At 37.8% G+C, this 362837-nt stretch carries 323 protein-coding genes, 20 tRNA genes, 9 rRNA genes, 2 other RNA genes, 6 pseudogenes, 4 riboswitches and 3 other annotated features (2 of these 367 cut by a window edge); of the genes and pseudogenes, 86 read left to right on the top strand and 274 right to left on the bottom strand.

Annotation, left to right across the window (positions count from 1 at the left end; translation table 11 throughout):
• A protein-coding gene (locus tag BR87_RS05780; RefSeq protein ID WP_035029757.1) for a DEAD/DEAH box helicase crosses the window boundary here: on the top strand, window positions 1-2054 show its 3' portion. 484 nt of this gene lie to the left of the window's left edge; 2054 of the gene's 2538 nt are visible here — the last part of the coding sequence; the start codon falls outside the window, past its left edge; it ends in the stop codon at window positions 2052-2054.
• The gene (locus BR87_RS05785) at window positions 2051-2761 is read left to right on the top strand and encodes an SWIM zinc finger family protein (RefSeq protein ID WP_035029760.1); all 711 of its coding nucleotides are present in this window, start codon (window positions 2051-2053) and stop codon (window positions 2759-2761) included. The genes BR87_RS05780 and BR87_RS05785 overlap by 4 nt, the downstream gene beginning before the upstream one ends.
• A gap of 731 nt (window positions 2762-3492) precedes the next feature.
• On the opposite strand, the gene BR87_RS05790 is transcribed toward BR87_RS05785, so the two are convergent.
• From BR87_RS05790 to sufC, 8 genes are all read right to left on the bottom strand, one after another.
• Entirely contained in the window at window positions 3493-6366 is a 2874-nt protein-coding gene (locus BR87_RS05790) for a DEAD/DEAH box helicase (RefSeq protein ID WP_035029764.1), read from the bottom strand.
• Window positions 6363-6764, bottom strand: a complete 402-nt coding sequence (locus tag BR87_RS05795) for a (deoxy)nucleoside triphosphate pyrophosphohydrolase (RefSeq protein ID WP_035029767.1) — start codon at window positions 6762-6764, stop codon at window positions 6363-6365. Before BR87_RS05795 ends, BR87_RS05790 begins: the two co-directional genes overlap by 4 nt.
• A 585-nt stretch (window positions 6765-7349) precedes the next feature.
• Window positions 7350-8546 carry a hypothetical protein gene (locus tag BR87_RS12610; protein ID WP_051929701.1) on the bottom strand — a complete coding sequence of 399 codons (1197 nt, stop codon included), beginning with the start codon at window positions 8544-8546 and terminating at the stop codon, window positions 7350-7352.
• An 886-nt stretch (window positions 8547-9432) separates the two neighbouring features.
• A complete protein-coding gene (gene sufB / locus BR87_RS05805) occupies window positions 9433-10827 on the bottom strand; it encodes a Fe-S cluster assembly protein SufB (protein ID WP_035029770.1) in 1395 nt (464 codons plus the stop codon).
• Window positions 10828-10847: 20 nt separating this feature from the next.
• A complete protein-coding gene (gene sufU / locus BR87_RS05810; protein WP_035029772.1) occupies window positions 10848-11300 on the bottom strand; it encodes a Fe-S cluster assembly sulfur transfer protein SufU in 453 nt (150 codons plus the stop codon).
• Window positions 11287-12525: a cysteine desulfurase gene (locus BR87_RS05815; protein WP_035029774.1), complete on the bottom strand. Its 1239-nt coding sequence runs from the start codon at window positions 12523-12525 to the stop codon at window positions 11287-11289. The genes sufU and BR87_RS05815 overlap by 14 nt, the downstream gene beginning before the upstream one ends.
• Complete coding sequence (gene sufD / locus BR87_RS05820) at window positions 12522-13808, bottom strand: Fe-S cluster assembly protein SufD (protein ID WP_035029776.1); 1287 nt, start codon at window positions 13806-13808, stop codon at window positions 12522-12524. Before sufD ends, BR87_RS05815 begins: the two co-directional genes overlap by 4 nt.
• A gap of 16 nt (window positions 13809-13824) precedes the next feature.
• On the bottom strand, window positions 13825-14598 hold the full coding sequence (gene sufC, locus BR87_RS05825; protein ID WP_035029778.1) for a Fe-S cluster assembly ATPase SufC: 774 nt from the start codon (window positions 14596-14598) through the stop codon (window positions 13825-13827).
• A gap of 496 nt (window positions 14599-15094) precedes the next feature.
• On the opposite strand from sufC, the gene BR87_RS05830 reads away from it, so the two are divergent.
• Window positions 15095-15844: a gamma-glutamyl-gamma-aminobutyrate hydrolase family protein gene (locus BR87_RS05830; RefSeq protein ID WP_035029780.1), complete on the top strand. Its 750-nt coding sequence runs from the start codon at window positions 15095-15097 to the stop codon at window positions 15842-15844.
• A gap of 128 nt (window positions 15845-15972) precedes the next feature.
• On the opposite strand, the gene BR87_RS05835 is transcribed toward BR87_RS05830, so the two are convergent.
• From BR87_RS05835 to BR87_RS05880, 10 genes are all read right to left on the bottom strand, one after another.
• The gene (locus tag BR87_RS05835; protein ID WP_035029782.1) at window positions 15973-16827 is read right to left on the bottom strand and encodes a MetQ/NlpA family ABC transporter substrate-binding protein; all 855 of its coding nucleotides are present in this window, start codon (window positions 16825-16827) and stop codon (window positions 15973-15975) included.
• Window positions 16828-16902: 75 nt separating this feature from the next.
• Window positions 16903-17607, bottom strand: coding sequence for a methionine ABC transporter permease (locus BR87_RS05840; RefSeq protein ID WP_084683573.1), 705 nt, complete (start codon window positions 17605-17607; stop codon window positions 16903-16905).
• Window positions 17591-18631, bottom strand: a complete 1041-nt coding sequence (locus tag BR87_RS05845; RefSeq protein ID WP_035029785.1) for a methionine ABC transporter ATP-binding protein — start codon at window positions 18629-18631, stop codon at window positions 17591-17593. The genes BR87_RS05840 and BR87_RS05845 overlap by 17 nt, the downstream gene beginning before the upstream one ends.
• A gap of 82 nt (window positions 18632-18713) precedes the next feature.
• Window positions 18714-18976: a binding site (T-box leader), on the bottom strand.
• 511 nt (window positions 18977-19487) lie between these two features.
• Window positions 19488-19844, bottom strand: coding sequence for a glycine cleavage system H family protein (locus BR87_RS05850; RefSeq protein WP_035029788.1), 357 nt, complete (start codon window positions 19842-19844; stop codon window positions 19488-19490).
• Window positions 19841-20215: an arsenate reductase family protein gene (locus BR87_RS05855; RefSeq protein ID WP_035029791.1), complete on the bottom strand. Its 375-nt coding sequence runs from the start codon at window positions 20213-20215 to the stop codon at window positions 19841-19843. The genes BR87_RS05850 and BR87_RS05855 overlap by 4 nt, the downstream gene beginning before the upstream one ends.
• Window positions 20216-20249: 34 nt before the next feature.
• Window positions 20250-21422 carry an FtsW/RodA/SpoVE family cell cycle protein gene (locus tag BR87_RS05860; protein ID WP_035029794.1) on the bottom strand — a complete coding sequence of 391 codons (1173 nt, stop codon included), beginning with the start codon at window positions 21420-21422 and terminating at the stop codon, window positions 20250-20252.
• 175 nt (window positions 21423-21597) lie between these two features.
• Entirely contained in the window at window positions 21598-22614 is a 1017-nt protein-coding gene (locus BR87_RS05865) for a YihY/virulence factor BrkB family protein (RefSeq protein ID WP_035029795.1), read from the bottom strand.
• 53 nt (window positions 22615-22667) lie between these two features.
• Window positions 22668-22898 carry a DUF2969 family protein gene (locus tag BR87_RS05870; protein WP_035029798.1) on the bottom strand — a complete coding sequence of 77 codons (231 nt, stop codon included), beginning with the start codon at window positions 22896-22898 and terminating at the stop codon, window positions 22668-22670.
• 218 nt (window positions 22899-23116) lie between these two features.
• Entirely contained in the window at window positions 23117-24232 is a 1116-nt protein-coding gene (gene ald / locus BR87_RS05875) for an alanine dehydrogenase (RefSeq protein WP_035029801.1), read from the bottom strand.
• 214 nt (window positions 24233-24446) lie between these two features.
• Window positions 24447-24656: a YwbE family protein gene (locus tag BR87_RS05880; protein ID WP_313467340.1), complete on the bottom strand. Its 210-nt coding sequence runs from the start codon at window positions 24654-24656 to the stop codon at window positions 24447-24449.
• Window positions 24657-24836: 180 nt separating this feature from the next.
• Between BR87_RS05880 and BR87_RS05885 the strand changes: the two genes are divergently transcribed.
• Both BR87_RS05885 and BR87_RS05890 read left to right on the top strand, forming a co-directional pair.
• Window positions 24837-25745 (top strand): AEC family transporter, encoded by a 909-nt coding sequence (locus BR87_RS05885; protein ID WP_035029804.1) that lies wholly within the window; start codon window positions 24837-24839, stop codon window positions 25743-25745.
• 92 nt (window positions 25746-25837) lie between these two features.
• Complete coding sequence (locus BR87_RS05890; RefSeq protein WP_035029806.1) at window positions 25838-26821, top strand: acyltransferase family protein; 984 nt, start codon at window positions 25838-25840, stop codon at window positions 26819-26821.
• Between the two features lie 460 nt (window positions 26822-27281).
• Here the strand turns inward: BR87_RS05890 and BR87_RS05900 are convergent, their stop codons facing one another.
• A complete protein-coding gene (locus BR87_RS05900) occupies window positions 27282-27770 on the bottom strand; it encodes a MepB family protein (protein WP_035029812.1) in 489 nt (162 codons plus the stop codon).
• A 158-nt stretch (window positions 27771-27928) separates the two neighbouring features.
• On the opposite strand from BR87_RS05900, the gene BR87_RS05905 reads away from it, so the two are divergent.
• Window positions 27929-28567 carry an HAD family hydrolase gene (locus tag BR87_RS05905; protein WP_035029815.1) on the top strand — a complete coding sequence of 213 codons (639 nt, stop codon included), beginning with the start codon at window positions 27929-27931 and terminating at the stop codon, window positions 28565-28567.
• A 139-nt stretch (window positions 28568-28706) separates the two neighbouring features.
• Here BR87_RS05905 and ssrA read toward each other — a convergent pair.
• The 3 genes from ssrA to BR87_RS05915 all read right to left on the bottom strand — a co-directional run bounded on the left by ssrA (window position 28707) and on the right by BR87_RS05915 (window position 31815).
• Window positions 28707-29073: a transfer-messenger RNA gene (gene ssrA / locus BR87_RS12840) on the bottom strand.
• 271 nt (window positions 29074-29344) lie between these two features.
• On the bottom strand, window positions 29345-30754 hold the full coding sequence (locus tag BR87_RS05910; RefSeq protein WP_035027845.1) for an ISLre2 family transposase: 1410 nt from the start codon (window positions 30752-30754) through the stop codon (window positions 29345-29347).
• Window positions 30755-30894: 140 nt separating this feature from the next.
• Window positions 30895-31815 (bottom strand): nuclease-related domain-containing protein, encoded by a 921-nt coding sequence (locus tag BR87_RS05915; RefSeq protein ID WP_035029818.1) that lies wholly within the window; start codon window positions 31813-31815, stop codon window positions 30895-30897.
• A gap of 801 nt (window positions 31816-32616) precedes the next feature.
• Here BR87_RS05915 and BR87_RS05920 point away from each other — a divergent pair.
• A complete protein-coding gene (locus BR87_RS05920; RefSeq protein ID WP_035029821.1) occupies window positions 32617-33351 on the top strand; it encodes an NAD-dependent protein deacylase in 735 nt (244 codons plus the stop codon).
• 83 nt (window positions 33352-33434) lie between these two features.
• On the opposite strand, the gene BR87_RS05925 is transcribed toward BR87_RS05920, so the two are convergent.
• From BR87_RS05925 to BR87_RS06065, 28 genes are all read right to left on the bottom strand, one after another.
• Window positions 33435-34211 (bottom strand): Cof-type HAD-IIB family hydrolase, encoded by a 777-nt coding sequence (locus BR87_RS05925; RefSeq protein WP_035029823.1) that lies wholly within the window; start codon window positions 34209-34211, stop codon window positions 33435-33437.
• A gap of 25 nt (window positions 34212-34236) precedes the next feature.
• A complete protein-coding gene (locus BR87_RS05930; protein ID WP_035029825.1) occupies window positions 34237-34920 on the bottom strand; it encodes a histidine phosphatase family protein in 684 nt (227 codons plus the stop codon).
• A gap of 108 nt (window positions 34921-35028) precedes the next feature.
• Window positions 35029-37002 (bottom strand): fructose-bisphosphatase class III, encoded by a 1974-nt coding sequence (locus BR87_RS05935; protein WP_035029827.1) that lies wholly within the window; start codon window positions 37000-37002, stop codon window positions 35029-35031.
• Window positions 37003-37166: 164 nt separating this feature from the next.
• Window positions 37167-37640 (bottom strand): glutathione peroxidase, encoded by a 474-nt coding sequence (locus BR87_RS05940; RefSeq protein WP_035029829.1) that lies wholly within the window; start codon window positions 37638-37640, stop codon window positions 37167-37169.
• A 194-nt stretch (window positions 37641-37834) separates the two neighbouring features.
• Complete coding sequence (locus BR87_RS05945) at window positions 37835-38674, bottom strand: M55 family metallopeptidase (protein ID WP_035029831.1); 840 nt, start codon at window positions 38672-38674, stop codon at window positions 37835-37837.
• 24 nt (window positions 38675-38698) lie between these two features.
• Window positions 38699-39775, bottom strand: a complete 1077-nt coding sequence (locus BR87_RS05950) for a M42 family metallopeptidase (RefSeq protein WP_035029833.1) — start codon at window positions 39773-39775, stop codon at window positions 38699-38701.
• A gap of 81 nt (window positions 39776-39856) precedes the next feature.
• Entirely contained in the window at window positions 39857-41494 is a 1638-nt protein-coding gene (locus BR87_RS05955; RefSeq protein WP_035029836.1) for a peptide ABC transporter substrate-binding protein, read from the bottom strand.
• 107 nt (window positions 41495-41601) lie between these two features.
• Window positions 41602-42060, bottom strand: coding sequence for an SsrA-binding protein SmpB (gene smpB, locus BR87_RS05960; RefSeq protein WP_035029840.1), 459 nt, complete (start codon window positions 42058-42060; stop codon window positions 41602-41604).
• A gap of 20 nt (window positions 42061-42080) precedes the next feature.
• Window positions 42081-44471, bottom strand: coding sequence for a ribonuclease R (gene rnr / locus BR87_RS05965; RefSeq protein WP_035029843.1), 2391 nt, complete (start codon window positions 44469-44471; stop codon window positions 42081-42083).
• 5 nt (window positions 44472-44476) lie between these two features.
• Window positions 44477-45232: an alpha/beta hydrolase gene (locus tag BR87_RS05970; protein ID WP_035029845.1), complete on the bottom strand. Its 756-nt coding sequence runs from the start codon at window positions 45230-45232 to the stop codon at window positions 44477-44479.
• A gap of 241 nt (window positions 45233-45473) precedes the next feature.
• Window positions 45474-46424 (bottom strand): Mn/Fe ABC transporter substrate-binding lipoprotein EfaA, encoded by a 951-nt coding sequence (gene efaA / locus BR87_RS05975; protein ID WP_035029848.1) that lies wholly within the window; start codon window positions 46422-46424, stop codon window positions 45474-45476.
• Window positions 46421-47266 carry a metal ABC transporter permease gene (locus tag BR87_RS05980; protein ID WP_035029851.1) on the bottom strand — a complete coding sequence of 282 codons (846 nt, stop codon included), beginning with the start codon at window positions 47264-47266 and terminating at the stop codon, window positions 46421-46423. The genes efaA and BR87_RS05980 overlap by 4 nt, the downstream gene beginning before the upstream one ends.
• The gene (locus tag BR87_RS05985; RefSeq protein WP_035029854.1) at window positions 47266-48000 is read right to left on the bottom strand and encodes a metal ABC transporter ATP-binding protein; all 735 of its coding nucleotides are present in this window, start codon (window positions 47998-48000) and stop codon (window positions 47266-47268) included. Before BR87_RS05985 ends, BR87_RS05980 begins: the two co-directional genes overlap by 1 nt.
• 400 nt (window positions 48001-48400) lie before the next feature.
• Window positions 48401-48637 carry a preprotein translocase subunit SecG gene (gene secG / locus BR87_RS05990; RefSeq protein WP_035029857.1) on the bottom strand — a complete coding sequence of 79 codons (237 nt, stop codon included), beginning with the start codon at window positions 48635-48637 and terminating at the stop codon, window positions 48401-48403.
• 81 nt (window positions 48638-48718) lie between these two features.
• The gene (locus BR87_RS05995) at window positions 48719-49987 is read right to left on the bottom strand and encodes a DUF1015 domain-containing protein (RefSeq protein WP_035029860.1); all 1269 of its coding nucleotides are present in this window, start codon (window positions 49985-49987) and stop codon (window positions 48719-48721) included.
• Complete coding sequence (locus tag BR87_RS06000) at window positions 49974-51182, bottom strand: 3-phosphoglycerate dehydrogenase family protein (protein ID WP_035029863.1); 1209 nt, start codon at window positions 51180-51182, stop codon at window positions 49974-49976. Before BR87_RS06000 ends, BR87_RS05995 begins: the two co-directional genes overlap by 14 nt.
• A gap of 1 nt (window position 51183) precedes the next feature.
• Window positions 51184-52266, bottom strand: coding sequence for a 3-phosphoserine/phosphohydroxythreonine transaminase (gene serC / locus BR87_RS06005; RefSeq protein WP_035029865.1), 1083 nt, complete (start codon window positions 52264-52266; stop codon window positions 51184-51186).
• A 485-nt stretch (window positions 52267-52751) separates the two neighbouring features.
• A complete protein-coding gene (locus tag BR87_RS06010) occupies window positions 52752-53249 on the bottom strand; it encodes a mannose/fructose/sorbose PTS transporter subunit IIB (protein WP_035029868.1) in 498 nt (165 codons plus the stop codon).
• A 224-nt stretch (window positions 53250-53473) separates the two neighbouring features.
• Window positions 53474-56350: a sigma-54-dependent transcriptional regulator gene (locus BR87_RS06015; protein ID WP_035029871.1), complete on the bottom strand. Its 2877-nt coding sequence runs from the start codon at window positions 56348-56350 to the stop codon at window positions 53474-53476.
• 167 nt (window positions 56351-56517) lie between these two features.
• Window positions 56518-57813 carry a phosphopyruvate hydratase gene (eno, locus tag BR87_RS06020; RefSeq protein WP_035029873.1) on the bottom strand — a complete coding sequence of 432 codons (1296 nt, stop codon included), beginning with the start codon at window positions 57811-57813 and terminating at the stop codon, window positions 56518-56520.
• A 455-nt stretch (window positions 57814-58268) separates the two neighbouring features.
• Window positions 58269-59798 carry a 2,3-bisphosphoglycerate-independent phosphoglycerate mutase gene (gene gpmI, locus BR87_RS06025; RefSeq protein ID WP_035029877.1) on the bottom strand — a complete coding sequence of 510 codons (1530 nt, stop codon included), beginning with the start codon at window positions 59796-59798 and terminating at the stop codon, window positions 58269-58271.
• The gene (gene tpiA / locus BR87_RS06030) at window positions 59798-60553 is read right to left on the bottom strand and encodes a triose-phosphate isomerase (protein WP_035029880.1); all 756 of its coding nucleotides are present in this window, start codon (window positions 60551-60553) and stop codon (window positions 59798-59800) included. The genes gpmI and tpiA overlap by 1 nt, the downstream gene beginning before the upstream one ends.
• 35 nt (window positions 60554-60588) lie before the next feature.
• A complete protein-coding gene (locus BR87_RS06035) occupies window positions 60589-61776 on the bottom strand; it encodes a phosphoglycerate kinase (protein WP_035029883.1) in 1188 nt (395 codons plus the stop codon).
• Window positions 61777-61874: 98 nt separating this feature from the next.
• Window positions 61875-62882, bottom strand: a complete 1008-nt coding sequence (gene gap / locus BR87_RS06040) for a type I glyceraldehyde-3-phosphate dehydrogenase (protein ID WP_035029886.1) — start codon at window positions 62880-62882, stop codon at window positions 61875-61877.
• A gap of 39 nt (window positions 62883-62921) precedes the next feature.
• Window positions 62922-63959, bottom strand: coding sequence for a sugar-binding transcriptional regulator (locus BR87_RS06045; protein ID WP_035029889.1), 1038 nt, complete (start codon window positions 63957-63959; stop codon window positions 62922-62924).
• 358 nt (window positions 63960-64317) lie between these two features.
• Entirely contained in the window at window positions 64318-64848 is a 531-nt protein-coding gene (locus tag BR87_RS06050) for a DsbA family protein (RefSeq protein ID WP_035029892.1), read from the bottom strand.
• 488 nt (window positions 64849-65336) lie between these two features.
• Window positions 65337-65933 carry an ATP-dependent Clp endopeptidase proteolytic subunit ClpP gene (gene clpP / locus BR87_RS06060; protein WP_035029897.1) on the bottom strand — a complete coding sequence of 199 codons (597 nt, stop codon included), beginning with the start codon at window positions 65931-65933 and terminating at the stop codon, window positions 65337-65339.
• Window positions 65934-66379: 446 nt separating this feature from the next.
• Window positions 66380-66451, bottom strand: a tRNA-Arg gene (locus BR87_RS06065).
• A gap of 136 nt (window positions 66452-66587) precedes the next feature.
• On the opposite strand from BR87_RS06065, the gene rpoN reads away from it, so the two are divergent.
• Window positions 66588-67955, top strand: a complete 1368-nt coding sequence (rpoN, locus tag BR87_RS06070; RefSeq protein WP_035029900.1) for an RNA polymerase factor sigma-54 — start codon at window positions 66588-66590, stop codon at window positions 67953-67955.
• A 43-nt stretch (window positions 67956-67998) separates the two neighbouring features.
• On the opposite strand, the gene whiA is transcribed toward rpoN, so the two are convergent.
• From whiA to BR87_RS06270, 40 genes are all read right to left on the bottom strand, one after another.
• Complete coding sequence (whiA, locus tag BR87_RS06075) at window positions 67999-68949, bottom strand: DNA-binding protein WhiA (RefSeq protein WP_035029902.1); 951 nt, start codon at window positions 68947-68949, stop codon at window positions 67999-68001.
• A 38-nt stretch (window positions 68950-68987) separates the two neighbouring features.
• Complete coding sequence (locus BR87_RS06080; protein WP_035029904.1) at window positions 68988-70001, bottom strand: gluconeogenesis factor YvcK family protein; 1014 nt, start codon at window positions 69999-70001, stop codon at window positions 68988-68990.
• Window positions 69998-70888 carry an RNase adapter RapZ gene (gene rapZ, locus BR87_RS06085; protein ID WP_035029905.1) on the bottom strand — a complete coding sequence of 297 codons (891 nt, stop codon included), beginning with the start codon at window positions 70886-70888 and terminating at the stop codon, window positions 69998-70000. The genes BR87_RS06080 and rapZ overlap by 4 nt, the downstream gene beginning before the upstream one ends.
• Window positions 70889-71051: 163 nt before the next feature.
• Window positions 71052-72779, bottom strand: coding sequence for a phospho-sugar mutase (locus tag BR87_RS06090; protein WP_035029908.1), 1728 nt, complete (start codon window positions 72777-72779; stop codon window positions 71052-71054).
• Window positions 72780-72929: 150 nt separating this feature from the next.
• A complete protein-coding gene (gene trxB / locus BR87_RS06095; RefSeq protein WP_035029911.1) occupies window positions 72930-73895 on the bottom strand; it encodes a thioredoxin-disulfide reductase in 966 nt (321 codons plus the stop codon).
• Between the two features lie 94 nt (window positions 73896-73989).
• Entirely contained in the window at window positions 73990-74421 is a 432-nt protein-coding gene (locus BR87_RS06100; protein ID WP_035029914.1) for a tetratricopeptide repeat protein, read from the bottom strand.
• Between the two features lie 275 nt (window positions 74422-74696).
• Window positions 74697-75971: a transposase gene (locus BR87_RS06105; RefSeq protein WP_035029917.1), complete on the bottom strand. Its 1275-nt coding sequence runs from the start codon at window positions 75969-75971 to the stop codon at window positions 74697-74699.
• 532 nt (window positions 75972-76503) lie between these two features.
• Complete coding sequence (galU, locus tag BR87_RS06110; protein WP_035029920.1) at window positions 76504-77391, bottom strand: UTP--glucose-1-phosphate uridylyltransferase GalU; 888 nt, start codon at window positions 77389-77391, stop codon at window positions 76504-76506.
• Window positions 77392-77429: 38 nt separating this feature from the next.
• The gene (locus BR87_RS06115) at window positions 77430-78437 is read right to left on the bottom strand and encodes an NAD(P)H-dependent glycerol-3-phosphate dehydrogenase (protein ID WP_035029923.1); all 1008 of its coding nucleotides are present in this window, start codon (window positions 78435-78437) and stop codon (window positions 77430-77432) included.
• A 137-nt stretch (window positions 78438-78574) separates the two neighbouring features.
• A complete protein-coding gene (lgt, locus tag BR87_RS06120; protein ID WP_035029926.1) occupies window positions 78575-79441 on the bottom strand; it encodes a prolipoprotein diacylglyceryl transferase in 867 nt (288 codons plus the stop codon).
• A gap of 20 nt (window positions 79442-79461) precedes the next feature.
• Window positions 79462-80397, bottom strand: a complete 936-nt coding sequence (gene hprK, locus BR87_RS06125; protein WP_035029929.1) for an HPr(Ser) kinase/phosphatase — start codon at window positions 80395-80397, stop codon at window positions 79462-79464.
• A 189-nt stretch (window positions 80398-80586) separates the two neighbouring features.
• Window positions 80587-80937, bottom strand: a complete 351-nt coding sequence (locus BR87_RS06130; protein WP_035029932.1) for a phage holin family protein — start codon at window positions 80935-80937, stop codon at window positions 80587-80589.
• A complete protein-coding gene (locus BR87_RS06135) occupies window positions 80937-81245 on the bottom strand; it encodes a PspC domain-containing protein (protein WP_035029933.1) in 309 nt (102 codons plus the stop codon). Before BR87_RS06135 ends, BR87_RS06130 begins: the two co-directional genes overlap by 1 nt.
• A gap of 71 nt (window positions 81246-81316) precedes the next feature.
• Entirely contained in the window at window positions 81317-82891 is a 1575-nt protein-coding gene (liaX, locus tag BR87_RS06140; protein ID WP_035029937.1) for a daptomycin-sensing surface protein LiaX, read from the bottom strand.
• Between the two features lie 585 nt (window positions 82892-83476).
• On the bottom strand, window positions 83477-86314 hold the full coding sequence (gene uvrA / locus BR87_RS06145; protein ID WP_035029940.1) for an excinuclease ABC subunit UvrA: 2838 nt from the start codon (window positions 86312-86314) through the stop codon (window positions 83477-83479).
• A gap of 172 nt (window positions 86315-86486) precedes the next feature.
• Window positions 86487-87119, bottom strand: coding sequence for an HD domain-containing protein (locus BR87_RS06150; protein ID WP_035029943.1), 633 nt, complete (start codon window positions 87117-87119; stop codon window positions 86487-86489).
• Window positions 87120-87218: 99 nt separating this feature from the next.
• Window positions 87219-87527, bottom strand: a complete 309-nt coding sequence (locus BR87_RS06155; RefSeq protein ID WP_035029946.1) for an ArsR/SmtB family transcription factor — start codon at window positions 87525-87527, stop codon at window positions 87219-87221.
• A gap of 524 nt (window positions 87528-88051) precedes the next feature.
• Complete coding sequence (phoU, locus tag BR87_RS06160) at window positions 88052-88741, bottom strand: phosphate signaling complex protein PhoU (RefSeq protein WP_035029949.1); 690 nt, start codon at window positions 88739-88741, stop codon at window positions 88052-88054.
• A gap of 47 nt (window positions 88742-88788) precedes the next feature.
• Window positions 88789-89553, bottom strand: a complete 765-nt coding sequence (gene pstB, locus BR87_RS06165; RefSeq protein ID WP_035029952.1) for a phosphate ABC transporter ATP-binding protein PstB — start codon at window positions 89551-89553, stop codon at window positions 88789-88791.
• Window positions 89554-89564: 11 nt separating this feature from the next.
• A complete protein-coding gene (gene pstB / locus BR87_RS06170) occupies window positions 89565-90371 on the bottom strand; it encodes a phosphate ABC transporter ATP-binding protein PstB (protein WP_035029955.1) in 807 nt (268 codons plus the stop codon).
• A gap of 40 nt (window positions 90372-90411) precedes the next feature.
• Window positions 90412-91296 carry a phosphate ABC transporter permease PstA gene (pstA, locus tag BR87_RS06175; RefSeq protein WP_035029958.1) on the bottom strand — a complete coding sequence of 295 codons (885 nt, stop codon included), beginning with the start codon at window positions 91294-91296 and terminating at the stop codon, window positions 90412-90414.
• A 1-nt stretch (window position 91297) separates the two neighbouring features.
• Window positions 91298-92218 carry a phosphate ABC transporter permease subunit PstC gene (pstC, locus tag BR87_RS06180; protein ID WP_035029961.1) on the bottom strand — a complete coding sequence of 307 codons (921 nt, stop codon included), beginning with the start codon at window positions 92216-92218 and terminating at the stop codon, window positions 91298-91300.
• Window positions 92219-92334: 116 nt separating this feature from the next.
• Window positions 92335-93177 (bottom strand): phosphate ABC transporter substrate-binding protein PstS family protein, encoded by an 843-nt coding sequence (locus BR87_RS06185; protein ID WP_035032886.1) that lies wholly within the window; start codon window positions 93175-93177, stop codon window positions 92335-92337.
• Between the two features lie 1027 nt (window positions 93178-94204).
• On the bottom strand, window positions 94205-94876 hold the full coding sequence (phoU, locus tag BR87_RS06190) for a phosphate signaling complex protein PhoU (RefSeq protein ID WP_035029964.1): 672 nt from the start codon (window positions 94874-94876) through the stop codon (window positions 94205-94207).
• Between the two features lie 29 nt (window positions 94877-94905).
• Window positions 94906-95658: a phosphate ABC transporter ATP-binding protein PstB gene (pstB, locus tag BR87_RS06195; RefSeq protein WP_035029968.1), complete on the bottom strand. Its 753-nt coding sequence runs from the start codon at window positions 95656-95658 to the stop codon at window positions 94906-94908.
• Entirely contained in the window at window positions 95655-96473 is an 819-nt protein-coding gene (gene pstA, locus BR87_RS06200; protein WP_035029971.1) for a phosphate ABC transporter permease PstA, read from the bottom strand. Before pstA (BR87_RS06200) ends, pstB (BR87_RS06195) begins: the two co-directional genes overlap by 4 nt.
• Entirely contained in the window at window positions 96470-97318 is an 849-nt protein-coding gene (gene pstC, locus BR87_RS06205) for a phosphate ABC transporter permease subunit PstC (RefSeq protein WP_035032889.1), read from the bottom strand. Before pstC (BR87_RS06205) ends, pstA (BR87_RS06200) begins: the two co-directional genes overlap by 4 nt.
• Before the next feature lie 181 nt (window positions 97319-97499).
• Window positions 97500-98408 carry a substrate-binding domain-containing protein gene (locus BR87_RS06210; RefSeq protein WP_035029974.1) on the bottom strand — a complete coding sequence of 303 codons (909 nt, stop codon included), beginning with the start codon at window positions 98406-98408 and terminating at the stop codon, window positions 97500-97502.
• 298 nt (window positions 98409-98706) lie between these two features.
• Window positions 98707-100482: a two-component system histidine kinase PnpS gene (gene pnpS, locus BR87_RS06215; RefSeq protein ID WP_035029977.1), complete on the bottom strand. Its 1776-nt coding sequence runs from the start codon at window positions 100480-100482 to the stop codon at window positions 98707-98709.
• Complete coding sequence (locus BR87_RS06220) at window positions 100479-101195, bottom strand: response regulator transcription factor (protein WP_035029980.1); 717 nt, start codon at window positions 101193-101195, stop codon at window positions 100479-100481. Before BR87_RS06220 ends, pnpS begins: the two co-directional genes overlap by 4 nt.
• 49 nt (window positions 101196-101244) lie before the next feature.
• Complete coding sequence (locus BR87_RS06225) at window positions 101245-102429, bottom strand: PDZ domain-containing protein (RefSeq protein WP_035029985.1); 1185 nt, start codon at window positions 102427-102429, stop codon at window positions 101245-101247.
• Between the two features lie 291 nt (window positions 102430-102720).
• The gene (locus BR87_RS06230; RefSeq protein WP_035029987.1) at window positions 102721-103956 is read right to left on the bottom strand and encodes a C40 family peptidase; all 1236 of its coding nucleotides are present in this window, start codon (window positions 103954-103956) and stop codon (window positions 102721-102723) included.
• 36 nt (window positions 103957-103992) lie between these two features.
• Window positions 103993-104880, bottom strand: a complete 888-nt coding sequence (gene ftsX / locus BR87_RS06235; protein ID WP_035029990.1) for a permease-like cell division protein FtsX — start codon at window positions 104878-104880, stop codon at window positions 103993-103995.
• The gene (ftsE, locus tag BR87_RS06240; protein WP_035029993.1) at window positions 104870-105556 is read right to left on the bottom strand and encodes a cell division ATP-binding protein FtsE; all 687 of its coding nucleotides are present in this window, start codon (window positions 105554-105556) and stop codon (window positions 104870-104872) included. Before ftsE ends, ftsX begins: the two co-directional genes overlap by 11 nt.
• 376 nt (window positions 105557-105932) lie before the next feature.
• A protein-coding gene (prfB, locus tag BR87_RS06245) for a peptide chain release factor 2 (protein WP_211249970.1) occupies window positions 105933-107034 on the bottom strand; the annotation gives its coding sequence in 2 pieces (ribosomal slippage) (window positions 105933-106961 and window positions 106963-107034; 1101 coding nt in all).
• An 84-nt stretch (window positions 107035-107118) separates the two neighbouring features.
• Window positions 107119-109644 carry a preprotein translocase subunit SecA gene (gene secA, locus BR87_RS06250; protein WP_035029996.1) on the bottom strand — a complete coding sequence of 842 codons (2526 nt, stop codon included), beginning with the start codon at window positions 109642-109644 and terminating at the stop codon, window positions 107119-107121.
• Window positions 109645-109937: 293 nt separating this feature from the next.
• On the bottom strand, window positions 109938-110480 hold the full coding sequence (hpf, locus tag BR87_RS06255; protein ID WP_035029998.1) for a ribosome hibernation-promoting factor, HPF/YfiA family: 543 nt from the start codon (window positions 110478-110480) through the stop codon (window positions 109938-109940).
• Window positions 110481-110614: 134 nt separating this feature from the next.
• On the bottom strand, window positions 110615-111241 hold the full coding sequence (locus BR87_RS06260; RefSeq protein WP_244877038.1) for a ComF family protein: 627 nt from the start codon (window positions 111239-111241) through the stop codon (window positions 110615-110617).
• 68 nt (window positions 111242-111309) lie between these two features.
• On the bottom strand, window positions 111310-112656 hold the full coding sequence (locus BR87_RS06265; protein ID WP_244877039.1) for an ATP-dependent helicase ComFA: 1347 nt from the start codon (window positions 112654-112656) through the stop codon (window positions 111310-111312).
• An 82-nt stretch (window positions 112657-112738) separates the two neighbouring features.
• Entirely contained in the window at window positions 112739-113590 is an 852-nt protein-coding gene (locus BR87_RS06270; RefSeq protein WP_035032895.1) for a DegV family protein, read from the bottom strand.
• 251 nt (window positions 113591-113841) lie between these two features.
• On the opposite strand from BR87_RS06270, the gene BR87_RS06275 reads away from it, so the two are divergent.
• Together BR87_RS06275 and BR87_RS06280 are read left to right on the top strand one after the other, a co-directional pair.
• Window positions 113842-114486, top strand: a complete 645-nt coding sequence (locus tag BR87_RS06275; RefSeq protein ID WP_035030003.1) for a YigZ family protein — start codon at window positions 113842-113844, stop codon at window positions 114484-114486.
• 197 nt (window positions 114487-114683) lie between these two features.
• Window positions 114684-115745, top strand: a complete 1062-nt coding sequence (locus BR87_RS06280; RefSeq protein WP_035030006.1) for an LCP family protein — start codon at window positions 114684-114686, stop codon at window positions 115743-115745.
• 52 nt (window positions 115746-115797) lie between these two features.
• Here the strand turns inward: BR87_RS06280 and BR87_RS06285 are convergent, their stop codons facing one another.
• Window positions 115798-116877 carry a glycosyltransferase family 4 protein gene (locus BR87_RS06285; RefSeq protein ID WP_280512199.1) on the bottom strand — a complete coding sequence of 360 codons (1080 nt, stop codon included), beginning with the start codon at window positions 116875-116877 and terminating at the stop codon, window positions 115798-115800.
• Between the two features lie 135 nt (window positions 116878-117012).
• On the opposite strand from BR87_RS06285, the gene BR87_RS06290 reads away from it, so the two are divergent.
• Window positions 117013-118041, top strand: coding sequence for an LCP family glycopolymer transferase (locus tag BR87_RS06290; protein ID WP_051929703.1), 1029 nt, complete (start codon window positions 117013-117015; stop codon window positions 118039-118041).
• 72 nt (window positions 118042-118113) lie between these two features.
• Here the strand turns inward: BR87_RS06290 and BR87_RS06295 are convergent, their stop codons facing one another.
• The 3 genes from BR87_RS06295 to nagA are packed head-to-tail and all read right to left on the bottom strand — an operon-like array spanning window position 118114 to window position 120700.
• The gene (locus BR87_RS06295) at window positions 118114-118827 is read right to left on the bottom strand and encodes a GntR family transcriptional regulator (protein ID WP_035030012.1); all 714 of its coding nucleotides are present in this window, start codon (window positions 118825-118827) and stop codon (window positions 118114-118116) included.
• 10 nt (window positions 118828-118837) lie between these two features.
• The gene (locus tag BR87_RS06300; protein ID WP_035030015.1) at window positions 118838-119542 is read right to left on the bottom strand and encodes a glucosamine-6-phosphate deaminase; all 705 of its coding nucleotides are present in this window, start codon (window positions 119540-119542) and stop codon (window positions 118838-118840) included.
• Between the two features lie 21 nt (window positions 119543-119563).
• Window positions 119564-120700, bottom strand: a complete 1137-nt coding sequence (nagA, locus tag BR87_RS06305) for an N-acetylglucosamine-6-phosphate deacetylase (protein WP_035030017.1) — start codon at window positions 120698-120700, stop codon at window positions 119564-119566.
• Between the two features lie 261 nt (window positions 120701-120961).
• Between nagA and BR87_RS06310 the strand changes: the two genes are divergently transcribed.
• Window positions 120962-122365 carry an ISLre2 family transposase gene (locus BR87_RS06310; protein WP_051929705.1) on the top strand — a complete coding sequence of 468 codons (1404 nt, stop codon included), beginning with the start codon at window positions 120962-120964 and terminating at the stop codon, window positions 122363-122365.
• 340 nt (window positions 122366-122705) lie between these two features.
• Window positions 122706-124091: an ISNCY family transposase gene (locus BR87_RS06315; RefSeq protein WP_035030019.1), complete on the top strand. Its 1386-nt coding sequence runs from the start codon at window positions 122706-122708 to the stop codon at window positions 124089-124091.
• A gap of 120 nt (window positions 124092-124211) precedes the next feature.
• On the opposite strand, the gene BR87_RS06320 is transcribed toward BR87_RS06315, so the two are convergent.
• The 6 genes from BR87_RS06320 to BR87_RS06345 form a co-directional block, all read right to left on the bottom strand.
• Window positions 124212-126125 (bottom strand): LTA synthase family protein, encoded by a 1914-nt coding sequence (locus tag BR87_RS06320; RefSeq protein WP_084683576.1) that lies wholly within the window; start codon window positions 126123-126125, stop codon window positions 124212-124214.
• A 41-nt stretch (window positions 126126-126166) separates the two neighbouring features.
• Complete coding sequence (locus tag BR87_RS06325; protein ID WP_035030021.1) at window positions 126167-127126, bottom strand: glycosyltransferase family 2 protein; 960 nt, start codon at window positions 127124-127126, stop codon at window positions 126167-126169.
• A gap of 79 nt (window positions 127127-127205) precedes the next feature.
• On the bottom strand, window positions 127206-128033 hold the full coding sequence (gene nadE, locus BR87_RS06330; RefSeq protein WP_035030023.1) for an ammonia-dependent NAD(+) synthetase: 828 nt from the start codon (window positions 128031-128033) through the stop codon (window positions 127206-127208).
• Window positions 128034-128447: 414 nt separating this feature from the next.
• Window positions 128448-129914: a nicotinate phosphoribosyltransferase gene (locus tag BR87_RS06335; RefSeq protein WP_035030025.1), complete on the bottom strand. Its 1467-nt coding sequence runs from the start codon at window positions 129912-129914 to the stop codon at window positions 128448-128450.
• A 247-nt stretch (window positions 129915-130161) separates the two neighbouring features.
• Window positions 130162-131571 carry an ISLre2 family transposase gene (locus tag BR87_RS06340; RefSeq protein ID WP_035027845.1) on the bottom strand — a complete coding sequence of 470 codons (1410 nt, stop codon included), beginning with the start codon at window positions 131569-131571 and terminating at the stop codon, window positions 130162-130164.
• A 241-nt stretch (window positions 131572-131812) separates the two neighbouring features.
• The gene (locus tag BR87_RS06345; protein WP_035030027.1) at window positions 131813-132172 is read right to left on the bottom strand and encodes a DoxX family protein; all 360 of its coding nucleotides are present in this window, start codon (window positions 132170-132172) and stop codon (window positions 131813-131815) included.
• A gap of 223 nt (window positions 132173-132395) precedes the next feature.
• On the opposite strand from BR87_RS06345, the gene BR87_RS12615 reads away from it, so the two are divergent.
• A complete protein-coding gene (locus BR87_RS12615) occupies window positions 132396-132791 on the top strand; it encodes a hypothetical protein (protein ID WP_051929706.1) in 396 nt (131 codons plus the stop codon).
• Window positions 132792-132828: 37 nt separating this feature from the next.
• Here the strand turns inward: BR87_RS12615 and BR87_RS06355 are convergent, their stop codons facing one another.
• The 4 genes from BR87_RS06355 to groES all read right to left on the bottom strand — a co-directional run bounded on the left by BR87_RS06355 (window position 132829) and on the right by groES (window position 136841).
• Window positions 132829-133641, bottom strand: coding sequence for a hypothetical protein (locus BR87_RS06355; RefSeq protein WP_035030030.1), 813 nt, complete (start codon window positions 133639-133641; stop codon window positions 132829-132831).
• A 59-nt stretch (window positions 133642-133700) separates the two neighbouring features.
• The gene (locus BR87_RS06360) at window positions 133701-134567 is read right to left on the bottom strand and encodes an aminoglycoside phosphotransferase family protein (RefSeq protein WP_035030033.1); all 867 of its coding nucleotides are present in this window, start codon (window positions 134565-134567) and stop codon (window positions 133701-133703) included.
• 248 nt (window positions 134568-134815) lie between these two features.
• Window positions 134816-136444 carry a chaperonin GroEL gene (gene groL / locus BR87_RS06365; protein WP_035030036.1) on the bottom strand — a complete coding sequence of 543 codons (1629 nt, stop codon included), beginning with the start codon at window positions 136442-136444 and terminating at the stop codon, window positions 134816-134818.
• A gap of 112 nt (window positions 136445-136556) precedes the next feature.
• Window positions 136557-136841 (bottom strand): co-chaperone GroES, encoded by a 285-nt coding sequence (groES, locus tag BR87_RS06370; RefSeq protein WP_035030039.1) that lies wholly within the window; start codon window positions 136839-136841, stop codon window positions 136557-136559.
• A 338-nt stretch (window positions 136842-137179) separates the two neighbouring features.
• Between groES and BR87_RS06375 the strand changes: the two genes are divergently transcribed.
• Window positions 137180-137833, top strand: a complete 654-nt coding sequence (locus BR87_RS06375; protein WP_035030042.1) for a CPBP family intramembrane glutamic endopeptidase — start codon at window positions 137180-137182, stop codon at window positions 137831-137833.
• 36 nt (window positions 137834-137869) lie between these two features.
• Window positions 137870-138076 (top strand): DUF4305 domain-containing protein, encoded by a 207-nt coding sequence (locus BR87_RS06380; protein WP_035030044.1) that lies wholly within the window; start codon window positions 137870-137872, stop codon window positions 138074-138076.
• 14 nt (window positions 138077-138090) lie between these two features.
• On the opposite strand, the gene BR87_RS06385 is transcribed toward BR87_RS06380, so the two are convergent.
• The gene (locus tag BR87_RS06385) at window positions 138091-138732 is read right to left on the bottom strand and encodes a redox-sensing transcriptional repressor Rex (RefSeq protein WP_035030047.1); all 642 of its coding nucleotides are present in this window, start codon (window positions 138730-138732) and stop codon (window positions 138091-138093) included.
• A gap of 313 nt (window positions 138733-139045) precedes the next feature.
• Between BR87_RS06385 and BR87_RS06390 the strand changes: the two genes are divergently transcribed.
• Window positions 139046-141001, top strand: a complete 1956-nt coding sequence (locus BR87_RS06390; protein WP_035030050.1) for an ABC transporter ATP-binding protein — start codon at window positions 139046-139048, stop codon at window positions 140999-141001.
• A 317-nt stretch (window positions 141002-141318) separates the two neighbouring features.
• Here BR87_RS06390 and tsaD read toward each other — a convergent pair whose 3' ends face one another.
• Genes tsaD through tsaB form a run of 4 tightly spaced genes read right to left on the bottom strand, consistent with a single transcriptional unit; the run spans window position 141319 to window position 144184 of the window.
• Window positions 141319-142365 carry a tRNA (adenosine(37)-N6)-threonylcarbamoyltransferase complex transferase subunit TsaD gene (gene tsaD / locus BR87_RS06395; protein WP_035030053.1) on the bottom strand — a complete coding sequence of 349 codons (1047 nt, stop codon included), beginning with the start codon at window positions 142363-142365 and terminating at the stop codon, window positions 141319-141321.
• Window positions 142366-142391: 26 nt separating this feature from the next.
• A complete protein-coding gene (gene rimI, locus BR87_RS06400; protein ID WP_035030055.1) occupies window positions 142392-142880 on the bottom strand; it encodes a ribosomal protein S18-alanine N-acetyltransferase in 489 nt (162 codons plus the stop codon).
• Window positions 142864-143478, bottom strand: a complete 615-nt coding sequence (gene rimI, locus BR87_RS06405) for a ribosomal protein S18-alanine N-acetyltransferase (RefSeq protein WP_051929707.1) — start codon at window positions 143476-143478, stop codon at window positions 142864-142866. The genes rimI (BR87_RS06400) and rimI (BR87_RS06405) overlap by 17 nt, the downstream gene beginning before the upstream one ends.
• Entirely contained in the window at window positions 143462-144184 is a 723-nt protein-coding gene (gene tsaB / locus BR87_RS06410; protein WP_035030058.1) for a tRNA (adenosine(37)-N6)-threonylcarbamoyltransferase complex dimerization subunit type 1 TsaB, read from the bottom strand. The genes rimI (BR87_RS06405) and tsaB overlap by 17 nt, the downstream gene beginning before the upstream one ends.
• A 382-nt stretch (window positions 144185-144566) precedes the next feature.
• On the opposite strand from tsaB, the gene BR87_RS06415 reads away from it, so the two are divergent.
• Together BR87_RS06415 and BR87_RS06420 are read left to right on the top strand one after the other, a co-directional pair.
• Window positions 144567-144782: a CsbD family protein gene (locus BR87_RS06415; RefSeq protein WP_035030061.1), complete on the top strand. Its 216-nt coding sequence runs from the start codon at window positions 144567-144569 to the stop codon at window positions 144780-144782.
• Between the two features lie 195 nt (window positions 144783-144977).
• Window positions 144978-145718 carry an NAD-dependent epimerase/dehydratase family protein gene (locus tag BR87_RS06420; protein WP_035030064.1) on the top strand — a complete coding sequence of 247 codons (741 nt, stop codon included), beginning with the start codon at window positions 144978-144980 and terminating at the stop codon, window positions 145716-145718.
• A 387-nt stretch (window positions 145719-146105) separates the two neighbouring features.
• Here BR87_RS06420 and BR87_RS06430 read toward each other — a convergent pair whose 3' ends face one another.
• The 12 genes from BR87_RS06430 to BR87_RS06485 all read right to left on the bottom strand — a co-directional run bounded on the left by BR87_RS06430 (window position 146106) and on the right by BR87_RS06485 (window position 160992).
• Entirely contained in the window at window positions 146106-147050 is a 945-nt protein-coding gene (locus tag BR87_RS06430; protein ID WP_211249971.1) for an RluA family pseudouridine synthase, read from the bottom strand.
• Between the two features lie 187 nt (window positions 147051-147237).
• Window positions 147238-148230, bottom strand: a complete 993-nt coding sequence (locus BR87_RS06435; protein ID WP_035032910.1) for a LacI family DNA-binding transcriptional regulator — start codon at window positions 148228-148230, stop codon at window positions 147238-147240.
• Window positions 148231-148264: 34 nt separating this feature from the next.
• Window positions 148265-149305, bottom strand: coding sequence for an aldose epimerase family protein (locus tag BR87_RS06440; protein WP_035030073.1), 1041 nt, complete (start codon window positions 149303-149305; stop codon window positions 148265-148267).
• Between the two features lie 66 nt (window positions 149306-149371).
• The gene (galT, locus tag BR87_RS06445) at window positions 149372-150874 is read right to left on the bottom strand and encodes a UDP-glucose--hexose-1-phosphate uridylyltransferase (RefSeq protein ID WP_035030076.1); all 1503 of its coding nucleotides are present in this window, start codon (window positions 150872-150874) and stop codon (window positions 149372-149374) included.
• Between the two features lie 14 nt (window positions 150875-150888).
• Window positions 150889-151884 carry a UDP-glucose 4-epimerase GalE gene (gene galE / locus BR87_RS06450; protein WP_035030079.1) on the bottom strand — a complete coding sequence of 332 codons (996 nt, stop codon included), beginning with the start codon at window positions 151882-151884 and terminating at the stop codon, window positions 150889-150891.
• A 4-nt stretch (window positions 151885-151888) separates the two neighbouring features.
• The gene (locus BR87_RS06455; RefSeq protein ID WP_035030083.1) at window positions 151889-153061 is read right to left on the bottom strand and encodes a galactokinase; all 1173 of its coding nucleotides are present in this window, start codon (window positions 153059-153061) and stop codon (window positions 151889-151891) included.
• 159 nt (window positions 153062-153220) lie between these two features.
• Window positions 153221-153877 (bottom strand): CAP domain-containing protein, encoded by a 657-nt coding sequence (locus BR87_RS06460; protein WP_035030086.1) that lies wholly within the window; start codon window positions 153875-153877, stop codon window positions 153221-153223.
• Window positions 153878-154000: 123 nt separating this feature from the next.
• The gene (gene pepF / locus BR87_RS06465) at window positions 154001-155809 is read right to left on the bottom strand and encodes an oligoendopeptidase F (protein ID WP_035030088.1); all 1809 of its coding nucleotides are present in this window, start codon (window positions 155807-155809) and stop codon (window positions 154001-154003) included.
• Between the two features lie 224 nt (window positions 155810-156033).
• Window positions 156034-156813 carry a DUF975 family protein gene (locus tag BR87_RS06470; protein WP_084683577.1) on the bottom strand — a complete coding sequence of 260 codons (780 nt, stop codon included), beginning with the start codon at window positions 156811-156813 and terminating at the stop codon, window positions 156034-156036.
• A gap of 178 nt (window positions 156814-156991) precedes the next feature.
• On the bottom strand, window positions 156992-158602 hold the full coding sequence (locus BR87_RS06475; RefSeq protein WP_035030091.1) for a gamma-glutamyltransferase family protein: 1611 nt from the start codon (window positions 158600-158602) through the stop codon (window positions 156992-156994).
• Window positions 158603-158629: 27 nt separating this feature from the next.
• Window positions 158630-159835: a hypothetical protein gene (locus BR87_RS06480; RefSeq protein WP_035030096.1), complete on the bottom strand. Its 1206-nt coding sequence runs from the start codon at window positions 159833-159835 to the stop codon at window positions 158630-158632.
• A 227-nt stretch (window positions 159836-160062) separates the two neighbouring features.
• Window positions 160063-160992, bottom strand: coding sequence for a 1-phosphofructokinase family hexose kinase (locus BR87_RS06485; protein WP_035030099.1), 930 nt, complete (start codon window positions 160990-160992; stop codon window positions 160063-160065).
• A gap of 474 nt (window positions 160993-161466) precedes the next feature.
• On the opposite strand from BR87_RS06485, the gene glmS reads away from it, so the two are divergent.
• Together glmS and BR87_RS06495 are read left to right on the top strand one after the other, a co-directional pair.
• Entirely contained in the window at window positions 161467-163275 is a 1809-nt protein-coding gene (gene glmS, locus BR87_RS06490) for a glutamine--fructose-6-phosphate transaminase (isomerizing) (RefSeq protein WP_035030102.1), read from the top strand.
• A 184-nt stretch (window positions 163276-163459) separates the two neighbouring features.
• Window positions 163460-164461 (top strand): N(5)-(carboxyethyl)ornithine synthase, encoded by a 1002-nt coding sequence (locus BR87_RS06495; RefSeq protein WP_035030105.1) that lies wholly within the window; start codon window positions 163460-163462, stop codon window positions 164459-164461.
• Window positions 164462-164554: 93 nt separating this feature from the next.
• Here BR87_RS06495 and BR87_RS06500 read toward each other — a convergent pair whose 3' ends face one another.
• Together BR87_RS06500 and BR87_RS06505 are read right to left on the bottom strand one after the other, a co-directional pair.
• On the bottom strand, window positions 164555-164974 hold the full coding sequence (locus BR87_RS06500; protein WP_035030107.1) for a pyridoxamine 5'-phosphate oxidase family protein: 420 nt from the start codon (window positions 164972-164974) through the stop codon (window positions 164555-164557).
• An 88-nt stretch (window positions 164975-165062) separates the two neighbouring features.
• A complete protein-coding gene (locus BR87_RS06505; protein WP_035030108.1) occupies window positions 165063-166781 on the bottom strand; it encodes a Na+/H+ antiporter NhaC family protein in 1719 nt (572 codons plus the stop codon).
• Between the two features lie 98 nt (window positions 166782-166879).
• Window positions 166880-167061, bottom strand: a riboswitch (Lysine riboswitch).
• Between the two features lie 243 nt (window positions 167062-167304).
• On the opposite strand from BR87_RS06505, the gene BR87_RS13030 reads away from it, so the two are divergent.
• Together BR87_RS13030 and BR87_RS06510 are read left to right on the top strand one after the other, a co-directional pair.
• Complete coding sequence (locus tag BR87_RS13030) at window positions 167305-167415, top strand: NAD-dependent epimerase/dehydratase family protein (protein WP_211249972.1); 111 nt, start codon at window positions 167305-167307, stop codon at window positions 167413-167415.
• A 334-nt stretch (window positions 167416-167749) separates the two neighbouring features.
• Window positions 167750-168613, top strand: a complete 864-nt coding sequence (locus BR87_RS06510; protein ID WP_051929709.1) for a hypothetical protein — start codon at window positions 167750-167752, stop codon at window positions 168611-168613.
• 51 nt (window positions 168614-168664) lie between these two features.
• Here the strand turns inward: BR87_RS06510 and BR87_RS06515 are convergent, their stop codons facing one another.
• Window positions 168665-169333 (bottom strand): DUF421 domain-containing protein, encoded by a 669-nt coding sequence (locus BR87_RS06515; RefSeq protein ID WP_035030110.1) that lies wholly within the window; start codon window positions 169331-169333, stop codon window positions 168665-168667.
• Between the two features lie 266 nt (window positions 169334-169599).
• On the opposite strand from BR87_RS06515, the gene BR87_RS06520 reads away from it, so the two are divergent.
• Window positions 169600-169857: a YrhK family protein gene (locus BR87_RS06520; RefSeq protein ID WP_035030112.1), complete on the top strand. Its 258-nt coding sequence runs from the start codon at window positions 169600-169602 to the stop codon at window positions 169855-169857.
• 95 nt (window positions 169858-169952) lie between these two features.
• Here BR87_RS06520 and BR87_RS06525 read toward each other — a convergent pair whose 3' ends face one another.
• Window positions 169953-171344: a hypothetical protein gene (locus tag BR87_RS06525; RefSeq protein WP_035030114.1), complete on the bottom strand. Its 1392-nt coding sequence runs from the start codon at window positions 171342-171344 to the stop codon at window positions 169953-169955.
• Between the two features lie 48 nt (window positions 171345-171392).
• Window positions 171393-173363: a bifunctional metallophosphatase/5'-nucleotidase gene (locus tag BR87_RS06530; RefSeq protein ID WP_035030116.1), complete on the bottom strand. Its 1971-nt coding sequence runs from the start codon at window positions 173361-173363 to the stop codon at window positions 171393-171395.
• A 260-nt stretch (window positions 173364-173623) separates the two neighbouring features.
• Here BR87_RS06530 and BR87_RS06535 point away from each other — a divergent pair, with 260 nt between their 5' ends.
• Entirely contained in the window at window positions 173624-174385 is a 762-nt protein-coding gene (locus BR87_RS06535; protein ID WP_051929711.1) for a flavodoxin family protein, read from the top strand.
• 215 nt (window positions 174386-174600) lie between these two features.
• Here BR87_RS06535 and BR87_RS06540 read toward each other — a convergent pair whose 3' ends face one another.
• Together BR87_RS06540 and BR87_RS06545 are read right to left on the bottom strand one after the other, a co-directional pair.
• Window positions 174601-175491 carry an SDR family oxidoreductase gene (locus BR87_RS06540; RefSeq protein ID WP_035030119.1) on the bottom strand — a complete coding sequence of 297 codons (891 nt, stop codon included), beginning with the start codon at window positions 175489-175491 and terminating at the stop codon, window positions 174601-174603.
• A gap of 185 nt (window positions 175492-175676) precedes the next feature.
• Window positions 175677-176654 carry a metal ABC transporter substrate-binding protein gene (locus BR87_RS06545; protein ID WP_035030122.1) on the bottom strand — a complete coding sequence of 326 codons (978 nt, stop codon included), beginning with the start codon at window positions 176652-176654 and terminating at the stop codon, window positions 175677-175679.
• A 343-nt stretch (window positions 176655-176997) separates the two neighbouring features.
• Between BR87_RS06545 and BR87_RS06550 the strand changes: the two genes are divergently transcribed.
• Window positions 176998-178104, top strand: a complete 1107-nt coding sequence (locus tag BR87_RS06550) for an AI-2E family transporter (RefSeq protein ID WP_035030124.1) — start codon at window positions 176998-177000, stop codon at window positions 178102-178104.
• Between the two features lie 83 nt (window positions 178105-178187).
• Here BR87_RS06550 and BR87_RS06555 read toward each other — a convergent pair whose 3' ends face one another.
• The 5 genes from BR87_RS06555 to BR87_RS06575 all read right to left on the bottom strand — a co-directional run bounded on the left by BR87_RS06555 (window position 178188) and on the right by BR87_RS06575 (window position 181957).
• Complete coding sequence (locus tag BR87_RS06555) at window positions 178188-178793, bottom strand: VanZ family protein (protein WP_035030127.1); 606 nt, start codon at window positions 178791-178793, stop codon at window positions 178188-178190.
• 264 nt (window positions 178794-179057) lie between these two features.
• Window positions 179058-179459 carry an organic hydroperoxide resistance protein gene (locus BR87_RS06560; protein ID WP_035030130.1) on the bottom strand — a complete coding sequence of 134 codons (402 nt, stop codon included), beginning with the start codon at window positions 179457-179459 and terminating at the stop codon, window positions 179058-179060.
• Complete coding sequence (locus BR87_RS06565; protein ID WP_035030133.1) at window positions 179443-179895, bottom strand: MarR family winged helix-turn-helix transcriptional regulator; 453 nt, start codon at window positions 179893-179895, stop codon at window positions 179443-179445. Before BR87_RS06565 ends, BR87_RS06560 begins: the two co-directional genes overlap by 17 nt.
• Window positions 179896-180038: 143 nt before the next feature.
• Window positions 180039-180740 carry a YjjG family noncanonical pyrimidine nucleotidase gene (locus BR87_RS06570; RefSeq protein ID WP_035032917.1) on the bottom strand — a complete coding sequence of 234 codons (702 nt, stop codon included), beginning with the start codon at window positions 180738-180740 and terminating at the stop codon, window positions 180039-180041.
• 29 nt (window positions 180741-180769) lie between these two features.
• The gene (locus BR87_RS06575; protein WP_035030136.1) at window positions 180770-181957 is read right to left on the bottom strand and encodes an MFS transporter; all 1188 of its coding nucleotides are present in this window, start codon (window positions 181955-181957) and stop codon (window positions 180770-180772) included.
• A 115-nt stretch (window positions 181958-182072) separates the two neighbouring features.
• Here BR87_RS06575 and yeiL point away from each other — a divergent pair, with 115 nt between their 5' ends.
• Window positions 182073-182741, top strand: a complete 669-nt coding sequence (yeiL, locus tag BR87_RS06580) for a transcriptional regulator YeiL (RefSeq protein WP_035030139.1) — start codon at window positions 182073-182075, stop codon at window positions 182739-182741.
• Between the two features lie 58 nt (window positions 182742-182799).
• Here the strand turns inward: yeiL and BR87_RS06585 are convergent, their stop codons facing one another.
• From BR87_RS06585 to BR87_RS06615, 7 genes are all read right to left on the bottom strand, one after another.
• On the bottom strand, window positions 182800-183009 hold the full coding sequence (locus tag BR87_RS06585) for a hypothetical protein (RefSeq protein ID WP_035030142.1): 210 nt from the start codon (window positions 183007-183009) through the stop codon (window positions 182800-182802).
• A 116-nt stretch (window positions 183010-183125) separates the two neighbouring features.
• Window positions 183126-183377 (bottom strand): hypothetical protein, encoded by a 252-nt coding sequence (locus tag BR87_RS06590; protein WP_035030145.1) that lies wholly within the window; start codon window positions 183375-183377, stop codon window positions 183126-183128.
• Window positions 183378-183516: 139 nt separating this feature from the next.
• Window positions 183517-184647, bottom strand: a complete 1131-nt coding sequence (locus BR87_RS06595; protein WP_035030148.1) for an NADH-dependent flavin oxidoreductase — start codon at window positions 184645-184647, stop codon at window positions 183517-183519.
• A gap of 434 nt (window positions 184648-185081) precedes the next feature.
• Window positions 185082-185723: an HAD family hydrolase gene (locus BR87_RS06600; protein WP_035030152.1), complete on the bottom strand. Its 642-nt coding sequence runs from the start codon at window positions 185721-185723 to the stop codon at window positions 185082-185084.
• Between the two features lie 376 nt (window positions 185724-186099).
• Complete coding sequence (locus BR87_RS06605; protein WP_035030155.1) at window positions 186100-186552, bottom strand: nucleoside deaminase; 453 nt, start codon at window positions 186550-186552, stop codon at window positions 186100-186102.
• A gap of 576 nt (window positions 186553-187128) precedes the next feature.
• Entirely contained in the window at window positions 187129-187443 is a 315-nt protein-coding gene (locus tag BR87_RS06610) for a DMT family transporter (RefSeq protein ID WP_035030157.1), read from the bottom strand.
• Complete coding sequence (locus BR87_RS06615) at window positions 187443-187784, bottom strand: DMT family transporter (protein WP_035030159.1); 342 nt, start codon at window positions 187782-187784, stop codon at window positions 187443-187445. Before BR87_RS06615 ends, BR87_RS06610 begins: the two co-directional genes overlap by 1 nt.
• 62 nt (window positions 187785-187846) lie before the next feature.
• Window positions 187847-187945, bottom strand: a riboswitch (guanidine-I (ykkC/yxkD leader).
• A 163-nt stretch (window positions 187946-188108) separates the two neighbouring features.
• Between BR87_RS06615 and BR87_RS06620 the strand changes: the two genes are divergently transcribed.
• Entirely contained in the window at window positions 188109-189494 is a 1386-nt protein-coding gene (locus BR87_RS06620; protein ID WP_035028598.1) for an ISNCY family transposase, read from the top strand.
• Between the two features lie 182 nt (window positions 189495-189676).
• On the opposite strand, the gene BR87_RS06625 is transcribed toward BR87_RS06620, so the two are convergent.
• Both BR87_RS06625 and BR87_RS06630 read right to left on the bottom strand, forming a co-directional pair.
• The gene (locus tag BR87_RS06625; protein WP_035030161.1) at window positions 189677-190207 is read right to left on the bottom strand and encodes a methylated-DNA--[protein]-cysteine S-methyltransferase; all 531 of its coding nucleotides are present in this window, start codon (window positions 190205-190207) and stop codon (window positions 189677-189679) included.
• A 25-nt stretch (window positions 190208-190232) separates the two neighbouring features.
• Window positions 190233-190814, bottom strand: coding sequence for a sugar O-acetyltransferase (locus tag BR87_RS06630; RefSeq protein ID WP_035030164.1), 582 nt, complete (start codon window positions 190812-190814; stop codon window positions 190233-190235).
• Between the two features lie 299 nt (window positions 190815-191113).
• On the opposite strand from BR87_RS06630, the gene BR87_RS06635 reads away from it, so the two are divergent.
• Together BR87_RS06635 and BR87_RS06640 are read left to right on the top strand one after the other, a co-directional pair.
• Window positions 191114-192112: a biotin--[acetyl-CoA-carboxylase] ligase gene (locus BR87_RS06635; RefSeq protein ID WP_035030166.1), complete on the top strand. Its 999-nt coding sequence runs from the start codon at window positions 191114-191116 to the stop codon at window positions 192110-192112.
• A complete protein-coding gene (locus BR87_RS06640; RefSeq protein ID WP_226799605.1) occupies window positions 192109-192642 on the top strand; it encodes a biotin transporter BioY in 534 nt (177 codons plus the stop codon). The genes BR87_RS06635 and BR87_RS06640 overlap by 4 nt, the downstream gene beginning before the upstream one ends.
• 16 nt (window positions 192643-192658) lie before the next feature.
• Here BR87_RS06640 and BR87_RS06645 read toward each other — a convergent pair whose 3' ends face one another.
• From BR87_RS06645 to BR87_RS06680, 8 genes are all read right to left on the bottom strand, one after another.
• On the bottom strand, window positions 192659-193651 hold the full coding sequence (locus BR87_RS06645) for an ABC transporter substrate-binding protein (protein WP_035030169.1): 993 nt from the start codon (window positions 193649-193651) through the stop codon (window positions 192659-192661).
• A 344-nt stretch (window positions 193652-193995) separates the two neighbouring features.
• On the bottom strand, window positions 193996-194232 hold the full coding sequence (locus tag BR87_RS06650) for a hypothetical protein (protein ID WP_035030172.1): 237 nt from the start codon (window positions 194230-194232) through the stop codon (window positions 193996-193998).
• Window positions 194207-194419, bottom strand: a complete 213-nt coding sequence (locus BR87_RS06655) for a heavy-metal-associated domain-containing protein (RefSeq protein ID WP_035030174.1) — start codon at window positions 194417-194419, stop codon at window positions 194207-194209. Before BR87_RS06655 ends, BR87_RS06650 begins: the two co-directional genes overlap by 26 nt.
• A 43-nt stretch (window positions 194420-194462) precedes the next feature.
• Window positions 194463-196919 (bottom strand): heavy metal translocating P-type ATPase, encoded by a 2457-nt coding sequence (locus tag BR87_RS06660; RefSeq protein ID WP_035030177.1) that lies wholly within the window; start codon window positions 196917-196919, stop codon window positions 194463-194465.
• 31 nt (window positions 196920-196950) lie between these two features.
• Complete coding sequence (locus tag BR87_RS06665) at window positions 196951-197382, bottom strand: CopY/TcrY family copper transport repressor (RefSeq protein WP_035030180.1); 432 nt, start codon at window positions 197380-197382, stop codon at window positions 196951-196953.
• A gap of 255 nt (window positions 197383-197637) precedes the next feature.
• Window positions 197638-198252 carry a sugar O-acetyltransferase gene (locus tag BR87_RS06670; RefSeq protein ID WP_035030183.1) on the bottom strand — a complete coding sequence of 205 codons (615 nt, stop codon included), beginning with the start codon at window positions 198250-198252 and terminating at the stop codon, window positions 197638-197640.
• 26 nt (window positions 198253-198278) lie between these two features.
• Entirely contained in the window at window positions 198279-198788 is a 510-nt protein-coding gene (locus BR87_RS06675) for a DUF3592 domain-containing protein (RefSeq protein WP_051929713.1), read from the bottom strand.
• A gap of 267 nt (window positions 198789-199055) precedes the next feature.
• Complete coding sequence (locus BR87_RS06680; protein WP_035030187.1) at window positions 199056-199469, bottom strand: hypothetical protein; 414 nt, start codon at window positions 199467-199469, stop codon at window positions 199056-199058.
• Between the two features lie 230 nt (window positions 199470-199699).
• Here BR87_RS06680 and BR87_RS06685 point away from each other — a divergent pair, with 230 nt between their 5' ends.
• Window positions 199700-200197, top strand: coding sequence for a GNAT family N-acetyltransferase (locus BR87_RS06685; protein ID WP_035030191.1), 498 nt, complete (start codon window positions 199700-199702; stop codon window positions 200195-200197).
• Window positions 200198-200291: 94 nt separating this feature from the next.
• Here the strand turns inward: BR87_RS06685 and BR87_RS06690 are convergent, their stop codons facing one another.
• The gene (locus BR87_RS06690) at window positions 200292-201371 is read right to left on the bottom strand and encodes a S66 family peptidase (protein ID WP_035030193.1); all 1080 of its coding nucleotides are present in this window, start codon (window positions 201369-201371) and stop codon (window positions 200292-200294) included.
• 354 nt (window positions 201372-201725) lie between these two features.
• Here BR87_RS06690 and BR87_RS06695 point away from each other — a divergent pair, with 354 nt between their 5' ends.
• The 3 genes from BR87_RS06695 to BR87_RS06705 all read left to right on the top strand — a co-directional run bounded on the left by BR87_RS06695 (window position 201726) and on the right by BR87_RS06705 (window position 204155).
• Window positions 201726-201926 carry a hypothetical protein gene (locus BR87_RS06695; protein WP_035030196.1) on the top strand — a complete coding sequence of 67 codons (201 nt, stop codon included), beginning with the start codon at window positions 201726-201728 and terminating at the stop codon, window positions 201924-201926.
• Window positions 201927-202272: 346 nt separating this feature from the next.
• A complete protein-coding gene (locus BR87_RS06700) occupies window positions 202273-203388 on the top strand; it encodes a YibE/F family protein (protein ID WP_244877040.1) in 1116 nt (371 codons plus the stop codon).
• Window positions 203385-204155: a YibE/F family protein gene (locus BR87_RS06705; protein WP_035030200.1), complete on the top strand. Its 771-nt coding sequence runs from the start codon at window positions 203385-203387 to the stop codon at window positions 204153-204155. Before BR87_RS06700 ends, BR87_RS06705 begins: the two co-directional genes overlap by 4 nt.
• 110 nt (window positions 204156-204265) lie before the next feature.
• Here the strand turns inward: BR87_RS06705 and BR87_RS06710 are convergent, their stop codons facing one another.
• From BR87_RS06710 to BR87_RS06820, 23 genes are all read right to left on the bottom strand, one after another.
• Window positions 204266-204709 (bottom strand): threonine/serine exporter family protein, encoded by a 444-nt coding sequence (locus tag BR87_RS06710; protein WP_035030203.1) that lies wholly within the window; start codon window positions 204707-204709, stop codon window positions 204266-204268.
• Window positions 204706-205470 carry a threonine/serine exporter family protein gene (locus BR87_RS06715; RefSeq protein WP_035030204.1) on the bottom strand — a complete coding sequence of 255 codons (765 nt, stop codon included), beginning with the start codon at window positions 205468-205470 and terminating at the stop codon, window positions 204706-204708. Before BR87_RS06715 ends, BR87_RS06710 begins: the two co-directional genes overlap by 4 nt.
• 495 nt (window positions 205471-205965) lie before the next feature.
• Window positions 205966-207321, bottom strand: a complete 1356-nt coding sequence (glmM, locus tag BR87_RS06720; RefSeq protein ID WP_035030206.1) for a phosphoglucosamine mutase — start codon at window positions 207319-207321, stop codon at window positions 205966-205968.
• A gap of 55 nt (window positions 207322-207376) precedes the next feature.
• A complete protein-coding gene (locus BR87_RS06725) occupies window positions 207377-208567 on the bottom strand; it encodes a CdaR family protein (RefSeq protein ID WP_035030208.1) in 1191 nt (396 codons plus the stop codon).
• Window positions 208568-208570: 3 nt separating this feature from the next.
• Entirely contained in the window at window positions 208571-209404 is an 834-nt protein-coding gene (gene cdaA / locus BR87_RS06730) for a diadenylate cyclase CdaA (RefSeq protein WP_035030210.1), read from the bottom strand.
• A 298-nt stretch (window positions 209405-209702) separates the two neighbouring features.
• Window positions 209703-210857 carry an alpha-hydroxy-acid oxidizing protein gene (locus tag BR87_RS06735; RefSeq protein ID WP_404813307.1) on the bottom strand — a complete coding sequence of 385 codons (1155 nt, stop codon included), beginning with the start codon at window positions 210855-210857 and terminating at the stop codon, window positions 209703-209705.
• 115 nt (window positions 210858-210972) lie between these two features.
• Complete coding sequence (locus tag BR87_RS06740) at window positions 210973-211782, bottom strand: formate/nitrite transporter family protein (protein WP_035030214.1); 810 nt, start codon at window positions 211780-211782, stop codon at window positions 210973-210975.
• A gap of 196 nt (window positions 211783-211978) precedes the next feature.
• Window positions 211979-212051, bottom strand: a tRNA-Lys gene (locus BR87_RS06745).
• 20 nt (window positions 212052-212071) lie between these two features.
• A 5S ribosomal RNA gene (gene rrf, locus BR87_RS06750) occupies window positions 212072-212187 on the bottom strand.
• Window positions 212188-212265: 78 nt separating this feature from the next.
• Window positions 212266-212349: transfer RNA gene (locus BR87_RS06755), tRNA-Tyr, on the bottom strand.
• A 467-nt stretch (window positions 212350-212816) separates the two neighbouring features.
• Window positions 212817-212888: transfer RNA gene (locus BR87_RS06760), tRNA-Gln, on the bottom strand.
• A gap of 4 nt (window positions 212889-212892) precedes the next feature.
• A tRNA-Tyr gene (locus BR87_RS06765) sits at window positions 212893-212976 on the bottom strand.
• 45 nt (window positions 212977-213021) lie between these two features.
• A tRNA-Thr gene (locus BR87_RS06770) sits at window positions 213022-213094 on the bottom strand.
• Window positions 213095-213125: 31 nt separating this feature from the next.
• Window positions 213126-213197, bottom strand: a tRNA-Glu gene (locus BR87_RS06775).
• A gap of 173 nt (window positions 213198-213370) precedes the next feature.
• Window positions 213371-213673, bottom strand: coding sequence for a GNAT family N-acetyltransferase (locus BR87_RS06780; RefSeq protein ID WP_425304607.1), 303 nt, complete (start codon window positions 213671-213673; stop codon window positions 213371-213373).
• A 52-nt stretch (window positions 213674-213725) separates the two neighbouring features.
• The gene (locus BR87_RS06785; RefSeq protein ID WP_244877073.1) at window positions 213726-214715 is read right to left on the bottom strand and encodes a zinc-dependent alcohol dehydrogenase family protein; all 990 of its coding nucleotides are present in this window, start codon (window positions 214713-214715) and stop codon (window positions 213726-213728) included.
• A gap of 115 nt (window positions 214716-214830) precedes the next feature.
• Window positions 214831-214903: transfer RNA gene (locus BR87_RS06790), tRNA-Thr, on the bottom strand.
• A 28-nt stretch (window positions 214904-214931) separates the two neighbouring features.
• Window positions 214932-215004, bottom strand: a tRNA-Asn gene (locus BR87_RS06795).
• Window positions 215005-215015: 11 nt separating this feature from the next.
• Window positions 215016-215131: ribosomal RNA gene (gene rrf, locus BR87_RS06800) — 5S ribosomal RNA — on the bottom strand.
• Between the two features lie 91 nt (window positions 215132-215222).
• A 23S ribosomal RNA gene (locus tag BR87_RS06805) occupies window positions 215223-218144 on the bottom strand.
• A 152-nt stretch (window positions 218145-218296) separates the two neighbouring features.
• Window positions 218297-218369, bottom strand: a tRNA-Ala gene (locus tag BR87_RS06810).
• Window positions 218370-218456: 87 nt separating this feature from the next.
• Window positions 218457-220018 (bottom strand): 16S ribosomal RNA (locus BR87_RS06815).
• Together the 16S, 23S and 5S rRNA genes with 3 tRNA genes alongside form the textbook arrangement of a ribosomal RNA operon.
• A 483-nt stretch (window positions 220019-220501) precedes the next feature.
• The gene (locus BR87_RS06820; protein WP_035030217.1) at window positions 220502-221227 is read right to left on the bottom strand and encodes an O-methyltransferase; all 726 of its coding nucleotides are present in this window, start codon (window positions 221225-221227) and stop codon (window positions 220502-220504) included.
• Window positions 221228-221451: 224 nt separating this feature from the next.
• On the opposite strand from BR87_RS06820, the gene cbpA reads away from it, so the two are divergent.
• Window positions 221452-222090: a cyclic di-AMP binding protein CbpA gene (gene cbpA, locus BR87_RS06825; RefSeq protein ID WP_035030220.1), complete on the top strand. Its 639-nt coding sequence runs from the start codon at window positions 221452-221454 to the stop codon at window positions 222088-222090.
• A 103-nt stretch (window positions 222091-222193) separates the two neighbouring features.
• Here cbpA and BR87_RS06830 read toward each other — a convergent pair whose 3' ends face one another.
• The 22 genes from BR87_RS06830 to BR87_RS06945 form a co-directional block, all read right to left on the bottom strand.
• Complete coding sequence (locus BR87_RS06830) at window positions 222194-222694, bottom strand: QueT transporter family protein (protein WP_035030223.1); 501 nt, start codon at window positions 222692-222694, stop codon at window positions 222194-222196.
• A 6-nt stretch (window positions 222695-222700) separates the two neighbouring features.
• Window positions 222701-222745: riboswitch (PreQ1 riboswitch) on the bottom strand.
• Between the two features lie 99 nt (window positions 222746-222844).
• A complete protein-coding gene (locus BR87_RS06835) occupies window positions 222845-223195 on the bottom strand; it encodes a type II toxin-antitoxin system PemK/MazF family toxin (protein ID WP_035030226.1) in 351 nt (116 codons plus the stop codon).
• 26 nt (window positions 223196-223221) lie between these two features.
• Window positions 223222-223473 (bottom strand): hypothetical protein, encoded by a 252-nt coding sequence (locus tag BR87_RS06840; protein ID WP_035030229.1) that lies wholly within the window; start codon window positions 223471-223473, stop codon window positions 223222-223224.
• A 170-nt stretch (window positions 223474-223643) separates the two neighbouring features.
• A complete protein-coding gene (alr, locus tag BR87_RS06845) occupies window positions 223644-224762 on the bottom strand; it encodes an alanine racemase (protein WP_035030232.1) in 1119 nt (372 codons plus the stop codon).
• 7 nt (window positions 224763-224769) lie between these two features.
• Entirely contained in the window at window positions 224770-225141 is a 372-nt protein-coding gene (gene acpS, locus BR87_RS06850; protein WP_035030235.1) for a holo-ACP synthase, read from the bottom strand.
• A gap of 216 nt (window positions 225142-225357) precedes the next feature.
• On the bottom strand, window positions 225358-226914 hold the full coding sequence (gene cshA, locus BR87_RS06855) for a degradosome RNA helicase CshA (RefSeq protein WP_035030238.1): 1557 nt from the start codon (window positions 226912-226914) through the stop codon (window positions 225358-225360).
• Window positions 226915-227374: 460 nt separating this feature from the next.
• Window positions 227375-228085 (bottom strand): Bax inhibitor-1/YccA family protein, encoded by a 711-nt coding sequence (locus tag BR87_RS06860; RefSeq protein WP_035030240.1) that lies wholly within the window; start codon window positions 228083-228085, stop codon window positions 227375-227377.
• A 97-nt stretch (window positions 228086-228182) separates the two neighbouring features.
• On the bottom strand, window positions 228183-229559 hold the full coding sequence (locus BR87_RS06865) for a UDP-N-acetylmuramoyl-tripeptide--D-alanyl-D-alanine ligase (protein ID WP_035030243.1): 1377 nt from the start codon (window positions 229557-229559) through the stop codon (window positions 228183-228185).
• Between the two features lie 143 nt (window positions 229560-229702).
• Entirely contained in the window at window positions 229703-230800 is a 1098-nt protein-coding gene (locus BR87_RS06870) for a D-alanine--D-alanine ligase (RefSeq protein WP_035030246.1), read from the bottom strand.
• 254 nt (window positions 230801-231054) lie between these two features.
• Complete coding sequence (locus tag BR87_RS06875; protein WP_035030249.1) at window positions 231055-231825, bottom strand: hypothetical protein; 771 nt, start codon at window positions 231823-231825, stop codon at window positions 231055-231057.
• A 139-nt stretch (window positions 231826-231964) separates the two neighbouring features.
• The gene (htpX, locus tag BR87_RS06880; RefSeq protein WP_035030251.1) at window positions 231965-232855 is read right to left on the bottom strand and encodes a zinc metalloprotease HtpX; all 891 of its coding nucleotides are present in this window, start codon (window positions 232853-232855) and stop codon (window positions 231965-231967) included.
• Window positions 232856-233436: 581 nt separating this feature from the next.
• A complete protein-coding gene (locus BR87_RS06890) occupies window positions 233437-233991 on the bottom strand; it encodes a LemA family protein (protein WP_035030256.1) in 555 nt (184 codons plus the stop codon).
• A 119-nt stretch (window positions 233992-234110) separates the two neighbouring features.
• Complete coding sequence (locus tag BR87_RS06895) at window positions 234111-234374, bottom strand: type B 50S ribosomal protein L31 (RefSeq protein WP_035030259.1); 264 nt, start codon at window positions 234372-234374, stop codon at window positions 234111-234113.
• A gap of 385 nt (window positions 234375-234759) precedes the next feature.
• Window positions 234760-236163 carry an ISLre2 family transposase gene (locus BR87_RS06900; protein ID WP_035030262.1) on the bottom strand — a complete coding sequence of 468 codons (1404 nt, stop codon included), beginning with the start codon at window positions 236161-236163 and terminating at the stop codon, window positions 234760-234762.
• A 177-nt stretch (window positions 236164-236340) separates the two neighbouring features.
• A complete protein-coding gene (gene rho / locus BR87_RS06905; protein WP_035030265.1) occupies window positions 236341-237636 on the bottom strand; it encodes a transcription termination factor Rho in 1296 nt (431 codons plus the stop codon).
• Between the two features lie 11 nt (window positions 237637-237647).
• The gene (locus BR87_RS06910; RefSeq protein WP_035030268.1) at window positions 237648-238916 is read right to left on the bottom strand and encodes a UDP-N-acetylglucosamine 1-carboxyvinyltransferase; all 1269 of its coding nucleotides are present in this window, start codon (window positions 238914-238916) and stop codon (window positions 237648-237650) included.
• An 838-nt stretch (window positions 238917-239754) separates the two neighbouring features.
• Complete coding sequence (fba, locus tag BR87_RS06920; protein ID WP_035030273.1) at window positions 239755-240612, bottom strand: class II fructose-1,6-bisphosphate aldolase; 858 nt, start codon at window positions 240610-240612, stop codon at window positions 239755-239757.
• Between the two features lie 138 nt (window positions 240613-240750).
• A complete protein-coding gene (locus BR87_RS06925; RefSeq protein WP_035030276.1) occupies window positions 240751-242355 on the bottom strand; it encodes a CTP synthase in 1605 nt (534 codons plus the stop codon).
• A gap of 236 nt (window positions 242356-242591) precedes the next feature.
• Window positions 242592-243218: a DNA-directed RNA polymerase subunit delta gene (gene rpoE, locus BR87_RS06930; protein ID WP_035030279.1), complete on the bottom strand. Its 627-nt coding sequence runs from the start codon at window positions 243216-243218 to the stop codon at window positions 242592-242594.
• Between the two features lie 44 nt (window positions 243219-243262).
• Window positions 243263-243700 (bottom strand): YwiB family protein, encoded by a 438-nt coding sequence (locus tag BR87_RS06935; protein WP_226799738.1) that lies wholly within the window; start codon window positions 243698-243700, stop codon window positions 243263-243265.
• A gap of 66 nt (window positions 243701-243766) precedes the next feature.
• Window positions 243767-244744 carry an alpha-ketoacid dehydrogenase subunit beta gene (locus tag BR87_RS06940; RefSeq protein WP_035030282.1) on the bottom strand — a complete coding sequence of 326 codons (978 nt, stop codon included), beginning with the start codon at window positions 244742-244744 and terminating at the stop codon, window positions 243767-243769.
• A gap of 1 nt (window position 244745) precedes the next feature.
• Window positions 244746-245741 carry a thiamine pyrophosphate-dependent dehydrogenase E1 component subunit alpha gene (locus BR87_RS06945; RefSeq protein ID WP_035030285.1) on the bottom strand — a complete coding sequence of 332 codons (996 nt, stop codon included), beginning with the start codon at window positions 245739-245741 and terminating at the stop codon, window positions 244746-244748.
• 393 nt (window positions 245742-246134) lie between these two features.
• Between BR87_RS06945 and BR87_RS06950 the strand changes: the two genes are divergently transcribed.
• The 3 genes from BR87_RS06950 to yidA are packed head-to-tail and all read left to right on the top strand — an operon-like array spanning window position 246135 to window position 249211.
• Window positions 246135-247007: a lipoate--protein ligase family protein gene (locus tag BR87_RS06950; RefSeq protein ID WP_035030288.1), complete on the top strand. Its 873-nt coding sequence runs from the start codon at window positions 246135-246137 to the stop codon at window positions 247005-247007.
• Window positions 247004-248389, top strand: coding sequence for an HD domain-containing protein (locus tag BR87_RS06955; RefSeq protein WP_035030291.1), 1386 nt, complete (start codon window positions 247004-247006; stop codon window positions 248387-248389). The genes BR87_RS06950 and BR87_RS06955 overlap by 4 nt, the downstream gene beginning before the upstream one ends.
• 6 nt (window positions 248390-248395) lie before the next feature.
• Window positions 248396-249211 (top strand): sugar-phosphatase, encoded by an 816-nt coding sequence (yidA, locus tag BR87_RS06960; protein ID WP_035030294.1) that lies wholly within the window; start codon window positions 248396-248398, stop codon window positions 249209-249211.
• Window positions 249212-249279: 68 nt separating this feature from the next.
• Here yidA and BR87_RS06965 read toward each other — a convergent pair whose 3' ends face one another.
• On the bottom strand, window positions 249280-249459 hold the full coding sequence (locus BR87_RS06965; RefSeq protein ID WP_035030297.1) for a 2-hydroxymuconate tautomerase: 180 nt from the start codon (window positions 249457-249459) through the stop codon (window positions 249280-249282).
• A gap of 163 nt (window positions 249460-249622) precedes the next feature.
• Here BR87_RS06965 and BR87_RS06970 point away from each other — a divergent pair, with 163 nt between their 5' ends.
• The gene (locus BR87_RS06970; RefSeq protein ID WP_035030300.1) at window positions 249623-250063 is read left to right on the top strand and encodes an organic hydroperoxide resistance protein; all 441 of its coding nucleotides are present in this window, start codon (window positions 249623-249625) and stop codon (window positions 250061-250063) included.
• Window positions 250064-250091: 28 nt separating this feature from the next.
• Here BR87_RS06970 and BR87_RS06975 read toward each other — a convergent pair whose 3' ends face one another.
• Window positions 250092-250544 carry an NUDIX hydrolase gene (locus tag BR87_RS06975; RefSeq protein WP_035030303.1) on the bottom strand — a complete coding sequence of 151 codons (453 nt, stop codon included), beginning with the start codon at window positions 250542-250544 and terminating at the stop codon, window positions 250092-250094.
• A 177-nt stretch (window positions 250545-250721) separates the two neighbouring features.
• On the bottom strand, window positions 250722-251240 hold the full coding sequence (locus tag BR87_RS06980; RefSeq protein WP_035030305.1) for a folate family ECF transporter S component: 519 nt from the start codon (window positions 251238-251240) through the stop codon (window positions 250722-250724).
• A 40-nt stretch (window positions 251241-251280) separates the two neighbouring features.
• Window positions 251281-251383: riboswitch (THF riboswitch) on the bottom strand.
• 173 nt (window positions 251384-251556) lie between these two features.
• Window positions 251557-251835 (top strand) — a binding site (T-box leader).
• 383 nt (window positions 251836-252218) lie between these two features.
• Between BR87_RS06980 and BR87_RS06990 the strand changes: the two genes are divergently transcribed.
• From BR87_RS06990 to BR87_RS07005, 4 genes are all read left to right on the top strand, one after another.
• Complete coding sequence (locus BR87_RS06990; protein WP_035030311.1) at window positions 252219-253292, top strand: methionine ABC transporter ATP-binding protein; 1074 nt, start codon at window positions 252219-252221, stop codon at window positions 253290-253292.
• 15 nt (window positions 253293-253307) lie between these two features.
• On the top strand, window positions 253308-253988 hold the full coding sequence (locus BR87_RS06995; RefSeq protein ID WP_035030314.1) for a methionine ABC transporter permease: 681 nt from the start codon (window positions 253308-253310) through the stop codon (window positions 253986-253988).
• Window positions 253989-254080: 92 nt separating this feature from the next.
• Complete coding sequence (locus BR87_RS07000; RefSeq protein WP_084683581.1) at window positions 254081-254905, top strand: MetQ/NlpA family ABC transporter substrate-binding protein; 825 nt, start codon at window positions 254081-254083, stop codon at window positions 254903-254905.
• A 55-nt stretch (window positions 254906-254960) separates the two neighbouring features.
• On the top strand, window positions 254961-256157 hold the full coding sequence (locus BR87_RS07005) for an amidohydrolase (protein WP_035030317.1): 1197 nt from the start codon (window positions 254961-254963) through the stop codon (window positions 256155-256157).
• Between the two features lie 47 nt (window positions 256158-256204).
• On the opposite strand, the gene BR87_RS07010 is transcribed toward BR87_RS07005, so the two are convergent.
• The 6 genes from BR87_RS07010 to BR87_RS07035 form a co-directional block, all read right to left on the bottom strand.
• Window positions 256205-256816, bottom strand: a complete 612-nt coding sequence (locus BR87_RS07010) for a hypothetical protein (protein ID WP_035030320.1) — start codon at window positions 256814-256816, stop codon at window positions 256205-256207.
• 30 nt (window positions 256817-256846) lie between these two features.
• Window positions 256847-257125 (bottom strand): ribosomal protein L7/L12, encoded by a 279-nt coding sequence (locus BR87_RS07015; protein ID WP_035030324.1) that lies wholly within the window; start codon window positions 257123-257125, stop codon window positions 256847-256849.
• Between the two features lie 177 nt (window positions 257126-257302).
• On the bottom strand, window positions 257303-257479 hold the full coding sequence (locus BR87_RS13185) for a hypothetical protein (RefSeq protein WP_169741137.1): 177 nt from the start codon (window positions 257477-257479) through the stop codon (window positions 257303-257305).
• A 745-nt stretch (window positions 257480-258224) separates the two neighbouring features.
• Window positions 258225-259010: a hypothetical protein gene (locus BR87_RS07025; protein ID WP_035030329.1), complete on the bottom strand. Its 786-nt coding sequence runs from the start codon at window positions 259008-259010 to the stop codon at window positions 258225-258227.
• Window positions 259011-259290: 280 nt separating this feature from the next.
• The gene (locus BR87_RS07030; protein WP_051929715.1) at window positions 259291-260313 is read right to left on the bottom strand and encodes a tRNA dihydrouridine synthase; all 1023 of its coding nucleotides are present in this window, start codon (window positions 260311-260313) and stop codon (window positions 259291-259293) included.
• 295 nt (window positions 260314-260608) lie between these two features.
• Window positions 260609-260938 (bottom strand): hypothetical protein, encoded by a 330-nt coding sequence (locus tag BR87_RS07035; RefSeq protein ID WP_035030333.1) that lies wholly within the window; start codon window positions 260936-260938, stop codon window positions 260609-260611.
• A 399-nt stretch (window positions 260939-261337) separates the two neighbouring features.
• Between BR87_RS07035 and BR87_RS07040 the strand changes: the two genes are divergently transcribed.
• The 5 genes from BR87_RS07040 (at window position 261338) to BR87_RS07065 (ending at window position 265313) form a co-directional block, all read left to right on the top strand.
• Window positions 261338-261745, top strand: a complete 408-nt coding sequence (locus tag BR87_RS07040; protein WP_035030336.1) for a cytidine deaminase — start codon at window positions 261338-261340, stop codon at window positions 261743-261745.
• 80 nt (window positions 261746-261825) lie between these two features.
• Window positions 261826-262140: a hypothetical protein gene (locus BR87_RS07045; RefSeq protein ID WP_035030339.1), complete on the top strand. Its 315-nt coding sequence runs from the start codon at window positions 261826-261828 to the stop codon at window positions 262138-262140.
• An 82-nt stretch (window positions 262141-262222) separates the two neighbouring features.
• Window positions 262223-262402, top strand: a complete 180-nt coding sequence (locus BR87_RS07050) for a hypothetical protein (RefSeq protein ID WP_035030342.1) — start codon at window positions 262223-262225, stop codon at window positions 262400-262402.
• Window positions 262403-262675: 273 nt separating this feature from the next.
• The gene (gene guaD / locus BR87_RS07060) at window positions 262676-263974 is read left to right on the top strand and encodes a guanine deaminase (RefSeq protein ID WP_035030348.1); all 1299 of its coding nucleotides are present in this window, start codon (window positions 262676-262678) and stop codon (window positions 263972-263974) included.
• Window positions 263975-263993: 19 nt separating this feature from the next.
• Window positions 263994-265313, top strand: a complete 1320-nt coding sequence (locus tag BR87_RS07065; RefSeq protein WP_035030350.1) for a uracil-xanthine permease family protein — start codon at window positions 263994-263996, stop codon at window positions 265311-265313.
• Between the two features lie 593 nt (window positions 265314-265906).
• On the opposite strand, the gene BR87_RS07080 is transcribed toward BR87_RS07065, so the two are convergent.
• Entirely contained in the window at window positions 265907-266206 is a 300-nt protein-coding gene (locus tag BR87_RS07080) for a TIGR04104 family putative zinc finger protein (protein WP_035030359.1), read from the bottom strand.
• A 233-nt stretch (window positions 266207-266439) separates the two neighbouring features.
• The gene (locus BR87_RS07085) at window positions 266440-266757 is read right to left on the bottom strand and encodes a hypothetical protein (RefSeq protein ID WP_035030362.1); all 318 of its coding nucleotides are present in this window, start codon (window positions 266755-266757) and stop codon (window positions 266440-266442) included.
• A gap of 263 nt (window positions 266758-267020) precedes the next feature.
• Between BR87_RS07085 and BR87_RS07090 the strand changes: the two genes are divergently transcribed.
• Window positions 267021-267476 (top strand): GNAT family N-acetyltransferase, encoded by a 456-nt coding sequence (locus tag BR87_RS07090; RefSeq protein WP_244877041.1) that lies wholly within the window; start codon window positions 267021-267023, stop codon window positions 267474-267476.
• A 104-nt stretch (window positions 267477-267580) separates the two neighbouring features.
• Here the strand turns inward: BR87_RS07090 and BR87_RS07095 are convergent, their stop codons facing one another.
• Complete coding sequence (locus BR87_RS07095) at window positions 267581-268090, bottom strand: GNAT family N-acetyltransferase (RefSeq protein ID WP_342341581.1); 510 nt, start codon at window positions 268088-268090, stop codon at window positions 267581-267583.
• A gap of 197 nt (window positions 268091-268287) precedes the next feature.
• Here BR87_RS07095 and BR87_RS07100 point away from each other — a divergent pair, with 197 nt between their 5' ends.
• Complete coding sequence (locus tag BR87_RS07100) at window positions 268288-268854, top strand: GNAT family N-acetyltransferase (RefSeq protein ID WP_051929717.1); 567 nt, start codon at window positions 268288-268290, stop codon at window positions 268852-268854.
• A gap of 151 nt (window positions 268855-269005) precedes the next feature.
• On the opposite strand, the gene BR87_RS07105 is transcribed toward BR87_RS07100, so the two are convergent.
• Window positions 269006-269497, bottom strand: coding sequence for a hypothetical protein (locus BR87_RS07105; RefSeq protein WP_211249975.1), 492 nt, complete (start codon window positions 269495-269497; stop codon window positions 269006-269008).
• Between the two features lie 270 nt (window positions 269498-269767).
• On the opposite strand from BR87_RS07105, the gene BR87_RS07110 reads away from it, so the two are divergent.
• On the top strand, window positions 269768-270010 hold the full coding sequence (locus BR87_RS07110; protein ID WP_051929719.1) for an AbrB/MazE/SpoVT family DNA-binding domain-containing protein: 243 nt from the start codon (window positions 269768-269770) through the stop codon (window positions 270008-270010).
• Window positions 270004-270342, top strand: coding sequence for a type II toxin-antitoxin system PemK/MazF family toxin (locus BR87_RS07115; protein WP_035030368.1), 339 nt, complete (start codon window positions 270004-270006; stop codon window positions 270340-270342). Before BR87_RS07110 ends, BR87_RS07115 begins: the two co-directional genes overlap by 7 nt.
• 484 nt (window positions 270343-270826) lie before the next feature.
• Here BR87_RS07115 and BR87_RS07120 read toward each other — a convergent pair whose 3' ends face one another.
• The 7 genes from BR87_RS07120 to BR87_RS12625 form a co-directional block, all read right to left on the bottom strand.
• On the bottom strand, window positions 270827-271630 hold the full coding sequence (locus BR87_RS07120) for a GNAT family N-acetyltransferase (RefSeq protein WP_084683582.1): 804 nt from the start codon (window positions 271628-271630) through the stop codon (window positions 270827-270829).
• 248 nt (window positions 271631-271878) lie between these two features.
• Window positions 271879-272259 (bottom strand): histidine phosphatase family protein, encoded by a 381-nt coding sequence (locus tag BR87_RS13665; protein ID WP_084683583.1) that lies wholly within the window; start codon window positions 272257-272259, stop codon window positions 271879-271881.
• Window positions 272260-273406: 1147 nt separating this feature from the next.
• Window positions 273407-273766 (bottom strand): hypothetical protein, encoded by a 360-nt coding sequence (locus BR87_RS07140; RefSeq protein ID WP_035030378.1) that lies wholly within the window; start codon window positions 273764-273766, stop codon window positions 273407-273409.
• Window positions 273767-274054: 288 nt separating this feature from the next.
• The gene (locus BR87_RS07145; protein ID WP_035030383.1) at window positions 274055-274585 is read right to left on the bottom strand and encodes a hypothetical protein; all 531 of its coding nucleotides are present in this window, start codon (window positions 274583-274585) and stop codon (window positions 274055-274057) included.
• 189 nt (window positions 274586-274774) lie between these two features.
• Window positions 274775-275497: a transposase gene (locus BR87_RS12620; protein WP_051929721.1), complete on the bottom strand. Its 723-nt coding sequence runs from the start codon at window positions 275495-275497 to the stop codon at window positions 274775-274777.
• A gap of 12 nt (window positions 275498-275509) precedes the next feature.
• Window positions 275510-275632 carry a hypothetical protein gene (locus tag BR87_RS13490; RefSeq protein WP_280511798.1) on the bottom strand — a complete coding sequence of 41 codons (123 nt, stop codon included), beginning with the start codon at window positions 275630-275632 and terminating at the stop codon, window positions 275510-275512.
• Between the two features lie 36 nt (window positions 275633-275668).
• Window positions 275669-275908, bottom strand: a complete 240-nt coding sequence (locus BR87_RS12625) for a hypothetical protein (protein ID WP_156959091.1) — start codon at window positions 275906-275908, stop codon at window positions 275669-275671.
• An 815-nt stretch (window positions 275909-276723) separates the two neighbouring features.
• Between BR87_RS12625 and BR87_RS12640 the strand changes: the two genes are divergently transcribed.
• Together BR87_RS12640 and BR87_RS07160 are read left to right on the top strand one after the other, a co-directional pair.
• The gene (locus BR87_RS12640; protein WP_156959092.1) at window positions 276724-277041 is read left to right on the top strand and encodes a hypothetical protein; all 318 of its coding nucleotides are present in this window, start codon (window positions 276724-276726) and stop codon (window positions 277039-277041) included.
• 265 nt (window positions 277042-277306) lie between these two features.
• Window positions 277307-277723, top strand: a pseudogene (locus BR87_RS07160) (NUDIX domain-containing protein); the annotation flags it as partial.
• Window positions 277724-278201: 478 nt separating this feature from the next.
• On the opposite strand, the gene BR87_RS07165 reads toward BR87_RS07160, so the two are convergent.
• A complete protein-coding gene (locus tag BR87_RS07165; RefSeq protein ID WP_035030387.1) occupies window positions 278202-278789 on the bottom strand; it encodes a hypothetical protein in 588 nt (195 codons plus the stop codon).
• A gap of 59 nt (window positions 278790-278848) precedes the next feature.
• A complete protein-coding gene (locus tag BR87_RS07170) occupies window positions 278849-279277 on the bottom strand; it encodes a hypothetical protein (RefSeq protein ID WP_035030390.1) in 429 nt (142 codons plus the stop codon).
• A gap of 429 nt (window positions 279278-279706) precedes the next feature.
• Between BR87_RS07170 and BR87_RS07175 the strand changes: the two genes are divergently transcribed.
• The 4 genes from BR87_RS07175 (at window position 279707) to BR87_RS07190 (ending at window position 284474) form a co-directional block, all read left to right on the top strand.
• Window positions 279707-280072 (top strand): BlaI/MecI/CopY family transcriptional regulator, encoded by a 366-nt coding sequence (locus BR87_RS07175; RefSeq protein WP_280512203.1) that lies wholly within the window; start codon window positions 279707-279709, stop codon window positions 280070-280072.
• A 3-nt stretch (window positions 280073-280075) separates the two neighbouring features.
• Entirely contained in the window at window positions 280076-281209 is a 1134-nt protein-coding gene (locus BR87_RS07180) for a M56 family metallopeptidase (RefSeq protein ID WP_035030396.1), read from the top strand.
• A 51-nt stretch (window positions 281210-281260) separates the two neighbouring features.
• Window positions 281261-281488, top strand: a complete 228-nt coding sequence (locus BR87_RS07185) for a hypothetical protein (RefSeq protein ID WP_156959093.1) — start codon at window positions 281261-281263, stop codon at window positions 281486-281488.
• A 457-nt stretch (window positions 281489-281945) separates the two neighbouring features.
• Entirely contained in the window at window positions 281946-284474 is a 2529-nt protein-coding gene (locus tag BR87_RS07190) for a vitamin B12-dependent ribonucleotide reductase (protein WP_035032956.1), read from the top strand.
• Window positions 284475-284540: 66 nt separating this feature from the next.
• Here BR87_RS07190 and BR87_RS07195 read toward each other — a convergent pair whose 3' ends face one another.
• Window positions 284541-285290, bottom strand: coding sequence for a sulfite exporter TauE/SafE family protein (locus tag BR87_RS07195; RefSeq protein WP_035030400.1), 750 nt, complete (start codon window positions 285288-285290; stop codon window positions 284541-284543).
• A gap of 577 nt (window positions 285291-285867) precedes the next feature.
• Here BR87_RS07195 and BR87_RS07200 point away from each other — a divergent pair.
• Together BR87_RS07200 and BR87_RS07205 are read left to right on the top strand one after the other, a co-directional pair.
• The gene (locus tag BR87_RS07200; RefSeq protein WP_244877042.1) at window positions 285868-286803 is read left to right on the top strand and encodes a prenyltransferase; all 936 of its coding nucleotides are present in this window, start codon (window positions 285868-285870) and stop codon (window positions 286801-286803) included.
• Window positions 286804-286995: 192 nt separating this feature from the next.
• Entirely contained in the window at window positions 286996-287511 is a 516-nt protein-coding gene (locus tag BR87_RS07205; protein WP_035030402.1) for a hypothetical protein, read from the top strand.
• Window positions 287512-287578: 67 nt separating this feature from the next.
• Here BR87_RS07205 and mgsA read toward each other — a convergent pair whose 3' ends face one another.
• From mgsA to BR87_RS07220, 3 genes and pseudogenes are all read right to left on the bottom strand, one after another.
• Entirely contained in the window at window positions 287579-288007 is a 429-nt protein-coding gene (gene mgsA / locus BR87_RS07210; RefSeq protein ID WP_035030404.1) for a methylglyoxal synthase, read from the bottom strand.
• 236 nt (window positions 288008-288243) lie between these two features.
• Window positions 288244-289598, bottom strand: a pseudogene (locus BR87_RS07215) (ISLre2 family transposase).
• Window positions 289599-289718: 120 nt separating this feature from the next.
• Window positions 289719-291104 (bottom strand): ISNCY family transposase, encoded by a 1386-nt coding sequence (locus BR87_RS07220; RefSeq protein ID WP_035030408.1) that lies wholly within the window; start codon window positions 291102-291104, stop codon window positions 289719-289721.
• A gap of 367 nt (window positions 291105-291471) precedes the next feature.
• Between BR87_RS07220 and BR87_RS07225 the strand changes: the two genes are divergently transcribed.
• The 3 genes from BR87_RS07225 to BR87_RS13365 all read left to right on the top strand — a co-directional run bounded on the left by BR87_RS07225 (window position 291472) and on the right by BR87_RS13365 (window position 294323).
• Entirely contained in the window at window positions 291472-291987 is a 516-nt protein-coding gene (locus BR87_RS07225; protein WP_035030411.1) for a type 1 glutamine amidotransferase domain-containing protein, read from the top strand.
• Between the two features lie 921 nt (window positions 291988-292908).
• Window positions 292909-293946 carry a group II intron reverse transcriptase/maturase gene (gene ltrA, locus BR87_RS07230; protein ID WP_244877016.1) on the top strand — a complete coding sequence of 346 codons (1038 nt, stop codon included), beginning with the start codon at window positions 292909-292911 and terminating at the stop codon, window positions 293944-293946.
• Window positions 293947-293972: 26 nt separating this feature from the next.
• Entirely contained in the window at window positions 293973-294323 is a 351-nt protein-coding gene (locus BR87_RS13365) for a group II intron maturase-specific domain-containing protein (RefSeq protein ID WP_244877061.1), read from the top strand.
• A 612-nt stretch (window positions 294324-294935) separates the two neighbouring features.
• Here BR87_RS13365 and BR87_RS07235 read toward each other — a convergent pair.
• Window positions 294936-296363 (bottom strand): glycoside hydrolase family 1 protein, encoded by a 1428-nt coding sequence (locus tag BR87_RS07235; RefSeq protein ID WP_035030413.1) that lies wholly within the window; start codon window positions 296361-296363, stop codon window positions 294936-294938.
• 194 nt (window positions 296364-296557) lie between these two features.
• On the opposite strand from BR87_RS07235, the gene proB reads away from it, so the two are divergent.
• The 5 genes and pseudogenes from proB to BR87_RS07260 form a co-directional block, all read left to right on the top strand.
• On the top strand, window positions 296558-297379 hold the full coding sequence (gene proB, locus BR87_RS07240) for a glutamate 5-kinase (protein ID WP_035030416.1): 822 nt from the start codon (window positions 296558-296560) through the stop codon (window positions 297377-297379).
• A gap of 15 nt (window positions 297380-297394) precedes the next feature.
• Window positions 297395-298639, top strand: coding sequence for a glutamate-5-semialdehyde dehydrogenase (locus BR87_RS07245; RefSeq protein ID WP_035030419.1), 1245 nt, complete (start codon window positions 297395-297397; stop codon window positions 298637-298639).
• A 201-nt stretch (window positions 298640-298840) separates the two neighbouring features.
• A complete protein-coding gene (locus tag BR87_RS07250) occupies window positions 298841-299380 on the top strand; it encodes a DUF924 family protein (RefSeq protein WP_035030422.1) in 540 nt (179 codons plus the stop codon).
• Window positions 299381-299609: 229 nt separating this feature from the next.
• Complete coding sequence (locus BR87_RS07255; protein WP_035030425.1) at window positions 299610-300734, top strand: NAD(P)/FAD-dependent oxidoreductase; 1125 nt, start codon at window positions 299610-299612, stop codon at window positions 300732-300734.
• Window positions 300735-300887: 153 nt separating this feature from the next.
• A pseudogene (locus tag BR87_RS07260) lies at window positions 300888-301196 on the top strand (YrhK family protein); the annotation flags it as partial.
• A gap of 345 nt (window positions 301197-301541) precedes the next feature.
• On the opposite strand, the gene BR87_RS07265 reads toward BR87_RS07260, so the two are convergent.
• Entirely contained in the window at window positions 301542-302897 is a 1356-nt protein-coding gene (locus tag BR87_RS07265) for an FAD-dependent oxidoreductase (protein ID WP_035030428.1), read from the bottom strand.
• Window positions 302898-303385: 488 nt separating this feature from the next.
• Window positions 303386-303646: a binding site (T-box leader), on the top strand.
• Window positions 303647-303713: 67 nt separating this feature from the next.
• On the opposite strand from BR87_RS07265, the gene BR87_RS07270 reads away from it, so the two are divergent.
• Window positions 303714-304940, top strand: coding sequence for an MFS transporter (locus BR87_RS07270; protein ID WP_035030431.1), 1227 nt, complete (start codon window positions 303714-303716; stop codon window positions 304938-304940).
• 71 nt (window positions 304941-305011) lie between these two features.
• Here the strand turns inward: BR87_RS07270 and BR87_RS13190 are convergent, their stop codons facing one another.
• From BR87_RS13190 to BR87_RS07295, 4 genes are all read right to left on the bottom strand, one after another.
• The gene (locus BR87_RS13190; RefSeq protein ID WP_169741138.1) at window positions 305012-305170 is read right to left on the bottom strand and encodes a hypothetical protein; all 159 of its coding nucleotides are present in this window, start codon (window positions 305168-305170) and stop codon (window positions 305012-305014) included.
• Between the two features lie 561 nt (window positions 305171-305731).
• The gene (locus BR87_RS07285; protein ID WP_035030440.1) at window positions 305732-305941 is read right to left on the bottom strand and encodes a helix-turn-helix domain-containing protein; all 210 of its coding nucleotides are present in this window, start codon (window positions 305939-305941) and stop codon (window positions 305732-305734) included.
• 12 nt (window positions 305942-305953) lie between these two features.
• Window positions 305954-306502, bottom strand: a complete 549-nt coding sequence (locus tag BR87_RS07290) for a DUF2975 domain-containing protein (protein WP_035030443.1) — start codon at window positions 306500-306502, stop codon at window positions 305954-305956.
• Between the two features lie 244 nt (window positions 306503-306746).
• Entirely contained in the window at window positions 306747-306968 is a 222-nt protein-coding gene (locus tag BR87_RS07295) for a hypothetical protein (RefSeq protein ID WP_035032964.1), read from the bottom strand.
• 239 nt (window positions 306969-307207) lie between these two features.
• On the opposite strand from BR87_RS07295, the pseudogene BR87_RS12845 reads away from it, so the two are divergent.
• A pseudogene (locus BR87_RS12845) lies at window positions 307208-307495 on the top strand (RNA-guided endonuclease TnpB family protein); the annotation flags it as partial.
• Between the two features lie 528 nt (window positions 307496-308023).
• Here the strand turns inward: BR87_RS12845 and BR87_RS07300 are convergent.
• A complete protein-coding gene (locus BR87_RS07300; protein ID WP_035030446.1) occupies window positions 308024-308908 on the bottom strand; it encodes an SDR family oxidoreductase in 885 nt (294 codons plus the stop codon).
• 251 nt (window positions 308909-309159) lie between these two features.
• Between BR87_RS07300 and BR87_RS07305 the strand changes: the two genes are divergently transcribed.
• The gene (locus BR87_RS07305) at window positions 309160-310128 is read left to right on the top strand and encodes a linear amide C-N hydrolase (RefSeq protein WP_035030449.1); all 969 of its coding nucleotides are present in this window, start codon (window positions 309160-309162) and stop codon (window positions 310126-310128) included.
• 207 nt (window positions 310129-310335) lie between these two features.
• On the opposite strand, the gene asnB is transcribed toward BR87_RS07305, so the two are convergent.
• Window positions 310336-312228 (bottom strand): asparagine synthase (glutamine-hydrolyzing), encoded by a 1893-nt coding sequence (gene asnB / locus BR87_RS07310; protein ID WP_035030452.1) that lies wholly within the window; start codon window positions 312226-312228, stop codon window positions 310336-310338.
• A 306-nt stretch (window positions 312229-312534) separates the two neighbouring features.
• Between asnB and BR87_RS07315 the strand changes: the two genes are divergently transcribed.
• Window positions 312535-312921 carry a hypothetical protein gene (locus BR87_RS07315; protein ID WP_035030455.1) on the top strand — a complete coding sequence of 129 codons (387 nt, stop codon included), beginning with the start codon at window positions 312535-312537 and terminating at the stop codon, window positions 312919-312921.
• Between the two features lie 77 nt (window positions 312922-312998).
• Here BR87_RS07315 and BR87_RS07320 read toward each other — a convergent pair whose 3' ends face one another.
• Window positions 312999-313823 carry a hypothetical protein gene (locus tag BR87_RS07320; RefSeq protein WP_035030458.1) on the bottom strand — a complete coding sequence of 275 codons (825 nt, stop codon included), beginning with the start codon at window positions 313821-313823 and terminating at the stop codon, window positions 312999-313001.
• Between the two features lie 247 nt (window positions 313824-314070).
• On the opposite strand from BR87_RS07320, the gene mscL reads away from it, so the two are divergent.
• On the top strand, window positions 314071-314481 hold the full coding sequence (gene mscL, locus BR87_RS07325) for a large conductance mechanosensitive channel protein MscL (RefSeq protein ID WP_035030462.1): 411 nt from the start codon (window positions 314071-314073) through the stop codon (window positions 314479-314481).
• Between the two features lie 351 nt (window positions 314482-314832).
• Here mscL and BR87_RS07335 read toward each other — a convergent pair whose 3' ends face one another.
• The 16 genes and pseudogenes from BR87_RS07335 to ffs all read right to left on the bottom strand — a co-directional run bounded on the left by BR87_RS07335 (window position 314833) and on the right by ffs (window position 327252).
• Entirely contained in the window at window positions 314833-316077 is a 1245-nt protein-coding gene (locus tag BR87_RS07335; protein ID WP_035030469.1) for an MFS transporter, read from the bottom strand.
• A 302-nt stretch (window positions 316078-316379) separates the two neighbouring features.
• Complete coding sequence (rsmI, locus tag BR87_RS07340) at window positions 316380-317258, bottom strand: 16S rRNA (cytidine(1402)-2'-O)-methyltransferase (protein ID WP_035030472.1); 879 nt, start codon at window positions 317256-317258, stop codon at window positions 316380-316382.
• A 64-nt stretch (window positions 317259-317322) separates the two neighbouring features.
• Window positions 317323-317595 (bottom strand): annotated as a pseudogene (locus tag BR87_RS07345) (GIY-YIG nuclease family protein); the annotation flags it as partial.
• The gene (locus BR87_RS07350; protein ID WP_035030478.1) at window positions 317579-318334 is read right to left on the bottom strand and encodes a tRNA1(Val) (adenine(37)-N6)-methyltransferase; all 756 of its coding nucleotides are present in this window, start codon (window positions 318332-318334) and stop codon (window positions 317579-317581) included. The gene BR87_RS07350 and the pseudogene BR87_RS07345, both read right to left, overlap by 17 nt.
• A 109-nt stretch (window positions 318335-318443) precedes the next feature.
• Window positions 318444-319427, bottom strand: coding sequence for an NAD(P)H-quinone oxidoreductase (locus tag BR87_RS07355; protein WP_035030481.1), 984 nt, complete (start codon window positions 319425-319427; stop codon window positions 318444-318446).
• Between the two features lie 128 nt (window positions 319428-319555).
• Window positions 319556-319762, bottom strand: a complete 207-nt coding sequence (locus tag BR87_RS07360) for a hypothetical protein (protein WP_244877043.1) — start codon at window positions 319760-319762, stop codon at window positions 319556-319558.
• A gap of 190 nt (window positions 319763-319952) precedes the next feature.
• Entirely contained in the window at window positions 319953-320861 is a 909-nt protein-coding gene (locus BR87_RS07365; RefSeq protein ID WP_035030484.1) for a 1,4-dihydroxy-2-naphthoate polyprenyltransferase, read from the bottom strand.
• A gap of 195 nt (window positions 320862-321056) precedes the next feature.
• On the bottom strand, window positions 321057-321401 hold the full coding sequence (locus tag BR87_RS07370) for a DNA replication initiation control protein YabA (RefSeq protein WP_035030487.1): 345 nt from the start codon (window positions 321399-321401) through the stop codon (window positions 321057-321059).
• A gap of 44 nt (window positions 321402-321445) precedes the next feature.
• Window positions 321446-322435, bottom strand: coding sequence for a DNA polymerase III subunit delta' (gene holB / locus BR87_RS07375; protein WP_035030490.1), 990 nt, complete (start codon window positions 322433-322435; stop codon window positions 321446-321448).
• A 12-nt stretch (window positions 322436-322447) separates the two neighbouring features.
• Window positions 322448-322777 (bottom strand): cyclic-di-AMP receptor, encoded by a 330-nt coding sequence (locus tag BR87_RS07380; protein WP_035030493.1) that lies wholly within the window; start codon window positions 322775-322777, stop codon window positions 322448-322450.
• A gap of 22 nt (window positions 322778-322799) precedes the next feature.
• Window positions 322800-323438: a dTMP kinase gene (tmk, locus tag BR87_RS07385; protein ID WP_035030496.1), complete on the bottom strand. Its 639-nt coding sequence runs from the start codon at window positions 323436-323438 to the stop codon at window positions 322800-322802.
• A gap of 237 nt (window positions 323439-323675) precedes the next feature.
• Window positions 323676-323903, bottom strand: coding sequence for a YaaL family protein (locus BR87_RS07390; RefSeq protein WP_035030499.1), 228 nt, complete (start codon window positions 323901-323903; stop codon window positions 323676-323678).
• A 61-nt stretch (window positions 323904-323964) separates the two neighbouring features.
• Window positions 323965-324561 (bottom strand): recombination mediator RecR, encoded by a 597-nt coding sequence (gene recR, locus BR87_RS07395; RefSeq protein ID WP_084683586.1) that lies wholly within the window; start codon window positions 324559-324561, stop codon window positions 323965-323967.
• 235 nt (window positions 324562-324796) lie between these two features.
• Entirely contained in the window at window positions 324797-325108 is a 312-nt protein-coding gene (locus tag BR87_RS07400) for a YbaB/EbfC family nucleoid-associated protein (RefSeq protein ID WP_035030502.1), read from the bottom strand.
• Between the two features lie 31 nt (window positions 325109-325139).
• Window positions 325140-326987 carry a DNA polymerase III subunit gamma/tau gene (dnaX, locus tag BR87_RS07405; protein ID WP_035030505.1) on the bottom strand — a complete coding sequence of 616 codons (1848 nt, stop codon included), beginning with the start codon at window positions 326985-326987 and terminating at the stop codon, window positions 325140-325142.
• A 178-nt stretch (window positions 326988-327165) separates the two neighbouring features.
• Window positions 327166-327252: signal recognition particle sRNA small type (gene ffs / locus BR87_RS12850), an RNA gene on the bottom strand.
• A 213-nt stretch (window positions 327253-327465) separates the two neighbouring features.
• On the opposite strand from ffs, the gene alsS reads away from it, so the two are divergent.
• Both alsS and budA read left to right on the top strand, forming a co-directional pair.
• A complete protein-coding gene (alsS, locus tag BR87_RS07410) occupies window positions 327466-329130 on the top strand; it encodes an acetolactate synthase AlsS (RefSeq protein ID WP_035030508.1) in 1665 nt (554 codons plus the stop codon).
• 42 nt (window positions 329131-329172) lie between these two features.
• Window positions 329173-329886, top strand: coding sequence for an acetolactate decarboxylase (gene budA / locus BR87_RS07415; RefSeq protein ID WP_156959094.1), 714 nt, complete (start codon window positions 329173-329175; stop codon window positions 329884-329886).
• A 401-nt stretch (window positions 329887-330287) separates the two neighbouring features.
• On the opposite strand, the gene cypC is transcribed toward budA, so the two are convergent.
• Window positions 330288-331547: a CYP152 family fatty-acid peroxygenase CypC gene (gene cypC / locus BR87_RS07420; RefSeq protein ID WP_035030511.1), complete on the bottom strand. Its 1260-nt coding sequence runs from the start codon at window positions 331545-331547 to the stop codon at window positions 330288-330290.
• 257 nt (window positions 331548-331804) lie between these two features.
• On the opposite strand from cypC, the gene BR87_RS07425 reads away from it, so the two are divergent.
• The 4 genes from BR87_RS07425 to BR87_RS07440 are packed head-to-tail and all read left to right on the top strand — an operon-like array spanning window position 331805 to window position 334991.
• The gene (locus BR87_RS07425; RefSeq protein ID WP_035030514.1) at window positions 331805-332182 is read left to right on the top strand and encodes a GntR family transcriptional regulator; all 378 of its coding nucleotides are present in this window, start codon (window positions 331805-331807) and stop codon (window positions 332180-332182) included.
• 10 nt (window positions 332183-332192) lie between these two features.
• A complete protein-coding gene (locus tag BR87_RS07430) occupies window positions 332193-332882 on the top strand; it encodes an ABC transporter ATP-binding protein (protein WP_035030516.1) in 690 nt (229 codons plus the stop codon).
• On the top strand, window positions 332879-333721 hold the full coding sequence (locus BR87_RS07435; protein ID WP_035030519.1) for a hypothetical protein: 843 nt from the start codon (window positions 332879-332881) through the stop codon (window positions 333719-333721). The genes BR87_RS07430 and BR87_RS07435 overlap by 4 nt, the downstream gene beginning before the upstream one ends.
• A 16-nt stretch (window positions 333722-333737) precedes the next feature.
• A complete protein-coding gene (locus BR87_RS07440; protein ID WP_035030522.1) occupies window positions 333738-334991 on the top strand; it encodes a hypothetical protein in 1254 nt (417 codons plus the stop codon).
• Between the two features lie 54 nt (window positions 334992-335045).
• Here BR87_RS07440 and guaC read toward each other — a convergent pair whose 3' ends face one another.
• From guaC to BR87_RS07470, 6 genes are all read right to left on the bottom strand, one after another.
• Complete coding sequence (guaC, locus tag BR87_RS07445) at window positions 335046-336020, bottom strand: GMP reductase (RefSeq protein WP_035030525.1); 975 nt, start codon at window positions 336018-336020, stop codon at window positions 335046-335048.
• Window positions 336021-336346: 326 nt separating this feature from the next.
• Window positions 336347-337024, bottom strand: coding sequence for a PepSY domain-containing protein (locus tag BR87_RS07450; protein ID WP_035030528.1), 678 nt, complete (start codon window positions 337022-337024; stop codon window positions 336347-336349).
• Between the two features lie 181 nt (window positions 337025-337205).
• Window positions 337206-337772, bottom strand: a complete 567-nt coding sequence (locus BR87_RS07455) for a GNAT family N-acetyltransferase (protein ID WP_035030531.1) — start codon at window positions 337770-337772, stop codon at window positions 337206-337208.
• A gap of 204 nt (window positions 337773-337976) precedes the next feature.
• Window positions 337977-340331 (bottom strand): Ig-like domain-containing protein, encoded by a 2355-nt coding sequence (locus BR87_RS12645; RefSeq protein WP_051929734.1) that lies wholly within the window; start codon window positions 340329-340331, stop codon window positions 337977-337979.
• Window positions 340332-340446: 115 nt separating this feature from the next.
• The gene (locus tag BR87_RS07465) at window positions 340447-341706 is read right to left on the bottom strand and encodes a glycoside hydrolase family protein (protein ID WP_035030536.1); all 1260 of its coding nucleotides are present in this window, start codon (window positions 341704-341706) and stop codon (window positions 340447-340449) included.
• A 259-nt stretch (window positions 341707-341965) separates the two neighbouring features.
• Window positions 341966-342859 (bottom strand): cation diffusion facilitator family transporter, encoded by an 894-nt coding sequence (locus BR87_RS07470; RefSeq protein WP_035032972.1) that lies wholly within the window; start codon window positions 342857-342859, stop codon window positions 341966-341968.
• A gap of 287 nt (window positions 342860-343146) precedes the next feature.
• Between BR87_RS07470 and proC the strand changes: the two genes are divergently transcribed.
• Window positions 343147-343959 carry a pyrroline-5-carboxylate reductase gene (gene proC, locus BR87_RS07475; RefSeq protein WP_035030539.1) on the top strand — a complete coding sequence of 271 codons (813 nt, stop codon included), beginning with the start codon at window positions 343147-343149 and terminating at the stop codon, window positions 343957-343959.
• Between the two features lie 33 nt (window positions 343960-343992).
• Here proC and tadA read toward each other — a convergent pair whose 3' ends face one another.
• The gene (gene tadA / locus BR87_RS07480; RefSeq protein WP_035030542.1) at window positions 343993-344511 is read right to left on the bottom strand and encodes a tRNA adenosine(34) deaminase TadA; all 519 of its coding nucleotides are present in this window, start codon (window positions 344509-344511) and stop codon (window positions 343993-343995) included.
• Between the two features lie 126 nt (window positions 344512-344637).
• Between tadA and BR87_RS07485 the strand changes: the two genes are divergently transcribed.
• Entirely contained in the window at window positions 344638-345504 is an 867-nt protein-coding gene (locus BR87_RS07485) for a helix-turn-helix domain-containing protein (RefSeq protein WP_035030545.1), read from the top strand.
• Window positions 345505-345635: 131 nt separating this feature from the next.
• On the opposite strand, the gene BR87_RS07490 is transcribed toward BR87_RS07485, so the two are convergent.
• From BR87_RS07490 to BR87_RS07500, 3 genes are all read right to left on the bottom strand, one after another.
• Window positions 345636-346019: a hypothetical protein gene (locus BR87_RS07490; protein ID WP_035030548.1), complete on the bottom strand. Its 384-nt coding sequence runs from the start codon at window positions 346017-346019 to the stop codon at window positions 345636-345638.
• Window positions 346020-346157: 138 nt separating this feature from the next.
• Window positions 346158-348659 carry an ATP-dependent Clp protease ATP-binding subunit gene (locus tag BR87_RS07495; protein WP_035030552.1) on the bottom strand — a complete coding sequence of 834 codons (2502 nt, stop codon included), beginning with the start codon at window positions 348657-348659 and terminating at the stop codon, window positions 346158-346160.
• 17 nt (window positions 348660-348676) lie between these two features.
• A complete protein-coding gene (locus BR87_RS07500) occupies window positions 348677-349144 on the bottom strand; it encodes a CtsR family transcriptional regulator (RefSeq protein WP_035030555.1) in 468 nt (155 codons plus the stop codon).
• Between the two features lie 521 nt (window positions 349145-349665).
• Here BR87_RS07500 and BR87_RS07505 point away from each other — a divergent pair.
• Complete coding sequence (locus BR87_RS07505; protein WP_035030558.1) at window positions 349666-350997, top strand: ISL3 family transposase; 1332 nt, start codon at window positions 349666-349668, stop codon at window positions 350995-350997.
• Window positions 350998-351082: 85 nt separating this feature from the next.
• On the opposite strand, the gene BR87_RS07510 is transcribed toward BR87_RS07505, so the two are convergent.
• The 13 genes from BR87_RS07510 to BR87_RS07570 all read right to left on the bottom strand — a co-directional run bounded on the left by BR87_RS07510 (window position 351083) and on the right by BR87_RS07570 (window position 357002).
• Window positions 351083-351156 (bottom strand) — tRNA-Pro (locus tag BR87_RS07510).
• Window positions 351157-351177: 21 nt separating this feature from the next.
• A tRNA-Arg gene (locus BR87_RS07515) sits at window positions 351178-351251 on the bottom strand.
• Window positions 351252-351259: 8 nt separating this feature from the next.
• Window positions 351260-351348 (bottom strand) — tRNA-Leu (locus tag BR87_RS07520).
• A gap of 51 nt (window positions 351349-351399) precedes the next feature.
• Window positions 351400-351471 (bottom strand) — tRNA-Gly (locus tag BR87_RS07525).
• A 4-nt stretch (window positions 351472-351475) separates the two neighbouring features.
• Window positions 351476-351551: transfer RNA gene (locus BR87_RS07530), tRNA-Thr, on the bottom strand.
• Between the two features lie 20 nt (window positions 351552-351571).
• A tRNA-Leu gene (locus BR87_RS07535) sits at window positions 351572-351656 on the bottom strand.
• A gap of 39 nt (window positions 351657-351695) precedes the next feature.
• A tRNA-Lys gene (locus BR87_RS07540) sits at window positions 351696-351768 on the bottom strand.
• Between the two features lies 1 nt (window position 351769).
• Window positions 351770-351845: transfer RNA gene (locus tag BR87_RS07545), tRNA-Val, on the bottom strand.
• A 26-nt stretch (window positions 351846-351871) separates the two neighbouring features.
• Window positions 351872-351987, bottom strand: a 5S ribosomal RNA gene (gene rrf, locus BR87_RS07550).
• Window positions 351988-352077: 90 nt separating this feature from the next.
• A 23S ribosomal RNA gene (locus tag BR87_RS07555) occupies window positions 352078-354999 on the bottom strand.
• A 155-nt stretch (window positions 355000-355154) separates the two neighbouring features.
• Window positions 355155-355227: transfer RNA gene (locus tag BR87_RS07560), tRNA-Ala, on the bottom strand.
• A gap of 36 nt (window positions 355228-355263) precedes the next feature.
• Window positions 355264-355337, bottom strand: a tRNA-Ile gene (locus BR87_RS07565).
• 103 nt (window positions 355338-355440) lie between these two features.
• A 16S ribosomal RNA gene (locus BR87_RS07570) occupies window positions 355441-357002 on the bottom strand.
• A 931-nt stretch (window positions 357003-357933) separates the two neighbouring features.
• Here BR87_RS07570 and BR87_RS13370 point away from each other — a divergent pair.
• From BR87_RS13370 to BR87_RS13605, 4 genes and pseudogenes are all read left to right on the top strand, one after another.
• Window positions 357934-358428 (top strand): annotated as a pseudogene (locus BR87_RS13370) (phosphoribosylanthranilate isomerase); the annotation flags it as partial.
• Between the two features lie 48 nt (window positions 358429-358476).
• Window positions 358477-358839 (top strand): GNAT family N-acetyltransferase, encoded by a 363-nt coding sequence (locus BR87_RS13375; RefSeq protein ID WP_280512205.1) that lies wholly within the window; start codon window positions 358477-358479, stop codon window positions 358837-358839.
• 52 nt (window positions 358840-358891) lie between these two features.
• Window positions 358892-359377, top strand: coding sequence for a GNAT family N-acetyltransferase (locus tag BR87_RS07580; protein ID WP_244877044.1), 486 nt, complete (start codon window positions 358892-358894; stop codon window positions 359375-359377).
• 48 nt (window positions 359378-359425) lie between these two features.
• Window positions 359426-359776, top strand: a complete 351-nt coding sequence (locus BR87_RS13605; protein ID WP_342341577.1) for a nucleoside/nucleotide kinase family protein — start codon at window positions 359426-359428, stop codon at window positions 359774-359776.
• A 290-nt stretch (window positions 359777-360066) separates the two neighbouring features.
• Here BR87_RS13605 and BR87_RS07590 read toward each other — a convergent pair whose 3' ends face one another.
• From BR87_RS07590 to BR87_RS07600, 3 genes are all read right to left on the bottom strand, one after another.
• Window positions 360067-360630 (bottom strand): DUF2441 domain-containing protein, encoded by a 564-nt coding sequence (locus BR87_RS07590; RefSeq protein WP_035030564.1) that lies wholly within the window; start codon window positions 360628-360630, stop codon window positions 360067-360069.
• A gap of 315 nt (window positions 360631-360945) precedes the next feature.
• A 5S ribosomal RNA gene (gene rrf / locus BR87_RS07595) occupies window positions 360946-361061 on the bottom strand.
• A gap of 91 nt (window positions 361062-361152) precedes the next feature.
• A 23S ribosomal RNA gene (locus BR87_RS07600) occupies window positions 361153-362837 on the bottom strand; it runs 1237 nt beyond the window's last position.

Here is a 362837-nt window from a genome sequence, read left to right on the forward strand (position 1 = left end):
ATGCTACTAAAGACCAAGACAAAGTCAGTCATATGCCGCTAAAAAATGCACTGGCAGAATTCACTAATTCTTCAGAGATGCTTGCTTTACTGTCCGCTGTTGGTCGGGTGGCCAATGAGTCTGCTTTTATCTCTCAATTCGTTGAGTCTGGAGAATTGTTTTCCCCTTTGCGATTCAACGAAGACGAGGCTTATCAATTTTTGAAAGAAACGCCTCTTTATGAAGAGCAAGGAGTCATTTGCCGTATTCCTGACTTTTGGAAAAAAGAGCGTAAAACAACCATTAAAGTGACCATTGGCGATACAAAACCAAGCACTCTGGGAATGGATGCTCTGTTAGCTGGCAAACCAGAAATCTATCTAGGAGAAGAACGGTACTCAAAAGCAGAAATCGAAGCGTTATTGCAGAAAAATGAAGGTTTAGCTTTCTTGAAGGGCAAATGGGTTGAGATCAATCATGAAAAACTGCAACAGCTGTTAATGACTTACGATACGAAAGAAAACAGCGAATGGACTCTATTTGATGCTTTGCGGCAACAGCAACTTTCAGATGCTGAAGAAAACGACTCTCTGATCGAAACGACGAATGGTCAATGGCTGCAAACCGTTTTCCAGCAAATGACTACTCCTACTCAAATCAAACAAGAACAGCCTGCAAGTTCTTTTCAAGCAAACTTGCGACCATATCAGTTAATAGGATACAACTGGTTAAACTTTATGCAAGCACAGACCTTTGGTGCTTTATTAGCGGATGATATGGGCTTAGGAAAAACCGTTCAAATCTTGGCTTTACTCGATTCTCTACGCCAAGAAAACAAACGCACGCTGTTAGTTATACCGGCTTCTTTATTGGAAAACTGGAAGAAAGAGGCAGCCCGCTTTGCCCCAAATTTGCGGATACAAGTTTTACATGGGAAGGATACCATGATTCAAGACGTAGAAACGGATTTATTTATCACCACCTATGGCATGGCGGCTAGAATCGAGGCTCTCAAAGAAATCGCCTTTGACCTGTTGATTTTGGATGAAGCACAGGCCATTAAAAACCCAGGAACCAAGCAAACTAAAAGTATCAAAACCTTGCAAGCCCACGCAAAAATTGCGATGACTGGAACGCCAATTGAAAACAAACTTTCAGATCTTTGGAGTGTGTTTGACTTTTTAAATAGCGGATTGTTAGGGTCGAAAACGGAATTCAAAAAACAAATCAAAAATGGCGCTGACTATGGAGCTTTACGCCAAATGATCTCGCCTTTTATTCTCAGACGGTTGAAAACCGATCGACAGATCATTTCAGATTTGCCTGATAAAAATGAACAGAAAGAATACGTTTCGCTTTCCAAAAAACAGATTGCGTTGTATAAAGGACTTCAACGAGATATTGAAAAATCAATGGAAGATACTGAAGGCATTCAACGAAAAGGCTTAGTCTTAGCAGCCATTTCAAAATTCAAACAAATCTGCAATCACCCTGATCAGTATTTAGGCAACCAAGAATTCAAACCTAAACTTAGTGGGAAATTTGAAGCGTTGCGAGATATTTGCGAAACGATTCGCGACAAGCACGAGCAAGTTTTGATCTTCACACAATTTAAAGAAATGTGCGAACCGCTCAATCAGTTTTTAGCAGAAGTTTTTGGCCAACCAGGTTTGGTTTTGCACGGCGGTGTGCCAGTCAAAAAACGCGGAGAACTGGTTGAACAATTCAACGCTCCTGATACGTACACACCCTATATGGTCCTCTCTATAAAAGCAGGCGGTGTCGGCCTAAATTTAACAGCTGCAAACCACGTCATCCACTTTGACCGATGGTGGAATCCAGCTATTGAAAATCAAGCGACTGACCGAGCCTTTCGGATTGGGCAAGAAAAAAATGTCTTTGTGTATAAATTTGTGACCAGCGGAACGATTGAAGAAAAAATCGATGAACTGCTAGCTGAAAAAACACACCTTTCCAATGAATTGATCACGGAAACAAGCGGCGAGAATTGGCTGACAGAAATGAGCAACGACGACTTAAGGAATCTCTTTACATTGGAGGTGAATGACAAATGAGCCGGTATGGTTTTTATGAGTATGAAAGTATGGCCGAAAAAAAGGAAAAAGCTGCACGCAAACTGACGACCTATCAAAGAAAACATCCTGGTGCTCAGCCTATTTTGATTAAAGGTACCAAAATCGCCAATTCTTTTTGGGGAAAAGCGTGGTGCGATCATCTAAAACACTATGCGGATTACGATAACCGTATCGACCGCGGACGTTCGTACATCAAAAATGGGTTTGTCTTTGACTTAACGATTGAAAAAGGACTCATAGACGGGGTTGTCTGCGGCAGCGGTTCAAAATTGTATCAAGTAGAGATTGAAATCGATCCGACTACCGATCAACAGTTAGTCCAACAAATCGGCGGACACATTGAAAGTTTAGAAGCACTGGCAAATGGTCAATTCCCAAAAAAACTCACTGAAACTTTTCTGACAAGTGATAATGGTTTGTTTCCTAATCTAAATGAAATCAACCTCTCTTGCAATTGTCCCGATTGGGCACATATGTGCAAACATGTTTCTGCAATTCTTTATGCGGTAGGAGCTAAATTGGATTTGGATCCGCTGCTTCTATTTGAACTGCGGGGAATCGATACAACCGCTCTAATCAAAAAATCCGTTGAAGAAAAAATGACCACACTATTAGAAAACGCGCATACCGCAACATCCAGTCGGATTATTGAAGACGATGCGATTATTGACCTTTTTGATTTATAAAGCTTAGTTTAGCAAAATAAACCCTATCAAAAGAAATGACACACTGCTTTTGATAGGGTTTTTGTTTTTTTATTTTTTAGCATTGATGAGAAAATTTCCTCCGGACTACGGAGTGGCTTGCGGAAAGCCATGGGACCGTTTTGAGCCGAACACGTCTCAAAACTTGCAAGCTACAAACTTAGCGTAGCGGCTAAAGCCGAACGCTAAGTAATTCTCATTGCATCCTGTTTCATGGCTGCAAGCTCCTCCTAATCCTCCGAAAATTTCTGGAATGTGTTAAAAGAAACTCAACTCATTACTGACCAACGTCAAATATTATAGAACTGGTTTTTGTCATACGAGATTGAACAACTGATATAGAAAAAATGAGAAGATAATTTTTTTTACTCATCCATCAGTACATTTCTCAAATCAATCTGATAGCAGCCAATCTGCAATGTAGAGAAGATTTATTCATGTAACTAAACTTCAATTATTATTGATATTCATCAATATTTGAAGTTAACTTCAAATTTTATGTATTTATCACTGAATAAGAAGTATGCTACCAATTTAAAGAAACATAAACCTCTATAAGAAATAGAAACTTCAGTTATATAAAAGTAAAAAACTTATATTTATTCTAGAAAGGATCTATAACTAATTCTTCCTAATCATATAAAGTTTAAAAAATGAGTATTGCATTTTAATTTTGCATTTGGTCAAAATACTCCGCAATACTCATTCTAAGATTACTCCTGTCCAGCTTCTAAATACCGATACAGATTCATATCAATAGGACTTGAAAATTTTAAAAACATTTCTACAACTTTTTTCTTTTCACCATTTTGGAGAGGCTTTTCTAACTCCACAATGGATTCTTTTACTGGTTTCACTTCTCCTAGATAATAAAATTCAATTCCTTCATTATCAGATTTCTTAGCAAATACTCGAATATTCCATTCTTCAGGATGGAGTAATTTTTGGACTTCAGGAGATTTCATCGTTCTAGGAGCTTTTGTGAACCACTCCATCGTTGAATAATCTAGCAACTCATCTTCATAAGCCATTTGTGCACCTGAGAAGGTTTCTCCTTTTCTTAGTGTTACAAAAATAACGAATTCGCCTTTACTTGCTGTATATCCACCAATATTTTGGTCTATCATTTGTTTATCCCAGTTCAATAAACGCAAAACATCTTTCCGTTTGTACTTTTGATAACGCGTCAATTGATTTTCTGAAGAATAGTTTGCTGATTTTAGTTCACCTGTTAAAAGAATATCTTTCATCAAATAAGTAAAGTACTCATTGTCCATCGCTTGTTTAAATAAGGAGGATAATTTCACCAGATTATCAGTTCTTTCAATAAAAATAAGATCCTTATAGGTGGAAGCTGTGGAACCAGTATAAAAACTCAAGTCTAATGTGTTCAACACAGAATTCAAAGTTTCATCATCTGATAAAACACCATGTTCCTCAAATAAGTGCTGGATTTCTTTTAACGTGAGAATTTTTGTAGGTTCACTCATCATTTTTTGTAATAAGATTAGTTCTTGCTTTCGCATGCCTGGTAAGAGCTCTCTTGAAGTAAACATTAAAAATCGATTTTCTATCTCTGAAATAGTTCCTTTATTCTGCTTTACACTTACTAAAAAATCATAGTAACTTAATTTTTTATTGGCAATTAACAACGGTTCTAAAGTTTGTTGTTCTTGAAAATCTTTAAGATAGGGTACGCGTCCAAGTCGATTATAAAGCAATTGGAACGTTTTTTTTAATTCGCTCATGCTGTCCATAGAAACTTGGTTAATGGAAGAAAAAATTTGTTGTTTCGCAATTTTTTCGAAATTGACAGAAGAAATACCCGAAATAAAGTTTGTGTCAAACGTATCCTTACGCAAATTATTTTTATCCCTAGATACATCACCTGACAAAGCCATTGGAATCATATAATTGTTTTTATAATTCCCAATAAAATCAATGACCGTAACATATTCTTTTGATGGATCTTTTCTTAAACCCCGTCCAAGCTGTTGCACAAAAATAATACTCGATTGGGTGTTTCGCAACATCACGACTTGATTGATCTTTGGAATGTCGATTCCTTCATTGAAAACATCTACTGTAAAAATATATTCTATCTCGCCATTTTCTAATCGTTCAACTTGCTTTTCTCGTTCTTCAAGTGAATGTTCACCAGTTAAATACGTACTTGGATGTCCATTTTGATTAAACAAAAAAGACAATGTCTCAGCTTCTTGTTTACGGCTACAAAAAACTAACCCTTTAGGCGTGTTGCCAGAACAACTATAGTAATTCAACTTTTCTAATAAGTATGTGACTCGTTCTTCATCCACCAAGTGTTTTAAATCAGTCGCTTCAGAAATGAGTTCACCATTTTTTTCATAATCCGTCACTCCAAAATAATGAAACGGACAAAGCATTTCTTCTTCTAATGCTTCTTGAAGCCGAATCTCATAAGCAATATTGTAATCAAACAATTCAAAGATATTAAATCCGTCTGTTCGCTCAGGCGTTGCAGTCATCCCTAATAAAAACGTTGGTTCAAAATAGTCTATAACTCGATGGTATGATGGAGCACCTGCTTTATGAACTTCATCGATCAAGATGTAATCAAAGTGATCTTTAGCAAATTGTTGCAGGACTGGATCTTTTGAAATTGTTTGGATTGTTGCGAAAAGATAAGTTGCTTTTATTTCTTTTTTATTTCCAGAAAGAATGCCATAGTCTTCAGTTTTCCCGCCAAGAATTTTTTGATAATCACTCTTTGCTTTATTTAGAATTTGTTCTCGATGAACGATAAATAAAACACGTTTTGGCTTGGCTTGTAAAACATCAAAAGCTGATAAGTAAGTTTTTCCAGTTCCGGTAGCAGAAATAACTAGCCCTTTTTTTGCTCCAGTAGCTCTTAATTCTTCTAGATTAAGTAAAGCTGCTTTTTGCATTTCATTTGGAACAATATAAGAAGTTGCTTCATCAATGAGAGACTGTTCTTGAACTTGACTGACTTCCCTGTAATACGTCATTGGTTGGTAAGCTTTTTGATAGTTATGAATCCATTCTGGTGTTAATAATTGGGCCTCTTTCCATTCCTGATCCATATGTACTTGAATATCCTGAATCATTTGTCCGTGATCATAAGACGTTAAACGAACATTCCATTCATAATTTACCTTTAAAGCACTCATCGTTAAATTAGAACTTCCAATGATAAAGGAATGGTAGCCTACTTGCTTAAACAAATAACCTTTAGAATGAAATCCTTGCTTTTGCGAAATACGGACTTCTACATTAGGAATCTTCAATAAATCTTCAAAAACAGCTGGCTGGTTAAATGCTAAGTAAACTGACGTTAGTATTTTCCCGTTAATTCCACGGCTATGTAAATCTGCTAATTGTGTTTTTAACGCTGCTAATCCATCTTGAGTTAAGAAAGCTACCGAAAAAAAGAATTCTTCACATGTATCCAGTTCGTCTTGTAATACACTCAATATATATCGCTTATTTTTCGTATCATTGATAATAATCTGAGGATCATATAAAGAACCTTCAGTCTTTTGGTCAATAAAGGCTTTTTTTAAAGAACGTTCTAGCATATCTGTCATAATACCACGTTCTTTTCCATTAACTTTTCAACTGCTGGGATGTCAGCTGGCGCCCACTGTACCTTGTTTAATTCTGCTGGCTTTAACCATTTCACTGCAATATGCTCAGTTAGCTGTGGCGTCCCTTTTTTTAGTAAGCAAATGAAGGTTGTTAAATTCACTAAACCAAAATCATATTGGTAACTTGTTTCCTCAAACTTTTCTGACTGTACTTCTACTTCAATCAATAGTTCTTCTTTTAATTCGCGTATCAATGCTTCTTGAGGCGTCTCTCCATCTTCAATCTTCCCACCTGGGAATTCCCACAAATGAGCTAAATTTTTACTTTCACCTCGTTGTGCGCATAAAATTTTACCGTTCTCTACTAAAATAGCACCCACTACATTAATTTCCTTCAAAAGTTTCACTTCTTTCTATATTATCCATCCATAAAACCATTTTACCATAGAGTTCATGGTATTTAGCAGACTAAGTTACCGGTAATTTCTAGTAGCGGATGTCAGTTTTGTAAAATTCAATAACAATTCCCTCTAATTAAATATGAAGTTTAATACCTATTCTTTTTTCTAACTTTTTCTTTCTATTTTTTATTTGTTTCATGGCAAAAAAAGACCTAATTCATATTATAAAAATTTTAGATTTGAGCAACTATATTTATCTTGAGAAAGTCCAAAAATAGTTGTTTAGAGCATTTGGTTAACAACATAAGTAAGTTTTGTTAGAAACATTGGCCTTATTGTTTCTTGAGAACATAGCTTTGTGATGTAGTAAAAAACTATCAATAATAACAAAAGCCGGAAACACTTACAACCATGTATTTCCAGCTTTAAATACTAGATTATCCTATTGACCTTTCAATGGCTCTTTTTGAAAAAAGAATAAAAAATAGGCTTTATAGAGATATTTCATTTAACAAATTACTATAGGTTGACAACATATATCAGCATGTAGAAAAGTTATTTGAGGAATCAAATTAATCTGTTTCAAACATTATTCTCCCTCGTTTCTTGTATTCCTTTTAAACTTGTTTTCATTGCGTCAGACAGACCAGCATTAGCCATCCAGCTCTGTTGGGCGCCAACCGCTTCTTGTATTCCTTTTAAACTTGTTTTCATTGTGTCAGACAGACCAGCATTGGCCATCCAGCTCTGTTGGGCGCCAACCGCTTCTTGTATTCCTTTTAAACTTGTTTTCATTGTGTCAGACAGACCAGCATTGGCCATCCAGCTCTGTTGGGCGCCAACCGCTTCTTGTATTCCTTTTAAAGAGGCACTTAGTATTTCAGAATTATTTATACGATTATTGACATATCCTTCAAAATCATCACTCATATCTGAAAGTTCCTCATCAGCAATTTCACCAATTAGTATTTTTTGAAAAGCTGCATCTAATTGTTTCACGTATTTTTTTAGATTTTTTATTAGTTGCTGATATAAGGGTAATTGAATCTCTTTGTTATGACTTACAATATTTCTACCTTCCCTGATTAATTCCATGTCTTTTTGAATTTCCTCTAAGTCAATATACATATATTTTCTAAATACTTCACTCCATAATGAATACGGCTTAGATATGCTTAAATTATCAGGTTCTCGAAATAAATTTAACAATTCTTCTCTGTTTATCTCTTTATATCTTACAATATTTTTTTCATTTCCTACAACAACAGATAAGTAATTTTCACCAAAGAGGTATTCTTCAAAATCGTATAAATCTATCCACTGTAAAAGATTGTTTAAGTCATACTTTCCAATTACTTGTTTCTGTTTTCTTTTTATTGCTGAAATCATTTCATTCGGAATAGACTCTTCTGTCCAGTTGTCAAAATATGTTGGGGACAATAAATATATCAATTTTCTTAAAGCCCATTCATAACTATGCAAGTATGGTAGTAATTTTTTTGAAAAAAACAATGCATTCGTATCTAAAATAGTAGTGTAATTTAATTTTGATTTGCTTGCTTCAATATTAATCTCATTTAGGAAAATTTGAAATGAATGTACATCATTTATCCCTATCTTACCAGTCTTATTATACTGAAATATTACGTGTAACGAATCGTTATAGTTTCTCATATTAAAACTAAATTCATATTTTTTTTCATTATTCTGATATTCTAAGAGGTTATCGCTCATATATGGTGATAACATTTTCAGAAATGTTTCTTTAATATTATTCATTCTACCTTTTTTAGGATAATATAAATATTCAACAACTTGCTTACTAATACGCCCTCACCTTTTCTCTTTCCACAAGTTCAATTCTGCCTAAACATAACTAATTGAGGTACGAATATAAAAAAACTAATTCCATTAACTCAACAGCTATTACTTTTATATTTTTTATTATTAAAACCAACTATTATTAAAAAAGAATGGATATGTAATGTATACCCTAACGTCATATATCATCTTTATTATACCAATATTTCTTTGCGACACCAGAGTGTAACATAAATGCTCTAAATCAAATTGACTACAAGTAGTCAATGAAGTAAATCTTCGAATATTTCTTTTGTCATAGCAATTTTATTAAGCTATAGTTCACTACCAAGTTCTGATTGATTAATATTTTTCTAATCAGAGTCATCTAATATTGCTACCGATTATCTTTTCTTCTTTCAAGAATAGTACACCTCTTAGACAAAAATTAGTCCTTTTTATTGTTAAATTTTCAAAGAGTGGATATGGTAGAAAAGGACTATTGTTAACCTAACATTGTTTTTAGGATAAATATTTTCGAGAAAGTATTCAATCACACTAACAAGCATCTTATCTATTTTAGTTACAACAAATGGATACTTCATTTTTGGTATATCTAATCAAACAATAAGACAAGTAAAACTACATTCAAAAAGAAGTATCCCATATTCTTTTTACTTCTTCATAAGGAATTTGGAAATAGCTAGATATCTCCTCCTTATCAGAAATAAAAGCTATTTAAATCAAAAATTCAAGATAATATATAGCTAGAAACCGAGATATCAATCGTAGCCAATCCCAAAATAAGAGGCCATAAAAAATTTGAAACGTTGTAAAACCAACGTTTCGAGCAATCGTTTTATTATTATCCCACCGACCCTTCCATCTCATAAGCAATCAACCGATTCAACTCCACTGCGTATTCCATCGGCAGTTCTTTGGAGAAGGGTTCGACGAAGCCCATGATGATCATTTCGGTGGCTGCTTCTTCGGTTAGACCGCGGCTCATCAGGTAGTAGAGTTGTTCTTCGGAGATTTTGGATACTTTGGCTTCGTGTTCTAGCGACACATTGCCGTTGTGGATCTCGTTGAAAGGAATCGTATCGGATTTGGACAGGTCATCCATAATGATTGTGTCGCATTCAATATGCGAAATCGATCCGCCTGAGTTTTTTCCAAATGTCACTTGTCCGCGGTAATTGACTTCTCCGCCGTCATGAGCAATCGATTTGGAGACGATTGAGCTGGATGTGTTCGGTGCATTGTGGATCATTTTTGCGCCGGTATCTTGGTTTTGTCCGGCTCCGGCCATCGCAATCGACAGCATGGTACCGCGAGCTCCGTTCCCGTTTAAGTAAACGCTCGGGTATTTCATGGTCGTTTTCGCGCCTAAGTTGCCGTCGATCCATTCCATCGTACCGCCTGCATCGACTGTGGCTCTTTTAGTCACTAGATTGTAAACATTATCGGACCAGTTTTGAATAGTCGTATAGCGGCAATAAGCGTCTTTTTTGACGACGATTTCTACGATGGCTGCATGCAGACTGCTAGACGAAAAAGTTGGTGCCGTACAGCCTTCCACATAATGCACACTAGCTCCTTCATCCACTACGATCAATGTTCGTTCAAATTGACCCATGCCTTCATCGTTGATACGGAAGTACATTTGCAGAGGCACTTCACAGCGGACGCCTTTGGGCACATAGATAAACGTTCCACCTGACCAAGCAGCTGAATTTAAAGCGGCTAATTTGTTATCAGTCGGCGGGACAACCGTTGCAAAATGTTCTTTGAAGATTTCGGGATATTCTTTTAAAGCACTGTCGGTATCTAAAAAGACGATGCCCATTTTTTCGAATTCTTCTTTCATATTGTGGTAAACGACTTCGGATTCGTATTGGGCGCCGGCACCGGCCAAGTATTTGCGCTCGGCTTCAGGAATCCCAATGCGTTCAAAGGTTTCTTTGATTTTATCCGGTACATCTTCCCAGCTGCGTTCTGGTTTGTTGCTGGATTTTTTATAATAGGTGATCTCATCAAAGTCGATCTCCGACAAATCTGCGCCCCATTTCGGCATTGGCCGACTTTCAAAGTGACGGAAAGATTTCAAACGAAAATCCAGCATCCATTCCGGTTCGCTTTTACGGCCGGATATTTCGCGAATGACCTCTTCTGAGATGCCTTTTCCGGTCGTGTAAACCGATTCGATATCATCATGGAAGCCAAATTGGTATTCTTGCGTTTCTGGTACTTTACTCATCTTCAAACACTCCTTTCTCACTACTCATTATCTTGCTCTTTTCGTGCTTCACTTAAAGCTTTTTCAAGTCCTTTCCATGCCAATGTGGCACAGCGGATGCGAGCGGGGAATTTTGACACGCCGCTCAAAATTGCAGCGTCTCCTAAGTCTTCCATTTCTTCATTTTCTTTTCCTTGGACAAGCAGCGAGAATTGTTCCGCTAATGCTAAGGCTTCTGTTGTTGTTTTCCCGATCACTGCATCGGTCATCATACTCGCGCTGGCTGTGCTGATGGTGCAGCCGCTGCCTGAAAAGCGGATATCGTTGATCCGATCTTCCTCAAGAATCAACTGCAGCTGGATCACATCACCGCAAGTCGGGTTGTTCAGTTCGATTTGATCGGTGGCCTGTTCCAATGTGCCGTGATGGTGAGGATGGCTGGAATGATCGAGAATCACTTGCCGGTATAAATGGTCTAATCTAGATAGTGCCATGATTGAAAAACTCCTTTGCGGCTATCAGTGCTTCAACTAAACAGTCTGCATCTGCTTTCGTATTGTACAAATAAAAGCTGGCCCGGACCGTCGAAGAAACCTGCAAATACTGCATTAACGGCTGTGCACAATGGTGTCCAGCGCGAACAGCGACCCCTTGCATATCCAAAGCTGTTGCCAGATCATGCGGATGAATGCCTTCCAAGTTGAATGTCACGACTCCAGTGCGTTCAGCCGCGTCAACTGGTCCATAAAGTGTTAGACCCGGAATGATCTGAAGTTTAGGCAGCAAATAAGCGACCAGTTCTTGTTCGTAAGCATGGATATTTTCTACTCCTGCTTTTGTTACATAATCGATCGCTGCGCCTAATCCGATCGCTCCGGCGATATTCGGTGTTCCGGCTTCGAATTTCCATGGCAATTCGGTCCAGGTGCTGTCTTGCTCGTGAACAAAATCAATCATTTCACCGCCATATTCGACGGGTTCCATTTGTTCTAATAACGTTCGTTTGCCGTACAAGACACCAATGCCGGTCGGTCCCAGCATTTTGTGGCCGCTGAAAGCATAAAAATCAACGTCCAATTGTTGCACATCGACTGCCATATGCGGCACAGCTTGTGCGCCGTCAATAACGATTACTGCACCAACAGCATGTGCCATTCGAGTCAGTTCAGCGATCGGATTCACACTGCCCAGTACATTCGACACATGGGTCAAGGCAACGATTTTCGTACGTTTTGTAATTTGTTGGGCTGCACTGTCCAGATCTAATTGGCCGTCTGCTGTCAGCTCAATGTATTTCAATGTCGCTTTTGTTTTTTTAGCAAGCTGCTGCCAAGGAACAATATTGGAATGGTGTTCCATATAAGAAATCACAATTTCATCGCCTTCTTGCACGTTTGCTTCGCCGAAACTTTTAGCTACCCAATTCAAGCTGGTGGTCGTGCCACGCGTAAATAAGATTTCTGCTATTTCCTTCGCATGAATAAACTGTTGGACTTTTTCGCGCGCTGCTTCGTATTGAGCAGTTGCTCGTTCCGCTAAGGTATGAACACCGCGGTGGACATTGGCATTGGCAGTTTGATAATAGGTATCGACGGCTTTTAGTACTTGTGTTGGTTTTTGGCTGGTAGCGGCACTGTCCAAATAAACCAGCGGTTCATCGTTGACGCACTGATTTAAAATCGGAAAGTCTCTTTTCCACTCTGCACCTTGAATGGTCATTTCGTCAGCTTCCCTTCAATCGTTTCCACTAACTCATTGCGAATGGCTTTCAATGGAATCGCCGCAATCACGGATCCTAAAAATCCACGAATCACTAAGCGTTCTGCTTCTTCTTTTGGAATGCCGCGGCTCATCAAATAATACATTTCTTCCGGATCGACTCGTCCGACACTAGCAGCGTGTCCTGCCGTCACATCGTTTTCGTCGATCAACAAAATCGGATTAGCATCTCCACGGGCTTTATCGGACAGCATCAATACGCGGCTTTCTTGTTGGGCATCGGCTCCTTTAGCCCCTTTGATAATGTGGCCGATCCCGTTGAATGTCAGCGTTGCTCTTTCCCGTATCACGCCGTGCTGTAAAATATGGCCAATCGAATGTCGCCCATAGTTGGTCACGCGTGTATCGATGGCTTGGATTTGTTTGCCCATGCTGATAGCCACTACTTTGACTTCGCTATGCGAGCCTTCGCCAATCAAATCCGAATCAAAATCTGCAATCACATCGCCTTGATTCATCACACCAATCGCCCATTCGATTTGTGAATCGCCTAATAAATGTCCACGACGATTAAAGTAAGTCGTCGTTTGCTCGCCTAGTTCATCGACTGCTGAAAATTTCACTTTTGCGCCTTGTTTTGTGATTACTTCCACCACGATATTGGCAGCATTGCTGATTTCGCCAATCGTTTGGTATTTTTCGACATACGTAAACGCGCTGTTTGTTTCTGCATAAATCAATACGTGCTTGATAAAACTAGTGGCTTCTTGATTGTTTTGGATAAAAAGAGCTTCTAACGGTTCTTCGATCACCACGTTTTTAGGCACATATAAGAACATGCCGCTGTTCATAAAAGCCGCATGAAAAGCGGTCAGCTTGTCTTCATCTGGTTTGACGGCCAATTGCATATACGCTTCTTCTACCAGTTCCGGGTGTTCTTCCATTGCCGTAAAAATATCGGTAAAAATAACGCCTTGTTCAATCAATTCCATCGGCAATTGTTCAAAAGCAGTTTGTGTGCCAACTTGAACCAATCGCGGAGCATCGGTATCAGCAGCTAAAAAATCATTTGCCAGAAAAACCGGCTCTTCCATCAAGAAAAAATCAGGAACTTGCAGCAACGGCCAGCGATGATAGCGAACGCGTTCGATAACCGGCAATTCCAACTCCTCAATTTTCTCCAAAGCAGCTAAGCGCAGCTGCAGCATCCATTCAGGTTCGCCTTTCATCAGTGAAGCATGACGGACGGCATCAAGATAGTCCAAATAGTTTGTTTCTTTCATCCTGAATTCCTCCTTTTTAATCTTCATCTAAAGCAAAATCGATTCCCAATTCATCGCGAATCCCTTTGTAACCTTCTGCTTCTAATCGTTTCGCCAATTCTGCGCCGCCGGTTTTAACCACTACGCCGTTCATCATGACATGGACCACATCCGGTGTCACATAATTTAATAACCGTTGGTAATGCGTGATGATCAAGGCGCCAAAATGTTCATTGCGCATCGCGTTGATCCCTTTAGACACAACTTTTAAGGCATCAATGTCTAATCCTGAATCAATTTCATCCAAAATAGCAAATGCCGGTTCGATCATCATCATTTGTAAAATTTCATTGCGCTTTTTTTCTCCACCGGAAAAGCCTTCGTTTAAATACCGTTCAGCCATTTCTTCCGGCATGTCCAGTACGGCCATTTTTTCATCCATTTTTTTAATAAACTGCATGACAGAAATTTTATCGTCTTCAGGCCGGCGTGCATTGATGGCAGCCCGCATAAATTCCGCATTAGTGATCCCTGCTATTTCGCTTGGATATTGCACACCTAAAAATAAACCGGCGCGTGCCCGTTCGTCGACCGCCATTTCCAATACGTTTTGACCGTCCAATAATATTTCCCCTTCTGTCACTTGGTAACTGGGATGGCCCATGATTGCCGCTGCTAATGTTGATTTCCCTGTACCGTTTGGCCCCATAATGGCATGAATTTCTCCTGTATTCAGGACTAAATCCACCCCTTTTAAGATCTCTTTGTCTTCGATTGAAACATGCAAATTTTTAATGTCTAAACGAGCCATCATTCCATCTCCTTTTTCGAACGTTTGTCTACTGTCTTTTATTTTAGCCCAACTAAGGAGTTTGCGCAATGCCGAGCAAGCAGTAAACTCACTTACTTTTTTAGTGTAAATTAAACCAGCAGTTGTTTAAGTACCTTAAAGACAAAAATTAGTTATAGTTACGGTCATTAAAACTTGTTTACGACCTTAAAAGTTCATTTGCCCAAGCGATATGGTCTGTAGCTTGTTTTTATGGACCATATCGTTGTCCTTTCGTTCTTGTTAAGGTACATAACTGATTTTCACCCGGACAAACATACCAAATCTATTCCATTTTATTCATTCGCATTTTTTGTCGGCCGCCGAACAGACTTTTGAGTCGCCGCAGTTCTGTAGAATCCAGTTGTTTGTTTTTAATGTTCATTTTTAACGCAGCTTTTAATGCATCTATAGTAGCGGACTTAATAAACAAATGGTACAGTAGAAAAATAATTGAAATAGAAAGCAGGAATACTCAATGAAAAAACCGTTAATTGGAATTGCCGGAAATAGTTTAATCGATTTAAATGTCACCAATGGCTTGCCCGTCACTTATACTCCTCAAGGATTTGTGGATGGAATCGTTGCAGCGGAAGGAGCACCCATTGTCTTACCGATCAGTTTGCCTGAAGAAGCGGCTGATTATATTGAACGGATAGACGGCTTATTATTAGCAGGCGGGCAAGACGTTTCTCCTCTTTTATATGGCGAAGAACCCAGCTTGAAACTTGGCGCTACCAGCCCGACACGCGATGCTTTTGAAATGGCCTTGATCAAAGAGGCAGTTGCTCAACATAAACCCATTTTAGCTGTTTGTCGCGGGTTTCAATTATTAAATGTAGCTTATGGCGGAACGCTTTATCAGGATCTGTCGCATTATCCTGACTTAACCGTCCAACACATTCAGCAAACATATTTTGACCTAGGAACACATACAATCGATATTGAACCAGACAGCCGATTGGGAACTATTTTTGGAAAAACCTATTTGGTCAATTCTTATCACCACCAAGCGGTCAAAGAACTGGCAAGAGCTTTCAAGCCTGTCGCTTGGAGCAAAGACTTGTTGATCGAGGGCTTTGAAGCTGTTGATTCAAAGCAAAGTATCGTAGCCGTTCAATGGCATCCTGAATTAATGATGAAACGTGACAGTAAGATGCAAGATTTGTTTAACGAATTCGTTGAACGTGTCAATTCCAAAGAGCAGGACAAATCTACTGGTGCATAATAAGAAAAAGCCCCTTTTTAAACGAAATTCGTTTAAAAAGGGGCTTTTCTATAATGTATGAATGAACCATCCGACAGACACTAACTATTTTCCTGTCGAGTCAAAACGGCTTGTCCCACTTTTCTTGTTTAGTCTTTGACGGGAACAACTGCTCCGTCCCATTTATCAAGAATAAAATCTTGTACTTCTTTTGATTTCAATACTTCTACTAATTTTAAAATAGCAGGATCTTTAGCATCTTCAGAACGGATGGCTATAATATTCGCATAAGGCGAGCTTGTGCTTTCCAAAGCAATCGAATCTTCCAGTGGATTGATATCTTGGTCAACGGCAAAGTTAGAATTGATCGCAACTAAGTCGCCTTCGTCTTGTTGATACAATGTTGTCATCAATGCGGGATCATTTTCGTATTCAAAGTTCAGCTCTTTAGGATTTTTATCAATATCATCAAATGTGGCCGTTGTTGGATCAACGCCGTCTTTCAATGTGACTAAATCGTTATCTGCCAGAATACTGATTACACGGCCCCAGTCGGCTTGGCTATTGCTGACTAAAACGGTCGCACCTTTTTTTACTTCATCTAAGTTTTTGTATTTTTTCGAATACAGACCAAGCGGTTCAATATGGATCGCCCCTGCGTTAACAAAATCATAATCATTTTCAGCAACGGCACTTTCGAAGAATGGAATATGTTGGAAGTAGTTGGCATCAATGTCGCCTTCGTCTAACGCGACGTTAGGTATGACATAATCATTGTACGTCGTAATATCTAATTTAATGCCTTCTTTTTCAAGTAAAGGTTCAGCAAATTCTAATATCTCTGCATGCGGGACATTGCTGGCGCCAATTTTGATTGTAGTCGTGTCATCCTTTGATGATCCTGCTGACGATGAGTCTGATGATGAACCGTTGCTGCCGCAAGCTGCTAAGGTTAATGACAGTCCTACTGTTAAAAGTGTTCCAAATACTGTTGATTTTTTCATAATAAATCTCCCCTTTTAGTCTTATTTTTTCTATTTCAACTATTTAATAAACGTTTCACCTGATTGCTAAAGCACTTAACGCTTGTCTATCCGCTTGACTGCGCTGTCTCCAATGAATTGGATAATAAAAACGACCACGAGAATAATCAATGTGGCAATCAATGTCACAGCTGGTTGATTACGTTGAAATCCTTCTAAGTAAGCTAGATTTCCTAATCCACCTGCTCCGATGACACCTGCCATGGCCGTATAACCGACTAATGAAATAGTCGTCACCGTCAGTCCGGAAACGATGGCCGGCAAACTTTCCGGTATGAGGACTTTATAAATAATTTCCCATTTGTTTGCTCCCATCGCTTCTGCTGCTTCGATTACACCTTTATCGATCTCGCGAAAGCCGATTTCTACTAGTCGCCCATAAAAAGGGGCTGAAGAAACAATCAAAGCGGGTAAAGCAGCCATTGGGCCAATCATGGAACCAACTAAACTTTTGGTTATCGGCATCATGAGTACAATCAAGATAATAAATGGAACAGAACGAAAGACATTTACAAGAATGGCTACAACCCCATACAATCCCTTGGCAAAAAACGTATCTTTTCCATTTGTTTCGTATAGCAGCAGCCCTAGCAACAAACCTAGCAGGAAGACGACGATCACTGAACCGGCTGTCATCCCTAGTGTTTGGATAGCTGCTTTTTGCATTCTGTCCCAATGGATTTCTGAAAAATCAAAGTACTGGCTCATCAATCCTGCTCCAATTTTAAGATTCGACAACATGTTCCATCACCTCTACTCCTACTTTCATTTGATTCAAGCGTTCGATGGCTTGAGCAATTTGCGGTTCGCTGCCGGTCAACTGCACATACAATGAACCGATCGACCCTTCTTTTGCGTGTCGAATATTTCCTTGGATGATATTCAACTCTACTTCATAGTCCCGCACAATTTTAGAAATGACCGGCATTTTGACCTGTTCTTCCTGAAAAGTTAAATGAATAATTTTTCCTTCAGGATAAGCGGTCAGCATTTCTTCCAAAATCTCATCTGTATCTTCACTGTTCGGATTAGCATCTTGCCGGATAAACCGTTTTGTGATTTCTTGTTGAGGATGTTTAAAAACTTCCATTACATCTCCTGATTCGACAACGGTTCCGTTATCCATCACAGCCACCTTATGGCAAATTTTACGAACCACATGCATTTCATGCGTGATCAAAACAATGGTTAAATTCAATCGTTTATTGATATCCAGCAACAAATCGAGGACTTCATCCGTTGTTTGAGGATCTAGAGCACTCGTTGCTTCATCGCATAATAACAGTGTAGGTTCATTTGCTAAAGCACGTGCGATTCCGACCCGTTGTTTTTGTCCACCAGATAATTGAGCGGGATAAGTTTCTTCACGTCCTTCCAAACCGACTAATCGAATCAGTTCTTTCGCTTTCTTAATGCTTTTAGCTTTTCCCATCCCGGCAATTTCTAATGGAAATAGAACATTTTCTAATACTGTTCTTGACCATAAAAGATTGAAGTGTTGAAAAATCATTCCGATTTTTTGTCGTTCTTTCCTTAAATCTTTTCCTGTTAATTTTGAAATAATATTGCCGTTGACAGCTACGGTTCCCGATGTAGGAGTTTCAAGTCCATTAAACATCCGGACTAATGTGCTCTTTCCAGCTCCTGAATAACCCACAATGCCGTATATTTCACCGTCTTTAATGGTTAAATTCACATCTTCAACGGCTGTCAGCTGTCCTTGTTTCGTTTGGAAAACTTTTTTGATATTGGCTAATTCAATCATTGGTCATTTCCTTCCTTGGTCATTTTCAAACAATTCTCATAAATAAAAAAACTTCCGCCCTCATATTAAGTCATTTACTTAATATAAGGACGAAAGTTGTTACTTTTCGTGTTACCACCTTAGTTCACCGATTTATCACTAAACCAGTCTCATCCAGTACGAAAGCTCATTGCAGCTCGTATACTGTGGCACTTTATCGGATGCTTCCGGAATCAGCTTATGCTATGCATTCACTCATTCTGCTCAAAGACCATCTTCAGTTCGACTCCCATTCCCTCTTTTCAGCAACCGAGGTTCTCTAATAAATGTTTGTAACGAACGTACTCTTCTTATCTACGCATTTAGATATGATATTGTCCACATTCTAACAGAAGCTGTTTTGTCTGTCAACTAGCAAAAAACGTTGATTTTTGTCAAAAATAGTAATCTTTGTCTGAAATCTAAAACCCAGCATATGAAACAACACTTCAAAACTTATACTATCTCGTTTTTTAGCACCTAGTTCTTGCATAAATCAAGGACCATCAAACGTTCTATCACTAATAAAAAATTAAGGAGGATGTTCACTCTTTACCGCATTAAAAAAAGTTTAAGTGACATAAGGTACGTATGTTTTCAATGTTATGTCACAGAAACGGGCTTTGCCTGACATATCGCTCTTCATTTTAAGACGTTAAGGCAGGCAACCGGTATTTGCGTGACGTATGCTGCATCTTTTCTCACACTTAAGGCAGGCAAAAAAATTTTGAACACAAAAAACCACTAAACGGCTCCTTAGAAAGGCAATTTAGTGGTTTTTGCTGTTACATATAAGGTTTTTAACAAGAACTATTTTATCTATCAATTAAAAAAATTGTTAAACCTCGTCGGAAAGAGCATTGAATTCGGCTTCATCGACTTCTGTTACATCCACGATCCAATTTTTATCACGATTACTTGTGTTTAAGTCTTCTGGATTGTCCGCTAATTCCGTATTAAAACTCATAACTTTTCCTGAAAAAGGAGCGATTAATTCAGTAACAGCTTTCGCTCCTTCAACTCCGATCAAATTATCGTTTTTTTCTACTCGTGCAACGTCAGTCGGAATTTCGACAAACATCACTTCACCTAAGTCATCTTGTCCTTTTTCAGACAAACCGATTCGGTAGTGTTCGCCATCTTTTAAAATCCATAAGCCATTTTCACTGTATTTTACTTTTGTTTTTTCAGTCATTTTTCTTCTCCTTTACTGGTGAGCCATTCTTTTTCAAATCGTTCTTCTTTGAATCCTACCGTAACTTTTTTACCATTTGTTACGAGTGGGCGCTTAATCAGCATCCCATCAGTTGCAAGCAACGCTGCTGCCGTTTCTTTATCCATTGTGGGGACCGTTTCTTTTAATCCTAACTCACGGTAACGATTGCCGCTTGTATTAAAAAAACGAGCAATTGGCAAGTCAGACAACGTCATCCATTCCATTAGTTGTTCTTTGGAAGGCGGTGCAGCAATCATATCGATGGCTTCATATGCAATTCCTTGCTGATCCAGCCACTTTCTGCCATTTCGACACGTAGAACAAGTTGGGTGTTGATAATAGTATAGCATCTTTATTCTCTCCATTTCACTTCAGTTGAAGAAATTAAAATCCTTCCCGTTCTTCAGAAAACATGTAACTGCGGTAATGGTACCTCATTGACATGATCAAGCCTACTCCCATCATATTCCCCAACAAGGCTGTTCCACCTTGAGAAATAAACGGAAGCGGAATTCCGGTCAGCGGCAATAAACCAATTCCCATTCCAATGTTTTCAAGAACGTGGAATAAGATCATCATGATAACTCCTGTAGAGATATACGTGTAAAATTCATTTTTTGTATCAAAACAGATACGAATCATTTGATAAATCAATAAAAAATAAATAAAGATCAAAATACAACTGCCGATAAAGCCGAAGTTTTCACCGATGGTTGCAAAAATCATATCGGACTCTCGAACGGGGACGTATACTTCTGAAACACCGAACCCTTTACCAAATACTTTACCTGATCCGATGGCTTTCATACTCTGAATCAATTGATAAGCTGCATCTGCAGCATCATGATAAGGATCGAGCCAAGAATCGACTCTAGCAAACTGATAGGGTTTAAAACCTAGCTTCAACAAGAAACTGCGGTCATATACCACTAGAAAGAGCAAACCGCCGCCGAGAGCAGAAATACTTAAAAACAGCGGTAAAAGGAGGCGCCACGTTACTCCTGACATTAAAATAACGCCGCCGATGATAGCTAAAAAGACTAAAGTCGTTCCTAAATCTTGTTCTAGTAAAATCAAAATCAACGGCGGTAAAGAAATGGCGATAATCTTCCCAATCAGCAACAGATCGGCTTTTACAAAATGTTCATCGTATTCGCTGTTGTGCCGAGTCACTACTCGCGCTAACATTAGAATAAAGGCAATTTTCATGACTTCAGCAGGCTGGAAAGTAATGGGACCAATCTTAAACCAGCTTTTTGCGCCTGTGAAGGCTGCAGTCGGCCGATCATAAAAAAACAACACTAAGACTAAGAGCAGCAATCCCACTCCATAGGCGATCGGCGCCAGCTTCCAAAGCTGCTCTGAGTCAAACTGCATGATCACAACAATCGCTATAATCCCCACTATATACCAAATAACTTGCATAATGGTTATTTGCAGTCCTTTACCTTCAATCATATAGGTCGTTGCAAAGAGTGTGGCTATACTGATGATTGCTAACAACATAATAGATAATATGATTCCATAGTCTATTTTTGATTCTTTGTTCTCATTCATATTTCTAAAAATCTCCTTGTCTCTTCAATTAAGCAATTAAAACCGTTATTGAACTTCATCTATTATATAAGAAACGGCAAACAAAAAAAAGGATGGGATAAAAAAATCCCATCATCTTTACTCTTTTATAAGAAATCAGCTAAATTTATACCGCTTAGAATGAACTATCAGAAACTTAATTTAACGGTTCTTCTGCTGCTCCAGCTTCTTCCGCTTGGTGATCAGCGACTGTTTTAACTTTCGTTAGTTTCCCTCGTTGTCTCTCAGCTGATTCGATCAAATAATCTTTTTGCGTTTTACCTGCTTCAGCTGCTTCTTTTTCTTGTTTAGTTTGTTCAACGGTTTTGTTCGTCTTATATTGATAGTAAACGGTATTGAGGAATGCCCCCATCAATAAAATCATAGCTGATAAATAAAGCCATAACATCAGCACAATCACCACACCGAATGCTCCGCTTCCTGCTGCTGCCCCACCGGCATATTTCACATAAAGAGAGAAGCCTTGAGACAGAATCAACCAGCCGATAGTGGTAAATATGGCACCCGGCACTGCGTATTTTATACTTAAACCATGATTCGGCAATAAGAAATAAACCAACGTAAGCACAATAATCAAAACGACCAATAAAATCAACCAACGGAATCCCAGCACAGTTTCAATCAAAGGCAGCTGAATGTGTAGAAACTTCTCCACTAAATGCAGGATCTGCTTACCAAAAACAAAGGCGAACAAAATGAGTCCAACAACTCCTACAACCGCTAAATTAATTAGAAAAGAAACCGCCCGTACAATAATGAAATTTTTTCGTTTTTCAACGCCATACACATCATTCAATACTACTTGCATCGCATTAAACGCTTTACTCGCTGACCAAAGAGAGGTGATCAACCCGATTGAAATGATGCCACCATGCGTATTGTTTAAAAAATCAGCTAACATAGGCTGTATGATTTTGTAAATATCCGGCGGCAATGCCGTTTTTAAATATGGCAAGATATCTGATGCACTGATGGGTAAAAAAGGAATGATATTAGCCACTACCAGTAAAATAGGCGCTATCGAAAGTAAAATAAAGTAAGCTAGTTCAGCTGAATTGGAAGATACTTCAGCTCGCTCCCAATTGGGTTTGATGATCTCTAGCCATTTTTTTGCTTTTTCTTTAAACGAAGCTTCTTTTGGAATTGCTGACATCTACCATCACGTCCTTTACAAGTTATTCAAATATGCAGTCTGTCTGCTTATCACTACAGTTGATGTAAATTATAATCCATTAACAAATTATTTATGCCCTCATCAATTGACTTCGCTTTTGATTCGGTACCTGCATTGGTTATGACCGTTACAGGTTTTCCTTCTTCTTGTTGGATCATACCGATTTTTTCTTGGTTCACATACAAAGCCAGTTCCACAAAACCTTCTTTGTTTTGTGCTGTTTCTTTTACTTCCACTTGAATTTTTTTACTGCTTTTTGCCATAAATAAACTCCTTTTGTTTAATTTCTCATTTTTAGTATACTCTATTTTTTCTTTTTTATCACTTATCACCTATTGTACAACTGATTTTCGAGGTATAGGTTCTTTAAGTATGCTAACTGATCTGAATTTCAGCTCTTTTTTTCATAAGTTTATTTAGTCAAAGTATTCCTTTTTTATAAAAAAAGCCAGTCCTTTTACAGAACTGACTTTTTTCTTTGCTATTTATTGAAACAAGTACTTGCTTCAACATAGTCGATATCTAATGATTGAGCAACTTCTTTTTTAGTTAGCTTATAGTCCATTACATTGATCCCGCCGTAGACAGTTGGGTTGTCTTGTGAGGCTTGAACAACGCCTTTATTAGCGATTTCTAAAGCATAAGGTATCGTAACGTTTGTCAACGCCATTGTCGATGTTTTAGCAACAGCTCCCGGCATATTGGCTACAGCATAATGAAGCACACCATGGCGTGTATAAACAGGGTTATCATGGGTGGTTACTTTATCAGCAGTTTCTACGATCCCGCCTTGGTCAACAGCAATGTCCACAATCACGGAACCTTCTTCCATCGATTCAACCATTTCTTCTGTAACAAGTGTTGGAGCTTTAGACCCTGGAATCAATACCGCACCGATCACTAAATCAGCTGTTTTCACTTGTTCTGCGATATTGTATTCATTCGACATCAACGTCGTGACAGAGTTTCCGAAAATATTGCCTAATTCAGCTAAACGTGCAGGATTTACATCTAAAATCGTGACATCGGCACCAAGTCCGACAGCCATTTTAGCTGCATGCATGCCTGAAACACCGCCGCCGATAATGACTACATTACCTGTTGAAACTCCTGGCGTACCGCCAAGCAGTAATCCTTTACCACCGTAGTTATTTTCTAAAAATTGTGCACCGATTTGGACAGCCATTCTACCGGCTACTTGACTCATTGGTGTTAATAACGGTAAGACACCGTCTTTTTCCATTGTTTCATATCCAATTGCTGTTACGCCAGTTTCCATTAATTTTTCTGTTAATTCTTTAGCAGCTGCTAAGTGTAAATAAGTGAAGATGATCAATCCCTCACGGAAATAACCGTATTCTTCTGGCAATGGTTCTTTAACTTTAATAACCATATCTGCAGCCCAAACATCATCTGCATTGTTTACAATTTTTGCACCTGATTCTTCAAACTCAGCGTCCGTAAAGCCTGCTGTTTTTCCAGCTGATGCTTCAACTAAAACTTCGTGTCCGCCTTCTGTAAGACTATAGACACCCGCTGGGGAAATAGCCACCCGATTTTCGTTATTTTTGATTTCTTTAGGTATACCGATTTTCATAATAATTTTCCTCCTATTGAAAATTCACTGAACTCAATTCGAACAGCTTACCTTATTATTATACCCCTCAATTCTTCAAATGTGAACCGAAACGCTGTTGCAAAAGAATGTAAAACCCGTTAAAAGCTTGCACTGGCACTGTTAAAAGGCCCTCAAACTTTTTTTAAAATTCGATTTGAAAACTATTGCAATTAGATGGCAATACAACTATTTCTTAGGCCGTTATAATTTTTTGTACTCGACCAACTTGATTGTCTTCTTCCAGCATGACTTTTATTCCATGAGGATGCTGAGCGCTATTTGTTAAAATACGTTTTACGTGCCCTCTTGTTAAAGTTCCAGTTCGCTGATCTTTTTTCAAGACAATGTCCACTAGCGCACCGATTTTGATATCTGCTCTTTTTTTCCCGTTCAATTCACTCATTCTTTCCCCTACTTTCTTTTGTTTTATTGTACCACATTCGTTTTTGCTCACTAAAACTTTCGCTATTTTTTTGCAAAATAGCTGGTCAATCGCTTTTTGCAACGGTATGATAGTCATAGCGCTGTTTTATTACTGCTAGTTTAATATGCAGCAAAAAGATCAGTTAAAGGAGTTTAGTCCATGGGTCCCATTTTAATACAAGCCGTTGGTTTTTTATTGGTTATTCTTGTAGCCTATTTATTTAAAAAGAGAGGGATGTTAAAAGAGCAAGACGGACACATTCTTTCAAAAATGATTGTTTATATTACTTTACCGGCCGCTATTATCGTAGGTTTTAATGGAGTAGCTGTAAATGCAACTTTTTTCTTGATGATTTTCTTAGGGTTCTTCAGTAATGTTGTGTTAGTTGTTCTTGGTGGAGTTTGGTGGCGAAAAAAATCTGCTGTTGATCAGTCACTGCTAATGTTTGGTATTTCCGGGTACAATATCGGAAATTTCACCATGCCATTTGTTCAAGGCTTCTTCCCGGCTGCTGTGCCTTTTATCGGCAGTTTCGACATGGGAAATTCTTTAATGCTGGCTGGCGGTACGACAGTTGCTGTTGAAAAAATGACAGGACAAAACAAAGAGGTTCTTTCTCTTGTTCGCACATTGCAAAAGCTGCTTTCTTCTCCGCCATTTACTACATACCTGATCATGCTGATATTAGCTCTTACTGGCATTGCTCTGCCGGATTCTGTGCTGAATATCGTGCATCTTTTTTCAAATGCTAATGCTTTCTTATCCATGTTCATGATTGGATTGTACTTAGAATTGCAAATCGACCGTTCTTCTTTAACCACAGTGGCAAAGATTTTAGGATTCCGCTATGGTTGTGGTGCTGTTTTGGCCGCTGCATTTTACTTTTTACTGCCGCTGCCTCAAATCGTTCGTACCATTTTAGTTTTATTAGCCTTTGCTCCCTTTGCCAGTCTTTCAACGATCAATGCAATCATTTTTGGCAATAAGTCCACTAAGGTTGGATTCCTTTCATCTGCTAGTATCATTATCTCGCTTCTGATAATGACCAGTATTTTATTATTTCTTTAATTTTATTTGCTTTATTGATCCGCCTTTCTAGCAAATTACTTTCCAAATAAGTCCAAATGTCTCATAATAGATAGAGAACAGGAGGACTTATTTTGACATACAACCGAACGATCGACATCATTAAAGGATTGGCTATCCTTTTTGTCATTGTAATCCATAGTTTTACAAACAAAACATTGTTAGACTTCGGCGGCCCTTTTTATATTCAACAAGCCGTACCTTTATTTCTGATCATTACTGGTTATAACCATACGATGTCTTATGAAAGAAAAGGGATAGAATCTTTAGCGGTACTGTATCAGCCCGATCTGCTTTTCAAAAAATTGAAACGCATTTTACTGCCCGCGTTGGTTGCTTACCTTTTTCAGATTATCATTGCACCGTTTATTGGCAGAGAAGCCAATGTTTTCTTTTATTTATTCGGACGTGGTGGTTATGGTGGATTTTTTGTTTCCATCATGATTCAAATTGTTTTTTTCTTACCTTTTTTATTTTATTTAGCTAAAAAAAATCACCATCTCATGCTTGTGTTGAGTTTTACTTTTAACCTGATTTTTGAATTTGCCAGCGATGCTTTTGGATTACCTTCATTTATTTATCGTTTGCTTTTTTTTCGTTACCTTTTTGCCATTTCATTAGGCATTTGGTATTACTTTGTTCAAAAAGACAAAAAAAGCCTGCAGCTTATTACAGCCGGTGCTTTATTGAGTGTTCCATATCTTGTTTTGGTTCATTATTTTAATTACGAAGTACCGCTTTTTTCATTTAACACTGCTTGGAAAGGCCAAGATCCTCTAACGTTCTTTTATCCTTTGCTGCTCTTTCATCTAGGTTTGATTTATTTGCCAAAAATAAAATGGAACAGGTTATATGAAGGTTTAGCACAACTCGGTAAACAGTCTTATCATATTTTCATTGTTCAAATGGTTTATTTTTGGATCTCCGCTTCGTTTATTGACAAGTATGAAGTACCATTCCTTATTAATCTTGTAGTCTGTGTTACCATTGGGATTGGCTATTACCATCTTGAAGATACCTATTTAAAATACAGAAGTAAAAAGACTCCTTCTCGTTAACATATATAGTAACTGAAAGAGAGGGAGAGACTTTTGTCTTCCCTCTTCTTTCAGTTTTATTGATTATTTTCTTAAACGTGCTCCTAAAGGCAGAAACGACATCAAATTTGTTCTGCCTTTAGGAGCTTTTTTAATGTTCTTTGTTAAACATACTAAGATCAGTAGTGAAATTTCCTCCGGAATTTACGTGTCTGCTTGCAATAAGCCATGGGACCGACTGGAGCCGTTTCTCCAGTCTTTCAATCCTCAAACGAAGCCTAACCGCTTCGTAATTCGCATTGAATCCTTTACATGGCTGCAAGCAGCCACTATTCCTTCGGAAATTTCAAAGCTGTAGAATAGATTCACTTTTCTTACCAACACCAAAAATAATAGAACCTTTTTTAATTGCCGTACTGGAAAACAATTGCTTTCAATCCTTAAAGATAGTGATTCGTGTATCTTGATTTACTGTTTAATTTCACGTGAAATATAATGCTGCAGCCTGTTGATTGTCTATTTCGTTTGATAAATTTATAAAATAAGCTTCCTGCCATTTTTGAGTTTTTCTTGCAGAAGGATTTAATTCCCTTTCCCACGAAGGATAAACTCTCATCGCCATTTTTCCTTTATCATTTTCGCTTTTTAAAATACCCTTTTCTAATAATAGCAATTTTGGAAAAACAAATTGTCCTATCAGATGATTATCTATAATCGAAACAATTAATTTTTCTGGCATGTTGTCAAACGTATATGGTTGATTCTTATTATCTTTATCTTTTTCCCAAAAAACTACAAAATACCCTTTTTTCTTTGGGGTCTTCTTAGCTAATCGACTTCTGAATGTGTGCTGTTCAATGTTAAATGTAAGTCCTTCATACTCTTTATTTTGATTTTCTTCTTGGAGATTTATCATACGATGCTTTTCGCTGTTTGAAACTATTTTTCTGATTAATTCTAATGATTCCAAGACTCAACGCTCCTTTATAAAGTAAAAAAATAGTTTAAATCTTACTTTAATTTTTTTAAAAGGGGAAACTTAAAGACTTATTTCATAATGTACACTTTAAAACAAAAAAAGTCTCCGGGACTAAATTTGTAAGAATATTATTTAAAGGAGTGCTTTTAATGAAGAAAAAAACTTGGTTCTTTTTTGATGTTGGAGAAACTTTGATAGATGAAACGAGTAGCTACGATCATTATTTTGAACTTTGTACCAATGAATTAAAAAAAGCTTCCATAACTATTTCTCCCAAAGAATATCGAGCTTTAATCGAAGAACAATATGCTAAAAACGGCACTCGCCCTTTATACACGATTTGGAAATCTTTTAATACGGGATTGCCGCAACCCAAATGGGAACACTACAACGAAAAACTATATGATGGTGTCCTGCCTACTTTGTCTCTCTTGAAAAAGGATTATCACCTTGGCATTATTGCGAATCAATCTAAAAACTTAGATTTAAGATTAAAGAATTTGGATATCGATCGTTACTTTGACCTAATTATTTCTTCAAGTGATGTAGGTATTAAAAAACCTGATGCTAAAATTTTTGAATTAGCCTTAAAAAAAGCCAGTATTGATTCACATCATGCCGTATATGTCGGCGATAGAGTGGATAATGATATTATCCCTGCAAAACAATTGGGATTCATTACTGTCCGAATAAAAAATGGATTAGGAAAACGACATAAAGAAGATGCTAGGTATCCTAGTGATTATACGATAGAAGTAATCAATGAACTTTTAGACTTATCATTTTAACTTTCTCGCTTCATCTTCAAGAAATCAATAATGTAAAAAGCTTATAATATCCTACTCTATTAAAACAAAAAAATCCTTTAAAATGCTGTTTTAGCAGCACCTTAAAGAATTTTTATTTTCAGGGCCGAACCCTTTATTTTAGTGGAGACGGCGGGAGTCGAACCCGCGTCCAAATATATCGGCACCTAGACATCTACGCTCATAGTTATGCTACTTAAAAGTTCGCTTGGCATCAGCCACACAACCGGCATCATGCTTTGCTAGTCTGATGATCTCTTCTAAACCTTACAGACGGAAAGGTTTAGCGTATCCCACTGATTATAGGACCCTTGCTCGAGCACATGGGCGATGCCGAGAGGATCTACACTAAGCTGTTTTTACGCAGCTAAAGCGTAAGAGTTGTTATTGTTTTTAGCAGTTATTTTAACTGTAACGTTTTAACGTAGACGTAACCTACGAAGCGCAATCCAAGCTCGACCTATACCTGTCGAATCCGTAACGCCCCCGAATGGGAAGTGTACAGAGTGGAAAAATCAACTCTTCTTTTCCATTACCTATTCAAACTCTCTATTAGTTATTATAACACAAATCTCTAAAAAAGAAAATACGTTCGCTTCTGTAGTTTGTGTCAAGTTTTTCTCGAGCGTCCTATTCCTTCACTAGTTTAGGCACTCTATTTTTGTACACCCATCAGCTACCGCACGGCTCCGCCGCTTGCTGGCCCATCTTTTGGAAGAACGTTCCTAAAACCAGGAACCTTCTCCCAAAAGACAGGAATTAACGAAAACTTTTAATTAATTGTCCTATTGCCGATGAACGAGAGGCATACAATGGAATGATCCCATTCTTTGCCCCGACTGACTGCCGTGTTTTCTCATGCAATAACGACGATAAACGAACCGTTTGGTTCAGCTTGCGTTGTTGTCTCGCACTTCTATTTTGTTGGTGAAGATAGTCTTCACGCAAGGTGTGATTGAACATCCCTTGTTTTACCTTTACCATAGCTTCGCAACCTTCTGCACTCCAATGCATTCCTCGCTTTTTCATGCGAAAAGAGATGTGTCGTTGATTCGACTCCATTGCGCCTAATCCTCTGGCGCCTTTCGGAGCCTGTTCTACTTTTTCGCGCCAATCGAAAATCCGATCCCAATTCCGTAAAACATAGGTTCTAAATGTATTCAGTTTTTCCACTGCTGCTGTTTCGTCTAACGTACTTTCATACGTATCCAGCCAAATAGTTAAATGATCTAAATCATGCGTCTTTAATGCTTGCTTGACCTGCTGTTTAAAAACGTTAGTTTTCACGCCAAATGCACGATTCAAGCCTTGGAAGACATGATAAGAGTCTAGCTGATTGAGAACGGGATAATTCGATTGAGAAAAAGCTTCTTGGAATCTATCTGCAGTATAGCCTTGTCCACCGTCACTATTGGTAATGACTTGGGCTTGTTGTAAGGCATAATGATTCGCTGTAAAGGCTTGAACCTCTGCCCAAAAACCAGCGGTTTTTTTAGTCGTCATAATGGCTTTAGGTTCCTTTAAGGAAACGCGTTTTCCGTTTTTATTCCAGCCTTCGTAAAGAATGGCATGACGAACTTCTAAGCTTTTTTTCTTTTCTGTTCCACGAACAAAAACGCCATCCGCTTCGGCATAGAAATAGTCCACTTTTTTCCCTTCTGGTAATTCAGCTGCTTCTTCTAGCTCCAATACGCTTTCTTCATCTTCACGTGCTTGTGCTGATCCAACGCGTTTAAGAAGACTGCCAACTGTTTGGTGGCTGATTGTGACAGCCGTCCATTCATTTAGCATAGTTGCAGTATCTCGATAAGTAGCTTTACTCGCCAACTCAGCCACTTTTACTTCTACTAATGGACTATGACGCTGATATTTTCGAATGCCTAACCACTCATCTAGTGGATAATGATTCTGATCCGTGTGATCTACCATTAAGGTACGATAGTACCGAACGGGACCGAAAATAAATTGGACCGTTTTCCAATCTTCTCGTTTCACTTTCCAACCTTCAAGTTGTTTCTCCTCTTTGATCACCTGATTGATATGAGTGAAGACATCTCCCACTAATTCAGAAAATACTTCATACATATAAACCTGAATAGCTTCTTCTGTCTCTATTAAATTGTTTGAATCCTTTATTATTTGGTAAACCTTTGATATAATCTTATTCATAAGAAGGCCTCTTTCAATTATGTATTTGCCGGTCAAGCATACATTTATGATAGAACGCCTTCTTTCTTTTTGCCAGTAAAAAATAATAATATCTCGAGAACTATTTTACACATACGCTTCTGTAATTTTTTATGAATGATTCAAGTTTTAAATTCATAATATCGCCATCGGCCTGTTCCTTTAGCTATTAAATGCTGATTGAAGATATACTTGATTCTCCTAACAGACAGCTGATTATCACACCATTCACAAATAGCAGATACTGTAATTCTTTCATTTGGAAATAAACGTTTATATTCTTGTACATGTCGCATAATGGTTTGAGAAACTACCTCTTTTTTGCCGCAGTACTGACATGTACAAGTTTCTTTTTTTGTAAAACAATCTATGAAGGATCCACAATCAAAACAAGTAACTCCTTTCTTTAATAATTCCTTTCTGTAATATGGTACATTATGTAAAGAAAAGTCTTCCATATGCATTGGTTTAATTTCTTCTGCGAAACGATAATGGTTTTGATTTAACGTCTCTGAAATTCCGTTAACCATTGAAAAATGAGATTTCAACATTCCAGGTAACAATATTCCGCTATTTCTTGGAGCTTGAAACAATGCAAAATCGCGATTCAAAAAAACGATTTGTTTTTTAATAGCCAAATTATATCCCATTTGATCAACCAGTTGGCGCAATGCTGACTCTGCATTTTTTATTTGATAAAGTGGGTCAAATACTTCTTTTTTAGTTCGCTCATAGTACATCTTTTCATTTTCGTAATAGTATTCACCTTCAAAATTTTTAACTTCGTATATATAAAGACACTTTGCAGTGATCAACAAAGTATCAATTTGAAACTTTTTCCCCCTTACCGTTAAATACAAATCATTTAAAACTATGCTCTCACATTTTAATTGTTCTGTTATGGAATCAAACTGCACTTCTCCATTGTATCCTTTGACCCAGTTCGCATACTTATTACGGTCATCTCTTGATAAAGTCATTCGATTAACCAACGATTCCATCACTAACAATCGAAATGGTTTTTCTCTCTCCTTAAAAGCCATTCACCCACTCCTAATGTTTTTCTTTCTCATTCAATACTATCCGCAATCTATATTGTTTTCGTTTCAAATACAGGTAGTAAATTTTTTGAATCCAAAAAATTCTAATTAACTAACTAATTAATTAACTAACCAACTACCTTGTACTGTAAACTAATTTTTGAGTGCGATTATGGGACTTATGAGGAAAATTCCTTCTAACAACTAATTGAGGCTAGTTTTTTCTATCATTTGTCTGATAGACGGGCTCTACCGAACAACTCTCTACTGCTTTCTTGTCTATTTGTCTGATAGACAGGCTCTACCAAACAACTCTCTACTGTTTCCTTGTCTATTTGTCTGCTAGAGGAGCGCTAGCGAACAACTCTCTACTGTTTCCTTATCGATTTGTCTGCTAGACGAGCTCTACTGAACAACTCTCTGCTGTTTTCTTGTCTATTTGTCTGCTAGACGAGCTCTACTGAACAACTCTCTGCTGTTTTCTTGTCTATTTGTCTGCTAGACGGGCTCTACCGAACAACTCTCTACTGTTGCCTTGTCTATTTGTCTGCTAGACAGGCTCTACCAAACAACTCTCTACTGTTTCCTTGTCTATTTGTCTGCTAGAGGAGCGCTACCGAACAACTCTCTGCTGTTTTCTCGCCGATTTGTCTGCTAGACAATCGCTAGCGAACAGTTCCTTTTATTGCTGCCTCTTTAATTACTTTCTCTTCCTTTTTATAAGCGGATTAATACGAACCAATACAATTATGTGCTACTATGTATAGTAGAAACAATTAGATGATATGAAGGAGCATAAAATAAATGACGCATCAAATAGAAACATTGCAAAGATTTATTGATGAAGCTGAAAAAATCGTCTTTTTTGGCGGTGCGGGAGTTTCAACTGAAAGCGGCTTACCTGATTACCGTTCAAATACCGGTACTTATACTGAATTGGAACGGCAGCAGTTAGACCCCAAGAAAATTATGAGTAAACGATATTTATTAAATTACCCGGAAAAATTTTTTAACCGACCTAACACACGTAAAAACACAGAAGCTCCAAAGCCGAATGCAGCGCATCTCTACTTGGCCGAACTAGAAAAACAAGGGAAAGATGTTCGCATCATCACTCAAAATGTGGATGGCTTGCATCAAGCAGCCGGAAGTAAACTGGTTGTTGAATTGCATGGCAATAACCGTCATTTTCACTGTATGGAATGTGGTCGCGAATACAAATTAAATGAAATTCAACGGGATGAGCAGAATATTCCTCGTTGCCCGATTGATAACGGCATCATTCGTGCAGATGTGATTTTATTTGGCGAAAATCTTAAACCGGGAATTTTAGATCGGGCAAAAGAATTGATGGCCAGTTCAGATTTGCTGATTATTGCCGGTACTTCTTTAACAGTCAATCCATCCAAAAACCTTATTCGCTATTTTAAAGGCAAACGAGTCGTTGTCATCAATAAAACTCCACTCACTATTGATTTACCTGTAGATTTAGCTATTGAAGACGCCGTTGGAAAAGTTTTCCAGCAATTAACTGTTTAAATTGCCTAAAAAAACTGACTGAATTCCACTACTTTAAAAGTATACGGAGTTCAGTCAGTTTTTTACTTATTGCCTATCAGAAATTAAATTAAATCGTAATACTTTAACCCTTCTACAATTCCACCATCAACATGGCTCGCAGTAATATATGTGGCTTTTTCTTTTAAAGACGCTAAACCATTTCCCATCGCTACTCCATAATCTACGTGTTCGACCATTTCAATATCATTGGACCCATCGCCGAAAGCGAAAGTCGGGATCGTCTCAAAATTCAGTGTCTTAACTAATTCCGTAATTCCCGTAGCTTTTGAATTCCCTTTTGGAATGGTATCCATACTGTAAGGCGTGTTGCGATAAAAAGATAATTCTGGAAAGTTCATTTTAAAATAAGCGTCTTGTTCTTTATCCGTATTCAATACCAATGCCATCAACACTTCTTCTTCTAAATGCAGGGTACTGTGTACCGACGGAACTTCAGCGTGAATAAACTGATACGCTTCTTTTAGTACTTCTGTTTCACGTGTTGCACGGATTTTATTGTTTGTATAAAAAGACAAGGCAAATTTGCGTTCTTCTGTTGCTTGTTTTAAATTAACCAACGTTTCGACAGGGATGCGATTGCGATAAACTTCTTGGCCTTCATACACAATGTATTGTCCATTAAGTGTAATAAATGAATCAATCGGTGTTTCTTTTAGCACATGCTGAATTTCAATCGGGCTTCGTCCTGTCGCAATAAATGGAATATTGCCTTTTTGCTTCATTTGCTCTAATGCTTCGACTACTTCCGCTTCAACTTTTGATTCTTTATTTAATAACGTGCCGTCTAAGTCAAAAAATACTAATGCATTTGGTTTCAAACTATTTATTCTCCCTTTGCTTTGTTTAATCTTTTTCTAAATCTTTGAAGTGTTCGATTTCATTGTAGCACTCTAAATGATAGCGGCCCTCATAATAGCTGACCTTTGATACACTAGCATTTAACAAAGGTTGCGGATTATCCAGCTCAGGAACTAATCCATTCAACATATACCGAATCGTATTGCCGTGAGCGACGACTAATACTTTGTCTCCCGTATCACGGTGCTTATCGATCAAAGTTAAAAGCCCTTTTTCAATGCGTGACCAAAATTCAAGGTAATTCTCCGCATGGTGATAAGGATCCGCTTCTTTCGTTGCGTTCATTTGTTCCGGTACAGTAGCTTCCGCCCATAGTTCAGCGACAGAAGGGTATTCCATCACTTCATTGATGTTTTCCCATACTTCATCAACATCCATACCTTCGAAAGAACCAAAGAACACTTCACGAAACTCAGGCATAGCTTGTATTTCTAATTCTTCACCAAATTTATTTTCTTCTAAAATAAGACCGGCAGTTTCAATCGTCCGGTTTAGATCACTTGTATACACTGCATCAAATTGTACTTCTGCCAACCCTCTGCCGCTTCTGCGAACATCTTCGCTTCCTTCTTCAGTCAACTGTATATTGCTCCAGCCTTGCATTCTTCTATATAAATTGAAATACGTTTGGCCATGTCTGACAAAATAAAATGTGCATCCTTTATTCAAAAAAATCTCCTCCAGTAACCTAACATTCTCATGCATTTCGTACTCATCTTCTATTGTACCAAAGATAAGCGGGAAATAATAAGTTTTCATTCAGAAAAGAACTTCTGTTTATTTCTTGTGGTTTTCAACGATTTCACCATTTTGGTAAGCTTCCAATAATTCTTTCAAATCTTTTACTTGTTCGGATAAGCGTATACCAATATCAGTTTCTCGAACTTTTTTACGCTCTAATTCGCGGTCTACTACTCTGCGCGTCGACATGATATCAAATTCATCTTCAATGGCATTTTTCAGCGAAGTAAACGGTTGATGTGAAACCAGCTGCATACCGTAAGAATTGTACAACAAAGTATATCCGGCCAGTCCAGTTGTCCCTTGATAGGCTTTAGAGAAACCGCCGTCGATCACTAACATGCGTCCGTCCGCTTTGATCGGATCCTCGCCCCGCTTTTCTTTTACTGGTGTATGTCCGTTAATAATATGTCCTTTAGCAGGGTCTAAACCGAACTCAGCCAGTATTCTCTCACAGGTAGCAATATCATTGCGCATATTGTAATAGGCATTTTTCTTTTCTTCATGAGTCGCTTTATCTTCAACATAGTACCGTTCAAACGTCGTCATTTGATCTTTTCCAAATAACGAAGAAGCAGCTCCTGTCCACAAATACCAAATGATATCTAGATGTTTTTCTTTATTTTCTTTGTCTCTGGTCAAATAGCCTTTACGCAAAATTTCTTCAAATTTATCCAATAACGCTTTCCCTTTATAGGATTTATCCCGAATGTTAAATTCCATAAAACTTCCATCCTCATTTAAAGGAACACATCCATGGAACAATAAATTATCATTGTATTTTAAATACATATTGCCTTTATTGTATAAATAAGAGATGTGTTTTTGCAAACGTCCGCTATTTTTAAAAGCATAAATCAGCTTATCCACAATGGCTTCTTCCTCTTTAGTTAACTTATAAGGATCAGCTGGATCTATGGTTGGAAAATACGTATTGGTCAAAGGATACGTTTCGCCTTTGATCGTGATTGTTCCATTTTCATAATCGATCATATTTAAAACCATCCGGTGTTCCATCTTGAAATCCGGCTGTCTTTTAATGATGACGCCTTCCAATTTAAACTGAATAATCGCAATGGCTTGATGCATTTTAGCGATTTGGCGCACTTCTTCTTCATAAAAATCTTTTTTCTCTTTATCGATTTTTGGATAAAAGCCGTTCGCACTGTCTTCTGTATACGTCATTTCAGCAAAGGTCAGTAATTGCCGTAATGAAATTCCATAAGCATCTTCGATAATCTCTAAGTTATCGTAACGCGCAGAAATCCGTAGAACATTAGCGATACATACTGCCGATCCGCTAGCTGCTCCCATCCATAAAATATCATGGTTGCCCCATTGGATATCAACAGAGTGGTGATCAATCAACGTATCGATAATTTTATCAGGATAAGGTCCTCTGTCATAAATATCTCCGACAACGTGCAAGTGATCGACAACTAAGCGCTGGATCAGATAGGAGATAGCTGCAATAAACTGAGGAGCCCGGTCTAGCGAAATGATACTTTGAATGATTTTGCTATAATAGTCTTCTTTATTTGAAAAACTGTTATCTTTCAATAGCAATTCTTCAATAATGTAAGTAAATTCTCTTGGTAATGCTTTTCTAACTTTAGAACTTGTGTATTTAGAAGCTACAAATACACATAATTCAATCAGACGCGATAAGGTCAATCGATACCATTCATCGATTTCTTCTTCTTTATCAACATCAGCTAAAATATTTTTGATTTTTTCTTCTGGGTAATAAATTAACGTAGCCAATGTACTCATATCTTTTTTACTTAAACGATCGGTAAATATCTCATGAATTTTTTCTTTGATATTTCCTGATCCATTACGCAAAACGTGTTGAAATGCATCATATTCTCCGTGAACATCACTAAGAAAATGTTCTGTCCCTTTAGGTAAATTCATAATGGCTTCTAAATTGATAATTTCTGTGGTGGTTTCTCCAATAGTCGGATACTCTTTAGCCAATAAAGTTAAGTATTTATTTTTGCTATCCATTATCATTCTCCTCCAAAACTTTCATGTATACCAATTAATTGTACCATAGACTTTCTACTTAGGTTTGTTTTTACTTTTCCCTTTTAAAAAAACAAAACTGCCTGAAAGTACCGGCAGTTTTTCTTTGCTGTGCTTAAATCGTTGAAAGTAAAGGAGTTGCAGTATCATGATGCTGCAATAGCTGATACGATAGCATCTTCAATTTTTTCCGGTTTCACTGTAGGACCAAAACGTTCAATAATTTCTCCGTCTTTACCAATTAGAAACTTAGTGAAGTTCCATTTGATTTTTTTATTTCCTGTCTGCTCAGTTAGATAATGATAAAGCGGAGCAGCTTCTTTTCCATTTACTTTGATTTTTTGATGCAAGGGAAAAGATACGTCATAGTTTACTTGACAAAATTCTGTGATTTCATCATTTTCCAATGGTTCTTGGTTCATAAATTGGTTAGAAGGAAAGCCTAATACGACAAAGTCTTGTTCTTTATATTTCTTGTACAATTTTTCTAATCCTTCGAATTGAGGAGCCAATCCGCATTTGCTGGCTGTGTTCACGATTAATACAGGCTTTCCGCGATATTTATCCAGCGAAACTTCATTGCCATCAATTTCTGTTACGGTAAAATCATAAATCGTCATGCTGTATGCCTTCTTTCTCCTTCATTTTTCTTATTATACCAAAGTAAATTGAAGAATACTCTTAATTCGTTTTAAAAAAGAGCCTTATCTAAAGAATGACTCTTCAGATGAGGCAGTTTTCATAGCCTTTTTTAAGTAAGTACTACTTTTTAACGCTAGTCAATTTATTGCTTTCAGCTGCTGTTTTGATGCATTTATTCCGTTCCTGCTAGTGTTACGATCCCCACAATGCCGTTGATCAATGTCTTCATATCTTGACAGACAATTGAAACGGTTCTTCCATCATGTCGAGTAGTTCCAGGTAAAAGTTCTACTTTATCTGCTTGAGCTGTATTGTAAAATTGAATTTTCAATTCAGCCGGCGTTTTCATTTGATACAACTGAAGTTTCTTATAGTCACTTTCTAATACTTCTACTACTTTGGCGATGGTATCTTCGCGAACTTGTTTACGGGGACGGTTTTTAACTGCATATCTCCCTAAAGAATCCTTTGTTTTTACAAAAGATACCCATGGCATCATACCTTTTTCCAACAATTGTGTCTCTAAGCCGGAATCTCCAATAATCAAACCTACTGGTACCCCTAATTCAGCTGCATAGGCTGCATTAACGGTAGTTTCATTCATATATTCCCCATTAATATAAAGATTATATGCAGCTCTTGCGCTATAGCCATGATCAATACAGCCATTTTGTTCCCCAATACCTGCATGATACCCGACAAAAAAGGCTAAATCGTGACTTTCATCTAACCCGCTCATCATATAATCTTTTCTAGGATAACCGCTGACTAAACTAATTCGTTCATCCATATCGGCTAATAGATTATAAGATAAATGTAATCCTAATGCATGAGAATCAGAAATAGTAATTTCAGTAATCTTGTCATTAACTTTGCTTTTTTGAATGCCTTCAATGACCCATTTAACTTGTTGATGGTACATTTCTCTAAAAATTACTTTGTCTTCTTTTTCAAATTGTGGATGAGCAATGCCTGCCATCCCTTCCATATCTACTGATAAATATAATTTCATTATATGCCCTCTTTTCTAAACTGCTTAAAAACTTGCAAGCGTAGCTGCATCTAGTTCTTCAATGATCTTAACGGCTAAGTTTACGGCATGCTGATAATCACTAAACGATACAATACTGTAATGTGTATGAGCATAACGTACTGGTATCCCTAAAACAATCGTAGGCACTCCTTTTTCAGCTAAATTAATCACAGCACCATTCGTTCCGCCACCTTTGCGCACCGATTCTTGAACAGGAATATCGTATTTTTTAGCAATATCTAAGGCAAATTTTTGAAAGCGTGGATTTGTAATCATCAACACGTCCATATGACGCAACATAGGCCCCTTGCTTAGAGCACTTTGAATCATATGCGGCTCTGAAAAAGTATCATCTGCTGGACAACCTTCAAAAACAATTGCAATATCAGGCTGAACTTCTTTAACCGCAACTTTAATGCCTCGATCTCCTACTTCTTCTTGCGAACTAAAACTGCCTATTACATTAACTGGCAATTCTTTACCTTGAAATCTTCCAATTGTATCTAGCATTGCTGCACAGCCAATTCTACAATCAAATGCTTTTCCAAACATTCTTTCTTTTTCAGGGAAGTATTCAAATGCTACATCTGGTACAACTGGTGCACCTATTTTAACTTTAAAATCATTGACTGTTTCGTCATAACTTAAAGACCCGATATCAATGACCATTTCACCCACATCTAACGGTTTGTTGCGATCGGATTCTGACATAAAATGCGGCGGCTGACTAGCAATAATACCTGGAATATAACCTCCATCACTATTCCGGATCCGTACTCGATGTGCTGGAATATTACTAGCAACCCAGCCACCAATAGTTAGAAAGACCAGGGTTCCATTAGGCTTAATCGCTTGTACCATGAAGCCTACCTCATCTGTATGTGCATCTAGATGGACAATCGGTTGATTTTCTTTATTTTCCTGCCTTTTCAAAAATAAGTTTCTAATCCGATCTTCTGATAATTCTCCAATCTCTTTTCCATATTTTTTTAAAACAGCTACAACTTCATCTTCGAAACCTGAAACACCATTAGCGTTAGACAATTCTTTAATTAAATCAAGTGCTTTTTCTTTTTCCATTTTTACCGCATCCTTTTTAATTATTGCTGCTTTTAATTAACTGCAGCATGGCAATTTGCCATGCTGCATCATTCTTATTCGTTACTCTGTAATAGAAACTTTTTTATAGTAAGGGCTACCTAAAGGCCCTAACTCAAGGCCTTTTACTTTAGGATTGACTAAATGAACTTCAGAAATTTGGTATAGTGGCGTCACTGGGTGTTCAGTAAATAACAGTTCTTGTGCTTTTAACATAGAATCCCAACGCTTTTGGTTATCTAGTGCATAATCTTCTGATGCTTCTTTTAAAAGCTTGTCATATTCAGGATCACTCCATTTACCAAAATTATTAGAGTTAGAGGATTTAAATAAATTCAAAAAATCGATTGGATCCGCATAAACGGGAGTCCATCCTCCTAAAACAATATCAAAGTCGCCACTGCGGCTTCTTTCCAGTCTATTTTTAAAAGGCACTGCATTAACCTTCACAGTTAACCCATCTAAGTTTTCTGAAATAACACCTTGAAGATACTCAGAAACTTTTTTAGAAGAGTCAATATCTGATGCTAGAATTGTTATGTCTCCTCCATCAATTCCTAATTCTTCTTTTGCTTCAGCCCATAGTGCTTTCGCTTTCTTCACATCTGTTTTAGTCAGTTCTCCTGCATCTTCAGCAAAATCTTCTCCGTTATCAGCGTTAGTAAAACCAAATGGAACAAAGCCTGTTGCTTTTTTCGAGCCATCGTTTAGTACGTTCTTTGCAATTTGATCTGAATCAATAACTAAAGAAATAGCTTCTCGAGCTTTAAGGTTGCTCAAGATCTCTTTTTTCGTATTATATGAAATATAATACGTTCCAGGCATTTCCCGAATCTGCAAAGCTTCATTATCTTGTTCATGCGCCACAAATTCTCCGCTTATTACTAAGTCATCTAATTGACCGTCTTTGAATAAATTAATACCGGAAGAAGTTTCTTTAATGACTTGCATTTGAACTTCGTCTAAATCCACTTCATCTTTTTCTCGGTATTGGTCATTCTTCACATACTTCCAACTCATACTTGTTCCATTCCAATCTTCCAAAGTAAATGGACCATTAGATAAAGTCGTTTCGCTGCTAGTACCGAACTTATCTCCTTGTTCCTCCACAAATTTTTGGTTCATTGGAAAGAACGCCGGTATAGCAATCAGCGAATTGATATATGGTATCGGGTGTTCCAAAGTCAATTCTAATTCATAATCATTCACTGCTTTGATTCCTAATTCAGTTGGCGGAAGTTCTCCTTTAGCGATGGCTTCATAATTCTTGATGCCTTCAAAATAATAGGATTGCTCTGCTGCTGTAGCTGGATCTACTGTACGTTGCCAAGAATAAACAAAGTCTTTCGCGGTTACGTTGTCTCCATTACTCCATTTGCCATCTTCTTTCAATTTAATTGTATATACTAACCCATCTTTCGAAGGTTTAGCTATTTCAGCAGCTAAAGCTGGCTGTACGTCTCCATTAACATCAAATTCATATAGCCCCTCCATAAACTGACTCATTGCTTCGACACTGACATTATCCATAGCTAAAGATACATCAGCTGTTGGCAACTCCGAACCGATGGCTACATGAAAAACCTGCTTTGCTTCCCCTTTATCATTTTTTGTACTTGCCTCTTTGCTGCTATTTCCTCCACATCCAGCTACTGTAAGAATTAAAGCAATAGCTAACGCACTAATTAATCTTTTTCTCATATAAACCCTCCTTTTTCTAATCGAATTCTAACACAAAAAATAAAAAAAGACTATAAAAAAAGTTACTGCTTCTAAAGTAACTATACTTTAGAAGCAGTAACTCTTCCTTATCTTTCTCTCATCGACCGTGCTAAATCTCGTTTTTGGTCTTTCCGTTTTAGATCTTCGCGTTTATCATAATTTTTCTTCCCTTTAGCTACCCCAATCAATACTTTAGCGTATCCGTCTTTGATATAGACTTTCAGTGGCACGAGCGTATTGCCGCTGCCTTTCATTTCGCCTTCTAAACGATTGATCTGTTTTTTGTGCATCAATAGTTTTCTTGTTCGTAAGGGATCATGATTGAATTGGTTCCCTTGTTCATAAGGGCTGATATGCACATTGTGCAAATAAATCTCACCATTACGTACACGCGCAAATCCATCTTTTAAATTGATTCTTGCTGCCCGAATGGACTTGATTTCAGTTCCTTTAAGAACAATTCCAGCTTCGACTGTATCTAAGATCGTATAATCAAAACGGGCTTTTCTATTTTGAGCAACCAATTTGCCTTCACCTTTTGGCATGTACTTCGCCTCCTTGCTTTTTATCTAGTTTTCTTTTTAGCGGGCTTTTTCTTAGCCACATCTTTATAAAAAGGCTTAGCTTTCTTTTTATCTTTTGCTGATTTGCTTTCTTTGTTGCGGTAAGGTGTCTTTTTTTTGTCTTTGTCTTTACTTCCTTGATTCTTTTCCCGGTTACCTGTTTTCTTTTTATGCGGCTTCCCGTCTTTTTTTAACTGAGGGATAGAATCAATTTTTGGCGCATTTGGATCAGGCACCAATTCAAAATCGATCTCGCGAGTTTCTGGATCTGCTCTCATAACTTTTATTTTAACTTTTTGGCCGATGCGGTAAACAACTCCTGTATGCTCCCCAACCAACATCAAGCGTTCTTCAATAAACTCATAATAATCATCTTTCATATTGGAGATATGCACTAAACCTTCAACAGTATTGGGCAATTCGATAAACAAGCCGAATCTTAAAACAGATCCGATAATGCCTTCGTATACTTCTCCAACTTTATCCATCATGTATTCTGCTTTCTTCAATGCATCTGTTTCTCGTTCAGCGTCTACTGCACGTCGTTCCATTTTAGAACTCTGAATAGCAATATCCGGCAGCAGGTTATTCCACTTAGCTAGCTGCTCTGAACCTGTTCCTTGTTCCCCATAAGAACGGATCAAGCGATGTAAAATTAAATCAGGATACCGCCGTATTGGCGAAGTAAAATGTGAATAATACTTAGCTGCCAAGCCATAATGCCCCAAAGACTCTACATCATACTTAGCTTGTTTCATACTGCGCAGCATCATAGTCGAAATAACTGATTCTTCTGGCTTGCCGGAAACACTGTTTAAAACTTTCTGCAGGCTCTTAGGAGTAACGGTTTCACTCGACCCTTTCATCGAAATACCGAATGCTGTGACGAATTCCATAAACCGCTGCATCCGGTCACTGTCCGGTTGCTCATGGACCCGATAGATCATGGGTACTTTCAAGCGGGTGTAGTGTTCAGATACGGTTTCATTGGCTGACAGCATAAAGGACTCAATAATTCTTTCACCAACGCCTCTTTCTCGCAAAACGATATCCAAAGGATGCCCATCTCGGTCTACAATGATTTTAGCTTCTGGCGATTCAAAATCGATTGCTCCGCGTTTTTTTCGTTTTCTTTCCAAAATAGTATGCAATTCTGCCATTGCTTCAAACATCGGTACTAGCTCTTCATGCTCTTTGCGAACAGTTTCATCTTCATCCATGATAATTTGGTTGACTTGTGTATAACTCATTCGGCGATAAGAACGGATCACACTTGGAAAAATGTCATGGCTAACAACTTCTCCTGTTTGATCGATCTCCATTTCACAACTCATCGCTAAACGGTCTTCATGAGGATTCAATGAACAAATTCCATTTGATAAGCGATGCGGCAGCATCGGTATAACGCGGTCTGTTAAATAAACACTCGTGGCCCGGTCGTAAGCTTCAGCATCTAATGCACTGCCTTCTGTAACATAATAAGAAACATCCGCAATGTGCACGCCTAAATGGTAGTGCCCATTTTCCAACTTCTTAACCGCCACTGCATCATCCAAGTCTTTTGCGTCTTCTCCATCAATGGTTACGACTACTTCCTCTGTCAAATCACGTCGCCCAGTTCTATCTTCTGGGGAAATCTTTTCAGAAACTTCATTTGCTTCAGCCATAACTTCATCAGGGAATTCAACTTGGATACCGTGTTTATAAACGATGGTCAAGATATCGATTCCCGGATCATTTTTATGCCCGATAACCGTTTTTACTATCCCTTGCATACTTCTCGGAAAATCACTATCAGGATACAGTGTGATTTCAACTAATACAATCGCACCATCTACTGGTTTGATCCCTTTTTCTTCGATAAACACACGCGTATCTGTTAGTTTTTTATCTTTAGGCTCAATGTATCCATACAATCCAGTTTCTTCAATTCCTTCTTCTGTATAAGCAAAAAATTCACCAACCAGCTGTGTGAATTTACGTTCAATTATCGCTTTAACACGTCCTTCAGCGCCTTTATCAAACCAAGGTTCAGCTGGACGGATAATCTCAATCGTAACGGTATCGCCATCTAAAGCAAAGTTAGTCTGATGTGCCGGGATATAGATATCGTCCTCTTCTCCCTCAATCGATACAAAACCGAATCCGCGGTCGCTTGCTCGAAAGGTTCCGGATAGAACCGGCTCCTCTGTCGGCAACTTAAATTCACCTTTTTTATTCAGAAAAACAGTTCCTTCTCGTTCCATCTCCGCTAATGAGGAAACCAATAATTTGAAATCGGTTGAACCAGTCAGTCCCATTCCTTCGCTGATGTCCTTCACTTTAAATGCCATTTTCTTTTGTTCTTTCATATATACTAAAATAGCTTCTTTTATCGTCTGATTATTTTTCATTAAGTCTACTCTCCATTCCAATTCAAATCAGATAGGAATTTAAGTACATCCTTTTCTAACTCTTTATGATCCGCTCCTACTGTAATGACATGCGTGCTTTTTTCGTACCAGTGAAAGTCCACTTTCGCATGAATTAAAGCTTCTTTAAACTGAACCGCAATTTGCGGATCAATCAACTCGTCTTGTCCAGCTTGTGCAATAAAGACAGGTTTTGTTATTGAATTATATGCCGGTACCATTGAAGCAACAATTTCTGATATGCCGGCTAGTTGTTTGTCTAAACCTTGTTCCACTTCAGGCATCCGAGCTTCAATTTCTTCATTCGTTTGACCAGCATGTTTCTTTACATTTTTAACATAGCGTAAAAAAGTTGAACGTACATTGTTTTGATCATAATTCAAGGTAGGGGAACAAAACGTTCCGCTAGCTAGGATATTTTCAGTTGTCATGGTCTTCGTTGCAATAACGCCGCCTAAAGACAATCCGAAAACAGCGATTTGACGGTACCCTTTTTCTGTTAAAAATTGCAGGGCATCTTTTGCATCTTGTATCCAGTCAGTTGGAGACACTGCTAAAATATCTTCAGGCTCTAAAGTGCCATGTCCTTTAAAGATTGGAGCATAAACAGTATAATTTTCTTTTTCTAAGGCTCTCCCCATCATTCGAACATCATTCGGTGATCCCGTATAAGCATGAAATAAAATAACTGCTTTGGGTCCTCTTTCAAAGAAAAATGGTTGCGGCAATGTTCTTTTTACCATTAAAAAATCTCCTCCTGTAACAATTCCTGTTACTTTCTATTTTACTGTATATTTCGTCATTTTCATACCAAAACACTACAAAACGCTTTTTTATTGAATGGGAACTTTTAAAAGTTGTAAACAGACACATAAATGATGCATTGACTAATAAGCAAAAGTTAGCAGTGTAAACCCGCCATTATGGTTTACACTGCTAACTTTCATTTTTTTAGGAATATCAGTTAAACAGGTAGTTGTATGTTTACTCTGTTTTTCCAGATAATCCTTCATGTATTTTTGTTAAATTCCATTCCATCATACCGTAATAGCTGTCGCCATCTTCGCCTTCTTTTGCGATAGAGTCAGTAAAAATAGTAGAATAAATTGGAACTCCGGTTTCTTTTGAAACACTGTTCATACTTCTTTTATCGACACTTGTTTCAACAAACAAAGCAGGAACGTCACTGCTTCTGACTTGATCAATAATTGCACTCATTTGGTCAGGAGTTCCTTGGTTTTCAGTATTGATTTCCCAAATGTAAGCTGCTGTTACTCCATAAGCTGCCGAAAAATATTTAAAAGCTCCTTCACTGGTTACGAGCAATTTTTGGTCTTCAGGAATATCTTTAAATTTTTCTTTTGCTTCTGCATCTAGTTGAGCCAATTTATCTGTATACTCTTTTGCATTAGCTTCATAAACTTCTTTATTGTCAGGGTCTTTTTCTGATAAGACGTTAGTGATGTTTTCAACGTACTGAATGCCATTGCTGATGTCTAACCAAGCATGAGGATCTTGTTCTGTTTCTTGTCCTTTTGATGACAAATACATTGGTTCAACGCCTTTACTGGCAGCAAAATAATCTTTTCCGTCTTCTTTTCCAGCAGTTTTCATTAATTTAGTAAACCAGCCATTTCCGCCAGTTTCAAGGTTCAGTCCGTTATAAAAAACGACATCCGCTTCCGTACCTTTCTCAATATCGGCTGGAAGAGGTTCATATTCATGCGGGTCTGTTCCAACTGGTACAATGCTGTGCAAATCAACATTATCGCCTGCAACATTTTTGATCATATCTGCTAAAATAGAATTCGTTGCAACAACTTGTAATTTAGTATTCTCATCAGCAGGAGCTGACGAGTCAGATGAGCTATTGCCGCAAGCTGCCCCCAAAAAGGTGACAGCTATTAAAGCCAGGAGTAAGTTTATTTTTTTCATTTTTTATCCTTCCTTCTCTTTATCAATAGTTGTTGTTTTGGTGAAAATAAAAAGGCAATTAAAAAGAAAACAGTAGTCGTTAATACGATCGCAGCACCAGATGCTAAGTTATATGAATAACTTAAGAACAATCCGATCACAGAACTGATGATACCAATTGTAGAAGCTATCAGAATCATGGTAGATAACTTATTTGACAGTAGATAAGCGGTAGCTGCAGGAGTGATCAACATGGCCACAACTAAAATCGTTCCAACAGTTTGTAAAGCTGCAACAGCTACTAATGTAAGCAGCAGCATCAAAACATAATGGATGAGCTGTACTTTTAAACCGTAAGCTTGCGACATGACGGGGTCAAAAGAACTGACGAGCAATTCTTTATAAAAAAGAACAACAAATAAAATAACTAAAATAGCAACGACAACAGTAATGATCATATCGGTTTGTGTAACGGCCAATACGTTTCCGAATAAAATATGGTATAAATCAGTCGAGCTTTTTGCAAAAGAAATAGCAATGATTCCGGCAGCAAAAAATGAACTAAAAACGATCCCAATAGCTGTATCGCTTTTCAACTTACTATGTTGTGTGACTAGACCAATAAGCAATGCTGCAAATACACCAAAAACAGTTGCTCCAATAAAGTAGTTTACTCCTACAATATAAGATACGGCTACACCTGGAAGAACTGCATGTGAAATAGCATCTCCCATTAAAGACATTCCTCTTAAAATGATGAAACAACCGATAACTCCGGATACGATTCCGATAATGATAGAAGTAAATAAAGCATTTTGTAAAAACTGGTATTTAGTTAGACCATCTATAAAGTGTGCAATCATTAGTCATTAACCCCCTTAATCATCAAATCACCCATTGAATCGCCATAAGCTGCTTTTATATTACTAGTCGTAAACGATTCAGCAATCGGACCATAACTAATGAGGGATTGATTCAAGATAACTAAGTCATCAAAATAAGTCGTTACTTTGCTTAAATCATGGTGAACAACCAAAATGGTTTTCCCTTCATCTCGAAGCTGTTTGAGCAAATCGATGATCACTTTTTCACTATTCATGTCGATTCCCACAAAAGGTTCGTCTAAAAAGATAATATCAGCTTCTTGAGCTAGTGCACGAGCAATAAAGACCCGTTGCAGTTGTCCACCGGAGAGTTCACCGATTTGCCGATTTCTAAATTCTTCCATTTTAACTTTTTTTAAACTTTCTATGACTTTTTGTTTTTCTCGTTCTTTTGGACGATGAAAAAGACCTAGTTTAGGGAAAGTTCCTAATAAAACAGCTTCTTCTACTTTGATCGGAAATGTTAGATCAACTGTATTGCGTTGTTCAACATAAGCGACTTCTTTTCTTACGTTGTTTAAAGGTTGATTATCAACTGTAGTTACTCCCCTTTCTGTTTTTACTAAACCCATCATGCCTTTTAATAAAGTTGATTTTCCAGCTCCATTCGGCCCAATGACTCCAGTAATAGCTTGTTCTCTGATAGTGAGAGACACATCTGAAAGAGCTGGTTCATCTTGATAGGTAACCGTGAGATTTTTCACGTCAATCATAGTACAACTTCCTTTCTTTCATTTAATTCTTTATCTATATATACGCTCATGTTTAAGGCATGCCTAAACCCTATTTAAAGTATAGCTAAACAGTCTTTTTTTAGCAAGCTTTTTAAGTTCTTTTCATTCAACTTTTTAAAATGGACTCTTTTCTAAACTGTTTCAGTTTAACTCTGTCTTCTTTAAATAGATTCACAGCGCATTCTATTTTAAAGACAACGGTTGCTTACCTTCATGCCAACTATTAAGTATCACTTGCTGAACAATTTTAAACTCAAAAAAAAAAAAAGCAGCGTGAGCATTTCTACTCACGCTGCTTAAACAGATTTTATTCCAACTTTATTTAATTCGTCCGCATTAGGAACGAAAAGCTTGAAAAGCCGGCTGTTTATATATTTGATTAATTTGCTGATAAATACGCTAATATTAACGCTACTGCGAAAAAAGCAATTCCTAATACGACGGTTACCCGTTGTAAGACAGCTTCAAACCCACGAGCTTTTTGTTTTCCAAATAATTGTTCAGCTCCGCCAGTAAACGCACTAGCTGCATTATTCGTTTTAGTAGGTTGCATCACAACTACAATAATCAGCAAAACTGATATAATAAGTTCAGCAATTAAAAATGTATTGTACAATTTTATTGCCCTCCCGTCTAACTTTTCTTCTGCAATTAACTTTACCACAATTAGCACTAAAATACTAGCAGAGTTCTTTTTTTATTTTTCCTTTTCTGCTGTCTGTTTATCTGTTTCCAACGGGTGGATAAATAAACCGCTAAGCAGTTTCGGCTCAAACCAAGTAGATTTTGGCGGCATGACTTCTCCACTGTCTGCTACTGCTAACAGGTCTTCCATAGTAGGCGGGTACATAGCAAACGCCACACTGAATTCCCCGCTGTCTACCGCATCTGCCAATTCTTTCAGCCCTCTGATTCCTCCGACAAAATCAATTCGTTTATCTGTTCGAATATCTTGAATGTCAAAAATGGGTGTCAGAATGTGGTCTTGTAAAATAGCAACATCCAATCCTTTGACAGGGTCATTTGTTTGAATATCTGGCTTTACTTTTAATTCATACCATTGGCCTGCTACATACATCCCCATTGTTTTTGCGGTTTTTGGCTTATAAGGAACCACACCTTTGTTATGAACTGTAAATGCTTCAGCTAATCTCTCAAAGTAATCAGGTTCAATCGGAACATTTACTACTCGATTGTAATCGATGATCGATAATTGATTTTCTGGAAATAAAACGGATAAAAAGAAATTAAATTCTGTTTCAACAGGAGCATTCGGAAATTGTGCTCTACGTTTTAGCGCTACTTTGACAGCTGACTCCGTCCGATGATGTCCATCTGCAATATACAAACATTTCACTTTTTGAGCAAAAAGTGCGACTAGTTTTTCAATCGTTTCTTCTCGGTCTACTACCCAGACACGGTGTCTAACATCATGGAAACTTGAAAAATCATATACCGGTTCATAATGCGCCACCCAGTCGTTTACTACTTCATCAATCGTTTTGTTTTCACGATACGTCAAGAAAATGGGGCTTGTATTTGCATCTGTTGTATCCACATGATTGATCCGATCTAATTCTTTTTCTGCTCGGGTAAATTCATGTTTTTTTATTTTCTTATCTAGGTAATCTTCAACTGCAGTACAAACCACTAACCCGGTCTGCGGCCGTCCATTCATGATCAACTGATAGATATAAAAATTTTCAGTTGTATCTTGTTGGAACCATTGCTTTTCTATAAAGTTTTTTAAATTATCTGCAGCTTTTTGGTAGACTTCTTTTGCATAAGGCGGCTGGTCCTCGGCAAGATCGATCTCAGCTTTATCAATATGCAAAAAAGATTTTAGGTTAGTGCTGGCCATTTCACGTGCTTCCTTTGAATTCAACACATCATAAGGAAGAGAGGCAACTTCTTTCGCTGCCGCCTCATTAGGACGAATGGCTTTAAAGGGTTTAATTTGAACCATACTGATCCTCCTTTGTATTATTAGTTTGATTTCGTATGACTCTTACGCTTAAAATATCGGTAACTTTTTTAATGCGTTGAACAACCACCTCTAATTGTTCATCCGGAAGTTCTTCGATGTCAATTAATGTATAAGCGTAGTCTCCGCGTCCACGATTGATGATATTGAGAATGTTGATAGCGTCTTTAGCTAATTCCATCGACATTTGCCCGATCATATTGGTGACATTTCGATTCACGATCGCCAAACGAATAGGCGCCGTAAAAGCTATTTCGACTGTTGGAAAATTAACTGAATGAATAATATTTCCTGTTTCTAAAAAATATTTCACTGTATCGGCTGCTATTTTTGCACAGTTGATTTCAGCTTCAGAGGTTGATGCTCCTAAATGAGGAAAAACCACCGCTTTTTCTTCATGCACTAATGCTTCTTCTGCAAAATCAGTGAAATACTGCTTTAAGCGGCCTTTTCGTAAGGCTTGGATCACCGCTTCACTTTCAACTAATTCTCCCCGTGAAAAGTTTAATAAAATAGCTCCTTCTTTCATCAAACTGATGGTTTGTGTATCAAATAAGTTTTTGGTTTCTTTTATTAATGGAACGTGTACCGTCACGTAATCTGAATCTGCTAAAACTTCTTCAATAGAGTGAACACGTTTCACCCGTCTTGAAATCGTCCAAGCTGTATCTACTGAAACATAAGGGTCATATCCGACTACATCAAGTCCCAAACGATAAGCATCGTTGGCAACCATTGCTCCGATAGCACCTAAGCCAATTACGCCTAATTGCTTTCCTGCTATTTCAGTACCAATAAATCGTTTCTTTTCATTTTCTACTTGTTGGCTTATATCTGGGCCTTTTAGTGTATTGACCCACTTTACGCCATCAAGAATAGGACGAGCGGCTAAAATCATGCTAGCTAAAACAAGTTCCTTAACAGCGTTAGCATTAGCCCCTGGAGTATTGAAAACAACAATACCTTTTTCAGAACAAGCTGCAACAGGAATATTATTGGTTCCAGCTCCAGCTCTAGCAACAGCTTTTAAGTTCTTGGTAAACTTCATAGATTGTAAATCTTGACTTCTTAATAAAAGCGCATCTGGGTCATCGGTTTCATTCAAACTATACTGTTCCGGTTCGAATTTATTGAGTCCTTCTTCGGCGATTTTATTATATGTATTAATAGTCCACATCTTAATGCGCTCCTTTTGCATTCTTTTCAAATTGTTCCATAAAGGAAATTAAAGCTTTCACTCCTTCTAGCGGAAAAGCATTATATAAACTTGCCCGCATTCCTCCGACTGAACGATGCCCTTTTAAATTAACTAAACCGGCAGCTTCTGCTTCTTGGACAAAGCGTTTATCTAATTGAGTATTATTTGTCGTAAAAGGAATATTGGTTAGTGAACGCGACTTTCTTTCTACCGATGAAGTATATAACTCAGAAGTATCAATAGCTTCGTATAGCAGTGCTGCTTTTTCGCGGTTTATTTTTTCTATTTCCGCTACTCCTCCTAAATTTTTCAACCATTCAAATACCAGTTTTGCAATATAAATACTAAAAGTTGGCGGTGTATTGTACAAAGAATGGTGATCTGCCTGGACCTTATAATCAAGCATGGATGAGATGGGTTCCTTCAAGCCGATCAAGTCTTCACGAATGATGACGATCGTTAATCCTGCCGGTCCAATATTTTTTTGAGCTCCCGCATAAATCAAACCAAAGTCAGAGACCTGATAACAGCTTGATAAGATATTAGAGGACATATCAGCAATTAGCGGCACTTTCCCTGTATCAGGAGCGGTAAAAAAAGTTGTGCCTTCAATTGTATTATTGGTTGTAATATGGAGGTAATCGAAATCTTGTGCAATGAAAGGAACTTCTGGGACTTGCTTAAAGCCTTGTTCTTCTGAACTGGCCACTACCTCTACTTCCAACTGCTTGATTTTTCGTGCCTCAGAAATGGCTTTTTTTGACCAACTTCCTGAATCGACATAAGCTGCTTTATGTTTTCCTAAATTCAAAGGAACCATGCTAAATTGCAGACTAGCTCCTCCTTGCAAGAAAAGGACTTGGTAATTAGAAGGGATTCCCATCAGTTCCCGTAATAGGGCCTCAGCTTCTTCGATAATGGATTGAAATAAGGCAGAGCGATGGCTCATCTCCATGACTGACATTCCACTTCCTTGATAAGAAAGCAATTCTTCTTGGGCTCTTTTTAGAACAGGCTTTGGCAAAACAGCTGGTCCAGCTGAAAAATTATAGATTGGTTTCACACTCTTATCCTCCTATTTCCTACTCATCTTCTTATTATCTTTTTCTTTTCTTTTTTTAATCAAAGATGTTTGTCTTATTATAGCAATAATTTTTAATTAGGGAAGAGATTTTTAAGATTTTTCCCTTTTACACAGAATAAAAAAAGCTTTTCTCTAAAAAGAAAAACTTTCTTTGTTTTATGGTTTTTTGTTAATCGTGTTGATACTGCTTAAATAATGAAATTTCCTCCGAAATTTACGCGTCTACTTACAAGAGCCATGGGAACGACTGGAGCCTTTCAAGCCTTGTCATGGCTGTTGCTGCTTCAGCAGTTTTACAGACATGCTACACTTGGGCGCATGCCCACAGTGCTTCGTTTTTAAGAATCCTTTACATGGCTGCAAGCAGCCGCTATTCCTCCGAAAATTTCAAGATTGTGTAATAAATTCATTTTTCTTACTAACACTAAAAATAATAGAACCTGTTTTATTCTATATTTACTTATTTACAGCATGTTTTCTTTTTTCAAAAGATCTATCATACGAATTTTACTATCCGCTGCCACTTTACGGATTTCCAATTCGATACCACGGTCGTTTAAGTATTTAAAATATTCAACATCTGCTGCGTTTACAGCAACCGCATTAGTAACCATCTTTTTTCCTTCAGAAAAACTCATTCCGCCAATATTAACTGACTTGAATATGACTCCTTCTTCCACTACTCTTTTCACATCGCGCGGATTCGTGAACAACAACATGGCTTTAAAAACATCAAACTTAGGGTCTTGGTAAATGTCGATCATTTTATCAATTGTGATGACATTCGTAGCTACACCAGGAGGCGCTGCTTGTTTAAGCAGCGTCTTTCTTAACGTATCCTTCGCCACCTCGTCACTTACTACTAAAATCCGGTTTGCTTTTGATACTTTTGTCCAAACCGTTGCTACTTGACCATGAATCAAACGGTCATCAATTCGTACTAAACGGATATCCATTGTCATAACAAATGTTCCTCCTCATGCTCTTCTTCTAGTTTCAACAGGCTTTTTGAGATTCTTAATGAAGTGCGAAGGATTACCATTAACAAAAGATGCTGATAATCCTGTTCTTTTACCAATAACTAATCGAAAAGGTACGCTCTGATCTGCCAGTTTACTACTAGAGAAAACAACCTCTCCAAAACAATTTTTTAATCGTCTGGAGAGATTGTGCTCTTTGATATTCTTTACTGATTCAGCTCGTCTGTAAAATGATCCGTATTTAGTTGATCATCTGTTTGTGTCTCAAAAATTTTTAAGATATACACTATTTCTGAATCCGGAATTAATAAATTTAATTTTGCCTTGATCAAGGCATTCGCTTTAAGAACTGCGACGTAATACGGATTCGTTTTTTCAATACTTTCTGTTTCAGAAGAAAGGGTGTCATTTAACAGCACACGCTCTAGTACGCCTGCTACATGCATCACTAAGCCGATTTTCAAGCTATTACTAAAGGTCTCTTCTAGTTCAGTCTCAATGACTTGACTGTATTCCCATAAAATATCAATCAATTTATGAGGATTTAAGAAAGTAAAATACGTTCCTAAATATTCTTCACATAGTTCTTTTGTGTCAATAGATCGAACAAAGTCAGATTCTTTACTTTGGCTTTCTAAGACGACTTGTTTGATTCGCTCTTTGCCAGAAGATTGAAATAATTCTTCTAGTGTTAAATGCGGTGCTGCTATATTTGGATTGCTTACTCCGGCAGTCGCTAAAATTTGATGGTCTTCTGAGATTTTCTTGATCGTTGTTTCCATATCTATTAAAGAAATAGAAAAGACCTCGATTTCTTCATCAATAAACTCAGTAAGCAGTTCCTCAACACGCTGTTTAATTCTGACGGCTGTACCTTCTCCAGTTGAACAAATGGTAATGATGGCTTTTGGCTGATTCATTTCTTTATTGAAACCCTCTGCTTGTGAAGGATGCGAATAATCTAAAAAGTTACTGTATCCTCTGAAACTTTTCAATGAATCATAGATTTCATTTAGCGGACTGTCCATCAGTGAAGTTTTCCGTGCTGCTTCCAACACAACTGGTGTCGTCACCATATCAATCGTCTTGATCGGAATGTCCGTCTCTCGCATTAATTTAGTACCAAAAGAAGTTAAGGATCCCATATCTACTAACAGCAGCACACCATTGCCTTCATTAACCGTTTGAACAGCATCATGAATCAAATCATAAGCACGATGCGGGTTCATCTCTAACGGCATATCTACGGCAGCGATATTTTGAACATTCAGCAGTTTAGCTACAACTTGTACCATACTGGTTGCAGTACTTCGCCCATGAGCGGCTACGACTATCCCTACTCGCCCGACCAAATTTTGTTCTTTCAGAGAAACTAATAACATCGTCAAATACCAACACTCTACTTCTGGAACGATTATTTGGTATTTTTCTTTAATGTGCTTTTTGATCATCAAAGCTACTGCATATTCTTTTTGATAATTAGAAATCAATTTTTCTAGTTCTTTATTTGTTTTGGTCTGAACAGTTCCTTCTCTAGAACGTTTAATAAAAGAACTCAAATGCAAACTCATAGCATATAGAAAGTTATCTTTAAATTGATACTTTAAATATTCCTCTGCCATTTTCCAAATCTCTTTGGTCAATGTAATGATTTCTTGATCGACGATATCTTTTAAACCTTGTTCATTATCAAAGTTTAATTTGTTTGTTTTATAGAATGACTTTAAATGCAAATTAATATCCGTAGTAATAAAATTTTCAATGTTTTTTGCGTCGACGCCTTCTGCTTTTAATAAGGTTGCTTTGTCTCCAATAATTTCATATAGGTTAAATGGCAATTCATAGGTGTCTTTCTCCAAAATATATACAGAATCATCAGGATGCAAAACAAGTTTGGGTTCCAAATAATTAGAAATCTCGTTTAGTTCATTTCGGCGTTTAGCCAAACTTATCAACCCATCTTGTAAAGCAGGTGTTAAATCTTCCATAGTAATCGTTACTTCACTATAATTATCCATGCTATTTAAAAAACCTTTGGCACAGGCTAATTGAATATTTGATTTCAACTGACCTACGTTTCCATAAGTTACGCTGCCTAATAGCGCCTTAACGACATTTTCATCCACTACGATGCGTTTATCGATTCGTTTTGCTTCTATGGACAAAAGCAGTTTTAATAATTGAACACGTTCTTTTGCCGGGCGATCATTAAAAGCAGGCAATTGGATAGTGATCGGTATCCGCCGTACAAATGTTTTTAAAAGTGCGGAATCGGGATCTTCAGTCGTAGCACAAATTATCCGCACATTGGCAGTTAAACGTTCTTCCGCATCTCCCATCCGCTGGAAAGTTCCGTTATCCATAAAGTAAAATAGCATTTCTTGACCTTCTCGCGGCAAACGATGGATTTCATCTAGAAACAACATATTATTATCTGCTTTAAGCAACAGGCCGTCTTTGTCTTCTAAAGCACCTGTAAAAGAACCTTTCGCATGACCAAATAAATGAGACATCAACAGTTGGGGGTTTTGAGAATAATCGGCACAGTTAAAAACAATCATTGATTTGTTTTGATCGATCACTTCTTTTGCTTGAGAATATTGGTACATCGCATTTGCAAAAAAAGTTTTCCCTGAACCAGTAGGCCCGATAATCAAACTGTTCAACCCTTTAGGAGGATAGAAAATAGCGGCTTTCGCTTGTTCCATTTGATTTTTCAAACTGCCATTCGATCCGATCATATAATCAAATAAATCTTTGCCTTGTTTATTTGCCTGTGCTTTCTTTGACGGTTCTTCATTTTTCTTAATTAAAGTATGTTCTTTATAAGAACTCACTTTTTTAGAAAGCGGCTTCCATTTTAAACAGCTAGCATCTACATATCGAACAGGTCGTCCTTTTAGTTTAACGATTTTTTCTTCGCGAACTAATTCGTTTAATTCTTTGCTGACATTACTCCGAACGATATCTAAATCCTTAGAAATCTCTATCGTTGTTAATCCACTGCCAAAATCTAGTTCTTCAGCCGTTAATTGTTCTGTATTTTTCTTCACATATTGATAAATAAGATCTTTACGTTTCACTTGATCCCACCTTCTTTCGATATCGCTTTCATTCTACCACATTTTTACATTGATACACTACTATTTTTTGAATATAGTGTATCTTTTTTAAACAAAAAAGCCTTTGCTACTCGTAATGGGTCCGAGCAGCAAAGGTCTTTTTTATTTTACTGTATCAAAAGGTTACTTTATTTTTTTAAGTTGTAGAAAGATTTTAGGCCATCGTAAACAGCTAGGTCGCCTAATTGGTCTTCAATACGTAACAATTGGTTGTATTTCGCAATACGGTCTGTACGTGAAAGAGAACCTGTTTTGATTTGTCCAGCATTTGTTGCAACAGAGATGTCAGAAATTGTTGAATCTTCTGTTTCACCAGAACGGTGAGAAACTACTGCTGTATAACCAGCTTTTTTAGCCATTTCAATCGCATCAAATGTTTCAGTTAATGTACCAATTTGGTTAACTTTGATAAGGATTGAGTTTGCAACTCCCATATCAATTGCTTTAGATAATTGTTTAGTGTTGGTAACAAATAAGTCATCACCTACTAATTGAACTTTAGAACCTAAAACTTCAGTTAATTTCTTCGTACCTTCCCAGTCGTTTTCATCTAAGCCATCTTCGATAGAGATAATTGGGTATTTTTCAACCAATTCTTCATAGAATTTGATCATTTCTTCAGCAGTTTTTTCGCCTTCGCCTGAGTCAGCTAAGTCGTAAACGCCTTTTTCTTTATTGTAGAATTCTGAAGAAGCAGCATCCATTGCAAGAAGAACGTCTTCACCAGGTTTGTAACCAGCTTTTTCGATTGCTTCGATAATAACTTCAAAACCTTCTTCGTTTGATCCTAGGTTAGGAGCGAATCCACCTTCGTCACCAACTGAAGTAGCTAATCCTTTAGATTTTAAGATTCCTGCTAATGCATGGAATACTTCAGCACCCATACGTAGAGCTTCTTTAAATGATGGAGCTCCTACTGGCATAATCATAAATTCTTGGAAGTCGATACTGTTATCAGCATGCGAACCGCCATTGATAATGTTCATCATTGGAGTTGGCAATACTTTAGCATTGAACCCGCCTAAATATTGGTATAAAGGAAGATCTAAATAGTCAGCAGCTGCACGTGCAACAGCAATAGAAACACCTAAAATAGCATTTGCTCCTAATTTTCCTTTGTTAGGAGTTCCGTCTAATTCAATCATTGTTCTATCGATTGCCATTTGGTCACGTACATCGAAACCAAGAATAGCTTCTGAGATAATGTTGTTTACGTTATCTACAGCTTTCAAAACACCTTTTCCGCCGTAACGAGATTTGTCGCCATCACGTAGTTCAACTGCTTCGTGTTCTCCTGTTGAAGCACCTGAAGGAACCATACCGCGTCCAAATGCGCCGCTTTCTGTGTAAACTTCTACTTCGATTGTTGGGTTGCCGCGTGAGTCTAATACTTCACGTGCTAAAATATCTGTAATAAATGGCATTTTTATTTCTCTCCTTTGAGTTTCAATAATTTTTACCTAGGATATATTATCCATGGTTTCATTTTAGTTAAATTCCGCTTAAGATGCAATGTATTTCCACTATTTCACATTTGTTCCCCATCTTCATATAAGTTCTTTCATTCAACTCCATTAAAGATAATAGATGAGTAAGCTGCAGCTTATTCCCATTCTTTTTCAATGAAGCCTACCGTGAATGATCAAAATTATACACACTTATCTGCGCAAATAAGTTAGACGAAAATGAAAGAATTGAGGTTAAATAGATAGAATCCATTACCATTATTCAAGCTTGTTCAGTGTTTTTCGTAACCTTATAGTTAAGCTGCGAACGCTAGACATTCGGAAAAAAGATGAAATTATCCTCAAGGCTTTTAGCCTTTTGCGGGAATTTTTCTAATTTTCTGTCTGAGCTGGGCGAAAGCACTTCGCTTCCTTTATTTTTGGATAAGGCTTTCTCCAGTCATTTCTGCTGGTTTTTTAATGTTTAACAAGTCCAACATCGTTGGTGCAATATCTGCCAAACGTCCATCTTCACGTAACGTAACACCTTTTTTCGTTACGATTACTGGAACCGGAACAGTTGTATGAGCAGTATGCGGTTTTCCTTCTGGAGTGATCATTGTATCTGCATTACCGTGGTCAGCAAAGATGATAGCATAGCCATCTTTGGCAATAATCGCATCTACTACACGTCCTAAGTTTTCGTCTACTGCTTCGATTGCTTTGATCGTTGGTTCTAACATACCTGAGTGGCCAACCATGTCAGGGTTAGCAAAGTTTAAAATGATCGCATCGGATTTGTCTGCTTCAATATCAGCTACTAATGCATCCGTTACTTCATAAGCACTCATTTCAGGTTTTAAATCATATGTTTCTACTTTTGGAGAAGGAATCAAAATACGATTTTCTCCTGGAAACTCTTCATTACGTCCACCGTTCATAAAGAAAGTGACATGCGGATACTTTTCAGTTTCTGCAATTCGTAATTGTGATAAACCTTCATTAGAAAGAACTTCTCCAATGACATTTTTTAATGCGATTGGTTCAAAAGCAACTTCTGCTTTAATGCTTGGGTTGTAAAGTGTCATTGTCACAAATTTAACATTTTCAGCTCTTACACCGCGATCGAAGTGTTCCCACTCGTCGTCTGTAAAGGCATTCGATAATTGAATAGCACGGTCAGGGCGGAAGTTAAAGAAGATAATAGAATCATTGTCTTCAATTGTTGCTACCGGTTTGCCGTCTTTTTCAATTACTGTCGGAATCACGAATTCGTCAAATTTTTCTGAAGCGTAGCTGGTTTCAACAGCTTCCATGGCACTATGTGCTTTAACACCTTCGCCATGAGCGATTGCATTGTACGCTTTTTCAACACGTTCCCAACGTTTGTCGCGATCCATTGCATAAAAACGTCCAGAAACTGTCGCAATTTCACCTGCTCCAATTTCTTTCATGGCTTTTTCTAATTGTTCAACATAACCAATACCTGAATTAGGTGCTACATCGCGTCCATCAAGAAAAGCATGAACGTACACCTTGCCTACACCTTTTTCTTTGGCTGTTTTAATCAAAGAAATCAAGTGTTTGATATGGCTGTGAACTCCACCGTCTGATAGAAGTCCGAACAAATGCAAAGCTGATTGTTTTTCAACCGCTTGATTCATTGCACTGCTTAAAACAGGGTTTGTTTGAAATTCGCCTTCTTCAATTGCTTTATCGATTCGGGTCAAACTTTGATAAACAATACGTCCAGCACCAATATTGGTATGTCCAACCTCAGAATTTCCCATTTGGCCTGCTGGAAGTCCAACATCCAAGCCGGAAGCTTTCAATTGACTGTGAGGATATGTTGCCATATAACGATCGAAATTAGGTTTTTTTGCTTGTGCTACCGCATTGCCCATTACTTCGTTACGCCATCCAAGTCCATCAAGAATAATGATGGCTACTGGTGATTTACTCATTATTTAATAGCCCCCAATAATGCTAAGAAAGATTCTGTTTCTAAACTTGCACCGCCGACTAAAGCTCCATCAATATCTGATTCAGCCATATATTCTGCAATGTTTTCTGGTTTTACACTGCCGCCGTATTGGATACGAACTGCGTCAGCAGCTTTTTGAGATACTTCTTTAGCGATCGTTTCGCGGATCACTGCACATGTATCATTTGCATCTTTAGAAGTAGAAGATTTACCTGTGCCAATTGCCCAGATAGGTTCATAAGCAAGAACAGATTGAGCTACTTGTTCTTCAGATAAGCCTTCGATTGCAGCTTTGATTTGTCCACTTACCCATTCATTTGTTTGCCCAGCTTCGCGTTGTTCTAACGTTTCACCACAACAAATGATTGGAGTCATCCCATTGTTGAAAATAGCATGAGCTTTTTTATTGATATCTTCATCTGTTTCATGGAAATATTCACGGCGTTCAGAATGACCGATAATCACATAATCTACTCCGATATCGTTTAAAGCTGCTGGACTCGTTTCGCCAGTGAAAGCTCCAGAATTTTCAAAGTAGCTGTTTTGTGCTGCGATTTTTAAATCTGTGCCTTTTGCTGCATTCACTAATTCTTGTAAGAATAAAGTTGGTGCTCCTACAACTGAATCCACCACATCTGGTGAAGGGATATTTGCTTTGACAGCTTCAACAAAAGCTAATGCTTCTGAAGCTGTTTTATTCATTTTCCAGTTACCTGCAATAATTGGTTTACGCATAAAGAATAACTTCCTTTCATTGACTCAAAATAAACTTATTTTTCAGAAATTGACGCTACTCCTGGTAATTCTTTGCCTTCTAGGTATTCTAGAGAAGCGCCGCCACCAGTTGAAATGTGTGTGAATTGATCTGCGAATCCTAATTCCATAGCTGCTGCTGCAGAATCTCCACCGCCGATAATAGTTGTTGCATCTGTTAAACCAGCAATGGCTTCACAAACACCAATCGTACCTTTAGCATAGTTTGACATTTCAAATACGCCCATTGGACCATTCCATACAACTGTTTTAGCACCTTTTAATTCGTTGGCGAATAATTCAATTGTTTTCGGTCCAATATCAAGCCCCATTTGATCGCTTGGTACAGCACCTTCATGGATTTCATTTGGGACGTCATTGCTAAATTCAGGAGCTGTTACTGAATCGACTGGCAAAATCAATTTGTCGCCGCCTTTTTCAATCAAGCTCTTAGCTAATTCGATTTTATCTTCTTCAACTAATGATTTCCCAATGTCGATTCCTTTAGCTGCATAGAAGGTATAAGTCATTCCGCCGCCGATCAAAACTTTATCTGCTTTATCCAATAAATTTTCGATGACGCCGATTTTATCGCTAACTTTTGCTCCGCCTAAAATAGCTATAAATGGACGTTTTGGTTCATCAACTGCTCCGCCGATGAATTTGATTTCTTTCTCCATCAAGAAACCGGCAGCAGATTCAATATTTGAAGCGATACCTACGTTTGAAGCGTGAGCACGGTGAGCCGTACCAAAAGCATCGTTTACAAATACATCGCCTAAACTAGCCCAGTATTTGCCAAGCTCAGGGTCGTTTTTGCTTTCTTTTTTACCATCAATATCTTCAAAACGCGTATTTTCGAAAAGCAATACATCCCCATCTTTTAAAGCAGCGATAGCATCTTCTAATTCTTTTCCTCGCGTTTCAGGAACGAAAGTAACATCTTTGCCAAGCAATTCGCTTAGACGTTCAGCAACCGGACGCAAACTTTTGTCCGCTTTGTCCTCTTCTGTTTTCACTTTACCCAAGTGAGAGAAAAGAATCACTTTTCCGCCTTGTTCCATAATATATTGAATAGTCGGTAATGCAGCTTGGATACGGTTGTCGTTTGTAATTTTTCCGTCTTTCATTGGAACGTTAAAGTCGGCACGGACTAAAACTTTTTTATCTTTCAACTCTAAATCAGTTACTACTTTTTTTACCATTGAGAGATCCTCCTCAATTTCAATTTTCTAATCAAAAAAGAAAAGCAGGGAAGCGCGCTGCTCCCCCGCTTATCAAAACGTTCTACTGTTCTTTAAAATTAGTGGCTTAATTTAGCAAAGTATTCTAAAGTACGTACTAATTGTGCAGTGTATGACATTTCGTTGTCGTACCAAGCAACAGTTTTAACTAATTGTTTGTCTCCAACAGTCATTACTTTAGTTTGAGTTGCGTCATATAATGAACCAAAAGTCATTCCTAAGATATCAGAAGAAACGATTGCATCTTCAGTGTAACCATAAGATTCGTTTGAAGCTGCTTTCATAGCTGCGTCAACTTCTTCAACAGTTACTTTTTTGTCTAAAACAGTCACTAATTCAGTTAATGAACCAGCTGGTACAGGAACACGTTGTGCTGCTCCGTCTAATTTACCTTTTAATTCAGGAATAACTTCACCGATTGCTTTAGCAGCACCAGTTGTGTTAGGAACGATGTTAGCTGCTGCAGCACGAGCACGACGGAAGTCGCCTTTTGGATGTGGAGCATCTAATGTGTTTTGGTCACCTGTGTAAGCATGAATAGTTGTCATCAATCCTTGAACGATACCATATTTGTCGTTTAAGACTTGTGCCATAGGAGCTAAACAGTTAGTTGTACATGAAGCGCCAGAAATAACTGTTTCAGATCCGTCAAGAGTTTCATGGTTTACGTTGTAAACGATTGTTTTCATGTCACCAGTTGCTGGTGCAGAGATAACAACTTTTTTAGCTCCAGCTTTCAAGTGCAATTCAGCTTTTTCTTGAGTTGTGAAGAAACCAGTACATTCTAAAACGATTTCTACGCCTAATTCTCCCCATGGAAGTTCTTCAGGGTTACGGTTGCTTAAGATTTTTACGTCTTTTCCGTTAACTGCAAAAGCACCATCTTTAACTTCTACTTCACCGTTGAAACGACCTTGAGTTGTATCGTATTTCAATAAATGAGCTAACATATTTGCATCTGTCAAGTCATTGATTGCTACTACTTCAATACCTTCTACTTCTTGAATACGGCGGAAAGCAAGACGTCCAATACGTCCAAACCCATTAATACCTACTTTAACTGTCATAACTAAATTTCCTCCTTTAGGAATCGTAAAAATTTTATTTTAAAGGGTTATCCCTCTTAAAATCTGATTAGCGGCACCTTCATCTGTAATCAACCACGTCTGAGCGGGTGCTCTTTTCATATAAGCTTCAATTGCCTCAGCTTTAGATTTCCCACCGGCAATCGCGATCACGCTAGAAATCTGCGCAAGATCTTGTGATTGCATACCAATACGAGGGATTTTATAAACGACTTCTCCCTTTTGGTTGTAGAATTCTCCAAAAGCCTCTCCAACTGCTGCTTTTTCTTTAATCAGAGCTAGAGCTTCTTGGCTCATCCCTCTGCGCTCTGCCATGTGTAAGGCATTTCCAATGCTGTACAATACACAATTAGCTTGTTTAACCAGTTTCAGCGTTTTTTTGATTTCTGGTTCTTGTAGAAGTGGTTTATATGTTTCTTCACTTACTTGTTCCGGTACATAAAGAACACGGTTTTTCCCGCCCGTTTTTTTAGCCATTTGAGCACTGACAGCATTAGCCTGGATGTCAACTGCTTCACCTAGCCCACCTCTTGCTGGTACGAATACAAGCTCGCGATGATAAGAAAGACTTTCATCCATATGATTGGCAACTTCAGCCATTGTTGTTCCACCCATAACTGCCACAATATTATTTCCTTCAGGCAGTAAGAGTTTTAAGGCATCCATCGTCGCTCGGCTTAGTTCTTCTTGGACTTTAGCCTGTTCTTCTGAATCCCCAGAGACAATCACACAATGTTCTATTTGAAAATAGGTAGCTAATTGATTCTCTTTTGCGCGCATCCCAAGTAGTTGTCCCATCATTTGATCCAGTTCATGATATACAATTTCTCCGTTAGCGGTTAGCTGCATACCCAACTTGGATGTTTGGACTAAGTTTTGCTTTTTTAAAGCATCAACTTCAGTTCTCAGTACGCGCTCAGTGATATTCATTTTACCAGCTAATACACGCCGACCTACAGGGCCCACTAAATAAATATTGCGTAAAATCTGGTAACGTCCTCTGAGTGTATCCATAATGTCCGGTGCTACTTTTTCAATAATAGACAATACATCTTGCATGAGAAACCTCTTCCTGACCGGGTCATTTTACGACCAGGTGAGTCGTTTAGCGACCCTTCTTACCTAAAAAAACAAGAGAATCACGTGAGACAAGACATTCAGTTAACTGTATGCTTTAAACTTGTTCTCTCTAGCAGCACAAAATAACTGACTGCGTTCATCTCTTACATTGTTTATTTTACCATTTCGCCTAACAACTTTCAACTATAAAGGTTCAATATGAAATCAATAAATTTTCTACAGCTATTTGTATTCTTTATTGTTTTTTCCTTGCTTATTCTATCAAAAAAACCGCTAAGAACGAAAGATAGATTTTTTAACTGCTTGTTTGTTCAGTTTTTATTTCTTCTTATTGCTCTTACTTTAATTCTGCTTCAATCAAATCTTTTAATTCCTTCGTCGTAATGTGTTCGTCAAAAATTTCATCGCCAATAAAAATGGTAGGTACAAATACCACATTAGCACGGCCAGCTTCTTCTATGATGCCATTGATTTCTTTTTCGTTTGGATTTAAAGATAGACCTCGTTTTTCTTCAACGTAAGCTTCGACGTCAGCTGCTCCTCCTAAATCGCCCCACTCATCTTGCTTTTCAAAAAAGTAATCCATTTCTTCTAAAGCTTTTTCAGGATGCGTATAATCTAAATAATGATGAACTACATTTCCTTTTGCTAGACTTGGTTTTTCTTTATCAAAGTGCTTAATGATTCGTTGAACTTTGCCTGCTGCAACATATTCTGCTAACAACTCTTTCGATTCCTCATACCATTGTTTGCAGTAAGGACAGCGCAAGTTTATAAACTCTATTATTTTTACAGGTGCTTCTGGATTGCCGATTTTAAATCCATAAGTTGTATCAACTTCGTTTGCTTTGATTTTACTAATATCCATACTTAAGAATCTCCTTTATCTTTTAATACTTAATAGTATACAGGCATTTTCTGTTAATTGTTATTTTTTCGATTCCACTTTCTTGAAAATCGATCTTTTATAAGTACTACCATTCTGTTTTAGGGTTCTTTATCGAATTGTGTTGGTCATGCTTAATAATGAAATTTCCTCCGGAATTTACGCGTCTGCTTGCAAGAGCCATGGGAACGACTGGAGCCTTACTTGTCTCCAGCCTTTCAAGCCTCAAACGAAGCCTAACCGCTTCGTAATTCGCATTGAATCCTTTACATGGCTGCAAGGAGCCGCTATTCCTCCGAAAATTTCAAGTTGTGGAATAGACTCATTCTTCTTACCAACACTAAAAATAATAGAATCTATTTTAGCTGTTTCTTATCAAATAGCAAAAAAACGCAGAAAGCTACCAAATGTTTTTTGGTGGGACTTTCTGCGTTTTTTAAATTAACTGTTCCTGGTTAGGCAGTCTCTTCTTATTGTTTTAATTCAGAATTGTTTTCCATGATTTCGTCAATCAAACCGTAAGCTTTCGCATCTTCTGCACTCATGAAGTTATCACGGTCTGTGTCTCGTTCAATTACTTCAATCGGTTGTCCTGTACGTTCTGCTAAAATTTTATTTAGACGTTCACGCGTTTTTAAGATGTGACGTGCAGCAATTTCAATTTCAGTTGCTTGTCCTTGTGCTCCGCCTAACGGTTGATGAATCATAATTTCAGCGTTTGGTAAAGCAAATCGTTTTCCTTTTGTTCCTGCTGTCAATAAGAAACTTCCCATTGAAGCTGCCATTCCCATTGCAATGGTTTGAACATCTGCTTTAATAAAGTTCATTGTATCATAAATAGCTAAACCAGCTGTGACACTTCCGCCTGGTGAATTAACGTAAACAAAAATATCTTTCTCAGAATCTTGAGCATCTAAGAATAACAATTGAGCAATAACAGAGTTGGCTACATTGTCATCAATTTGACCACTCAACATAATAATGCGATCTTTTAATAAACGTGAATAAATATCATAAGCACGTTCGCCTCTTGGCGATTGTTCGATTACTGTAGGTACTAAGTTCATAAATTGTTTTCCTCCTTAAAGTGGTGTTCTTTTTATTGTAACACAAACTTTATATAGTCTTACTAAATTGTATTTTACTCTTTTGGTCAACAAAGGTCAAATAAATTGACTGCTTTTTTTAAATAAAAAGGTTCTTTATTTTTTAGCGTTGGTAATAAAATTTCCTCCGGAATATGGTTGAGATGTATATCTAAATCATTTTTTTGCTGACCAACATCAAATGTTGTAGAACCAATAAAAAAAGCGATTAGAATTCGCCTCTAATCGTTCAATATCCTATTTCACAAAAGTACTTTAGCCATAGAAATAAAAAGAAAAAGTTGAAAGTTTTTTCTTTTAAAGTAAAGTCATCGGGAAACTATGTTCCGGGTATTTAATTATTTTGCGATAATCTTGCGGCGAACTTTCGAAAACTTTATTAAGCCGACGATAAACCACCTTGGAGATGTCTCCTGAGGGAATCGAACCCCCATCTCAAGAACCGGAATCTTACGTGATATCCATTACACTAAGGAGACTGTACAAATTCATCAACTACTATAGTTTAGCCGATAACGAATAAAAAAACAAGACTTTTTAGTAGAGCAAAAGATTAACGTGTACCTTTGTGGTATGATAAATACATATAAATAGTTTATATAAGGAGATCGTCACATGAAATTCGAACAAAATTTCACACCCCAACAAAATCAAGTTCAAAAGATGGCTATGACACAACAACTCCAACAATCTATTCAAATGCTACAGTACAATCAAGAAGATTTAGTATCTTTTTTAAATCAAAAAGCTTTGGGAAACCCTTTAATTGAAGTCACTGTGCCGTCAGAACAGTCAACGGTAAAGTCTTTATCTTCTCCTGTCGCCAAAACAAGGATTTATAATCGAGATGATGAGGAAACAAATTATATGAATCAAATTCCTGATACTTATTTATCTTTATTTGAATATGTATCTGAACAAATTCATTTGACCATGCGCGATACTTATTTACGAGAGCTAGTCTTATGGCTTAGTGAGTATCTTGACACTAATGGCTATTTAACCGTTTCATTAGAAGATGCTGCACGCATAACCCATGCAGAACCTATCCAGCTTTTAGATGCTCTGACTCTGCTCCAACAATTAGAACCAGCAGGTGTAGGGGCCAGAAACCTGCAAGAATGTCTGATGCTTCAAACAGAACGAGATGAAACTGCACCAAATATGGCTTATCTCATTCTAGAAGAAGAATTTGATTTGTTTGCTAATCGAAAATGGAAAGAAATCACTCGGAAGATAGATATCTCATTAAATGAATTACAACTTATTTCAGATTTTGTCCAAAACCTAACTCCTTATCCCGGTGCTCTGTTTAATGGAGAAATCGAACAGTTTCTCAAACCTGATTTGTTTATTGAAATACAGTCTGAAAAACTGAATGTTATTTCTGTTAAATCAGGGTTGCCCGTTATTTCGTTCCAAAAAGACTACTATGAAGATATGCTCCAAGTAAAAGATAAAGATGTTACAACATTTATAAAAGAAAAGCGTGCTGAGTACGAGTGGCTCAAACGCAGTCTTATCCAACGCGGAGACACCATTTTAAGAGTAGGAACGGCAATTGTAGAAAAGCAAAGAGATTTTTTCATTCTGCCGGAACACCCTGTACAGCCGTTGACTTTAAAAGAAATCGCCACGGAACTGGACATTCACGAATCAACAGTCAGCCGATCAGTCAATGGAAAATATTTAGAAACTTCTTTCGGCATTTTTGAATTAAAGCATTTCTTTACGAATGCCTTATCTTTTAAAAAAGGAGAATCTTCGCTGGCGGAAGCGTCAACGAGTGTTTCTTCCGAACAAGTTAAACAACAACTCGCTCAATTAATAGAAGCAGAAGATAAACAAAAACCTTTATCTGACCAAAAAATTGTTGATATTCTTACAACAGACGGTCTTGAAATTTCTCGCAGGACAGTAGCCAAGTACCGTGAAGCACTTTCGATTCCCGCCTCTTCAAAACGGAAACGTTTTGAAGCTTAATAAAACATACCAGATAAAACTTTTTCAGTTTTATCTGGTATGTTTATTTTTGTTGAACAGCAGTATTTTTATTGCGTAACTTTTCAGCAATCTCATTCAGCTTTCGTAAACGATGGTTAATGCCAGATTTACTGATAGGACCACTCGGAATCATTTCACCTAATTCTTTTAATGAGACTTCAGGTGCTTCCAGACGAACCAAAGCAATTTCTTGCAATTTTTCCGGCAATTTATCTAATCCCATCATCTCATCAATATACTGAATGCTTTCGATCTGCTTGCCTGCTGCATCGATGGTTTTATTTAAGTTTGCATTTTCGCAATTTACCAAACGATTAACAGAGTTTCGCATATCTCGAACAATTCGTACATCTTCAAATTTCAACATCCCACTTGTAGCACCTATCAAGGCTAAAAAGTCAGCAATCTTTTCACCTTCTTTTAAATAGGTAATATAGCCGTTGCGCCTTTCCAATGTACGAGCATTTATCCCAAAATAGTTCATCATTTGGCAGACATCATGATTGTGCTCAGCATAATTAGAATAAATTTCTAAATGATACCGACTAGTCTCAGGATTATTAACAGATCCACCAGCTAGAAATGCACCTCTTAAATAAGAACGCATTTTTTGAGAATTTGTCATGATTTCTTCTGGGACATGACTATGGATCGTCGCTTCATCCATAATAGAAAGATCAGATAATACTTTTTGAGTACCTTTTTTTAACCGTACAATATAAACATTATTTTTCTTTAATTTCATTTTTCGTCTTACTAACAATTCACTTTCAACAGCAAAATGGTCTTTCAACAAGACATAAATTCTTCTGGCTATCGCAGCATTTTCTGTTTGAATATTCAAAACAAATTTTTTGTTCACTAAACTGACCGTTCCATTCATCCGAATCAATGCTGCTAATTCCGCTCGTGCATGTTCTCGGTGTACTTCTAGTTGGGTCAATTCTTTTTTTACTTCTGAAGCATAAGACAACTCGTTCGCCTTCTTTCTAATCAGTTCAATAGAAGTTATTAAATTTTGGCCAAACGAGTACGATTGTTTTCATAGGCAAAATTAAACAGTTCTTCTACTACTTTATCCCCATTATGAAAAACCCCTTCGTCTCTTAGCTGAAGAAATCCATTTGAGATAACTCGCGGCACTTCTTCAGACAGCCCTTTAAAATCATGTGCTACTTGAACTAAGTATTCTTCGTATCTTTCGCGGTTCATATAATCTTCTGGAACATGCTCGGTATTAACGAGTACGGTATCAATAAATTTCTTCTCTAGGTGCTTGTGCAAAACAGCCACATGATCTGCATCTGTAAAGTTTTCTGTTTCACCCAATTGTGTCATAATGTTGCAAATGTAGACGACTTCAGCTTTTGTTTCAGATACAGCTGCTCCTAAATCGCCAATCATTAAATTAGGCAGAATGCTGGTAAACAAACTGCCAGGTCCTAAGACAACCATATCCGCTTCTCGTATAGCAGAAAGAACTTTGCGAGAAGCTTTTACTTCGTGATTATCTTCAGTAGCCGTAACAAACACACGGTCAATTTTCTTACTTTCTTTAGCTATTTTCGATTCTCCCACAACCTGCGTGCCATCTTCAAAAACCGCGTGTAAATTCAATGGCTCTTCTGCAGCAGGGTAAACATGTCCATCAACGCCCATCATTTTTGCCAATAGCTGAATAGCTTCAAAGATACTGCCATGCATTTCAGCCATCGCCGCAATAATTAAATTGCCAATTGAATGACCGGCTAAAAAGTTATCTGCTGTATCAAAACGGTATTGAAAAATATCTTTTTGGAGATGAGGAATATTAGATAGGGAAACCAATACATTTCGAATATCTCCAGGCGGCACTACATTTGCATAGTTGCGCAAAGTCCCGCTGCTTCCCCCATCGTCAGCTACTGTCACTATCGCTGTTACTTCTGCATGTTTAGCTTTCAACCCTTGTAAGATAACAGGAAGTCCGGTTCCTCCACCAATTACCACTATTTTAGGTCTTCTGCCTTTTCTTTCGTTCATCATGAGCGATTAACCGTCTCCTTAGTTTTATCTTTATCCCGATGGGTGATATGGACCGGATATCCATCTGTTTTAATTTTTTGTCCAATACGTTCTGAAAGAGCAACTGACCGATGTTTGCCGCCTGTACAGCCGATAGCGATCGTAACGTTATTTTTACCTTCTTTTTTATAACCAGGTAAAATCGTGTCTAATAAATCGGTAAATTTACGGTAGAATACTTCTGTTTCCGGTTGTTTCATCACGTAATCATAAACAGAATCGTCCATCCCTGTTAAAGGACGTAGGTCATCAACATAGTGCGGGTTAGGTAAAAAACGTACATCCATCACCACATCTGCATCTATCGGCAAGCCGTATTTAAAACCAAATGAAATCAGTTCTACACGAAACAGATCTGCTTCTCCCTTTTTAATAAAAGCTGAATGAATTTCTTCTCTTAATTGACGAGGAGATAGATCAGTCGTATTGATTACTTTTTGTGCCCGACCTTTAATATCTTTTAACAATTCGCGTTCTCTTTTTATTCCTTCTAAGACGCGATCATTCATAGCTAATGGATGAGTCCGTCTCGTTTCTTTATAGCGTGAAACTAATTCTTCATCGTTTGCATCTAAAAATAAAATTTTTGTCGTAATCAAATTTGTATTGTCCATACTTTCTAATGCAGTCATAATTTCATCAAAAAAAGCACGTGCTCGTAAATCGATCACCAACGCAATTTTAGTTAATTTTCCTGATTCTCTAACCAATTCCCAAAATTTCGGCAATAAGCTTGGCGGCATATTATCCACACAAAAGTATCCCATGTCTTCAAAGCTTTGCATGGCCACAGTTTTCCCTGCACCACTCATACCTGTAATAATAACCAGCTGTAAATTCTCTACCATTGTTGGTTCTCTCCTTCAAATTTCACGTTCTAAAAATCCACTTTCTCTATTATAACATTCCGGGCGTGTCATGTATAGTGAAGTTCGCTTTAATATCGTTTTTCTTCTATATTAAAAAGTGGTTTAAAAGCCTGCACTTTTAAACCACTTCTACCGTTATTTTTTAGTTTTTTATAATAATATCAATTGTAGCTTCAAAGTCATCAATTTTTCTTTTCACTTCTATTGCTGAATCTGCATAAGAGCCAATATAAAACTTAATTTTTGGTTCTGTTCCAGAAGGACGAATCGCCAGCCAACTGCCGTCTACCATTTTGTATTTCAACACATTAGAAGAAGGCATATCAATTGTTTCTTTCATCCCTTTTTGATAAGTACGCTCTCTTTTTTCAAAATCTTCTACACATTCTACCCCAATGCCCGCAAATTCTCTTGGAGATTCGTTTCGGAATTTAGCCATTAACGCTTTAATCTTTTCAGAACCTTCAATTCCTTCCATCGTAATAGAGATTGTTTTTTCTTTATAGTGTCCAAATTCATGGAAAATATCTTGTAAACCGTCATAAAGAGTTTTGTCTTGTTCTTTATAATAAGCGGCTACTTCAGCAATTAAGACTAAAGCTTGGATAGCATCTTTATCTCGTACAAAAGGTTTAACTAGATACCCATAACTTTCTTCAAAACCAAATAAGAACGTTTGACTCTTATCTTCTTCATATTGCTTGATTTTTTCAGCAATAAATTTAAATCCGGTTAAAACATCTACCATTTTCATGCCAAAATGCTCAGCAATAGCCGTTGGCAATTCACTTGAAACAATTGATTTCAAGACTACCCCGTCCTCAATCAGTGCTCCTGCATCTTTTTGAGCTTTTAATAAGTAATACAGCATTAAGCTGGCAATTTGGTTCCCCGTTAAAACTTCATAATTCCCAACGGTCGTCTTGACGGCAATTCCCAACCGGTCTGCATCTGGGTCTGTAGCAACCAGAATATCGGCATCAATTTCTTTTCCTAAACGAAGAGCATATTCAAAAGCACCAGGCTCTTCTGGATTTGGAGATTTTACTGTTGAGAATTCAGGGTCCGCAACCGCTTGTTCAGGTACGACTGTAATCCCTTCAAATCCTGCATTAGCCAAAGCACGTTCTCCTAGCATTTGTCCAGTACCATGCAAAGGTGTAAAGACGAGTTTCATTTTTTTGCTCATTCGCTTCACTAAATCAGGGTTTACCGTTACTTTTTTAACTTGTTCAAGGTAAAGCTGATCCATCTCTTCTCCTATTATCGTCAGCAGTCCTTTTTCCTTTAGCACTTCTTCTGATACTACATCAATTGTCAGGTTATTTTCGATGCTTCGTACATAAGTTGTTAAAGCATCCGCTTCTTTAGGCGGCATTTGTCCGCCATCTTCTCCGTATACTTTATAACCGTTATAAGCTGCCGGGTTATGGCTGGCAGTGATCATAATGCCTGCATAAGCATTTAATTGACGTACAGCAAATGACAATTCAGGCGTCGGACGCAAACTTTCAAAAACGAAAGATGGTATACCATGAGCCCCTAATGTTTTAGCTGCTTCCATCGCAAATTCAGGAGATTGGTGTCTGGAATCATAGGCAATAGCAACACCGCGTTTTTTAGTGTCTTCTCCCAAACTATCCATAAACAACGCCAGGCCTTCTGTTGCTTGACGAATAGTATATTGGTTCATTCGATTGATCCCTACGCCGATTATTCCGCGCATACCAGCAGTACCAAACTCAAGCGGCGCGTAAAAAGCATCTTCTAACGCTTCTGAATCCCCTTTCATTGATGTTAATTCCGATTTTAATGTTTCTTCTAAAGGTTCAAAATCTTCCCAAACTTTATATGTTTCTTCCCATGTCATTATGATCATCCTTTGCTAGTTAATTATTCTCATTCATTTTCATTCTTTTTCCAAGTATACCATTTTTCTTATTTTCTTTCACGAAATTACAACGAAAAAAGGCTGAAATAAAAGTAATTGGAACCTTTTATTTCAGCCTTTTGATAAATTTTAATTTTTGGCTACTTTTTCTGCTTCAAGAGTTTCATTTAATCTTTCAATATAATGAAACACGTTATCCCCAGCTAAACTGCCATCGCCAACTGCTGTTGCTATTTGGCGTAAGGGTGTCAAGCGGACATCTCCTACAGCAAAAATACCCGGTACTGTTGTTTCCATGCGTTCATCCGTTATAATCCAGCCTTCTTCATCTGTTATGCCCAAATTCTTAAAGCTTTCTGAGTTAGGCAAGATCCCTACATAAATAAATACTCCATCAGCTGAAGTTTCACGTTCTTCCCCTGTTACAGTATCTTTAATCTTTACACCCGTAACTTTCATATCGTCACCATGAATATTTTCAACAACTGCATTCCAAATAAAATCAACTTTTTCATTTTTAAAAGCTCGGTCTTGCAAGATTTTTTGCGCTCTCAATTCATCACGTCGGTGAATAATTGTAACCTTTTCAGCGAATTGAGTTAAATAGGTTCCTTCTTCAACTGCTGAATCGCCTCCTCCGACGACTATCAAGTCTTTATTACGGAAAAAAGCTCCATCACAAACAGCACAATAAGAAACTCCACGACCATTGTACTCTGATTCGCCAGCGACTGCTAGCTTACGGTGTTCTGCACCAGTAGCAATAACAATGGCCTTTGTTTTATATTCTTTTTTCCCTGATATAATGGTTTTGTATTCATGGCCATCAATAATTTCTTTTACATCGCCATATACATGTTCAGCTCCAAATTGCTTAGCGCCTTTGTACATATTGTCGGAAAGTTCCGGTCCTGTAATGCTATTGAACCCTGGATAATTTTCTACTTCAGCAGTATTCATCATTTGTCCTCCAGGTACACCGCGTTCTAAAATCAGTGTATCTAAGTTAGAACGAGAAGCATAAAGTGCAGCCGTTAATCCACCAGGACCTGCCCCAATAACGATGACATCATAAATTTTTTCTGTTGTTTGCATTATTCAATCTCCTTTACTTCTTTTCTCTCTTTGCCCATTATATACTCAGGTAGGTATTTTAGCTACTTATATGCTTTCAAAAAGTAAGTAGTCATTAAAAATTTTTCATCTCAATTTCAATCACATCTTTTAAATCCTCTGCTTCTTCAAAAAAATCACCATCTGGTTCCAACTCCAGATATAACGACACTAATTCTAAAGCAGTCTCTAATTCGTCAATATAAGCGTAATTATTGGACTGAAAATAATAGGCTTCAGGAAAGATATCTCCATCTTTTTCAATTAAGTCATTTAATATTTCTATTGATTGATTGAATTCTCCTACATGTTGATGACAAATAGCTAATTGACACAGCGCAAAAACTTTTTCTTCTTCACTTTTACTTAATGTCACTGCGCGCAAGAGGTATTTCTTAGCACGTGCCACATCATTTTTCTGAAAAGCTTTAATTCCTCGTTGAAAATAAAAATCGCTATTTGGTATAAATGGAATGATCACAGCTGTTTCATTTTGTCTATTCGACATATGGCTTCCCCCTCTTTTGGCACAACTATTTTTGATAAATAAGTATACCATAGGATACACTGTTTTGATAGGCCGGTTTCAACAGAATAAATTACGTTGTACCATTTTTTGTGAAAATAACTAGCATAGAAATAAGCCGTAGGCTTCATTATTTGTAAAATAGCGAAAAGTAGTCAGTTCATTCCATGGTTTGTGTAAAAAAAGCGTCTGTTTTTTAACTCCGCTTTTATTTTTGCGCACGCCAAATAAACTATCCCTTCTAATTTTTTAAAAAATTAAGCTACCCAAGCAGTTAGATGAGCTAGATGGTTTTTACTGATCTTATCTTTCGCAAAGGCTAACATAATGAGAAAAGTCATTGTCACAAAAAGATTCAGTTTCTTTTTTCCTCGTATCGTATGATTCTCAAATAGGTAATCTCGATCGATTCGTCCATTTACTCGCTCAATAGAGGTTCGCTTTTTGTAGATTCGTTTGAACTTAAAACTATCCCTAGCGACTTTGTTAAATATACGTCTGTCTTCTTCACGTTTTATTCTGAAAAGCCGGTTATCCTGATATTGAGGTTTAAATCCATAACGTAAAGAATCTGTTTTCTTATCATATCCCTTATACGCTAGCTTTATCTCATTTCCTTTTCCATCGACATAGGAAACGGCTCCATTATACGTATAAATCAAATCTGAATCTCGATATTGTTTGGTTAGCGTATCTTTATCCCACTGGTTTTTAATATCAATAATGGGAATTATTTCTTTAGATTCAATGAGACTTAATAATGGAGCTCCATCATATCCTCTGTCAGCTAGAAGATAGTCACACTGTTTTGCTTGTGAGGTAGAAAAATGTTTGATCAGTCTTTTTGCGACCGTCGGTTCGCCTTCAGATGCTTTAGTCACTTCGTAGGCTACAGGCAATTCATAATTTGCATCAACGATTAAATGAAGTCGATAACCAAACCATGTTTTCTTCTTTGTTATCTTCTCGCCATTGGCTGTCGTAGTGGTATATTGTTTTAGTGTGAAATCTGCTTCAGTATCTCTTCTGCCATCATGTTCTACTTTTTTATTTGGTTTTGTAGCATAAGAAGGGATGATTTTTCCATCTAAAGCTAACGTTTGCCCAAATCCATCCAGTGTTTCATATAAAGTAGTGACCAATTCAGTAAACATCTCATCTAATAGGTGTTGATGGAGCAGTAACTTTTTTAAAAATCGAGAAAAAGCAGCTTCTGTGGGAGCTAGTTGAACCCTATACCTTCCTTTTTGTGAGCGCGAAAAATGAGGTTGAAAGCCGCATAGTTCTCTGAGTTGGCTATTCCGCTTCAACTCTCGAATCAAAGAAGCGACAGAGCGATGTTGAAAGACAAAACTAGCTACGAAAGCACGCCACATGGTATGAACTGGATAATCATTTCTGCCCTTTCCACGTTCTTCTTCTAATGCAGTTAACAGGTTTTCATCCGGTAATGCAGTTAATAGATCATTCAACTTTTCTAAATCGCCTAATTCATGGTTTTCAAATAATGATAATTGTGTTATTCTATTCATGGGAAAAGTGACCTCCTTATATGAGTCTGATAACCATATTTTACTACTGTTTCAGTAGTTTGAGGCACTTTTTCTCTTATTTTTTTAATTAGTCGCAAAATACCAAAAATGATAAATCGCCAATAAGAAAATGCTGATACAGCAGTCTTTCTTATTGGCGATTTTTATTTTAACCACATTTACAGCCTTAGAGCTCCATGGGCTCGCCAACAACGTGATTTATTCCAACAGAACGAATCTTGCTACTTTTTTAAAGCTCGGCTATTTTATGTGTAGGTTGGACGTATTTATGGTAATTCAGGATATTTCGTCCAAAAAGCACAAGACTTAGACAAATAACTGCTAAAACATAGGTTGTTCGTCCAAAATACACGCATTAGAGACAAACTTTCACTATATCATAGGTTGTTCGTCCGAAAAACACGCATTAGAGACAAACTTTCACTATATCATAGGCTGTCTGTCCAAAATAGCTAAAAAAGAACGGGGTGGAGACAAAAGTCTCCATCCCGTTCTTTCCTATTTGAAATTGTTACTTTTCATCTTCTTCAAGTTTTTGGCCTAATTCAATAATGTAATCATGCAAAGCATCTTTAACTTCATTGTGTTTTAAGCCATATTGAATACTTGTCTTTAAGAACCCAAACTTATCTCCTACATCATAACGTGTACCTTTGAATTCGTGTGCGAAAACGCGTTGTGTCTTGTTGAGTGTGTCAATGGCATCCGTCAATTGAATCTCACCGCCAGCACCCGGCTCTTGTTTTTCTAAAATTTCAAAGATTTCCGGTGTTAAAAGGTAACGACCAATGATTGCTAAATCACTTGGTGCATCTTCCGGTGCTGGTTTTTCCACGAAACGTTTTACGTTATAAGTAGTTTCATCTACTTGTGCTTCGGGATCGATAATACCATATTTAGAAGTATCTTCATGAGGTACTTTCATGACGGCGATATTAGATGCATGGGTTTTATCGTATCCATTAATCAATTGTTTTGTTAGCGGAACTTCATCTTCCATCAAATCATCGCCAAGCATTACCACAAACGGTTCATTTCCAATAAATGCTTTCGCTTGTAAAACAGCATGCCCAAGACCTTTCGGATAAGACTGACGAACAAAGAACAGGTTTAACCCCGTTGTTTCTTCGACTAATTCCAATAGAGCCAATTTGTCTTTTGCTCTTAAATTTTCTTCCAGTTCTGGATTTGAATCAAAGTGATCTTCAATAGGTCGCTTACTTTTCCCAGTTACGATCAAAATATCCTCAATTCCAGAATTAATAGCTTCTTCTACGATAAACTGAATGGTAGGTTTGTCTACGATTGGCAGCATTTCTTTCGCCATCGCTTTTGTAGCTGGTAAAAATCGTGTTCCTAATCCTGCAGCCGGAATGACTGCTTTACGTACTTTTTGCATTTATTTTTCCTCCAATACTTGATAGCTATCTGACTAGCCTAATAGCCTTCTGATTTTCCGCCGCGAGTCATTAATGAGGCGACAGCTTCTTTAACATCTGCTTCATTATACAATACATTATAAATTGCTGCAGTAATTGGCATCTCGATTTCTTTTTCCTGTGCCAACTCGTAAGCAGCTTTAGTAGTGGAAATCCCTTCCACTACCATTTCCATCTGGTCAAGTACTGCTGCTAAAGTCTTTCCTTGCCCTAATAGGTTTCCTGCTTGCCAGTTCCTTGAATGGACGCTGGTACACGTTACAATCAAGTCGCCTACACCGCTCAATCCTAGAAAAGTAATCGGGTCTGCACCAAATGCTACTCCTAAACGGCTGATTTCTGCTAAGCCACGAGTCATTAAGGCCGCTTTGGCATTGTCACCATAACCTAAACCATGGAGAGCTCCAGCGCCTACCGCAATAATATTCTTTAAAGCTGCTCCAAGCTCTACTCCGATAATATCTTGATTTGTATAAATCCTGAAATAATCATTCATAAACAAATCTTGCACAAAAATGGCTGCTTCCATATCGGCTGATGCAGAAGTAATGGTTGTTAAATCTTTGACTGCCACTTCTTCCGCATGACTTGGCCCAGATAAAGCAACGATTGCTTTTCGTTTTTCAACAGGAATTTCTTCTTCCAAAATAACAGAAATCCGCTTATGTGTTTCTTGCTCCAGTCCCTTACTAGCGTGGACAATGACTACCGGTTCTGATAAACAACCGGCAACTTTACTGGCTACCTCACGAATAGCTTTAGTCGGAACAACAAACAACACAGCATCTACTGCTTCAAGTGCTTGCGCTAAATCTGAATAAGCCTTGATTCTTGTTGAAAGAATCGTTTCCGGCAAATACGATTTATTTGTATGTGTCTGGTTGATTTCATCTACTTGCTGCTGTTTATGACTCCATAAACGAACTTCGTGTCCATTTTCTTCGAGTACCATTGATAAGGCGGTTCCCCAAGAACCAGCCCCTAGCACAGCGATTGTTTTTGGCATTTTATTGTATCTCCTTTTTCCTTCTCTTATTCACTTGTTTTATGTTCGCTTTTTTAGTGCAATCCTCTGTGTTCTTTCTGTCTTTGATGAATCTCAGCTGATTACCCAGCTTATTTTCTTCAAGTAGTCTCTTTCACCTATTTTTCCGGATGAGCAGAAGCAGTGCTTTCTTTTTCATCTGGTGTTAAGCCTGCTGAATAATAAGGCACCGGCGGGTAGTCTTGACAGCGGATAAACCAAATAACTAGTGCAGCAATAAACAACACTACAGATAAAGCTTGAGATACACGCAACCAATCTACTAACCAAAGGCTATCTGTCCGCAAACCTTCAATAAAGAAGCGGCCTAATGAATACCATAAAACATAAGTCAAAGCTACTTCACCACGACGCAACAAATTTTTTCGACGGCGTAAAAAGAGAATGACCACAAAACCAAGTAAACTCCATAAAGATTCATATAAAAAAGTAGGGTGATAGTAAACGCCATTAATATTCATTTGATTAATAATAAATTCAGGCAGATGCAGCTTTTCTAAAAAACTACGAGTTACTTCGCCGCCATGCGCTTCCTGGTTAATAAAGTTTCCCCAGCGTCCGATTGCTTGAGCTAATAAGACATTAGGAGCAAGTATATCGAGTACCAACCAAATTGGGATCCCCCTTTTTTTAGTAAACCAATACACCGTCAATCCACCAGCGATCAAGCCGCCGTAAATCGCAATACCACCATTCCAAATAGCTAAAATTTGATCAGGGTTCTGTAAATAATAACCTAATTCAAATAGTACATAATACAAACGTGCACCAATAAACGCTATTGGCAAAGCCCACAGAGCCATATCAATTATATGGTCTCCTTCAAGTCCTTTTTTTTCTGCTTCTTTCATACTCAAAAAGATAGCCACAAAGATCGCAGCAGCAATAATTACACCATACCAGTGAACTTCAAGAGGCCCTAATGAAAATGCGATTGGATCAATTGCATTAACTAAAACATTCATTTTCTAATCCCCTTTTTCTTTTAAATCTCTTCTGAATTACGTTTAATCAACGTTTCAAGATTTCTTTCAAACGTTTCCGTAGCGTTGTATCCCATTTGTTTTGCACGATAGTTCATCGCTGCTGATTCAATAATAACAGCTAAGTTACGTCCCGTTTTGACTGGAATAGAAATCAACGGCACATCAACATCAAAAATACGCCTTTTTTCCTCACCACTGCCTAGGCGATCAAACTTAGTCTTTTTATCCCATAATTCTAAATTAACGATCAGATTCACTACTTTGCTTAGACGAATCGCTCCTACGCCAAATAAGTTAGCTACATCAATAATCCCAATTCCTCGTATCTCGATTAAATTACGTAAGATTTCAGGTGGTTCACCGACAATTTTATTTTCTCCAATCATATGCAATTCTACGCGGTCATCCGCTACTAAACGATGTCCTCTTTGTATTAACTCTAACGCTGTTTCGCTTTTCCCTACACCGCTATCTCCAGTGATCATAACTCCCATACCGTAAATATCGATTAAAACACCATGAACAGATTTTCGTTCAGCTAATCTTTCTTCCAAGAAGTTCGTGACATTACTGGCTAATCGTGTAGTGGCATGCGCTGATGATAACAAGGGAATTTCTTTTTCAGAAGTGGCTTGAATCAATTCTTCCGGCAAAGTTAAATTACGCGAAACTAAAAACGCTGGAGTATTCGGTTGACACATTCGACGGAAAACCAGCAAACGTTCATCACTCGTCATTCGTTCTGAGAATGAAATTTCTGTTCTGCCGAACAATTGCAAACGTTCTTGTGGGTAATAATTAAAATAACCCGTTAATTCTAGTCCCGGACGCGAAAGGTCATTGGTAATAATTGGGCGATTTAAAAATTCCTCTCCGTTATGTACAGTTAACTTCAGAGAGTCTACTAATTCTTTTACCGTTACGCTATTAGTCATCCTCTATTCTCCTCTATGCTCCATTGAGCAGATTCTTATTTTACTTTTTTATCCCTCTGCATAAAATCTGCTTATGCCTTTCAGTTTACCATTTTACCCCCTATGAATAAAGGAATTCCCTATTTTTTTAGCTAAAAAAAGAAGACAAGCTTTTTCAGCTTGCCTTCTTTCTTCATTTCGTATTCTTTGCTATCTGTTATTGCCAAGTTGTTTTCCAATCAGCGTATTAGCAAGTGACATTAAAATCGTCACTATGACTGTCGTTCCAAATGTCCTAAATTGAAACCCTGAGCCAACGATCGCTGCAGTCAAACTTAACATACTTGCATTGATAATGATGCTAAATAAGCCCAAGGTCAGAATCGTGATGGGTAAGGATAAGAGAAGCAAAATCGGTTTGACAGCCATATTCAATAACGCAAGAACTAAACTGGCAGCTAAAGCTATCCAAATGTTTGCCACATAAAAGGAATGTTGAAAGAAACCTGATAAAGCTAGAAACAACAAGGCATTAATAAGAACTCCTTGCCATAACTTCACTAAAAGTCACTCCAATCATCATCGTTTGATTTTTCAGCTTCTTTTACTTTTTCAGCTTCTTTACGCGGTTTTTTGCTAGAATGCATGCCATTAAACCCATTGAATCCATCATAATGTGTTGAACCAGGTGCTTCAGGAATGACCAAAGCTAAAATAATATAGAGAATAATAGGCGAACCTACTCCGAAAAAGATAGCAATTGCATAAATGATACGTAGAATACTTGGATCAAAGCCAAAATATTCTGCTATCCCTCCTAATACTCCGCTAACTAATCGATTATCTCTTGATTTTGTCAATTTTTTCATTTTCTTCACCTCTTAAAAGTTATATAGTTTACTGGGAAATAAGGCTCACCCTATTTCCCAAGTTGTTTATTTTATTCCGTGTCTTTCATTAAAATATTTCCTGTTGTCGTGCTGACTATGATGCTAACCGGTGTTCCTTCTTGATAACGTCTAAATTCAAGCAATTGATTTGTCCGGTCTTTTTTCTCTTTCGTTACTTCAACTTTTTCCATCCGGTTTTGGATAGTTCCTAAGTTGCTTTTTGCATTTCCTTCAATGCTCAATTCTTTTGGTACGGAAACTTTAACTGTTCCGTTAACAGAAGAAGCTTCTAAGCGTTGCAGATCTGTTCCAGAAATCGTCACTTTAACGGTTCCATTGACAGTGGATAAGTTTGCTCCTTGGAAACTGCCGCGTGTCACAATTCCGCCGTTGATACTATTGACTAATAAATCTCTTACATCGCTGTCAACCACTGTAACCGTTCCGTTAACACCCTCTGTTTCTAACATGGTAGCAGTCAGCTTTTCAAAGTACATGTTTCCATTCGTGCATTTAGCATAGACATCTTTTCCATCAAATTCTTCGAATTTAACATTTCCATTCAGCAATTTAACAGCGGTATGGTCATATGTCCGTTCTGGCAAATAAAAAGTCACATCACAGCGAATCCGTTTATTAGGAACATGGAATAACAGTTTTTCTTCTGTCACTTCAATTGTACTCCGTTTCAAAAAGGCTTCAAATGGATTATCTGAATCAACTTTGCCATAGAATTTGATATCTGCTTCGATTTTAAGGTCTTCGCCTTGCCAATTTTTGAAAAGCACATCTCCGTTAGCCACTTTAACATCAATAATTGAAGCTGTGCTGTCTGGATAATTAAACTCATGAGTAAATTTTGTAACGGCTAAACCTGGGACGCGCACATTCACGTCTTTCCAGTCTACATTTTCCATTACGGAAGAGAACGTGTTTTTCATTAATTTGCCGAATTGATTTCCCACTTCCGACATTTTTCCGCTAACTTGATTAATAGTTTCACTTGCTGCATCTTTCCAATCATCCGGCAATTCAAACTTATCTGCTAATTGTTTCTTTTGTGAATTCCATTGTTTTTGTCTGACCGAGCGTAATTGCTCCGTTAACTTTTCTTTTTCTTCTTCATGATCGGCTAATTGTGCTTCAAGTTCTTCTATTTCATGGCTGATTTGTTTTAATTCTGGTTCTTTCTCTGCATCTAGTTCATCTAAATCTTCCATAGTCTCTAAGACCATCCGCTTTTCTTTAGCTATTTTCAGCTGGTCCTTAACGTCAGTGATTTCCACATTTTTATTGTCTAATTCAACAGAGTATTTGGTTGCTTCATTGGCTAGTTCTTCTAGAATAGCTTCTAAACGCAACCGGTCTTTTTCTTGTTCTTCTGCATATTTTTCTTCCCCATTTTGAAGTTTTTCTTCGGATGGATCTTCTGGTCTAGGTTCTTTAGGTTTTGACTCAGGAGAAGCAGGCTGTTTAGGTTCTATGGGTTTTTGAACATTTGATTGGTCTTTTTTAACTGCTTCTTCGCCTTCTTTTTTTGCAATATTTTCAAGTAAGATAAGCGCTTCTTCAGTTGAAATAATCCCTTGTTTAACTAGATCGAGTATTCTTTCTCTTTCCTTCATGTTATTGTTCCTCCTTATGATGTTCTATCTACTAGTACTTTATAAGTGGCCAGTTCTATAATTTATGTGCATAAGCTTTTTTGATCTGTCTTTATTATGCTGGACTAATAGCTTTTTGTCATAGGTCTTTAGAACGATTTTCATATGGTTACTTAGTCGGAATCTCTTTGTATCTTTATTTTAACATGAAAGGGAAAAGCTTAGCCAACGAAAGACTACTAAATAAATTTTCGGTTCTTTATCGAATTGTGTTGGTCATGCTTAATAATGAAATTTCCTCCGGAATTTACGCGTCTGCTTGCAAGAGCCATGGGAACGACTGGAGCCTTTCATGTCTCCAGCCTTTCAAGCCTCAAACGAAGCCTAACCGCTTCGTAATTCGCATTGAATCCTTTACATGGCTGCAAAGAGCCGCTATTCCTCCGAAAATTTCAAGTTGTGGAATAGACTCATTCTTCTTACCAACACTAAAAATAATAGAACCAAATTTTCTAGATCATTCTACACAAAAAGCGTCGTTCCTAGCTGCTGGAGCGACGCTTTTGCTTGGTAAATCATACTATTTCTACTTATTTGCTAGCTTTTCTATTGACGAGCATTGTCTCTAGCCAAGATTTTTTTCAAATAATAACCTGTGTGGCTACCTGTCGATTCTGCTACTTTTTCAGGGGTTCCTGTCACTAGGATCGTTCCACCGCCTGCTCCGCCTTCTGGTCCTAGATCAATGACATAATCTGCTGTCTTGATCACATCTAGATTATGTTCAATGACTAAAACGGTGTTTCCCGCTTCTACTAAGCGATTCAACACTTCTAATAAGCGGGCAATATCTTCTGTGTGCAGACCCGTAGTAGGCTCATCTAAAATATAAAAATTCTTGCCGTCTGATCTTTTATGCAGCTCACTTGCCAGTTTCATCCGTTGGGCTTCACCTCCGGATAATGTTGTGGCCGGTTGTCCCAACGTAATGTACCCTAATCCTACATCAATGATGGTTTGCAATTTACGGTGTATCTTAGGAATGTGCTCAAAAAAGATAACCGCTTCTTCAACCGTCATATTGAGTACTTCAGAAATATTTTTCCCTTTATACCGTACTTCCAATGTTTCTGAATTATACCGTGTGCCATGGCATATTTCACATGGAACATACACATCTGGTAAAAAGTGCATTTCAATTTTTAGGATTCCGTCTCCTCGACAAGCTTCACAACGGCCGCCTTTCACATTAAAACTAAATCGTCCTTTTTTATATCCTCTTATTTTGGCTTCGTTTGTTGAAGCAAATAGGTCTCGGATATCATCAAACACACTAGTATAAGTGGCCGGGTTGCTGCGGGGAGTTCGTCCAATTGGACTTTGATCGATATCAATAATTTTTTCTAATTTTTCATAACCCGTCATCTTGGTATATTTTCCAGGCTTTTGTTTAGATCGGTTGAGTTCACGAGATAAGGCTTTTTTCAATATTCCGTTGACTAGCGTACTCTTACCAGATCCGGAAACACCCGTAACCGCTACAAGTCGACCTAAAGGAAACTTAACAGACAGGTTCTTTAAATTATTTTCAGCTGCCCCTGTAATCTGTATAGCTCCTTTGTCTTCTGTTCGGCGTTGTTTTGGTACAGGGATAAACTTTTTACCGGATAAATAAGCACCCGTTAAAGAATTTGGATCATTTGCCACTTCTTCCGGTGTTCCATAAGCTACAATTTCGCCGCCTTTTTCACCAGCGCCTGGTCCAATATCAATCAGATAGTCTGCAGCAAGCATCGTATCTTCATCGTGTTCAACGACTACTAGAGTGTTTCCTAGATCTCTCATTTTCTTCAACGAATCAATCAACCGGTTATTGTCTCGCTGGTGCAAGCCGATAGAAGGTTCATCTAGGATATACAACACACCGGAAAGATTCGAACCGATTTGAGTAGCCAGCCGAATTCGCTGCGCTTCTCCACCAGATAATGTCCCTGCTCTTCTGCTTAATGTTAGATAATTCAAGCCCACATTGCTCAAAAAGCTTAAACGATCATGAACTTCTTTCAAAATCGGTTTTGCTACCATACTTTCTTGTGTCGAAAGCGTCAATTCACTAAAAAAGCCGATTGCCTCTTCAATGGGATAATCGCTGACTTCGCCAATATCTTTATCTGCTAATTTTACGGCTAATGCTTGACGATTCAATCGTTTCCCTTTACAGGTCTGACAAGTTAATTCAGTCATATACAACCGCATTTGGTCTCTTGTAAAATCACTATTGGTTTCTTTGTAGCGTCTTGCAATATTGCGAAGTACGCCTTCAAAAGGAATATCCACATCTCGAATGCCGCCAAAGTCGTTTTTATAGTGGAAATGAAATAAGGCACCATTAGATCCTTCTAAAATAAATCGTTGTTCCTTTTCAGTCAACTTTTCAAACGGTGTATCCATATCAATATTAAATTTTTTACATGCTTGTTCTAATAATTGTGGATAATAATTTGAACTGATCGGTTTCCATGGCAGCACAGCGCCTTCTCGTAAAGTCATGGATTTTTCTGGTATCACCAAATCGATATCTACTTCTAACTTGACTCCTAATCCATCACAATCTTCACAAGCCCCAAATGGAGCATTAAATGAAAACAGACGAGGTTCCAGCTCTCCTACCGTAAAACCACAATAGGGACAAGCATAATGTTCACTGAATAAAACCTCTTCTTTGCCCATAATATCTGCAAGTGCATATCCTTCTGCTAAACGGAGTGCTGCTTCAAAAGAGTCAAATAAGCGTGAACGTATCCCTTCTTTAACGACGATCCGGTCAATGACGATTTCAATGGTATGCTTTTTGTTTTTCTCTAATTCAATATCATCTGAAATATCATACATTTCTTTGTCGACTCGCAAACGCACATAACCTTCGCTTTTGATTTTATCAAAAACTTTTTTATGTTGGCCTTTTTTTTCGACGACAATAGGAGCTAAAATTTGAACACGGGTACCTTCAGGGTATTCTAAAACACGGTCTACCATTTGTTCAACAGATTGACTGGTAATCTCAGTTCCGTCATTTGGACAAATCGGGTGACCGACTCGTGCATACAGCAAACGCAGATAGTCATTGATTTCCGTGACAGTTCCCACTGTAGAACGAGGATTTTTACTAGTTGTTTTTTGATCGATCGAAATCGCTGGACTTAATCCATCGATACTGTCAACATCCGGTTTATCCATTTGGCCAAGGAATTGCCGGGCATAGGCAGATAAACTTTCGACATAACGCCTTTGTCCTTCTGCATATAATGTATCAAACGCTAATGAACTTTTTCCCGAACCCGACAAGCCTGTCAGGACAACTAATTGGTCTCTTGGAATAGTTACATCGATGTTTTTTAAATTATGTGAGCGGGCGCCATGAATTTCAATTTTATCATTTCGCATTTGGTTTCTCCCTTTTATGGTGAATTTTAATGTTGCTTTTTCTAGATTAGAATGGGTTCTTCTAGTTTAACGCAAATCACAAAAAATAGGATAGCAAAGTGCTTCCTATTTTAGATCTCTTTAGTTTATTATAACACACTTTTTTCTTTTAGCGAACGTTTGTTCGTGATTTTTATTCTGCTAAAATGCGTTGCGATATTTCTTGTAATTGTGCCTGGTTTGTAAAGTTGCCGCTTAATAATTCCGGTAAGATTTCATTTAAAAAATATTGAACACTGTTTAAATGATCAAATTGCAGAATGGTCTTCAAAGATTCTTCATAGATTTCAGTAAAGACACTTTCAGGATTGCCTTTTTGAATTTCTCCAAAAGACTCATATAATAAATCTACTTTATCAGCTACAGATAAAATTTCTCCTTCAAGTGTTGCATCTTTTCCTTCTTTGAGACGCTTTGAATACGCTTCTTGAAATTCAGCTGGAATTTCATTTTTAATAAAATTCTCCGTCATTGATTCTTCAACATCTGCCAGCATCTCTCTTAATTGTGGCGTTGCGTATTTGACCGGTGTTTTGATATCACCGATAAACAACTCTGAATAGTCATGATTAAGAGCTTTTTCATAAAGTGAACGCCAATCAACTGTTTTTCCGCTTTGCTCCTCTACTGTTCCTAAAAACTGAGCAATATTAGTCACTTTAAATGAATGAGCAGCAACTGAGTGTTCTTCATACTTAAACTTTCCTGGGCAGCGAAAAATACTTTCTAAATCGCTTAAACTTTTAATGTATTGATGCATTCCCATTGAACTCATCCTTTCCTAACCAAATTTTTACTAGTCTAACACAGAACATCTATAGAAGCAAAAATTCTTATCGAGTTGGAATATGGTCTTCTTTCTTTTTTAACCTTCATTGATATGGATGATTCCTTGGTCTAAGATTCCATACACATGTTGGTCCATCTGGCTGTAGAGCATACTTTTGCCTTTTCTGCGGGATTTTACTAAGCGAGCTGTTTTCAATACTTTTAATTGATGAGAAACAGCCGACTGTTCCATCTTCATAACGGTTGCGATGGTTCCTACGTTTAATTCTTGGTTTTCTAATAAGTATAAAATCGCTATTCGTGTGGGATCGCTAATGATTTTAAAAAGTTTACTGACTTCTTGAATAGTTTTGTCATCTAGTAATAAAGGTTCCTGTTGGTCCATCTGCTTGCTCCTCACTAACACGACTCAACATATGCGTGTTTATTCATATGATTATTTTACCACAATTTCTTTTTAAAGTAATGTCTGGCAACTGGCACACACCTTAAAAATCAGTGAGAAATCAGATTTTTCCAAGCAGCTATTTTATATGAACAGCTGATCCAAACCAAAATAAGTTGATCCAAAAAGATAAGAAATAGGGTTCTACAACATTTGATGTTGGTCAGAAAAAATGATTTAGATATACATCTCAACCATTTCTGGAGGAAGAGGGAGTTGCTTGTAGCCATGTAAAGGATACAAAGAGAATTACTTAGCGTTAGGCTTTAGCCCTTACGCTAAGTTTGACAATTGTAAGTTTTGAGATGCGTTTTTTGGCTCAAAACGGTCCCATGGCTTTCCACAAGCAACGCCATATTCCGGAGGAAATTTTATTACCAACGCTAAAAAATAAAGAACCAGAAATAAAGAAGCTGTTTGCAAATTCTAATACGTTGAATTCGCAGACAGCTTCTTTATTATCATTACTGGCCTTTGAACAGGCGGTCATTTTTATTGTTCGTATTTAATTCAGTCATTTTCCCTGTATCTAAGTAAATGATCCATTCACAAATGTTGGTCACATAATCGCCAATACGTTCAATAAATCCAGCTACCAACATATAGTCGGAAGCACCTAAAACAATTTCCGGATCGGCTTTCATCTGTTTAATGCAGGCTTGATAGATTTTTCTAAAATCATCATCAACTGCTACATCGCTTAAAGCTACTTTTTCAGCTTTGTCTGCATCTGAAACTACATATGCATCCAGGACATCTTGAACCATTACTTTGACTTTTTCCGACATCTCAGCAATTTGAGCTTCGATCTCATAGTCGCGCTTGTTTCCTTTTACTCGGATGGTCGACTTAGCAATACTAACTGCGTGATCTCCCATTCTTTCTAAATCAGCGCTTGCTTTCATAATCGTCACTATTTTACGCAAGTCAGTTGTCACAGGTTGTTGCAAAGCAATCAATTCAAAACATCTATTTTCTAAGTCTACTTCGTACTTATTGATGACCCTGTCTCCTATGATAACTTCTTTAGCCAATTCTTTATCATGATTCACAAAAGCTTTAACTGATTTATAGACTGCTTCATTCACTCCTTTTCCCATTTGAAAAAAGCGAATGTGTAGATCATTCAATTCTTCTTCGAATACACGTCTCATTTGCTACCACTCCTATTTGCCATCTTACAGCTTATTATACCTATGAATTACCCAAAACGTCCAGAAATATAATCTTCCGTTTCTTTTTTACGAGGATTGGTAAAGATTTGGCGAGTTTCGCCGTGTTCAATTAAGTGGCCATTTAAGAAAAAAGCAGTATTATCAGAAATCCGGGAAGCTTGCTGCATATTGTGTGTAACGATAATCATTGTATAATCGTCTTTCAAGTCCAACAACATCCGTTCAATTTTCCCACTAGAAACTGGATCTAACGCACTAGTCGGTTCATCCAGTAAAATGATCGCTGGTTCGACAGCTAAAACTCTGGCAATACAGACCCGTTGTTGTTGTCCGCCAGAAAGCGCTAAGGCACTTTTGTGTAATTTGTCTTTCACATCATCCCAGACAGCTGCCTTCTTCAAACTCATTTCTACAATTTCTTCTATTTTCTTTTTATCTTTCATACCAGCGATCCGTAAACCGTAAGCCACATTTTCAAAAACTGAAAATGGAAAAGGGTTCGGTTGTTGAAAAACCATCCCGATTTTTTTTCTTAATTCCACTGTATCCATTTTAGGACTGTAAATATCTTTTTGTTCAAACGTTACATTACCTGTGATAGTAACATCTGGAATTAAATCATTCATGCGATTCAATGTTCTTAAATAGGTAGACTTTCCGCATCCGCTGGGACCAATCAAAGCCGTGATTTCATGCGGTGAAAAGTCTAATGAAATACCTTTTAAGGCTTCTTTTTTTCCATAATACAAATGAACGTCTTTAGATTCAATAATATGATTTTCTTTATTCACGTTGCTTCCTCCTAACCAAAGTGACCTGAAACATAGTCTTCAGTTGATTGTATTTTTGGTCGCGTAAAGACTTTTCTTGTTTCATCGTATTCAATCACATTTCCCGTATAAAAAAATGCTGTGTAGTCACTGATACGAGAGGCTTGTTGCATATTATGCGTCACAATGATAATCGAATAATTTTCACGTAATTGCAGCAATGTTTCTTCTACTTGACTCGTAGAGATCGGATCTAATGCACTTGCCGGTTCATCTAATAATAAAATATCCGGTTTTAAAGCGATCGCACGTGCAATACATAGGCGTTGTTGTTGCCCGCCAGATAACGCTAAAGCACTTTTATGCAAATCATCTTTTACTTGTTCCCATAAAGCAGCTTGTTTTAAACTGGTTTCCACAGCTTCATCTAAGGTTGCTTTGTCTTTGATGCCATGACGCTTCAATGCAAAACTAATATTATCGTAAATCGATTTACTGAAAGGATTAGGTCGTTGAAAAACCATTCCAATATTTTTACGCATTTCGTATACATCTGTTTCCGCAGAGTTGATATTTTTACCTTTATACATAATTTCACCTGTCACTTTGGCAATTTGGATTTCGTCATTCATCCGATTTAACGAACGTAAATAAGTCGATTTCCCGCAGCCGCTCGGACCAATTAATGAAGTGATTTTATTTTCTTCAAATTCTAATGATACGCCTTTAATGGCTTCATTTTGTCCATACCAAACATGTAAATCTTTCGTTGACAAATCAACTGATGCAGTAGGTTTCATCTTAAGAATATTTGTTTCAAGGTTTGTTTGTTCTGGCATTATTTTTCCTCCTTGAGTGATTTAAACAATCCGGTATCTTTTATCCCGCTGTAGCTTTTTTCTGCAATTTCTTCCCTAAATAACGGGCACCCAAGTTAAATAGCAATACGGCAATGATCAACACAGCCGAAGCACCTGCTGAGACTTGCACTCCATCCGGCATTACACCTTCGCTGTTGATTTTCCAAATATGAACAGCTAAAGTTTCAGCTGGACGCATCACATTTAATGGACTTGAGATCGAGATCGGGTTCCAATTGGTAAAGTCTAATGCAGGTGCACTTTGTCCTGCTGTGTAAATCAATGCAGCAGCTTCACCGAAGATCCGGCCTGCAGCTAAAATCATTCCTGTTAAAATACCTGGTAAGGCAGCAGGCAAAATGACACGCGTCACCGTTTCCCAACGTGACAATCCCAATGCCAATCCTGCTTCCCGCTGAGTTAACGGTATGGTTCTAAGTGAATCTTCAATTGTTCTCGTCAAAAGAGGCAAGTTGAACAAGGTCAGTGCCATCGCTCCAGAAAGAATCGAAAAGCCTAATCCCCATTGTAAAACAAACACTAAAAATCCAAATAATCCCACAACAACAGAAGGAAGAGAACTTAAAACTTCAATAATAGTTCGGATAAAATCAGTTAGAAAGTTTTTTCTAGCATATTCTGACAAGTAAATGGCTGCCCCTAAAGACAAAGGAGTACTAATCAACATTGTCAATATCAGCAGGTAAAATGAATTGTACAATTGAATAACAATTCCGCCGCCCCGCTGAAATGATTTTGAAGGTGTCGTTAGAAATTCCCAAGAAATTTGAGGAACTCCGCGCCAAAGAATAAAAGCTAATAAGCTGAACAAAATCAAGACAATGATTCCAGAAATAACATATAAAAATCCAACTGCTAGTTTATCTACTTTTTTTGCATTCATCTTAATTCATGGCTCCTTTCTTTCCAATCCAGCGTGTTAAAATATTAAAGAAGAGGGCCATCGCCAACAGAATCAAAGCTAAAGACCAAAGGACATCATTTTCAAGCGTGCCCATTACCGTATTCCCCATATTCATCGTAAGGATACTAGTCAGCGTTGAAGCCGGTGTAATTAAATTAGTCGGCAAGATAGCGGCATTCCCGATTACCATTTGGACAGCTAAAGCTTCGCCAAAAGCACGAGCCATTCCAAAAACAACGGCTGTCAGCAAGCCAGGAGTTGCGCTTCTTAGCACTACTTTATAAATCGTTTGCCACCTCGTTGCACCTAAAGCCAAAGAAGCTTCCCGGTAATGACGGGGAACTGATTTTAACGTATCCACTGACATACTGGTAACAGTCGGCAAGATCATCACAAATAATACGACTGTAGCAGATAACATGCCAAATCCGCTGCCGCCAAAAGTATTCCGCATAAAAGGAACCACAACGGATAACCCGATGAAGCCATAAACAACAGAAGGAATTCCAACTAATAGCTCGATAACCGGCTGCAAGATCTTTTTCCCAACTGTGGGCGAAATTTCAGTCATAAAAATAGCGGCACCAACGGCAAAAGGAGTGGCTACCACCGCAGATAATAAGGTAACAATAAATGAGCCGGCAATCATCGGCAATGCGCCTGTCAATGGCTGACCGTCTTCACCGACATTTCCCGGATTCCAGACTGAACCGGTTAGAAAACGGCTCAATGAAACACCGTCTTTAGTAAATGTGGAAATTCCTTTGCTTGCTACAAAATATAAAATAGACAATACAACAAACACAATAAATACAATACACAAAAAACTAACTGTTTTTCCTATTTTTTCAAGTCTGCCTTTACCGGAATGTTCTGCTAGTTTTTTTTGAATGTCTTCCAAAAGAAGCCCTCCTCTTATTCTTTTTCTATTCCTTACAAGAAGATGCCGAGTTAATGAAACGGCCGCCTTCTTTACTTATACTCTTCAGCAGTCAGGTTCGTTTTTCCTTTTTTCGTTTAAGGAACTTCAGTCGTGTTTCCTGCTGCGTCTCGTTCTACTTGCATCGTATTAGCCGGGATATACCCAAGAGCTTCTATCAAGGTGCTTTGAACTTCCTCAGACATAATGTAAGCTAGAAAATCTTTTGTCAAACCAGTGGGTTCACCATTTGTATACATATGTTCATAAGACCAGATGATCCATTCATTTGTTTTAACATTTTCGTCCGTTGGTTCTATTCCGTCGATAGACAAAGTTTCCACAGTATCGTCTACATAAGAAAATGCAACATAACTGATGGTCCCAGGCGTACTTGCCACAATTTGTCGTACTGTTCCACTAGATTCTTGTTCTTGAGTAACGATACTTTTTTTACCTTCCGGCAGTACCCAACGGTCAAAAGTTGAACGTGTTCCACTTCCTGAAGAACGGTTCAAAACAGTAATGGTCAAGTCTTTACCGCCCAATTCTTTCCAATTCGTAATTTCTCCCGTAAAAATTTTCCCTAAATCTTCCAAACTAATATCTGTTACTCCTGTGCCCGGTGTAACAATCGGCGTAATGCCGACTACCGCAACTCGGTGGTCAACTAATTTTGAAGCGTCGATTCCACTTTTTTCTTCTGCAAAAATATCTGAATTGCCAATTTCTACGGCATTGGCAGCAATTTGTCCCAATCCTGTTCCGCTTCCTCCGCCTTGTACATTAATAAATTTACCAAAATTCTCAGCTCCAAATTGTTCTCCGGCAGCTTCAACAAGCGGTTGCAACGCTGAAGAACCCACAGCTGTGATTGATTCTTCTCCTTCTACTGGTCCACAAGCTGTTAAAAAAATACCTAACGCCGCTATTACCATCATATTAATTTTTTTAAATTTCACGATTTGACCTCCTCGGTATTTACATAAAACACATACTCTCTCATCATAACTTATTTTTGTAAAAGTTTACTCGTTAAATTGTAAATTTTGTGTAAACGAAGTACAGTTTTTATTTTTATCTTAGCGCTTTTGCCTTTAAAGCGCAAAGATAAAGCCATCTTGCCAGCTCTTTGTACTAGGAAAAAGGGTATGGTTCTTTCTCGTCATTTTCTCATTAAGAAAAGCGGGCAAGCCTACTTTGACCTCCCTAAAAATAGAGGATACGACTTGGGGAGCAACGCTCCTTTCGTCGCCTTATACTGGTACCCTACGAGATGAATCTCTTAAAGTACCAACAAATGAGCCTACTATGCAATTGCTAGGAGACTTCCAGCTTTAGCTGGTTACGTCGACTGGTATAAAGCTCGCGTAGCGAGACTATAGGCATTTTGATAAGAGCTTTTTTCTTGGTTTTTTATTCTTTTGTTCGCTAGACCGGCTCTACCAGACATTTCACTCTTGTTTCTTGCTTTGTTTGTTCGATAGACTGCCTCTACCAGACAACTCACTCTTGTTTCTTGCTTCGTTTGTTCGATAGACCGACTCTACCAGACAACTCACTCTTGTTTTCTGCTTCGTTTGTTCGCTAGACTGCCTCTACCAGACAACTCACTCTTGTTTTCTGCTTCGTTTGTTCGATAGACTGCCTCTACCAGACAACTCACTCTTGTTTTCTGCTTTGTTTGTTCGATAGACCGACTCTATCGGACATTTCTACCCTGTTTTCCGCTTCTTTTGTTCGATAGACTGCCTCTATCAGACAACTCTTCCTCGGTTTCCGCTTCTTTTGTTCGCTAGACCGACTCTACCAGACATTTCATCCTTCACTAACTGCGGAACAAAATAAAAGGCTATAAAAGTTTAAACTTCCCCTATTTTCCTACACTTTTTTATAATACCCTACTCTACAAATAAAAACCCAGTTTGTTACTTGAGCAAGTAGCTCATCTCAAGTAACAAACTGGGTTTAATTAAATGTATGATTCGAATTCAATTCTGTAATTTTTCCAGTTTCAAGGTAAATAACCCATTCACAAATATTCGTTACATAATCGCCGATTCGTTCTAAGTATCTTGAGACTAAAAGATAATCCGTACCGCATATAACCAGTTCCGGGTCTGCTTTCATTTCTTCAATGCATTGTTCAAAGATTTCTTTAGATAATGCATTAATAGCGTCATCACTATCAGCAGTTTGTCGAGCTTGCTGCACGTCTTTTTTGAGGTAAGCTTCTAACGCCGCTCTAACGATCACTTTCACTTTTTCGGAAAGTTCCGCAATTTTGACTTCAATCTGAGGGATCCGCTTTGTACCTTTTACACGAATCGTAGATCTTGCAATGCTGACTGCGTGATCTCCCATGCGTTCCAAATCAGCACAAGCTTTCATAACTGTTACAATTCTGCGTAAATCACTGGTGACAGGTTGCTGCAATGCAATCAACTCAAAGCATTTCTTTTCCAAAGTCAGTTCTAATTCATTGATTTGGTGATCATGATCAATCACTTCTTGTGCCAGTTCTTTATCATGGTTAATAAATGATTTAACAGATTTATAAATCGCTTCATTGACCATCATTCCCATTTCCGAAAAATGGTGGTGCAATGAGGTCAGTTCTTCTTCAAAAGTTTGTCTCATTTGATCCTCTCCTTAATAGATAATTGTATTTAACCAAAGCGCCCCGAAATATAATCTTCCGTTTCTTTTTTTTGAGGACGAGTAAACATTTTTCTGGTTTCGCCAAATTCAATCATGCGTCCATTTAAAAAGAAAGCTGTTTTGTCTGATATTCGCGAAGCTTGCTGCATGTTATGCGTTACCATAACAAGAGTATAATCTTTTTTTAATACAGTTACCAGTTCTTCAATCTTTGCTGTGGAAATAGGATCTAACGCACTTGTTGGTTCGTCCAGCAACAACACTTCTGGTTCGACCGCTAGTGCACGAGCGATACAAAGCCGCTGTTGTTGCCCTCCTGATAAAGATAAGGCACTTTTTTTCAAATTATTTTTGACTTCTTCCCAAATAGCCGCTTCGCGCAAACTTTTTTCAACCAATTCATCTAACTTTTGTTTATTTTTGATGCCATGTGTTCTGGGTCCATAGGCTATATTATCATAAATACTCATTGGAAAAGGATTGGGTTGTTGAAAAACCATTCCTACCCTTTTGCGCAAGTGATTAACATTGCATTCTTTTGCATAGATATCCTCATTATCCATTTTTATTTCCCCATTGATCGTACATCCTTCAATTAGATCATTCATTCGATTTAAACTCTTGATCAATGTTGATTTACCGCATCCCGATGGCCCTATAAAAGCTGTGATTTCATTTTTCAAAATCGTTAAATCGATATGATGGAGCGCTTGAAATTCTCCATAAAACAAATCCATCTCTTTGATTGTCACTTTACTCATTTTATTGTCTCCTTTGTTAATCGGCTGCTAAGGTAAGTTGAAATGCCATTGATAATCAAAACGATTAAGATCAAAACAACTCCTGTAGCGTAGGATTCATTGACGTGTTGCCCTTCGCTGGATAATACATACATATGTAACGCTAGTGTTCTCCCAGAAGAAAACAGACTGTCCGGTAAATTAGTCGAAGTTCCCATTGTGTACATCAAAGCCGCTGTTTCTCCGACTACTCGTCCGCTAGCTAAAATGACACCCGATAAAATGCCTGGCATTGCAACAGGCAACACTACTTTAAAGATTGTTCTTAATTTTCCTGCTCCTAAGCCAAAACTAGCTTGTCGTAACGAGTCATTAACGGAAAGCAGCGCTTCCTCAGTTGAGCGGATAATCAACGGTAAAATCATCATCACAGCTGTTAATACACCAGCTAGAAGAGAATACTGGAATTGCAAAAATGTGACAAAAAACAGCATTCCGAACAAGCCGTACACAATCGATGGGATGGCCGCCAAGGTATCTGTTGCCATTCGAATCAATCCCACTACTTTATTGCTTTTTTTAGCGTATTCGACCAAATAAAAGCCGGTAAACACTCCGATCGGCGTAGCTATCAGTAAGGTTAATCCAACAACCATAAACGTTGTCAGCAAAGCTGGCAATAAAGAAACATTATTGGTTGTGTATTTCCAAGAAAAAAGAGACGCCGTCAAATGCGGCAGTCCTTTGATTAACATAAAACCGATAATGAAAAACAATGAACCAAAAGTCAGTGCCGCAGCAAGATAAATAAAACTTTTCATTACTTTACTACTCATTTGACGGTCTCCTTTCGTTTAATCAGCATAAAGATTCCATTAATCAGTAGAATGAAACCAAATAACACCACAGCTGTTGCAATAAGTGCTTCTCGGTGCTGACCAGCAGCATAAGACATTTCTAAAACAATGTTCGTTGTAAGTGTCCGAACTCCTTGGGTAAATGCTTCAGGAATCCGTGGTTGATTTCCAGCCACCAAAACAACGGCCATCGTTTCACCGATGGCGCGTCCGACTCCTAAAACGATTGAAGATAAAATACCCGATTTTGCTGCTGGCAAGATGACTTTCATTACTGATCGTTCATGAGTTGCTCCTAAAGCAAGACTGCCGCTGTAATAGCTTTCTGGAACGGCACGAATGGCTGACTCTGACATTCCAATAATGGTCGGCAAGATCATCACGCCTAATAACAGCATAACTGTCAGCATGTTCATTCCAGTCCCGCCAAAAAGACCGCGCATCAGCGGTACGATTAATTGCAACGCAAAGAAGCCGTATACAATAGAGGGAATCGCAGCCATCAAGTTGACTGCAGGTTTTAACAATTTATATAACTTAGGCGGGCAGAACTTAGCCATAAACACAGCTGTTAGCACTCCGATTGGTACACCGATCACTACTGCCCCTAGCGTAACGGAAACAGACCCCACGATCATGGGCAATATCCCAAAAGCTGCAGGAGTATTTGATGGCGTCCATTTTTCTCCTAGCAAAAAATTACTTAATCCATATTTTGCAATAAAGGGCAAGCCTCCAGCAAATACGAATACACCTATCAAGACGATCGCCAACACAGATATTAAAGCTGAAAATAGGAAGACACCTTGCATAAAAAAATCCATTTTTTTTACTTTTATTCCATTTGCTTGCTTATTCTTCAATACAATCACTCAAATCTATTTAGTATTCTCCAACTCATCCAAATGAATAAGACTCTTTTTAATCAGGAATAAAAACAGACCAGTGTGTCCTAGTCTGTTTGAATTTCACTGCTTCGTACTCTCTGTTTGGATTAAAAACAGCTTAATTTGCTGTTTCTTCCCAAGTAGTCACTTCTCCTGTAAAGATCTTTTTTACATGCTCCATCGTTAGGTCATCAATCGTATTTTCCTGATTCACAATAACGGCAATTCCATCCATTGCGAGAACTTCTGACTTTAGTTCAGCTTGTTCTTCTTCCTTTAATTCGCGAGAAGCCATGCCTATATCTGCTGTTCCGTCCATAGCTGCTGCAATCCCAGCAGAAGATCCATTCGAAGTGATATCGATCGTAACATCTGGATTCAATGCTTGGTATTCTTCAACTAAAACTTCCATAACTGGTGTGACAGAAGTCGAACCGACAATACTGATCTTTCCTGATAATTTTTCGGGAGCAGCATAATCTGGAGCATTTTCGCCAGCTTCAACATATCCTTCGTTTACGATGATTTCTTGTCCTTGTTGACTAAACATAAAATCCCAAAAATCTTGTGCGATCTCACTTAAATTATCTTTATACACTACATTGAAAGGACGTGCAATTGCATATGAACCGTCTTTAACCGTTTCACCTGTTGGCTCAACTCCTTCAATTTTAACTGCTTTAACCTTCTCATTTAATGAGCCTAGTGAAATATAACCGATCGCTGTTGCATCGCCGGAGACAGAAGTCATTACTCCATCTGTACTGTTTTGTATCGCTGCTTCTGTGTACGTATTATCTACTTCATTGCCATCAGCATCTTCTTCTAATATCCCTGTGATTTCAGTAAATGCACCACGCGTTCCAGAACCATCTTCGCGGGAAATAACATGGATCGTTTGAGAGGCATCAAATTCTCCTCCAGATGTACTGGTTCCTTTTGCATCGGAAGCTGAATTGCCGCAAGCAGCTAAAAATAGTCCCATTCCTAAAGCTAACACTAATTTTGATGCTTTTTTTGTATACATATGATTCCATCCTTTTTTAAAGTGTTGGACTTCTTTTCGACTTGTCCACATCTCTTATAGTAAAGGTTATCTGTTAATTCTATTCTCTCTTTATGTAATGTTTCTGTAGACATTTGTAAATGAATTGCAAAGTTGTAAAGATAAGAAAAAGTGTGGATCAGCGTCATTTCATTGACACGCTAGACAATAAAGTCAAAAAAAAAAAGCTTATAAACCCTACTCTTTAAGTCTTCGATCACTCTATAAAAAAAAGACTAGAAAAAGCAAACGAATGCTTTTTCTAGTCTCTCTGCTATTTTTAAAGATGATGCAACGGAAAAGTGATTGTAAAAGTAGTTCCTAACCCTACCTTGCTCCTTACAGCGATCGTTCCATTAAAGTTCTCAACCAAGTACTTTACAATTGATAAGCCTAATCCGGTTCCGCCCGAATTGCGGCTTCGGCCTTTGTCTACGCGATAAAAACGTTCAAAAATACGGTTTATTTCGTCTTCAGAAATTCCCATTCCATTATCGCTGACTGTGATAAGAGCATGCTCTATTGTTTTTTTGAGCGTTACAGTGATCGTCCCGCCAGCTTGTGTATAAATAACGGCATTATCAATCAAGTTAGCCAAGATCTGTTTCAACCGATCCTTGTCTCCTTCGATTATGACCGTATCTTCTTCAAGTAAATTCAAAGTGATTTGTTTGTGCTCAGCTTTTTGTTTTACTAATTTAAATGTAGATAAGACAGCATCTTTAACCACTACTTCTTCATAAGTAATCGGAACTTGCTTTTGTTCAAGCTTAGATAATTCTAGAATATCATTTACTAACAAGTCGAGCCTAGTGCTTTCTTCCAGCATAATCTCTAAAAACTGCTTCAAAATTGCTTTATCTTCCATAGCTCCATCCAGTAATGTCTCAGAAAAACCTTTTAAGGCTGTTACCGGTGTTCTTAACTCATGAGAAGCATTCGTAACAAAATCCGTTCGTACTTTTTCTAAACGCCGGATTTCTGTAATATCATATAACAGAACAATCAGATTCGTTTCAGCTTTTGTTTTCCCGGCTATCGGAACCACATTTGCGTCTACGATCCGCTCTGCAGGGAAATAAAAATAAATTTCTTTGTTTTGAATTTCTTTTTTGCGGTATGCTTTTTCAATTAAATGGCTTAGTCCATAACTCTTTGTTGCTTCAAGGTAGGATCTGCCCAATAATTCATTGCTGTCCATTTCAAAAATTTGGCACATGGCCGGGTTGACGATTTGAATGTTTCCTTGTTCGTCCAACTGCATGACACCAATCACTAAATGGTTGATCAATTCATTGATTCGCTCTTTATTTTGCGTAATTTCCTGCATTTGATCTTCTAAACTTTCAGCTAATTCATTGATTGTTTCTCCCAATTTCGTTACTTCACCGTAGCCATTCCCACTGAATCGTGTTTCGTACTGCTTATTCGACAAATTTTTCGCTACATCCATAACTTCTTCAATTGGTTTAGCAATATATCTTGCAATCAAAAAAGTAATTCCAGCAGTTAAGAACAAAGCCAAAATACTGAAGGCTAAAATAGATTGCCGGATTTGTCCATTTAATTGGTTCATTTCTGCTAAGGGTTTAGCCAAGCGAAGAATGCCTATCACTTGTCCAGTCTGATCAACAATTGGCTGTGTAACATAGTAGAGCGTATCGTTCGTGCTTTCGCTTTTCCGTGTAGCTGTTCCTTGAGGTTCTCCCTTTAATATAGCTTGGACCTCTTTACGATTGCGGTGATTCTCCAATGGCACATCATCTATTGAAGAATCATAAATGACCGTTCCAGCTAGATCAATCAAAGTGATCCGTTGGTTAGTATATTTTTTTACTTTCACCGCTTCTCTTTTTAAATCAGGAAAAGCTTGTACTGTATCCGCTACGCCGTTAAAATGACTTAAAATAAGTTTCGATTGTTCTATTAAATCTTCTTGCTGACTTTCATTTGCGTAACTTTGCATTAAGCGAGTTGAAAAAAAGCTGATACAACCCCCAAAAATAATGAATAAGACCATAAAAATAGTCAGAACTTGGGTCTGAATTTTTTTCATGTTTTTGGAACCTCAAATTTGTACCCAAAGCCTCTCACTGTACGAATATAGACGGGATTTTTAGTATCTATTTCGATTTTCTCTCTTAAATGACTAATGTGGACATCTACAATTCGCGTTTCTCCTGTATAATCAAAATTCCAGATAGCGTTTAATAATTGCTCCCGGCTTAAAATACGATTGATGCGTTTAGCCATATACAATAAAAGTTCGAATTCTTTAGGAGTGACCTCGATAGGCTGATTTCGCACCATCACTTTGTATTGGTCAGGAAAAATACAGATTTCTCCAACTTCTATTTTTTCATTATTTTCTATGTCTTCCACGGAATCACTTTTTACTGGATGAGGCTGAATTCGGCGCATAATAGCCTTCATTCTAGCCAACACTTCCCTCGGACTGAATGGTTTAGTCATATAATCATCTGCACCTAATTCTAATCCGATAATTTTGTCTAATTCATCATCTTTAGCAGTTAAAATCATAATTGGGGTATTGTTTTTTTCTTGGCGCAATTTCTTACATACTTCCATACCGTCCATTGAAGGCAGCATCAAGTCCAAGATAATGAAATCATAGGTATTAGCTAATGCCAATGAATAACCTGTTAAGCCATCTAATGCTGTTTGAACTTGATACCCTTCTTTTTCTAAATTAAAGGCCAGTAAAGTCAAAATCGACTGTTCATCATCAACAATTAAAACTTTTTTCATTGCTTTCCTCCATCTGATTGTTTCAACTTTATTTTCTTATAAATGTATCTTAATTTGAGAGCAAGACCAGCCCAATTTCATGCGGTGTGTCTGCATAAAGAGCAGATTCAGCTAAACGCAATTCGCCATCTGGACCTTTTATTTTTAAATGACAGTAGACACTATTTTTAGATAACGCCCGATAAAAATCTTCTTCTGTTCTAATCTCCTCATCGTTGCAGGAAACAAGTGTATCACCGACTGCAACACCCATTTTCTCAGCAGGTGTCTCAGGATGGATTCCAATAACTTTTAACCCATTATCAGTTGGACCGAATAAAAAGGAATGTTTATTTTCTCGTTGTCGGTGGCGATAAAGAACAAATAATCCTCCGATTACTGCTATTCCAAGGCCAGCAATTCCGGAATACATACTCCAAATTGAACCAATAGCTGCAGCGGCTACTACAATAGCCAATATAAAGCATTCTCTAGTCATTAAACGAAGCGCTTCGCTTGGCAGCTGTGCTTGAACGGTAAAACGAAAACCAACTAAAACAGGCAGCCAGAAAAATGAGTAGGTTTGGTTTCCAAGAGAGAATACAGGCCACCAATCAAAGAATGCACCAAAACTTTCTCCCGGAATAACTAATAGCAACGGAATGACCCAAAAAGGTTTAATTTGGTAGCGGGCAATTTTTTTTCCTCGTTTTGTTTTTAAAAAATGAGGAGATAATTTTTTAATTGCATGTTTATTGAGTGTCAGCGCAGATATGATCAGTAAAAAGACGATCAGAAGCAAAGTAGTCGTAATTAAATTAGAGTTGACCCATTTTACCTGAGACAAGGGCTGATACCAATTTTTGGGAAGCCAATCTATTACCATTGCATTTTTCATATGCATTGCACCTAACAAAAGTAAGGTGGTTAACGAAAAAGTAAAGAGTGGATGGACAAAACGATAGCCGGCTAATAAGACTAGAAACACCACTAGTTGATAAATAATGATCCAATCTAATGTTACAGGCATGCCGATTCCTATCGATAAAAGTGATCCAATCAGTCCAGCAATTAATCCAAGAAGCAAATAATTTTTTATTTCATAAAGTTTTTTATAGATAGCTACTCTCAGATTTGTCCGTTCGTTTTTGATTCTTTTATAGCCCGTGCCAATTGCTAAAATTAAGCCGATTAAAAAAGTAGGTTGAATAAAGAAAACCAGTAGAGCCATAAAAAAATTTGATGCTAGTTGCATGTGTACTTCCACCCCTTCTACTTTCACGATTTAGTTCAGTCACATCAATAAACAAACAGTTGAGTGTCTAACTATTACAGATTGTATTGAATAAACTGTTACATCTTTCTTATAGCGTACCTATTTTTTGATGAAAAGTAAATTTTAATTTGAAAATTCTTCTGATTTATAGCTAAAAATAAAAAAAGTCTGAGATAAAATCACCAAATAGTGGTTTTTCCCAGACTTTTGAATCGCATTTAGGTACGATGGTTTTTACATGGATCAATCATTGCCGATAAAAGAAAGAGTTTAGTTTACTCGTCCATATCCAACAACGTATTTACCCCAATAATATTGATTGATTTGTGCTACAGCGACGCCTGAAGAAGTTTGTGCTCCAATAAAACTACCGTTTCCTAAGTAAATACCAACATGGTCAATACTACCCGTTTGGTTAAAGAATACTAAGTCGCCAGGACGTGCTTCAGATTGAGAAATCTTTGTAGAAGCAGCATACTGAGCACTTGCTGTACGCGGCAAGCTGACTCCAGCAGCATTAAATGCATATTGTGTAAATGCTGAACAATCCATTCCTGAAGTTGTTGTACCTCCGTATAAGTAAGGAGTACCTTGAATACCAAAAGCTGCACTTTGAACAGTTGCCCAAGACCCGCCAGCAGCAGGAGTTGCAGCTTTTTGAGGCGCTTGAGTTTCATTTGTGCTCGTTTTTGTTTCATTTGTTTCAGCTGCGGACACTTGTGTTGTTTCTTTTGAAGTAGTTGCAGTAGCTACAGCTTTTGCTTCATCCTTATCTGAAGAACTTGTCTTGATAACGGCAGTCGTTTTAGCAGCTTTTAATTCTTGAGCAGCTTTTTCTGCTTTTTCTTTAGTTGCCAAAAGTTGTGCTTTTTCTGTTTCAACATTAGATTTTTCTGCTGCAATAGATGCAACTACAGCTTCTTTTTCTAATTGTTGTTGTTCTAAATCAGTCTTAGCAGCTTCCAATTTAGCAGCTAAAATAGTTTGTTCTTGTAGGGTTTTCTCAGTTTCTGCTTGTTTTTCTGCAACTAACGCTTTATCTTCAGCTTGTGCTTTTACTAACGCTTGGTTAGCTGAAACTAATTTAGAAACAACATCAGCACGTCCTAAAACATCTACAAAAGATTCAGACTCTAAAATAAAATCAACATAATTTTGCGTGTCGCCGTTCACTTGTACTGTACGAGCTTGTTCCGCCAATTTATCTTCACGTGCTGCAATAGCAGCATTCAAAGTATCGATTTGTTTTGTAAGTTCTTTCAATGTTGATTGTGCTTTTGACATTTCAGCCATCATTGAAGCAGCGTTTGCTTCATTTTCTGAAATTTGATCTGTAATCTCTGCTAATTCATTTGCAACTGATTTTTTTTCATTTTCAAGTTGATTGATTTTTTCAGTTGCTTGGCTGATGTCATCCTCAACCGCTGCCTTTGCTGTTAAAGGAGTTAAACATGTAGTTGTTCCTAACGTAGCTATTAAAACAAGAGTTATGAGTTTCTTATTCACTTTTTCTTTCCTCCATTTTCCCTAAATGCTTTTTTGTTATACTTTTAAGAATCTTCTAATTGAAATTGATGAACCAATTGCTCCAATCAATACTCCGACTGCAACCATTAAGCCGCCGATTTGGTATAAGAATGGAATAGGTGTTAATAATGAGAAATAGGTTCCTGATAAATAAGCTGTTCCTATATCAAAAATCGTTACATAAAGGAAACTGATCAATGCAACAGGAATAAGTGATCCAATCAGACCAATCAATGCTCCTTCTACTAAGAAAGGCCATCTGATAAACCAATTGGTTGCTCCTACTAATTTCATGATTTCTATTTCTGTTCTGCGTGACATGATAGTGATACGAATGGTATTAGAGATCAAGAAAACAGCTGTTAATACCAGTGCTACTATAACGATCGCTCCAACATTTCGTACTGTGCCCATTGTCTTAAATAAGTTATCTGCTGTGGCACCACCGTAATTGACTTTTGCAACTTGTTCTAAGCCTTCTGCTTCTTTAGCTACCGTTTTAGTATACTGCGGTGCATCTGTATTCACGATAAATACATTGTATAAAGGATTGTCGTCTCCTTGGAATAAATTAAATTCATTTCCATAGCTGCCAACGACTTGCTTTAATTCGTTTTCTCTACTTGAAAATTCAACTGTGGAAACATGATCAAGTGCGGATAGTTTAGTTTCTAATTCTTTTTGCTGTCCTTCATCTGCCGCTAAGTCGATATACACTCTTACGCTGACGTCATTTTCAATATCAGTAGCTAATTTGTTTACATTCATCAACATGGCAATAAACGAACCAACTAATAATAACGTAACCGCAACTGCACTGACCGCTGCAATCGACATCCAGCCATTTCTTTTCAAGCTCTTTAAGCTTTCTATGAAATGTCTTTTAATTGTTCTAAGCTTCATATCCGTAGTCTCCTTCCAATTGATCTCGGACGATTCGTCCATTCTCAACCGCAAGTACACGGTGTTTAACGACATTTACGATTTGGCTGTTATGTGTCGCCATAATCACGGTCGTTCCTTGATTATTGATTTCTTCTAATATATTCATGATTTCCCATGATGTATCCGGGTCAAGATTACCTGTTGGTTCATCAGCAATCAATACTCGCGGCATATTAGCGATAGCTCTAGCAATGGCTATTCTTTGTTGCTCTCCGCCGGATAGTTCGTTCGGAAACATTCTGATTTTGTGTTTCAATCCAACTAACTCTAAAACTTCTAAGACGCGTTTTTTAATGACTTTAGGATTTTTTTCAACTACTTCCATTGCATACGCAATGTTTTCGTACACTGTTAGCCTTGGCAACAATTTAAAGTCTTGGAAGACCACTCCAACATGACGTCTTAAATAAGGAATGTCTTTGTCTTTCATAGTCATTAAGTCAAAATCGCCAACTTTGATGGTTCCTTTACTTGCTTTTTCTTCACGATACATCATTTTAATAAACGTTGATTTACCAGCACCACTAGGCCCGACTACATAAACGAATTCACCTTGTTCAATACGGATTGTTAAACCGTTAATTGCTGTAATGCCATTAGGATATTTCTTATAGACATTTAGCATTTCAATCATCTTATCACCTAACTTTTTTTAATTTCTGCTATTTCTCTAGTATTGTTGCTGTTTAAGGGTCTTCGTCATTCAATCCTTAATCATTATAGCACTCAAAAAAACAATGTCTGTTGTAGTTTGTTTACAAATACATTTCAAAGTGTCGCAGTACTGTAACGAACTGTATTATTTCCGCCATTTTTTACACACATTTTTCCAATCACCACTATAACCTTTTATTATCCTCTAAAACCAATTGCTATCTCCCCTAAATAAACTTATACACCCTTTAAATTGGGAAATCATTTTTCGTTTATTACAGTGGCTTCACACAAAAAAACTGTCAAAATGGATTCTTTGACAGTTTTATGACAAAACTCACTTAATTTTAATTTTTTTACGCTAATGTGCTTCTCAAATAGGCTTGAATAAATGGATCTAGGTCTCCATCCATGACACTTGTAATATTTCCTGTTTCATAATTGGTTCTATGATCTTTGACCATTGTATAAGGATGAAACACATACGATCTGATTTGAGAGCCCCATCCGATTTCTTTTTGTTCTCCTCTGATTTCAGCCATTTCTTTTTCTTTTTCTTCTACTTCTAGTTGATGCAGTTTGGCTTTCAACATGCTCATGGCTTGTTCTCGGTTCTTCATTTGTGAACGCTGTGCTTGGCTGGCTACCACTACTCCACTAGGAATATGCGTGATCCGAATAGCAGAATCTGTTTTATTAATGTGTTGTCCACCTGCTCCGCTAGCCCGGTACGTATCAACCTTTAGATCATCTGGATTGATATCAATATCTATGTTTCCTTCTAATTCCGGAATAACGTCGATTGAAACAAAAGAAGTATGTCTGCGTCCCGCTGAATCAAAAGGGGAGATCCGTACTAAACGATGCACTCCTTTTTCAGCTTTCAAATAACCGTAAGCATTCCGTCCTTTGATCAATAAAGTCACGCTCTTAATCCCTGCTTCATCTCCGCTTTGGTAATCCAATACTTCAATTTTAAATCCTTTTTTTTCTGCCCAGCGTGTATACATGCGTAACAGCATGCTGCCCCAGTCCTGTGATTCGGTTCCGCCGGCTCCTGGATGCAATTCAATGATTGCATTATTTTTATCATACGGACCACTCAACAACATGTCCAGTTCATATTGATCTAAAGCTTCAAAAAAGGTCTCCGCTTCTTGAGATAATTCCTTTTCTAGTTCCGGGTCGTTTTCTTCTTTAACCATTTCCAGCATCAGTTCTAACTCTTCTTGTTTTTCTTCTAGTTGTTTAAAATGAGAATATTTTTCTTTCACAACATTTGCTTCATTAATTAACGTTTGGGCTTTTTGTGCATCATTCCAAAATGCAGGATCTGTCATTTGGTGGTCGTATTCAGCAATGGTCTGTTCCAGATTCTCTAAGTCAAAGAGACCTCCTGTAACCGGCGATTTTTTCTTTAGCTGTTTCTATCTTATTTCTAATTTCACTTATTTCCATTTTAATTGCTCCTCATCTTTACTAGTTGTTAATGGTTAGTGATAAAAACACGATTCGTTGAACAAATCGTGTTTTTATCATTTTTTAAGCTTTACCATGACAATTTTTGTATTTTTTTCCGCTGCCGCATGGGCATGGATCGTTCCGTCCTACTTTTGAACTATCAATTTTGATTGGTTTTTTCTTTGCTTCTTTCACTACTTGTCCATCACCCGTAGAGTGAGCAGCTGTTCCTTTAGCTACTTGTTCTCTTTGCAAGTTTTGACGAATTTGTGATTTCATCAGCAAACGCGTAACGTCATAATCAATCGCAGCAATCATTTCCTCAAACAATCTAAAACCTTCTGTTTGATATTCTACTAATGGGTTAGACTGGCCATACGCCACTAAGCCGATGCCTTGACGCAATTGATCCATCGTATCGATATGATCTGTCCATTTGCTGTCGACCACTCGCAAAATAACGACTTTTTCAAATTCCAGCACTTGTTCTGTACCATTCAATTGTTGTTCTTTTTCAGCATAGATTTTTTCAGCTGCTTCCATTAAAAGTGTTTGAATTTCAGCTGCTGATTTGCCTTCTAAATCACTTAAACTTAAATCATCCGGATGTACAACCGCTGAATGAGCAAAGTCTAAAATACTTTGCAGGTTCCACTCTTCTTTAGGACCTTGTGTATGCAATTGGACCATGCGTTCAATGGCACGTTGAATCATTGGTATTGTTACCTTTTTCAACGACTCTTGTTCCATAATGACTTCTAGTCTTTGTTTATACATAATTTCACGTTGTTCCCGCATCACATCATCATATTGCAAAACGTTTTTACGCGTATCGTAGTTGTTCCCTTCTACTCGTTTTTGAGCAGATTCTACTTGACGAGAGATCATTTTGCTTTGAATGACTGCATCTTCATCTTGAACTTTTAGCCGCTCTAAAACAGCTTGGATTCGTTCAGAACCGAAACGTCTCATCAAATCATCTTCTAAAGAAAGATAAAATTGGGTAACACCAGGATCTCCTTGACGACCAGCACGACCACGTAATTGGTTATCGATCCGACGTGATTCATGACGTTCTGTCCCGATAACACAAAGACCGCCTACTTCACGGACACCTGCACCTAACTTGATGTCAGTTCCACGTCCAGCCATGTTAGTTGCAATAGTAATAGAACCTTTTTGCCCAGCATTTGTAATAATTTCTGCCTCTTTAAAGTGATTTTTAGCGTTTAGCACTTCATGCGGGATCCGAGCTTGTTTTAATAAGCCGGAAAGCAATTCAGAAGTTTCAACTGCCACTGTACCAACCAAAATCGGTTGCCCAGTAGCATGGCGTTCTTTAATTTCTTCTACTACTGCTTCAAACTTGCTGATTAAAGAAGGATACAACAGATCCGGCCGGTCATCACGAATCAATGGTCGATTGGTTGGAATAGAAACGACATTGATGTTATAAATTTCCCGGAACTCTTCTTCTTCTGTTTTTGCTGTTCCTGTCATCCCAGCTAGTTTCTTATACATTCTAAAGAAATTTTGGAATGTAATATTAGCCATTGTTTTTGATTCATTTTGGATCGTTACGCCCTCTTTTGCTTCAATGGCTTGGTGCAAACCATCTGAATAACGGCGTCCTTCCATGATCCGTCCAGTAAATTGGTCAACGATCATGACTTTATCATCTTGAACCACATAATCAATATCAAACAGCATAATGTAGTTGGCACGCAGCGCTTGGTCTAAATGATGAGTCAACGCTTGGTTTTCTACATCATATAGATTTTCTACTCGGAATGTTTTTTCAGCTTTTTCCATTCCAGTTTCTGTTAAGGCAACTGTTTTTGATTGAACATCTATCGTATAGTCTTCTTCTTCTTTTAGTCCTTTAACAAAAAAGTCCGTCCGTGTATAAAGAGTGGTAGATTTTTCAGCTTGTCCTGAAATAATCAACGGGGTTCTCGCTTCATCGATCAAAATCGAGTCTACTTCATCGACAATCGCATAATTTAACGGACGTTGAACCATCTGTTCTTTATAAACGACCATATTATCTCTTAGGTAGTCAAAACCCATTTCATTATTGGTACTGTACATCACATCTGCTAAATAAGCTTCGCGCTTTTCTTCAGCTGATTTGGAATTCAAATTCAAGCCGACAGTTAAGCCTAGCCATTGGTATAATTCTCCCATTTCTACAGCATCACGGCTGGCCAAATACTCATTGACAGTTACAACGTGGACTCCTTCGCCTGTTAAAGCATTAAGGTAAACCGGCATAGTAGCCGTTAAGGTTTTTCCTTCCCCCGTCTTCATTTCAGGGATATTTCCACGGTGCAAAGTCACACCCCCCATTAATTGGACACGGTAAGGATATAACCCTAATACCCGCTTAGCAGCTTCACGTACAACTGCAAATGCTTCCGGCAATAAATCATCCAGTGTTTCTCCTGCTTGATAACGTTTTTTGAATTCAGGTGTTTTTGCTTTTAGGCCTTCATCTGACAAGGCAGCCATTTGATCTGCAAACGCTTCAATACGATCTGCTACTTTTCCTAAACTCTTTAGTTCTTTTTTGTCATTTTCAATTAGATTACGTAAAAAATTAGCCATTCATTTTTCTCCTCTGTTGTTGCTATTCTATAGGTAGTAGTTGATTCTATTTCATAAAGGTTCGTTTTTTGGGGTAGCTGCTTTTTTAATTTTTAACTTATATACTGACTTTTATTTTGACTATTGTCAATATCCTTATTAATTCTATCATTACTTATTCACAAATGAAACCTTTTTATAGTCAAAGTTAGTGGACAATCCTGCTTTTTAAGTGAAAAAGAAATAAAGAAAGAGTGCAGCTAGCTTTTAGGGCTAACTGCACTCTTTCTTTACATCACTCTTGATTCCAATTTTTAATCTGTTTCGATTAAACCATATTTTCCGTCTTTACGACTATAGACTATACTTGTTCCGTTCGTTTCAGCATCTTCAAAAATAAAGAAATTGTGCCCTAACATATTCATTTGCAGAACAGCTTCTTCGCTATCCATTGGTTTCAATGACAAGCGTTTCGTTCTAACAATGTCCACGTCATTTTCAAGTTCTTCATCCAGTACTTCTTCCGCTGGAACTTGCATTTCAAAACCTTTTTCACGCGATTTACGGTTAATTTTGGTTTTGTATTTGCGCATTTGTCTTTCTAGCTTATCAACTACAAGATCTACACTTCCATATAAATCAGGCGAGGTTTCTTCCGCACGTAAAACTAAATAAGGAAGAGGAATGGTTACCTCCACTTTCGCAGTTTTGTCAGAATAAGTTTTTAGGTTTACATGTGCTGTCGATTCTGGCACATCAGTAAAATAGCGTTCGATTTTACTGACTTTTTTTTCAACATAACTACGAATTGCTGCAGTTACCTCAATATTTTCGCCACGGATATTATATTTAAACATAAACACTCTCCCCTTTCATCTGATTGTGTATCAGAATCAGCAACACCAGCTGGACCACTCAACTGATGATTTGCTTAAATCAATTATATAGGATAGCGCTTTAATTGACAAACAAAATATCCACTTCCCGAATATTATCGTGCAATCGTGAAGGTTTCAACTGACTCGGCTTGAGCATCCAGCATCAACTCTGCTGCGTGAAACAACGTGCGTCCCGTTGTGTACACATCATCTATCAGAATAATTTTTTTGTTTCTGATTCGTTCTGCATCTCGTGGAGCCAGTTCAAAAGGTTGTTTGCTCATCATCCGCCCTTTGCGGTCTTTGCTTGACTGTTTTTCTCCTCTGCCAATATGCTTTAAAAGCGGTGCATACGTTACACCACCTGCTTGCAAGACAGCTTCTACTTGGTTAAACCCACGCAACTCCATGCTTTTTTTACTGACTGGGATAGGAATGTATAATTTGCCTTTTTGAGGATAAGAATAAAAATACGCGTTTACTTCTGGAGCAAACACTTTTGCTAATCGATAATCCCCTTTATATTTAAATGCTTCGATCCATTCTTTTAAAAACGAATTATATTGGTAGAGAGCAGTATTTTTAAAAGTATAATTTGGATATATCAGTTGCCATTTTAGGCAATCGGAACAAAAATTTCCAATCTCTTCCCATTCCCGGCAGCAGCCTGGACACACAGTCGAGCCAGCTAAATGGTTTAATTTTTGTTTACAGGTTCGGCATAGCGTTGTTGTTTTCAATTTCTTTAGTCTCACTATTTCCCTTAATAGTAGTTTTTCGGTTTCCTTTTTTCCGCACCACATACAGGTCAGCATTTCTCTACCAACCCTCTTTCAAAGGCTAAACGGTTCATCTGCTTGATTTGTTTCACTGCTCTTTTGATCGCTTTTGTCTGTCCATAATAAAAAAATAAGACTGTACCGGTCGGAAAATCACGATGTCTCCCCGCGCGCCCAGCAATTTGAACTAAAGCAGCTTCTGTAAAAGTAGGATCTTCCGCTCCTAAAACTAACACATCAATATCTTTAAAGGTCACTCCGCGTTCAAGAATCGACGTTGTCAGCAACCAGTCATAATTTTCGTGGCGCATCGCCAATACTTTTTCTTTGCGCTCAGGATCCTCAGCATACACAGTTGCAAACTGCTTATCCGGATAAAGTTCTCTTAATTGTTCAGCTAATTTCTGCATCAAGGCAATATTGGGCAGGAAAATAAGGAAACGCCGTTTTTTTGCAATCAATTGCTGGATGCAATAAAAAAACTTTCCTGTTGTTTTTTTCTGCCTGATTCTTTTCTGCCAGTTGCCATTCCAAATCAAATGAGGAACCGGTAAAGGAAAACCATGATAGCGAGCTGGTAAAATAGAAGCTGCTAAGGTGCCTTGCTTGATTTCGCGCTGCATTTTTTTGTCAGGGGTTGCTGATAAATAAATGAGGGAGCCATTGTCTTTTTTAGCTTTTTGAGCGGCAAACTGAAGCGTCTCGTCTATGTGAAAAGGAAAAGCATCTATTTCATCTATGATCAATACATCAAAAGCTTGTTTAAACCGCATCAATTGATGCGTTGTAGCCAGAACTAACTGTGTATAGCGATAAGACTCTTCTGTGCCGCCATAGAGAAGAACCTGAGGGACTTTTTGAAAAGCACTTGTTAATCTGGGAGCCAATTCCAGACAAACATCGACTCGCGGAGAAGCAATACAAATTCTTTTTTTAGACCGTAACGCCACTTCAATTCCTTTAAAAATCATTTCTGTCTTTCCCGCTCCCGTAGTTGCCCAGACCAGTCTTTTTCCGTCCTTTTCGATCGTAGCAACAAGTTCTTTTGATGCTTCTTGCTGTTGTCGTGATAACGTTCCATTCCAAGTAAGAATTGGTTCTTCTAATGGCAAAAACTGGTTTTGTTCTTTTTCAGTATACAAAATACTGCAGCGTTTGATTTTTCCCATCTGTAAGCAATTTGTACAATAATAACAGTCTGGCCCGCAGGAACAAGGAGCGGCTTGTCTTTTACTTCGCTCGCTCGTGCCGCATCTTCTACAGGTGAGCTGACCATTTAACTCGAAAAAACCTGATACTTGACTGATCGATCCCAATCCTTCTAACGGCTCGTTTATTTCCTCTAAAAGTACTTCTCGTCCGCTTAATATCGACACCAAACCTCCCACCTTTCTGCTCTCAAAGTAAAAGTACGCAAAAAAAAACAAAGTAGTTAAACTACTCTGCTTTTTTTAGTTCCTATTTTGTTCGGTCTGCTACCCACGTCATGCCTAATGCTCCTTCGCCCAAATGAGTGCCGATTACCGGGCCGAAATGGCTTAATTCAAAGCGAACATCCGGAAAAGCTGTTTCCAACTGTTCTTTCCAAGCCTTAGCATGGTCTTCCGCGTTGCAATGAATAATCGTTGAAACGATGGGATAGCCGATTGTAAGGTCATCGGCCAGCAAATTCTCAATCCGTTTTAAAGCTTTTTTCGATGTCCGTATTTTTTCAAATACGACGATTTGTTTGTTTTCAAAATACAAAATCGGCTTTATTTTTAGTAATGACCCAATCATGGCTGCTCCGTTTGACAAGCGTCCGCCGCGTACTAGATGATTCAAATCATCCACTAAAAAATAAGCTTTCATGGTTTCTTGCATTTCTGCAAACGCTTGGAAAATTTCTTCAACACTTGCTCCAGCTTTTGCCATGCGAGCAGCTTCTAAAACGTAATAACCTTGAGCAGAACAGCTGATTTCCGAATCAAAGGGATAAATAGCAATGTTTTCCATCATGTTGGCTACACTTACTACGTTTTGATAAGTTCCGCTGATTCCACTAGACAAGTGGATACTAATAATGGCATCATATTCTTCAGCAAGTTCAGTGAATAAGGTAATAATTTGCCCAGTTGTGGGTTGCGAACTGGTCGGTAAAGATTCCATTGTTTTTACTTTTTTAAAAAATTCTTTACTTTGGATATCCACTTCTTCTAAATAAACAGTATTATCTATTACAACAGAAAGTGGCAATTTATAAATTGAATTTTGTTCATACTGCTCTTTAGTTAAATAAGCTGTACTATCGGTAACTATTGCAATTTTCAATTTTACACCACGCGCCTTTTTCTTTTTGTCTTCAACGTTCAAATAAAGATTATACCACATCTTGTGTACCAAAAAAGAAGAAGTTTGTTTTCTTAAGAGTTTGTTCACAATAACTGGTTTCAATGACTAGCTTAGTCGTCTATTAAAGTTGATCGCCACTTTCTCTCTTCGCTTGTTCATTTCTATTTCTCAAGGTAAACTGGAGAAGAAGACGTTCATAAGTCGTTTATTTAGAAAAAGGAGTGTTTAGGTTGCTGAAAAGCTATTATACTATTGAAAAAGATGGGATAGTTGAAATTGAAATAAAAAAATCACGTTTTATTTGTCATTTAAAACGCGTTGCAACGGAAGCCGAAGCTCAAGATTATATCCAAACCCTAAAAAAAGAACATGTGAAAGCTAATCATAATTGTGTTGCTTATTTAATTGGAGACCATAATGAAATCCAACGTGCTTACGACGATGGTGAGCCTAGCGGAACGGCTGGGGTTCCAATGTTGGAAGTTTTAAAGAAACAAGAATTGAAAAATGTTGTGGCTGTTGTCACACGTTATTTTGGCGGAACAAAACTAGGTGCAGGCGGCCTTATCCGAGCTTATGGAAAAGCAGTCAGTACGGCTCTTGAAGAAATGGGCGTAGTAGAACGAAAGCTACAAACCGAAATGAAAGCGACGGTTCAGTATCCTGCTTCTGGCAAATTAGAAAATGATTTAAGAGAATCTGCTTATCGGATCAAAGAAATACTTTATACAGACCAAGTTACTTTTGTTTGTTTTGTAGATGAAGCTGAAATCAACGTCTTTCAAAAAGAAGTAATCGATTGGACAAATGGACAAGTAGCTTTTTCCAAAGGCGAAAAAAGCTACCACGACTTAAAAAGAACCCCTGCTCAGTAAAAAAGAACCTATTACTAAAGAAGATCCGGTTAAATTTTTGGTACTTTAACGTTTTTGTATAGGGGTATTTCTCAGGCTCTCCATTATAAAGTTTAAGAAACTGTTATTTTTTTGAAGAAACTTCCACAATTTTTTTTATTGTGATAAAATGATTAAGACTATTTTTAGTACAGTGCTCTAAACAGAGGAGAATGATTTTGAGAAGACAAAAGAAGACTACGCAATCTACTGCACCTATGCGGCAGCCTAAACAAAAAAAGAAAAAAACGATTCTACTATTCTGCTTTTTATTGCCTATTATGCTGATTATTTTAGCAGGAGCTGTTTATTTCGCTAAACTATACGCTACTGCTCAAAATGCTGTTGATTCATCTTACCATACGCTTGATCGAAAAAAAGAAATAGAAGTTAATCCGTTAACCGAAACAACTTCCATTTTGATTATGGGGATAGATGACAATGACAGCCGAGAACTGGGTAGTGCACGGACAGATTCGTTAATTTATCTCACCATTGACCCAACTAAACACAAAGTCAATATGATCAGTATCCCGCGAGATACATATACAGATATTGTTTACCAAGATACGGTCTACAATAAAGATAAAATCAATGCAGCTTATGTCAAAGGAGAAGAACAGGCTACGATTGAATCTGTTGAGCACCTGTTAAATGTTCCTATTCATTATTATGTTACCTTTAATTTTGATGCATTTTTAGAAATTATTGACGCTTTAGGCGGAATTGAAGTCGATGTACCGATTACTTTTTCTGAACAAAATGCTGCTGGCATCTTAGATCAAATCCATCTTGAAAAAGGATTGCAAACATTAAACGGTGAGCAAGCATTAGCTTTGGCCAGAACTCGGAAAATCGATAATGATGTCAAACGTGGTGAAAGACAACAATTGCTTATTCAAGCAATTGTCGACAAGGCTCTATCTGTTGGCTCTATTTCAAAATATTCTAATGCCATTACGGCTGTTGGTAAAAACATGAGAACTGATTTGCGTTTTGATGATATGCTAGGCATCGCTCAAACCGGCTTAGATGGAAAATACGAATTTGAAAGTTATGTATTCGACTGGACGGACTTTATGTTAGACGACGCCAGTATGGTCGAGCTTTACCCGGACAGTGTTGATTTTATCAGTCATCGTTTGCGAGTGGCGTTGGGCTTGGATATAGCTGACGAACGGGATACATCAGATTACGAATTTCAAACAAATGGCTTATCCAATTATTATGGAGATTATTGATACTGATAAAAAAACCACTAAATTCCCTCTCTATTGAGAATTTAGTGGTTTTTTATTCTTTTTTATTTAGATTTTTTGCAAATTTTCTTAAACGATTTAACAACGGCTTGCTGTTGTGTCCAACTAATCCAATAGATTCCACAAACAACTCTAATCCAAAAATCAATCCGATCGTCAAAAGAACGGATCCCCACAAAGTAGAGATGGGGTACATTAAAGCGATCACTGAAAAGATAGCGGCAAGGCAGTAAATGGCCAGCACAGTTTGCCGGTGAGTCAATCCTAACGCCATTAATTGATGGTGCAAATGCATCTTATCTGCGCTTGATATGGGTTTTTTATTTAGATAACGTCTTAACATCGCATAGATCGTGTCTGTAATTGGGATTCCTAAAATCACAACTGGGATGATCAATGAGATCAATGTAGCGTTTTTTAATCCTTGCAATGACATGACCGCAATCATAAACCCTAAAAACAAAGCACCTGTATCTCCAAGAAAGATCCGGGCAGGGAAAAAATTATACGGCAAAAATCCGGCTAATGCTCCAACCAATACGAAGATCATAATAGAAACAACTGCATTTTCAACAGTTAAAAAGAAGTAGCCGATAACGCCCATTGTTGACAATGCAATAATCGAAACCCCTGTTGCTAAACCATCCAATCCATCGACTAAGTTAACAGCATTGGTAATGGCCAAAATCCAAATTATCGTAAAAGGTAGACTCAAAAAACCAATTGAAAATGAGCCGATGATGGGCAAAGTAACAATATCTATTCGAATATCGGCAGCAAAATAGATAACCAGTGCTGCAATGGTGATACCCAACATCTTCATTCTAGGTGTCAATTCGATCAAATCATCCACGATACCGGTCACCAAAACGATCGTTGCCCCCAAAAATGTCGGTACTATTTGCCAAAGCGGGATCGGCAGTAAGACAAACAAAGCAAAGAAGAAAGACAAATAAATAGCTAAACCACCCATCGTCGGAACCTCTTTTAGGTTGATTCGTCTTTCGCCCGGCATATCAACAGCACCTATTTTTATAGCTAATTTGCGAATCAAAGGTGTTAGTATCAAGGACAAAATGGCAGTTACTACACAAGTAACGATAACTAAAAACATATCATACATTCAAAAGTACCACCTTTAATTCCTATTTTAACCTAATTATACAAACTTAATTCCAATATTACAATTGCATTCTGTTAAGGAATCAACTACACTTATAAGAAACTATGAAGATATAGGAGTAAAATGATGCGTTTAAATCGAATGAAAGAAAAGAAAAAAAAGAAACGAACTTATACTTTTCTGATTGCACTTGCTGTCCTCATCTTAGCTGGAGCAGTCTATGTTACTTACTTAGCCTTATCTACTGGCGACTTTTTGGATACGATCCAAGGAAATGATTTGCCAGAAACTGCTATGAATGCTGATGAAAAAATTGTTTTATCTAATAAAGATCCTTTTTCTGTTTTATTATTAGGAGTTGACAAACGACCGGGAGACATCGGTCGCGCTGATTCCATTATGGTTGCTACAATCAATCCGGAAACAGAAGATGTACGGCTGCTTTCTATTCCCCGCGATACTCGCGTAACGTTGCCTAATGGCGAAGTTGATAAAATCAATGCAAGTTATGCTTATGGCGGAATACCAATGACAGTCGAAACAGTTGAAAGTCTGTTGCAGATTCCTATTCACTATTATGCTCAAATCAATATGCAAGGTTTAGTTACACTTGTTGATGCACTTGGAGGCGTAACAGTTGATTCTCCCTTAGAATTTGATGTCCAAGATATCGATGATAAAGAAGGCGAGATCCACATCGACAAAGGCATTCAAAAATTGAATGGAGATCAAGCTTTAGGTTATGCACGGATGCGTTATGATGATCCGGAAGGCGATTGGGGCAGACAAAAACGTCAACGAGAAGTAGTCACTGAAATTATTAATGAGACTATTTCAATTAAAAGTTTGACTAATTTTAGTAAAATTTTTAATGCTGTTGGCCCTAATATCAAAACCAATTTCAAAGGACGTGACTTATGGGCTATCGCAACCAACTACACCAATGCTGCCCAACACATTGAAACCTTGCAATTAGAAGGCGTAGAAGAGTATGAATACTTTCCAAGTTATGGACAAGATGTCTTCCTCTGGAAACCAGACGAAGAAAAATTAGTTGAGCTGCAACAAAACCTTAGACAGCATTTAAATCTGGATCAAACAGATTCTAGTGAATTTTCAGGATTTTCTTCAAGTTCAGCTGTTCTTTCAGAATAAACCCTAATTAAAAACAGTTCAGCGATAAGAACATTTTCTTATCGCTGAACTGTTTTTTCTATGAAAAAAGGTTTATTTGTTTTTTTCAAGATAAAATTCAAACCGTTCGCCGACATATTGAGAACGGACATATTCAAAGGGCAGACCTTCTGTTGAATAACTGATTTGTTTCAACCGTAATATGGCTTCTCCCCGTTTGATTTCTAAATATTCAGCAATTCTTTCCGAAGCCAGCATAGCTGAAACGGTCTGTTCTGCATGACCAACACGCAATCCTTTTTCATTTTCTAAAGCCTTATACAGAGAGCGCGTAATTTCTAATTTACTTAAATGTTCTACTAAATTGAACGGGATAGTGGCTACTTCAAAACAGATTGGAAGATCATCTGCATACCGAATCCGTTCCATTCTTAAAACAAGCGTTTCTTCAGTCAACTTTAAGTTCTCGGCTTCGCTTACACTTGCCGACTTCACATGATACGAAATCGTTTTGCTAGTAGGTTTTTTCCCTTGAGACAGCATGATGTCAGTAAAACTCGCAATCCCCACCATACTTTCCTGCACCTTCTTACTTGATACATATGTCCCGGATCCTACTTTTCGTTCCAAGATTCCTTCATCCACTAAAGTTTGAACGGCTTGTCTTAACGTCATCCGGCTAACCTTAAACTGGAGAGCGAGGTCTCTTTCAGAAGGAATGCGTTCGCCAACTTTCCAAACACCTTCTTCTATGTCTTTACGCATTTGGTTATGAATTTGAATGTAAATTGGTGTTTCCTTCCCCATCTTCCCCCTCCTAGTGTTGGATTAATTTAGCAGCTGCTTCATCTACAATAATAACTACATTTGGGTGTTGTTGCAAAACACTAGCCGGTACTTCTGTTGTAACAGGACCTTCAATTGTATGTTTAATAGCTTCAGCTTTTTCTTCACCAAATGCCATTAAAATAATTTTTTTAGCAGAGAGAATATTTTTGATTCCCATTGAGTAAGCAAAACGAGGTACTTCTTCAACTGTATCAAAATTACGTTTATTCGATTCGATGGTTGAATCTGTTAAAGCTACCTTTCGTGTGGTTGAATCAAATGAAGTTCCTGGTTCATTGAATCCAATATGAGCATTCGTTCCAATTCCCAAAATTTGAATATCGATCGGATGTTCTGCAATAATTTGGTTGTAACGGGCAGGTTCACTGTTTTCATCTGCTAATCCGTCTGGCACGTAAGTTTCTTTAAATGGTTTATGTGAAAAAAGTTGTTCTTGCATAAAGTAATGGTAACTTTGAGGATTTTCTGGCGACAAGCCAAAATATTCGTCTAAGTTGATAGAAGTCATATCGGTAAAGTCAAGGTCACTGGCTACCATTTCTTTATATAAAGTCACAGGTGTACTGCCGGTTGCCAAGCCCAATACTTTAGCGTCTTGTTTCATACCTTCTTTGATCAATTCAAATGCTTTTTTTCCGCCTTCGATGTTATCTTTTACAATAATCGTTTCCATTCTTTTCCCATCCTTCACTTCTTAATTTTTTAAAACCAGTTCACCAAAACTAATGGTTTGTTCAAGATTTAGATCTTGATCAAACACTACCATATCTGCATCTTTTCCGACTTCTAACGTTCCTTTTTGGGTTAAGCCAAATTCTTTTGCTTGGTTGACTGAACTCATTTTGACTGCATCTTCAATTCTGCAGCCTGTAAAGGCCATCATATTTTTAAAAGCATCTTTGAATTGCAATACACTGCCGGCTAATGTGCCATCTGCCAACCGGGCTTGTTTGTCTTTTACGAAAACTTTTTGTCCGCCAAGCTCACTCTCTCCATCTGGCATACCCTTAGCCCGCATCGAATCTGTAATCAACTCAATATGATCTGGACCTAGGATTTGATAAGCAATGTTTACCATATCCGGAGCAATATGGTAACCGTCGACAATCATTTCAGAATATAGTTTTTCTAAAAAGGCATGTCCTGTCACACCTGGCTCGCGATGGTGCAATCCTCTTTGAGCGTTATACAAATGAGTAACATGAGAAGCTTTTGAATCCATCAATTGGGCGCGTGTTGCATTGCTGTGCCCCACTGAAAGGACAATGTTGTGATCCACACAATATTTTTCGAACTCAGTTGCATCACTCGTCTCTGGAGCATAGGTGACTAAGCGAATCAAACCACCGCTTAAGTCATTCCATTTACGCATCATTGCGGCGTCTGGAATTTTAATGTACTCTTCTGGTTGTGCTCCTTTAAAATCAACCGAAACAAATGGGCCTTCAAGATGGATTCCTTGGATGACCGGATTGCGTTCAGCTGCTTCTTTAATAGCTACCATTGCTTTTTCAATATTTTGATACGACTGAGTCATTGTAGTCGCAAAATAGGAAGTGATGCCTTCTTGCTGCATTTTGTGTACCATTTGATCGATTTCTTCTGGGTTCCCGTCCATACTGTCCCAGCCATAACCGCCGTGACTGTGCACATCAATAAATCCAGGGACAATTATTTTTCCTGCTGCATCTATTATCGTATCCCCTTCAGCTTCTTTAAAATCAGCCATTTCACCAATGTCCAAAATAGTTTTTGCGCAACGGACAAAACCCTTTTCAATCTTTTCTGTTCCCGTATAAAGAGTTGCATTTATCCATACAGTTGTTCCCATGTAAGCCCTCCTTTATTTAATCACTTTTTATTATAAATGGTCTAGACCATAAGTCAAGCAGAATATCATTCCTTCAGTTTGAGTATCATTCGAACGTGATAATGTCCTAAGCTTAGTGTAAAATTTTTGGTGGTAGAGAATTTAAAACATTCAAAGCCGAACAATTCTTGTTTTTTATGAAATTGACAAAAAAAGAGGAAAGTCATTACAATACAATTATAGGTTCGTACGCCTAAATATAATCGTAGAGGATGACTTTCCATGGAAATTAGTTTAACAGAAATTATCGAAATAATAAAGGGTTCCAATGATGGAATCGATGCAGAAAGAAAATTACAAGTTTATTTTTCAAATAAAATCAGCGACATTATGCAGCTTATTTTAGAGTATATCGATGATGGATTAGCAGAAGAATATAAGAAACAAGGCTATAGAATCGAGAAAAGAGATCTTCGTACGATTCAGTTTCTTTTTGGAAAAGTTACATTCAAGCGAAGAAGAATGAAAAAAGAAATGGAAAAAGCACTTTATCCATTAGATAAAGAAATGGGCTTTATTTCAAGAGAAACCTTCTCTCCTCTTCTTTTACGGAACATTGCGGAGATCGCCTCCGGCACAGTATTAAGAAAAACAGCACAAGCAACGGCCTTATTAACGCCTTTTACGATCAGCCATACAAAAGTCAAAGCCGTCTTGGATACAGTGGGAGAGTTTCAACAGAATTACACAGAAAATCATCTTTTAGACGTCACTAAACTGACTGAGCCGAAAGAGAAAAAGAACGTTCCTTTCCTGTACATAGAAGGCGATGGGCTGATGTATAAAGAAATCAAAAAGAAACGTGGAGAGATCCATCGGATCCAAATTGCCGAAGGAGTCGAAAAAAACGGCAAACGAACTCGTTTAACAGGAACGCATTACTTCTCTTCCACAGACAGTACTGAAGTGGCTTGGAGTCTCGTGCAAAACTACCTTTATCTCAACTATGACTTAACGAATACGCTTGTCATTTCAAACAGTGATGGAGGTTCTGGATATGAATTCGATAAATTTAATGCGGTCGTTCAAGGCTGCTTGCGTCATGAACATGTACGAGATACGTATCATGTGAATCAAAAGATCAAACAACGACTGAACTTCGTTCCTGAGTTACAATCTCCTCTAAAAAAAGCCATCCAAGATCACGAGCGGGAAGCAGTCTCAGCTGTTTTAGATACAGCTGAGAGTATCATCGGAGACGAACAAGCAGCCCAACTAGAAGAGCAAATCAGACGATTAAGAGGCTACCTTTCAAGAAACTGGGAGTATTTGACGCCCATTTATAAACGAGGGCTGGGAGAAGCAGCTCACGGTATTGGAACTTGTGAGAGCAACCACCGTCCTTATAGCTATCGTGTAAAAGGCCAAGGAAAGTATTGGTCTAAAAAAGGACTGACCCATGTCGTTTATGTGATCGAGGGTTTAAAAAACGGAACTTTAGATCGAGCCATCATTGAACAGCAGCCGGAGTATAAGAAACAAGCCAGTGCGTCTTATAAAGCTGCCCTTAAGGCAGCCCATAAAAAAGTACCCCACCAAACTCATGAGGGTGTCCGTCATGGATCGATTCCTCATGTAAGTCGTTCCAGCAGCACGGGAAACTTGAGTGCTATTTTTAACTATTAACCAGCAAAAGAGTGGAGATCGTGCTGTGCACGATACGACTCGGTTCTTGATAAGGGGTTTTCCCTTGGTAGACTGATGGCAGAGACGTGTTTAAATTTTTTAAAAGGAATAGGTAATAGGGTTCAAGGGAAATGGGCCCCCTTGTCAAGGATTTGCGAGAAAACAACAAATAAAAATCGAACAAAACAGCGACAAACGCTATAATTGTTAGAGATAAAAAGTGATTTCATCTTTTTTGTAATTTTACCGAGAATATCTTGACACTAACTGTCCTAAGTAGGTCGAAGCATAAAATGTCCCAAAATGATAAAATAAACTCATGAAAAGGATCATGCTAACGATGAATGAAGATAAAAAATATAAAGTAATAAAAGCTGTGGCAGAAAAAAGAAAGGAAAAAAAGAGAGCTTGTGTTGAACTTGGGCTCTCGACGAGGCAAGTCAACAGATTGATTCAAGACTATCAAAAAGGAGGAAAAGCTATTTTTTCACACGGTAACAGAGGAAAAACGGCTAAGCACGCTGTGCCAAAGGAAACAAAAAAACAAGTGGTCGAGCTCTATCAAAGTTTTAAGATACAGCCTAATGTGAAGCATTTTACTGAAATTCTGAAGGAGGATTATGACATCTGTTACACCGATACGACTATTCGTCGTATTTTATATCAAGCGAATATTTTATCACCTAAAACCCAAAGAAAAACGCGTAAGAAAATAAAAGCTCGAATCAAAGCTAAATCGATGAAAGGAGAAAAAAAGGCTGAGAACCCATTGGTTCCAAGAGCCGAAGATCAAATGGAGTTACCCGAAAAAAGCCATCCCAGCCGTCCTAGAAAGAAATATCAGGGGGAGCTTATTCAAATGGATGCCAGTTCCTATAACTGGTTTGGTAAAGAGGTGACACATCTTCATTTAGCTATTGATGACGCTTCTGGTAATATCGTTGGGGCTTATTTCGATACGCAAGAAACACTCAAGGGTTATTATCATGTGCTCAATCAGATTCTAACGAAACAAGGCATTCCCTTAGCTTTTTTGACAGATAAACGAACGGTTTTTGAATACACATCAAAAGCCATGAGAGCGGTTGAAGAAGATACATTTACCCAGTTCGGGTTTGCCTGTCATCAACTCGGTATTGAGATTAGAACTTCATCTATTCCACAAGCTAAAGGACGTGTAGAGCGCTTAAACGGGACTGTTCAATCGCGACTTCCTGTAGATTTAGAATTAGCTGGAATACAATCTATTGAGGAAGCCAATCATTTTTTAACGAAATGGGTTAGAACTTTCAATAAGAAGTTTGGTCATAAAACGAAGGAATCCATTTATGAAAAGGCACCAACTAAATCTGAAATCAATTTGTTATTAGCACGAGTAGCGAATAGAAAAGTGGATAGTGGGCATCATATTCGTTATCAAAATAACTACTACCTGCCTACGGAAGGTAGTGAAGATAAATACTTCACACGAAAATCAAAGGTGCTAATTATCGAAGCGTTTAATGGAGATATCTATGTAAATATAGCTGAAAAAATATACACAACAAGGAGCCTGAAAGAGCATGACTATTACTCAAAAGAGTTTGATCCGATTCCAGAGCAAAAAAAAGAAAGACGCCAGTATATTCCCCCACAATCTCACCCGTGGAAACTAGAATCTTTCAAAAGATATCTTCGCAGTGTCGGAAAAACACTCGAAGAGTACGAAGCTGAACAAACAGCTTAAGGCTAATTTTAACAAATTCAGTCACATTAATGCAAGCTTTTGCGAAGTAAAAGCTTGCATTAATGTGACTCTTGGTTTTGGGACATTTTTACTTTCGCTTGACAGCAGAATATCATTCCTTCAGTTTGAGAAAAAATTTTGCTCTTTGCTGTAGTTTTTCCCGATCATAACATCGTATTGCAGCAAATCATATTCTGCTAAAATTTGCTGCGTTTTCGCAGACAAGTCAAGACGTTCTTGTTTTGGCTCTTGATCGTTGTCTTCCAAATAAATCCCTTTTTCAAAAGCTGGCAATGTTTGTTCTAAAGCCATCAACAGTGCATGATAAGGCGAAACTGGAGCGTTCGCTACTTTTAACACATGGTTCATAAAATAAATAGGGCTGATGGTTCCAAGTGCTTCTTTTTCGGTCTTTCTGGAAGAAGCGATCAGCAAAGGCGTCTGGTGCATCGTTAATTCACTGTTGGCGCCTAAAACTTCTTCGCCATAAAAACCGGGCAAGTGATCGCCCCAAAAGACAACGATTGTTTCTTGATCAAACTTTTTCAGATCTTTCAAAAAATCTGCTAATGCAGTATCGCTATAAGCTATCCCTTGATAGTAATGAGCTGCTTCATTATTATCGGCTGTTCCTTGTGCAGAAAACGTTGTAGAAGGATAATTTTGGCCATACGGCATATGATTTTGCATGGTCACTAAATGAATAAAATCTGCTTCTTTTGTTTGGTTTAACTGTTTGATCACTTCTTGGTAAGCCGATCGATCAGAAATATAGGAATTATTTTCAATTGTCTGATGATACGTCATCGTTTGATCGTATAAAAATGTATCAAATCCCATCTCACTGTAGACTTGTTTGCGTTTGTACATTGAAGTGTTATATGGATGAATAGCAGTAGTCTGATGTCCTGTTTCTTTTAAATACGTTACGAGTGACGGCAATTCTTTCATACGAGTCGCCATCTGAGTATAAGGGGTACTTAAATTAGGCGCAAAAGGTTCCATTGACAAACCTGTTAAGGCTTCAAATTCTATATTTGCCGTTCCGCCGCCATACCCTTGGGACAACATTTCCCCACTTGTCTCTTGGCTCATCAGCTGTCTGATTTGAGGCAAGGGATCATCAGATACGTCAACACCGTTTAATTGAGTAGGATCTGAAAAACTTTCGTTCATAACATAGACAATATTTACGTCATCCAACTTGCTCGTTCTTGTTTGATTGATCTGCTCTGCTTGTTTTTGGTATTTGGTAACGAGTTGTTCTATTCTTTTTTTCGAATAATCGGCTGGCTGCTCCATTGGCGTAACATTTAAATTGTATAAAAAGCCGCCAACAAAACCATTATTGTAGTAGTTCATTTCTTGGCTGTAAGGAATCCAGTAAGCATAATCGTTATAAGCTGCTTTAACTAAATTTCCAGAATCGTTAAATCCATAAACATAGGCCAGCAAACCACTGGATAATAGCCATACTCCTATTCTAATTATTCTGTAAATGGACTTATGGTGCGAGTCTTTTTGTTTTACTCGTTTACGAGACTGTTTAATTAGCCAATAAATGACAGCTAAGCTGATTATGAATAAGAATAGGATAGACAACACTGTTTTGCCGTTTACCATTTGAAGTAAAAAAGGCAAATTGGTCAACATAGAAAAATCAGATGGGTACATCGGTTCTTCACGCAGCAGCATCTTTTGTTGAGTTGCAATGCCTAATGAAATAGACAACAAAAATAAGAGAATCATCCCGACTCGCCGACTGCCGATGAGCGCTGAAAACCAGAGATAAAGAACGAATAAGACACTGGTTCCTAGTAAAAATAATTCTGTATGCCAATGAACCATAAACAACCAAGCCAGTTCAAAACTAAATTGGTTTTGAAAAACTTGTAACAAAAAATTTGAAAAAACAGCTCCCAACATTCCAACGGCCAACGTAATGCCTATTTCTTTTACTACCTGATTAAATGATCCGCGGGAAACTGAGCTGTTCTCTTTTGGTTTCAGTGGCCTACGGGAATTTCTTTCCATTTTTTCATCCCTTCTTTACTGCAAAAAATCTGCATACTTCGCTACTGCTTTTTTTCTTTTTCAGTTTGATCTGTTTCTTTTAAAATATATAATGGTCGTCTTTTCGTTTCTAAATACGTTTTTCCTAAATACTTTCCTACAATCCCTAAACAAAATAACTGAAGACCACCAACCGCAAGCATGATCGTTACTAATGAAGGCCACCCTGCTGTCGGGTCTCCAAAGATCAAAGCTCGAACAACAATAAACAGCAAGAAAAACATCGCTGCCAGAAAGGAAAACAACCCAATAAATGAAGCAAAAGTTAAAGGAAATTCAGAAAAATTAATGATGGCTTCTAAAGAATAATTGAATAATCCCCAAAAAGACCAAGACGTTTTTCCAGCTACCCGTTCTTTATTTTCATAAGGCAAATAATAGGTTTCAAATCCTACCCAGCTAAAAATGCCTTTTGAAAAACGATTTACTTCACCAAGCGAAAGAACGGCTTCTACCATTCTTCTGGTCATTAAGCGATAATCTCTAGCGCCATCCACAAATTCTGTATCAGAAATGCGATTCATCAATCGATAAAAGCAATTCGCAAAAAAAGAACGAATAGGAGGTTCCCCATTGCGCGTTATGCGCCGGGTACCAATACAGTCATATTCCTTCGTCCGCAATAACTCCAGCATTTCCGGCAACAATTCAGGCGGATCTTGCAGATCGGCATCCATTACTGCAATATAATCACCTGTAGCATACTGCAATCCAGCTATTAAAGCCGCTTCTTTTCCGAAATTTCTGGAAAAGGATAAGTAATGAACTCGTTTTGTATCTTGTGCTGCAAATTTTTTAAGAGTATTTAATGTCTGATCTTTTGAACCATCATCTATAAAAATATACTCAATGTCTGCCTGTTTAAGGTTTTTGCGGGTCTCCTCTAAAGCTGCATAGAAAAAAGGCAAAGCCAGTTCTTCATTAAAACAAGGAACAACAATTGAGATTTGTTCTATTTTCACGGTTTTCTCCCTTTCTTCCTATCTAAAAAAACAAGCTATTCCAGTTTGAATTATTTAGCGGAATAGCTGTTACCTTTCTTTATTTCCAAAAATCATCAAAGAGAGAAATAGGCAAATGACGCTTGTGCTGAGTTTTCAAATACCATGTTTCTATTTGTGCTGCAACTGTCGGATCTACTTCTTTTCCTTCAAGGTAGTTGTCAATGTCTTCATAGGTAACACCTAAAGCTACTTCATCTGCTATTCCCGGTTTATTTTCTTCTAAATCAGCTGTCGGGATTTTCAAATACAAATGTTCTGGGGCTCCCAATGCTTGCAGCAATGCTCTTCCTTGTCGTTTATTCAATCGAGTCAACGGTGTAAGATCTGAAGCACCATCGCCAAATTTAGTATAAAAACCGGTTACTGCTTCAGCAGCATGATCCGTTCCAATTACTGCACCTTGACGCATCCCAGCAACAGCATATTGAACAATCATCCGTTGGCGAGCTTTGATATTCCCCTTAACGAAATCGCTTACCTCTACACCGGTTTCTTTTAAGGTTTGAACCGTTGCATCGACTGCTGGTTTGATATTAACTCGTATGCTTTCATCTGCTCCAATAAACGCTACTGCATCAATTGCATCTTGCTCATCAGCTTGTTCACCGTAAGGCAAGCGGATCGCAATAAAGCGGTAATCAGAATCTCCTGTTTCTTTGCGCATTTCAGCCATAGCCATTTGGCTTAATTTTCCTCCAAGTGTTGAATCTTGCCCTCCGCTGATTCCTAATACTAAGGTTTTTAAAAACGGATTTTTACGCAAGTACGTTTTTAGAAAATCAATACTTTTTCGTATTTCTAACTGTACATTGATTTCCGGAGCTACGTGCATTTCTTTAATGATTTGATTTTGTAATTTTGTCATTTATTCCGCCCTCATTTCATCTATTTTCTATTATTTTAGTATAGCATAATTCATGCAACGGCTCTATTTTTTCAATTTATCTACAAAAAAAATGCTCCCTTTCTCTTGAGTAAAATAGGAAAATGAGGACATTTTTTTGTTAATAGCAAGATCTTATTGATTTAATCGGAAATAGATAGGATTTTTACACTCGTTATCGTATTCAAAAAAATTTACGTGCCTTAAGTAATAGCATGTATTACACTTAGGGCACGTAAAAGCGATTTGCCTACCTTAACGATTGAATGTTAAGTGACTTATGGTCCTTAAAAGAGGTCGGAACGCCCTACCCTCTATATTTCATGCTAATTTCAATTTATCTATAAAAAAAAGAACCCTTTAGAGGTTCTTTTTTTTAGGATCCGTTAAACAGGTTTATTGAATTTGTTGATTGATACTTTTACGTATGGCTGCAATGGAATTCATCTTATGATCCCAAGCAGTTTGCGACAAGTCAACAGGATAAGCCTCAGGGTTTAAGCTGCGCTTGTATTCTTCCCATAATGAATTCAAACTGGCAATCGCATATTCTTTGATTTCTCCAAGAGTCGGCAAAGAATAAACCAGTTCCCCTTCAGCAATGATTTCTTTTAATAAAGGACGGGCTGTAAAGTTTGTAACCGTTTTGTTGATATAGGTATGCACCGGATGGAACATAAACAATTCTTTTGCTTCATCCGGTTTTTCTTCCCATAACGTAATATAATCTCCTTCAGATTTTCCGTCATCGTTTCCAGTGATCCGCCATACCTGTTTTTTCCCAGGCGTAGATACTTTTTCAGCGTTGCTGGAGATTTTCATGGTATCTACCATTTTGCCATTTTCGTCTTCAATGGAAACTAATTTATATACTGCACCTAACGCTGGTTGGTCATATGCCGTAATCAATTTTGTTCCGACACCCCAAACGTCTATTTTAGCTCCTTGCATTCGTAAGTTTAAAATTGTTTTTTCATCTAAATCATTAGATGCGTAAATTTTAGCTTCGGGAAATCCAGCTTCATCTAATTGTTGGCGAACTTTTTTTGAAATATAGGCCATATCACCACTATCTAAGCGAACGCCTAAAAAATTGATTTTGTCGCCCATTTCTTTCGCTACTTTAATAGCCGTCGGTACACCGGATTTCAACGTATCATACGTGTCTATTAAGAATACACAGTCTTTATGCGTCATTGCGTAAGCTTTAAACGCATCGTAGTCATTCCGATATACTTGTACCAATGAGTGCGCATGTGTTCCGCTTGCTGGGATATTAAATATTTTAGCCGCACGAACGTTGCTTGTGGCATCACAACCGCCGATATAAGCCGCTCTAGTTCCCCAAATCGCCGCATCCATTTCTTGCGCTCTTCTTGAACCAAATTCCAATACCGGATCACTTCCAACAACAGATTTGATTTGAGAAGCTTTCGTTGCAATCAATGTTTGAAAATTAACAATATTTAAAATAGCTGTTTCAACAAACTGACAATCGAATAAAGGGCCTTCCACTTGGAGGATCGGTTCATTAGCAAAAACAACTTCTCCTTCAATCATCGAACGGATAGTCCCTCTAAATTTGAACTCAGCAAGGTAATTTAAAAAGTCTTCTGGATATTGTCCCACTTCCCGCAAATAGCTGATATCCGATTCTGAAAAGGTCAAGTTTTTTATATATGTTACGACGCGTTCCAGACCAGCAAAAACAGCATAACCACTTTCAAAGGGATTATTTCTAAAGTAGCACTCAAATATAGCATGTTTATCTGCTTTTCCTAGCTCCCAATACGTTTGCATCATATTAATTTGATACAAATCTGTATGTAATGCCCAGCTATCATCTGGATAAATCCTGTTCATGTTATTCGCTCCCAACTACTGATTTACTTTCTTACTTATCGTCCTTCATCATACCATAAATTAGCAAAAAACACTTTTCAGAAACTATTTTGTTTGTGTCAAGTTTTTCTCGAGCGTCCTATTCCTTCACTAGTTTAGGCACTCTATTTTTGTACACCCATCAGCTACCGCACGGCTCCGCCGCTTGCTGGCCCATCTTTTGGAAGAACGTTCCTAAAACCAGGAACCTTCTCCCAAAAGACAGGAATTAACGAAAACTTTTAATTAATTGTCCTATTGCCGATGAACGAGAGGCATACAATGGAATGATCCCATTCTTTGCCCCGACTGACTGCCGTGTTTTCTCATGCAATAACGACGATAAACGAACCGTTTGGTTCAGCTTGCGTTGTTGTCTCGCACTTCTATTTTGTTGGTGAAGATAGTCTTCACGCAAGGTGTGATTGAACATCCCTTGTTTTACCTTTACCATAGCTTCGCAACCTTCTGCACTCCAATGCATTCCTCGCTTTTTCATGCGAAAAGAGATGTGTCGTTGATTCGACTCCATTGCGCCTAATCCTCTGGCGCCTTTCGGAGCCTGTTCTACTTTTTCGCGCCAATCGAAAATCCGATCCCAATTCCGTAAAACATAGGTTCTAAATGTATTCAGTTTTTCCACTGCTGCTGTTTCGTCTAACGTACTTTCATACGTATCCAGCCAAATAGTTAAATGATCTAAATCATGCGTCTTTAATGCTTGCTTGACCTGCTGTTTAAAAACGTTAGTTTTCACGCCAAATGCACGATTCAAGCCTTGGAAGACATGATAAGAGTCTAGCTGATTGAGAACGGGATAATTCGATTGAGAAAAAGCTTCTTGGAATCTATCTGCAGTATAGCCTTGTCCACCGTCACTATTGGTAATGACTTGGGCTTGTTGTAAGGCATAATGATTCGCTGTAAAGGCTTGAACCTCTGCCCAAAAACCAGCGGTTTTTTTAGTCGTCATAATGGCTTTAGGTTCCTTTAAGGAAACGCGTTTTCCGTTTTTATTCCAGCCTTCGTAAAGAATGGCATGACGAACTTCTAAGCTTTTTTTCTTTTCTGTTCCACGAACAAAAACGCCATCCGCTTCGGCATAGAAATAGTCCACTTTTTTCCCTTCTGGTAATTCAGCTGCTTCTTCTAGCTCCAATACGCTTTCTTCATCTTCACGTGCTTGTGCTGATCCAACGCGTTTAAGAAGACTGCCAACTGTTTGGTGGCTGATTGTGACAGCCGTCCATTCATTTAGCATAGTTGCAGTATCTCGATAAGTAGCTTTACTCGCCAACTCAGCCACTTTTACTTCTACTAATGGACTATGACGCTGATATTTTCGAATGCCTAACCACTCATCTAGTGGATAATGATTCTGATCCGTGTGATCTACCATTAAGGTACGATAGTACCGAACGGGACCGAAAATAAATTGGACCGTTTTCCAATCTTCTCGTTTCACTTTCCAACCTTCAAGTTGTTTCTCCTCTTTGATCACCTGATTGATATGAGTGAAGACATCTCCCACTAATTCAGAAAATACTTCATACATATAAACCTGAATAGCTTCTTCTGTCTCTATTAAATTGTTTGAATCCTTTATTATTTGGTAAACCTTTGATATAATCTTATTCATAAGAAGGCCTCTTTCAATTATGTATTTGCCGGTCAAGCATACATTTATGATAGAACGCCTTCTTTCTTTTTGCCAGTAAAAAATAATAATATCTCGAGAACTATTTTACACATACACTATTTTTCTGCCTAAAGCAACCTTCTTATTTCTTCTCTAATAAGTTTCCTCTATTTTTTCATTTTTTTATTAACGAAAAAAACTGGAGAAAAGTAGAGCAACACCTACTTTTCTCCAGCCCCTTTTATTGTCCCAAAATGAATTGCCAATTTAAAGCCAAAATAATCATTCCTAAAATCAAAATAACTACCGGCATTAAGATTTTTTGCAGCGGATCTCGAATTTTGATTTGAGTAAAGATCGCTCCGACCATAATTACACTAATGACTAATCCACTCCAAGCAGCTGCAGTTTGATTAACGATTCCATAGATAGCTAATATAGCTGCAATCATTTCAATCACACCGGAGACGATCCTAAACCATTGAGGATATCCATAACGCTCAAAATCCTTGGCTCTTTTTTTAGCATCAAATTTTACAAAACCAAATATTAAAAAGACAATTCCTAATACTAATTGAATAGCAATAGATAAAAAGCCCATTTTTGCCCTCCTTAAACTACCCTTTTCTTTCTTTTTAGTTTACTCTATTTAATCGCTGAATAGAAGAAAAGCGTCCTTTGAAAAAAAAGAAAAATAATCCGATGATGGTTTCTATTTTACTTTAAATCCAATTCGTTATAGATTAATTATAGATTAATAGAAAAGAACAGTAAAAACAAAGGAGTGGTTTGAACATGAAAAAACTTTACTGCTGACAGTTGGAATGGCACTTGTACTTTCTCTTGTTGGCTGTGGAACATCTAAAAAAGAGGATACAGCTGATTCAGCACACTCGCTATCTGACTCTTCGCAAGAAAAGGGAGTAGCATACGAAGGAATGGTAAAAGAAGACGGCTCAGCAGCTGAACAGCAACTTATTTTGCAAAATTTGAAACAAGTTGAAGAAGATGCAGACGCTATTTCTTTTGATGAAGTCGTTCTTTTAACAAAAGACGTCCCTATTCTAACTGCTGAAACTCATGAAAAACTGAGTGTGGACGAAATTAAGGCCGGAACAACTGTTACCGTTATGTTAGTGACTGAACCAATCACTACTCGGTCATTACCGCCACAGATTCCAGGAAAAAGCATCATTCAAATTTTAGTTCCGAAACAATAAAGGAGTTAGGATTTTTTCACCCCAACTCCTTTCTAGCTTATTTACGCCCTGCTTTTTTGTTCATCAACACAAAACCAATCAAATAAACCGCGCTAACCAACAGCTGTTTTACTGTTAGAATTGCTAATGGGTCGGAAAGTGTTGGAGTAAAGGAAGTCCCTACTTGCTTTTCAATATACCACATGTTTAAAATGGAAACGCCGTTTAAACCAGCTAGAATAACAAACAAATATTTCCAATAAGAATAACGGTTAGTTCCTATTTTATACAAGGCATAGCACGATAAAGCAAGGATAGCTACTGGTATAATGATAATCTGCATTAAAACCATTGGTTGTTCCCTGAAATACGGGTCTATTGACGACACCGAATAAAACAATTCAGCACCATTGTAAACAATAGCGAGTAGGAGTAAGAAAAAGCCGAGTTTTTCCAATCCTGATTTCATGGGTTTTTCTTTTTCACTTTTTTCTGTAAGAGCAGGCTCCTTTTTAGTTTGAACATCTTTAGTTGAAAAAAACAGCAGGACTATTGACACAAAGTAAAGTACCCCTAAAAGCAATGCCATTAATTGCTTGAAACCTGCAGTCATCAATAAAATACTAATTAAAAGATACACGACTAAATAAGGAGTTTTATTTTTATAAACAACTTGGTAAAAACTAAACCACTTCACTAATTCAATCACCAAAACCACTAAAGCGATTTGAATAGCTCCTGTATAAGAAGGAGGCTTTCCTTCAATCTCTATCGAACTCAATCTAAAAATACCAAAAGAAATAAAGGCTGCAATTCCTGATGATAAGACATTGCTGATAATCAATAAAATAGTTCCATATGTTTTTTTCATTCAGCACCGCCTTATTTAATAATCTGTCTCGTCTTAAGTACGTGGAAATCGTATTCTAGTTAGCTCAAGACAATCTTCTTTAGGTCAGCTAAATTTTTTTCTAAAAATAAAGCATTCTTTTCTATTCCTCGGCGTTTGCACCACCCAATGCTATTGAACGTATCTGTAAATAGATAAAAAGGCAATACTACTTCTAAGTCTATCAAGGGTCGTATACTTTTATAGCCTTCTTGATAAGATTGATACAAGGCCAGATCAAAGCTTAAAAAATCACGGTACAATTTCGTGAAATCAGTTTCTGTCGAACCAAATCGCACACTTTCAAAATCTATCATTCCCGAAACGTTATTTCCGTCAACAATTATATTAGCTGGACGAAAATCCATATGTATGAAACTTGGTCCATCTGGTGAAGGAAGACTTCGCTTCATTTCTTCAAATTTTTCAATCGATTTTCTATATACTGCTTCATCCACTACTTCTCTTACATCTTCAGCAAAACTATAAAATTGATTTTCAACAAAACTAGACCAGTTTATAAATTCGTTTTTTATGCCGGTTAATGTTGTCGCATTAGATGGTTGGATGTTGTGCATGGAAGCATGAAGAATACCGACTTGAAATGCTGTCGCTGAAGAAACGTTAGTTGTTAAGGGATTCCCTTTTAATTCAGATAACAAAAAAGCACCTGGATACTCCTCATCACCAGACCAATAAGCCAGCAAATTAGGAATAGAGACCTGTTCTTTTAAGATTTCATAAGCTTCTAATTCTCGCTGGAACTTCAATTTTGAATAAGGAATTTTTATAAAAACATTCTCACCATTAAATAATTTGCATTTATAAACTGTGGAGCTATGAGAATCTTCTACTGCATTGACTGATATTGGCTGCAATCTAAATTGTTCAAGAACTTTATTTAACACTAACTTTCCTCCTTTTTTAGAACGATTTTCACTTTAGATAGTTTAACGACAAATTTCGAAATTCATTAAGTTCATCTACACTATATCAAATGTAGCGATAAAAGACTTCAATAAACGTCTAATTGCATAACACAGTTCCAACCTAAAGAGCGTTAGAGGGCATATTAGATGCAACTTTTACAGCAACAAATTAAAAAGAGAGCAGATGAGTCTTTCCCCTCATCCGCTCTCTTTCCTTAATCTATTTCTTACATCATACCGCCCATACCAGGGTCCATACCCATACCGCCGCCCATTGGAGCGTCTGGAGCTGGTTGATCAGCAACCACTGCTTCTGTTGTTAGCAAGAGAGCAGAAATACTTGCTGCATTTTGTAAAGCTGAACGCGTTACTTTTGTTGGATCGACAATTCCGGCTTCAATCATGTTTACCCATGCATTATTAGCCGCATCGAATCCCATTCCCATTTCAGCATGTTTCATTTGTTCAACCACAACAGAACCTTCTAGTCCTGCATTTGTAACAATTTGACGAATTGGTTCTTCTAAAGCACGTACAACGATTCTTACACCTGTTGCTACGTCTCCTTCTGCTTCAATTTCTGCAACTTTAGATTGAACATTGATTAAAGCCGTTCCACCACCGGAAACAATGCCTTCTTCAACAGCTGCACGAGCAGCATTCAAAGCATCTTCAATGCGTAATTTGCGTTCTTTCAATTCAGTTTCTGTTGCTGCTCCAACTTTGATCACAGCTACTCCGCCAGAAAGTTTTGCTAAACGTTCTTGTAATTTTTCACGGTCAAAGTCTGAAGTGGTTTCTCCAGCTTGTGTTTTTAATAAAGATACGCGTTGTGCAATATTTTCTGAAGAACCTGCTCCTTCAACAATAGTAGTAGAATCTTTTGTAACCACGACTTTAGCAGCATGTCCTAGTTCATTGATGCTCGTATCTTTCAATTCTAACCCTAAGTCTTCAGTGATCACAGTACCGCCTGTTAAGATGGCAATATCTTCTAGCATTTCTTTGCGACGATCGCCAAATCCTGGAGCTTTAACTGCTACTACGTTGAATGTTCCGCGTAACTTGTTTAAAACCAATGTTGGCAGAGCTTCACCGTCTACATCGTCTGCAATAATTAATAATGGACGGCCTTGTTGCAAGATTTGTTCTAATAATGGCAAGACATCTTGTATATTAGAAATTTTTCTGTCTGTAATCAACAGATACGGGTTTTCCAATACAGCTTCCATTTTATCGTTATCTGTCACCATATATTGAGATAAGTAGCCGCGGTCAAATTGCATTCCTTCTACTACATCTAATTCCGTTTCGATTCCTTTAGATTCTTCAATCGTAATGACACCATCGTTGCCGACTTTTTCCATAGCGTCTGCAACTAATTGTCCAACCTCGTTATCTCCTGATGAAATACCGGCAATTTGTGCAATAGATTCTTTTGTTTCGATTTTTTTAGAAATCGTCAACAATTCTTCTACTGCTACTTTAGTGGCTAATTCGATTCCACGACGAATACCGACAGGGTTAGCACCTGCAGTTACGTTTTTTAGTCCTTCACGAACAATTGCTTGAGTCAAGACCGTAGCAGTTGTTGTTCCATCCCCTGCTATATCATTCGTTTTCGAAGCCACTTCAACCACTAACTTAGCACCCATGTTTTCGAAATGATCTTCTAATTCCACTTCTTTGGCAATGGTGACTCCATCATTTGTGATCAATGGTGAACCGAAAGATTTTTCTAATACGACATTTCTTCCTTTGGGTCCTAATGTCACTTTGACTGTATCTGCTAAAATATCCACACCACGTAACATTGCTGAACGGGCATCTTCTGAAAATTTAATATCTTTTGCCATTTTCACTTCACCTCATTAATAAATTTGTGTAACTTTATTTATTGATTTATTGTTTAGTTTAAAAGAGACTTCTGTTTACAATCCATGCATTTTTTAGTGCTTACACTACTTGTTATTCGACAATTGCAATAATATCGCGTTCATTCACAACAAGGAAATCTTTACCGTTGTGTTTTACTTCTGTTCCCGCATATTTTTCAAATAAAACTGTATCGCCAACTTTAACAGCTAACTCAGCTTTTGTTCCGTTTTCTAGTATACGGCCTTCACCTACTGCAATAATTGAACCAGTTTGAGGTTTTTCTTGCGCAGAACCCGGTAAAACAATCCCGCTGACAGTCTTTTCTTCTTCTTTTGCGACTTCAATAATAACACGATCTCCTAATGGTTTTAACACGTAAATCCCTCCACTTTTCTTATCTTGTTCTTTCGTTTAGCACTCTTATCATTTGAGTGCTAAATCACTCTTTTATCATAATCAAATTCTTTATTAATTGCAAGTCTTTTAATCCAGTCTTTGTTAAAATTGATTAATTTTTTTATTGCAGAACGTTCCTTTCTCCTCTTGAGGTGAATCAAAAGTTCACACATTGCCATTCATCTTATGTTATACTGACAAATGTAACTTATTTCAGTAATACGTTAATTGTAGTTTTTTTTAGTAAAAGAATCGTTTACTGAAAGATCCAAATAAAGAAGTAACCACTTCTAAAAAAAGAAGGTTTAATAGTAGATATGAAAAATATTTTTCGACATACAGAGGTACGGATGATTTTAGTTTATGTCCTCTCTCAATTCTTGCCGGTTCTGTTCTTAGCAGCAGCACCGATTCAATATCAAACAGAAGCAAGTGTTTACGGAACAATTTTCTCCTTTACTCTTGGTGCTTTGTTGATGATACTACTCAATCAAAAATCAACTATTCATAATAGCATCACAGTAGGTCCTTCTGCCGGAAGATCTGAAGTCCTTAAGTGGGGGTTGATTGGAATCATAATGGCTTTTGCTGCACAGGTCCTAGCTAATTTGATTGAAACTCAGTTATTGGGCTTGCCAATAGATTCAGCAAATACTCAAAATATTCTATTAATAGTTAGTAAATATCCTTTCTATTTGATCATTGTCTCCATTATGGCTCCTATTATGGAAGAATTTGTTTTCCGTAAAGTTATCTTCGGCTTTTTTTATGACTTAACAGGCGGTGTTGGGGCAGCTGTTATCAGTTCTTTGTTATTTGCTTTCATGCATCAGGACAGTCATATTTTGCTTTACTCTTCAATGGGCTTTGTCTTTTCATACTTGTATATCAAAACTAAAAACATTGCTACTCCCATTATCGCACATGTGCTGATGAATACTGCTGTTGTCGCGCTCAATTTGCTTCAATGATTCATTTTCCACTAAAGAAAGGAACTTTTTAATTATATGAATAGTAAAAACTTTATTATGCAAATCGTTTTTAATTATGTAATGTCTTTTATCTTCATTTGGTTCACGATCAATTCAGTCTCAACAGAAGGCTGGGGAATCTTCCCTGTCTTATTCGTACTATTTGCTACGAATGATTTTGTTCGTGCCTCAAAGCTTTTGGAGATTTATTTTAAAATAAAAAAAGGCGGCAAACCTAAATAAGGTTGCCGCTTTTTTTATGCTTCTTCTTTTTTATAATGGTCTAAAAAGTAAATCAAGGTCTGCAATTCATTCGCTAAATCGACATTTTGTACACGCATGTCATTCGGTACTGAAATACGAATAGGTGTAAAGTTCATAATGCCCTTCACTCCCGCTTCAGCTAATGTATTTGCAGTGTCTTGCGCTACTTCTGTAGGGACTGTTAAAATAACTACCTCAATTTGCTGCACTTTAAGTTGCTCTACCATTTCACTCATAGGGTAAACGGGTACGCCGCTTAAGATCGTTCCAATAATTTCTTCATTGATATCAAAAGCAGCACTGATCCGCATATTGTTGCTTTGATGAAAATTGTAGTTCAACAAAGCATGTCCTAAATTCCCTACACCGATCAAAGCCACATTGGTTAAACGATCCTGCTTTAGTGTTTTACTGAAAAAGTTCATTAAATCTTCGACATCATAACCATATCCTCTTTTTCCTAATGCTCCAAAATAAGAAAAATCACGACGGATAGTAGCACTATCAACTTTTACTGCTTCGCTTAACTCCGTTGAAGAAATACGGTCTTTTCCAGCATCGTGCAAGAAACGTAAATAGCGATAATAAATAGGTAGTCTTTTAGCGGTTGCTTTTGGTACTGTTGGATTAGTCATTTTCTTCCTCCGTTAAGTTTTTTAAAATGATCTTATTAGATAACATTTTTTCACAAGAATTTTCATTTAAATGAAAATTCACAAGCTTTTCTTTACTTCGACTTAGTCATTATAGCATCTTTTAAAGAGAATACTAGTCTTTTTTTCTTACTTTTAAAAAGAAAACAGATTTTCCCTTGTTTCATCTTGTGAACATTCACAATATAAGATTGTGAAATCTCTGCTTTTTTTCTGACAAGATTGCTTAGAACAATATCAGAATGACAGCTTATATGCTAAACTAGAAGAGAGAATAATGAAATGAGGAAATAAGATGATTTTATTACAAGTTCAGCATGTCGCGCGCTATTTTGGAGCAGATGTGCTTTTTGAAAACATTTATTTAGAAATACAAGAAAATGCTAGAATAGCTTTAGTAGGACGCAACGGTGCTGGAAAATCTACTTTATTAAAAATGATTGCAGATGTTGAACAGCCAGACGCAGGTCAGATTATTAAAAGTAAAAACGTGACGATTGGATACCTGGCACAAAATACCGGCCTAGACTCTGCCAGTTCTATTTGGGATGAAATGTTAAAAGTCTTTGAACCGGTGATCCAATTAGAAAAGGAAATGCGCCAGACAGAGATCCAACTGGGCGACCCAGAGCTGCTGGCAGATGAAACCCTCTATCACAAAACATTAGCCCGTTATGATCAGCTTCAACATGATTTTAGAGCAGCCAATGGTTTCGGCTATGAAGCTGAAATTCGTTCTGTTTTACATGGTTTTCGTTTTTATGAAGAAGATTATGCAAAAGACATTCGCCAGTTATCTGGAGGCCAAAAAACTCGATTAGCTTTGGCTAAACTATTATTAGAAAAAAGAGATTTATTGATTTTAGATGAGCCGACTAACCATTTAGATATCGAAACGTTAAATTGGCTTGAAAACTATTTGCAACTTTATCATGGAGCGTTATTGATCGTTTCTCATGACCGGTACTTTTTAGACAAAGTCGTTAATGAAGTTTATGAAATCAGCCGACAGAAAATAACCCATTATAAAGGCAATTATTCCAAATATTTAACTCTAAAAGCTGCACAACTGGAACAAGAATGGAAAGAATATGAGAAACAACAAACAGAAATTGCTAAATTAGAAGATTTTGTTAACCGTAATTTAGTCAGGGCTTCTACAACTAAACGTGCCCAGAGCCGTCGAAAACAATTGGAAAAAATGGATCGGATGGATCGGCCTCAAGGCGATGAAAAATCAGCACACTTTCGTTTTCAAACCAATAAAGAAAGCGGAAATGTGGTCTTAACTTTAACGGATGGTGCTATTGGATACAAAGAACACATTTTATCTGCCCCCATTGAATTAGAGATTCGAAAATATGATTCAATTGCGTTGGTTGGTCCAAATGGAATTGGAAAATCTACTTTGTTAAAGTCTTTGATTGGTGATTTGCCTTTAATTCATGGCAACGAGCAGCTAGGAGCTAATGTTGATTTAGGGTATTATGACCAAGAACAAGCAAACCTCAATTCTAAAAAATCGGTGCTCAATGAATTATGGGACGAGCATCCCACTACACCTGAAAAAGATATCCGCAGTATTTTGGGTAGTTTTTTATTTACAGGCGATGATGTAGAAAAAAGTGTTTCCAGCCTAAGCGGAGGCGAAAAAGCGCGATTAGCTTTAGCTAAATTATCCTTGCACCGTGATAATTTTCTAGTATTGGATGAACCGACTAACCATTTGGATATCGACAGTAAGGAAGTCTTGGAAAATGCGTTGATTGATTTTGACGGTACCCTTTTATTCGTTTCTCATGACCGTTATTTTATTAACCGTTTAGCTACAGCGGTAGTCGAATTATCTGAAGAAGGAAGTACCCTTTACCTAGGGGATTATGATTATTATATTGAGAAAAAAGCACAGCAAGAAGAATTGCAACAGCTAGCAGAAGCGGCCGAACAAGACAAACAAATTGGCAGAAACGCCTCTTTAACAAACAAAAACCATCGGGAAATAAATAAAGAGACGCAAAAAAAAGTTCGTCAATTAAGCAGAAGAATCGAAGCACTTGAAAGTGAAATGTCTGAATTGGAACAAGCGATCGAAGCGATTGAACTTCAATTGACCGAACCTGAAGTTTTTGGAGATCATATCCAGGTTCAAGAACTCAATGGAAAATTGACGGATCTCCAAACAAGAAATGAACAGCTCTTAACGGAATGGGAAGAAAAAAGCATCGAACTAGAAGAACTTGATGAGCAATAAGGGAGTGAGACAAAAAGCGTTTAGACCCGAATCTTCTATCTCGCATACCGTATCCCTAAGCAGCTAAAGCTGCAAGGGATACGGCAACTGGAACGAATAAGCGCAGTATGGTCACACGACAACCGAGCATTTAATAGAAGCACTTTAAGCTAGCGCCTAAGTGTATCATGTCTGTACGTAGCTAAAGCTACTACAGGCATGACAAAGTGGACGTCGGGTCTGCTTCTTTGAACACGTTCTAGAATAAACATTCGGATATGCAAAGAGGTTGAGACTTTTGTCTCAACCTCTACTGCTTATTTTTATGGGAATTTTCTTTATTTGTTCACTATCTGCTCTTCAAAACTATCAAAAGTTAAACCAGGCTGTGCATTCAAGTCATAACCGGCAAATTGTTGCCGATTGTACTCTACGTAAGCAGCTGCACCAATCATAGCAGCATTGTCCCCGCAAAGCGACAATGGAGGGATCAAAAGCTCAACATCAGGCAGTTCTTGCTTCATTGTTGTGATCAATTCTTCTCGCAATCCTTGATTGGCCGCTACTCCTCCAGCCAAAACCAACTGTTTGACTCCTAACTCTTTTGCAGCACGTATTGTTTTTTTGACTAACACTTCAATTACACTTGCTTGAAAACTAGCTGCTAAATCATTTTTGTCTACTTCTTCATTTTTTTGAGCGGTATTATGAACCAAATTGATAAACGCACTTTTTAACCCGCTAAAACTAAAATCGTAATTATCTTCTTTCAACATAGCCCGCGGAAAATGGTACGAATCTTTTCCTTGATGAGCCATTTCGTCGATCCGCTTACCGCCTGGGTAAGGCAAACCTAAGACTCGTCCAATTTTATCATAAGCTTCTCCGGCAGCATCGTCTCGTGTTTCTCCAATAATCTTGAAATCTCCATCTTTTTCCATGTACACTAATTCAGTGTGTCCGCCACTGACGACTAAAGCTAGTAACGGAAAAACTAATGGCTGAATCAACCGATTAGCGTAGATATGTCCTGCCATATGATTAACGGCGATCAAAGGCAAGTCATGAGCATAAGCCAATGCCTTAGCCGCATTAACGCCGATCAATAAAGCTCCTACTAATCCCGGTCCATACGTTACAGCAACTGCTGATAAGTCTTTGTAAGAAACACTTGCTTCTTCCATAGCTTCTTCAATACACTGAGTGATTTGTTCAACATGGTGCCGACTCGCGATTTCCGGTACGACGCCACCAAAACGCATGTGGCTTTTAATCTGTGACGCTACAATATTAGACAACATTCGTTCTCCGTTTTCGACGACAGCAACACTCGTTTCATCACAACTCGTTTCAATGGCTAAAATTAAATTTTGTTCAGGCCTCATGCTTTCACTCTTTCTACTTTACATTTTTATTCTTCTTCTGGCTTGATGTATTGCATGACTACCGCATCTTCATTTGGATCACGGTAATAGTTTTTGCGTATTGCTACTTCTTTCAAACCAAATTTTTGGTACACTGTCCGCGCCGACTGGTTACTCGCACGGACTTCTAAAAACAGCTGTTTCATTCCTTGTTCATCTAAATGCGATAAACAAGCAGCCATTAGACGACTGCCGATTCCTTGTTGTTTAAACAGTTGATTTACACCAAAATTAGTGATCTCCGCTTCTCCTAAAAAATGACGATAGCCGATAAAACCGATTGCTTTTTCATCTTTGACTGCAAAGCCGTATCCTGCAAGCGAAGTATCCAAATCCGTTTGAAAATTGGTTACTGACCAAGGCGAACCATTTGGATAACTTTCTTCTGCTATCTGATACACTCGCTCACTCGTAATAAGTTCTTTTTCTGGAAAAATAAATTGGATTTTTTCCATTGTCTCATTCGTTAAATCCATGTATATCACGCTTTCTTAAAATAGGTTTACTCATTTCCAATGCATCTTCATGGTCGCCAGCATAATAGTCTTTTTTGACTTTCCCCGCCTTAAATCCTAGTTTCCGGTAGAGACTCTGAGCCGTTGTATTTGAAACACGAACTTCTAAACTCAACTGATGCATACCTTGTTGTTCTGCCAATTGCTCAATTTCTTTTAACAAATAATAGGCCAGGCCTTTTTGCCGTTCTGTTGGAACTACGGCAAGATTCGTAATATGGGCCTCCCCTTCAACAAACCAAGTGCCCACAAAAGCAACCGTTTGGCTTTCAAGACTTGCAATTAAATACAATGCTCGTCTATTGCGTTTGATCTCATGTTCTAAAGCAGTTGCGTTCCAAGGGGCGGTTCCATTATAACTTAACTCTTGTATTCGGACAATATCCGGTATATCATCAACTGTTGCAATCCTTACTTCCACTATCCGTCCATCTTTTAAAGTCTGTTTTACAGCTGATAAGCGGATTATTTCAGCTAAATTCCCATTTGATACCTGCTGTTCTCCTATGCTCCATATTGATTGCTCAGTCTCCAACCATTCCCTAAATTTTCTCAACATACGATTCCTCCAGCCGATCCGGATGTTCTTTGCGCCAATTTTCCTCCGCTTCTGCCAATTTTAAATAATCGGGTGTTAACGTATGGACATCTTCTGGCTTTTTTGTTCTTCCTAACAGTCCTAGCACACTTGCTTTAGACAAATGGTCTTTCAAAGGCGCAGAAATAACGCGATCGGCCAACTGTTGTTCAAAAGTCGTTACATGTAACAAACGGTCTTCGCCAATCAATTCGATCGTCCCAGTAAATTTGGTTAAGTAACTGGCCCATGCTTCAGCTGAAATATGGGTATCTGGTTCAATTTGAACCAATTTCCCAGCTTGCCATTGATATACTCCCGTGTAGATATTTCCGCGACGTGCATCAAATAATGGTACAAGATAATGCGGAGATTCTTCGCAGTTTCCTGCTAACACGGCTAGACTTGAAACACCTACAATTTCTTTATCCAAAGTCCAGGCCAATGTTTTCGCAATCGTCACACCAATTCTTAAACCGGTATAAGATCCAGGTCCTTTAGCGACAACTATTCGATCCAATTCGGTCGGTTTCCAACCAGCTTCTTTCATGATTGTTTCAATTGCTGGCATTAAACGCTGACTGTGATTGCCTTTTACATTCGTAGTAACTTCTCCAATCAATTTGCGGTCTTCTAAAACCGCCACACTCATTACTTGATTAGAGGAATCAATTGCCAATAGCTTCATTTTTAAACGACTCCGTTCTCTGTAATCTCCAGCTCGTTGCTTTATGTTCTTTATTTTAGCACATAATGTTTAAAAGATTAAGCAGGCGAACACTAGCACTCATATAAAATAGAGAAATGCCCTATTTGTTATCATTTAATGTAACTAGTGATTGCAACAATAGATAACAGACACAATCAGCCAATCGAAAAAACGAGCTCCATTTTTTTATAGGAGTGAATGGTTAAAAGGGTTATCATTTGATTTTTTTTATTAAACCAGTTAAGCTTTAAACATAAAAGAAGTTCACACTTTTAACACAAATTTTTTTAAGTTCTTTATGAGTGTTTATACAGTTGTGCGAACCGTTTTTTAAATAATTATTTATTAGGAGGAAAACAACATGGCAGACAAAGATAACGGTATGAAGGACAAATTAAAAGGTGTCAAAGATAAAGCAGTCGGTGCTGCAAAAGACGCTTACGGTGACGCCACTAACGACCTAGGCAAGCAAGCTGAAGGTAAAGCCCAAAAAGGCAAAGGCGAAGTAGAGAAAAAAGTAGGCGACGCTAAAAAAGAAACAAATGATCGTATGGACGACCGTACAGATCGCGCATAATCATTCGTTTTCCCCGAGAGTGCTACTTTTGTAGTGCTCTCTTTTTCGCTCAGTAATTAGCTAAATGATTAATAAAAACTTGAAACAACAGCAGTAATAAGAAAGCTAGACTGCCGATTTGTTTATTTACAATAAACTTAATTTTTATCTACTTACAGTGTCATTGAATCTATTTTTGATAGGAGGAAATGAGTGATGGCTCGTATTTTAATTACAGGCGCAACTGGAACGATTGGAAAAGTAATCACACAACATTTAAAAAAACAGCATGAGCTTACTTTAGTTGATATTCACTTTGACGATGTTGATAAGCAATTACTGGAAGGAACCAAAACAAAAGATTTAGATTTATCGCTCGAAGAAAATTGGGAAGGCTTACTTGATGGCATAGAGTATGTTTTGCATTTAGCCGGTGATCCTAGTCCAGATGCAGAATTTTATGGATCGTTACTCGATTTAAACTACAAAATTCCTTACAATTTATTTCATCAGGCAACTCTAGATTCTGTGCATATAAAACGGATCATTTTCGCCAGTTCCATCCATGCAGTGGATGCTTATCCTGCAAATGTACAAGTCCACGTCAATCAACCTGTTCGTCCTGCTGATTTATACGGAGTCTCTAAAGCGTATGTAGAAGCTTTAGCCAGTTATTATGCTTTTACGAAAGGACAAGAAACTATCGGTATTCGTATTGGAGATTTTAAAGAAAGTGGCAAACCTGCACCAAATACTGGACCTGACGGCTTGGCTAACTTCTTATCTGCTCGAGATTTTTGTCATCTAATCGACTGTACATTATCTGCTAATCTTCAAGAGCCTTTTTTATTGGTCAACGGAATTTCAAATAATACTTTTCCACGTCTTGATATTGATCAGGCTCGTGTGGCTGTCGGTTATCAGCCGCAAGATAATGCATTCGAAATGAAAGGTTAAAATACCGCACGCAATTCTTCTAAACTATGTTTTGTATGTGTATGTATAAAAAAGCAGCCGAATACAAAAAGGAGATTAGACAAAAGTCTCACCTTCTTTTTGTATATGGCTGTTTTCATTCGTTTGGGACAAACTTTCCTATTTCCGGTGGTTGTTCGTCCAAAATTCATTCGTTTGGGACAAACTTTCCTGTTTCTGGTGGTTGTTCGTCCAGAGTTCATTCGTTCGGGACAAACTTTCCTATTTCCGGTGGTTGTTCGTCCAGAGTTCATTCGTTTGGGACAAACTTTCCTGTTTCTGGTGGTTGTTCGTCCCAGTTTCTCTCATTCGAGTCAAAATTCGCTATTCGTTCTAGTTATCTTAACTGGCTATGTTTCAAAACGCATTTTATTTCGAAAATTGTAAAAAGACTTTTGGGATTTTTGTTTTGAATTGCATCAACTCTCCAGAGGTAGGGTGGATAATGGCTAATGTTGTGGCATGCAGTCCTAAGCGTTTTAATGGATTAACAGTAGAGCCATACTTTTTGTCTCCTACTACTGGATGGCCTATTTCTTCCATATGAACTCGGATTTGGTTTTTTCGACCAGTTTCCAATTGAACTTCCAATAAAGTAAACTCATTATTGGAGCGTATCTTTTTGTAATGCGTTACAGCTTTCTTCCCGCCATTATCGTAAGAAGTGGAAAAGACATGCATAGCTTTATTTTCTGTTAGCCAAGAAGTGATCGTATTTTCTTCATCACGCACGACTCCTTCAACCAAAGCAGTATAAATTCTTTCTTTTACCATGGTTGTCCAGTTTTCTTGTAATTTAGTCTTTACTGCTTCGCTTTTTGCAAATAGCATGACACCTGAGGTATCTCTATCTAATCGATGAACAACAAAAATCCGGTTTTTAGGGTGTTCTTTTCTAACATAAGTAGTTAGTTGACGATAAGCTGTCAAGTCCTGTTCATTTTTAGAGGCCATAGACAGCATCCCTGCTTCTTTGTTAATAACAATTATAGCCTCATCTTCATGTAATATACTGATTCCTGTCAACGCTTCTTCTTTGAGTGCTGCTTTATTCGCAACTATAGAGACCGTTTGTCCTGGAAGCAAAGGATGATTATGCTGTTTAATGTTTTTGCCATCTACCCACACTTGCCCTCTCGTCAAGACAGATTTCACCGAATTTCTACTATTTTTAACCTTTTCTTGTAATAAGAAAGGCAGTAATTCCGTTGGTTCTTTGACAAGGTAGTCTTTTGTTTTACTATCTTGTTGCTTATGCGTTCTTTCTGACTTTTTACTTTTTTTAATAGTTTCTTTGCTGTACTGTTTTCTCATATTTTTCATTCCCCTTTTTCTAAAGCGTTTAGCTGGTTATTTATTCAAAAGACATTTTATTGGTTCGACTGCTTCCTGCTTCTCTTGCAGTATAACGGAAAAAGGTAAAAAAATAACCTAAAAACTAAAAATCTCCTTTTTTAGGAGATTCTAGTTTTTAGGTTTTTACTTAACTGTGGATAACCTGTTAGTTGGTACTTTCACGTAAAATCAAATCTGTGGATAAAGTGATTTTTTTTGCAACTTTCCGATCTGAGTTTATCCGATCGAGCAGCAAATCAAATCCGGCTTCCCCCATTATCTCTGTATACACTTTTACCGTACTCAAAGTTGGGTACACGTATTTGGCTACGCTGATGTCATTAAATCCAATTACTTCGACTTGCTCTGGCACTGAAACCTCCGCTTCTTGCAACGCACGTAAGGCCCCAATTGCCAAAGCATCATTGGCAATAAAAAAGGCTGGAGGCAGATCATCGTCTAATTCCTGAAGAGCCTGCTTCATCAATTGATAACCTGCTGATACATTAAATGCTCCAATAAACATATACTTTTTATCGTATATGTTTTGCTGGCGTAAATAATTTTCGACTAAAATTGTACGTTTATCCACAGGTGTTTGTGCCGGATCGTCATAAGTTTCTTGACCGCCAATAAAACCGATACGCTGATGACCTTTTCCAATAAAATACTTCATTACGGAATAAACTGCTTGCTCGAAGTCCACTACCACTGAGTCCAGCTTATATCCCAATACATCAAAATCAACAAAACAAATATTTTTAGTCCATAATGCTAATTGTTCTATTTGAGAATCACTGAATTTTCCAATAGCGACTATGCCTTCAATATCCGAACTGATCTCAAAGGCAGTATTTTGAAAGTGCCGTTCAACACTATACCCTTCTTCTTCCGCACGTTTTTCAACGCCTAATCGAATCGACAAGTAGTAAAGGTCATCGAGTTCTTCTTTTTCCGTATACCATTGTACAATAGCTATTTTTCCATTCTTTTTGGCTTTCTTTTGCTGGTATTTGGTATAATCTAAAGCTTCAGCAGCTTCAAAAATCCGTTTTTTTGTCTCATCTCCGACTGACAATGTCTCATCGTAATTCAACACCCTAGAAACTGTTGCGCTGGAAACATTTGCTTTATCAGCAATGTCTTTGATTGTTGCCACCATCAACCTCCTCCTTTCTATCGTTTTTTATTCATTAAAGAGTATCAAATTGATACGTTGTTTCTGAATAGAATGTTTCATCAGGTTTTAAAATTGTTTCGCCAAAGTTAGGATGGTGAATCGCATCTGGCAACATTTGAGTTTCTAAAGCTATTCCTGAGTAAGGCTGAACTTTACGGCCTTCAATTTCATAAGCGCCCTCTACCCAATTATTTAAATAGACTACTACTGATTCACGATCTGTATAGAATCGTATCCGTCGCCCGCTTTCAGGATCAACCAACTGACCAGCCGGATGATCAGCCGACTGCCGCAAAACAAACGGATGGTCATAGCCTCTATTTGCTACTGTCTGCGGATGATCGCTTTCTACACCTTTTTTCAATGGTGCAGGTTCTCTAAAATCAAACGGTGTACCTTCCACTTCCAGTAAACTGCCTGTTGGAATAGAGTCTTCTTTCAAAGGTGCATACTGATCACTCTCTAATTGCAGCATATGATTCAGCACTCCCTTTGTGTGATCTCCGCTTAAATTAAAATAGACATGATTGGTCGGATTAAACAAAGTTGTTTTATCCGTTGTAGCCGTATAATGGATTTTCCATTCATTTTCTTCGGTCAAACTGTGTTTTACTTGAACAGTTAAATTCCCGGGGTATCCATTTTCTCCATCTGGGCTTAGATAAGTAAAAACTAATGTTTCTTCAGTAGCTGCTTCGTCCACTTCCCAAAAGCGTGACTCAAATGCAGGGATACCGCCATGATGATGGTTTTTTCCTTCATTGACCATCAATTGAACTTCTTTGCCTTCGAGAACAACTTTTCCTGCGGCGATGCGTCCCGCCACTCGTCCAATTGTCGCTCCATAGAACGGCCGATAAACAACGTAAGGTGCGACACTATCAAATCCTAAAACGATATTCTGAATGTTTCCCTTTTTATCCGGCGTTTTGATCGCTGTTACGGCTGCACCATAATCCATAATAGATAGTTGCATGCCGCGACTGTTTTCCAACGTATATTCATAAACTGGTCTGCCGTCTACTTCTCCAAAAAGGCGTTTACTCCTTTTCATACCTGTTCTCCCCCTACTTTTTTATTTATTGAATGAGATTGATTGCAGCTTCAGCTGTGAAAAAGCTCAATGGGATAAAGTTTGAATAAATTTCTTGAAAGCAACTTGTCCTGCAACCGTTTGTTTGTAAACCCCAGCATCTTCTAAAACACGTAAAAACACTTCACCGACAGCTTCCATTACAAAGTGATGGACATCCATAGCAGCATCAAAAGTTGCTTTTTCTTTCAATTGATCAGCCCATTCTTGGTGGTAAGCGGCTATTTTATTGGGTTCATCCCTTAAATAGAGTTCAACTTCTTGCAATTCGGCTTGCAGACGCGGAGGCAGAATCGCCAGGCCCATCACTTCAATCAATCCAATATTTTCTTTTTTGATATGCTGCACATCAGGATGAGGATGATAAATACCATCTGGAAATTCTGACGATGTTCGATTATTTCGCAATACTAAATCTATTTCAAAGTCCTCTCCGCTACGACGCGCAATCGGTGTGATCGTATTATGCGGAACTTCTTTTGTATGCGATAAAATACCGGCCTCTTCATCAGAATAATCTCGCCATTGTTCTAAGACCAGCGTCGCTGCATCAATTAAATCTGCTTTATCTTGACTCTTCAAGCGAATGACCGACATGGGCCAGTTCAGTATTCCTGCTTGAACTGACGAAAAACCTTCTAATGAAAACGAGTAGTTAACTTCTGCTCTCTCCATCGCAAACGTGTGCCGCCCGCCTTGATAATGATCATGAGACAAAATGGAACCGCCGACGATCGGCAAATCTGCATTGGATCCGACAAAATAATGAGGGAATTGTTCAACGATCCCTAGAATTTTTTCAAATGTTGCTTTTTCTAGTTTCATCGGTTTATGTTCTGCAGATAAAAAGATACAATGCTCATTATAATAAGCATATGGGGAATATTGCAGACCCCAATTTTCATCATTTAGCGGCATCCGTACGATTCGATGATTGCTTCTTGCTGGATAATCGATGCGTCCAGCATATCCCTCATTTTCCATGCAAAGCAGACAAGTCGGGTACCCAGCATTGCTTGTTTGTTTAGCCAACGCTATTTGTTTAGGGTCTTTTTCTGGTTTAGATAAATTGATCGTAATTTCTAGTGGTCCAAACGGACTGGCGTATTCGAAGTGAGTATTTTTAGCGATTTGACGTGTTTTGATATAATCATTCGCTTGGCTCAAATGGTAAAAATAATCCGTTGCTTGTTTTGGGCTGCTAGCATATCGCGACCAAAACTGCCGATTTACTTCAGAAGTTAATGGAGTAATCAAATTCATGATTTCGGCTTCTAGTATCTCACGTGTAGCTGGAAAATCTTCGATCACACCTTCATTTACTGCATAGTCAACCAATTGATCTAGGACTGCTAGAGGTTCTGGTAAAAGCAGGGAAACAGATAAATCAGAAATAAAATCTTCTTTTCCAAGTAGATACAATAATTGATTCGTTTTTAGATTTTTGTCTAGTGGATCGATCTCTCTTTGTTGTATTCCTATCTCAATAAAATCAGTAATTAATTGATCGATGTTTTCTCGTTTAGCCATAACATACTTCCTTTTTATTTTTTCGTTTGATATCCCGTCGGATGCGATTCATGCCATTGCCATGCAGAACTGATGATGTCTTTTACATCTGGAAATTTAGGATTCCAACCTAAAATGGTTTGGGCCTTTTTGCTGGATGCAATCAATGTGCTTGGGTCTCCTGCGCGCCTAGGTTCAACTTTTGCCGGAATTTCTTTTCCAGTTACTTGCCGTGCAGTCTCCACCATTTCTTTGACTGAAAAACCGGTACTGCTTCCTAGATTAAAAATATTACTCTCATTACCAGCCTTTAAATATTCCAAAGCTAAAATATGTGCATCGATCAAATCAACTACATGAACATAATCGCGAATGCAAGTGCCATCTGGAGTAGCATAATCATCTCCAAAAATGGCTAATTCTTCACGTTGCCCCAAAGCAGTCTGTAAAATAAGTGGAACTAAATGCGTTTCCGGATCATGATCTTCGCCAATACTGCCGTTCCATTTTGCTCCAGCAACGTTGAAATAACGTAGTGCGACGAACCGCATGCCGTATGCTTGATCACACCATTTCAACATTTTTTCCATCATTAGTTTTGTCTCTCCGTAAGGACTTTCGGGATGCGTTTCTGCTGTTTCCATAATTGGAATCTCTGTTGGTTCGCCGTACGTTGCTGCAGAAGAAGAAAAAACAATGTTTTTCACGCCGTACTGCTGCATCACTTCTAGTGTAACTTGCGTACCTTGTACATTATTATTAAAATAAAGCAAAGGTTCTCTCATCGATTCTCCTACCTGCGAATTTGCAGCAAAATGCATAACTCCTTCAATCGTTTCTTTCTCAAAAACTTGGCTTAAAAAAGCTTTATCCCGAATATCCCCTTCATAAAAATGAACATTCTCAGGAATAGACTCTTGGTGTCCAGTTTGCAGGTTATCCACTACCACCACTTGATATCCTCTATCTACTAATTGATCAACTGCATGAGAACCGATATAGCCAGCTCCTCCTAATACTAAAACTGCCATATTCTTACGCCTCCTTTACCGCTTTTGCTCCGTCGCCGATACTAGCAATATAAAATTCCGCTGGATAACCAATTTCCGTTTCATATGTTTTTCCAACTTGTTGAATAAACGAATCAATTTGATCATCAGCAACAATCGCAATGGCACATCCACCAAATCCAGCTCCGGTCATTCTGGCTCCGATAACACCTGGCTGATCCCAAGCTGCTTGAACTAACGTATCCAATTCTACTCCCGTCACTTCATAATCATCCCGCAATGAAACATGAGACGCATTCATTAATGACCCAAATTGCTTTAAATCCCCTTCTTTTAATGCTTTAGCCGCTTTGATTGTCCGTTGATTTTCTGTGACTGCATGGCGTGCACGTTTTTTGATGATTTGATTGGATAATTGATCTTGATAGGTTTCAAATTCAGCTTCATCTAATGCTCCCAGCGATGGGGCAGCAATAAATTTCTGCAGCTCTTCTAAAGCTTGTTCACACTCATTGCGGCGTGAATTATAATTAGAAGTTGCTAATTCACGTCGTTTTTTTGTATTCATGATGACGATTTTGTGGGCACCTAATTCAACTGGGACTAGTTCGTATTCCAATGTATTGCAGTCTAACAAAATAGCGGTGTCCTTTTTCCCCATTCCGACTGCAAATTGATCCATGATGCCAGAATTGACTCCAATAAATTCATTTTCTACTCTTTTACCTGTTTGGATCAAATCTAGACGAGAAACCGGTAAGTCAAACAAGTCTTCTAGCATTACGCCCATTAACAATTCAAGCGAAGCCGATGAAGATAAACCAGCTCCATTAGGAATATTTCCATAAAGCGCTACATCCATTCCTGATGAAATCGGGTAACCAGCTTCTTTTAGGTACTTTATCATTCCTTTAGGATAATTGGTCCATTTATCCTCGTCACGATAAGCTAAGTCTTCAAGATCAAATGAAATGACCCCTAATTCCGAAAAATTTTCTGAGTACAAGTTGATTTGAGTATCCTCTCTTCTAGCAGCTACTCCTAATGTGCCTAGTGTGATAGCACAAGGAAAAACATTCCCGCCATTGTAATCTGTATGTTCTCCGATAAGATTGATTCGGCCCGGAGCGAAAAACGCTTTCAATTCTTTGTGGCCAAAAAGTTCTACAAATTTTTCTTTCAACTCGTTCAATTCCATTATCATTCTCCTCTTATTCATATTGTTTCTTCTATTCTATTTCTTTTAGTAAAACAAATCAAGTAAAATTTAGTAAATTAATGAAAACGTTGCTTTTATATAAAAAAAACGCGCTCACTTTTTACGTGTTGCGCTTTTTGAAATGCTCTATTTTATTGTTTATCGCTTTGGCATAGGTGTACCAAATAATTGTGCAGCATATAGGGTTTCTCCATCGTAATATACGCCGATCCCAACTTCTGTAAACTCTTTGCGAACCATATTTTCATAATGCCCTGGGCTTTCTTTCCAACCGTTAAATAACAGTTCAGCCATTCCTTTTTCATCTAAGTAATAGGTAGCCATCCCGATATTTTCACCTGCTAATTGATAGGTATAGTGGTATTCAGGTTCTGTTAAAACAGTAAAGGTATCACTGCCATCCGGGCGAGTATGCGAGAATAATTCTTTTGTTTCTTGAGCTCTTTTTCGACTAGCTTTTTGGAGTTGTTCATTTATTTTCAATTCTGGTAAATTCTTTTCTCGACGCAAATGATTTAACGATTCCAAGATTTGACTTTCAATCAATTGGTAATCAATCGATGCCGTTGTGTCATCAATGCTTTGAGCAGCAGATGAAGATGTGGAACTGGAATCCGTTAAGAGGTTATTCGTTTCGATCTGAGCTTCATTAAGTGCTGGAGCAGGAATCCTTGTGACAATGGCTGAAAGGATCTCTCCAATTTTTGTGCCTTCTAATACATTGGCACTACTTAGCCAAAAGCCTACTATAACAGCTATAATGATCAATACGATAGAAGAAAAAAAACGTTTCATCCCATCCGTCCTTTCTTTAATTGACCATTATTGTAACAGAAAAACCTTAAAAAACTACTAAAAATGAACCCTACTCAAAAAAATCTGCTTTTGAGTAGGGTTCATTTTTTGAATTGTCTGTCTTTAATTGATTTTTTTACTTAAATCGATGATTCGGTCTACTGATTCATTTAGATACGCAATGGTATCATTCAACGGTTGAGAGGTTGTGATATCCACACCCGCAAGTTGTGCTGCTTCAGCGGGTTTAAATTGATCACCTGATGCTAAAAAAGTTAACCATTGCTCAACAGCTGGCTGCCCCTCTTCTTTGATCCGTAAGAATGCTTGTGTTGCAATCGTTAATCCTGCCGAATACGTATAAGAATATAACCCCATATAGTAATGGCTTTGACGCATCCAAGTTAATTCTGCTCCTGGATTGATCTCCACAGCATCTCCCCAGAATTGCGTCAACACAGACCGTTTGATTTCGCTTAATTTCGCTGCGTCAAAACCTTTGCCATCATCAATTAATTGGTAGACTTCTCTTTGGTACGCTGCTTCCAACAAATGAGTAATAAAGTTATGGAAGTACGTATTTGTCAGCATATTCGTTAAGGCAAAACGCTCCATCCGTTCATCTTTGCTTTGTCGTTTCAATAAATCGGTCAATAACAACTCATTAAAAGTGGACGGTGCTTCGATTAAATAAAGTGATGGATTCTCGCCAAGAATAGAGTTGGCTTCAGCCGATAATAACCCTTGTCCGGCATGACCAAATTCATGGATCAAAGTATAGACATCAGACAATTGATTGGTCCACGACATTAAAATATAAGGGTGCTTGCCATAAGGGCTGGTACAGAATCCGCCAGTTGATTTTCCTTTATTTTGAGCAAAGTCTACCCACCGTTCGGGATAAGCTTTTAAAATACGATCTACATAATCTTGTCCCAAAACACTTAATGCATCCGCTACTAATTCTTTGGATTTTTCAACCGTTACTTCTATAGCATAATCCGGGTCCAAATCAATTTTTAAATCTGCATAAGTCATTTTGTCTAACCCATTTACCTCTTTAATATGCGTGATATATTTTTGCATCACAGGAGCCAAGTCTTTCATGATCGTATCGATTTGGCGATTGTATAAATCACGTTCTACTTCTTGATCAAATAGCAAGTAATCAAAAATAGAATCGAAACCGCGCATGGTAGCTAACGTTTTCTCTTTTTGCAATTGGGTATAGTACGTTTCAGCAACAACATTTTGATAATCCGCCAAGACGGCAGAAAATTTATCAAAGGCTGCACGTCGAACAGCGGTATCTGCGTGGTACATGTAATAGTCTTCGTATAAAACAAAACTTAAAGGGTACTCTTTGTCATTGACAGAAAATGTACCAAAATCCATATCGGCTAAACGAGCTTGTTCGTAAATCGATTCCGGCGCGCTTAACACTGGACCAAGTTGCGCTAGAGCTTTCTCTACTGCCGGATCTAATTGAACACGTTTCTTTTCTTTGAGGTGGCGCACATAAGGTGCAAAAGCTGGTTCTACCTCAGCCACTTGATTGAGCAGTGCAGTATCGTTTGCCATTAATGCAGAATCGAAAAAAGCTAACTTAGCTTCCATTTCCGCCAATAAATTATTTACAGAACGAGAAAGTTCCGTATTAGCCGGATTCGTAAGATCAGTAGCTTCTGGCAAGAAAGCATAATGATTTATTGAAGAAACAGCTTGCATGATTTTTTCATAATCTTTTAAAGCAGCTGTGATTGTTGCGGCATCGGTTAAGTGTTTTTCATAATCTTTGCAAAATTTAGCTACAGCTGCTTTTGTTTTTTCAACAGCCTTTTCAAAATCTTCCTTTGTTTCATATAAAGCAGTCAAATCCCATGTTAATTTCTTAGGTACATCTGCCCGATTTTTTAATTTTTCTTGCGCCATTTTCTTTCGCTCCTTTTTTATTCATTCGTTTAGTTCATTCGTTTTAATCAACTCTTCATATTCTATTATTTCAGTATATCACTTAATTTTCGAAAGCAAGCATAGTTTTTAAATAAGCAAAAAAAATGAAGAAGAACCTGCTGGTATTCCGCAGGTTCTTCGATTAATTTCTATTCTTATCTATCCGCCCAATTTCTTATTACGGCCAACGAAGTGTTTTAACGTTAAAATACTTCTATCTCGTCATTTCCGTAATAATTTTGAGATAAGTTATCATAAAAAGCTGCATAAGTTGCATTCATATAAGGGTTTAGCCATAAGAACCCGATTCCTAAAGTTAGAAGGCTAAGCAGTCCCCAACCAATAAAACTTAATTGCAAGATGAAATATTCCCATTTATGTCCATCCATCAATCTTCTGCTTTCAGTAATACAATCTAGTGCGGATGGTTTTTCGCCTTCAGAATGTTCCATCTGGTCTTTATAAATAAAGTAAGCCTGAGAATAAGAGTAACTTTTAATAATACCTGGGATAATAAAGAGCAACGTCCAAAGAAACGTAAAAATCGAAACAATAATGTAAATGAGAACAACTCTTAAAAAATACTTCTTTGAGAAAACTTGAAAAGCATTTTTAAACGGTTGAATACGCAATTCTGGCTTTCGCAACCAGTCTAAGAAAGTAAAGGAAATTCCAGTCGTAATCAATGTAGCAATAATACCGCTGCCCGTACTAGTTCCTGTATTATCAGAATAGCTGATACCGTAATTTTGCGGATAACCAGCTGAGACATCCATAGATAGATTCATCGCTCCAATGACAGCTATTATCCCAATGATACTCACTATTATTAGTAGTATGGTTGGTACTAGATTCAGCAAAACAGCATCTTTCCATCTCCCTCGAAAGAGATCCTTAACCTCTTGTTTCAATTCAGCTCTTCTTTTATAATTTTCCAATCCAACCGTTCCTTTCACTCTGAACTTTTTTACAGATAAGCACATATCTGAACTTCATCATACCAAAACTACCCTTTCGATTTCAAACGTTAGTCAGTTAATCCGTTTGTTTTTTTAGTTGTAAGAGTGTACAGTCTAAAACGACTCTTGCCACTAGTTAAAATTAGAACGGGTATGGTTTTTACTTTAAGCGGCAGGTGAAAGAAGACGGTCTTGTGGTAGTTTACCAGACTGATAAATACCCGTCTGATCTAGGTTCTGTTCCGCCGACTAAAACACCATTTTTATCACGCAAAATAATTTGGCCGCGTCCGAACATAATGGTTTCATTGACTACTTCTACTTCATGTCCTTTTCGCATCAGTGCTTCTGTTACATGGAAAGGCATACTCGGTTCAACTTGAATCTGTTTTCCTTTGATCCATTGCCACCTAGGAGCATCTAGTGCATCTTGCGGGTTCAAATGAAAGTCGATCATGCTGCTGACTAATTGCATATGTCCTTGCGGCTGCAGCGGTCCGCCCATCACGCCGAATGGCCCAATAGCCGTGTCCCCTTGCGTTAGAAAACCTGGAATGATCGTATGGTACGGCCGCATTCCGGGTGTCAAACAGTTGGGATGGCCTTTTTCCAAAGTAAATTGACAGCCACGATTGTGTAAACTGATTCCCCAGCCGGGCAAAACAGTTCCAGAACCAAACCCTGTGTAGTTGCTTTGGATATAAGAAACCATATTGCCATCTTTGTCGGCAGCTGCGAAGTAAACCGTTCCTGACTTATCTAATTCGCCAGGAGCTGGAGTCAAGGCTTCTTCTCCAATCAGCTCACTGCGTTCTTTGGCATATTCTTTTGACAGCATCGCTTCTAATTTAACTTTCATTGCTTTTGGATCGGCGATGTGTTCTATCCCATCACTGAAAGCTAGTTTGATTGCTTCGATTTGCTTATGGTAGGTATCGACATCGTCTTTTCCTTTTAAATCTAAATTCTCCAAAATATTGAGAGCCATCAAGACAATTACACCGATTCCATTAGGCGGCAATTCCCAAACGTCATATCCTCGGTAATTGGTTGAAATTGGATCGACCCATTCCACTTGGTGTTTTTCCAAATCTTCTTTGCGTATGTAGCCATCATATTCACGTGAAAATGCATCGATTTCATCTGCAATTTTTCCACGGTAAAACGACTCTCCGTTTGTTTGGGCAATCTCGCGCAGGGCTTTAGCATGCCCTTTCGAAGACCACAGTTCTCCGGCTTCTATCGGTCGGCCGTCTGGACAAAAGACATCAAACCAAGTTTTCAAAACAGGGTAATCTTTTAAAGCTGCTGAATAAATTTTATAGTATCGTTTCCATAAACGAGCCACATTGCTGGCAACTGGAAATCCTTCTTCTGCGATTTTCGCTGCGGGCTCTAGTACTTCTGTTAAAGGCAAATTACCGAACTTTTCAGATAAAGCTACCCAACCACTGGGAATTCCGGGAACAGAAACCGGGTCTAACCCAAACTTGCTGATTTCTTGGTATCCTTTTTTTACAATGGATTCTGATGTCATTAAATCAGGAGCTGCTCCGCTGGCATTCAAGCCGTACATTTGCCCTTCGAACCAAACTAAAACAAATGCATCTCCTCCGATACCGTTTCCGGAAGGTTCTACTACTGTTAAAGCAGCGGAAGTAGCAATCGCTGCATCAATGGCATTTCCGCCTTTTTTTAATATTTCCAGTCCTACTTGTGAAGCTAATGGACTAGCGCTGCCGATCATTCCTTTGTGACCGTAAACTAAATTACGTCTTGATGCGTAATGGAATAAATTAGGATCAAATTTCATATGTATTCCCCTTTATGGTTTAATAGATTATAAAAAATTAACAAAAATTCCAGCGATCACGATCGATAAAGTTGTGACTGTCGACAACCCGGCTACTACATATGCCGGCATAATGTGGTCTAAAATAATTTCTTGTTCTTTAGGGTCATCGGTTACTGCTTTGGCTATTTCATTTGAAATTAAAAAAGTCGCCGGAAAACCTAAAAATTGTCCCATTGCAATGCCCATAGCTAGATTTTTAGTCTTCGTCAGCTTCCAGCCTGGTAATAAATAAAAGACACTATATAAAGCAGCTAAAGAAACGCCAATCAACAAAATCGTGGAAACACCTAATGAGAGCAAATCAGCTGTGCTAATATTAGCCAATGAAGGAACAATCGTTGCAAATACCAGCATTGACAACAGCCCAGAAGCTTTACCTTTTTCTAAAATTTTACTCGGAACTAATTTGGTATAACTCATAAATGCGCCAAACAACAAGGCCCAGATCGAATAATTGATCGGAGTAATTGTCCCTAACGAAACAGCGATCCAAGCAAAGAAAACAGCGATGGCCATACAAATAAAGTCAGTAAAATATTTATTGTGTTTATCTGCAAATCCAATATTTTTTTGTAAATCTGCCTGCATAGAAATTTCTTCCTCCGGGGTCAATGCCGTTGCTTGTTTGCTGCGGTAAACAGCTAAAACCTCTTTTGCTTCTCGTACTCCAAAAAATGAAGCTGGATAAGAGCCGGCAAACTTTTTAATGGCATACAATACGACGCCTAAAGCAGCTGGAATAGCTAAACCGATCTCAGTCGCTGCGCCGCTCATGATTTGTGTTGAAACGATTCCGCCATTTAGCACAGGTATCGCTACAATAGCACTTTTGATTCCAACGATTGGCGCGATTGCTAAACAAGCTGCCATAACCACCAGCATGGAAACAATCGCCGTCAGTACTGTACGCCATTCTTGCGTCAATTGCTTTAAATTGATCATCGTACCCATATGAAAAATCAACAATCCGGCAGATAAACTACCAAATTCAGATAGTCCCGCTAATTCAATAACATTAGCCGGCAAGATATGTGTCAAAAACCCAATAAGGAACAAAAATAAGGCCACAAACACAGATGAAACTTTGGCTTTAGAAAGGATTCCAAAGAAATCACCAATCGCAAAAATACCTACTACAATCAAAAAATAAAAATAGCTCCCACTCGTGAAAGCTGTCAAAATATCCTGCATAAAAATTCCTCCTATTGGGTTGCCATTTTTTAGACAAACAGATTAGAAAGTTATTTTTAAACTAATCGTTTTCTAATGCAATGGCCATATAGTAACATTATCTTCTAAGGGGTGTCAATCCTTATTCCTGCTTAATTTACCCTTACAAAAAGTTGTACCAAAAAGAAAGCGCCATCAACTTTTGTTCTCCTCTTGAAGAGAAAGTTGATGGCGATTCTTATCTATTTTTAATGATTTTGTACTTTCTCAATTCGGACTTCTTTTTGCAGCCGTTTAGCTTCTTTTACACTAAAAGATGTACTATTTGTGTATTGCACTTTGCTTGCAGCACAACCGCTGGCAAACGCCAATGATTCGACTAAAGACTTTCCTAATGAGAGACTTCCTAGAAATGATCCGACAAAGCAATCGCCAGCACCGGTATCGTTCACTGCAACAACTTTAGGGGCAGTAATTTGATAAAGTTCCCCATCGTGACTGCAAATGCTGCCTTCACTTCCCTGCGAAACGACAATATAATCTACTTTTTTAGACAGTTCTTTTAAGTTATCCAATAAAGAATTTTCTTCCGAAACAATTTCTTGTATTTCAAACGCATTGGGTTTGATAAAGTTGACTCCTACTTCGACTGCCTTGGCTAATGCAGCTCCTGAAAGATCACAAGCAACAAAACAGTTTTTCTTTTTTAGCAATTGCAGCAGTTCTTCTAAATTCCTCAACTCAAAACCTGGCGGCAATGAACCAGCAATCAAAACCATATCGTCTTCTTGAATTTTTTCTTCGATCTGTTCTGTTAACAATTCGATATCATAACTAGAAACTCTAAATCCTTTTTCCGTAATGAGAATACTGCCGCTGACTCCGGCTTCTAAAATAACGTAACTTTCTCGAGTTGGTTTGCCATAAACTTCTACCAAGTCATGATTAATCCCTTTTTCTTGTAAAATTTTTTCTAATTTGCTTTTATTCGTTGTTCCGCAAAAACCTAATGCTTGATTCTTTACCCCTAGTTTGCTCATTGCAAAAGAACCATGATGTCCTTTTCCGCCTAAATCATAATCTATTTTGCTAAGTCGGTTGTTTTTTTCTTTAACCAACGTTTTTTCTAGGAATAGTAATCGGTCAATAGCTGGATTTAATGTAATGGTGTAAATCATACTCTTTTCTCCCTCCGTCTACATTATTTTTCTGAACTCGTTTCTTTATCTTTCCATTGTATCATTTAACTGTATCGCTTTCATTTATTGGCTTTCCTTATAGTAGTTAAAATAATGAATGAACACATTTTTTCATTATAAGTATATTAGAATGTTTATTTTTTTGTCTAAAACTCTCCATTCCAAGAATAAACAATACTAATTGGTATCTGTATAAAAATCTCATTTTTTTATATATACCAATATTAAAATAAAAAATTAAACCTGTTGACATTCCATTATATTAATAATACTATTATCATGTTTTTAAAAACATTTCATGAAAATTAGTATATACCAATTTTAAAACGATTCGATTTGGTCTAGTTCATAACACTGATGGATCAGCTAGTATATCTTACTGCTGAGAAGCTATGTCTAACCAAAAAACGTCCCGTCTCTTAACGCTATCAATATAGAAAGAAGGAAAAGTTCATGTGTGGAATAGTTGGGTACATCGGAAACCGAGATGCTAAAGACATCTTGCTGCAAGGTTTGGAAAAATTAGAATATCGAGGTTATGACTCTGCCGGTATTTTTGTTATTGATGAAAATAAAAGAAGCTATTTATTTAAAGAACAAGGACGGATTGCTGCGTTAAGAAAAGTAGTTGACTCAACTGCAGCAGCTGCCTCAGGTATTGGACATACTCGTTGGGCGACTCACGGGGTTCCAAGCATAGAAAATGCTCATCCACACCAATCAGCTAATGGCCGTTTTACTCTGGTTCATAATGGTGTAATCGAAAACTATCAAGAACTTAAACAAACTTATTTAGCTAACACTCACTTAACAAGCGATACGGACACAGAAATTATTGTTCAACTCATTGCTCATTTGGTAGAAAAAAATACTGTTTCTACCCTCGAAGCTTTTAAAGAAACAGCTGCGCTTTTAAGAGGATCCTATGCATTAGCATTAATTGACAAGGAGCAGCCTGAAATCATTTATGCAGCTAAAAATAAAAGTCCTTTATTAGTTGGGAAAGGCGACGGGTTTAACGTTATTTGCAGCGATGCTATGGCCATGATTCAAGAAACAAATCAATTTATCGAGTTGACCGACGGCGAAATTGTGACGTTGTCTCGCGATACGATTACCATTGAAAACCAGCTGAATGAAGTGATCGAGCGAGAAGCTTATACGGCAGAAATCAATTTGAATGACTTAGACAAAGGGACTTATCCTTACTATATGGCAAAAGAAATGGATGAACAGCCAGCAGTTATCCGGAAAATCATTCAAGCTTATCAAAATGATGAAGGGGTATTTGAATTAGATAAAACTATTCTTGCTAAATTGATTGCCAGTGATCGGATTTATATCGTAGCTTGCGGAACGAGTTACAATGCAGGATGGGTAGGGAAACAGCTATTAGAAAAACTAACTCATATTCCTACTGAAGTTCATTTATCCAGTGAATTTGGACACAATATGCCTTTATTGACCAAAAAACCTTTCTTCATTTTCTTGTCGCAAAGCGGAGAAACAGCAGACAGCCGTCAAGTGTTGGTCAAAGTCAATGAGATGGGCCACCCTTCTTTAACATTAACCAATGTAGCTGGTTCAACACTTTCTCGCGAAGCAGAGTTTACTCTACTGTTACATGCCGGCCCTGAAATAGCTGTCGCTTCTACCAAAGCTTATACTGCTCAAATCGCCGTTTTAGCTATATTAGCCGAAGTGGCAGGTAAAGAAACCGGTCTAGTTGTACAGGATTCCATTGGTCATGATCTTGGAATCGTAGCCAGCGGAATGGAAAGTATTCTCTCTGAAAAACATCAGATCGAACAAATGGCAGCAGATTATTTAAGTATCAGCCGCAATGCTTTTTATATTGGTCGCGGAGTTGATTATTATGTAGCTATGGAAGCTTCACTAAAACTGAAGGAAGTTTCTTACGTACAGACTGAGGGATTCGCTGCTGGAGAACTAAAACATGGAACGATTGCATTGATTGAAGAAGGCACACCCGTGATTGCCGTGATTACTGATGAAGGTATCGCTGGACATACTCGCGGAAACGTACAAGAAGTTCAAGCCCGTGGCGCGAATACAATGGTTTTCTCTATGGAAGGCTTAGAGCAACTAGGCGATCAATTCATTTTGCCAAAAGTCAATCCTTTACTTACTCCATTAGTCAGTGTCGTTCCCACACAATTGTTGGCTTATTATACTAGCTTGCAACGTGGGAACGATGTAGATAAACCAAGAAATCTTGCTAAAAGTGTGACCGTTGAATAAAATCACGCTACCTACGAATCGTTTTGTTGAAAACAAGCCAAAAGGTACTGACTATGCGTCAGCTTTTGACTTGTTTTTTCCTTTTTTTTAAAGTGAATTTGTAATGAAACTATATTAATGAGATAATGAAGTACTATGTCCGGCTTTCTCGCACATAATGATTACACATAGGAGGTTAGGAAATATGCTACAGGAACCATTGAAAACCATCGGATTTGTCAACAGTCATAAAACTGGCGAAAAACGAATTGCTTTGCTGCCAAGAGATGTTGCACACATTCAGCATCGAGAAGTTCTGTTTTTTGAACAAGGTTATGGAAGCGATTTAAATATTTCTGATAACGAATATATGGCTTTAGGCTGCCAAATTGTTTCAAGACAAGTTGCTTTGTCACAAGATATTATTTGCGATCCTAAAATTGGTGATGCTGATTTTTTAAAAAGCTTACAACCAGGACAAACCCTTTTTGGTTGGATTCATGCAGTCCAAAGCAAAGAAGTAACAGAAATCTTAATAGCTAATGGTCTTTCTGCCTATGCTTGGGAAGATATGTATGAAGATCACCGACATTCTTACTGGCGCAATAATGAATTGGCCGGCGAAGCAGCAGTCATGCATGCTTATCAATTGAACGGTGTTATGCCGTATGATACCAAAGTAGCGCTTTTAGGTCGCGGCAACACAGCTCGTGGAGCTCAAAAAATCTTAACGAGTTTAGGGGCAGATGTCCAAGTATATGACCGCAGACAAGAAGCGCTGTTCCGGAAAGAAATGACTAACTTTGATGTAATTGTTAATGCAATTTTATGGGATACTACTCGTACAGACCATCTGATTTATCAAAAAGATCTGAAAAAATTTAAAGAAGGTACAATGATCATTGATGTCAGTTGTGATGAAAATGGCGCAATTGAAACAACTATCCCTACAACACTAGCCCATCCTATTTATGAAGTAGAGGGGGTTGTTCATTACACAGTCGATCATACACCAACTATTTTTTATCGGACTTCTTCAAGTGCAATTTCACAAGAAACTGCTAAGTACATTGATGATTTAGTTGAGAATCGCCCCAATAACGTTTTAGACCACGCCTTAATTATAGAACAGGGACAGATCCTTGATGAACGCATCAACCAATTCCAAAGCAGGGGCACAAAAGATCCCCTAAAAAATATAAGCTAATGATCCTTTCTTGCTAATTCAGAAAAATAAAAAAAGTGCTAACTAACGCAATAAAATTGCTGTTAGTTAACACTTTTTTCTGATCCTAGCCTATTAGCTGAGATCAATCGGAATCGCATCGTTATTTTTTGTTCCACGCAGTCTTGCTGTTTCTGGTTTTAATTGTAAAATCAGAATATTCGGATCATCTTTCCCATCAAAGATAACGTTCATATACGCGCTCCATAGATGATCGATTAGAGACTGATCATCTGTAAGAGAAAGCTTACCTTCGATCTCTACATAATCTTTATTTAAAACGCCTTCTTCATATCCTAACAATACAAATGCATTTGGATTTTCTTCTAACTCTTTCACTTTGGTGGTTCTTTTATCTGTTAATGTATATAAAACAAAACCTTCATTAAAAAAGGTCATATAATAAGCTTTGGGTTTGTTGTCTGAAACAGTGGATAAGACGCCAATACTGTTTTTAGAAATAATTTTTAACGCTTTTTCTCTTTCATCTGCCATTTTAATACCCCCAATTCGTTAGTAAGTATAGTTTGACATACTTTATTTTTCTAATCAAAAGATAGCACTTTAGTCCTTTTCATATTTTTCATTTTAGGATTTCAGAAACGGATTGAGTCACACGTTTGCCAAAGAAGTAAACAACAGCCACTGTCACGATCAATGCCATCGGTAGCACGATCCAAACGGATAGCCCTAAACCAGCAGGAATAAACCCAAAAATAATAGCGATGGCTGCAACCACGATCGCATACAACAATTGGGTCTTTACATGTTCTAAATGGTCTGCTCCTGCTCCCATCGATGACAAAATAGTTGTATCGGAAATCGGTGAACAATGGTCTCCGAAAATAGCACCTGTCAAAACGGCTCCAGTTGTGATAATAATAAAATCAGGATTGTTGGATAATGCTGCTGATAAAGGAATAGCCAGCGGCATTAAAATTCCCATTGCGCCATAAGACGTCCCAGTCGCAAACGAAATAATTGACCCTAGAATAAAGACGATAGACGGCAGTAAGAATACGGGCATTGTATCGGATAACAAAGATACTAAAAATTCTGCTGTACCTAATTCTCTGATAACGGCGCTCAATGACCAAGCCAGCAATAAAATTGCTCCCGTGATAATCAAAGATTTCATTCCATTGATCCAAGTATCGACTGCTTCACCCCAAGTAAAGGTCTTTTGTGATACACCCATCGTCATGGCTACGAGGCTTGCCAATAAAGCTGCCTGAAACAACACGATACTCGCATCCGAAGCACCAAAAGCTTCTTGGATAGCTAAAAGAGACAAAGGACTTGCTTTCAGAACTGCTATAGCCGCAGCTTCTCCATTTTCTATGATTGCATTGTATCCATTGAAATAAAAACCAACGAAAGCTGCTACAATTAACGTACCGATTGGAATAATCATATTCCAAATGCTTAATTTTGTTCCTTCAGCTGGTTCCATCTCATCAATTTCTTTTGACGAGACCATATTCAACTCATCTTCATCATATAAAGTACGATTACGTGCTTTTTTTTCAGCGTTCAGCATGGGCCCAAATTCTTTTAATAATAGAATAGTCGCTAATACAAAAGCCAACATTAAGAAATTATAAAATCGATAAGGTAACGTTTGAACAAAAATACCATAAGCATTGACTGTTTGGCCAATCGCTTCATACCCCTCCTTGATCAAACCTACTTCATACCCTACCCAAGTTGAAATTAAGGCTATCCCGGCAATCGGAGCTGCCGTTGCATCAACAATAAAGGCTAATTTTTCTCTAGAGACATGTTTTTCATCTGTCACTGGCCTCATCACAGGTCCAACAATTAAGGAATTAGCGTAATCATCAAAAAACATCAGTATACCCAAAATCCACGTAATCACTTGGGCACTTTTAGGACCTTTAGCTTTGTTTGACAAAGCAGAAGCAACAGCTTTTGCACCTCCCATTTTAGTCATCAAGGCTATTAATCCGCCTATTGTTAAGACTTGGAGAATAATCCCCGCATTCCAAGGATCAGCCAAAGAAGTCAACGCATAATCTACAACGCTTAAAAATGCTTGTATTATCGCAAAAAAAGAATTGCTCGTTGCTAAATGAAGGACATATGCTCCTGAAAAAATACCGATAAATAATGAGATAATAACATTTTTAGTTACAAAGGCTAATATTATCGAAACAAAAGGCGGTACTAATGTAAACCACCCATAATTGACACCAGAACCGTTTCCATTTGAGAAATCCATATTAGCAGCAACTACCATAAAAATTGCTAATGCTGAAACCAAACCAATTTTCTTCTTCATTTTCTTACTCCCTTTCTTAATTTGAACGCAAAAAAACGCCTTGAGTTCTATTCAACTCAAGGCGCACTTTATGTATAGATTCACACAATTCAGTACCCTTTGTTGATAGTCCTCCACAAATTCATGCCTGAAATTTTGTGACAGTGCTGAACATATTCTGTTCAGCCCCAGCATCCAACAGTTTGGCACTGTTAAACACTTCGGCGATTTTCCCTTTCCAACTACTTCATCGTGCCCTCTCACTAGTTGTACTCTTAAAAACCGCGCCTCTATCTTTATTTTTTTTAAAATCTTATCCTTTAGTATACAGTATTTTTTACATTTTGACACTGCATTCTGCTAATCCACATCCGATTTTAATACAGTTTTTGACCTCTTTTCTTCTTGCCTTAAAAGAATACGTTGTTATTTGTCACTAGCAGAGAAATTCGCTTATTGTCTTTAAGTTGATTAACTGTTTAATCAAGCGTAAACTATTTGTATACACAAGCGTTTTCACTTCTTAACTAAAGGAGGGTTTCATATGAAAATTTTAGTCACTGGCGCCACCGGTATGTTAGGTACTAAAGTAGTTGAGGCATTATTAAAAAAAGGTGTTCCTACAGAGTCTCTTGCAATCCCTGTTCATAAGTGAAGGCTTGCCCTTGTTGTTAAAACGTCCTGCCATCACTTTGCAGGAATCTTTAGCAGAAATCATTCATCGGTTTAAAGAAAGCTAAGAAGATGTTGCCTTTTTTTTCCTGATAATAATAAAACAGATCATTAGATATCATGGTTCAGATCTTTTATAATAAAATAGAAAACTTTTTCATTTTAACGAAGGATGGGACGATCCACCTCTCAATCCATTAAGTATATTTTCTCAAATAATTGAGGAAATACCAACTAAGAAACAACTTAGGTTCATAAGGTTTTCCTTTTTTTGTCGGAAGACTAAAACCTTAAATATAATGTACAAGGATGATTTTATGATAAATAAAAAAGCTTTGTTTCCTGCATTTATCACAATGGCAGTATTAGCCGGCTGTTCAATGAACAACGCCCCTGATAATGAAACAACTAACACATCTTCTCAAGCAAGTTCTGCAGAAGAAACTAGCCAAAGCAGCAGTCAGGAAAGCACAGTTGAAGAAAGTTCCAGCAGTGAAGCAGCCAATCAATCAAGTGCGGCTTCATCAACAAGTTCGAGCGAACAACCAGCTGCTTTATCTCAACAAGAGGTTCTTGAAGCCATTGAAAATGAACTCTATACCGATGCGCCTATCCATTTACCTAAACAACTCCCAATGAAAGAGGGCAAACATCTAAGTGCGACTACTTCATCCGAAGCGGGTACCTATGCTGTTGTCTTTTATGAAAGTGATGAACCAATCCCGATTAACAATCAGCAGTTAACGAATAGCACCAGTTCAGCTGAAAAAATTGCCCAATTAACGGTTCAACAATATCCTTCTCAAAAAGAAGCTGACGATCAAATAGTCCATCAAACGTTCAGTGAACAAGGCGGACAAGAAGTCGATCTAGGGTATGATATTACCGGCTATCAAGACGCAGGAGCCGGTTCTGTTTATACTGGCTGGAATGAAGGCCAATGGGCTTTGGCTGTCCATGCCAGAACCTCAAATAGCGAACAAGGTACTGAATTAGCGAAAGAAGCAGTAGAGTTCTTAGAAGAGAACAGTCTTCCGGTTCCTAACCCTCATGGTTATGCTCATCTTGATTCCGAGCGTGAAACCAACCGGATCCTTTGGCAAGACGGAACAACAGTCTATGTTATTGATCAAGTAGTTGATCCAATTGACGCATTGATGATCGCTGTAGCCTTTGATTAAAAAAACGTCCTATCCTTTTTGTCTAAAGAAAGGATAGGTTATTTTTATTTATTACCCATCAATTTCATAAGGCTCTTTTATTGAATCAGCATAAGTTTTAATATATAGACCTCGTTCGCTCGACCACTCAGCATATGCAATTTCCGCTATTTGCATCTGTCCTTCTTTTCTTAATCGTTCCCGTAACCAATCTTCTGTTTTATGAATACTTTCTAATGCTTTTTCACTTATTTTCCCTTCATCGATTAAAAGAATGGTCAATATCGTATCTTCTTTTTCATTTTTCATCACACTGATCGTTCCACCTGTTTCAAGAATCACATGTTTTGCTTCTTGCAAAGAAAAACAGTTTTGCTGCCTCATCATCGTTCTTAACTGTTCCATTTCTACGTGGTTGCTGTTCAATCCTTTAATATTCAGCTGACCATCCTGCACTAAAACGCAGGGCTCGCCTTTGATCCATTTATTGATTCTATCATTTTTTTGTACAAACGTTTCAATACTGTAAATCATAACTCCCCATACCGTCAAAGCTAGAAAAAAATGGATTAAACGGATCTTTTCATCATAGATTGATTCTTCCAAAAGCCCTCCCAGCACCAAAGTATAAATTAAATCAAATGGTGTAATATCAGACATACTTTTTTTCCCTAATAAACGGGTAAAAAACAATAACCCGATTAATCCAAAAGCAACCTTTAACACAATACTTCCATACATAACGGATCACCCTCTATTCAAATTAATGTTTGTAATCACTATTCTTTTTCTCTATTCTAGCGTTTCCATTAGAGGAGTGCTATTGAAGTGCTTTAACTATTTATGGATGGACCAAAAACTTGATGGGCGGGGTCTATCTCTCCTCAACTCTCCAACGCAACTGGATAAGTTGAACTACCTTATCACCTGAGTTTTCAAACGGTATTTGATAAAATAAATATATAGTAAACAATAAAAAATAACCGATTAAGAAAGGAAGAACAGATATGCCAAAAATCAATCGCAAAAAAAATGATGTTGTCATTAAATCCAAACGTTTCAAGATTTATTTCCAACAAAAGTACCAAATTATTTCATTAACGAATGATGTTATCACTGGATTAATGTTTGTAGCTGGTAGTTTATTGAATCTTTTTGGCGCTCCCGCTGTTTATGGTAGTGTTATTTATTTATTAGCCAGTATCTTCTTAACTATCCGTCCTATTCTTAAAATTCTTCGGAAGACTTGGATTTCAAAACTGTAAGACTAAATCCTTTAATAAGAGGAACAGAAAAAAAGACCCACTGCAAAAGCAGCGGGTTCAAAAAGAATCTCTTTATTTATTCTTGGAGTTTGCCTTTAATATTTATATAAAAATGCGGACATCACAAGTGTGCCCAGCACAACAAGTCCCATTAGAGCAGTAGAATCGTTATCTGCTGACTTTCCAGCTTCATTTTTATTTTTTTCCAATACTTCAGTACTTTTCTCTGCTGAAGAAAATAGGGTAGTTTCACTTTTCGAATCAGGTAATGCAGTTCCCTCATTTTTTACATGTGCTGTTTTTCCTGGTTCCGTTGAATCAGGTAACAGCGAAAAATGCGTTTTATCAGTAGTCTCCTCCAACGGCAATCTTTGTTTGTCTTTCGTCTTCTTTTGACTTTCATTTTTCGTAAGAGACTCTTGATGCTCGTCAGGCTCTGGTAGTTTATTTTCTTCTCCTGTTTCTAGATCAGGGACTTCTTCCTCATTATCCACCTGGCTTTTTTCCAATAAAACCACTTTTTCAAAAGTTGCAAACACCCCTGTTGTATCCGTTATCGTAATCTCAAGGCTGTCTTCTGCACTTATTTCATTAAGTATGCTTAAATCAAAAATAAAGTTGCCGTTTTTATCAGCTGTGCTTTCAGCGGCCAATTGATCACAGTAGTTAAGAGTTATCGTTGCTTCGGAAATGGTTTTTCCAGCGTAATTCCCCATATTTTGATAGATATCTGGTAATTCAGTAGCTTCTTTGATTTCAGCTACTCGCTTTTTCCACTCTTCTGTTGGTTCTGAAACGGTCTTTTCCATGAGATGGGTAATCCCATCAGATAACAAAATGAATTGAATCACTTGCCCTGTTTGTAATCCTTGATCATCAAAAGAGAGTGTAAATTCTCCAGTCACAGCATCTGCTTGGATTGGATCACTTAGTTGTGTATTGATGAATAACCGAATAGAAGAACTAGGATCCGTTGTGCCCATATAGTGTTTGGTATAGGGATAAAGCGCAGGTAAAACCGTGTTTGCTTCAAGTTCTTTTTCTTCAGAAGATTCTGCTTCAAGATAAATCACTTCTTTGCCTGCTGTTGCTAGTAAAATTTGCTTCTCAATAGTCTCTTCCATTCCAGCCGGCTCATCACTGATTATATGAAAAATAAGCGTATCTCCAACCTTAAATTCTTTTTCACCAAAGTCCACAGCAAATTTCCCAGTTTTATTTACTGGAATATCTGTCATTGTCCCTTCATGACCTTTTATCTCATAAGAGAGTTTTCCTTCAAAAGAGAGCATCCCATTATAAATCTTTGTGTTTTGATAGATTTCTGACAAATCAGCTTTCTTATCTACCACTGAATCTGCTGAATCTTTACTTGCATATTGGTTAGTCGCGCTTTCTGTCTGACCGTAGACTTCTGGGCTCCATAATATAAAGAAGATACTCCATAATAATCCAATCATCCAGCAGAAAGAGGTACTTTTCTTCATTATTTTTTCCTTTCCTACAAATAGCGAAAAATAGGTTAGATAAATTTCCTATTTATTGTTAACGGATTCTTGTTCTTTTAATACTCGAGCTAACTGTAAATAAAACTCTCCCGTTGTTTTCACATCCGCAAACTGGTTTTTGTCTACATTAGCTTTTGAAGACAAGTAACTGATTTCTTCTTTAACAATCGGTTTAGTTACATTGATAGAGGCAATATTCGTTCCGCTTCCCTCTTTTGAACGGGGAATATCTAAAATCTCTTTATTGACAAGTTCGACAACGGCTGAGTAAGCTGGAGATTCGGTTTCTATTCCCACTATTTTCCAATTGTTTTTTGGTTCTGGTGTATATTTTCCATTCAATTCTTCTACTAAATACTTAGTAGCTAGTTTTTGAAGAGTCCCTTCTGTTGCTCCATATGCACTTTCAGCTTGAGATTCCCATATTTTATTAAATTCTCGGTTTGAAAACAATTCGCCATCTGAACGAAGAAACTCCATTCTTCTTGAGTTCATGCCTAGTTTTAACTGGTCACTCATCTTGATTGGCGTACCATCCAATTTACGTAAATTTTTAATACGATTTCCTGGTTCTTCGCTTAAATCAATTTCATATTTGATGTTTCCGAACAAATCATTCGTCACTTTATCGGCTGTTCGCCGCCTTTCATTAAAGCTGATCGTAACATCTCCCGGTTGAGCAGTATTAAAATAACCAGCAGCCCACTCCATATAATCTTTTAAATCTTGGCCGGTTACTTTATAAACAGAAACGTCTCCATCCTCAAATTGGTAGTTATACCCTAAATCTTTTTTCCGAATCGGTCCGATTTCTAATGAGGCTTGATCGTTATCAATTTGATGAGCAACGACATCTGCATGACTATAATAGAGCATCACTTCATGTAAAAAATCTATCAAAGGAGTCTCTTGTGTTTGAACTGCTGGGATGCCCTTGATGGTGTCTTCAGGAACCAAATTCATTCCTTTCAACTCACCTACTATTTCATTAGCGTCTGCACGCGCAAGTTCATGATAAGGTTGTAAAATTGTCTCTAATTCTTTGTCTGATTCGGTAACCGTTCCATCTGCGGCTACAACTGGAATAGCTGTGACGTCTTTTTGCTGTAATTCAAAATGGTCGCCTTTCTTACTGAATGTCAAATCAATTCTAGAAAGATACGTACCGTAATTTTCTGGTTCTGTAACTGGTATGCCGTTTGATTCCGTGTCTTTAATCAATTCATGTGCATGCCCAGCAAAAACGGCATCCAATTCAGGAACAGCTTTAGTCAGTTCTTGGACACCCGTTCCAGCAACATCGTATTCATTTTCTAAGCCCATATGAACTAAGCCAACTACTGCATCTGCTTTTCCCTCTAAATCTGCTACCGCTTTTTTCGTTTCTTTGATCGCACTCCTAATTTCGATACCGTCTAAATGTGAACTGCCTTTCTCAAATTCTGTCACCATGGGAGTCACCATTCCGATAATGCCGATTTTGATTCCAGCCCTCTCAATAACAGTAGAAGCTGGTAAAAAGCGTTCGCCGTTTTTTTGATAAACATTTCCGGCTAACTTAATACCCGTATATTGATCAGCTATTTTCTTCAGTGTATCCAGTCCAAAATTAAATTCATGATTCCCAAGAGTCCATACGTCATATCCCATTTCATTCATAGCCGCCATCATAGGTGACTCAGGCTGATCATTAAATAATTCAGCTGAATTATCTTGAATCATATCTCCTGCATCCAATAAAATAGTATTAGGATTTTCTTGACGAATCTTTTTTATAAGGGTTTGAAGTTGTGTTAAACTGCCTTCTAGATTTGGTTCATCAATCGCATAATCCCATGGCATAAAGCGTCCATGAATATCAGATGTTGCCAAAAGAGTGATTTTGACTTCTTTTTCTTGTGTTTCCGCGCTATTATGTACATAAACCAGACTTATTCCTATAAGAATTCCTACTAATAGCATAGCGAGAAATAACTTTTTACCTTTTATTTTCTTCATGTTCTTCCTCCTGATTCGTTAAGCCAGCAGAGCTGCACTTAAAAAAATTGCCATTTATCATTCTACCACAGAACACCATTTCCGCTAAGAAAAATGTTTTTTTATTCAATTTGGTTTAAAAAGCCGCTTCTTCTACTTATGAGATGTTAATCAGCTTTCCTAGAAATTTCCCATCCCTTTTTATTACATGTAAAACAGTTCACAAAAATCATCCTATGGTATACTTAAGGCATACGGAACTTTTTAGGAGTGTTTACTTTATGATGAAAATATTAGGCATTTTAGGCAGTTATAACCATAGAGGAAAAACTGCAAAAATGTTGGAAGAAGTTTTGGCCGGTGCAAGTGACGCTGGCTTGATAACTGAATTGCTTTATTTAGACGAGTACCAAGTAAAGATGAGCCATCCTGATACTCGTAAACTTTATGCTAAATTACTGGAAAGTGACTGCGTTGTTTTAGCAGCGCCTACTTACTGGGGAGAAATCAGCGGCATAGCGAAAAACTTTCTCGATTGTCTGCGGCAATACGCAGTCAAAACAACCGAAAATGGAGATTTAAAACCTGGAAATTTAAAAGGTAAAAAGTATATTACCATTACCAGCTGCTATAAGACAGCTTTGGAAAACATAGTGACCGGTCTGACTGATACTACTTTTAATAGTGTTCAAACTGTTTTTTCTGCTGCCGGGATGAAACCTATTGGCGAAGTAGTATTGACCAATACATGGAAACTGTCCGCTCTTCCTTTACGAAAAAAAGAGGAATGTTATAACTTAGGCTTATCCTTACAACAAACTATTGAAAAGGAGCACGATCTGTTGAAACGCTATATTCAATTATTCTTTATGATTGCTTTTTCTTCCCTTTTGGTGATGGGAATGGAAGAAGGATTAGCTAAACTGGGTCTTTTAAATTTAACTAATTTTTGGGTACGCTGGCTAGCATTCGCCGTTTTATTTTTTACCTTATTATCGGTTATTCTTCATACGGTTACCGTTCACAATCATAAGAAGAAATAACCGTTTCAAGTCAGTTTTCTGTCTACTGTTATTTGTTACTAAATTCACTAAAAATAACAAAAGACGGTGCATCCTTCAAACATGCTGCGAAAATTGAATGCTCTATTTTATTACCTCCACATAAAAATCCCCTCATTTTAAGCACAATAGGCTTAAAGTGAAGGGGATTGGTTTTATTAGTAAACTTTGGTTCTTTTTAACAACAATAAAATAAATTACGCAATTTCTGTTCCACCCGTTACACCGTAAACTTGGGCAGTCACATAACTTGAACTAGTCGAAGCGAGGAACACATACACATCTGCTAGTTCTACTGGTTGACCCGCTCTTTTCAGTGGTACCTGTTGGCCAAATTCAGGTATGGCTTCGCTCGGTTGTGCACCAGTAATTTGTAATGGTGTCCAAATTGGACCAGGAGCAACTGAATTGACTCGGATTCCTTTCGGAGCTAATTGTTTAGCTAAACCGCGTGTAAATCCCGTAATGGCAAATTTCGAAGCAGCATAATCCAGTAAAATAGGACTTGGGTCAAAACTTTGTACAGAAGTTGTGGTAATGATAGAAGCTCCTTTTGGCAAATAAGGCAAGGCAGCTTTTACTACCCAAAATAATGAAAAGACATTCACTTCAAACGTTTTGCGAAGTTGGTCAGTCGGTAATTCAGTAATATCTTTTACAGCTTGCTGTTGGCCAGCAACTAAAGTCAATACGTCTAGTCCATCTAATTCGGTATAAGCTTGTTTCACTAAATCTTGGCAAAAAGATTCATCACTTAAATCTCCAGGTATCAATACTGCTTTTCGTCCTTCTGCTTCAATCAGTTCTTTTACCTCTTCGGCATCTGGTTGTTCTTCCGGTAAATAATTAATCGCTACGTCAGCACCTTCGCGCGCATAGGCTATCGCTGCTGCTCGGCCTATCCCTGAATCTCCGCCTGTAATCAATGCTTTTCTGCCAATCAATTTTCCGCTTCCTTTATACGACGTTTCCCCACAATCAGGCAAAGGATCCATCTTCCCTTGAATACCAGGAGTCTCTTGATATTGTTTAGGGTAAGTTCCATTAAAATATTGATTTAGCGGGTTTTGAGAAGTTGAATCAGTCATTAGTCGATCTCCTTCCTTTTTTTGGTTTTGCGATTTTGATCTTATAGATTCATTTTAACAAGTTCATTATTTTTCCGCATCTTATACGACTTTACAAAAAATAAACTCCTAAAATCACTTATTGATTTCAAGAGTTTACTTTTTAGGTTAAAAAAACTAATTATTGATTGTTTTTCTAGCCAATTTTAATAAATACTTTTCTTTAATGCTTCAAGGTTGTTTTTCATTACTTGAATGTAATCAACACCGGCTTCTTGCTCTTTTTGAGTAACTCCTTCGATCGGATCCAAAATAGCCAATTCTATCCCGACTTCATTAGCTAACGTTTCAGCTATTTTTGAAGAGGCGTTATTTTCAAAATAAATGTATTCTACATGGTATTTATTTACATATTCGGTTAATTCAGCCAGCTTTGCTGGACTGGGTTCTGTTTCAGCAGATAAACCAGAAATCGAAATTTGAGTTAACTCGTATTGTTTTGCTAAATAAGCAAATGCTGCATGTTGTGTTACAAATACACGGTTAGTTGCATGTTTAAATGCCTCTTTAAATTCTTGATCTAATGCAGCTAATTTTTCGTTGTAAGCTGCTGCATTTTCTTGATAAGAGGCGGCGTTTTCTGTGTCAACTGTTGCAAGCCCTTCTTGAATATTTTTGACTTCTATTTGAGCTAGCACAGGATCTAACCAAACATGCGGATCAACAGCGTGATGGTGTTCTTTTGAATGGTCCTCTTCTTCTGTTTCCTCATGGTCATCATGTTCGTCGTGCTCAATAAATTCAATTCCGTTACTGGCATTGATAACCGTTACTTTCTTTGTATCAATAGCTTTTAACGCACTCGGTACCCAAGTTTCCATTTCATCACTATTATAAATAAAGACGTCTGCATTTTCAATTTGGGCAATCATTTTTGCACTCGGTTCAAAGTCATGCGGTTCCGTTCCAGCTGGGATCAACATAGCGACATCTGCTTTGTTTTGCACAATATTTTTTGTGAAATCATACATGGGATAAAAAGTTGTAACGATTTTTAACTTCCCAGTTGTATTTTCTCCATTGGGCCTATCAGATTGGTTCCCAGTGTTTCCGCAACCAACAAGCAATAAAAAAGTTCCCACAATAGACAGTACTAAGCTCATAACTTTTCTCTTCTTTTGCATATACATCCTCCTGATCTTAATTAATTTTTTAACCTACCCTCTATGTAGTAAAATAAGCACATAAACTTATTTTAACCAAATCGTAAAGGTTACGTTTTAAAGCATAACTTAATTCGCTTTTCAATGCAACTCTTTTTCGCTAACCTTAATTTTTTTTTGAATTCAGCTTAATTTTAAAGACATAAATCAGTTAGTATGCCTGCTTTTCTTTTAGATTAGATACTAAGTCTTTTTTAGAAGTCAAACTATTGTAAAATAAGTCCGTTAATCATGGTAGTATAGTAGATGATAAATGAATACATGATCCGTTGTACCGTACTGATTTAAAAAGGAGACTATTTTTATGAAATTTTTTAAAGATTCAAAGCTGTTCTTTTGGACAATGTGGCTGTTAGCAGTCGTCGTTATTGTTTATTTTGCCACACGAATCAGCTTTGTTTTCCATCCAATTTTCGTTTTATTTTCAACGCTCTTTATTCCCGTTTTAAGTGCAGGTTTTTTATTTTACTTATTTAATCCTTTGGTTAAACTCTTACAAAAAGTAAAACTCAAACGCAGTTATGCCGTTATGTTAGTTATGATCCTCTTTCTTGGTGGAGCAGCTGCTTTTATTATTAAGACCGTACCTGTCTTGATGGAACAATTATCAGATTTGGTTACTAATATACCAGCTATTATTTCAGATATTGAAATACAAGCCAAAGATTTGACCTTATTTTCCAAATCCAATAATGTGGATCTTGAAGAGACACTGAATCGTTTAAATATATCACTTGATGCTATTTCGAAAACCATTTTATCTAGCGTTACAACTAGTATCAGTTCTATCCTGGCAATGGTCGCTAACTTAACGATTGTCTTGATCACAGTGCCCATTATGCTGTTTTATATGTTTCATGACGGTGAAAAATTTCAACCGGCTGTTGCCAATTTATTTCCCGAAAAATATAAAAAACACGTTATTGAACTGCTCCATCAAACAAATGAAGTGATTTCTGCTTATATCAGCGGAAAAGGATTAGCGAGTATTGTAGTGGCTATCTTAATATACTTTGGTTTTTTATTTATTGGACTGCCTTATACGCTATTATTAGCAATCATTAACGGCGCTACCAATCTTATTCCTTATATTGGTCCTTTCATTGGCGCTGCTCCTGCATTTATTGTTGGCTTGACGATTTCTCCGGCAACAGCTTTTTTTGTTGCTTTGGTCGTATTTATTGTACAACAGCTTGATGCTAATTTCTTGACACCAAAATTCGTTGGGAAATCTTTAGCAATCCACCCATTGACCATTATTATCATTTTATTAGTAGCAGGAAAAATGATGGGGATTGTGGGAATTATTTTTGGAGTCCCGGCTTTTGCAGTAATCAAAACAATCATCATTTATATTAAATCTACTCGAATGTCTGCCATAGAAAACAAAAAAATTGAAGTAGAAAAGTAGTTGTCATACTAAAAGCTCTCTTTCTTTCCAGTTACGTATCGGAAATAAAAGAGAGCTTTTTTATAGAGTATTTCATATTCTGGCTACTTAGTTATCAGCCGTTTAACAAAACGAGCATTCATCAATTGGTACCCTACGAATAATCCCATATAATTTAAAAGCAAGTCGCTCACATTAAAAGATCCCAGCCCCACTATGTATTGAACAAGCTCTACTGAAAATAAAGGAATAACTGTTTTTATCGCTAATTTCTTAAGATTCCACCGCTTCAAATAAGAACCTAATGGAATAAAACAAGCTAAGTTAAAGAACGTATCTACACCACTGCCATTTACTAATTCTCCAATAAAAGCTAATGGATTTAGTGTCGTTCCATCCTGGCTGGAACTGTTAAAAAATAAGAAACCGATCAAGGCTATTCCATACACAAGTGTAGAGGATTTCAAACTATTTATACCTTTCATACGGTAAATAATGTGATAAAAGATCCCAACTAAAAGAAAAGCCAATCCTAAAGAGATCACCAATGAAACAATCCGGGTATCTGGTAAACTATACATCGGCTTTAAATATAAGGCTAGCTTCTGTTGGAAGACGGTACGGTAAAACCAATTTGTACTGATGAAGCTGAGAAGTGCTAAAACGATGAAGAGACGGCGTTTATTTTTCTTTCCTTTGAATAGTTGCATAACTTACTCCTATTGTGCATTTTGTATAATTTTTTCTCCTTCTATAGTAGCATGTGATCGCACAAATGGGAATAAAAAACAAACAAACGTTCTTGTTTGCTTAGGGAGCTAACTACTTGTTTGTGCTTAATTTTCTGTCTTTTTAGTATACAAAAACCTTAATTTCTAATTGCCTATTAAAAGGAACTAGCCATTAAGGTTTCTTTTGTCTATTGATTGAACGGCTGTCTGAACAGGTATCCATCCTTGCCATTCTTTTTCAGCTTATTTTGCTTTTAATTCAACGTTTATGTTTCCTCTGGTAGCTTTAGAATAAGGACATACTTGATGAGCTTTTTCCATCCATTCTAATGTTTCATCTGTTGAAAATCCACTGATTTCGCCTTCTAACACAACTTTTAGTTCAAAACCTTCGTTTGGATCATTATATAAAGCAACTGTACAGTCAATTGTACTTGCTGCTTTTATTTTTGCTTGTGAAAGAACTAATTCAAGAGCTCCATTAAAACAAGAACCGTATCCTGCTGCAAACAATTGTTCAGGATTTGTTCCTTCCCCTTTACTGCCAGGGGCTGATATTTTGTATTCAACAGAATGATCTGGAGAATGAGTTTCACCGTTTCTGCCGCCTGTGTTGATCATTTTTGTTTCATATAGTTTTGTCATCATTTATTCCTCCTAGTTTTGTAGTTAACTCGTTGAGTTGAGCAATTAAAGCAAAATATTCTTTTTCATCAAAATTTAAAAGAGAAAGACAATTAGCAATCTTTTTAAGCAACTCATCCTTTATGTCATTTGCTTTTTTTGTTGGCTTGATCATTACTTGTCTTTCGTCTTCCGGATTACGATTTCGAGTAATATAGCCGTTTTTTTCCATTCTTTTCAGCATAGGAGTTAGCGTTCCGCTATCCAATACCAACCTTTTCCCTAACGTTTGAACGCTTTGTTCTGGTTCTTCCCATAATAAAAGCAGTGTTAAGTATTGTGGATAAGTTAATGAAAAAGGTTCCAGAATAGGACGATAAAATTTTGTAAACTGTTTGGATAAAGTATAAGTTGAAAAGCATAACTGCTCTTCTAATAAAAAATGATTGCCTTTCATGTATTCCCTCCTGTTTAAGTTGTGCACAATTTAATTGTACTCCGCATAAATGTAAAATGCAAACCTTTTCTATCAGCTTAAAAAAATACACTTATCCTCTCTCAATGAAAGAGAGTCGATAAGTGTACAAGAATACAAACTGCTTATTTAACGAGTTGTTTTTGTAAGATTTGATAAAGTTCTTCTAACGATTGGATTTGGTAATCAGGTTCGATACCCGTTTTGTTTACTTTGTTTTCAGGATTGAACCAACAAGTAGCGATGCCGGCTAGTTGACCGCCTTTGATATCTGAAGTAAGAGAATCGCCAATGATCAATGTCTGTTCTTTTGAAAAATTCGGAATACGGGCAAAAACATAGTCAAAATATTCTTTCATAGGTTTTTGATAACCCGTATCTTCTGAAACAAAAATATCTTTAAACAATGGATAAAGTCCTGAATCCTGTAACCGTCTGTATTGTGTCTTTGAAATGCCATTAGTTACGATATACAAATCATAATCATCTTTTAATTCCTGAACCAAATCAAATGCACCCATCATTAAATCGTGTCCTTCATTTAAGTAATTGCGGTACTTTTGTTCAAATAAAATCCCATCAATTTCTTTTTCCAGCTCTTTAAATAGAGTAGAAAAACGTGTATTGACCACTTCGTCACGTCCAATTTTTCCTTCTTCAAATGCTTTCCATAGACTTTGATTAATTTGGCCGTACCGAGATTCAATTTCTGCTGTTAATAAGAGCTGTTGTTCTTCAAAAAGTAACGTTAAAGCTTGTTTTTCTGCTGCACCAAAATCAAGTAACGTATCGTCCACATCAAATAGTAATGTTCGGTAATTTTTCATCATTTCAATCTCTCTTTCATTTTTATATTTTAAATTTCTTTTTTTATGGCATAAAACAGTAGCAAGCAACCGAAGACTGCACTCAGCATCCCGACGGTTAGCATTGTATGAACCGTTGCATTATCTAACAACCAACCTCCTAGCCCATTTCCAAAAACACTTCCTAAAGTAGTTGCTCCAATCACCATAGTCTGACCTTTTACTTTATCCCCTTTTTTCATTAATTTGTTCACATAATAAGCTGATGCTGGAACATAGATTGCGAAAGAAAGCGCTTGGAATAATTGAGCAACATTGATCATCCAAACGGTGCTGGATCCAAGAAACAACAGACTACGAACAACAAAGAAAAAGCTGGAAATTTTTAGTAATGAACTGCTTTTATATTTGGAAGCTAAATAACCAAATCCTAACATCGCCGGCAATTCTACAGAAGCTGCGATTGTTAAAGATAAACCAAAATCGCTATCCTTTCCGCCAAGGCTAGACATAATCTGCACTAAGTAACTGTTAATAATCGTATGAAATCCAAAAAGAAATACGATAGCTGTTAAAAAAAGAAGAAAACGTTCGTATTGTTTAAAAAAATGCAACAGGCTTTTAGGGCGTGTTGCTTCATTTGAGTGAAGACCGGATGGATCTCTGCTCAATTGTGTTTCCGTTGCGGGAAAAGTGACTACGAGAAGTAAAAAGATCAGATATAAAGAAATACAGAGAATCGGGATAATATTTGCACTGTACTTATTAAGCGCTCTTCCTAGAAAAAAGGAAATAAAAGCAAAAGAAAGTGAGCCTACTCCTCTCGTTAAGCCATAATTGATCTCTAGCCCTTCATTAATGTGTTCAAAAATTAGTGAATTGAGCAAAGGCTGTAATGTAAGTGTTAATGAAGTTACGCCAATATATAATGCTGTACTGATAAGAAGATTATCCGGTTCCGTAATTAATTTGATTAAAAAAAGGATATTCACGATTGCGATAGAAGAAATCACCTTTTTTAAAGATAGACTGCTTAACTGATCAACCAAAAAGCCAACTGCAGGCTGCAACACAACCGAAAAGATATTTACCAGCGCTAGTATCACACCAATTTGCTGATTTTCAAAGTTTTTTGCCAACAAAAATACTGATGCAAAACCATAAATGGCACAAAAACACATCCAATAAAGGCTTTGTAAACCGGCATACTTTAAAGTTAAAGAGGTATGTTTAGTCATTTTTATTTTTCCTTTCTCATATTGTCATAAAAAATCGTTTGCTGTTCTTAAACAGAATAACATTCCTTCTTGTAATTTAGTATGAGAAATCTCATACTAATAATGAGGTGAGTTGATGAAAGCTGAAAATAATCAAGAAATAATTAACGCTTATCTAAGCGATGTAAAAGTTCAATCCCTATTCTCTAAAAATTTTCTTCCTTATGCTACTATTCATACATTTAAAGAGAAAGAGATGTTAACAAACGAAGGAGAAGCTTTTCCTTACCTTTATTACTTAGTTTCTGGTAAAGCTAAAGTATTTATGACGCATAAAAATGGGAAAGTATCTCTAATTAATTTTTTAACCGAGTATTCGCTTATTGGAGATTTAGGTTTAGTCGGAGTTGAGACTCAAGCAAAAGGCATTCAAGCTATGGAAGATTGTGTTTGTATTGCTTTTTCTTTAAAAGAATGTGGTCAGAAGTTGCTGCAAGATGTTTATTTTTTACAACAATTATGCAAGACATTAGGAGAAAGAACACTGACAAGAACAAAAAATTACGCGAAAAATAGCGGTTATCCATTAGAAAACCGACTAGCTGCTTTTATTCTGCTTACTGAAAAAAAGAATAGCTATAGTGAAAAGCATACTGAAGCTTCTGATTATCTAAACGTCAGCTATCGTCATCTTCTTTATGTACTTAAACAATTTTGTGAAAAGGGCTGGTTAAAAAAAGATGGCAGAAACTACTGGTTGCAGAACAAAGAACAACTAAAAAAATTGGCGGATGAATTGGAATAGCCAATCTTTTTAGTTTCAATAGAGACAATTACATAACGTTACTTAATGCTCGAATAGCTTATTGGCTATTTTCAATCATCTCCTGTTCTAGCCCTTCATCATCTTTGATTTCGATCGAAGACAATTTTCCTTTTTCTTGGCTTTCTGCTTTTCCTGTCACAAGAGCTGTTTTTTCTTCTCCTTCATCTGTTGTATAGACTAAATGAACCTTAAAAACATAATGCTGAGAAGCATCTTTATCTTGGGTAACATCTATTCCATTTACCATTAATTGGTACTCTGAAGACTCTGCTTCAATAGAGTATTTAAATCCCAGTCCATCAATGAATTTTTCATAGCCTGTTATTGTAAAGAAGTCGCCAAATCTTTCATCTAATAGATTATTTAATTTATCACTGGCTGAGCTAGTTGTTTCTGGTTTTCATCAACTGTACGCGTTACGTAATAGTATTCTGTCAGAAGTTCTTCATCAGGTGCATTCAATAGTTGTTGCAGAACATTTTCGATTGTTTGTCTATTTGGATCCTGAACTAATTGTTCACCATTTTTTGTATGATTTGCAGTACAAGCTACGAGCAGTAGCGAAAATAAACTCCCTATAAAGACAAAAACAGGTTTCTTTTGTCTTTTCACCATTAACTATTCCCTCCTTTTAAGTTGCTTATTTTTTGTATTTGAGACTGATTTAGAAAAAAACTATATAAGCCCTTATACCGTAAGAAAAGAAATAACCTTTGTTGGTTATTTCTTTTCTTTTGAATAACGCTGCTTCACTTTAACGGTTTGTTTCAACAATTGGAAGCCAGCCAGGGTTGCTTTCTACATATTCCCACATTGCATCAGGCAGCATTAAATCTGCTCGGTCTTGAGGATGAATTTCTGTACGAATAGCATCTTCTTTTCCTTCCTTAACTTTCTTGATCCAATCAGGCTCCACAATCAGTTCGCGCCCAACGGCAATTAGTGGAATTCCTAGATCCAAAGCATTGATAGCTTCATCAGGGGTTTGAATTAATCCAACCCCTATAATTGGAAAATCCTTTCCTACTTGTTCTTGAAGGATTTGAATAATTGGCTTCTTATTGCTCTTGTCCCGCATTGAACGTTGCATCACATTTCCGACTGAAACATGGAGATAATCTAATCCTTGATTTTTTAATTTGGCTACTAACTGTAACGTATCATCCAATGTAATGCCCGGTTCTTCCATTTCTTCAGGAGAAATTCGGTAACCGAGTATAAAGGGTTTTTCTGCATAGGTTTTGATAGCTTCTTTTGCTGCTTGTACGACTGCGAGTGGAAAGTTCATTCGCTTTTCAAGTGTACCTCCCCAAAAATCGTCTCTGCGATTCGAGTGTGGAGAAAAAAATTGTTGAATCAAATAGGTGTTTGCTCCATGCAATTCAACACCGTCAAAGCCAGCTAGGATAGCTCTTCTAGTGGCTTCACCATAGGCTGTTACCAGTTCACGTACTTCTTCATCCGACAAGGCTCTTGGTGTCTCTGCAAAATCTCGAAGAGCTGGCACTGCGCTTGCACTAACCGGTTGTTCGCCTCTCAATGTTCTGCTTGTACCCATCCGTCCTACATGGAAAATTTGCAAAATTGCTTTAGCACCTGTACTTTGAATGGACTTCGCTAATTTTGAAAGGCTCTCAATGCGATTATCAGAAGCTGCACTGAGTGATCCTGCAAATTTTCCATTCTCCATTACTTGCGCACAAGAAGTAATCACTGCACCAAGACCTGCTGCTCTACGTTTATAATAATTGTGTTCATCGGTAGTTACCATGCCATTTTCAAAAGATGAATTAGTCGTCATCGGCGCCATAATGACACGGTTGTTAATTGTTACACCAGATGCAAAGGTAAAAGGTTCAAATAATTTACTATAATTTGGATTCATTAGAAACCTCCTGATTTTTTATAAGTAAGATTTGATTTCATAATACTTCAAAGAAGTCTTTTTTCAAAGTAAAACCGACTCGGAGTTTGATCGTTAGAATCTGAAATGAGTTTGCCTACCTTATCTTCGTTTTTTTTTGACACTTCAGGCACATAAAAAGGTTTTGTGGACCATATCTTTTTTTCCCCACGCACTTAAGGTCTATATAATGGATTTATCTACCATAAAGCTATACAACCATACAGAATGAGGCGTTAAACAATTTTTAGCAGCTAAAATCGAATTATTTTAGCTGCAGTTGAAAAGCACAAAACCATAAATTTAACTTACCTATCATATGGAAAGGAATTCTTAATGCTTACTGTATGCAAAATAAAAAAACTAGTCTTCTTCAATTCCTTATCGAAGAATGCTAGTTTTACTTTTGTACAAGCTTAATTTTTTAATTCTGTAATGATTTCATTTAACCTTTTGATTTTTCCATCTGCAAGATCCTGATTGAAATTAAAGCGGTTGTCTTCTTTAGCCAATACATACATTCCAGCTGCTTTCCCTGCCCTTATGCCATAAGTAGAATCTTCGATCACAAGGCATTCTTCAGGCTTCACTTCTAATGTTTCAGCTGTTTTTAAGTAGATTTCTGGGTGTGGTTTTGACTGTTTAAACATTTCTCCACTTAAAATAGAATGAAAATAATGTTTAATATTGCATTGTTCTAAAACTTCTAGAATATTGCTGTGAGATGAAGAAGAAGCTAGAGCTATTTTATAATTTTCTTTGGTCAGCCAATCAAGTACGAAAGTGATGTCTTGATCTACTATTTTTCTGAAATCAATCGGCATATCTTTATAAAATTCATCATAAGCTGCTTCATACTGGTTTTTATCTAGTTCTTTACCCCAAATTCGCTGAATAGCATCCCAAGTATCGACAGAACTGGAACCCACAATCTTATTCAATTCCTCGGTCTCTGTGTGAATATTATTATATTTAAAAAACTCATGGAGCCTTTCGTAATAGACCGGTTCAGTGTCTACTATCACACCATCCATATCAAAAATAACTGCTTTTATCATAGTCATCTCCCTTTTTTAAATTATTAACGAGCTAATATTAGTGTAGCTTGAACTACCTCCAATTACGACGTCGCTTATAAGTGGAGGTTTGCTGTCTAATGATGATAAACAACTGTTCAGTAAAAAAATCAACACGATAGAACACAATACCAATAATACTGTTTTTTCTTTTTTAGTGCGAACATCTAAAAAATAACTCTCTTTTTATCAGTATAGCTTATTTTTTCTCTAAATCAAACAGATGATAAAAGCGCAAACAACTCTATTGTCATTAAAAACAATCATTCAAAACTTGAGGCACAAATTTCAAATGATTATTTTTTCAGTTCTATTTTATTGTTCGTAACTTTTTCAAAACATTACCAATCGACGATTCTTATTGTTTTTCCTGCCACTTTTTCAATGGGTTTTCTTGTTCTTTTTCTAACGGTATTTGCTGCATAGAAAGTTTTCGTTCAGAACGCGATTTTTTAAAATCTGTATAAATGGTTTTAGAGATTCCTAACCCTGCTTCCGCTGCGGTTTCGATGGATACGCAATAAAATCCTTGCTTCATACCAGATAAATACATCGCTGCTAAACACATGGGGCACGGCTCTCCACTAGCATACATTGTGTATTCCGATAAATCATGTGTTTGAAGCTCTGATTGCGCCTTTCGAATAGCCAGCATTTCAGCATGTCCGCTAATATCATAGGTATGATGAAGCTCATTTACACCTTCAGCAACAATTTTTCCATCTTTTACTAGCACTGCTCCAAAAGGCTGGCCTCCATCACGAACATTCTTTTCAGCAAGATCTAATGCTCTTTCCATGAATTGATTCATTTTTTTCCCTCCTAAAATTCATCTGTTATATACTATCTACTTTAAAGGATTCATTCTCATTAAGCAAAAAACAGCTCTTTTTAGGTTTGATAGTTTTAATAAAAGCGAGATAAGACGCTCAAAATCGTAAGAAATATAGGGAAATAAGTTTCGGGAACAATACTCTTTCAACCCCTTGCACTGATATTACATGAGATGACTTTCTAAAAGCACCAGAAAATCTGTATCTTAGAGAATAATTGATAGGAGTCTTTCATCTTTAGCTGATTCATCAACTAGTAAAAAATAAATGATTTGAAATTTTGAACCCTTTGATAAGTGCTTCTTTACTGATTGCCTATTCTTTTATTAACAAGCGTACTTCTACTTAACATTTCTTCCCTGTTTTCTACTACTATTGTTTGCTAGACTGGCTCTACCAGACAATTCATCCTTTACTAACTGCATAACAAAATAAAAAACTATAAAATATTTAATTATCCCTACTTTCCTACACTTTTTTATACTACCTTACTATCTAAAAAAGCTGATTGAGTTAATTTCCCTCAACCAGCTTTTTAGCTAGATCCTTTTTCATTAGGACACTAATTTTAACCCTATTGTTGCTCCTAAGATCATTGCAATAAAAAGGATTCTTTTCCAGTCTTTTGATTCACCATACAGCAACATTCCTAATAAAGCTCCGCCAGATGCTCCTATTCCTGTCCAGATAGCATAAGCTGTTCCCATAGGAATGGTTTTCATCGCATACGATAGAAAGAAAAAACTAGCTCCAAAACCTACTGCTAATAAAAGCAGTGATTGCCAATTGCGGTGTTGATTCAGTCGATTGATCATCATGACACCCACTACTTCGAATAACCCGCCTGCAATTAATGAAAGCCACGCCATTAAGAAACACCTCCTTTTTCAGGTTTGTCTTCAGTCACTAACTTCAAGCCTATAACACCGGCCAGTAAAAGAAAAATCAGCAGCAATTTACTGATATTTAAAGGCTCGTTAAAGAAAATAATTTCAGAAAAGACTGTTCCTGCTGTTCCTAAACCAACAAAGACTGCATATACTGTTCCCACTGGAATGTATTGACTTGCTGCAATAATCAAATAAAAACTAAGCACGATTGCAAAAAGTGTTCCTAGCCATTCCCAAACATTCGTCGCATGGTTTAAACCAACTACCCATAGTACTTCACAAACAGCACCTAATAATACTTTTCCCCAATGCTTATTCATATAAAAGTTTCCCTCCTCATTTATTGCAAAATAAAAAGCTCGAAAGTGAACTGTTTACCAGTTACTCCCGGGCTTTTGTCCCTCCGTGACACAGAAAAACTGTGCGTTTTCTCTCGGACCAGTCCAATCATTTAGATTGCGGAACCCTAGAAAACAATCGATTTGTGCAATTAAATTTTAGTATAAAGATTATTTTTAAATAGTCAAGAAAAAATAGACAGATCACTTTCAGCTATCATTCGAACGTGATAATGTCCTAAGTAGGTCGAAGCATAAAATGTCCCAAAATGATAAAATAAACTCATGAAAAGGATCATGCTAACGATGAATGAAGATAAAAAATATAAAGTAATAAAAGCTGTGGCAGAAAAAAGAAAGGAAAAAAAGAGAGCTTGTGTTGAACTTGGGCTCTCGACGAGGCAAGTCAACAGATTGATTCAAGACTATCAAAAAGGAGGAAAAGCTATTTTTTCACACGGTAACAGAGGAAAAACGGCTAAGCACGCTGTGCCAAAGGAAACAAAAAAACAAGTGGTCGAGCTCTATCAAAGTTTTAAGATACAGCCTAATGTGAAGCATTTTACTGAAATTCTGAAGGAGGATTATGACATCTGTTACACCGATACGACTATTCGTCGTATTTTATATCAAGCGAATATTTTATCACCTAAAACCCAAAGAAAAACGCGTAAGAAAATAAAAGCTCGAATCAAAGCTAAATCGATGAAAGGAGAAAAAAAGGCTGAGAACCCATTGGTTCCAAGAGCCGAAGATCAAATGGAGTTACCCGAAAAAAGCCATCCCAGCCGTCCTAGAAAGAAATATCAGGGGGAGCTTATTCAAATGGATGCCAGTTCCTATAACTGGTTTGGTAAAGAGGTGACACATCTTCATTTAGCTATTGATGACGCTTCTGGTAATATCGTTGGGGCTTATTTCGATACGCAAGAAACACTCAAGGGTTATTATCATGTGCTCAATCAGATTCTAACGAAACAAGGCATTCCCTTAGCTTTTTTGACAGATAAACGAACGGTTTTTGAATACACATCAAAAGCCATGAGAGCGGTTGAAGAAGATACATTTACCCAGTTCGGGTTTGCCTGTCATCAACTCGGTATTGAGATTAGAACTTCATCTATTCCACAAGCTAAAGGACGTGTAGAGCGCTTAAACGGGACTGTTCAATCGCGACTTCCTGTAGATTTAGAATTAGCTGGAATACAATCTATTGAGGAATCCAATCATTTTTTAACGAAATGGGTTAGAACTTTCAATAAGAAGTTTGGTCATAAAACGAAGGAATCCATTTATGAAAAGGCACCAACTAAATCTGAAATCAATTTGTTATTAGCACGAGTAGCGAATAGAAAAGTGGATAGTGGGCATCATATTCGTTATCAAAATAACTACTACCTGCCTACGGAAGGTAGTGAAGATAAATACTTCACACGAAAATCAAAGGTGCTAATTATCGAAGCGTTTAATGGAGATATCTATGTAAATATAGCTGAAAAAATATACACAACAAGGAGCCTGAAAGAGCATGACTATTACTCAAAAGAGTTTGATCCGATTCCAGAGCAAAAAAAAGAAAGACGCCAGTATATTCCCCCACAATCTCACCCGTGGAAACTAGAATCTTTCAAAAGATATCTTCGCAGTGTCGGAAAAACACTCGAAGAGTACGAAGCTGAACAAACAGCTTAAGGCTAATTTTAACAAATTCAGTCACATTAATGCAAGCTTTTGCGAAGTAAAAGCTTGCATTAATGTGACCCTTGGTTTTGGGACATTTTTACTTTCGCTTGACAGAAAAAATAGACAGATCACTTTCAGCTTACTATTATTTTTTCATTCAACCGACATTCAAATCACTATCAGTTCAAACTTTATTTGCCAAAGGTCATTTTTGTTTCCAAAACCAACAGTTTCTTCTTCATAGGCAATTTACCCCTGTAGCCGGAAATTCCTCCATTTTTATGGATTACTCGGTGACAAGGAACAACAATTAAAATAGGATTTTTCCCAATGGCGGTTCCGACAGCGCGGGAAGAACCAGGTCGATTGATCTTATCAGCGATTTCTCCATAAGAAGTCGTTTCACCATAAGGCAGTTCCTTTAATGCTGCCCATACTTCTTGTTGAAAGACGGTTCCAATCGCATTAAGCGGAATATCGAAGCGGCTTCTTTCTCCTTTAAAATACTCTTGCAATTGTTCAGCGTATTTAGCTGTCTCTGCTTCATTTTCTTCTAACAAAGCACCCGGTACATATTTTTCAGTCCAATTTTCTAATTCAGCGAAACCTTCACCCAAAGAACCGACAAAACAGAGTCCTTCTGATGTGGCAGCTAAATAAAGCGGCCATTCTTGATTGTCCAGCTGCTGGTAAAAAACAAGATGTCTTACTTTATCTTCCACTCTTTTCCTCCCCTTTTAAAATGATTTATTTTGCTTCAGTATTGATCTTTTTAATGGTTTTTGCTGGTACACCTGCAACAACTGTATCCGCTGGCACATCTTTGTTGACAACTGCTCCTGCAGCCACAACGGACCCATTTCCAATAGTGACACCCGGCAGTATAGTTGAATTGGAACCGATCCAAACATTCTCTCCAATTGTAACGGAAGAAGGATAAACAGTGTTTCGTGTTTCTATAGATAAGCCATGGTTGAGTGTAGCAATTGTAACGTTCATTCCCAATAAGGCACCATCTCCGATACTGATCCCGCCTCTATCTTGAAAGGAACAACCGATGTTAAAAAATACGTTTTTCCCAATAGAAATATTTTTTCCAAAATTTGTATAGAACGGCGGATTGCAGACAAAAGAAGGATCGATTTTTTTGCCTGTCAATTCACTAAAAATAGCCACTATTTCTTCTGTTGAATGATAGGATGTATTCAAAGTCATAGTGAGTTTTTGAGCTTCATCACTGCAGTGGGCTGAAAGTTCATTTACTTCTTTATCCTCTTCTGAAATCGGATGCCCTTGTTTGCAAAACTCAAGAAATTCGTTCATCTCCATATAAAAACTCCTCTGCCTTCCTTTTTTTATTGCACTTTGCCTGTTTCAGTCTAACTGATACTTATTCAGCAAATAGTCTCCATATAAAATTGAAACAGACGCTACCTAAAATTGACTTAACAATAACTAGTGACCTGCTTTAAAACAATAGTAACACAACCAGCGAAAAAAATACTTATGCATTTATTTTTTGCCTCATCCATTTTCGGGTATCTCTATAATCTGTCGTTACCCATAAATAAAATTGGGTTGACATTCATTTGTTCAATCGTTACACTCTTGTTAAAGAGGTGATAGGTATGACAACAAAACAACGTGTATTGGCTTTTTTAGAAAAAAATAAAGGATCCGCTGTTTCTGGTCAAGAATTAGCGGATACCCTACAGATTTCTCGAACTTCTATTTGGAAAGCAATCAATTTATTGAAAGAAGACGGTTATGCAATTGAAGCAGTACCGAATAAAGGGTATTGTCTCTCTGCAACTTCTGATCTTTTATCGGCTGAAGCGATACGTCCTTTCTTGCTGCCGGAATTAAAAGAACGGCCTTTTCATATTTTGAAAACAACGGAATCGACTAATAATGAAGCGAAAAAAATAATTGTTGACCAAGCAACTACAGAAGCGATTGTTTTATCTGAAGAGCAGACAAAAGGCAAAGGACGTTTAGGAAGATTTTTCTATTCTCCGCCACAAACGGGCATCTATATGAGCCTTATCCTAAAACCGCATTTGACGACGATGGATGCAACTTTGATCACAACTGCTGCTGCCGTTGCTGTCTGTTTGGCGATTGAAAAAGTAACAAATAAGAAACCGCAAATCAAATGGGTCAACGATCTTTACTTAGACGGGTATAAAATTTCAGGTATTTTAACTGAAGCCGTCACAAATTTTGAAAATGGAACGATTGAAACCATTATTCTGGGAATCGGTTTAAACTTTAGAATGCCGCTTGAAGGCTTTCCAGCTGAATTGCAATCCATCGCAGGAAGTTTATTATCCTCAGAAAACCCTGAACTAACTCGTAATGAGTTGATTGCTGAAATCATTAATCAATTCCATCATATTTACCAAGAGATTGAGACCAGAGAATATCTTGAAGCTTACAAAGAACGTTGTTTTGTCTTTGGTAAAAAAATCAACTTTAAACAAGGAAAACAAGAGTTTGAAGCTGTTCCAATTGATATTGATCAACAAGGCGGTTTGATCGTTAAAATGAAAGATGGCGAACATCGCACCTTATCTTATGGCGAAATAACCATCAAACGTCCATTTAACAAGGAGAACCTAAAATGAAAATGAGTGCAAGAGATCTTACGTATTGCAGTGTTATGGCTGCCTTAACCTTTATCAGCGGATTTATCAGTATTCCTCTTGGGCCGATTCCTTTAACCCTGCAAACCTTATTTGCTTTATTGACAGGAATATTGCTGACAAAAAACAATGCCCTTGTGTCGCAAGGGTTGCATATAGTCTTAGTCGTCCTCATAAACGGCTTTCAATCTTTCCTCACTCCAAGTTTTGGCTTTGTTTTTGGCTTTGCAGCAGGAGCGTATGTTATCGCGTTTATATTAGAAAAATACCGTTTCTCTATGCAAACTGTTTCAGTAGCTGTTCTTATCGGCTCGCTGATTATTTACCTGATTGGACTTCCTTATATGGCATTTATTTTAAATGGTTATTTGGGTAGCAACTTATCAGTATTTCAAATTTTCCAAATGGGAATGTTGATCTTTATTCCCGGGGACATCATCAAGGCGGTTATTGCCATTGCTCTTGGTCTGCGGTTACACGGAAAAATTGCTCGTTCTCAAACATCCATTTAATTGAGGACCTTGTTTGTTAATCTGTTTTTCCTGGCATAATGATGCTAGCTGGATCAATGCCAAGAGATTCGGCTGTTTCTTCATTGATGAATAGTTCTAACTGATCAGAGGTTTCTACTGGCATTTCAGCTGGTTTTTTCCCCTGCTGAATTATTTCTAAAGCCATCTGAGCTGTCTGACGCCCTAAGTCTTCGTATGTGATTCCGAAAGTTGCTAATCCGCCAGATTCCACCATTCCAGCTGAGCCTGGAACTACTGGCAAGCTGTATTCTTTTGCGATTTCGCTGACAGTCGGCATCGTACTGGTTAAAGTATTGTCTGTAGGAATGTAAACTCCGTCAACTGCTTGAGCCAGAGAGGTCATCACTTGTTGAACATCATTGGTTGTTGTGACCGTTGCTATTTTGACTTTTACTCCCGAAGACTTGAGCGCTTTTTGTGCTAAATCAGCTTGAACTTTAGAATTCGGTTCACTGGAATTGTAAATAATACCAATCGTTTGAGCGTCAGGTGTAAGAGACAATAACAAAGAAACTTGATCTTCAATCGGTACCATATCGCTTGTTCCGGTAAGATTCATACCTGGCATTTCGTTGCTTTCCACTAAACCAGCATCAACAGGATCTGTAATAGCTGTAAACAAAATGGGGTCTTGACTCGTTAAATTGGCTAACGTTTGAGCTGCGGGAGTTGCAATAGCTAAAATCACATCATTTTCTCCAGCTAACCGCTCACTCATACTTTGCAAATTAGCTTGGTCTCCTTGAGCATTTTGGTAATCAACTATTAAATTTTCGCCATCAACATAACCTGCTTTTGCTAATTCATCTAAAAATCCTTCACGAGCAGAAGATAATGGACCATGCTCCATAAACTGCAATATACCTACGTGTACGACTTCATCCTTTTGGCTGCCTGCTGCATTTCCGCATGCTGCCAAACTGAGTGCTGTAATAAATGCCATAGCTAAACCTACTAGCTTATTATTTTTTCTTTGCTTCTTTTTCATTTCTTCTTCCTCCTATTTTTTTGGTTTATCCAAAAGAGAAGCCCATCAGCTCTCCTCTTTTAGCTAACCCATTAATGACAACCGAATTTCCTAACCAATAAAAAAACACCCACTTAGATTTTGGTTAAAATCTAGGTGGGTGTTTCGTCTATGTTCAACAAAAAGACGTTTTAGTATAAAAGTTATGTGATAACCACCTAGATTTTAAATTTCATCTATGTGGCATAAATCATCAAACTCAAAGAGCTCTAGCCATTATAGATACAAACAAAGTTGTTAGTTGTTTGCATCCATGAGTCATCATTTCTACAAACAGCATCTAAGATAGCTAAAGTAATAGTTATTTAATTGTAGTTGATTCTGGATTGCTGATTGCTTTTCCATAATAATCCCTCACAATTTGAATTTGATAAACAAAGCATACTGAATAACGCTGTGGAAGTCAACTCATTTAAAAAAATTTTTGATTTCAACTCATCAACTTGTTGTTTTTTATCATCCAAAAAAACAGATACTGATTGGTCATCAGCATCTGTTCTTCTTTTCCCAAATACATTATTTAGCGTTTGGTACAACAGCATAGCTGGTATCAGCCAGCGCCTCTTGAAATACCGATTCATGGATGTCTTTTTGGCTTTCTACAATAGCCGTTTTACTGGCTAAATCAATCATTACACGTTCAACGCCGTCTACTGCTTGGAACTTTTCAGCAACTGTACTGGCACAGCCTTCACATTTCATACCTTCGATTGTTAATTCTTTTTGCATTCTTATCTCTCTCCTTTAAACTTAGTGATCTTACTTTTTTTATTTATCTTGTAGTTGGTTTAAATCTCTTTAACCGCAAAGCATTCAATAAGACCGATACGGAACTAAAGCTCATCGCTGCTCCGGCAAGCATCGGATTCAATAATGGTCCGCCGAATAGGAATAAGATTCCCATTGCAACCGGAATGCCCAGTGTGTTGTAAGCAAATGCCCAAAATAGATTTTCTTTGATATTCTTGATGGTTGCTTTACTCAATTCAATTGCCGTTGGAACGTCCATCAAATCACTTCTCATTAAAACAATATCCGCTGATTCAATGGCAACATCTGTTCCCGAACCAATAGCAATTCCAATATCAGCTTGTGCTAAAGCCGGTGCATCATTGATCCCGTCTCCTACCATCGCAACTTTTTTGCCTTCAGCTTGAAGTTTCTTCACTTCGTTTGCTTTTTCTTCTGGCAACACTTCGCTTAAGATGCGGTTGATTCCGACTTGTTTGGCAATCGCAGCAGCAGTCCGGGTATTGTCGCCCGTGATCATCGCAACTTCTAATCCCATGCGATGCAATTTTTCAATGGCCATTCTACTATTTTCTTTGATCGTATCCGCAACGGCAATGATACCAGCCAATTGACCGTCAACCGCTACATACATAGGCGTTTTTCCTTGACCTGCTAATTCATCTGAAACAGTGGTCAACGTTCCCAATGTAATTGAGCGTTCATCCATTAATTTTTTATTTCCTAATAAAACAAACTGATCATTTATCGTTCCTTCAATTCCATGTCCCGGAACAGCGTTAAAATCATGTGTCTTCAATAAAGTCATCTTTTGTTCTTCTGCCGCATTGACAATAGCTTCACCCAGTGGATGTTCCGATCCTTTTTCAGCAGAAGCAGCTAAAAGCAGCAAATCTTCCTTAGAAAATTCATTTGTATTGATGATATCCGTTACTTTAGGCTTGCCTTCTGTGATGGTTCCTGTTTTGTCAAAGACGATCGTTTGTACTTGATGAGTGGCTTCAAGTGCTGTCCCGCTTTTGATTAAAACGCCATGTTCAGCGCCTTTTCCAGTTCCTACCATAATCGCCGTGGGAGTCGCTAATCCTAACGCACATGGACAAGCAATCACTAAAACAGAAATCATGATCGTTAAAGCAAAGATACCAGACTGCCCTGCAATAAACCACGCCAAACCAGAAAGCAAGGCTAACCCAATCACAATGGGAACAAAGTAGCCGGAAATCGTGTCCGCTAATTTAGCAATCGGTGCTTTCGAACCTTGTGCATCCTCTACTAATTTGATAATCTGTGCTAAAGCCGTATCTTTTCCAACTTTTGTCGCTTCATACTGGATCGTTCCATTTGTGTTGATACTGCCGCCAATGATCGTATCGCCTTTACTTTTTTCGACTGGCATACTTTCTCCTGTCAGCATTGCTTCATCAACCGAAGTCGTTCCTTCAGTGACCGTTCCATCCACCGGCATTTTTTCTCCAGGTTTGACAACGATGTTATCGCCGACTTGAACATCCGAAACCGCTAGTTCCACTTCTTGTCCGTTACGGATAACACGGGCCGTTTTAGGAGCTAAACCCATTAATTTTTTGATCGCTTCGGAAGTTTTTCCCATGGAAAGTGCTTCAATGTATTTTCCTAAAGTGATGAGCGTTAAAATAACTGCAGCTGATTCATAATACAATTCCATTGCATAATCAGGATGCCCCATGAAAACTCCAACAGTCGCTCCTGCGCTATAAATAAATGCTGCACTGGTTCCTAAGGCCACTAATGAATCCATGTTTGGATGGCCTTTAAACAACGCTTTGAAACCAACTGTAAAAAATTTCTTTCCTAAAAAAATAACTGGAATAGTCAAAATAAGTTGAGCAATGGCAAATGCACCAGGATTCACTGCTGGATTTAGAAATTCAGGAATTGGCGCTCCCAGCATATGCCCCATTGAAATATACAATAATGGAACCGTAAAGAGCGCAGAAATCCAAAATCGTCTCCAGATGCTTTGAATGTAGACAGCCTTCTTATCTTGATGCTTGTCTGCTTCAGCGGCAGAGTCAACTTCTTCGATGGCTTCGTAACCAGCGTCCGCTACTGTCTGAGTAATTTCAGCAGATGTTACTTCAACCGGATCGTACTGAATCTGCATTTTTTCAGTGGCTAAATTAACACTAGCAGTTGAAACGCCAGCTAACTTTCCCACAGCTTTTTCGATCGTCTGGGCACAGGAAGCACAGGTCATTCCTTCAATAGAAAACGTTTTTTGTACTCCTGGACTAACGGCTTGATAACCGGAATCAGCTACTGCCGCTTGGATATCTTTTTCTGACAAACTAGCTTGATCATAATCAATGGTCAACTTTTCTGTTGCTAAATTAACAGTGGCTTCTTGTACTCCTGGTAATTTTTTAGTAGCTTTTTCAACCGTTTGCGCACAGGAAGCACAGGTCATCCCCTCAATTGCGAATGTTTTATGGGCCATATTCTCTCCTCCTAAAATTTTTTCTAAGCTATCAGCAATTGCATTGACCGGGAGCACAATTGCACGCTACTTCATCTACAGCTTCTTTCTTTTTCTGAGCTAAAACTTCTTCTAACAATCGTACGTCTTCATGGCTCAATGTTGCGTCTGACAATAAATTAGCGAGTGTTGTGCCGACTTTTTTATTGCACATTTGTGCGAATACATCGGATGTTACATTTTTAACGCTATCCTCTTCGCTGACAGTAGGCGTGTAAATAAATTTATTTCCGACCGGTTCAGTTGCTAGTAACCCTTTTTCGACTAGTCTACCGATCAAGGTTTTGATCGTAGCGGGCTTCCAATTCATTTTATCTTTTAAAACAGCAACAATCTCTTTGCTCGTGACCGCTTCAGCTGTCCAGGCAACACGCATTACTTCCCATTCAGCTTCAGTGATCGTTATTTTTACTTTTGTCGTCATTTAAAGTCCCTCTTTTCATTTACACGCGTAATCGATTTGTTCTATACTTAGTTTACAACTGTAATCATTTATTGTCAACCTTTTTTATCATCCATATAACCAACTGCATTAATTTGCATTTTTTCTTCTCTTGATTCAAAGACACACCACAAAAAAACCGCTAACTTAATGTTCAGCGGCTCCAGCATCGTATTGTAGTGAAGAGATACAAATTCCCTCCTGTTTATGGAGGAAACTGGACCTATTCATCTTCATTCACTCTATATCTATTTCTAAATCTTGATAATAATAGTGCATATCCTGATCATTAATCTCTCTGAGGACCCGACAAGGACTGCCGATTGCTACAACGTTGGCCGGTATATCTTTTGTAACCACACTGCCGGCGCCGATAACGGTATTTTCTCCAATGTGCACACCTGGAAGGATAACTGAATTTGCTCCTATCCAGACATTATCTCCTATGTGAACCGGAACATTGTATTGTGCCTGCTTGCTTCTTAACTTTGGGTGGATTGGATGCGTTCCGGCTACAAGAGTGACATTCGGGCCGAATAATACCGCATTGCCCACAAAAATATCGCAATCATCCACAACGGTCAAATTAAAATTAGCATAAACATCATTGCCAAAATGCAAATTTCTTCCACCCCAATTTGAGTGAAATGGCGGCTCAATAAAACAATTCTCGCCAATTTCAGCAAACATTTTTCTTAACAGTTGATTTCTTTTTTCTTGTTCGCCCGGTCGAGTATGATTGAAATCGTATAAGAATTCTAAATAATCTGTTTGATTTTTAAGTAACCGTTTGTCATTGCAGTAATACAATTTTTGATTAGACATTCTTTCGATGATTTCTTCGTATTCCATTTTATTCTCCTCTTTCTATATTTTTATCAAGATAAAACAATAATCAAAACAACACTAACTATAGGAATAACAGCAACACCCATAAATATCATTCCTACATAACTCGGTGCAAAACGCTCAACAAAAGACTCTTTCGGCTTATCAGGATTATAATAAACATTCATCCTACTTCCTATAGGAAAAGATTCTTGCATGATTGTATTAACTGACATCACAGAATTGTTTCTTATTCTCAACTTTGTAGCTAATAAATCACCTTTTATCTCTGATTTTACAGGATTAAAAGTAGAAGAAGTTGTTATAACTGCTGAATAACGCAAAGTGCTTTTGTATTTTCTACCGTTAACTTCGTACTCTACAATAGGTGCCCGTGATTGGTTAGCAGAGTAACCAACCACTTTTCCTAATACATGATCTACGCTATTGTTCTTAATTCTTTGATTCTTCAAATATAACCACATGCCTAACGTTAAAAAGAGCACGGTTACTGCTGCCAATAACCCTACTATTACTAATAAAGCATCCTCAGTCCTCATTTTTACTCTAACTCCTATTTTTCAAAATATGTATACTCTAAGTTTCATTGATCATTGAAATGGCCGCTAACAGTAAAGAAAAAAGCCGACCCCTATTTTGGGGCTCAACTTTTTTTCTTTTAAGTGAATCTATTTTACCTGCGGTTCAAGACACAATTATCTAGATAGCAATTAATGTTATAAAAAAGCTAAATAAATCAAAAATACCATCATTTAATTCTGTCTATTCGATAATGACAATCGAACTATTTGATTTAAACTAATTTTCTACGATTGATACCAATTATTCGATTCAAGGAAAACTAGATTGCCCTTTTGCCATTTTGCAGCTGCAATCATTTTGTTTGCCTTAAACTTCAGCTTTTTTTCTCCTTTAACTTTTATTTCTATTTTATACTGAACCAATCCTTTTTTTGCTTTAAACAGTTCAATATCCTGACGAGGAATACGAGCATATGTATCTGAGAAATCACCCATCAGTGTTAACCCGACCAAAACAATTTCGTCTGGCGAAAAGATCAGTAAAAAATGACTCATATCCACAAAAGATGCTAGCGCTCCATAAGTAAAAGAAGACAGCAATCCTGGTTCTGTATAACCGTATACAAAGTTTTGCGCTACCTCGATATCTAGCGGTTTCATATACTCTTCGATATTGTTGACTTTCATTGCTTCATTCATCTATACCCTCTCCTTTTTTTTATTTTAGCTAAAATAAAGAAAAAAGGAAAATCATATCCTCATCTCTGTCGGCTAAAAGATATTTTACTTCTAGCAAAGTAGTGATACGATGGAAAATATTATTTTCTCCCTCTTTTATGTAAGATGAGCCCTGAAATCAACTTATAAAGATTGCACTACAGAGCTAGAATCAGGTAGTATAGGTATATATTATGGATAGGAGAGATATTTTGAAACTTAGAGCGCTGGAAATTAATGACTTGCCTGTTGTACACGAGTTAAATAATGAACACTCTATTATGTCTTACTGGTTTGAAGAACCCTATGAATCGCTTACTGAGCTGCAATACCTTTTCGATAAGCACTTACTAGATGAATCTGAAAGAAGATTTATTGTAGAAGATGATAAAACAACTGTAGGTATAGTTGAATTAGTCGAAATCAATTACATCCATCGTAATTGTGAAATTCAAATCATTATCAAACCAGAATTCAGTGGACAAGGTTATGCTAAATTTGCTTTTGAACGGGCAACAAGTTATGCTTTCGATATTTTGAATATGCATAAAGTATATTTATATGTCGATACTGATAATGAAAAAGCAGTTTACATTTACGAATCTCAAGGCTTTAAAAAAGAAGGCTTATTGAGAGAACAGTTCTATACTAAAGGTAAATACAAAAATGCCTACTTAATGGCTTTATTAAAAGAGGAGTACACTGCTTAAAAAAAGACCACCTATTCATTTAGGTGGTCAAATTACGGTTATATGCTGGTAATAGAATGAAAATTACCGAAATACGTCTTTATCATTTTTTATACTAAGTAGTTTGAAAATACGATTCATTAAAAGAAATCGTTTTTCGGGTCAAATCTACTGTTGTATCTACTCCATAGGGCAAAGCACAATGCGGATAAGCATGTCCAAAATTAACATTATATAAAATGGGCAGTGTATCATCCGAAACAACTTTTTTGTATATTTCTTTATACGCTTCATAATACATTTCGTCTTGCGGTTTTCCAATCAAGATACCTTTAATAGCAGAGAAAATACCGGTTTGCTTTAAAGCCAATAGTTCTTTTTCCAATTCCTCTGGCGTAGGCTTTTCTTCACTGGTTTCTAGAAACAAGATTTTCCCTTCCCATTGTTCTATAGACGGAAACAAGTGGTACTTCTGACTTACTTCAACTTCATCTGGGTAACGTTCACCTGCCAGCAAACCATACAAGCTTTCTAAACACCCTCCTAACAAAGGTCCGGAAAAGGAACCGAATCCTTGTAAAACTTCGTACCCCTTTTTTTCCAGATGTTGAATGCGTTCAGTCCCTGCAGCAGCTGGAGAGAAATCAGTACGTTCTTCATACCAATATTTACTAGAAAGGATTTCATGTTGTTCCTGTCCTTCTAAATAAGAATGTAGAGTGGATTCTGTATACGGCAACAAATTGTCAGCGAGTTCGGCTAAATCATTGATAAAATTCGGCCCATAAAAAGAGACCATTCCCAACTGATAAAACATTAAGTGATTGACAGTCGTATCAGAAAAACCTGTAAATAACTTAGGATTTGTTTGTACATTCTGAATGAATTCTTTATCTTCTAGTAAAAATGGCAATAAACGATACGTATCATCGCCTCCAATAGCACAAATTATGCCTTTGATAGCAGGATCTTGAAAAGCATCTTTTAAATCTTGAGCCCGCGCTTCAGGGTGGTGCTTTAAATAATCTAACCCTTTTAAAGCATTAGGCATAAAGACTGGCTCCAACCCTAATTTCATCAAACGTTGTTTCCCTAAATTAAGTTGGTGAGAACAAAACTCTTCTCCCAATATACCGCTTGAAAGACTGACGATTGCTACTTTGTCTCCTTTTTTCAAAGCATTTGGTTTCTTCATAATTTTTCTCCTTTTTATACGGCGCCACGTATTGTTTATTTTCAAATAATAAAAGATACCACTTTACAAGGTTTCAAAAAATCTACTTTTTTATCTGCTTATGCCTTTATTTAAGGTTTTTAAAATAAGTAGTGAGGGGGACTAGTGAAAAAAGGAACCCAATAGATAAGATGGAGTCAAAGAACTAGATCTTGTCTATTTTGAGTCAGGAATGAACGAATCGGGTGAATATACCTCCATACTTGTCCATAGCACTTGTTAGATAGCATTTTAACATTTATCTTATTATTAAGGATAGCGCTATTTTAAAAAAAGAGATACTATAAAGACATCGTTAGTAAAAGGAGGTTCTGCATGAAAAAAGTGCCATGGTTCCAAAAGACACCGATAGTCGTTCTAACTTCTTTTTTAGGCAGTTTAATTTGTTTTGCTTCAATTGCTGCACTTTTAGGAGTCAAAAATACAGATAAATTAAATGAAAAATATTATGATCATCCAAATGAGCCATTATTCTTATCGGAAGAGTTAAAAAATCGCAAAGAATCAAAAAAATAGATTTAGACTAACCAGTGGGAGCGAGACAAAAAGCGTTTAGACCCGAATCACTGGAACAAATAAGCGCAGTATGGTCACAGACCATTGAGCATTATTCGTGAAGTGGACATCGGGGCTGCTTCTTGGAACTCGTTCTAAAATAAACATTCGGATATGAAAAGAGGTTAGGACTTTTGTCCCAACCTCTTTTCATATTAACCATACAAATCTGACCGTTACTCGTTAGCAAAAAAAGATATGTTACAATAGTGGAGATTTGTTTGTTTTATTTTGTAAGGGAAAAGTTCCTTTGCATCTATATAAACTTGATCAAGTAAATAGGAATTCGTACATTGGAGGTCTTTCTTTGAAAATCCATTTCGGAAAAAAATCACTTTTTTTATACGGCTTTATTTTGTTGTGTCTCCTTTTGTCTATGTGGGTTATGCAAAACAATTTTCATTTATATAAACAGCCCATAGCTGAAGTAGTAGAAGCAACACTTACAGAACAAAAGGAATTGGTTGATCTGCCTCATACTGAAGACAGGTTATTCCACCAAACGATAGTCGGAAAACTAAAAAACGGCGATCAAAAAGGCCAATTGATAGCATTAGAAAATAACTACTCCTCATCAGGAGCAGACGATCATAAGTACCAACGAGGCGATGAATTATTTGTTTCCATCCAATCAAATGAAGGAGAGCCGTTAAGAGGGATTATTTATGGTCCCAAACGGGATAAATATGTTGTTGCGGCAGCCTGGCTCTTTATTATTACTGTGCTGCTTATCGGTAAAAGAAGCGGATCATTTTCAATCATCAGTTTAGTTGTCAATGTCCTAGTATTGTCCATTGCATTAAACCATTATACAAATTCAGAACACGCTAGTTTATTACTGATTTGCAGCGGGTTAATTCTTTTTTTTACTGTTACCTCTTTATTACTGGTCAGTGGAAACAACGAGAAAACGTACGCTGCTATTCTAGCAACTTTAGCAGGAACTTTTTCTTCCTTGCTTATTGCCTATATCGTATTGGTCTTAACAGCTGAAAAAGGGCTTAGATACGAGGAAATGGCGTTTATAACAAGATCGCCGCAAAAAGTATTTTTAGCCAGCATTCTAGTAGGGTCTTTAGGAGCTGTAATGGATATTGCGATTACAATCATCTCCTCTCTTTATGAACTATATGGTAAAAATAAAGACATCTCGCTAAAAGCCTTAAAAGCATCTGGTATGGAAATAGGCAAAGACATTATGGGTGCAATGACAAACGTATTGTTTTTTGCTTATGTCAGCGGAAGTATTCCGATGATCCTTCTCTATTTAAAAAACGGCTCTGCATTAGGGTACACATTATCGATGAATTTATCCTTGGAATTGACAAGGGCACTCGTCGGAAGCATCGGGATTGTCTTGACCATTCCAATAAGTATTTATATTGCAGCTTATTTCATTTATAAAAGGAGAGCAATCAAATGAACGTATTAGTCTGTTTATCGATCATTTTATTTATCCTAATGAAATTCATTGGCGGAGAAAAAGGAACAAGGTCTTTTATTGCGCTTTTCTTAAATTTTGGCGTAACCTTTTTGACTGTCTTTTTAATGACTGTGCAAACTATTAACCCGATTATCTTAACTCTACTGGCTTGTGTAGTCATTAGTTGTATCAACCTCTTTTATATAAATTCGGTTAGTATCAAATCGGTTACTGCCTTTATTTCTACGCTGATCACGCTGCTTTTTTTATTGCTGCTTATTTTTATATTTGTTAAGAAGTCGATGATCCAAGGATTCGGAATAGAAGAATTAGAAGAACTCACTTCCTTTACCTTATATGTTGGGATAGATTTTGGAAAAATCGCTGTTTGTACGATCATAATGGGAACTATAGGAGCCATCACCGATACTTCTATTTCGGTTTCTTCGGCAATGAATGAAGTATACCATCATCATCCTTTAATAAGCCGCTACGATTTATTTAAATCCGGTATGAACGTCGGCAAAGATATTTTAGGAACAACTACAAACACTTTATATTTTGCCTTTATCGGCGGCTATTTAGCCTTAATATTGTGGTTTAAAGATTTAACTTACTCGCTTGGTGAAGTAGTTAATTCAAAAGTATTTAGTTCAGAAATGATCTCTATATTCTGTATTGGAACAGGTGCTATTCTAATAATACCAATCACAGCTTGGTTGGCTGCTTATATATTAACCAAAAATAAAAAGACAGCTGTTGAATAAAACTGGATAACCATTCTATCCCATAAAAACAACAGGTTAAAAATTTTGCCTTCTGCACTTTTTATCCTGTTTTGCACTACCTATTCATCAGAGCAGCCATTCACTTTCACTTAAGTAGTCCGTTCTGCTTTTATGTGTTGGGCTCTTTTCATTACTTTAAACACTGTATCAATGGTAAAAATAGCTAAAGCAATCATCCCAGCTACTTGGATAGTGCTTTGCAAATGTCCTTGGGCTAAAGCGTTATGGCCTTGGATAAATTCATAAACCGTTAAATACATTCCCGAACCTGGAAACAAAGGAAAAAATCCTGGCAAAAAGAAAATCGTTACAGGAACTTTAAAAATCCGTGAAAAAATATGGGATTGTGTAGAGATCACTAATCCTGAAACATATGTCGCTGGGATAGGCCCAAGAGATTCCAGACAAAGCAAATAAACACCCCATCCTAAAGCTCCCACAAAAGCTGTCGCAAAAATATATTTTTTGGGAGATTCTAAAATAATAGTCGCTGCTGCAACTGCTAGAAAAGCTCCTAAGATTTGACTAATCAAAAGACGACACCTCCAATTAAAACCAACCCAATCGCGACTCCTAGAGCAATGGATAGAGCGACCACAAAGGCTTCTAAAGCTTTAGCTCCACCAGACATGTAATCTCCTTGTAAAGTGTCACGAATTGCATTTGTGATGGCTGTTCCCGGAACTAACGGCATGATGGTACCCGTAATGACTAAGTGCATGTTCAGCGTAGGAAAAAGGAATGCATGCATCAACCCGGCACCTACCGAAATAACCGCAGAAGATAAGACATTACGAACAAATGAACCCATATCTAACTTTTTTTCACCTTTCAATACCAAGGCCAACAAACCTCCATTGATCCCAGCAGCCAATATCTCAAAAATACCGCCGCCTAACAGCAGAGCAAAAGAAGCAGCTAAAGCTGATATAGCAAGGTCTTTGTAAAGTCGTTTATATTGTTCTTTTTCAATATTCTGCAAAGCCGCATACGCTTCTGGAATGGTTATTTCCTCACTGGTCAATTGCCGTGAAATAGTATTGACAACTGCAATCTTATTTAAATTCGTATCGCGTGAATTGATTCGTTTAACGATCGTGATCGGGTCATCAATGCTGGAATCATCTAGTGTAGCTACTAACCCAGTGGCGATGGCCAATGCTTCCGTCGTTTCAAATTTTGACGTTTTTAAAATATGGTTCATTGTATCTTCTACACGATAGGTTTCAGCATTGCTTTCCAGCATGATCTTTCCTGCCAATATAGCGATGTCCATCAATGTTTTGTAATCCATTTTATATCCTTCACCCTTTCCCGCGCTGGTTAGCAGCCGTTTTTTCTATTGATTGCTTTGTTTCCAACTGAAATTCCAATTTAGTATAGCATATTTTTCTTTACTCCCTAGGATCTTTTAAGTCTTTCTTATATCTTTTTAACTCCATCTACTGCTAAACTAAAAGAAGATTGTACAAGATTTGACGTTGGTAAGTAACAAAATTGAATTTCTTTTAATTCAAAACGATTTAGAAACTCATTTTAGAAATTTTCGGAGGAGTAAGGGGTTGCTTGTAGCCATGAAAAAGAATGCAAGGAGAATTACTTAGTGTTAGGCTTTAGCCGTTACGTTAAGTTTGAACTTGCAAGTTTTGAGATGTATTCGTCAGCTCAAAATGGTCCCATGGCTTTTCACAAGCAACCACATAAGCCGAAGTAAATTTCCTGACCAACGCTAAAAGATGAAAAACTAAAAGAGCTCGATTCTAAATGAATCGAGCTCTTCTTAATTTACTTAATCTAATCCGATTTCTGCTCTAACAACATCCGCAATGCGTTCTACATAAGAATCCACTTTTTCTTGTGTTGGAGCTTCTGCCATGACCCGTAATAATGGTTCAGTTCCGCTTGCACGTACTAAGATCCGACCATCGCCGTTCATTTCTTTTTCTACTTCTTCAATAATCGTTTTAATCGCTGGGATTTCCATTGCACCGTTTTTATCACTGACGCGGATATTCACCAAACGTTGTGGATAGGTTTGAACTTCTTCCGCCAACTCTGATAATTTTTTCCCAGTTTGTTTCATGACATTCAATAGCTGGATTCCTGAAAGCATGCCGTCTCCAGTCGTATTGTAGTCCAAAAAGACCATATGTCCTGATTGTTCTCCACCAAAGTTATAGCCGTTCTTACGCATTTCTTCTACTACGTAACGGTCACCCACTTGTGTTTCTAGAGCAGTCATTCCTGCTGCTTCCACAGCTTTATGGAAACCTAAGTTACTCATAACAGTTGAAACGATGGTATCTTTTTTCAAGCGGCCTTTTTCCAACATGTATTTTCCGCAGATGTACATAATCTTGTCTCCATCAACAATATTACCCAGTTCGTCTACTGCGATTACACGGTCAGCATCACCATCAAAAGCTAAACCTGCATCTGCTCCTTTTTCTACTACGAATTTAGCCAATTGTTCAGGATGAGTCGAACCAACTCCATCATTGATATTTAAGCCATTAGGAGAAGCCCCCATCACATCAAATTCAGTGTCTAAATCAGCAAATAAGCGATTGATCAATGGACTGGCAGAACCATTAGCTCCATCTAAACAAATTTGCAGACCACTCAAATCATTTGGAATGGTTTGTTGCAAGAATTGGGTGTACTTTAATGCGCCTTCTGGATAATCATCAACGGTCCCTAACCCTTCTGCACTAGGACGCGGCAATGTATCTTCTTCTTGATCCAATAAAGCTTCGATTTCAAGTTCAGTAGCGTCAGATAATTTAAACCCATCTGATCCAAAGAATTTAATGCCGTTATCTGGTGCAGGGTTATGTGAAGCCGAAATCATAACGCCAGCAGCTGCTCCTTGAATACGTGTTAAGTAAGCGACACCTGGTGTCGAAATAACGCCTAATTTCATTACTTCAATTCCAACGGATAACAAACCGGCGATCAAAGCGGATTCCAACATTTCTCCAGAGATACGGGTATCTCTGCCGACCAAGACGCGCGGATGCTCTACTCCTTCTGAGTGTTGACATAAAACGTACCCGCCGAACCTACCTAATTTAAAGGCTAATTCCGGTGTTAACTCTGAGTTAGCCACTCCTCTAACTCCATCTGTTCCAAAATATTTTCCCATTCTTCTAATGCCCCTTTTCAAAGTTATGAATCTACTTTCTTTAACAATCTGCTTATTAACGACTTGAATCCACATCAGATGACTTGCTTTCATCTGATGAATTTGGTTGAGATTGCTCTACAGCAGATGAACTGCTCGTTTTTGATGACGGTTCTTCGCTGCTAGCAGTATTTTCTGTTGAACTGCTCGTCGATTCATTTTTTTTTTCGTCTGATGTACTAGTTGAACTTGAATTTTTAGATGAATCTTCTGTTTTTTTATCTTCTGTCGCTGGCTTTTTATCTTTAGTCACTGTAATTCTAACAGTGATTTTTTCTGGCGTCACTGTTGATATGCCTTCTAATAAAGGCAGATTTACTTCTTTCGTTGTTGTTTCCGTAATACCGGATACATCTACTTCTAATGGAAAACTGCTTAAATTATCCAGCGTTTCTTGTGAGCCTGTTACAGTCACGTTAGTATCTTTTTCGTTTTCAATTCCTAGTTCATAGGTATAACCAGATTCAGGTTTGCCGCTTTCAGACAAGGTAACCGGCACTGTTTTGCTTTCTGGTTTGACGCGTATATTGACTGTTACCTCTTTTGGATTGATCATCACATCTAATTGGTTGCCATTTATATCCCTGGCGCTTACAGGTACAGTTTGCTTGATGTCAGATTTAACTTCATCCGTTGTAGGAACGACCGCTTGAACGGTGTTGACTTTGTCAATTGTTGAAGCAGCTCCTGAAACTTCAACTGTATCGTAATTCAGCGTTGGAGTTTCGGCTGCATACCCTTTCGCCAAGCTGCTGCTGTCAAAATCAACCCCTACTTTGAATGTTTCGACCCGTTTTTCTTCAATGGTAATCGTTACCTCTGGAGGCGTAACGGTATACTTTAAGTCGGAAGAAAGACCTTCTGGTATTAAGCGAATCGTATGTGTACCGACTCCTAATTCATCTAAGTTTTGCGCTACTAAATCAAACCCTTTATTAGCTGTTGTTTGAGCTACAATATTTGTAGGTCCGGTAATTTCAATAGAAGCTGTTTCAGGAAAACCCGAAACAAAATATTTGTCTTGGTCTATGTCAACAACAATCGGCAAATTGGTAATGACTTTACTTGAAGTCGTGCTTACACCATTAAGCGGATTAGTTGTCCGTAATTTGCTGGTATTTTCATAATTTACATAAGTAAATAATAATAGCGCAAAAGCAAAAGCAACTAGTTTAGTAAACCATGGAGAATTATAAATCTTTTCCATTTTTTACACTCCTTTCTTAAAGCTGTCAACGAACTCTTGAAGCGGGTTCTTCTTGACATCTTCTTCTGGGAGAATTAATTCTTTGCTTAAAAATTTCACGAAATCTTCTCTAGACAGTTCTCTTAGCAGATCTCCCCGATGGGAAATACTGACTCCTCCCGTTTCTTCGGAAACAATAATTGTAATAGCATCCGTCACTTCGCTTAATCCAATAGCTGCCCGGTGTCGTGTTCCCAACTCCTTAGAAATTAAAGAACTTTCAGATAATGGCAGATAACCAGCTGCTGCTGCTATTTTATAATCTTTTATCATCACAGCTCCATCATGCAAAGGTGTATTTGGAATAAAGATATTGATCAGCAACTCTCCAGAAATATCCGCATTCAAGGGAATTCCGGTGGCAATATATTCATCCAATCCAGTTTCCATTTGAATAGAAATCAACGCACCTATTCTTCTTTTCGCCATATATTGAACTGCTTGATCCAGTTGTTGAATCATCTTTTTTGCTGGATTAACTTTTCGTTTTGTATTTTTAAAGAAAGACCCTCTTCCAAGGTGTTCTAGTCCTCTGCGCAATTCCGGTTGGAAAATGATAATGATGGCCAATACACTCCACTGAATAACCAAGTCGACGATCCAATCCACTGTTTGCAATTGAAGAAAAAAACTGGCTATTTTGATTAACATAATGACGGCAATTCCTTTTAATAACTGAACTGCTTTAGTACCTTTCAATATCTTTATCAATTGGTAAATAATAAACGTTACTACTAAGATATCGACCGCATTAATAAAAGTTCGCCATGTAAATAAGTGTGACCAATCTATGGACATACGTGCACCTCCAATAATGTTTTAAAATAGTCACTCGTTTTTTATTATACCACACTTCCCTTCAATACAAGGCACCTGTTTAATATGGTAAAGCATTTTTTTATCCAATTTTCACAAAAAGAAAAACTCTTGTAGGGAAACAAAAGTTTTTCAGCATTTTTTTACTTATATGCTATTAGATGTTACTACTGCTTGCAAAACCAGAGAAATAGAACTTCTTTCTTCTAGTAAATAAACAGCTTATTACTAAAAATAAACTTGGTGCTCTTCTATTAATTACAGGAGCCATTCAAACAAATTAATAAGAATAGGGATAGTTTTGAAGTTTGACTTTTTTAATATCTTCTACAGTTTTAGTTCCAGCAAGTTGCATCGTTTTTTCCAATTCTGCTTTAAACCAGTCAAAAACAGATGTCACTCCTTGAGCACCGCCTAAAGCTAAAGCATAAATAACCGGACGTCCAATCCCAATTAGATCCGCTCCGCTTGCTAAAGCTTTAAAGACATGCTGCCCACGCCGTACTCCACTGTCAAAGACAATAGGTAACCGTTTATTTACTTCTTCAGCAACGATCTGCAGTGACTCAAAAGCAGGCATCCCGCCATCTAATTGTCTTCCACCATGATTGGTCACCCAAATACCGCCAGCTCCTGATTCGATCGAAATATGAGCATCTTCTGCTGTTTGCACTCCTTTAACAAATACCGGCAAACCAGAATAAGCAGCAATAAATTCGACATCTTTAGGACTTAAGATCTGTTTTGATGACCCATATACCGCGTCCATTGTTTGGCCAACACCTGTTTGATACGCTTGAACGATCGGCATGCCTAATGGAAAGACAAAACCATTACGTTTATCTGCTTCGCGATTTCCACCAACTGTTGCATCAGCCGTCAAAACGATTGCTTTTACTCCATTTGCTTTTGCTTCATCTAAAATATCGCGATTGATGCCGTCATCTTTACTCATGTAGAATTGGAACCATTGCGGAGCACCTTGGCCTGCTTCCGAAATTTCTTTGAACGGTTTATTCGCATATGAACTAATCGTCATGATGGTTTTAGCATCGGCTATCCCTTTAGCTGTCGCAGGTTCTCCTTTACTGTTAGCTAATCCATGAGCAGCAACAGGTGCCATAATAATAGGTGTAGAAATTTTATCACCAAAAATTGATGTACTTTGATCAGGATATTCAATATTTCTTAAAACGCGCGGCACAATTGTTTTATGGTTAAATGATTTGATATTTTGTTCAATCGTCCATAGATCTCCTGCTCCGCTTGAGATATAATCGTATCCGCCTTTTGGGATCACTTTGCTGGCTTCTTTTTCAAGATCATACACATTTATAATGTCCAACGGTTTTTCTGCGTCACTCGTTTGATAAGAAGCTGTACTCTCTTGTTCATTCTTTGTTGTTACTTCATCTAGTGATTTTTTTGGTTCCATATCTTTTTCTATTTTAGCCATAGTGTTCTCCTCCGTCTCTATTCTAAAAAACGTTTTATTTCTTTAATTTTACCACTGCCAGCTAAAAATTCAAATTTACCTTACTATTTTTTGTTTAATCAATGTATTTTGTCTGTCCATTATTCAACCATGAGTAGTTTAAGCCTAAGATCAAACCGCCTCCTACATAATTTCCTAAAGTTGCAAAAAACAAGTTTTTAATGACGCTGATTGCCGTCATTCCAGGAACATGTCCGCCAGTAGCAAAGAAAGCAAGTGAGAAAGAAGAAAAATTAGCAATCACGTGTTCAAACCCTAAAAAAGCGAAAATAAAAATAATGAAAACAATTGAAATTACCCGTGCAGCATCATCTTTCATATTGATTGTCGCAAACACTGCTATATTGACGATCAAATTAGCAAATATGCCTTCAAAAAAGACTTGAGAAGGACCTTTTTGTAATTTGCTGGCTATTGTTGTAACTAAAAAACTATCTTGGGTCGTATGCAAAAAGGCCCCAGTATGCGAAATCAACCAGCTTGCTAGGATACCGCCAATCAGATTAAAGAAAATACAAGTGGCTAAAATAATGAGTGCTTTTTTAAAAGGCAAAATTTTCCGATGAACTGCAGTTGTCATGTACATCATATTTGACGTGCCTAGTTCAGCATTTAAATAAATAATCATCACCAATGACCAAGTAAACATCAGTGCATACGCAATTTTTCCAGCGCCCGGTGTAATCGTATTAACTGTCTCTCCTAAATAAACAGCAGCTGCCGTTCCAATAGTTAAAAATAAACAAGCCAGCATACAACGCATCATATAGCGTACCCGACTTTTGTTAAATAAATCTTCTTTTTTAAGAATACTTGCACGTAATGTCTCCATTAAAAAACCTGTTTCAACTTTTTCGACTTCCATTTTTTCATCTCCGTTACTTTTGTGATTTTTTTAACAATATATAGCATTTAGCTATATAATACACTATTTAAACTGAACTTTAAACTAATTTTTATTCTTTATTCATTACTAAGATAGAGAAAGCTCCTATATAGTACAAAACGATTGTTTGCACAAAAAAAAAGCAGCGAAACCGCTGCTTTTTAGTCTTCCTATATGAGTCATGCAGGATTCGAACCTGCGACCCTCTGATTAAAAGTCAGATGCTCTACCAACTGAGCTAATGACTCAATATAAAATAAAGTGCTCTGCATGGCAACGTCCTACTCTCACAAAGGGAAACCCTTCACTACCATCGGCGTTAAGAAGCTTAACTGCTGTGTTCGGCATGGGAACAGGTGTATCCTTCTTACTATCATCACCATACATCTTTGCAATTTTAATATTGATTTACACCTAATTTACTTAGTATACCTTACTTTCTATATCTAAAGTAAATAAGAATGGTGGAGGGGGGCAGATTCGAACTGCCGAACCCGAAGGAGCGGATTTACAGTCCGCCGCGTTTAGCCACTTCGCTACCCCTCCAAAACATCTTTTTATATCTTATCTTATTTTTTCTTTTTTTTCAAGTGTATTTTCAAAAATCTACTTAATTTATGTTAGCGACCAAAATAAATGAGGTGAATGCTGACTTCTATCTGCCCAATGAGAAAAGGATAGGACCCAGAATTGATCGCATTCCATAGACAGCTATATAGAAGCCATTATCGTTTAGCTTATCTTTGATTAAATGGATCAACACAACGAAGCCTAACTGCCATTCTAGTTCTATTCAGTAGCGTCAGCAGCATAACTCTATGAAACAGGAAAGTGTATCTCATCTTATTTTATAAATGATCTACATGTGACTATTCACTCATACATAAGCAGCAACTCCTAAAAAAAAAAACGGATCGATTCGGTGTCAGACACAGCGAATTCGATACGTTAGTAAGTGGACAACTATAGAAAGTCATCATGTTATATTATGTACTGCTTTACTGATAAAGCAACTGGGCTAGCTGGATTCGAACCAACGCATAAGGGAGTCAAAGTCCCTTGCCTTACCGCTTGGCTATAGCCCAATAATGGTGGAGGGGGGCAGATTCGAACTGCCGAACCCGAAGGAGCGGATTTACAGTCCGCCGCGTTTAGCCACTTCGCTACCCCTCCTAAAAGTTAAAAAAACAAAAAAACTACTCTATTTAAAAGAATGAGTGCCGGCTAAAGGAGTTGAACCCTCGACCCTCTGATTACGATTCAGATGCTCTACCAACTGAGCTAAGCCGGCATATTGCTACCGCAAACCTCTTTTAAAAGTATGACCCGTACGGGATTCGAACCCGTGATACCGCCGTGAAAGGGCGGTGTCTTAACCACTTGACCAACGGGCCTTAAGGTCTGCAATTCTCAAGCACAAGATTGATTATATAAATAATTTCAAAAAAAGTAAAGGAAGAAAACAGAATTAGTGAAAATTTTAATCTTCTTTTCATTTTCATCCTTTAAAAATAATGAAAATACAAAAACGAGAAAATCATTTTTGTATTTTCTGTTTTTGTTTTACTTATTTTGCTTGAATGTCTGAATATTTTTCGGGCTCTCTTTCAAATAATACTTTTGCATAAGGACAAAGCGGAACAATTTTTTTATGTTCTTTTCGCATTTCTTCAACTACACGATCAACTAGCTGATGTGCTATACCCTGCCCTCTTAATGATGGATCAACAAATGTATGATCTAAAATAACTTTCTCTTCTCCAGCGGGAACATACGTCACTTCAGCAATCATTTTTCCTTTTTCATCGTTTTTATAGAAGCGGTTGCCAGATTTTTCAAATTCCATTCTTAACACGTCCTTTTCTTTTATTCAAAGGGATTGAAACCCTATCTTTAAAAAGTACTTTTCCAGTGCTAGCGTATTATGAAATCCGTAAGCCGATTTTACCTACTTGCTTACCATTTTCCAGCTTTTCAAATGCTTTTTTAAATTCTTCTATCTCAAAAATTTGGTCAACTACTGGATGGATTTGGTATGTTTCAATAAACTCAAGCATCGACTGGTATTCCTCTGCGCTTCCCATTGTTGTACCTTTAAGGGTATATTGCCCATAAAAAAACTCTCTTAAATTAAACTCAATCGTATCTCCCGTTGAGGACCCAATTAATACGAGTGTACCACCCGGTCGCAACTGTTTCAGAGATCTTTGAAAAGTAGCAGCTCCTACTGTTTCAATCACCAAGTCAACTTTTTCACCATCTAGTTCTACTTCCCAGTTTGCATCGTTTTGAATCCCTTTATCTGCTCCTAACTCTTTAGCTTGTTGCAACTTTTCTTCTGATCGAGAAGTTACATAAACTTTGGCTCCTGCCGCTTTAGCGAACTGAAGTAAAAAAGTAGCGACACCTCCACCGATACCAGGAATCAAAACACTTTTGCCTTCCGAGATTTCTCCCTTGGTAAATAATGCCCGATAAGCTGTTAGAGCAGACAAAGACAATACACCAGATTCTTCAAAAGTTAAAAATGAAGGTTTAATCGCAATATTTTCGATTGGTAAAATGACTTCTTCAGCAAAAGTCCCATTCATAGAGTTAGGACTCCCCAAGATACCGAAGCTTTCTGGCGCTGCTGCCGTAGCATTTGCCCATTCTAAGCCTGGATTAATAACTACTTCGTCTCCAACTTTGAACTGTCCATTTTCTGCTTCTATTTCACTGATTACACCTGCACCATCTGATCCGATAATTAAAGGAACTGTATTTTCATCGTGTTGAGCGACTGTAAACAAATCGCGATGATTCAAACCAACAACCTTAAGTCTTACTCGAACTTCATTCGCTTTCAACTTTTGACTAGTATATTCTTCCAAATGCAGCCCTTTCATACCTTTTTGGCCTTTGTGTACCACTGCTTTCAAACTATCCCTCCTATTCTTATTTTGTATCAAGTATACCGTTAACCAGCTGATTATACAAAAAAAGCTGTACTTTGTTAAAGTACAACTTTTAAAGGAGTTTATTTTAAGCCACTTGCCGGATTCGAACCGGCGACCTCTTCCTTACCATGGAAGCGCTCTACCGACTGAGCTAAAGCGGCACCAATATAATCATTAAAGCAAAAAAAACTCCGCAAGCAGGGCTCGAACCTGCGACATCATGATTAACAGTCATGCGCTCTACCAGCTGAGCTATTGCGGAATAAAAAAGATGCACGGCAGCGTCCTACTCTCACAAAGGGAAACCCTTCACTACCATCGGCGCTAAGAAGCTTAACTGCTGTGTTCGGCATGGGAACAGGTGTGACCTTCTTGCCGTTGCCACCGCACATCTTGCATATAAGAGAACATTGTTCTCTCAAAACTGGGTATTGTTTACTGTAAAGTTGGTTTAAATCCGTTCGTTCACCGTTTAAAAAATTGGTTAAGTCCTCGACCGATTAGTATTGGTCCGCTCCATACATCGCTGTACTTCCACTTCCAACCTATCTACCTGATCATCTCTCAGGGGTCTTACTCACTTACGTGATGGGAAATCTCATCTTGAGGGGGGCTTCACGCTTAGATGCTTTCAGCGTTTATCCCGTCCACACATAGCTACCCAGCAATGCCCTTGGCAGAACAACTGGTACACCAGCGGTGTGTCCATCCCGGTCCTCTCGTACTAAGGACAGCTCCTCTCAAATTTCCTGCGCCCGCGACGGATAGGGACCGAACTGTCTCACGACGTTCTGAACCCAGCTCGCGTACCGCTTTAATGGGCGAACAGCCCAACCCTTGGGACCGACTACAGCCCCAGGATGCGATGAGCCGACATCGAGGTGCCAAACCTCCCCGTCGATGTGGACTCTTGGGGGAGATAAGCCTGTTATCCCCAGGGTAGCTTTTATCCGTTGAGCGATGGCCCTTCCATGCGGAACCACCGGATCACTAAGCCCGACTTTCGTCCCTGCTCGACTTGTAGGTCTCGCAGTCAAGCTCCCTTCTGCCTTTACACTCTACGAATGATTTCCAACCATTCTGAGGGAACCTTTGGGCGCCTCCGTTACACTTTAGGAGGCGACCGCCCCAGTCAAACTGCCCGTCAGACACTGTCTCCCAGCCAGATCATGGCTGAGGGTTAGAGTGGTCATACAGCAAGGGTAGTATCCCACCATTGCCTCCACCAAGACTAGCGTCCTGGCTTCATTGGCTCCTACCTATCCTGTACAAGCTGTACAAACACTCAATATCAAACTGCAGTAAAGCTCCATGGGGTCTTTCCGTCCTGTCGCGGGTAACCTGCATCTTCACAGGTACTATAATTTCACCGAGTCTCTCGTTGAGACAGTGCCCAAATCATTACGCCTTTCGTGCGGGTCGGAACTTACCCGACAAGGAATTTCGCTACCTTAGGACCGTTATAGTTACGGCCGCCGTTTACTGGGGCTTCAATTCTGAGCTTCGCCTTACGGCTAACCCATCCTCTTAACCTTCCAGCACCGGGCAGGCGTCAGCCCCTATACGTCATCTTTCGATTTAGCAGAGACCTGTGTTTTTGATAAACAGTTGCTTGGGCCTATTCACTGCGGCTGACCAAATGGTCAGCACCCCTTCTCCCGAAGTTACGGGGTCATTTTGCCGAGTTCCTTAACGAGAGTTCTCTCGCACACCTTAGGATTCTCTCCTCGACTACCTGTGTCGGTTTGCGGTACGGGCAGATCGTTTCTCACTAGAAGCTTTTCTTGACAGTGTGACATCAGGAACTTCGGTACTTGATTTCCCTCCCCATCACAACTTGTCCTTAAGGGAATAAGCATTTGACTCATTCCCAGACTTATTGCTTGGACGTGCATATCCAACAGCACGTATTCCTTAGCCTACTGTGTCCCTCCATCGTTCAAACAAAACGAACTGGTACAGGAATCTCAACCTGTTGTCCATCGTCTACGCCTATCGGCCTCGACTTAGGTCCCGACTAACCCTGGGAGGACGAGCCTTCCCCAGGAAACCTTAGTCATTCGGTGGACGGGATTCTCACCCGTCTTTCGCTACTCATACCGGCATTCTCACTTCTAAGCGCTCCACCAGTCCTCACGGTCCAGCTTCGACGCCCTTAGAACGCTCTCCTACCATAGAACCAAAAGGTTCTATCCACAGCTTCGGTGTTCTGTTTAGCCCCGGTAAATTTTCGGCGCGGGGTCACTCGACTAGTGAGCTATTACGCACTCTTTAAATGATGGCTGCTTCTGAGCCAACATCCTAGTTGTCTAAGCAACCCCACATCCTTTTCCACTTAACAGAAACTTTGGGACCTTAGCTGGTGGTCTGGGCTGTTTCCCTCTCGACTACGGATCTTATCACTCGTAGTCTGACTCCCGGATATAAATCAATGGCATTCGGAGTTTATCTGAATTCGGTAACCCGAGAAGGGCCCCTAGTCCAAACAGTTGCTCTACCTCCATGATTCTAATTCCGAGGCTAGCCCTAAAGCTATTTCGGAGAGAACCAGCTATCTCCAAGTTCGATTGGAATTTCTCCGCTACCCACACCTCATCCCCGCATTTTTCAACATACGTGGGTTCGGTCCTCCAGTGCGTATTACCGCACCTTCAACCTGGACATGGGTAGATCACTTGGTTTCGGGTCTACGACCACATACTCATTCGCCCTATTCAGACTCGCTTTCGCTGCGGCTCCGTCTCATCAACTTAACCTCGCATGGGATCGTAACTCGCCGGTTCATTCTACAAAAGGCACGCTATCACCCATTAACGGGCTCTAACTACTTGTAAGCACACGGTTTCAGGTGCTGTTTCACTCCCCTTCCGGGGTTCTTTTCACCTTTCCCTCACGGTACTGGTTCACTATCGGTCACTAGGGAGTATTTAGCCTTGGGAGATGGTCCTCCCGGATTCCGACGGAATTTCTCGTGTTCCGCCGTACTCAGGATACTGATCAGAGTGAACGAAGTTTCAGATACGGGGCTTTTACCCTCTTTGGCAGACCTTTCCAGGTCGCTTCTCTTACTTCATTCATTTATGACTCTATGTGTTCAGTCCTACAACCCCAGAAAGCAAGCTTTCTGGTTTGGGCTTTTCCCGTTTCGCTCGCCGCTACTCAGGGAATCGAATTTTCTTTCTCTTCCTGCAGGTACTTAGATGTTTCAGTTCTCTGCGTCTACCTCTGTTGACCTATGTATTCAGTCAACAGTAACACCCGATAAAGGGTGTTGGGTTTCCCCATTCGGAAATCTCTGGATCACAGCTTACTTACAGCTCCCCAAAGCATATCGGCGTTAGTCCCGTCCTTCTTCGGCTCCTAGTGCCAAGGCATCCACCGTGCGCCCTTATTAACTTAACCTATGGTCGTGTTAATGCGAATTCACTCATCTAAACAGATGGGAATCCGTGTCAAACTCTTACAAACGCGGTGTGTTTCTCGGTTTCTTACAATTTTTACAATTAAACAATATCCAGTTTTCAAAGAACAAAAAATTGCGAATAACATCGCAATGGAGCCTAGCGGGATCGAACCGCTGACCTCCTGCGTGCAAGGCAGGCGCTCTCCCAGCTGAGCTAAGGCCCCGTTAAAGAAGATTAAATAAAAAAAGTATTAACCTCTCAAAACTGAACAAAAGAAGAACGACTGTGTAGGTTCCGTTAAAATCCTTAGAAAGGAGGTGATCCAGCCGCACCTTCCGATACGGCTACCTTGTTACGACTTCACCCCAATTATCTATCCCACCTTAGGCGGCTGGCTCCCAAAAGGGTTACCTCACCGACTTCGGGTGTTACAAACTCTCGTGGTGTGACGGGCGGTGTGTACAAGACCCGGGAACGTATTCACCGCGGCGTTCTGATCCGCGATTACTAGCGATTCCGGCTTCATGCAGGCGAGTTGCAGCCTGCAATCCGAACTGAGAATGGCTTTAAGAGATTAGCTTGACCTCGCGGTCTTGCGACTCGTTGTACCATCCATTGTAGCACGTGTGTAGCCCAGGTCATAAGGGGCATGATGATTTGACGTCATCCCCACCTTCCTCCGGTTTATCACCGGCAGTCTCACTAGAGTGCCCAACTGAATGCTGGCAACTAGTAATAAGGGTTGCGCTCGTTGCGGGACTTAACCCAACATCTCACGACACGAGCTGACGACAACCATGCACCACCTGTCACTTTGTCCCCGAAGGGAAAGCTCTATCTCTAGAGTGGTCAAAGGATGTCAAGACCTGGTAAGGTTCTTCGCGTTGCTTCGAATTAAACCACATGCTCCACCGCTTGTGCGGGTCCCCGTCAATTCCTTTGAGTTTCAGCCTTGCGGCCGTACTCCCCAGGCGGAGTGCTTAATGCGTTAACTGCAGCACTGAAGGGCGGAAACCCTCCAACACTTAGCACTCATCGTTTACGGCGTGGACTACCAGGGTATCTAATCCTGTTTGCTCCCCACGCTTTCGAGCCTCAGCGTCAGTTACAGACCAGAGAGTCGCCTTCGCCACTGGTGTTCCTCCACATATCTACGCATTTCACCGCTACACGTGGAATTCCACTCTCCTCTTCTGCACTCAAGTTCCCCAGTTTCCAATGACCTTCCCCAGTTGAGCTGGGGGCTTTCACATCAGACTTAAAGAACCGCCTGCGCTCGCTTTACGCCCAATAAATCCGGACAACGCTTGCCATCTACGTATTACCGCGGCTGCTGGCACGTAGTTAGCCATGGCTTTCTGGTTAGATACCGTCAGGGGATGAGTAGTTACGCTCATCCTTGTTCTTCTCTAACAACAGAGTTTTACGATCCGAAAACCTTCTTCACTCACGCGGCATTGCTCCGTCAGACTTTCGTCCATTGCGGAAGATTCCCTACTGCTGCCTCCCGTAGGAGTCTGGGCCGTGTCTCAGTCCCAGTGTGGCCGATCACCCTCTCAGGTCGGCTACGTATCATTGCCTTGGTGAGCCATTACCTCACCAACTAGCTAATACGCCGCGGGTCCATCCATAAGCGACAGCCGAAACCGTCTTTTATCCATCCACCAGGAGGTGGTTAGAGTTATGCGGTATTAGCATCCGTTTCCGAATGTTATCCCCCACTTATGGGCAGGTTACCCACGTGTTACTCACCCGTCCGCCACTCTTTGATTCTGGTGGGTGCAAGCACCCGGTAGAATCAAAGCGTTCGACTTGCATGTATTAGGCATGCCGCCAGCGTTCGTCCTGAGCCAGGATCAAACTCTCATAAAAGTAGTTGTTGCCTCGAAAGGTTCCAACCGATTATGCTGTTTGAAGCTCTTTTGACTTGCTAGCGAAATTTCTTTCACTTTGTTACTTTTGGTTTAACCGTTGTTAAACCACCTTACACAGTTATTTCGTTCTTGCTTTGTTCAGTTTTCAAAGGTCAATTATTTTCTTTTGACAACTTCTTAATATTATCATTTATCAATAAGTTTGTCAACTATTTTTTGAATAATTATTTACTATACTTGTATATTTATTCAACTGATTGCTTTGTCTCTCTTGACGACTTACTTATACTAACATAGTTCAACAATCAAAGTCAACTAATTAAACGAACTATTTCGCATATTTTTTTCGTCTTCGAATAATTCAGCGACGCATTTTACTATATCAAATCCAATCGTCTTCGTCAAGAAAAAAAAAGCCTTTTATTTGCACAAAAAAACAACTGACTAAATCATCAATTGTTTTTCTCTTGCTGCATCTCTTTTAAACTTGTTGCAATAAGTAAGAAAAGTCCACTTCTTCTTTTTTTACGATCATTAATAACCCATCGCCTAAAGGCACAATACTTGATTCTAATGACGGATGCTTCATAACAACTTCAAGGAAAGCATTCAATTTCCGGTGAATGACTCTAGATCTTTTTGGTATTTCTTCTTTAGGCAACAAAATAGTTCCGCCTTGCAAAACATCATCAACGACCAACATTCCTCCAACTTTCAACAATCGCATACATTCTGGAAAAAAGTCATAATATTTTGATTTTGCACTATCCATAAAAATAAAATCATATGATCCATTTAAGGTAGGCAGAATGTCTGCAGCTTGTCCTTCTAGAAGGGTAACTTTATCTGTCAAACCTAGTAATTCATAATTTTTCTTAGCCTTTTCAATCATTACATCAAAACGATCGATGGTCGTTACATGCCCCGTTTCCCCAACATGTTGAGCCATTAAGCTAGATGAAAAACCAATAGCTGCTCCAATTTCTAAAATTTGGTTTGGCTTAAGTTGTCCAAGTAATAGATTTAGGAAAACAACTGTTTCATGCGGAATAATCGGTACTCTGTTTTCATTCGCTTCCTGTTCAATTTCTCCTAATTTCCCAGGCAAAGATTTTTGTTCTTTTCTTAAAAATTCTACTATTTCTTTTTTTACTACTGGCCGATCCATCATTTCATTTCTTGCCGTTTTCTTATCTTCTTTTGTCATCTTACTCTCTTTTCTCCTTCTGACTGTTTCATTTTAGTATCTTATTCATTTCATCAGACTATTTCCTTATTATAATTTGCTGATTCTCATCAAACAAGTCTTTGTTTTCTTTTAAGAAATTGTTTATTTAGCATTGTCCTTCTAAAAGCATTGTATAGGCTATATTTTGTATGGTATCATCATCCTATAGAATAGTACAATAACAATTAAAGGAGGATACGATGATGCTACTTAAATCACTTTGTATTCCTAAGAAAAATTTAACCACTGTTAAAGAAAATGCCACGCTACAAGAAGCAATTGATATTCTTGAAGAGTCTGGTTATCGTTGTATTCCTATTTTAGATGAAAGTGGAACAATTTTCAGAGGAAACATTTATAAAATGCATATTTATCGCCATCAAGCAAATAATGGAGATATGAATTTACCGGTTACCACTCTCTTGAAAAATGCGACCAAATTTATTTCAGTGGATTCTTCATTCTTCAAAGTTTTTTTCACTATTAAAGAATTGCCTTACATTTCTGTTTTAGACGAAGAAAACCATTTTTATGGAATCCTTACCCATAGTTCTCTTCTAAATATGTTGCAACAGTCCTGGAATATAGATTCAGGAAGCTACGTTTTAACTATTGCTTCTTCCGGACAAAAAGGCGACTTGGCTAATATGACTAAAATCATCAACCGCTACTGTTCTATTTCCAGCTGTATTACATTAGATGCAGCACGTGAAGAAATTGTCCGCCGTACGATGATGACTTTAGAAGCAGGTGTAGACAAAGAAATGGTCAAACAAATCATTGAGCACTTAAATAGAAAAGGGTTCCGTGTAGTAGAAGTTGAAGATTTAAAAAACAATTAATTCTTTTACGTATTGAAGATGAATACAAAATAGCTGAAGTTCAAAAGTTCCTTTAACTTAATTTCCTGCTATTAAAAAAAGCCAGATTTTTTCTGGCTTTTTTTTACTCTGATCCTATTCTCTCACTGAAATGGATTTTTTTATCTAAAAACATCATAAGCGGTGCTCCTACAGCCATAATGCCTAATTCACCAATACCAACTGTAAGGTATCCAAACCAAAAAGGCACAGAAAAAGCTAAATACAGCTCCCAAGCAATCAAGGCTGAAAACACCGTAAAGACTAGTGTATTAAACGAAAATTTAACCCAAATATTTAAGTTCAACTTCTTTCGCATCAGGCCGCTTGCTACTACTAACGATACAAGAGAATGCCCAACACCAAAAACCAAATCATAACCTATCATGGTTGAAAAGAACAGATTTGAAATAAATACACCGCCGACAATTCCCCACAGGTATTTGCGATTAAAAATGATTAAATGATTAAAAATTTCTGCTACTCTAAATTGCAAAGCTCCAAAAGAAATAGGCGCTAGAATACCTGTTATCGCTACATATAAAGCTGCTACAATAGCATTAGTGACCAAACTTTTTGTTTTCAACTACATTTCCTCCTAGTTTTTTTATGTGGGATGGTTACGAACCACAGATTGAACAACTTCATTATCATAGCACTATAGGAAAAAAATCTCAATAAAAAAAACCCTCTGCTAACCTTAGAGAGGGTTTATGTATTCTTAGTATTTAGACAATTAGATCGTTTTCGAAAGTCCCACGCTGATTTCTAGAGCTTCATTTATTTTCCCCATCATCTGCTGATCTAACTGAGTCACTTTTTCTTTTAGCCGTTGTTTATCAATCGTTCGAATTTGTTCTAACAAAACAACCGAATCTTTCTCTAAACCAAATTCTTCTGCTGATACTTCTACATGAGTGGGCATTTTTGCTTTTTGGATTTTTGCCGTTATCGCTGCTACAATTACTGTCGGGCTGTAGTGGTTACCTACATTATTTTGAATAATCAAAACCGGGCGCATGCCGCCCTGTTCTGATCCCACAACAGGCGATAAATCGGCATAATAAATCTCTCCCCGTTTTACCATAGGTATTTCCTCCTTACAATACCTAGTTAGAAATGGGCGCTGACCTCTTTTTCACAAACTTCAAATTCATTACAAATATCAAGGTTGATACGAGACATTTCCGCATATCCTTTACGCAAGGTATCATATATAGTTATGTTATTTTTTGAAATCTGATTCACCATTGCATTCGTTAAATTAGTTTTAATTACTCTTGTTTGAACCTCGTAGTTTTGACTGTTTTCATAAACTTGACGATTCAAAGAAATCTTAAACACCCGGTCTCTCTCGTTTCTCATGAACCATACACCCTCCAATGAATAGTTTTCTCTTCTCTCACAAAGAAAAAGTAGCATCTGCATTTAGGGTAATGGTACCATGAAACTACGGATATTGAAACCTTCTACTGAAGTTTTTCAAAAGGTTCCTCTCTTCTGTCATAAATTGTTCCTATTTGGTTTAATTGATTTTAAACATACTTTCTCGGAATGCGTTCTGTTAGACCACAAGCGATTTCGTAGTGGATGGTATGTACATGATCTGCGATTTCTTGTAATGAAATCGTTTCTTCTTGACTTTGACCGACTAGCACAACCTCTGTGCCTTCTACAACTTCATAAGGCAAACGAATCATACATTGATCCATACAGACACGACCGACTATCTCACACCTTTGACCATTTACCAGTACGTCTTGCCCCTGTAAATCTCTACGCCATCCATCACCATAGCCAATCGGAAGTGTGCCGATCCATTCATTTTCATGTGCTGTGTATGTGCCACCATAGCCAATGGTCTCACCTGCTTGTATTTGTTTAACGTAACTAATTTCAGTGATCAGTTTCATAGCAGGTTTCAAAGGATACGGTGCTGTTAAAGCTCCTCCAGATGGATTTAACCCATACATCGCTATACCGAAACGAATTAAGTTGAAAGAACTTTCTTGATGCCATAATGCAGTCGCACTATTAGCGGTGTGTATATATCGCGGCTTTTGATGCAGGTTATTCAGTAACACGTTGAATTTTTTTATTTGCTGTTTAAACAATTGATCATCAGGACTATCTGCTTTTGCAAAATGAGTAAAAATGCCTTCAAAATAAACTCTTTTTTGCTTTTCGAACCATGCTTCAACTGCTTTTACTTCATCTGCTGTTTTAAACCCGATTCTCCCCATGCCGGTATCTAAAGCCACATGGACAGCTAGCTGAGCTGAACTATTGCCTTTTGCTAATGCTGCTTCGGCTTGATGAAGCCACTTGATGCTGCTGACAGTCACACTGATATGGTTTGAGGCCATCAATTCTGCATATCTTACATCAACGATACCTAAAACTAAAATGGGTTCTGTAAAACCTGCTTCTCTTAATTCTAATGCTTCGTCTAAGATAGCCACACAAAAACCAGTAGCTCCAGCTTTTTTTGCTACTTTTGCTACTTCAACTGCTCCATGACCATAACCATTGGCTTTAACAACTGCATAAAGTTCTGTCTTTTCATTCAGCCGTTGCAGCTCTTGTTGTACATTAGAAAAAATAGCTTCTTTATCAATATAAGCAATTGTCTTACGGTGCCTGCCTACAACCAAAACGTCTTCACCCCTCTCCTTTACATGTGTTTTTTTCTAAAATTATTTGGGCAGCAGCAACCGCATCTGTATGCGTAATCGAAAGAAACACATTTCCATCAAACGGACTTTTCGTTACGATGGGCTTGCCTTTTGCATTTGGCAGTATCTCCAGATCATGAAATCCTAACTTGCCGATGCCCGTACCGTATGCTTTTGAAAAAGCTTCTTTTGCTGCATAACGCCCAGCTAAAAATTCTATTTGACGAGAGCCTTTTAATCCTTCAAAAATATCTCTTTCAGCTGACGTCAATACACGTGCGGCAAATGTTTCTCTTCTTAAAAAGGCTTGTTCAATCCGATGAATTTCAGTTATATCTAACCCTATTCCTACAATCATTTTCAAGCCCCATTTTTATAATTAACTTTTTTGACTTTCTTTAGTTCTATTATGTATTCGGTATCTCCAATCAGATACATGAGCTTATATTAGCAGACTAAAAGGCAATTGTCACTTAATATCCATCATTTTATTGCAGCTTATTTCTCCAGCCAGGTCTTTAATTAAAAAAACCTACCCTGATAACAGGATAGGTTTTTCCAACACATATTCAATTTAGTCTTTATTACGAATAGTAAAGTTGCGTTCTCCGCCGCCTTGACGACGATCAGAAGAAGATTTACTACGACGGTTATCGTTTCCGCGTTTTTTATCAGAGCTATAACTGCTTCCGCCTCGACGTTCACCTGGTTTTCCGCTATTGCGGTTTCCACGGTAGCTTCCGCTTCCGCCTTTGCCTTTGTAACCCCGCGATGATCCGCCTTTTCCGCTGCCGCCTTTACTTCCGCCACGGCTTGGTAAAGGACGTTCAGGTGTGATTTTAACCGGCACTTCACTTGGATCTTTAGAAACATTTTTTAAGAAAGCAGCCGCCAAGTCTTCTGCTGTATAAGTTTCTAATAATTGAGCCGCTGCTTTTTCGTAGCGTTCCAAACCATTGGCATCAATAATAGAACCAACTTCTTCCATTGATGCTTTAATTTGGCCTTCAAATGCTTCTGCATTTGTTGGCGGACGCAATGGAGTCATTTCTTTTTTCGTTAAATCTTCGATCACACGCAAGTAACCCATTTCGTTTGGAGTAATGAAAGATACAGAAACGCCTTCTTTACCTGCACGACCAGTACGACCGATACGGTGAACGTAGCTTTCAGGATCTTGTGGGATATCATAGTTATAAACATGAGTTACTCCCGAAATATCCAAACCACGAGCAGCTACATCTGTTGCAACTAAAATATCGAGTTTACCTGATTTAAAAGCTTTTAAAACACTCATCCGTTTTTGTTGAGACAAGTCGCCGTGGATTCCTTCAGCACGATATCCGCGCATTTCCAGCCCTTTAGCTAATTCGTCTACACGACGTTTAGTACGGCCAAACACAATTGTCAACTCAGGCGTTTGAACATCGAATAAACGAGTCATAATGTCGAATTTTTCGAAGTCTTTACAGCGAACAAAGAATTGTTCAATCAAGCTGTTAGACAAAGTTGTCGCTTTAATGCTGACGTGTTCAGGGTTATCCATAAATCTTACACCGATGCGTTTGATAGGTGCCGGCATTGTTGCTGAGAATAGCAAGGTTTGACGTTTTTCTGGAACTTCATGGATGATCGTTTCGATATCATCAATGAATCCCATGTTTAGCATTTCATCTGCTTCATCTAATACTAAAGTTTCAACATGGTCTAATTTTAATGTTTTACGTTTGATATGGTCTAGTAGACGGCCTGGTGTACCAACAACAATATGCGGTGCATCTTTTAAAGCCCGGATTTGACGGCTGATATCTGCTCCTCCGTAAACTACTTGAACACGGACTTTTTTATCGCGGCTTAAACGGAATAATTCTTCTTGCGTTTGAATCGCTAATTCACGAGTCGGTGCAATAACTAGTCCTTGCACTGCACGATTTTTAGTATCGATTTTTTGTAACATCGGCAATCCAAATGCTGCAGTTTTACCCGTACCTGTTTGCGCTTGTCCAATGACGTCTTTTCCTTCAAGTGCTAAAGGGATCGTTTGTGTTTGAATGGGTGTTGCTTCCTCAAAGCCTAAACGTTCTACTGATTTTAGCAATTCTGGTGTTAATCCTAATTCTGAAAATTTCAAATATATTTCCTCCCAATTTTAGAAAACCTTAAAGAGAGATTTTTGCGAAATACAGGCACCATCATTGTTTCACATCAGACGCACCTGCTGCTGTCACTCCATATAAAAACCTCGTGCCTATTTTAATTGAATGGTGCACATGGTTTTTCATTTCATACCAAAAGCTTGGATTGCTCTCCAAGCTCATCTGCTTATCTATTTTCACAAAACCCTCGTTGGTTTTATCTTTTAATTAAATCGTTCATTTAATCTAAACAATCTTACCACGTCTATACAGGTTTATCAAACAATTTGCTTGTTTGTTTCGATGAACACGTTTCCTTTTGCTTTTTTTTAAAAAAAGCTCTCTTAAGGCAGTTTTAGCGTACGCTTTCATGCATTTACCCACATTCTTTTCACAGAATTCGAATAAAAAAACTCCGCCTTGAATGAACAAGACAGAGTCCTTTGGCGTTTTCGATTAATCGCGTCTGTTTCCAAAAATACGAAGCAAACTGAGAAAAATATTAATAAAGTCTAGATATAAGTTTAGAGCACCTGTAATGGCTATAGCTCCCAACTCATGCTGTCCATTTAGCTGGACGTAAATTTGTTTTAATTTGTGAGTATCATATGCTGTAAAACCAACAAACACAATAACTGTAATTAACGATAAAACAAAATCAGCTGGACCACTATGCAGCAACAGTCCATTGACGAGCGTTGCAATAATCAGTCCGATCAAAGCACCTCTTAATTGTCCGCCTAAAGTGGACATGTCGCGTTTGGTAAAAAAGCCGACTAGACTCATTCCGGCGAAAGTCCCAGCAGCCATTAAGAAAGCTGAACCAATACTTCCTAATTCATAAGCTAAAAAGACAGTAGATAAGGTAATACCATTTAATAAAGAAAAAGCAATAAACCCGATCAATGAAGCACGTGCCGTTTTTAATTTCATACTATTAGAACTTAGTTTCATGATTAAAAACAGTTCTACTATAAACAACCCCATCATTCCAAAAGGACTGCCGTAAACTAGATTTAACATAGCTGTACTTTGTGCAGTGTAAAAAGCTGTGATTCCTGAGATGGCTAATCCTAAAGTCATATAACCGTAAACGGAAGCAAAAAACTTTGTCATGGAGTTTTGTTCAAAATAATCATTGGTAACATCTTTTCTTTGTGTAGCCAAATTTATACCCCCTTGTATTATAGGTACTACTATAGCAGATTTCCTTTACATGCGCCTCCGTCTCAAGTCGGATTCCTTCGTAAAAGATAGCTGAATATCAGGCTTGCAGTGCTCGGACTACTGAAAGCAAATCTGTTCCCAAACTGGACTTCACTAAAATAAAATCAGTCGGTCGGATGATTTGTTTCAATTGCTGGATCATCGGTTCTTTTTCTCCTGTAAAATAATGCAGCCGTTCTTTTGGAAACTCTTTTATTAACGCTGAATGCAATGCCTCCATTTCAGGACCATATAAAAACACTTGATCGATTTTATCAGCAGATAATGTTTCTTTGATACTGATATGCAGGGCTTGCGAGTGTTCGCCTAATTCAAGCATGTCTCCTAGAACGACTATTTTTCTGCCCTTATGAGCCAATTCGCTAAAATTAGTTAAGACAGCTTTCATCGCTGTAGGGTTTGCATTATAAGAATCGTTCAAGAGCATACTGCCGTTAATAGCCGCCATCCATTCTGTTCGGTTCTTTGTCAGTTGGAAGCCAGCTAGTCTTGGAGCAGCTTCTTTAAGCGAAATTCCCAATACTAACCCAGCAGATAAGGCCGCCAAAGCGTTGGTCACATTATACGTGCCCAAAACTGGAAGAGTAACCATCAGTTCTGGTTCTAAATTAGTCGTAAAGATAGTTTCTTTCATTTGCGAATCCAAAGTCAGAGGATATAAATCATTTATAGTTTTTGTGCCAAATGTTTTGATTTGTTTTTTTTCTAGAGAATCTGTCCGTTCAAGCAACAATGGTTCTTCCCCTGGGATAATCAATACTCCTTCTGGTTTTAGCCCAGAAATAATCTCCATTTTTGCAGTTGCGATGCCTGCCCGTGATCCTAAATATTCTATATGCGATTCCCCTATCATCGTAATGATGGCAATATCAGGTTCAGCTAAATCAGACAACACTTCGATTTCACCTGCATGGTTCATGCCCATTTCCAAAATCAAAACTTCTGTCTCTTTCGGCATTTCTAAAATTGTAATCGGCAAACCAATGTGGTTATTAAAATTGCCTTGTGTTTTATATACACGGTATTTTGTTCCCAGCACCGCTTCCGTCATATCTTTGGTAGTCGTTTTACCATTGCTTCCGGTAATCCCCACAACTTTAGGATTTACTTTTTTTAAAACATATTTTGCTAAATCTTGGAGAGCTTTTAATGTGTCTTCGACTTGGATTACCGGGATATCAGTTGGAGCTTCTTCAATTGGACGACTCCAAAAACTAGCAGCAGCTCCATTTTTAATTGCTTGTGCTATAAAATCATGTCCGTCTTTTTCACCAGTCAACGGAACAAACAATGAACCGGCGACTAGTTTTCGAGTATCAAAACTAACTGTATCTAATTTAACTTTCTGCCAAGTGTCGGTAATTTCCTGAGCACCGACAGCTGAAGCTACTTCTTTTACTGTTAAAGAAATCATCTTTTTCCCTCCATTTAGTGATTTGCTCATTATCAGAGACAAACAAAAAAAGAGGAGGGACAACTGCCCTGCCCTCTTTTTATTTGTTCTTTTGAATATTATTTTACCGTAAAAAGTTTATTTTTCCTTAGTACCCATTGAAATCATTCTTTATGAGGCTGTTCGAAAACAAGTGACTCATTAAATCGTTTTAATGCCAATTGGATCAGCTCTTCGACCAAATCACCATAATTCAGTCCTGTATTTTTCCACAATAAAGGATACATACTGAATTGTGTGAAACCAGGCATAGTATTTAGTTCATTAACAAAAATTTCATCATTTGATGTTAAAAAGAAGTCGCAGCGGCTTAAGCCACTTCCATCAATAGCTTGAAATGCCCGAACTGCATACTCGCGAAGTTGTTTTTCTACTTTTTCCGAAATCAGTGCCGGAATTTGCAGCGTGACTTCATTATTTATATATTTAGCATCAAAGTCATAAAAATCAACTTCTTTAACTAACTCCCCAGGAACAGACGTATGGATATCATCGTTTCCTAAAATCGCTACCTCGATTTCACGTGCTTCGATTCCTTGTTCTACTACGACCCGACGATCATACTGTAAAGCTAAATCAATTGCTGTCTTCAGCTCTTCACGCGTTACAGCTTTACTGATTCCTACGCTTGAACCTAGATTAGCCGGTTTCACATACATTGGATAGATCAAGGTTCCTTCGCATTTTTTAAACACTTCTTCGGGATTTGCTATCCAGTCACCTTTCCGAATAGGAACATACGGCACTTGCGGCAATCCAGCTTGTTGAAACAATTGCTTGCTGATGATTTTATCCATCCCACAAGCGCTAGCCAAAACACCAGCCCCCACATAAGGCATGCCCATAACTTCAAAAAGCCCTTGAACTGTACCGTCTTCTCCGTTCGGCCCATGCAAGACTGGAAAGATAACAGCATCTTTTTCTTTTAGTTCGCTTGGATTAATGGCTATACCTGTAGAAAACTCTCCTTCTTCTATAGCAAAATGCACTTCTTTTGCCGCAGACAAACGCAAAGCTTCAGAAAAACGAAGGCTATCTGCTTGCTTGATCGTTTCTCCTTTTATCCAATCGCCCTCTTTTGTAATATAGATGGGTTCAACTTCGTAATAATCATAATATACTTCTTTTATAATGGAGAAAGCTGTCAGCAACGAAATATCGTGTTCTGCGCTTTTCCCTCCATAAATTAGAAAGATTTTCATCTGGTTTGTCCTCCGAGTTGTAACGTTTAGTCTCTTTTTCAATAAAAGTTCTTGTGAATTCATTCGTTATTGTATCATATTTTTTTTTATAAAAACAGGCTGCATTTTGGGATAGCCGTTCTTATCTATACGAACTTCTTTTTTAGAGATTTAACTGCTTCTTTGCTTTATAGGCATCCATCTACACTGGTTGAAATTTTTTTAAAAAAAGACAAAAAAAGGCCAAGAAAACGGCTGGGTTCTCTTAACCTATTTTATTTCAATAATGGCTGAAGCGTCTCTTCTTCTTTCAACGACCAGCTCTCATCTCTGCTATCATAACAAATCGTTCCAATTAATTCATTTTTCGAAAAAGTTTTATTAACGTCTCTTAAACGATCTTCCACTAAGAAAATCGGAATTTTACAGATAGTATCCTCATGCTGCATTTGTTTAAAAGAAAAAATAACTCCTTCTCGCAAGTAAGGGACTAGTTCTTTGACTAATTCAGTTGGTATGGATTTAATTGTTATAGCTTTTCGAAAAAGCTTTTTCTTTTCATTGAATTTTGCTTCCAATAAAGCGGTCAGATTATCGCTTAACAATACATAAAATTGTTCTAAATAGCGAAAGTATATTTTTCTGAAATTATCCGGTAACGATAAATAAATATAATTATTTTGTAATTTATAATAAAAGGGTGAGTGAAGGTGGGTATACGCATGGGCAATGTACAATAACTCAGAGATTTCTACAGGCGTTAACTGTCTCAATAGCTCTACACTTTCAAAATCTATCCATTTAATCGAACCGCCTGTTAAAGTTTGCAAATGATTATCAAAATAAGCACGCACATTCTCTACTCCACGAATGATTCGAAATCCAGTATGAGCATCAAAATCACCTATATCTTCCGAGGCATTCAGCAACAGAATATTTTTAGGTACTTTTTTAATAATTTTTGTATAATTTGTCAGTATAAGACCTTTGCTTAAAACTGAATTTGTCACACCATCCAAATGAACGTAAATATATTCTGAAGACAAAATTCGCCCCTCCTTTTACTTTATCCTATTCTTCATTGTACTACGGAACCCGTTTTTTTTCTGTATCAATTCAATGATATTATCATTACAAAGAAAGCATCGGAAGCGTTTTATTAAGTCAGTCCGGTAACAATCGTTTTTACATTTCTTCCAGACGTTCTATTCTCGCTTCTATGGAAGGATGAGTATCCATTAAAGAACTGCTTTTTTTCTTTTTAAAGGGATTATCAATATATAGCGCTGCACTGGTGGGATCTGCTTTTTTCATAGGCGGACTATCCGATATTTTAGTTAATGCTGAAATTAACCCTTGTGGATTACGTGTCAGCTCTACTGCTGAAGCATCTGCCAAATATTCGCGGTTTCGCGATAACGCCAGTTGAACAAGCGTTGCTGCCAACGGAGCCAAAATAATCAGAACTAAAGAAATCACCATAAAAATTAAACCGCCAGTATCATTTTTATTATTTTTACGTCGTCCACCGCCGCCAAACCACAACATCCGAGTCCCCATATTAGCCAATAACGCAATCACGGCTGTTAAAGCTAGAGCAATAGTCGACAACCGGATATCATAATTGCGAATATGCGACAGTTCATGAGCCATCACGCCTTCCAGCTCTTCTCGATTTAACCGTTCCATAATTCCAGTAGTCACTGCAACAGCTGCTTTATCAGGGGCATTGCCTGTAGCAAATGCATTAGGACTCGCATCTTCAATCACATAAATTTTAGGCATGGGAACTTTACTGATCAAAGCCAATTCTTCTACCACATTCCATAAAAGCGGATACTGTTCTTTGCTGGTAATTTCTTTTCCGTTATTTAAACTCATTACAATATTGGTAGAGTTTGAAATGGTCAAGCCCATATATCCCGCCGCCACAATTGCAGCTAATAGAATCCCCGCCCGGGCACTACTGAAATTCAAGTACCCTACCGCTCCGCCTATTATCAAAACTAAAACAAAAAAACCAACCATCAATAAAATCGTTTTCCGCTTATTCTGCTCAATTTGTTGGAATAACATGCTCTGCCCCCTTCCTTTCATCCAATCAGATTCCTTAATTCAAGTATACCACAGCTCTTTGAATGGGGCTAAAATCTACATTCTCTATTTTCGTCCAATCTTTTTTCTTTAGACGTTCGATCTTTCTTTCCTGCCGCAAATAGGAACGACAAATCTAAAGAACATTCAAAAAAATCGGTACATTAATCGGATCAGTTGAATTAGAGAGGAGTGGTTTAATTGATTAAGCAGAAATCCATGGAAGTTTGAGTTTGCGTGACTTAAAGGTAGTAATTCAAACTACTTAAGGCACGCAAAAGTAGATTACGTGCCCTAAAGATAGCTATTCAACGTCTTTAAGTCACAAAAAAGGACTTTCCGTGTCTTAATAGTAGTATTTCATCCTCTTTAAGGCACGAAAGAAAAGCTACGCTAAATAAACCTGCTCCTTTATGAATACGCTCTTTCTTCCATGCCTCTAACAGCTTAAAAAACAACAAAAAAAAACCAGAGTAGATTTCTCTACTCTGAAAATGTCCAACTTTTTTGAGTGGTTTTAACACTTAAGTTCTTTTCTATTCTGAATTTTTTAGCTGACCAATTTAGAAAGAAACTTTTGGTACAGCTTTTTCTTCAGTAGGGGTTTCTAGCATCGCTTCTGGTTTAAATCCATGTATACCAGCTACGAGATTGCTTGGGAAAGCTTGTAATTTAATATTGTACGTTGCTACACTCGAATTGTATAATTGACGGGCATAAGCAATTTTATTTTCCGTAGAAGTGAGTTCTTCTTGTAATTGGGTAAAGTTCTGATTAGCCTTTAAATCAGGGTAATTTTCACTGAGTGCAAAAATGGTCTTTAAAGAGTCCGTTAGCTGATTAGAAACTTGCATTTGTTCTTCTCGATTTTCAGAAGGTATTTGAGTTAATTGATTGCGCATTTGAATGACTTTGGTCAATGTTTCTTGTTCGTGTTTCGCATATCCTTTGACCGTTTCCACTAAATTAGGAATTAAATCGTTCCGACGTTTTAATTGGACATCGATCTGGCTCCACGCTTCTCTGACCCACATTCTCGCTTTAACCAAATTATTATACAAGCTGATGTATACTAGTACTAATAGGACAATTATAACGATCATAACTAGCCAAACCATAGTTTGCACACCTCTCTTTTCTTTTATTCATCGTAACAAATAACCTCCAAAAAAGCACGCAATATGGAAAATGGGTACAAAAAAAGCCCCGAGTATCGGAGCTTTCAAAGAATTTGATTTTATTCGGCTGCGTTTGCATCTGCCAAACCGTATTTTTTGTTGAAACGGTCGACACGTCCATCTGCTTGTGTGAACTTTTGACGTCCAGTATAGAATGGGTGTGAATCAGATGTAATTTCAACACGGATTAATGGGTAAGTGTTACCATCTTCCCACTCAACAGTTTCACTTGAATGTTTAGTAGAACCAGACAAGAATTTAAAACCAGTTGTAGTATCCATGAAGACAACTTGTTGATATTTTGGATGAATTTCTTGTTTCATATGTTCTCGCTCCTTTGCCCTGATGCATCTGCTGAACCAGAGTTTTTATTATTTTTAGACAACATTAGCATACTAACATGTTTCTTGCCATAATGCAAACAAATCTTACTACTTTGTTAGTGTCAAGATATTCTCGGTAAAATCACAAAAAAGGGTAAACCACTTTTTATTCCTAACAATTATAGGATTAGTTGGTTTTTTTGTTCGGTTTTCTTATCGTTTTTCTCGCAAATCCTTGACAAGGGGCCCGTTTCTCTTGAACCCTATTACCTGTTCCTTTCAAAAAAATTTAAACACGTCTCTATCATCAGTCTACTAAAGGAAAACCCCTTATCAAGGATCGAGTCGTATCTCGTGCACAGCACGATCTCCACTCTTTTGCTGGCTAATAGCTAAAAATAGCGCTCAAGTTTCCCGTGCTGCTGGAACGACTTGCATAAGGGATTGATCCATGACGGACGCCTTCATGAGTTTGATGGGGTACTTTTTTATGGGCTGCCTTAAGGGCAGCTTTATAAGACGCACTGACTTGTTTCTTATACTCCGGCTGCTGTTCAATGATGGCTCGATCTAAGGTTCCGTTTTTTAAACCCTCAATCACATAAACGACATGGGTCAATCCTTTTTTAGACCAATACTTTCCTTGGCCTTTTACACGATAGCTATAAGGGCGGTGGTTGCTCTCACAAGTTCCAATACCGTGCGCTGCTTCTCCCAGCCCTCGTTTATAAATGGGCGTCAAATACTCCCAGTTTCTTGAAAGGTAGCCTCTTAATCGTCTGATTTGCTCTTCTAGTTGAGCTACTTGTTCGTCTCCAATGATACTATCAGCTGTATCTAAAACGGCTTCGACTGCTTCCCACTCGTGATCTTGGATGGCTTTTTTTAGAGGAGATTGTAACTCAGGAACGAAGTTCAGTCGTTGTTTGATCTTTTGATTCACATGATACGTATCTCGTACATGTTCATGACGCAAGCAGCCTTGAACGATCGCATTAAATTTATCGAATTCATATCCAGAACCTCCATCACTGTTTGAAATGACAAGCGTATTTGTTAAGTCATAGTTGAGATAAAGGTAGTTTTGCACGAGACTCCAAGCCACTTCAGTACTGTCTGTGGAAGAGAAGTAATGCGTTCCTATTAAACGAGTTCGTTTGCCGTTTTTCTCGACTCCTTCGGCAATTTGGATCCGATGGATCTCTCCACGTTTCTTTTTGATTTCTTTATACATCAGCCCATCGCCTTCTATGTACAGAAAAGGAACGTTCTTTTTCTCTTTCGGCTCAGTCAGTTTAGTGACGTCTAAAAGATGATTTTCTGTGTAATTCTGTTGAAACTCTCCCACTGTATCCAAGACGGCTTTGACTTTTGTATGGCTGATCGTAAAAGGCGTTAATAAGGCCGTTGCTTGTGCCGTTTTTCTTAATACTGTGCCGGAGGCAATCTCCGCAATGTTCCGTAAAAGAAGAGGAGAAAACGTTTCTCTTGAAATAAAGCCCATTTCTTTATCTAATGGATAAAGTGCTTTTTCCGCTTCTTTTTTCATTCTTCTTCGCTTGAATGTAACTTTTCCAAAAAGAAACTGAATCGTACGAAAATCTCTTTTCTCGATTCTATAGCCTTGTTTCTTATATTCCTCTGCTAATCCATCATCGATACTCTCTAAAACAACCTGCATCATATCGCTGATTTTATTTGAAAAATAAACTTGTAATTTTCTTTCTACATCGATTCCATCATTGGAACCCTTTATTATTTCGATAATTTCTGTTAAACTAAAATCCACGGAAAGTCATCCTCTACGATTATATTTAGGCGTACGAACCTATAATTGTATTGTAATGACTTTCCTCTTTTTTTGTCAATTTCATAAAAAACAAGAATTGTTCGGCTTTGAACGTTTTAAATTCTCTACCACCAAAAATTTTACACTAAGTACTACTTTTTCAACTGCATCTTACTTTTATTTTCGCTGATTTCGGGTGTTTCTTGTTTGTGTAAAGTTCTTTTCAGAAAAGCCTTCAAAAAAGTGTTGATTGTCGGTTGTTTTACGTAAAAACTTGATAAATTGATCCGTAAATTCTAACGCGTCACCTGTCATTGCGTGTCGCAACTTCCAAATTTCTTCTAAGCGGCTGTTATCCAACAATAATTCTTCTTTTCTGGTACTCGATTTTTTGACATCGATAGCAGGGAAAATACGTCGTTCTGCTAACTCTCTTGATAAATGCAACTCAGAGTTACCGGTTCCTTTGAATTCTTCATAAATAATGTCATCCATCCGACTACCTGTATCAACTAAAGCCGTAGCTAATATTGTCAGGCTGCCGCCTTCTTCGATATTTCGCGCCGCTCCAAAGAAACGTTTTGGCCGATACAAGGCTGCTGGGTCAATCCCTCCGCTCAACGTTCTGCCGCTTGGCGGGATGACTAGATTATAAGCTCGTGCTAAACGCGTAATGCTGTCCATCAAGATAATGACATCTCGCTTGTCTTCAACTAACCGCATCGCTCTTTCTAGTACCAGTTCTGCAACGCGCACATGATTTTGCGGTTGTTGATCAAATGTTGAAGAAATCACTTCGCCTTTTACGCTTCGTTCAATGTCTGTTACTTCTTCTGGCCGCTCATCGATCAGCAACACAAGCAACTCTGCATCTGGGTGATTTTTCGCGATTCCATTGGCGATTTCTTTTAAAAGAGTCGTTTTACCCGCTTTTGGCGGAGCTACAATTAAACCACGTTGGCCAAATCCGACCGGAGCTACAATATCGATCATACGATTAGAAATTTTAGCTTGTTCTGTTTCTAGTTTCATCTGACGATCAGGATATAAAGGGGTTAATGCCGGAAAATGCGAACGTTCTTTAGCTTCTTCCGGATTCTTTCCATTCACCTTGTTTACATGCATTAATCCATAATAACGTTCAGACGGTTTTGGCGGCCTTGCTTTTCCCGTAACTTTGTCTCCATTACGCAAACCAAAGCGTTTGATTTGCGAAGAGGAAATATAAATGTCTTCTTTACTGGGCGTGTAATTGATCGGTCTTAAAAAGCCAAAGTCTTGCTGCGCCATAATATCTAACACACCTTCAGCAATAAAGAATCCTTGTTTTTCCTCTTGTGCACGAATAACCGCCAAAGCTAATTCCTTTTTATTCATTTGACTGTAATAAGGAATTTTTAATTCTTTGGCAAAAGTATAAATCTCTTTTAACGTTTTCTCTTCTAATTGCTCTATCGTTAATATTTCGCTCATATTTTTAGCTCCTATACGTCGGCTTTTATCATTTTGATGTCGGCACCTAATGCAGTCAGTTTCTCAACAATATGGTCATATCCTCGTAAGATGTTTTCAACACCTGTAACTGTTGTGGTCCCTTCAGCCATTAAACCGGCTATTACCAGACAAGCGCCTGCTCTTAAATCACTCGCTTCTACTTCTACACCTTTTAATTCACATGGTCCTTCTAATAGAATCAATTCGCCTTCTACTCGAGCACGTGCTCCCATTCTGACTAATTCTGGGATGTGTTTCACTCGTTTAGCATAAATAGTGTCTAAAATAGAAGATTCTCCTGCAGCTTTCAATATCAATGGGGTTAGCGGCTGCTGCAAATCTGTTGCAAAACCAGGATACGGCAGCGTTTTGACTGCTATCGGTTTTAATGGCTTAGATGCCTCTTTCACGCGAATGCTGTCCTCTCCAATTTCCATCGGAACTCCCATCTCTTCCATTTTAGCTAGCAGTCCTTCCAAATGCTCAACGATCACATTTTGAATTACAACATCTGAGCCGACTGCACCAGCTAAGGCTAGATAAGTTCCAGCTTCAATTCGATCTGGAATAACAGTATGACGGCAACCATGTAATTCCTCTACTCCTTCAATGCGAAGGATATCTGTACCGGCACCGCGAACTTTGGCTCCCATATTATTTAATAATGTAGCTACATCAATAATTTCAGGTTCACGAGCTGCATTTTCAATAATGGTTGTCCCTTTAGCTTTGACTGCTGCCAGCATAACATTAATTGTTGCTCCAATAGAAACAACGTCTAGATAGATTCGAGTACCGGTCATTCCTTCTTCAGGAGTTCTCAAATACATCGCGCCTAGTTCATTTTCAACTGTTGCTCCTAGTGCACGGAACCCTTTCAAATGTTGATCGATTGGACGCGGTCCTAAGAAACAGCCGCCTGGCAATCCAACAACTCCTTGTCCGTACTTTGTTAACAAAGCTCCCATAAAATAATAAGAAGCTCGTAAACTTTGTATTTTTCCATTTGGCATAGGAATAGAGATCATTTCAGTTGGATCGATAACTAATGTTGATCCGTCAAAAGAAGTCTTAACATGCATCACATTTAAGATTTCAATTAGCGAATGAACATCTTGAATATCTGGTACACCTTCTAACGTTACGGGAGAATCTGCTAAAATTGAAGCCGGAATCAAAGCGACTGCACTATTTTTTGCCCCAGTGATCGTGACTTTTCCAGAAAGTTTTTTTCCCCCATTAATAACTAATTTATTCATTTAATACCCTCACTTCATTAATTTAACGATTTTTTTATTTTACATATACTATTCAATTCTTAAAGAAACTTATTTCTTAATTTATAACTAAAAAAATAGTAAGAGACAATTGATGTCTCTTATAAGATTCTCTTTCTACACTACAATCCATTCTAGAACCCGATTGACAATGAAGCAGTATTTTAATGTGATTTAATCATTTTGGTTCTTTGAAAAAAACGGCAAAAAAACTAGACGGTCAAGTACACGGAAGTTGAATGGAGCAGATAGGTTAAACCTACATTGAAAAAGCTGTTTATAAAAGCCGGTACAACGAGATTAACACGAGGTTAGTTAACATATATTTTTGCTTTTCGTTCACTTAAATACACTGTTCTATGTTACTACACTATTCACTAACATACAATTTTTATATTTTTTTATTACTAGAAGAAGGGAGAAAATGAAAATTTGATGAGTGAAACGTGCTTTCTTTCATTTAAAATGCACATTCTAAAAAAGGTTCTTTATCGAATTGTGTTAGTCATGCTTAATAATGAAATTTCCTCCGGAATTTACGCGTCTGCTTGCAAGAGCCATGGGAACGACTGGAGCCTTACTTGTCTCCAGCCTTTCAAGCCTCAAACGAAGCCTAACCGCTTCGTAATTCGCATTGAATCCTTTACATGGCTGCAAGGAGCCGCTATTCCTCCGAAAATTTCAAGTTGTGGAATAGACTCATTCTTCTTACCAACACTAAAAATAATAGAACCCTAAAAAAAGAATCAGAGCCAAAGTCGCGTTAACGCGACTTTGGCTCTGATTCTTTTTTCTTGCTAATGTGTTGTACAGTGGGAATTTATGCTTTGTTTGATGAACCAAAACGTTGCATAGTTTCTTTAACTTTTTCAACAATTTTTTCTTTACCTGGTGCAATAACTTTACGAGGGTCGTAAACTTTATCATCAGTAGCTAATTTTTCACGAACAGCTGCAGTCCAAACTTGTTGCAACTCAGTATTCACATTGATTTTAGAGTGACCATTTTCAATTGCTTTTTTAATTTGGAATTCAGGAATTCCAGATCCACCATGTAAAACAAGTGGAGCATGTGTTAATTCAGAAATTTCTTTCATTTCGTCAAAACCTAAAACAGGTTCGCCTTCGTAGTCTCCGTGAACAGAACCTAAAGCTGCAGCTAGTGCATCAATGTTTGCTTCTTTAACCATACGTAGACATTCTTGAGCATCAGCGTATTGAACTCCTCCAGTAACGCCATCTTCCGTTCCGCCAACTGTTCCTACTTCAGCTTCAACAGAAGCGCCTTTTGAATGAGCATATTCTACGACTTTTTTAGTTGCAGCAATATTTTCATCAATTGGGTATGCTGAGTTATCGATCATTACAGAAGAAAATCCTGCATCAATTGCTTCTTTACAGTTTTCAAAAGAAGAACCATGGTCTAAATGTAGAGCAACAGGAACAGTAATGTTCATTGTTTCCATTAACGCTTCAACCATTGCAGCAACAACTTTTGAACCGCCCATGTATTTTCCAGCACCTTCAGAAACACCCAAAATTACTGGAGATTTTTCTGCTTCAGCAGCTTCTAAAACCGCTTGTGTCCATTCAAGGTTGTTGATGTTGAATTGACCTACAGCATACTTACCTTCTAATGCTTTATTTAACATATCTGTCATACTAACTAAACGACTCATGTATTTTCCTCCTTAAGGAAAAGATATTATTTGCCAAGGTCTTCCCCTAGCCAACATTTTCATTATACCAAACAAAATAAACTATTTCCATACTTATTCAGCCATTTGTCGCGATTCTCAATGAGATTAAAACAAATATTAGTGCTGATTTTTTAATGAAGCTTTCACAAAACCTGAGAATAGTTTTTGTGGGCGATTCGGCCGTGAAAGAAATTCTGGATGGAATTGACAAGCCACATAAAATGGGTGATCTGACAATTCAACGATTTCAACCAAGCGGTTATCTGGTGAAACACCTGAGAATACTAACCCTTTTTCTTCTAATAACGAACGGTACTCATTGTTGAATTCGTAACGATGACGGTGACGTTCTTGCACGACTTCCATATTGTCATAGTTTTCAGCTGCAACAGAACCTGGTTTTAATTTACATGGGTATAATCCAAGGCGTAATGTTCCGCCCATTTCGACTACATCCTTTTGATCAACCATCAAATCAATGATGTTATAAGGTGTTTCTGGATCTGTTTCGGCAGAATGTGCGCCTTCAAGTCCTGCTACATTACGAGCAAACTCAACACAAGCTAACTGCATGCCTAAACAAATTCCAAAGAAAGGAACCCTATTTTCACGGGCATATTGAATAGCAGCAATTTTCCCTTCTAATCCACGGTCACCAAAGCCGCCAGGGACTAGAATACCATCTGCATCTTTTAATACTGCAACAACGTTTTCTGACGTTACTTCATCCGCATTGATCCACGCTATTTCAATTTCTGAATCTTCTGCATAACCTGCATGATTCAATGACTCTACCACTGACAAGTAAGCATCTGGCAGTTCGACATATTTACCAACTAAGGCGATTTTAGTTTTTTTAGATAAATTCAACACTTTTTCTTCTAACTTGATCCATTCCGTCATATCAGCAGGTGGAGCATCGATTTTCAGATGATCACAAACGATTTGATCCATTCCTTGTTTTTGCAAGTTCAACGGAATGGAATACAACGTGTCAACATCTAATGATTCAATTACTGCTTCAGGTGCTACATCACAAAATGAAGCTAATTTGTCTTTCATGCTTTGTGAAATTGGGCGTTCAGTACGCACCACTAAAATATTAGGTTGGATTCCTAATCCTCTTAATTCTTTAACGCTATGTTGGGTCGGTTTTGTTTTCATTTCTCCGGCAGCGCCTAAATAAGGGATAAGCGTAGTATGGATATAGACTACATTATCGGATCCTACTTCTCTTTTCATTTGACGCAAAGCTTCTAGAAACGGCAAAGATTCAATATCTCCAACGGTACCGCCGACTTCAGTAATCACGATATCTGAATCTGTGGTTTGTCCGGCACGCATAATTTTTTCTTTGATTTCGTTTGTAATATGCGGAATGACTTGAACCGTTGCTCCTAGGTATTCACCTTTCCGTTCTTTGCGGATAACTTCAGAATATACTTTTCCAGTCGTTACATTCGAATATTGATTTAAATTGATATCAATAAAGCGTTCGTAGTGACCTAAATCTAAGTCAGTCTCTGCGCCATCATCCGTTACAAATACTTCCCCATGTTGGTATGGACTCATTGTTCCTGGATCCACATTGATATAAGGATCGAATTTTTGAATGGTGACCTTCAATCCGCGGTTTTTTAATAATCGTCCCAAAGAAGCTGCTGCAATACCTTTACCAATTGAAGAGACCACTCCACCTGTTACAAAAATATACTTCGTCATTTTATCGAACTCCTTTTGGCTTAATTTGGGTAGTCAAACAAAAAAAACAAGGCTCCCTATTCCGTTAAGAATAGGGAGCCAATAAATTACTTTTAGTCCTTGTCCCTTAAAAATCCTTTAAGGGAGCCCAACAAAGATAATACAGTCTTAAGTTACCCTCGTCAAGAGTTTTATCTTTATTTTTCATTTCTTTGCTGACTCTAAAAAAGCAGTTCGAAATGAAGGCAATTCATTTACTAGTGCGTGCTTAAATTAAAGTCGTCATCATCGTCATCTGGTTCATCGTACTCATCGACTACATTCAATTCGCCTTCTACACCATCTGGCAATTCATCTTCAGTATCTTCGTCATCGGCGCCAATTTCACTAAGGTCTTGTTTGTATTTTCCGATGTCTTCTTTATCTTCTTCTTCAATGACTACGCCGTCACTGTCTACCAGAAGCTCTTCTTCTTCTTCTTCATCTTCGTCTTCTACATAGTCATCTTCTGGGTCATCATTGCTGTAATCAATTTCATCTTCACTTGAAACAAAAGCACTGACTTTTTTACGTTTTTTGCGGCGTGGAGCTTCATCTTCATTTCCTTGAGTAACTTCTTCATCGATAAAATCGATTGGATACCATGAGCGCAAGCCCCAACGGTTTTCCCCAAGAGAAATAAAACTTCCATCAATGTTTAAATCTGTATAAAATTGAGAAAGTTGGTTATTTACTGTTTCTGTACTCATTCCTAAAAATTCTTTGATTTCTTTTAATAAAGTAGCAAAATCTAAAATTTCACCGTTTTCTTCTAAAATGGCATGAGCGACTTCTATCATTGATAATTCATTTTTATTTTGTCCATCAAATCTTTCAAGTTTCACGAAAGCCACGTCCTTTCAACAGTCTACTCTTTATCATACTATATTTAAACAGTAAAAAGCAATTGTAATTTGTAATTTCCTAATTTTTCTTTATTGAAATACAAATCGTATTCCATTCGTAATTCTCCTGAAAAAGGCTGGTCCCGGTAACTGATTCGTAATTGACGAGTGACTGTTTCCATCGTAATCATCCCTTGCGGTGTATGGTAACTTGTTTCATACCGTTCTCCTTCGCCAAAGCGCATACGTGTAGTTGTTTCTCCTCTGCGAATAATCGTCACCACTCCCGATGCATCTAACTTAACGGTTACCGGAATTTCAACTGCATCATGCGTCTCTTGATAGCGTATGTAATAAGCTCCATTCATATACACTACTTTGCCTGTCTCATCAAATGCAAAATTCTCAACTGAAGCTCCTTGCGAAATAGTCGTTTTCATTTTAATTTTAGCCGGCATCCCTTTACTTAAATCCATTTCCATTTAAAATAATCCTTTCATTAATGATTTAGTTTTTTTGTTTGAACTGTTTTCTGTTTTCGCTCTTTCTTATTTCATCAACTGATGAGCTGCAATCAAAATATCTTCTACTTGAGGAATGGCCTGATGCTCTAATTCCTTTTGATACGGCATGGGAATGGCTTTTCCGCCTAATCGGTGAATCGGTTTTTTCAATGCATAGAAAGCTGAACTTTCTGCTACGATGCTGGCAATTTCCCCGCCAAATCCGCTGCGTTTCACTGCTTCATGCACAATCAATAAACGTCCTGTCTTTTGAACAGAGGCTAGAATCGTTTTAGTATCTAGCGGAACAAGTGTCCGCGGGTCGACTACTTCCAGAGAAATCCCCTCGGCTGCCAGCTGTTCTGCCGCAGCTAGGCTTTTTTGCACCATTATACCGGTTGCGACCACTGTAATGTCTTGTCCTGAACGTTTCACATCTGCTACTCCTAAAGGAATAACATATTTTTCTGCTGGTACATCTCCCATTAGCCGATAACTTAATTTATGCTCGTAAAACATGACCGGATTATTGTCTTCAATCGCTGCATGCAATAATCCTTTTGCATCGTAAGGCGTGGAAGGTTGGACTACTTTTAGTCCTGGAATATGAGCAGTCCAGTTTTCCAGACTTTGTGAGTGTTGAGCAGCATGTCCCGTGCCTGATCCGGCTGCTGTGCGCATGACTAAAGGAACAGAAACTTTTCCGCCATACATATAATGGATCTTGGCCGCTTGATTGACTAGTTGGTCCATTGCGATCGTAATAAAATCAGAAAATTGAATTTCAATGATCGGCCGCATCCCTGTCATCGCTGCTCCTACTGCTGCCCCTGCTAACGCACTTTCTGAAATAGGTGTATTGCGAATTCGTTCCGCTCCATACTTATTGAATAAGCCTTTAGTTGCACCAAATCCGCCGCCGTATAAAGCAATATCTTCTCCCATTAAAAAAACATGTTCATCTTCATCCAACGCTTCATCCAACGCTTCGGTGATAGCTGCTAAATAAGTGAGTTCCCGCATTTTACTCCTCCTCATCGGCGTATACATTTGTTTCCAAGTCTGCCAGTGAGGCATCTTCCATTTGCTCAGCAATTTGAATTGCTTGTTGTACCTTCAGCAAGCTTTCTTGTTTCCATTTATTCAAATCTGATTGGGTTGCCAAATTTGCGGCTAACAATTGCTGCTCTGCTACTATAATCGGGTCTTTTGCATACCAGGCAGTTTCTTCTTCTTTTGTCCGGTATTCACGCTGGTCTGACTTTGAATGGCCCCTGAAACGATAGGTCACCGCTTCTATCAATGTCGGGCCTTCGCCTTTTCGAGCTTTTTCAATTGCCGCATGAGTAGCGTCTATAACTTCAAGCCAATTATTGCCGTCAATTGTTTTCCCTTCAAATCCATAGCTTTCCGCCCGTTTGGACAAGTGAGAAATAGCAGTCATCTGGTGAATCGCACTGCTCATGCCATATTGGTTGTTTTCAATAAAAAAAATAACCGGCAATTGCCAAATGGCCGCTAAGTTTAGTGCTTCATGAAAACTTCCTTCATTGGTCGAACCGTCTCCTGCATAACACACTACAACATGATCAGTTTTCTGCATATGAGCTGTTAAAGCGGCCCCTACAGCGATCGGATAGCCGCCGCCGACAATTCCGTTCGACCCTAAATTCCCATTTTTATTGTCTGCAATGTGCATGCTGCCGCCTTTTCCTTGATTGGTTCCGCCTTTTTTCCCAAACAACTCGCCCATCATAGCTGCCATATCGGTTCCTTTAGCGATCGTGTTGCCGTGTCCTCGGTGAGTGGTGGTAATGTAATCAGTCGGTTTCAATAAATACCCGCTGCCGGCAGCAGTCGCTTCTTGGCCGATGGATAAATGAGTCGTGCCATGTATCTTTCCAGCTGCAAACAACTCTTCTACTTGTTCATCAAAATAGCGGATTTCCCACATTGTCCGGTATATATTTTCGAAATCTTCCTGTTCTAAACCAGCACGATTCGGCAAGCCTCGCTTCATTTTCCCCAGCTCTCCTTCCAATTCTTATTTAGCGTTCTTATTGTGTCTTAGTATAGCCCTTTTAAAGCAAGCTGGTCAATTGTTCCTGACCAGAAAAACAAGAACGTTCCAGGTTCGAATCGAATGGCGGTTAAGGACCATATGAATAGAAATCCAGACTACTTATGGCACATAAAAGGAGTTTAGGCACCGTATCCTTTATTTTTCTTCACACTTAAGGTCTGTATCAGGACTTTTAGGACCATATACCTGTAAATTCAAACCAGATATAGTCCTAAATCATTTCTTTCCGCTCAAATCAAACTCGTTACAAGAGTCTTTCTGAAAGTTTTCTGTAAATTTGCTATAATAAGGATATGAACGAATACGACTCTTAATAAAGGAAGTAGATTTATGTCTTCGATCGCTAAAAAAGACTTTTTAACTAACCAAACTTATGAATTATACGAGGCAGCAACGATGCCTTTTAAAAACCAAACCATTTCTCATTTTGCTTTAGCTGATAGCCTAATGACTCATATCGGCAAGCAACAACAGCCCGCTGCTTTGCATTTTTGGCCGACGCAAAATTTGGTGATTCTAGGGATGATGGATACTAAACTCCCCTATTTCTCAAATAGTATAAAGGTTATTCAATCTTATGGACAAGATTACATCGTTCGCAATTCGGGAGGATTAGCAGTGGTAGGAGACGCTGGAGTGTTAAATTTTTCTCTTGTTTTTCCTGAAGAACCAGACGATCGTATCAGTATTGATGAAGGTTACGATTACATGTTCCGCTTGATACAAGACGTTTTCAAAGAATACGATCAAACGATTGAGGCTTACGAAATTCCTGACTCCTACTGTCCAGGCGATTTTGATTTGAGTATCAACGGTAAGAAATTTGCCGGAATCGCGCAACGTCGGTTAAAAAACGGCGTGGCTATTATGATTTACCTAAGTGTCAATGGCGATCAGAAGCGACGAGCTCGCATGCTGCAAGAATTTTATACAGCGGGATTACAAGGCGAAACGGTTAAATGGCATTTTCCATCCATCGATCCAACTGTGATGGCAACGTTAGAAGAACTGCTTGGAGCTCCTTTTACCGTTGCTGAAGTACAAGAAAAAATCATTCAAACCTTACAAGACCGTCATTGTCTGGTCGTTCCAGGCACCTATACACCAGACATTTTAACCGTTTACGAAGAAAGCAAAGAAAAAATGATTCGCCGAAATCTGCAAATGCTAAAAGACGATGCGGAAAAGGAGCTGCTTACATGATATTTAAAGAAGATGCTGATCAATTATTACCAATCGAACAGGTTTTTCGTGACCCAGTCCATGATTATATCCATGTCCAGCACCAAGTCATTTTAGATCTGATCGGCACTCGTGAGTTTCAGCGTTTACGCCGGATCAAACAATTAGGCACTTCTTCTTTTACTTTTCACGGAGCTGAACATACCCGCTTTACACATTCATTAGGCGTTTATGAAATCGCTCGGCGGATTTGTGATAATTTCGCTCGTAATTTCCCTGAAAAAACTCCTGGAGACGGGGGCTGGGACGATTCAGAACGCTTAGTGGTCTTGTGTGCTGCTTTATTGCACGATATTGGACATGGACCTTACTCCCATACTTTCGAACGTATTTTTAAAACAGATCATGAAGCCATCACCGTGGAGATCATTATGTCTCCGCAAACAGAAGTTCATCAGATTTTAGCCAGTATTGCAGTTGATTTTCCTGAGAAAGTAGCGAGTGTCATTCAAAAAACCTATCCAAATCCGCAAGTCGTCCAATTGATTTCCAGTCAAATCGATGCCGATCGGATGGATTATCTATTGCGCGATGCTTACTTTACCGGTGTCAATTACGGTACATTTGATCTGACAAGAATATTGCGAGTTATTCGGCCTTACAAAGACGGCATTGCTTTTCAGATTTCAGGTATGCATGCGGTTGAAGATTATATTGTCAGTCGCTATCAAATGTACATGCAAGTTTATTTCCACCCTGTTTCACGCAGTATGGAAGTTATTTTAGATCATTTGTTAAAACGAGCTGAACTCTTGTATACCGACGCGGAAGTCCACTTAGAGCACTCGGCAAGTATCTTGATTCCTTTCTTTAACCAAACTTTTACTTTAGAAGATTATTTAAAATTGGATGACGGCGTTTTAAGTACCTACTTTACGCTTTGGCGAGACGAACAAGATGCTGTTTTAAGTGATTTAGCTACGCGCTTTCTGGACCGCAAACCCTTTAAGTCGGTTCATTTTTCCAGCCAGCAGGATCAAGTCACTTTACAAAAATTGATGGATTTAATCCAAGAAGCCGGTTATGATACAGATTACTACACAGCTATCAATAACAGTTATGATCTGCCTTATGATTTCTACCGCCCTAATCAAATCACTAACCGCACACAAATTGAACTGATGTATCAAGACGGCACTTTTATTGAGCTTTCTCAGGTCAGCGAAATCGTTTCTTCCTTGACCGGAAAAGTTCGCGGTGACGAACGGTTTTATTTTCCAAAAGAATTTTTAAAACCAAAAACAGAAAAAGAAGTTGATTTATTCGAACCGATTTACCAAGAGTTCAAACGCTACATTAAAAATGATGCAATCCGTCAACCCACTACCCCATTGGAGGAATAATATAAAATGAGTATCGAATTAATTGCCATTGATTTAGATGGCACCCTATTGACCAACGCAAAAACAATCAGCCCTAAAGTAAAAGCTACATTAGCTGAAGCAAAAGAAAAAGGCATTAAAATCGTATTGTGTACAGGACGGCCGCTGCCTGGTGTGAAAGACTATTTGAAAGAACTGAATTTGGAAGAAGAAGGCGATTATGTTATTACTTATAACGGTGCTTTGGTACAAAAAGCCCATGACGGCACAGCTATCGCTCATCACACGATGTCTTTTGACGACTTTTTAGAAATCGAAGCGATGAGCCGCAAAGTAGGCGTACATTGTCAAACATTAGATAAAGAAGCAATTTATACAGCTAATAAAGATATCAGCCCGTATACGATTAGAGAATCTTCATTGGTCAATATGCCGGTTAAATACCGCAGTGTTGAAGAAATGGACCCTGAGATCGTCATCAGCAAAATGATGATGATTGATGAACCCGCTATTTTAGACCGCGGCATTGCTCAATTCCCAGCAGAGTTTTATGAAAAATATACGATTTTAAAAAGTGAACCTTTCTATTTAGAAGTATTGAATAAAGCTGCCAGCAAAGGACAAGCCTTAAAAGATCTTGCTGGAATCTTAAACATTCCTCAACAAAATGTCATGGCGATTGGCGACAACGAAAATGACCGCGATATGATTGAATTTGCAGGTATGGGAGTAGCCATGGATAATGCCATTGACAGCATTAAAGAAGTCAGTGACCATGTCACAAAATCTAATGAGTCAGATGGGGTCGCCCACGTAATTGAAGAACTAGTATTTTCTAATTAAAAAAAGAAAAAAGTAAACAAAAGGCCGCCTCAAACTATTGAGACGGCCTTTTGTTTGGCTATTTTGTACTAGCCTAACAGCTTTCCATTATGAGCATAATTTTCCGGCTGCATTTCGTTGAGAATAACATGAACTTTTTCGCTCGGAGCTCCTGTATTTTTCACAACAGCTTCGGTTACTTCTTTAACCAAATTCGCTTTTTGTTCCGGTGTACGTCCTGCAACTAATTCGATATGAACAAACGGCATCATTTCTCCTCCTCTTTTTGGTGTTACTCCTTTATTTTAGCTTACTGGCGCAGCAAGATGAAGTCAATTATTATCTTAGCTTTTAAAGCGTTTTACTTGGGGTTTTTCACTTTCTTCTATATACTTGAGTTGTACGATCATATCAGAAAGGAGTTTTTCTTAAATGTCAGAATCTAAGGTTATGTATCAAACTACCGCTATCAACACCGGTGGACGTGACGGTGAAAGTCATTTGCCAGATAAATCCTTCTCAGTTCGTGTTTCAACTCCTAAAAAAATGGGTGGTCCTGGACAAGGAAGCAACCCTGAACAACTTTTTGCACTCGGCTATAGCGCTTGTTTTAATTCAGCTCTGGAACATAAAATGAAAGAAGAAAACGTCAGTGGTAAAACACAAGTAACGACTACCATTGAATTGCTTTCAGACCCAACAGATAATGGATTCAAATTAGCTGCTAAAATGGAAGTTGGTATCGAAGGCAAAGACTTAACAGAAACTCAAGAACTAGCTGATAAAGCTCATACTTTTTGCCCTTACTCGAAAGCAACAAAAGGCAACATCGATGTAACGGTTACTGCAGTCGAATATAAAGAAGATAACTAACTAAAAACTGATTGGGCAATATGCCCAATCAGTTTTTTTTATCCATTTTCATCCATTGCTCAACTGCCCAGCGATGGCTGCCTCGTTTTAATTTTTTTAACGCTTCAGGCACTGTCATCCAGGTCAATTCATTAAAATCTTCCAAGGGTTCACTGACTTTTTCCCATGCATCAATGACATAAAAATAAGCGGGGTTATGATAGTACTGCTTTCGGTGAGTAGAGTAAAAATAATCTTCTGCATCACCTAAATGCTGCCCTATTTCAATCCGACAGCCTAGTTCTTCCATTGATTCTCGTTGCAGCGTTTCTTCATTTGTTTCTTGTTTTTCCTTTTCTCCGCCTGGTAACAGATAAGAGCCGTTAGGAGGTGAAACAACTAATATTTTCTTTTTTTCAGGGTCAGATAGAATACCATATACTCCAATGCGGATTTGATAGTGTTCTTTTTCTTTTTTCACGCCAAAAGTATGAGTAATCATAAAGGGCCCCTCCGATTGTTATTTTTTCTCATCTTTTTTTAATCAGTTTAGCTTTTTTTAATAAAAGTGTCAATTTAATTCAGCAAATTGATTGTCTTCTATCCTAAAATAAGGCCAAAAAGTTAGAAAAACCTCCAGCTTTTTGGCCTTACTATTCACGTATCCATCAATTGTTCATTATTCGATTCTAGTTGCTTTTCGCAAGGTTTTATTTTGCAACACGAAATACAACAAAGCAATATCGACAGGCGCCAATACCAAGTTTTGGATAAATCGTGCCGGGAAAATAACATAAATGGCTTTATCTAACAAGATGGTCAACCACAATGTATTCAATCCTAAGTTAACAAAAACCGTTACTAATAAGATCGCAAGTACTACACGACCAAGGGTTTTAGGCTTCTTATATAAAACCAGCCCATAAATAACGCCTCCTAAAAAAGCCGATAATGTAAAGCCAGGGAAATAGAGGGCTACTTTTGGAAACAGCATGATTCCCATAAAGTCCGCTAGTGCTGCAGCAACTCCAGCAATCCAAGGACCATACAGCATGGCGATGATCGCAACAGGCAGAAAGCCAAACCCGATTCGAACGATTGGCGTTTCAATAGCGACGAAGCGCGTTAATATAATGTCGAGTGCCATCAACAAGCCGATAATTGAAATACTTCTGGCATCAAACTTTTTTTTGTTCATTTTGAAGATCTCCTCTTAAGAGCTCCCCACATAAAAACTATGCAGCGAATGCAGAAACAAAACCGCAAATTGCCGAAACAATTTTTCGTCTGAGGGCAACATCCCATCCCTGCAGCACTTAACGCTTCATTTCCTACTCTGATTTATTTGACGATTAAATAGTCTGTTTTATCGCCATCACCCACTATAGCATGCTTTTCTTTTTCCTGCCAATACAACTTCCTTTTTCCTTTCCCTCATTTTAATTTCATCGAATTATCATTTTAGTGTTGACATTCTCATTTTAGCTCTGTATATTTAAAAGCAAGATAACGAAACAAACACTACGAAAAGAAGAGTACGTTCCGACAACACTTTTTAGAGAACCCTGCACGATGCTGAAAAAGGGTAAGGAAGTCGAACCGAAGATGGTCTTGGAGTGGCATAGGCGACTAAATGAAAAAATCATTTTTAAGCTTATGTCGGGAGCACCCGTTACAGTGCCTCAGCTACAAAAAGATGCAAGAATCTTTTTTAGACTGAATGAGGTAAAATCAGTGATGGTTTTACGAACTAAGGTGGTAACACGAAGCAGCTAATAGCTTTCGTCCTTAAAAAGAACCGATAACCGGCTTCTTTTTAAGGACTTTTTTTATTTCAACTAAATAGAACCAAACGCAATGACGAGAAAAGTAATTCTATGCAGCGTAACAACAGAGAGCCTGGCAGCTGAAAACAGGTTTGCAATGCACAGAAAGAAAATGGCCTCTGAGCGGCATACCAAGTATCTTTAGAGATATTAGGCTATCATGGGCGGCACCCATTACAGTGCCCGAGTATCGGAATACTTTTATTCCCGTACTTTACGAGGGATTAGTTGCGAAGCTAATCTAAACAAAGGTGGTAACACGAATGGTCAAACGTTCGTCCTTTAATCTGGTACAACTGGATTAAGGACGAGCGTTTTTTATTTTTATATCAACTAAAGGAGGACATAACATGATTTCATTACAACAAGTCAGTGTCACATTTGAAAGCAAAGAGCAAACGATTTCTGCAGTACAAGATGTTTCTTTATCCATTCAGAAAGGAGAAGTTTTTGGGATCGTTGGATACAGTGGTGCAGGAAAAAGCACACTCGTCCGGACAATCAACTTATTGCAGCGGCCAACTGCTGGTTCTGTCATCGTAGGAGATCAAGATTTATTGCAATTAAAGCCGAAAGAATTAAGGAAAGCCCGAAAGAAAATTGGAATGATTTTTCAACACTTTAACTTGATGGCTTCACGAACCATTGCAGAAAATGTTGCTTATCCTTTGAGGAAGTCGGGACTGTCAAAAACTGAAATGGCGAAGCGTGTGGCAGAATTATTGGCTTTAGTCGGTTTGTCCGATAAAAGTCAGGCTTATCCTTCCCAGCTTTCTGGTGGTCAAAAACAACGGGTCGCCATTGCTCGCTCATTGGCGAATGATCCAGAAGTGCTGCTTTGTGATGAAGCTACCAGCGCACTTGATCCAAAGACTACACTTTCCATTTTAGAATTATTGAAAGAACTGAATCAGCGTTTAGGTTTGACGATCGTCATCATCACTCATGAAATGCAAGTCGTGAAAGAAATTTGTCATCGAGTTGCCGTGATGGAAAATGGGCATGTGATTGAATCCAACGATATCGTTTCTATTTTCACCGATCCTAAAGAACAGCTGACGAAAGAATTTATCAGTACGGCTACTCATCTTGATCAAGCATTAGAAAACGTACTTAAACACCCTACTCTCTTAAACTTACAAGCAAATGACCAATTGGCGAATATTTCTTATGTCGGAGACAGTACGAGTGAACCGCTGATTGCAGCTTTATCGCTTCGTTTCGGCGTTGCGACTAATATTATTTTTGGAAATGTTGAGTTTTTACAAGATACCCCTGTCGGAAACTTGGTCGTTGTTTTTTCAGGAGAATCTGCTCAGCAAGAAAAGGCCATTCATTATTTGAAATCACAGAATGTCAGAGTTGCTATTATCAATCACCAACAAAAAATTATTCAATTCAAAAAAGAAGCAGCAGCTATTTAAAAGGAGGACTAAATCATGACTACTTTTTTTTCAACCTATTTTAAAAATGTATTAGTATTAAAAAACGAAATTATTGAAAGTACCCTTGAAACCCTGTATATGGCCGGTGTGACTGCTTTGATTGCTGGTATCTTAGGTATCTCGCTAGGTGTTGTTTTAGTGGTAACGGATGAAAACGGCATTTTAAAAAATACGTTCATTTATCGATTTTTAGATAATATTGTCAATACTTTCCGTTCACTGCCTTTTATTATTTTACTGGCATTAGTCGTTCCCTTGACGCGCTTATTAGTTCATACTTCGATTGGCACGACCGCCGCACTTGTTCCGTTGGTGATTGGGACCGTTCCTTTTTACGCTCGACAAATCCAAGTTGCCCTTTTAGAAGTTGATCCGGGAGTTATCGAAGCGGCCCAGTCGATGGGATCCAGCCCATTAGAAATCATCTTTCGTGTCTATTTGAAAGAAGGACTGACCTCAATTATCCGGGTTTCTGCTCTAACCATTATCAATGTGATCGGACTAACGACTATGGCTGGTGCTATTGGCGGAGGAGGTTTAGGCAATTTAGCGATTGCTCGCGGCTATAATCGCTATCAAAATGACGTCACTTTAGTGGCGACTTTAATTATTTTAGTCATCGTCTTTATCAGCCAATTTATTGGAAACCAATTAGTCAAAAAAACATCCCATTAACAAGAAAAGCGGGACAAGCCCGCACTGACTCGAAAGAAATTTAGGAAATCGCATTCAACCAAAAAAATAGAACAAAAAAGGAGAAACAACACATGAAAAATATTAAAAAAGTCTTGTTCGGTTCATTATTACTAGCAGGGATACTTTTTACAACAGCTTGTGGAAATCAAAAAGCTGATGGATCAGAAAAAACAACCGTTAAATTAGGCGTTGTCGGGGAAGTCAACGAACCTTGGGAATATGTGAAGGAACAACTGGCAGCTGATAATATTGACCTGGAAATCATTAAGTTTTCAGACTATGCAACACCCAACACTGCATTAGCAGAAGGCGAACTAGACCTGAATTCTTTTCAGACTAAAATCTTTTTAGATGCTTTTAATGACGACCGTAACGAAACTCTAACAGTTATCGCAAATACCGTGATTGCACCTTTAGGAATTTATTCTTCTAAATTAAAAGATGTCAGTGAAATCAAAGCGAATGATACTATTGCCATTCCAAATGATGTTTCTAACGAAGGTCGGGCTTTATTACTCTTACAAACAGCTGGTTTGATTGAAGTTGATCCAACTAAAGGTCAAATCCCAGTAATTGAAGACATTACTTCTAACCCTTTGAATTTAAAGTTTGAAGCACTTGATTCTTCCCAGACAGCACGAGCTCTTGAGGACGTAGCAGCTTCTGTGATCAATAGCGGCATGGCCGTTGATGCTGGTTTTATTCCTACTGAAGATGCAATATTTCTTGAGCCTGTAACGGAAGAATCGGATCCTTATTTCAATGTGATTGCCGCTCGCGAAGAAGATAAAGACAACGAGATCTATCAAAAGATAGTCGCTGCTTATCAATCAGACGGTACGAAAAAAGTGATCGAAGACACTTCTAAAGGTTCATCTATTCCAGTTTGGAAATAACGTGCTCTTTTCTCCCTGCTTCATAAAAAATATAAAATTTGAAAGGATGATTTTCATGACCACTACATTGACCAGTTCAACCATTAAAGAAGAAGTCCAACAAGGAGCCGAAGACGTCATTGCTTTACGCCGCTACTTCCACCAACACCCTGAACCGAGTTTAAAAGAATATGAAACCATCAAACGCATTAAAGAAGAACTAGATATATTGGCCATTCCTTATGAAGCAGTCGGCGAAACCGGTGCTATCGGAACAATCGTTGGCGGTAAAGGACCTGGAAAAACTCTTTTACTGCGAGCCGATATCGATGCATTAGAATTAGAAGACGCCAAAGACAAACCCTATAAATCTAAAAATCAAGGATTGCACCATGCTTGTGGGCATGATGGTCATGCCTCCGCTTTATTAGGAGCAGCCAAAATCTTGAAACAACATGAAGCAGATTTTTACGGAACGATCAAACTGGCTTTTCAACAAGCCGAAGAAATCGGAGCCGGTGCACGCCAATTTGTAGCAGGCGGATTTGTTGAAGGAGTCGATCAAGTTTTTGGTCTTCATTTAGATTCATCCGTCGAAACCGGAAAAGTCGTAGCAACGGTTGGTCCAACCAATGCTTCTTGTGATATCTTTTCGATCACCGTCCACGGCGAAAGCGGACATGCTGCACGTCCTGATTTGGGACGTGACGCTTTATTGACCGCTGCAGCAATCACCGTCGAACTGCAAAGTATTGTCGGGCGTGAAGTCAGTCCGTTAGACAATGTCGTGGTAGCTGTCGGCGTTTTAAAAGCTGGAACACGCTACAATATCATTGCGAATGAAGCCACACTGGAAGGTACAGTTCGGACATTTAGCCATGAAACACGCCAGTTTGTATTAGAAGCTGTTGAACGTATTGCACGTGACGTTGCAAAAGCGCATCGCACAACGATTGAATTTAAAAATTATGATGCAGCTGCTCCGCTGATCAATCATCCCACGGCCACAAATCGTGCCGCTCGCATTGGCGCTGAAATGGTCGGCGAAGAAAATGTCATCAGAGACAACGAAAAAAGCTTAGGAGCAGATGACTTTGCGGACTTCTTAGCCGTTGCTGAAGGAGTTTATGCACGTGTCGGCACGAAAAATCCTGAAGATCCGGATACGTGGTACGGCCATCATCACGAAAACTTTGATATTGATGAGCGCGGCTTAGCTATTGCTACTGAATTACATGTCAATTATGCTTTAGATTATTTAAACGACCTTTAATCCTCACAAATAACCCGCCATTCTCTATAGAGTGACGGGTTGTTTTTTCATCCTAATTCAATTGAAAATTCAAAACCTTTTCCTGTTGGAATCTCTGTAAAGGACCCTCCAGACTCTTTGAAAAGCAATTCAATTCCAGTAATATCATCCGGCAAAGCAGGTGAAACGACGTAACTATAACTCATATGCCCAGGTATCCCACCTCCTCCATCTGAATGACAAACGTATGTATCATCAATAGATAAGTCAAAAAAATCAGGACTACGGCTATTATCAAAAGTATCTTTATTCGGTTCATCCCAATCTAAATACAAATACACCATACTAGCATTAGCATATTGCCGAATAAAAGATACTGTATACATCATTCCTTCATGTTCAATAGATTTAAGTATGGGTAAATATTTTCTAAATTCAACAGGCACAACAGTTGGCTCAAACTTATTCTCTATTTCCATTGTTGCAAAAAGCACTTGTAAATATTCTTCTTGAAATCTATATTCATCAGCCAAACTAGAAATCACCTTTTCAGACGGTAAAATTGAATTATTTTTTGAAATTTTTTTTCGTTGATTTAACAACTCGCAAATTTTTTTGTCAATTGAGAAAAGCTGTTCATTATATTGTTCAGTTAATCCTTCAGCTGGTCCAAAATCCATAGCTAATTCCTCCCTTTTTATCCCTATAATTTATTCACTTAAAGAGTCAATATATTGCTTAGCCTCAACTAGTCCTGCTCCAGTAGCAGTTCGATATTCTTTAATCGCTTTAATTTTTTCCCCTTTTGAAATGAGTTCTAAAATGCTATTTTTTAGTTCATCATTTATCGGATCAGGCACATTAACTTGTTTAGCAATAGCATTTAATGTGGTGTTCATACGAGCCATATCCTCTTTTAATTGACTGATTTTTGACATTAAAAGCAACACTACTCCTACCATCAGCAGCCACATCGCTAATTCACTCATCTTCTCACTCCTATACTTAAACATTGTCATTTAAATTACTTCCTCATTTATCTCCAAAGATAGGCTACTTGATCATAACATTATATTATCTAGAAATAAGAAAATAAGGATATTAGTTTTTAACTTATTTACTGTTTCTTGCTTAACTCATATGCTTATGGGTATATACGACAAAGTTTATCTTTTTAGTAAGATAGACAAATAATAAGAGAAACCCAAAAGCATACCCCAATATAAGAAACTCAAAAAAACTCCTAAACCGCTAACCGGAATAATACTATTCACAATGGGATTAAAAATGATATCAAGCGCAATAAAATTTAACATAGTTTGAACCACAGTCTTTATAGACATTTTCGAATCCTCCATTAAGTAGATAAAAAACAATAATATTTCTATAAGAAAGAAAAGAACAAACTGTTTAAGCCAATCCATGCACGCTCATAGAAGGTCTTTCTGTTTTTATCAGCGTAATCATTTTATAATTTCCTTGCCGAACTCAAGCTTCGTTTTTCATTAAAATAGTAAAATTTCCAGTTCCGCCTTTTTATATAGGGTGACTTGTCTCCATAAAATGTTTCTTTTTAATTAATAGAGAATTATTATTTATTTACTAACTATAAACAACAGTAGTTTTTGCATTATCATTGTACCATATGTTAAAGGAAAGGATTCGATATGAACAAAATGTTATTTTACTTCCCAAAGATAAAATTATCTCCTTTTTTTCTTCTAAATTACTTATTAAAAAAGTCGGACTCACTTCTATTATAGAGCTATACCTGCTCCTTCTTTACTCTGCGATTCTGAATGAAAAAGCAGCTTATTCCCAAAACGACAAAGACCAGGAAAACAAAGACTAGTATAGCATTTTTCTCTGTAGGATAAGGTACCAGGGGATCTCCAGATAGTAAACTTGCTAAGACAGAAGCTGGTATAAGTGTCATTAACAGTATATTCAATAGAGGGCTAAATAAAATGGTGATCGGTTTAGCTAACATCTTTCCGATACCGTAAAGAACCACGCCGACGATTTGCACGATCATACCCTGCTAAACAGTTCTGGTGTCACTTTCATCTTATTCCTATCCAACGTTCTCTACACTGGAAAACGTATGTAGCGTTTTTGCTTGGCAATGCCTGCTTCTAAATCATGTCTAGCTTTTTCAAGGTTTAGCTCCACCATTCTTTCAGCATCTTCGTCAACGATCAACCCTAATGAATGGATATTGCTTTCCAATTCAACTACATCTCCGGCTATTTTCTTAACAAATATTTTTTGATTACCGGAAAGTTTTTTCCATTCCTTGGTTGTTTCTAAATAAGCAGCATAAGCCCGAATCCCTTCATTTTGCTCTGCTAAAATGCTGAGAGTTTCAAGTTGATATAAATTGACCCAGTTAGCTGTTTCAATTCCTTTATCAATGTCTTGATCAGTCAGTTCTCCTCTTACCAGTAATGCATCATAATAATTTTGAAAATCGATAACCAAACTATTGAACTTTTTTTGCATTTCCCACAGATTTTTGTATGCTTCATGACCTGCCACCGCATTTAAATTGTCTGTATTTACCGGGATTTCTAAAGGTTTTATATAATAATCAGAATCTATCTTCAAATGGTCTCCGCCAACACTAAATATATTGCTGCTAACATCAGCAAATAACGATAACGAAGATTGTGCAATGTAAGCTTCTTCTTTGTCCTCTTCTCCCATTGGTGACAAATAAGCCGATGCAACAGGTTGATTCTTTATCGTAAATCCGGCCATATAGTATGGTTTATCGTTTACTATCCGATATATCGGATTAACAAATACCCCTTCGTACCACTTTTTATACTTCTTCACTTTACGCATTAATACTTTTTCAGTTGCTTTATCCATAGTTCCTCCTTCTAGCTGGTTAAGTTTTTGCCTTCTTTACTTTTTTGGAAGTTTTAGCATAAAACTTCATCTTCTGGTTAATTATGTATTTCTTTGAAAAAATAGTACCATATCTTTGACTGCAAAGCCTAACGATAGCCTTTTACCCGTTTTCGAAAAACACAAAAATCTCCGCTTAAGCAGCGGCACAACTTATCTTGCATGTGCCTAACTTGAGCGGAGCATAAATACAATATTCTATTTCTTTAAAAACACTCTTTCAGTATCAGTAAACTCTACCTCAGATTCTGCCTTCAGAGTTAAACTCAAAGGCATCAGAAGCCAGATTTGTTTCATGATCATCTTCATATACAAAGTTATCAAGCAAAGTCCGCACTTCATCGGTCGACTCAGTATCCATCAATTGGTTTCTTAATTCACTTGCACCACGAAAACCACGAACATAAATTTTGAAAAAACGGCGTAATGGTCTGAACGGACGCGGCTCCAATTCTTTTGAATATTTGTCATGGAGATCAAGCTGCAGTCTTAAAAGACCAAGCAATTCTTCACTGCTGTGTTCTTTCGGCTCTTTTTCAAAAGCATATGGATTTTTAAAAATACCCCGTCCAATCATTACTCCGTCCACACCATATTGTTCAACAAGTTTCATTCCAGTTTGCCGATCAGGAATGTCTCCATTAATCGTCAAAAGGGTGTCTGGAGCTATTTCATCACGAAGTTTCTTGATTTCTGGAATCATTTCCCAATGAGCATCGACTTTACTCATTTCTTTTCTGGTACGCAAGTGAATGGAAAGATTAGCGACGTCTTGCTTCAATAAGTGTGTTATCCACTCATACCACTCGTCTAAGCTGCTGTAACCTAATCTAGTTTTCACACTTACAGGCAATCCGCCTGCTTTGGCTGCTTCTATAAGATCAGCTGCAACTTCTGAACGAAGGATAAGACCAGATCCCTTTCCTTTTCCAGCTACATTCGGAACTGGACAGCCCATATTGATATCAATCCCGCTAAACCCTTCTTTCGCCATGCCGATACTCATTTCTCTAAAGTGTTCGGGCTGGTCTCCCCATATGTGAGCGACCATTGGCTGTTCATCTTCTGTAAATGCTAACCGGCCGCGGACACTATTGCGTCCTTCTGGATGACAATAACTTACGGTATTGGTAAATTCGGTAAAGAAGACGTCTGGTTTAGCTGCTTCACTCACTACATGACGAAAAACAACACTAGTCACATCTTCCATTGGTGCCAATATAAAAAATGGCCGCGGCAATTCACGCCAAAAATTTTCTTTCATCTTTAAATTCAATCCTCTCATTACGGGACAGCAGAACAAAAAATAAAAAGCAAAGACAGCTCTGCTTCTTTTACACTTATCCCCTGCTTAAACAATTTTTTATTAAACAATTAGTAAGCTTTGGTTATTATACACTTTCAATCAACAAAAAAAAAGTGCTAAGGATAATCGAATAGAAAAAGAGCTTTAAAACAGTCAGGTTTAAAGCTTTTTTTAACTAGATAGTAAAACCTTTCATTAGAAAAGCAGGTTAACTACTTAAATAAGTTACAGGTAGAGCCCAAAACTTTTGTCGCTAAAATCCATTTTTCTCCACAAAATCACGAATTTCTATAAGTTCTGCAGGTGTAGCGAAACGTTCGCTACTGTATAACTCTTCTAAGTCCTGCTCCGTAATCCCTAATTCTTTTGAAATCTCCTCATTCGATACTCTTTTATCTTTTTGAATGTCTTGGAGATTAGTCATTAGAATAATCGTCTCAATTTCATCATCTGATAACTTGTCTTCTTCTGCTTGATCATAATTAATGATTTCTTTGATTGATTCTAAACCAAGAAATTTCCCCATACCTTCTGCTAGTTGTTTGATTTGACGCATGATAAAGTCTTTTTCTTCTAATGCCATGACAAACTCCTTCTTTCTTAAATAAAATTTTATTTCCACTCATTTATTTGGAGTTGCTTTTACAGAGTACTAACACGCTAATTGAAAAAGTCAATTTTTAAAAACCTCTTTTAAGGTTGGTAACAAACATTTATTCTAATGTTTGTTATCATAAATACCCTTCTCACATAAAAAAATTGTTACCCCTATTTTATCATACATGCAATCGCCTTAAACAGCGGCTTTAAGTTTATTTTAAAGAAACCCAGTTTTAAAAGATTTGTATTTTTAAGTTAGTCTCTTGCTGTTTTAATATACAAGAGAGAAGTTGCTAATCATTTGAATGTAAGTATCGCTTACTTTTAAAAAAGAGGTATGGTATAACTAAACTAACAAATACAACGTTAATGAGGTAAAAAAATGAACATAGAAAATGCTTTATACGAAGCTGCTATTCAATTAATAATAAAACGCTACCCTAAAGGCTGGGGCGGAGCTGCTGCTATGTATACAAAAGACGGGCAAATGTTAACAAGTGTGGCTCCAGATGTCCTTAACGCTTCCACAGAATTGTGCATGGAGACAGGTGCCATTCTAGAAGCACATAAACTAGATACCGCTGTTACGCACAGTATCTGTATCGCTAGAGAGGATGAACATGCTCCTTTTAAAATTCTCACTCCATGTGGAACATGCCAAGAACGATTAGTCTACTGGGGATCAACCGTAAAAGCTGCCGTTACGACTAAAGACAATGGCCTTCTATTTAAAACACTGGAAGAGTTGCAACCCTACCACTGGTTGAGTGCTTACAGCGACAATAAATAAATTTGTTTGTCATACCTTCTTACCATGTTGAGAAATAACATTTTAATGATAGAGTAATTTAACTGAATGGAGGATTTTTTATGGTTAGTTTTCTTACTTTCGGCAGTTTAGGTTTGGGATTGATTGCTTGGATACTAGCAATCGTTAATTTAATCAGGTACAAAAATAACCGCCGTCAACATTGGGCAACTTTTTCCATTTTAAGTGTCGCTGCTTGCGCTGTTGCTCTGTATTTCCCACTGGTTTATAGTTCACATTTGGTAAACATCGGAGATTTATCTGCATTGATGGATACGATTGCCACAATAACGAGTGCAGCTGCTATCCTGCTAATCGTTACGCTTATTTTAAATGGCCTAGCTCTAATTTTGTATCGTAACCATACAAAAAAATAGGTTTTATTTTTATGCTTTGACTCGTTCTATTTTCCCAATAAAAATAACTTTACATAACTAGTTAACAAAGGAGAGAAACTATATGGGTTTTACCGATGGCATTTTTCAACTATACGGATTGATCATTAGTTTATTTTGGTTGGCAATTATCGTATTTGTTGTTTACGTCGTAACGAAGTTTTTAAAATTAACTAAAGAGCGAAATGAACAATTAAATGAAATCAGGAAAGAGTTAAAAAAACAAAACGAATCAAAAAAATGATGATGAATCTGCATCATTCTTATATAAACAGCAGTCGTTAAAATCGATTGCTGTTTTTTTGTATTTTCGCGTTGAATAGTCCTTCTTTTTTTGCTTCTCGTTCCTTATCTTTTTGTCTGTTAGGCAAGATAACACTACCCAATCACTCTTTCCACCTAAAACACGAACATTAAAAAACAGAATATCGCTATAATTCGTAAACAACATCGACTTATCTCTCGTACATCCTTTATAATAAAAAATGTGTCAATAATACGAACAAAAGTGAGATATATGAAGAATATTGTTAAGGTTTTAAAAGGAACGGGGTTTTCTAGTATTTCTGCACATGAAGTGGAAGTACTAGAAAACTATCTCTACTGTATAGATGATCAAGGAATGATTGCAAAACGTTTGGCTCCATCAGATGCGTTGTATCAGTCTACGCTGCAAGAAGCAAAAAAAGAAGATAAGCTAACCGAATTAGCTGAAGGGCAATACCTCTTACCCGGATTTATCGATTTACATATTCATGCTCCTCAATGGGCTCAAAGCGGAACTGCATTAGATATTCCCTTATACCAGTGGTTGAACACCTATACTTTTCCGCTAGAAGCAAAATTTGAGGACACTGCTTTTGCCGAGAAAGTATATGCTCACTTGGTGGATACTTTATTGGCTAATGGAACGACGACCGGTCTTTATTTCGCGACAGTACATGAAGAGGCTAGCTATAAATTAGCTGAAATTTGTGCTCAAAAAGGCCAACGGGGACTAGTCGGCAAAGTTGTAATGGATGACGTTGAACAGAACCCTGATTATTATCGCGATAAAGATACACAAACGGCCCTAGCTGATACCGAACGATTCATTCAACGTGTCAAAGTCTTGCAAGCTGAAACCTTCCAAGGTGTTTATCCTGTCGTTACTCCTCGATTCGTGCCTAGCTGTACTGACTCAGCTTTAGCCGGCTTGGGGAAATTGACTGAAACTTATGATGTGCACGTGACCAGTCATTGCAGCGAAAGCGATTGGGAACATGGTTACGTTAAAGAACGATTTGGCAAAAATGATGCCCAAGTCTTGAAGGATTTTGGATTATTAAGAGATAAATCTGTTATAGCCCACTGTAACTTCTTAAGCGAATCGGATGCCGTTACTTTTAAAGAAACAGGCACAGCGATTGCTCATTGCCCTATTTCCAATGCTTATTTTGCAAACAGTGTGATTCCGATCAAACAATTTCATGAGCTTGGAGTTGAAGTTGGATTGGGAACCGATCTTTCTGGAGGGTATGATCCAAGTGTCTACTCAGCGATCCGCCAAGCCGTTATCTCCTCTCGTATCACAGCCAATGAAGCTTTTTATTTCGCAACAGCTGGCGGCGGAGAAAGTGTCAGCCTGCCAATCGGACGTCTCGCAGAAAACTTTGCTTTTGATGCTCAAGTGATCGACACAACTGTTTCTCAAGCTTCCATGCCGATTTTTGATAAAACCGAACCGCTAGAAGATATTTTTCAAAAGCTGCTTTACTTAACAAAACGTGAAAATATTGTCTCAATATGGGTACAAGGAAAACAAATTAACGAATAAGAAGGAGATTTGTCTACAAATGGAAACGACTCAAATGAATGTAACAGTGAAAACAGAGGATACTGTAACTTGGAAGCAAAGTCTATTGCTTGGATTGCAACACTTATTGGCCATGGATGTCTATGTTGTACCGCTCATCGTCGCTTTGACTGTCGGCTTCTCTGCTAGTCAATCAGCCATCCTGATTCAATCGACTTTCATCGCTGCCGGTATTGCTACCATTATTCAAACAGGTTTATTGATGAAAATGCCCGTTGCGCAAGGAGCTTCTTTTATTCCAATCGGCGCAATCGCTGGAATTACGTTAGCCAATGGAGGCGGTATGGAAGGCTGGGGTGCAGCAATGGGCGCCAGCTTTTTAGGCGCAGTTGTCGTAACGATCCTAGGCTTTACTGGCTTGTTCCACAAATTCATTGACTCCTTTGTACCATCTATCGTAGGCGGCACGATTATTTTTTGTGTTGGTCTGTCTTTGATGCCAGCTGCGGTGAACGACAATATTTACAACAGTGCTGTCGGATCGATCGGCCAAAATATTTTCTTGGCACTTATAACGGGTGCCATTATGATTGGCTGCTCTATTTTGGGGAATCATTCATCTAAAAGCGGACGCATTTTTCGCGTTACTTCTGTGATCATTGCACTCTTTGCCGGCAGTATTCTGGCTGGTTTTATGGGCATGTTGGATTTAACTCCAGTCGCTGAAGCTAAATGGTTTTCTATGCCGCAGTTCGTCTTTAAAGATTTCACTTTTTCTTTTGATTTTTCCGCCATCGTGACCATGCTGATCATTTATCTCGTTTTAATGGCTGAAACAACCGGTACTTGGTTAGCTGTTAGTAACGTCACTAAAACGCCTCTCAATCAGAATCACATCAATCGCGGAGTTATTGGTGAAGGTTTGGGTTGTATGGCAGCAGCACTTTTCGGAACTACTCCTGTAACGGGTTATTCTTCCAATGCGGGTATCATCACGATTACCGGTATCGCCAGCCGACGAGTCTTTATAGCTGCAGGCGGATTATTCATCGTTTTTGGATTATCAGGCAAATTATCTGCGATCATTTCTTCTATTCCTTCTGCTGTCATTGGCGGAGTATTCGCACTTATCTGCGGAGTCATTGCAATGAGCGGCTTCCAAGTCCTAAAACAAAAGCAGCTTGGTCAAAAAGAAATGTATGTCATCTCGATTCCCATTCTATTGGTAATCGCTTTGACCTTCTTACCAGCTGATTACTTAGGCACTTTGCCAACTATGATTCAATATCTTTTTGGCTCTCCAATCGCAATTGCTTCTTTAACCGCCATTATTTTGAATAAAGCATTGCCAGAAAATTAAATAAAAATATACGAAAATTAAGACCAGGATAAATATCCTGGTCTTTTTTCTATGTATAAAAATATAGGCTATTTATTACTTCTTTAAACATTAAGTAGTGAGGAGCTTATCATTTCATTACTCTTTTAATTATGTTGCCTTTTTAATGCCGAGTAAATTGCTGAAAAAATAATATATAACACCGTAACACCCATGCTGTCTTTGAGATATTCTAATGGATAATAATTCCCATTCATAAGATACTGAACTCCCCCAACAAAGATAAACTTCCATATCAATATAGATAGAAGAACAAAAATCCAACTTTTCTTCATACACTTACCACCCTATCGCTTTAAAACTTCTTCAATATTCGTCAACAATAGCTAAAGTCCTTACTTCTTGTCTTTGTTCACGCTATTTCTAGCGTCTCCATTCTTATAAATGTATAAAGTAACAAGCGCCCCTAGCGCTGATGCTAAAAAGGTTAACAAAATTTCGGCTATACTTTTTCCCTGTAAAATCCGGAATAGACTTATAATAAATCCGAATAACAAAGATTGAGTTCCTATTTTCACGCAGCTCCCTCATTTCTGACTATTAAAATACTCTCTTTAAAACGGCGGCTCTTCTTGATTGGATAATTTAAGAACAAATGGATACAAGCAAATACACAATATGCCGCTTCCTATCATTAATCCCATGATAATTAAAGCCGATATATCCCAAAAAGCATTAAGCAACAAAAAAAGCAAAGGAAGCAGAGAAAATAAAAGACTCCATTTTCTGGTTTTTGAAGAAGTATATTGTTTTTCTCCACAATAGGGGCACTTCATCGCTGGATCTGTAGTGAAAGTTTTTTTGAACGTTTCTTTCCAACTCCATTTATTCTTACAATTTTGACAAGTCGGCATTGGTAGCCCTTCCTTCTATTTTTTTAAAAACAGTATGCTATTCAGCTAAATTATTTATAAACATACCTTTCAAAGCTCGCCCTTTTTGAAATGGTTCATTACTATTATGTATAAAAGGACAGTGAAAGTTTTTAATTCCTATAATTTTAGTATAAAGGAACTCTGCTGCTTTTTAAACAAATCAACTTTTCCAAACAACCGTTAACAACATTTAGTAACAGCAGGATAAGCTGTTACTTTTGTATTTGTTGAAAGTAAACAAGAAAGCTCACTACAGTTAATAGAATTAAAACAGCTAAAGTGATTAAAGATTGGCTGGTTAAAGAACTGGTCTGTTGCTGTTCTGCTTTATAGTGAGGATTAACTCTCTTAATATTATAATCCGTATTTGTGCTCATAAAACTCCCGCTCGGCAAATTAAACAAAAGTAAAATAATATATAGGATACCCGCAAACAAACTTATATGTACATTCCAAATAAAGTGCGCCAGTGAGGCTAAAACAAGTGGAACCATAATTAGTAAAACTAAGTTTATTAGTTTCTTTTTCAAGCTAACTCCCCCTCCATCTTTTAAATGACTAAATATTTTGTATTGAATAGAATCAGTAGTTCTTTAACCAACATTTGTTATTGAGTTTATCATAACATGTATTTTACCGATTCTTTCAGAATGTTCCTATACTCACAACTCTGCATCAGTGAGCCCTTTTTTGTATCAGTAAATACACTTTACTTCTTTAAATAAAATCGGTTTGTTTGAGATAGTTTGTTATAATGAACACTGTATAAAGCAAGAAAAAAGGAGGAAAGATGATGACTTTTGATATTCAACAACTCAGCCAAAACCACGCTGAAGTAATTGCAGAAGAATGGAAATACCCGGGGGTTTACGCATTCTATGATATGACTGCTGATCCAGAAGATTATGAAGAACTCCTTACTCCAAGTTTAAGAAAGAATAATTACTTTCAAGTGATGAAAGATAATCACTTATTTGGTTTTTTTGTTATTGAAAAAGCTTCTGATAGCGATGATATTGTAGATATGGGATTAGGAATAAAACCAGAACTAACTGGGAATGGATTGGGACAGAGTTTTCTACTCGAAATCCTTGACTATATCCGCAAAAATTATTCTGCTAAAACAGTTCGGTTAGGTGTAGCTTCGTTTAATGATCGGGCAAAAAAGTGTATGAAAAAGTCGGCTTCAAGCAAACAAAGATTTATGACCAGACGACAAATGGTAGCGTCTATCCGTTTATTGAAATGAAAAAGGAACTTTAAGCAGTCCTTCTGTCGCATGATGTAAAAAAAGTAGGTTACACAACTCTAAAATTGAAGCAAAAATTACTTTGGAGGTGCTTTTATATAAGCTTACAAAAATAAAACCATTAATTCTTCATCATAATACTGATCCTCATATTTTATAGCCTTTTTTTCAGTTCCATATACTTTAAATCCAAGACTACTGTATAAATGCTTAGCTGATAGATTAGTTGAAACGACTGTTAAACTAATTTGCTCAAGTCCGTCCCAATTTCTCACGAGTTCAATCATTTCTGTCAATAAGCAGTTACCCACGCCTTGTCCACGACTAGCAGCAGAAATATAAAGACCGACAATATGCCCTTTATGCTGCATCTTTATACTAGTCTCACGGATAAATGTAACTATTCCTATCAATACATTACTTTCATCAAACACACCTAGAGAGATTCTTTTTTCTGATGGCACAATTCGTTGTTTAATTTCTTCAATCGAAAATTGCATTTCTCTTTCATAAGTTGATCCAAACGCTTCAGGATTTGTTGTTAATGCAGTAAGTCTCAACACTTGATACATCTCTGCATCCTTTTCATCTAATATCCGGATAAATATATCAATTCCTCCCTTTTATGGTAATAATTAATCTCCATACAGTATAACAAACACGAGATAATTGTAAAAATTCTCTTAATAAAAATATACTTAATAAACATAGATGGGGTCCTTTAAGAAAAGAATCTAGTTCTCACAAGATGCCAGTACACAATCCTAATCAAAGATTATGGATATGATACAATAACTACTGGAGGTGGATCATGGATAGAAAACGATATACGCTTAAGGTAGCTATTCATCCAATAAAGCCAAAAGATTTGGAACTTATTTGGAAAATAGCTTATGGACAGAAAGAAAATACTTGGATGAACTGGAACGGACCTTATTTCAATGATTCGGTTTATGAAAAAGAAGAATTTATTAATAAAGTTGGAAAAAGATGGATTGAAGATGGAACGGCTTGGTGCATTACATACAACAATAAAATTATTGGAACCGTTTCTTATTATTACGGAGATGGAAATTTGAAGAAATGGCTTGAAGTTGGAATTTGTATCTATGATTCGGAGTATTGGAACAAAGGAATCTCTACTATTGCTTTAACTCTTTGGATCAATCATTTATTTGAACATGTAACCGAATTGCCTCATATCGGATTTACTACTTGGTCTGGAAATAAAGGGATGATGCGTGTAGGCGAAAAAGTTGGATTATCTTTAGAAGGAAGAATAAGAAAAGTACGGTATTGGCAAGATCAATATTGGGATTCTATCAAGTATGGAGTCCTTCGTGAAGAATGGAATAGTTTAACAAATAGAAAAAATTAACAGCACTAAGACGTTGATATCACAGGCAGCTGTTTTTTTGAACTTCAAGTGATATCAATGCTCTTATCTTCATACATTCATTTTCTTAAAATCGTGTGTCTAGAAATATACTAAATCCATGTTGGATTTATTTAAAAACCAGACCGCTCAACTAATCATTAATGTAGTTAAAATATTTAATTCCATCTGCACCAATCGTAATATCAAAGGATAGTTTTTGCTGTGAATTAAACGAGATATATTCACCTTCATATTCGCCAAAATCATAGCTGAAATTATTATTTTTAGGATATCCATAGAGATAACAGACGACTTTTCCGTCTTTAACAAATACAATTTGGTTCATATTTTCATTTACAGTTTCACTTATGTTATCCCATTTATATCCAACAACTTTATATATATTTTCTTTTGCAGTGTATGGTGTGAAGCTATAAAGAGTGTCCCATTCAAAGGGAGTCCATTTTGAAAAGTCATTAATAATCGTAGGGCCGCTTATACTATCAATTGAATCTTCTAATTTACTAGCATTTATATCCCATATATCTTTTTTGAATGGGCCAACGATGAAAATTATTGTAACCACTATACCTATTAAAATAGTCCACAAAAGTGCATTCTTTTTTTTCAGAAAAATCCCCATTCTAATATAAATATCCTCGTTACAACGTACCTATATCATAAACTTTATTCTCTTTTAATTCTATACTTGCTATAACTATTAAGTTATTCCCAATACATGAAAGTAGATAGAATCATGTATTGTTTGAAAGAACCTTCAACACTTTTAAACTATTGAAAGTTATTTTTTAGTGAAGATAATTTCTATTATCTTCCTACTTTTAACGAGTCGAAAGTATATACAAAGTAGATACTTTTTGTTATAATGGAGAAAAGAAAGGAAGGGATTCTAATGATTCAACTACCAATTAAACAGTGGGGAAACAGTCATGCAATCCGTTTACCAAAAAGCCTATTAGAAGCATTGGAAGCAGAAAAAGATGATGACTTAAATGTAGAAGTTATTAATCATTCCATTGTATTAACCAAAGCCGAAAAAGAGGTCACGTTTGAAGAACTTTTTAGAGACTACAATAAAGAAACATTCACTACAGAAATACAACCTTTTTCTCCTACGGGAAATGAAAAATGGTAAAACAAGGCGATATTGTTAAGATAAATTTAAATCCTAAACAAGGACATGAACAACAAGGATACAGACCCTATATTTGTTTAAGCTATCATGGTGTCAGTGACTATGCTAATATAGCGGTCTTTGCTCCAATATCAAACACAGAACGCAACTATCCTTTATATGTGCCATTACAGGGTACGAAATCTTCAGGAAAAGTTTTGTTAGATCAATTAGTAACCATTGATTACAATGCAAGAAAATATAGATATGTGGAAACTGTTCCAGAGAAATTGATAGATGAATTATTAGTGAAAGTAAAAGTAATTTTTCAAAAAAATGAAAAGATAAAGTGATTTTGACAGTGAAAAATTAAATTTAGCAATGAAGACTATTAATAATTAATGCTCAAAAGGACCCTATCGCTTAAACAGTAGTAGAGTCTTTTTTGTTATGATTTATACTGAGTACTTAAGAAAATAACAGCATTTTCAATAATATCTTGTTGCGTTGCTTTAATTAGAAATTAGGTTTCTAGACGATCTTTCATTTCTTCGACAAGTACCAAAACAGAGCTATTGATTGGCACGTGGATGTTTTCTGATGTCATGATGTTCACCTCCTGCTCGTTATAGTTAATAACGAGCAGAAAGTGAAAAGTGTTATCTAAGAATAAAATTACACTTACAAGTTTCCATTTGATACATGAAATTGCTTAAAATCGTGTATTAAAAACCTTGCTAGTACAAGCCTTTTATTATTCGCTCTTTTTCATGAAAAATACTATTTATTCTATGTAAACGAATTAATCGATAGGTAGCGTATTACTTTTATTCACTATTATTTATGAGGTTGATAGAGATAATAATCTTGCGAATGTACCACTTTAAATCCTACGGTTTTATACAATCCTAAAGCATGGTCATTTTTTGTTTCAACTTCTAGGTGTACCGAGAAGCCATCTGAAATTTGATCCTTAATGACTTTCTGCAACACTTTTCTACCTATTCCTTTACCTTGATATTCTGGCAAAATAGAAAAGAAAGATATCCAAGTCTGTTTATCTATTCGCTTTAAACGGAGTTTTCCTACTGTTTTTTCATTTATTTCAATCATTAGCATATCGTCAGTCTCCGCTGATAGGGCATCTTCTTTAGACATACCAAAAGCTTCAATAGATAAACGTGTACTTATATCTAAATCTTCCACAGTTGCTTTTCGAAGTGTTAAATCTTCTACTGGTTCTAGGAGACTGTCTTGCCATTCCATTTGGTGCTCCGTAAATTTATAAATAGCACCTTGTTTATTCAAAAAAATTTTTGCGGAGTGTGACTCAGAAGGTGCGTTTAATAAAATTTCTTTATAGCCATTTTGTAGTGCAATTTCTAGCCCTTTTTTAAACAAAGAACTGAATAGCCCTTTTTGTCGTTCATTTGGCATTACCATGCCACACACTTCAACAGTGGATCCAAAAGGATATAGAGCTAAAAACGCAACAAGCTCTCCTTTTTCATATTGAAAAAAATCAAGTTGAGTAGTGTCGCGATTTTCCAACATATCCCAATTAAGTTTTAATTGAAAATTCCCTTGAGTTTCACATTCTTTTTGTAACTTTTTAACATCATGCAATTTTTGTATCGTCAACAAAGTTAACTCCTTTATAATTTTTTAAGTTTGTAAGAAAAACTCATGACAGAGTGCAAAATCAAATAATCACTATATAAGTTTATTATACAATAAAAATAGAAGCTTAATTCTAATAGAACATTTTCTTATGGTCTACATATATAATAATAAAAAGGATAATACACTATTTTACATAGAATCGTGTATCGCAACAAAAATAAGACCACTAACGTTCCTAGTAAAAAGGGGTCTTATTTGAATTAGTTCTACAGAAATAAATCACTATTTAATTCCGTAATTGAAGTATTACTTGTTTTAAAGTTAGTCATTTTATCAAAAGGGGTGTTGGTTAAGTAACATTGGACACACATAATTACAGCGCTATGTGTTACGATTACAACATTTTCAGAATTTTCGTTAATAATCTTATGTATTGAAGCTAAAACACGTTGTAACATATCTTGATAAGATTCCCCTCTTGGAGGTTTAGTATATCGTCGGCTTGTGTACCATTCCTCATACTCTACAGGATATTTTTCTTGGACTTCTGTCCAGGATAAGCCTTTGTTTGTGGCAGAATAAAAGTACAAAACAGGAGGCGCGGATATCACATAGCCATTTAAATCCTCTCCTTTATATGAGACCATTATAAATATTTTAAAAGACTTTTTAAAAACTTATTACTTCTATATTTAAACTCAAAACTGTAAAAAAAGTAATACCTTAAATTATTTGTAATGCTTAAAGTCGTGTATCTTATATTTTAGAACTTTGCAACAGAACCAAAAAACAAGACTCTCTTAAAATCAAGACCGATTTTAGGAGAGTCTTATTTTTTTAAAGCGGATACACATTTAGCTTATGTCACGCCCCTTTTGAATTCTAAACAAACAATCATATATCTTATTACTTATTTTTCTTTATATATAGATGACGTTCATTTATTATATATCCAATGATACCGACCAATATCGCTATAGCAGAAATGATAAGATCATATATAGTTATATCGTGGAAACTAAGGACTGGTGAAACTAGTGTAACGAGACTAAATAAAAATATTCGTTCACTTTTATGAGAATTCGGTTCATATGTCATACTGGTCCATGTTACACTAATTATATTATTACGTAGCAAATACTTCCACAAAATGACTAATATTCCGATTGTTATGGCTATCAAAATTACTGCAGACATACCATAGTACTTAATTTGTTGTATTAGAGAGGATGCTATTAACAAAAGTACATACAGTCCAATCAATCCTACATATCGCTTCTTTCTGTTGCTATTCATTGTTATAACACCTCCATTTTTAAATATAAAATATAATAGATGAATATTATGAAGCCTTCCAGGTAACGCGGTCTAAGTACACATATATAGCTCCTTTTGAAGGGTGTGCTTGTATTGCTGAAATGGCCTCTTTACACCGATTTCTAAATCCATTGAAACCAAGACCAACAAACCCTCCCACAATGCTTCCAGGTATACCTCCTAGTGCTCCACTAAAAATTGCAACTGCATTTCCAACAGTTCCCATATCATAAGATTGATTCAATACTGAAATTAAGTTCTTACCATCAGCTTTGGATGTATACTTTATCTTAATACCAATGTATATAACTGATGAGCTGAATCGTGAGTAAGGATTACGTGTTACTAGTATACAATAAATAGGATTACTTTGGTTATTTTTTGATTAAACTACTCTCATTTCTATTTCGATACATGAAATTAAATTATATCGTAATCCATGATAGTTTTTAATGCTTCTAAAAATAGACAATCAAATCACTTTGAATCTATGATTTTTCGCAAATCATCCAATTGAGAACTAGATAGTTTGCCTACTCTATCTTCTGAGCCTATCTCATTTGTTACGGTCGCTTCATCTTCATCTACCCATATACTAATAGGATGTGTGGATATACCTTCCTTGTAATGACGTATTTGCAATACGATATCTGCATACCCATCTGGCTCGCCTATTTCCTCTGTAAAATTAATCCTATCAAACCAGTTTTCAAATTCTACTATCTTTTCTTCATCTTTTATTTCTTCAGAAAACTTATAGCTTGATTCACTTATTTGACTTCCAACCTGTAATATTTTATCAGGTTGTATAACTTTTGGTAAAATTAGAAATAACAATAATAAAATGCCAGCAGTAAAAAACGCTATTTTCTTTTTGATAAAATCACAACCTTTCTTTTCTCTTGTTCATTTTAAAATTAAGACAAGTGGGATAAATGAAGTTGTATAGAAGTATGTATCTAGAACCTTATTAAAACAAGGTTTTGTTTTTATAAGTCATTTAATATTTTCTGGTTGAATACCAAAATTATTTAAATAATAATCAAAAAAACCATTAACTTTCTTAATAGATTTTAGGTTATAACTCTAATTAGACACTATTAACTAAGTTACATAGATTTCTAATTAACTTGGTAATGATAAACCTATAACGTCAATATCTTGAAATTTATGCAAAAGTTTTAATTCTTTGTCGGCTATATCGTACTCATAAAAATTACAAGGCGATTGCCAATTTACATTTAATTTGACTAAAACAAAATAATCATCCAAAACTTTGAAAATTTGGAATTCCCAAATGTCATGTTCTATTTTTTCTGCTGAATGAAAAATCCCTGTAATTATTTCATCATTATCGACGACATTTCCTGAAGAATCTTTAAGCATAATTTTATTTACCTTATTAAGAACTTTGCCGTTAGAAATATAGGATGAAAAACTAGTTGAATCTGCGTTATATAGCTTAAAATCTTCACTTTTGAAAACATCTGTTTCCTTGCTGCTTCCATTTGAATAAATAGAAACATACTCTATTTCTCCAGTTGTTTCATTTTTTGTTATTAGATTTACTAACAAATCCTTAGATGTTATGTATAAGCTCGATACAATGATAATTATAACTACTACAAATAAAATTAGTTTAAATTTATTTTTCATAATTTCTTATCCCCTCTTACTTGACTATCTTTTATTATATACTAGACAGTCAAAAATTCGCACTGAAATAAACATATTAAAAATAACGGTTTTTTAACTGTTCTGTAATACTTTTATTGTACTCTTGCCTTACAATTTCAGTCTTTCATTCAATTAGCTGTTTGATTTTATACCGTTGCTCATCCTGAATTAAATGCAGTATGTGGATTGCTGCTTTTTCTGAGACTGCCATAAAACCGATTGCCGCAAATAGTGCATGGCTGTTGCTTCAGATGGGATAGTCTCACGTGTCTCACGTAGCGTCCTCAACCAGAGTACCCCCTCACATTCTTTAGAAAATTTTAAGGCAAGAAGTTGAACCAAACCGTGTGCGATAAAAACAAATTGAACAAACCCCTCAATAGCATCAAATGTTTGAACGACTGCTTGTTGTTCAGCTTCTGATGTGAGACTTTCAAGAGGTGGACGATCTATTTTTCGACTATAGCAATTTAGTTCTTTTAAAAATTTTGTGCAGAAATGATAAGAAAAACCCGCGAATGTCTGATTGAATGCTCGAAAAGTCCTTTCAATCTTAAAACGGTAACTATAAAGTGTGATGATTTTCTCAGCTGAAAGGCTGGTGTCCCTGGAGACCAAAATCGATTCGCTCCCATTGTGGATTATTAACATAAAGCGTAGTTCATGATAGAGTCCTTGTCCCCATAAAGCAGTCAAAGTATAGTAAGATACGGATTGTTCTTTTCCATAAATCGTCGCAAGCATCTCACTGAAAACTTCTTTGTGTGTTTTAAAAAGGGTGGTCAATTTTATTTTGACTCCTTTGCATTTTGGACGGCCTCGTTTTTCAGTAGAAATTGGTGGTTTTTTATAGGCAACCGCTGACTTTTTTGCCTTAGTGATCAAGGTCAATAAGCGCCCTTCCTAGATATGGAGCAGGCGTAAAATGTCTCCACTAAGAAAGTAACGATCCAATAGGAGATAAGAAGAACCAATGGTCTCAGCTGCTGCACAAGCTTCTTTGACTAATTGAATAATAGTACTCACTGATTGATGATCAGGATCTTTCCATTGACGGATCTCCTAATCTCCATCTTGAATAGTGCCAATAAGAGGCGTACAAAATAAGTGGGTATTTCCAGTCAGAACACTGATGATCCCAAAATGATGTCCGAAGATATAGCTGGCTTTTGCGCTGTTTTCTGTTTCTTGATACAATTTTTTAACAGCCGGCATTTTTCGTGCTTCTTTCATCACCTTCACTCCATCCCCAACAAGAACGGCTTTGTCATCCATCCGTTTTAATTGACCGGATTGGGCCACAAGATCCATCCAAGTTTGACTGATTTGTTGGAGCCTCCAAGAGGAAGCATGAAAAAAGTGTAGCAATGATCCATATGAAACAGGAGCCAGGAAAAATGAACGTATAAAACTAATGATTCCTAACTGATCGGAACGGACCATGAATCTTATGACCACTATAAGAAACCAGCGAAAAGATGCCGAGCGCTTAAAACAAGAACGAAAAGTCATTCATTTTTCATTTAAAAAAGGCCATATAATAGATTTCAAACGACAAGAAATAGAGTATATTAAACATAGTTTGAGTGTGGTTCTTGTCGTTTGGCTTATCCCCTTTGTTTTTTTACTTGAGAATACACCAAAAAGACGAGAAACACACTTTTTTGTTTTGTTCAGAAAAGAACTTTTGACTGTCTAGTATAGTAATTTTCAATATAAAAAGTTTAAAGTATTGTTTTCATATAAGCAATTTTAAAGTTTAAATTTGTTTATAAAGATATCGTTGACAGCGCTTTCTTATATTGGTATTATTACCTTGTTAAAAAATATACTAGGATGTATTTTATCGTAAAACTTACTCTGTGTATTAAGACAAGGAGAAGAGTATAAGTGTTGAAAAAAAATGGTTCTTTTTCCTATTTTTTCTATTAAGCATATTTATTTCAGGATGTTCTACAAATAACCATAAGATTTATGAAGGAAACGCTTTAAGAATAACGGTAATCGGTGAAATTCCTAAAGTAAAAGAAAAAAACATTTTATTTTCTAAGATAACCTTTGAAGATTTAGCAAACGAAAATTCTTCTATAAATACTGATAGTGACGCTGTATTTGTAATGCCAGAAAATTTATCAGAAGCTTCTGATGACAAGTATATTGAGGTATACAAGCAATTGAATATTCCTGTTTTTTTTATGGGAACTACAAAAGCTCACATACCATTCGTCTTTGAAAATGTTACTTATACTGGTGTACCGGATGTTTCTCCCAAGAGTTACGCAGCTGGATACTTATACCACCCAGAAAATGAATTAGGGGAGACTTGGAGATTTTCTAAGAGCAAAGATAATAAAGAAAATATAACTAAAAGTGATATTGAAAAAATATATAGTGAGATTTTTCAGACAATTAGTTATATAAAGGAAAATTATTGATATTACCCCAGTTTTATTACAAAATGTGTTGATTAATTATATAAGTGATATTCGAGTCTTTGCCTTAGTTTATCTACTCTTTTTTAGCCGATGATAGTAAGATTTTCTTTAATGTTTTATTACTCGTCTTTGATAGTTTCTATACGACAATGAATGAGAAAAAATAATTTAGAACAAAGCGATTAGTCGAGAAAGACTAATCGCTTTGTTTGCATTTTCAGTTAACTACTAAAACAATCGGTTTATGATACATGAAATTGAATAAGGATACCTTACGCCTAAAATTGATGTTCGAGCTTATATTAAAGAAGGTAACAAAATATTGCTCGTAGAAGATTTCCCAACAAAAGAGTGGGCTTTGCCTGGAGGTTATGCAGAAATAGGTTTAACACCTAAAGAAAGCATTATAAAAGAAGTATTTGAAGAAACAGGTCTAATTGTTGACCAGTGTAATTTAATTGCTGTATTCGATACAAATTTACGAAAAGATATCCCGCAACTGTTTCAATATTATAAATTGGTTTTTTCTTGTACTGTCGTTGGCGGAACATTCAAAGAAAATATCGAAACTTCTGCTGTCGGCTTTTTTGATTTAGAAGATTTACCTAAATTATCAAAAAATAGAACGACTAAAGAGCAATTGCTTGAATTGTCTACTAGTACAAGTATTTATTGTGAATAAATTCTCTCAGAAATGAAAGAAATATACATATTTTATTAATTTAAGAACGTAAGGAGTAACTGTGATTAACGATCATTTTGGTTATAACCAAAATGTTGAATGGAGAGTTACATCTTGCTCGTGATATTGAAACCGAAAATAAATCTTTTCTCGGAAAAAAGTTAAATTAAAAAATAAAAAAAACGATTATTACAAATAAAAGCAGACGTTCAACTCATAAGTTCACATAATTGTGATTAAGCAATCGTCATTTTTCAAAAAACTACTAATCAAAATGATTAGTAGTTTTTTTCTATCTATACCCAGTTATTTAGCAAGTTAACAATCGGTTCAACTTAAGTTAATTTGTTTCAATTTTAAACACCCTTGATTAAAAGACATTAACTGTGTAAACATACTATAAAAAGGTTATACTGATTTCATTTTTCTCACTATTACAATTAAGTTAAGTGTTGCTTTTTTATCCACTTCATTTAACCTACTGTTGACTCATCATCTCTTGTAATAGCCCATTGTCATCATTAATATCAAGGGAGTTAATTTGTTCATTCTCCATTTCAACTCTTCCACTTATATTTCTTGTATCGTTCTCATTAGATGCATCAGTATATTCTACGGTTACTTCAAATTGATACCGTTGAGGGTCTTCTTTATCTTGCACAACGCTAATTTTATCAGTCTTTAATTTGTAGTTGGCCTGTTCTGCTTCAACCGAGTAATTAAATCCTACGCCACTTGTATTAAAAAATTTTTCATAACCATAATCAGTAAAATACGCTCCATAATGATCTTCTAGATATTGATCCAATTCAGTGTTGTCATTAGAAGATACAGAAGTTTCGCTTGAATTTTGATTAATAGTCGTAGCGTTATCAGAGTCATATAATTTGGTTAATAAAGTTTCATCAGGTGCATTTAAGGTTTTTTCCAAAACGGTCTTGATAACTTCAATATTCTTATTGTTTTCATTGCTTAAACCTTCGTCAGAATTATTTTCACAGCCAAATAACATAAATATAGCGGTAAAACACACAATGAATAAAAAAGAGTTATGCTTTTTCCTCAAAAATAGTCCTCCTTTCTTATTTTCCGAAAGTATAAGCAGTCAGAGTAACTAATTTTGTTTTAACCCCAAGTTAAGCTTTTAGTAAACTCATCGTTACCTAGTTTCGAGTTTTGAGATAATCCATATGGTGTACGTAGAACAGTATGATTAGCTACAGGACCACTACCGGTGGCATATTTCCCTAAACTACCAGCTCCAAGAATTGGAGAATTTTGACTAATGATTATTAAACCACATTTACTACATCTAAAACAGTAAGCTCTATCCAACAACGTTTTTCCTGTATTGCTATCAATTACTCTTCCAGTAGCATTACCTACCATTTTATGTTTTCCGCCTCCTGGGCAAGCAATGTATTGTGGGACTATTTCTCCAGTAATTTCACTTTCTGCTTGTATCTCTGATGCTTCTACAGACCTCACACTAAGAAAAAATCCAGCACCAACAACAGCAATTCCTAACAATATACTTAATAAGTATTTTTTCATTTTTTACTCCTCCAAAATTATATTTAATATCAATTAAAAGTAGTACACTCGCTTATCAATTCTCCTTAACTTAATAAACGAGCGCAATGGGTTGTATTATTGATTTTAAGGAGTTTTCCTTTTTTATTCGTTTCTTAATTATACAATATGTTTTTTATGATAAATAGATATGATCGTGAATCTACTACACCTCCTTATAGCTAACCTACAGTTAAAATCCTAACTGTCTTTTTAATCCAATATGATAAACCTAAGTTTATAAAATCAATAAATATGCAACCGATTACAAAAACAGTTTATAATTAAATCAGCTTTTTGTCAACATAAAAATACCAATACATTATAAAAATAACGTATTGGTATTTTTAAAGAAATGGAGTAAAATAAAGCAAAAGTATTCTATACTATTTTGGAGGTGCTCATATTAAAATTAAAGGATTTACTAAACGAGAAAAAGAAATTATGGACATTTTTTGGAACTCTGACTTTCCACTTAACGTATCGGACATTGAAAAGGTTAATCCAAGTTTAAGTAAAAATACCATTCAATCCATCGTTCGTAAATTAAATAAAAGAAATATCATTAGTGTCGATAAAATTGACTATAGCGGAACAGTACTTGCACGATACTACAAACCAACTATCTCTCAAGAAGAATACTTGATATCTGAATTATCTAATGATTCTCTTAGTAATTTATTTGCGACTTTCATAGATAAAGAAGCAACTCAAGAAGAATTAAATGAACTTGAACAACTGATTAAAGAAAAAAAGCAACAGACAAAGGATGTCTAAAACATGCATTATTCATTTTCTTCTCTGCTTATCTCATTATCCTTAGTTTCTATTATTGTCCTTCTTATTCAATACTTACTATCTAATAAACAGATATATAAAGTCATTAGAATTGATTTTATTTTGATCTTAACGTTAGTTGTATTATTAAGATTGATTTTCCCCTTGGAAAGTGATTGGACACTAACTTTAAAATCAACAACTGTTTTACCAACGTTATATGAATTTTTCGAAAGAAAAATTCAATTGTTCCATTTTGCTAATCTTACGTATTTCTCTACTCTGATTATGATATGGATACTCGGAAGTGTATTTTTACTTGTCAAATTGATTTTCCGATACTCAAAAATTAATTGTTTTATCTATACAATGGAAGATCAAACAAACTTGTACGCTAGTAAAAGGATTCATGCCTTTAAAAAGCTTGATCAAATGAATGTTAAAATTTACTCAAGTAACAATATTACTACCCCCATGATTTATGGGTTCAAAGAATTTAAACTTCTTTTACCGAATATTGATTTTACTGATGATGAGTTGGAATATATTTTTCTACATGAGGTCCAGCATGCTCAAAATCAAGATATTTTGATTAAATTAGTCTTGGAGATACTGGTAAGTGTCTATTGGTGGTTTTTACCTATTTATATTTTGAGAAAACAGATTCAATTAGTACTTGAAATAAGAGTTGATTCTCAGGTCACAAAGAGCATACGGAAACAGAACTATTTTGATTACCTTGAAAGTTTGATTAGTGTTAACCATGAGCTCGTAAAACAGAAAGCTACAGCAACGTCTTTAGAAAACCAGCTGGCTTCTTTTACCTTTATTGAAACAAATACTTTAAAAAGAAGAATCGAATTTATGATCGAAGGGTATGAAAAACAGTCTACCAAACCAATATTCTTGGTCCTAATATCACTCATTCTCTTAATAGCTTCATCAATTATTTTAGAACCTTATAGAATTGATGAAGTTTCAAAAAATGAAAGCACAGAAATAGTTGATTCTTCTGATACTTATATTCTCAAGAAAAAGACAGGTGAATTTAGACTATTCATTACAAACCAAGACATGGGCGTTATAGATGATGTGAATGACAACTCATTGAATGGGATTCCAATTATTGAAGAATAAGAAAGGAACTTTAGAATGAAAAAACTAGTTTTGCCTATCGTAAGTTTACTAATGTGGTTAATATTTGCAAATATTCAAGTGGATGCTTCCGAATTGCCAAATACTGTTACAACTAATCATAGTGTCGTATCGTATTCTCTATCGGATGACAACAATGGTCATATTACACCATTAGCAAATATCACAGGCTGGCGGTTTAAGAATATTAATGGGCATGCATACAAACGGCTATATGATTATACAGCCCAAAAATGGATTGGAAATTGGATAAAAGTCTAGATACTCAAATAAAAAATATGAGCTGAATCAACCATCCTTTTTCCCAAAAACAAAAAAATATTAACTTGCTTTTTCGGTGGTAGAAAACCTTTATTATAATGGGTTTCTACCACCGATTTTTATTTAAGAAGATAAAAGCATAATATAGTTTTTACTTTTTGACGATTTTAGGCATCTTTTTTAACTATTTTCTACTCTAGACTCAACACCTTAGTGACCTACATAAGGTAAACAAACATTCAGAAAAATTATAAAAAATTTTAATGCTAAAAGTGCTTGTCTTCTCAACATTTCACAAACAAATCATAATTATTCCAGAACTTCAAGAGTGATTTAATACTACATATGGTGTACAATAAATTCGAAACAACACTATATGGTATAAAAAATAAAAAAACAACTCTATTACATACTATTTAACAAAGCTTAACTAACACGAGGAGTGATTGATGTGGTAATGAACGTATCGACCGATGCAACAGTAAATATCAATAAGTTAAATGAGGATATTCAAGTTTTCCCCCAAGTTCATCCAATTACAGCAGACATGTCGCTAACACATATGGGGGTTTCGCGTCTTGTTATGCTGGATCGCTATGCTTTTAAAGATACTTCCAAAGTGACTCTTTCTGTTGGAGATTTAGTTGTATTAACAGTCAAGCCTGATCCTAGCTACCCAACTCGCGGTACAGGCTTTGTAACTCAAATTAATTATGAAAACCATACTGCTCAAATTTTGATAGAAGAAGAATATCGTGGGACTATTGAAAATCCAAGTGAACAAGAAACAGGGATAGTCACTCGTGATTTAGATGCTATTGAGAAACCGTTAGAAATTTATTACGAGCAGATCGCAAAACGCAATGCAACGGGGCTGGCGGCAGTTGAAAAAACAGCTGAACAGCGTGAAGCTTCTTATCATCGCTTTTACAATGAATTGGCGAAGTTGAACTTTATTCCTGCTGGTCGCGTTTTGTACGGTGCAGGTTCGGATACTGAAGTCACATATTTCAATTGTTATGTGATGCCTTTTGTTCCTGATTCACGTGGCGGAATTTCAGATCATCGTAAAAAGATCATGGAAATCATGAGTCGCGGTGGTGGTGTCGGAACAAACGGTTCTACTTTACGCCCGCGCAATTCATTGGTTCGCGGTGTAAACGGTAAGTCATCGGGTTCTGTTTCTTGGTTAGACGATATCGCACAATTGACTCATTTAGTTGAACAAGGTGGCAGTCGTCGTGGTGCTCAAATGATTATGCTGTCTGATTGGCATCCAGATATCATTGAATTCATTATTTCTAAAATGCAAAATCCACGGATCCTTCGTTATTTGATTGAAAATACAGAAGATGCCCAAATCAAAAAATTGGCTTCTGAAAAATTAAAATTTACGCCTTTTACTGAGCGTGAATCAGCTATGTACCAAAATATCTTAAATTATAAAAATATGCCGGGTACTGGTGGATTTGATCAGGCTACTTTACAAGAAGTTGAAGATAAAGTCCGAACCGGCGGAACATATGGAGTTCATCATCCCGACTTCTTATCAGGCGCCAATATCTCTATTTGCTTAACCGATGACTTTATGCAAGCTGTTGAAAATGACGAAGAGTATGCCCTGCGTTTCCCGGCTGTTGAATCTTATAATGAAGCTGAAATGGCTTTTTATGATGCTTATTGGACAGAAGTCGGCGATGTTCGCGAATGGGAAGCCAGCGGTCGTGCAGTCCGGACTTACCGGAAGATCAAAGCTCGCGAACTATGGAATTTGATCAACATCTGTGCCACTTACTCTGCTGAACCGGGCATTTTCTTTATTGACAATGCCAATAAAATGACAAATGCAACAGCTTATGGACAAAAAGTAGTCGCAACAAATCCTTGCGGCGAACAACCATTAGCTCCTTATTCGGTTTGTAATTTAGCTGCGATTAATTTAGCTGAAATGGCGGATAAGGATGCCGAGACCGTCGACTTTGCTAAATTAAAACAAACCGTTAAAACCGGTGTGCGGATGCAAGACAATGTGATTGATGCAACCCCATACTTTTTAGAAGACAATGAAAAACAAGCATTAGGCGAACGCCGGGTTGGTCTTGGCATTATGGGATTAGCTGATTTACTGATTTATACCGGAAAAGAATATGGCTCTCCTGAAGGAAATAAATTAGTCGATCAAGTATTTGAAGCTATTGCTGTCACCGCTTATGAAACATCCATTGAATTAGCTAAAGAAAAATGCAGCTTTCCGTTCTTGATTGGTAAAACAGAGGAAGAAACAGCTCAATTACGCAAAAACTTCATCAATACTGGATACATGAAGCAAATGCCAGAACACATCCGTCAAGATATTTTGACCTATGGTATTCGCAATTCTCACTTGCTGACCGTTGCTCCAACAGGTTCAACTGGTACGATGGTTGGGGTATCAACTGGATTGGAACCTTACTTCTCTTTCAGTTACTTCAGAAGTGGTCGTTTGGGCAAATTTATTGAAGTTAAAGCTGCGATTCTAGAAGACTATTTAAGCCGGCATCCAGAAGCTGATCCGGACAATTTACCGAGTCAATTTGTTTCAGCGATGAGTTTGGCACCGGAAGCACATGTCGACGTCCAATGTGTTATCCAACGGTGGGTAGACAGTTCAATTTCTAAAACCGTTAATGCTCCTCGCGGCTATAGCGTGGAACAAGTTCAAAGTATCTATGAACGCTTATATAAAGGCGGTGCAAAAGGCGGAACGGTCTACGTTGACGGTAGTCGTGATTCTCAAGTGTTGACACTAAAAGCTGAAGAAAATAATTGGGAAGCCGATTCAGATTACACCGAAAAAACTGACCCTGTCGCTGCAAGCATAGCTGAAACTACTATCGGCAATGAAGTGGGCGATACTTGTCCGATCTGTCGACAAGGAACTGTCGAAGATTTAGGCGGCTGCAATACCTGCACCAATTGTAATGCTCAATTAAAATGTGGATTATAAAATAAATAAAAACCATCGAATTCATTTGAATTTGATGGTTTTTATGTGTTTTTCACTTGTTTGTTATCAGGCAGGATTAATCAATAACATAATTCCTAACAGAATAACTAAAATAAAAACGTAGCGTTCAAATTTATAAGTTGGGATTCTGACATAGATAAATTTCCCCAGTAAAATAGCTATTCCAATTGCTGGCAAAGAAAAACCATATAAAACCAATAATTCTTTAGACCAGAAGCCGCCCATAAACTGACCAATAATAATCAATGAACTGGAAATCAAGAAATGTGCCTGCAGAGTTTCTCTAAAGACCTCTGGTTTCCATTCTCGCATTGTGCCATAAACAACAATAGGAACTCCATTCATATTATACGCACTGCCGAACATGCCTGCTGCAAAACCAAAGGGCAATGACCAAACAGGCTTATTCAGCCATAATCGCGGTTTCGACTGTCCAATTTTATTTTTAACTAAAGAGTACATACCATAGACAATCAGAAAGATTCCTAAAATATACGTAATCACGGTATTAGGAGCGAATTTAACTAACAACAATCCAACAGGAATACCAACTAATGTACCAATAGAAAGTTGTTTCAGAACTGGCCGATCAACGTTTTTCCAACCTGAAAGAACAGTTAGTACAGCAACCGTGAATCCGCCTAAACCAATCAACGCAATCGAGGTAGACAAGTTAATTGGCAATAAAGCCAATAATGGCATACTCACAATTGAATCCCCAAAACCAAAAACTGCCCGCATTAGCGAGCCCAGAAAAACTATCCCTACTACTAATAAAATAAGTTCTGTATCCATGGAAGACCCCTTTACTGGATAATTGTGCTTCTTTATTTATCGAAATTTATGATTGATTTGCCTTATTCTATATTGGCAAATTTCTAACCTTTTGAGGATTATAAACCTGCAACCATTTTTCAGCTTCATTTATCTGGTTTCAGTAACCTGCCCTTAGTTGGACAAGAATGTTTCTTATATCGTACATTTAGATAACTTAAGTGCAGCATAAGTTTCACTATTTTATCTTCACTTTCTTTTCATTTAACTTACCGATTATTGTAAAGATCATTTTACGTTTTTCGAAAATTTGGATTGAACTAGTTAAATAGACTATTAAGGAAAATCAGCACCCTCTACTAGTTAACTTAATCCCAAACCCTTTCTATTCCGTTATTTATTTTCCCAAAAAGCCACCACTATTCATGGATTCATCATGTACATTTACCTACAAAATAGGCTATACTTAGATCTGTAAATAAAATTGCTAGCGTCAGGAATCAAATAATTTTTTTGAAGAATGCTTCTAAACTTAGTTTACCGACAAAGCAGCTTTATTGCATATTAAACCTGAGTACAGCAGGTAACTTTTTGGGAGATGACGATTATCAAAACTAAATTCAAACTACTATGGGAGCTTGGAGAAATCTACACTTCTCCATTGAATCTTTTTTTAATCCTATTAGGAGTTTCTTTTTCAACCTATCACTATAACCATACATGGAATTGGCGTATCATTTTATATATCTTAACAATCATTTTTTTCCATGTAGCCGTTAATATCTTTAATAATTATATGGATTATAAAAATGCTTCAGATGCCCATGATTATAAAATAAAATCTAATATCATCGGAAGAGAAAACCTTGATTTAGCAGCAGTAAAGAAAACCTTTTTATTCTTTTTAGGATTAGCTTCTTTTTTCGGTCTGCTATTAGTCTGGTCTACTAATTTCAATTTAATCCTATTAGGGTTAGGTATTTTAGGCTTTTATGTGGGGTTATTTTACTCATCAGGACCTAAACCATTAAATAGTTTGCCGATTGCCGAGACCGTCACATCTTTGTTCAGCGGATTTGTCATTCCTTTGATCAGTGCCTATTTGTGTTTATATGATGATGCTAGTTTTTCTTTCCAGACGGTAAAATTAGTCTTCTTCGTTAGCTTACCGATGGTTGTTATGATGTTTAACAACTTATTGGCCAATAATACTTGTGATTTAGAAGAAGATATCGTGAATGGCAGAAAAACGTTAGTTTATTATTTAGGTAAAAAGAAAGCCGTCCAGTTATTTAAATTCGTATTCATTTTTAATTTTTTATGGTTGATTTTGCTGGTCTACTTAAAATTAGCCCCACTCCTTATATTAATACTGGTTATATTGTTTCCAAAGTATTGGAAGAATTTGTCTCCTTATTTTGAAGTACAAGACAAACAAAAGACCTTCCCAGTGGCTTTAAAAAATATGGCCGGTATTATGATGCTGTATCCTATTTTGTATACACTCGGGGTCGTATTCGCACAATTTTTTTAATTAAAAAGAGTTTTTTACTGCTCAATCCAGCTCTATTTTTAATGACGAGAATAGTTGGCTTGAATTGTTTCGTTTACTGATTGACAAAGTAATTAGAAAATTTTAAAGTAACTTCGATAACAAAAAAGTTAGGAGACGTTAACGATCAAAAATCAAAAGAACCTTAATAGTAAAAAAATAATTAAAATTTTTATGATCCTTGTTATTATTGTATTGGTTGTCTTTATTGGGTTATTTTATTATTTATCTACTCATAATACTGAACAAGAAAACCAACCGGCTCCCAGTGAGAATCAATCTTCTGCTGCCCTTAATCTAACCAATGAGGACACCGATTATCAGTTCCTTTACCCTGATTATGAAATTGCCTATGTTTATATTTTAAATACATTTTCTAAGCAATTAGACAAATTCGAAGAGGATTCTTCCTCTGAAAAAGAACTTAATCAAGTAATAGATGATTTTGACGTATTGGTTAGTGATTTCTTAGCAAAAGTTCCGGAATCAACTGAAAAATTTCAAAAAAGTCGAGATTTCGCTGTCTCAAGTGCTGATAAAACTAAATCTGCCTTAGTAGGATTTAAACAACTTATTGAGTCAGGAGAATCTGTTCATTCAGAGAAAGAAATGGATGCTCTAAGCGATGCCGTTGCTGACTTTAAAGAAAGTCAAGAAGCATACAAAGAAATAATGGAGACCATTAAATAATCTGATTCCTAATAAAGTTAAAAAAACTCCTGAACCTATTTTTATAAGGTTGCAGGAGTTTTTAATTTTAAAGTTCTGTATTTAATACTGAACGCCCAGCATGATGATGGATTTTTCTCCAATCTACTAAGCCCTCTCCTAATCCGCGCAGCAAGATTTCGCCTGTTCCCATATTGGTAGCTAAAGGAATTTCATAAACATCACTTAATCGGAGTAAAGCAGTGATATCCGGTTCATGAGGTTGGGCGGTCAACGGGTCTCTTAAAAAAATCACCATGTCTATTTTATCATCTGAAATATAGGCTCCAATTTGTTGGTCTCCGCCTAATGGACCTGACTTAAAACGGTGTACATCTAAACCTGTAGCATCGACGATTCTTTGTCCTGTTGTTCCGGTGGCAAAAAGAGCATGTTTTTTCAAAATATCTTGATAAGATGAAATCAATTTAACCATTTCATCTTTTTTCTTATCATGAGCAATCAATGCAATGTTCAATTTTATTCCTCCATTCTTTTTCGTCTTCTATTTAATCATAACATGAAAATAATGGAATCGCATACTTTAGCAAAGCTAGAGTTTGTGTCAAGTTTTTCTCGAGTGTCCTATTCCTTCACTAGTTTAGGCACTCTATTTTTATACACCCATCAGCTACCGCACGGCTCCGCCGCTTGCTGGCCCATCTTTTGGAAGAACGTTCCTAAAACCAGGAACCTTCTCCCAAAAGACAGGAATTAACGAAAACTTTTAATTAATTGTCCTATTGCCGATGAACGAGAGGCATACAAGGGAATGGTCCCATTCTTTGCCCCGATTGACTGCCGTGTTTTCTCATGCAATAACGACGCTAAACGAACCGTTTGGTTCAGCTTGCGTTGTTGTCTCGCACTTCTATTTTGTTGGTGAAGGTAGGCTTCACGCAAGGTGTGATTGAACATCCCTTGTTTCACCTTTACCATAGCCTCGCAACCTTCTGCGCTCCAATGCATCCCACGCTTTTTCATGCGAAAAGAGATGTGTCGTTGATTCGATTCCATTGCGCCTAACCCTCTGGCGCCTTTCGGAGCCTGTTCTACTTTTTCACGCCAATCGAAAATGCGATCCCAGTTTCGTACTACATAGGTTCTAAATGTATTCAGTTTTTCCACTGCTGCTGTTTCGTCTAACGTACTTTCATACGTATCCAGCCAAATAGTTAAATGATCTAAATCATGCATCTTTATTGCTTGCTTGACCTGCTGTTTAAAAACGTTAGTTTTCACGCCAAATGCACGATTCAACCCTTGAAAAACATGATAAGAGTCTAGCTGATTGAGAACGGGATAATTCGATTGAGAAAAAGCTTCTTGGAATCTATCTGCAGTATAGCCTTGTCCACCGTCACTATTGGTAATGACTTGGGCTTGTTGTAAGGCATAATGATTCGCTGTAAAGGCTTGGACCTCTGCCCAAAAACCAGCGGTTTTTTTAGTCGTCATAATGGCTTTAGGTTCCTTTAAAGAAACGCGTTTTCCGTTTTTATTCCAGCCTTCGTAAAGAATGGCATGACGAACTTCTAAGCTTTTTTCTTTTCTGTTCCACGCACAAAAACACCATCCGCTTCGGCATAGAAATAGTCCACTTTTTTCCCTTCTGGCAATTCAACTGCTTCTTCTAGCTCCAATACGCTTTCTTCATCTTCACGTGCTTGTGCTGATCCAACGCGTTTAAGAAGACTGCCAACTGTTTGGTGGCTGATCGTGACAGCCGTCCATTCATTTAGAATAGTTGCAGTATCTCGATAAGTAGCTTTACTCGCCAACTCAGCCACTTTTACTTCTACTAATGGACTATGACGCTGATATTTTCGAATGCCTAACCACTCATCTAGTGGATAATGATTCTGATCCGTGTGATCTACCATTAAGGTACGATAGTACCGAACGGGACCGAAAATAAATTGGACCGTTTTCCAATCTTCTCGTTTCACTTTCCAACCTTCAAGTTGTTTCTCCTCTTTGATCACCTGATTGATATGAGTGAAGACATCTCCCACTAATTCAGAAAATACTTCATACATATAAACCTGAATAGCTTCTTCTGTCTCTATTAAATGGTTTGAATCCTGTCAAGCGAAAGTAAAAATGTCCCAAAACCAAGGGTCACATTAATGCAAGCTTTTACTTCGCAAAAGCTTGCATTAATGTGACTGAATTTGTTAAAATTAGCCTTAAGCTGTTTGTTCAGCTTCGTACTCTTCGAGTGTTTTTCCGACACTGCGAAGATATCTTTTGAAAGATTCTAGTTTCCACGGGTGAGATTGTGGGGGAATATACTGGCGTCTTTCTTTTTTTTGCTCTGGAATCGGATCAAACTCTTTTGAGTAATAGTCATGCTCTTTCAGTCTCCTTGTTGTGTATATTTTTTCAGCTATATTTACATAGATATCTCCATTAAACGCTTCGATAATTAGCACCTTTGATTTTCGTGTGAAGTATTTATCTTCACTACCTTCCGTAGGCAGGTAGTAGTTATTTTGATAACGAATATGATGCCCACTATCCACTTTTCTATTCGCTACTCGTGCTAATAACAAATTGATTTCAGATTTAGTTGGTGCCTTTTCATAAATGGATTCCTTCGTTTTATGACCAAACTTCTTATTGAAAGTTCTAACCCATTTCGTTAAAAAATGATTGGCTTTCTCAATAGATTGTATTCCAGCTAATTCTAAATCTACAGGAAGTCGCGATTGAACAGTCCCGTTTAAGCGCTCTACACGTCCTTTAGCTTGTGGAATAGATGAAGTTCTAATCTCAATACCGAGTTGATGACAGGCAAACCCGAACTGGGTAAATGTATCTTCTTCAACCGCTCTCATGGCTTTTGATGTGTATTCAAAAACCGTTCGTTTATCTGTCAAAAAAGCTAAGGGAATGCCTTGTTTCGTTAGAATCTGATTGAGCACATGATAATAACCCTTGAGTGTTTCTTGCGTATCGAAATAAGCCCCAACGATATTACCAGAAGCGGCATCAATAGCTAAATGAAGATGTGTCACCTCTTTACCAAACCAGTTATAGGAACTGGCATCCATTTGAATAAGCTCCCCCTGATATTTCTTTCTAGGACGGCTGGGATGGCTTTTTTCGGGTAACTCCATTTGATCTTCGGCTCTTGGAACCAATGGGTTCTCAGCCTTTTTTTCTCCTTTCATCGATTTAGCTTTGATTCGAGCTTTTATTTTCTTACGCGTTTTTCTTTGGGTTTTAGGTGATAAAATATTCGCTTGATATAAAATACGACGAATAGTCGTATCGGTGTAACAGATGTCATAATCCTCCTTCAGAATTTCAGTAAAATGCTTCACATTAGGCTGTATCTTAAAACTTTGATAGAGCTCGACCACTTGTTTTTTTGTTTCCTTTGGCACAGCGTGCTTAGCCGTTTTTCCTCTGTTACCGTGTGAAAAAATAGCTTTTCCTCCTTTTTGATAGTCTTGAATCAATCTGTTGACTTGCCTCGTCGAGAGCCCAAGTTCAACACAAGCTCTCTTTTTTTCCTTTCTTTTTTCTGCCACAGCTTTTATTACTTTATATTTTTTATCTTCATTCATCGTTAGCATGATCCTTTTCATGAGTTTATTTTATCATTTTGGGACATTTTATGCTTCGACCTACTTAGGACATTATCACGTTCGAATGATACTGTCTCTATTAAATGGTTTGAATCCTTTATTATTTGGTAAACCTTTGATATAATCTTATTCATAAGAAGGCCTCTTTCATTTATGTATTTGCCGCTCAAGCATACATTTATGATAGAATGCCTTCTTTCTTTTTTCCAGTAAAATTATTAACTCTCGAGAACTATTTTACACATACAAAGCTAGAAAAAAATTTGAAGAAGCCTTTATTCTTGAGTCGCTTTTTCAATTGCGTTACACTTAAGTTAATCAAAAAATAGAAAGAGGGAATAGAAAAATGGGAAAAAAAGTTGCAACAGTCGTGACAAATTTATTTGAAGATGTCGAATTTACCTCGCCAAAAGATGCATTAATTAAAGCAGGACACGAAGTCATTACCATTGAAGAAAAAGCAGGCAACCAAGTAACCGGTGAAAAAGGCGATGCAACGATCACTATTGATAAAGGCATTGATGAAGTTTCTCCTGAAGATTTCGATGCTTTATTGATTCCTGGAGGCTTCTCGCCCGATCAATTACGAGCAGATGACCGCTTTTTGACATTTGTTAAAGGATTTGAAGAAGCTAAAAAACCTATTTTTGCGATTTGTCATGGTCCTCAATTACTAATCAATGCTGAAGTAGTCAAAGGCAAAAAAATGACTTCTGTTCAGCAAGTCGGTGTAGATTTAAAAAATGCTGGAGCTTTATATGAAGATAGTGAAGTTGTCCTAGATGACAGCGGCCTTGTTACAAGCCGTACTCCTAAAGATTTACCAGCCTTTAATAAAGCGATTTTAGATGCATTAGCTTAAGACCACTCAGATAGTATTTCGCAGAAACTCTTAAAAAAATTAACTGATTTTCACTTTTTTCTCATTTTATTTTGCTAGACTTTGAAAGTCGTTTAAATAAATTCATTTTATTTTTACTCTCTTTTCTCCCCTAAGAAAAGAGTCCTATCCCCTGAGGGTTGAGTTCATTTACTCAACCCTTTTTTGTATATCTAACTTATTGTTTACTTTTCGGATAACTTTTACTTATTTGGATGAAGTTCTCTTATAAATGAGAAACTGTCGCTGAAATACAAGGTGTTTGTCACACTTAACCAAAGAAGAGGATGGTGAACCTGCACCATTACTATTTTGAGTCAGCCTCTTTTTATCATACTTGAGTTTCTTAACATAAAAATTAAACTTTGGTCATACTTTCTTCATATTTCATCGGTATATTATATACATACCAATAACAACCAACTTTTTTATATTTTCATTTTTACCTTATACTCCTCCAAAGTATCAGGTATTACTCCTTTTAACCACTTGTTTTTTAAACAAGTGGTTTTTTTGGTGCGCCCGGCATGGGTGATAACTTGGTGGTGAAAGTCCACTACAGGCTTTGCAGTAGGAACTGTTAGCGAATAGCAAGGGTGTCCCCCGTGAGGAGGAATCTGAAGGAAGCTGGACGCAAACACTCGCACTGACGAACAGAAATCTCATACAAGGCTGACTGGAGATGGACGAGCTTGCCAAATAAAGTGAAGTCCTATACTGCACGAATCTCCTACAGTAAATGAGGCAGTGACATGAGTGGAAGGTTATCATTCTTACCCGGGGAGGTCTCACTAGCGGCAAACACCGTAGTAACAACGAATAGTGAGAAGTCAGCAGATGCCATAGTAGGAGAACGCCGTTCTCTGAAGGGCAGAACAATAATAATCTTGAAGAAACAAGGAGGTGAAGTCACTACAAAATCGCAGAAAACATCGTGGTAAAGACCGAAAAGATGGCTTCTTACAAAGGGACAAGCTGGAAGCGAAAGAGTATGTAAGAGCGCGTAGTAGTGACAGCATGGAGATGAAAGAACAAGATGGTATCACGTTAATAGATAAAGTCATAGAGAGTGGTAATCTATGGCAAGCGTATGAAAAAGTACGAAAAAATAAAGGAGCTCCAGGAATAGATGGTATCACGGTCGAAGAGCTAGAGGACCATATGAAGAAATATTACCCAACGTTAGTACAGAAACTAAAGGACGGTACGTATAAACCTCAACCTGTTCGAAGAGTGCCCATACCAAAACCAGATGGTTCTAAACGTTATTTAGGTATTCCAAGTGTACTTGATAGAGTTGTTCAACAAGCTATTTTGCAAGTTATCGACCCAATGATTGACCCCTATTTTTCAAATAATAGTTTTGGTTTCCGTAAAGGTAAAAGTGCCCATCAAGCCATACAAAAAGCGGAAGAATATTATGAAGAAGGGTATAGAATAGTGGTCGATTGCGATTTGAAAAGTTATTTCGATACCATCCACCATCAAAAGCTTAGAGCCTATTTAGAAGAATTTATCCAAGATAAAGTTGTATTAAAGTTAATCTGGAAATTTCTTCGCTCTGGGATATTAGATAAAGATATCTATATCGAAACAGATAAGGGGGCACCGCAAGGTGGCCCACTGTCACCTTTACTCGCAAATGTATATCTAAACCAACTAGATCGAGAACTAGAAAGAAGAGGGCATAAATTTATTCGTTACGCGGATGATTTCGTTATCTATGTTAAAAGTCAGCGTGCTGGTGAAAGAGTCATGGAGAGTGTTACTGAGTATATAGAAAAAGATTTACGACTAACAGTAAATCAAAAGAAAAGCAAGGTGACCACTCCAACAAAAGCGAAGTTTTTAGGATTCCATATTATGAACCACATGGGAAAGTTGGATGCCGACCTGCTAAGTCGGCACAACGAAGATTCAAAGACAAACTTCAAAAACTAACTAGTCGTAAACGACCAGGAACTTTCCTGAACATTGTAAAAGAGATTAATCAAGTTACCGTTGGTTGGATTAATTATTATGGTATCAGTTATATGAAAACCTTTATAGCAGAAACACAATCCTGGTTAAACCACAGGCTTCGGCAACTTATCTGGAAACGATGGAAGAAAGTTAAAACACGTTATACTATGTTAAAAAGATATGGTATCCAACATGATGACGCATTAAAATTAGCTGCTTCTCGAAAAGGGTACTGGAGAACATCCAAAAACCACATTATTCATACAGCTATAACAAAAGACAGACTCATAAAGTGGGGATTAAAAGATTTATCCCAACTGTATGCGTCTGCCCAAACAAGATACTCAAGTTATTGAACCGCCGTATACCGAACGGTACGTACGGTGGTGTGAGAGGTCGGAACCGTAAGGTTCCTCCTACTCGTTTAGAACAGAATCAGTGAAATAAACCTAAAAAATAGTGTTTTCCCCCCTTTTAAAAACCTTAAGTCATTTGAATCTCTAGCAATAAGGTCGTTAATCTCCTTTTAAGGACCTTGAATCATTAAGTTTTCTAGTGATCAGGTCGTAAACTCTTTTCCGTGCCCTAAGTCGCTTAACTCTCTAGTGTTAGGGCAGGAAAATTCCTTTTACATGCCCTAAACTGCTTAAATACCAATCATTAAGGCAGGCAAATCTAGTTTGCGTGCCCTAAACGTGCGAGATGCTATCATTTAAGGCACGCAAACTTTTTTGGATACGAAAACGTAGGCCATCCCTGCCAATTTCCGACTAAATCAATAGGATTCCTGCTAGCAGCAAGAAAATGCCCTCTTTTTCCTGTTTTATTCAAGAGAAAGGAGGCTTTTTTATTATGAGTCTAGGCTTTTAAAGAAATCAATCAAAAGACAGATAAAATAGTTTGAAGTTTAATTCAACAAAAAAGGTTCCTGCCAAACTTCTGCAAGAGCCTTTTTATTTATTAACAAATTATTTTATATGAAGACTGGCACCATTGGTTTCAATCACTTGTTTGTACCAGTAAAAGCTTTTCTTTTTATAGCGTTCTAATGTACCTGTGCCGTCATCATGACGATCGACATAAATAAAACCATAGCGCTTTTTCAATTCAGCTGTTGAAGCACTAACAAGGTCAATACAGCCCCAAGTGGTGTACCCCATTAGGTCGACACCGTCTTTGATCGCTTCTCCAACTTGAACAAGGTGATCGTTTAAGTAGTCGATTCGGTAATCATCATTCACGGTCTTATTGCCATTTTCATCGGTGATCAATTCATCGTTAGCACCTAAGCCATTTTCAACAATGAAAAGTGGTTTTTGGTATCGATCCCAAAAGTCATTCAATACAATGCGCAATCCTTTTGGATCAATTTGCCAGCCCCACTCAGAAGCTTCTAAGTACGGATTCGGTATGCCGCCTAAAATATTGCCTTTACCAGGCTTACGTTTACTTTCATCAGCCGTTTCTGTAACACTCATATAGTAACTGAATGAAATAAAGTCGACCGTATTTTTAAGAATTGCTTCGTCCTCTGGCCCAAAATCCAATTCAACATCGTTCTCACGGAAGAAGCGTTTCATGTAGCCAGGGTATGCTCCTCGCACATGGACATCCGAGAAGAAATAGTTTTTGCGTTCAGCTTCCATCACTGCAATCATATCATCTGGATTAGATGTGAGCGGATAAACCGGCATTGTCAAGACCATACAGCCGATTTGAGCTTCCGGCATAATTTCATGCCCAATTTTGGTTGCTAACGCACTCGCTACCAATTCGTGATGCACTGCTTGATACAAGTCTTTTTGTGTTAATTTTTCAGGTGCCGTGTAAATCCCACCGCTCATAAATGGCGCATGTAAAATAGAGTTGATTTCATTGAAGGTCAGCCAGTATTTTACTTTTCCTTTATAACGAGTGAAGACTGTTCGCACGTAATTTTCGTAAAAATCGATCATTTTACGATTTACCCAGCCATCATATTCTTTAGATAAGTGCAATGGCGTTTCATAGTGAGAAAGAGTCACTAGAGGCTCAATGCCGTATTTTAAACATTCATCAAATAAATCATCATAGAATTTCAATCCTGCTTCATTCGGCTCAGCTTCATCACCATTGGGAAAAATACGAGACCAAGCAATCGACGTACGAAATGTTTTGAAACCCATCTCCGCGAATAATTTGATGTCTTCTTTATAACGGTGGTAAAAATCGATTCCGACTAATTTCATATTGTCTTCTGTCGGTTCTTCCGTGATTGGGCCGAATCCGCCATGAGGTGTAACGTCTTGGACAGACCAGCCTTTTCCGTCTTCGTTATATGCTCCTTCTAATTGGTTGGCTGCGACCGCTCCGCCCCATAAAAATCCTTTTGGAAATTGTTCTTGTGTCAAAATCATCCGCTCCTCTTCTATTCATTAACGTAACTATAGCATATAATCTGCTGCTTTTAAAAAAGGGCCGCATTTACAAAAAAATTGCTTTAATGTTGAAGGATAGTCTTTTAAAGTGAAAACTGTTAAAATGATAGACAATTAAAGTCATTTGATATTCGCTTTTAAATGACTGTATCTTGAAAGAATGGATGAGTGTAATGAATAAAACAGCAAGACAAGCTTTAACTTTATGTAAACGAATCGTTATAAAAGTTGGTACCAGCACCATTATGTATCCTAATGGTACAGTTAACTTGCAACGGCTGGAGAAATTAGCTTTTGTGTTAAGTGATTTGAGAAATCAAGGAAAAGAAGTTATTTTGGTATCTTCTGGTGCTGTGGGGGTCGGACTTCATCGACTAAAATTGCTGGAAGCTCCTAAAACCATTCCCGAACAACAAGCCGTTGCTTCTGTTGGCCAAAGCGAGCTGATGAACTTATACAGCAGCTTCTTCTTTAATTATGGACAAGTAATTGGACAAGTACTAATGACTCGCGATATTGTAGAATTTCCTGAAAGCCGGTTGAACGCGATCAATACATTTGAACAATTATTAATGAAAAAAGTTATCCCGATTGTAAATGAGAACGATACAGTAGCCGTCGATGAATTGGATCATGAAACGAAATTTGGAGACAACGATCAATTATCCGCGATCGTAGCAGGAATTACAGAAGCTGATTTGCTGATCATGTTGTCCGATATTGATGGATTTTACGATCGAAATCCTAATGAAGACGAAAAGGCCCAACTATTCCATGAAGTTCATCATATCACTCCTGAACTTCTTGCACTTGCAGGAGGAGTCGGATCAAAATTTGGTACGGGTGGAATGATTACTAAACTAAATGCCGCTGAACATATTTTAGAGCGCTCCGGTCAAATGGTCTTAGCTAATGGCGAAGATCCGACAGTTATCTTTAACATTATTGCCGGAGAAGATATCGGGACACTTTTTACTGCTAAACAAGCGAATTAAAGAGGAGGAAAATAAATGGAAACATTAGTGGAATTAGGCGAAAAGGCAAAGAAATCCAGTCGTTACTTGGCTCAAGCCTCATCTAAAGAGAAAAATACTGCGCTTCAATTAATGAGTCAGGCATTATTGGAAAATACTTCAGCCATTCTTGCAGCCAATCTGCAAGATTTAGCAGCAGCTAAAGAAAATCATATTGCTGAAACATTATTGGATCGGTTAGTTTTGAATGAAGAACGTCTGCAAGCTATGGCGGATGGTCTAGTACAGATCGCTGAATTACCTGATCCAATCGGATTAGTGAGCGGCATGTGGAAAAATGAAGCAGGTTTAACCATCGGCAAACAAAGTGTACCGCTTGGAGTCATCGGTATTATTTATGAATCACGGCCAAATGTAACCACAGATGCTGGTGCCTTATGTTTTAAATCAGGAAATGCGGTCATTTTACGCGGCGGAAAAGAAGCCATTCATTCCAATAAAGCTTTGGTCACTGTCTTGCAGCAAGCTTTAGCTAAAACTAACTTTCCAACAACAGCTATCCAATTGGTAGAAGACACAACCAGAGAAACTTCTCGCGACATGATGCGCTTAAACCGCTACTTGGATGTTTTAATTCCTCGCGGAGGCACACGTTTGATCCAAACTGTGATGGAAACAGCGACTGTTCCCGTCATTGAAACCGGCACAGGCAATTGCCATGTCTACATCGATAAAGACGCGCAATTGAAAATGGCTACCGATATCATCGTCAATGCAAAATGTTCTCGCCCTTCCGTCTGCAACGCCGCTGAAACTTTGTTGATTCATGAAGACGTCGCTGCTGAATTCTTACCCGTGATTGAAGCCGCTTTGGCTGAATACCACGTCGAATTGCGAGCGGATGAAACAGCTCTTAGCATTTTGAAGAAGTCGCAGCCTGCAACAGAAGAAGACTGGGAAACAGAGTTTTTAGATTTTATTTTAGCTGTAAAAGTCGTTTCTTCCTTGGATGAAGCCATTAACCATATCAATCAATACAGTACAGGGCATTCTGAATCAATCGTAACAGATAATTACTTTGCTGGACAACAGTTCCACCGTGAAGTCGATTCATCCACAGTCTATATTAATGCTTCTACTCGTTTCACTGATGGTTTTGAATTTGGCTTCGGCGCCGAAATTGGCATCAGCACTCAAAAACTACATGCTCGAGGACCAATGGGTCTAGCTGAGTTAACTTCTTCCAAATACATCGTCTTTGGAGAAGGACAAATTCGGTAGCTTCTTTTAAATTAGAAATGTATTTAGTAAAATGAGTTCACTTAAAGGCATCATTTCGAATAGGATCCGAGATGATGCCTTTAAAAATCAACAATTACTTGTGGACAGTCTGTGGATAACTTGTTGATAAGTAGATTTTCTGCTCTTAAAGTTATCCACATGGGGATAACCTAAATAAATAACGCAATAGGAGGTTCTCAGATGGAGTACCAAGAAATCATACATTTTTGGTTTGAAGAAGTTGAGCCCAGACAATGGTTTGAAAAAGATGAACAATTGGATGAAGAGATTCGCCAGCGTTTCGGAGCTTGTCATCAACAAGCGATTCAAGGAGAATTAGCGGTATGGCGTGAGACGCTTAAAGGCAGTCTAGCAGAAATCATCGTTTTGGATCAGTTTTCTCGAAATATTTTCCGAAATGATCCTCGTTCCTTTGCTTATGATGGTATGGCCCTGGTTTTAGCCCAAGAAGCTATGAAACAAAAAGAATTGAACCAATTAAATGCGGCACAGCGCAGCTTTTTGTATATGCCTTTGATGCATTCCGAATCTTTAGTAATCCACGAAGAAGCTTTAAAACGCTTTTCAGAAAAAGGATTGGAAACGAACTTAGAGTTTGAAATAAAACACCGAGATATTTTAATGAAGTATGGCCGTTACCCACATCGCAACGAAATTCTTAATCGTCAATCAACACCTGAAGAACTCCTTTTTTTGAAAGAACCTGATTCATCCTTTTAATACTGACTTTGCGATTTCCTTTCCTGCTTTGAAAACGATTTTTCTAAAAACGTATCTTCTAGTTCTTGAACTAAGGCTGAACAGCCTTAGTTTTTTTCACTTTTTATCTAAACAAAGCTTTAACTAAAGAGTCGAATGGATATTTCTGAAACTCTCAAAATAAACCGTCTTTTTCTCTTTGCTCTTATGCTAAACTAGAAGAGAATCTAAAGAAAAAAGGTGACTTATTATGAACAACAAAACATCCATTGCAATTGTAGGCGCTGGCATTGTGGGAGCAACCACTGCCTTTTATCTTAGCGCTGCAGGTTATGCGGTCACAATTTACGATGAAGGAACTGGGCAAGCGACTTCAGCTGCAGCGGGAATTATTTGCCCTTGGCTCTCCCAACGTCGCAACAAACAATGGTACCAATTAGCCGCTGCTGGTGCAGCTTTTTACCCAACATTACTGCATGATTTAAATGAAGATATTTCCCATTCTGCTATTTATCGTCAAGTTGGAACGTTAGTCTTTAAAAAAACGCCTAATTTATTAACAAAACTTGAAAAAATAGCGTTAAAACGACGAGAAAGTGCTCCGGAGATTGGCGAACTATCCATTCTTTCACCCGCTGAAATTAAAGCCAAGCTGCCTTTGTTAAAAACGGAACAATCGGCTTTATTTGCTTCTGGCGGAGCACGAGTTGATGGGGCATTGCTGACTAAAAAACTAGTGAATGCAGCTATTTCGAATGGAGCAGATTATTTTGCTGAGAAAGCTCAGTTAACGGTATCCCCGAGCGGTACTTATACTATTGCAACACCTACACATACTAAATCATTTTCTGCTGTCGTTTTAGCAACAGGTGCTTGGTTACCGGAAATTTTACAGCCTTTAGGTTTTTCTGTCGACATCCGTCCACAAAAAGGACAGTTGATTCATTTGGAAGTAGAGCAAGAAACTGAAAACTGGCCTGTAGTCATGCCAGATGGAGAGAAAGATATGATTCCTTTTCCAAATGGACGGATCGTGATTGGAGCTACTCATGAAAATGATGAAGGATATGATTTGACACCCACTGAGGAAAAGCTAACTGTTATGTTGAAAGAAGCTGCCGAATTGGCTCCTAGCTTAGCTAAAGCGACGATCAAAGAAACGCGTGTTGGTACACGTGCTTTTACTTCTGACTTTGCGCCTTTCTTCGGCGAAATCCCTGAATCACCTAGCTTATATGTAGCCAGCGGGTTAGGATCTTCAGGCTTAACTTCAGGACCAATTATTGGCCGTATCTTAACTCAATTAATTCTGAATGAACCAACTGATTTACCTGTATCTGATTATCCTGTAGCTCGTTATATTCAAAAAGATTAAAATAATCATGAACTCTAAATCAGTTTGTGGATATTTTTTACCTAACTTTCAGAAGCGTAAAAGTTGCTTATAGGAGTTTATTCTTGGTAATAGAAAATACAAAATTGTATAATGAAAAATAAACGTTTGATAAATAAAGTGAGGTAAATGGATATGCCAAAAATTAATCGTAAAAAACATGATCTTCACCCTGGTAAAGAAGAAGATATCGAAATAAAGAGCGGTCGCTTTCGTTTGTACTTTCAAAATCGTTATTCCCTTATCTCTTTAACCACTGATCTCCTTACAGGAATATTTTATGTTATTGGAAGTATAGCCAGCCTAACCCCTATCCCAGATATTTATGGGACGTATCTTTATTTAGTAGGTGCAATCTTTTTAACTGCACGCCCTATTTTAAAAATCTTCCATAATATCTTTATCTACGACGACAAAAAAATAGCAGAACGAGAAGAGCAAAAAGATACAGAAGATGAAGAATACAATGAAGATTATTATGGTGAGGATAACGATGAAGAATATAAGGAAGAGGAAGAGGAAGAAGAAGAGGAGGAAAAAGAAGAACAAAAAAACAATCAACAGAAAAACTGATCTGATTTTTCTAGGTTCTTCGGCAAATAGTATCGGCAACTGAAATTTGAATAAAATATACGTATCGAAAATTAATCTGTTAAAACCGAACACTTCGACACAAACGCTAGTCAAATTTTTCATTACCCATAAACAAAACTCACCTCTAGCAGCATTTAAATGCATTTAGAGGTGAGTTTTATTTTATAAGATTCTATTAGTTCATTTTAAATTTAATCAGAACAACATTTTATCGCTTCCAAAAGTCTCACCCAGTGCTTCTTGTGCGAGAACGTTCAGGAAGTTCCATGGACGATTGTAGCCTGGCTGGAAGAAGAAATCCGCAAGAGCAAGCTGTTCCAATGTCCATTCTGCTGAAATACACACTGACAAGGTATTGATCGCCGCTGTGATATCATATGTTGACATCAGTTGAGCCCCAACGATTCGATGGCTGTCTTTTTCGAAATGGATTTTCATCAATACAGAATCTTCGTCGCCCATAAATGCGGGACGGATTCTCTCTTCAACATATGTGCTAGCTACTTCAGCTTCTATAGTATCGCTATCACAGTCTTTGACTCCTGTAGAAGCAAAGTTATAATCAAACAAAGAAAGACCAGAAGTACCGGAAACAGCTGGCATTTTAACTTCTTTCTCCATGATATTTTTCGCTGCAATCACACCTTGACGGCGAGCGTTGGATGCCAATGCAATCAATTTTGACCCGTTACTTGGAGCAAAAGGAACTTTTGTCGCATCTCCAGCTGCAAAAATATCTTTTTGTGACGTCTCCATGTAGTCATCAATAACAACAGTACCATCTTCGTTCAATTCAACGATTCCTTGAAGCCATTTCGTATTAGGACGAACACCAACCGCCATGATCACCGTATCTGCTTCGTATTCCCCTTTATCAGTAATAACTTTAGCAACTGAACCTTTATCATCTTGGATTTCTTTTACCATTTCTCCAGTACGGACTTTTAATCCTTTTTGTTCCATATGGGCTTCTAAAGTATCGGTAAATTCTGTGTCTAAATAAGTAGCCAAAACGCGGTCTAAAGCATCAACAACCGTTGTTTCGATACCAGCTTTAGCAAATGCTTCCGCTACTTCAATACCAATATAGCCTCCGCCGACAACAACGGCTTTTTTCGCTTTCTTCATACGTTCCTTGATTTTGGCTGCCCAGTCGCGGCCACGTACATAAAAAATATTCTCACAATCCGCTCCTGGAATCGGTAGTTCTATCGGAACAGCTCCAGGGGTGATGATCAACTTATCATAGCTTTCTTCTGTTTCTTCGTTTTCTGTTTTAACAGTGATTTTCTTGCCAGCTGGATCAATGCCTATAACATCGCTGTTCATATGAATCGTTACCTTTTGTTCTAAGTATGATTTCTCTGTTGCATAATGTAGACGATCCAACGATTCCGAAATACCTTCTAAGTAGCTTTGAATTCCGCAAGATAAAAATGAAGCGGTTGTCCCTCGTTCATATAAATGCAATTCTGCATCGGGTTGTTCCTTCAATAATGTTTCGATTGCCTCATAACCAGCGTGAGATGTTCCTACTACAATAACTTTCAAAATAAAACCTCCTATAAAATTTCTTACATCTAATGTGCATTATATCACTTATATTATTTTTTTAAAAAGAAAGTGCATTAAAATACTATCTTTTAAAAAATAACCCTTCGTTCTACATTAAAAAACACGCTTGAAATAAAAAGAAAGTCTTGAAAAACAAGTGATAACGCTTTTCCAAAGGAATTAAATGGATAAAAGATGGTTATTCATTTTTATTATTGTGAAAAAAATATTTAGAGCAAAACAATACAAACTACTACATTAACTAAAGAAAAAATATAGTTTAGTAATTAATCAATCTGATTTTAGTGCTAATGAACGTTTGCAAGCTGTTGTTGATTCAGGTGAAACAGTAACTGTAGAAAATTTAATCCATTAACTCGTTCTATAAGTTTTATGTATATATATGAGAATAATTCATGTTTCGCCTCTTATCTTTACTTTCTTTATTGACAATGCTGTATGAACAATGATAGGATAACAATCAATTAAATGCAGTGATGAGAAGAGTAAACAAGCAGACATTTCATAGAGAGCTCTGTTAGCTGAAAAAGAGTAAATGAATACTTGTTGAAACAAGCCTCTGAGCAGTGCATCGGAACTTCATTTTGGTGATGATGTAACAGAACGCCTCTGTTATCGGGCAAAGGTATAATCCGTTTATTTGCTGAAGTACCTGCTAAGATCAATATGGCGACATATTGGTAAAATGGAGTGGCACCGCGATGAGATTAAATTTCGCCTCCAAGACAAAATAGTCTTGGAGGTGAATTTTTTTATTTAACTTAAAAATTGCGGTGAAGGCGGATGATAACAATGAACAGTAAAACAATAGCAGCTTGGAAAAATCCTATTATTTTATTAGTAACCATCGGGATAGCAAATATTGGAGAGTGGATTTATTTTATTGCGCTTAATTTAGCTGTCTTAGAAAGTAGCGGCAACAATGCGCTTGCTGTCACAGGGCTTTATATTATGCAACCTTTAGCCACTGTGCTGACTAATTTTTGGGCAGGCAGTTTGATTGATCGTTTGAATAAACGCACTCTTCTCATTGCTCTGAATTTAATTCGTGCTGGAGTGATTGCTTTGCTTCCCTTTTTCTCTTCTCTTTGGATCGTTTATTTTATTGTTTTTACCTTAGGCAGTGCCAATGCTGTTTTCCAACCGACTTCCATGTCTTATATCACACGTACTTTGGCCGCTGCACAAATCAAAAAATTTAATTCCTTTCGCAGCTTAATCGATTCAGGAGCATTTCTAATTGGCCCAGCAGTAGCCGGAATACTTTTAGCATTTGGAACACCAAACTTTGCTATTTTGACAAATGCTGCAGCTTTATTTTCAGCTGGTGTTCTAACTTTATTTTTGCCTAATGTTGAAACCATAAGTGAAAAAGCCTTACATGAAAAGCTCTCTTTAAATATGCTGAAAGCTGATTTCAAAGCTGTTCAATCGTTTAGTTTAAGCTATCGTTTAATTATGAAAATTTACTTCTCTTTTAGCGGAATAACCGTCATGGCTACCGCGTTGGATTCCCTCGAAGCAACCTTTTCAATCAGTGTATTAAACTTATCCAATCAAGAGTATGGATTTTTAGTTAGTGTAGCTGGTGCTGGAATTTTAGTAGGATCGATAGCCACAGTAGCAGTAGCTGATTCTCTTTCGTTAGCTCTGATGATGGGCGGAGGGACTCTTTTGGTTTCTATTGGTTATCTCATTTATGCCTTTTCAACTTCCTTTATTGCTGCTAGTATCGGCTTTTTTGTTTTAGCCTTTTCTCTAGCTTTTGCAAATACAGGCTTTCAATCCTTTTACCAGTTAAACATTCCAGTTGATCTTATGGGCAGAATCGGCAGTCTGTACGGATTAGTTGAATCGCTCTTTACTATGATAATGATTTTATTATTCGGAATCACCACTCAATTCATGACTCTTAGGAGCATCATCATCCTTGGTTCTTTAGGAACTCTTTCTATCTCCTTAATTTTATGGAAAGCCAGCAGCAAAAAAGTAGAAACAAATTTTGAGTTGATAGACTAAATAGACAGCATGCTATTTGCATGCTGCCTATTTCAACTTATTAAAATACGATTTCTTTTACTCTGCGAGTGTTATCCTTGTTTTTTAGCTTTCTCCCATATTCGGATTAAATTAACAATAATTATCAGCGGCATAAAATAAAGTGTTTGCTTATCAAATGGTATATTCATATATAAGAAGCCTATTCCAATAATAATAGCTATAACTGTAGATATTTTCGTTATCTTCATTGTTATTTCTCCTTATCCTTACTTATTTTATTAAATAAGCTAGAAAAGAGGTACCAATTAAAACATAGTCCTGTAAATAGTAAAATACCAGGAATCCAAATTAAATTTCCATCGTAATGAACATAAGAGATGTAAACAATTACAAGTGATATCAACATTATAAATGAGACTGTATGAAATAATACTTTCAAATAAACTATCCTCCTGTTTTAAATCATCTGAATAGACTTTTCAAGAAAAACTTACTTATTTATTACTTTTTAATATTCTCAGAGTAGTGAGCATAATAAAAAACAACACCCATAATTAAATAAATCATAGCGAAAAATGAAATAAAACCGTTTATCTCATTGTAATACATATCACTTAATACATAATTACCTATAAAAATAAAAAATGAAGTTATGAAAAATAACGTTCCCGAAATTAAGTACATAAACTTCCTCCTTTTATAATTTACTTTTTTAAATAAATTGACACAAATCTCAACATCTAAATAAACGCTTACAAATTCTTGTTCTTTACTATACTAACACACTTCTTTTAGTCCCGAATAAGAACTTATTCATCAGGTGTATATTCGAGAATGTCTCCCGGTTGGCAATCCAAAACTTTGCAGATGGCATTTAGCGTTGAGAATCGGATAGCACTAACTTTACCTGTTTTGATTTTGGAGAGATTAACATTTGCAATGCCAACTTTTTCAGACAGCTCATTTAAGGACATCTTTCTATCTGCCATAACTCGGTCTAATCTTAAAATAATCGCCATGTTGATCCCTCCCTATAATGTCTCATCTACTTCTCTTTGCAATGCTGCACCATAAGCAAAAATTTCGGCTAAAATATAAAAAATAATGGCTGTAACCAACTCTGTCCCTCCTAAACTAATAAAATAGTATCCACCTGGAATTAGGATCCAATGAAGAACATTTTGTAAAATGAGGGGAATAAAAATCGTACTGGTAAACAGCCAAGAAACTCTTTTTAGCCGCTTTACTTGCAATTTTTTAAATGGAGATTCACCATTTGAGATATCGCTAAAAATAGAACTCGCTACAAAAAATAGAACTGCATAAATCATACTCACTATTATTCCAATACTAAATATGATGTATCCTTCTCTTAGCTGCACTAGTTCTACATTAGTGGTAGAGCTATATCCCATACCGAAAAGCGGAAAAGAACTTTGCGTTAATTCAAAATCTGACACCTTCATAAACCCAAACTTAGCGCCGACAATAAATAAGACAATTATAAAAACACTCAATATCCCCAGGAATTTCAAAAAGATATTCAATAGTTTACTTGTAAAGATAATTTTTTTATTCACATCTACCACTCCTTTTGTTTAATTCACACAAAGTATAGCGTTTTAAATTATGATAAACAACTATTATTTAACGATAAGCATTAAATAATTAATGGATTTCATTATATTGCTTAAGATAGAATGGATTACTTATTTTCGCTAGAATTATCTATAAATTTCTCTTTTGCAAAAAAGTACTGCACCTCAAAAGAAGAGATTTCTCTCGGCTTTTTGGGTGCAGTACTTTCTATCAGTTTCTTTCTAGTTAGTAAGAAAGGAGATCCATTTTTATGTCTTGATAAAGTTGTTTAGCTGCTTCTTGTTGTTTTTCAATGGAAGGTTGTTCCTTGCTGCATGATTTAAAAAAGATACTTTCGATATCGATTAACAAATTTTTAAGCATCGTATTTTTTTTGCGGTCACTTAACTTATCTGAATGGATAATCGCTTTATAATTAGCTTTGAATTCTTCAATTAACTCGATCAAATGAGTGTTTCCTCCCTTATTCCCTACCTCTTCTTCTACTTCTTGATTATAAATGGAACTGTTTTTTTTTGCTATCTTTCTTATGTACGAAAAAGATATTTTTTCGGGAAGTGACACTTTCTTGACACTTCTAGCTTATTTTTTATCAATTCCCGACAGAAGACTCCCTCTTCTCTAAGGGGAGATGAATGTCGTTTGAACGTTGTTCAACAAGTTGTCTCGTTTTTTGTTCCCATTCAGGCATGAAAAGGAACCATAAACTCGCCAAAAGTATTTCCGATGTGTCGTGGTCGGCTTTTGTACAAAAATTGACCTACAAAGCAGATTGGTATGGAAAGAAAGTCATTAAAGTCAGTCGGTGGTTCCCTTCCAGTCAGATCTGTTCTGCATGTGGCCATCGGGACGGAAAGAAACCCTTGAACATACGAGCATGGATCTGCCCGGAATGCGGGATACTTCATGACCGAGATATCAATGCGAGTATTACTATTCTGCAAGAGGGATTGAGGTCCTTACAACTTGTATAAAAAAATAAAACCGCAGGTACTGCGGGGATAGCTTGGTCCATAAAAGCAACCTCTGACAGTAAAGACATCCGCTGTTAAGTCTACTTTGTTCCCAAGAATCTCTCACTTCTAAGCGACAGCGTAAGTGGGAGTAGTTCAAAAGTTTAACTAAATTGACATCTTTTTGTTAAGAGTTTTTAAAAATTTAGGATCCTATCATTTTTGATATTGGTAAGTAAAATAAATCTATTCCACTCTCTTAAATTTTTTGGAGGAATAGTGGTTGCTTGCAGCCATATAAAGGATGATTCAAAGTAGCACTGTGGGCGTGAGCCCAAGTGTATTATGTCTGTAAAACTGCTAAAGCAGCAACAACCATGACAAACCTTGAAAGGCTGGAGACACGAAAGGCTCCAGACGATCCCATGGTTTCTTGCAAGCAGACACATAATTTCCGGAGGAAATTACACTGTCTAAGAATTATCAACACGATTGTTAAAGAGCCGAAAAAGAGAACTGCCACAAAGGCAATTCTCTTTCTTTTCAATCTCACAACTTGTCTTTTATCTTATTTACGATACCTTTGACAGGAGTCGTAGCGGGTTCAATGTCGATTGACTTTTGAACCAGTTCATTTCTTTCTCCCAAATTCTCATCGTACTTTTTATCCCATAACTCTTTTTGTCTCTTCTTGACCATTGGTACCATTGCTTTTGGAACAACGTTTCGGTAATCTTTCGTTTCACCAGTCAATACTTTGATGGCTTCTTTGATGACGTCTTCTGGATCCATTTGTTCATAAGGAAAAGCCAGCTGTTCATAATCAAAAAGCCGTTCTTCCGGATTGTCACGCCACATTCTCCATGCCTCAAATTCGCGGTCATTGAACCCAGTTAAGTAAGGCCCTGGGTTGATCACCGCCACTTGCACCTTGAATTCTTGTAGTTCTTTGCTAAGCGATTCAGCAAAAGCTTCCAACGTAAATTTCGATCCCCCATAAGGTCCAGATAGCGGATCTGCCATCAGACCGGAAACCGAAGACATAAAGACGATTTTCCCTCTTTGTTTTTTCGCCATTGCTTTAGCAAATTTTTGAGTCAATAGAATGGGTCCGAATACATTCACTTCAAATTGATTCCGCAAACGTTCTTCTGGTATATCTGCTAATGATCCGCCTTCAGAAACTCCAGCGTTATTCAGTAACACATCTACATCCCATGTCCACGCTCTTTCTCTATCAGCTGGGTTAGTCACATCTAATTTTTCAACTTGGATGTCAACCTTCTTTTCTTGTGCTTCTTTTTCAAGCGCTGACACTTCTGACATCGTTTCAACTCCGGCAATGACCTTTTTCCCTTGTTCTGCTAAACCGAAAGCGATACCTTTTCCAAATCCAGTTCCTGCACCTGTAATCAAATACGTTTCTTGTACCATCTGCTATTCCTCCTAAAGTCTTAATAGACTGATTATCTTATAAGCAGTATAACAGCATGAAGAAACCGTTTTCCAATGATATGCATTGCTTTTATCCAATTCTAAAAAAGCAGAAGGTAATTCCGCCTATGAAAAGTATAACTTGGATGTAGGTAGATAAGAACTATGTTAGTATACTGATAGAAGATGAAAAAGTCTTTTTTACATTCCAAAAATCACACTAACTAGTTATTAAAAAGGAGACGAATAAGATGTGCACAACAATTGGCTTTTCTTACCCAGAAGGAATAGTTTTTGGTAGGACTTTAGAAGTTAGCGTAAAATTAGATAACAAGATTCTTTATATTCCAAAAAACAATAAAGAGTTCCTCAAAATAAAAGATAGAACATTTGCCACAAAGTATGCAACTATCGGAACCGGCTTCTTTAACATTGCTTCTTTAGGAGATGGAATCAATGAGATGGGACTAATGGGTTCCAGCAATTTGTTTCCAGGCTATGCTTCATTTGCGAAAGAAGCTGTAGAAGGGAAAATAAATACCATTACATCAACAGCTTTTGATTATTTGTTGAGCAGATGCAAAGATGTTGCTGAAGTAAGAGAAGAAGCTGAAAAACTTGTTTTATTGGAAAAAGATAGAGAAGGAGAACTGCAAGCAACGAGCAATCATTTCTTTTTTATGGATGCTGAAGGTGGAAAAATTGTTTTAGAGCCAAAAAACGGACACCTGGTTCCTTATGATAATCCTTATGGTGTTTTGACGAATGCTCCCGAATTCCATTGGCATGAAACAAACTTGAAGAATTACTTAAATATCAGACCAGAAAATATTGAAACCAAAGACTTTAATGGGACTGTACTTTCCAAGTTTGGGGAAGGAAGCGGAGCAGTTGGTCTTCCAGGTGATTTTACACCACCATCGCGTTTTGTCCGTTCTGCTTTTTTTGTAGCTCACACACCGAAAGATTTAGAACGTCAAGCTGCTATCTTACAGGGCTTTCGTATCTTATCACAAGCCGATATCCCGACAGGCGCGGTAGTAGATCTCAAAGAAGGACATAAAGATGAAACTTTATATACATCGATCATGGATACTAAATCAAAAGCTTACTTTATCAAGCACCATGATAATATCACAATTCAACCATTCTATCTTGAAGACTATCAAGATAAATCAGATATTACCTTTATTGAAATTAAAAAAGAAATGACTTTATAACCATAAAAGGATTCAACATTAGATTATCCATCTCTCCATACAGAGAGGTCTTTTGTGTTGCATTCGTTTCTTACAGCTTCTCACTATTTTTGTAAAGAAATGAAAAGAAAACAAAATACACATCTACCGACGAGTAAGCAACTCATTGATAGATGTGTACTTCGTTCAAGATATTATTTGCAACTAGCTTTTCTAACCTACACTACTTTATTGTTTAACAGCATAAGTTAGAGGCTCTGTTAAAAATTCTTGAGATTTTTCTACATAAATACGATGCCAGACCATAAATGTTAAAGCTGTCCATATTTTACGCGAATAATCTATTTTGCCAGTACGGTGTTTATCAAGCAAATCCACTATATACGATTTATTCAATAAATGTTCTGTTTGAGACTCTTTTATAATCGTTAAAGCCCAGTCATACATCTCATCTTTAAGCCAATGACGGATAGGAACTGGAAAACCTAATTTTTTACGGTAAATAACATCTTCTGGAACAATTCCTTCTACAGCTTTTCTTAGAATGTATTTTGTTGTTCCATGTGCAATTCTTAAATTAGCTGGTATTTGTCTAGCTACTTCAAACACTTCTTTGTCCAAAAATGGCGTTCTTAATTCTAAAGAATGCGCCATCGTTGTCCGATCCGCGTTTAACAGCAAGTCACCGCTTAACCACGTGTTGATATCAATCAATTGCATTCTATCAACAGGATGGTAGCCGAGCGTCTGTTCATAAAACGGTTTTGTTACTTCATGATAAGGATAACGTACGTTGTAATTTTTTAAAAGTTTCTTCTTTTCAGCTTCTTCAAAGATTTTTGCATTGCCCACGTACCGGTTCTCTAAAGGAATCGTTCCTCTTAAAAGGAAGCTTTTCCCTTTGACCCCTTCTGGCATCAGCTTCGCTAGTCTGTTAATCGCTTGATTGGTAACCTTCCCAGTGTGATTAAACATTCTTAAAGCATGCGGTTCGTTATAAATCCCATACCCGCCAAATAACTCATCTGCGCCTTCGCCAGACAAAGCGACTTTCACATGTTCGCGAGCTAATCTGGATAAAAAGAACTGCGGCACGGCAGCCGGGTCTGCTAAAGGATCATCCATATGCCAAACAAAACGCGGAAATTCATCCATAAATTCTTGGGCAGTAATCGTATAACTAAAATTGTCTACTCTCAGTTCTTCAGCGGTTTCTTCAGCCAAATTGATTTCATTGTAACCTTCTCTTTCAAATCCGACCGATAACGTTTTTAACTTAGGGTTAAATTCTCGCGCAATTGCAACAATAATAGAAGAATCAATTCCTCCTGATAAAAACGAACCAACTGTAACATCTGATCGCATATGCTTCTCAATTGAATCATATAAACTTGCTCTGATTTCTTTTGCAAATGTTTCTTCTGATTTAGCAACGGGCAAAAAATCTGCTTGCCAATATTTAGTGATTTTAACTTCTTCATTCAGTTTTTTCGTAATAAAATGACCAGGTGCAAGTTCCTTAATGGATTGATGCATGGTTTCCAGTCCAGGAATATATTGAAAGGTCAAGTAATTCTGCAAAGCTACTTCGTCTAATTGACGGTCTTTGATAACCTTTAAAATCGATTTTTTCTCAGAGGCTACATACAACCCTTGATTTTCTACTGCATAATAAAATGGCTTGATACCAAAATGATCACGAGCACCAAAAAAAGTTTTTTCTAGTTTATCCCAGATAACGAATGCAAACATCCCTCTTAACTTGCTGGTTACTTTTTCTTTATAGGCTGAATAAGCTGCAATGATTACTTCTGTATCACTGTCCGTTTGAAACGTATAGCCCTTTCCAACCAATTCATCTCGAAGTTCTATGTAGTTATAGATCTCGCCATTAAAAATAATCCAGTAACGTTCTTCTTCATAGGACAAAGGTTGATGGCCTTTCTCAATATCGATAATACTTAATCTTCTAAACCCTAAAGCGATGGTATCATCACTATAATAGCCCTCTTCATCCGGACCTCTATGCACAATTCTTTTATTCATTTTTTGAACTTTTGTCTTTTGCTTCTCTTCTATCGTGTGTTTTTTATTTGAAATATACCCAACAAATCCGCACATTTTATCCCCACTTTTTTTATTTTAACTAACCAATTAGTACTTTTTTTATTGGCAAGTGATTTATTTACATTCTCCTCAGCCAAATCGCTCACATTAATAAATTTACAGGAAATCTTGTTACAATTCAAATGAATTTTACCAATTTAGATACATTTTAGTCAAATATATTTTTTATATCACGTTTATGTTACATTCAACCTGAAGATGTTACGGAAAATAAGACGTTTTCTGTATCTTTTACGGGCTATATTGTATACTTAAACTATAACAATAAGGAAAATCAACGAATGAGGAGGATAAAAAAGAATGAGTGATCGTGATCAGCAAAATAAGTACAATAAAGAAAACAATATTTCCAGCTCAATGTATTCACGCGTAAATGTAGGAAAGAATAATGCTAACAATCAATTAGATGGCCCGCAGTTTCTTCCGGTTACCGGAAGTATGGACAACAAAGACGAAAATGTACCTGACTTTGCTTCCTTTTCCTATAAATTAAGTTATTACGTACTAGGGATGCTTTTATCCTTACTAATTGGCTTCGGCATTTTCTATCTCTTTCGTGATTATTTTTATGGATCGGGATCAACTAGTTTATTCTCTTCATTTATCTTAGTTATCGGTTCGATAGTAAGCGGTTTTTCTCTATCTAAACTTACCCTGAAAAAACTTCTCAGAAAAAGAAACACTTGATTCTGTTTTTCAAAGAAAAATAAACGAATTGCCTTTTTAGTTTTTTAAAAGGCAATCCTTTTTGCATATACAGTTAGTTAATCAGTGTAAGGAATGTATTCACCAGTCAATGGATCCATTTTCATTAACGTTTTATTGGTTAAATCATATTGGAACATTCCTACCATATTAGAAATTTCGACTCCTTCTACTTCATGAGCATGGCGGATTTCGACTTGGTACAATCCATCATCATTTTTTGTTACATAAAATTGATTGTCTTCAGGAGAAATTCCTGTTTTCGAAACAACCTCATTTAATACAGCTGTTCGTTCTTCATCTGCTGTCATTGTCGGAGCTGCTGAAGAGCTGGAAGCGGCACTGCTTGCTGCTGATGTATCGGTTGTTTCAGAAGATTCAGCGGCTGAATTAGCAGCTGCGTCTTTTTCAGCTAACCATGTTTTAATCTCATCATCAGAGACTGTTTTGATATCTTTTCCGGTAGCTGCTTCGAACTCTGTTGCTGCCAAATCTGAAGTGCGTTCTGTTTTATAAGCTGAGTTTTCTAGCATAGCCGCCGTTTCATCTGCTTTGGCTTTTTCTGCTTGAGCTGAATTGATTTCTGTTTTTAGTTTAGCTGCTTTTTCTTTTAACTCACTATAATCGGATAAATCATTTTGCAAAAGCGTTTCAATACTGCCCGCCGCTTCATCCAGCTTACCGGCCTCAAATTGTGCTAAACTATCATCATACATTTTTTGATAAACTGCTTCTGCTGTAACTTCCTGGCTTGACGACTCTGAAACAGAAACAGCACTAGAACTAACGGATGATTCCGTCGCTCCATTGTTTTCTGTTCCGCAAGCGCTCAAAAGAACTAAACCAGCAAATGCCATCATAAAAAAATTGAATTTTTTTGTCATGTTCCTTTTCCTCCTTTATGTATATTCCTTTTTCATTTCCTCCTCATTATACCTTAAATTGCTTTTCTGCCTACCTATTTGCTATTGGATTTAAGAGAATCTTTCTTATTAGTTCCTTTTTGTGCTGTAGTTTACGTTTCACCAGTCAGTTAGTTCTACTAAATAAAGTACGCTTAAGGGATCACCCTTTTAATTGCTTCTCTTTTTTATTATACTGAGAACAGTTGAAAAAGAAGGAGCAAACCACATGAAAAATTTTATAGAAGAATTTAAAGAATTTGCTTTTAAAGGAAATGTACTCGACTTAGCTGTTGGGGTCGTCATCGGGTCTGCATTTACAGCGATTGTAACCTCTCTCGTTGAAGATATCATTATGCCCGTAGTTGGGATAGTTATCGGCGGCCATGACATTTCTAATTTATCTTTAAAAATCGGAAATACCACATTAGCTTATGGTGCCTTTTTACAAGCCATTATTAATTTCTTGCTGATTGCCTTTGTTGTTTTTATGTTTATCAAAATTATTAATACTGCAGCTGCTAAGTTTAAAAAAGAAACAGGTGAAGTCGGCGAGGAAGTGGAAATACCTGCTGCTGAACAATACTTAAAAGAAATTCGCGACTTATTGGCAAAAGAAAATGCCTCACTAGAAGAATAAGATGTATAGAACTAAAACGAAAAATCGGTTCTATTATTTTTGGTGTTGGTAAGAAAAATGAATCTATTTTACAATCTTGAAATTTTTGGAGGAATAGCGTCTGCTTGCAGCCATGTAAAGGATTCAATGCAAATTACGAAGCGGTTAGGCTTCGTTTGAGGCTTGAAAGGCTGGAGACAGATAAGGCTCCAGCCGTTCTCATGGCTTCTTGCAAGCAGACGCGTAAATTCCGGAGGAAATTTCACTATTTAAGCATTACCAACACGATTTTTGATAAAGAACCGAAAAATCCCAGAAGAGAAGTGCTTTACTCAGCACCTTCTTTTGGGATTTTTTAGTAATGATTAGGAGTTATTCGACACTATAATCTGGATTTTGGTAATGTTCTTTTTTCAAGCCTTTGATGCTCATCATGATCACAAAACTGATTAAATAGAGTGCAGATAAGAACAACATAACCGCAAACAAATTGTAATGATCTAGAATGAGGCCAATCGCGACAGATGAAAATCCGCCAACTGCACGGCCTACATTCAAAATGACATTATTAGCTGTTGAACGTATGTGAGTTGGATAAAGTCTGCCGACGATTGCTCCATACCCTGCAAACATTCCATTTGCAAAAAAGCCGACGACCGCTCCTCCTAACAACAATGTCCATTCGCTAGTCGCTGTGACAAACAAAAAGACTGAAGCTGCTGAAGCGATTAAGAACAGCGCATAAGCTGTCCGGGCACCTAATTTATCCAAGATACGGCCAAATAGCAGCATGCCAATACTCATACCAATAATTGTTGAAATCATCCAAATTGATGAGTCTGAAACCGATAATCCTAAGCTTTCTTGTAAAATCGATGGCAGCCAATTCATTAAACCAAAGTAACCGGCAATTTGAACGGTGGCCATGATCATCAAGGAAACCGTCAAGCGCGTTAACTTAGGGGTTTTAAATAATTCTTTGATCGATGTCGAAGGACCGTCCGTTTCTTTTTGTGCTTGTTTCCATTCATCTGTTTCATCCAAATGCTTGCGCACCAAAACAGCCATAACGACCGGCACGAGACCAAATAAGAATAATGTGTTCCATCCGAGTGTTGGGATGATAAGTGCCGCTAAGATTGCTGCTAAAATAGAGCCGAATTGTCCAGAAATTGTGACGATTGACGTCATCGCTCCCATTTTCTTTCTAGAAAATACTTCAGCAACCAGAGCCATACCGATTCCGTATTCGCCGCCTGCTCCTACTCCCACTAAAAATCGGCAGAAGTAAATTAAGTAGATGTTGTTTGCAAAGTACATAGCCGCTGTGGCGAAAGCAAATATATAAACAGTGTAGCTGAACATTTTGATTCGACCATGTTTATCGGCTAATACACCAAATAAAACGCCCCCTAGTAGCATCCCTAAATTAGTCACCGTTGAGATGAGTCCTGCTGCCGCACTATTGAGCTGCAAATCCGCAATGATAGAAGATAATGAAAAAGATAAGAACATAATGTCCATATTTTCTAATCCGTATCCTACTGCTGATGAAGCCAATACTTTCTTTTGGTAGCCTGACATGGTTGGATTACCAGTTGCCGTTTGTTGTTCCATATTTTATTTTCCTCCTAAAACGAATGATCTCTGTCATTCATTATTTTATGGTGTTGTCGATAAGTATACGAAAAATTTCTTTTTTGAGCAAGTCTTTTTTATTCAATTAAGCAAAAAAACAGATTAACCAAATTCTCAATACTGTTTTTCATTAATGAGAGACGATCTACCCTTTTCTAACCGTTCTTTGCCCCGGTTTTACTCTTTCGGGACAAGCTCTCTAATTTAAATGAGAAACTTGTCCAAAAAGTTAGGAAATGATTGATAAAATGCCATTTTTTATCGTTTATTCACTTTTTTCTTTAAAGCTCATGATAAGCAGCATAAACCTCTTGTTTTTTTATGTCTCTTAATTTAGCTACCTCTTTGATTGCTTCTTTGCTGGTAAGCCCTCGTTCGTCGATCACTGCGTTAACATGCTCTGAAAGAGTCATTGAGCTCCATGAGGTATCCGCTTCAGCGATTAAAGAAGCTGCGCTGTTGCCTTCAATGATCAAACAAAATTCGCCGCGTACTTCTGAAGTGGTTGCCCATTCCAAAGCTTCCGCTATCGTACCACGGATAAACTCTTCATAGCGTTTGGTTAATTCACGGCAGCAAACGATTCTTCGTTCTTCCCCAAAAACACTTACCATATTTTTTAACACTTCTTTTAAACGATGAGGCGATTCATATAAAATCAAGGTCTCTGGCCGCTGATTTAATTCTTTCAATTCTTGAATCTGTTCTTTTTTCTTGCGCGGTAAAAACCCATAAAAATAAAAAGGCTGCGGAGCAATTCCTGAAGCGATCAAAGCGGTCAATCCGGCATTTGCTCCAGGTAATGGAACAACGGGTATCCCAGCTTCAATACAATCTACCACTAATTCATGCCCGGGATCACTGATGGAAGGCATCCCTGCATCACTGACTTGTGCAATTGTCACTCCTTCGTGCATTTTTTCGAGGAGCTGCACAATGCGTTCTTGGGTATTGTGTTCATGAAAACTGATCTGCGACGTTTTGATTTCAAAGTGATTTAACAACTTCTGGGTATTGCGTGTATCTTCAGAAGCGATAAGATCAACTTCTTTCAGTATCCGAATGCCGCGGATCGTCATATCTTCCAAATTTCCAATAGGAGTGGGCACCAGATACAACATGCCTCTGTTTTCTTTTTCAAAACTCTTTTGACTCTGCATTTTCTTTCTCCTCCTCTGCTATTAACTGTTCGGTATTCACAATACATGACTGAGTTGAATCAATTGGCAAAAGGACGCCTTGTGCTTTTAAAAATTGTTCTTTCTTCCTGCGCGTTTGTTTTTTAAAGGCATACTCTGCTTTAGTCGCCTCGCTGCGTGTCGTAAAGGCTTCTGCATAAATCAGTTTGACCGGGCGACGACCAGCTGGTCTGGTGTATTTTGCACCAATGCCCTCATTGTGTTCTTGTTCTCTGCGGGTCAAATCGGTTGTATATCCCCCATAAAAGCTGCCATCACCGCAGTACAGCACGTAAAAGTAACTAATTGTTTTTGCCATAGAGCATCTCACTCACTTCAGGCAAATACCGGTTGTCCTCACCATAGACAAAAAGCGGCGGTAAAACCCGAAAACCGGTATCTTTGCCATCTTTAATGCCTTCGATCAATAATGTGTTCGCTTCTTTTCCGACTTTAGGATAAACCAAGCGCATTTTTTTAGGAGCTAAGCGGTGTTTCTTCATAGTGGTCAAAATTTCGAGTAAACGATCCGGACGGTGGACAAAATACGCTTTGCCGTTCATTTTCAACAGTCCGCTAGTCTCTTTCATTACTTCATCCAAATTTGTGTGCAATTCATGGCGAGCAATCGCTAAATGAGAATTCGGGTTTTTTACGCTGGTCCCTTTGTTGATGAAGTAAGGTGGGTTACACGTCACCACATCGACGGAATCTTTTTTAATCCAATTGGTCGCTTGGTTTAAATTGCCGTGAATCATGGTTAACTGATTTTCTAAACCATTTAACTGGATGCTGCGCTCGGCCATTCCCGCCAGCCGTTTTTGTAATTCAATACCGACGATAGGGCTTTTCGTTTTCTGGCTCAGTAGCAGTCCCACCACACCATTGCCTGCACATAAATCTACGATGGTCGCTCGATCATGTCGCGGCACTTGTGCAAAATCTCCTAGCAATACTGCGTCCAATGAAAAAGAAAAGACGGTCGGGCTCTGGATAATTTTTAATTGGTGGCTTAATAAATAATCAATACGTTCGTCTTCTTGTAACCATTGGTCCACTTCTGACACTTCCTTCAATGTGTAATTCGCTCCCCATTATAGCATAAAAAAAAGACCAAAAGCAGTGCTCTTGATCTCCTATTGTCTTCATATTCACTTAGCCTTACAGTTAAGCCCGAACCTTCAAAATGATTTTTCCGATGTTTTTATTAGCTTCCATGTACTGGTGAGCTTGGATGACCTCTTCTAATTGAAAAGTAGTGTCAACAATCGGACGGATGGTGTCATGTTTAAAATACGGCAAGGCAATCTTGAGAAACTCTTGCGTTAGTTCTGCTTTATATTCATCGCTGCGCGGTGTTAATAAGGTAGCTTTTAAGGTAATCCGTTTTGCTAGCAACGCTGCCAAATCTACTTCTTTAACAGTTGCCCCACCTAGTGTTCCTATCAATACCCAGCGGCCATCTGTTTTGATGCTTTTTAGATTGTTCTCCCAATAAGAAGCTCCAATAAAATCAAGAATGACATCCACACCGGCTTGATCGGTATAATTAAGCACTTCTTCAGCAAAGTTTTCTTCTTTGTAATTGATGGTTTTATCTGCTCCTAACGTTTGGCAAACGGCTAATTTTTCGGCTGAACCAGCAGTTGCAATAACCCGAGCTTGGGTTAAATGTTTCGCCATTTGAATAGCAGCTGTTCCTACACCGCTGGCACCTGCATGGATCAAAACGGTCTCAGTTGTTTTTAACTCTCCTAGCCAATACAAGGTTTGGTATGCCGTTAAGAAAACTTCTGGGATAGCGGCTCCTTGTTCAAAGCTCATATTTTCTGGTAAAAGAATCGCACGATTTGCTGGCAAAACGGCATATTCTGCATAGCCGCCGTGGTTTACTAGACCAGCTACTCTGGTTCCCGTCTTATACTTTTCACCATTTCCGCGATTTTCGACAACTACACCGGCAATTTCCACACCCAAAACGGGATACGGTTCAGCTAGACTGGGATTCGAACGTGTTACTATATCCGTTCGATTCAACGCTGCTGCATGTACCTCTACTAATAACTCGCCTACTTTTGGAATCGGCTTATCGCGTTCTTGAATCTCCATTTGTTCGACTCCACCCGGCTGTTTAATACTGACTGCTTTCATATTTGCCCTGCCTCCTTTTCTGCTGCTTATAGAGCAGCTCTAAAAAAAAGGTAAAAAGACAAAAACATCTTTTCACCTTTTTTTATCTGCCTACGCGTAGTTATTTTTGCACTTTATTCAGTAACCGCTTAAATTAATTCACTGGCTTCTTTTAATTCAAACGTTTCATCTTTATGTGCTTTAAGGAATTCAAACGCTTTAGGTTCGTTTTTTAATACGATTTCCTCTTCTGTTTCGTCTGTTTTGGTCATCGTGAATGTAAAACTAGTTGTCTCTTTTTGTCGCGTTAAAAACTCTTCTAATTCAACGTTAGACATTTTATTTAGTTTATGCACTTTAAATCCCACCTCTGTTTTTTTGCAGTATCGTTCTAAATCCAATATACCACTCAACGAAGTGAAATTCTAATAATATACTCTTAAAGAAAAACCATATTATACAAAAAAGAGCGAATCAACTTCGCTCTCTTGTTAAACAGATCTATTCCAATTTATTTATTTTAACAAATCTGATTATTTTCATGTTTTAAAAATGCAATAAAATCCCCAATCCGAAGGCAACGATCAGAAAAACCGGAATAATAGCAGAATTCTGAACAGCGTACATAAAGGTTTGAGATTTTACTTGAACAGCCAAAAATTTATCTGTATTCTTTTTCTCCAATGGAATAGAGAGTAAAGCTAGCAGAACCATTTTTGGGTAAACACCGATAAAAACTGAAACAATCAATGAAACATAAGCTAAAATGTAAAGCCACTTGAACAAAACAAGCGATTTTGGTTTTCCAATATAATAAGGCAACGTAAACCGCTTATCTTCAATATCTTCTTCCAAGTCGCAAATGTTATTCGCCAACATAATATTTGTAACAACAATAACCATCGGCAAGGCCGCTAAGAAAATTTTTCCAAACGTTGGACCATCAAGAGCCATAACATTGAATGCATTGACGTAAACCGTAATAAAATAGATCCCAAAGCCCATTGCAATACCTGAAAAAGCTTCGCCGAATGGCGTACTTGAAATCGGCAGTGGACCCGCAGTATATAAAATCCCAATCAAAAAGCAAATAAGTCCCATATAAAGCAATGCCATACTGGTTTGAGTCACTAAGTAGATTCCTAATAAAGCTGAAATGATTCCTGTAATCGAGTAAACCCTTTTGACCGCCGGCATAGAAAGATTTTCCTTACCGATCGTCATTTCTTGTGCGCTTGGATCCTTTTTATTGCTAGCTGTCTCATAGTCTAAATACTCGTCTCGTGTATTAACTGCCGCATGAAATAACACAACAGCGACAAATAAAACGAGCGAATTCACTGCATTCAATTCTTGATAATGGTACCAACTGTATAAAAGCCCAACCAACACCGGAAATATACTGGCAGTAGTAGAATACAATTGGGCTAGTTTAATAATTGCCTTAAAGTTCATATAACCCTTCCTCTAACTCTTTTTTTTGAACACGTTTGAAAGCTTAAAAACTGATGGATATCAGCAACTTCTCTAATATGCGACGAAGTCTGACTGTTGTCAAGAAAAAAGGACCTAATCTCTTTACAAAAATGAGCAAACCGAAAAAGATGACTCCGATATAGTCAACCGAAATCACCCTTATTTCATTCATTGTTATCTTCGATCGCCGTAAATAACGTCTAAGCAAAAAGCACAAGGCTCATCATCCATACGGCGTGAACCATAAAAGACATTACAAACATGAAATCCATCTTCATATAGCTTTTCCAAATTCAAACGTGACTTACTCATCTCAGGTTCCACGATTTCTTCATTTGAACGTTGTAGCTTTTCAAGATCACTTAACCGATCTCTGAGATGCTGGTTTTCAATTCGAAGAGTGGCATTTTCTTCAACGAGTGCTTCAACTTCGCTTTTTAAATCGGATATTTGATGCAGAGTAGCATCGGTATCTTGTTCTAACTTCGTAAAGCTATCATATAAAGTTTTTTTATCCATTCCTTCTCACCCACTCTTTATTATGATCTTCGTCTGATCCGTTCTTAACGCTGCATCAGTAATAAATCTAATTGCTCAAGAACTCCTTGTGCATTGACATTGCTTTCTAGTTTTTTCCTGCTTGATAAGATAATCTCAAGAGTTTTGGTTAACGTTTTTCCTCCGGTTTGATTGGCTGTTTTTTCAATTGTTTCCCGGTATTGCGGATAAGCCAGCAAATCAACAGCCTCATAGTGCAGCATTAATCCATCACGATAAGCCAACAACAATAAATCAATGGCCAGCAAATACTGTTCTCTTTCTTTAAAGTGAGGCATAATATCAGTTTGGACAAAGACAAAACTCTGCGCTTCATTTCTTGAGATCAAAACAAACCATTTCCAAATAATTTGTCTGGCTTCATTAAACCATTCATCTTGGCTCATCTTAACCGCCGTATCCAAACTATTGGTCAGATGTACCAGTAGCGCTGACTGGCTAGCCGGCAATTCTTTATTCTCTAATTCTGCTAATAATTTTTTCTTGGAGAGCGGTTGAAAGTGAATGAGTTGACAACGAGATAAAATCGTTGGCAAGATTCGTTGTTTCGCTGTTGTTAATAGAAATGCGATGGCTTTTCCATTAGGTTCTTCTAAAAACTTCAAAAGACTATTCGCTGCACCGACAGTCATTTTTTCAGCATCTTCTATGATAAACACTTTTTGCTGCCCTTCTACTCCACTTTTTGAGAATTCAGCTTTCAGGTCCCGGACTTGTTCCACTTTGATGGATAAACCGTCAGGAGCAATTTCTGTTACGTCGGGATGCTGCTGTTGTAAGACTCGCCGACAAGAAAGACATTCCTCACAGGGTAACCCCTCTACTGGATGCTGGCAAAAAAGAGAAGCAGCTACCCATAATGCCATCTCTTTTTTTCCTGTTCCTGAGACTCCTTCAAAAAGATAGGCATGCGCCAACTGTTTTTTCTTCACAGTCTGCTGCAATTGCCTATAAACAACCGGTTGAATCCATTTTAGATTTTCAGTTATTTTCATCACGACCTATAGTTAATATTGTTCAAACTGCTCAACCGGCATAACAAATACGGTTGCGCCGCCTACTTGAACTTCTACCGGATAAGGCATATTCGTTTCCATAGACACGTCTAAACTGACGGGCGGTGTCATAAATTGCTCTCTTGACTGACAGTTTTCACGGATAATATTTAATACTTCAGACACTCGTTCATCATCGATCCCGATGATAAATGTCGTATTTCCTGCTCTTAAAAATCCGCCGGTAGTCGATGATTTTGTTGCTCGAATTCCAGAATCTACAAATTCATTTGATAAACGGTTACTATCTTTGTCTTGTACCATAGCAATAATTAATTTCATGTCCCTCTACCCCTTTTAATAGTTATTCGTACGCTAACTTTTCCAGTATCTTATTGTAACTGTCGCTGACTACTTGTTCTAATTCTTGACTGGCATCGATCAAAAGCATGCGCTCTGGATTCTGTTTCAACAAGTCTAAATAAGCTGAACGAACCTGTTGGTGGAAACTCAGATCTTCTTGATCCAATCGGTCAAATTGTCGATTCACTTTATTTTGATTGATACGGGCAAGTCCGACATCTGCTTCTACATCTAAATAAAGCGTCATATCAGGCGTAAGACCATCTGTTGCAAATTGATTGATAGCTGCTACTTGTTCTACACCGATGCCTCGTGCCACTCCTTGATAGGCTAAAGAGCTATCTACAAAACGATCACAAATCACTATTTCCCCAGCTTCTAAAGCAGGAATAATTTTTTCAACCAAATGCTGTCTTCTTCCTGCTGCATATAATAAAGCTTCAGTTCGTACATCCATTTCGGTATTTTCAGGGTTTAAAATCAGCTCGCGAATTTCTTCAGCAATTCGACTGCCGCCAGGCTCTCTTGTTGCCACAATTCTTTGTTTTAAAGCATTTTCAAGCTTAGGCAATAAAGCTTGGATCACACTCGTTTTTCCGGCGCCATCCGGACCTTCAATCGTAATAAATGTTCCTTTCAATGCACTAAACCCCTTTGATCCTTACTTTTATTTCTTACTTAACATTATACTGTATCTAGCGATAACAGTCTAATGCAATTGTTAAGCAATTGGGGGTCAATTTCTGCTTGTTCGGTTTATGCTCATTTTGGATAAAGAAAAAAAAGACTACCGCGACTGTCAGCTTTTATGATCGCCGGCAGTTTAAGTTCGTCTTTTTCTGCTTATTTAGCCCTATCATCCTTTTTCAAAAAAAGATCATAGGGCGGTTGTATCCCCTTTAATGTCTCGATTGCGAGCTTCTTTAAATAAATAAAAATACTTAACTTCTGCCAGCTTAGTCTGCGAATAAAGTAAGCTGTCTTTTTCAAAAACAGATTGCTCAATTTTTTTTGCATATTCCCAGTCTCTTTTGGTTTGTGCCATTAATTTTAATAAGGATGCATCGTATTGATTGCGTAAACTTGGTTTCTTTTTGAACAGCACATGTCCACCGCCTTTTTTCTGTAGAAAGAGACCTTTTCTAATGAGTGCTTGTTTCTACTTTTTATTCTATTTCCCGCCGACCTTCAACTGCTTTAAGCAAAGTGATTTCGTCTGCATATTCGATATCACTGCCTACTGAAAGTCCATGCGCTAAGCGAGTGACTTTGATTCCTGCTGGTCTGATCAGCCGTGATAAATACATCGCTGTAGCCTCTCCTTCAGCTGTAGCGTTGGTTGCGATAATGACTTCCGTGACCTCATCTGACTGCAATCGTTTGATCAAGCTCGGAATATTGATATCTTCAGGTCCTGTTCCTTCTATTGGAGAAAGAACACCATGTAAAACATGGTACAACCCGTGATATTCCCGCATTTTTTCTAGTGACATCACATCTTTAGGATCTTCTACTACTAAAATTATACTGCGGTCTCGCGTTTTATCCTGACAAATCGAACAAGGATCTTCTTCTGTGATATGCCCGCAGATTGAGCAGTAATTTAAATCCCTTTTAGCACTGATCAATGCTTTAGCAAAGTCTGTCACATCGTCTTCTTTCATATTGATCGTAAAAAAAGCTAGACGAGCAGCAGTTTTAGCGCCAATTCCAGGAAGTTTCATATAACTATCCATTAATTTTGTTATCGGTTCAGGATACAAGAGGCTTCATTTCCTTTCTTTCACACCATTAGAAAATTAGAGAAAAAACGGGATCCATAACGGTATCCCATTTTTTGTAGTTTATTAAAAATTATGTTTTAACTTAACAAGTTGTGTCCTTTTATGGTTCTTTATTTTTTAGCGTTGGTAATAAAATTTCCTCCGGAATATGGTTGAGAAGTATATCTAAATCATTTTTTGCTGACCAACATCAAATGTTGTAGAACCCCTTTTATTACATGCCAGGGATATTTTTGGCGTATTTACCCATCGTTGCTTCCGTTTCAGCTTCTACTTTTGCCAGTGCATCATTTGAAGCTAAGACGATTAAATCTTCCAGCATTTCAACATCTTCTGGATCTACTGCTTCCGGATTAATTGAAATGTGTTTCATTTTGCGGTCACCTGTCATGGTTACTGTTACTAAGTCTCCATTAGTCGTTCCAAAAAATTCTTTTTCATTTAGTGCTTCTTGTGCTTTCACCATTTCTTTTTGCATTTTTTGCATTTGTTTCATCATACCTTGCATATTTCCCATTCCACGCATACGATCTCTTCCTTTCATTTATCCATTTAGTTTAATCATTTTTCACTTCAACAATGTTTTTTCCAAACAAGTTCATTGCTTCTGTCACAACGGTCTCTTCTTCTTCTGATGGCGGAATAAACCCTTCCAGACTTTCCCATTCAGAACTGTCAGCTATTCCTGATGTGTTTGCACTTGCTGCTTCGCTTTTTTGCGAAGAATCTGCTGTTTTTTCAGGAACTGTTTCTTTTTGTGCATTGGATTTTTGGACTGGAGGCCGGTTTTTCAGTTGTTTAACATATTGACCACGAATAATCGGCCATTGCTCAGCAGGCACACAAATCATTTGCGGAGCATAGCCCACTAATCGACGTAAAAACTCTGTCACTGCTTCAAGTAATTCTACATCATTGGTTGCTTTTTGGCATAAAATATCATAATCAAATGAAACGATCAATCCATCAGGTCCTGCTGCTACTGGCGTTGAAGCTTTTAACATAGCACGTTGTGTGACAGACAGCATATTCAACAAATCAGGCCATACATCACGCAGCTGACTTAAGTTTTCTTTGGTCGCTTCTTTTAATACACCGTAGATAGCAGCTGTGTTAGGTGTAAACTGATTGCCATTATTTTTCTTAGACGGCTGTTTAGCTTTTTTAACAGCTGGTTGTCCGCCATTATTGTTTGCAAGTGCCTGCAATTGTTTTTTCATTTGCTGCAGTTCACTTTCAAGGTCTGCCACTTTCTGGTTATCTCTAGGCGGTACCTCAGTTGGAGTGGTCTCTATTTCCTCCAAAGGAACAACTTGAGTTTGGTTTAATTGGGTCAATTTGACGGTAGCGACTTCCAAGTACACATCTGGATGATTGGTAAACCGCAATTCTGTTTGTGTATCATTTAAAATCGTGATCATTTGGTAGAGGACAGCAGCAGATATGGTCTCGCTTAATGCTTTAAATCCTTGATCCACATTGGCTCCGTCCAATAATTCTTCCATCTGAGGAGCTTGTTGGTACACGAGAATATCGCGACAGAATAAAATCAAATCCTCTATAAAACGCGCAGCATCTTTTCCATCCGCTAATATTTCTTGTAAGAGCGATAATCCTTTTTCAGTATTACGTGTTAAAACAGCATTAAAATAAGCCAGCATCAACTCTTGCGTCAAACTGCCGGTCACACTCATTGCATGCTCAATGGTTACGGCATTGTCCCCGTAAGAGATAGCCTGATCCAATATACTCAAGGCATCACGCATTCCACCTTCTGCTGCACGGGCAATCACTGGCAAAGCAGCTTCATCAAACCCAATTTTCTCTTGGTCTAAAATATACCGCATCCGTTCACAAATATCTCGGACTGAAATCCGTTTAAAATCAAATCGTTGTGTTCTGGATATGATCGTTAACGGTATTTTATGCGGTTCAGTTGTAGCTAAAATAAATACGACATTTTTTGGCGGTTCTTCTAGTGTTTTTAATAACGCATTAAACGCACCTGCTGACAACATATGAACTTCATCAATGATATAAATCTTGTAATCCGCACTGGTGGGCGCATATTTAGCTTTATCCCGGATATCGCGAATCTCCTCGACACCATTATTGCTGGCAGCATCAATTTCAATCACATCGTTTAATTGCCCTTGTGTAATCGCGACACATGTATCGCATTCATTACACGGCTCGCCGTCTTTCGAAAAATGACAATTGATGGCTTTGGCAAATATCTTAGCTCCGCTGGTTTTCCCGGTTCCACGAGGGCCCGTAAAGAGATAAGCATGACTTGTCTTCCCTTGCATAAGCGCATTTCTTAATGTCTGTGTAATGGCTTGCTGGCCGGCAATGTCTTGAAATCGCTGAGGCCGCCATACTCGGTAAAGTGCTTGATAACTCAATGCTTTTCTCCCTTTCCTAACCCTGTAGTTGCTACTCTTTATTATACGTTATTTGAACCGAAAATTAAACCACCATCTTCTTTCAGATGGCGGTTTACTATTTAAGCAGTCTAGTTTTCTTGCTTTTAGACACAAAAAAAGTTTTTGATTTAAAAACCAAAAACTTTTTTCTTCTTCTATGTACGTACAGCACATGCTGAAACAATCTTAGTGCTGCTTCCTTCCAGATCTGACACGATTCGAAAGATCAACATTGCCATACGGCCTTACGGCATCTTTAATTATACCCCATTTAATAAATAAAAGCTAGTACTTTTTTATGTTATGCTAAATCGTCTTTTTAGTGATTTTTGACTGTATAATGAATCGTTAAACCTTTTGCGAGTGCTTGATATCAGCTTTTAAACAAAAAGAGTGATAAACTTAGGCAAGAAGCAACATGACCTAATTTTTGAGGAAAATAGGAGGAAGAAGACAAATGACCGATAAAAAAAGATATGGCGCAGATTCGATAGTAGATAGTTTAACGAACTTAGGTGTGGACTATATTTTTGGCATACCAGGTGCTAAAATTGATCGCGTTTTTGATGTATTAACCGAAAAAGGTCCAGAATTGATTGTCGCTCGCCATGAACAAAATGCAGCTTTTATGGCCGCAGCAATAGGCCGGCTGACTGGAAAGCCCGGGGCTGTTTTAGCGACCAGCGGCCCGGGAGCTAGTAATTTAGCCACCGGACTAGTCACAGCAACAGCTGAAGGCGATCCGGTCTTAGCCATTGCCGGACAAGTTAAACGCTCGGATTTATCAAAACTCACTCACCAAAGTATGGATAATGCCGCTCTTTTCTCGCCTATTACTAAATACAGTGTCGAAGTCCAAGAACCGGATAATTTATCAGAAGCATTGGCAAACGCCTATCGCGCTGCACAAGAATCAAAACAAGGAGCCAGCTTTGTCAGTATTCCTCAAGATGTAACAGACTCCGTTACCAGTGTAAAACCTGTTGCAGCCTTAGCTGTACCAAAATTGGGACCCGCTAGCCAAATCGAGATCGTAACATTAGCCAATAAAATCAAAGAGGCCAAGCTGCCAGTGTTGCTCTTAGGCATGCGCGCTTCCTCACCGGAAGTCACAGCAGCGATTCGTCACCTGGTCGAGGTATCAGATATTCCAATAGTGGAGACTTTTCAAGCAGCAGGAGTCATTTCTCGAAAATTGGAAAGCAACTTCTTTGGCCGAGTTGGATTGTTTCGCAATCAACCAGGCGATATGTTATTAAAACGCAGCGACTTAGTGATTACGATCGGCTATGATCCAATTGAATATGAAGCTCGCAACTGGAATGCTGAACAAAATGCTGTGATCACGGTGATTGATGACACCCTAGCAGAAATTGATTCTTATTTTCAACCACAAACAGAATTAACCGGGGACATTGCGGAAACATTAGCCAACTTGGTTCCTTACTTAGAAGGTTATCAATTGACCGCTGATTCTAAAACGTATTTAGCTACCTTGCAGGAAAAATTAAACCAACGTGATTTGCCGCCTGCTGCCAAACACTCAAAATTGACCCATCCATTAGCTGTGATTGCAGAACTGCAGCGACTAGTCACTGATGAAATGACGGTAACGGTCGATGTCGGGAGCCATTATATTTGGATGGCTCGTCACTTTAAAAGCTATGAACCGCGTCATTTATTGTTCAGCAATGGGATGCAGACCTTAGGAGTTGCTTTGCCTTGGGCGATTTCTGCCGCTTTGGTTAGACCTGATACACAAATCGTTTCTGTTTCAGGCGATGGCGGATTTTTATTCTCTGCACAGGAATTAGAAACAGCTGTCCGGTTAAATATGAATATCGTTCATTTGATTTGGAATGACGGTTGGTACAATATGGTCGAGTTTCAAGAAGAAATGAAATATGACCGTTCTTCAGGAGTGAATTTTGGCCCCGTAGACTTTGTGAAATATGCAGAAGCCTTTGGTGCTGTCGGTTTGCGTGTCACTGATCCTGCTGAATTTGCAGCAGTACTAGAGGAAGCTTTTGCTGCAACGGGTCCGGTCATCGTGGATATTCCAATTGATTACTCCAGCAACCATGAACTAGGCAAAACGATTCTACCCGATCAATTCTATTAAATAAGAATTTGCAGAAATCAGAATGTGAAAGGATGATACCCATTGATCTCGAAATCACTTTTTCAACATGGAACATTAGGTGCCTTGATGGCCGGTTTATTTGAAGGCACACTCAGTATTGAGGAGCTGCTCACTCATGGTAATTTAGGGATCGGTACACTACATGATTTAGACGGTGAATTGATTATTTTAAATGGACAAGCTTTTCAAGCAAAAGCTGACGGAACGGTGATCGCTCTGACGGGAGCTGAAACGGTACCCTACGCTGCGGTGACTTCTTTTGCACCACAATTAGAAATTTCTTTTTCAGAAGAAATAACAGAAAATGAATTTAAACATGTATTGCAGGAAAAAATGACCAGCTTAAATACATTTCAAGCGATCAAATTGACGGGGACATTCAGCCATATGCATGTTCGAGCCGTTCCGAAACAAACCAAGCCTTACCCGCGATTGGTTGAAGCTGCGCGGGTACAGCCAGAATACAAACAACAGAATATCAAAGGAACCGTGATAGGCTTTTATACTCCTCAATTGTTCCAAGGAGCTGCAGCTGCTGGCTTCCATCTGCATTTCTTGAGCGATGACCAACAATTTGGCGGCCATATTTTAGACTTCACATTAGCAGAAGGAACGGTTGAACTCCAAACGATTGAAACCTTGATCCAACATTTCCCAATTGAACATGCTGCTTTTATGGAAAATGAAATCGATTATGCTAATTTGCATGCAGAAATCGAAGAAGCCGAAAATTAAATACTAGCAAAAAGACAAGCCCTCATATAAACTAGTGGGTTTGTCCTTGAAGCAGGTTTTCGGGACAAAGTGCGGTATAAAAATCGAGTTTTCGTCCATGAAATAGGTTTTTGGGTCAAACAGTGGTATAAAAATCGGATTTTTGTCCATGAAATAGGCTTTTGGGACAAACTACGGCATAGAAAACAAGTTTTCGTCCTTGAATCAACTTTTCGGGACAATCTTTAGGCTAATAGCTGAATCGTTGTCCAAAATGGATTAAAGTGAGAAATAAACATAGTAAAAAACCGTGCATTTTATAACTAATCAAAAAATAGCGAAGAAATTGGATAAAACCATTTTCCTCGCTATTTTTCATTTCATAATGGGTGCTTTCAAATCAGCTTTATTGATTTTTAAATCTATTCGTTTTTCATGCGAACATTTTTCAAAATCATTTCACTATGGGGAACACTTGGCATTTCATTCAGACTATAGCTTAAATCTTGTGGCGGTACTTCGTATTCCATACGGTTAGCTAAGTAGTCCAAGCAAGTGTTCATTACTTTGATCGTCAGCCATTCTCCAGCACAACGGTGTCCGCCTAAGAAGTCGCCGCCACCTTGCGGAATAAATGAAAAGGGACTTTCTTTCCAACCGATGAACCGGGTCGGGTCAAACACATCTGGATTAGACCAAATAGCTGGATCATGGTTGGTCCCATAAATATCTAGAATCGTTAAAGTGCCTTCTTCAAATTCATAGCCTTGCCAAGTAAAATCTTTTTTCACGATCGCTCCTTGGAATGGGAAAAACGGATAAAATCGGCGGACTTCTTGAACAAAGGCTTGTAATTGTTTGGGATCACCATCCGTTAATTTTTCTTTTGCTGCCGGGTATTCATGGACAGCTAAAGCCGTAAAATTGATGTAAATCGCAATTGCAACAATCGGTCTGATAATGTTCAGCACTTCTACTGCTGCCGTGTGGGTATCTAATAAATTTCCTTCCAAATCACGGTGCCATGAAAAGACCGCTAAAGCTGTTCCTTCCGGAGGGGATAATTCTTTATCGCGGACTTGTTCGATCAGATTTTCTATCCATTTTTCAGTTTGGTTACGATCGTGCCGTCCCATCCAATGAGCTGGTCCTATTTCGGTGGGCGTTTCAATCATCTTGCCTAGATCTGCTGCTAATTCCGCAACTTCTTTTTCTTCAAAAGGAACACCCGCCCATTCACAAGCTGCTCGAAATAATACTTTTTGCGCTTCATGGTAAAGCACGGTTTCTTCTTGTTCTGCCCACTTTTCTACCGCAGCTTCCCAATGTTTTTTCAACATATCATTCATCTGGTCTAACCGTTGCGGAGACATTAAAGACATAAACATTTCTTTACGGTGCAGATGTGCTTTACCATCTAATGTCTGAACACCTTTTTCTCCGAGCAGCGTTTTTTGCACTCTTTTTGGTGCAGCTCCTGCTCTTTTAAATTTAGTTGTGTCATAAAAAAGTTCAGCGGCCGCTTCCCCACCCATACAAATAGCTTTTTGCCCTAATAAATGAGTCTCAAAAACATCCGATTGAAAACTTTTTCGTCTATTTAAAATATAGCGATACCCTTCTTTTAAAGCATGTACAGTATTATCTAGTCCTTTTTCATGTGGCATTGATTTTACATCCATTTGCTTCACTCCTTCAAGTTCTATATTTTAAATTTTGTATACTTTAAATACTCCTACCATATAGGACAGTATACAAAACGACCTTTAAGGATTCAACTATTAGGATTATCACTAAAATAAACATCATTCGAATTAGTGCTTGACATGCCCACTGTATTAACCATATAATACACGAGACAACCGTATTAATCCCTTAATACACTTTTTCGCAGTAGGTGTATTAGCCACTTAATACAATAAATGATAGGAGAGCTGCTATGAATATAAATCTTAATAAGCGGGATCCAGTCTATTTGCAAGTCGTACGCTACTTTAAAGAACAACTAGCAATCGGACAGCTGAAACCCGGCCAAGAGATTCCCTCGCGAAGAGAATTAGCCAATCAACTGAAAATCAATCCCAATACAGCACAACGAGCCTATAAAGAAATGGAGGCAGCAGGTTTGATTTATACCGAAGGAAATTTACCAAGTAAGATCACAGAGAATACAACTGTCCTTAAAGATGTGCGCAAAGAATTGATAGCAGGCGCTTTGGACACCTTTATCACCGCCATCGAACCGATAAATGTACCACTGGATGAGATCATTGAATTACTAGAAGATAAGTATACGGAAAACAGCCGTCAAGAATAGGAGGATACATATGATTGAGGTAAAACAAATCACCAAAAAATTCGGGCGTAACAAGGTCTTGAAAGGTCTGTCTTTCACAGCCAATAAAGGTGATATCACTTGCTTAATTGGTATCAACGGCGCCGGAAAAACAACTGTGATGAACGCTATTATGAATTTAACACCCATTAACAGCGGTGAAATTTTAATTGATGGCGAAAAAATAACGAAAGACAGTTATCAAAAAATCACATTTATTCCTGATGCTATTGCGATGTTGTCTCAAATGACGATCCAACAAGCCATGCAATTTATGCAAGATTTTTACACAACTTGGAATCAGAAACGTGCTGATGAATTATTGCATTTTTTTAATTTACAAAAAAACGAAAAGATTGCTGATTTGTCAAAGGGAAACACTGCAAAAATTAATTTATTGCTTGGATTAGCGCTGGATGTTGATTATCTTTTAATGGATGAACCTTTTTCCGGAATTGATATTTTTAGCCGCGAACAGATCACAGAAGTTTTTACTAGTCATTTAGTCGAAGACCGCGGAGTGATCATTACAACTCATGAGATCAATGACATCGAGCATTTGATCGATAAAGCTGTTCTATTAGATGATGGAGTAGTTGTGAAAGAATTTAATGCTGAAGATATGCGCGAAACAGAAAATAAATCCATTATTGATGTGATGCGGGAGGTTTACATTAAATGAAAAATTATTTGAAATTAGTGAATTTTGAATTGAATCGCTTTTTTAAAATCTATCTTGTTTTAATAAGTTTGACGGTCATCTCACAACTCACAGGCACCATCATAGAATCAAAAGCTTATGTAAGTCTTGCAAATACAGCAATTCATAAAAACTTAGTCCCACTAGAACAATTTATCGAAGACAATCAACCGATGGGTCTCATGAGGCTGCTGACAAGCGGTTGGTTTTTGATTCCCATTGCCTTAGCTGCTGCAGCTTTATTGTTTTATAGTTTCTTTATCTGGTACCGCGATTGGTTTGGTAAAAATACGTTCATTTATCGGTTGTTGATGTTGCCGACTGCACGACTAAATTTATTTTTCTCTAAACTTTCTGCAATTTTTTTGATGGTTTTAGGATTAGTTGCTACTCAACTGATTTTATTGCCAATTGAAAACACTTTGGTCAAATGGTTAGTCCCAAGTGAATTCAGAATAGATTTATCGATTAGAGACAGCCTTACAGCTTCTTCAGCTTCTTCGTTCTTCACATTGCTTCTGCCAGATTCATTTATACAATTCTTGGTAAATTATGGAATAGGAATACTATTTTTAGTCGTGCTGTTTACCATCATTTTATTTGAAAGAAGTTTTCATTTTAAAGGAATCTTCCTAGGCGGTTTATTCGGTATAGCAGCTGTAGTCATTTTTATTTCGCCTATTTTGATTGAATCCGCATTGAATTATTATTACCTGTATCCTATTGAGCTCTTTATTTTAGAAGTAGCGTTAGGAATCGCTATTATAGGAGTCTCGATTTGGGTAAGCAATTCGCTGTTGAATAAAAAAATTACAGTTTAACAAAGGAGGGCTCACAATGAAACGGTATTGGAAACTTACCACCATCAGTTTAATTGCAATCTTAACAATCGCAACATTTTATCTTCAACCGGTCTTCGCAAAAGGGCAGTATCCAGAGTTTACTTTTAAGACAACTAAAGGCGATTCTGCAGAATTAAAACAGCTGACTTTATATGGAGGATATTCGCCTTCAGTCTATAATAGTCTTGGAAATACCTTTATATATAGAGAAGAACAACTTTCACTTACTGAAAAAGAAACACATTATGATAACCAATATTCTTATTTTGAAAACTTAGCAATCAACCCTTTTGATAGTCAATTACAAAAGTTACAAAAAGAGCACAAAAAATTTATGCGCGCAAAAGGTTCAGACATACGGAATTTCTTTGAAGATGATACTTTTTTAGCTTATACCGCTATCGATGACTCTCAATTAGGGACACCATCTAATAAAGCAGTTTTCAATATTCAAATATTAAACAAAACTTCAGAAAAAGTTTTGACTTATACAATTGATATTCCACTTAAAGACAATACGGATTACTTATACCTGGAAAAAATTCAAATCATTGATAGTGCATTAAAAGTTGTAACAAGAAGCAGTTTTTCAAATAGTGCAAAAGAAGAGTACCATGTTTACCATCTAGACCTTGGTAATCAAAAAGTAATCAAAGATGACTTACTTTCATTTGAAACAAAAAAACTTGATAATGAACAGAGTAATGTCATGCTTCTTAATGATTCGCAATCTGACCAACTTGAGGATGAATTAATATTTGAAGTGGATTATATAGAACCTTTTGATGAGAAAAGAGCAGAAGAAGAGCCTGACTATTATCCAGATACTACAGGAAGAAAGTTCTTTGTCTATAACTTCAAGGACCAGACAACTCAACCCCTACTTATTCCTACAGAAAGCAACAGTACGGATATAAGTGCCGTCGTTGATAGAAGTACCCTTTATTTGTATCGTCTAATCAATCAAACAATTGAAGTTTCTACTGTTTTTCTTGATGGCTCTGGTAAAAGCGAGAATTATGCATTCGAGTTGCCGTCTGGAAGCAAACCTCAATTTGAATGGATGAAAATACAAGCAGAAAAATTTTATTTGATTACCCCTGCTAAAGATTCTCAAACTAAAAAAGAGCTGATGATTTATGACTTAAACAGCAGCAACATTTTGTACGAAGGAGTAATTGAGAAAACAGCAGGAAATAAAGATCAAACAACTGATGGTCTTTATATTTATGATGGTATCATCAACTAAAATTGCATAAAAAAAGAAGAGACACTAAATGTGCCTCTTCTTTTTTGCCTTTTATTAACGGTCGCCATTAAAGATGGAATTTTTAACAATCACATAATCAACTTTACGTAATGATTCGATATCATTTCCGCCTGCGTATGAAATAGCAGATTGTAAATCTTGTTTCATTTCTTGTAATGTTGCAGCGATATCGCCTTTGTGCTCAACCATGATCTTTTTCCCTTCGACGTTTTTACGTTCGCCTTTTTGGAATTCAGAAGCACTGCCGTAATATTCTTTGTACATTTTCCCGTCGATTTCAAGTGCTTCACCAGGCGATTGTTCATGTCCGGAGAAGATAGAACCGATCATTACCATTGTTGCTCCAAAACGAATCGATTTAGCAATATCCCCATGGTCACGAATTCCGCCATCAGCGATAATCGGTTTACGAGCTGCCTTTGAGCACCAACGTAGTGCTGCCAATTGCCAGCCACCAGTTCCAAAACCAGTTTTCAACTTGGTGATACAAACTTTTCCTGGTCCAATGCCCACTTTGGTAGCATCTGCTCCAGCATTTTCTAATTCGCGAACTGCTTCTGGTGTACCAACATTTCCAGCAATCAAGAAGGTTTCAGGCAGATACTTTTTGATATGGTGAATCATATCAATTACTTGGTTGGAGTGACCATGAGCAATATCGATTGTAATGTATTCAGGCGTTAAACCTTTATCAGCCAATTCTTTTATGAAGGTGTATTCATCAGCTTTTACACCCACACTGATTGATGCATATAAGCCTCTTTTGCGCATATCTTCAATAAACGGCAAACGTTTTGCTTCTTCAAAACGGTGCATAACATAGAAATAATCATTCTCTGCAAACCAAATAGCTAAATCTTCATCCATTATGGTTTGCATATTTGCTGGAACTACTGGCAATTTAAACGTTCGGTTACCAAGCACTACACTGGTATCACATTCGGATCTGCTTTGAACAATACTTTTATTTGGAATCAATTGGATATCTTCATAATCAAACACTTTCATGGGCTTTAAAACCTCTTTCTCTTCGTTTTTATCTTATATTAGCAGTTTTCTCTTCCAACCGCCGCTTACAAACGAACATTTATACTTTTCATTAACTTCATAGTTCGTCCACTAACCAATTTACCGCAAAACTCATTATTTGTCAAAAGAATTAAGCATAAAAAGAGGAAAAAAGTGAACTTTTATCCCTAAAGTTGATTGGTCGTTCGATATTATTCATAATTAGCTCGTAATTATCCCGATGAAAGTTTTTCGAAGCAAGAAAAAAGCAGTTATTGCCCAAAAATCTCTGGGAAATAACTGCTTTTAATTGGACATTTTCTTAATTAGTCTTTATCAATAACTTCTCCTGTTTTAGAATCAATATAGACATCGACATCGTGATCGCCATTCTCAATATTTTCTATTTCTACTTCATAATATGTTTTCCCAAGTTTGGTTTCCAATTCCCATTCTTCAACATAGCCGCTGCCTATTTCTTTAAGTGCGGCAGACATTGCTTCTTGGGGAGAAATCAGATTAGTTAAATCAAGTTCTGTCTTATTTTGAGTGTTCTCAGTTTCTCTTTCTTTTTCTAAAATATCGCCAGACATCGCATCAATGTTCAATTCCATTTCTTCGCTTTGATTGAACCCTTCAACTTCATATTGGTAGTAGCCATCATCTAAATCAAAACTAATGGATTTGATCGTGGTATCAGGATAGGTCTTATTATAGATATCAATAGCTTGTTCTAGGCTGATTTTATAGTCTTTATTTTCAATGCCTTGAGAAGATGACTCCTCAGTTGGATTGGATTGAGACTGATCTGAAGAAACAGCTGAACTGCTCTCATTCGTTTTATCTGCTTGTGATTGGCTGCTCGTTACTGACATACTGGAAGATACTGACTCTTCAGGCGTTGGGGTTGTTGGCGTCTCATTTGCTCCGCAAGCGGCTAAAACCGTTGTTGATGTCAACATCACTAGTCCAGTTAGCAGTTTCTTACTCGTATTTTGTAACATACTATTCTCTTCCTTTCTTTAAATTCCGATCTTCTGATTCTCCTACTGATAAGAAACAGATTAAGGAACTGAATACTTTTTACCATTCCTACCTTTAGTATAAGGGACAGGCAATGACGATAAAAGCAAAAGGCTTAGGGAAGAGTTTAATATATAGAATCTAGCCTACAGTTGATTGTTTTTATGCTTTATTGTTTAAATCAGCATATTCTTCTCGCAAGATAGCATAGCATTCATCATCGGAAAATTGTCCTTTTACCAGACGGTTTTTGCGTAGAATTCCTTCCGAAGTCATCCCTAAACGTTCCATCACTCGACCAGAAGCTCTATTTTTAATATCGTACATAGCATAGATACGTTCCAATCCAAGCGTTTGAAAGCCTAGTTCGATCAACAAGCTAGCAGCTTCTGTGACATAGCCATTGCCCCAAAATTGTTTGTTTAAAATGTAGCCCAGCTCGGCTTTTTTATGATTGGCGTCTACGCGCAAATCAATTGTTCCAATCATCTTATTGTTTTCTTTTAAAACAATTGCGTACTTACCCATTGGGTCTTTGACAAAGAATTCTGCAATAGTTTTCTTTGTTGCTTCTAGGTTTTTGTGTGATTCGAATAAAAATCGTGTGGTTTCTTTATCAGCAGCATACTCAAACATATCATTTGCGTCTTGTAGCGAAACCGGGCGCAATAAAATACGCTGTCCCATTAGTTGTTGGTGTTTTACCATTAAATACGTGATATTCTCCATCTTATTCCTCGTTTCTCTAACTATTTTTATCTTGCTTAATAAGAATAATAAACAACTTCTCTCAATAACTCAATGGTTTCTCTTTTTCTCAATAAAACATTTAACACAACAAGCCAAAAAGCCTTTCGCTATTCAGTACAAAATCAACTGAACAACGAAAAGCTTATGAATCACTAAGCAGGTAATCTATACTCTGCATTTATTTTAAGCTGTTAAATAACCTGCTAATGTTTCTTCATCTAATCCTACTAAATGATCCAGATCTGTTCCAATCGACATTCCAATGGTCCATTGGTGAGACTCTGATATTTGTCCATAGTAGAGGTAAACGCCATGTTCTCCCATAGCCATGCTTGCTCGGTAAACACCCGCAGAATCATAGCTATAACCATTATCGGTGTAGGCCAGAATCAATTTTTCTTCTGTAAAGTTGATTCCATCAGTCGACGTACTGTATTTTATCACACCGCGTATCCCTTCATTTGTATCATTATCATTATTCAAAAGATAATACGTGTCTTCAAATTTAACGACGCTCGGATGCCAAGTATGAACCGTATTTCCTACAGTATTGATTGTAATCGCCTCACTCCAGTCTTTCCCATCAATGCTTTCTGCGTAATGAACTTCCCAATCCCGCATAAACCACATTTTATAGAGATTGTTTTCATAAATAACGGAAGGAGCAATGTACTGTAAAAAGTTATTAGCTGCAGAAGTCATAGCTTCTGGTGCTGACCAGTTGATTCCATCGCTTGTTTTAACACGAAGTAAGGTTTCTTCATAATTTAAGTTGTTAACTTGGCGATACCAAAGTTCCAATTCTTTTGTCACATCGTTATAAACTAAGTGCGTATCTGAATTATAACCATTTTCAAGCTCAATCGGAGCTAATGGATTTAAAACAAAGTCAGGCACGACCCAATTAATGCCATCATGGCTAGCCACTATACTTGGATTTTCTTTTTGATCATCGCCATAAGGATAAGGTGTAAATCCCATCCAATATTTGTACCCGTTCCATGCTTCCTCAAATTGGATAACAGAAGGATGAGTGGCTTGGTTCGTACGTCCGGGCCAATCTACTCCATCATCATAAGGCGTTGGAATAGGCAAATAAATTTGTGAATTAGGTCCGCCGGTAGCAATTGTGCCGACAGTAATAACCGTTGCTGCTTCTTGTCCGGTATCCACTTCTACCATAATCGTGGCTTTTCCATTTTTCCAAGTGGTGATAATACCCGTTGCTGCATCAACAGTAGCAATATCTGGGTTTAAAGACCACCAATATTCCCACTTGGTTTTTACGGCATTACCAGGTTGATAGACCACATTCAAACGATCCACTGTTTCTCCTACAGCGATATTAGTGGTGGGCGGAACAATGCTGATCGATTCTAATGGTGGTTCCGGAGCAGTAGTTGGATCCACTACAGTTACCAGAGTTCCCGTCTCTTGTCCAGTATCCACTTCTACCATAATCATCGCTGTACCAGCCCTAATCGCTGTAATGATTCCGGTGGCTGCATCAACGGTAGCAATATCTGGGTTTAAAGACCACCAGTATTCCCATTTAGGTTTTACGGCATTTCCAGGATTATAGACAACAGTCAAGCGATCCTGTGTTTCTCCAACTGTTAATTCTTTTTTAGGTGGTGTCACAGTGATTGATTCTAATGGCGGTTCCGGAGTAGCAGCTGGATCCACTACAGTTACCAGAGTTCCAGTCTCTTGTCCGGTATCCACTTCTACCATAATCATCGCTGTACCGGCTCTAATCGCTGTGATGATTCCTGTGCCTGCATCAACGGTAGCGATTTCCGGGTTTAAAGACCACCAGTATTCCCATTTAGGTTTTACGGCATTTCCGGGATGGTATTCAACTGTTAAGCGGTCTAATGTTTCACCAACTATCACTTCTTTTTTAGGCGGTGTCACAGTGATTGATTCTAGCGGTAATTCTGCATCTGGAGTAGGTTCTTCTGTTGGAGCGGAGGGTAAAACTGGTTTTTCAGAGGTTTCTGGTTCTGGAGTTTCTAGTTCTGGAGTTTCTGGTTTTGAGGTTTCTGGTGTAACTTCGGGGTCGTTCAATTCTGCGGATTCTTCTGGTTCGGTTTTTTCTGGTTGAGGTTTTTCTAGTTGAGATTCTTCATTTGGTGAGTTTAAATCTTCTTCACCTTTTTCTTCAGGTTCTGTTATGGAAATTTCAACCGAATCTTTCTCTTTAGAAAGGAGATCCTCCTCCTCATCAGGGCCTTGATTTTCTATTGGTTGTGTTGCCGTGAGGTCTTCTGTTGTAATTTCTGTTGGAGGTGTTTCATTTGATGAAATTGTTTCTGTGGATTTTTCGGGAAGAGTTTTTTCATGTACAGGTACTATTTTTTCTTGAGTGGGCTCTTCTATAAGTAGTTCTGCAGCAGTTACCTCGGAAACGAATGCTTCGGTTGCTGTTGTGCTTTCGATTGTTTCTTGTCCTTCACTGGCATCAGCACTTAGAACTTCTGTGTTCATTAACATGAATCCTATCAGCGGAAACAGCCAAAGGATGCGTTTGTACATACTATCGCCTTCTTTCTTATAGTCAAATCTAAAACACCTTTTTTTATTTGCCTATTCGACCAACCTCTCCCTCCTTCAGTTTATGAATCTGTGTTTCTATTATTCATATTATAATCTATCCCTTACTTTTTTTAAGCTCAGCTTCTGTAATTCCGTTTAAAGTATCTAGAGTTGGTCCTGTAGCAAGGCCAATCGTCCATTGATAAGAGCTAGACACTTGCCCATAATATAAATAGAATCCTTTTTCTCCGCTGATCATACTTGCTCGGTAAACACCCGTTGAGTCATAACTGATGCCATTTCCGGTATATCCCAAAATTAATTTTTCTGGTGAAAAGTTGATTCCGTCAGTAGAGGTACTGTAATAAATGTTACCACCTGCTCCTGTATTCGTATCATTATCGTTATTTAATAAGTAATAAATACCTCCAATTTTACTGATATGCGGGTGCCAAGAATGAATGGGTTTGCCCGCAGCATATATTGAACTTGCCTCACTCCATATTTTACCGTCCAGACTTTCCAAATAATAAATGGACCAATCACGCATAATCCACATTTTGTATTTGTTTTCATCGTATAAGACAGAAGGAGAAACATATTGGAGTAAATTCCCTGCGTCAGATAACATTTTTTCTGGTGCTGACCATCGAGCCGCATCTTTTGTTTTGACCCGGCATATTATTTCATCGTTTTTTCTGTTGCTAACATAGCGATACCACAACTCCATTTCTTTTGTATGGTCGTTGTATAACAAATGACAGTCGGATAGATAATTATCAAAGACATAACTAGAAATAAGTGCAGCGGAAACAATAGGATTTGAAATGTTTGCAGGCACGACCCAATGGATCCCATCCTGACTTGCTACTAGACTTGGGTTTTCTTTTTTATCGTTTCCATAAGGATAGGGAGTAAAAGCCATCCAGTATTTATAGCCGTTCCATTCGTGATCAAATTGAATAACTGACGGGTGTGTTGCTTGATGTGTTTTTCCAGGCCAATTCGTACGATCATCATAAGGAGTTGGAATCGGTAAAAAAGTCTTTGAATTCGGCTGAGGTTCGTTATCTGTGAGGCGGATCGGAGTGGATAGTAGACGCTTTCGATTTGGGTTGAAGATTTTAGTCATCCCTGCTGTAAAAAGAGTGATTAATCCTGTAGCAGATTGGACAGCTGTTTGATCAATTTCTGTAGGAGATAGCTTAACGAAGAGGGTTTTCGTAGTTTCTGATTGAAGAAAAGAGAAGTTTAAATAATTTAATTCAGATAGTTGCCTTACTAATCTATCCGCATTTTTTTGGAAAGCTAGAAAAGATAAAAACAATAAAACTAGGCCTACTGCCATTAAAACGGGTCTATTTTTTGGTTTCATTTAGAACCTCCTTTTGAACGTTTAAATGATAAAAAAAGTGTATCGCTTTCATATTGAACTATTATACCTGTTCATTTGCATTTACTCAACTAAGAAATTTTAAAAACTATTTTTTCTGCTAGCTTAAATGAGTTATTTCTGCAGCAATATGTATCTGTGCCTACAGAAAAATCCTCACTATAAGCTAATTTACAGCGAGGATCTCTTACTTTGTTCTCTTTTAGTTAACAATGAAATTGGATTAAAAATTTTAAAAAAACTATTTAGGTTCTTGATTTGTCTGTGCCGGTTCTACATGGACATCAATGTCACTTACTCCATAGGTGTCTTTTAAAAGCCGCTCTACATTTTCAGTAATTTGGTGACCTTGCCGAACTGTCAATGTGGCTTTAACCAAAATCGTTACGTCTACGTAAATATTGGCTCCATATTTTCTGGCTTTAATAGAATCGACTGAAAGAACATGAGGCAAATCTAAAATACTCGTTTTATAATCTTCTAATTTTCCTGTATCAAAACCATCTGAAAGAGAAAAAGCACTATCCCTAAAAATTTCTACTCCAGTTTTGATAATAATAATGGATACAATGATCGCCATGATACCATCCAGCCACACCAAGCCAAACATAGACCCAAAAATAGCCACTGTTGTACCCAAACTTGTCAATGCATCGCTGAGATTGTCTTTAGCTACAGCTTTTAAACCATCGCTATTGATACGGTTGGCTAATTTAGAATTGTAAAGATAAACGCCTAACATGATGACAGCACCTAACAATCCCGTGATTCCTGCAAGTTTATCCGGCGCTACAATTTTTCCTTCGATGATTCGGCTGAGGCTGGAATAAAAGACTTGAATCCCTACGAGCAGCATAACAAAGGAAGTGACCAGACTGGCAATCGTCTCTGCTTTCCAATGCCCATAAGGATGATTATCATCAGGCGGCCTTCTCGCTAATTTCAATCCTACTAAGACGGCTATAGAAGAAAAGACATCTGTCATATTGTTTAACCCATCTGCCCTTAACGCGGCAGAATGGTAACTGACACCAACAAATATTTTAGTTAAGGATAAAATAATATAGGCAACAATACTAACGAGTGCCCCCTTTTCTGCTCTCTTCAATTCTTCATAACGATCTTGCATCTTCATTAGCTCCTTTTGCTTTTCGTTCATTCTCTGACTGGTTTCCTTGCGGCTGATTTAGGCAGGTTAGTTACTTTTAACGTTCTTTATTCCTTTTTCTGCACCCGCTATTTTCAGTTTTTATAGCGTGAGTTACATTCTAACATCTTGTATCAGTGGTTACAAGATACCATTTGAACCAAAGAAAAGAGTGGTGTTTCACTCTAAAAAAGCCTTTTGATCAGCTATTCGTTTTTCAATTTATGGTAAAATAAAATGAACCTATCACTTGATCAAAGAATGGAGTGTCTTATATGAAAGTAGGATTTATTGGAACAGGAAATATGGCAAGCGCCATTATCAAAGGAATGATCAAACAGAACTACATTAAAAGCGAAGACATTTATGTTTTCAGCAGAACAAAAGAAAAATTAACAGCTTTTGCCGCTGAAACAAAGACAACTGCCTGCCATTCAAATGAGGAATTGATTGCTGCTGTAGATGTTGTCGTCCTAGCTGTCAAGCCGAACGTCATCACGCAACTCCTTCCCAGTTTAAGTACAGCGATCCAGCAAAAACAGTCTTTGCTTGTTTCCATTGCTGCTGGCACCACACTTCAAAAGTTAGCTGATTTAATGGGAGAGAAGACGAATAGTTCGATAATCCGCGTCATGCCTAACTTAAATTCTATGATTGGCGAAGGAATGACAGCTATTTGCGGCAACTCATTTACCACTGGTTCTCAGATTCAATTCGTACTTGGCATGTTTCAATCCATTGGCGAAGTAGTAGAATTAGAAGAAAAAGATTTTAGTCCCTTTACTGCCATTGCCGGCAGCTCGCCTGCTTATGCTTTTCTCTTTATTGATTCTTTAGCACGTGGAGCTGTTAAGAACGGGATGCCAAAAGAATTAGCCACTAAAATTGCTGCACAAGCTGTTTTAGGCAGTGCAAAAATGGTATTGGAAAGCGGACATTCTCCTTGGAATTTGATTGACCAAGTTTCTTCTCCAGGCGGTACGACTGTTGCCGGAATTGTGGCCTTAGAAGACGAAAAATTCATTTCAACTGTTATCAAAGGCGTTGATGCCACTATCTTAAAAGACCAAGAACTAATGAATGATTAAAATAGAAGAAGGATATGTGCCCGTTAGGTTCACCTATCCTTCTTTATTTTTTTCCATTGTTGACTTTCGTGCCGCTTTTTCGGTCTTTTTACGTTTACGTAATTCTTTGAAAAAATCAGTTAATAACGCTCCGCATTCTGCTGCTAAGATACCTTGTTCAATTTCAACTTGATGGTTGAACCGGCTATCTGTTAACAAGTTCATTAAGGTTCCAGCTGTACCTCCTTTAGGGTCAGGGGCTCCATAATATAATTCTTTTACGCGTGATAAAATCATAGCTCCGCTGCACATTGGGCAGGGCTCTAATGTAACGAACAATTGAGCGTCTTCTAACCGCCAATTTTTAAGGGTACGGTTAGCTTCTTGAATAGCCAGCATTTCAGCGTGTGTGGTTGCATCATGGCTTTCTTCTCGCTGGTTGTATCCTCGTCCGATAATTTTTCCGTGTAAAACAATTACAGCGCCAATGGGTACTTCCATTTTGGCTTCAGCTTTTTTAGCTTCCTTAATCGCTTCATGCATAAAGTATTCCTTTTCTTCTAATGTCAGCATATATCCAGTCCTTCGTTAGTTTCTTATGCTTATCATATCATAATTCATCTACAAATCTGCAAAATAATGTTAGAATAAAAGAGACGAGCGGTTATCAATATCGCGCTAACTAAAAGAGGTGTTTTTTTGAATTTCAATGAAATCAAAGCAATTTATCCTGATGCACAATTAATAGATAAACCTAAAGATACAGCTGACATCATTTCTTTTCCATTCAAAAATAAATGGGTACAAGTAGAAAAAATAACTAAAACTCCTGCTGAGCTTGATTTGCTGCGCTTATTATTCTCTGCTCAAAAAAACAAGCCCCATACAAATACAACACATTCTGAATGGCAGGCTTTTTTATTAGAAGAAGGTGAACTTCCTTCATCAGAAAAACAGGGCGACTATCGGATCATTCAATTTGCTATTTTAAAAAAAGACCAGCATTTCGAACAAAAAACCTGGCTTAAAGCTTTCAAAAGTATGTTCGAGAATTGCGAAGAAGCTTTTTTTATTGATGAAACAACTGGCTTGCTGATTCAAAATAGTACAGTTGAGCAGCTGACCACAGATGAGCTTTCTGGTATCATCCAGACACTCGATGATGATTTTTCAATCAAAACATTTTGTTATATTGGTCAATTCTGGCCTCTTGATCCAGAATTTAAAGCCATCTTTAAAGAAGAACAGCTTATTTTTAATCGGCAAAAAAATAAAGGACTTTCCCTACTTTCTCTACCAAGTGTAGCTTTGCACTATTATATCTCTGATGCTCTAGAAAAAAGCCCCTTAATGCAAAATTTAAAACAAAAATATACCAGTCAAACAGAAACAAAAGAATTAATTTTAGCGTTATGGCATAGCCAAGGCAATATTAGTTTGGCTGCAAAATCATTGTACGTCCATCGAAATACTTTGCAGTATCGAATCGATCGATTTTATGAAGTGAGCGGCTTATCCTTACGAAATATGAATGATCTATTGCTTTGTTATTTACTTGTTTTTTAAGAAAAGTGGGATAAGTCCGCTAGACAGTGAAGGCAGAAAAAAATTATAGAATCCTATTCAGTAAGAAAAGCACTCTAAAAATTAGATTAAAATCTAATTTCTAGAGTGCCTTTTTTTAACAACTAGTTTTGTTAATGAGACATTTTATCTTTAAGTTCATCCGCAATGTCTTCGCCTTTATCCATCACTTTGTCTTTTTTGTCCATTAACATTTCTTTAAACTCATTCGTTGCCTCTTTTAAGTGGTCACTATACGTTCCAACTTGTCCTTTCAAGTCGGTAACTTTATCCACCACTTTCAATAAGTTTATCACTTCATCGTCTGATAGTTTTTCAACGACGTCTAAAGCTTTTTCATTCCCTTTTAATTTATCTTTTACAAAGTTTTTTGCTCTTTGGCGGTTCATATAAGCTTCTACTTTGGCCATCGAATTATTAGATGCCGATAGAATAATCGCTCCAACAGCCATTGTTGCTCCTAAACCGATAAGTAAGTTACGTGTACTTTTTTTCATATTCTTTACATCCCCTTCTATTCAATCTATCTACACAATAATCATAGCAGAAACATAAAAATAATACGAACAAAAACGCCTAACATACTATTACTGTGTTAGGCGTTTCTGCTAAATACTTCATTTAACCAGCAGAGGTTAAGCTTTGACCGTATCTTCCGGTGCGCTAATTTTCCCTTGCTTTTCGGTAGGCTCTTTTACTGCAATACGGATTTTACCTTTTGTTGCTCCGATCGTCACATGATCTCCAATTTTAACAGTCTTATTCAATAATTCTTCGCTTAAACGGTCTTCGATCTCTTTTTGAATAGCACGGCGTAAAGGACGTGCCCCATACTCAGGATCAAAGCCGGCTTTTGCAATGACATCAATTGCAGCTTGTGTAATCTTAACATGGATATCCATTTCTTCTAAACGTTTAACAATCACTTGTCCCATTAACTTAACAATTTTGTTCAGTTCAGGTTTTTCAAGAGAGTGGAAGACGATAATTTCATCCAAACGGTTGATAAACTCCGGTTTGAATGTATTTTTCAACTCTTCTTTAATCCGTTTTTCCATTGTTTTATGGTCTTTTCTAGCATCAACGGCACTAAACCCAACTGATTTCTCATCTCGTAAAGCTGTCGCTCCAAGGTTGGACGTCATAATCATAACCGTATTCTTGAAATCAACTTTACGGCCTTTAGAATCCGTTAAATGTCCATCATCCAGTACTTGTAGCAGAATATTAAAGACATCAGGATGTGCCTTTTCAACTTCATCGAATAAAATGACAGAATAAGGTTTTTGCCGAATTTTTTCAGTCAATTGTCCGCCTTCATCGTAACCTACATACCCTGGAGGAGAACCGATCAAACGGCTCGTGCTGTATTTTTCCATAAACTCTGACATATCAACCCGTATTAAAGCATCTTCACTGCCAAACATAGCTTCTGCCAACGTTTTTGCCAATTCTGTTTTACCAACACCTGTAGGACCTAAAAACATAAATGAACCAATCGGACGGTTAGGATCTTTCAAACCACTTCGGGCACGTCTAATAGCTCTGGCAACTGCGCTGACTGCTTCTTCTTGACCGATAACACGATTGTGCAATACTTTTTCCAGTTTCAATAAGCGATCAGATTCTTTTTGTTCCATTTGCTGTACTGGAATCCCTGTCCATAAAGAGACTACTTCTGCAATATCCAATTCCGTAACTTGTAATTGCGAATCAGAGGAAGCTTGTTTTTCTTGTTTCAACAATATACTTTCGATTTTTTTCCGTTGCCGCATTTCTTTTGTACGTACTTTAGCTGCTCTTTCAAAATCTTGCAATTGGATCGCTTCTTCTTTTTCTTGAACCATGGCGTCTAAATCAGCTAATGCTGCTGCCACTGGTGTTGGTTTAGAAGAACTATCCAAACGAACTTTAGAAGCTGATTCATCGATCAAATCAATGGCTTTGTCCGGCAATTGTCGAGAAGTGATGTAACGAGAAGACAATTGAACGGCTGCACGGATTGCTTCTTCTGTGATTTCAACTCCATGATGTTCTTCATAGCGGGAACGTAAACCCAGCAAAACTTCTTCCGTTTCTTCTGGAGTTGGCTGATCTACACGTATAGGAGAAAAACGTCTTTCTAATGCTGCGTCTTTTTCAATATACTTTTGATACTCATCTAAAGTGGTTGCTCCAATTGTTTGCAATTCTCCACGAGCTAAAGCAGGTTTTATGATATTTGAAGCATCAATTGCTCCTTCAGCGCCTCCTGCTCCAATCAATGTATGCAATTCATCAATAAATAGAATCACTTCTCCGTCTTGATAAATTTCATCGATTATTTTCTTCATCCGTTCCTCAAACTCGCCACGGTATTTTGTACCGGCGACCAACGAACCCATATCAAGCATCATTAAACGTTTGTTGGCTAGTGTTGATGGAACCTCTCCCAAAGCAATTTTTTGGGCCAGCCCTTCTGCGATAGCTGTTTTGCCGACTCCAGGTTCGCCAATCAAAACAGGGTTGTTTTTAGTCCGACGGCTCAATATTTGGACAATTCGTTGAATTTCTGTTTTTCTTCCTATAATTGGATCCATCTTTCCGGCTCGGGCATTAGCTGTTAGGTCTCGTGCTAAAGAATCCAGTGTAGGCGTACCAACCACCGGCTTAGCAGCAGCTTTTGGTCGTCTCCCTTTTCCATTGGTTCCCTCTGTGACTCCCATTTTTTTCAATAAAACTTGACGAGTTTTGTTCAAACTGATATCCAAATTAGTTAAAATTTTAGAGGATAAAATATCTTCTTCTCGCAGTAAACCAAGTAAAAGATGTTCTGTTCCTACTAAAGGTGCTCCCATTCGTCTTGCTTCATCAGTAGCCAATGTAATAGCTTGTTTAGCTCTTGGCGAGTACGGCAAGACTATATCTTTTGAGCTGTATTTCATGGTGCCATAACCTGTGAAATGTTCGATCTCTTCCCGTACATCATTTTCAGTTACAGAAAATTGGCGTAGTGTTTTTCCAGCAATTCCTTCTTGTTCCACCATAAGTCCTAATAAAATATGTTCAGTCCCTATAGAATTTTGGCGAAATCTTTTAGCTTCTTCTTGAGCTAAAATTAAAACGTCTTTTGCTTTTTCTGAAAATAATTCATTCATATTATTGCCTCCATCTCCTATGACTGTTCGTATTTTAAGTTATTTAAAAAAGCAGTTAATATCCGTGCTCTTAGTGCATGTTCCTTCTTTGGATCCAGTGATAAAACTGACTTTTCCATGACCGCCAACATTGAATTCGCTTCGCGTTTAGCAATCATATTGTCTTCATATAATGTTTCAATAATTGAAAAAGCATCTCGTTGTGAAATTTCGTCTCCAATTACATCGATCATCATATTCAGCATTTCTACTTCATCCAATAATTTTACTTTAATTATCCGGATATATCCGCCGCCACCGCGTTTACTTTCAACTAGATAACCTTGCTGAACAGTAAACCGTGTATTGATAACATAGTTAATTTGAGAAGGAACACAATTAAATCGTTCTGCCATTTCACTACGTCTAATTTCGACTTGCTCATCCGTTCCAAGTACTTTTTTCAAATAAGCTTCAATGATATCCGACATATTTTGATTGTTCATGTGCTAATTGTTACTGAAACAATGAAGATGTATGGTATGTATATTACCTATTTTTACCACACAATGCAACGGTGTTCTCTCAGTAACACTCCTTTTCTTTTTGTCTCAACACCAGACTTAATACTTTATTATTTCAGGTCAAGAAAACGTTAAACTGACTAGCTGATTCCTTGACTAATCCTGACTTTAATTATACGAGAAAATAATTCATTTGAAAAGCAACTCCGCTTATTTACTTTAAAAATTATTCGTTCCTATCGTATTAAAAAAGAGTTGTATACCATTTGGCTGGAAACTTGAACTGCATAGCTCACTCAAAGAAAGATTAGCAACCTCTTCCTTATTACTAAAACGATAAAATAAAAAAGAAATAACCACTAATAATAAGTGATTATTTCGGCTCTATAATATTTAGTGTTGGTGAACCAATCGGTTCACTGGCACTATTTTCGTTTTTAAATGAAAAAAGACCAGTGAACTCCTATAATTAAGTTACCACACAAAAGAATAGGAGAATTCACATGGCCCACACTCATTATATAAAAAAACTGCTCCATATTAAAGACCCGAACATTTATTTATCTGAAGTCCCTGTTACGAGGGAAAAGAAAAAAGATCAAGAATATCTGGTAGTGCATGGGAAATTGACCTATCGGCCTTCCTGCTGTAAAGTGTGCGGTGTAAAAAACACCTCTTCTCAGGATCTTATCAAACACGGCACAAAATGTTCTACACTCACACTGACTCATGTCAATTTCCAGCCTGTACTGCTCCGATTGAAAAAGCAGCGGTTTCTTTGTAAGCACTGTAATTCGACTTTCATAGCGGAAACCTCCCTAGTCGATCGCCACTGCTTCATATCTAATTTGATCAAGACAACCATTGCCATGGAATTGAAAGAGACACAATCCATGACACTTATCGCCCAGCACCTGTCAGTTTCTCCTCCTACTGTGATTCGGGTAATGCGCCAAGTTGGGGAGACGCTTGAACCAAACAATCAGGAACTGCCGCAACATCTTTCCATCGATGAATTCAAGTCGGTTAAGGATGTATCCGGAGCGATGAGCTTTCTGTTTATTAATGCGTCAACCCACCGGTTGACGGATGTTGTCGAGAATAGGCAATTGCCTTACCTGTTGGATTATTTTATGCGGTATCCAGTAGAAGCAAGAAACAAAGTCAAAACGGTCACGATGGATATGTACTCACCCTATACACAGCTTGTGATAGATTGTTTCCCCTACGCTAAAATTATCATTGACCGATTTCACATCGTCCAACACATGAATCGGGCTTTGAACAGCGAACGAATCAAGGTCATGAATGAACTGCGTTACACGAGACCGAGGGATTATCGAAAATTAAAAAAACAATGGAAGTTAGTTCTTAAAAATGAAGACGATTTAGATTTTTCCTGTTATTTTACTCACCGGTTATATGAAGGGGCTGTTACTGAAAAAATGATGGCGGATTACCTTGTGCAGCTTGATCCCAAACTTGAATGCGTTTATGCACTTTTCAATCAATTGAAATGGGCACTGGAACACCGTAATTTCAAGCGATTCAAAAGTTATTTAGAAGAATCGAAAAAATGTACTTTACCAAGAAAAGCAAGAACTGTTCTTCAAACGTTTGAAAAACATCTGGAAGCCATTAAAAATGCATTTGTGTATACTCTTTCCAATGGCCCTATTGAAGGAATGAATAATAAAATCAAAAACATCAAGCGATCAGGATATGGCTACCGGAATTTCTATAACCTGCGAGCTCGACTGTTGATTTCTTATCGATTGACCACTTCTAATTATCAACCTAGAGCTTTGTATTTTGAAGATGAAAAAGCCGTATAAAATAAAAAGCCAAAGCGACGTAGTCGCTCTGACTTATTTGGCCCACCAACACTACTTGTCAAAGAGCCATTATTTCTTTATTTTATCGGGAAGACAGGATTCGAACCTGCGACCCCTTGGTCCCAAACCAAGTGCTCTACCAAGCTGAGCTACTTCCCGGTTTATGTATCAGATGAAAAATGCACCCAAGAGGAGTCGAACCTCTAACCGCCTGATTCGTAGTCAGGTACTCTATCCAATTGAGCTATGGGTGCTATATATATGGTGCCGAGGGCCGGAATCGAACCGGCACGGTGATCACTCACCGCAGGATTTTAAGTCCTGTGCGTCTACCTGTTCCGCCACCCCGGCATATAGAACAAGAGCTGATTTTTTCAAACCTGCTTACTAGTCGTCCTAGTAAGCGGAAGACGGGGTTCGAACCCGCGACCTCCACCTTGGCAAGGTGGCGTTCTACCACTGAACTACTTCCGCAAAATGGTGCCGGCTAAAGGAGTTGAACCCTCGACCCTCTGATTACAAATCAGATGCTCTACCAACTGAGCTAAGCCGGCTAATCAAATTAAAATCTAAATGGTGCGGGTGAAGGGACTTGAACCCCCACGTCTCTCGACGCTAGATCCTAAATCTAGTGCGTCTGCCAATTCCGCCACACCCGCTAAAATATGGCATAACTAGTCATCGGAAATGAATAGTTATGAGTCATGCAGGATTCGAACCTGCGACCCTCTGATTAAAAGTCAGATGCTCTACCAACTGAGCTAATGACTCATGGTGGAGGTTAACGGGATCGAACCGCTGACCCTCTGCTTGTAAGGCAGATGCTCTCCCAGCTGAGCTAAACCTCCATATGAGAAAAATTAAAATGTTCGATGCGCGGCAGCGTCCTACTCTCACAAAGGGAAACCCTTCACTACCATCGGCGCTAAGAAGCTTAACTGCTGTGTTCGGCATGGGAACAGGTGTGACCTTCTTGCCGTTGCCACCGCACATCTTGCATATAAGAGAACGTTGTTCTCTCAAAACTGGGTATTGTTTAGTGTAAAGTTGACGCAAACCGTTCGTTCACCGTTTTAAAAATTGGTTAAGTCCTCGACCGATTAGTATTGGTCCGCTCCATACATCGCTGTACTTCCACTTCCAACCTATCTACCTGATCATCTCTCAGGGGTCTTACTCACTTACGTGATGGGAAATCTCATCTTGAGGGGGGCTTCACGCTTAGATGCTTTCAGCGTTTATCCCGTCCACACATAGCTACCCAGCAATGCCCTTGGCAGAACAACTGGTACACCAGCGGTGTGTCCATCCCGGTCCTCTCGTACTAAGGACAGCTCCTCTCAAATTTCCTGCGCCCGCGACGGATAGGGACCGAACTGTCTCACGACGTTCTGAACCCAGCTCGCGTACCGCTTTAATGGGCGAACAGCCCAACCCTTGGGACCGACTACAGCCCCAGGATGCGATGAGCCGACATCGAGGTGCCAAACCTCCCCGTCGATGTGGACTCTTGGGGGAGATAAGCCTGTTATCCCCAGGGTAGCTTTTATCCGTTGAGCGATGGCCCTTCCATGCGGAACCACCGGATCACTAAGCCCGACTTTCGTCCCTGCTCGACTTGTAGGTCTCGCAGTCAAGCTCCCTTCTGCCTTTACACTCTACGAATGATTTCCAACCATTCTGAGGGAACCTTTGGGCGCCTCCGTTACACTTTAGGAGGCGACCGCCCCAGTCAAACTGCCCGTCAGACACTGTCTCCCAGCCAGATCATGGCTGAGGGTTAGAGTGGTCATACAGCAAGGGTAGTATCCCACCATTGCCTCCACCAAGACTAGCGTCCTGGCTTCATTGGCTCCTACCTATCCTGTACAAGCTGTACAAACACTCAATATCAAACTGCAGTAAAGCTCCATGGGGTCTTTCCGTCCTGTCGCGGGTAACCTGCATCTTCACAGGTACTATAATTTCACCGAGTCTCTCGTTGAGACAGTGCCCAAATCATTACGCCTTTCGTGCGGGTCGGAACTTACCCGACAAGGAATTTCGCTACCTTAGGACCGTTATAGTTACGGCCGCCGTTTACTGGGGCTTCAATTCTGAGCTTCGCCTTACGGCTAACCCATCCTCTTAACCTTCCAGCACCGGGCAGGCGTCAGCCCCTATACGTCATCTTTCGATTTAGCAGAGACCTGTGTTTTTGATAAACAGTTGCTTGGGCCTATTCACTGCGGCTGACCAAATGGTCAGCACCCCTTCTCCCGAAGTTACGGGGTCATTTTGCCGAGTTCCTTAACGAGAGTTCTCTCGCACACCTTAGGATTCTCTCCTCGACTACCTGTGTCGGTTTGCGGTACGGGCAGATCGTTTCTCACTAGAAGCTTTTCTTGACAGTGTGACATCAGGAACTTCGGTACTTGATTTCCCTCCCCATCACAACTTGTCCTTAAGGGAATAAGCATTTGACTCATTCCCAGACTTATTGCTTGGACGTGCATATCCAACAGCACGTATTCCTTAGCCTACTGTGTCCCTCCATCGTTCAAACAAAACGAACTGGTACAGGAATCTCAACCTGTTGTCCATCGTCTACGCCTATCGGCCTCGACTTAGGTCCCGACTAACCCTGGGAGGACGAGCCTTCCCCAGGAAACCTTAGTCATTCGGTGGACGGGATTCTCACCCGTCTTTCGCTACTCATACCGGCATTCTCACTTCTAAGCGCTCCACCAGTCCTCACGGTCCAGCTTCGACGCCCTTAGAACGCTCTCCTACCATAGAACCAAAAGGTTCTATCCACAGCTTCGGTGTTCTGTTTAGCCCCGGTAAATTTTCGGCGCAGGGTCACTCGACTAGTGAGCTATTACGCACTCTTTAAATGATGGCTGCTTCTGAGCCAACATCCTAGTTGTCTAAGCAACCCCACATCCTTTTCCACTTAACAGAAACTTTGGGACCTTAGCTGGTGGTCTGGGCTGTTTCCCTCTCGACTACGGATCTTATCACTCGTAGTCTGACTCCCGGATATAAATCAATGGCATTCGGAGTTTATCTGAATTCGGTAACCCGAGAAGGGCCCCTAGTCCAAACAGTTGCTCTACCTCCATGATTCTAATTCCGAGGCTAGCCCTAAAGCTATTTCGGAGAGAACCAGCTATCTCCAAGTTCGATTGGAATTTCTCCGCTACCCACACCTCATCCCCGCATTTTTCAACATACGTGGGTTCGGTCCTCCAGTGCGTATTACCGCACCTTCAACCTGGACATGGGTAGATCACTTGGTTTCGGGTCTACGACCACATACTCATTCGCCCTATTCAGACTCGCTTTCGCTGCGGCTCCGTCTCATCAACTTAACCTCGCATGGGATCGTAACTCGCCGGTTCATTCTACAAAAGGCACGCTATCACCCATTAACGGGCTCTAACTACTTGTAAGCACACGGTTTCAGGTGCTGTTTCACTCCCCTTCCGGGGTTCTTTTCACCTTTCCCTCACGGTACTGGTTCACTATCGGTCACTAGGGAGTATTTAGCCTTGGGAGATGGTCCTCCCGGATTCCGACGGAATTTCTCGTGTTCCGCCGTACTCAGGATACTGATCAGAGTGAACGAAGTTTCAGATACGGGGCTTTTACCCTCTTTGGCAGACCTTTCCAGGTCGCTTCTCTTACTTCATTCATTTATGACTCTATGTGTTCAGTCCTACAACCCCAGAAAGCAAGCTTTCTGGTTTGGGCTTTTCCCGTTTCGCTCGCCGCTACTCAGGGAATCGAATTTTCTTTCTCTTCCTGCAGGTACTTAGATGTTTCAGTTCTCTGCGTCTACCTCTGTTGACCTATGTATTCAGTCAACAGTAACACCCGATAAAGGGTGTTGGGTTTCCCCATTCGGAAATCTCTGGATCACAGCTTACTTACAGCTCCCCAAAGCATATCGGCGTTAGTCCCGTCCTTCTTCGGCTCCTAGTGCCAAGGCATCCACCGTGCGCCCTTATTAACTTAACCTATGGTTGTTGTTAATAGGAATCTTCTCATCTTATAAAAGATAAGGATTCGTTTCAAACTCTTACAAACGCGGTGTGTTTCTCGGTTTCTTACAATTTTTACAATTAAACAATATCCAGTTTTCAAAGAACAAAAAATTGCGAATAACTTCGCAATGGAGCCTAGCGGGATCGAACCGCTGACCTCCTGCGTGCAAGGCAGGCGCTCTCCCAGCTGAGCTAAGGCCCCAATAAAATAATTTCCTTTTTTGTGCAATTAAATGAGTGGGCCTAAATGGACTCGAACCATCGACCTCACGCTTATCAGGCGTGCGCTCTAACCAGCTGAGCTATAGGCCCAACATATTAGGCACTTCAAAGGTATTTATTGATTTGAGAAGATTAGACCTCTCAAAACTGAACAAAGAAAGAACGACTGTGTAGGTTCCGTTAAAATCCTTAGAAAGGAGGTGATCCAGCCGCACCTTCCGATACGGCTACCTTGTTACGACTTCACCCCAATTATCTATCCCACCTTAGGCGGCTGGCTCCCAAAAGGGTTACCTCACCGACTTCGGGTGTTACAAACTCTCGTGGTGTGACGGGCGGTGTGTACAAGACCCGGGAACGTATTCACCGCGGCGTTCTGATCCGCGATTACTAGCGATTCCGGCTTCATGCAGGCGAGTTGCAGCCTGCAATCCGAACTGAGAATGGCTTTAAGAGATTAGCTTGACCTCGCGGTCTTGCGACTCGTTGTACCATCCATTGTAGCACGTGTGTAGCCCAGGTCATAAGGGGCATGATGATTTGACGTCATCCCCACCTTCCTCCGGTTTATCACCGGCAGTCTCACTAGAGTGCCCAACTGAATGCTGGCAACTAGTAATAAGGGTTGCGCTCGTTGCGGGACTTAACCCAACATCTCACGACACGAGCTGACGACAACCATGCACCACCTGTCACTTTGTCCCCGAAGGGAAAGCTCTATCTCTAGAGTGGTCAAAGGATGTCAAGACCTGGTAAGGTTCTTCGCGTTGCTTCGAATTAAACCACATGCTCCACCGCTTGTGCGGGTCCCCGTCAATTCCTTTGAGTTTCAGCCTTGCGGCCGTACTCCCCAGGCGGAGTGCTTAATGCGTTAACTGCAGCACTGAAGGGCGGAAACCCTCCAACACTTAGCACTCATCGTTTACGGCGTGGACTACCAGGGTATCTAATCCTGTTTGCTCCCCACGCTTTCGAGCCTCAGCGTCAGTTACAGACCAGAGAGTCGCCTTCGCCACTGGTGTTCCTCCACATATCTACGCATTTCACCGCTACACGTGGAATTCCACTCTCCTCTTCTGCACTCAAGTTCCCCAGTTTCCAATGACCTTCCCCAGTTGAGCTGGGGGCTTTCACATCAGACTTAAAGAACCGCCTGCGCTCGCTTTACGCCCAATAAATCCGGACAACGCTTGCCATCTACGTATTACCGCGGCTGCTGGCACGTAGTTAGCCATGGCTTTCTGGTTAGATACCGTCAGGGGATGAGTAGTTACGCTCATCCTTGTTCTTCTCTAACAACAGAGTTTTACGATCCGAAAACCTTCTTCACTCACGCGGCATTGCTCCGTCAGACTTTCGTCCATTGCGGAAGATTCCCTACTGCTGCCTCCCGTAGGAGTCTGGGCCGTGTCTCAGTCCCAGTGTGGCCGATCACCCTCTCAGGTCGGCTACGTATCATTGCCTTGGTGAGCCATTACCTCACCAACTAGCTAATACGCCGCGGGTCCATCCATAAGCGACAGCCGAAACCGTCTTTTATCCATCCACCAGGAGGTGGTTGGAGTTATGCGGTATTAGCATCCGTTTCCGAATGTTATCCCCCACTTATGGGCAGGTTACCCACGTGTTACTCACCCGTCCGCCACTCTTTGATTCTGGTGGGTGCAAGCACCCGGTAGAATCAAAGCGTTCGACTTGCATGTATTAGGCATGCCGCCAGCGTTCGTCCTGAGCCAGGATCAAACTCTCATAAAAGTAGTTGTTGCCTCGAAAGGTTCCAACCGATTATGCTGTTTGAAGCTCTTTTGACTTGCTAGCGAATAATTATTCACTTTGTTACTTTTGGTTTAACCGTTGTTAAACCACCTTACACAGTTATTTCGTTTTTGCTTTGTTCAGTTTTCAAAGGTCTAATGTGTTTGTATTGTCGTTTTGACAACTTCTAAATATTACCAGAAGCTGTACTGCTTGTCAACAACTTTTTTGAAACTTTTATTTTTCGTTGCTGCGATGTATCGCTGCGACATCTACTAATATAACAGCTTCTCGAGTTTTCGTCAACACCTTTTTCAATCTAATATTATTTTTTACTTAAAGATGAACTATTAGATAAAAGTTCATCTGAATTTCCGTTTTTTTACTATATTTGTATTTTTTTGAAGCGTTTCTTCTGAAAATATTCGTTCTTTTTCCTAACTTCATCTTTGAACCACTACATATTTATGCTGTTTTTTTGTATAAACATAATAAATTTTCTCTAAATAACTAACTTATATACTACCATATGATTGCGTTTTCTTCAATTTTACTAACTCACCTTATAATTATTCGCCAAATAAAAAAATGCTTTTATACAAGAATCGGACTATTATCTGTGCAGATGTCTTTCCCTTCTTTTAAATGATTGACCAATAAGATGATGCTTTTTGATTGTTTGTTACTATTTTGTCTATCATGTAATTAAATTAAATAGTTTTTACTTCTTCATTAACTATTTTGCCTTTCCTATCCTTTTAATTAGGTTTATCAGAAGAAACGAGCTGAATTTCAAAAATACTTATCCTCTAAAACAAAATGTACTATATAAAGATATAGCGCTAAGTCTCTCTGTTCATTCTATCTCCCGATAGTGTAAACTGTTTATACCAAGCACGATATAAAATAACGCTGATTAGGAGCAACTCTAATGAATCAAAATAAGTTTTCGGAGTTTTTAAAAATCTCAAGAGCACTAAACAACTATGGGATCACTCCCTTATTAATGGGATCTTTAGGTTTAGAGTTTGTCACTAGAAAAAACTGGGATGCTCAAGATATCGATATCCATATTCCGGGTGACACTAGGGGATGGGAAGCAGCAGATGAAGATAGGATATTTAATTGGGCTGCTATTATAAAAATTATGACTCAACTCGGATATCAACTGATCGATTTACACGAACATGAATTTAGCGATGGAAGGTTTACGATTCAATATGGTGTTATGGATACTTTACCGGAGTATGCAAGTACTGAGATTAAAGAGTTGAGGAGTGAAATAATAGAGAAAGCAGTATTTTATGTTCCAACAGCTGAGCAATTCTTAAAAATCTATACAGCGTCTTCTAAAGACAGTTATCGGAATGATAAAAACAATAACAAAGACTTTGAAAAGATTAAGTATTTGAAATCATTAAGAAAAAGAAATACAAAGATCCGTTTTGCTGATTCCAATGATTATTATTGTTTATTGAGCAAAGACAAACACATAGATCCTCATAGATTAGACTCTGCTATTAAAGAAGAAAGAGTGCTGATCATTGAAGAAGACGAATGCATTGGCTGGTTAAGATTCAGTTACTTCTGGGAGTCCATTCCTTTTATTGATATGCTGTATATCTTGGAACCATTTAGAAATAAAAAATATGGAACGGCTTTAATAGATTTTTTTGAAGAAAACATGAAATTACATAGATTTAGTGAGCTGATGACTTCTACCGCTAGCGAAGAATATGCTCAACATGTATACCATAAACTTGGATTTAAAACTGTTGGAGGCTTTTTCCCTCCTAAAGAAGCGTATGAAATCATTTTAACGAAAACTATTATGTAGTTTATTAGGAGTCATTATTTAAGGGAAAGTTGAAAGGATGAAAACTAGGTTAATGAAAAAGGAAGATATTTCCAAAATTGCTAACGCTTTTCTGAAACAAGGTTGGGATGGCAGGCATGAAGTATTAGAAAGATATTGGTTAGATCAACAAAACAAAATCAGATATGTTTTTGTAGCTGAGTTAGACGAGGATATTGCTGGGTACGTAACAGTAGCAAAAAAAGTAAAGCATGGACCTTTCCAAGAAAGTGAACTACCTGAAATTACTGATTTTAATGTTTTTGAACAGTATCGAGAAAAAGGAATTGGAAACTCTTTACTAGATGTGGCAGAAAACAAAGCCGTGCAATTTTCGACTATTGTTACTTTAGGAGTTGGCTTACATTCTGGATATGGTGCAGCACAGCCTATTTATGCAAAGCGAGGGTATCTACCTGATGGATCGGGAGTTTGGTTTGAAAACAAAAATATAGATAATGGAGAAGTTTGTATGAACAACGATGACTTATGCATCTATCTGTCTAAAAAACTTAGATGATCTATTAGTATGGCTAGTATAGCGCAAATAAAGATTGGGGGAATAAAATTGACAAAAAGCATTGTAATCGTGATTAGCGGGGTTACTGCAGGAGGAAAAACGACTTTAATCAACGAGTTGCACAAAGAATTTATAGACAGCAAAGTCATTTCTTTTGATAATTATAGTATTGATGCATTTCCTTCAGCTCCGCCAATCGAAACACCCGTCCAAGAAGCTGTAAATCAATATGATCTCAGTCCTTTAATGAAAGATTTTTTGTCAGCTAAAGACACGTTTTCATTTATTTTTATAGATTTTCCTTTTGGATATAAGCATACGATGTTAGAACCCTACATTACTAAAACCGTATATGTAAAAAACTTCCTTAGATATAATTTTCGCGAGACAGATAGTTAGAGACTATTACAATAAATCCACTGAAGAAATCACAAATTGGGCAAAAATATATTTAGATTCTGCTCGACAAATTTTTATAGATCATGAATATTTTGTTAGTGAAGATGCCGATTTGATTATTGACGGGACTTTACCTTTAGCTGAACAGCTTAAATTCGTAAAAAAAGCACTGCAGCTGAAAAATTGAATTGTTATCTAACCTACTGTTTAACATAATCAGAACTTAGCAAAAATTTTTTATGCCTTATTCCAACAATTGGATTTACAGATACTTGGAGTGCAAAGGCCCCTTATTGATAGTCTTCAATGATTTCTGTTACCGTTATTTCTCCGCCGATCAACACTTCTGATAAGATATTTTCTGAGGGTGAAGACCAATATATTTTTGCTTGTTCAATTTTTTCAAGAAACGATTTATTTTCTATTGAAGGCAATAAAGCAGCATTGCCTTTAAAAATTTTCCCGTTTGTTTCAAGGTTAACGATTTGTACGACTTCTCTATTATAAGAGCTAAATATCTTTTGCCATTGAGCTAAACTATTCAAATCTTCCGTTCCGTATAAACATTCAAATCTTGATGGCAGTTCTGGAAAATGTTCCAGTCGAACCATTTCAGTAATCACTTCTCTAACAGCTTTAGAAGAATGATCAAAAGCATTTTTCAAAAATTCTATTTCATTTTCTTCTAGCTTAGAATCCAGCTCACTAATTGCTTGATCAAGAGTTCTTTCTTTGAGGTCACTAAACCCATTCTCTAAAAAGAAATAATATAATCGATTTTTGTGATGACTTCCAAAATTTATTTTTTGCCCTTTATATATTGGTTTTCTTGTAACTAGATGATAATAGCCCAAACTATCCCTCCTTTTATCGTTATTTTCGCAGTTTAACTACTTCGTCATTTGTACTTGATCCTCTTCATGAAGAAATTCTCTCTAAATATTAGTTTGCTTACCCTAAGTATAGAAAGTTCTATCACTTAAGTCACACAAAAAATGTTTACGTGACTTAAAACTCTTTTTTTTAGTACTTAAGGTAGGCAAAACAATTGAGACAGTGATGCACTCCATGATAATTTCATTATCATTTTTTAAATCAAGCTAAGCAACAAAATAACTTTTTGAACGACAAAAAAAGATACCATCCGCAGATGATACCTTTTTTGATTTGCGCGGCAGCGTCCTACTCTCACAAAGGGAAACCCTTCACTACCATCGGCGCTAAGAAGCTTAACTGCTGTGTTCGGCATGGGAACAGGTGTGACCTTCTTGCCATTGCCACCGCACATCTTGCATATAAGAGAACGTTGTTCTCTCAAAACTGGGTATTGTTTACTGTAAAGTTGGTTTAAAACCGTTCGTTCACCGTTTAAAAAATTGGTTAAGTCCTCGACCGATTAGTATTGGTCCGCTCCATACATCGCTGTACTTCCACTTCCAACCTATCTACCTGATCATCTCTCAGGGGTCTTACTCACTTACGTGATGGGAAATCTCATCTTGAGGGGGGCTTCACGCTTAGATGCTTTCAGCGTTTATCCCGTCCACACATAGCTACCCAGCAATGCCCTTGGCAGAACAACTGGTACACCAGCGGTGTGTCCATCCCGGTCCTCTCGTACTAAGGACAGCTCCTCTCAAATTTCCTGCGCCCGCGACGGATAGGGACCGAACTGTCTCACGACGTTCTGAACCCAGCTCGCGTACCGCTTTAATGGGCGAACAGCCCAACCCTTGGGACCGACTACAGCCCCAGGATGCGATGAGCCGACATCGAGGTGCCAAACCTCCCCGTCGATGTGGACTCTTGGGGGAGATAAGCCTGTTATCCCCAGGGTAGCTTTTATCCGTTGAGCGATGGCCCTTCCATGCGGAACCACCGGATCACTAAGCCCGACTTTCGTCCCTGCTCGACTTGTAGGTCTCGCAGTCAAGCTCCCTTCTGCCTTTACACTCTACGAATGATTTCCAACCATTCTGAGGGAACCTTTGGGCGCCTCCGTTACACTTTAGGAGGCGACCGCCCCAGTCAAACTGCCCGTCAGACACTGTCTCCCAGCCAGATCATGGCTGAGGGTTAGAGTGGTCATACAGCAAGGGTAGTATCCCACCATTGCCTCCACCAAGACTAGCGTCCTGGCTTCATTGGCTCCTACCTATCCTGTACAAGCTGTACAAACACTCAATATCAAACTGCAGTAAAGCTCCATGGGGTCTTTCCGTCCTGTCGCGGGTAACCTGCATCTTCACAGGTACTATAATTTCACCGAGTCTCTCGTTGAGACAGTGCCCAAATCATTACGCCTTTCGTGCGGGTCGGAACTTACCCGACAAGGAATTTCGCTACCTTAGGACCGTTATAGTTACGGCCGCCGTTTACTGGGGCTTCAATTCTGAGCTTCGCCTTACGGCTAACCCATCCTCTTAACCTTCCAGCACCGGGCAGGCGTCAGCCCCTATACGTCATCTTTCGATTTAGCAGAGACCTGTGTTTTTGATAAACAGTTGCTTGGGCCTATTCACTGCGGCTGACCAAATGGTCAGCACCCCTTCTCCCGAAGTTACGGGGTCATTTTGCCGAGTTCCTTAACGAGAGTTCTCTCGCACACCTTAGGATTCTCTCCTCGACTACCTGTGTCGGTTTGCGGTACGGGCAGATCGTTTCTCACTAGAAGCTTTTCTTGACAGTGTGACATCAGGAACTTCGGTACTTGATTTCCCTCCCCATCACAACTTGTCCTTAAGGGAATAAGCATTTGACTCATTCCCAGACTTATTGCTTGGACGTGCATATCCAACAGCACGTATTCCTTAGCCTACTGTGTCCCTCCATCGTTCAAACAAAACGAACTGGTACAGGAATCTCAACCTGTTGTCCATCGTCTACGCCTATCGGCCTCGACTTAGGTCCCGACTAACCCTGGGAGGACGAGCCTTCCCCAGGAAACCTTAGTCATTCGGTGGACGGGATTCTCACCCGTCTTTCGCTACTCATACCGGCATTCTCACTTCTAAGCGCTCCACCAGTCCTCACGGTCCAGCTTCGACGCCCTTAGAACGCT

This window comes from Carnobacterium mobile DSM 4848 (assembly GCF_000744825.1).
Taxonomy (GTDB): Bacteria; Bacillota; Bacilli; order Lactobacillales; family Carnobacteriaceae; genus Carnobacterium_A; species Carnobacterium_A mobile.

What these genes read in the sequence shown, in the direction of transcription:
- BR87_RS05785 (WP_035029760.1), top strand. Translation starts at nt 2,051, where the DNA reads ATGAGCCGGTATGGTTTTTATGAGTATGAAAGTATGGCCGAAAAAAAG.
- BR87_RS05790 (WP_035029764.1), bottom strand. Translation starts at nt 6,366, where the DNA reads ATGACAGATATGCTAGAACGTTCTTTAAAAAAAGCCTTTATTGACCAA.
- BR87_RS12610 (WP_051929701.1), bottom strand. Translation starts at nt 8,546, where the DNA reads ATGAATAATATTAAAGAAACATTTCTGAAAATGTTATCACCATATATG.
- sufB (WP_035029770.1), bottom strand. Translation starts at nt 10,827, where the DNA reads ATGAGTAAAGTACCAGAAACGCAAGAATACCAATTTGGCTTCCATGAT.
- sufU (WP_035029772.1), bottom strand. Translation starts at nt 11,300, where the DNA reads ATGGCACTATCTAGATTAGACCATTTATACCGGCAAGTGATTCTCGAT.
- BR87_RS05815 (WP_035029774.1), bottom strand. Translation starts at nt 12,525, where the DNA reads ATGACCATTCAAGGTGCAGAGTGGAAAAGAGACTTTCCGATTTTAAAT.
- sufD (WP_035029776.1), bottom strand. Translation starts at nt 13,808, where the DNA reads ATGAAAGAAACAAACTATTTGGACTATCTTGATGCCGTCCGTCATGCT.
- sufC (WP_035029778.1), bottom strand. Translation starts at nt 14,598, where the DNA reads ATGGCTCGTTTAGACATTAAAAATTTGCATGTTTCAATCGAAGACAAA.
- BR87_RS05830 (WP_035029780.1), top strand. Translation starts at nt 15,095, where the DNA reads ATGAAAAAACCGTTAATTGGAATTGCCGGAAATAGTTTAATCGATTTA.
- BR87_RS05835 (WP_035029782.1), bottom strand. Translation starts at nt 16,827, where the DNA reads ATGAAAAAATCAACAGTATTTGGAACACTTTTAACAGTAGGACTGTCA.
- BR87_RS05840 (WP_084683573.1), bottom strand. Translation starts at nt 17,607, where the DNA reads ATGTTGTCGAATCTTAAAATTGGAGCAGGATTGATGAGCCAGTACTTT.
- BR87_RS05845 (WP_035029785.1), bottom strand. Translation starts at nt 18,631, where the DNA reads ATGATTGAATTAGCCAATATCAAAAAAGTTTTCCAAACGAAACAAGGA.
- BR87_RS05850 (WP_035029788.1), bottom strand. Translation starts at nt 19,844, where the DNA reads ATGACTGAAAAAACAAAAGTAAAATACAGTGAAAATGGCTTATGGATT.
- BR87_RS05855 (WP_035029791.1), bottom strand. Translation starts at nt 20,215, where the DNA reads ATGCTATACTATTATCAACACCCAACTTGTTCTACGTGTCGAAATGGC.
- BR87_RS05860 (WP_035029794.1), bottom strand. Translation starts at nt 21,422, where the DNA reads ATGAATGAGAACAAAGAATCAAAAATAGACTATGGAATCATATTATCT.
- BR87_RS05865 (WP_035029795.1), bottom strand. Translation starts at nt 22,614, where the DNA reads ATGTCAGCAATTCCAAAAGAAGCTTCGTTTAAAGAAAAAGCAAAAAAA.
- BR87_RS05870 (WP_035029798.1), bottom strand. Translation starts at nt 22,898, where the DNA reads ATGGCAAAAAGCAGTAAAAAAATTCAAGTGGAAGTAAAAGAAACAGCA.
- ald (WP_035029801.1), bottom strand. Translation starts at nt 24,232, where the DNA reads ATGAAAATCGGTATACCTAAAGAAATCAAAAATAACGAAAATCGGGTG.
- BR87_RS05880 (WP_313467340.1), bottom strand. Translation starts at nt 24,656, where the DNA reads ATGAGTGAATTGAACGGGAAAAAAAGAGCAGATATCAAAATCGGTGCG.
- BR87_RS05885 (WP_035029804.1), top strand. Translation starts at nt 24,837, where the DNA reads ATGGGTCCCATTTTAATACAAGCCGTTGGTTTTTTATTGGTTATTCTT.
- BR87_RS05905 (WP_035029815.1), top strand. Translation starts at nt 27,929, where the DNA reads ATGAAGAAAAAAACTTGGTTCTTTTTTGATGTTGGAGAAACTTTGATA.
- BR87_RS05910 (WP_035027845.1), bottom strand. Translation starts at nt 30,754, where the DNA reads ATGAATAAGATTATATCAAAGGTTTACCAAATAATAAAGGATTCAAAC.
- BR87_RS05915 (WP_035029818.1), bottom strand. Translation starts at nt 31,815, where the DNA reads ATGGCTTTTAAGGAGAGAGAAAAACCATTTCGATTGTTAGTGATGGAA.
- BR87_RS05920 (WP_035029821.1), top strand. Translation starts at nt 32,617, where the DNA reads ATGACGCATCAAATAGAAACATTGCAAAGATTTATTGATGAAGCTGAA.
- BR87_RS05935 (WP_035029827.1), bottom strand. Translation starts at nt 37,002, where the DNA reads ATGGATAGCAAAAATAAATACTTAACTTTATTGGCTAAAGAGTATCCG.
- BR87_RS05940 (WP_035029829.1), bottom strand. Translation starts at nt 37,640, where the DNA reads ATGACGATTTATGATTTTACCGTAACAGAAATTGATGGCAATGAAGTT.
- BR87_RS05945 (WP_035029831.1), bottom strand. Translation starts at nt 38,674, where the DNA reads ATGAAATTATATTTATCAGTAGATATGGAAGGGATGGCAGGCATTGCT.
- BR87_RS05950 (WP_035029833.1), bottom strand. Translation starts at nt 39,775, where the DNA reads ATGGAAAAAGAAAAAGCACTTGATTTAATTAAAGAATTGTCTAACGCT.
- BR87_RS05955 (WP_035029836.1), bottom strand. Translation starts at nt 41,494, where the DNA reads ATGAGAAAAAGATTAATTAGTGCGTTAGCTATTGCTTTAATTCTTACA.
- smpB (WP_035029840.1), bottom strand. Translation starts at nt 42,060, where the DNA reads ATGCCAAAAGGTGAAGGCAAATTGGTTGCTCAAAATAGAAAAGCCCGT.
- rnr (WP_035029843.1), bottom strand. Translation starts at nt 44,471, where the DNA reads ATGAAAAATAATCAGACGATAAAAGAAGCTATTTTAGTATATATGAAA.
- BR87_RS05970 (WP_035029845.1), bottom strand. Translation starts at nt 45,232, where the DNA reads ATGGTAAAAAGAACATTGCCGCAACCATTTTTCTTTGAAAGAGGACCC.
- efaA (WP_035029848.1), bottom strand. Translation starts at nt 46,424, where the DNA reads ATGAAAAAAATAAACTTACTCCTGGCTTTAATAGCTGTCACCTTTTTG.
- BR87_RS05980 (WP_035029851.1), bottom strand. Translation starts at nt 47,266, where the DNA reads ATGATTGCACACTTTATAGATGGTCTAACTAAATACCAGTTTTTACAA.
- BR87_RS05985 (WP_035029854.1), bottom strand. Translation starts at nt 48,000, where the DNA reads ATGATTGACGTGAAAAATCTCACGGTTACCTATCAAGATGAACCAGCT.
- BR87_RS05995 (WP_035029860.1), bottom strand. Translation starts at nt 49,987, where the DNA reads ATGGTTCAAATTAAACCCTTTAAAGCCATTCGTCCTAATGAGGCGGCA.
- BR87_RS06000 (WP_035029863.1), bottom strand. Translation starts at nt 51,182, where the DNA reads ATGTGGACTATTAATACATATAATAAAATCGCCGAAGAAGGACTCAAT.
- BR87_RS06010 (WP_035029868.1), bottom strand. Translation starts at nt 53,249, where the DNA reads ATGACAATGGATATCCGTTTAGTACGAATTGATGACCGTTTGATTCAT.
- eno (WP_035029873.1), bottom strand. Translation starts at nt 57,813, where the DNA reads ATGCCATTTATTACAGATATTTTAGCACGTGAAGTATTAGACTCACGC.
- gpmI (WP_035029877.1), bottom strand. Translation starts at nt 59,798, where the DNA reads ATGAGTAAATCACCAGTAGCCATCATTATTCTTGATGGACTTGGATGG.
- tpiA (WP_035029880.1), bottom strand. Translation starts at nt 60,553, where the DNA reads ATGCGTAAACCAATTATTGCAGGTAACTGGAAAATGAATAAAACAGCT.
- BR87_RS06035 (WP_035029883.1), bottom strand. Translation starts at nt 61,776, where the DNA reads ATGGTAAAAAAAGTAGTAACTGATTTAGAGTTGAAAGATAAAAAAGTT.
- gap (WP_035029886.1), bottom strand. Translation starts at nt 62,882, where the DNA reads ATGACAGTTAAAGTAGGTATTAATGGGTTTGGACGTATTGGACGTCTT.
- BR87_RS06045 (WP_035029889.1), bottom strand. Translation starts at nt 63,959, where the DNA reads ATGCAAGATGTATTGTCTATTATTGAAAAAGTAGCACCGGACATTATG.
- BR87_RS06050 (WP_035029892.1), bottom strand. Translation starts at nt 64,848, where the DNA reads ATGGATATTAGTAAAATCAAAGCAAACGAAGTTGATACAACTTATGGA.
- clpP (WP_035029897.1), bottom strand. Translation starts at nt 65,933, where the DNA reads ATGAACTTAGTACCTACAGTAATCGAACAATCGCCAAGAGGCGAACGT.
- rpoN (WP_035029900.1), top strand. Translation starts at nt 66,588, where the DNA reads ATGAAATTCGAACAAAATTTCACACCCCAACAAAATCAAGTTCAAAAG.
- BR87_RS06080 (WP_035029904.1), bottom strand. Translation starts at nt 70,001, where the DNA reads ATGATGAACGAAAGAAAAGGCAGAAGACCTAAAATAGTGGTAATTGGT.
- rapZ (WP_035029905.1), bottom strand. Translation starts at nt 70,888, where the DNA reads ATGGTAGAGAATTTACAGCTGGTTATTATTACAGGTATGAGTGGTGCA.
- BR87_RS06090 (WP_035029908.1), bottom strand. Translation starts at nt 72,779, where the DNA reads ATGACATGGGAAGAAACATATAAAGTTTGGGAAGATTTTGAACCTTTA.
- trxB (WP_035029911.1), bottom strand. Translation starts at nt 73,895, where the DNA reads ATGCAAACAACAGAAAAAATTTATGATGTCATCGTTATTGGGGCAGGT.
- BR87_RS06100 (WP_035029914.1), bottom strand. Translation starts at nt 74,421, where the DNA reads ATGTCGAATAGACAAAATGAAACAGCTGTGATCATTCCATTTATACCA.
- BR87_RS06105 (WP_035029917.1), bottom strand. Translation starts at nt 75,971, where the DNA reads ATGAATAGAATAACACAATTATCATTATTTGAAAACCATGAATTAGGC.
- galU (WP_035029920.1), bottom strand. Translation starts at nt 77,391, where the DNA reads ATGCAAAAAGTACGTAAAGCAGTCATTCCGGCTGCAGGATTAGGAACA.
- BR87_RS06115 (WP_035029923.1), bottom strand. Translation starts at nt 78,437, where the DNA reads ATGCCAAAAACAATCGCTGTGCTAGGGGCTGGTTCTTGGGGAACCGCC.
- lgt (WP_035029926.1), bottom strand. Translation starts at nt 79,441, where the DNA reads ATGAATGTTTTAGTTAATGCAATTGATCCAATCGCATTTTCATTAGGG.
- hprK (WP_035029929.1), bottom strand. Translation starts at nt 80,397, where the DNA reads ATGACTAATAGCGTAACGGTAAAAGAATTAGTAGACTCTCTGAAGTTA.
- BR87_RS06135 (WP_035029933.1), bottom strand. Translation starts at nt 81,245, where the DNA reads ATGAAAAAATTGACAAAATCAAGAGATAATCGATTAGTTAGCGGAGTA.
- liaX (WP_035029937.1), bottom strand. Translation starts at nt 82,891, where the DNA reads ATGAAGGAAAGAGAAAGAATACTCGATCTAGTTAAACAAGGGATTATT.
- uvrA (WP_035029940.1), bottom strand. Translation starts at nt 86,314, where the DNA reads ATGCGAAATGATAAAATTGAAATTCATGGCGCCCGCTCACATAATTTA.
- BR87_RS06150 (WP_035029943.1), bottom strand. Translation starts at nt 87,119, where the DNA reads ATGGGAATGCATCAATACATTAAAAGTTTAAGCGATTTAGAAAGTATT.
- BR87_RS06155 (WP_035029946.1), bottom strand. Translation starts at nt 87,527, where the DNA reads ATGGACCAACAGGAACCTTTATTACTAGATGACAAAACTATTCAAGAA.
- phoU (WP_035029949.1), bottom strand. Translation starts at nt 88,741, where the DNA reads ATGAGACGTGTATTCGAAGAAGAATTGAATGATCTACACATTCGCTTT.
- pstB (WP_035029955.1), bottom strand. Translation starts at nt 90,371, where the DNA reads ATGCCAGAACAAACAAACCTTGAAACAAATATTCTTAAGATGAAACCT.
- pstA (WP_035029958.1), bottom strand. Translation starts at nt 91,296, where the DNA reads ATGAATGCAAAAAAAGTAGATAAACTAGCAGTTGGATTTTTATATGTT.
- BR87_RS06185 (WP_035032886.1), bottom strand. Translation starts at nt 93,177, where the DNA reads ATGATGGTAATAGCGGCGTTAGGTATTTTTTTAACAGCTTGTGGACCA.
- phoU (WP_035029964.1), bottom strand. Translation starts at nt 94,876, where the DNA reads ATGAGACAAACTTTTGAAGAAGAACTGACCTCATTGCACCACCATTTT.
- pstB (WP_035029968.1), bottom strand. Translation starts at nt 95,658, where the DNA reads ATGAGTAAAGTGACAATCAAAGAGATGGATTTGTTTTATGGAGAATTT.
- pstA (WP_035029971.1), bottom strand. Translation starts at nt 96,473, where the DNA reads ATGAGTAGTAAAGTAATGAAAAGTTTTATTTATCTTGCTGCGGCACTG.
- pstC (WP_035032889.1), bottom strand. Translation starts at nt 97,318, where the DNA reads ATGGATTTTTTTATGCAAGGTGTCTTCCTATTTTCAGCTTTAATATCT.
- BR87_RS06210 (WP_035029974.1), bottom strand. Translation starts at nt 98,408, where the DNA reads ATGTATACAAAAAAAGCATCAAAATTAGTGTTAGCTTTAGGAATGGGA.
- pnpS (WP_035029977.1), bottom strand. Translation starts at nt 100,482, where the DNA reads ATGAAAAAAATTCAGACCCAAGTTCTGACTATTTTTATGGTCTTATTC.
- BR87_RS06220 (WP_035029980.1), bottom strand. Translation starts at nt 101,195, where the DNA reads ATGAAAAAAGTTTTAATTGTTGATGATGAACAGTCGATTTTGACTTTA.
- BR87_RS06225 (WP_035029985.1), bottom strand. Translation starts at nt 102,429, where the DNA reads ATGCAACTAGCATCAAATTTTTTTATGGCTCTACTGGTTTTCTTTATT.
- ftsX (WP_035029990.1), bottom strand. Translation starts at nt 104,880, where the DNA reads ATGAAGCTTAGAACAATTAAAAGACATTTCATAGAAAGCTTAAAGAGC.
- ftsE (WP_035029993.1), bottom strand. Translation starts at nt 105,556, where the DNA reads ATGATTGAAATGCTAAATGTCTATAAGAAATATCCTAATGGCATTACA.
- secA (WP_035029996.1), bottom strand. Translation starts at nt 109,644, where the DNA reads ATGGCTAATTTTTTACGTAATCTAATTGAAAATGACAAAAAAGAACTA.
- hpf (WP_035029998.1), bottom strand. Translation starts at nt 110,480, where the DNA reads ATGTTTAAATATAATATCCGTGGCGAAAATATTGAGGTAACTGCAGCA.
- BR87_RS06285 (WP_280512199.1), bottom strand. Translation starts at nt 116,877, where the DNA reads ATGTTTTTAGTTATCGTTACTTGTGTAGTAACTGCCATTTTGTCCTTG.
- BR87_RS06290 (WP_051929703.1), top strand. Translation starts at nt 117,013, where the DNA reads ATGCGTTTAAATCGAATGAAAGAAAAGAAAAAAAAGAAACGAACTTAT.
- BR87_RS06295 (WP_035030012.1), bottom strand. Translation starts at nt 118,827, where the DNA reads ATGGGGAAGGAAACACCAATTTACATTCAAATTCATAACCAAATGCGT.
- BR87_RS06300 (WP_035030015.1), bottom strand. Translation starts at nt 119,542, where the DNA reads ATGGAAACGATTATTGTAAAAGATAACATCGAAGGCGGAAAAAAAGCA.
- nagA (WP_035030017.1), bottom strand. Translation starts at nt 120,700, where the DNA reads ATGGGAACAACTGTATGGATAAATGCAACTCTTTATACGGGAACAGAA.
- BR87_RS06310 (WP_051929705.1), top strand. Translation starts at nt 120,962, where the DNA reads ATGGAAATTAGTTTAACAGAAATTATCGAAATAATAAAGGGTTCCAAT.
- BR87_RS06315 (WP_035030019.1), top strand. Translation starts at nt 122,706, where the DNA reads ATGAATGAAGATAAAAAATATAAAGTAATAAAAGCTGTGGCAGAAAAA.
- BR87_RS06320 (WP_084683576.1), bottom strand. Translation starts at nt 126,125, where the DNA reads ATGGAAAGAAATTCCCGTAGGCCACTGAAACCAAAAGAGAACAGCTCA.
- nadE (WP_035030023.1), bottom strand. Translation starts at nt 128,033, where the DNA reads ATGACAAAATTACAAAATCAAATCATTAAAGAAATGCACGTAGCTCCG.
- BR87_RS06335 (WP_035030025.1), bottom strand. Translation starts at nt 129,914, where the DNA reads ATGAACAGGATTTATCCAGATGATAGCTGGGCATTACATACAGATTTG.
- BR87_RS06340 (WP_035027845.1), bottom strand. Translation starts at nt 131,571, where the DNA reads ATGAATAAGATTATATCAAAGGTTTACCAAATAATAAAGGATTCAAAC.
- BR87_RS06345 (WP_035030027.1), bottom strand. Translation starts at nt 132,172, where the DNA reads ATGGGCTTTTTATCTATTGCTATTCAATTAGTATTAGGAATTGTCTTT.
- BR87_RS12615 (WP_051929706.1), top strand. Translation starts at nt 132,396, where the DNA reads ATGGCACTTGTACTTTCTCTTGTTGGCTGTGGAACATCTAAAAAAGAG.
- BR87_RS06355 (WP_035030030.1), bottom strand. Translation starts at nt 133,641, where the DNA reads ATGAAAAAAACATATGGAACTATTTTATTGATTATCAGCAATGTCTTA.
- groL (WP_035030036.1), bottom strand. Translation starts at nt 136,444, where the DNA reads ATGGCAAAAGATATTAAATTTTCAGAAGATGCCCGTTCAGCAATGTTA.
- BR87_RS06375 (WP_035030042.1), top strand. Translation starts at nt 137,180, where the DNA reads ATGAAAAATATTTTTCGACATACAGAGGTACGGATGATTTTAGTTTAT.
- BR87_RS06380 (WP_035030044.1), top strand. Translation starts at nt 137,870, where the DNA reads ATGAATAGTAAAAACTTTATTATGCAAATCGTTTTTAATTATGTAATG.
- BR87_RS06385 (WP_035030047.1), bottom strand. Translation starts at nt 138,732, where the DNA reads ATGACTAATCCAACAGTACCAAAAGCAACCGCTAAAAGACTACCTATT.
- BR87_RS06390 (WP_035030050.1), top strand. Translation starts at nt 139,046, where the DNA reads ATGATTTTATTACAAGTTCAGCATGTCGCGCGCTATTTTGGAGCAGAT.
- tsaD (WP_035030053.1), bottom strand. Translation starts at nt 142,365, where the DNA reads ATGAGGCCTGAACAAAATTTAATTTTAGCCATTGAAACGAGTTGTGAT.
- rimI (WP_035030055.1), bottom strand. Translation starts at nt 142,880, where the DNA reads ATGGATTTAACGAATGAGACAATGGAAAAAATCCAATTTATTTTTCCA.
- rimI (WP_051929707.1), bottom strand. Translation starts at nt 143,478, where the DNA reads ATGTTGAGAAAATTTAGGGAATGGTTGGAGACTGAGCAATCAATATGG.
- tsaB (WP_035030058.1), bottom strand. Translation starts at nt 144,184, where the DNA reads ATGAAGCTATTGGCAATTGATTCCTCTAATCAAGTAATGAGTGTGGCG.
- BR87_RS06415 (WP_035030061.1), top strand. Translation starts at nt 144,567, where the DNA reads ATGGCAGACAAAGATAACGGTATGAAGGACAAATTAAAAGGTGTCAAA.
- BR87_RS06420 (WP_035030064.1), top strand. Translation starts at nt 144,978, where the DNA reads ATGGCTCGTATTTTAATTACAGGCGCAACTGGAACGATTGGAAAAGTA.
- BR87_RS06430 (WP_211249971.1), bottom strand. Translation starts at nt 147,050, where the DNA reads ATGAGAAAACAGTACAGCAAAGAAACTATTAAAAAAAGTAAAAAGTCA.
- BR87_RS06440 (WP_035030073.1), bottom strand. Translation starts at nt 149,305, where the DNA reads ATGAAAAGGAGTAAACGCCTTTTTGGAGAAGTAGACGGCAGACCAGTT.
- galT (WP_035030076.1), bottom strand. Translation starts at nt 150,874, where the DNA reads ATGGCTAAACGAGAAAACATCGATCAATTAATTACTGATTTTATTGAG.
- galE (WP_035030079.1), bottom strand. Translation starts at nt 151,884, where the DNA reads ATGGCAGTTTTAGTATTAGGAGGAGCTGGCTATATCGGTTCTCATGCA.
- BR87_RS06455 (WP_035030083.1), bottom strand. Translation starts at nt 153,061, where the DNA reads ATGGAATTGAACGAGTTGAAAGAAAAATTTGTAGAACTTTTTGGCCAC.
- BR87_RS06460 (WP_035030086.1), bottom strand. Translation starts at nt 153,877, where the DNA reads ATGAAACGTTTTTTTTCTTCTATCGTATTGATCATTATAGCTGTTATA.
- pepF (WP_035030088.1), bottom strand. Translation starts at nt 155,809, where the DNA reads ATGGCGCAAGAAAAATTAAAAAATCGGGCAGATGTACCTAAGAAATTA.
- BR87_RS06470 (WP_084683577.1), bottom strand. Translation starts at nt 156,813, where the DNA reads ATGTGCTTATCTGTAAAAAAGTTCAGAGTGAAAGGAACGGTTGGATTG.
- BR87_RS06475 (WP_035030091.1), bottom strand. Translation starts at nt 158,602, where the DNA reads ATGAAATTTGATCCTAATTTATTCCATTACGCATCAAGACGTAATTTA.
- BR87_RS06480 (WP_035030096.1), bottom strand. Translation starts at nt 159,835, where the DNA reads ATGCAGGATATTTTGACAGCTTTCACGAGTGGGAGCTATTTTTATTTT.
- BR87_RS06485 (WP_035030099.1), bottom strand. Translation starts at nt 160,992, where the DNA reads ATGATTTACACCATTACATTAAATCCAGCTATTGACCGATTACTATTC.
- glmS (WP_035030102.1), top strand. Translation starts at nt 161,467, where the DNA reads ATGTGTGGAATAGTTGGGTACATCGGAAACCGAGATGCTAAAGACATC.
- BR87_RS06495 (WP_035030105.1), top strand. Translation starts at nt 163,460, where the DNA reads ATGCTACAGGAACCATTGAAAACCATCGGATTTGTCAACAGTCATAAA.
- BR87_RS06500 (WP_035030107.1), bottom strand. Translation starts at nt 164,974, where the DNA reads ATGGCAGATGAAAGAGAAAAAGCGTTAAAAATTATTTCTAAAAACAGT.
- BR87_RS06505 (WP_035030108.1), bottom strand. Translation starts at nt 166,781, where the DNA reads ATGAAGAAGAAAATTGGTTTGGTTTCAGCATTAGCAATTTTTATGGTA.
- BR87_RS13030 (WP_211249972.1), top strand. Translation starts at nt 167,305, where the DNA reads ATGAAAATTTTAGTCACTGGCGCCACCGGTATGTTAGGTACTAAAGTA.
- BR87_RS06510 (WP_051929709.1), top strand. Translation starts at nt 167,750, where the DNA reads ATGATAAATAAAAAAGCTTTGTTTCCTGCATTTATCACAATGGCAGTA.
- BR87_RS06515 (WP_035030110.1), bottom strand. Translation starts at nt 169,333, where the DNA reads ATGTATGGAAGTATTGTGTTAAAGGTTGCTTTTGGATTAATCGGGTTA.
- BR87_RS06520 (WP_035030112.1), top strand. Translation starts at nt 169,600, where the DNA reads ATGCCAAAAATCAATCGCAAAAAAAATGATGTTGTCATTAAATCCAAA.
- BR87_RS06525 (WP_035030114.1), bottom strand. Translation starts at nt 171,344, where the DNA reads ATGAAGAAAAGTACCTCTTTCTGCTGGATGATTGGATTATTATGGAGT.
- BR87_RS06530 (WP_035030116.1), bottom strand. Translation starts at nt 173,363, where the DNA reads ATGAAGAAAATAAAAGGTAAAAAGTTATTTCTCGCTATGCTATTAGTA.
- BR87_RS06535 (WP_051929711.1), top strand. Translation starts at nt 173,624, where the DNA reads ATGATGAAAATATTAGGCATTTTAGGCAGTTATAACCATAGAGGAAAA.
- BR87_RS06540 (WP_035030119.1), bottom strand. Translation starts at nt 175,491, where the DNA reads ATGACTGATTCAACTTCTCAAAACCCGCTAAATCAATATTTTAATGGA.
- BR87_RS06545 (WP_035030122.1), bottom strand. Translation starts at nt 176,654, where the DNA reads ATGCAAAAGAAGAGAAAAGTTATGAGCTTAGTACTGTCTATTGTGGGA.
- BR87_RS06550 (WP_035030124.1), top strand. Translation starts at nt 176,998, where the DNA reads ATGAAATTTTTTAAAGATTCAAAGCTGTTCTTTTGGACAATGTGGCTG.
- BR87_RS06555 (WP_035030127.1), bottom strand. Translation starts at nt 178,793, where the DNA reads ATGCAACTATTCAAAGGAAAGAAAAATAAACGCCGTCTCTTCATCGTT.
- BR87_RS06560 (WP_035030130.1), bottom strand. Translation starts at nt 179,459, where the DNA reads ATGACAAAACTATATGAAACAAAAATGATCAACACAGGCGGCAGAAAC.
- BR87_RS06565 (WP_035030133.1), bottom strand. Translation starts at nt 179,895, where the DNA reads ATGAAAGGCAATCATTTTTTATTAGAAGAGCAGTTATGCTTTTCAACT.
- BR87_RS06570 (WP_035032917.1), bottom strand. Translation starts at nt 180,740, where the DNA reads ATGAAAAATTACCGAACATTACTATTTGATGTGGACGATACGTTACTT.
- BR87_RS06575 (WP_035030136.1), bottom strand. Translation starts at nt 181,957, where the DNA reads ATGACTAAACATACCTCTTTAACTTTAAAGTATGCCGGTTTACAAAGC.
- yeiL (WP_035030139.1), top strand. Translation starts at nt 182,073, where the DNA reads ATGAAAGCTGAAAATAATCAAGAAATAATTAACGCTTATCTAAGCGAT.
- BR87_RS06585 (WP_035030142.1), bottom strand. Translation starts at nt 183,009, where the DNA reads ATGGTAAATGGAATAGATGTTACCCAAGATAAAGATGCTTCTCAGCAT.
- BR87_RS06590 (WP_035030145.1), bottom strand. Translation starts at nt 183,377, where the DNA reads ATGGTGAAAAGACAAAAGAAACCTGTTTTTGTCTTTATAGGGAGTTTA.
- BR87_RS06595 (WP_035030148.1), bottom strand. Translation starts at nt 184,647, where the DNA reads ATGAATCCAAATTATAGTAAATTATTTGAACCTTTTACCTTTGCATCT.
- BR87_RS06600 (WP_035030152.1), bottom strand. Translation starts at nt 185,723, where the DNA reads ATGATAAAAGCAGTTATTTTTGATATGGATGGTGTGATAGTAGACACT.
- BR87_RS06605 (WP_035030155.1), bottom strand. Translation starts at nt 186,552, where the DNA reads ATGAATCAATTCATGGAAAGAGCATTAGATCTTGCTGAAAAGAATGTT.
- BR87_RS06610 (WP_035030157.1), bottom strand. Translation starts at nt 187,443, where the DNA reads ATGGCGTGGCTTTCATTAATTGCAGGCGGGTTATTCGAAGTAGTGGGT.
- BR87_RS06615 (WP_035030159.1), bottom strand. Translation starts at nt 187,784, where the DNA reads ATGAATAAGCATTGGGGAAAAGTATTATTAGGTGCTGTTTGTGAAGTA.
- BR87_RS06620 (WP_035028598.1), top strand. Translation starts at nt 188,109, where the DNA reads ATGAATGAAGATAAAAAATATAAAGTAATAAAAGCTGTGGCAGAAAAA.
- BR87_RS06630 (WP_035030164.1), bottom strand. Translation starts at nt 190,814, where the DNA reads ATGGAGATGAACGAATTTCTTGAGTTTTGCAAACAAGGGCATCCGATT.
- BR87_RS06635 (WP_035030166.1), top strand. Translation starts at nt 191,114, where the DNA reads ATGACAACAAAACAACGTGTATTGGCTTTTTTAGAAAAAAATAAAGGA.
- BR87_RS06640 (WP_226799605.1), top strand. Translation starts at nt 192,109, where the DNA reads ATGAAAATGAGTGCAAGAGATCTTACGTATTGCAGTGTTATGGCTGCC.
- BR87_RS06645 (WP_035030169.1), bottom strand. Translation starts at nt 193,651, where the DNA reads ATGAAAAAGAAGCAAAGAAAAAATAATAAGCTAGTAGGTTTAGCTATG.
- BR87_RS06650 (WP_035030172.1), bottom strand. Translation starts at nt 194,232, where the DNA reads ATGCTGTTGTACCAAACGCTAAATAATGTATTTGGGAAAAGAAGAACA.
- BR87_RS06655 (WP_035030174.1), bottom strand. Translation starts at nt 194,419, where the DNA reads ATGCAAAAAGAATTAACAATCGAAGGTATGAAATGTGAAGGCTGTGCC.
- BR87_RS06660 (WP_035030177.1), bottom strand. Translation starts at nt 196,919, where the DNA reads ATGGCCCATAAAACATTCGCAATTGAGGGGATGACCTGTGCTTCCTGT.
- BR87_RS06665 (WP_035030180.1), bottom strand. Translation starts at nt 197,382, where the DNA reads ATGACGACAAAAGTAAAAATAACGATCACTGAAGCTGAATGGGAAGTA.
- BR87_RS06670 (WP_035030183.1), bottom strand. Translation starts at nt 198,252, where the DNA reads ATGGAATACGAAGAAATCATCGAAAGAATGTCTAATCAAAAATTGTAT.
- BR87_RS06675 (WP_051929713.1), bottom strand. Translation starts at nt 198,788, where the DNA reads ATGAGGACTGAGGATGCTTTATTAGTAATAGTAGGGTTATTGGCAGCA.
- BR87_RS06680 (WP_035030187.1), bottom strand. Translation starts at nt 199,469, where the DNA reads ATGAATGAAGCAATGAAAGTCAACAATATCGAAGAGTATATGAAACCG.
- BR87_RS06690 (WP_035030193.1), bottom strand. Translation starts at nt 201,371, where the DNA reads ATGAAGAAACCAAATGCTTTGAAAAAAGGAGACAAAGTAGCAATCGTC.
- BR87_RS06695 (WP_035030196.1), top strand. Translation starts at nt 201,726, where the DNA reads ATGAAAAAAGTGCCATGGTTCCAAAAGACACCGATAGTCGTTCTAACT.
- BR87_RS06705 (WP_035030200.1), top strand. Translation starts at nt 203,385, where the DNA reads ATGAACGTATTAGTCTGTTTATCGATCATTTTATTTATCCTAATGAAA.
- BR87_RS06715 (WP_035030204.1), bottom strand. Translation starts at nt 205,470, where the DNA reads ATGGATTACAAAACATTGATGGACATCGCTATATTGGCAGGAAAGATC.
- glmM (WP_035030206.1), bottom strand. Translation starts at nt 207,321, where the DNA reads ATGGGAAAATATTTTGGAACAGATGGAGTTAGAGGAGTGGCTAACTCA.
- BR87_RS06725 (WP_035030208.1), bottom strand. Translation starts at nt 208,567, where the DNA reads ATGGAAAAGATTTATAATTCTCCATGGTTTACTAAACTAGTTGCTTTT.
- cdaA (WP_035030210.1), bottom strand. Translation starts at nt 209,404, where the DNA reads ATGTCCATAGATTGGTCACACTTATTTACATGGCGAACTTTTATTAAT.
- BR87_RS06735 (WP_404813307.1), bottom strand. Translation starts at nt 210,857, where the DNA reads ATGGAACCAAAAAAATCACTAGATGAAGTAACAACAAAGAATGAACAA.
- BR87_RS06740 (WP_035030214.1), bottom strand. Translation starts at nt 211,782, where the DNA reads ATGGAAGTCGAAAAAGTTGAAACAGGTTTTTTAATGGAGACATTACGT.
- BR87_RS06820 (WP_035030217.1), bottom strand. Translation starts at nt 221,227, where the DNA reads ATGACAAAAGAAGATAAGAAAACGGCAAGAAATGAAATGATGGATCGG.
- cbpA (WP_035030220.1), top strand. Translation starts at nt 221,452, where the DNA reads ATGCTACTTAAATCACTTTGTATTCCTAAGAAAAATTTAACCACTGTT.
- BR87_RS06835 (WP_035030226.1), bottom strand. Translation starts at nt 223,195, where the DNA reads ATGGTAAAACGGGGAGAGATTTATTATGCCGATTTATCGCCTGTTGTG.
- BR87_RS06840 (WP_035030229.1), bottom strand. Translation starts at nt 223,473, where the DNA reads ATGAGAAACGAGAGAGACCGGGTGTTTAAGATTTCTTTGAATCGTCAA.
- acpS (WP_035030235.1), bottom strand. Translation starts at nt 225,141, where the DNA reads ATGATTGTAGGAATAGGGTTAGATATAACTGAAATTCATCGGATTGAA.
- BR87_RS06865 (WP_035030243.1), bottom strand. Translation starts at nt 229,559, where the DNA reads ATGATTTCTTTAACAGTAAAAGAAGTAGCTTCAGCTGTCGGTGCTCAG.
- BR87_RS06870 (WP_035030246.1), bottom strand. Translation starts at nt 230,800, where the DNA reads ATGAAAATCTTTCTAATTTATGGAGGGAAAAGCGCAGAACACGATATT.
- htpX (WP_035030251.1), bottom strand. Translation starts at nt 232,855, where the DNA reads ATGTTATTCCAACAAATTGAGCAGAATAAGCGGAAAACGATTTTATTG.
- BR87_RS06890 (WP_035030256.1), bottom strand. Translation starts at nt 233,991, where the DNA reads ATGGTTTGGCTAGTTATGATCGTTATAATTGTCCTATTAGTACTAGTA.
- BR87_RS06895 (WP_035030259.1), bottom strand. Translation starts at nt 234,374, where the DNA reads ATGAAACAAGAAATTCATCCAAAATATCAACAAGTTGTCTTCATGGAT.
- rho (WP_035030265.1), bottom strand. Translation starts at nt 237,636, where the DNA reads ATGAGCGAAATATTAACGATAGAGCAATTAGAAGAGAAAACGTTAAAA.
- BR87_RS06910 (WP_035030268.1), bottom strand. Translation starts at nt 238,916, where the DNA reads ATGAATAAATTAGTTATTAATGGGGGAAAAAAACTTTCTGGAAAAGTC.
- fba (WP_035030273.1), bottom strand. Translation starts at nt 240,612, where the DNA reads ATGAGTCGTTTAGTTAGTATGACAGATATGTTAAATAAAGCATTAGAA.
- BR87_RS06925 (WP_035030276.1), bottom strand. Translation starts at nt 242,355, where the DNA reads ATGACGAAGTATATTTTTGTAACAGGTGGAGTGGTCTCTTCAATTGGT.
- BR87_RS06935 (WP_226799738.1), bottom strand. Translation starts at nt 243,700, where the DNA reads ATGGAAATGGATTTAAGTAAAGGGATGCCGGCTAAAATTAAAATGAAA.
- BR87_RS06940 (WP_035030282.1), bottom strand. Translation starts at nt 244,744, where the DNA reads ATGCGGGAACTCACTTATTTAGCAGCTATCACCGAAGCGTTGGATGAA.
- BR87_RS06945 (WP_035030285.1), bottom strand. Translation starts at nt 245,741, where the DNA reads ATGAAGCGAGGCTTGCCGAATCGTGCTGGTTTAGAACAGGAAGATTTC.
- BR87_RS06950 (WP_035030288.1), top strand. Translation starts at nt 246,135, where the DNA reads ATGTCTTCGATCGCTAAAAAAGACTTTTTAACTAACCAAACTTATGAA.
- BR87_RS06955 (WP_035030291.1), top strand. Translation starts at nt 247,004, where the DNA reads ATGATATTTAAAGAAGATGCTGATCAATTATTACCAATCGAACAGGTT.
- yidA (WP_035030294.1), top strand. Translation starts at nt 248,396, where the DNA reads ATGAGTATCGAATTAATTGCCATTGATTTAGATGGCACCCTATTGACC.
- BR87_RS06965 (WP_035030297.1), bottom strand. Translation starts at nt 249,459, where the DNA reads ATGCCGTTTGTTCATATCGAATTAGTTGCAGGACGTACACCGGAACAA.
- BR87_RS06970 (WP_035030300.1), top strand. Translation starts at nt 249,623, where the DNA reads ATGTCAGAATCTAAGGTTATGTATCAAACTACCGCTATCAACACCGGT.
- BR87_RS06975 (WP_035030303.1), bottom strand. Translation starts at nt 250,544, where the DNA reads ATGATTACTCATACTTTTGGCGTGAAAAAAGAAAAAGAACACTATCAA.
- BR87_RS06980 (WP_035030305.1), bottom strand. Translation starts at nt 251,240, where the DNA reads ATGAACAAAAAAAAGTTTGATGCCAGAAGTATTTCAATTATCGGCTTG.
- BR87_RS06990 (WP_035030311.1), top strand. Translation starts at nt 252,219, where the DNA reads ATGATTTCATTACAACAAGTCAGTGTCACATTTGAAAGCAAAGAGCAA.
- BR87_RS06995 (WP_035030314.1), top strand. Translation starts at nt 253,308, where the DNA reads ATGACTACTTTTTTTTCAACCTATTTTAAAAATGTATTAGTATTAAAA.
- BR87_RS07000 (WP_084683581.1), top strand. Translation starts at nt 254,081, where the DNA reads ATGAAAAATATTAAAAAAGTCTTGTTCGGTTCATTATTACTAGCAGGG.
- BR87_RS07005 (WP_035030317.1), top strand. Translation starts at nt 254,961, where the DNA reads ATGACCACTACATTGACCAGTTCAACCATTAAAGAAGAAGTCCAACAA.
- BR87_RS07010 (WP_035030320.1), bottom strand. Translation starts at nt 256,816, where the DNA reads ATGGATTTTGGACCAGCTGAAGGATTAACTGAACAATATAATGAACAG.
- BR87_RS07015 (WP_035030324.1), bottom strand. Translation starts at nt 257,125, where the DNA reads ATGAGTGAATTAGCGATGTGGCTGCTGATGGTAGGAGTAGTGTTGCTT.
- BR87_RS13185 (WP_169741137.1), bottom strand. Translation starts at nt 257,479, where the DNA reads ATGTCTATAAAGACTGTGGTTCAAACTATGTTAAATTTTATTGCGCTT.
- BR87_RS07025 (WP_035030329.1), bottom strand. Translation starts at nt 259,010, where the DNA reads ATGGATAAAGCAACTGAAAAAGTATTAATGCGTAAAGTGAAGAAGTAT.
- BR87_RS07030 (WP_051929715.1), bottom strand. Translation starts at nt 260,313, where the DNA reads ATGAAAGAAAATTTTTGGCGTGAATTGCCGCGGCCATTTTTTATATTG.
- BR87_RS07035 (WP_035030333.1), bottom strand. Translation starts at nt 260,938, where the DNA reads ATGGCATTAGAAGAAAAAGACTTTATCATGCGTCAAATCAAACAACTA.
- BR87_RS07040 (WP_035030336.1), top strand. Translation starts at nt 261,338, where the DNA reads ATGAACATAGAAAATGCTTTATACGAAGCTGCTATTCAATTAATAATA.
- BR87_RS07045 (WP_035030339.1), top strand. Translation starts at nt 261,826, where the DNA reads ATGGTTAGTTTTCTTACTTTCGGCAGTTTAGGTTTGGGATTGATTGCT.
- BR87_RS07050 (WP_035030342.1), top strand. Translation starts at nt 262,223, where the DNA reads ATGGGTTTTACCGATGGCATTTTTCAACTATACGGATTGATCATTAGT.
- guaD (WP_035030348.1), top strand. Translation starts at nt 262,676, where the DNA reads ATGAAGAATATTGTTAAGGTTTTAAAAGGAACGGGGTTTTCTAGTATT.
- BR87_RS07065 (WP_035030350.1), top strand. Translation starts at nt 263,994, where the DNA reads ATGGAAACGACTCAAATGAATGTAACAGTGAAAACAGAGGATACTGTA.
- BR87_RS07080 (WP_035030359.1), bottom strand. Translation starts at nt 266,206, where the DNA reads ATGCCGACTTGTCAAAATTGTAAGAATAAATGGAGTTGGAAAGAAACG.
- BR87_RS07090 (WP_244877041.1), top strand. Translation starts at nt 267,021, where the DNA reads ATGACTTTTGATATTCAACAACTCAGCCAAAACCACGCTGAAGTAATT.
- BR87_RS07100 (WP_051929717.1), top strand. Translation starts at nt 268,288, where the DNA reads ATGGATAGAAAACGATATACGCTTAAGGTAGCTATTCATCCAATAAAG.
- BR87_RS07105 (WP_211249975.1), bottom strand. Translation starts at nt 269,497, where the DNA reads ATGGGGATTTTTCTGAAAAAAAAGAATGCACTTTTGTGGACTATTTTA.
- BR87_RS07110 (WP_051929719.1), top strand. Translation starts at nt 269,768, where the DNA reads ATGATTCAACTACCAATTAAACAGTGGGGAAACAGTCATGCAATCCGT.
- BR87_RS07115 (WP_035030368.1), top strand. Translation starts at nt 270,004, where the DNA reads ATGGTAAAACAAGGCGATATTGTTAAGATAAATTTAAATCCTAAACAA.
- BR87_RS13665 (WP_084683583.1), bottom strand. Translation starts at nt 272,259, where the DNA reads ATGGTCTCATATAAAGGAGAGGATTTAAATGGCTATGTGATATCCGCG.
- BR87_RS07145 (WP_035030383.1), bottom strand. Translation starts at nt 274,585, where the DNA reads ATGAAAAATAAATTTAAACTAATTTTATTTGTAGTAGTTATAATTATC.
- BR87_RS12640 (WP_156959092.1), top strand. Translation starts at nt 276,724, where the DNA reads ATGCCAGAAAATTTATCAGAAGCTTCTGATGACAAGTATATTGAGGTA.
- BR87_RS07170 (WP_035030390.1), bottom strand. Translation starts at nt 279,277, where the DNA reads ATGAAAAAATACTTATTAAGTATATTGTTAGGAATTGCTGTTGTTGGT.
- BR87_RS07180 (WP_035030396.1), top strand. Translation starts at nt 280,076, where the DNA reads ATGCATTATTCATTTTCTTCTCTGCTTATCTCATTATCCTTAGTTTCT.
- BR87_RS07185 (WP_156959093.1), top strand. Translation starts at nt 281,261, where the DNA reads ATGTGGTTAATATTTGCAAATATTCAAGTGGATGCTTCCGAATTGCCA.
- BR87_RS07190 (WP_035032956.1), top strand. Translation starts at nt 281,946, where the DNA reads ATGAACGTATCGACCGATGCAACAGTAAATATCAATAAGTTAAATGAG.
- BR87_RS07195 (WP_035030400.1), bottom strand. Translation starts at nt 285,290, where the DNA reads ATGGATACAGAACTTATTTTATTAGTAGTAGGGATAGTTTTTCTGGGC.
- BR87_RS07200 (WP_244877042.1), top strand. Translation starts at nt 285,868, where the DNA reads ATGACGATTATCAAAACTAAATTCAAACTACTATGGGAGCTTGGAGAA.
- BR87_RS07205 (WP_035030402.1), top strand. Translation starts at nt 286,996, where the DNA reads ATGATCCTTGTTATTATTGTATTGGTTGTCTTTATTGGGTTATTTTAT.
- BR87_RS07220 (WP_035030408.1), bottom strand. Translation starts at nt 291,104, where the DNA reads ATGAATGAAGATAAAAAATATAAAGTAATAAAAGCTGTGGCAGAAAAA.
- BR87_RS07225 (WP_035030411.1), top strand. Translation starts at nt 291,472, where the DNA reads ATGGGAAAAAAAGTTGCAACAGTCGTGACAAATTTATTTGAAGATGTC.
- BR87_RS07235 (WP_035030413.1), bottom strand. Translation starts at nt 296,363, where the DNA reads ATGATTTTGACACAAGAACAATTTCCAAAAGGATTTTTATGGGGCGGA.
- proB (WP_035030416.1), top strand. Translation starts at nt 296,558, where the DNA reads ATGAATAAAACAGCAAGACAAGCTTTAACTTTATGTAAACGAATCGTT.
- BR87_RS07245 (WP_035030419.1), top strand. Translation starts at nt 297,395, where the DNA reads ATGGAAACATTAGTGGAATTAGGCGAAAAGGCAAAGAAATCCAGTCGT.
- BR87_RS07250 (WP_035030422.1), top strand. Translation starts at nt 298,841, where the DNA reads ATGGAGTACCAAGAAATCATACATTTTTGGTTTGAAGAAGTTGAGCCC.
- BR87_RS07255 (WP_035030425.1), top strand. Translation starts at nt 299,610, where the DNA reads ATGAACAACAAAACATCCATTGCAATTGTAGGCGCTGGCATTGTGGGA.
- BR87_RS07270 (WP_035030431.1), top strand. Translation starts at nt 303,714, where the DNA reads ATGAACAGTAAAACAATAGCAGCTTGGAAAAATCCTATTATTTTATTA.
- BR87_RS13190 (WP_169741138.1), bottom strand. Translation starts at nt 305,170, where the DNA reads ATGAAGATAACGAAAATATCTACAGTTATAGCTATTATTATTGGAATA.
- BR87_RS07285 (WP_035030440.1), bottom strand. Translation starts at nt 305,941, where the DNA reads ATGGCGATTATTTTAAGATTAGACCGAGTTATGGCAGATAGAAAGATG.
- BR87_RS07300 (WP_035030446.1), bottom strand. Translation starts at nt 308,908, where the DNA reads ATGGTACAAGAAACGTATTTGATTACAGGTGCAGGAACTGGATTTGGA.
- BR87_RS07305 (WP_035030449.1), top strand. Translation starts at nt 309,160, where the DNA reads ATGTGCACAACAATTGGCTTTTCTTACCCAGAAGGAATAGTTTTTGGT.
- asnB (WP_035030452.1), bottom strand. Translation starts at nt 312,228, where the DNA reads ATGTGCGGATTTGTTGGGTATATTTCAAATAAAAAACACACGATAGAA.
- BR87_RS07315 (WP_035030455.1), top strand. Translation starts at nt 312,535, where the DNA reads ATGAGTGATCGTGATCAGCAAAATAAGTACAATAAAGAAAACAATATT.
- BR87_RS07320 (WP_035030458.1), bottom strand. Translation starts at nt 313,823, where the DNA reads ATGACAAAAAAATTCAATTTTTTTATGATGGCATTTGCTGGTTTAGTT.
- mscL (WP_035030462.1), top strand. Translation starts at nt 314,071, where the DNA reads ATGAAAAATTTTATAGAAGAATTTAAAGAATTTGCTTTTAAAGGAAAT.
- BR87_RS07335 (WP_035030469.1), bottom strand. Translation starts at nt 316,077, where the DNA reads ATGGAACAACAAACGGCAACTGGTAATCCAACCATGTCAGGCTACCAA.
- rsmI (WP_035030472.1), bottom strand. Translation starts at nt 317,258, where the DNA reads ATGCAGAGTCAAAAGAGTTTTGAAAAAGAAAACAGAGGCATGTTGTAT.
- BR87_RS07355 (WP_035030481.1), bottom strand. Translation starts at nt 319,427, where the DNA reads ATGAAAGCAGTCAGTATTAAACAGCCGGGTGGAGTCGAACAAATGGAG.
- BR87_RS07365 (WP_035030484.1), bottom strand. Translation starts at nt 320,861, where the DNA reads ATGAACTTTAAGGCAATTATTAAACTAGCCCAATTGTATTCTACTACT.
- BR87_RS07370 (WP_035030487.1), bottom strand. Translation starts at nt 321,401, where the DNA reads ATGGATAAAAAAACTTTATATGATAGCTTTACGAAGTTAGAACAAGAT.
- holB (WP_035030490.1), bottom strand. Translation starts at nt 322,435, where the DNA reads ATGAAAATAACTGAAAATCTAAAATGGATTCAACCGGTTGTTTATAGG.
- BR87_RS07380 (WP_035030493.1), bottom strand. Translation starts at nt 322,777, where the DNA reads ATGAAATTAATTATTGCTATGGTACAAGACAAAGATAGTAACCGTTTA.
- BR87_RS07400 (WP_035030502.1), bottom strand. Translation starts at nt 325,108, where the DNA reads ATGCGTGGAATGGGAAATATGCAAGGTATGATGAAACAAATGCAAAAA.
- alsS (WP_035030508.1), top strand. Translation starts at nt 327,466, where the DNA reads ATGACCGATAAAAAAAGATATGGCGCAGATTCGATAGTAGATAGTTTA.
- cypC (WP_035030511.1), bottom strand. Translation starts at nt 331,547, where the DNA reads ATGGATGTAAAATCAATGCCACATGAAAAAGGACTAGATAATACTGTA.
- BR87_RS07425 (WP_035030514.1), top strand. Translation starts at nt 331,805, where the DNA reads ATGAATATAAATCTTAATAAGCGGGATCCAGTCTATTTGCAAGTCGTA.
- BR87_RS07430 (WP_035030516.1), top strand. Translation starts at nt 332,193, where the DNA reads ATGATTGAGGTAAAACAAATCACCAAAAAATTCGGGCGTAACAAGGTC.
- BR87_RS07435 (WP_035030519.1), top strand. Translation starts at nt 332,879, where the DNA reads ATGAAAAATTATTTGAAATTAGTGAATTTTGAATTGAATCGCTTTTTT.
- BR87_RS07440 (WP_035030522.1), top strand. Translation starts at nt 333,738, where the DNA reads ATGAAACGGTATTGGAAACTTACCACCATCAGTTTAATTGCAATCTTA.
- guaC (WP_035030525.1), bottom strand. Translation starts at nt 336,020, where the DNA reads ATGAAAGTGTTTGATTATGAAGATATCCAATTGATTCCAAATAAAAGT.
- BR87_RS07450 (WP_035030528.1), bottom strand. Translation starts at nt 337,024, where the DNA reads ATGTTACAAAATACGAGTAAGAAACTGCTAACTGGACTAGTGATGTTG.
- BR87_RS07455 (WP_035030531.1), bottom strand. Translation starts at nt 337,772, where the DNA reads ATGGAGAATATCACGTATTTAATGGTAAAACACCAACAACTAATGGGA.
- BR87_RS12645 (WP_051929734.1), bottom strand. Translation starts at nt 340,331, where the DNA reads ATGTACAAACGCATCCTTTGGCTGTTTCCGCTGATAGGATTCATGTTA.
- BR87_RS07465 (WP_035030536.1), bottom strand. Translation starts at nt 341,706, where the DNA reads ATGAAACCAAAAAATAGACCCGTTTTAATGGCAGTAGGCCTAGTTTTA.
- BR87_RS07470 (WP_035032972.1), bottom strand. Translation starts at nt 342,859, where the DNA reads ATGAAGATGCAAGATCGTTATGAAGAATTGAAGAGAGCAGAAAAGGGG.
- proC (WP_035030539.1), top strand. Translation starts at nt 343,147, where the DNA reads ATGAAAGTAGGATTTATTGGAACAGGAAATATGGCAAGCGCCATTATC.
- tadA (WP_035030542.1), bottom strand. Translation starts at nt 344,511, where the DNA reads ATGCTGACATTAGAAGAAAAGGAATACTTTATGCATGAAGCGATTAAG.
- BR87_RS07490 (WP_035030548.1), bottom strand. Translation starts at nt 346,019, where the DNA reads ATGAAAAAAAGTACACGTAACTTACTTATCGGTTTAGGAGCAACAATG.
- BR87_RS07495 (WP_035030552.1), bottom strand. Translation starts at nt 348,659, where the DNA reads ATGAATGAATTATTTTCAGAAAAAGCAAAAGACGTTTTAATTTTAGCT.
- BR87_RS07500 (WP_035030555.1), bottom strand. Translation starts at nt 349,144, where the DNA reads ATGAACAATCAAAATATGTCGGATATCATTGAAGCTTATTTGAAAAAA.
- BR87_RS07505 (WP_035030558.1), top strand. Translation starts at nt 349,666, where the DNA reads ATGGCCCACACTCATTATATAAAAAAACTGCTCCATATTAAAGACCCG.
- BR87_RS07580 (WP_244877044.1), top strand. Translation starts at nt 358,892, where the DNA reads ATGAAAAAGGAAGATATTTCCAAAATTGCTAACGCTTTTCTGAAACAA.